Origin of the sequence: Henriciella sp. AS95 (assembly GCF_038900055.1) — a bacterium.
Lineage (GTDB): Bacteria > Pseudomonadota > Alphaproteobacteria > Caulobacterales > Hyphomonadaceae > Henriciella.
Genome location: NZ_JBBMQM010000001.1, coordinates 2,485,210 through 2,946,582, shown reverse-complemented (window position 1 = coordinate 2,946,582; position 461,373 = coordinate 2,485,210). Strand labels below are relative to the sequence as shown.

At 59.3% G+C, this 461,373-nt stretch carries 398 protein-coding genes, 5 tRNA genes, 1 pseudogene and 1 riboswitch (2 of these 405 cut by a window edge); of the genes and pseudogenes, 235 read left to right on the top strand and 169 right to left on the bottom strand.

What is annotated here, in order from left to right:
- The 4 genes in view from WNY37_RS14290 to WNY37_RS14275 are tightly spaced (at most 53 nt apart) and all read right to left on the bottom strand, a layout consistent with a single transcriptional unit that may run on beyond the window.
- Positions 1-590, bottom strand: partial view of a DUF1343 domain-containing protein gene (locus WNY37_RS14290; protein WP_342974067.1) — the start only. 625 nt of this gene lie to the left of the window's left edge; 590 of the gene's 1,215 nt are visible here — the first part of the coding sequence; its start codon is at positions 588-590; its stop codon lies beyond the left edge, outside the window.
- The gene (locus WNY37_RS14285; protein ID WP_342974066.1) at positions 591-1,166 is read right to left on the bottom strand and encodes a DOMON-like domain-containing protein; all 576 of its coding nucleotides are present in this window, start codon (positions 1,164-1,166) and stop codon (positions 591-593) included.
- Between the two features lie 53 nt (positions 1,167-1,219).
- The gene (locus WNY37_RS14280; RefSeq protein WP_342974065.1) at positions 1,220-3,004 is read right to left on the bottom strand and encodes a sodium:solute symporter family protein; all 1,785 of its coding nucleotides are present in this window, start codon (positions 3,002-3,004) and stop codon (positions 1,220-1,222) included.
- Entirely contained in the window at positions 3,004-3,279 is a 276-nt protein-coding gene (locus tag WNY37_RS14275) for a DUF4212 domain-containing protein (RefSeq protein WP_342974064.1), read from the bottom strand. The genes WNY37_RS14280 and WNY37_RS14275 overlap by 1 nt, the downstream gene beginning before the upstream one ends.
- A 370-nt stretch (positions 3,280-3,649) precedes the next feature.
- Between WNY37_RS14275 and WNY37_RS14270 the strand changes: the two genes are divergently transcribed.
- The 9 genes from WNY37_RS14270 (at position 3,650) to WNY37_RS14230 (ending at position 14,723) form a co-directional block, all read left to right on the top strand.
- On the top strand, positions 3,650-5,251 hold the full coding sequence (locus WNY37_RS14270; RefSeq protein ID WP_342974063.1) for an EAL domain-containing protein: 1,602 nt from the start codon (positions 3,650-3,652) through the stop codon (positions 5,249-5,251).
- Entirely contained in the window at positions 5,248-6,009 is a 762-nt protein-coding gene (locus WNY37_RS14265; RefSeq protein ID WP_342974062.1) for a LysM domain-containing protein, read from the top strand. Before WNY37_RS14270 ends, WNY37_RS14265 begins: the two co-directional genes overlap by 4 nt.
- 33 nt (positions 6,010-6,042) lie before the next feature.
- On the top strand, positions 6,043-7,746 hold the full coding sequence (locus tag WNY37_RS14260; protein ID WP_342974061.1) for a protein kinase: 1,704 nt from the start codon (positions 6,043-6,045) through the stop codon (positions 7,744-7,746).
- On the top strand, positions 7,743-8,792 hold the full coding sequence (gene tagH, locus WNY37_RS14255; protein WP_342974060.1) for a type VI secretion system-associated FHA domain protein TagH: 1,050 nt from the start codon (positions 7,743-7,745) through the stop codon (positions 8,790-8,792). The genes WNY37_RS14260 and tagH overlap by 4 nt, the downstream gene beginning before the upstream one ends.
- The gene (locus tag WNY37_RS14250) at positions 8,789-9,568 is read left to right on the top strand and encodes a protein phosphatase 2C domain-containing protein (RefSeq protein ID WP_342974059.1); all 780 of its coding nucleotides are present in this window, start codon (positions 8,789-8,791) and stop codon (positions 9,566-9,568) included. Before tagH ends, WNY37_RS14250 begins: the two co-directional genes overlap by 4 nt.
- A gap of 188 nt (positions 9,569-9,756) precedes the next feature.
- A complete protein-coding gene (locus WNY37_RS14245) occupies positions 9,757-10,266 on the top strand; it encodes a 2Fe-2S iron-sulfur cluster-binding protein (RefSeq protein ID WP_342974058.1) in 510 nt (169 codons plus the stop codon).
- Positions 10,263-11,249 (top strand): xanthine dehydrogenase family protein subunit M, encoded by a 987-nt coding sequence (locus WNY37_RS14240; protein WP_342974057.1) that lies wholly within the window; start codon positions 10,263-10,265, stop codon positions 11,247-11,249. The genes WNY37_RS14245 and WNY37_RS14240 overlap by 4 nt, the downstream gene beginning before the upstream one ends.
- Positions 11,249-13,447: a xanthine dehydrogenase family protein molybdopterin-binding subunit gene (locus WNY37_RS14235; protein WP_342974056.1), complete on the top strand. Its 2,199-nt coding sequence runs from the start codon at positions 11,249-11,251 to the stop codon at positions 13,445-13,447. Before WNY37_RS14240 ends, WNY37_RS14235 begins: the two co-directional genes overlap by 1 nt.
- Before the next feature lie 850 nt (positions 13,448-14,297).
- The gene (locus WNY37_RS14230) at positions 14,298-14,723 is read left to right on the top strand and encodes a hypothetical protein (protein ID WP_342974055.1); all 426 of its coding nucleotides are present in this window, start codon (positions 14,298-14,300) and stop codon (positions 14,721-14,723) included.
- A gap of 201 nt (positions 14,724-14,924) precedes the next feature.
- On the opposite strand, the pseudogene WNY37_RS14225 reads toward WNY37_RS14230, so the two are convergent.
- Positions 14,925-15,011, bottom strand: a pseudogene (locus tag WNY37_RS14225) (IS6 family transposase); the annotation flags it as partial.
- Between the two features lie 214 nt (positions 15,012-15,225).
- Between WNY37_RS14225 and WNY37_RS14220 the strand changes: the two are divergent.
- Positions 15,226-20,697 carry a hypothetical protein gene (locus WNY37_RS14220; RefSeq protein WP_342974054.1) on the top strand — a complete coding sequence of 1,824 codons (5,472 nt, stop codon included), beginning with the start codon at positions 15,226-15,228 and terminating at the stop codon, positions 20,695-20,697.
- A 305-nt stretch (positions 20,698-21,002) separates the two neighbouring features.
- Here the strand turns inward: WNY37_RS14220 and WNY37_RS14215 are convergent, their stop codons facing one another.
- The 3 genes from WNY37_RS14215 to WNY37_RS14205 all read right to left on the bottom strand — a co-directional run bounded on the left by WNY37_RS14215 (position 21,003) and on the right by WNY37_RS14205 (position 27,556).
- Positions 21,003-22,481, bottom strand: coding sequence for an amidohydrolase family protein (locus WNY37_RS14215; protein WP_342974053.1), 1,479 nt, complete (start codon positions 22,479-22,481; stop codon positions 21,003-21,005).
- A gap of 86 nt (positions 22,482-22,567) precedes the next feature.
- Positions 22,568-24,115: an amidohydrolase family protein gene (locus tag WNY37_RS14210; protein ID WP_342974052.1), complete on the bottom strand. Its 1,548-nt coding sequence runs from the start codon at positions 24,113-24,115 to the stop codon at positions 22,568-22,570.
- Between the two features lie 63 nt (positions 24,116-24,178).
- Positions 24,179-27,556, bottom strand: a complete 3,378-nt coding sequence (locus WNY37_RS14205) for a TonB-dependent receptor (RefSeq protein WP_342974051.1) — start codon at positions 27,554-27,556, stop codon at positions 24,179-24,181.
- 339 nt (positions 27,557-27,895) lie between these two features.
- On the opposite strand from WNY37_RS14205, the gene WNY37_RS14200 reads away from it, so the two are divergent.
- Positions 27,896-28,504: an RNA polymerase sigma factor gene (locus WNY37_RS14200; protein ID WP_342974050.1), complete on the top strand. Its 609-nt coding sequence runs from the start codon at positions 27,896-27,898 to the stop codon at positions 28,502-28,504.
- Positions 28,473-29,426 carry a FecR domain-containing protein gene (locus WNY37_RS14195; RefSeq protein ID WP_342974049.1) on the top strand — a complete coding sequence of 318 codons (954 nt, stop codon included), beginning with the start codon at positions 28,473-28,475 and terminating at the stop codon, positions 29,424-29,426. Before WNY37_RS14200 ends, WNY37_RS14195 begins: the two co-directional genes overlap by 32 nt.
- 62 nt (positions 29,427-29,488) lie before the next feature.
- Here WNY37_RS14195 and WNY37_RS14190 read toward each other — a convergent pair whose 3' ends face one another.
- The 5 genes from WNY37_RS14190 to WNY37_RS14170 form a co-directional block, all read right to left on the bottom strand.
- Positions 29,489-31,009, bottom strand: coding sequence for a PepSY-associated TM helix domain-containing protein (locus tag WNY37_RS14190; protein WP_342974048.1), 1,521 nt, complete (start codon positions 31,007-31,009; stop codon positions 29,489-29,491).
- 12 nt (positions 31,010-31,021) lie between these two features.
- Complete coding sequence (locus WNY37_RS14185) at positions 31,022-31,570, bottom strand: hypothetical protein (protein ID WP_342974047.1); 549 nt, start codon at positions 31,568-31,570, stop codon at positions 31,022-31,024.
- A 13-nt stretch (positions 31,571-31,583) separates the two neighbouring features.
- Positions 31,584-33,719, bottom strand: coding sequence for a TonB-dependent receptor (locus WNY37_RS14180; RefSeq protein ID WP_342974046.1), 2,136 nt, complete (start codon positions 33,717-33,719; stop codon positions 31,584-31,586).
- Positions 33,720-34,054: 335 nt separating this feature from the next.
- Positions 34,055-34,663, bottom strand: coding sequence for a 2-hydroxychromene-2-carboxylate isomerase (locus WNY37_RS14175; RefSeq protein WP_342974045.1), 609 nt, complete (start codon positions 34,661-34,663; stop codon positions 34,055-34,057).
- A gap of 40 nt (positions 34,664-34,703) precedes the next feature.
- The gene (locus WNY37_RS14170) at positions 34,704-35,582 is read right to left on the bottom strand and encodes a MaoC/PaaZ C-terminal domain-containing protein (protein ID WP_342974044.1); all 879 of its coding nucleotides are present in this window, start codon (positions 35,580-35,582) and stop codon (positions 34,704-34,706) included.
- 732 nt (positions 35,583-36,314) lie between these two features.
- On the opposite strand from WNY37_RS14170, the gene WNY37_RS14165 reads away from it, so the two are divergent.
- The 3 genes from WNY37_RS14165 (at position 36,315) to WNY37_RS14155 (ending at position 40,777) form a co-directional block, all read left to right on the top strand.
- The gene (locus WNY37_RS14165) at positions 36,315-37,127 is read left to right on the top strand and encodes an SDR family oxidoreductase (protein WP_342974043.1); all 813 of its coding nucleotides are present in this window, start codon (positions 36,315-36,317) and stop codon (positions 37,125-37,127) included.
- A gap of 169 nt (positions 37,128-37,296) precedes the next feature.
- On the top strand, positions 37,297-39,663 hold the full coding sequence (locus WNY37_RS14160) for a TonB-dependent receptor (protein WP_342974042.1): 2,367 nt from the start codon (positions 37,297-37,299) through the stop codon (positions 39,661-39,663).
- Positions 39,664-39,751: 88 nt separating this feature from the next.
- Entirely contained in the window at positions 39,752-40,777 is a 1,026-nt protein-coding gene (locus WNY37_RS14155) for a zinc-binding dehydrogenase (protein WP_342974041.1), read from the top strand.
- A gap of 26 nt (positions 40,778-40,803) precedes the next feature.
- Here WNY37_RS14155 and WNY37_RS14150 read toward each other — a convergent pair whose 3' ends face one another.
- The 5 genes from WNY37_RS14150 to WNY37_RS14130 all read right to left on the bottom strand — a co-directional run bounded on the left by WNY37_RS14150 (position 40,804) and on the right by WNY37_RS14130 (position 47,372).
- Complete coding sequence (locus WNY37_RS14150; RefSeq protein ID WP_342974040.1) at positions 40,804-42,342, bottom strand: acyl-CoA synthetase; 1,539 nt, start codon at positions 42,340-42,342, stop codon at positions 40,804-40,806.
- A gap of 47 nt (positions 42,343-42,389) precedes the next feature.
- A complete protein-coding gene (locus WNY37_RS14145; protein WP_342974039.1) occupies positions 42,390-44,426 on the bottom strand; it encodes an acetoacetate--CoA ligase in 2,037 nt (678 codons plus the stop codon).
- Between the two features lie 168 nt (positions 44,427-44,594).
- Positions 44,595-45,266: a hypothetical protein gene (locus WNY37_RS14140; RefSeq protein ID WP_342974038.1), complete on the bottom strand. Its 672-nt coding sequence runs from the start codon at positions 45,264-45,266 to the stop codon at positions 44,595-44,597.
- Entirely contained in the window at positions 45,263-46,282 is a 1,020-nt protein-coding gene (locus WNY37_RS14135; protein WP_342974037.1) for an NAD(P)-dependent alcohol dehydrogenase, read from the bottom strand. Before WNY37_RS14135 ends, WNY37_RS14140 begins: the two co-directional genes overlap by 4 nt.
- Positions 46,283-46,421: 139 nt before the next feature.
- Positions 46,422-47,372: a LysR substrate-binding domain-containing protein gene (locus WNY37_RS14130; protein ID WP_342974036.1), complete on the bottom strand. Its 951-nt coding sequence runs from the start codon at positions 47,370-47,372 to the stop codon at positions 46,422-46,424.
- A gap of 102 nt (positions 47,373-47,474) precedes the next feature.
- Here WNY37_RS14130 and WNY37_RS14125 point away from each other — a divergent pair, with 102 nt between their 5' ends.
- A complete protein-coding gene (locus WNY37_RS14125; RefSeq protein ID WP_342974035.1) occupies positions 47,475-48,281 on the top strand; it encodes an SDR family NAD(P)-dependent oxidoreductase in 807 nt (268 codons plus the stop codon).
- Between the two features lie 103 nt (positions 48,282-48,384).
- Positions 48,385-49,299 (top strand): SDR family NAD(P)-dependent oxidoreductase, encoded by a 915-nt coding sequence (locus WNY37_RS14120; protein WP_342974034.1) that lies wholly within the window; start codon positions 48,385-48,387, stop codon positions 49,297-49,299.
- Positions 49,300-49,338: 39 nt separating this feature from the next.
- Here the strand turns inward: WNY37_RS14120 and WNY37_RS14115 are convergent, their stop codons facing one another.
- Positions 49,339-50,958: an FAD-dependent monooxygenase gene (locus tag WNY37_RS14115; RefSeq protein ID WP_342974033.1), complete on the bottom strand. Its 1,620-nt coding sequence runs from the start codon at positions 50,956-50,958 to the stop codon at positions 49,339-49,341.
- A 192-nt stretch (positions 50,959-51,150) separates the two neighbouring features.
- On the opposite strand from WNY37_RS14115, the gene WNY37_RS14110 reads away from it, so the two are divergent.
- On the top strand, positions 51,151-52,545 hold the full coding sequence (locus WNY37_RS14110; RefSeq protein ID WP_342974032.1) for an FAD-dependent oxidoreductase: 1,395 nt from the start codon (positions 51,151-51,153) through the stop codon (positions 52,543-52,545).
- A 6-nt stretch (positions 52,546-52,551) separates the two neighbouring features.
- Here the strand turns inward: WNY37_RS14110 and WNY37_RS14105 are convergent, their stop codons facing one another.
- From WNY37_RS14105 to WNY37_RS14095, 3 genes are read right to left on the bottom strand one after another with little or no spacing between them, the layout of a single operon-like run.
- The gene (locus WNY37_RS14105) at positions 52,552-53,445 is read right to left on the bottom strand and encodes an NAD(P)-dependent oxidoreductase (RefSeq protein ID WP_342974031.1); all 894 of its coding nucleotides are present in this window, start codon (positions 53,443-53,445) and stop codon (positions 52,552-52,554) included.
- Positions 53,445-54,203 carry a short-chain dehydrogenase/reductase gene (locus WNY37_RS14100; protein WP_342974030.1) on the bottom strand — a complete coding sequence of 253 codons (759 nt, stop codon included), beginning with the start codon at positions 54,201-54,203 and terminating at the stop codon, positions 53,445-53,447. Before WNY37_RS14100 ends, WNY37_RS14105 begins: the two co-directional genes overlap by 1 nt.
- 60 nt (positions 54,204-54,263) lie before the next feature.
- Positions 54,264-55,031, bottom strand: coding sequence for an enoyl-CoA hydratase-related protein (locus tag WNY37_RS14095; RefSeq protein ID WP_342974029.1), 768 nt, complete (start codon positions 55,029-55,031; stop codon positions 54,264-54,266).
- Between the two features lie 378 nt (positions 55,032-55,409).
- Here WNY37_RS14095 and WNY37_RS14090 point away from each other — a divergent pair, with 378 nt between their 5' ends.
- The 7 genes from WNY37_RS14090 (at position 55,410) to WNY37_RS14060 (ending at position 63,563) form a co-directional block, all read left to right on the top strand.
- The gene (locus tag WNY37_RS14090; RefSeq protein WP_342974028.1) at positions 55,410-56,318 is read left to right on the top strand and encodes a VOC family protein; all 909 of its coding nucleotides are present in this window, start codon (positions 55,410-55,412) and stop codon (positions 56,316-56,318) included.
- A 177-nt stretch (positions 56,319-56,495) separates the two neighbouring features.
- Positions 56,496-57,338: an alpha/beta fold hydrolase gene (locus WNY37_RS14085; protein ID WP_342974027.1), complete on the top strand. Its 843-nt coding sequence runs from the start codon at positions 56,496-56,498 to the stop codon at positions 57,336-57,338.
- A gap of 173 nt (positions 57,339-57,511) precedes the next feature.
- Positions 57,512-58,654, top strand: coding sequence for an acyl-CoA dehydrogenase family protein (locus tag WNY37_RS14080; RefSeq protein WP_342974026.1), 1,143 nt, complete (start codon positions 57,512-57,514; stop codon positions 58,652-58,654).
- 55 nt (positions 58,655-58,709) lie between these two features.
- Positions 58,710-59,651, top strand: a complete 942-nt coding sequence (locus WNY37_RS14075; RefSeq protein ID WP_342974025.1) for a MoxR family ATPase — start codon at positions 58,710-58,712, stop codon at positions 59,649-59,651.
- Positions 59,648-60,991, top strand: coding sequence for a VWA domain-containing protein (locus tag WNY37_RS14070; protein WP_342974024.1), 1,344 nt, complete (start codon positions 59,648-59,650; stop codon positions 60,989-60,991). Before WNY37_RS14075 ends, WNY37_RS14070 begins: the two co-directional genes overlap by 4 nt.
- Positions 60,992-61,238: 247 nt before the next feature.
- A complete protein-coding gene (locus WNY37_RS14065) occupies positions 61,239-62,441 on the top strand; it encodes an acyl-CoA dehydrogenase family protein (protein ID WP_342974023.1) in 1,203 nt (400 codons plus the stop codon).
- A 9-nt stretch (positions 62,442-62,450) separates the two neighbouring features.
- Positions 62,451-63,563, top strand: coding sequence for an acyl-CoA dehydrogenase family protein (locus tag WNY37_RS14060; RefSeq protein ID WP_342974022.1), 1,113 nt, complete (start codon positions 62,451-62,453; stop codon positions 63,561-63,563).
- A 55-nt stretch (positions 63,564-63,618) separates the two neighbouring features.
- Here the strand turns inward: WNY37_RS14060 and WNY37_RS14055 are convergent, their stop codons facing one another.
- The gene (locus WNY37_RS14055; RefSeq protein WP_342974021.1) at positions 63,619-64,344 is read right to left on the bottom strand and encodes a GntR family transcriptional regulator; all 726 of its coding nucleotides are present in this window, start codon (positions 64,342-64,344) and stop codon (positions 63,619-63,621) included.
- Positions 64,345-64,657: 313 nt separating this feature from the next.
- Here WNY37_RS14055 and WNY37_RS14050 point away from each other — a divergent pair, with 313 nt between their 5' ends.
- From WNY37_RS14050 to WNY37_RS14040, 3 genes are read left to right on the top strand one after another with little or no spacing between them, the layout of a single operon-like run.
- Positions 64,658-65,947 (top strand): aromatic ring-hydroxylating dioxygenase subunit alpha, encoded by a 1,290-nt coding sequence (locus tag WNY37_RS14050; protein ID WP_342974020.1) that lies wholly within the window; start codon positions 64,658-64,660, stop codon positions 65,945-65,947.
- The gene (locus WNY37_RS14045) at positions 65,947-66,465 is read left to right on the top strand and encodes an aromatic-ring-hydroxylating dioxygenase subunit beta (protein ID WP_342974019.1); all 519 of its coding nucleotides are present in this window, start codon (positions 65,947-65,949) and stop codon (positions 66,463-66,465) included. The genes WNY37_RS14050 and WNY37_RS14045 overlap by 1 nt, the downstream gene beginning before the upstream one ends.
- Positions 66,466-66,524: 59 nt before the next feature.
- A complete protein-coding gene (locus WNY37_RS14040; protein ID WP_342974018.1) occupies positions 66,525-67,532 on the top strand; it encodes an amidohydrolase family protein in 1,008 nt (335 codons plus the stop codon).
- On the opposite strand, the gene WNY37_RS14035 is transcribed toward WNY37_RS14040, so the two are convergent.
- On the bottom strand, positions 67,529-68,329 hold the full coding sequence (locus tag WNY37_RS14035) for an IclR family transcriptional regulator (protein WP_342974017.1): 801 nt from the start codon (positions 68,327-68,329) through the stop codon (positions 67,529-67,531). The genes WNY37_RS14040 and WNY37_RS14035 overlap by 4 nt on opposite strands.
- Before the next feature lie 128 nt (positions 68,330-68,457).
- Between WNY37_RS14035 and WNY37_RS14030 the strand changes: the two genes are divergently transcribed.
- From WNY37_RS14030 to dmpG, 3 genes are read left to right on the top strand one after another with little or no spacing between them, the layout of a single operon-like run.
- On the top strand, positions 68,458-69,249 hold the full coding sequence (locus WNY37_RS14030) for a fumarylacetoacetate hydrolase family protein (RefSeq protein ID WP_342974016.1): 792 nt from the start codon (positions 68,458-68,460) through the stop codon (positions 69,247-69,249).
- A gap of 2 nt (positions 69,250-69,251) precedes the next feature.
- The gene (locus tag WNY37_RS14025) at positions 69,252-70,193 is read left to right on the top strand and encodes an acetaldehyde dehydrogenase (acetylating) (protein WP_342974015.1); all 942 of its coding nucleotides are present in this window, start codon (positions 69,252-69,254) and stop codon (positions 70,191-70,193) included.
- On the top strand, positions 70,193-71,221 hold the full coding sequence (dmpG, locus tag WNY37_RS14020) for a 4-hydroxy-2-oxovalerate aldolase (protein WP_342974014.1): 1,029 nt from the start codon (positions 70,193-70,195) through the stop codon (positions 71,219-71,221). Before WNY37_RS14025 ends, dmpG begins: the two co-directional genes overlap by 1 nt.
- A 24-nt stretch (positions 71,222-71,245) precedes the next feature.
- Here dmpG and WNY37_RS14015 read toward each other — a convergent pair whose 3' ends face one another.
- A complete protein-coding gene (locus WNY37_RS14015) occupies positions 71,246-71,983 on the bottom strand; it encodes a TetR/AcrR family transcriptional regulator (RefSeq protein ID WP_342974013.1) in 738 nt (245 codons plus the stop codon).
- A 430-nt stretch (positions 71,984-72,413) separates the two neighbouring features.
- On the opposite strand from WNY37_RS14015, the gene WNY37_RS14010 reads away from it, so the two are divergent.
- The 4 genes from WNY37_RS14010 (at position 72,414) to WNY37_RS13995 (ending at position 77,268) form a co-directional block, all read left to right on the top strand.
- Positions 72,414-73,319 carry a VOC family protein gene (locus tag WNY37_RS14010; RefSeq protein ID WP_342974012.1) on the top strand — a complete coding sequence of 302 codons (906 nt, stop codon included), beginning with the start codon at positions 72,414-72,416 and terminating at the stop codon, positions 73,317-73,319.
- Between the two features lie 225 nt (positions 73,320-73,544).
- Positions 73,545-74,687, top strand: coding sequence for an acyl-CoA dehydrogenase family protein (locus WNY37_RS14005; RefSeq protein ID WP_342974011.1), 1,143 nt, complete (start codon positions 73,545-73,547; stop codon positions 74,685-74,687).
- A 55-nt stretch (positions 74,688-74,742) separates the two neighbouring features.
- Complete coding sequence (locus tag WNY37_RS14000; protein WP_342974010.1) at positions 74,743-75,501, top strand: enoyl-CoA hydratase-related protein; 759 nt, start codon at positions 74,743-74,745, stop codon at positions 75,499-75,501.
- A gap of 444 nt (positions 75,502-75,945) precedes the next feature.
- Entirely contained in the window at positions 75,946-77,268 is a 1,323-nt protein-coding gene (locus tag WNY37_RS13995) for an MFS transporter (protein WP_342974009.1), read from the top strand.
- Positions 77,269-77,554: 286 nt separating this feature from the next.
- Here the strand turns inward: WNY37_RS13995 and WNY37_RS13990 are convergent, their stop codons facing one another.
- A complete protein-coding gene (locus WNY37_RS13990; RefSeq protein ID WP_342974008.1) occupies positions 77,555-78,763 on the bottom strand; it encodes a CoA transferase in 1,209 nt (402 codons plus the stop codon).
- A gap of 448 nt (positions 78,764-79,211) precedes the next feature.
- On the opposite strand from WNY37_RS13990, the gene WNY37_RS13985 reads away from it, so the two are divergent.
- Positions 79,212-80,390: an acyl-CoA dehydrogenase family protein gene (locus WNY37_RS13985; RefSeq protein ID WP_342974007.1), complete on the top strand. Its 1,179-nt coding sequence runs from the start codon at positions 79,212-79,214 to the stop codon at positions 80,388-80,390.
- A gap of 33 nt (positions 80,391-80,423) precedes the next feature.
- Here the strand turns inward: WNY37_RS13985 and WNY37_RS13980 are convergent, their stop codons facing one another.
- From WNY37_RS13980 to WNY37_RS13970, 3 genes are read right to left on the bottom strand one after another with little or no spacing between them, the layout of a single operon-like run.
- A complete protein-coding gene (locus tag WNY37_RS13980) occupies positions 80,424-82,169 on the bottom strand; it encodes a CocE/NonD family hydrolase (protein WP_342974006.1) in 1,746 nt (581 codons plus the stop codon).
- Between the two features lie 8 nt (positions 82,170-82,177).
- A complete protein-coding gene (locus WNY37_RS13975) occupies positions 82,178-85,294 on the bottom strand; it encodes a glycosyl hydrolase (RefSeq protein ID WP_342974005.1) in 3,117 nt (1,038 codons plus the stop codon).
- Between the two features lie 29 nt (positions 85,295-85,323).
- Positions 85,324-87,117 (bottom strand): long-chain-acyl-CoA synthetase, encoded by a 1,794-nt coding sequence (locus WNY37_RS13970; RefSeq protein WP_342974004.1) that lies wholly within the window; start codon positions 87,115-87,117, stop codon positions 85,324-85,326.
- A 315-nt stretch (positions 87,118-87,432) separates the two neighbouring features.
- Between WNY37_RS13970 and WNY37_RS13965 the strand changes: the two genes are divergently transcribed.
- The 3 genes from WNY37_RS13965 (at position 87,433) to WNY37_RS13955 (ending at position 91,667) form a co-directional block, all read left to right on the top strand.
- Positions 87,433-88,830 carry a glycoside-pentoside-hexuronide (GPH):cation symporter gene (locus tag WNY37_RS13965; RefSeq protein ID WP_342974003.1) on the top strand — a complete coding sequence of 466 codons (1,398 nt, stop codon included), beginning with the start codon at positions 87,433-87,435 and terminating at the stop codon, positions 88,828-88,830.
- 11 nt (positions 88,831-88,841) lie between these two features.
- Positions 88,842-90,938: a glycoside hydrolase family 3 C-terminal domain-containing protein gene (locus WNY37_RS13960; RefSeq protein WP_342974002.1), complete on the top strand. Its 2,097-nt coding sequence runs from the start codon at positions 88,842-88,844 to the stop codon at positions 90,936-90,938.
- 66 nt (positions 90,939-91,004) lie between these two features.
- On the top strand, positions 91,005-91,667 hold the full coding sequence (locus tag WNY37_RS13955; RefSeq protein WP_342974001.1) for a TetR/AcrR family transcriptional regulator: 663 nt from the start codon (positions 91,005-91,007) through the stop codon (positions 91,665-91,667).
- Between the two features lie 43 nt (positions 91,668-91,710).
- On the opposite strand, the gene WNY37_RS13950 is transcribed toward WNY37_RS13955, so the two are convergent.
- Positions 91,711-92,037, bottom strand: coding sequence for a hypothetical protein (locus WNY37_RS13950; RefSeq protein ID WP_342974000.1), 327 nt, complete (start codon positions 92,035-92,037; stop codon positions 91,711-91,713).
- Positions 92,038-92,071: 34 nt separating this feature from the next.
- Positions 92,072-93,787 (bottom strand): glycoside hydrolase family 43 protein, encoded by a 1,716-nt coding sequence (locus WNY37_RS13945; RefSeq protein WP_342973999.1) that lies wholly within the window; start codon positions 93,785-93,787, stop codon positions 92,072-92,074.
- Positions 93,788-94,089: 302 nt separating this feature from the next.
- Between WNY37_RS13945 and WNY37_RS13940 the strand changes: the two genes are divergently transcribed.
- The 4 genes from WNY37_RS13940 to WNY37_RS13925 all read left to right on the top strand — a co-directional run bounded on the left by WNY37_RS13940 (position 94,090) and on the right by WNY37_RS13925 (position 100,988).
- Positions 94,090-95,901 (top strand): carboxylesterase family protein, encoded by a 1,812-nt coding sequence (locus tag WNY37_RS13940; protein WP_342973998.1) that lies wholly within the window; start codon positions 94,090-94,092, stop codon positions 95,899-95,901.
- Between the two features lie 12 nt (positions 95,902-95,913).
- Positions 95,914-98,574: a TonB-dependent receptor gene (locus WNY37_RS13935; protein ID WP_342973997.1), complete on the top strand. Its 2,661-nt coding sequence runs from the start codon at positions 95,914-95,916 to the stop codon at positions 98,572-98,574.
- 66 nt (positions 98,575-98,640) lie between these two features.
- Positions 98,641-100,143, top strand: coding sequence for an NAD(P)/FAD-dependent oxidoreductase (locus tag WNY37_RS13930; RefSeq protein WP_342973996.1), 1,503 nt, complete (start codon positions 98,641-98,643; stop codon positions 100,141-100,143).
- On the top strand, positions 100,140-100,988 hold the full coding sequence (locus tag WNY37_RS13925; RefSeq protein ID WP_342973995.1) for an SDR family NAD(P)-dependent oxidoreductase: 849 nt from the start codon (positions 100,140-100,142) through the stop codon (positions 100,986-100,988). The genes WNY37_RS13930 and WNY37_RS13925 overlap by 4 nt, the downstream gene beginning before the upstream one ends.
- Before the next feature lie 67 nt (positions 100,989-101,055).
- Here the strand turns inward: WNY37_RS13925 and WNY37_RS13920 are convergent, their stop codons facing one another.
- The 3 genes from WNY37_RS13920 to WNY37_RS13910 form a co-directional block, all read right to left on the bottom strand.
- Complete coding sequence (locus tag WNY37_RS13920; protein WP_342973994.1) at positions 101,056-102,474, bottom strand: sigma-54 dependent transcriptional regulator; 1,419 nt, start codon at positions 102,472-102,474, stop codon at positions 101,056-101,058.
- Complete coding sequence (locus WNY37_RS13915; protein ID WP_342973993.1) at positions 102,471-104,804, bottom strand: PAS domain S-box protein; 2,334 nt, start codon at positions 104,802-104,804, stop codon at positions 102,471-102,473. The genes WNY37_RS13920 and WNY37_RS13915 overlap by 4 nt, the downstream gene beginning before the upstream one ends.
- A 192-nt stretch (positions 104,805-104,996) precedes the next feature.
- Positions 104,997-106,436, bottom strand: a complete 1,440-nt coding sequence (locus WNY37_RS13910; protein ID WP_342973992.1) for a WecB/TagA/CpsF family glycosyltransferase — start codon at positions 106,434-106,436, stop codon at positions 104,997-104,999.
- A 315-nt stretch (positions 106,437-106,751) separates the two neighbouring features.
- Here WNY37_RS13910 and WNY37_RS13905 point away from each other — a divergent pair, with 315 nt between their 5' ends.
- From WNY37_RS13905 to WNY37_RS13890, 4 genes are read left to right on the top strand one after another with little or no spacing between them, the layout of a single operon-like run.
- Positions 106,752-108,032: an oligosaccharide flippase family protein gene (locus WNY37_RS13905; RefSeq protein WP_342973991.1), complete on the top strand. Its 1,281-nt coding sequence runs from the start codon at positions 106,752-106,754 to the stop codon at positions 108,030-108,032.
- Between the two features lie 3 nt (positions 108,033-108,035).
- Positions 108,036-108,971 (top strand): glycosyltransferase family 2 protein, encoded by a 936-nt coding sequence (locus WNY37_RS13900; protein WP_342973990.1) that lies wholly within the window; start codon positions 108,036-108,038, stop codon positions 108,969-108,971.
- Positions 108,968-109,948 (top strand): glycosyltransferase family 2 protein, encoded by a 981-nt coding sequence (locus tag WNY37_RS13895; protein WP_342973989.1) that lies wholly within the window; start codon positions 108,968-108,970, stop codon positions 109,946-109,948. The genes WNY37_RS13900 and WNY37_RS13895 overlap by 4 nt, the downstream gene beginning before the upstream one ends.
- A gap of 4 nt (positions 109,949-109,952) precedes the next feature.
- The gene (locus WNY37_RS13890) at positions 109,953-110,957 is read left to right on the top strand and encodes a glycosyltransferase family 4 protein (RefSeq protein ID WP_342973988.1); all 1,005 of its coding nucleotides are present in this window, start codon (positions 109,953-109,955) and stop codon (positions 110,955-110,957) included.
- A 61-nt stretch (positions 110,958-111,018) separates the two neighbouring features.
- Here the strand turns inward: WNY37_RS13890 and WNY37_RS13885 are convergent, their stop codons facing one another.
- The 6 genes from WNY37_RS13885 to WNY37_RS13860 form a co-directional block, all read right to left on the bottom strand.
- On the bottom strand, positions 111,019-112,308 hold the full coding sequence (locus WNY37_RS13885; protein WP_342973987.1) for an O-antigen ligase domain-containing protein: 1,290 nt from the start codon (positions 112,306-112,308) through the stop codon (positions 111,019-111,021).
- Entirely contained in the window at positions 112,263-113,639 is a 1,377-nt protein-coding gene (locus WNY37_RS13880; protein WP_342973986.1) for a hypothetical protein, read from the bottom strand. Before WNY37_RS13880 ends, WNY37_RS13885 begins: the two co-directional genes overlap by 46 nt.
- A complete protein-coding gene (locus WNY37_RS13875) occupies positions 113,636-114,856 on the bottom strand; it encodes a polysaccharide biosynthesis/export family protein (RefSeq protein ID WP_342973985.1) in 1,221 nt (406 codons plus the stop codon). The genes WNY37_RS13880 and WNY37_RS13875 overlap by 4 nt, the downstream gene beginning before the upstream one ends.
- Complete coding sequence (locus WNY37_RS13870; RefSeq protein WP_342973984.1) at positions 114,849-115,058, bottom strand: hypothetical protein; 210 nt, start codon at positions 115,056-115,058, stop codon at positions 114,849-114,851. The genes WNY37_RS13875 and WNY37_RS13870 overlap by 8 nt, the downstream gene beginning before the upstream one ends.
- 360 nt (positions 115,059-115,418) lie before the next feature.
- Complete coding sequence (locus tag WNY37_RS13865) at positions 115,419-116,531, bottom strand: tyrosine-protein phosphatase (RefSeq protein ID WP_342973983.1); 1,113 nt, start codon at positions 116,529-116,531, stop codon at positions 115,419-115,421.
- 26 nt (positions 116,532-116,557) lie between these two features.
- Positions 116,558-119,077, bottom strand: coding sequence for a TonB-dependent receptor (locus tag WNY37_RS13860; RefSeq protein WP_342973982.1), 2,520 nt, complete (start codon positions 119,075-119,077; stop codon positions 116,558-116,560).
- A 269-nt stretch (positions 119,078-119,346) separates the two neighbouring features.
- Here WNY37_RS13860 and WNY37_RS13855 point away from each other — a divergent pair, with 269 nt between their 5' ends.
- Positions 119,347-120,561: a TetR family transcriptional regulator gene (locus WNY37_RS13855; RefSeq protein ID WP_342973981.1), complete on the top strand. Its 1,215-nt coding sequence runs from the start codon at positions 119,347-119,349 to the stop codon at positions 120,559-120,561.
- Between the two features lie 279 nt (positions 120,562-120,840).
- Positions 120,841-121,641, top strand: coding sequence for a DeoR/GlpR family DNA-binding transcription regulator (locus tag WNY37_RS13850; RefSeq protein WP_342973980.1), 801 nt, complete (start codon positions 120,841-120,843; stop codon positions 121,639-121,641).
- A gap of 108 nt (positions 121,642-121,749) precedes the next feature.
- On the opposite strand, the gene WNY37_RS13845 is transcribed toward WNY37_RS13850, so the two are convergent.
- Positions 121,750-124,395 (bottom strand): TonB-dependent receptor, encoded by a 2,646-nt coding sequence (locus WNY37_RS13845; RefSeq protein WP_342973979.1) that lies wholly within the window; start codon positions 124,393-124,395, stop codon positions 121,750-121,752.
- Positions 124,396-124,867: 472 nt separating this feature from the next.
- Between WNY37_RS13845 and WNY37_RS13840 the strand changes: the two genes are divergently transcribed.
- Entirely contained in the window at positions 124,868-128,275 is a 3,408-nt protein-coding gene (locus WNY37_RS13840) for a glycosyl hydrolase (RefSeq protein WP_342973978.1), read from the top strand.
- Positions 128,276-128,459: 184 nt separating this feature from the next.
- Here the strand turns inward: WNY37_RS13840 and WNY37_RS13835 are convergent, their stop codons facing one another.
- Entirely contained in the window at positions 128,460-130,235 is a 1,776-nt protein-coding gene (locus WNY37_RS13835) for a nucleoside transporter (RefSeq protein WP_342973977.1), read from the bottom strand.
- 153 nt (positions 130,236-130,388) lie between these two features.
- Between WNY37_RS13835 and lldD the strand changes: the two genes are divergently transcribed.
- Complete coding sequence (gene lldD / locus WNY37_RS13830; RefSeq protein ID WP_342973976.1) at positions 130,389-131,522, top strand: FMN-dependent L-lactate dehydrogenase LldD; 1,134 nt, start codon at positions 130,389-130,391, stop codon at positions 131,520-131,522.
- Positions 131,523-131,542: 20 nt separating this feature from the next.
- On the opposite strand, the gene WNY37_RS13825 is transcribed toward lldD, so the two are convergent.
- Positions 131,543-132,955 (bottom strand): carbohydrate kinase, encoded by a 1,413-nt coding sequence (locus tag WNY37_RS13825; protein WP_342973975.1) that lies wholly within the window; start codon positions 132,953-132,955, stop codon positions 131,543-131,545.
- Positions 132,956-133,069: 114 nt separating this feature from the next.
- On the opposite strand from WNY37_RS13825, the gene WNY37_RS13820 reads away from it, so the two are divergent.
- Positions 133,070-135,175, top strand: coding sequence for a bifunctional rhamnulose-1-phosphate aldolase/short-chain dehydrogenase (locus WNY37_RS13820; RefSeq protein ID WP_342973974.1), 2,106 nt, complete (start codon positions 133,070-133,072; stop codon positions 135,173-135,175).
- Between the two features lie 91 nt (positions 135,176-135,266).
- On the top strand, positions 135,267-136,562 hold the full coding sequence (gene rhaI, locus WNY37_RS13815) for an L-rhamnose catabolism isomerase (RefSeq protein WP_342973973.1): 1,296 nt from the start codon (positions 135,267-135,269) through the stop codon (positions 136,560-136,562).
- Positions 136,563-136,620: 58 nt separating this feature from the next.
- On the opposite strand, the gene WNY37_RS13810 is transcribed toward rhaI, so the two are convergent.
- From WNY37_RS13810 to WNY37_RS13800, 3 genes are all read right to left on the bottom strand, one after another.
- Positions 136,621-137,526 carry a hypothetical protein gene (locus WNY37_RS13810; RefSeq protein ID WP_342973972.1) on the bottom strand — a complete coding sequence of 302 codons (906 nt, stop codon included), beginning with the start codon at positions 137,524-137,526 and terminating at the stop codon, positions 136,621-136,623.
- A gap of 9 nt (positions 137,527-137,535) precedes the next feature.
- On the bottom strand, positions 137,536-140,127 hold the full coding sequence (locus WNY37_RS13805) for a TonB-dependent receptor (RefSeq protein ID WP_342973971.1): 2,592 nt from the start codon (positions 140,125-140,127) through the stop codon (positions 137,536-137,538).
- Between the two features lie 333 nt (positions 140,128-140,460).
- On the bottom strand, positions 140,461-141,297 hold the full coding sequence (locus tag WNY37_RS13800) for a DUF4437 domain-containing protein (protein ID WP_342973970.1): 837 nt from the start codon (positions 141,295-141,297) through the stop codon (positions 140,461-140,463).
- Positions 141,298-141,686: 389 nt separating this feature from the next.
- On the opposite strand from WNY37_RS13800, the gene WNY37_RS13795 reads away from it, so the two are divergent.
- A complete protein-coding gene (locus WNY37_RS13795) occupies positions 141,687-141,905 on the top strand; it encodes a LysR substrate-binding domain-containing protein (RefSeq protein ID WP_342973969.1) in 219 nt (72 codons plus the stop codon).
- A gap of 24 nt (positions 141,906-141,929) precedes the next feature.
- Here the strand turns inward: WNY37_RS13795 and WNY37_RS13790 are convergent, their stop codons facing one another.
- The gene (locus tag WNY37_RS13790) at positions 141,930-142,676 is read right to left on the bottom strand and encodes an SDR family NAD(P)-dependent oxidoreductase (protein WP_342973968.1); all 747 of its coding nucleotides are present in this window, start codon (positions 142,674-142,676) and stop codon (positions 141,930-141,932) included.
- Between the two features lie 127 nt (positions 142,677-142,803).
- On the opposite strand from WNY37_RS13790, the gene WNY37_RS13785 reads away from it, so the two are divergent.
- Positions 142,804-143,397, top strand: a complete 594-nt coding sequence (locus WNY37_RS13785; protein ID WP_342973967.1) for a TetR/AcrR family transcriptional regulator — start codon at positions 142,804-142,806, stop codon at positions 143,395-143,397.
- Between the two features lie 325 nt (positions 143,398-143,722).
- Here the strand turns inward: WNY37_RS13785 and WNY37_RS13780 are convergent.
- From WNY37_RS13780 to WNY37_RS13745, 8 genes are all read right to left on the bottom strand, one after another.
- A tRNA-Ser gene (locus WNY37_RS13780) sits at positions 143,723-143,812 on the bottom strand.
- A 71-nt stretch (positions 143,813-143,883) separates the two neighbouring features.
- Entirely contained in the window at positions 143,884-145,890 is a 2,007-nt protein-coding gene (locus WNY37_RS13775) for an alkyl sulfatase dimerization domain-containing protein (protein ID WP_342973966.1), read from the bottom strand.
- An 82-nt stretch (positions 145,891-145,972) separates the two neighbouring features.
- Positions 145,973-147,436, bottom strand: coding sequence for a hypothetical protein (locus WNY37_RS13770; protein WP_342973965.1), 1,464 nt, complete (start codon positions 147,434-147,436; stop codon positions 145,973-145,975).
- 82 nt (positions 147,437-147,518) lie between these two features.
- Entirely contained in the window at positions 147,519-147,857 is a 339-nt protein-coding gene (locus WNY37_RS13765; protein WP_342973964.1) for a TfoX/Sxy family protein, read from the bottom strand.
- 9 nt (positions 147,858-147,866) lie between these two features.
- Positions 147,867-148,661, bottom strand: a complete 795-nt coding sequence (locus WNY37_RS13760; RefSeq protein WP_342973963.1) for a crotonase/enoyl-CoA hydratase family protein — start codon at positions 148,659-148,661, stop codon at positions 147,867-147,869.
- Positions 148,662-148,752: 91 nt separating this feature from the next.
- The gene (locus WNY37_RS13755) at positions 148,753-149,955 is read right to left on the bottom strand and encodes a GGDEF domain-containing protein (RefSeq protein ID WP_342974904.1); all 1,203 of its coding nucleotides are present in this window, start codon (positions 149,953-149,955) and stop codon (positions 148,753-148,755) included.
- A 189-nt stretch (positions 149,956-150,144) separates the two neighbouring features.
- On the bottom strand, positions 150,145-153,246 hold the full coding sequence (locus tag WNY37_RS13750; RefSeq protein ID WP_342974903.1) for an efflux RND transporter permease subunit: 3,102 nt from the start codon (positions 153,244-153,246) through the stop codon (positions 150,145-150,147).
- Positions 153,246-154,361: an efflux RND transporter periplasmic adaptor subunit gene (locus WNY37_RS13745; protein ID WP_342973962.1), complete on the bottom strand. Its 1,116-nt coding sequence runs from the start codon at positions 154,359-154,361 to the stop codon at positions 153,246-153,248. The genes WNY37_RS13750 and WNY37_RS13745 overlap by 1 nt, the downstream gene beginning before the upstream one ends.
- A gap of 294 nt (positions 154,362-154,655) precedes the next feature.
- Between WNY37_RS13745 and cpaB the strand changes: the two genes are divergently transcribed.
- Complete coding sequence (cpaB, locus tag WNY37_RS13740; RefSeq protein ID WP_342973961.1) at positions 154,656-155,552, top strand: Flp pilus assembly protein CpaB; 897 nt, start codon at positions 154,656-154,658, stop codon at positions 155,550-155,552.
- A gap of 83 nt (positions 155,553-155,635) precedes the next feature.
- Here the strand turns inward: cpaB and WNY37_RS13735 are convergent, their stop codons facing one another.
- The 9 genes from WNY37_RS13735 to doeB2 form a co-directional block, all read right to left on the bottom strand.
- Entirely contained in the window at positions 155,636-156,565 is a 930-nt protein-coding gene (locus WNY37_RS13735) for a type II secretion system F family protein (RefSeq protein WP_342973960.1), read from the bottom strand.
- Positions 156,566-156,590: 25 nt separating this feature from the next.
- Positions 156,591-157,544 (bottom strand): type II secretion system F family protein, encoded by a 954-nt coding sequence (locus WNY37_RS13730; RefSeq protein ID WP_342973959.1) that lies wholly within the window; start codon positions 157,542-157,544, stop codon positions 156,591-156,593.
- A gap of 4 nt (positions 157,545-157,548) precedes the next feature.
- Complete coding sequence (locus WNY37_RS13725) at positions 157,549-159,018, bottom strand: CpaF family protein (protein ID WP_342973958.1); 1,470 nt, start codon at positions 159,016-159,018, stop codon at positions 157,549-157,551.
- On the bottom strand, positions 159,018-160,202 hold the full coding sequence (locus WNY37_RS13720) for a hypothetical protein (protein WP_342973957.1): 1,185 nt from the start codon (positions 160,200-160,202) through the stop codon (positions 159,018-159,020). Before WNY37_RS13720 ends, WNY37_RS13725 begins: the two co-directional genes overlap by 1 nt.
- A 2-nt stretch (positions 160,203-160,204) precedes the next feature.
- The gene (locus WNY37_RS13715) at positions 160,205-161,623 is read right to left on the bottom strand and encodes a type II and III secretion system protein family protein (protein ID WP_342973956.1); all 1,419 of its coding nucleotides are present in this window, start codon (positions 161,621-161,623) and stop codon (positions 160,205-160,207) included.
- A 172-nt stretch (positions 161,624-161,795) separates the two neighbouring features.
- Positions 161,796-163,229: an NAD-dependent succinate-semialdehyde dehydrogenase gene (locus WNY37_RS13710; protein ID WP_342974902.1), complete on the bottom strand. Its 1,434-nt coding sequence runs from the start codon at positions 163,227-163,229 to the stop codon at positions 161,796-161,798.
- On the bottom strand, positions 163,190-164,428 hold the full coding sequence (gene doeA / locus WNY37_RS13705; protein WP_342973955.1) for an ectoine hydrolase: 1,239 nt from the start codon (positions 164,426-164,428) through the stop codon (positions 163,190-163,192). The genes WNY37_RS13710 and doeA overlap by 40 nt, the downstream gene beginning before the upstream one ends.
- Entirely contained in the window at positions 164,425-165,648 is a 1,224-nt protein-coding gene (locus WNY37_RS13700) for an aspartate aminotransferase family protein (protein WP_342973954.1), read from the bottom strand. The genes doeA and WNY37_RS13700 overlap by 4 nt, the downstream gene beginning before the upstream one ends.
- Positions 165,649-165,686: 38 nt before the next feature.
- A complete protein-coding gene (gene doeB2, locus WNY37_RS13695; protein ID WP_342973953.1) occupies positions 165,687-166,904 on the bottom strand; it encodes a N(2)-acetyl-L-2,4-diaminobutanoate deacetylase DoeB2 in 1,218 nt (405 codons plus the stop codon).
- Positions 166,905-167,155: 251 nt separating this feature from the next.
- On the opposite strand from doeB2, the gene WNY37_RS13690 reads away from it, so the two are divergent.
- The 4 genes from WNY37_RS13690 to WNY37_RS13675 all read left to right on the top strand — a co-directional run bounded on the left by WNY37_RS13690 (position 167,156) and on the right by WNY37_RS13675 (position 170,405).
- Positions 167,156-167,779, top strand: coding sequence for a TetR/AcrR family transcriptional regulator (locus WNY37_RS13690; protein WP_342973952.1), 624 nt, complete (start codon positions 167,156-167,158; stop codon positions 167,777-167,779).
- Positions 167,780-167,954: 175 nt separating this feature from the next.
- Positions 167,955-168,818 (top strand): hypothetical protein, encoded by an 864-nt coding sequence (locus WNY37_RS13685; protein WP_342973951.1) that lies wholly within the window; start codon positions 167,955-167,957, stop codon positions 168,816-168,818.
- Positions 168,815-169,852 carry a hypothetical protein gene (locus WNY37_RS13680; protein WP_342973950.1) on the top strand — a complete coding sequence of 346 codons (1,038 nt, stop codon included), beginning with the start codon at positions 168,815-168,817 and terminating at the stop codon, positions 169,850-169,852. The genes WNY37_RS13685 and WNY37_RS13680 overlap by 4 nt, the downstream gene beginning before the upstream one ends.
- A 64-nt stretch (positions 169,853-169,916) precedes the next feature.
- Complete coding sequence (locus tag WNY37_RS13675) at positions 169,917-170,405, top strand: DUF6152 family protein (protein WP_342973949.1); 489 nt, start codon at positions 169,917-169,919, stop codon at positions 170,403-170,405.
- A gap of 84 nt (positions 170,406-170,489) precedes the next feature.
- Here WNY37_RS13675 and WNY37_RS13670 read toward each other — a convergent pair whose 3' ends face one another.
- From WNY37_RS13670 to WNY37_RS13640, 7 genes are all read right to left on the bottom strand, one after another.
- Positions 170,490-171,167, bottom strand: coding sequence for a DUF6644 family protein (locus tag WNY37_RS13670; protein ID WP_342973948.1), 678 nt, complete (start codon positions 171,165-171,167; stop codon positions 170,490-170,492).
- Between the two features lie 5 nt (positions 171,168-171,172).
- Positions 171,173-171,742: a DUF6644 family protein gene (locus tag WNY37_RS13665; RefSeq protein WP_342973947.1), complete on the bottom strand. Its 570-nt coding sequence runs from the start codon at positions 171,740-171,742 to the stop codon at positions 171,173-171,175.
- A 3-nt stretch (positions 171,743-171,745) separates the two neighbouring features.
- Positions 171,746-172,294, bottom strand: coding sequence for a hypothetical protein (locus WNY37_RS13660; protein ID WP_342973946.1), 549 nt, complete (start codon positions 172,292-172,294; stop codon positions 171,746-171,748).
- Positions 172,291-172,938: a HupE/UreJ family protein gene (locus tag WNY37_RS13655; protein WP_342973945.1), complete on the bottom strand. Its 648-nt coding sequence runs from the start codon at positions 172,936-172,938 to the stop codon at positions 172,291-172,293. The genes WNY37_RS13660 and WNY37_RS13655 overlap by 4 nt, the downstream gene beginning before the upstream one ends.
- 107 nt (positions 172,939-173,045) lie before the next feature.
- Positions 173,046-173,534, bottom strand: a complete 489-nt coding sequence (locus WNY37_RS13650) for a hypothetical protein (protein WP_342973944.1) — start codon at positions 173,532-173,534, stop codon at positions 173,046-173,048.
- Between the two features lie 3 nt (positions 173,535-173,537).
- A complete protein-coding gene (locus WNY37_RS13645) occupies positions 173,538-175,541 on the bottom strand; it encodes a PQQ-binding-like beta-propeller repeat protein (RefSeq protein ID WP_342973943.1) in 2,004 nt (667 codons plus the stop codon).
- 167 nt (positions 175,542-175,708) lie between these two features.
- Positions 175,709-175,858, bottom strand: a complete 150-nt coding sequence (locus tag WNY37_RS13640; protein ID WP_342973942.1) for a hypothetical protein — start codon at positions 175,856-175,858, stop codon at positions 175,709-175,711.
- A 210-nt stretch (positions 175,859-176,068) separates the two neighbouring features.
- Between WNY37_RS13640 and WNY37_RS13635 the strand changes: the two genes are divergently transcribed.
- A complete protein-coding gene (locus WNY37_RS13635) occupies positions 176,069-176,680 on the top strand; it encodes a TetR/AcrR family transcriptional regulator (protein WP_342973941.1) in 612 nt (203 codons plus the stop codon).
- Here the strand turns inward: WNY37_RS13635 and WNY37_RS13630 are convergent.
- Together WNY37_RS13630 and WNY37_RS13625 are read right to left on the bottom strand one after the other, a co-directional pair.
- Positions 176,677-177,294 (bottom strand): exopolysaccharide biosynthesis protein, encoded by a 618-nt coding sequence (locus WNY37_RS13630; RefSeq protein ID WP_342973940.1) that lies wholly within the window; start codon positions 177,292-177,294, stop codon positions 176,677-176,679. The two genes, WNY37_RS13635 and WNY37_RS13630, sit on opposite strands and share 4 nt — an antisense overlap.
- Before the next feature lie 60 nt (positions 177,295-177,354).
- Complete coding sequence (locus tag WNY37_RS13625) at positions 177,355-177,945, bottom strand: TetR/AcrR family transcriptional regulator (protein ID WP_342973939.1); 591 nt, start codon at positions 177,943-177,945, stop codon at positions 177,355-177,357.
- 143 nt (positions 177,946-178,088) lie between these two features.
- On the opposite strand from WNY37_RS13625, the gene WNY37_RS13620 reads away from it, so the two are divergent.
- The 6 genes from WNY37_RS13620 (at position 178,089) to WNY37_RS13595 (ending at position 187,105) form a co-directional block, all read left to right on the top strand.
- Positions 178,089-179,336, top strand: a complete 1,248-nt coding sequence (locus tag WNY37_RS13620; protein WP_342973938.1) for an efflux RND transporter periplasmic adaptor subunit — start codon at positions 178,089-178,091, stop codon at positions 179,334-179,336.
- Positions 179,337-179,348: 12 nt separating this feature from the next.
- Entirely contained in the window at positions 179,349-182,489 is a 3,141-nt protein-coding gene (locus WNY37_RS13615) for an efflux RND transporter permease subunit (protein ID WP_342973937.1), read from the top strand.
- Positions 182,486-183,883: an efflux transporter outer membrane subunit gene (locus WNY37_RS13610; protein WP_342973936.1), complete on the top strand. Its 1,398-nt coding sequence runs from the start codon at positions 182,486-182,488 to the stop codon at positions 183,881-183,883. The genes WNY37_RS13615 and WNY37_RS13610 overlap by 4 nt, the downstream gene beginning before the upstream one ends.
- A 110-nt stretch (positions 183,884-183,993) precedes the next feature.
- Positions 183,994-185,502: an NAD(P)/FAD-dependent oxidoreductase gene (locus WNY37_RS13605; RefSeq protein WP_342973935.1), complete on the top strand. Its 1,509-nt coding sequence runs from the start codon at positions 183,994-183,996 to the stop codon at positions 185,500-185,502.
- A 74-nt stretch (positions 185,503-185,576) separates the two neighbouring features.
- Positions 185,577-185,653, top strand: a tRNA-His gene (locus WNY37_RS13600).
- A gap of 246 nt (positions 185,654-185,899) precedes the next feature.
- The gene (locus tag WNY37_RS13595; protein ID WP_342973934.1) at positions 185,900-187,105 is read left to right on the top strand and encodes an OmpA family protein; all 1,206 of its coding nucleotides are present in this window, start codon (positions 185,900-185,902) and stop codon (positions 187,103-187,105) included.
- A 250-nt stretch (positions 187,106-187,355) separates the two neighbouring features.
- Here WNY37_RS13595 and WNY37_RS13590 read toward each other — a convergent pair whose 3' ends face one another.
- The 8 genes from WNY37_RS13590 to WNY37_RS13555 form a co-directional block, all read right to left on the bottom strand.
- Positions 187,356-189,608 (bottom strand): S9 family peptidase, encoded by a 2,253-nt coding sequence (locus WNY37_RS13590; protein ID WP_342973933.1) that lies wholly within the window; start codon positions 189,606-189,608, stop codon positions 187,356-187,358.
- Positions 189,609-189,686: 78 nt separating this feature from the next.
- The gene (gene msrB / locus WNY37_RS13585) at positions 189,687-190,109 is read right to left on the bottom strand and encodes a peptide-methionine (R)-S-oxide reductase MsrB (RefSeq protein WP_342973932.1); all 423 of its coding nucleotides are present in this window, start codon (positions 190,107-190,109) and stop codon (positions 189,687-189,689) included.
- A gap of 95 nt (positions 190,110-190,204) precedes the next feature.
- Positions 190,205-191,041: a hypothetical protein gene (locus WNY37_RS13580; RefSeq protein WP_342973931.1), complete on the bottom strand. Its 837-nt coding sequence runs from the start codon at positions 191,039-191,041 to the stop codon at positions 190,205-190,207.
- 143 nt (positions 191,042-191,184) lie between these two features.
- Complete coding sequence (locus tag WNY37_RS13575; protein ID WP_342973930.1) at positions 191,185-191,640, bottom strand: MaoC family dehydratase; 456 nt, start codon at positions 191,638-191,640, stop codon at positions 191,185-191,187.
- Between the two features lie 104 nt (positions 191,641-191,744).
- On the bottom strand, positions 191,745-193,121 hold the full coding sequence (locus tag WNY37_RS13570) for an enoyl-CoA hydratase-related protein (RefSeq protein WP_342973929.1): 1,377 nt from the start codon (positions 193,119-193,121) through the stop codon (positions 191,745-191,747).
- Between the two features lie 118 nt (positions 193,122-193,239).
- On the bottom strand, positions 193,240-194,787 hold the full coding sequence (locus WNY37_RS13565) for an acyl-CoA synthetase (protein ID WP_342973928.1): 1,548 nt from the start codon (positions 194,785-194,787) through the stop codon (positions 193,240-193,242).
- Between the two features lie 114 nt (positions 194,788-194,901).
- Complete coding sequence (locus WNY37_RS13560; protein ID WP_342973927.1) at positions 194,902-195,867, bottom strand: sterol desaturase family protein; 966 nt, start codon at positions 195,865-195,867, stop codon at positions 194,902-194,904.
- Positions 195,868-195,980: 113 nt separating this feature from the next.
- Positions 195,981-196,907 carry a sterol desaturase family protein gene (locus tag WNY37_RS13555; RefSeq protein WP_342973926.1) on the bottom strand — a complete coding sequence of 309 codons (927 nt, stop codon included), beginning with the start codon at positions 196,905-196,907 and terminating at the stop codon, positions 195,981-195,983.
- A 230-nt stretch (positions 196,908-197,137) separates the two neighbouring features.
- On the opposite strand from WNY37_RS13555, the gene WNY37_RS13550 reads away from it, so the two are divergent.
- A complete protein-coding gene (locus tag WNY37_RS13550) occupies positions 197,138-198,052 on the top strand; it encodes a crotonase/enoyl-CoA hydratase family protein (RefSeq protein WP_342973925.1) in 915 nt (304 codons plus the stop codon).
- A gap of 235 nt (positions 198,053-198,287) precedes the next feature.
- Here WNY37_RS13550 and WNY37_RS13545 read toward each other — a convergent pair whose 3' ends face one another.
- Complete coding sequence (locus WNY37_RS13545; protein ID WP_342973924.1) at positions 198,288-199,739, bottom strand: MFS transporter; 1,452 nt, start codon at positions 199,737-199,739, stop codon at positions 198,288-198,290.
- 216 nt (positions 199,740-199,955) lie between these two features.
- Between WNY37_RS13545 and WNY37_RS13540 the strand changes: the two genes are divergently transcribed.
- From WNY37_RS13540 to WNY37_RS13470, 15 genes are all read left to right on the top strand, one after another.
- A complete protein-coding gene (locus tag WNY37_RS13540) occupies positions 199,956-200,426 on the top strand; it encodes a hypothetical protein (RefSeq protein ID WP_342973923.1) in 471 nt (156 codons plus the stop codon).
- A 72-nt stretch (positions 200,427-200,498) separates the two neighbouring features.
- Complete coding sequence (locus WNY37_RS13535; protein WP_342973922.1) at positions 200,499-201,701, top strand: DUF2336 domain-containing protein; 1,203 nt, start codon at positions 200,499-200,501, stop codon at positions 201,699-201,701.
- An 86-nt stretch (positions 201,702-201,787) separates the two neighbouring features.
- Positions 201,788-202,279 (top strand): Na+/H+ antiporter subunit E, encoded by a 492-nt coding sequence (locus WNY37_RS13530; RefSeq protein ID WP_342973921.1) that lies wholly within the window; start codon positions 201,788-201,790, stop codon positions 202,277-202,279.
- Positions 202,276-202,587: a monovalent cation/H+ antiporter complex subunit F gene (locus tag WNY37_RS13525; RefSeq protein ID WP_342973920.1), complete on the top strand. Its 312-nt coding sequence runs from the start codon at positions 202,276-202,278 to the stop codon at positions 202,585-202,587. The genes WNY37_RS13530 and WNY37_RS13525 overlap by 4 nt, the downstream gene beginning before the upstream one ends.
- Complete coding sequence (gene mnhG, locus WNY37_RS13520; RefSeq protein ID WP_342973919.1) at positions 202,580-202,939, top strand: monovalent cation/H(+) antiporter subunit G; 360 nt, start codon at positions 202,580-202,582, stop codon at positions 202,937-202,939. The genes WNY37_RS13525 and mnhG overlap by 8 nt, the downstream gene beginning before the upstream one ends.
- Before the next feature lies 1 nt (position 202,940).
- Positions 202,941-203,537: a DUF4040 domain-containing protein gene (locus WNY37_RS13515; protein ID WP_342973918.1), complete on the top strand. Its 597-nt coding sequence runs from the start codon at positions 202,941-202,943 to the stop codon at positions 203,535-203,537.
- A gap of 4 nt (positions 203,538-203,541) precedes the next feature.
- Positions 203,542-203,994, top strand: coding sequence for a Na(+)/H(+) antiporter subunit B (locus tag WNY37_RS13510; RefSeq protein WP_342973917.1), 453 nt, complete (start codon positions 203,542-203,544; stop codon positions 203,992-203,994).
- Positions 203,994-204,545 carry a cation:proton antiporter subunit C gene (locus WNY37_RS13505; protein ID WP_342973916.1) on the top strand — a complete coding sequence of 184 codons (552 nt, stop codon included), beginning with the start codon at positions 203,994-203,996 and terminating at the stop codon, positions 204,543-204,545. The genes WNY37_RS13510 and WNY37_RS13505 overlap by 1 nt, the downstream gene beginning before the upstream one ends.
- The gene (locus WNY37_RS13500) at positions 204,542-206,077 is read left to right on the top strand and encodes a monovalent cation/H+ antiporter subunit D family protein (RefSeq protein ID WP_342973915.1); all 1,536 of its coding nucleotides are present in this window, start codon (positions 204,542-204,544) and stop codon (positions 206,075-206,077) included. Before WNY37_RS13505 ends, WNY37_RS13500 begins: the two co-directional genes overlap by 4 nt.
- Positions 206,074-207,555, top strand: a complete 1,482-nt coding sequence (locus tag WNY37_RS13495) for a monovalent cation/H+ antiporter subunit D family protein (protein WP_342973914.1) — start codon at positions 206,074-206,076, stop codon at positions 207,553-207,555. Before WNY37_RS13500 ends, WNY37_RS13495 begins: the two co-directional genes overlap by 4 nt.
- Positions 207,552-207,938, top strand: coding sequence for a hypothetical protein (locus WNY37_RS13490; protein WP_342973913.1), 387 nt, complete (start codon positions 207,552-207,554; stop codon positions 207,936-207,938). The genes WNY37_RS13495 and WNY37_RS13490 overlap by 4 nt, the downstream gene beginning before the upstream one ends.
- Positions 207,935-209,683 carry a Na(+)/H(+) antiporter subunit D gene (locus WNY37_RS13485; protein ID WP_342973912.1) on the top strand — a complete coding sequence of 583 codons (1,749 nt, stop codon included), beginning with the start codon at positions 207,935-207,937 and terminating at the stop codon, positions 209,681-209,683. Before WNY37_RS13490 ends, WNY37_RS13485 begins: the two co-directional genes overlap by 4 nt.
- Positions 209,684-209,874: 191 nt before the next feature.
- Positions 209,875-210,291, top strand: a complete 417-nt coding sequence (locus WNY37_RS13480; protein WP_342973911.1) for a MucR family transcriptional regulator — start codon at positions 209,875-209,877, stop codon at positions 210,289-210,291.
- Positions 210,292-210,460: 169 nt separating this feature from the next.
- Complete coding sequence (locus WNY37_RS13475) at positions 210,461-210,955, top strand: PAS domain-containing protein (RefSeq protein WP_342973910.1); 495 nt, start codon at positions 210,461-210,463, stop codon at positions 210,953-210,955.
- A gap of 93 nt (positions 210,956-211,048) precedes the next feature.
- Positions 211,049-211,435 (top strand): helix-turn-helix domain-containing protein, encoded by a 387-nt coding sequence (locus WNY37_RS13470; RefSeq protein WP_342973909.1) that lies wholly within the window; start codon positions 211,049-211,051, stop codon positions 211,433-211,435.
- On the opposite strand, the gene WNY37_RS13465 is transcribed toward WNY37_RS13470, so the two are convergent.
- Together WNY37_RS13465 and WNY37_RS13460 are read right to left on the bottom strand one after the other, a co-directional pair.
- The gene (locus WNY37_RS13465) at positions 211,398-211,823 is read right to left on the bottom strand and encodes a SufE family protein (RefSeq protein WP_342973908.1); all 426 of its coding nucleotides are present in this window, start codon (positions 211,821-211,823) and stop codon (positions 211,398-211,400) included. The two genes, WNY37_RS13470 and WNY37_RS13465, sit on opposite strands and share 38 nt — an antisense overlap.
- Before the next feature lie 90 nt (positions 211,824-211,913).
- On the bottom strand, positions 211,914-212,936 hold the full coding sequence (locus WNY37_RS13460; RefSeq protein ID WP_342973907.1) for a hypothetical protein: 1,023 nt from the start codon (positions 212,934-212,936) through the stop codon (positions 211,914-211,916).
- 370 nt (positions 212,937-213,306) lie between these two features.
- On the opposite strand from WNY37_RS13460, the gene WNY37_RS13455 reads away from it, so the two are divergent.
- Complete coding sequence (locus tag WNY37_RS13455; protein ID WP_342973906.1) at positions 213,307-214,734, top strand: HAMP domain-containing sensor histidine kinase; 1,428 nt, start codon at positions 213,307-213,309, stop codon at positions 214,732-214,734.
- Between the two features lie 23 nt (positions 214,735-214,757).
- Here WNY37_RS13455 and WNY37_RS13450 read toward each other — a convergent pair whose 3' ends face one another.
- Positions 214,758-214,991 carry a hypothetical protein gene (locus WNY37_RS13450; protein WP_342973905.1) on the bottom strand — a complete coding sequence of 78 codons (234 nt, stop codon included), beginning with the start codon at positions 214,989-214,991 and terminating at the stop codon, positions 214,758-214,760.
- 90 nt (positions 214,992-215,081) lie between these two features.
- On the opposite strand from WNY37_RS13450, the gene WNY37_RS13445 reads away from it, so the two are divergent.
- The 9 genes from WNY37_RS13445 (at position 215,082) to WNY37_RS13405 (ending at position 222,271) form a co-directional block, all read left to right on the top strand.
- Positions 215,082-215,441 (top strand): DUF1491 family protein, encoded by a 360-nt coding sequence (locus WNY37_RS13445; protein WP_342973904.1) that lies wholly within the window; start codon positions 215,082-215,084, stop codon positions 215,439-215,441.
- 87 nt (positions 215,442-215,528) lie between these two features.
- The gene (locus WNY37_RS13440; protein ID WP_342973903.1) at positions 215,529-216,116 is read left to right on the top strand and encodes a thymidine kinase; all 588 of its coding nucleotides are present in this window, start codon (positions 215,529-215,531) and stop codon (positions 216,114-216,116) included.
- 81 nt (positions 216,117-216,197) lie between these two features.
- Positions 216,198-216,560, top strand: coding sequence for a PRC-barrel domain-containing protein (locus WNY37_RS13435; RefSeq protein ID WP_342973902.1), 363 nt, complete (start codon positions 216,198-216,200; stop codon positions 216,558-216,560).
- Between the two features lie 152 nt (positions 216,561-216,712).
- Positions 216,713-217,252 carry a rhodanese-like domain-containing protein gene (locus WNY37_RS13430; protein WP_342973901.1) on the top strand — a complete coding sequence of 180 codons (540 nt, stop codon included), beginning with the start codon at positions 216,713-216,715 and terminating at the stop codon, positions 217,250-217,252.
- A 162-nt stretch (positions 217,253-217,414) separates the two neighbouring features.
- Complete coding sequence (locus WNY37_RS13425; protein WP_342973900.1) at positions 217,415-218,230, top strand: ferredoxin--NADP reductase; 816 nt, start codon at positions 217,415-217,417, stop codon at positions 218,228-218,230.
- A gap of 115 nt (positions 218,231-218,345) precedes the next feature.
- On the top strand, positions 218,346-219,974 hold the full coding sequence (locus tag WNY37_RS13420; RefSeq protein ID WP_342973899.1) for a carboxylesterase family protein: 1,629 nt from the start codon (positions 218,346-218,348) through the stop codon (positions 219,972-219,974).
- Positions 219,975-220,025: 51 nt separating this feature from the next.
- Complete coding sequence (locus WNY37_RS13415; protein WP_342973898.1) at positions 220,026-221,615, top strand: carboxylesterase/lipase family protein; 1,590 nt, start codon at positions 220,026-220,028, stop codon at positions 221,613-221,615.
- Positions 221,616-221,635: 20 nt separating this feature from the next.
- A complete protein-coding gene (locus tag WNY37_RS13410; RefSeq protein ID WP_342973897.1) occupies positions 221,636-221,899 on the top strand; it encodes a hypothetical protein in 264 nt (87 codons plus the stop codon).
- A 123-nt stretch (positions 221,900-222,022) separates the two neighbouring features.
- A complete protein-coding gene (locus tag WNY37_RS13405; RefSeq protein WP_342973896.1) occupies positions 222,023-222,271 on the top strand; it encodes a hypothetical protein in 249 nt (82 codons plus the stop codon).
- 36 nt (positions 222,272-222,307) lie between these two features.
- On the opposite strand, the gene aroC is transcribed toward WNY37_RS13405, so the two are convergent.
- Positions 222,308-223,396 carry a chorismate synthase gene (aroC, locus tag WNY37_RS13400; protein WP_342973895.1) on the bottom strand — a complete coding sequence of 363 codons (1,089 nt, stop codon included), beginning with the start codon at positions 223,394-223,396 and terminating at the stop codon, positions 222,308-222,310.
- 22 nt (positions 223,397-223,418) lie between these two features.
- A complete protein-coding gene (locus tag WNY37_RS13395; protein ID WP_342973894.1) occupies positions 223,419-224,396 on the bottom strand; it encodes a malate dehydrogenase in 978 nt (325 codons plus the stop codon).
- A gap of 187 nt (positions 224,397-224,583) precedes the next feature.
- On the opposite strand from WNY37_RS13395, the gene WNY37_RS13390 reads away from it, so the two are divergent.
- Genes WNY37_RS13390 through pdxH form a run of 3 tightly spaced genes read left to right on the top strand, consistent with a single transcriptional unit; the run spans position 224,584 to position 226,536 of the window.
- Positions 224,584-225,342: an SDR family oxidoreductase gene (locus tag WNY37_RS13390; RefSeq protein WP_342973893.1), complete on the top strand. Its 759-nt coding sequence runs from the start codon at positions 224,584-224,586 to the stop codon at positions 225,340-225,342.
- Complete coding sequence (locus WNY37_RS13385) at positions 225,339-225,887, top strand: hypothetical protein (protein WP_342973892.1); 549 nt, start codon at positions 225,339-225,341, stop codon at positions 225,885-225,887. Before WNY37_RS13390 ends, WNY37_RS13385 begins: the two co-directional genes overlap by 4 nt.
- Positions 225,880-226,536: a pyridoxamine 5'-phosphate oxidase gene (gene pdxH, locus WNY37_RS13380; RefSeq protein WP_342973891.1), complete on the top strand. Its 657-nt coding sequence runs from the start codon at positions 225,880-225,882 to the stop codon at positions 226,534-226,536. The genes WNY37_RS13385 and pdxH overlap by 8 nt, the downstream gene beginning before the upstream one ends.
- 6 nt (positions 226,537-226,542) lie before the next feature.
- Here pdxH and WNY37_RS13375 read toward each other — a convergent pair whose 3' ends face one another.
- The 4 genes from WNY37_RS13375 to WNY37_RS13360 form a co-directional block, all read right to left on the bottom strand.
- Complete coding sequence (locus WNY37_RS13375; protein ID WP_342973890.1) at positions 226,543-227,418, bottom strand: fatty acid desaturase; 876 nt, start codon at positions 227,416-227,418, stop codon at positions 226,543-226,545.
- Positions 227,418-227,612 carry a hypothetical protein gene (locus tag WNY37_RS13370; RefSeq protein ID WP_342973889.1) on the bottom strand — a complete coding sequence of 65 codons (195 nt, stop codon included), beginning with the start codon at positions 227,610-227,612 and terminating at the stop codon, positions 227,418-227,420. The genes WNY37_RS13375 and WNY37_RS13370 overlap by 1 nt, the downstream gene beginning before the upstream one ends.
- Positions 227,613-228,021: 409 nt before the next feature.
- A complete protein-coding gene (locus tag WNY37_RS13365) occupies positions 228,022-228,471 on the bottom strand; it encodes a glyoxalase superfamily protein (protein ID WP_342973888.1) in 450 nt (149 codons plus the stop codon).
- A 215-nt stretch (positions 228,472-228,686) separates the two neighbouring features.
- Positions 228,687-229,676, bottom strand: coding sequence for a glycerophosphodiester phosphodiesterase family protein (locus WNY37_RS13360; RefSeq protein WP_342973887.1), 990 nt, complete (start codon positions 229,674-229,676; stop codon positions 228,687-228,689).
- A 95-nt stretch (positions 229,677-229,771) separates the two neighbouring features.
- Here WNY37_RS13360 and WNY37_RS13355 point away from each other — a divergent pair, with 95 nt between their 5' ends.
- From WNY37_RS13355 to WNY37_RS13345, 3 genes are all read left to right on the top strand, one after another.
- Positions 229,772-231,397, top strand: a complete 1,626-nt coding sequence (locus tag WNY37_RS13355; protein WP_342973886.1) for a long-chain-fatty-acid--CoA ligase — start codon at positions 229,772-229,774, stop codon at positions 231,395-231,397.
- A gap of 105 nt (positions 231,398-231,502) precedes the next feature.
- Complete coding sequence (locus WNY37_RS13350; protein ID WP_342973885.1) at positions 231,503-232,405, top strand: DUF1499 domain-containing protein; 903 nt, start codon at positions 231,503-231,505, stop codon at positions 232,403-232,405.
- 30 nt (positions 232,406-232,435) lie between these two features.
- Positions 232,436-232,517: riboswitch (ZMP/ZTP riboswitch) on the top strand.
- A 24-nt stretch (positions 232,518-232,541) separates the two neighbouring features.
- Positions 232,542-233,243 (top strand): DJ-1/PfpI family protein, encoded by a 702-nt coding sequence (locus tag WNY37_RS13345; RefSeq protein WP_342973884.1) that lies wholly within the window; start codon positions 232,542-232,544, stop codon positions 233,241-233,243.
- On the opposite strand, the gene WNY37_RS13340 is transcribed toward WNY37_RS13345, so the two are convergent.
- The 3 genes from WNY37_RS13340 to WNY37_RS13330 all read right to left on the bottom strand — a co-directional run bounded on the left by WNY37_RS13340 (position 233,240) and on the right by WNY37_RS13330 (position 235,665).
- The gene (locus WNY37_RS13340; protein ID WP_342973883.1) at positions 233,240-234,151 is read right to left on the bottom strand and encodes an MBL fold metallo-hydrolase; all 912 of its coding nucleotides are present in this window, start codon (positions 234,149-234,151) and stop codon (positions 233,240-233,242) included. The genes WNY37_RS13345 and WNY37_RS13340 overlap by 4 nt on opposite strands.
- A 44-nt stretch (positions 234,152-234,195) precedes the next feature.
- Positions 234,196-235,131: a hypothetical protein gene (locus WNY37_RS13335; protein WP_342973882.1), complete on the bottom strand. Its 936-nt coding sequence runs from the start codon at positions 235,129-235,131 to the stop codon at positions 234,196-234,198.
- A 123-nt stretch (positions 235,132-235,254) separates the two neighbouring features.
- Positions 235,255-235,665 carry a TIGR01244 family sulfur transferase gene (locus WNY37_RS13330; protein ID WP_342973881.1) on the bottom strand — a complete coding sequence of 137 codons (411 nt, stop codon included), beginning with the start codon at positions 235,663-235,665 and terminating at the stop codon, positions 235,255-235,257.
- A gap of 121 nt (positions 235,666-235,786) precedes the next feature.
- Between WNY37_RS13330 and WNY37_RS13325 the strand changes: the two genes are divergently transcribed.
- Genes WNY37_RS13325 through WNY37_RS13315 form a run of 3 tightly spaced genes read left to right on the top strand, consistent with a single transcriptional unit; the run spans position 235,787 to position 238,524 of the window.
- On the top strand, positions 235,787-236,758 hold the full coding sequence (locus tag WNY37_RS13325) for an ABC transporter permease subunit (protein ID WP_342973880.1): 972 nt from the start codon (positions 235,787-235,789) through the stop codon (positions 236,756-236,758).
- The gene (locus WNY37_RS13320; protein ID WP_342973879.1) at positions 236,758-237,660 is read left to right on the top strand and encodes an ABC transporter permease subunit; all 903 of its coding nucleotides are present in this window, start codon (positions 236,758-236,760) and stop codon (positions 237,658-237,660) included. The genes WNY37_RS13325 and WNY37_RS13320 overlap by 1 nt, the downstream gene beginning before the upstream one ends.
- 12 nt (positions 237,661-237,672) lie before the next feature.
- Positions 237,673-238,524 carry an acyl-CoA thioesterase domain-containing protein gene (locus tag WNY37_RS13315; RefSeq protein WP_342973878.1) on the top strand — a complete coding sequence of 284 codons (852 nt, stop codon included), beginning with the start codon at positions 237,673-237,675 and terminating at the stop codon, positions 238,522-238,524.
- Here WNY37_RS13315 and WNY37_RS13310 read toward each other — a convergent pair.
- A complete protein-coding gene (locus WNY37_RS13310; RefSeq protein ID WP_342973877.1) occupies positions 238,521-239,015 on the bottom strand; it encodes a hypothetical protein in 495 nt (164 codons plus the stop codon). The two genes, WNY37_RS13315 and WNY37_RS13310, sit on opposite strands and share 4 nt — an antisense overlap.
- Before the next feature lie 83 nt (positions 239,016-239,098).
- On the opposite strand from WNY37_RS13310, the gene WNY37_RS13305 reads away from it, so the two are divergent.
- Positions 239,099-240,520, top strand: coding sequence for a potassium transporter TrkG (locus WNY37_RS13305; RefSeq protein ID WP_342973876.1), 1,422 nt, complete (start codon positions 239,099-239,101; stop codon positions 240,518-240,520).
- A 4-nt stretch (positions 240,521-240,524) separates the two neighbouring features.
- Here the strand turns inward: WNY37_RS13305 and WNY37_RS13300 are convergent, their stop codons facing one another.
- Positions 240,525-241,547 (bottom strand): hypothetical protein, encoded by a 1,023-nt coding sequence (locus WNY37_RS13300; RefSeq protein ID WP_342973875.1) that lies wholly within the window; start codon positions 241,545-241,547, stop codon positions 240,525-240,527.
- A gap of 316 nt (positions 241,548-241,863) precedes the next feature.
- Between WNY37_RS13300 and hisS the strand changes: the two genes are divergently transcribed.
- The 5 genes from hisS to WNY37_RS13275 all read left to right on the top strand — a co-directional run bounded on the left by hisS (position 241,864) and on the right by WNY37_RS13275 (position 247,677).
- Positions 241,864-243,354: a histidine--tRNA ligase gene (gene hisS, locus WNY37_RS13295; RefSeq protein WP_342973874.1), complete on the top strand. Its 1,491-nt coding sequence runs from the start codon at positions 241,864-241,866 to the stop codon at positions 243,352-243,354.
- Positions 243,351-244,451, top strand: coding sequence for an ATP phosphoribosyltransferase regulatory subunit (locus tag WNY37_RS13290; protein WP_342973873.1), 1,101 nt, complete (start codon positions 243,351-243,353; stop codon positions 244,449-244,451). The genes hisS and WNY37_RS13290 overlap by 4 nt, the downstream gene beginning before the upstream one ends.
- Positions 244,448-245,392 (top strand): ATP phosphoribosyltransferase, encoded by a 945-nt coding sequence (gene hisG, locus WNY37_RS13285; protein ID WP_342973872.1) that lies wholly within the window; start codon positions 244,448-244,450, stop codon positions 245,390-245,392. The genes WNY37_RS13290 and hisG overlap by 4 nt, the downstream gene beginning before the upstream one ends.
- 577 nt (positions 245,393-245,969) lie before the next feature.
- Entirely contained in the window at positions 245,970-247,160 is a 1,191-nt protein-coding gene (locus WNY37_RS13280; RefSeq protein WP_342973871.1) for an aspartate aminotransferase family protein, read from the top strand.
- Positions 247,161-247,224: 64 nt separating this feature from the next.
- Complete coding sequence (locus tag WNY37_RS13275) at positions 247,225-247,677, top strand: DUF6653 family protein (RefSeq protein WP_342973870.1); 453 nt, start codon at positions 247,225-247,227, stop codon at positions 247,675-247,677.
- Between the two features lie 62 nt (positions 247,678-247,739).
- Here WNY37_RS13275 and WNY37_RS13270 read toward each other — a convergent pair whose 3' ends face one another.
- The gene (locus tag WNY37_RS13270; protein ID WP_342973869.1) at positions 247,740-249,017 is read right to left on the bottom strand and encodes an acyl-CoA dehydrogenase family protein; all 1,278 of its coding nucleotides are present in this window, start codon (positions 249,015-249,017) and stop codon (positions 247,740-247,742) included.
- A gap of 131 nt (positions 249,018-249,148) precedes the next feature.
- Here WNY37_RS13270 and WNY37_RS13265 point away from each other — a divergent pair, with 131 nt between their 5' ends.
- Complete coding sequence (locus tag WNY37_RS13265; protein ID WP_342973868.1) at positions 249,149-249,607, top strand: MarR family winged helix-turn-helix transcriptional regulator; 459 nt, start codon at positions 249,149-249,151, stop codon at positions 249,605-249,607.
- Here WNY37_RS13265 and WNY37_RS13260 read toward each other — a convergent pair.
- Both WNY37_RS13260 and WNY37_RS13255 read right to left on the bottom strand, forming a co-directional pair.
- Positions 249,604-250,215, bottom strand: coding sequence for a glutathione S-transferase family protein (locus WNY37_RS13260; RefSeq protein ID WP_342973867.1), 612 nt, complete (start codon positions 250,213-250,215; stop codon positions 249,604-249,606). The two genes, WNY37_RS13265 and WNY37_RS13260, sit on opposite strands and share 4 nt — an antisense overlap.
- A gap of 86 nt (positions 250,216-250,301) precedes the next feature.
- On the bottom strand, positions 250,302-251,261 hold the full coding sequence (locus WNY37_RS13255; RefSeq protein ID WP_342973866.1) for a YihY/virulence factor BrkB family protein: 960 nt from the start codon (positions 251,259-251,261) through the stop codon (positions 250,302-250,304).
- Between the two features lie 109 nt (positions 251,262-251,370).
- On the opposite strand from WNY37_RS13255, the gene WNY37_RS13250 reads away from it, so the two are divergent.
- On the top strand, positions 251,371-251,559 hold the full coding sequence (locus WNY37_RS13250) for a hypothetical protein (RefSeq protein WP_342973865.1): 189 nt from the start codon (positions 251,371-251,373) through the stop codon (positions 251,557-251,559).
- Between the two features lie 132 nt (positions 251,560-251,691).
- Positions 251,692-252,939, top strand: a complete 1,248-nt coding sequence (locus WNY37_RS13245) for a S41 family peptidase (protein ID WP_342973864.1) — start codon at positions 251,692-251,694, stop codon at positions 252,937-252,939.
- Here the strand turns inward: WNY37_RS13245 and WNY37_RS13240 are convergent.
- From WNY37_RS13240 to WNY37_RS13225, 4 genes are read right to left on the bottom strand one after another with little or no spacing between them, the layout of a single operon-like run.
- Complete coding sequence (locus tag WNY37_RS13240) at positions 252,936-254,492, bottom strand: mechanosensitive ion channel domain-containing protein (protein ID WP_342973863.1); 1,557 nt, start codon at positions 254,490-254,492, stop codon at positions 252,936-252,938. The genes WNY37_RS13245 and WNY37_RS13240 overlap by 4 nt on opposite strands.
- Positions 254,483-255,508, bottom strand: coding sequence for a zinc transporter ZntB (locus WNY37_RS13235; RefSeq protein WP_342973862.1), 1,026 nt, complete (start codon positions 255,506-255,508; stop codon positions 254,483-254,485). The genes WNY37_RS13240 and WNY37_RS13235 overlap by 10 nt, the downstream gene beginning before the upstream one ends.
- Positions 255,509-255,562: 54 nt before the next feature.
- A complete protein-coding gene (locus WNY37_RS13230; protein ID WP_342973861.1) occupies positions 255,563-258,133 on the bottom strand; it encodes an HWE histidine kinase domain-containing protein in 2,571 nt (856 codons plus the stop codon).
- Positions 258,130-258,591 carry a biliverdin-producing heme oxygenase gene (locus WNY37_RS13225; protein WP_342973860.1) on the bottom strand — a complete coding sequence of 154 codons (462 nt, stop codon included), beginning with the start codon at positions 258,589-258,591 and terminating at the stop codon, positions 258,130-258,132. The genes WNY37_RS13230 and WNY37_RS13225 overlap by 4 nt, the downstream gene beginning before the upstream one ends.
- A gap of 322 nt (positions 258,592-258,913) precedes the next feature.
- On the opposite strand from WNY37_RS13225, the gene argF reads away from it, so the two are divergent.
- Positions 258,914-259,840 carry an ornithine carbamoyltransferase gene (gene argF / locus WNY37_RS13220; protein ID WP_342973859.1) on the top strand — a complete coding sequence of 309 codons (927 nt, stop codon included), beginning with the start codon at positions 258,914-258,916 and terminating at the stop codon, positions 259,838-259,840.
- 3 nt (positions 259,841-259,843) lie between these two features.
- Here the strand turns inward: argF and WNY37_RS13215 are convergent, their stop codons facing one another.
- Positions 259,844-261,889: a pentapeptide repeat-containing protein gene (locus WNY37_RS13215; RefSeq protein ID WP_342973858.1), complete on the bottom strand. Its 2,046-nt coding sequence runs from the start codon at positions 261,887-261,889 to the stop codon at positions 259,844-259,846.
- 161 nt (positions 261,890-262,050) lie between these two features.
- Between WNY37_RS13215 and WNY37_RS13210 the strand changes: the two genes are divergently transcribed.
- On the top strand, positions 262,051-263,151 hold the full coding sequence (locus tag WNY37_RS13210; protein WP_342973857.1) for a Zn-dependent alcohol dehydrogenase: 1,101 nt from the start codon (positions 262,051-262,053) through the stop codon (positions 263,149-263,151).
- Here the strand turns inward: WNY37_RS13210 and WNY37_RS13205 are convergent.
- Entirely contained in the window at positions 263,148-264,014 is an 867-nt protein-coding gene (locus tag WNY37_RS13205) for a hypothetical protein (RefSeq protein ID WP_342973856.1), read from the bottom strand. The genes WNY37_RS13210 and WNY37_RS13205 overlap by 4 nt on opposite strands.
- Positions 264,015-264,180: 166 nt before the next feature.
- Here WNY37_RS13205 and WNY37_RS13200 point away from each other — a divergent pair, with 166 nt between their 5' ends.
- Positions 264,181-265,416: an AI-2E family transporter gene (locus tag WNY37_RS13200; protein WP_342973855.1), complete on the top strand. Its 1,236-nt coding sequence runs from the start codon at positions 264,181-264,183 to the stop codon at positions 265,414-265,416.
- A 12-nt stretch (positions 265,417-265,428) separates the two neighbouring features.
- Here the strand turns inward: WNY37_RS13200 and WNY37_RS13195 are convergent, their stop codons facing one another.
- Positions 265,429-266,742, bottom strand: a complete 1,314-nt coding sequence (locus WNY37_RS13195) for an MFS transporter (protein WP_342973854.1) — start codon at positions 266,740-266,742, stop codon at positions 265,429-265,431.
- Positions 266,743-266,892: 150 nt separating this feature from the next.
- Here WNY37_RS13195 and WNY37_RS13190 point away from each other — a divergent pair, with 150 nt between their 5' ends.
- The 3 genes from WNY37_RS13190 to WNY37_RS13180 all read left to right on the top strand — a co-directional run bounded on the left by WNY37_RS13190 (position 266,893) and on the right by WNY37_RS13180 (position 269,568).
- On the top strand, positions 266,893-267,633 hold the full coding sequence (locus tag WNY37_RS13190) for a hypothetical protein (RefSeq protein ID WP_342973853.1): 741 nt from the start codon (positions 266,893-266,895) through the stop codon (positions 267,631-267,633).
- Between the two features lie 51 nt (positions 267,634-267,684).
- Positions 267,685-268,284 (top strand): VTT domain-containing protein, encoded by a 600-nt coding sequence (locus WNY37_RS13185; protein WP_342973852.1) that lies wholly within the window; start codon positions 267,685-267,687, stop codon positions 268,282-268,284.
- Positions 268,285-268,365: 81 nt separating this feature from the next.
- Positions 268,366-269,568 (top strand): serine hydrolase domain-containing protein, encoded by a 1,203-nt coding sequence (locus WNY37_RS13180; RefSeq protein WP_342973851.1) that lies wholly within the window; start codon positions 268,366-268,368, stop codon positions 269,566-269,568.
- Positions 269,569-269,571: 3 nt separating this feature from the next.
- Here the strand turns inward: WNY37_RS13180 and WNY37_RS13175 are convergent, their stop codons facing one another.
- A complete protein-coding gene (locus tag WNY37_RS13175) occupies positions 269,572-271,557 on the bottom strand; it encodes an EAL domain-containing protein (RefSeq protein ID WP_342973850.1) in 1,986 nt (661 codons plus the stop codon).
- 200 nt (positions 271,558-271,757) lie between these two features.
- Here WNY37_RS13175 and WNY37_RS13170 point away from each other — a divergent pair, with 200 nt between their 5' ends.
- Positions 271,758-272,678, top strand: a complete 921-nt coding sequence (locus WNY37_RS13170; RefSeq protein WP_342973849.1) for an Hsp33 family molecular chaperone HslO — start codon at positions 271,758-271,760, stop codon at positions 272,676-272,678.
- 250 nt (positions 272,679-272,928) lie between these two features.
- Complete coding sequence (locus WNY37_RS13165) at positions 272,929-273,945, top strand: NADP-dependent oxidoreductase (protein ID WP_342973848.1); 1,017 nt, start codon at positions 272,929-272,931, stop codon at positions 273,943-273,945.
- Between the two features lie 3 nt (positions 273,946-273,948).
- On the opposite strand, the gene WNY37_RS13160 is transcribed toward WNY37_RS13165, so the two are convergent.
- A complete protein-coding gene (locus tag WNY37_RS13160; protein WP_342973847.1) occupies positions 273,949-274,578 on the bottom strand; it encodes a 1-acyl-sn-glycerol-3-phosphate acyltransferase in 630 nt (209 codons plus the stop codon).
- Positions 274,579-274,669: 91 nt separating this feature from the next.
- Complete coding sequence (locus WNY37_RS13155; RefSeq protein WP_342973846.1) at positions 274,670-274,822, bottom strand: hypothetical protein; 153 nt, start codon at positions 274,820-274,822, stop codon at positions 274,670-274,672.
- A gap of 129 nt (positions 274,823-274,951) precedes the next feature.
- Here WNY37_RS13155 and WNY37_RS13150 point away from each other — a divergent pair, with 129 nt between their 5' ends.
- The 33 genes from WNY37_RS13150 (at position 274,952) to WNY37_RS12990 (ending at position 303,882) form a co-directional block, all read left to right on the top strand.
- The gene (locus tag WNY37_RS13150; RefSeq protein WP_342973845.1) at positions 274,952-276,178 is read left to right on the top strand and encodes a terminase family protein; all 1,227 of its coding nucleotides are present in this window, start codon (positions 274,952-274,954) and stop codon (positions 276,176-276,178) included.
- Between the two features lie 127 nt (positions 276,179-276,305).
- Entirely contained in the window at positions 276,306-277,421 is a 1,116-nt protein-coding gene (locus tag WNY37_RS13145; protein WP_342973844.1) for a phage portal protein, read from the top strand.
- On the top strand, positions 277,418-277,645 hold the full coding sequence (locus tag WNY37_RS13140) for a hypothetical protein (protein WP_342973843.1): 228 nt from the start codon (positions 277,418-277,420) through the stop codon (positions 277,643-277,645). Before WNY37_RS13145 ends, WNY37_RS13140 begins: the two co-directional genes overlap by 4 nt.
- Positions 277,638-278,045 (top strand): HK97 family phage prohead protease, encoded by a 408-nt coding sequence (locus WNY37_RS13135; protein ID WP_342973842.1) that lies wholly within the window; start codon positions 277,638-277,640, stop codon positions 278,043-278,045. The genes WNY37_RS13140 and WNY37_RS13135 overlap by 8 nt, the downstream gene beginning before the upstream one ends.
- Before the next feature lie 117 nt (positions 278,046-278,162).
- Entirely contained in the window at positions 278,163-279,341 is a 1,179-nt protein-coding gene (locus WNY37_RS13130; protein WP_342973841.1) for a phage major capsid protein, read from the top strand.
- Between the two features lie 78 nt (positions 279,342-279,419).
- Positions 279,420-279,623: a hypothetical protein gene (locus WNY37_RS13125; protein WP_342973840.1), complete on the top strand. Its 204-nt coding sequence runs from the start codon at positions 279,420-279,422 to the stop codon at positions 279,621-279,623.
- 57 nt (positions 279,624-279,680) lie between these two features.
- A complete protein-coding gene (locus WNY37_RS13120; RefSeq protein ID WP_342973839.1) occupies positions 279,681-280,226 on the top strand; it encodes a hypothetical protein in 546 nt (181 codons plus the stop codon).
- Positions 280,223-280,654: a DUF3168 domain-containing protein gene (locus WNY37_RS13115; protein ID WP_342973838.1), complete on the top strand. Its 432-nt coding sequence runs from the start codon at positions 280,223-280,225 to the stop codon at positions 280,652-280,654. The genes WNY37_RS13120 and WNY37_RS13115 overlap by 4 nt, the downstream gene beginning before the upstream one ends.
- Complete coding sequence (locus WNY37_RS13110) at positions 280,654-281,073, top strand: phage major tail protein, TP901-1 family (protein WP_342973837.1); 420 nt, start codon at positions 280,654-280,656, stop codon at positions 281,071-281,073. Before WNY37_RS13115 ends, WNY37_RS13110 begins: the two co-directional genes overlap by 1 nt.
- Entirely contained in the window at positions 281,070-281,360 is a 291-nt protein-coding gene (locus WNY37_RS13105) for a GTA-gp10 family protein (protein WP_342973836.1), read from the top strand. Before WNY37_RS13110 ends, WNY37_RS13105 begins: the two co-directional genes overlap by 4 nt.
- Positions 281,344-281,529, top strand: coding sequence for a phage tail assembly chaperone (locus WNY37_RS13100; RefSeq protein WP_342973835.1), 186 nt, complete (start codon positions 281,344-281,346; stop codon positions 281,527-281,529). The genes WNY37_RS13105 and WNY37_RS13100 overlap by 17 nt, the downstream gene beginning before the upstream one ends.
- On the top strand, positions 281,522-281,896 hold the full coding sequence (locus WNY37_RS13095; protein WP_342973834.1) for a phage tail tape measure C-terminal domain-containing protein: 375 nt from the start codon (positions 281,522-281,524) through the stop codon (positions 281,894-281,896). The genes WNY37_RS13100 and WNY37_RS13095 overlap by 8 nt, the downstream gene beginning before the upstream one ends.
- Positions 281,893-282,513, top strand: coding sequence for a DUF2460 domain-containing protein (locus tag WNY37_RS13090; RefSeq protein ID WP_342973833.1), 621 nt, complete (start codon positions 281,893-281,895; stop codon positions 282,511-282,513). The genes WNY37_RS13095 and WNY37_RS13090 overlap by 4 nt, the downstream gene beginning before the upstream one ends.
- A gap of 9 nt (positions 282,514-282,522) precedes the next feature.
- Positions 282,523-283,164, top strand: coding sequence for a DUF2163 domain-containing protein (locus tag WNY37_RS13085; RefSeq protein ID WP_342973832.1), 642 nt, complete (start codon positions 282,523-282,525; stop codon positions 283,162-283,164).
- Positions 283,161-283,592: an NlpC/P60 family protein gene (locus WNY37_RS13080; RefSeq protein ID WP_342973831.1), complete on the top strand. Its 432-nt coding sequence runs from the start codon at positions 283,161-283,163 to the stop codon at positions 283,590-283,592. Before WNY37_RS13085 ends, WNY37_RS13080 begins: the two co-directional genes overlap by 4 nt.
- A gap of 3 nt (positions 283,593-283,595) precedes the next feature.
- A complete protein-coding gene (locus WNY37_RS13075) occupies positions 283,596-287,273 on the top strand; it encodes a glycoside hydrolase/phage tail family protein (RefSeq protein WP_342973830.1) in 3,678 nt (1,225 codons plus the stop codon).
- A 43-nt stretch (positions 287,274-287,316) separates the two neighbouring features.
- Positions 287,317-288,180, top strand: a complete 864-nt coding sequence (locus WNY37_RS13070) for a J domain-containing protein (RefSeq protein WP_342973829.1) — start codon at positions 287,317-287,319, stop codon at positions 288,178-288,180.
- A gap of 78 nt (positions 288,181-288,258) precedes the next feature.
- Positions 288,259-288,576, top strand: coding sequence for a PepSY domain-containing protein (locus WNY37_RS13065; RefSeq protein WP_342973828.1), 318 nt, complete (start codon positions 288,259-288,261; stop codon positions 288,574-288,576).
- Between the two features lie 9 nt (positions 288,577-288,585).
- Entirely contained in the window at positions 288,586-289,272 is a 687-nt protein-coding gene (locus tag WNY37_RS13060; protein ID WP_342973827.1) for a response regulator transcription factor, read from the top strand.
- A 27-nt stretch (positions 289,273-289,299) separates the two neighbouring features.
- The gene (locus WNY37_RS13055) at positions 289,300-290,700 is read left to right on the top strand and encodes an ATP-binding protein (protein ID WP_342973826.1); all 1,401 of its coding nucleotides are present in this window, start codon (positions 289,300-289,302) and stop codon (positions 290,698-290,700) included.
- On the top strand, positions 290,697-291,284 hold the full coding sequence (locus WNY37_RS13050; protein ID WP_342973825.1) for a hypothetical protein: 588 nt from the start codon (positions 290,697-290,699) through the stop codon (positions 291,282-291,284). Before WNY37_RS13055 ends, WNY37_RS13050 begins: the two co-directional genes overlap by 4 nt.
- A 167-nt stretch (positions 291,285-291,451) precedes the next feature.
- Positions 291,452-291,877 carry a cytochrome c maturation protein CcmE gene (locus WNY37_RS13045; RefSeq protein WP_342973824.1) on the top strand — a complete coding sequence of 142 codons (426 nt, stop codon included), beginning with the start codon at positions 291,452-291,454 and terminating at the stop codon, positions 291,875-291,877.
- Positions 291,874-293,772, top strand: a complete 1,899-nt coding sequence (locus WNY37_RS13040; RefSeq protein ID WP_342973823.1) for a heme lyase CcmF/NrfE family subunit — start codon at positions 291,874-291,876, stop codon at positions 293,770-293,772. Before WNY37_RS13045 ends, WNY37_RS13040 begins: the two co-directional genes overlap by 4 nt.
- Entirely contained in the window at positions 293,769-294,176 is a 408-nt protein-coding gene (locus tag WNY37_RS13035; protein ID WP_342973822.1) for a cytochrome c-type biogenesis protein, read from the top strand. The genes WNY37_RS13040 and WNY37_RS13035 overlap by 4 nt, the downstream gene beginning before the upstream one ends.
- Positions 294,177-294,258: 82 nt before the next feature.
- Positions 294,259-295,038, top strand: coding sequence for an alpha/beta fold hydrolase (locus tag WNY37_RS13030; protein WP_342973821.1), 780 nt, complete (start codon positions 294,259-294,261; stop codon positions 295,036-295,038).
- A 272-nt stretch (positions 295,039-295,310) separates the two neighbouring features.
- A complete protein-coding gene (locus WNY37_RS13025; protein WP_342973820.1) occupies positions 295,311-296,855 on the top strand; it encodes a Do family serine endopeptidase in 1,545 nt (514 codons plus the stop codon).
- A 21-nt stretch (positions 296,856-296,876) separates the two neighbouring features.
- Positions 296,877-297,551: a response regulator transcription factor gene (locus WNY37_RS13020; protein ID WP_342974901.1), complete on the top strand. Its 675-nt coding sequence runs from the start codon at positions 296,877-296,879 to the stop codon at positions 297,549-297,551.
- Positions 297,548-298,951 carry a HAMP domain-containing sensor histidine kinase gene (locus WNY37_RS13015; RefSeq protein ID WP_342973819.1) on the top strand — a complete coding sequence of 468 codons (1,404 nt, stop codon included), beginning with the start codon at positions 297,548-297,550 and terminating at the stop codon, positions 298,949-298,951. The genes WNY37_RS13020 and WNY37_RS13015 overlap by 4 nt, the downstream gene beginning before the upstream one ends.
- Positions 298,952-298,961: 10 nt before the next feature.
- Positions 298,962-301,691: a bifunctional [glutamine synthetase] adenylyltransferase/[glutamine synthetase]-adenylyl-L-tyrosine phosphorylase gene (locus tag WNY37_RS13010; protein WP_342973818.1), complete on the top strand. Its 2,730-nt coding sequence runs from the start codon at positions 298,962-298,964 to the stop codon at positions 301,689-301,691.
- Positions 301,692-301,736: 45 nt separating this feature from the next.
- A complete protein-coding gene (locus WNY37_RS13005; protein ID WP_342973817.1) occupies positions 301,737-302,258 on the top strand; it encodes an EF-hand domain-containing protein in 522 nt (173 codons plus the stop codon).
- Positions 302,259-302,339: 81 nt separating this feature from the next.
- The gene (locus WNY37_RS13000) at positions 302,340-302,882 is read left to right on the top strand and encodes a sigma-70 family RNA polymerase sigma factor (protein WP_342973816.1); all 543 of its coding nucleotides are present in this window, start codon (positions 302,340-302,342) and stop codon (positions 302,880-302,882) included.
- A gap of 5 nt (positions 302,883-302,887) precedes the next feature.
- Positions 302,888-303,352 carry a hypothetical protein gene (locus WNY37_RS12995; RefSeq protein ID WP_342973815.1) on the top strand — a complete coding sequence of 155 codons (465 nt, stop codon included), beginning with the start codon at positions 302,888-302,890 and terminating at the stop codon, positions 303,350-303,352.
- A 5-nt stretch (positions 303,353-303,357) separates the two neighbouring features.
- Entirely contained in the window at positions 303,358-303,882 is a 525-nt protein-coding gene (locus WNY37_RS12990; protein WP_342973814.1) for a periplasmic heavy metal sensor, read from the top strand.
- On the opposite strand, the gene WNY37_RS12985 is transcribed toward WNY37_RS12990, so the two are convergent.
- The 8 genes from WNY37_RS12985 to WNY37_RS12950 form a co-directional block, all read right to left on the bottom strand.
- Positions 303,883-304,281, bottom strand: a complete 399-nt coding sequence (locus WNY37_RS12985) for a GFA family protein (protein WP_342973813.1) — start codon at positions 304,279-304,281, stop codon at positions 303,883-303,885.
- 7 nt (positions 304,282-304,288) lie between these two features.
- Positions 304,289-305,722: an amidase gene (locus WNY37_RS12980; RefSeq protein WP_342973812.1), complete on the bottom strand. Its 1,434-nt coding sequence runs from the start codon at positions 305,720-305,722 to the stop codon at positions 304,289-304,291.
- A 73-nt stretch (positions 305,723-305,795) separates the two neighbouring features.
- Complete coding sequence (locus WNY37_RS12975) at positions 305,796-306,149, bottom strand: metallopeptidase family protein (protein ID WP_342973811.1); 354 nt, start codon at positions 306,147-306,149, stop codon at positions 305,796-305,798.
- Between the two features lie 54 nt (positions 306,150-306,203).
- Positions 306,204-306,677 (bottom strand): YbjN domain-containing protein, encoded by a 474-nt coding sequence (locus tag WNY37_RS12970; protein WP_342973810.1) that lies wholly within the window; start codon positions 306,675-306,677, stop codon positions 306,204-306,206.
- A gap of 79 nt (positions 306,678-306,756) precedes the next feature.
- Entirely contained in the window at positions 306,757-307,755 is a 999-nt protein-coding gene (locus tag WNY37_RS12965) for an endonuclease/exonuclease/phosphatase family protein (protein ID WP_342973809.1), read from the bottom strand.
- Positions 307,756-307,759: 4 nt separating this feature from the next.
- A complete protein-coding gene (scpA, locus tag WNY37_RS12960) occupies positions 307,760-309,916 on the bottom strand; it encodes a methylmalonyl-CoA mutase (protein ID WP_342973808.1) in 2,157 nt (718 codons plus the stop codon).
- 3 nt (positions 309,917-309,919) lie between these two features.
- A complete protein-coding gene (locus WNY37_RS12955; RefSeq protein ID WP_342973807.1) occupies positions 309,920-310,381 on the bottom strand; it encodes a hypothetical protein in 462 nt (153 codons plus the stop codon).
- Positions 310,378-312,318, bottom strand: a complete 1,941-nt coding sequence (locus WNY37_RS12950) for a methylmalonyl-CoA mutase family protein (protein WP_342973806.1) — start codon at positions 312,316-312,318, stop codon at positions 310,378-310,380. Before WNY37_RS12950 ends, WNY37_RS12955 begins: the two co-directional genes overlap by 4 nt.
- A 195-nt stretch (positions 312,319-312,513) precedes the next feature.
- On the opposite strand from WNY37_RS12950, the gene WNY37_RS12945 reads away from it, so the two are divergent.
- On the top strand, positions 312,514-312,846 hold the full coding sequence (locus WNY37_RS12945; protein ID WP_342973805.1) for a hypothetical protein: 333 nt from the start codon (positions 312,514-312,516) through the stop codon (positions 312,844-312,846).
- A 237-nt stretch (positions 312,847-313,083) separates the two neighbouring features.
- A complete protein-coding gene (locus WNY37_RS12940) occupies positions 313,084-313,686 on the top strand; it encodes a hypothetical protein (protein ID WP_342973804.1) in 603 nt (200 codons plus the stop codon).
- A 67-nt stretch (positions 313,687-313,753) separates the two neighbouring features.
- Here WNY37_RS12940 and WNY37_RS12935 read toward each other — a convergent pair whose 3' ends face one another.
- On the bottom strand, positions 313,754-314,257 hold the full coding sequence (locus WNY37_RS12935) for a PadR family transcriptional regulator (protein WP_342973803.1): 504 nt from the start codon (positions 314,255-314,257) through the stop codon (positions 313,754-313,756).
- A 71-nt stretch (positions 314,258-314,328) separates the two neighbouring features.
- On the opposite strand from WNY37_RS12935, the gene WNY37_RS12930 reads away from it, so the two are divergent.
- On the top strand, positions 314,329-315,516 hold the full coding sequence (locus tag WNY37_RS12930) for a retropepsin-like aspartic protease (protein ID WP_342973802.1): 1,188 nt from the start codon (positions 314,329-314,331) through the stop codon (positions 315,514-315,516).
- 15 nt (positions 315,517-315,531) lie between these two features.
- Here WNY37_RS12930 and WNY37_RS12925 read toward each other — a convergent pair whose 3' ends face one another.
- Entirely contained in the window at positions 315,532-316,275 is a 744-nt protein-coding gene (locus WNY37_RS12925) for a pyridoxine 5'-phosphate synthase (protein WP_342973801.1), read from the bottom strand.
- Between the two features lie 171 nt (positions 316,276-316,446).
- Here WNY37_RS12925 and WNY37_RS12920 point away from each other — a divergent pair, with 171 nt between their 5' ends.
- The 3 genes from WNY37_RS12920 (at position 316,447) to WNY37_RS12910 (ending at position 320,279) form a co-directional block, all read left to right on the top strand.
- Positions 316,447-318,783, top strand: a complete 2,337-nt coding sequence (locus tag WNY37_RS12920; RefSeq protein ID WP_342973800.1) for a hypothetical protein — start codon at positions 316,447-316,449, stop codon at positions 318,781-318,783.
- A 123-nt stretch (positions 318,784-318,906) separates the two neighbouring features.
- Positions 318,907-319,470 carry a carboxymuconolactone decarboxylase family protein gene (locus WNY37_RS12915; RefSeq protein WP_342973799.1) on the top strand — a complete coding sequence of 188 codons (564 nt, stop codon included), beginning with the start codon at positions 318,907-318,909 and terminating at the stop codon, positions 319,468-319,470.
- On the top strand, positions 319,467-320,279 hold the full coding sequence (locus WNY37_RS12910) for an SDR family NAD(P)-dependent oxidoreductase (protein ID WP_342973798.1): 813 nt from the start codon (positions 319,467-319,469) through the stop codon (positions 320,277-320,279). The genes WNY37_RS12915 and WNY37_RS12910 overlap by 4 nt, the downstream gene beginning before the upstream one ends.
- Positions 320,280-320,336: 57 nt before the next feature.
- Here the strand turns inward: WNY37_RS12910 and WNY37_RS12905 are convergent, their stop codons facing one another.
- Positions 320,337-322,370, bottom strand: a complete 2,034-nt coding sequence (locus WNY37_RS12905; protein WP_342973797.1) for a TonB-dependent receptor — start codon at positions 322,368-322,370, stop codon at positions 320,337-320,339.
- Positions 322,371-322,670: 300 nt separating this feature from the next.
- On the opposite strand from WNY37_RS12905, the gene WNY37_RS12900 reads away from it, so the two are divergent.
- Positions 322,671-323,963, top strand: coding sequence for an NADH:flavin oxidoreductase/NADH oxidase family protein (locus tag WNY37_RS12900; protein ID WP_342973796.1), 1,293 nt, complete (start codon positions 322,671-322,673; stop codon positions 323,961-323,963).
- Here the strand turns inward: WNY37_RS12900 and WNY37_RS12895 are convergent.
- A complete protein-coding gene (locus WNY37_RS12895; protein WP_342973795.1) occupies positions 323,960-325,534 on the bottom strand; it encodes an ABC-F family ATP-binding cassette domain-containing protein in 1,575 nt (524 codons plus the stop codon). The two genes, WNY37_RS12900 and WNY37_RS12895, sit on opposite strands and share 4 nt — an antisense overlap.
- A 233-nt stretch (positions 325,535-325,767) precedes the next feature.
- Between WNY37_RS12895 and WNY37_RS12890 the strand changes: the two genes are divergently transcribed.
- Positions 325,768-326,490, top strand: coding sequence for a LuxR C-terminal-related transcriptional regulator (locus tag WNY37_RS12890; protein ID WP_342973794.1), 723 nt, complete (start codon positions 325,768-325,770; stop codon positions 326,488-326,490).
- A gap of 17 nt (positions 326,491-326,507) precedes the next feature.
- Positions 326,508-326,828: a hypothetical protein gene (locus tag WNY37_RS12885; protein ID WP_342973793.1), complete on the top strand. Its 321-nt coding sequence runs from the start codon at positions 326,508-326,510 to the stop codon at positions 326,826-326,828.
- Between the two features lie 165 nt (positions 326,829-326,993).
- Here the strand turns inward: WNY37_RS12885 and WNY37_RS12880 are convergent, their stop codons facing one another.
- Positions 326,994-329,168 carry a hypothetical protein gene (locus WNY37_RS12880; RefSeq protein ID WP_342973792.1) on the bottom strand — a complete coding sequence of 725 codons (2,175 nt, stop codon included), beginning with the start codon at positions 329,166-329,168 and terminating at the stop codon, positions 326,994-326,996.
- Positions 329,169-329,338: 170 nt separating this feature from the next.
- Between WNY37_RS12880 and WNY37_RS12875 the strand changes: the two genes are divergently transcribed.
- The 4 genes from WNY37_RS12875 (at position 329,339) to WNY37_RS12860 (ending at position 334,735) form a co-directional block, all read left to right on the top strand.
- Positions 329,339-330,322, top strand: a complete 984-nt coding sequence (locus WNY37_RS12875) for a nitronate monooxygenase family protein (RefSeq protein WP_342973791.1) — start codon at positions 329,339-329,341, stop codon at positions 330,320-330,322.
- A 122-nt stretch (positions 330,323-330,444) separates the two neighbouring features.
- The gene (locus tag WNY37_RS12870; protein ID WP_342973790.1) at positions 330,445-330,873 is read left to right on the top strand and encodes a D-Ala-D-Ala carboxypeptidase family metallohydrolase; all 429 of its coding nucleotides are present in this window, start codon (positions 330,445-330,447) and stop codon (positions 330,871-330,873) included.
- Entirely contained in the window at positions 330,861-331,337 is a 477-nt protein-coding gene (locus WNY37_RS12865; protein WP_342973789.1) for a hypothetical protein, read from the top strand. Before WNY37_RS12870 ends, WNY37_RS12865 begins: the two co-directional genes overlap by 13 nt.
- Positions 331,338-331,645: 308 nt before the next feature.
- Entirely contained in the window at positions 331,646-334,735 is a 3,090-nt protein-coding gene (locus WNY37_RS12860; RefSeq protein ID WP_342973788.1) for a TonB-dependent receptor, read from the top strand.
- A 226-nt stretch (positions 334,736-334,961) separates the two neighbouring features.
- Here WNY37_RS12860 and WNY37_RS12855 read toward each other — a convergent pair whose 3' ends face one another.
- Positions 334,962-336,299 (bottom strand): sulfotransferase, encoded by a 1,338-nt coding sequence (locus WNY37_RS12855; protein WP_342973787.1) that lies wholly within the window; start codon positions 336,297-336,299, stop codon positions 334,962-334,964.
- Positions 336,300-336,739: 440 nt separating this feature from the next.
- On the opposite strand from WNY37_RS12855, the gene WNY37_RS12850 reads away from it, so the two are divergent.
- A complete protein-coding gene (locus WNY37_RS12850) occupies positions 336,740-338,806 on the top strand; it encodes a prolyl oligopeptidase family serine peptidase (RefSeq protein ID WP_342973786.1) in 2,067 nt (688 codons plus the stop codon).
- A 4-nt stretch (positions 338,807-338,810) separates the two neighbouring features.
- On the opposite strand, the gene WNY37_RS12845 is transcribed toward WNY37_RS12850, so the two are convergent.
- Together WNY37_RS12845 and WNY37_RS12840 are read right to left on the bottom strand one after the other, a co-directional pair.
- Positions 338,811-340,511 (bottom strand): putative 2OG-Fe(II) oxygenase, encoded by a 1,701-nt coding sequence (locus WNY37_RS12845; protein ID WP_342973785.1) that lies wholly within the window; start codon positions 340,509-340,511, stop codon positions 338,811-338,813.
- A gap of 220 nt (positions 340,512-340,731) precedes the next feature.
- Positions 340,732-340,806: transfer RNA gene (locus WNY37_RS12840), tRNA-Thr, on the bottom strand.
- Between the two features lie 77 nt (positions 340,807-340,883).
- Here WNY37_RS12840 and WNY37_RS12835 point away from each other — a divergent pair.
- On the top strand, positions 340,884-341,042 hold the full coding sequence (locus WNY37_RS12835; protein WP_342973784.1) for a hypothetical protein: 159 nt from the start codon (positions 340,884-340,886) through the stop codon (positions 341,040-341,042).
- Between the two features lie 4 nt (positions 341,043-341,046).
- On the opposite strand, the gene WNY37_RS12830 is transcribed toward WNY37_RS12835, so the two are convergent.
- Positions 341,047-341,721 carry a zeta toxin family protein gene (locus WNY37_RS12830; protein ID WP_342973783.1) on the bottom strand — a complete coding sequence of 225 codons (675 nt, stop codon included), beginning with the start codon at positions 341,719-341,721 and terminating at the stop codon, positions 341,047-341,049.
- A 50-nt stretch (positions 341,722-341,771) separates the two neighbouring features.
- Between WNY37_RS12830 and WNY37_RS12825 the strand changes: the two genes are divergently transcribed.
- The 5 genes from WNY37_RS12825 to WNY37_RS12805 all read left to right on the top strand — a co-directional run bounded on the left by WNY37_RS12825 (position 341,772) and on the right by WNY37_RS12805 (position 347,241).
- Positions 341,772-343,613, top strand: coding sequence for an aminoglycoside phosphotransferase family protein (locus WNY37_RS12825; protein WP_342973782.1), 1,842 nt, complete (start codon positions 341,772-341,774; stop codon positions 343,611-343,613).
- Between the two features lie 92 nt (positions 343,614-343,705).
- Positions 343,706-344,986 (top strand): UDP-N-acetylglucosamine 1-carboxyvinyltransferase, encoded by a 1,281-nt coding sequence (gene murA, locus WNY37_RS12820; protein WP_342973781.1) that lies wholly within the window; start codon positions 343,706-343,708, stop codon positions 344,984-344,986.
- Positions 344,987-345,000: 14 nt separating this feature from the next.
- Positions 345,001-345,459 (top strand): DUF2948 family protein, encoded by a 459-nt coding sequence (locus WNY37_RS12815; RefSeq protein ID WP_342973780.1) that lies wholly within the window; start codon positions 345,001-345,003, stop codon positions 345,457-345,459.
- Positions 345,459-346,766: a histidinol dehydrogenase gene (hisD, locus tag WNY37_RS12810; RefSeq protein ID WP_342973779.1), complete on the top strand. Its 1,308-nt coding sequence runs from the start codon at positions 345,459-345,461 to the stop codon at positions 346,764-346,766. Before WNY37_RS12815 ends, hisD begins: the two co-directional genes overlap by 1 nt.
- Entirely contained in the window at positions 346,759-347,241 is a 483-nt protein-coding gene (locus tag WNY37_RS12805) for a UPF0262 family protein (protein WP_342973778.1), read from the top strand. Before hisD ends, WNY37_RS12805 begins: the two co-directional genes overlap by 8 nt.
- On the opposite strand, the gene WNY37_RS12800 is transcribed toward WNY37_RS12805, so the two are convergent.
- Positions 347,200-348,270, bottom strand: a complete 1,071-nt coding sequence (locus tag WNY37_RS12800) for an HWE histidine kinase domain-containing protein (protein WP_342973777.1) — start codon at positions 348,268-348,270, stop codon at positions 347,200-347,202. The two genes, WNY37_RS12805 and WNY37_RS12800, sit on opposite strands and share 42 nt — an antisense overlap.
- Before the next feature lie 181 nt (positions 348,271-348,451).
- On the opposite strand from WNY37_RS12800, the gene infA reads away from it, so the two are divergent.
- Positions 348,452-348,670 (top strand): translation initiation factor IF-1, encoded by a 219-nt coding sequence (infA, locus tag WNY37_RS12795; protein ID WP_084394245.1) that lies wholly within the window; start codon positions 348,452-348,454, stop codon positions 348,668-348,670.
- Between the two features lies 1 nt (position 348,671).
- On the top strand, positions 348,672-349,253 hold the full coding sequence (locus WNY37_RS12790; protein ID WP_342973776.1) for a nucleoside triphosphate pyrophosphatase: 582 nt from the start codon (positions 348,672-348,674) through the stop codon (positions 349,251-349,253).
- On the opposite strand, the gene WNY37_RS12785 is transcribed toward WNY37_RS12790, so the two are convergent.
- Positions 349,250-350,107 carry a hypothetical protein gene (locus WNY37_RS12785; protein WP_342973775.1) on the bottom strand — a complete coding sequence of 286 codons (858 nt, stop codon included), beginning with the start codon at positions 350,105-350,107 and terminating at the stop codon, positions 349,250-349,252. The genes WNY37_RS12790 and WNY37_RS12785 overlap by 4 nt on opposite strands.
- Positions 350,108-350,253: 146 nt before the next feature.
- Here WNY37_RS12785 and WNY37_RS12780 point away from each other — a divergent pair, with 146 nt between their 5' ends.
- The 7 genes from WNY37_RS12780 to WNY37_RS12750 all read left to right on the top strand — a co-directional run bounded on the left by WNY37_RS12780 (position 350,254) and on the right by WNY37_RS12750 (position 355,758).
- A complete protein-coding gene (locus WNY37_RS12780; RefSeq protein ID WP_342973774.1) occupies positions 350,254-350,976 on the top strand; it encodes a sulfur transferase domain-containing protein in 723 nt (240 codons plus the stop codon).
- Positions 350,977-351,052: 76 nt separating this feature from the next.
- Positions 351,053-351,361, top strand: a complete 309-nt coding sequence (locus tag WNY37_RS12775) for a hypothetical protein (protein ID WP_342973773.1) — start codon at positions 351,053-351,055, stop codon at positions 351,359-351,361.
- Between the two features lie 70 nt (positions 351,362-351,431).
- Positions 351,432-351,707, top strand: coding sequence for a hypothetical protein (locus WNY37_RS12770; RefSeq protein ID WP_342973772.1), 276 nt, complete (start codon positions 351,432-351,434; stop codon positions 351,705-351,707).
- Between the two features lie 6 nt (positions 351,708-351,713).
- Positions 351,714-352,085, top strand: a complete 372-nt coding sequence (locus WNY37_RS12765) for a hypothetical protein (protein WP_342973771.1) — start codon at positions 351,714-351,716, stop codon at positions 352,083-352,085.
- Between the two features lie 117 nt (positions 352,086-352,202).
- On the top strand, positions 352,203-353,096 hold the full coding sequence (locus tag WNY37_RS12760; protein WP_342973770.1) for a hypothetical protein: 894 nt from the start codon (positions 352,203-352,205) through the stop codon (positions 353,094-353,096).
- Positions 353,097-353,134: 38 nt separating this feature from the next.
- A complete protein-coding gene (locus WNY37_RS12755; RefSeq protein WP_342973769.1) occupies positions 353,135-354,103 on the top strand; it encodes a hypothetical protein in 969 nt (322 codons plus the stop codon).
- A gap of 47 nt (positions 354,104-354,150) precedes the next feature.
- Complete coding sequence (locus WNY37_RS12750) at positions 354,151-355,758, top strand: hypothetical protein (RefSeq protein ID WP_342973768.1); 1,608 nt, start codon at positions 354,151-354,153, stop codon at positions 355,756-355,758.
- Between the two features lie 29 nt (positions 355,759-355,787).
- On the opposite strand, the gene uvrA is transcribed toward WNY37_RS12750, so the two are convergent.
- Positions 355,788-358,721: an excinuclease ABC subunit UvrA gene (gene uvrA, locus WNY37_RS12745; protein ID WP_342973767.1), complete on the bottom strand. Its 2,934-nt coding sequence runs from the start codon at positions 358,719-358,721 to the stop codon at positions 355,788-355,790.
- A 323-nt stretch (positions 358,722-359,044) separates the two neighbouring features.
- Here uvrA and WNY37_RS12740 point away from each other — a divergent pair, with 323 nt between their 5' ends.
- On the top strand, positions 359,045-360,580 hold the full coding sequence (locus WNY37_RS12740) for an NAD(P)/FAD-dependent oxidoreductase (RefSeq protein WP_342973766.1): 1,536 nt from the start codon (positions 359,045-359,047) through the stop codon (positions 360,578-360,580).
- Between the two features lie 7 nt (positions 360,581-360,587).
- Here WNY37_RS12740 and WNY37_RS12735 read toward each other — a convergent pair whose 3' ends face one another.
- A complete protein-coding gene (locus tag WNY37_RS12735; RefSeq protein ID WP_342973765.1) occupies positions 360,588-362,192 on the bottom strand; it encodes a tetratricopeptide repeat protein in 1,605 nt (534 codons plus the stop codon).
- A 235-nt stretch (positions 362,193-362,427) separates the two neighbouring features.
- Between WNY37_RS12735 and ssb the strand changes: the two genes are divergently transcribed.
- The 3 genes from ssb to WNY37_RS12720 all read left to right on the top strand — a co-directional run bounded on the left by ssb (position 362,428) and on the right by WNY37_RS12720 (position 364,255).
- Positions 362,428-362,916 (top strand): single-stranded DNA-binding protein, encoded by a 489-nt coding sequence (ssb, locus tag WNY37_RS12730; protein ID WP_342973764.1) that lies wholly within the window; start codon positions 362,428-362,430, stop codon positions 362,914-362,916.
- Between the two features lie 25 nt (positions 362,917-362,941).
- Positions 362,942-363,664, top strand: a complete 723-nt coding sequence (locus WNY37_RS12725; protein WP_342973763.1) for a type I pantothenate kinase — start codon at positions 362,942-362,944, stop codon at positions 363,662-363,664.
- A 78-nt stretch (positions 363,665-363,742) separates the two neighbouring features.
- On the top strand, positions 363,743-364,255 hold the full coding sequence (locus tag WNY37_RS12720; protein WP_342973762.1) for a hypothetical protein: 513 nt from the start codon (positions 363,743-363,745) through the stop codon (positions 364,253-364,255).
- A gap of 29 nt (positions 364,256-364,284) precedes the next feature.
- Here the strand turns inward: WNY37_RS12720 and WNY37_RS12715 are convergent, their stop codons facing one another.
- Both WNY37_RS12715 and WNY37_RS12710 read right to left on the bottom strand, forming a co-directional pair.
- Positions 364,285-364,911 carry a YitT family protein gene (locus tag WNY37_RS12715; RefSeq protein WP_342973761.1) on the bottom strand — a complete coding sequence of 209 codons (627 nt, stop codon included), beginning with the start codon at positions 364,909-364,911 and terminating at the stop codon, positions 364,285-364,287.
- Between the two features lie 33 nt (positions 364,912-364,944).
- A complete protein-coding gene (locus WNY37_RS12710; RefSeq protein ID WP_342973760.1) occupies positions 364,945-365,973 on the bottom strand; it encodes a kelch repeat-containing protein in 1,029 nt (342 codons plus the stop codon).
- A 456-nt stretch (positions 365,974-366,429) separates the two neighbouring features.
- Here WNY37_RS12710 and gyrA point away from each other — a divergent pair, with 456 nt between their 5' ends.
- From gyrA to queA, 4 genes are read left to right on the top strand one after another with little or no spacing between them, the layout of a single operon-like run.
- Positions 366,430-369,204, top strand: a complete 2,775-nt coding sequence (gene gyrA / locus WNY37_RS12705; protein WP_342973759.1) for a DNA gyrase subunit A — start codon at positions 366,430-366,432, stop codon at positions 369,202-369,204.
- Positions 369,205-369,255: 51 nt separating this feature from the next.
- Positions 369,256-369,750, top strand: coding sequence for a pantetheine-phosphate adenylyltransferase (gene coaD, locus WNY37_RS12700; RefSeq protein ID WP_342973758.1), 495 nt, complete (start codon positions 369,256-369,258; stop codon positions 369,748-369,750).
- Complete coding sequence (locus tag WNY37_RS12695) at positions 369,747-370,676, top strand: peptidylprolyl isomerase (RefSeq protein ID WP_342973757.1); 930 nt, start codon at positions 369,747-369,749, stop codon at positions 370,674-370,676. Before coaD ends, WNY37_RS12695 begins: the two co-directional genes overlap by 4 nt.
- Before the next feature lie 10 nt (positions 370,677-370,686).
- Positions 370,687-371,739, top strand: a complete 1,053-nt coding sequence (queA, locus tag WNY37_RS12690; RefSeq protein WP_342973756.1) for a tRNA preQ1(34) S-adenosylmethionine ribosyltransferase-isomerase QueA — start codon at positions 370,687-370,689, stop codon at positions 371,737-371,739.
- 3 nt (positions 371,740-371,742) lie between these two features.
- Here queA and WNY37_RS12685 read toward each other — a convergent pair whose 3' ends face one another.
- Together WNY37_RS12685 and WNY37_RS12680 are read right to left on the bottom strand one after the other, a co-directional pair.
- On the bottom strand, positions 371,743-372,921 hold the full coding sequence (locus WNY37_RS12685) for an endo-1,4-beta-xylanase (protein ID WP_342973755.1): 1,179 nt from the start codon (positions 372,919-372,921) through the stop codon (positions 371,743-371,745).
- A 131-nt stretch (positions 372,922-373,052) separates the two neighbouring features.
- Positions 373,053-373,613: a nucleotidyltransferase family protein gene (locus WNY37_RS12680; protein ID WP_342973754.1), complete on the bottom strand. Its 561-nt coding sequence runs from the start codon at positions 373,611-373,613 to the stop codon at positions 373,053-373,055.
- A 63-nt stretch (positions 373,614-373,676) separates the two neighbouring features.
- Between WNY37_RS12680 and tgt the strand changes: the two genes are divergently transcribed.
- Entirely contained in the window at positions 373,677-374,813 is a 1,137-nt protein-coding gene (gene tgt / locus WNY37_RS12675) for a tRNA guanosine(34) transglycosylase Tgt (RefSeq protein WP_342973753.1), read from the top strand.
- On the opposite strand, the gene WNY37_RS12670 is transcribed toward tgt, so the two are convergent.
- On the bottom strand, positions 374,767-375,531 hold the full coding sequence (locus WNY37_RS12670) for a hypothetical protein (RefSeq protein ID WP_342973752.1): 765 nt from the start codon (positions 375,529-375,531) through the stop codon (positions 374,767-374,769). The genes tgt and WNY37_RS12670 overlap by 47 nt on opposite strands.
- A 115-nt stretch (positions 375,532-375,646) precedes the next feature.
- Between WNY37_RS12670 and WNY37_RS12665 the strand changes: the two genes are divergently transcribed.
- The 3 genes from WNY37_RS12665 (at position 375,647) to WNY37_RS12655 (ending at position 377,465) form a co-directional block, all read left to right on the top strand.
- Positions 375,647-375,722, top strand: a tRNA-Lys gene (locus WNY37_RS12665).
- Positions 375,723-376,131: 409 nt separating this feature from the next.
- Complete coding sequence (locus WNY37_RS12660) at positions 376,132-377,049, top strand: 3-keto-5-aminohexanoate cleavage protein (RefSeq protein WP_342973751.1); 918 nt, start codon at positions 376,132-376,134, stop codon at positions 377,047-377,049.
- Entirely contained in the window at positions 377,046-377,465 is a 420-nt protein-coding gene (locus WNY37_RS12655) for a thioesterase family protein (RefSeq protein ID WP_342973750.1), read from the top strand. The genes WNY37_RS12660 and WNY37_RS12655 overlap by 4 nt, the downstream gene beginning before the upstream one ends.
- On the opposite strand, the gene WNY37_RS12650 is transcribed toward WNY37_RS12655, so the two are convergent.
- The 7 genes from WNY37_RS12650 to WNY37_RS12620 are packed head-to-tail and all read right to left on the bottom strand — an operon-like array spanning position 377,462 to position 388,554.
- Positions 377,462-379,000, bottom strand: a complete 1,539-nt coding sequence (locus tag WNY37_RS12650) for a BCCT family transporter (protein ID WP_342973749.1) — start codon at positions 378,998-379,000, stop codon at positions 377,462-377,464. The genes WNY37_RS12655 and WNY37_RS12650 overlap by 4 nt on opposite strands.
- A complete protein-coding gene (locus WNY37_RS12645) occupies positions 378,997-380,550 on the bottom strand; it encodes a carboxylesterase family protein (RefSeq protein ID WP_342973748.1) in 1,554 nt (517 codons plus the stop codon). Before WNY37_RS12645 ends, WNY37_RS12650 begins: the two co-directional genes overlap by 4 nt.
- Positions 380,543-381,535 carry an NADPH:quinone reductase gene (locus tag WNY37_RS12640; RefSeq protein WP_342973747.1) on the bottom strand — a complete coding sequence of 331 codons (993 nt, stop codon included), beginning with the start codon at positions 381,533-381,535 and terminating at the stop codon, positions 380,543-380,545. Before WNY37_RS12640 ends, WNY37_RS12645 begins: the two co-directional genes overlap by 8 nt.
- A gap of 11 nt (positions 381,536-381,546) precedes the next feature.
- Positions 381,547-382,386: an SDR family oxidoreductase gene (locus tag WNY37_RS12635; RefSeq protein WP_342973746.1), complete on the bottom strand. Its 840-nt coding sequence runs from the start codon at positions 382,384-382,386 to the stop codon at positions 381,547-381,549.
- Positions 382,387-382,404: 18 nt separating this feature from the next.
- On the bottom strand, positions 382,405-384,420 hold the full coding sequence (locus WNY37_RS12630) for a sulfotransferase (RefSeq protein ID WP_342973745.1): 2,016 nt from the start codon (positions 384,418-384,420) through the stop codon (positions 382,405-382,407).
- An 18-nt stretch (positions 384,421-384,438) separates the two neighbouring features.
- Complete coding sequence (locus tag WNY37_RS12625; RefSeq protein ID WP_342973744.1) at positions 384,439-386,166, bottom strand: carboxylesterase family protein; 1,728 nt, start codon at positions 386,164-386,166, stop codon at positions 384,439-384,441.
- A 3-nt stretch (positions 386,167-386,169) separates the two neighbouring features.
- Positions 386,170-388,554: a TonB-dependent receptor gene (locus WNY37_RS12620; RefSeq protein WP_342973743.1), complete on the bottom strand. Its 2,385-nt coding sequence runs from the start codon at positions 388,552-388,554 to the stop codon at positions 386,170-386,172.
- Between the two features lie 197 nt (positions 388,555-388,751).
- Here WNY37_RS12620 and WNY37_RS12615 point away from each other — a divergent pair, with 197 nt between their 5' ends.
- A complete protein-coding gene (locus WNY37_RS12615) occupies positions 388,752-389,660 on the top strand; it encodes a LysR substrate-binding domain-containing protein (RefSeq protein ID WP_342973742.1) in 909 nt (302 codons plus the stop codon).
- Positions 389,661-389,680: 20 nt separating this feature from the next.
- Here WNY37_RS12615 and WNY37_RS12610 read toward each other — a convergent pair whose 3' ends face one another.
- Positions 389,681-390,994: a glycosyltransferase family 4 protein gene (locus tag WNY37_RS12610; RefSeq protein ID WP_342973741.1), complete on the bottom strand. Its 1,314-nt coding sequence runs from the start codon at positions 390,992-390,994 to the stop codon at positions 389,681-389,683.
- A gap of 266 nt (positions 390,995-391,260) precedes the next feature.
- Here WNY37_RS12610 and WNY37_RS12605 point away from each other — a divergent pair, with 266 nt between their 5' ends.
- The 6 genes from WNY37_RS12605 (at position 391,261) to WNY37_RS12580 (ending at position 397,181) form a co-directional block, all read left to right on the top strand.
- Positions 391,261-392,688 (top strand): circularly permuted type 2 ATP-grasp protein, encoded by a 1,428-nt coding sequence (locus tag WNY37_RS12605; protein WP_342973740.1) that lies wholly within the window; start codon positions 391,261-391,263, stop codon positions 392,686-392,688.
- Positions 392,685-393,626: an alpha-E domain-containing protein gene (locus WNY37_RS12600; RefSeq protein WP_342973739.1), complete on the top strand. Its 942-nt coding sequence runs from the start codon at positions 392,685-392,687 to the stop codon at positions 393,624-393,626. The genes WNY37_RS12605 and WNY37_RS12600 overlap by 4 nt, the downstream gene beginning before the upstream one ends.
- A gap of 9 nt (positions 393,627-393,635) precedes the next feature.
- A complete protein-coding gene (locus tag WNY37_RS12595; protein ID WP_342973738.1) occupies positions 393,636-394,436 on the top strand; it encodes a transglutaminase family protein in 801 nt (266 codons plus the stop codon).
- 24 nt (positions 394,437-394,460) lie between these two features.
- Positions 394,461-395,195 (top strand): proteasome-type protease, encoded by a 735-nt coding sequence (locus WNY37_RS12590; protein ID WP_342973737.1) that lies wholly within the window; start codon positions 394,461-394,463, stop codon positions 395,193-395,195.
- 57 nt (positions 395,196-395,252) lie between these two features.
- A tRNA-Lys gene (locus WNY37_RS12585) sits at positions 395,253-395,328 on the top strand.
- Positions 395,329-395,507: 179 nt separating this feature from the next.
- Positions 395,508-397,181, top strand: coding sequence for a hypothetical protein (locus WNY37_RS12580; protein WP_342973736.1), 1,674 nt, complete (start codon positions 395,508-395,510; stop codon positions 397,179-397,181).
- A gap of 131 nt (positions 397,182-397,312) precedes the next feature.
- On the opposite strand, the gene WNY37_RS12575 is transcribed toward WNY37_RS12580, so the two are convergent.
- Positions 397,313-398,602, bottom strand: coding sequence for a 3-hydroxyacyl-CoA dehydrogenase NAD-binding domain-containing protein (locus tag WNY37_RS12575; RefSeq protein WP_342973735.1), 1,290 nt, complete (start codon positions 398,600-398,602; stop codon positions 397,313-397,315).
- Positions 398,603-398,954: 352 nt separating this feature from the next.
- Between WNY37_RS12575 and WNY37_RS12570 the strand changes: the two genes are divergently transcribed.
- Both WNY37_RS12570 and mdoH read left to right on the top strand, forming a co-directional pair.
- Positions 398,955-400,715 carry a glucan biosynthesis protein gene (locus WNY37_RS12570; RefSeq protein ID WP_342973734.1) on the top strand — a complete coding sequence of 587 codons (1,761 nt, stop codon included), beginning with the start codon at positions 398,955-398,957 and terminating at the stop codon, positions 400,713-400,715.
- Positions 400,712-402,886: a glucans biosynthesis glucosyltransferase MdoH gene (gene mdoH / locus WNY37_RS12565; protein ID WP_342973733.1), complete on the top strand. Its 2,175-nt coding sequence runs from the start codon at positions 400,712-400,714 to the stop codon at positions 402,884-402,886. Before WNY37_RS12570 ends, mdoH begins: the two co-directional genes overlap by 4 nt.
- 13 nt (positions 402,887-402,899) lie before the next feature.
- On the opposite strand, the gene WNY37_RS12560 is transcribed toward mdoH, so the two are convergent.
- Positions 402,900-405,338, bottom strand: coding sequence for a PQQ-binding-like beta-propeller repeat protein (locus WNY37_RS12560; RefSeq protein ID WP_342973732.1), 2,439 nt, complete (start codon positions 405,336-405,338; stop codon positions 402,900-402,902).
- 439 nt (positions 405,339-405,777) lie between these two features.
- On the opposite strand from WNY37_RS12560, the gene WNY37_RS12555 reads away from it, so the two are divergent.
- The gene (locus WNY37_RS12555) at positions 405,778-407,352 is read left to right on the top strand and encodes a hypothetical protein (protein ID WP_342973731.1); all 1,575 of its coding nucleotides are present in this window, start codon (positions 405,778-405,780) and stop codon (positions 407,350-407,352) included.
- A gap of 17 nt (positions 407,353-407,369) precedes the next feature.
- The gene (locus WNY37_RS12550) at positions 407,370-408,143 is read left to right on the top strand and encodes a hypothetical protein (RefSeq protein ID WP_342973730.1); all 774 of its coding nucleotides are present in this window, start codon (positions 407,370-407,372) and stop codon (positions 408,141-408,143) included.
- A gap of 106 nt (positions 408,144-408,249) precedes the next feature.
- Here WNY37_RS12550 and WNY37_RS12545 read toward each other — a convergent pair whose 3' ends face one another.
- From WNY37_RS12545 to WNY37_RS12535, 3 genes are all read right to left on the bottom strand, one after another.
- Positions 408,250-409,254: an NAD(P)-dependent alcohol dehydrogenase gene (locus WNY37_RS12545; RefSeq protein WP_342973729.1), complete on the bottom strand. Its 1,005-nt coding sequence runs from the start codon at positions 409,252-409,254 to the stop codon at positions 408,250-408,252.
- Positions 409,255-409,330: 76 nt separating this feature from the next.
- Complete coding sequence (locus WNY37_RS12540; RefSeq protein ID WP_342973728.1) at positions 409,331-410,818, bottom strand: amidase; 1,488 nt, start codon at positions 410,816-410,818, stop codon at positions 409,331-409,333.
- A 155-nt stretch (positions 410,819-410,973) separates the two neighbouring features.
- Positions 410,974-413,283, bottom strand: a complete 2,310-nt coding sequence (locus WNY37_RS12535) for a TonB-dependent receptor (RefSeq protein WP_342973727.1) — start codon at positions 413,281-413,283, stop codon at positions 410,974-410,976.
- A 317-nt stretch (positions 413,284-413,600) separates the two neighbouring features.
- Between WNY37_RS12535 and WNY37_RS12530 the strand changes: the two genes are divergently transcribed.
- The 16 genes from WNY37_RS12530 to WNY37_RS12455 all read left to right on the top strand — a co-directional run bounded on the left by WNY37_RS12530 (position 413,601) and on the right by WNY37_RS12455 (position 428,006).
- Positions 413,601-414,980 (top strand): L-serine ammonia-lyase, encoded by a 1,380-nt coding sequence (locus tag WNY37_RS12530; RefSeq protein ID WP_342973726.1) that lies wholly within the window; start codon positions 413,601-413,603, stop codon positions 414,978-414,980.
- Positions 414,981-415,036: 56 nt separating this feature from the next.
- On the top strand, positions 415,037-416,104 hold the full coding sequence (locus tag WNY37_RS12525; protein WP_342973725.1) for an MBL fold metallo-hydrolase: 1,068 nt from the start codon (positions 415,037-415,039) through the stop codon (positions 416,102-416,104).
- 105 nt (positions 416,105-416,209) lie between these two features.
- A complete protein-coding gene (locus tag WNY37_RS12520; protein WP_342973724.1) occupies positions 416,210-416,476 on the top strand; it encodes a hypothetical protein in 267 nt (88 codons plus the stop codon).
- A 21-nt stretch (positions 416,477-416,497) separates the two neighbouring features.
- Positions 416,498-416,800, top strand: coding sequence for a YbjQ family protein (locus tag WNY37_RS12515; protein ID WP_342973723.1), 303 nt, complete (start codon positions 416,498-416,500; stop codon positions 416,798-416,800).
- Positions 416,797-417,666, top strand: a complete 870-nt coding sequence (gene lepB / locus WNY37_RS12510; protein ID WP_342973722.1) for a signal peptidase I — start codon at positions 416,797-416,799, stop codon at positions 417,664-417,666. Before WNY37_RS12515 ends, lepB begins: the two co-directional genes overlap by 4 nt.
- Before the next feature lie 84 nt (positions 417,667-417,750).
- A complete protein-coding gene (locus tag WNY37_RS12505; protein ID WP_342973721.1) occupies positions 417,751-418,902 on the top strand; it encodes a GNAT family N-acetyltransferase in 1,152 nt (383 codons plus the stop codon).
- 81 nt (positions 418,903-418,983) lie between these two features.
- Positions 418,984-419,592 carry a histidine phosphatase family protein gene (locus WNY37_RS12500; RefSeq protein ID WP_342973720.1) on the top strand — a complete coding sequence of 203 codons (609 nt, stop codon included), beginning with the start codon at positions 418,984-418,986 and terminating at the stop codon, positions 419,590-419,592.
- Between the two features lie 74 nt (positions 419,593-419,666).
- Complete coding sequence (locus WNY37_RS12495; RefSeq protein WP_342973719.1) at positions 419,667-419,915, top strand: exodeoxyribonuclease VII small subunit; 249 nt, start codon at positions 419,667-419,669, stop codon at positions 419,913-419,915.
- 10 nt (positions 419,916-419,925) lie between these two features.
- Entirely contained in the window at positions 419,926-420,810 is an 885-nt protein-coding gene (locus WNY37_RS12490) for a polyprenyl synthetase family protein (protein ID WP_342973718.1), read from the top strand.
- A 54-nt stretch (positions 420,811-420,864) separates the two neighbouring features.
- Positions 420,865-422,781 carry a 1-deoxy-D-xylulose-5-phosphate synthase gene (dxs, locus tag WNY37_RS12485; protein WP_342974900.1) on the top strand — a complete coding sequence of 639 codons (1,917 nt, stop codon included), beginning with the start codon at positions 420,865-420,867 and terminating at the stop codon, positions 422,779-422,781.
- A gap of 84 nt (positions 422,782-422,865) precedes the next feature.
- The gene (locus tag WNY37_RS12480) at positions 422,866-423,480 is read left to right on the top strand and encodes a hypothetical protein (RefSeq protein WP_342973717.1); all 615 of its coding nucleotides are present in this window, start codon (positions 422,866-422,868) and stop codon (positions 423,478-423,480) included.
- Positions 423,481-423,550: 70 nt separating this feature from the next.
- Positions 423,551-424,195 (top strand): hypothetical protein, encoded by a 645-nt coding sequence (locus WNY37_RS12475; protein ID WP_342973716.1) that lies wholly within the window; start codon positions 423,551-423,553, stop codon positions 424,193-424,195.
- Between the two features lie 67 nt (positions 424,196-424,262).
- Positions 424,263-424,418, top strand: coding sequence for a hypothetical protein (locus WNY37_RS12470; protein WP_342973715.1), 156 nt, complete (start codon positions 424,263-424,265; stop codon positions 424,416-424,418).
- 119 nt (positions 424,419-424,537) lie between these two features.
- Entirely contained in the window at positions 424,538-426,283 is a 1,746-nt protein-coding gene (locus tag WNY37_RS12465; RefSeq protein ID WP_342973714.1) for a class I adenylate-forming enzyme family protein, read from the top strand.
- 24 nt (positions 426,284-426,307) lie between these two features.
- Positions 426,308-427,324 carry an aldo/keto reductase gene (locus WNY37_RS12460; protein WP_342973713.1) on the top strand — a complete coding sequence of 339 codons (1,017 nt, stop codon included), beginning with the start codon at positions 426,308-426,310 and terminating at the stop codon, positions 427,322-427,324.
- 1 nt (position 427,325) lies between these two features.
- Complete coding sequence (locus WNY37_RS12455; protein ID WP_342973712.1) at positions 427,326-428,006, top strand: DUF938 domain-containing protein; 681 nt, start codon at positions 427,326-427,328, stop codon at positions 428,004-428,006.
- A gap of 44 nt (positions 428,007-428,050) precedes the next feature.
- Here WNY37_RS12455 and WNY37_RS12450 read toward each other — a convergent pair whose 3' ends face one another.
- From WNY37_RS12450 to WNY37_RS12435, 4 genes are all read right to left on the bottom strand, one after another.
- Positions 428,051-428,641 carry a fatty acid desaturase CarF family protein gene (locus WNY37_RS12450; protein WP_342973711.1) on the bottom strand — a complete coding sequence of 197 codons (591 nt, stop codon included), beginning with the start codon at positions 428,639-428,641 and terminating at the stop codon, positions 428,051-428,053.
- Between the two features lie 223 nt (positions 428,642-428,864).
- Complete coding sequence (locus WNY37_RS12445) at positions 428,865-429,851, bottom strand: zinc transporter ZntB (RefSeq protein ID WP_342973710.1); 987 nt, start codon at positions 429,849-429,851, stop codon at positions 428,865-428,867.
- Positions 429,848-430,282, bottom strand: coding sequence for a hypothetical protein (locus WNY37_RS12440; protein WP_342973709.1), 435 nt, complete (start codon positions 430,280-430,282; stop codon positions 429,848-429,850). The genes WNY37_RS12445 and WNY37_RS12440 overlap by 4 nt, the downstream gene beginning before the upstream one ends.
- 47 nt (positions 430,283-430,329) lie before the next feature.
- Positions 430,330-431,838 carry an acetyl-CoA acetyltransferase gene (locus WNY37_RS12435; protein ID WP_342973708.1) on the bottom strand — a complete coding sequence of 503 codons (1,509 nt, stop codon included), beginning with the start codon at positions 431,836-431,838 and terminating at the stop codon, positions 430,330-430,332.
- 120 nt (positions 431,839-431,958) lie between these two features.
- Between WNY37_RS12435 and WNY37_RS12430 the strand changes: the two genes are divergently transcribed.
- Together WNY37_RS12430 and WNY37_RS12425 are read left to right on the top strand one after the other, a co-directional pair.
- The gene (locus WNY37_RS12430; RefSeq protein ID WP_342973707.1) at positions 431,959-432,933 is read left to right on the top strand and encodes a DNA topoisomerase IB; all 975 of its coding nucleotides are present in this window, start codon (positions 431,959-431,961) and stop codon (positions 432,931-432,933) included.
- Positions 432,934-433,028: 95 nt separating this feature from the next.
- Positions 433,029-433,790: a hypothetical protein gene (locus tag WNY37_RS12425; protein ID WP_342973706.1), complete on the top strand. Its 762-nt coding sequence runs from the start codon at positions 433,029-433,031 to the stop codon at positions 433,788-433,790.
- Between the two features lie 28 nt (positions 433,791-433,818).
- Here WNY37_RS12425 and WNY37_RS12420 read toward each other — a convergent pair whose 3' ends face one another.
- The 12 genes from WNY37_RS12420 to WNY37_RS12365 all read right to left on the bottom strand — a co-directional run bounded on the left by WNY37_RS12420 (position 433,819) and on the right by WNY37_RS12365 (position 441,560).
- The gene (locus tag WNY37_RS12420; protein WP_342973705.1) at positions 433,819-434,238 is read right to left on the bottom strand and encodes an aldehyde-activating protein; all 420 of its coding nucleotides are present in this window, start codon (positions 434,236-434,238) and stop codon (positions 433,819-433,821) included.
- 19 nt (positions 434,239-434,257) lie between these two features.
- A complete protein-coding gene (locus WNY37_RS12415; RefSeq protein ID WP_342973704.1) occupies positions 434,258-434,590 on the bottom strand; it encodes a zinc ribbon domain-containing protein YjdM in 333 nt (110 codons plus the stop codon).
- Positions 434,587-435,216, bottom strand: a complete 630-nt coding sequence (locus tag WNY37_RS12410) for a CoA transferase subunit B (protein WP_342973703.1) — start codon at positions 435,214-435,216, stop codon at positions 434,587-434,589. The genes WNY37_RS12415 and WNY37_RS12410 overlap by 4 nt, the downstream gene beginning before the upstream one ends.
- Complete coding sequence (locus WNY37_RS12405) at positions 435,216-435,920, bottom strand: CoA transferase subunit A (protein ID WP_342973702.1); 705 nt, start codon at positions 435,918-435,920, stop codon at positions 435,216-435,218. Before WNY37_RS12405 ends, WNY37_RS12410 begins: the two co-directional genes overlap by 1 nt.
- A gap of 242 nt (positions 435,921-436,162) precedes the next feature.
- Positions 436,163-436,702: a hypothetical protein gene (locus WNY37_RS12400; protein WP_342973701.1), complete on the bottom strand. Its 540-nt coding sequence runs from the start codon at positions 436,700-436,702 to the stop codon at positions 436,163-436,165.
- 188 nt (positions 436,703-436,890) lie between these two features.
- Positions 436,891-438,537 carry a chaperonin GroEL gene (gene groL / locus WNY37_RS12395; protein WP_342973700.1) on the bottom strand — a complete coding sequence of 549 codons (1,647 nt, stop codon included), beginning with the start codon at positions 438,535-438,537 and terminating at the stop codon, positions 436,891-436,893.
- Between the two features lie 54 nt (positions 438,538-438,591).
- Positions 438,592-438,882, bottom strand: a complete 291-nt coding sequence (gene groES, locus WNY37_RS12390) for a co-chaperone GroES (RefSeq protein ID WP_342973699.1) — start codon at positions 438,880-438,882, stop codon at positions 438,592-438,594.
- A gap of 179 nt (positions 438,883-439,061) precedes the next feature.
- Positions 439,062-439,547: a PaaI family thioesterase gene (locus WNY37_RS12385; protein WP_342973698.1), complete on the bottom strand. Its 486-nt coding sequence runs from the start codon at positions 439,545-439,547 to the stop codon at positions 439,062-439,064.
- The gene (locus WNY37_RS12380; RefSeq protein WP_342973697.1) at positions 439,544-439,915 is read right to left on the bottom strand and encodes a tRNA-binding protein; all 372 of its coding nucleotides are present in this window, start codon (positions 439,913-439,915) and stop codon (positions 439,544-439,546) included. Before WNY37_RS12380 ends, WNY37_RS12385 begins: the two co-directional genes overlap by 4 nt.
- Before the next feature lie 2 nt (positions 439,916-439,917).
- Positions 439,918-440,688 carry an SDR family oxidoreductase gene (locus WNY37_RS12375; protein ID WP_342973696.1) on the bottom strand — a complete coding sequence of 257 codons (771 nt, stop codon included), beginning with the start codon at positions 440,686-440,688 and terminating at the stop codon, positions 439,918-439,920.
- A gap of 97 nt (positions 440,689-440,785) precedes the next feature.
- Positions 440,786-441,136, bottom strand: a complete 351-nt coding sequence (locus WNY37_RS12370; protein ID WP_342973695.1) for a DUF423 domain-containing protein — start codon at positions 441,134-441,136, stop codon at positions 440,786-440,788.
- A 4-nt stretch (positions 441,137-441,140) separates the two neighbouring features.
- Positions 441,141-441,560, bottom strand: coding sequence for a PaaI family thioesterase (locus tag WNY37_RS12365; RefSeq protein ID WP_342973694.1), 420 nt, complete (start codon positions 441,558-441,560; stop codon positions 441,141-441,143).
- A 110-nt stretch (positions 441,561-441,670) separates the two neighbouring features.
- Between WNY37_RS12365 and WNY37_RS12360 the strand changes: the two genes are divergently transcribed.
- From WNY37_RS12360 to WNY37_RS12345, 4 genes are read left to right on the top strand one after another with little or no spacing between them, the layout of a single operon-like run.
- Positions 441,671-442,768 carry a hypothetical protein gene (locus WNY37_RS12360; protein ID WP_342973693.1) on the top strand — a complete coding sequence of 366 codons (1,098 nt, stop codon included), beginning with the start codon at positions 441,671-441,673 and terminating at the stop codon, positions 442,766-442,768.
- On the top strand, positions 442,752-443,846 hold the full coding sequence (locus WNY37_RS12355; RefSeq protein WP_342973692.1) for an FAD-dependent oxidoreductase: 1,095 nt from the start codon (positions 442,752-442,754) through the stop codon (positions 443,844-443,846). The genes WNY37_RS12360 and WNY37_RS12355 overlap by 17 nt, the downstream gene beginning before the upstream one ends.
- Positions 443,843-444,889 (top strand): phosphotransferase family protein, encoded by a 1,047-nt coding sequence (locus WNY37_RS12350; protein WP_342973691.1) that lies wholly within the window; start codon positions 443,843-443,845, stop codon positions 444,887-444,889. Before WNY37_RS12355 ends, WNY37_RS12350 begins: the two co-directional genes overlap by 4 nt.
- A complete protein-coding gene (locus tag WNY37_RS12345; RefSeq protein ID WP_342973690.1) occupies positions 444,886-445,299 on the top strand; it encodes a hypothetical protein in 414 nt (137 codons plus the stop codon). The genes WNY37_RS12350 and WNY37_RS12345 overlap by 4 nt, the downstream gene beginning before the upstream one ends.
- On the opposite strand, the gene dgcA is transcribed toward WNY37_RS12345, so the two are convergent.
- Entirely contained in the window at positions 445,296-446,273 is a 978-nt protein-coding gene (gene dgcA, locus WNY37_RS12340; protein ID WP_342973689.1) for an N-acetyl-D-Glu racemase DgcA, read from the bottom strand. The two genes, WNY37_RS12345 and dgcA, sit on opposite strands and share 4 nt — an antisense overlap.
- Before the next feature lie 102 nt (positions 446,274-446,375).
- On the opposite strand from dgcA, the gene WNY37_RS12335 reads away from it, so the two are divergent.
- Genes WNY37_RS12335 through WNY37_RS12320 form a run of 4 tightly spaced genes read left to right on the top strand, consistent with a single transcriptional unit; the run spans position 446,376 to position 449,834 of the window.
- Positions 446,376-447,506 (top strand): MlaE family lipid ABC transporter permease subunit, encoded by a 1,131-nt coding sequence (locus WNY37_RS12335; protein WP_342973688.1) that lies wholly within the window; start codon positions 446,376-446,378, stop codon positions 447,504-447,506.
- Positions 447,503-448,273, top strand: coding sequence for an ATP-binding cassette domain-containing protein (locus WNY37_RS12330; RefSeq protein WP_342973687.1), 771 nt, complete (start codon positions 447,503-447,505; stop codon positions 448,271-448,273). Before WNY37_RS12335 ends, WNY37_RS12330 begins: the two co-directional genes overlap by 4 nt.
- Positions 448,273-449,232, top strand: a complete 960-nt coding sequence (locus WNY37_RS12325; protein WP_342973686.1) for an MlaD family protein — start codon at positions 448,273-448,275, stop codon at positions 449,230-449,232. Before WNY37_RS12330 ends, WNY37_RS12325 begins: the two co-directional genes overlap by 1 nt.
- A 2-nt stretch (positions 449,233-449,234) precedes the next feature.
- Positions 449,235-449,834, top strand: coding sequence for an ABC-type transport auxiliary lipoprotein family protein (locus WNY37_RS12320; RefSeq protein WP_342973685.1), 600 nt, complete (start codon positions 449,235-449,237; stop codon positions 449,832-449,834).
- Here WNY37_RS12320 and WNY37_RS12315 read toward each other — a convergent pair whose 3' ends face one another.
- From WNY37_RS12315 to WNY37_RS12305, 3 genes are all read right to left on the bottom strand, one after another.
- Positions 449,835-452,222, bottom strand: a complete 2,388-nt coding sequence (locus WNY37_RS12315; RefSeq protein WP_342973684.1) for an ATP-binding protein — start codon at positions 452,220-452,222, stop codon at positions 449,835-449,837.
- Between the two features lie 86 nt (positions 452,223-452,308).
- Complete coding sequence (pepN, locus tag WNY37_RS12310) at positions 452,309-454,903, bottom strand: aminopeptidase N (RefSeq protein WP_342973683.1); 2,595 nt, start codon at positions 454,901-454,903, stop codon at positions 452,309-452,311.
- Positions 454,904-454,986: 83 nt separating this feature from the next.
- Positions 454,987-455,559 (bottom strand): hypothetical protein, encoded by a 573-nt coding sequence (locus tag WNY37_RS12305; protein WP_342973682.1) that lies wholly within the window; start codon positions 455,557-455,559, stop codon positions 454,987-454,989.
- Positions 455,560-455,736: 177 nt separating this feature from the next.
- On the opposite strand from WNY37_RS12305, the gene WNY37_RS12300 reads away from it, so the two are divergent.
- The 4 genes from WNY37_RS12300 to WNY37_RS12285 all read left to right on the top strand — a co-directional run bounded on the left by WNY37_RS12300 (position 455,737) and on the right by WNY37_RS12285 (position 459,807).
- Positions 455,737-456,852 (top strand): acyl-CoA dehydrogenase family protein, encoded by a 1,116-nt coding sequence (locus WNY37_RS12300; protein ID WP_342973681.1) that lies wholly within the window; start codon positions 455,737-455,739, stop codon positions 456,850-456,852.
- Positions 456,853-456,864: 12 nt separating this feature from the next.
- Positions 456,865-458,067 carry an acyl-CoA dehydrogenase family protein gene (locus tag WNY37_RS12295; protein WP_342973680.1) on the top strand — a complete coding sequence of 401 codons (1,203 nt, stop codon included), beginning with the start codon at positions 456,865-456,867 and terminating at the stop codon, positions 458,065-458,067.
- Between the two features lie 69 nt (positions 458,068-458,136).
- Positions 458,137-458,832, top strand: coding sequence for a hypothetical protein (locus WNY37_RS12290; RefSeq protein WP_342973679.1), 696 nt, complete (start codon positions 458,137-458,139; stop codon positions 458,830-458,832).
- A 9-nt stretch (positions 458,833-458,841) separates the two neighbouring features.
- On the top strand, positions 458,842-459,807 hold the full coding sequence (locus WNY37_RS12285; protein WP_342973678.1) for an alpha/beta hydrolase: 966 nt from the start codon (positions 458,842-458,844) through the stop codon (positions 459,805-459,807).
- Positions 459,808-459,809: 2 nt separating this feature from the next.
- On the opposite strand, the gene WNY37_RS12280 is transcribed toward WNY37_RS12285, so the two are convergent.
- On the bottom strand, positions 459,810-461,174 hold the full coding sequence (locus WNY37_RS12280) for an amidohydrolase (protein WP_342973677.1): 1,365 nt from the start codon (positions 461,172-461,174) through the stop codon (positions 459,810-459,812).
- A 149-nt stretch (positions 461,175-461,323) separates the two neighbouring features.
- Here WNY37_RS12280 and WNY37_RS12275 point away from each other — a divergent pair, with 149 nt between their 5' ends.
- Positions 461,324-461,373: the start of a hypothetical protein gene (locus WNY37_RS12275; RefSeq protein WP_342973676.1), read on the top strand. 745 nt of this gene lie beyond the right edge of the window; only the first 50 of its 795 coding nucleotides appear in the window; its start codon is at positions 461,324-461,326; its stop codon lies beyond the right edge, outside the window.

Here is a 461,373-nt window from a genome sequence, read left to right as displayed (position 1 = left end):
ATGACGCGGTAATCGACGTCCAGCTTGTTATGGTCGATGAACCAGTGGCCGAGCTCACCGAGCGTCATGCCGTGGCGCATCGGCATTGGTCCGGCGCCGACAAAGCTCTCCCAGCCGGGCTTCAGGATCGAGCCCTCAACGGGGCGGCCCGCCGGGTTTGGCCGGTCGAGCACCCAGACGGCTTTGCCATGCTGGGCGGCCGCTTCGAGCACGTAGAGCAGCGTCGTGACGAAGGTATAGATGCGGCAGCCAAGATCCTGCAGGTCAATGAGGATGACGTCGAAGGTCGTCATCATCTGACCGGTAGGGCGGCGCACTTCGCCGTAAAGGCTGAAGACCGGGATATTGTAGAGCGGGTCGATGAAGTCTTCCGTCTCCACCATATTGTCCTGCTTGTCGCCCTTCAGGCCATGCTGGGGGCCGAAAGCGGCGGTGAGGTTGATGCCGTCCAGCCCGGCGAGGACGTCGAGACCGTGTTTGAGGTCATGCGTGACCGAGGCCGGATGGGCCAGCAGGGCAACGCGCTTGCCGTGAAGCGCTTTGCGAAGGCTCTCATCGTGCACCAGCCGATCCAAACCGAACATGACCATCTAGATGTCCTCTCCACGCCGCAGGCGCTGTTGAAACCCGTCTTTGTGGTGAAAATCGGGGCGTTCGGATGGATGGGCAAGCGCCCAGTAGCTGATCTGGCCTGAGCGGCTTTCAATCACGGCTGTCAGGCCCAGGCGGGCATGCTCAGGATCGAGGCTCATGCTGGCTGGCAGCGTGAAGGCGACCGTGAGGAATGCCGCGTCAGATTGGCGGCGCAGCTCGCAGCGTGAGACGTCGATGTCGCGGATCTCGGTGCGCCCGGATCTGTAGTCTTCGAAGCGGTAAGCGCACCATTCCTGTGACGGCGAAAAGTTGAATTCCAAGTACGCTGGGGAGTTATCGCTTCCGATGAAAAGCTCGAAACAGGTCGTTTGCCAGAGGCCGTCGACGAATGCCTGGGGGCGAAGATGCGGCCAGTGCAGCGATGGCATGTTACCGCCAAGCTCGAAAGCCACGTGCAGCCGGTTCTGGGGGTGCAGCACGGCGCTCGCCCGCAAGAGCTGAATGTCCGGGCAGGGTGCTGCCGGATGCGGTTTCAGAGCGTGCCAATCGGGCGAGCCAAGTGTTGAGTCCATAGCGGGCACGTTATTGTTCAAGCTCTAACGGGTCACCAACAAAGTTGCTGGCATCACTCTGCCGGCACGGGGCCCATGCCCTCATCAGCGACCCCATGCGCGGTTCGGGTGCCGGGCACGCGGATATCCTCAACCAGGTCCTGAATGTCCTGCGGCGGAGATTTGGTCAGCAAGGCAACGACGACCCCGACAGCCAGCGACAGGAACATGAAGATGAAGCCGATGCCTTCCGGACTGACGCCGAACCACCAATGCGTTGGGTCAGTGTCCACGAACTTGAAGTGCACGATGTATGAGAAGGTGGAGACGAGCCCCACCAGCATGCTGGCAATCGCGCCTTCCTTGTTGAACCGCTTCCAGAAGATGCCGAGCAGGATGACCGGGAACAGAGATGCGGCGGCCAGACCGAAGGCAAAGGCGACGACCTGCGCCACAAAAGCGAGTTTGGAGGAGTAGATGCCCATCAGGCCTGCGGCCATGACGGCGCCTGCGGCAGACACCCGCGCAATCCGCAGCTCGGTTGTGTCGGACATGTTCTTGAACAGGGTGCGCCGGCAAAGGTCGTGACTGATCGCCGATGAGATCACCATCAACAGGCCAGCGGCGGTCGACAGGGCTGCGGCGAGGCCGCCCGCGACCATCAGGCCGATCACCCATCCCGGCAGGCGCGCCATTTCCGGGCTGGCGAGCACCGAGATGTCGTTGCTGGCGTCCACTTCATTGGCAAGGCCGTCCGGGGCATTCGGGCCGCGTATCTGCATCTTGCCGTCATTGTTCTTGTCCTCGAAGCTCACCAGGCCGGTCGTTTCCCACCTCTTGAACCAGACGGGGACGGCTTTGCCGCCATCCGCTTCGATGCGCTCGACGGCGTCGGCGTATTCGGTGCCTTCGACGTATTCAGCGTCGTTGACTGTATCGATGATGTTGTACCGGGCGAAGGCGCCGACGGCGGGGGCGGTCGTGTAGAGCAAGGCGATGAAGACCAGAGCCCATCCCGCCGAATAGCGGGCTGCGCGGGCGTTCTTCACGGTGAAAAAGCGCACGATGACATGCGGAAGGCCGGCCGTGCCGAACATCAATGCGCCAGTGATCGCGAAGACATCCACCATGGATTTGGTTGTCGATGTGTATTCGGTGAAGCCAAGCGCGGTGACCGTCTCGTTCAGCTTTTCGAGCATGGAGATGTCTTCGCCCTTCATGTTCGCGACAAAGCCCAGTTGCGGCAACGGCATGCCGGTCAGCATCAATGAAATGAAGATTGCGGGAACGGTGTAGGCGAAAATCAGAACGCAATATTGCGCGACCTGCGTGTAGGTGACGCCCTTCATTCCGCCGAGCACGGCGTAAATGAAAACGATGGCCATGCCGACGAAAATGCCGGTGTTGAACTCCACGCCCAGAAAGCGGGAAAAGGCGATGCCGACCCCGGACATCTGGCCCGCAATATAGGTGAAGGAGACAAACAGCGCGCAGATCACCGCGATCACGCGCGCGGCCTGCGAATAGTAACGGTCACCGACGAAATCGGGCACGGTGAACTTGCCGAACTCACGCAGATAAGGCGCGAGCAACAGGGCCAGCAGGACGAAGCCGCCGGTCCAGCCCATGAGGTAGACAGAGCCGCCATAACCGAGCGCGGCGATAAGACCTGCCATCGAAAGGAAGCTCGCTGCAGACATCCAGTCAGCGGCGGTCGCCATGCCATTGATGGTGGGGTGGACGTCATGTCCGGCCACGTAAAAATCATCCGTGGACCCGGCGCGGGCCCAGATGGCGATGCCGATATAGGTGCCAAAGCTCAGGATAACGAAAAGGTATGTCCAGAAGGCCTGATCCATTACTTGTCCTCCTCGACGCCATACTTCTTACCGAGCCGGTTCATGGCGTGGCAGTAATAGAAGATGAGCGCGACGAAGACGTAGATTGCGCCTTGCTGGGCGAACCAGAAGCCGAGGGGCGCCCCGCCGATGGAGACCTGGTCGAGCACGTCCCGAAACAATATGCCGGCACCGTAGGAGACGGCGAACCAGATGGAGAGAAGAATAAGGACGAGTCGCACGGACGCTGCCCAGTATTTCCTGTGTCGTTCAGCCCGTTCACCGTCTTCTGACATGATTATTCCTCCCATTATTTTTGTTATGAGTGTTACCGGCATGGCACCGTGCGGCTCAAGCGGGAAATGAAAAGATGGGCTTTTGCCGGTCCTTGCGCTCCCCACGTCTCCTCTGCGCTGGAGCCCCGCTTTCGCATGGCTGCTTGGGCCAGTTATGTACCGCTGCGGGTGAAATGGGGCCGGGAAAACTCGCGAGAGGATGACGCCTATCTTTGGCAAGTTCTGAGCGCCGGTCGCGGGTCGACCAGTGCCCATCTGTATTGGTTATTGCAGAATGTGTTAATGCTATCATTGAGATTGACAGCAATCCTTAAGCGATAATTGACGGGGGTTGGTTAAGGCAGGCAGACGAGGTTTTGGAAGTCGTCGCGTGCCTGCAAGAAATCCTGATACTGACAGTCGTGTCAAACGCCGGACGCCCGAATTGCTATTCGGCTGTGTTGCGTTCGGCGCTGTCTTCGGCGTGCTGGGGCTTCTCACCCTGGCGATGACGGGTCCGTACCTGATCGTGGTCAGCCTGGTGCTTAGCGCGCTGGTGGCAGGGCTGACAACGGCGCTGGCCTGGCCAAAGGGGCAGGCATCCTCCAAAAAACTCTTTGGCTTGTTCGACGTTCATCGACACGCGCGGGCGGCGGATAATGAGGCCGGGGACCGATCCGAGTTCTCTGGCATGAAGCGACTGGTCTCGTTGCTCAGCGAAGAATTGCATCCTGACATGCCGCCAAAGCTCCTGGCGATCATTCGCATTGCAAATTACGACCGGATGGCCGCGATCAATGTGGCGCTGGCAGACATGTTTCTGGACGAGTTCGATGCCAGGCTTCAGCAGGCGCTGTCAAAGTCGAGAAGCCTTGCCCGCATTGAGCGCAACTGTTTCGCCATCTGGTTTGGTGGCCATGGAAGCGTGGACGAGGCGAAGTCAGAACTTCGCGCGCTGAGCTACGCCCTGACGCAGCAGTTTTCCGGGCCTGACACGCTCGTCGAGCCGGAGCTCAAGATTGCTTCGGTGGTCTCCTCCCAGCCGCCAGAGACGCCGGCAGAAATGATCAGCCGCGCGCTCGCCTCTCTCGTGCGCTTTGGCGCTGCTACGCCGGCCGCTGCAACCGATACGGGCAGCTTCAGGCAGGAAGAGCGCCGTCGTTTCACGCTGCAGCAGGATCTGGCGCGCGCGATCGACAATGGCGAGCTGAAACTTCGCTACCAGCCGCTTGTCGACACATCGCAGGCGCGCATCGTGGGCGCTGAAGCCTTGCTGCGATGGAATCATCCGCAGTTTGGCGTGGTGTCCCCAGCCGAATTCGTGCCGCTGCTCGAAGAAACCGGCCTGATGCATGATGTCGGCCTGTGGGTGCTGAACACCGCTTGCCGGCAGCTACGGGACTGGCGCGGCGCGGGATGGACCGACTTCAGGATGGCCGTCAACCTGTCTGCCCGGCAGCTGGAAAATGTCGATCTTGGCCGGATTATCATTCGCACCGTCCAGAACCATGGCCTGGCCCCCTCCAGTGTGGAGCTGGAGCTGACGGAAACGGCTGCGATGGAAGATGCTGCCCGCACGTTGAAACTGTTCACAAGCCTCAGGGACGCAGGACTCAACCTGTCAATCGACGACTTTGGGAGCGGGTATTCCAGTCTCAGCTATCTGAAGAACCTGCCCTTCAACAAGCTCAAGATCGACCGCGAATTTGTCACCGAGGTCGACAGGAACCAGTCCAGCCAGGCGATCTGCAAGGCTCTGATCGAGCTGACCTCAGGGCTTGGCATCACCGTTCTGGCCGAGGGGGTTGAGCGCCGCGAAGAAGTGCGGGCGCTCACAGCCATGGGATGCACCCACTTTCAGGGCTTTTACTTCGCCAAGCCTGTTGACCCCTTCGCCTTCGAAAATCTGTCCACCGATGAAGCCTGGCTGTCGAGCATGTGTTCGCCAGTCGCAGGCCTGCACCAACACCTGAAAAAACGTCTCTCGTCATGAAAAAAGCACTTCCATTACTCTTGGCCGTTACCCTGTTCAGCGTCGCCTGTACGCATAGTCCGGTTGCCGAAGATACCGCGGCGGTTGTTACTGTGCCCGAGCCAGAGGTCGAGGTTGCGAGCGTCGAAGAGCCAGTCGTTGAACCAACGAAACGGGAACGCGGCCAGCGCGTGATCGAATTGCTGAACCAGGGCAAGGAAGCGCCGGCCCTGGTCGAACTTGATGCGATGCTGGAGGCCGATCCTGAAGACAGCTTTGCCTTGAAGCTTCGCGAACAGGTGACCGCCGACCCCGTCGAATTGCTCGGCGAAACTTACACCATGCATTCGGTACAGCCGGGTGAGACCACGTCTGCCCTGGCCAAGACATTCCTTGGCGACTCCCTGATGTTTTACGCGCTGTCGCGATACAATCAGCTTGAAGCGCCGAACCGGTTGATGGCCGGGCAGGACATGAAAATTCCAGGTGAAGACGTACCGGCTGGCGATGTCGAGGAAGCCGTTGCCGAGCCTGTCGACGTGGTGCCATTGCAGATCGCCGAAGCTCCGGCGGATCGGGAGAAAAAGACGTCCATCGCGGATGCGGCAGCGGCCAATGCACTTCGCCTCAAGGCGTTGCAGCTTCTCAATTCCGGAGATTCAAGCGGGGCTTTGGCTCTGCTCCAGAGAGCGTCGGTGCTCGACGAGAACAATGAATACATTGCCGCTGACATGGCGAAAGCGGAACGCATCCACGCCGCACTGGGCGGACTACAATAGGTCGATGCTGTCAGAACGCAGGAGTAACGGGTCATGAAACGAGTTGGACGCTACGAAATTCAGGCGCGTATCGGGCAGGGTGCGATGGCCGAAGTGTATCGCGCTTACGATCCGAAAATCGACCGCGTTCTCGCCATCAAGGTTCTGAAACCGGAATATTGCGAAAACCCGGAATACGCGCAGCGCTTCCTTCGGGAGGCACGCGCGGCCGGGGCGCTGTCTCACCCGAACATCGTGACGATCTACGACGTCGGCGACGCGTCCGGGTACCCCTATATTGCCATGGAGCTGCTGGCTGGCGATTCCCTCGATAATGCGCTGCTCGCCCGAGGTGAGTTCAGTGTCAAAACCGTTATCAATATTGGCCTGCAACTGGCGGATGCGCTCAATTACGCGCACAGCATGGGCATCGTTCACCGCGACATCAAACCGTCGAACATCATCCTTTCCCAGGACGGCCGGTCGATCAAGATTCTCGACTTCGGCATCGCCCGCGTTGCGGAGGGCGGTCACTCAGATCAGGAAGGGGTGATGACCCAGGTTGGACAGGTCCTGGGTACGCCAAGATATATGAGCCCCGAACAAGCGCTCAGCCGCGAGCTGGATGGGCGCTCGGATCTGTTCTCTGTCGGCGCCGTGCTGTACGAGCTGCTGACCGGAAGGCCAGCCTTTGACGGGCCCGGCATTGCCACGCTTGCCGTACAGATCACTTCGCAGGACCCACCACCGCTCAGCCCGGATGGCAGCTGTCCGCGGGGACTGGAATTCATCGTGAAGAAACTGCTCGAAAAGAGGCCTGAACGCAGGTTTCTGAGCGGCGGCGCGCTTCTCGAGGCGCTGAAACGCGAACGGGAAAGCTTTGACTCCATCCACGCGGAGGGCCGCCGGCGGAGAGTTTCCTTGCAGACGCGCCTTACCCTGGCGGCCTGCGCCGTTTCGCTGGCATTTCTGGTCGCTGCCGGCACATTCGTCATCGGTCACCAGAACTCGACCTTGAAGAAGCTGGCGGTCACGTCGGGCTCTTCGATCGCGTCTTTTGTCGCGTCTCACACCGCCTTGCATGCGGTCGAAAATTCAGCGCTTCCGGAAGACTCGCAAGACTGGCTTCCGGTCCAGGCCTTCGTGAATTCTGCATCGAGCGACTCAAACGTCTCTGACCTGCGCGTCGTGGACCGCAATGGGGTGGTACGGGCCGCCTCCAATCCTCTGCTGGTTGGCAGCCGGGAGGAGCGCTCTGACGAGATTGAAGGGGCAGGAGATACGGTCACATCGATAGAGAACGCGGAAGGCGAACCGCTCTTCCAGTTTACGCATCCAATCGAATATGGCGGGCGCGAATTCGGCTTTGTCCAGGTGAGTATGCCAAAGGCGGAACTGCTCGCGGCATCGGGACATATGCGGAATATGCTCATCATTCTTGGCGTGCTTGTGGTCGCGATGGTCGGATGTCTCAGCTACGCTGCGGCCCGGACGTTGCTGCTGCCGCTACGTCGCCTGAAAACGGCGCTCAAGGATGCCGCCTCAGGAGGCGCAGACTTCCTGATTTCGCATCGCCGGCGCGATGAGTTTGGCGAACTCTATGACTGTTTCAATGCGTTTGCCGTGTCGATCCAGGCGCAGGAAAACACGCAGGATGGCAGCCGGCCCAATCCGGCGGAAACCGTGATCGAACCTCTGGATGATCAGTCGACGTCGCCAGGGGTTCTGGCTGCGAAACTGGCGGTGGTTGGCGAATGATTACGCTGAAACTCTATCATAGCAGTGACCCGGGCCGGCAGCTCGATTCCTACATCCTCGGCGATGGAGAAGTCACGATCGGCCGCGACCCGAAAGCGATCTGGGTCATCGAAGATCCCGACCTGCGAATCTCGCGGTACCACTGTGCGGTGCGTGCCAAAGATGGGGAGGTGATTGTTCGCGACACCAGTTCCAATGGTGTGTTCCTCGGACAGCATCGCCGCCGCATCGATCCGAGTTCAGAGATTGTCGTGCCGGCCGACGAGACCATTCATTTCGGTGATTTCTCGATCATGATTGATGTTGTCGATGCGAACCACGAGGCCGTTGGCGAGCGCGGTGCGGCTGACAAATTGCTCAGCGATGAAGTCTGTAACCCGGCGCCGAAAGAAACCGCTGACACGTGGAAAGCTGAACCTGTTCAGATCTGCAGTGATTTTGACCGTTCCGCAGCGAGCAACTTTGAAATCCTGGAAGCTTTCTGCGACGGCGCGCAGCTCGACCCGTCCTATTTTGCTGGCGAAATTCCAGCTGATGTCATGCGCCGGCTTGGGGCGATCTACCGACAGGTCGTTCTGGGCCTGGGCGAACTGATGAGTGAGCGTGCCGCGGCCAAGAGCGCGTATCGTCTGGACCGGACCACGATCAGCGCGACCGGAAACAATCCGTTGAAATGGGCCCCCACACAGCGCCTGGCCGTGGACCTGCTCAGCGAACGCACAGGCGAGTTTCTGAACGGCGCGGATGCGGTTGCAGAATGCTTCACGGATTTGAGAGAGCACTCAACCTGCCTCGCATCCGGCGCGCGGGAGGCGGTCACTGCGTTGCTCGAACACCTCGACCCCGATCGTGTTGAAGCCGATAGCAAAAAGCGTTCGGGCCTGTTTGCTGACAAGTCCGAAACGTCCTGGCGGTGTATGAAGCAGGCTTACAATGACCTTGCTGACGACCCGTTCAACAATCCCGATAGCGTGGTGAATCAGGCCTTCAAGCGCGGCTATGAGCGTCATGCGAGGGGACATTCGACGCCGGAGGCTGCCGAATGACCCAGCACATCAGGGATGAGCGTGTCACAGACACCGAAACGGCCACGGCATTTTACGTGCGCGGCGCGGCCCGCTCGCATAGCGGCCTGGTCCGGAAGCTGAACGAAGACAGCTATCTGCAAAGTCCTGAAACTGGATTGTGGGCTGTCGCCGATGGCATGGGCGGGCATGAAAGCGGCGATGTTGCCAGCTCGCTTATCGTGAACGAGCTGAGCGAGATTGCCGGTGCGCAAACCGCATATGATCTGCGCCGGTGGGTCGCCAGACGCCTTCACTGGGCAAATGATGAACTGGTGCGCATGGCGGCGAGCAGCGCGCGTGGATCGATGGGCGCGACCGTTGCTGTCCTGACGATGCACGGCACTCAATATTCCTGCACCTGGGCGGGCGACAGCCGCATCTATCTGATCCGGAATCAGCGGCTATACCGCCTGACGACCGATCACAGCCTCGTTCAGGCGCTGGTCTCTGCAGGCGAAATCACACTTTCCGAAGCGAGGGCGCATCCCCGGTCCAATGTGGTGACCCGCGCGATCGGCGCGAATGCGGACCTCGAGCTGGAGACGGTGAACGGCGAAATGCTGGACGGTGACAGGTTCCTTCTGTGTACGGATGGACTAACCAATGTGGTCGACGAAGGTCAGATCCTTTCGCTCGCGGTCAACGCAGATGTTTCAGCCGGGTGCGATGCCCTTGTAAGGGCCGCGCTGTCGAACGGCGCGCCGGATAATGTGACGGTGATCCTCACGGATGTTGGCAAAACCGTTCGTCGCTAAGCGTTCGAAGTCATCCTCCCCATGCGGACGCCTCAGAGACGGTGTCTGCTGACAAGTCTCGCCAGATCGACTCTATCTTGACCCGGCCGGGAACGCGTTAAGCACCAGCACATTACTTGTGTAGGAGTCCGCCCTCACATCGTCCGCTGTCGAGGCCGCCGGATATCCGACACTTTGCCGGAGGCCCCATGCAGAAAACCGTTCTCGAGATTAACCAGACCCGCCACGAAGTGGAGGCCGACCCCCGGACCACGCTGCTTGACGCGTTGCGACATCATCTTGGGCTGACGGGAACGAAGAAAGGGTGCGATCACGGACAGTGTGGTGCCTGTACTGTTCTTGTGAACGGACGGCGCATCAATAGCTGCCTCACGCTTGCCTGCATGCATGATGGCGACGAGATCACCACGATCGAAGGACTAGGCGGGCCCGATAATCTTTCACCGATGCAGGGCGCCTTTGTCCGCCATGACGGGTTTCAGTGTGGCTATTGTACGCCGGGTCAGATCTGTTCGGCGACGGCGATGCTTGAGGAGATCAAGGATGGCTGGCCGAGCCATGTGACCGACGATGTCGAGACAGCGCCGAAGCTCTCGCGCGACGAGATCGCTGAACGGATGAGCGGCAATATCTGCCGGTGCTCTGCCTATCCGAACATCGTGCGGGCGATCATGGAAGTCGCGGAGGCGGATCAATGAGGCCGTTTACCTATTCGCGCGCCGAGGACGAAGGCGCCGCCGCAGAGGCCGCTGCGGGCGGCGCGACATTCATTGCCGGTGGCACCAATCTGCTCGACCTCATGAAGCTTGAAGTGATGACGCCGGAGGCCCTGGTCGACATCAACCGGCTGGACCTCAATACGATCTCGCAGACAGAGGACGGCGGTTTGCGCATCGGGGCGCTCGTCACCAATAGCGATTGCGCTGCCGACCCGCGCGTGCGAGCCGATTACGCGGTACTGGCGAAGGCCATCCTTGCCGGCGCCAGCGGCCAGCTGCGCAACAAGGCGACGACCGGCGGCAATCTCTGCCAGCGAACGCGATGCTATTATTTCTATGACACGGCGATGGCCTGCAACAAGCGCGAGCCGGGAAGCGGCTGCGGCGCGATTGGCGGGGTGAACCGTCTGCATGCGATCCTCGGCGCCAGTGACCAGTGCATCGCGACCTATCCGGGCGACATGGCGGTCGCGCTTGCTGCGCTCGATGCGGACGTCGAAATCCGGTCATCCGACGGCAGCGAGAAAACCGTTCCGGTCACGGAGTTTCATCGCCTTCCAGGTGATATGCCGGAGAAGGACAATATTCTCGAAAGCGGCGATCTCATCACGGCCGTAACCCTTCCGCCCAAGCCGGGCGGCACGCACGTTTACAGAAAGGTGCGTGACCGCTCGTCCTATGCGTTCGCGCTCGTTTCTGTCGCGGCCATTGCCAGGATGGACGCCGGCAAGATTTCGGACATCCGCCTCGCCTTTGGCGGCATTGCTCACAAGCCTTGGCGCGATCCGGCTGTCGAAGACATCCTCAAAGGCGAAGCACCGTCCGACGCGCTGTTCGAGAAAGCCGCTGACATCCTTCTGAAGGATGCCGAGGGGCAGGGCAGCAATGATTTCAAAATTCCGCTGGCGCGCCGCACCCTTACTGCCGTGCTGCGCCAGGCAACCGGCTCAGGAGCCAGCTGATGACCAATAAATTCGAAATGAACCAGCCGGTCGTGGAGCTGAAGCTTGATCGTATGAAGCAGGGCCTTGTCGGCTCTTCCATGGACCGGCCTGAGGGGAAGCTGAAAGTCAGTGGCACGGCCACCTATGCGCACGAGTGGAAACTCGATAATTGCGCGTTCGGCTTTTTGGTGCGCTCGCGCCAGCCTAGAGCGAAAGTGACCGCGATTGGCCGCGACGCTGTCATGGATATGCCGGGGGTCCTCGGCGTCTATGATGATGAACGGCTGATCCGTAATCCGGCGCAGGGCATGGCGGATGAAGCGCCGGTGCAGGGGCCGGATGAAGTCTTTTATCTCGGCCAGCCGATCGCGCTTGTCGTGGCTGAAACCTTCGAACAGGCCCGCCACGCAGCCGAAGCGCTTGAGGTGACCTATTCGGCGCTTGATGACGCGGTGTTCGACCCGGAAGAGGCCGAGATCGCCGAGGATGACCAGGGCCGCAACAGTCTGGAGCAGGGCCATATCGAAGCCGCCATGTCGAATGCGGCTTATACCGTGGACGAGATTTTCCGCACGCCGGGACATAACAGTGCGGCGATGGAGCCGCATTGCTCGATTGCTGAATGGGAGGGTGACAAGCTGACCCTGCGCGGCAGCTATCAGATGCTGAAATTCAACCGCAATGAGCTCGCCGACTCGCTGGGCATTGAGCCTGAAAATGTGCGGATCCTGTCGCCCTATGTCGGCGGCGGATTTGGTTCGAAACTGGGTATTTCGCCTGAGGCTGTGTCTGCCGCCATTGCCGCAAAGGCGCTTGGCCGGCCTGTCTGTGTGACGCTGTCGCGCCAGCAGGTTTTCGACATGGTGATGCGGCGGTCTGAAACGCGTCAGCGACTACGCCTTGCCTGCGATGATAGCGGCAAACTGACAGCCATCGGGCACGAGGCGCTGGTCTCCAATCTGCCGGGTGAAGGCTTCGCCGAGCCGGTCGTTCAGGCGACGCATTTTCTCTATGGGGGTGAGAACCGCAAACTCGGCATAGACGTCGCGCGCGTGAACCGCATGTGCGCCGGCTCTGTCCGCGCGCCGGGCGAGGCGGTCGGCATGCAGGTGCTTGAGAACGCCATGGACGAACTCGCCGAAAAGGTGGGGATCGATCCGGTCGAGTTTCGAAAGCGCAACATCCCGGAAAGACATCCGGAAAAAGGTATTCCGTACGCCTCGCGCAAGCTGCACGAGGCGCTCGATGAGGGCGCGAAGCGCTTTGGTTGGGATAAGCGGACCGCCAAACCACGCCAGACCCGTGAGGGCGAATGGCTGATCGGCACAGGCATGGCGACGGCCACACGGGTCAATATGCTGATGGAGTCGCAGGCGCGGGTGACGTTGAAGGCGGATGGCTCAGCGGTCGTCGAAACGGACATGACCGATATCGGCACCGGCACCTATGCCATCCTGACGCAGATCGCGGGCGACATGCTTGGCTTGCCGGCCGACCGGGTCGAGACGAAGCTGGGCGATACGGATATGCCGCCGTCGTCCGGTTCCGGCGGCTCGTTCGGGGCCAGTTCGAGCGGCTCAGCCGTCTTTCTGGCCTGCGAGGACATCCGCACGCAGATCGCGCAGAAACTCCAGGCCGACGAAGAAGACCTCGCCTTCGAGAATGGCGAGGTGAAAAACGGCGATGAGACGCACAGTCTGGCCGGTCTTCTGGATGGCAAAGCCATCGTCGCAGAAGGTCATATCGTGCCGGGCGAGACCGGTGAGACGGTGAGCCAGGGCACATATGGGGCGTTCTTTGCCGAGGTGGCCGTCAATGAAGTCACCGGCGAGACGCGCGTTCGCCGCCTGCATGGGACGTTCGATGCGGGACGGATCCTCAATCAGAAGACCGCGACCTCGCAATGCTATGGCGGTCTGGTCTGGGGCATCGGCATCGCGCTGACAGAAGAGCTGATGTTCGACAATCGCGACGGGCATATCGCCAATCGCGACCTCGCCGAATATCATTTGCCGGTCAATCTGGATGTGCCGGATCTCGATGTGGTGCTCCTGGAGGAGCGTGACCCTTGGGCCTCGCCCATTCAGGCCAAGGGCATTGGCGAGCTCAGCATTTGCGGTGCGGCGGCGGCGATCACCAATGCCATGTACAATGCAACCGGCGTGCGGTTCCGCGACTATCCGGCGACGCTGGACAAGGTGATCAGCGCCATCTGATCTTCTGCTTTGTGGTGTGGGGAAGCGGCGCGCGCCACAGCGCTGGACGTTATCGCGAGTAGCCAAATCATTTTCGTGCATTGACAACAAGTGTGAGCCCCAGCGCTCTCACTTTTATAGCATCGGAGCGGCCCTCAAGCTGCCCAAGGGTGACCCTGCATTTATTCATGGTGTGAGAAATGGAAAACTGCCGAAGGCGCCCAGTCCAGCACTAAACCTGTGCTCACCCAAGGAAGCGCCGGTCTGACACGTTTCTGACTTCAACTTCTCGACGTGAGATCGGAAGCCTGTCGTACATCAACATTGCGAGATGGATAACCTCAGGCGACGTCCAGAATTCACGAAGCCGGTGTTGGCCTATCCGCACCGGCTATATCAATTGAAAACAAGTATAAAGGACAGTTTGCGCGACTATTTCCAGATTGGGGTATATTTTTTGTGTTTGGCGTTTAGAGTATACACCGGTCGAGAAGGAGATACTATGTTCGGGGGAATAAAACGACAGTCGGTTTACTCCGGTGCTATCAATGCAGATGGACCTAAACGTGTTGAAGGTGCCTCTTGGTTTGTGAAAGAGATGGAGAAGGCACGCAATACAAGCGAATTAAAAAAGCTATATTCGATGGGTAGCGACTTAATCTACTGTAATCGTCAAAATGTGAGAGATACGGCGTCCAAGCGCGCGCTGAATGATCTAGGAATTCGAATGACTCAGATCTGTGAGCGCAACGGATGGCGTCCTAATGTGTCAAATCCGGCATTTGAGGTTTGATCAATGTCCGTTGCTTAAAGAAGAGAAATTATACGCGCAACGCCTCAGGCGGTATTCAGAGTTATCGAGAATATATTTTTGACGGATACAGTATTTCTCAACTACTATAGTCCTTCAATTGTCGGTGGGGGCTCGTTGCAAGACAAACAAGACAAAGCAGATATCTCAGCCGAGATAGAGATTCCGTTTGCGCCAGATTACCACACGGTCGGCGCAATACACAATTACATACCTAATGAACGAAAAATGGCATTCGGGTTCGCCACACTAGCATTTTATCTTGAAGAAGACTTCATGAAACCAATTGTGGAACGAAAAAGAAATGCTCACTTCGGTTTTTGGTGTGAGGACGCTTATGACGAACACACCCGGTTGCACGCAAAAGTCACACTCGCAACGAAGGTTTTCGGGGGGTGTAAAGCAGAGCCTGTTTTGAATTCAGCGATTAGATACGTGTCTGATCAAGTCAAACTGCTGGACGATGCGAGCATTTCGCAAACGTGATCAGATGCTGAATTAAGCCGAGAACTTAGCTGAATAGATAAGGGCGCCAGGGACGTCACTGAGCGTCCGACAACCCTCCCAACTTAAAACACTGAGTTGATGTCCGCTTATGGCCAATAGCGGACATTGAAGTATCACTTCAGGGCGTCAGTTCCAGAGGCTGTCCAGCATTTGCGCGCAATCAGCGCCGTTGCCCATGGTGCGATGATGCAAAAGGCCGTCAGATTCACTCAATGATCGTGGAAACCTGTCGTACAACATCACTGCAAGCTCAATGATTTCGGGCAATGTCTTGAAATAGCGGCTTGGAAATCATGCCGTGAAGTGATCCTTCCCATTCGCAATCTTCAAAAAATTTAAAATTGTTCTGAACCGGTCGACGGAAGAACTGCGCCTTTGCCTTTGAGCGGCCTCATTCCGAGGCATCGCATTTTTTGGGGGCTGAATAGTGAGCACTGTCGAAAATAACCGTTTGAAGTCGAACCTTATGCAATGTGCTGCCATGACGACCATGTGTGTCGTCCTGGCTTCGGTCGCGCCTGAAGCGACCGCCCAGCAATCGGTGCCGGGCACGACCGCGAACTGTCCTATCACCAATGGAGAGGCAGTTTGCGAGGGTGATCTTGAAGATGGCGTGACGACATCGCCGTCCGACCCGGCTTATGACACGCTCACGATCACGAATCCGACGACCCCCATCGCCCCGCCCGGCTATTTCGGCATTGGCGTGGTGCGAAACACTGACACCACAATCAACATTTCCGATGACGTCGTGGTCAATGTCTATGACGACCCGAACATTAACGGCGTCGCCCAAGGCCTTATCGCCATTATCGACCAGGGCGCTGATCTTGCCGTCGACACCGGTGCGGACATCACGGCAAATGGCAATGGCTCTTTTGCGCTGGGCATCGACACGATTACGCTGAATGGCGACGGCAATCTTTCCATTACCAATCGCGGCGACGTTGAGGCCTCCACCAGCTTTCCGTCCGCGATTGCCATCCAGGCCCGTCAACGCAATTCGACCGGCTCGATCACCGTCGACAATAGCGGCACCCTGACGGCAACATCCGGCGGTGTCGGTGAACGCGATTATGTGACCGCCGGCATCCTCGCGGTGCAAGAAAGTGGCGAGGGCGATATCTCGGTTACCAATACGGGCGCGATCACGGCTTCTGCGACCACAAATGATACGGATTTCAACGGGGTCGCGGGGGGCATCGTCACGAATAGTCTCGGCGGTGCAAACGCCACGACCATCGTCAATTCCGGTGCGATCAGTGCGACCGGTCAGGCGACGCATGGTATTGTCGGTTTCACCTCGAATAACAGCGCAACGGAAACGGCGACGCTGAGTGTCGAGAACCAGGCATCGGGAACGCTCGCAATCGATGGTAGCGTCAATTATGGTATTCTGGTGCAGACGGCCGGAACCAGCGTCGATTCAACGGCACTCAATGCTGCCGACATCACCATGGCAAACGGCGATTCATCGACCGGGATCATGCTGTTGAACAGGGCGCAGACGGCCTCGATGAGTCTGACCAATGAAGGCGACATTTCCGGCGAGGGGTCGTCCCTGCGCGGTCTTGGCATCTTCACCTTCGATGCGCCGGTCGATGGCGTCTATGACATGCTGGTCTCCAATACCGGCGACATCACCCTCGATACACCGCTCGGGCGCGGTATCAGCCTTGCTGCGACCGAGGATGACACGGTGCTCGCGAATGTGACCAATTCTGGCGACATCGCCATGGCGAACACGACCGACGAGAATTCCCACGGCATCGGCCTCGTCCTGGAAATCACCGATCCGAATGCCGCCGGCGCGCAGGCCGACAGTACGATCGACCTGTTCAACTCCGGTGACATCACCATGGGCTCCGGCGCAGGCATCTGGGTCGTCGCAGACTCAGTTGAAGCGGAGAATACGGGCGCAATCAGCATGACGAATGGCACGGGCATTCTCGCCGAGGAATTTGCCAGCCTTGCGCTCACCAATTCCGGTGCGATCACGACGACCGGTGCGAACAGCGACGGCATCGTGGCCGATGCCAGCGCTTCGGATGACTGGCAGGTCACGGTCACGGATTCGGGGTCTGTCACCACCAGCGGAGCCGGCAGTGTCGGCGTTCGCATTGCAGGGACAACGAACACCTATCTGCAGACCCTGATCGACGACCAGACGACGGAGGTCACGGTCAACAAGGCGCAGATTGCAGACCGGGCCATGAACAGGGTCACGCAATACATTTCTTCACAAGCGCCAGATGACGGCGACGGCGGCGTCACCACCGCTGCCACCAATGTGGTCGCGGTGACTGAGCCACCTGCACCCGCTGGTGCATTCGTGAATGAAAGTGTCGTCGTGAATGGCACCGTGCGCTCCGACGGCGGGGCCGGCGCCATTCTCAGCGAAGGCGCGCTGCGTGTCGGCGCCGCGGACCCCGGTGCGGTCATCGCAACAACCGGCGACAATGCGCCTGTCATCTCGGCGCAGGGCGCTCTGTCTCTGCAGACAAGCGACCGTCTCGCGCTGTCGAGTACGGGTGATAACTCCCCGCTCTTCCAGGTGCTCGGCGGCGGCAATAGCGCTGCGGGCGCGGTGCTCACAGACATTGACGCCAGCACGACCGGCGACAATTCCACGGCTTTCCAACTGGACTCTGGCGGCGGCGACAGCGTTGCCAACTTCGAAGTCTATTCCCGCGATGACGCCGCGCCCTCGACCATCTCCACGACCGGGGCGGGTTCGCATGCGGTGCAATTCGATACCACGGCAACACGCAGCTCCACCTTCACCGGCCAAGTCTATGACAGTGAGGTCTCGACGTCCGGTAACGGGTCGATGGCCTTCAATCTTGATCTCGGTGCGAACAGCTCTGCGAGCCTCGTCCTGGCCGACAGCACGGTCACGACCGCTGGCACAGGCAGCGATGCTGTCCATGTCGGCGCTGGCGATGGCAGCGATGTGCTGCTGCTGGTCGAAGGCTCGACGATCTCAACGACGGGCGCTGGCAGCGATGCCATCGACATCCCTCAGCTCTCCGACGGCTCGATCGGGGATGCGATCATCATCGACAGCAGCATTTCCACCACTGGCGATGATGCGCGTGCCTTTGTCTTTGCAGAGCAGGGCGGCGATGCGTCCAGCCGGACGCCCTTCGTCGCTGACAGCGACTTTACGACCGAAGGCGACGGGGCCACGGCCCTTCTGGTCGGTGCGAATGGCAACGCATCCAATACGACGACAACGCTCAACAACGTTACGATCTCGACCGCTGGCAGCGATGCACGTGGTGTCGACCATGCTGTCTTCGGCGATTCCAGCGCCGTTTCCGTTACGATCACGGATACGACTATCGAAACGACGGGGGCGGCGAATTCGGGGGCGCTCTCCCTGGACGGCACTGTCGACAACGGTTCCGCCTATACCATCCAGCTTGTGGAGTTAGACTTTTCCACGCAAGGCAGCGCGTCCGACGCCATTTTTATCGGCGGCGGCAGCTTTGACGGTTCGGCCTTCAATTCAATTGTAGGCGATGCCGTTCTGACCACCGAGGGCGACGATTCCCGCGGGCTCGTGATCGACCAGTTCATCGCAAGCGATAACAGCATCTCCGTCTCCGTGATGGACAATATTACCGTCTCGACGACAGGCGCTCGGGCCAGCGGGATCGTCCTCGGCACCAGCGCCGATCTCGCCATGGTGGACAGTTCGAGCACAATGACCTTCGACAATCTTGACATCACGACCGCGGGCGACAATGCCCTCGGCTTGCAGGTGCAGGGCCTGTCGGCAGCGCTCAACGGCAATATGATCGATTCCGACTGGGCCATGCTGCTGCAGAACAGTGCGATCTCCACGTCAGGCAATAACGCCAACGGGGCAGAGATTTTCGGCCTTGGCGGAACACTGTCCGGTTCTTCGATCGCGCTCGCATCGACCGATGTCGATGTGACCACGACGGGTGACGGCTCCGACGGGTTCGTTGTCGGGTCCATTCCGGAAGTCGGTGCCAACGAGACCACTTTCACCTCCCTCGCCCTGTCCTTCGGCACGATAGCCACAAGCGGCGAGAATGCCGACGCCATTCGCATCGGGTCCGGCTGGGGCAGCCCTGATGCTGAGGCGGTCCGCGATGGCGGCGGCTTCTCGCGCCTCGCCACGCTGGAAATCTCCGAGGATGTTTCCGCCACCGGCACAGGCAGCGATGGTCTCGTCACGGACAGCCTGATCAACTCGCTCACCATCACCGACACCGGCTCGCTGACAGGTGACCGCTTTGCCATCCTGTCGCAAGGGGCTGGCGGCATCGAGACGCTGACCAATGACGGCACCATTACCGGCGACATTCAGCTCGGTGACCAGGACAGCACGATCACTGGCTCCGGTACGTTCACTGGCAATGTCGATTTGGGCGGCGGCGCAAATTCGCTGACCGTAGAGGCCGGCGGCGTGTTCAATACGCGCGACCAGGTCCTGCTCGGCGCAGGCAATGTCCTGACGATCAACGGCGACGTTTCGCCTGGCCAGGGTGGCCCTGTGCAAGTCACCTCTGTTGAAGGCGATGTTGTTTTCGGGTCAGGCTCCCGCTTCCTGGTCGATATCGACGGAAGCGCAGATGACGACGCCCTGGCCGGGATGGGGGCGTCGGACCGGCTTGCGATTGACGGCACGGCAACGCTCAATGGCGGTACAGTCACTGTATCGTCGCTGACACCGCGCACCGGCTTCAGTTCCTACGCTGAGTATCAGATCCTCTCTGCGACGGACGGTGTGACCGGCACATTTGCTGATCTCGACAGCAATCTGCCCTTCCTGATGCTCAGCCTGCAGCACAATGCTGACGACGTCATGTTGATCGCTGAGCGGAGCTTTTTCGCACCAGACTTCGCAACCGCAGCGGTGACACCAAACCAGTTGGCGGTCGCCTCCACCTTTGATGCCATCGAGAATAGTGCGACGGGTGATCTGGCGGCTGTCATCGACCAGCTCATTTTCACCAATCCCGGGCAGGCCCTGGCGGCTTTCGATACGTCATCGGGTGAGGTGTATGCCGCGATGCTCGCCCAGGCCGGTGCAAACGGGGCGGTCCTTTCGCGTCAGTCGCTGGCCCGTAGCCACCGCAAATTCGCGCCAGGCTGGGGTGCCTGGGCGACCGCGACCGGGTCTGACGGCTCGATCGACACGGACGGCAATGGCGCTGCGATAGAGCATGGTAGTTACGGCTTTGATGTCGGCGCTGACTATGGCGCAGCAGACGGTCGCTGGGTTGCGGGTGTCGCTGTCGGATACCGCTCGGGCGATGTTACGCTCGATCCGCGCCTCAGTGATGCGGACTATGAAGACCGGTACATCTCCGCCTATGGACGGTTTGGCACGGCTGGCGTCGGGCTCACGGCGACCGCTTCGGCGACGCTGTCAGAAACCGATGTCGACTTTGCGCGCCGCATCGTCGTTGGCAATTTCAGCCGCCGGGCATTCGCGGACTCCACCATCGACACCCAGAGCGTTGCCGGTGAAGCACGATACGGCTTCGCAGCCGGTGACGGTCTGGCGATCGGGCCGGTGGTATCGGCTTACCACACCAATGCCGATCTTGGCGGCTTCCGCGAACGCGGCGCTGACAGCCTCAACCTCGTCTCAAGCGGATCGTCCGACAAGCAGACATCGTTTGGCGGCGGCCTCTTCGCGAACTGGCAAGCCGATGGCAATCTGCTCGATCTTTCGATCCAGTATGTGGAAAGCGCGTCGAACAGCACATCGACCGTCTTTGCCCTGTCAGGGGCTCCCGATAGCCGCTTCAACATCCGTGCGCCAGAGAATGACGCTGGCGGTGTTCTGGGAAGTGTCACCGGATCGATGGCACTCGGCAATAACTGGACGGTTGGTCTGCAGGTCGATGGCCTGGCGGGCGAGACGGTGTCGAACCTGAGCGGTTCGCTTGTCGTCGGCCGCAAGTTCTGACGGTGACACCAGGCTGGAAGGCTCGTTGACACTGCCGGTAAATTCCGCCGGCACTGTCATCGAGCCGACCGCTTGTTTGGATGGGGTACGCGTACCCGACGCGCCGCAAGCAGGGATCGCAACCATCGGCGCTGAACCGTGTGCGCTCCCATTGCAGACCTTCGGTCGGCTCTGTCCACGGCGAATGAGTTATGTCGAGAAGGGGATCAAACTCTTCCGCATCATCGAGGATGCGCTCAAGGAACTTCCTGGGGCGCAAAATCCTGCGAGCCGGCGCCTGCACGCCCGTGCGCTTTGGGCGTCGCCTATAGAAGGTTTATCTCGGCCGCGCGGCGGATGACATTTCGGCGGGATTGTGAGGCGTCGGCTTCCAGAGACGCCTTGTCGAGGCCAAGAATTCGTCCGTTCCGCTTTTTGACAGCCCCATTAACAAGGACGGTGTCCACATCCGACTGGTTCGCGCTCGTCACGATACGCTCGGCAAGCGAGCCAAGCCTGCTAAACCCGATCCTGTCCGTGCGCAAAAGCACCAGATCGGCCCTTTTGCCCACCTCGATCGTTCCGATCTCATCTTCGAAGCCGATGGCCCGTGCGCCCATCCGGGTCGCGATATCGAGGACATCGAAGGGCTCAATCGTCTTGGACAGCGCCGCACCGCGTTCGGTCCGGAACAGGTTCCAATAGGCAGCTCGAACATGTTCGAAATAGTCGTGCGTCAGAGCGATGGACACGTCGACACCGATCGAGACGTCGAGCCCGACTTCGATCGCCCGTCCGTGCACAGAAGGCTTCTCATACGGAAACTCTCCCATCACGGTCGAGCACAGCCCCGATCCGGCATCACGGAGATAGCCCATCTCCTGGTCTGTCATGTCGACGCCGTGCGAAATCAGATAATCAGGCCCAAGCAGGCCGGCCTCATGCAGGTCAGCAACACCGCGAAGGATCGGCGGCTTTGTGCCGGGGCGCTGGTTCATGTGCTGGGTCAGCATACGAACCTCAAGCGCGCGCGCCCGCCGGAATTCTTCAGCTGCCTGGTCGACGGTCTGTGACCCGACAGAACCGGTCAGCCCGATACCGAAATGGACGAGCCGGTCCTTGCCGCTGAAATACATGTCGCGAATGCGTTCCGCATTGGCCCAGTGGCGCTCATCGGGTGGCTGGTTGCGGTCTGCGAGCGCCTGTTCGCGCGTATAGGTATCGCCGACCGTGTAATAGGGCCCGTTGCGCATCTGGTAGCAGAAGACGCCGGCGACACCTGACTCGACCAGTCCGCGCGCGGCCGCCTGCTCCATCGCGTCGCCATTGGCAGCATGCATCTGGTCAACCACCGAGGTGACGCCTGAATCAATACATGTCATCCCACCAAGCTGCTGGGCGACCAACATGTCTTCAGGCTCATAGGCGAGCGCGTAGACCATGTTCACGCGGCGATCATATTCGGCATATTTCTGCGACATCTTGGGCAGAAGACCGTTCAGCAGGGTCTGCCAGACATGCCGGTGGCCATCGACCATGCCCGGCATCAGGATCATCCCGGACCCATTGATCGTCTGCGCTCCTGACGCGGACAGCCCCTTTCCGATCGAGGCGATACGGCCATTCTCGATCAGGACATCGGTCTTGATGAACTCGTCTTCCGGCGCGGTCATGCTGAGCACGTCAGCGTTCTGAATCAGGATGCGCGACGCCGACGGCGTTCGCGATGTGGCGCACCCGGCAGCCGCCGCGGCGACCGGGAGCGAGGCGGATAAACGCAGGAATTGCTGGCGTGTGAGGCTCATATTCAGGCTCGCGAACAGATAGAAAAGGCGTTCCTCCCGGCCGTCTGCTGCAGGGGGTTCAGCATCGGGCCGAAAGGAACAAGGGCTTAGACGAAGGTGATGCTCTCAGCGAGCGGACCGTACCGGTCCTGCGCCGCATAGACTTTTTGCATCAGGTCCTTGAGATCAACGTCGACCATTTCACCGCCGCGCTTTCGCGCCTGGCCTGCAATCCATACGCTGTCGATGTCTTCGCGTGCGGCGAAGGTCACGACGCGGTCTGCCAGTGTGCCGAGACGCCCAAAGCCTGGCCGGTCCGTCTTGAGCAGGACGAGATCGGCGCGTTTGCCTGTTTCGATGCTGCCCGCAACGTTCTCAAGCCGGACGGCCTTGGCCCCCAAATTGGTCGCGAAATCGAGCGCGTCATGCGCCTTGTAGTCGTTCGCCAAGGCAACGCCCTCGGGTGACAGGTAGAGGTTCCAGAAGCCGGCACGCACATGTTCGAAATAGTCGTGCGTCAGGGCCAGCGACACATCGATGCCGATGCCTGTCGCGACGCCAGCGGCGCGTGCCCGCCCGTGGCAGGAAGGCCCCCGATAGGCCGCCGTCATGTATGGGAATTCACCCATGGCCGTGGCGCACACCATGCCGCCCGATTCACGCAGCACTCTGAACTCATCCTCGGTCAGGCGGTTGGCATGGGAAATGTGGTAGTCCGGGCCGAGCATGCCGGCGTCGGCAAGGTCGAGCATACCGGAGCCCCGATGACCCATATGACCAGGAGGGAAGGGCGTTTCCGGCTTGTGGATATGTGCGCCCAGGATGCCTAGGTCGTAGCTGCGCGCACGAGTCCACTCGTCCTTGATCAGGCTGAGCTCGTCACCCATGCCGGAGGCTGGGCACAAGCCCATCTGAAGCAGTGCATCTGGATCGTTGAACACATCACGCTTGAGCGCGTCCGCCGTGGCCCAGTGAGTTTCAGTCGTTCTCGCAATACGCTCTGAATGCGCGCGTGTCAGATCGACAGTGTCGCCTGGCTTGTAAGAAGAGGAAACGCCCAGCTGGAAACCGAACCAGCCTGCTATTCCGGAGTCCTGCAGGCCTTTGGCTGACGCGATGGCGTTTTCCTGATTGATCTGGCCATGCGCGTAGTCGAGCATGCTGGTCACACCAGAGTCGATCGCCAACAGCCCCCCGACCAGTCCCGACAGGTACATCTCATCGGCGTTCATGCTGACGATCGTGCGCATCTTCCATTGCTGATAGGTGCTGTATTCCGCCGGATGGAACTTCACGAGCCGTCCGGCTTCGATGCACTCCCAGACATGCCGGTGTCCATCGATCATGCCGGGCATCAGGATCATGCCGCTGGCATCGATGATTTCCGCATCCGGTGCCGAAAGCCCTTTGCCGATTGAAACGATCTTGCCGTTTTCAACCAGGACATCGGTGCCTGTCAGCTCATCGCGCGCGGTGTTCATTGTCAGGACATCGGCGTTCTTGATGAGCACCTTTCCTTTGTTCGGCGGAGCCTTCGCTGTCGCCGGAGCCGAGGCGGACGCCGTCGCCTGCGTGCCGACGCAGGCGCTCAGGCCGGCAGAGACAACCATTGCGGAGGAAAGGCCCAGAAAGTCCTTGCGAGTAATCTTGCTCATTGTCTTGATATCCTTTGAGAAAAAGAGGCCAGCCCTCGGAAAAGGGCTGGCCAATGACAGCGATCAGAAAGTCCGGTTGATGCGGGCGTACCAGTACCGACCGTATGGCTGGTACAGATTGCCGAGATAGCCCGTGGACGCGAGTGGGGGCTCTTCATCCGTGACGTTACGCACGCCGAGACGAATTGACGTGTCACCGCCAAACGAATCCTCGAACCCGTATTCGCCCCAAAGTCCGATCTTCAGCTGATCTTCGACTTCCCAAGGCTCATTGTCGGCGTTCACGACCCCGAATTCGTAGACCTCACCGGTATAGTTGCCCGTGACGCCAGCGGAGAGACCGTCCTTGCGCCAGGTCAGGCCAGCGGTCCACTTCATCTCGGGGTTTCCGCTATCCTGAAGCAGGCTGGCTGCACCGGGGATAGCAACACCCTCATTGATAATACCTTCGGCCCGAGCGGCCAGGAGGCGCGCATTCACGTCAGACGGGTTCTGGAAGTAGTCGGTCAGAACACTGACGTTCACGAAAGCGTCGAGGTAGCCAATTCCGGTTTCGGGCGCACTGTATGTGAGACCGACATCGTAACCTTCGATTTCTCGCGAGTCCTGGTTCTCATATCCGGTGGCGACGTAGAGGATCCTGCCGACGGGGGCGAGCCCGGTTCCGGCTGCGGCTGTGATGTCTGCTTGCGTTGGATCCTCGCGAACGACGTTTGGATTGAACGAGCCATTCACCCGCATCAGATAATCCAGCGTCAGCGCGTTCTCGGCGTCGAGGACACCGACCTTGTCGGTCTGCTCAATCTTCCACTTGTCGTAGGTCAGCGTGAACCGGCCATACTTCTCCGGCATGAAGTTGGATTCCAGCACGACGCCATAGGAGAGCGATTCAGACTCTTCAGGCGAGAGGTCCGGATTACCCGATGTCTCGACCTGCACCTGCGGGCGCTGCGAACAAGCGCCCCAGGAGTCGATGCGATCGGCGCGGAGGTCGATCTCACAAAGGACGTCGTCGAGCCGGTTGCGCGACGTGGGTCGCGAGACAGGTGCAAGCTGCTGCAGTGTCGGCGCAACGAAACCTTGCTGCCAGGAAGACCGAAGCCGCAGACCGTCGAAGACGTCCCAGGAGCCGGCGACCTTGGGTTTCGCGACGCTACCGACGTCGCTGTAGTCTTCATACCGGCCAGCCAGCTGGAGATCAGCCGCGTAGACGAGCGGTATATTCATATCTGGCGAAACGATCGGCACGGCGAGTTCTGCATAGGCCGAATAGACCGTCCGGGAACCGCTTACGTCCCAGGCCGCCGAGGCGCCTACCGTATCACCGGGGAAGACTTCACCGGTCACGGCGTCCACGAAGGGTGTGGAAAAATCGCCGGTCTTTTCGCGGTCGTCTTCGGAGGTCTCCCAACGAACTTCGACGCCGGCCGCAACGCCGAGGCCGCCCGCTGGCAGTTCAAACAGATCACCGTTCGATACCTTGAAATCGACAAGGCCGAGCGACGCACGACCGTAGCGCCGGGCATCAATCGCGAACGATGTGACGTCTGAGCTCAGCGTTGTATCTGCGAGGTTCGGATAGGCGACGTTGCCGCCATTGAACGGGTTGTAGGCGTCCGGCGTGGTGCGGTTCAGCGCCTGCTGCCAGAGCGAAGCCTGGACATTGTTGGAGACGTCTTCGGCCGTGGAGTCAGAGTAGAGACCAGCGGTTTCCCAGCTCCAGCCGGCATACTCGCCCTTGAAGCCGAGCAGCAGGCGATGTTGCTTGGCTTCCACTTCAGCAACCCGTCCGCCAGCATCGCCGAGCATATAGTGCTGGATGGTAACCGGAAGCCCTTCGGCCGGGATGTCGAGACCTTCAATGCGGTTCGGTGAGCCGATCGGTCCGAGCGGATTGTAATAGGCGTCTGGCGCAACGGTTACTGGCGTGTGACCGAGCGGGCCGACCGGCAAGGTCATCGACTCGGTTTTGGAATAGTAGATGCCGGCTTCCGCAAACAGCTCGATATTGTCGGTGAGCTCGTAATTCAGGGTATTGAAGATGTTCACGCGATCAATCGAAGGCGTGACCGTCATCCCTGGAACAGCGGCTGGCGCATCAAAACGCAGATTGCGGTCCGCACCGGTCGTGACAACGCCGTCGTCGATACACAGGCCATTGCCGAGGTCATACAGGCAGCCGTCATTGGTCACTGGCTGAATATGAAAACGGCCGGAAGAGTCCGAGATGGGCTGGCCGTTCACCGTGATTGGCGACGTTGCGCCGGGCACATAAAAGCCGCCCCACGGTGACGTCGAACGACGACTGTCAAAGGCGGTGTTGCCGGCATAGCTTGTATTCTCGATCAGCGGGCGAAGGTCATACGATGCCGTGTAGTCCTGATCGGTCGTATAGAGCTTCGTGTCGCCGGAATAATTTGCGTAGGTCGTGAAATTGCCTCGCCCACCTGCGAAGTCCGTGCCCCACAGGAGGTTTGCCTGAAACTGACGCAAATTGGTGCCTTCAGCCGCGCCATATTGCGCTTGCAGTTTCAGACCGGTGAAATCGGATTGCAGAACATTGTTGACCACGCCGGCAACGGCATCCGAACCGTACAGGGCAGCCGCGCCGTCGCGCAGGATTTCCAGCCGTTCAAGACCGAAAATCGGGATGGCGTTGGCATTGTAGCTGGACTCCTGGCGGCCCTGGGTCAGCGCGTATGGAACGGTGCGGCGACCATTCAGAAGCAGGAGCGTGTATCCGGAACCAAGGCCGCGAAGGTTGATCGAGGAAACGTCGCCACGTGCGGCCCCCTGGCTACCGCCGCTGAGGGTCTGGGTATTGAACGTAACGTCGCCCGCAATGGGGAGGGAGCGGAACAGGTCTTCGCCGGATGAAATGCCAAGCGCAGCGATTTGCTCTTCGCCCATGACGGTCACCGGAACGACGCCTGTCGGCTTTGCTCCAGCAATCTGGGAGCCGACGATGACGACCTTGGTCATCATGGCGTCTTCGTCTTCGACCTCTTCCGGCGCTTCGACGACCTCTGGCGGTGGCGGCACAGCAGGCGCTGCGGCGGTGGACTGAGGCGCCAGGCGAGCCCCGTCATAGGCGCTGACGGGGATAGGTTTGAGTTCGGCCCGCTGTGCGGACACATCCTGCTTCAGGCTTATGGTTTTTCCGTCATCGGTGACGACGGCTTTGAGGTTCGTGCCCTCAAGCAGCTTTTTAAGCGCTTCCTCAGTATCGAGCTTGCCTATGACTTCAGGCGTTGTCTTGCCGCGCAACCGGTCGGCGGGGGCCAAAACCTGCATCCCACTCTGGCGGGCGAAGCTCGGTATGGTCTTCACCGCGTCGCCTTCCGGCAGGTTGAATTCCTTGACGTCTGCATGAGCAATCATGAGCGAAGACACGCATGCCCCAACACTCAGAATGGTTGAATAACGCAGGACACTCTTCATCTCGATCTCCGATCCACAGTTCGTCGTATCAGCCGACATCGCAAATCGGAGAAGAAGTCTCTATACGGAGTAATAACTCGCATGAATTCCCTCACCGATCCCTGGTCGGTTCCCTTAAAAACGACGCCATCAGCCGTTCCGCCCTTAGTCACGAAAGCTTGTCATTTCCCCTCACAGGAGATCGTTTCTATGTGCTTTCACTAATACAGATGCAGGGTGATCGGTTTTCCGCCACAGCGGTCACGATTTTTGTCAATTTTTTTTCAATTGTTAGATTACTGCGCGTTCAGGCGGCAGATCGGCTTGTCGGCAGAGTTCGGTTCGATACTAATGAGTTTCATGACGAAACCCTCGAAAGAATTCGTGATTTGGCTCGCCCGCAACGTGCTCCCCCATGAGCCTGCGTTGAGGCACTGGCTACAGAGCAAGACCAATCTGCAAAAGCTTGGGCTGACAGCCGACGACATCGTCCAGGAGACCTATGCGCGCCTGACGAAACTGCCTTCAGTCGACCATGTGACGAACCCGAAGGCCTATACTTTCCGGACCGCCCACTCCGTCTTGTTGCAGGAAATCCGGCGCAACAGGGTTGTTCCGATCGACACCGTCGAGTCTTTAGAATCCCTGGATCTGGCTTCCCAGGAACCGTCACCCGACCGGGCGCTGGAGATACAACAGGATATGCGTATCCTGACCAGTGCAATCAGCTCGATGCCAAAAAAGTGTCGCAGGGTTTTCGTACTACGAAAAATCCATGGCTATTCTCAGCGTGAGATCGCGCAGCAACTAGGGATATCCGAGAATACGGTTGAAACCCATCTGGCCCGTGGCGTTCGAAAGCTTATGGACTATTATCGGAGTAGTGGAATATCTCCTCCAAACGCATCTAATAATTTGAATCTCAGCGAACTGGCGAATGGCAAAAAGAAAACCCAGCGAAGACACTGACGACCAGGCCGCCGAATGGGCGGCCCGGCTCGATCGTGGTTCGCTGAGCGAAAGAGAAAGCCACACGCTTCAGGCGTGGCTGGATGCCGATAGTCGTCATCAGGGGGCTCTGGTCCGCGCGCAGGCTATGTTGGCGCCTTGCGAACCGCGTGACACGGTCATCCCCATCGGCCAGACCGAACGAGGCTCCCGCAGGGTGTGGGCCGCCGGGGCCGCCTTGGCGAGTGTTGCGGCCGCGTTCCTGGTCGGTGTTCTGGTTCTCTCTCCTCCACCAACAGAAGATCTTGCCTATCAAACCGCTTACGGCGAAGTCAGACGCGTGCCACTGAACGACGGCTCGGTGATGACACTGAACACCAGGAGCAAGGCGGATATCGAGTTTGGAGAAACGAACCGCAGCGTCAAACTGATCGAGGGCGAAGGCTTCTTTGAAGTCGCGCCGGACAAATCCCGCCCGTTTCTCGTGAATTCGGACGGATATACCGTGAAAGCGGTGGGCACGGCTTTCGTCGTCCGCAAGCAGTCGGATGACCGTATCCAGGTCGTGGTCTATGAAGGCATTGTGGACGTTGCCTCACAGACGACGTCCCCGCTACGGCTCAAGGCAGGCGACATGGTCGAGATCGGCCATCGCGAGCCATCTCCACAGGTATCGACGCTTGATGATGAGCAGCTGCTACAGGAACTCGCCTGGCGGGAGGGCAAGATTGCCCTCACGGGGCAGACACTCGAATACGCCGCCCGCGAGTTCAACCGTTACAATGAGGTCCACATCCGTGTTGAGCCAGCTGTCTCCGGCCTCGAAGTCGTTGGCTGGTATTCCGCCAATGACCCGGTCGGCTTTGCCCGCCTCGTCGCCGATACGATGGAGCTCGAAGTCAGCGTTTCGGGCCAAGAAATCGTGTTGTCACCACTGCAATGATCGAACTGCTCGTTCGGATCGATCGCTAAAAGCCGACATTTCCGGATAGATCGCTGATAGCGTCATTCTGCGGCTGGTATGGCGGGCCGGGAACGGCGCAGGGGAGACCAGATGGTTCCGCCAATGATGATTGCGGTCAGGATGATCAGGCCATTGATGACCCACGCCATGGCATCGGCATAAGGCGTGCGCGTGATCAGGTGAATGGTAACGACCAGGACAAGGCTTATGGCTATTGCGCCGCGCAGCCACTTCGAGCCGGCCTGCGCGCTGGGCGCGAGGAAAACCGGTGCGAAAGAGAGCGCGGTTACGGCGAGCCAGATTGCGAGCAGGGGTGGACTGGCGAAGAGCAGGGCGGCGCCGGCTATGATGGAATAGCTCAGGGGCTGGCCCCAGACCGCCGCGATCCAGGCCCTTTCCCAGCCGGGCACGGGCTTGCCCTTGTCGCGCCGCCGGGCGATCCAGATCGCGACGCCGCTTGAGGTGATGAAGGTCAGGGCCAAGCCGAGAATGAGGTAGGCTGCCTTCAGGAACCCGGCCACCCAGCCTTCGCTGAACCAGCCGAAGTGCAACGGCCCGAGCGCGCCAATGACCTGATTGCCAAGTGATCCGTCAGAGAAACCGCGAGAGCCGAGATAGGTGCCGTCGCCATCAAAGATGTAGCGGTCGGTGATGGTCAGGTCGCGCGCCTTGGCCAGATCGATCTGGACCGATTGGCCCGCCGTGCCAAATTCGCGGATACCAAGCCGAGCGAGCTTCGCGTCCGGATACTCGGCCAGGAGGCTGTCGATCATGGGCGCGACGTCCGGGATCGGCGCGGCGTCTTCATTGGGGGCGACGCGGGGTCCGCCGACCACTTGACCGGCGCGGCTGAGATCACCGTCGAAGGCCGCCATGGCGAGCACGCCGAGAATCAGTGTCGACAGGCCGAGGATGGCACCCGTCAGAGGGACGATGATGTGGAAAGGCAGGCCCCAGACACTCAGGCGATTGTGCAGGTCGGCCTCTTCGAGCCGCCGTGTCCCGCCTCGCCTGAAGCGGAAAGCATCACGGAAGATGCGCGGGTGAGAGAAAACGCCGGACCAGACTGACGACAGAAGCGCCACGCCGATCAGGCCGACAACGAACAGGCCAATGGTCTGCGGCAGGTGCAGGTAGAAATGAAGGTGTTCCATGAAATGACCGAAGCCTTCGCGGCGCTCGCCGACGATCTCGCCTCGGTCATTCAGCATGAACGTCTCATCCAGGCCGGCCTGGAAGTCAGCATACCGAACCGACAGATTGGGATGGCCATCGGCCGGGGTGGTCACACTGACATAATCGCGTGTGCCGGCTGCCCCGGCTTTCTCGATCCCGGCGCCCAGCGCGCGAACCAGCAGCGGTGTCTCGACGGCCTCTACGGATTCGAAGATCGGGGCGTTCGGGTTTTCCCAGCGGTCGATCTCATGATCGAGGACGAGAAGGGTGCCTGAGAGGCAGACGATGTAGATCAGCGCAGCAAAGAGCAGGCCGAGCGCGGAGTGGCCCGCCAGCATGGAGCTGACAAAGCTGGAAGGGACTTTCGGCCAGATTGGTCGTGCCATCGAATTGCTCCTTTAGATCAGGAAGGCGAGCGCGAAAGAAACCGCCGACACAGCGACCAGCACGCCAAAGGCGCGCAGGATCCGGTCGTCCGAGAGCGTCCATGCCATGCCGCCCGCCCAGAGCAGGGGAACGGCGAGGCCGCCAATCGCAATGGCGTCGACGTCCGACAGCGGGAGCTGCCTGGCGAGCGCAACGCCGACAAGGATCGATGCGGTTCCGGCGAGCGGTCCGGCGAGCAAGACGCGAAATGCGCCCCGCCACCAGCGGCTCGCCCGGTCTGAAGGGTCAATGACTTCGCCTCTCGGGCGCGCCTCCTTGCGAGGGCGCACTTCACGGTTTGCAACGACGAAGCCGAGCCCGGCGACGCTGATGAGGCACACCGCGACCGGGATACCCGTTTCGCCGCCAATGGCGAAGGCGAAGGCCAGAAGCGCCAGCGCGAGCAAAGCCCAGCCACTCAGGATCAGCCAGGGCCGGCGCGTCGCCGCTCCGCTCCAGGCGAGCCTGAGGCTGCCGATGCCGGCAAGGGCGGCTCCAAGGCTTGCAATCGCTCCCACCATGATCGCCCCCGTCCTAGAAGTCCGCGTCGAGGCGCAATGTTACGACCCGCGGATCGCCGAGACGGGAAAAGCCGCCAGAGGGATCGCGGTTGAGGAAGGTGTAATAGTCCTCGTCCAGCAGGTTGCGGGCATTGAGTGACAGGCGGAAATTCTCATTGAAGGCATAGCCGAGGCGTGCATTGACCAGTGTGCGGGCCTTTACTTCATTGGCTTCGATATTGTCCTGGTCGGAATAGCTCTCCGCCTGATAGCTCACATCAATACCGCCGAAGACGCCCCGTCCCGTGTCGTAATCGAGGCCGGCATTCGCGGTGACCTCAGGCGCGAAGGGGAAGCTGTTGCCAGCCAGGTTCTGGCCGGGATTGTTTGGATCAGGGAAATCATCGAACTCGGTATGGGCATAGCCGAGGCCGCCATAGACGGAGAGGGCGTCGCTGACGGTGTAGGAGAGGTCGGTCTCAAAGCCGTAGATCGTGGATTCGCCCGCATTTGCGGTGGTGTAGAAGTTGGGGAAGTTCGGCACCTGCACGGAGACCTGCTGATCGGTCCAGTCGGCATAGTAGATGTTGTTGTTCCACTGCAGCCGGCCATTCATCAGGCGGTGCCGGGAGGAAAGCTCATAGTTCCAGAGATATTCCGGATCGAAATAGGTCAGAGAGCCATCGAGGCTGGAAATCTCCGAGCCGCCGGCGCGGTAGGCTTTCTGGACGACAAAGGCGTAGGTCGTGTCCTCGTCCGGCTGCCAGCGGAGGCCGACCTTGGGGAGAAAGGCGTCGTACTCTGTTTCGCTGACCTGGCGGGTCACGCCTGTTTGCGATTCCAATAGCGCCAGAATCTGCGGCGGCAGTGGTGGAAGCACGCCAAGGATCTGCGTGTCCGCGACGGCGTCGTTTGACTGCGTTTCATTGTCATAGCGCGCGCCGAACAGGAAATCGATCTCGTCGGTCAAGGCATACTCGCCGTCGAAAAAGACGGCATAGTTCTCGGCTGAAAATTCAATGAATGATTCGCGTGCGACCAGATTGTCGATCGGAAGCGACGGATAAACGTAGGTCAGCGGAAGCGAGAAGCTATCTGTATAGTCGGTCGACGCATCGGTGTAATAGGCGCCTAACGCACCGCTCAGGCGCTCGCCGAAATATTTCAGGCGGAACTCCTGCGAAATGGATGTGTCTTCGCCAAAGCGCTCGAGCGAGGAGACCGGCAGCGGGGTGACATCATAGTCCTCGATACGGGTATAGTCCGTCGTCTGAAACGCGGTAATGGACTGGACTTCCCAGTTTTCATTGATCTGCCAGGTCGCGTTGACTGACTGGAGCCACGTTTTCGTACCTTCAGAGCCCGGCACGTCATATTGGGCCTCGCGGGAGAAGCCACTCGCCGGATTAACCCCGTCTTCGCCTGCGAAATTGTCGGTGTAGGATGTGGTCGACAGGATGGAGATGTCGTCGGTCGGCTCAAACAGCAGCTTGAAGCGCGCGCTTGTCAGTTCGGTCGCGTCAGCATCGGTGCCGAGGTAGGTGTTGTCGATGAAACCGTCGCTCTGGCGGCGCTGGACGGCGCCGCGCCAGGCGAGCGTGTCGTCGATGATCGCGCCGCCGCCGGCCACGCCGAGCTGGAAGGTGTTGTACTCGCCAGCTTCGATGCGGACCCTGAGGTCATCCTCATAAGTTGGATCTTGTGTGCGCACATAGATCGCCCCAGCCAGCGCGTTGCGGCCAAAGTTTGTCGACTGGGGGCCGCGGAACACTTCGACCTGGCCGAGATCCCAGGCGTCCAGGGGGCCGAAGAAGGTGGTGTAGTTGCCGAGCGAGGCGTCATCGACATAGACCGTCAGGGTCTGACCCCGGCCAGACCCGCCAATGCCGCGCTGGTCAATACCGCGAATGGTAAAGCCGAGATCGCCATAGGAGGTGGTCACGTTCGGGATACGGTCGACGATGTCGTAGAGGTCGCTAATCGGTTCGCGTGCGATTTCCTCGCCTGTGACCACCTCGACGCTCGCGGCAACATCCTGGAGCGCCGTGTCGATCTTCTGGCCGGTTACGATGACCGTATCCTGCCGGCTGACAGTGTCCTGCTGCGTTTCTTGCGCTGCTGCGCCAAGCACCAGCGTGCTGGCGGTCGCAACCAGAATGGCTTGTTTCATAAGACCCCTCTTAATGAGACTGAGAATAGTTCTCAATCGCATTACGAGGGCGAAAGTCTGCTGTAAAGAGGGGGATTTTGGCTGCCGTCGCGTCATTGCGGCGGGCGGGGGACTGCTTGCGCGATTCAGATCCGCCATCGCGCGCTCTGGTATTGCGGGTCCGATGGTGGCGATGTGGGCCGAATCCCTGGTCGGAGACAATGCAGGTATCGCTCAGGCGATTATAACGCCTGTCCGGCATTTCAATTCGTTCGCCTAACACATTGTTTTTTTGTGAGATTGATCAGGCTTTTACGGTGTTTGAGTCACGGGGCCGGGGGACACCATTTGCCCTTTCAAGCGGCGCTCAAAGCTTGCCTGACAAGCGGCAGCTGATCATTGCCGAAATAGATGTCGCTGCCGTTCACGAAGAGCGTCGGGGATCCGAAGCCGCCTCTGTCGATCACGTCCTGCGTGTTCTGCCTCAGCTTCAGCTTGATGGGATCCGATCCTGCCTGTCGCGCGAGATCCTCGCCATCAAACCCGCAGGAGGCCGCGATCGCGATCAGGACGTCCGGGTCGTCAAGGTTACGCCCTTCGCGGAAGTAAGCGTCGAACGCGGCGCTGGCAAAGCGGAATAGATCATCCTGGCGGTCTTCCAGAGCGCAGCAAAAGCGCATAGCGTGAACGGATCTTACAGGGTGGTGCTCGGTTGGGAAATTCATCGGAAGGCCGGCCAGATTCGCCCAATCCTTCAGCCATTTGTTGGAGTGGCGGATCTTGGGGTTGTCCGGGTCCGCACGTCCCTCATAAACCGACTTGTTCACGGCATTGAACACGCCGCCGACAAGAAAGGGGCGCCAGCTGACGGTGCTGCCGGTTTCTTCGAGGATCGGCTGTACGTTGTGAAAAGCGATCCGTGTCCATGGCGAAGACAGGTCGAAAAAGAATTCCAGGTGAGACATCGGTCGTCCTTACTTTCAGTGCGAATGAGTTATCTGACGCTCATGCTCGAAGCAGCGTCTTTCCATTACGTATAGCGACGATGTCGCGGTCTTCGACCCGGGCTGTGAAAGATACGGTATTGCCGTCTTTCCAGAGATCGATTGAGAGCGTTTCGCCTGGATAGACGGGTGCGGAGAAGCGGACTTCGTGATGCGCAATACGCACTGGGTCAAAGTCGCAATATTCAGCAAGAACGGCGCGGCAGCATATGGCGAAGGTGCAGAGGCCGTGAAGGATCGGGCGGGGAAAGCCTGCGGCTTCGGCTGTCGCTGGATCGGCGTGCAGGGGATTCAGGTCACCAGACAGACGGTATAGCAGGGCCTGGTTCGGTGACGTTGTGATGCGGACCGTCCGATCGGGTGCGCGGTCCGGAACCGTATGGGGGGCAGGTTGGCCGTCACGCGGGCCGCCGAAGCCGCCCTCTGCGCGGGCAAAACTCGTCCGCCGCAGGGTGACGAGGGGCGCGGTATCCCCCTGCAGCGTGATCACCTTTTCCTCTGAAAACACGGCGCCCTTGCCGGCGCCCTTGTCCCATGCGCCCACCATGCGGCTGATCGCCGAAGCTTGGCCACTCGGCGGGAAAGGACGATGCAGCGTGACGGCATGCTCGCCGTGCAGGACGTACCGGTAGTCGATGCCGATATCGTCCATGGCGCCCTCATCGAAGCCGACCACGACGGGGAAGGTGGGAAATGCCTTCAGCTGCGCCTCATAAACGAAGGGAAGTTCGTTCTGATCAAGCGGATCATGCCCAAGGCCGATCCCGAGCGCGTAAAGCATGGCATCTTTTTCGGTCCACTCATGCTGCGCTGCCTTTTCGAGCGACATGACCCGGTCGTATTCTATTTCGGGCAGGCGAGGATCTCTTGCAAATGTCACGTTCAAACGCCTTCCCTTAATGTCCCGGCATCAGTTTCCGGGCTTCGTATGTTTATATGTTGCTCTTTCATTAGACCGCATTCGCGCAACAATCAAAACATTCGCTTTATCTCTTGTTCGGCAGTTTATGGATCAGGCCGATTGTGGGCGACCACCCTTCGATTGAGTACAGGTGGCGGCGTTTTCATGAACGCCAGGGCATGACTTACTGGTGCGCCAGGCTTTGCGGCCGGGTGAGGGTGACGCGGCTCGAATTCTCAGATGGCGGGAAAAATGCGAAACTGGTGGCGCGGTGAAACTGGTCCATTTAAAACAAATATACTACATCGACTTGTGTGCGGAGCTTGGCACTCCGCAGCGATTGTGCTTCGGCACTTGCGGTTTCGCCTTTGGAGCCGGACCTGTTCCGGCTTGTAGGCGCGCCGCTGCTGCGACTGCTTGCTGATCTCCGACTGCTCTTGTCGCCGCCTCCGGGCGACCTGGGTTCGAACTCGGCGCCCGCTCGTTGCCATCCGGTCGATGTCAGCGGGCGTCTTTTTTTGGGGAGAGAGGGCGGAAACGCCAAATCTGGCTCGGCTGCGGTTCGTTGACCTCGATGAAAATGAATGTACTAAATTGCCGCCTTAATTCGCATACCGTTTGTACGGGCAGAACAAGCCGTGTTCCGGTCAACTGTCGGCGGGCAAGTGAGGCACGGTCCGGAATTTGCCAATCGATCACGAAGGAAGCCGTATGAAACTGTCGGGAAAAGTCGCGCTTGTAACGGGTGTAAGCCCTAATATCGGCGGTGGAATCGTCGAGGAAATGTGGGGCGCAGGCGCACGAGTAGTGCTGGTCGACGCCAACGCAGAAAATGCTGAGGACTGCGCGAACTACATCAATTCGAATGGCGGTGAGGCACTGGCGATCCAGTGTGACGTGACCGACGAGGGGCAGGTTGTCGAGACGGTGGAGCAGGCCCTCCAGCACTTTGGGTCCATTGATATTCTCGTCAATAATGCAGCCTTCTTCAATCAGAAGGGCGTGCTCGACATGAGCTATGGCGAATGGCAGGCGCAGACCGGCGTTATTCTCGACGGTGCTTTCCTGTTCACCAAATATGTGGCGCGCGCAATGGTCGATTCGGGCCGTCCCGGCTGTGTGATAAACATCATTTCCACTGCGGGGCATCAGGGGCAACCTGGCAATGTTGCCTACTCGACCTCGAAGATGGGGCTGATGAACTTCACCAATTCGGTCGCCATGGAACTCGCGTCCAGGGGAATCAGGGTCAATTCGTTGACGCCTACGGCCACCGACCCTTCAGAGTCTATTGAACGGGCGCGTCGATGGGGACGCGACGTCTCTGCCGATCCCGGCATGGAGGCGCTGATGGCTCAGTTTTCCGATCATGTCCCGATGAAAAAGCTGCCAAAACCAAGTGATTACGGAAAGGCGGCTGTGTTTCTTGCTTCAGACGATGCCTCGATGATCACAGGAACGGATCTTCGGGTGGATGCAGGCGCGGTCTCCAAATACTGGGCATGGGACCCTGCTTCCGGCTGAGGTTTGCCTTCCGTCGCGCCCATAGGCCTCCCGCACCATTCTGGCGTCGATTTTTCGCAACATCTGAGAAAAAACGTTTGTTTGAAACAAACGAACTATTGTTGGCCTGAGGCCAGTACATTAAAACGGTAATTCTATAATAATGAGCTTCTTGGGAGGAAGTCAGAAGATGATACGTTTTAACACAATTGCTATTTCAAGGTCTGCCGTATCGGCGCTTGCACTCGGTTTGGTCGCTTCAGACCTTGTCGCGTCGGCGCAGGAAGTTGAGGCGTCTACAGACGCAACAACCGATGCTGTTCAACAGGACGAAGACGAGGCGAGACAACTCGGCGTCGTCTATGTGAGCGCGCGGAAACGCGACGAGCGCGAAATCGACGTGCCAGTTGCCATTTCCGCACTGCCGGCCGTCGAGATCGATCGCAGAGGCCTCAACACCCTCACCGAAATCTCAACCGCCATTCCGGAACTGCGGATTTCTGAAAACACCGTTACCTATGGTGGCAATCTCGCCATGCGCGGTATTTCAAGCGCGACGTCAACCGCATCTGTCGACCAGGCCGTCACAGTCAATATCGACGGCGTCCCCGTCTCCTATGCGGGTATCATCAAGCTCGGTCAGTTCGACCTTGGACAGGTCGAGGTTCTGAAGGGGCCGCAGGCGCTCTTCTTCGGCAAGAACGCCACCGGCGGTATCGTGTCGCTGGTTTCGGCGGCGCCGACAGAGGAATTCGATTTCCGTCTCCGCACCGAATATGAATTCGAGGCACAGCAAATTGCCGGGGAGGGGTATGTTTCCGGCCCGCTGGCTGACGGCGTGCGCGGGCGTCTGGCTGTTCGCTATTCCGACAGCGAGGGTTGGCTGAAGAACGAAGTTCCGTCGCCATCTGTTGTCCCCGGCGCGGTTCCCCCGAAAGATGACAAGGGCCCGGCTACAGAAGAGTTTCTTGCCAAGGGCAGCCTCTACATCGAGCCAAGTTCGGATTTTCTCCTGAAGATCATTGGCGGTTATGGCCGTACGGAAACGGACGGAAACTACCTGCAGTCGCAGCGCATCTACTGCCCACTGGGACAGGCGCAGGGGCCGTTTGGCTGGTCCGGCCAGGACTGCAAGCTGGACAATGTGACGACCCAGGCGGACTTGCCGCCGAGTTGGGCGACGCTTGATGGGCGGTTCCCGTCGGATGGCGTTCCGTACACCAAAACCGAACAGCAGGTCCTGGTTGCAGACGCTTCCTATCAAATCACCGACAATCTTCAGTTCAATTCGATCACCGGCTTGTTCAATCTCAACCTGGATGCCGCCGACCACGTGTCAAACGGAGCGATTCCGTTTGTCGGCTTCGCGGCGAGTATCGAAACGACGTCCTATTCTCAGGAGTTCAGGCTCTCGAATGATGCATCGAACCGGTTCACCTGGATGCTGGGCGTGTTCATGCAGGATAACGAGTATACTGAAGAACAATCGACAATCATCGGTGTGCTGCGTCCGAAAGCCGATTTCCGCATCACGGGTGACACCCTTTCCCCGTTCGTACAGCTCGGCTTTGACCTCACCGACCAGCTCAGCCTGACAGGCGGTGTTCGTTATACGGACGAAACCAAGCAGCAGAAAATCGGTGCAGGTCAGTTCGAAGGCCAATACCCCAAGGAGGTCAATTTCGAGAACTGGTCTCCGGAAGTGACACTCTCCTATGCGCTGTCGCCGAACGCCAACGTCTATGTCGCTTATAAGGAAGCCTACAAGTCGGGCGGCTTCCAGACTGAGCACGTGGCCATTCCGGCCGCTCTGGCGGCTGGCACGGTGATCGATAACTCGTTCAGGGAAGAACAGGCCGAAGGGTTCGAGATCGGCGCAAAAGCCTATCTGCTCGATCAATCGCTGCGCGTCTCGGCGGCAGCATACAATTTCGAGTATACTGACCTCCAGCTCAGCAGCTTTGACTCTGTCCTCGTTGCCAACATCATCAGCAATGTCGGCGCCGCGACAACCAAAGGCGCTGAGTTCGATTTCGAGTATCGGCCAGCCAGCATCGACGGCTTTTCGCTCAACGGTGCAGTCGCCTATAATGATGCGACTTATGATGAGTACAGCCCGGCCTGCTACAATGGCCAGACCGCTGCTATGGGATGCGATATCGCGACAGATACCAGCGACCTGACCGGCGAACATCTGCCGCGTGCCCCTGAATGGAGCGCGGCGCTGTCGGGCATTTATGAGGGCTCGCTGAGCCAGACGCTCGATTACCGCGTTAATGCAGGTCTTCAGTATAGCGGCGAATATGAAGGCAATTCCGACGTCATCCCGAACTCTGAAGAAGACGGCTATGTTTCTGTAGATGCCGGTTTCGCCCTTATGGACAAAGACCGGGTCTGGGAACTCGCCTTCATCGGTCGGAACCTTTCGGATGAGTACTGGATTGCCAGCTCTTACCAGGTGCCGGTCACCGGCAGCGACACGACGCTTTCCGACATTGCGGCCACCGTCAATCGCGGTCGTCAGCTGATGCTTCGACTGACCTATCACCCACAATAGGTCGTGATTCCTCCCGAAACTTGAAGCGGGCACCGGAGGTGGCAGAAACTGCCTCCGGTGCCTTTTTTCAAAAATGCATAAGGAAACAATGATGAAAGCAGCAGTTCTTGAAAAGCGCGGCCGCGATGGCCTGAAGGTTCAGACCGTTCCTGATCCGGAGCGCAAACCGGGCGAAGCACTGGTGAAGGTCAAGGCAAGTTCATTGAACCGGGTTGATGCCTACATGCGCGACAATGGGCAGGGCATCACGCATGAGCTGCCGATCATTCTGGGCGTCGATGGTGTCGGCGAAATCGAGGAAAGCGATCCGGGCAGCCATCTTCAGCGCGGCCAGCGGGTGATGATCTATTCTTCCGTGTTCTGTCAGAAATGCCGCTACTGTCTCGACGGGGAACAACCGCTTTGCGTGAACCTGAGAATCGCCGGTGAGCATCGCGATGGAGCGTTTGCCGAGTACATTTCCCTGCCCGAGCGCTGCTTCGTGCCGTTGCCGGAGGAAATCGATTTTGAAGATGCCGGCGTGTTGCCGGCCGCCTACAACACCGCCTATCGGATGCTCTTCGGGAAGCGTGCCCTGCAGCCGGGTGAGAGCGTCCTTGTCGTTGGCGCTGGCGGCGGTGTGTCGACCGCGTGCATCCAGCTTGCGAAGCTGATCGGCGCCCGCGTGCTTGTGACCTCGTCGAGCGAGAAGAAGCTGGAGCAAGCGAAGGCGATCGGCGCCGATGCGGGCGTGAATTACAAGACCGACCATGTCAGCAAGGGCATTCTCGAGCTAACCGACGGTGTCGGCGTCGATATGGTGATCGACAGTGTCGGTGAGGCCAGCTGGGGCGAATCCCTGCGCTCGCTGCGTCGCGGCGGACGTATCGTGACGTGCGGAGCGACGACAGGCGGAAACCCGCCGGTTGAGCTGCAGCGCATGTTTATCCGTCAACTTGACCTGTATGGCTCCACAGGTGCGAATTACGACGAGGCCCGGAAACTGCTGGCCATGGTCGCAAATACGGGGCTGAAACCTGTTATCGACAGCCGTTTCACCCTGGACCAGATCGGCGAGGCTTACGACCGCCTGGAGGCGGCCGATCGCTTCGGCAAGGTCCTTGTCACCATCTAAGGCGGGTTGGAATGAGGGGCGCCCGCCTAGGCGCCCTTCGCTTCCTTCCAGTATTCGTCGCGCAGCTGCCGCTTAAAGAGCTTGCCGGTCGGTAGCCGTGGCAGCGCTTCCAGAAAGTCGATCTGCCGTGGAAGCTTGATCCTGCCGAGCTGCGAGAGGACATGTTCCTGGATGTCGGAGGCGAGATCGTCGCCCGCATCGGACATGTCGAGCGGCTGGACGACAGCGACGAGGCGCTCACCCAGATCAGGGTCCGGCGCGCCAATGACGGCAACGTCTGCGACTTTCGGATGCGTGACGATGACGTCCTCGATCTCCTGAGGGTAGATGTTCACCCCGCCGGAAATGATCATGAAGCTCTTGCGGTCGGTGAGGTAGAGATAGCCGTCCTCGTCCACCCAGCCGATGTCGCCCAGCGTGCTCCAGCCTTTGTCATTGTATGAGTCTGCCGTCTTGGCGTCGTCCTTGTGGTACCTGAACTGGTTTCCACCTTCGAAGAAGATAGCGCCCTCCTTGCGAGGCGGCAGCTCCTCACCGTTTTCCGACAGGATGTGCAATGTGCCGAACTTCGCCTGACCGACAGATCCCTTGTGGGCCAGCCACTCTTCAGGCGTGATGATGGTCATTCCGTTGAATTCGGTGCCAGCATAGTATTCGTGGATCATCGGCCCCCACCAATCAAGCATCTGCTCCTTGATCCCGACAGGGCAGGGGGCCGCGGCGTGAAGGGCGATTTTGTGTGACGACAGATCATGTCCAAGGCGCTCTTCATCCGTGAGTTTCAGCATACGGATGAAGTGTGTCGGCACCCATTGAGAGTGCGTGATCTTTTCCTGCTCAATAAGTTCGAGCGCGTATTTGGGGTCATACTTCTCCATCACGATGACGCTGCCGCCAAGTTTCATGACACTGAGGCTCCAGCGCAAGGCAGCCGCATGGTACATGGGGGCGGGACAGATATAGATCATGCCGTTCTCAAAGCCGAACCGACTGTTTGCGAGCTGCGTCAGGGCATCCATTTCATCGATACGCGTGTCGGGAAGGTCGAACTTCACGCCCTTGGGGCGGCCGGTTGTTCCCGACGAATACAACATTGGACCGCCCATGCTCTCGTCGGGAATCGGCGTTCCGGGCTGTTCATCGCGGTGAGCGACATAGTCGCGTGCGCCTTCTGCCGATCCATCGACCAGAAAGACGATGAGCCCCGGTTGGGCCGCGGCGATTTCCAGCGCTGTCGGCAGTGTCTTTTGCGAGGCGAACAGAACTTTGGCGTCGGAGTCCGCGACGATGTAGCCGGCCTCCTTGGCGGAGAGATGGGTTGAGATGCCGGTAAAGTATAGACCGGATCTTTCCGCAGCCAGCGCGATCTCGAAGTAGCGCGCGTGATTTTCCAGCAGGATGGCAATGACGTCGCCGCGACCGAGTCCGCACTCGCGAAGCAGGTGAGCGCACTGGTTCGAGTGTTGCTCCAAATCTGCAAATGTCACGGTCTCGCCGCTCGGCATCATCTTGTAAGCGGTCCGGTTAGGCGTTTCTTGTGCGTGATTGTGAACGTGAAGAAGCATTTCTCTAGCCTTCTTTGAGTGTTTCGATAGGGCTGGGCTCGCAAGATTCAGAGCGAGGTCATTCGGAATTGTTCGAACCATTCCAGGGCCCGCGCATCGCGAAGCATCTGGGGATCGGCAACGCGATTGAGGGGCGTGCCCTCCAGTAGTCGCCGAACAGGAACTTCCAGTCGTTTGCCTGTGAGGGTGTACGGAATGGCCGGGACCGCGACGATCCTGTTGGGAATGTGCCGCGGGCTGGTTTCGCGCTTCAGCGCAGCAGAGATCGATGCCGACGCGGCATCATTGAAGTCGTGACCATCGCGCATCTGAACAAACAGAATGATCTCGTCCGAGACACAGACGACCAGAGAGTCTGCGACTTCGGGAAGTGTCTCCATCGCCCGATAGATTTCGGCCGTTCCGATCCGCACCCCGTTCCTGTTGAGCGTCGCGTCGGACCGTCCCACGACATAGAGGCCGCCACGGTCGTTGATCTGGCAGAGGTCTCCTTGCTGCCAGACGCCCGGAAACGTGCTGAAGTAGGTTTCATGGTACCGGCTGTCGTCAGGGTCGTTCCAGAAGCGGATGGGCATGGACGGCGAGGGCGAGCGTATCACCAGTTCCCCAGTCTCATTGCGCAGGCTTTCGCCATCGGCAGAAAAGCAATCGACATGGATGCCCAGCGCCGGTCCCTGGATCTCGCCTGCGAAGATCGGCCTGGTTGCGACGGCGCCCGCGATCGTGCCGCACAAATCTGTGCCGCCGGTCTGTGAGGTAACCCAGAGGTCTTCCTTCACATTCTCGTAGAACCAGCTGAAGGTTTCAGGGGTGGAGGGCGCGCCGCCGAGGACGATCATTTCGAGGTGTTCGAGATCAAACTGGGCTGCAGGCACGACATTGGTCGCAGCCATTTTCTGCACCAGCCCCGGGCTGAAACCGAGGTCCGTGACATGGGCCTCTTCCGTCATCCGCCAAAGCGCTGCGGCGTCAGGGTAAAGCGGGCTGCCATCGTAGATGACGATGCTGCATCCGGTGAGCAGCGTGCAGATCAGGGAATTCCAGACCATCCAGCTTGTGGTCGTGTAGAAGAAGATCGTCGATTCCGGCTTGAGCTCCGCTGTGAAGTGTCCGGATTTCAGATGTTCGAGCAGGATGCCGGCATGGCTTTGCACGATTGCCTTTGGCAGGCCGGTCGTGCCCGATGAAAACAGGATCCAGAGTGGATGGTCGTGGCCGACCTGTTCATATTTGAAGCCGCCTGGGTCTCCGGCGGACTGATCAAGCAGTGCGCCCCAGTCATGGCGCTTGATCGTGGCAGGAGGGGGCGTCGCCGGACAATCCGAGGACACGTAGACGATGTGCTCAAGGCTGGGAATTGAACCGAGCACAGCATCGATGCTGTCCCGCTTGTCCTTGGTGGAGCCATTGAAGCGATAGGAGGCTGCCGCGAAAATCAGCTTCGGTTCGAGTTGCCCAAACCTGTCTACAACAGTCTTCGCGCCAAACTCCGGAGAGGCTGATGAGAAGATTGCGCCGATGGCTGCAGAGGCAAGCTGTGCGATGATCCCTTCAACCCTGTTCGGAAGATAGCAGATGACGCGGTCACCTGGTTCTATGCCCATCGACCGCATCGCTGTTGCGAGCTTGCGCACCGAGCTTCCCAACTCGGTCCAGGTGATCTCGCGCATGGGTTCGTCTTCGGAGAATGCGACGATGGCGGTCTTGTCGGGGGTGGCCGCTTCATGGCGGAGGATGTTCTGGGTAAAGTTCAGCCGCGATCCTTCAAACCAGGTCGCGCCGGGCATCTGGGGGTTGGATACGATCCGGTCGTAACGCTGCTCTGCTTCGACACCGAAATGGTCCCAGATGGCTGACCAGAAACCGTCGAGATCCGAAACGGACCAGTTCCATAGCTCTTCATAGTTTGAAAACTGGAGATTTCGCTCCTGCTCCAGCCAGAGCATGAAGCGCATCAGGTTGGATTCGTTTACCCGCCGGCTTGATGGGGTCCACAGATGCTCGCCCCAATCGGGTGTCGATGTCGTCGCGCCGTGCGGGGTCTGATCACGGCAATCAGAGCTCAGAGTCTGTGGCTTCGCCATATCGCTTTTCCTCCCATCGACGTTGACCATTTTGGTCTTATTTTGGTTTCAGACTATCCGTGGAAGCTCTCTGGCGTAAAGGTATTGCCATTGAGCGGAACGGGTTTGCAGCGCGTTATGTCCCCTAAATTTCTTGCCATTTGAGAAGAATTTTGTGGCGGTCTTGGCTCATCTGGACGTTTGGCTGTTGCGTATTGCGGTCGCGATCTCGGCAGACACGGCCGAATTGAATTTCTCGGGCCATTCATGCCCGCCTGCATGAGGCATAAACGTCAGACCGACCCCGGCCGTTTTCAATTGATCGGCGGCCGCTTGCGCTGCCGCGAGCGGAATGACCGGATCGCTCTCGCCATGGACCCAGATGAGGGGAACGCTTTGGTGTGCCGGTCCTGGCGGATGCGCCTCGAGCAGGTGCGGCATGATCCGGCCGGACGCCACGATACACATTTGCATTTTTTCGGGATGCTGCAGGAACAGGTGAGCCGCCATGACGCCGCCCTGGCCGAAACCGATCAGGATGAGCGGAAGGCTCGGTTCAGGCGTGTCCAGGAAGGCCGCGATAGCCTGGCGGCTGGACGCTTCCTGCTCCAGGTCCGGCGTTGGTGGTCCGGACTCATTGAATTCGATGTTGAACCATCCGAACCCTTTGTCTGGCGCCTGTCCGAAAGGGTGCGGGCCCTGCAGGGCGTAGATGCGCGCGCCTGAGGGAATGGCGCCTTTGATGTCATCGTAAACGATGGAATCGGTGTGGCCGAGACCATGAAGCAGGATGACGTTGGCTGTTGCAGTGTCAGACGACGCGCTATGGACAGTGTATTTGAGGCTTGGAGTCTGCGTCATTGGTCAAAGTCGATCACGATTTTGCCGAAGTGCTTGCCGCTTTCGAGGTGGCGGATGGCATCATCAGCTTTTTCAAACGGGAAGACTTCGTCGATGACCGGCTTGATACCGTTCTTGGAAATAGCGGCATTGAGGTCTTCGAACTGCTGGCGGTTGCCGACAGAGATGCCCTGAAGGGAAAGGTTCTTGCCGAAGATTGCCGGCATGAGCAGTTCCTGTGAGCGTCCGCCGAGGACGCCGATGATGACGACCCTTGCGCCGACCGCCGCAGCGCCGATCGATTGATTGATCGTTCCGCCGCCGCCGACTTCGACAATGACGTCGACGCCTGAGCCGCCGGTAATTTCCAGCGCCTCTTTGCCCCAGTCAGGCGTCTTCTTGTAGTTGATCGTGGCATCTGCGCCGAGTTGAACAGCCCGTTCGAGCTTTTCGTCTGACGAGGACGTGACGATCACGCGCGCGCCGACCATCTTGCCGATAAGTAGCGCGAAGATCGAAACACCGCCCGTTCCCTGAACGAGGAGCCAGTCGTCTTTTTGGAGCTTCGCTTCTGCAGACAGGGCGCGCCATGCCGTCAGGCCGGCGCAGGGAAGGGTGGCGGCTTCCTGGTACGACAGATTATCACTGAAGCGCGAGGCGGCGTCCTGGTGGACGGTGACGTATTCCTGAAGGACGCCTGCAGCGGACGCGGAGCCGAGCGAAACGGACCGGTCAGCCTTGCTGACAGGGCCATCCTGCCATTTGGGGAAAAAGCTCGGGCAGACCCGGTCGCCAACAGCAAACCGGTCGACATTTGACCCGACTTTCACGACTTCGCCGGCGGCGTCTGACAGCGGAATCTGGGGAAGGGCGCCGAAGGGTGTTTTGTTTTCAACCGTGACCAGGTCGCGGTAATTGACCGAGGCGGCGTGCACCTTGATGAGAATTTCGTCTGGGCCTGGCTCGTTTGGCGTGTCTTTTTCGACCAGCCGCATGTTATCAATTCCCCAGGCGTCCTGGACTTCCCATACTCTCATCTCAAGCATCCTCTTCTGGCCGCCATTGCGGCGCCAATCATTCAAAACAAATGTTTTACATTTGATGGCGAGCATTGCAAGAGCGCTTCGACGCGGCATGGGTCGATCATCGCTATCTGATGGGCGTGGGCCGCAGAGATTAGTGGCTGACGATTGTCTTGACCGGCGGCGAGAGGACTGTGCCGAACAAATCGTTCAACGCATCATTAGTCTTTTGCGCCTCGCTCTGGATCCACTCTGTGAGCGCTTGTGTGCCCGGATGCTTTTTTCGTCCTGAGCGAATGTAGAGATATTGCGGCAGTTCGACATCCAGACAGGTGGTCGAGATGGGGACGAGCGAGCCTGATGCGAGGTCGTCGGCAACAAAGAAGAGGAGACCCAGCGCGACCCCCGCGCCGCGCCGCGCGGCCTGATAGGTCAGGCTGAGACTGTCGAATTCGAGGCCCCGTTCGAATGCGGGAGTTCCGAGCCCCATCGTGTCATAGAGCTTTTCCCAGAAGGGTATTTCTCGCCGCGTGAAGAGCAGGGGAAGGGCGTTCCGGCCGGTGAGGAGGCTGCTGTTTGAATCAGTCTTGAGGTTCGCCGCCACAACGGGTGTGAAGATCGTCGGGAATATTTCGACCTGGCGAATGCCGCTCTCCAGAATGGTCTGTGTTGAAACAGCAGCGTCGAGCGGTTCGAGGGCGAAACTGATGTCGCTGAAAGCCTGCTTCAATTGGATTGGCAGGTCTGGATGGGATTTGCGAAACTCTCCCAGCCGCGGGGTGAGCCAGTCAGTGGCCATGCTGGTGAACGTTCGCAGACGGATCGGGCGGGAGGTGCCTGAGTCCACGTCCCGGCAAGCAGCATCCATCGTCGCGAAAGCTGTCGCCACAGCCGCGTGCAGTGGCTTGCCCCATTGGGTGAGGTCAACGCCGTCATGGCGGCGTTCGAAAAGCTCGCAGGCGAAATAGGACTCCAAAATCGCGACATGCCGGCTCACAGCGCCGACCGAAACCCGCAATTCGCGGGCGGCAGCGCTGAGACTTCCTGTGCGGCCGGTGGCTTCGAAAGCCTTCAACGCATTCAGAGGGGGCAGATTATACCGCATCCTCACCTTTCCAGAAAACTGAAGCCTTACTTGCGCAGAATATGACTCGAATGGCAATCAGATGACCCTTAGAATAAATGTTCTAAAAAGGGAGGCGGCATAATGAATTCGCTTGAAGGAAAACTCGCCATCGTCACCGGTGGTGCTGGCGGCATGGGGCGTTCCCACGCCCTGCGGCTCGCGAAGCTCGGGGCGGATATTGCCATTCTCGATATCGACCTGAACGTTGCCGCCCGCTACGGCGAAAAGCTCTCTGCAGCCACGGTTCGCGACGAGATCCTTGAGCTTGGTCGGGACTGTCTCGCCATTGAAGCGGATCTGTCGGATCGGACAGCTGCCTTCGACGCTGTCCAGAAGATCGAGCAGCATTTCGGGCGCATTGATATCCTCGTCAACAATGCGGGCGGGGCGATCACGCCCATCGAGAACAGTTCGGCCTCATCCTCCAGTGAAGAGGACAGGCGCAAGCTCTTTTCGGTCAATTTCGATACGGCCGTGAACATGTGTCAGGCCTGCGCGCCAGCGCTTCGCAAGCAAGGCGGGTCGATCGTGAACATCTCAACGGTCGGCGTCAGTGCCGACGATGCCGGGGCCCGGTTCGCGATGTACTCTGCCTCGAAGGCGGCCATCGAGAAATATACACGATCGCTCGCCGTGGAACTCGGACCGGATGGGGTGCGCGTCAATTGCGTCGCCCCCGGCCTTGTCGCGACGCCGCGGGTTGCAAGCCAGGCGGCTGCCCGGAAGCTCGCGACCGGCGGACAGGAGTCAAAGATTCCGCTGAGGCGCCTCGGCCAGGCCAGCGATATCACCGGCGTGGTGGAATTTCTTGTCAGCGATCTGGCGGGCTACGTCACAGGTCAATGCATCCGCGTCTCTGGCGGTCTTGAACTGGTCAGTGCCGCATAATCACGAGCCAAGGGAGATAGCGACATGACCGAGACCCTGCCGGACGCGCATGCTGCCGCCATCGCTTTTGGCCGCGAGATCGCCGGACAGGTTCCGCTCGACCATGTCTGAGGTCACACCTTCGCCTGAGCCTCCTCTGCACTTCGATGGAGAGGTTGCGCTGGTCACGGGGGCGGCGAGTGGCCTCGGCCTTAGCCATGCCCGTGCGCTGGCCGAGCGCGGGGCCCGGGTCATGCTGAACGACATTGCGACTGCTAGCGGCGAGAAACTGTCGGCAGAGGACGTGGCGGCTCAGTTGAGGTCCGAAGGGCTGGTTGCCGACGCCATATCCGACAGCGTCGGGGTGGAGGCAGGTGCCGAAGCGGCGGTTGAGGCAGCGGCAAGCAAATGGGGCCGCATCGACATCCTCGTCAACAATGCCGGGAATGGCATTGGGGGAAAGGTCCAGGATATCGAAACAGAGCAGCTGGCTAGCGTCCTGAATGTGCATCTGTTCGGCATGTTCTGGACCAGCCGAGCTGCGTTGCGCCATATGCGCAAGGCCGGCTACGGACGCATCATCAACACCGCGTCGGCGGTTGGTGCGTTCGGCGCGCCGGATACGGCGCCTTATGTCATCGCGAAGGCGGGAGTGCTTGGCCTTTCCAGGGCGACCTCCCTCGACAATCGCGATCTCGACATCAAGGTGAACACGATCTGTCCGGTCGCTGAGACGCCGCTGGCGCAGGCCTATTTCGACAAGCATCCGGAGCTGGATACCTCTCGGCTGACCCCTCAAGCTGTTTCACCGGTCGTCGTCTATCTGTCCCATCGCCGCTGCCGGTTGAATGGGGAAGTGCTCAGCGTTGCAGGCGGCCGCGTCGCGCGAATCTTCACGGCGACGGCGCCCGGAATGACACGCGATGGCCTCACTGCCGAAACGGTCGAAGAGAACCTGGCGGCGATCCTTAGCGAGGATGGCTATTCCATACCCACCAGCTCCATCGATCAGTACGCCCTCCAGCCCAAAGGCCGGTAAAGCCCACAAACTGTGACGCGCAGGCGAGGGCGCCCGGCTTCAATGACCGGTTGCCAGCCTTGCGAGGGCGTCCGGGTCAGATGGCAGTGAATTGCCGGTCCAGACGATATGGAGGTCAGGCCGCACAAGCAGGTAGCGGCAGCCATACGTCATGCGAACATGTTCTTCGGCGCGGCTGACGATATCCAGAGGGGCTCCGATGGCTTCGAACGCGGCTTTGACCGGGGAGGCATCCACCGCCCCCGTAAGATCGATGAACGTATAGTCCGTACCCAGAACATCCTGCATCGCCGTGCGGTCCTTGAGCCATATATGCGGGATGCGCGCGCCCGGTTCGGTGGTCGGCAGGTACCGCACCGTGTCCCAGGTCGTGATGGCCTCCGGTTCGGACGCGATCAGGGGCGAACCGGCATAAGTATAGTTCTGTTCCGCGCCGACCATCTCATGCACGCGCCGGTGATGCCGGTTGGCAAGCTTGGCGGCCTGATGCTGTTCCGCCCGTCCTTCTTCGCTATCCTGGCTGACAGCGTCGGTGAGGTGGGTTCGCCACATCCCGAGCCCCTGCGCCGCCCAGCCTGACGCTTCGACATTCTTCTGTCCGACAGGCCGTCGCTCGCTCTCATAGCTTTCCAGGAGGCCGGGGCCGCCCCAGCCCTGGATGGTCCCCGCGAGTTTCCAGGAGAGGTCCAGCGCATCGCCCACGCCCGAATTCATGCCAAGGCCGCCGGTCGGAATCACGAGGTGGATGGCATCGCCCGCAAGAAACACCCGGCCCTTGGCGTATTTGTCGGCGAGCAGCAGATGCAGCGTCCAGTTGCTGACATTGAGAATTTCATAGTCGAACTCGACATCAGGCCCGGCTTTTTTCCGGATCCAGGCATCCAGATCGGTATCGTCGGGAATGTCGGAGTTGAGCGTGAACTCCTTGCGGTCTCCTTGCACGATCATCGCCGAGCCTTCCGGGTCGGTGAAGTAATAGTGCCGGCCCTTGCCCATGGGAATGCGGTCGTAGAGCGTTTCGGAGCGAAAGCAGATCTGCTTCATCTTGCGCAGGCTGCCCTGACCTTCGAGCTTGATGCCAAGGGCTTTTCGAACCGTGCTGCCGCCTCCATCGCAACCTGCAAGATAGCTGCAGCGTACCTCTTCTGCTTCGCCGCCTGACGGGAGCAGGGTGACGGTCACGCCTTCCTCATCTTGCTGGAACGCTGTCAGTTCGCATCCATATCGCACGGTGACATTCGGTGTCTTTTCGGCGACCGACTTCAGCAGCGGTTCCAGCCGGTTCTGTGAGACAAGCTGATAGGGCTCGAGCGGCTGGGAGTGATCTCTCGCTTTCTCGATACGCTCCCGCATCTCGCCGACCGAAGGGTAGTGCTGCTTCAGCAGGGGCGGTTCGGAGAGCGTGTTCACCACGTAGATGTCCATTGGCGCGTCCGCCGGATAACCGAGAGCACGGACCTCATCGGCGATTCCCATGCGGCGATAGAACTCCATCGTGCGGGAATTGGACCGGTCCATTTTAGGCCATGGGCCTGTGGTCGGGTCGCGCTCGACGATGAGTGTTTTGACGCCGCGGCGTCCAAGATCGATGGCCAGTGTCAGACCGACCGGGCCGGCGCCGGCAATAACGACATCAAATTGTGGCTCTGTTTGGCTCATGCTGTTTCCCCCGGAAATCTGTTCCCCAACGCTATCGGCGAGACCGCGCAGAGGAACTCACAGAAACGAGGACGCAGCTTTCAGGAAATGTGAAATCTGATTGGTTGATTATGGCATTGCAGGAACGGGTCGAGGTCATACGGTCAGGCAAACCGGCAGAGACCCGGTGGTGAGACCTTCAGGGAGGCCCGCATGCTCAGAGAAACCGGCGATTTGCCCGCTGAAACCGATGTTCTCGTGCTTGGGGCCGGGATAGCGGGGCATTGCGCGGCCCTGGCGGCTGCGGATGCCGGTGCGAATGTGCTGCTGCTGGAAAAATCCTCCCAGCCCGGCGGCAGTTCGGCGATTGCCGGTGGGGCCTTCGCCTTTTGCGGAACAGATGAGCAGGACGCTGCAGGTGTCAGCGACTCGATTGAGGATTTCCGGAAGGCGCTCCTGAAAACCGGAAAGAACAAGAACAATCGAGAGATGTTGGAGACTTTCCTCGCAAATCAGCAAGACGCGTACAGGTTTCTGAGGTCGCAGGGCATTGGTTTCGAGCTTTTGATGTCGTCTGCGCCTGATACGCCGCGGGTGCATCTTACTGGAACGGGACGGGCTGTGACGCAGCTTCACATGAAGGTTCAGGCGCATTCCAGCATCGACTTCTTCAGCAAGTCTGCGGGGGCGCGTCTTTTGCGCAATCCAGAGAGCGGCCGCGTGGAGGCGTGCATCGTCATGTTCGGGGATCGTGAGGCCGAGATTCGGGTGAGACGGGGGATTGTCCTCGCCACGGGTGGCTTCTCCAGAAGTGCCGAACTGCTTGGGGTCTTCGCGCCCGAGCTTGAGGGGGGCGTGAAGCATGGCGGCGTTGCCAATACCGGGGACGGCCTGATCATGGCTTGCGATCTGGGGGCGGGGCAGGCCGATCTTGGCTATGTTGCCGGATCCTTCGGGGGCGCCATCCGCAATTACCCTGGCACCGCCGCAAAGTCGGATGAAATTCCGCCGCTCATTTTCGCGTTTCAGGATGCCGCGATCATGGTCAACAAGCATGGAAAGCGCTTCGTGGATGAAGCCCAAAGCTACAAGGCGCTAAGCTCGGTCGGCATGGCGCAGCCGGACGGCGTCGCCTTCCAGATCTTCGACGAGACGATGATGGCCGCCTCGCTCGGCGACACGAGCGTCAACAACTATCAGGAAGCGCTTCTGGGCGGGTACATCAAACAGGCCGAAACGATCAGGGGGCTGGCCGATGCTGTCGGGATCGACCCGGATGTGCTCGAAAAAACGGTGAAGGCCTACAATGACGGCGCGGCCGCAGGCGTGGACGAACAGTTCGGCCGGACTCGCGGGCTGCGCCCCATCGATAACCCGCCATATTACGTCGCCGCCACTGCCAATGCGATCACCTCGACCTATGGCGGTGTCACCGTGGATGGGGAGATGGCGGTCGTGGACTGGTTTGGTGTACCGATCGAAGGGCTCTACGCGGCGGGCGAAGTTGCCGGCGGGTTTCATGGGGCGGGTTATTACAGCGCATCGTCCCTTTCCAGCTCCGCGACCTTCGGTCTCGAGGCGGGTCGGAACGCGGCGAAAGGCTCGTAAGCCTGATCAGGTTTCGAGGTGCTGGATCATCCTGAAGACTGAGTCGAAATGGGAAATGACCGGCAGCGGCACGCCGCGTGTGCGGGCCATATCGAGCGCCATGGCAAGGTCCTTCATCAGGATGTCGAGATTGCCGGCAAGGTCTTTCCGGACCGTGCCGCGATAATAGTCATCCAGCGTTTCGACGAGAAGTCTGATGGGGCTTGCGTCATCGGCGTCGAGGGACCGGCCAAATTCCCGCGAAACATTCGATTCCGCGAAGCCGCCGGCGACCGCGTCGACAATCATGTTCGGCGCCAGTCCGTAACGTCGTCCCAAAGTCACGGCTTCTGCAAGTGCCGCCATGGTCCCAAAGTTCAGCACCTGATTGCACGCCTTCATGGCCTGACCGGACCCGACCGGGCCGAGATGGGTGATCTTGCTCGCGAAGCTTTGCAGAACCGGTTTGGCCAGCGCGACATCCTGCCGGTCGCCTCCGACCATGACGGCCAGCGTGCCGGCTCGCGCGCCAATGGCGCCTCCTGAGACAGGGGCGTCGACATAGTGGATCGATGCGTCGGCGAGTTGGCTGGCAAGGTTCATGGCATCTGCAGGAGGCACGGTGGAGTTGTCGACGAGCAGCCGAGCTTTGCTGGGGGATGCGCGCAGGAGGCCGCACTCGCCTGACATCACGTCATGCATGGCGGAAACGCTGCCGAGGCAGGTGAAAATGACGTCGCACGTTTCGGCGATTTCAGCTGGTGAGGATGCTGCCTGGGCGCCAGCAGCGAGCAAAGGCTGCATCTTTTCCGGGGTCCGGTTCCAGACGCTTAGTGGCCAGCCGGCTGCGGCTATGCGTTCCGCCATCGGGGCGCCGATATCGCCAAGGCCGATATAGCCGATCCTGAGCGCGGCCGTCATCAGAGGGCACCGTCAATGGTGACGATGGAGCCCGTCGTATAAGCCGAGCGGACCGACGCTAGGAAAGCGGTGGCGTCGGCGATTTCCCGGGGGGCTGCGGCCCGGCCGAATGGCAGGTCTCCCATCAGTTCTTCCCATCGGGCAGAGTCTGAAAAGCGGCGCTCGGCTTCCGCCTGCAGCAGCATCTGGAAGCGATCGGTCAGAACCGGGCCCGGATTGATCCCGACAACGCGAACCCCATCGGCGCGGGCATCGCGTGCAAAAGCCCGGGTGAACATCATCAGGGCGGCATTGCCGGTGCTGCCGCAGATATAGTCCTTGTTCGGATTTTCCCCGGCTGAACCGATAATGTTGACGATGACGCCGCCGGGCTTGGGCAGTTTTTCATAGAGCGCCCGCGTCAGATCGATATACCCGTTCACTTTGAGGTCCCAGCCGCGGCGCCACGTTTCAGCGCTCACATTCATCAGGGAGCCGGGCGGAATGGCGCCGGCATTGTTCACGAGGACGTCGATGGACGACACCGCGCCTGTGACCGTCGCAATGCCCTCAGCGGTGGAGAGGTCCGCGCAGATCATCTCGACACTGATTTTGTGCTCGGAGGACAGGCGGTCGCTGGCCGATTTCAGCTCCTCTTGCGACCGCGCCACCAGAGTGAGACTGGCGCCTTCGCGGGCAAAGCTTTCGGCGGTCGCGAAGCCGATGCCCTTCGAGCCGCCAGTGATCAGGATGCGCTTTCCCTGAAGTTCGAGGTCCATGGACGTGTCCTTTCTGGCTGCTACAGCGGATGTGTGGTCGGGATATTCAAGGCCTGAAGCCTATTTTCCTGTCCAGACGGGCGCGCGCTTTTCCGCGAAGGCGGCCATGCCCTCCCAGGCGTCCTTGCTCTTGATAAGTTCGTTTGTCAGTTCGACTTCCATCTTCTGCAGGGGGGCTCGCAGGGACGCTGGATCAGCGGAGGCGAGCGCGAGCTGCTTTGACATCTGCAGGGCGAGCGGTGCGCAGGAGAGCATGTCATCTGCCCACTGCCGGGCCGTTTCAAGGACTTTGCCTGGCGCGGAGATTTCGTTGACGAGGCCGAGGCGAGCAGCGTCTTCAGCTGGCATGCTGCGGCCGGTCAGCAACAGGCCCATGGCGATGTGATAGGGGACGCGGTGTGGCAGCAGTCTAGCGCCGCCGCCGAGCGCCGCAAACCCGACCTTTGGCTCTGGCAGGCCGAAGCTTGCACGCGGGTCCGCGACGACCACGTCACATAGCATCGCAAGCTCCCATCCGCCGCCGAGTGCAAAGCCGTTGACTGCGGCAATGAGCGGCTTGTTCAGGCCGGACCGGTGAGACAGGCCGGCCCAGCCGGTTTCAGGCATCGGTTCGTCAAAGTCTTCAATCAGGTCATGGCCGGCGCAGAAGGCCTTGTCTCCTGAGCCCGTGATGATGGCGACCCGCTGGCTGTCGTCTTCAGCGAAGCGGTCAAAGATGTCTGAGAGTTCGAAACAGGCTGCAGCATTCAGGCTATTGAGGGCATTGGGCCTGTTCAGCGTTATGGTCAGGATGCCGTCTGCGATCTCCGTGCCGATAAGTTCTGCCATCCGAAACTCCCTCATGTGAAATTCGTGGACGGGGCCCATTGCAACCGTCCCACATTTTTTGTCTTTAGCGACGAGTAGTTCAATCGTTTTAAATTGACAAGCGTGGTCGGGGTGAGGGAGGGCTGGCATCAGGCATATCCGTGATATCGGTCTCAGGCGCAGGTATTCGTCAGGCCGCTGAAGCTGAGAGGGCATTAAATACTGTATTTAATCAATGCCTTGATGCGGTTTTCTTAGGTTTTTCCAGACCGCTTGACGGCCATTTTAAATGGTAATACCATTATGGATTGAATGGATAATCGCTGGCGGGAGCTGTTGGTTTTCAATGCGCAGAAGGTCGACCGCTTTAAGCACTGATGAGCTTGAGAAGGGAATGAAATGTCCGAAGATTTGAGATTTCGCAGGCTGGGTTATCTGGCCCTGAATGTAAGCGATCTGGCTCGCTCCGGCGCCTTTTATGAAAATGTTGTCGGTCTAGAGCCGGCCGGTGGGGGCGACGGGCAGCGCCTATTTCGGTGCAGCGACAAGCATCACGACATCGCCCTCGTTGAGGCCAGCGAACCCGGTATCAAGCGGATTGGATGGGAGATGGAGAGTGCCAAGGCGCTCAAGGCGATCCGCGATCACTTCGTGGGGCTCGGTCTCAATCCCAAGCCGGTTTCGAATGCCGAAGCTGCGGCGCTCGGAATTCACGAGGCTTTCCGTATCTCCGACCCGGTTTTTGGCGCGACCATGGAGTTTTTCGCGTCGATGGACACCGCTGCAGACGATTATAAGCCGACGCACACGAAGATCGTGCGTCTCGGTCATGTTGTCCTGGCCGGCCCCGACCTGAAGGCCGCAGAAGACTTCTTCATGGGAGAGATGAACTTTCGTGCGTCCGACCGGATCGAGGACGCGGTCGTGCATATGCGCTGCTTTCCGAACCCGCTGCACCATTCCTTCGGCGTCGGAAAGGCGGCTGCACCACAGCTTCACCACATCAATTTCATGGTGACCGACATTGACGATATCGGCCGGGCCAATGTTCGCATGAAGCGCGAAGGCGTGCCGATCGTGTACGGACCGGGAAGGCACCCGCAATCAGAATCGATGTTCTTCTACTTTCTCGATCCAGACGGGATGACGCTTGAATACAGTTTCGGCATGGAAGAGTTCCCGGAAACCGATGCGCGCCCGCCGCGAATGTTCCCGATGTCGGTTGAATCGGCGGACCATTGGGGCGGTATTCCCGAACCGGATTTCGCCAAAGTCGGTGTTATCGAACGCCTCGAGCCTGTCGGCTGACTCTGCTGGCATCTGCGTAGGGCAATAGCGGTTGCTGAGGCGCGCGAACTTCGCGGTCTGTCTCACATCGTGGAAAAAATGGCGACCTGGCCCCTAAAAATAGGTTGATCGTCGCGCATATAGAACAGATGTTTCAAACAACGAGGCATCAAAAATTCAAGGGAAGAAGAAGTAATCATGTTTGACGCACCATACGAAAGCAAGTTTGTCGACGATCCGAAGGGCAAGGTCCACTATCTCGATGTGGGGGAGGGCGAAGTTGTCTTCCTTATCCAGGGTGGTGGCCCGGGTGCTTATGGCTACAGCAATTACCGCCGCAATATCGGCCCGCTCGCTGATCAGGGGCGGCGCGTCATCACGATGGACCTGCCGGGCTTTGGCAAGTCGGACAAACGAAAGGGCTATGAGGGCCTTTTTGACCCGATGGCCGAGGCGGTTCTCGACATCATGAATCATGAAGGGATCGAGAAGGCGAGTTTCGTTGGCAACTCTCTCGGCGGCGGGACGTCCCTGCGGTTCGCGCTCGACAACCCGGATCGCACCCACAAGCTGATGCTCATGGGCCCAGGCGGTAGCATTCCAATGACGTCGACATTCCCGACGGAAGGCCTCAGCCGCATGCTGACCTTCTACGACGGTGAAGGTCCGACGATCGAGAAGCTGCGCAAGGTGGTGGAACTGCTCGTCTACGATCCGTCCGAGATTTCTGACGATCTTCTGGAAGAGCGCCTCAAGACCGCGATGGCCCCTCAGACAATGCAGGATCCGCCACTGCGCGGCCAGGCTGCCAATCCGCGCAACGATCTGTGGCGTGAGCGCCTGGATGAGCTGCCTCACCCGACGCTGATCCTTTGGGGCCGCGAAGACCGCGTTCTGCCGCTGGACGCCGCTTTCATCCTTCTGAAAACGATCCCGAACGCAGACCTGCACGTCTTCTCCAAGTGCGGTCACTGGTGCCAGTGGGAGCGCGCGGACGAGTTCAACCACATCATCGGGTCGTTCCTCGATCGTCCTTACTGATCGTCGCTCAGCCCGGCGCTTTGTGCCGGGACCGGCCAGCAGGAGCCTCGTATCGCATGAGCGGCTCCTGCGGCTGGCAGCGTCACCAGCCGAGGTGTGGTCGACCGGCCCGCTTCGGACCTGCGCATCTGTCAGGATGAAAATCTAGCGGTCTGAACAAGGAGAAGCCCGCCATGCTCGATACCGGAAAACGCACGATATTTGATGAAGAACACGAGATGTTCCGCGATGCCGTGCGGAAATTCTACGCAAAGGAAATCGTACCGAACCTTGAGCGGTGGGAGGAAGCCGGGGTTGTCGAACCGTCGGTCATGAAGAAGCTTGGCGATGCCGGTTTCCTCTGCCCGACCGTGCCGGAAGCCTATGGCGGACTTGGGCTCGACTTTCGCTACAACGCCGTGGTCGCGGAAGAGAACTCGTATGCCGACTCGATGGTGATGGTGACGCTCCAGTCGGACGTCGTCGTCGAGTATCTGGTCCATTACGGGTCTGAAGAGCAGAAACAGACATGGTTGCCCCGCTGCGTCAGCGGCGAAACGATCCTGGCCATCGCCATGACGGAACCGGGGGCCGGCTCGGATCTCCAGAGCATCAGGACGACGGCTGTTCGCGATGGCGACGACTACATCATCAATGGTGCCAAGACCTACATCTCGGCTGGCCAGACATGTACTCTGGCCGTCGTGGTCGCGAAGACGGACCCCAGCAAGGGGGCCAAGGGCATCTCGCTCTTTCTTGTTGAGTCCGACCGTCCCGGTTTCAAGCGGGGGCGCAACCTCGACAAGATCGGGCAGCACGCGGCCGACACGTCGGAGCTGTTCTTTGACAATGTCCGGGTGCCCGCCACGAACATGCTTGGCGAAGAGAATAGGGGCTTCATCTATCTGGTGAGCCAGCTTCCCCAGGAGCGGCTGAGTATCGCCATATCCTCGCAGGCCATGGCGCAACGGGCCTTCGACGAAGCCGTACGGTTCACCAAGGACCGCTCGGCCTTTGGCAAGAAGGTGTTCGAGTTCCAGAATACGCGGTTCACGCTTGCTGATCTCAAGTCGCGCCTGCAGGTTGGCTGGGCGCATCTCGACTGGGCACTGGCGCGGCATATCAAAAAAGAGCTGACCGCTGACGAAGCCGCAGCGGCCAAACTCTTCCATACGGAATTGCTCTGGGAAGTTTGCGACGCGTCCCTGCAGCTGCATGGCGGCGCGGGATATATGAACGAGTACCTCATTGCCCGTATCTGGCGCGACGCTCGCGTCATGCGGATCTTTGGCGGCTCGTCGGAAATCATGAAGGAGCTGATGAGCCGCTCGATCTAGGTCGTGCAGCCCCAGCATTCGGGAGGTGCCGGTGAAGCCCGGATCGATTATGAATATGGCCGACCTGGAAGCTTCGGACGCGCCTGTCGACGCCCTCGTTTCCGGCCTTGAAGGCTTCGGCTATGTTGCCTCCCGCCGGATTGCGACCGCGCTTTATCTCAGTCTTCGGCTGAAGAAGCCGATCCTTGTCGAGGGCGCTGCCGGCGTCGGAAAGACCGAGCTGGCGCTGTCGACATCGCAATTGCTCGGTCTGCCTCTCATCCGCATGCAGTGCTATGAGGGGCTGGATGAATCCCGGGTCCTCTATGAGTGGAAATATGCCAAGCAGTTGCTTTACACGCAGCTTCTGAAGGAGCGTGTCGGCGATCTGCTTGAGGATGCGCCGAGCATGGACGATGCAATGGCGCGGCTTCGCGGCGTGGGTGACATGTTCTTCTCGGAAGACTTTCTCCAGCCACGTCCTTTGCTTCAATCATTGATGTCGGAAGATGGGTGTGTCCTTCTGATTGATGAGGTCGACAAGACGGATGAGGCGTTCGAGGCGCTTCTGCTGGAAACGCTGTCTGCCTATCAGGTCTCTCTTCCTGAAATCGGGGTGATCAAAGCCAGCACACCTCCGATCGTTTTCCTGACATCGAATAATATTCGCGAGCTTGGCGATGCGCTGAAGCGGCGTTGCATTCATCTGAGCATACCGCTGCCGTCTGCCGAGCTTGAGAGCCGGATCGTTGAAAAGCGGCTACCCGACATCGCCAGCCAGCTCAGGGGAGAACTCGTCGCCTTCGTGCAGGAGCTTCGCCACATGAAGCTGCGCAAGCCGCCATCGATATCGGAAACGGTCGAATGGGCGCAGTCGCTTCTGATCCTGCATGTCGAAGAACTCGGTGTCGACGTCGTGCGCGACACGCTCAATGTGCTGTTGAAGTTCGAAAGTGATGTCGAGGCCGTTGAGGCGCAGGCCGGTGACCTTGTACGGCGTGCGAAGGCGACGCGGTGATCGAAGGACAAACGGTCCCGCTGGCGGAAGGTCCGCTGGCCGGATTCCTGGCGGCGCTCAGGCACGCCGGTCTTACGATCTCACCGGCGTCCAGCATTGATGCCTACGAAGCCGTTGCGGCGGTTGGATATGGCGACAGGGAGATTTTGAGGGACGCGCTTTGTGTCACCTTGGCGAAGTCCGAGCTCGACGAGGCCAGGTTCGAGCAATGTTTCGACCGGTATTTCAGCCATCATGTGGAGCCGGATGACCGCGCCGCCACGCCGCGAGAGTCAGCGCCCACATCAGGGGGCGGCTTTGCTCAGCTCATGCTGACCGGCGATGCCGTCTTGGTCGATACGCAGATTTCCAGGGCGGCGCGATCGGTCGGCGTCCGTGAGGTGCAGTACAGCTTTCAGCGGAACATCCTTGTGGGCCGCATCCTGCGAGAACTCGGCATGCCTGAATGGGACCGCGAAGTCGCGCAGCGCGTAGATGCCGGTACCGCTGAAGACCTCGCTGAATGGCAGACTGCGCGCGATGCGATCGTCAGCAAGGTGAAAGCGGTCGTCGACCGCCAGATCGACCTCTATGCCTCCAACGCGGCACAGCAGATCAGGGAGGAGCGGCTGGCGGACATGGATATTGCTGCCATTCGTCCGGAAGACAGGCAGGCTGCGATCAAGCTCGTCCGCAAGATGGCCAAGGCGCTCGCTTCCCAGCATTCGCGCCGCCGCAAGCGGGCGCGCCGCGGCCAGCTCGACATGCGCAAGACCATGCGCCAGGCGATGCCCCATGAAGGCATTCCGTTTCAGCTCTCCTGGAAGCAGAAGAGCGTGGACCGTCCAAAGTTCATCGTGCTCTGCGATGTCTCCCGGTCCGTGGTGAACGCTGCCCAGTTCCTGCTCGTGCTCATGTACAGCCTCAACGAAGTCGTTGATCAGCTTCACGCCTTCGCCTTCTCGGATCGTCTCGAAGATGTCGGCCGTTTGCTGGACGATAATGACATTGATGTCGCGATCGAACGTGTCCTGCGGGAAGTGGGATTTGGTTCAACCAGCTATGGCGACGCCTTTGCCGATTTTGCCGAACGATACATGCCCCTGGTCGACCGTCATACGTCGGTGATCATCCTCGGTGACGGACGAAACAATTACGGCGATCCACAGCTCGATATCCTCGACCGGATCAGACGGCAGGCGCGGCGGGTTGTCTGGCTCAATCCAGAAGCTGAACGCAGCTGGGGGACGGGCGACTCCGAGATGCCGGCCTATCGGCGCTTCAGTTCAATGGCGCGGACCTGCGGGTCGCTGAATGAGCTGCAGGCCGTCATTGGCGACATGCTGCGCGGGCCGCGATGAAAAATGCGCCTCCAATAAGGTTAGGTCATTACCGCTTCCCTCTTGACGCGCATACTAAAACAATTGCACTAATGTGGGAGACGTTCGCTGCCGGAGGGACTCTTCGGCCTGGCGGATGCCTGCAAGCCTCGATCGTCTGGTAGCATTGTAGAGTTACGGGGAAAATCGAGGTGCATTTTGAATTTTTTGATCAGGCGCCCACTCCTTGAGGAAGCGCTGATACGCAGATAAAGCGGAGGGATAAACCGTGGACTTTAATTTGCCGGGAGAAGATGACCCGCGGCGCGTCAAGGTACGGGCCTGGTTCGAGAAGAACCCGAACCCGACCTATGCGCAGCTGGCCGAACAGGGTTGGACCGCGTCCAACTGGCCTGAGCCCTGGGGCGTTTCGGCCGATGCTGAGACGCAGTTTATCATCGACGAGGAGATCGTGCGGGCAGGGCTTGAATTGCCGTACACGATCAATGCGATCGCGCTCAATCAGTGCGGCCAGTCTCTGCTGACCCACGGCGCTGAAGAACAGCGGCAAAAGTTCCTGCCGGGCGCGCTGGCCTGCGAGGACATCTGGTGCATGCTGTTTTCCGAACCGTCAGGTGGGTCGGACCTCGGTGGTTTGCGCACGACGGCCAAGCGCGACGGCGACCACTACATTGTGAACGGCCACAAGATCTGGACCTCTGTCGCAGATGAGGCCTCCGTTGGTGTGCTCGTCGCCCGGACGGACGCCAGCAAGCCCAAGCATATGGGCCTCAGCGTGTTCCTCATCGACATGCATAGCCCCGGCGTCACCGTGAACCCGATCATCGACATGACCGGCAACAAGAATGAGTACAACGAGGTCTTCCTGGACAACGTCAAAATTCCTGCTGACGCGCTTCTCGGGCGCGAAGGTGATGGTTGGCGGATCGTCATGGAGCAGCTCCAGACCGAGCGCGTGGGCATGACGAAGCCTGGTGTCGTCTGGGGCATGGGCCCGACCGCGAGAGACCTTATGGATGGTCTCATCAAGACGGGGCGGATCAGCGATCCGCTTCTGCGGGATGATGCCGCGAAGGTCTACATCGAAGGCGAGATCCTTCGTCTGCTGACCTTCCGGAACATGACCAATCGTATCAACGGCACGCCCGCTGGTTTCGAAGGCAGCGCCGGCAAGATGATGTCATCGCCGCATGGCCAGAGAATGGCCGATATCGCCAAGCGCTCACAGGGCGCCAGCGGCATGATCCGTGATCCGGATGTGTTGCCACTGCCGAACAAGAAGTGGGGCATGTTCTCGAACTGGGATTATGCCTACTGGTTCAGTCCCGCAAACACGCTTGGCGTCGGTACGCAGGAAGTGCTCCTGAACGTTGTCGCTGAACGCGTCCTCGGGCTCCCACGCGATTCCGACCCGACCGCAAAAGTGCCGTTCTCGGAGCTTTCCGGCGGCCTGGCCAAAGCAGCTGAATAGGATTCCGAGATGAATTTCGCATTGAGTGAAGACCACGAATTCCTGAGGGATTCCGCCGCAAAGTTTGTTGACGAGCAGGTCGACCTGTCGCCGCTGCTCCGTCCAGGCGCTGATGTCTCCGACGCTGGGTACGACCAGCTCTGGGACAAGATTGTAGAGCTTGGCTGGAGCGCCATCACTGTGCCGGAAGCCTATGGCGGCCTTGGTATGGATTATGTCGACCTGATCATGATCATCGGTGAAACCGGGCGCACGCTGGCCCCGTCGCCGCTATTGGGAACGCTCTCCGGGGCGTGGGCCATCGAGAAGGCCGGTTCTGAAGCGCAGAAGTCTGAGCTTCTACCGAAGCTGGCAGAGGGCCTGAAGCTGGCGCTCGCCGTGGCTGACGAGAACGGCGCCTACGACAATATGGACAGCGATGTGACGGCTAAACCGTCGGGCGATGCATTCAAGCTCTCCGGAACGAAATCGTTCGTTGTCGATGCTGCGTCAGCCGACAAGATTGTCGTCTCCGCCCTCAATGAGGGCCGCAAGGACTTCTTCGTCATTGATCGCAACGCGGCTGGTGTCGACATCGAAGTGCTGCAATGGCGCGATATCACGCGTGAGGTCTGCAAGCTCGTGCTGAATGACGTCGAAGCTGAGCGGCTTGAGCAAAGCAGCGACGATGTCTGGCCATGGGTTCGCGACCGTATGTACCTTGTCCTTGCCGCCGAAAACGCAGCGGGCATTCGCATGGTGCTCGACGATGCGGTCACCTATGCCAAGGAGCGAATTGCCTTTGGCCGGCCGATCGGCGCCTTCCAGGCCATCAAGCACCAGCTCGCAAACATCGCTGGCTCAGCTGAAGGCGCAAACGCCATCGTGCAATATGCAGCATGGGCGCTTTCAGAGGATGACGGCCAAGGCAGCCTCGCTGCGACGATGGCGCAAAGCTATACGAGCGAGCACTACAAGGAAGCGACGCACCGGAACATTCAGGTTTTCGGCGCTATCGGCTTCACCTGGGAGATGAAAAACCATCTCTATTACAAGCGCGCGCGGTGCAATGCCGAGTTGCTTGGCTCGCCAGCCTCGCAGCGCGAGCAGGTCGTGCGCATGCTGGAGCAGGAAGCGGCGTAAGCGACTGAAATCGTGTTTGGAGGCGGGCGGCTTGCGGGCTGCCCGCCTTTTTCGTTCAGGCCTTCATATCGAATAGTTGAAGGTCCAGCGCGTGAAGGGTTTCGGAGTTCTCCACGACGTAATTGTGCAGAACTTCCATGTGCGCCGCCATCGCTGCCGAGGCCGCATCGGCATCGCCGCTCTTGATCTTGTCCAGAACTTCGAGCCGCATTGTCACCAGATCGGTGAGGTGCTCGGGCCTGAGGGCGAGGAGGATCTGAGCGATGATCTCCGATAGCGAACCGATCATGACGGTCAGAACGTCATTCTTGGCGGCTGTTCCCAGCAGCGAATAGAAGTCCATGATCTCAAAGATCGACGTCTCGACATCCTCAGCCGTGATGGCCACGCGCATGCGTTCAATATTGGCTTCAAGCGCCTCGAAATCTGCGGTGGTGCCGCGCTTGCAGGCGAGGCGTACGGCCTGGTCCAGCAGGCATGTGCGGGTTTCGGCGAGCTGGTCGAGAGACAGCGTCCCAAGAAAAACGAGGTCGTTCATGGTGCGCGAGACGGCCCGGCCATCGCCCTGCCGGATGAATGCGCCTCCACTGGCACCTTTGCGAAATTCCAGAACGCCGGAATTTTCCAGCGCCCGCAGCGCTTCGCGAACCACAGGCCGGCCGACGCCAAGCTGCTCGGCCAGGTCGCGCTCTGACGGGAGTTTGTCGCCTGGCTTGAGCTTGCCTCGCATCAGGTCGCGCCGAATGGCATTGTAGACTTCTTCAAAGAGACGCAGGGCCATAATTCATCCTGATAAACCCTCGCCCCTGATGCGGCGCGGGCGTTCTTCCTGGAACCATTCGCTATCACGAGCCGGAAAGCCGGTCAGCTACAGAGTGGTTCGCCGGCCCGGTTCCATTCAACCGCTCTAATTGACGGGCTTTCTTCATCGTATAAAACATATATTTTAGTTTGACAGTAAGCGCAGTGAGTAATATTCATTGGTAATACCATTAAGTTTCCGCTCTGGAACGCGAAAAGCTAATAGCTGCGGGCCTAGTGGATAAACCAGTTCCCGGACACGCATGAGCCGGGCGTGATGCAGGAGGATCGGCATGCCGGATACAATGGTCACTCAAAGTAAAACGAGCGATTCGTCTATGGTGGTTGATGACCGCGAAAACGGATTGTTCAAGGTTAACAGGAAAGCGTTCCTCGATGAGGAAGTCCTGCAGATGGAGCGGGACAAGATTTTCAACCGCTGCTGGCTGTTTCTGGGCCATGCGTCCGAGCTGCCCAACCCCAATGACTTCCTCACGCGGAATGTCGGCGGCAAGGAACTGATCTTCAACCGCGACCGCAAAGGCGAGTTTCACGCCTTCCTCAACACGTGCCCGCACCGCGGCGCCATGGTCGAGCGGCAGGAGTCCGGTAACTCAATCGCTTTCAAGTGTTTCTATCACGGCTGGGCCTTCAACAATAATGGCAACTACGCGACCCGCCATCAGAAGGGCACCTATCCTGAAAACTTCAATCACGATGGCTGCGCGAACCTGGTCGAGGTGAAGCTTGAGCAGTATCGGGATTTCTTCTTCGTGAACTATGATGACGGCGCGAACTCGCTCGATTCCTATCTCGGGGATTCGAAAATGATCCTCGATCTTATCGACCAGCATGGCCCAAATGGGATGGAGGTCGTCGGCGGCGCTCAGAAGTACAGCATCCGTTCGAACTGGAAGCTCCTCATGGAGAACAGCTATGACGGCTATCATGCGCTCGATACGCACGAGACGTACTTCAAGTATCTGACCGACGCGATCGGTGGACCGGCCGAGATGCCGAAAATCACGAACGTCATGGATTTGGGCAACGGCCACGCATCCATTGAAGGTGACGCGCCTTGGGGCCGTCCGGTTGCCAAGTGGATCCCCGCCTGGGGAGACAAAGCCAAAACCGAAGTCGAGGAAATCAAGCGCGAAGTTGTCAGCCGGGTAGGCGCCGAACAGGCAAACCGGATCTGTCAGCTCGGCCGCAATACGGGCATTTTCCCGAACCTCGTCATCAATGACATCATGGCCATCACCATTCGTACCTTCTACCCGGTTGAAGCTGGCGAGATGAACGTCACTGCCTGGGCGCTTGGCGTCAAAGGTGAAACGCGTGAATTCCGCAAGCGGCGGCTCGACAACTTTCTCGAATTCCTCGGGCCGGGCGGTTTCGCGACGCCGGACGATGTCGAGGCGCTGGAGTCTGCTTACCGGGGATACGCCGCTTACAAGCTTGCGCCGTGGAACGACATCTCTCGCGGCATGTCGCGGGGCGAAGGTGAGCCGTTCAAGGCTGATGATGAAGAGCAAATGCGCTGCTTCTGGCGCGAGTGGGATCGCAGGATGGGAGGCGAGTAATGGCGAAGCAAAACCAGGCAAAGAAGGCGGCCGAGCAGCCATTGGCACGGTCGGCATATGAGGACTTCTTCTTCGAGGAAACCGCTATGCTTGATGAGTGGCGGCTCGACGAATGGCTTGCCCTCTTCACCGAAGATTCGGTCTATGAAGTGCCGCGTGCAGGCGCACCTGACACTGCAGATTCTGCCGAGGACTTGTTCTACATTTCGGACAATTACTTCCGTCTCGGCCACCGGGTGAAACGGATGCTGGACAAGGCCGCTCACGCCGAATGGCCGCGGTCCGTCCAGTCTCATCTGATCTCCAATGTTCGTATCACGGGAAGTGACGAACGGGGCGTTCATGTGACGTGCCGGTTCATCACCAAACGTGCGAAGAATGATGTCACGGACACTTATGCCGGTCACCACAACTACATTTTGAAGACGATCGATGGTGAGCTGAAAATTATGTCCAAGCGCACATTTCTGGCGTCTGATAGTCTCCGGGATCAAGGCAAGGTCACCATCATTCTGTGAGTCTCGCCGGATTCAGGATCCAGCAGTCATAGGGACCCTCACCGTTATGGAGCAAATCCGTGCCGATCATTGATGTTCACTGCCACGTCTCGCCCTTCGAGTATCCTCCCGCTCCGAGCGACGACGTGGCAGGGCGTTGGCCATGTATGGCTTGCGAGAGCCGAGCATCAGGGACATTGATGCTCGGCGACAAGCCGTTCCGCCCGCTGGACAACCGGTCCTGGGACGCGGAGAGGCGGCTTGAGGACATGGACCGCGACGACGTTGCCGTTCAGGTCTTGTCGCCAATGCCGGAGCTTCTGTCCTACTGGCACAGCCCGGCGGATGCCGTGCTCCTTTGCGATGCTGTGAATGGCCAGATCGCGGAGATGATCGCCGCACATCCCGGTCGTTTTCGGGGCCTGGGCGCCGTGCCGCTCCAGGATCCGGCTGCAGCAACCCGCTATCTGACGCGCATAAAGGATGAGTTTGGCCTGTCCGGCGTTGAGCTGGGCAGCAACATCAATGGAAAAATGCTCGGTGATCCGTCTTTCGAGGCTTTCTATGCCGAGGCAGAGGCTCTTGGGCTTTCGATTTTCGTGCACGCCCTGCATCCCGTCGCGGCCAAGGCAGCGGCGATGCCGCCAGTTGATACGGCATTCGTCTACTTTCCAATCGATGTTGCGATGGCTGCGGCCTCGATTGCCATGAACGGTATTCTCGACCGTTTCCCACGCCTTCGTATCGCCTTCAGCCATGGCGGGGGCGCGATTGGCTCAATCGCGGGGCGCATGGATACGGGCTGGAAAGTGACGGACGGATATGGCGGACGGATGGGGGAGGCGCCAAGTGCGACTCTCCGCAAGATGTTCTTCGACAGCAATGTGCTGGATCCTGATTACCTTTGTTATCTCGTTCGCAACGTCGCTCCCGGCCGTATCTTTGCGGGGACTGACTATCCCTATCCCATCATGCAGCAGGAGCCGGCGAGCTTCATTTCGAACCTGTCGCTTTCAGATGCCGAGATTAAGAGCCTGAACTGGCATGCAGCTGAATCCTTCCTGAACGAGCGTATCGCCCAGTCCTAAACCAGGCGCGCTTTTTCTTCTTGTTTGCTCGGGACCGATGAGGTGCGGAGAAAGTCTCCGAGCGCTTCTGAGCACTTCTCCAGAGATGGCCGAAACGACATTGGGTCGGGGTCCGCGCCCTGACCGACGGGCATGGAAACCGACATTGCGGCGACGGTTTCACCCATCTGGTCCTTCACGGGGACGGCCACACATATCATGTCTTCGCTGACTTCCCGGTCATCAATGGCGACGCCGGTGCTGCGAATTTTCAGGACCTCTTGTCTCAGGACTGAAGGATCGACCAGGGTGCGTGGCGTCAAGGGGACGAAATCGCCTTCGCCGAGATAGTCTTCCAGCGCCTGGTCGCTTAGCCCGGCGAGCAGGACTTTTCCAACAGCCGAGCAGTAAGCTTCAAGCTGCATGCCTTCGCGGGTGAATTTCGCCGCCCGGGGCGCTCGTCCGGGAATGCGCACCTTGTAGGTCACCATCCCGTCTTCAAGCACGCCGAGATGCGAGGTGAGGCCGGTCTCAGATGAGAGTGTCTTAAGAAGGGGCTTTCCGATGCGCGCCATTAGAGTGGCAATGTCGCAACGGCGGTAGAGCAGGGTCGCTGCCAGTCCAGGCCCATAGTGGTTGGGCCCATAACGGTTGACGAAGCCAGCATCGACCAGCTGGGAGACCATGCGGTACGATGTCGATGGTGCCAGATCCATCGAAGACGCGATCTCGTTGAATGATGTCTGGCCCCCGTCAGCGATGATGCCATTCAACAGCATGAGGGCTTTTTCGAGTGATGTTGCGTTTGATCGAGCCAATGTTGTTTCTCCCGTATGGTGAGAATTACATGATCTGTGTCGATTGAAAATACAGGCGGCAAAAATTAAAACAGCCTTCTAAAGTCGGGCAGGCTAACGCCCGCGAAAATGTCAGGGATTTTGAGGAAATGGCGTCGGACCAGACACAATATGAAGCCGCTGCAGCGCGATTGCGGGACGCCTATAGCGGCGAGACATTGCCGCCCATGCGCGACGTGCTTTCTCCGACTGATGTGGATGGCGCCTACGCGATTCAGGCTGTGAATACGCGTGCCTGGAGCGCTGAGGGGCGGAAGATCATTGGCCGAAAAGTGGGGCTAACGGCCAAAGCCGTGCAGCAACAACTCGGCGTGGATCAACCTGACTTTGGCGTCCTCTTCGATGATATGCAGGTGCCGAATGGTGGAACGCTCTCGCCTTCCTCATGCATCCAGCCCAAAGCAGAAGCCGAGATTGCCATTATCCTGAAGTCCGACCTGCGCGGTGAGTCCGTGTCGCGGGCAGATGTGCTGGCGGCGACAGGGCAGGTGGCGGCGGCCATCGAGATCGTCGACAGCCGTATATCGGATTGGAAAATCACTTTCGCAGACACTGTGGCTGACAATGGGTCTTCAGCCTTCTTCGTTCTGGGCGACGCAACAGATGAGGTTGAAGCGCTCGATCTCTACACATGCGGCATGGTGATGGAAATCAACGGCGAGATCGCCTCACTCGGGGCGGGCGCTGCTTGCCTTGGGCACCCGCTTGATGCCGCGGCCTGGCTGGCTTCAACGCTCGCGGCGCGAGGCGAGCATCTGAAAGCAGGCGATATCGTGCTCACCGGAGCTCTCGGACCGATGGTGGCCCTGACCCCTGGCGACAAGATTTTAGTGAAAATCGGCGGACTCGGAACCTGCAAGTTCGAGTACGGGAAAGGGTAGACATGTCCAGTAAGACGAAAGTCGCAATCATTGGCTCGGGAAATATCGGCACCGACCTGATGATCAAGATCATGCGCAAATCGAGCGTCCTCGAAATGGGTGCGATGGTCGGCATCGACCCGGAGTCGGATGGCCTGGCCCGTGCCAAGCGCATGAAGGTTGCAACGACACATGAGGGCATTGACGGGCTCGTCAAGCTCGACGTCTGGCCGGAAATCGGGATCGTGTTTGATGCGACCTCAGCTGGCGCGCACAAGCGCCACAATGAAATGGTGACGCAAGCTGGCAAGGTGATGGTGGACCTCACGCCGGCGGCGATCGGCCCCTATGTCATCCCGGTCGTTAATGGAGATGACCATCTCGATGCGTCGAACGTGAACATGGTGACGTGCGGCGGCCAGGCGACGATACCGATCGTGGCAGCGGTCTCTTCCGTCGCAGACGTTCATTATGCGGAGATCGTGGCCTCGATCTCCTCGCGCTCGGCCGGTCCCGGCACACGAGCGAATATCGATGAATTCACGGAGACAACGTCGGCGGGCATCGAACAGGTTGGCGGCGCAAGCAAAGGCAAGGCGATCATCATCCTGAACCCGGCCGAACCGCCCATGATCATGCGCGACACCGTCTTCACCCTGTCGAGTGGTGCCGAGGAGGCCGAAATCGAGGATGCCATCACGAAAATGGTGGAGAAGGTGAACGCCTATGTTCCGGGCTATCGCTTGAAGCAAAAGGTCCAGTTTGAACGCTTCGGCTCGAATAACCGGGTGCGGATACCGGGCATCGGCGAATTCGAGGGTATCAAGACCAGTGTCTTCCTCGAGGTCGAGGGCGCTGCTCACTACCTGCCTGCCTATGCGGGCAATCTCGACATTATGACCTCGGCAGGTCTTGCGACCGCTGAGAAGATTGCTGTGCGTCGCCGCGAAAGGGAGGCTGTCTGATGCCATTCGACCCAAAGACTGACAGGCTTTACATCCAGGATGTGACGCTGCGTGACGGGATGCATGCGATAAGGCATCAATACGGTATCGACCATGTCCGAAAGATCGCAACCGCGCTCGATGAAGCCGGTGTTGATGCGATCGAGATCGCCCATGGCGACGGCCTGAATGGATCGAGCTTCAATTATGGCTTTGGGGCGCACACCGACTGGGAGTGGATCGAAGCGGTTGCTGATGCGGTCCAGAACGCGGTCCTGACCACGCTGCTGCTGCCTGGAATTGGCACGATTGAGGAGCTCAAGCACGCCTACAAGCTGGGCGTACGCTCGGTCCGCATCGCGACGCATTGCACAGAGGCCGACGTCTCAAGGCAGCACATCGAAACCGCGCGCGAGCTTGGCATGGACACGGCCGGCTTTCTGATGATGAGCCATATGACCGAACCGGAACAACTGGCTGAGCAGGCCAAGCTGATGGAGAGCTATGGCGCTCAATGTGTCTATGTGACCGATAGCGGCGGTGCGCTCGACATGGATGGATTTATTGCGCGTCTGCAGGCCTATGACAGGGTGCTGAAGCCGGAGACCCAGCGCGGCGTGCATGCGCACCACAATCTTTCTCTCGGTGTGGCAAACTCGATCGTTGCTGCCCAGAACGGCGCTGTCCGGATTGATGCATCACTCGCCGGCATGGGCGCCGGTGCAGGTAATGCGCCTCTGGAAGTGTTCATCGCGGCTGCCGACCGGAAAGGGTGGAAGCACGGCTGTGATCTTTTCAAACTGATGGATGCGGCCGAAGAACTTGTACGTCCACTGCAGGATCGGCCGGTCCGCGTGGACCGCGAAACGCTGTCGCTTGGCTATGCCGGCGTCTATTCGTCCTTCCTGCGGCATTCGGAGAAAGCGGCAGCCCAATACGGGCTGGATACCCGCCAGATTCTGGTCGAGCTGGGCCGCCGCCGCATGGTGGGTGGTCAGGAAGACATGATTGTTGATGTCGCGCTCGACCTTGCCGGCGAGAATAGCTAGCGCAATCGAAGGTGTCGCCTGGCGTCAGGCCGATGGAAAGGCAGCATCCAGGGCGCGTGAGCGAGCCTGGTGCTTGTTGACGCCAGACGCGCTCTTGGTGGCGGCAGACGTCTGCTTCTCAGCCACCGTGCAGGGCGCTTCGAGCAGGCCGACGCCGCAATCGATCAGGTTTTCGAGCGGGTCATAGCCTTCCCAGATCGGGTTCTTCTTGCCGGACGCGACATAGCTTTCATGAGCAGCCCGGGCTGAAATGATGTACCAGGAGAAGTAGATCAGCCTCTGCTCCATGACGGCCTGCGGCAGGTCGGGCTTGAGCTGGCGAATATAGCGCAGCAATTGCGCAAATACCGAGAAGTTTCCTTTTTCGAGGAAGTCCCGAACCATTTTCCGCCGCGTGCTGAGGAGGCTGTTGAGGAATCTGTTTGCGGTTGGCGAGGGGTCTTCCTGCTTGGAATTATCTTCAGGCCAGCGAACGAGAATCGTCACGATATCCCGAACGGATCTAGGGCCGCCCTTGCTTTGCAGCTCTGACAGGGCGTCGAGCCATCCGTCGCTACTGTCACGGAACACGTCTGCGAGCAGTTCAGTGATCAGGCCTTCCTTCGACTTGAAGTAGTAATTGAGGGACCCGCCATTCTTGGCGCCGGACGCTGCCACGATCTCACGAACCGTGACCGCCTCGACGCCGCGCTCAGCGAATAGTTTGCGGGCGCATACCTTGATCCGAACCTTGGTGTCCAAGTCGCTTAGTCCTGCAATCATCCCGTGAATCCTCGTCATTCTTCAAACAGTGCTTAACAGTAAATTGTTTCTGACACCTTATGCTGCGCCGCACAAGTTCAATCGTTTGACCTAATCTGGTTCCACTTTTTTCCTGATGTGATGCGACGTCAAGCTCGCGCGCCTATAAAGCGGTCACTGACCGGCGGGGGTTTTGCCGCGGATTGGCGCTCTATGTTGGCGTGAATGTTCGAAGATAATGAGCTTCGCGTGCTATTCGAGGCCAGGATTCTCGCAGTGATTGTCGCGCTGCCGCGCCTTCAGATTGACCTCTTTATTGCCCATCAGGAGAATTTGACCTTCACCTTTCGGTTCGTATAATTTATACAAGCGTTCTAATTGTTGTTTGGCCGTTTTGGCGGGCCGGTGCCGGTTGGCACCAGGGCAGCCGGAGACCGTGAGGAGACAGACTGTGGGTATTGAAGACATCAGGTACAGGCGTTTGGGCTATATCGCGCTGACGGTGACGGATCTGGAAAAGTCCAGACATTTCTACGAGACGCTGGTCGGCCTGAAAATGGACGAAGAGCCGGATGGCGAGCGTGCCTTTCTGAGGTGCAGCGACCGGCATCATGACCTTGTGATCTACCGCGGATCTGAACCTGCGCTCAAGCGCGTTGCCTGGCAGATGGAAAGCGACAAGGCGCTGGAAGCGGTCAGGAAGCACTTCGTCGAACTCGGCATCGAGTGCATCGCCGTTAGCCCCGAAGAGCAGCAAGACCTTGGGATCGGTGAAGCTTTCCGGATGTCCGAACCGACGACCGGCCTGACCTTCGAATTCTACAGCGATATGGCTGAAGCGCCGTCTGCGTTCGAAACAACTCACACCAAGATCGCGCGTCTCGGCCATCTCGTGCTCAGCAGTCCGGACCGCGATGCCACGGAAAAATTTCTCCTCGATGAGATGAATTTCCGCGTATCGGACCGGATTAAAGGCATGGTCACCTTCATGCGGTGTTTCCCTAATCCGTATCACCATTCTTTCGGCGTCGGCGCGGCCAAGAATGCGGGGCTCAACCACATCAATTTCATGGTCACGGAGATGGCGGACATCGGTAAGGCGAACAACCGCATGAAAAAGGCGGATGTGCCGATCGTATTTGGCATTGGCAAGCACCCGCCATCGGAATCGGTTTTCATCTATTTCCTCGATCCGGACGGGATGACGGTGGAGTACAGCTTCGGCATGGAAGAGTTTCCCGAGAATTCTCCAAGGGATGCGCGCGACCTGCCAGCTTCACTGGAGTCCATCGATTACTGGGAAGGAACACCTGACCCTCGAATGGCGAAAGTCGGGGTGGTCGAGCCGCTCAAATAAGACGCTGAGGGCGGCGACTGCATTGTCGCTTTGCGTCGCCTTTCAGTCTTCAGCTGATGCGTCGGCCAAATAGGTGTGAAACCAGGTTTCAAAGGCAGCTCTCACGCCTTCGACATATGGGTGAGCCTGCCCAGCCATCTGTATGCAAATTGCCGGTAAGGCTCCTATCAACGTCCGAACAACCATCAATCTTCCAGAAGATTGAAATGAAAGCAGATATCCAACATGCCCATCCCCATAGACCGCCTCGGTCAGACCGACACTCACGCCATTTTCCGCGACTCCGTGCGCCGGTTTTTCGCGGCTGAGCTGGACCTGGATGCGTGGGAAAAAGACCACCTCACACCGCGGAGTTTCTGGAAGGCGGCCGGTGAGGCAGGCTTGCTTTGCCCCACGGTTCCGGAAGCCTATGGCGGCCCCGGACTGGATTTTTCTTATAACTCAATCGTGACGGAAGAGCTGACCTATGCGGGGTCGACATCCAGCCTGCCGCTTCAGTCCGACATCATTGCGGATTATTTCGTCCATCTTGGGACCGAAGAGCAGAAGCAGAAGTATCTGCCCGGAATGGTCGATGGGTCGCTGATCTCTGCGATCGCCATGACCGAACCTGCCGCGGGGTCCGATCTACAGTCGATCCGCACCAAGGCGGTTCGCGACGGGAATGAGTATGTCATCAGCGGCGCGAAGACTTACATTTCGAGCGGACAGCTTTGCGATTTCGTTATCGTCGCGGCGAAGACCGACCCGGATGCTGGCGCGCGCGGCGTCAGCCTTCTGATTGTCGATGCGGATCGTGCGGGCTTTTCGCGCGGTCGCAAGCTGGACAAGATCGGGCAGCATTCAGCAGACACATCCGAGCTCTTCTTTGATGAAGTCCGCGTTCCAGCCGATGCGATGATTGGTGGGGAAGGGCGCGGGTTTGCAGCCATCATGACGTTGATGCCGCAAGAGCGCCTCTCGCAGGCGATCATGGGCCAGGCCAGCATGCAGCGTGCGATGGACGACACCATCACATTTACCCAGGATCGTCAGGCGTTCGGGCAGTCGGTGTTCGACTTCCAGAACACGCAATTCGTCCTCGCTGATATCGCCACATCGCTTCAGGTTGGCTGGTCGCATCTGGACTGGGCGATCAATCGCCATGTCGCCGGCAAGCTGACGGCCGTGGAGGCATCGGCCGCCAAGCTCTGGCACACCGAAACGCAGTGGGCGTCTCTCGACAAGTGTCTGCAGCTGCATGGCGGTGCGGGCTATATGGAGGAGTACCCCATTGCCCGCATGTGGCGCGACGCACGCGTGCAACGGATTTACGGGGGAACGTCCGAAATTCTCAAACTGGTGATCGGGAGATCGCTGAAGAGTTGAGGTGGCGCAGGCGGGGCGCGCCGATGATCTCCACATCGAAAGAGCGAGTTTGGACATGAAGACATTCGAGGCAATAGAGGTCGAGCGCGACGAAGGCTTTGCCATCGTCGCGCTTAACCGCCCCGACAGCATGAACTCGATCGTTCCGCAGGTGCTTCAGGAGTTCGAGGACTGCATGGCGGACTTTGCGGCCGACCCGTCTGTCGAGGTGGTTATCCTGACGGGAAGAGGGCGGAACTTTTGTGCCGGGCTGGATGTGGAGATGCTGAAGCAGCACGGCCCAGAAGCGATATCGGGCTTCAATCCGTCCCGGACGATCGCCGATTGGCCCGGGCCGGTCATTGCGGCCGTACAGGGGGCCGTCGCGACGGGCGGCTTCGAGATCACGGTGGCGTGCGACATCATCATCGCGGCAGAATCGGCCCGGTTTGTGGATACCCATTCGCGTGTGGGGTTGTTGCCGGGCTGGGGGCTCAGCGCGCGTCTTCATCGCGCAATCGGCATTTACCGGGCCAAGGAACTCGAGCTTACCGGACGCCCACTCCATGCGCGTGAGGCATCCGACTGGGGCCTCGTCAACAAGGTGGTGCCGGACCGCGATCTGCTTGAGTCTGCACGCGCTATGGCTCGAATGATACTGGCCGGGGCGCCACAGATGGCGGCCCCGACCAAGGCGCTTATTGATGGTAACAGCCTGCGTACCCTTGAAGGGGCGCTGGAATTTGAAAGGCAGACGGCGGAAAAGGCCAATATCGGGCTGTCGCCAGGCGAGCTGAAGTTTGGACATGTGGGCGGTAGCAAGCCGAAACATTGAGGGGCCAAAGCCGTTTGATGCGGGTCAAGAATAAAACAGATGAATTTGTTTTGTCGCTCTGGTGTCGGCGTGACGTGAGCGGAAGCTTCTGCTGTGCGAACCAGCGGTCCTCCATGATTGCAGCGGAAGCGTATTCAAGACTTTGAAAAAAAAGAAATATACCGGATTTCCTTGGTGCTCGTCCAAAGTCGTTTGTGTAGTCTGATGGTCGGTAATGGAGCCTCTGGTGTTTATAAGAGCCGCACAGCAAATTAAAACGTTTGCTTGACCGTCAATGGCGATGCCAATAGCGTTTTCAGAACAAATTGACGAGGCAAAAGGGCCGAGCCGGAAGATGAAGTCTGCCGGCTTTACCGCAGGTAACGCATGCGCGCCCTGCAGCAGCGGTCGAAGAAACAGAGGGCGTTTGAAGCGCTCCATGCCGGCAAAAGGTTGAGGAAAAAGATGACAAGCGAAACTCTGGCCGCAGGCAATCCCGTTTCCGCATTGAGGCCGTCAATGCGGCACGCCTGGTACACGGTCGGGCTGCTCACCGTTCTTTTCATCCTGTCTTTTATCGACCGTAGCATTCTGGCGCTGATGGCAGAGCCTGTCGGTCAAGCCCTTGGGCTTGCTGACCGGCAGCTTGCGCTTCTCCTCGGCCTGGGCTTTGCGCTGGTCTATTCGTTTGGCGGCCTGCCACTGGCGCAATTGGTGGATACACGCGACAGGCGGACGGTGGTCGCGGTTGGTGTCGGCGTCTGGAGCGTGGCGACCGTGCTGTCTGCCTTCGCGACTGGATTCTGGAGCCTGCTGATCCTGCGTTGCGGCGTCGCGCTTGGCGAGGCCGTGCTGACCCCGGCCGCAGTTTCGTTGATCGCTGACCTGTTCCTCAAGGAGAAGCGCAGCCTGCCCATGTCGGTTTACCTGTCAGTGGGCAGTTTCATGTCCATCGGGTCGTACATGGCAGGCGCCATGGCCTATGACTTCGCCGCCAGCTTTAGCGCGGCGACAGGTCTTGCGCACTGGCAGCTGACCTTCATGCTTGTCGGTCTTCCTGGCGTCGTGCTCGCGGTCGTGTTCCTGTTTACGGCGGCCAATCCGCCGAGGGGGGAATCTCTCAAAATCGGCCAGGACTATTCATCCTGGGGTGCCTTTTTCGGCTACATCCGCAAGCGCGCTCTATTTTTCGTTCCCTTGCTTACGGCCGCTGGCGTTTATTGTCTGTTCAGCCTGGCCGTCGTGACCTGGCTGCCGACATTCCTTGTGCGCGAAGAGGGGCTCAGCCTGTCGCAAGCGGGGTATATGCTCGGCTGGATTGGTGTGCCGACAGGTCTGATCGGCAATTTCTTCTGGCCGCAACTGGCGATGGCGATAGACCGGAGATGGAAGAACCGCGGTGCCGTAACGGTTCTGTTCATCGCGGCCTGTGTTTCCGGACCAGCCTTTGCGATGGGCATCTTTTCTGGCGGAACGGTGCTGTATGTTTGCATCGGTATCGGGATCCTCTTCGGATCGGCTTTTCCCGTCATTCCGCCGATCGCCTATCAGCAATTCGGGCCGATCCGGATGAGGGCGCGGCTGGCGGCGGTCAATCTGCTCATCATCGCCCTGCTTGGTTACGGGCTTGGTCCCCTGGTTGCGGTTGAGCTTGGCGCGTTGATTGTTGGGGGCGAGCACTCGCTTGGAGCCGGACTGGCCTGGCTTTGCTTGCTTACCACGCCGTTTTTGATTGCGCTCTCGCTTCTGGCGATCAGCCGGTCTTCACTCGGTGAAGATCAGGACTAGGGCAGGTGTCCCCGTGCACGCACTGGAAGGCGCTCAGCGTGATTGGCCTGAAACGGCTCAGCGCCGGGAAATGCCCAGTGCGTCGAGCGCGTCATGATCTTCTGCGACAACGGTTACGACCTCGCCCGCCGCATTGATTATCTCGATTGGACCCGCCCCGATTTTCACTCCCGCTACGGGAAATACAGCAGACTTTCACGCACGCGAACTTCGCCGATGGCGCTTCGGCAAACCAGCCGGCCCGTCAATATTTCGAGTTTTTTTGGCCGTCGGAAAAGGCGTCAGGTCAGCCGATGGTCCCGGCCTTTCGAGCCGCTTCGATTTGCGCCTCGGTCTTGCCGAGCGCCTTGAGAACTTCCTCCGTGTGTTCGCCGAGTTTTGGCGCGCGCATCCGGACAGAAGGCGGTGAGGTCTCGAAGTCTGCAAAGAAGCCGGAGGTGCGCATCCGGCCGAATTCCGGGTCTTCTGTGTCGATGAAGCACTCCGAATAGACGGCCTGCGGGTCTTCCATGAATTCTTCGACCGTGTTCACCGGTGCCAGGGGAATGCCATGTTCATCGGCCAGTGCGATGAGTTCGGCTTTCGTCATCCTGGAGGCTGGCTCTTCGAGCTCTTTCCAGAAGTCCGCATAGTTGAAGATACGCGCCCAGGGCGTGTTGTAGCGTTTGTCCTCTATCAAATCCTCACGCCCCAGGATCGTGCAGAGCGCCTCGAACTGGCGGTTAAGCTGTACGTGCCCCATCACGCTTCCATCTTTCACGCGTAGCGGATGATGGATCTTGATGTTGGGAATCTTCTGTATGTCCTTGGTCTGGAACATGAAATTGTTCAGCAGGTCCGGCATCAGGAAGGCGGCATAGGTCTTCATCAGGGAGGTGGAGACTTTCTGGCCAGCACCGCCGGAGCGCTCGCGATGAAGCAGCGCCGCAAGGACGGCGTTGCAGGTCATGATCGACGCGACCTTGTCTGCAATGATGTGGTGGATGGGTACGGGATTATCCGGTGAGCCCATAACAGACATTGCTCCGCTCATCGCCTGAATGACGTGGTCGTAGGCAGGCTTGTCCTTATAGGGGCCGTCTGTTCCGAAGCCTGACAGGCCTGCATAGATGAGGCCCGGATTGTCCTTGCGGAGTGTCTCGTAGCCGAGGCCGAGCCGGTCCATCGTGCCGGGACGGAAGTTTTCGAGTACCACATCGGCGCTCGCGATCAGGTCTGCCGCAATGGATCGGCCTTCATCTGATTTGAGGTCGAGGCAGATGCTCTGCTTATTACGATTAAAGAGGGAGAAATAGGCGGACATCCCGTCATATGACGGTTGGTTGGCCCGCATGGGGTCGCCGGCAGTGGTCTCGATCTTGATCACCTCTGCACCGAGATCACCCAGCAACTGGCCAGCGAATGGTCCTGACACCATGGTCGATATCTCGATGACGCGAAGGCCGGCACACGGTCCGCTTCCTGCCTGCTGGTCTGTATCGTTGCGTGTATCCATCGTCGTTCTCCCTCTATCCGCCGCGAGGGCGTTTATTTGTTGTCCGCCCAGCTCATTCGAAGAGTACGTCGCCAGGGTCAGATATAGTACATATGTTCTACATGAAGTCGGTGGTGTTATCCAGAGCTCAATTCGCTGCTGGGCTGACTTTGTCATGGCCGTACTACTGATGATTTTAGGATCAGTTTCTGTATCAATTAGTATGACTTTCGCGATCCGGCAGCTTGACTTAGGGGGAGCCGGAGAAAGATCCGTCTTTGGAATTGACTAAGAGGGGCGACTTATGCGGAAACAAGCGTATTAAATAATTTGGGAGGTCAGGGGCGAAAGGCTCACCTGCTGGAACGCTGGAGAGATCGAAATATCGTTCGTCTGCTTGGCAGCCTGCTTTCGCGTCGCGTTGAAACTCCGTGTGAGCGCGACCTGTAGAATATGAAGAGGTGTATCGTTGAACTATCCAGATGAAGCCATCGCCAAGCAGATTGGCGATCGGGTCGAAGCATTTATCCGCGACGTCGTCGCATCGTATGAGCGCGACCCTCGCCTCGAAGACCACGGCCCAAGCGAAGAGCTCGTGAAGGAAATTCGCGACAAGGCGCGCGATGCTGGCGTGATGACGCCGCATATCCTCGAGGATGGCTCGCACCTGTCTCAGCGCGGTACGGCTTACGTTCTACAAAAGACCGGACTTTCGCCGCTTGGCCCTGTGGCGTGCAACACCGGCGCGCCAGACGAGGGCAATATGTTCCTCCTCGGCAAGGTCGCTAACGAAGAGCAGCATGAGCGCTTCCTGAAGCCGCTTGTCTCCGGCGAGGCGCGGTCTGCCTTCTTCATGACGGAGCCGCCAGAATACGAAGGGGCCGGCTCGGACCCGTCCATGATGAAAACGACCTGCGTGCAGGACGGCAATCACTGGGTCATCAATGGCCGCAAGACGTTCATTACGGGGGCCCTGGGCGCGAAGGTCGGCATCATCATGGCCAAATCGGAAGAGGGCGCCTGCATGTTCCTCGTCGACCTGCCAAATGATGCCGTCCGGATCGAGCGCGTGCTCGACACGATTGATAGCTCCATGCCGGGTGGGCATTCCGAAGTGGTGATCGACAATCTTCGCGTGCCGGCAACGGACATGCTTGGCAATCCGGGCGAGGGCTTTCGATACGCGCAGATCCGGCTCGCGCCGGCGCGGCTTTCGCACTGCATGCGCTGGCTTGGCGTCGCGATACGCGCGAATGAAATCGCGACCGAGTATGCGTGCAAGCGGCAGGCCTTTAGCAAGCTGCTCGTCGATCATGAAGGCGTCGGTTTCATGCTGGCGGAGAACAAGATCGACCTTCAGCAATGCTCGCTGATGATCGACTGGTGCGCCGATGCGCTGGACCGCGGCGAGAATGGCAATGTCGAAAGCTCAATGGCAAAGGTTGCCGTCTCCGAAGCGCTGTTCAAAGTGGCCGACCGCTGTGTGCAGGTCATGGGCGGCATGGGCGTCAGCCGCGACACCATCGTCGAGCAGTTGTTCCGCGAAGTCCGCGCCTTCCGCATCTATGACGGGCCGACCGAAGTCCACAAATGGTCGCTCGCCAAGAAGATCAAGAAGGCCGAGCTGGCTCGGCTGGCTGGATCCTAGCTTGCAGACTGTCTTGCGCGCGCCGCCCGGCAGTCACTCCTTTATTATCGGCAGCTTGACCGATCCGCCAGAGAGCGTCTGGCGGGCGGTGGCGGGAGAGGCGATTTCGCTCCAGACGCCGGCCTTGTTCGGATGCGCCGGGAAGGCGGGGAAGTTTGACGAGGAAACGTCCAGCCGCAACCGTGAGCCCGGCGCGAGTGTCCAGTCAATCGGGACAAGGTCGAAGACAAGAGCGGCGTCGTCAGGCGTTGAAGCGGGGCGGTAGGTCTGTATGTCATCGCGAATGTTGAGCACGCGGCCATCCTCGAAGACTTCCGAGATTTTCACTGTGAACGCGGTTTCAGGCGCATCGGTCTGAACGTCGAGCGAAACCTCGATGCTGCCGGCGATGTGAAGCCCGGCGTCGAAGGGCTCGCTCACGAAGGAAAGGATGTCATCGCGTTCGCAGGCCGTGCGGCCCTGGTCGGCGATGGCGGGTGGGGCGATGTTCGGATTGAGCAGGAAGGCCCCGCCTTTGGTCTCAACCGGGGTCGCCGGGTCGTAGGTGTACTGCGCTGCGGCCTCGGGCGATGAGGGGGCGGTTTCAGCGAGACTTCCCCTGCACGTCGCGGATTGGTCGAGCCGCGTCAGGTGGAATTGAAGCGACTGGCGGTCGGCGGGGGGCCAGGAGTCGGCGGTCTGCCACCGGTCAGCGCCGTTTTCATAATAGATGACGGGATGCTGCAGCGTTTCGGGGAGCGGCTCGCCCTTCAGATGGTGATCTAGCCAGGCGAGGTTCGTCTCGAACTCCTGAAAGCGTTTGTCGGTATAGTTCAGCTCATTGGTCAGGCCGCCATGCTGTCCCGGCTGTATGAGGAGCAGGCTATCGGCACGGCTTGGCAGGTCGTCCACCCTGTTCAGCGTGCCTTCCAGGAAGAAGTCATGCCAGCGGGCGATCCAGAGCACAGGCACTTGGACGGAGAGATAGGACTGGTCAATCTGGCGGTAGAAATCCTGCTGCCAGTAGGCGTCGTCTCGGTCAGGGTGAGCGATATAGTCCGAATAGGAGGGCCATGCGCCCATGAAGAGGTCTTTTGGGGCGTCGCTTGCCGGGTGCACGGGGATGACGGTTTCCAGCCACTGTTTGGTGGCGGCTTCCTTGTCCTGAAGCGGGTGGAAGATTTCCGCAGACCAGAGCCCGGCAATGCCCTGCGTGAAATGGCCGCCGCGATAGACCATGTCATAAAAGCCGCCATGCGAGGTGGTCGGCACTATGGTCTTCACCTCCGGAGGCAGGCGGTCGGCAACAGCCCACTGGACGAGCCCGAGATAGGATCCGCCGACGAGCGCGATGTTGCCGTTCTGGAAGTGCTGCCCTGTCAGCCATTCGAGCGTGTCGGCGCCGTCATCAGCTTCATGTTTCAGCGGGTACCACTCGCCTTCGGATTCGCCCTGTCCGCGCACATCCTGATGGACGCAGGCATAGCCGTATCGGACGTAGTAGTGACAGGTGAGGTATTTCTGGAACTGGTAGGCGTCCCGCACGAGGAGCGTCGGCCATGGGCCATCGCCGTCAGGCGTGTAGATATCCGTCGACAGTTTCGTCCCGTCGCGCATGGTGACCCATTCGGTTTCGACAGAGAAATCCGTATTTCGAAAGGCCGGGCGCGGGCCGATCAGCTCCTTTGTGAAATGGTCGACTGCTATGCGGCCCAGCGTCTGCCGGAAGGCGAAGCCCATGACGGCAAGAAGGACGACAAGCGCCAGCAAGCCGACAAGAATTTTTTGCCAGAGTTTCATGTCTCGTCTTACTCGCTGTCAGTTGGAAGAGACGGCGTTTGAGCCGGGGCGAGCAGGTCGAGCTGGACAGGGCCGAAGAGCCCGATTGGCGCGAGCTCCTCCTGTTGTGGCAGGACCTGCTCAAGGAGCGGATCGCCCGCCAGCGCCTTGCCGACGAGTTCATTACGCCTTGGCGGCTTGATGGTGAGCATCAGCGTGTTGCGCCCCGGCTGCAGGGCGTCGACGAGATTGATCGTCATGGGTACAAGACCGGCCGGCGGAAATTCCTCGCCGTTCACACGGACCTGGACCACGCCCTCGACACGGCCAAGCGATAGCTGCGCGGGGCAAGGGCAGGGCTCGTCCGTTTCCAGGTTTAACGCTGTCGAGTAGACGAGCGGCTGGTCAGCATGCCTGAACCCGTCGACGGTTCGAAGGTCCGGCAGCGAGGTCTGATCGTCCAGCGTGAGTTCGCCCGATCTGATCGTCCATGGCCCGTTGATCTTTATGGAATTGGTGATCGCGTCTGGCGCAGCGCCGATGCTGGAGATCGCTTCATCCGACAAGATCAGGAAGCGGGACTGAAGGCCATCGAGGTCAACCTCAAACGCGCCTGCCTCAATCGGGGCCGCATCCCATGCAATGCCTGCGGTTGCGTCGAACCAGTAGGCATGGGCATGCTGGCGCGACGGCACGGCAAGGGCGGTGTGCCGGTCGCGCGACTGGTTGACGAGGAAGTGAATTTCTGTCCCGGCGGTGAGATACCGGGCGTAGTGCCGGATGGTCTCGTTCCGCTTGAGGCGCAGCGCCGGAGCCAGCCAGTCGATGAGCGCTTCGGGCGTGGCTGGCCCGCCATTTGAGGCAAGCTCGGCGGCTGTTCTGGCAATCCAGGCGTCGTTCGCCTCAAAGTCCAGGAAGCCGGGCTGGCGCCTCGGCGGGGCACCCCAGATGGTCACCCGGTCTGCCATGTCTTCTGTCTCGATCAGGGCTTCGAGGGTCGCGCGTTCGATCCAGGGAGCGTCCGCAATCAGGATGCGCGCACTTTCGTCTGTGGCCGGATCAAAACGGGCGATGCCGTCATCATTGATCCAGGACCAGGTCACGCCGGCTTCGTTCAGCCGTTCTGTGAGCGGACGGATCTGTTCCAGCCAGCGCAGGCGCGGGTCGATCTGGTCTTCTGGCGCGTGCTCGGGCAGCTTGCTGAAGGGGATGGAAATCGGCTCATCGCGCTGCGCCTGGGTTTCGCCGGGTAGCGCCCCCATAAACAGGAACTCTTCGGAGAAAACCTCAGAATCCTCGATCTGATGCGGGAAGCCGAGGAACGGGTAGTAGATGAAGAGATCGGAGCGCTGGTGGCCTGCTTTCAGGAGTGACTGGGCGCGCGTGAGATAGGCGTTGAGGTCCGGCAGCACGTCCCAGACCGGAGAGGCGGGTCCGTAATTGCCCGAGAAATTGCTGTCATTCTCCGGCCCGGAAAATGGGTACCAGCCGAGATCACCGAATTCTTCGCTGTAGGCGTCATCCTGCGGCACGTAAGGGATGCCGTGATAGATGATCTGGTTCACGCCGCTCAGGAAAAGCTTGTCGGCTGCTGCCTTGATCTGCTCCGGAGACACGGCATAGGCGAGCTTGTACCAAACGAAGGACTCGGCGGAGACGACCGGCCGGTCATAGATTTCCGCGCCAGATGTCGCGAGCTTGAGGGCGTACTCCGACCCACCAGCGAAGAGCTGTTCGGTCTCAGGCATTGTGTTCTGGCCCATCGCGGCGAGCACATCGAAGTCCGAGCCATAGGTTTGTGCCTTGGAGGCGAGGCCGCGCGCTTCTGCCCAGTCCGCGCTCTCGCTTGCGAAGCGCTCGATGATCAGGTCAGACACGGTTTTCTGATAGTCGTGGCGGATTCGCTCGTCGGTTTCGTCCAGGCTGAAGGAGGGGGCCGGTTGCTGGCGTCCGACTTCGGTGAGGAAGAAATTGTCGCGTGCGGGGATGAAGATCGCCGGGAGGTGCGGTGTGAGGTCGTAGCCGCGTCGCTTTTTGAATTCTTCAAGGATGTCGACCGAACCGAGTCGGTCCAGCTTGAACTCGAGGCTGTCATTGAAGACGCCCATGAACGGGGCGCCATAGAATTCTTCCAGCCCGGTGCGGGGGCCATAGGCATAGCCATAATGACCGGCGACGATGTCCGCATCGAGGTGGTCGATGACGTAGCCGCTGCGCTCTGACGCGATCAGGGTGGGCGCTTCGCCAGCAGGCTGGGCGTAAATTGCCATGATCGCCCAATCGCCATCAGGGGCCTCCCAGTTGAGCCGGCCGTCTTCGACGAAGCTTGAGAGATCAACGACAGAGTCAGGGTCGAGCTGCACGGTATTCGTGACATCCAGCGGGTTGGACGCGTGCTTTCCGGCGACCGGTGTGGCAGCCAGAACGGCCAGAACCTGTCTTTCATCCGGGACGAAATTGGAGAGGTCCGCGCCGAAGAAGATCTCGCCGACAGCCATCGCAATATCGTTGTAGCTCGGCTCTGGCGCGGGCAGGTCAATGTCGATCATACGGCCGCCTTTGACGCGTTTTTCGGCGTAGCGGATTTCCTTCATGCCTTCGGTCACCGGGACCTCCGGGCCGCCGGCCGGCCAGCCGCTGAGATGGTTCAGGTAGACCTGCATGTCCAAGCTCCTGGCGCAGGACATGACGCGGCCCAGCGTGGCGTAATAGTCCTCGCTGTCGAAGCTGTTGATACGCGCCTGCCAGGCCTCGTCCTCGATGATGGCGAGGCCAGCATTGAAGGGCTGGATTTCCACGCCGCCAAACCCGGCATCGTGCAAGTCTTCCAGCTGCGCGCAGGCCGTCTCCGCATCGACGTCACCGCCCGGCCACCACCAGCGCGTCCACGGCCGGGCCTGCGTGTTGAGCAGGGCCTCGTCGGCGAAGGAGGAAATTGATTGAGGATTGTAGAGCTGCGGCGGTGCCTGCGGCTCAAAGTCGTCGTCCAGGTATGCCGTCAGCGAGGAAGGGGCGGGGTCTGCCACCGGCGGCGTCATTGCCGACTTGATACGCTGCTGAGCAAGGAAATATCCGGCCACAGCGGCGCAGACAGCCAGTCCGAGAAGAATGGCAAGGCCGATACCGGTCCATTTCAGGATGCGCATGATTTATTCCTCCTCGCCGGTCTGAGGCATCAAAGCCTGACCGTTCCCGCCTCGATCTGCTCGATGTCGGCACTTGTTATGGGTCTGTAGGTTTTGGCTGAGGGATCGATGATCCACACATCCTGCTGGCCCGGCGATGGCAAATAGGCCTGGCGCACGAGATCGACCTTGCGGAATTTCATCGTTCCGGTGACTTCAAGATCGGGAAGCACGCGCAGGAAGACCGGTCTGGCATAGGCTGGCAAGGCCTGCATGACGTGCCGGTAGAGACCATCCATGTCCGGGGCACCGGACACGGAGATTGCGGCCATTCCTGCCCGGCCCTCGGCGTGCGGAACTTCCACACCGTACACGTTGGGCATGTTGACGAAGTCGCACTTCGCCAGAACTTCCTCGACCTCGCTGGTCGATACGTTTTCAGATTTCCAGCGAAATGTATCGCCGAGCCGGTCGACGAAATAGAAGTAGCCATCCTCGTCCTGCGTCAGCAGGTCGCCCGACCGGAACCAGGCATCCCCATGTTCGAAGACGTTCCTCAGGACCTTCTTCTCGGTCGCGGCCTTCTCGTTATATCCATCAAAGCGCCAGCGGGAATCGGTCTCCTGGATCTTTCCGATGGCTTCGCCCGGTATCCCAGCGGGCACCTGATGGCAAAGCCCCTCGACGGTGCGCCGAACCTCGCCCGTCGTCGCCTCGACATCGATCAGCCGGACGGGCATGCGGTCCTTGATGATGGGCGGAATCCTGCCGACGGCGCCCGGGCGCGAATCGAGGTTGATCAGTGAGATATTGCCCTCGGTCGACCCATAGAATTCGATGAATTTCTCAAGGCCTGTGCGCGCTGTGAATTTCGTCCAGATATCGCGCCGCATACCATTGCCGAAGGCGCATCGCAGCTGGTGACCGCGTTCCAGGTCAGACGGCGGGTTCTTCATGAGATACCGGCCAAGTTCGCCGACATAGACGAACATCGTCGCCTTGTAGTCGTGCACATCCTGCCAGAACTGGCTGGCGGAGAACTTGCGGCGCAGGACGACAGCCGCCCCGCTCAGAAGGGCGGTGCCCACGCCGCAAAGCCCCGTCGTGCCGTGATAGAGGGGGAGCGTTTCATAGATCCGGTCGCCGGGACCAGCGCCGGTCGCATCGATGAAGCCCGACATCATGGTGAGGCAGCGGGCGTGGCTCATCCTTGCCGCCTTTGGCAGGCCTGTCGTGCCGGAGGTGTAGATGAGGAGCGCGATATCCTTGCCCGTCAGTCCCTCGCGCCCGGACCGCGCTGGACGATCGTTTGGCAGCGCTGCGAGAGCCTCCTCGGAAAGGGCGCCGCGACCAAGGATGCTGTGCGTCACCGCACCGTCCAGCTCTGACTGGATGTCGCTGACGGCGCTGCTCAGCTCTTCGCCACTGATGATGGCCTTCGAATCAGCGGTTTTGAGGCAATGAAGAAGGCCGTCGCCTTTCAGATTGTTGTTGATCAGGGCCACGGTGATGCCGAGCTTTGACAGGCCGAACCAGATGGCAATGACGTCCGGATGGTTGTCCAGAAACAGGGAGACCGTATCGCCTCTCTTCAGGCCTGACGCCGACGCCCATGCGGCAAAGCGGTTCGCGCGGGTTTCAAGCTCGGCATAGGTGAGTGTCTGACCCTCAAAGAAGAAGGCGGGTTCTCGGGCATGTCTGTCGAAGCTCGCTTCCAATATGTCGGGAACGAGGATGTTGGCGTCCGGGCCGAAGGCCTTCGTCCGCTGGTCAATTTTCCGCAGGCCTGAAAGGTAGATGAAATCACTTTTCAGCCTTTTCCAGAAGCCAAGTTTGCCCGTCATCAGCGTTGCTCCCAGTCGCATAGCGGCCGAGGTGCATTTTTCTGAACCCGGCGCTTGTGCGCAGCAAGGCGCTGCTGGTCCGGTCTGCAAGTCTCAGAAAATACTGGCAATTTCGGGCCTCCTCATAGTATGGAATTTAATTCCAATTGGCATCTTTTTTAAGTGTCTAAAGCGGGAAATGCGGGTTTGTCCAGCGTATTGGGGTTGATTTAAATTCCAATTGGAAACATTTTGCGCCGCAACCAAGCGGGCGCTGCAGGTCGGCGCTGATACGAAACCGGGGAGGCGTAATATGGCGGCATTGGGTGGCCTGCGATGAGCATGCTCGACCAGCATGGATATGCGGCCCGGTCGGCGCCCCAGCTCGGTTTCGGCAGGCGGCTCGGCTTTGGCGTCGGTGATTTCGGGATCAATGTCTTCTGGAACATGACGAATTTGTTCGCCATGTTCTATTACACCGACGTCGTCGGCATATCGAACACGACGGCTGGTCTGATCATCTTCGGCGCCATGCTTTGGGACACGGTCACCGATCCGGTGATCGGTGTCGTCGCTGAGCGGACGAGAACCCCTGTCGGGCGTTTCCGTCCTTACCTCTTCATCGCGGCAATCCCGCTCGGCATATCCTTTGCGCTCATGTTCAGCGTTCCGATGGCTGCGACGGGGGCTGCGGCGACCTTCGCCTTCGCCACTCAACTGATCTTCCGGACATTCTACACGCTGGTGGGCGTGCCCTACAGCTCGCTCTCGGCGCGGATGACACAGGACTCTGACGAGCGGGGCGCGCTCGCCGTCCATCGTATGATGTTTGCGACCATTGCCGGCATCGTGATTGCGGCCTTCACACGCGATGGTGCCGCCCTTCTGGGGAGCGGCGACCTGCATGCCGGATTCCGGAGCGTCTCTGTCCTCTATGCCTTCATCGGTGTCGCTGCCATTCTCGTCTGCGCCTTCTGCACCCGTGAGCCCTCGCCGGACGAGGCAGGTGGCGAGCTCGGGCCGGGCCCGAGCATTCGCGATATTCTACGCATGCTGAAGCATAATTCGGCCTTCTGGACCGCCTTCGCCATCATCCTGGTTGGAATGTGCGGCGCGACGATCTCCAGCAAGGCGGTGCTCTACTATCTGAAATACAATCTGGACGCAGAAGAACTCACGGGCGTGACCCTGCTGTCGGTCGCCGTGACGATCATGCTGGCGGTGCCGTTCTGGGGCGCACTTTCAAAGCGAATTGGCAAACGCCAGGTCTGGGCTTGCGGCTGCGCGATCGCTGCCATCGCCACTTTGTCTATCTGGTTCAATCCGTTCGAGTCGCCCGTTTCGGTGATCCTCATCCTGACGTTTGGCGCCATTGGCTCCTCGGCGAACTATTTCAGCACCTGGTCGACCCTTCCGGACACGGTCGAGTACGGCGAGTGGAAGACGGGTATCAGGTCAGAATCCACGATCTTCGGCGCCGTCGCCTTCGCGCAGAAACTGGCGCTCGGTTTTGCGACCCTGATTGCCGGCCTGCTGCTCGATGGCTTCGGCTATGTCGCTAATACCGAGCAGACGCCGCTCGCCCTGACCGGCCTCAAGGTCATGATTTCGATCATCCCGTTCTGCACCGCCATCATCTGTCTGGCCCTGGTGCTCACCTACCGCCTCGATCAGCAGTTCCACGCAAGGATTGTCCGTGAAATCGCCCGGCGCCGAGAAACAGACCCCAGTTGAAAGTAAGCAAGATGCGTAACCAACATTCCGACTTTAACGCCGCCCTGGATGACCAGCTTGAGAAGGAGCTGGACGACATTATCGGTCAGCTGACGCTGGAGGAAAAAGTCTGGATGATGTCCGGACACGACTTCTTCAAATACTTCTTCGGTGAAGACAATCGCCAGTTCGGACAGCGCACCTATCAGGCTGGAAGTGGCTGCGAGAGGCTCGGAATCGACCCCCTCCTGTTCAGCGATGGCCCGCGTGGCGTGAGAAGCAAGCGCCCGACCAGCACGTTTCCGGTCAGCATGGCGCGCGGTGCGACATGGGACACCGATCTGGAACGCCGCATTGGCGATGTGATGGGCATCGAGGCGAGGGCCATCGGCGTGACGCTTTCCGGCGCAATCTGCATCAACCTGCTGCGCCACCCGGGCTGGGGACGCGCCCAGGAGACGTATGGTGAGGACCCATACCTGCTCGGCGAAATGGGCGCCGCGCTCTGCGAAGGCATACAGGCGCATAATGTGATCGCCACAGTCAAACACTATGCCCTCAACAGTATCGAGAACTCCCGTTTCCGCGTGAACGTCAAAGCCAGCGAACGCGTGATGCGTGAGGTTTATCTGCCGCACTTCAAGCGCGTCCTGGACGCCGGATGCGCGTCGGTGATGAGTGCCTATAACAAGGTAAATGGCGACTATTGCGGTCATAGTCGGCGCCTGTTGAGGGATATCCTGAAGGATGAGTGGGGCTTCAAGGGCTTCGTCCATTCCGACTGGGTGAAAGGGGCCTATGGCGCGGACGCCGCCGAGGCTGGACTGGATGTTGAAAACCCCGAGCCGATTTTCTTCGGCAAGAACCTCGTCACCGCCGTCAATGACGGTGAGGTGTCCCGCTGGGCGATCGACGATGCGGTCCGCCGTATCCTGCGGACCCAGTTTGCGTTCAGCCGGGCGGAAGATGGTCGCGCCTATGACGAGGAAGACATTGCCCGCGAAACGCACCGGCAGCTTGCGCAGGAAGTCGCCGAGAAGAGCTTCGTTCTCCTGAAGAATGACAGCCTGCTTCCACTCGATGCGTCCAAACCGATGACAATCGCCTGTTTCGGACCGCTCATGGACAAGGAGAATCTGGGCGATCACGGCTCCAGCAGGACTGTGCCGCCTTATGTCGTTACGCTGCTTGAGGGTCTGAAGGCACGCGCGAGCGACCCCATCGAGATCATTCACGATGACGGCACCGACCCCGAGCGTGCAACGGCGCTGGCGGCCAAGGCGGATGTCTGCATCGTCGCGGCCGGCTTTACCTGGGAAGACGAAGGCGAGTTCATTCCCGGCAATGAGGCAATGGAAGGCCTCGATAGCGAAAAGAAGATGGACTCGCGCGGCGGCGACCGGGATCAGCTTCGTCTGCTCGATCGCGACGAAGACCTGATTGACCGGGTCTGCTCGGCTAATTCCAACACGCTGGTGGCGATCATGGCGGGAAGCGCCGTGACCATGGAAAGCTGGAAGCACAAGCCTGCCGCCATCATGATGGTCTGGTATCCCGGCATGGAAGGGGGCACGGCGTTCGCGCGCGTCGTATTCGGGGATGTATCACCGAGCGGCAAACTCCCGTTCACGATCCCGCAGGATGAGCGCGACCTGCCATTCTTCGACCCGAATGCCGACGAGATCGAATACGGTCTCTATCATGGCTACACATTGCTGGCGAAGTCGCAAAAGAAGGCGGCTTTTCCCTTCGGGTATGGCCTCAGCTATTCAAGCTTCGACTATGGCCCGGCGAGAAAAGTAACAGCCGGGGGCAAGACCCAGTTCGAGGCCGACGTGACTAATACCGGTGCGTGTCAGGCTGAGGAAGTGGTCCAGTTCTATGTCGGCTTCCCTGAAAGCCAGATTGACCGGCCAGCCTTCCTGCTGAAAGGTTTCAGACGGGTGTCCCTCGCGCCCGGAGAGACGGCTGTTGTGCGTTTTCAGATAGACCGGCGCGACCTTGCCTATTTCGATGAAACGACCGGGGACTGGGCGATAGAAGCGATTGACTATGCGGCCCACATTGGCCCGGACAGTGTCCAGGCGCTGGGGCAGGGTGTCGCTTTCGCGGCAGACGAGATTGTCTAGCGCGCCGGCTCGTTATACCTGCTGTAGAAGGAAGCTATATCATTGATGGAGCCATGAGCGACCACAATGATTAAACACAAGGATCAGATGGCAAACTCCAATACATCGCCAACGCCGCGGCCGAGAAAGCCGGTTCAGGCCCGGGCTGCTGAAACGCGCTCGAGGATTCTCGACGTGGCCTATGAGGTCTTCGCCGAGAAGGGTTATGATACGGCCAATACGCGCGACATCGCGGCTGCGGCGGGGGTGACCCATACGACGATCCGCTATCATTTCGGGTCGAAGGATGAGCTCTGGCGCGAGACGGTTCGCCAGATGTTCAAGCGCGCCGAACAGGAGCTGAGTTTCCAGCCGGATGAGCTGAACCTGCCGGCCAGGGAGCGGCTGAAGCTGTTTCTGCGCAAATACATCTATTATTGCGCCCGCAATACCAACCACGCGCGGATCATGATTGCCGAATCTGTGCGGGGCGGGGAGCGGCTGGACTGGATGGCGGAGAATTTCATCCGCCCCAGCCATGAGACCATCAACAAGGTTTCGAGCGAACTTCCGTCCGGACGCCTGTCCGGGGTCTCGCCGGTTTCCCTTCTCTATATCGTCGTGGCCATGTGCCAGCTTCCCTTCGTCCTCTCGAAGGAAGTGAAGTCGCTGTACGACGTCGAGATGACGTCGCAGGACGCCATTGAGTCCCACATCCAGACCGTCACAGCCCTGCTTTTCGCCGAATAATTCAGCTTTCAGGCTAGGCGCGCTCCGGCCTCGCCATGCTCCGTTATTCGTCGGAATTGATAGCCTTGAACGCTTCCTCCGCCTCGGCGATTCGAGCGTCGGTGATTCCACCCTCGGAATATGGCTGAAGCTGACGGAGGCTCATGGCTTTGAACTGATCGAAGGCCGCATGGTCCGTCAGCGTCGGAAAGATGCGATCGAGTACCGCTTTTGCCTGCGGATCCGATACGATTGCCACAATCGGAGAGTTGGCAGAAAAATGCTCTTGTGTTGCTTCCACGGCGCTTTTGTCAGTGGTTCCTGTGTCGGCCATGGATGGCATGCTCGCAAAGACGAGAGCGCCGAGAATGAGACTAAGTCGTGAATGCATGATGTTGCTCCTCTAAATGTTGGAATTGGTCTGATCAGCGCGGGTCAGCCTCGGCATAGAGGCCGAAGGTTGCGCCAACAAAGCCGCCTGCGACGCGGGTTGAGAGCATCTTGCCGTCGAGGCCGGTTTCGAGCTCTGTCCACTCAGGGCTGCCAGGCGCGCGGAAGGCAAAATCGTATTTGTCCTTGCGCGCTGTGATCTTCAGTTCGGCCGTTTTGCCTGAGAAGGGCGCCGTGGCGATGATCTCTCCTTTGGCGGGCGTACTGGCGCCCTCGCGTTTGCGCAGGACGATTTCCGGCGTTCCGTCGTCAGAGAGCGTCCGGCCGAGCGCGTAGAAATAGTCGTCGCTCTGGAGGATGGCGAGGCCGGCCTCGTCACCGGGAGTTTCGGGGTTGAACGTGACCTGCGTGGTGGCGACAGCGTTCTGATGCTGCTGGCGGCGGCCGAGATAAGAGGGCTGGGTGCCGGAGCCAAGCTCGACAGGGCGCGCTTCAAGCTTGAGGGCGCCATCTTCAAGCGCCCACCATTCGGATGTGGGCACACGCAGCGTCACCCAGTGGAAGGGCAGCTCATCTCCGTCAAAATCTTCCCGGAGTGTGAAATTGCCGGACATGGGATAGTGTTCGCCAATGGAGCCGAGGGGCGCAGGGCGTGTGTCCATCCGGTAGCGTACCTCTTCCTCGCCTTCGAGAATGACCGGCCAGCCATCCTTCCACTCAACCGGAAGCAGGAAGGTCTCGCGGCCTGTATTGTAGAAGTCGCCTTCATAGGGTCGCACGCCCAGGAAAGTCGCCCACCAGTCGCCATTGGCATCCTGGACAAGGTCAGCATGGCCAACAGACGTGATCGGGTTGGGTCGGTCTTCTGGCAGGTGGCGCTGGGTGAGGATGGGATTGTTTTCGTAAGGCTCGTACGGCCCGGTCAGCTCTTTGGAGCGGAGCACGACCTGCGAATGGCCGACGGCGGTGCCGCCTTCGGCGGCGCTCAGATAATACCAGTCGCCGACATGATAGATGTGCGGGCCTTCGATCCAGATTGGCTTGTCTTCGGGACGCACGCCACCGTCGATCAGGACGATGGGTTCGGAGATGGACTGGAAGGTTTCCGGGTCGACCTGCCTGAACCAGATGGCACGGTGGCCGTCATAAGTGGAGCCGCCGGGCGGTGCATCATTGTTCATGATCCAGACCGACCCGTCCTCCTCAAAGAAGAGCGATGGGTCGATGCCGCCGACGTCTGGCAGCCAGATCGGGTCTGACCATGGGCCGGCAGGGTCAGTGGCGGTGACGACGAAGTTCCCGCCGCAGAGGACGCAAGTCGTGACGACGTAGAATGTGCCGTCATGAAACTTGATGGTCGGCGCGAAGACGCCGAGCGAAAGGCCAAGCCTATCGAAGTCGAGCATGCCCGGCCGATCGATGACGTTGCCGATCTGCTCCCAGTGAATGAGGTCCTTGCTGTGAAAGACGGGGATTCCGGGGAAGTAGGAAAAAGTTGAATTGACGAGGTAGTAACCGTCCGGACCACGGGCGACGCTTGGGTCGGGGTAGAAACCGGCGATTACCGGATTGAGATAGCCCCCGGCCGGCGGACCGCCGCTAAAGGCTGGATCATCACCGGTATATTCGAACCAGTCGAATGACGCGGTGAGCGGTGTGGGCTGATCGGTCATTTTATCTTCAGACGACGCAGACAGGCAGGCTGCAAGCGCAAGCGGAGCGATAGCCGCGATGATCACTTTCGGGTCCATTCAACACTTCCCTCCCTGAGAAGACCGGCACTTTTATCTTGCCTCGGCGAACAAATAAATTCCGTTTGGAATGTTTTCTTGTCTAGAATGCAGAATAGGGGCTTGTCCAGCCCTATGAGTCTCATCCTGAACCCCGTTTGCGGTGCCATTTTACCGGGAACGGAAATTTCGTCTTGCCAAAAATAATTCCATGTGGAATTTAATTCCAATCGGAATGTAAAAGCATGCGCCGATAGTGTGCGGATTCCGGTGGGAGAGAAGCAGCGTTCGCCTCAGGGGCGGCCGGGAAGGGATCAGCACGCATGGCTAGCAATTTGAAATGGATGGTTCTGACAGGACTATTCCTGGGCGCAGCGGCCTGTTCGTCAGGTCGCCCTGACTATGCAATTCCGGACCTCTCCGACGAGACACGGCTGTCGATCGCTCAAGGCAGTCTCATCGGGACGAAGAATGAAGAGACGGGCGCGCGCGCCTGGTATGGCATTCCCTTTGCGGCGCCTCCTGTCGACGATCTCAGATGGAGAGCCCCCCGCGCGCCGTCTGTCTGGGACGGCATCCTTGAGGCCAATAACAAGTACGCAGCGTGTCTCCAGTATAATGAACGTCCCATTCTTCCCGGAAAAAAGGGTGACCTCGTCGGGCGTGAGGACTGTCTGTATCTCACGGTCTGGGCGCCCGGTGAGGCGACTGACGAGCCGCTTCCTGTCATGGTCTGGGTCCATGGCGGCGGGAACACGACCGGCTATGCCGGCTTCGACGATTTTGGCCGTCTTGCCGAGCAGAACGATGTCATCGTCGTTGCGCTGAACTACCGGCTCGGGCCGATGGGCTGGTTTGCGCATGAGGCGATCCGCGAGTCCGCGCTTGAACCGCTCGACGCGTCCATGAACTTTGCGCTTCTGGACATCCTCCGTGGGCTGGACTGGGTCGGCGAGAATGTTGAGGCCTTCGGAGGCGACCCTGAACGCATCACGCTGTTTGGTGAATCTGCCGGCGGCTTCAATACGACCGCGCTGATGATGTCGCCTCTGGCAGAGGGGAAATTCCACCGCGCGATTGTGCAGAGTGCAGGGTTCAACGTCTTTTCGATGCAAGAGGCGGAAACTGGCCCGAAGGACCCCGGTCACAGGCGCGGCACGTCATCGGCAGAAGCGATCGAACAGCTGAAGACGACCGGTGCCCTGCCAGCCGATATCTCACCCTCAGACCCTGATTTTGCGGAACGCCTCAGAGCGCTCCCGGCGGAAACGATTTTCGAGGCTTACCGCGCGGTACATAAGGCCAATGCGTTGGGTGGCGAGATCGGCCAGATCGACAACACAGCGGACGGCGTTCTTATCCCGGAGCCGTTCGCCCAGCCTGGCAATGCAGAGCGCTTTCTTGCGACCGATGTACCTCTCATCATCGGCACGAACCGGGACGAAGCGCTCGTCGCCGGCCTGGGGAACGAGCTGTTTACAGCCAAGTCCTTCGGTCTGATTCCAAAGCCGAGGGACAAGGATGCTTATGCCGCCCATGGTGCCTATCCGAGCATGCTCTGGCAGGTGCTGGGGGTGCAGGAACCCGCAAAGGCCCGGTCTGCAGCACTGGACTCGCCGGTCTTCACCTATCGCTTCGACTGGGATGAGGAAGGCAGTTACTACTTTACCGACATTTCCACTCTCGTGGGCGCTGTCCACGGCCTGGAGGTCAGCTTTCTGAGCGGGGAATTCGCGGTTCCCGACGCCGACGAAAAGATGTTCTTCAAGGAAGAGACCAAGGCTTCGCGAACCCGTCTCTCGAGCCAGATGATGTCCTACTGGGCTGAATTTGCGCGCACCGGTCATCCTGGAGGCGGCACGCAGCAGGACCTGCCGGCGTGGCAGGCCTATGGTGACGACACGTCTGCCGGCGAAAGCCTCATCTTCGACACGCCTGCCGATGGCGGGCTGCGACGGATGCGTCTCGAAGACGATGTCGAAAACCTTCTCGATGATTTCCGCACCGACGAGCGCCTCTCAAGCGATGAGCAGCGCTGCGCGACGGCCGACCTGATGGTCGAAATCGCAAAGAGCCAAGGGGTCGCGCTCGACCCGTTTGAAACCACGAAAAACACATTCTGCAAAAAACCATAGGGAGGATTTAGAATGGGAAAGAATGCACGGCTGCTTGGCCGGATCACATCGGTATCGGTCTACGCGCTTTGTGCCGGAGGCATGGCCTTCGCACAGGATGCGGAACCGGGCCCAGAGACGGTCGATGACGCGGATGAAACGCGAACGCTGGAGACGGTCCAGGTCAAAGCCTCGACGGGTACGTTGATCAGGGGTGTCGCGCCAACGGGGACAAACACAATTTCAATCGGCGAAGACCTGATCCAGGATATTGCGCCAGCCTCGTCCAACGACCTGCTTGCGAACGTTCCTCAGGTTTCCAACGCCTTCAATACGGTGCCGACACCAGGCGCGACGATCGCGAACCCGTTCAACCGGCCCAATCTCCGAAATCTCGGGGCGTCCGGCGGCTCCACGACGCTCGTTCTGCTTAACGGGCAGCGCATGGTCGGCAGCGGCGTGCTGCAGACCTCGCCCGACCCGTCTTCCATCGCGCCCAGCGTTCTCGGCAATGTCGAGGTCGTGCTCGATGGCGGCTCATCCATCTACGGGTCTGATGCTATCGGCGGGGTGATCAACTTCATTCCCCGCAGCGAAGTGGATGGTATTGAACTCTCGGTGCGTCAGGGCTTTGGGGATGAGTTCGACTCCACCAATGCGTCTGTCCTCGCGGGCAAGAGCTGGGATGGCGGAAATGTCTATGCCGCCTATAATTACAACCAGCATGACGATGTTTTCGGGCGTGACCGGGACTATATTTACCAGGACCACACCGCGCGCGGCGGGACCGACTATCGCAGTGTGAACTGTTCGCCCGGAACAGTCATCGCGAATGACATTCCCTTCGCCCTGCCGACCTTCACGGTCGGAGCAAACCTGTGCGATGAAACGGATGTCCTGACCGTTTACCCTGAGCAAGAAGACCATCGTTTCTTCGGCAAACTTACACAGGATCTGAGCGATACGCTTACATTCGAGATTTCGGCCTACTCCTCCGACAGGGAAACGGTTCATCAGGGGCAGGGGCCCGGAACGGGAACGGGCGTTCGCGGCCAAGGCACGATCACGGCGGCCAATCCCTACTTCCAGAGCATCTTCGGCGAACAATCCCAGACGGTCACATTCTCCTATGCTGATGTCTTCGGGCCTGCGCTGGAGAGCGGATCGGAACTGTCTTCCTGGATGGTCACCCCGCAACTCACCTGGGATTTCAGCGAGACCTGGCAGCTGAAACTGTCTGCCAATTACGGCCAAAGCGACAATGTGGTTCGCTCGAACCAGATCAACGCCCTTGCCGAAGCCGCGGCGCTCGCTGGCACGACGCCGGAAACGGCGCTCAACCCCTATAATGTCAGCGCGACCAATCCGGCTGTTCTGGCCGCGATCGGCGACTTCCAGATTTATGGCGACAGCCAGCAGGAGCTGCTGCAGCTCAAAAGTGTCGCGGATGGCACGCTGTTCAGCCTCCCGTCAGGCGATGTGAAACTGGCTGTCGGTGCAGAGTTCATCGAGGAAAAGATCGATGCGGCTCAAGGGCAGGGGCCCCGTCAGGCGCTCGACCTCTTTCGTGCCGATTCCTCGCGAGACATCTCATCTGTCTTTGGCGAGGTTCTGTTTCCCCTGTTCGACAATGAAGGGCTAGGGAGTCTCGATGCGTCTGTTTCGGCACGCTATGACAGCTATAGCGACGTCGGCGACACCACGAACCCAAAGGTCGGTTTCACATACAAGCCGACATCCGACATCGCCGTTCGCGGCAGCTGGGGCACGTCTTTCCATGCGCCATCGCTGGCGGACACCGGCAATTCGGTCGATACGCGTATACAGGTCGTTCCAATCAGCCCGTACCTTGCCCCAGGCGCCGCGCCGACCGACTTCCTCCGGCCGACCGTTGTCGTTGCCGGGGGAAATCCGGATCTGAGGCCTGAAGAAGCGGAAACCTATTCGTTTGGCGTGGATTGGGTTCCCATGGATGGGGCCCTGCAAGGCTTGCTGGTCTCGCTGACCTATTTCAATGTCGAGTTCACAGACCAGATCGCGATCGTGCCGGTCAGCGAGCCGGGTTTCTTTAGCACTGAGGCATATGAGCCGTTCTACACGGTCAATCCGACGCTCGCAGATGCGCTCGCCGTGGGAGAGGGGCTTCGCGTCGAAAACGCGCCAAGCCTTGAGGCGCTATTCTTTGCGACCTCACCCTATCTGTTGGTCGATGCGCGTCGCAACAATCTCGGCTCGGTCAAGACGGATGGTCTGGACTTCGGTGTTCGCTACCAGACTGAAACCGATATTGGCGGCCTATATGCCGGTGTATGGGGCACCTATACGCTTGGCCGCGATGTGACCGCGGCACAGGGCGCTGCGACAGTCGATGCGCTCGAATTCGGTGTCAGCAGACTTCAGCTGGTTGCGGACTTCGGCTGGTCAATGGGCGACTTCGAAGCCTCGCTTCGGGCCAATCACAGCGCGGGCTATGACGTGTCAGCTACAAGTGATGTCGGCAGTTTCACGACGGTCGATCTGACCGGACGCTGGACCTTGCCCGGCAATGACAGCTGGCGCGGCGATACCGTGCTCAGCCTCGGCGTCGACAATCTGCTCGACGAAGACCCGCCATATTTCGACGACATTGACGGTTATGCCAATGGGTCGACCCTTGGGCGGGTCGTCTCTGTCGGGGTGAAGCAAACATTCTGATCAGGTGCGGGGCGCTCATATGGGCGCCCCTGCCAGCTTGTGCACAAGCGGAAGGAGAAAAACAGGATGCCGTTTGATCGCACGCAGGAGGACGTTCTCGATGTCCTCATCCTTGGGGCCGGCCTGTCGGGGATCGGCTGCGCTGCCTATCTGAGCCGGGAGCTGCCCGCCAAGACCTGGCGTATCCTGGAGATGCGAGATGACCTTGGCGGCACCTGGGACCTCTTCCGCTATCCCGGCATCCGGTCTGACTCCGACCTCCACACCTTTGCCTATGATTTCAAACCCTGGATGAGTGACAACTCCATCGCGGACGGTCCGGAAATCAAGGCCTATATCGCCGAAACAGCGGCAGACTATGGCATTCAGGACAGGATCCAGTTTGGCCGCAAGGTCGTCTCCTGCGACTGGTCTTCGGATGAGGCTCTTTGGACCATCAGGACCGAGGCAACTGACGGCAGCGGCGGGGAAACATGGCGCGCGCGATGGATATTCTCGGCGACCGGCTATTATGATTATGCCCAGGGCTACCGGCCGGACTTTCCAGGCGAAGCGCGCTTCCAGGGGCCGATCATCCATCCTCAGAACTGGCCGGAAGACCTCGATCATTCCGGCAAGACAATCGCCGTCATCGGGTCTGGCGCAACGGCCGTAACACTGCTGCCTTCGCTGGCCGCAGATGCTGCGCATGTTGTGCAAATCCAGCGCACGCCGACCTATGTCGTCCCGGTGCCGAAGCAGGATCCACTGGCGAAATTCCTGCGGCCATTCCTCCCAAAAAAGTGGCGCCACGCCCTTCTTCGCCGAAAGAACATCATCCGCCAGCACATCTTCTTCACGCTGTGCCAGCGATACCCGAAGATGATGCGCGGCTTCGTCCGCAAGGCCAATGCGAAACGACTGCCCGAGGGCTATGCCGTCGACCGGCATTTCAATCCGCCCTATGACCCCTGGGACCAGAGACTATGCGCCGTACCGGACGGGGATCTGTTCCGCTGTCTGCGGTCTGGCCGCTGCTCCATCGTGACGGGCCAGATTCAGACGTTTGACGAGACTGGCGTGGAAATGGCCAATGGCACACGCGTCGACGCCGACATCATCGTGACCGCGACCGGGCTGAACCTCAAACTCATGGGCGGGGTCGGGTACCGCGTGGACGCCAAGCCTGTCGACTGGGCAGACCATATCGTCTTCAAGGGCATGATGCTTGATGGTATCCCGAACTTCGTCATGGCGATGGGCTACACCAACTCGTCGTGGACGCTGAAAGTCGGCCTCATCTGCCAGTATTTCTGCCGGCTGCTTTCAGAAATGGATCGGCAGGGGATGGGGGTCTGCGTGCCTCTGCGCCCTGACAAGGACATGGAGCTGCGCCCGCTTCTCGATTTCAAGGCCGGCTACGTCCAGCGCTCGGTCGACACGCTGCCGCGTCAGGGCGATGAATTCCCGTGGCAGATGACCTTCGACTATGACGAGGACAAGAAGATGATGCGCAAGGGCCGCGTCGTTGAGCCGGAGCTGCGTCTCTCGCCCCTTCCTCAACCTGAAGCAATGGATGACCAATCGTGAGCGACATCTTCAAATCGCGCGTCGCTGTCGTTACGGGGGCAGGAAGTGGTATTGGCCGGGCGCTGGCTGTTGAGCTTGCCAAGCGGGGCGCTCGTCTCGCGCTGAGTGACATTAACGAGGCGGGCGTCGCCGAGACCGCCGATTTGGTCGCGGAGGTCGGCGTAGAGGTCGATCATGCGGTCCTCGACGTTTCCGACCGCGCCGCCTTCGCCAGATATGCCGATGCGGTCATCGAGCGCTTTGGCGGCGTGAACCAGCTCTTCAACAATGCTGGCGTCGCCCCGCCGAATACGACCTTCCAGAACACACCAGCAGATGTGTTCGACCGGATCATGGCGATCAATCTGGACGGCGTGTTGACCGGCACGCGGCTCTTCCTGCCGCATATTATCGCCAGTGGTGACGGGCACGTAGTGAATATCTCCAGCCTCAACGGCTTCATGGCCCAACCGCATATGTCGCCCTATGTGACCAGCAAGTTCGCCGTGCGCGGATTTTCCGAATGTCTGCGGATGGAGATGCTGCACGAGGGCCTGCCTGTCGAGGTCACCGTCGTTCTGCCAGGAGGCGTCGCGACCCAGATTGCCTCGAACCGGGCAGCCGAGATTGAAAAGCTGCCACCGGAAAAGCGGGAAGCGGCGCGCGAGCGCTTCAAGGTCTATCAGGAGAAGCTTCTGACCATGCCGGCCGAAACGGCGGCCAACGAAATCCTGTCGGGCATGGAACGGGGCAAGCGCCGCATCGTGCTGACGAGCAAGGCAAAGAACCTCGACCGCCTCGTCCGCCTGCTGCCCGAGGGCTACATCAAAATCGTCGTCCGCCAGATGAAAAAGATGTTCAGCTGAGCGCGTCGCATTTCATGATGTGCCGGAGTGAAGATGGCCGGTCGGTCGAAAGGGCCTCATTCGGTGCTTAGAAGCTGGTGTCGGGAACGGTCGATGACTCCCAGCCAGCCTTCTTTCGATAAATCGTCGAGGGGTTGATCTCCAACCGTTTCGCGGCGGCGACAATATTGCCGCGGCAAAGCGTAATCGCGCGCTCGATGGACTTCTTTTCCGTCAGCCAGAGCGGCTCACACCCGTAATCCGGGGCAGGGCTTGCTGGCGGCAGGTCGCTCATGTGCGCACCGGGAGTCGCAGACAAGGATGATGCCGCTGCCGGCGCCGGACGAGACGGCAGCATTGCAGCGGTGACGTCTCCACCCTCCTGCATCACGGCTATCTGCCTAACGAGGTTTTCCAGCTCACGGACATTGCCAGGCCATGGATGCGAAACCAGCCATTCCTGCGCATCGCGGGAGAAGCCGGTAAACGCCTTGTTCTCCTCGCGGCCGAAGCGCTCCAGAAAGCTTTCGGCGAGCAGAAGAATGTCGACGCCGCGCTCAGCGAGCGATGGCAGCGCGACCGGGATGACATGCAGGCGATAGTAGAGGTCTTCGCGCAGGCGCCCGTCCCGGATTGCCTGGAGCGGGTCCCGGTTCGTGGCCGCGATGATGCGGATGTCCGCCCTGCGCATCGTGCCTTCGCCGACCCTTGAAAACTCACCCAGCTGCAGGAAGCGGAGCAGTTTGGGCTGGAGATCGATCGGCATCTCGCCGAGTTCGTCGAGAAACAGTGTCCCGCCATCGGCGAGCTGCGCAGCGCCGACCCGGTCGGCTGTCGCCCCGGTGAAGGCCCCTTTGACGTGGCCAAAGATCTCGCTCTCGATCAGATCCTTCGGGATCGCTCCGCAATTGATCGCCACGAAGCGGCCTTTCCGGCGGGGGCTCATCTCGTGGACAGCGCGGGCAACCAGCTCCTTGCCGGTCCCGGTGTCCCCGGTCACGAAAACGCTGGCGCTGGAGGGGGCGGCCGCCTCTATCGTCTTGTAGACGCCCTGCATGACGAGCGAACGCCCGACAATGCCGCAAAAGTCCGAACGGTCGATTTCGGCCTCATACGTCGCCACAACCTTCTTGAGCTGGAAGGTGTCGAGCGCATTCTTCACGGTCACCTTCAGGCGTTCAGCCGAGGTCGGCTTGACCACGAAATCATGCGCGCCACGGCGCATGGCATCGACGGCGATCGACATGGAGCCGGTTGCCGTAATGACGATAACCGGGGCGGCCAGATTGTCCCGGGTCCAGCGGTCCAGCAGGTCTAGCCCGTCAGCATCGGGAAGCTTGAGATCGAGCAGGATGCAGGAGGGCGATTCAGTCTGAACGCTGGCAAGGGCCTTGGCGCCGGTATCCGCAATTTCGATGCTGTCGAACTCGCCCTTCAGATGCGTTTCATAGGTGCGCGCAAGCGACGGGGTATCTTCAACGATCAGGAGTTTCGACTTCACCGTCATGCCGGGGCCCCTTTGATATAGATGTCCTGCAAGTCCCGCACGACGGCGGTGGCTTCCTGGCGAATGCGCTCAATCAGCTCGCCGTGATCCTCGACCTCATCACTTGCCGCGCGCTGTTCGAGTTCGAAGGCGAGGTCGCACAGTCGAGAGGCCCCGATATTGGCGGAGGCGCCCTTTATCGCATGTCCAAGATGTTCAAGTTCACTTCCCTGGACTTCTGACAGCTTCGGCAAGCGCCAATCGAGTTCGGCGACGAATATTTCGGCAATGCTTCCGAAGGCCTCGAGGTCACCGGCCCACAAGGCGTCGACTTCAGCGCGGTTTATGCCTGATCTATTTTCCATGTCTGTAGTCTCCTTTGATTCACTTAGCCATTTCGCGAGTTCCTGACGCAGGGCATCAGGTCGTACGGGCTTTGTGAGATAGCTGTTGATGCCGATCGCGAGCGCCGCGTCGCGGTCTTCCTTGAGCGCGTGCGCCGTCATTGCGACGATCGGCTTGGTATAGCCTCGATCACGCAGGATCCGCGTCGCTTCCAGTCCATCCAGGATGGGCATTGAAACGTCCATCAGGATGATATCGAAGTCGGCGTGGAGGGCCGTGTCGACAGCGGCGGCGCCATCGACGACATGCTCATAATCCAGGCCGAGGCGATCGAGCATTGTTTTGGCAACCATCGCGTTGGTTTCGCTATCCTCTGCAATGAGGATACGGCCTTTCAACGGCCCATTATTCCCGTCAGGCACGGCTTCAGAAGCCGGCGCCTCGACGGCGCGCTCAACCGGCAGCGTGACGGTGAAGGTGGACCCGACGCCCGGCGCGCTGGTCAACCGGATTCGTCCGCCCATGATATCGACCAGCTCCTTGCAGATAGCGAGGCCAAGACCTGCCCCGCCATGTGAACGCGAGCGCGAGGAGTCGGCTTGCTTGAAGCGATCGAAGAGGAGTGTCTGATCTTTCTTGGAGATGCCGATGCCGGTGTCGCGCACCTCGAACTGCATCATGCTGGACGGTTCGTCTTCCAGATAGGTAATCGATACGTCGACACTGCCCCGGGATGTAAATTTGAGCGCATTGCCCACGAGATTGATAAGGATCTGACGGATCTTGCCGGCGTCGGCGCGGAACGGGCCTTCCGGTACATCCACCGATGTGTTGAGCTCGATACTCTTCTTCGCCGCGATCGGAGAAAAGAGTTCGCTTATCATCGCGGCTTTCCTCTGCGGGCTGAAGACCGTTGGTTCCAGATCGACTTCGCCGGCCTCGATGCGTGACAGATCGAGCAGGTCATCGATCAGGATAAGGAGCGTTTCGGCCGAATGCTCGGCGGCCTGGATTAGGTTTCGCGTTTCAGGGTCGACGCCGTCATGGTCGACCAGAGAGAGCGAGCCGATCACGCCGTTCAGCGGAGTGCGCATCTCATGGGACATGTTGGCGAGGAAGTCCGATTTGGAAGCGCTCGCTTGCTCGGCTGCTTCCTTGGCATCGCGAAGCTGGTGCTCGAACGCCTTGCGTCTGGAGACGTCGCGGATCACGCCATGATAGAGTGTGCCGGCCTCGGTTTCGGTTCGCCGGCCGACGACTTCGGTCGGAATGCGCGTGCCTTCGCTGTCCTTGAAATCGATCTGGACCTGGACGGTGTTCACGTCCGCCGTCATTTCCACGCCGTTGATCGCGTTGGAGACCTGGTCCTTTGGGATGAAGTCGAAGGCGCTCAGGCCGAGCATTCTGTCCTTTTCCATCTTCGCGAGTTCGCAGGCCCGGGAATTGACGTCGACAATCCTGGCGCGCTCGTCGATGACCACGATCGCATCAGGGGAAAGCTCGAAGAGACTCTGGAACCGGATTTCGGAGCTGCGCAGTCGTTCCTGAGCGGCGCGCGCTTCTGTGATGTCGCGCAGATAGGCAGAGAAAAACTGGCGTCCGCCGAACTCGACGGGTGAGATGGCCAGTTCAACCAAAAGCTCATCGCCGGCCTTGTTGGCGGCTGGCACTTCAACGCGTTTGTTGAGGACGGCGTGTTCACCGGTGGTCAGGTATTTCTGCAGGCCATCATTGTGCGCGCGACGCAAATGTTCCGGAACGATGAGATCCGCGAGCCGGGCCCCGACTGCCTCGTCACGCGTATAGCCAAAGACATGTTCGGCGGCCGGGTTGAACTCAACCACGAGGCCATCTCCGTTCATCATGATGATGCAATCGAGCGCAGCGTCGATCACCGCATTGCGCAGGGCTGCGTCGCGTTCGATGGCGGCCAGCGTTGTCACTTTCTGATCCATGACGCCTCCTGCTGTCACATCACCATCCGAAGGGCTTCTCGTCTTTTTCATCGATTTTCTCACTTCAAGGACGCTCTGTGCCTGCAAGATCTGGCGCGTGTCCTGGCTGAAGAAAAACCCATACAAATCAACGACAAGTTCCGGGATTGCCGAATTCTGGGCAATCCCGGGTTGCAGAATGCGTCATAAGTATTTGCAAATTGCGAAGAGTGTCGTTTGAATTTGCAAGAGTGGCTTGCTTCGTCAGTACGCGCCGCGCGCTGTCAGAACCGCAATCGGGGTCCGCAGCAGGATCCACAAATCCAGCCAGATCGTGCGGCTTTTAAGGTAGGCGACATCGAGCACCACCTGACGGTCGAACGGCAGGTCGGCGCGGCCGGAAATCTGCCAGAGGCAGGTGATGCCCGGTTTGCCGCGCAGGCGGCGCCGTTCGACGGTGGAGTATTGATCCACCTCCGCCGGAAGAGCGGGCCGCGGCCCGACGAGGGACATGTCGCCTTTCAGCACGTTCCAGAGCTGCGGCAACTCATCGATGGACGACTTGCGGATGAACTGCCCGACCCGTGTGATCCGGGGATCACGTTTCATCTTGAAGGTGATACTGTCGGCGTGGTCGTTTGCCGTCTTTTGAAGCTCCTCCCAGCTCGGACCGGATGTCCTCATGGAGCGGAACTTGAACATATCAAATGGCTTGCCATTCTCGCCGATGCGCGTCTGGCGGAAAAGGGCCGGGCCTTTGCTGTCCAGACGGATCGCCGCTGCCACTGTCAGAAGGAGCGGCAGCAGGAAAGCGATGCCGAGCGCGGCCGCTGTGACGTCGATGGCCCGCGCGGCGGTCCGGTCCACACCGCGCACCAGGGCTCTCTTGCGCCGGGCGAGGGCGTAGCCGACCGCGTGCGAGACGAAGGACACATTGCCGACGAGGTAGCGCCGCCACATCCGGCTCGGCTCACATTTCAGGCGGTAGACCCACTCGATGCCAGCCTTGCGCATCCAGACCGGCGCGCGCGGAATACGCCCCGACACGAAGTCGAGCAGACCGCCGACCCCGAGAAGGACCGGGGCGTTGATGCGGTGGCGGACACGCGCGATCCAGTTATCCTGGTCCGGCACGCCGAACGCGACGAAGACGACCCGCGCGCCTGACTCATTGATCTGGCGGATGACATCTTCTTCCTCGCGCGGGCTGAAATAGCCATGCCGCGTTCCGGCGACTTTCAGTCTCGGGCTCTGGGCCACCGCATTTTCAGCGGCCGCCGCGGCGACGCCTTCGCGCCCACCGAGGAAGAAAACGGGGATGCCGCGAAACGCCAGGCAGCGGCACAGCGGCGTGAACAGATCGGTGCCGTTCAGGTTTTCACCGAGGGGCTTCTGGTCGAGCTTGGCAGCCAGGAAGATGCCCGACCCGTCTGGCAGCAGCGCATCAGCGCTTTGCAAGGAGTCGCGATACCGCCAGTCTTTGCGCGCCTGGTTGGCGCAGTGGGCGTTGAGGAATGAAATCTGTGTCGGGATGCGGGCCTGGGCGCGGTTGGCGATCCAGTAAGCGGTTTGCGCCAGCGTTGCGTTCAGCAAATCATATCCGAGAACCGAGGTCCGCGGCAGCTGTTCGAAAGGGCTGAAACTTGGCCGCGCGGCGACCGGCTGGATCTGCTGAACGACGCGAGCGGTTTGGGGAAGCGACATGGGTAGTCTCCTGCTGGTGATGAACTGCTCCACCACAGCGCAGGAGGCATTCCGCAGAAGGCGCCCGATAATTTATTTAGAATTTTCAATGTACTAGGTTGTTCGCTCGCCTCTTGATCGCCGTCATGTCTTGCATTTTGCAGAGGCCAGTCCTTGCACATTGCAGCGGAACAGGCATTCCGCATCCTGTGGCCGCTGACGTGCCAATTTCATTTTTCGATGTAAATACAAGGTGCTAGAGGATTCGCATTGTTGCGGTCCGAACTGCGGCGATTCTTGAAAGGTCTTTTGCGTCATCAAGCAGGAGACATCTTCGTGGCCATTACGCGCTTCATTTCTACAAAGGTCCGTCAGGTTTCGGCCGACCGGTTCTCACGTAATATCGGCTGGCTGGCCTTCGCCGAGCTGGTTAGCCGTGTGGGCCGTATCATTGCTGCCGTCATTCTTGCCCGTCAGCTTGATGCTGCCGCCTTCGGCGTTGCCGCCATCGCACTGACCGTATTCGAACTCGTGCGCGTCTTTACCGAGAATGGCATTGGCGCCGCTGTCATCAAGGCGACCGACGAGGAGCTCGACCGGGTGGCCAACACGGCGCATCGCCTGATGTGGCGGATCTGCCTCGGGCTTGCCATCGTGCAGATGATTGTCGGCGGGGTTGTCGAAACACTTGTGCCGGGCAGGGGTCTTGGCCTGATGATCGCGGCACTGGCCGGTGTTTATCTGATGATGCCGTTCGGCCTGATGCACACATACATCTTGCTGCGTGAGCAGCGCATGAAGCGCATTGCCACCGTTGCCACCTCGCAGACCGTTGCCGACCACTTGCTCACGGCTGTCCTGGCCTTCACCGGTTTTGGCGCCTGGGCCATCGTGTTGCCCAAACTGCTGACCGCGCCGATCTGGCTGTTCGGTATGCGGGCCGGGCGTCCCTGGGCGCGAAACCGGGCCGCCGGGTTTGAGGCCACGGGCGATATTATGCGTTTCTCGCTGCCTGTGCTGGGGGCGGAACTTCTCACCGCGTGCCGGGACCAGCTCGACAAGGTCATCGTGTCGGCGACTTTCGGCGTCGAGGCGCTCGGCCTCTACTATTTCGCTTTTAATGCCGGGCTCGGCGTCTCTTCGGCGCTGAACCGTGCGTTCTCAACGGCCTTCTATCCTCATCTGTGCGCGGCGGCGAACAAGGCGAGCCATTTCCGCAAGGCGATCTGGTCCATGGTTGCTCCGCTTGGCTCGGCCTATCTGATCCAGGCCGCTGCTGCCTTCTTCTACGTCCCCATCGTGTTTGGCGCAGACTGGGCGGGCGCGGCAACGCTTGTCGCGGTCCTCTGCCTCGGCGGTCCGGCCCGCCTGCTCTTCGATGCGTCGCGGATGTACTGCCGTGCGCAGGGCGCTACCCAGCGCGAGTTTGCGATCTCCACCGGCTTCTGCATCGCAGCCGTCTCTCCCTTTGCGCTCTTGTCGGGGGCTGGCCTGCTGGCTGCGGCGATCGGCGCGGTGACCATGGCCAGCCTGTTCAGCGCGGGCGCGGCATTCGTTCTGGCCCAGTCGCGGCCGGCAGATGCGCTCACCTTGTCCCTCACGTCCGAAGGAGCCTGAGCCATGCACCCGCCATCCGTATCCATCATCATGCCGGCCTATAATTGCGAGCGCACGATAGCGGCTTCGATCCGCAGCGTGACCGACCAGACGTTTGAAGATTGGGAGCTGATCATCATTGATGACGGCTCAAGCGATGACACCCTCATTCTCGCCGATTCCTTCTCCCTGCTTGACTGCCGGATCCGTGTGATGCGCCAGCAGAATGCCGGGCCATCGGCGGCACGCAATTATGGCATTTCGCTCGCTTCTGCGCCGGTGGTCGCTTTTCTGGACTCCGATGATCTCTGGGCACCGGAGCGACTGCAGGGACTTCTCGACCGTTTTTCCCGCGAGCCGGACACTGGCGTGCTCTTCACGCGGGTCCGGTTTATTGACGACGTTTCGGACTTGCCGGGCCGCATCAGCGATCACGTCCCGGAGCTGGATGCGGAAAGGCTGCTCGGGGAAAACCCCGTCTGCACGACCTCCAATATTGCGTGCCGCGCAGAGGTCCTCTGCGATGTCGGACTCTTTTCACACGGCCTGAACTTCGCCGAGGATCAGGAGTGGCTGCTTCGTGTCGCCATGGATGGTCGCTGGGCGATCCGTGGCATTGATAAAGAATGGCTCTTCTATCGCTCAAGCGCAGAGAGCCAGTCAGCCGATCTCGACGCGATGCGCCGGGGCTGGCTCACCATGATCGAGCGCGCAACGCAGCATGGCACTGGCCCGTCACGCCAGGCCATCCGCCGTGCTCACGGTCCATTCTACCGCTACCTGGCGCGGCGGGCCCTGCGCATGCGTAGCCCTTTCCAGTCCATTGGCTATCTCGCGCAGGGCTTGGTGGCCGATCCGGGCCTGCTGCTGCGTGAACCAAGGCGCACGGTCCTCACCGGCCTCGGTGCCTTTCTGTCTTTCCTCCCTTCCAACACAATCAGAGGCTTCGTCGAAAAATGAACCACACACCAACCGTCAGCGTTGTCATGCCGGTCTACAACACGGCCGACTATGTCGAGGCCGCAATCGACTCCGTGCTCGCCCAGACTTTCGAAGACTTCGAACTGCTCGTCATCGATGATGACGGCAGCGACGAGTCGATTACGCTGTGCCGGGCCTATACCGACCCGCGCGTCCGTATCATTTCGCAGAAGAACCGGGGCCTTGCCGGTGCCCGCAACACGGGCATCCACCATGCCGAGGGCGATATCATTGCCTTTCTCGATTCCGATGACCTCTGGGCGCCGGAGAAGCTCGAAAATCATGTGCGCCATCTGCAGGACAATCCGCATGTCGGCGTCAGCTATGCCGCGTCGACAATGATTGACGATGAGGGCCGGCCGCTTCGCATTGTTCAGCGCCCGCGGCTTCACGGCATCAAGGCGCATCACGTCTTCCTTCGCAACCCGATCGGCAACGGGTCCGCCCCGGTCATTCGCCGTGCCGTCTTCGACGACATCGCGTTCAGGGCGACACCTGGCGACAGGCTCAGCTATTTCGACGAGACCTTCCGTCAGTCGGAAGACATCGAATGCTGGATCCGGATTGCGCTGACGACCGCCTGGCAGTTCGAAGGTATTCGCGGTGCCTACACGCACTACCGGATCAATGAGGGGGGACTCTCCGCAAATGTTGTCCGGCAATTCGAGACCTGGGACCGGGTTCGAAACAGGGTCTGGTCTCTCGACGCAGAATTTGCGTCTCGCTGGTCACCGGCCGCCGAAGCGTTCCAGCTACGGTATCTGGCGCGCCGCTGTATTCGCCTGAATGACGGCGCCATGGCCCTGTCCCTCATGAAGGACGCCCTTGCGCGCAGCCCATCCATTCTCTGGCGCGAACCGGTCAAGACGCTGACTACGCTTGGTGCCGCCATGGCCCTGCGCTCAATGATGGACCTTGCAGGCCGGACATTCACTGCAGCTCTGAAGAAGGGATAGGCCGATGCCTCGTCGTAATATTGTTCATATCCTCGATGACACCGCCATGGGCGGCGTCATGCGGGCCCTCGACAATTTCTCCGACCCGCGCCTGCGGGTCCTTGGCATCCATGAAACCGCCGACATTCGCAAGGGCATGCCACGCGCGCGTGGGGCCGGTGACATCGCGGTCATCCATTTCACCGCGAACTGGCGCAAGCTGCCCATGCTCGCCAATATCCGGCTTCGGGGCGGTTTCGACCGGATCATCCTCATCGAGCATACCTATACGGAGGGCTTCGAACGGTTCTGCGTTTCGAACCGTACGCGCTTCCGGGCCATGTTGAGACAAGCCTACCGGCTGGTCGATGAGGTCGTTGCGGTATCGCATGAGCAAGCCCGTTGGATCGACGAGGCGCGTCTGACACCGGCATTGAAGATCGAGGTCATCGGACAGGCCTGCGATGTCCAGTCCCTGATGGATTTACCCCCTGTCAGCCGAAAGGAAGGGCCGCTCATGATCGGCGCGTTTGGCCGGTTTCACGAGCAGAAGGGCTTCGACCTCCTCATCAAGGCCATGCAGCGGGTCTCACCCAGTACAGCGCGCCTGCGCCTTGCTGGCGACGGTCCTCAGAAGGCCGCGCTCATGGAGGCGGCGTCAGGGCTCGAACATGTCGAAATCTGCGAGGCTTTCACTTCGCCGAAGGCATTCCTGGAAAGTGTCGACGTGGTTGCCATTCCATCGCGCTGGGAAGCGTTCGGCCTTGTTGGCGCAGAAGCCCGCGCGGCGGGGCGGCCGATCATTGCCGCCGATATTGACGGCCTTCGCCAGCAGATGGCAGATCACGGCTATGCGCACCGCGTATCTGCCGTCTGTGACCTGCGACGCGCCATCGAGCATGCAGCCGCAGACCCGTTCATCCAGCGTCGTGGCTTCCAGGCCAGAGCGCATGTGGCAGGTGAGTACGACCAGATGATCGGGGGGTGGAACCGGGTGCTGTCCGACAAGGTCGAGGCGTTGAGCGCCTGATCTCTCCTGCCATCCAGGTCGTTCCAGCGGCGCCGCGTTTCCTGCGCGGCGCCGTTTCTTTTCAGGGGCTTTCCGGCTCGCTGCCAGTGGCGACCTCGCGGGCGGCGATCCCCATCACCACCAGGCCCGGCCACATCAGATAAGACAGGATCTCGAGGTTCTCGCCGATAGAGTAGAAGGTCATCAGGATGACCATGGCGAGGGCGATCTGCCCGGTGCGGGACCGGGCGAAAGCCAGGATGGTGAACTCGATCAGGCTCCACAGCAGCGGAATGGCCAGCGCGAGCGCGCCCACAATGCCTTTTACGAACAGCAGGCCGTACCAGGTGTGATGGCTGCCGATCGGCATGAATTCGACGAAGTGAGGCCCACGTTCCACGACGCCATGGCCCCAGATCGGGGCCTCGGTCCACCAGCGGTGCACGGCTATGTCGCCCAGCGCTTCGCGGACGCGCGTGGAATCGGCGCGCATCGACTTCACCGAATTCAGCGTCGCATCGATTGTGTCGAGAATGCCCTGCGCAAACGGCGTAACCAGGAACAGGCCCACAGTGGCCAGAAGCCAGGGGCCGGGACGGCGCGCCTGGCCGATGGCGACGACGAGGGGCCAGATGAACAGGGCGGCTGCAATGGCGAGCCGGGACTTGGAAAAGACGATGATGCAGAGCGCTGAAATGACGCCGATCCACTTCCAGAGCTTGCGCCGGTCGGCGAGCGCGAAAATTAGGTACATGTTGCCGATCAGCCCCGCGGCTGGCGACCATGGTGTGAAATAGCGCAGCCGGGTCGAGCCGTCGGTCGGTTCGATCGAATAAAGCTGGATCGCGAAGAATTCCGGTCCCGGCCCGCCGACAAGCTTGAGCGGCGAGACGAAGATCACCTCCGGCAGGCCCACTTTCGGTGCGAACATCAGGAGCGGGGTCAGGAGGAGCGAGCCGAGCGCAACGATGCCGGCTGCCCGGATGATGGTTTCGAGCCTGATGTTGAGGCAGGCGCCAATCAGCGGAAAGAGCGCAAGCAACGCCCAGCCTTTCGCCCAGCCAATGGTCGACTTGATGGTCTGGCCGATGCCGAGATTGTTGCTGGCATGGCCAATCTCCAGCGCCAGCAGCATGACCAGCATGCCGACGATCCAGACCCACACACCGGCCGGGACGCGATGCGGGGGACGGACCGCGACATCGGAACCGGCGAAATACAGCTTCGCCGCCAGCACGGCCGTCAGGCAGACGCCCAGCACGGGCCCCAGCACGTAGAGCCCGCCGACCAGGTAAAACAGCCAGGTCGTCGCCAGAGCGAAGAAGACTACAACGTCTTCAGGAGCGCGCGAATGATGGGCAGTCTGATCCACAACAGGGCAAGTCCGATGGCAAAGAGGAACATGACGGCAAAGGTGCCGAGGGCGATGAATTTCTTCGACGGTGTCGCCGGCGATTCCGGAAGTCCGGGGACTTCGATGGTCTGCGTTAGCGGATAGGAGGCGAAGGTATCGGTCCGGTTGGCATCGAGCTGGGCAAGCGCAGAGGCAAAGACCGTCTCGGCAATCTGGTGGTCGCGCATCAGGGCATCGAGTTCGGTTGCCGGACCGGCCAGCGAGGCAACGCGGGTCTGCATGGCGTTCAGCTGGTTGCTCAGCACTTCATGACGCTTGCGGGCACCTGACAATTTCGCAGATGCTCTGACCAGCGACGAGATCAGCGTGGTGCGCTCGCTGTCGGACGTATAATAGTCTTCTTCGATGGCGTGAAAGCGCTCATAGCCGAGCAGGCTGCGGCCGCGTGTCTTCAGGCCGCTGTACAGGCCAGACTGCTGCTCGGTCGCGTTGAGCATTTCGGGATGGTTCTCACCATACATTTCCGACAGTTCTGCTTGCAGCGCATTCGCTTTGGCGGTTGCGGTGGCCATGGTCTGGAAGGTCGGGTCCGACAGCAGGGAGAGAATGTCTGCCGCCTCGTCCGGGCTGATCTCGAGTATGGCCGACAGGCGTGCGATTTCGCTCTCGGCGACACTGGCTTCGGTCGCGGCACTGCTGATCTCGAGACGCAACACTTCCGTCTGCGCGACAAGATCCTGGAACTGGTCGGTGGAGGTCAGGCCATATTCAGACTGGAAGGCGATGATCTTCGCGCGGGCCTCCTCGACGGCTTGTTCGAAGCCGGTAATGGCCGCTTGATAGGCATCGCGCCGCAGCGCCTGCTCTTCAGTCCGCAGCGCAGCCAGCTCTTCATTGAAGACAATATGCCAGGTCTCGGCGAGCGCCTTGGCCTTTTCCGGGGAGGCGGACCTTACGGAGACGAAAATGAGGTTCGTCTGGTTGGCCAGGCGAATGTTGGGGGCCGGCGTGTCGCCGACTGTCTGGCCCATCCGTTCGGCGACCATGCCGCGCAGCCGGTAGGACTGGAACAGCCGCTTGTAATTTTCCGTCGGGCTCAGCGTGTGGTCGCCGAAGGGCGACGCCGCATTGCTGCTGGCCTGACCGAGCGAGTCCAGATTGACCGAGGTCGACTGACCGGCCCCGGGCAGGATGAGCGTGAAGCCACTCTCATAGGTGCGCGGGGTGAAGACATAGAGCGCGCCCGCAAGGGCAAGGATCACGAACCAGCCAATGGCCAGCACGATGAGATAGCGCAGGATACGGCCTGTCTTTGGCCCGCCGCGAAGGAAGCTCCACTTGCGGGTCAATTTGCGATCCCCCCGATGATGACCGCATTCAGAACGGGTGCGGCGGCTTCGGAGACCATTGCGATGACATCGCGGACATTGGTGACGTGGGAGTCGTAGCAGGCGATCGCATCATTCGGCAGCAGGACGGGGTTGTAATTGTCGCGGTCTGCACGCCGCACGAGGTCCTCGATGGAGCGTGAGATGACTTCGCTCTCGCCGGTGACGGGATTGCGGGAGATCAGCACACCCCAGCGGCGCGCATTCGTCGCCTGGATACCGCCCACGCAGTTGGCAGAGACGAGCCCCTGAAGGAAGCGGGTGCCATAGGGCAGGCGTGTCGCATCCTGGCCGATGGCTGAAGAAGCATTGGAAGCGGCTGGCTGGGTGAGGTTGGACATGAAGACGCGAATGCCGGGCGGTGTGATCCGCGACGGGCGGGCAAGCGCCATCTGAAAGCAGCCGCGCGAAGGCACATGAATACGGTCACCGGCGACCAGGAGCGGGTCGTCCATCGCGCCGCCATTCAGCGCGCCAGACATGTCGAACACCCGGCGTTTGCCGTTGCGGACAAGGACGATGTTGCGGATATCGGCATCCGGGCGCACGCCGGCTGCGGCGAACAGAGCTGAGGAGAGTGAGCGCTGAAAGGCAATGTCGCCGGCTGCGATTAGCCGCTCTGACGCGACATCGGCGGCTTCGCGCTGGTTGAGCAGCACATCGCCGGACTGGAAGACAGCACCGGACACAGACACCTGGATCGGCGCCCATTCGAGAACCGAAACGCTGGCGCGGGCGAAGCCGGGCTTGTAGAAGCCGCCTTCGACAAGCAGCCGTGCGACGACCGTCTCCAGCTGAGCGCTCGACATCCCGGCCGCCGGCAGATCGCCCAGGAAGGGCATGCGAAGATAACCGTTCGGGCTGATGACATAGTTGCCCTGGAAGTCGTCGCCGCGGGGAAGCTCAACCCGGAGGAGATCTCCGGGCGAGAGAAGCTGGGGCTCATCGAACGCGGCGCCGAGACCGGCATCGATCGGCTGGCCGGCCAGCGCGAGATCGAGATCCTCACACCGGCTCTGATTCATCAGGCGTGCATCGCCCGTGAGCTGATGCGCTGCAAACTGACTTTGCGCCTGATAGCCGTCACGGTTCAGGTCGACAGTGTTTGCCGGACGGTCAAAGGATGACGCACAGCCGGCCAGCAGAGCCAGGGCGGCGGCAAGCGGGGCCTTATGCATAATGGGCCTCACGGGGAAGACGCGCACAGATGGCCTGCATGGCAAAGCGGCATTCTGTGTCGATGGTCTTGATCAGGCCGCGAGTGTTCGCGGTTGTGCGGACGCTGATATAGTCATGCGCCGCCTGGAGCGCCCTGTTCAGGATGTCCTCGAAGATGCGCTCTTCGGTCTCTGATTGAATATTAAAAACAAAGCTTGCCATTGGCGGCCTCCAATTGCTCTGGAGACAGGCATTGCAATCTTCGCGACCAGTTGCGCTGTTCTATAAAAAACAAGGACTTACAGGCGCGTCACTCTGAAAATTTCGAGATATGGGGCGTTGTGCCATGCAAAATGCGAGAGCAAACTTGCAGTTTGCATCACTGCGGCGGGGCTTTTTCGAAGAGATTTGGCGTGAGTTGTACGTCCTGTGAATGCCGGTGAGACGAGCCGTAGACGCGTCAGCGCCGGGCGTATTGGCGGACATGAAAAATCGCCGGCTGAGCTTTCAGACTCAGCCGGCGACGGGATTTACTATTCGAGCAAGAGGATCTTGCAGGAAACGATGTGGGTGACCGCTGACCTAGTTCAGCAGCGCTTCGCGGATCGCCTCGAGTTCCTCATCGGTGACGTCGATTTCCTCCTTCAGGAATGTCATGACAGAGCCGTGCGTTTCCTCGATGTCGGCGAGCGCCGTCTCGATATAGAGCGGGTCTGACCGCATCAGCGGCGCAACCATTTCCGGTGGCAATTGAGCCAGGAAGGCATAAGGGCTGTCTGCAGGTATTTCCTGACCGTCGCCAACGAACTCCTCCATGTAATCCACATAGACTTCCGACAGGGCATAGTCGGCGACGACCGTATCGCGCGGGACGCCAAGGGCGGTGAGCAGGAGGGCTGCGCCGATACCTGTGCGGTCCTTGCCGGCTGTGCAGTTGAAAGCCAGCGGGATCTCGCCAGCGGCCAGCCGGTCGAACATCTCACGATAGGCCGGCGCCTGGTCCGCGGCGATGCCGGCATAGCTCTGGGCCATGTTCTGGCTCACCATTTCGGGGGTTGCGTCCGGGTTCTGGAAGATGGCCATGAGGCCCATCGAGTCACCCTCTTCAGGGTCCGGAAACGTCAGATACTCGATCTCACCGGCGCGCCATTCGGTTGGCTCTTCGGCCCGCTCATGCGCTGTGCGAAAATCGCAAATGACCTGGATGCCGAGCCCGGAGAGGTAGTCGTAGTCCTGGTCGGTGAGACCGTCCATGACGCCCGAGCGATAGAGCTTGCCCCACTTCACAGAACGGCCATCGGAGGTTTTATAACCGCCAAGATCGCGGAAGTTGCGTCCGCCTTCCAGCGGGAGAAGGCGCAGCGCTGTGCGTACGGCTTCCCCTTCTTCTGGCACGATCAGGAAATAATGACGCTGGTCGAGTGAGTCGGCGGTCCAGTTCAGCGAGTCAGTTTCCGGATTGTCGGCGATGACAATGCCCTTGCCGGGCATGGTCTGTTCGTCGAGAGCGACTTCTACGCGCTCGATTTCGCCCAGCGACGCAGGCCAGTTGATCGTGTAGGTCCGCGTCGGCTTGTCGAGGCTGACGGCGATCTCGGTGATGCCGGCGGCGTCGATCCGGTCCTGGGCCGCAGATGAACCGCTAGCGGCGATCACTGCAAGCGAGGCGGCAGTCAGGTATTTCTGGATGGACATCGTGATGTCTCCTTCTTGGCGTTTCCTTAGTAATCGACTCGGATGCCGAACAGCCAGCGGCGGCCATAGCCTTCGACCTGGTTCGGCGTTGCTGGTGTCGCGATGTATCGGACATCGGTTTCGTCGGTGAGATTGTTGCCATTGGCAAAAAGGGTGAAACGGGCATTGGAGAACTCGACCGGCAGGTTGTAGCGGATCGAGGCATCGACGCGGGACTGTTCATCCCAGTATTCCCCGAGGCTGTCATTCTCCGTCGTCGACAGCCATGCGTCCCGATACTGATAGTTCACCCGGGCAGACAGGCCAAATTTCTCGTAGAACACAGATGCGTTGAAGACCGTGTCCGATGTGCCCGGCAGCGAGAACGTGTTTCCGGAATTGGTCTCGAATTCACTGTCCAGCAGGGTCAGGTTGCCGCTGACACCGAAGCCGTCAAACGGCTCTGGCAGGATGTCATCGGCCTGCGCGATGACGCTGGCCTCAACGCCCGAGAGGTGACCGTTTTTGCCGTTGACGAAGCCGACAAGCGTCCAGTCTTCGCCAGCAGCCGTCGGCAGGTAGAAGCCGCCGTCGACCTTTGTGGAGTCTGCGTAGATGACATCGTCGACATTCCGGTAGAATGCCCCGACCGACAACAGGCTTGCCGGCGCAAAATAGTATTCCAGAGACACGTCGCCGCCCCAGGTCGTTTCCGGGTCAAGCTTCGGATTTCCGCCGATCACCGTCTGGCTCGTCGCGTCAACACTCGCCGAGGCGCGAAGCTCATTATAGCTCGGGCGGCTGACGCCGGTGGAGCCGGAAAAGCGCAGCTTAAGATCATCGGTGAGGTCGAGATTCAGGTGGGCACTTGGCAGGACATTGAAATAGTCGTCGCTATAGGCGAGATCGAGCGAAGGGCCGGAAGACGTATAGTCGGTGTATTCGACCCGTGCGCCGTATACGAAATTGCCCCATTCGAACTCAGTGGTCGCCATTCCGTAGGCCGCGATGATATCTTCCTCGATGGCAATTTCCTGGTCTGGCGGCACGGTGACATCGAGCCCGTCAAACGCCTCCGAAAAGGCCCGCCGAAGCGCATCATTGCGAAAATATGTGGCGCCGATCGAATTGTTGAAATCGGTATACCAGGGCACACCGGTCGTGAACTGATCGAAGTCGAATGTCGGCGGAAAGTACTCAATCTGCTGAACCATGCCGTTGCCGGCTGCGTCCCGCGTGTCGAACTGGAAGCCGGTCTTCACGGTCGTGTCGCGGCCAAACAGGGTCATATCCTTTTCGGCATCGAGCTTTGCCTTCCAGGCTTCATTGTCGAGCTTTGAATCAACGGTCAGAGCCAGCGTAACGGCGTAGTCGAGGAAGTTGATGTCAGTTGGGGTTTGCGTGAAAGGCTCGAAGAGATTGACGACGGGCGAATTGACATCGGTCAGGTCGTAGCCTGCCGCCACGGTTGCTGCCCGGCTGTACGGGATCGGCAAAAACGTATTGTCGGTCGTCTCCGTGTAGTTCAGGCGGGCTTCCATGAACCAGCCGCCGGCCTCGAAGTCTGCGCCGAGCGTCGATGTCCAGGTCGAGTTGTCATAACGGCCATCCTCGAGGAGCCGGTTGACTAGGACGAGCGGCTGGTATCCCGTGTCGCCCGGAGCGACAGCGCCGCTGATGGCATCGGCTCCGCCAGCAAAGTCGAACACATACTGGTTGCGTTCTTCCTGATCGACGAATTCGGTGTACAGCGTGGACAGGAATAGCCGGTCAAGGGCCGTGCCATCGGGCCGGAACTCAAGACGGCCGCCATAGGCTGTGTCTTCGCGTTCCACGAAATAGGACCGGAAATCCAGTTCGTTGACGACAAGGTCACCGCTTTCATCAAGGTCCAGGTCGAACTCGCGATTGTCCGTGTTCTGGACGCGCCGGTTGAACGAGCCGAACGCCACCCAGCCGAAATTGTCGTTCGACCAGCTGATCCGCCCATTATACTTGTTGATCGGGCCACCGCCGAGCTCCTGCTCGCCGTAGCCGGCTTCTAGCGATGCGCTGAAGCCGTCTACATCGAACGGATTGAACGTCTTGACGTTGATGAACCCGGAAACCGCCTCGCCGGGCATGTTCGGTGTGATCGCCTTGTTGGCTTCGACCGAAGAGGTGATCACCGAGGGAAAGCTGTCAAAGCGGGGAATTCGTCCATTCTGGGCGCCTGGAACGTCAATGCCGTCAAATGCGATGGCCGTGAAGCGGAAAGGGGCGCCGCGGAAGTTAATGTAGCGCGCCTGTCCCTGGTCACGCTCGATTGCGAGACCCGGAAGCCGTCCAAGCGAGTCAGCAAGGTTCTGGTCGGGAAAACGGCCAATCGTGTCGGCTGAAATGATATCGACGACATTGTCGGCATTGCGCTTGGCTTCAATGGCAGCCTGCTGGCTGTCACGAATGGGTGTCGCGGTGACGAAGACGACTTGCTGGCGCGCCTCCGCGTCTTCCTGTGCGGCGGCAGGCATCGCTGCCATCAGCGCGGCACCGGCGAGAAGTGTGGTTTTGAACGGTGTGTTGAGCATGCTTCGATCCCCTCTGGATTAACGAAGCGGCAACTACCAACACTGAACGTACGTACCAAAACAAGATTCCATGAAGCTTTAGCGTCGGATTTATGACGCGCTGCAACAAAAACGTCAAGAATGCCAGCTTTCCTCTGCTTTATCAGCTAGATTCAAGGGGGCCTGAACTTGCTTTGCTCTTGAAGCGCAGCAAAATTTTCGACAGGCTTTGAGGCGTAATTTGATCGAAGGGTGTTGTTCAAGTGTACCAATCCGGCCGGCCGACTGACATGGAAAGTGGTGACGACGTTCTTGGGGCGGCAGCTGATCAAATCCTGAGGTCTGGACTGAAAGGTCTGACATTACGCAGCCTTGCGCAGAGTGTGGGCATCAGTCCGTCATTATTGAGCTACCGGTATGGCTCTCGTGAGAACCTGATCCTTGCTGTGTTTGAGCAGGCAATATCGGCTCGGGAAGAAAATTTTGCCGGACTCGCAAGCCAGCTTCACGGCGTAGCGTCCCGGCCGGATCAGCTGCCCAGTCTCGCCCTCGGCGTTGCTGGCGTGACCACCGGTCCGCAGGCCGACATCGCCCTTATCGGCTGGGTCGGCCAGGCCGTATCACAGCGGATTCCCGGGCTGGCGGAGATCATGGCCAACTGGCCCGCTTCCGCCTGCAGTTTCTGGGCCGAGCGGTTTGATGAAATGGGCATCGAGCGTCAACTGGCTTACGCTTTTTCCGCCGGGTTCGAGGTGGCGGTTCGGATTGGATTACTGGCAGGGTCCGATGCACGAATTAAGATCTGGATGACCGACGTGATCCTGCGGTTGTGCGAACGCATCACCCGCTGCCCCGTGTCTTCTCCGGGCGATAGTGCTGCGCGTCAGCAACTCGCCGCAGCGGGATTGAACCAGGCCGCTGCCGCTCCCGAGCCGAGAACGGGCACCGCTGAGCGTATCATCGAGGCAGCCTGCGCCCTGATCCTCTCACATGGTCCTGATGCTCTGTCCCATAGACTGATCGCTAGCGAAACGGGCATCTCCCTGTCATCCATGACCCACCATTTCCGCTCGATCGACGAGATCATGATGCGCGCATTTGATCGCATCTATGAGCGCGCACGTCGCGAGACCTCGGACCGGGTGCCCGACGTCAACACGATCGATGAATTGTGCTCGACTGTGTTGCCGGCGATCCTTGAGAGGGCGAGCATGCGCGGCTCTGAGAATACGGCAATGGATGAAATCATCCTGGCCGCTTCAAGAAGCCCCGATGCCGCGTCCTATTCCGGGGCGCTTCTCGCCATGACGGGCCGAACGTCGACATTGATGTTACGCTCGATCGATTCTGTCGGCGAACGTGCCGACAGGCTGGACGGGCAGGTCTTTCGTTTCATTCTGACAGGACTTTCAGAGCAGGCGGCGTCGATGCCCGCCGAAGATCGAGCCATCTGGCTGACGGAGCAATGCGGATGCTTCCTTCACGCCTGCTGGGATCGGCAATAAGCTGCGATGTCCGCTTCGAGCACCCTTTGACATGATGCCGCCCACTGATGGGCCGGATAAAAAAATAAACATAAACACCAGGGGACGAGCCGTGATCGGGCCGCTGCGACAAGATCCAGCGATGATTTCGACCTTGCCATAATAGCCTTGCCGACTTTGTGGGCGATCTCAGACGGAAAATTGTCCGTCGTGCGCCATGTGAGGTCGTGCTTGCCTGTTGTGGGACAATTTTTGAGTGATATTGATGGATTGTAGACGATTTTCAGTCATATTGGTCAGATGCACTCAAACGAACGCGAAACCATCATCCTTTCACTTCTTGCCGCGAAGAGTTTTATCTCGTTCAGGGAGCTGGAAAGCAGTCTCGACAGTTCACCGGCTACAATTCGCCGGGATCTCGAAAAACTGTCCAGGGAAGGTAAGCTCGAACGCGTACGCGGCGGGGCAAAGAGACACGATGCGTCCCGCGTCCAAAATATCCAGAATTTGATGTCAGAGTTCCGGCTCGATGGTGTGCCTTTCCACGAGAACGTCACGTTAAACCAGCATGAAAAGCAGCTTATCGGCAAGGCCGCTGCGGGCTTTTGTTCGGAAGGCGAAGCGGTGATGATTGATGGAGGCTCGACAACACTACAGATGTGTTCCCATCTGGATGGCCTCGGCATGCAGATACTAACGAATTCGCTTTACATTGTTCTGGCACTCCTGCCGCAGAGCACCACGCGCATACTCGTGCCGGGCGGCGCTATATTCCGCGAGCAGAACATTATTTTGTCCGTTTTTGGCGACGACTGTATGCCACGCTTTCATGCCCCGCGACTATTCATCGGTGCAGCCGCTATTGGTCGGCAGGGACTCATGCAGGAGGACGTTGTGCTCGTTGCCGGAGAGCGGCGGTTTATTGAGCGTGCCGACGAGATCATCGTTCTCGCCGATGCCACAAAGTTCGATCAACCGTCCGGCAATGTCGTCTGCCCACTTGAGCAGGTCCACACAATCATCACAGACGCACGGATCACAGACAAAGCGGCCAGCTTTGTGGAAAGTGCTGGCGTAAATCTGATCGTCGCAGACCAGTAATTGGCTTCGGTTCCGGTTTACCAGTCCGGCTCGGGGAGGAAGTCGAGCCGGACTGGTACACACCAGGCACAGGGTGAGGCCATGCCTGGAATGATCTCCCGAATGTCTTCAGAATTCGAATGCCGCAGTCAGGAAATAGGACCTGGGCTGAGCTGTCAGAATGGACAGGAGCTGATCAGGATCTGCCTGCAATGACGCCTGTGTGAGAGCCTGACGATCAAGTGACGCAAGCAAGCCGCCAGAAGGCGCCCAGCTCAGAACCCCATTTTCTTCGTTTAGCACGTTCTTGATGTCAGCGCGTAGCTCCCAGGAGTCGTTGATCTGAAATGACAGGCCTGCGTCAAAAATGGAATAAGCGGGCAGTTCAAACGCATTATTCCTGTTCGCCGGACGGTCACCCAGATAGTTCCAGGTTACAAAGCCGGACAGGCGATCGGTTGGCTCATAGCTCAGCGTAGAGCGCACAAGGATATCCGGCACATTGTCTGAATCACCGTCAGGTGTGGACACGAGCACGTCGTCAGACCTGACCGGAGTATTCGCGACCCATATGCCAAAGCCGGTCGATTCCGATTTCTGAAGCGTGACTGCGGACCTCATATTCAGAGTATCCGTGAGCTGATAATCGGCCTCAATCTCTACACCCGTCGTCACAAGTTTTCCGGACGTCGGGGTTGGAGAATAGGGGGTCCCATTTTCATCGGTGAATAACTGGGTGCTCGTCACATTGTCGAGCTCACTCCAGAACGGGAAGGCCGCCAGGTTGAGGTTGTCGCCCGAATACTTCAAGCCGATTTCGAACTGGGTGATCTCCTGTGGTTCGATGAAGAGCGTACTGATCTCATCCGGCGTATCCAGATCGATCATGGTCTGAAAATCCGGTGCTTTCTTGCCTGAAGAATAACGCGCATATGCCTGTACCCGATCCGTAAATTCGTACGCGAGCGACGTTGAATATGAGACATAGTCATAGTCGCGCGTCGCGCTGAGCGGAGCGCTCTGCACACTCGGGAAATTGTCGTAGAGCGTCAAAGGATCACCATCTGCGCCGCCAGGCGTGGGCGATGGATTGGGAACACCGACCTTGTTGGTGGTCTCATATTCGATGTTCTCGTAGCGAAGCCCCCAGTCAAACATCAGCCTGTCGGTGATATCCCAGGCATGCCCGAAAAAGATCGAATATTGCTCCTGCGTTCCTACAGTTTCATTGCCACCACCGTAGGTGTCACCATGAGCGGCGAATCCTTCAGGAGACGTCACCTGAACAACATCTCCGTTCGCCAGAGTCAGGTCGATATCATACAAGGCCGGTTGGTTCGTGATGCCCGACACGCCAATCCCACCACCATTTGCTCTGTAGTGAATATCGGCGTTCGAATAGAAACCGCCCAGAGTGAGGGAGTGGTCGCCAAATGTCTTCGATAGCTGGAATTGATCCATGAACTCATCGACTTCAAAAAGGGGATCAAAGGCGACCTGGCTCAAGACGCCACCGGGCAGCACGCCCTGATTGGGAAGATTGTTTTGTGTCAGGGTCAGATCAACGCCGACGACTGAAACCACTTCTGCCGCGAGACTTCCGTCAGACCTGTTTCTGAAACTGTAAGTCCCTGGCGTGCCGAACGAGTTGGAGAATATGTAGATTAGCGGATCGGTGATGGGAATCGGGAAGATCACTGCACCGGTATTCCAGTCAGTTGAGCTCTCCTGATAACGGACCACGTTCGAAGCCCGCCATCCGTCTCCAAAATCGTGCGACCATTTAGATCCAAGTGCGACCTGTTTGGACTGCACCCGGCGGGTGGCGTCCCAGTCGCTCCTGCCGCCTGTTGGATTAATCCAGCTGTGAGGCGCGGCGGGAGGGAGGAAAGAATCCGTCGGAGATATGCCGGGCGCAAAGCTCGGGTCGTCATGATTGAAAGCAGGCAAGAACTCATGGAAGCCGTTGCTGTCATCGAGATACTTACCGGTGAAGGTCAGCTCCCCGTCGCCATAATCCCAGACCAGATTGCCGCGGATCTGACCGCCCTTGTTGAGCGAATAGCCGGGATCACGGGCACCATCAGATTCACGATAGAAGCCTGCGACAGAATAGTAGAGATCGCCTGAGTCGCCAATCTCGCCGCCATAGTAGAAGTCGCCCCGGTAATAGGGGTTTTTGCCGTCCCCTTCGAGGCCCGTCTTGAACTCGACCATACCACCCGGATCGTCTCGGCCATTCTTCGAAATATAGTTGAAGATGCCGCCCGGCGCGTTCGGCCCGGTAATGGTTGCCGTTCCGCCGCGCAAGGCCTCAAGACGTGACAGCATCAAATCAGGGCGCGAGTAAAAATCGGGCCCATAGTTTGTCATCAGCACACTGGAGACTGGCAACCCGTCTTCCTGAAGCGAGACATAAAAGTAACCGCTGGCGGCTTCGTTCGACCCTGCCGAAACACCTCGCGAATACACGACGTTACGAATCTCGCCCAAGCCCGAATTCACATAGACGCCGGGCACAGATTTAAGCAGATCCGCAGCGCTCGTAGGTGCGGCCTGCTGAATTTCACTTTCGGAAAGCGCCGTTACAGCAACAGGCGCATCTTCAAGGGCTGTTTCCTTGAAGACGCCGGTAACGATGACCCGGTCCAGCTCGTGGACCTCATCTTCGGTCGACGCTTCTTCTGTTGGTCCAGGCTCTGTCTGCGCAATCGCGGCAGGGATAAATGACAACACCCCGAACAAGGCCGTTGAGCCCACAAGCAATTTTTTCATTCTATTTCTCCTCCCCAGAGATGATTTGTATTGATTATCTATGAGGGTTTATGATTGCATTGCATGCAATATCCGTCAATTGCAATATTTTAGAAATTGTGCGCCAATGATAAAATGCATGCAATATTTTTTCGAGCGCTAGGTCGCTAATCCCCCGTGGTTCTGAACATAGTCTGGGAGATTTCACGGCCAGCGCTCGCGCACTTTTATGTTTTCTGCACGGGCATCGCGAGCAAATTAAGGTTGCCCGTCGTCAAGCTCAACAGTTGCATCGGAGTTGAAAGACCATCTTTTGATCCATTATGATCATGCGCAATCAATAAGTGTCACCAAAGAAGTGATCGATTTAGATAAGGGAGGCGTTCAGCCGCGATGCACCATGCTTTTAAAAGCTCGAGCGCGACTTTTCTCGGTTCTTGCGTGACTCCGACAAGACACTTCCAAAAAGAAAAACGGCATTGAAGGAGCCGCCATGTCCAGACCATCTCGCCTCGCTCTCGCGCTTACCGCGTCCACCTGCCTCGTATCCTGCGCCGTGTCACCCACCCCAAGAGAGGCGTCGATTCCTGAATCCGGAGTGGCGGCCGCCGCGTTCCAGGAACAGTTCGACGCCCCCCCGCTCAGTGCCAGACCGCGGGTCTGGTGGCACTGGATGAATGGCAATGTTTCCATTGATGGAATTGAAAAAGACCTCACCTGGATGCACGATGTCGGCATTGGCGGACTTCAGCATTTTGACGCCAATCTGATCACGCCTCAGATCGTGGATGAGCGGCTCGTTTACATGAGCGCGACATGGAAGGAGGCCTTCCAATATGCCGTCCGGCGTGCAGACGAACTGGGGCTGGAGATGGCAATCGCCGCCTCACCCGGCTGGTCAGAGACGGGCGGCCCGTGGGTTGAGCCGCAGGACGGCATGAAAAAGGTGGTCTGGTCCACAGCATATGTGAGCGGCGGTCAGCCTGTCGAAGATCCGTTGCCGCAACCCCCTTCGAATGCCGGCCCCTTTCAGGATCTCGAAGTCGATGAAGGAATCATCGCGCTGATATCCGGCGGAGAGATGCCGGAAGCTCCTGACTTCTATGAGGACATTGGCGTCTTCGCGATTCCCGTAGCAAAGCCAGCTCCGGATCTGAAACCAAGCTACCATTCTGGCGAAGTCCTTCTGGACGGGGGCCTTTTGACCGACAATCTTTATGCTCAAAGTCTGAGTATCCGCAGGGGCACCGAGGACAATCCGGCAACGATCGAGATCAGCTACGATTCCCCCGTGACCATTCGGTCCGCAACGCTGTTTCTGCCCGGCGGTGCAGGCTCTTTCAATGAGGTCTACTTTGATCCCTATCTTGAATTCCGTGGACCGAATGGCTGGGTAAAACTGGTGGATCTGGGGCTGTCTGTTGCTCCGACCACGGTGAGTTTTGCGCCGGTTACAGCCTCGGACTTCAGAATTGTCCTGACACCGAATACCGAGCCTGGCGCGGCGAATTTCGTTCCGGCCCCCGGTGCCATCGATCCGTTCTCAGCCCTTCGTGGCGAACCGCCTGAAAACATAGAAGTATCCGAACTCGTTCTGTCCAGCGCTGCCAGAATAGATCGCTACGAAGCCAAGGCAGGCTATTCGCTCGTGCCCGACTATTATGCGCTCGATTCATCTAATGCTGCAGGCGGCGAATCTGTGCCCGCAGAGGATGTGATTGATCTGACATCCCAACTTCAGCCCGACGGCACACTCGACTGGACGCCGCCACCTGGCGACTGGAAAATCATTCGCATGGGCTGGTCCCTCACGGGCAAGGTCAATCACCCCGCAACGACTGAAGCGACAGGGCTTGAAGTCGATAAGTTCGACGGACAGGCTGTGCGCCGATATTTCGAGACCTATCTTGGCATGTTTGAAGATACGGTCGGCGCTGACCTGATGGGCGACCATGGCATCCGGTCCGTGGTGACGGATTCTATCGAAGTTGGCGCGTCTAACTGGACGCCGGCTCTGATTGCGGAATTCAAGGCGCGGCGCGGTTATGATCCCATCCCGTTCCTGCCAACGCTGACAGGCGAGATCATTGGCTCGCGCGAGGACGCCGACCGCTTCCTGTTTGATTACCGCCGCACCCTCGCCGATCTCATTGCCGAGGAACACTATGGCACAATTGCCGATATCGCCCATGAACGCGATATGACGGTTTATGGCGAAGCGCTCGAGGGCCAGCGGGTGTCTATCGGCGACGATGTGAACATGCGCCGATTTGCCGATTATCCCATGGCAGCGATGTGGACTTATCCTCCGAATGGAGAACCGAAAGATACCCACCCGATTGACATGAAGGGCGCTGCCTCGGCGGCACACCTGTACGGGCGCAGAATAGTGGCCGCCGAATCCATGACGTCGGCGGTTTATCCTTGGGGCCATGCCCCTTCGGATTTAAGAAAAGTGGTCGATTTTGAGTTCGCGCACGGCATCAATCGCGTCGTTGTGCATACTTCGGTCCACAATCCAGGAGAGTTGAAACCCGGATTGTCGTTGTTGATCTTCGGTCAGTTCTTCAATCGCCATGAAGCCTGGGCCCCCATGGCCGGAAGCTGGGTTGATTATCTGTCGCGTAACAGCTTCCTGCTTCAGCAGGGTCAGAACTTCGCCGATATCGGATATGTCTATGGCGAAGAAGCGCCGCTGGCGGGACTAAACGCTTCAGGCAAGCTGAACGACCTGCCGACAAAGTATGGCTATGACTTTGTCTCCGAACATGCCGTGCTCAATTTGCTCGACATTGACCGGGGGGACGTCGTTGCCCCCTCCGGAGCCAGATACAGCGTATTATATCTGGGCGGCAGCAGCCGGGAGAAAATGACCCTGCCTATGCTCAGAAAACTCGATGAGCTGGTTGAAGCCGGCGCGACTCTGGTCGGCCTGCCGCCCGCTGCTGCTCCCGGATTGAAAGATGATCAGGCAGAGTTCGAGGCGCTGGTCGAAGCCATGTGGTCAGGCGAGGTTGAAACCTCACTGGGGGCGGGCCGCATCGTTGCCAAGTCCAGCATCGAAGAGGCGCTCGGTTATATCGGCCTCCCCGCTGACTTTGATTATTCCGCAAGCGAGAGCGACGCCGAAATTCTGTTTGTACATCGCCAGCTGGACGACGATCACATCTATTTCGTCAACAACCGGGAAGATGTCGAACTCAAGGTCGATGCCTTGTTTCGTGTCGACGGCAAAACGCCTGAAATCTGGCGCGCTGATACAGGTGAAATCGAACCCGTCTCCTACCGGATCGAAAATGGCCTGACCCATGTGCCGCTGACATTTGCGCCCGGCGACAGCTTTTTCGTTGTCTTCCAGGGTGAGGCCGAAGCGAAGTCTGTGACCATCGACACGCCCGCGCTCCAGAAAATGGCGGATCTCAGCACAGATTGGACGGTGAGCTTTGAACCTGATCTCGGCGCTCCGGACGGAATGACCCTTCCGGTTCTCGCGCCACTCAACGAACAGGCTGAGGACGGGATCAAGTATTATTCGGGCATCTCGACCTATTCGCGACGCTTCGATCTGCCAGACGGTATGAGCTCGAGTGCTGATCCGGTCATCCTTGATCTTGGTCGCGTTGGCGATGTCGCTGAGATCCATGTGAATGGTGAGGAAGTGACGACCTTGTGGAAGGCGCCATGGACAGCTGATATCTCGGAATTTGTGAAGGACGGAGCCAATGAGATCACGGTGAAGGTCGCCAATCTCTGGGTCAACCGGCTGATCGGCGATATGCAGCCGGACGCTGACAAGATCACATTCACGACCATTCCCACCTACATGCCTGATGCGCCCCTGCGCCCGTCTGGCCTGATCGGACCCGTGAGTCTGATGACTGAAGCAAAAGCGGCAGACTAAGCCGAGAGCCTGGCAACGCTGAAAACGAACACCATGCCGAGCTGGGCTTTATTGTCAGCACAAGTCGAACGTTTTGGTCTCTTTATTTTATCCACGGACAGAGCTCCCGAGCCCTGTCCGTGGATAAGTCATGTGTTGTGGGATTGCAGACGGCGCGCGATTTGGCTCTGCCGCCGGATGAGCCTCACGCAGCGAGTTCTCGCTTCTCACCGGGAATGATAATGGCTGCCGCGGCACACAGGAAGAAAACGAGCGTCGGCCAGATCAAATGACTGCGGAACGCATCCAGCAAACCGTCATAGGTTTCGCCGTCTGCCAACACCAGACGGATCGCTGAAACAATGATCCATGCCAGCGCCAGATAGCTCACAATTTGCAGCCCCCACCACGCCTTGGTGTAGCCGCCTGACTCATCAATCTCTGCCCCGGAAGCCAGATAATCTGCTTCGTCCTTTTGGCGCTTGGCGATCGCGGCTTCCTCCATTGAGGCTTCGGGATAGTTCCTGGCTACGCCAAATGCCTTCGCACAAAGAATGTAAACGACAGTTGCTGTAATCCACGCTGGAATCAGCAGGAAAAACTGGTGCACGCCAGCTCCGAAATAGAGACCGAATATGACAGCGAATGCCGCCGCCCAGGCAATCACCGCCGCGAAGTTGAGGCCGGATTTGCGATAGCTGTTCCAATACCGATTGAGCCCGATGCGTTTGAACAGCCAGTGTTCAGCCACAATCACCGCACCAACCGGAGACAGGGTCAGGCCCATCCAGCCGACATAGCCAAGCAATTGGGAAAACACGAAAGGCGAACAGGCGAGAACCATAGTGACGACGCCGACGATGAGTGTCACCCAGACCCGACTCCACTTTGGATTCAGGCTCTGGAAAGCCAGTCCTGCGCGATAGAGTGTCGGATTGGATGTTGTCCAGCCGGCGATAATGACCGCAAGCACGCCCGCTCCGCCGAGTGCCTGTGTGGCCACGGCACCAGGGTCGAGGGATGAAATGTCGGTTGTCAGCGCATACGCCGCGCCTGCACCCATCACGCCCGCGAAGACCCAGCAGGCAAAGTGGCCAATGAACATTCCAAGGGCCGAAAACCAGCCATAAGACTTACGCTTTGCAAACCGAAGCAGGGTCATGTCGCCGAGCGATCCGTGCATGGCGAGGTTGGCGACCCAGGCAAAGGCCGCAATCGACCAGAAGCTTTTCGCTTCGTTTGGAATCGCCCAGAAGGCCCCCTCCATTGGCGTCGGCTGGTAAACTTGCGTGGACAGCACAGACCATATCTCGCCAAGAGAGAGGGCAGGAAGGTTTGCACCAACCGCCTCGGCAAGCATCGGATACAGCGCTAGGGCACCGACGAGAAACATGCAGATCATCCACGGCACAACAGCACCGGCAAATTGCGCCAGACGTTTAAAGCCCAGAACAGCCAGCGTTACGACAACAGCGCCAACCGCCAAGGCAATCAGAATGAACCGGATGTCTGTTGGCAGAAAGCCGGTCTGCGCCTCAATGGGTGACCCGGGAAAAGCGCTGTTGAACAACACGCGGACGGCCGACGCGGACACCGTGATCATGGATCCTGCGAGTCCCAGAAACATCACGCCATTCACAACTGAATAGAGCTTGATGAAGTGACGACCGGCGATCTTCTCCAAATAGGCATAGAGCGTGAGCCTGGTGTCGACCGCAATTGGGGAGGTAACGAAGACCCAGGTCAGCACCGCGAGAAGATTGCCGAGCAGCAGGCCGAGAATCACGTCGGATGCAGCAGCGCCCGCTCCCGCAAAAAGCGCCCCGATAACAAACTCGGTACCCGCGACGTGCTCACCGGCATAATTCCCTGCAAAATAGCCGGCTGGCTGAAGCTTGTTGGGCGGAATTGGCAAATGATCCAGCCCTTCTGGTTCGCCACCCGATTTGAGAGTTTGCGCGCTTATCGCTTGATCCGTCATGAAAGGGCTCCCCGGGACAAGCTTTCGCCTGACCAATTATGATAGTTTATTGTTGTTATTGATTGCATTCGATTGAATTATCGTCAACCAAATAGCTTGATGTGTCACATCCAATGAGGAAATTGCGGGTCATTAGAGAGCAGGGAGGCAGGCATGATCATCTCCGCGCCTGAAGATTACAGGGCGAGCGCCAGACAGACACTGCCGAGATTTCTGTTTGATTACATAGATGGTGGCGCGAATTCTGAAGTCACTCTCGAACGGAACAGCTGCGATCTGCGAGAGATTGAACTCCGTCAGCGCGTTCTGAAAGGCAGCCTTGATATCGAGCTCAGCTCTCAGCTCTGGGGCCAGAATTTGGCGCTACCCGTGATCCTCGCGCCCGTCGGTCTCACCGGCATGTATGCAAAACGAGGTGAAACTCAGGCAGCTAAGGCTGCAGAACGGATCGGCATTCCCTATACGCTCTCTACTGTTTCAGTCTGTTCGATCGAGGAAGTATCAAAAGCGGTTTCCAAGCCGATCTGGTTTCAACTCTATGTCTTGCGTGATCGCGCTTTCATGAAGGATGCGCTCGAGCGCGCCATGGCGTTTGGGATCGACACGCTCGTATTTACCGTAGACATGCCCGTTCCCGGATCCCGCTATAGAGATGCACATTCAGGCATGAGTGGCCCGAATGCCGGGCTTCGAAGGATCCTTCAGGCTGTGACCCATCCCAACTGGGCTGTCTCGGTTGGCCTGTTCGGCCAGCCTCACGATTTGGGCAACATATCGGCTTATCGCGGAAAGCGGACAAATCTTGCGGATTATATCGGCTGGCTGGGTGAAAACTTTGACCCTGAAATCAGCTGGTCAGATCTTCAATGGATCCGGGATTTCTGGCCGGGCAAGCTGATCATCAAGGGCATACTCGACGCTGATGACGTAGAGGACGCAATTGCGCTTGGCGCTGATGGCCTGATCGTCTCGAACCATGGCGGGCGTCAACTCGACGGCGTGTCGTCCAGCATACGGGCATTGCCGTCAGTCGTGAAAGCGGTCGATGGCCGCGCGAGGGTCATCATGGATTCCGGTATTCGGAACGGACTGGACGTGGTTCGCGCCCTTTGCCTTGGCGCTGACGCGACCATGATCGGCCGATCCTACATTTATGCACTGGCGAGCGACGGCCAGTCCGGCGTTGAAAATCTTATGCAGCTCTACAAGAAGGAAATGCAGGTCGCGATGACCCTGATCGGTGCAGGAAGTTTATCTGACCTCACACCCGACAAGGTCCGGCTGTAAACGGATCAACTATCCGCCCCTCACGCAATCGCGCTTGCCTTTTCGGCCAGCCGCTTCCAATCGCGGAAATAGCCGGTCAAATCTGTCTCCAGCGGCTTGACCCGCTCTAACTTCGTGTTTGGCTTCAACATAGGATTGATGAGCTTAAGCGCGCCGAACGAAACATCGTTTTGGGCGTGGCACGTATAAATCGCATCATTGGGACGAAGCGATGCGAGGGCCCTGACGATCACCTCTGCTTCGGCGAACCGCCCTTCAACGAGAATGGTTTGATAAGAGCCTATAAGATCAAGGCTGGTTGTGGCGAGCATGGCCGCATAAAGACATGCACCGCTGCGCCGGGCGAACCAGTCTTCCGGCATGTCGATCCAACGTCCGCGTCCGTTCGGGTAAGGTCCGAAACCTTTTGCAAAACTTGGCTGAAGCATACGTCCATTGGCGACCAGGCCGGGTACTGCGTCCAATAATGCGGGCTGATCGGGTTTGATGTCGACACGGCGCGTATCAATACCGATCAATGTTTCGATTTCTCGCCCACCCATGAAACGTGCTGAAGGAATGGCGTCACTCCAGGCATCAACATTCAGGAGGCAATCCCGGTCCAACGGCAATGTGTTGATATTGAAAGGTGTGGCAGGCGTTCTCATCGCGACAAACCATGTGCCTGTCGACAAAACCGTGCGGTCGCCCTCTGCCATCTCATCATGGGCACGCGCCGCAACCAGGGCCGCATTGGAATCGTGAATGCCGCAATAGATCTTGACGTCCTGTGACAGACCCGTCTGTTCGGCAAGCTCTGATCGCAACGTGCCAATCGCATTGCCTGCAAACGCCTTGGGCGCGAACGCTGACGCCCAGCCCATCCGCTTCGCCATCGGCGAGTAGTCGCTCCGCAGGGGATCCCAAAGATCGGTGTGACAGCCGAGGCTCGTGACTTCGGCGCGATCAACTCCGGAAAGAAACCAGGCCCAGTATTGGGCCCAAGGCATCAGCGTGGCGCCCTCCAACAGATCCGGAATTTCGCGTTCCTGCCAATAGAGCTGCGCGCCAGCATTAAGGCCTTCGGACAAGCGTGGCGAGCCGCTGATCGAGAATGCATCGCGTTCAGCGGCATAGGCCTCGGCAATATGAGCCGGGAGGCTGGTTTCATAATCCATGGGCTGGGCAGCAAGTTTCCCGTCGCGCACGACGGCCAAAGCCGCCCCATGTGCGACCGGGATGATCTTTGTGATAATCGCCTGCTCAGAGAAGCTCTTGAGCGTATCGATCACCCATGGGGTGATCCCTTCGACATCCAGAACATCGAAATCACCTGATGAGCGTCGCTCATTCGGACGGGCTTCACGACAGATCGGCTCGCCATCTGCTGTCCATAAGCTGAGTTTGCTCATGGTTTTCCCGACATCGAGCACGACGATAGCGTTTGCTTCCATATCCTCCGCGGCCCCGCTATGAGTGTTTTGATTGTTTTCTATCGTTTTTGATTGAATATGGCAATTTGAAATGCTAAATCTTGCTCGAAGCCCGACCGAGGAAGAGTTACGACCATGGAAACGATGTCTCCTTCACATTCGAAATTCGCCACAAAGTTCGCTGTCCCATCGAGCTTGTGGAATGATGAAATTGCAAGCACGCTTTCACCGGCAGAGTTGTTACTCTACCGCTCCAATCTTCTGGGCAGCGACCTCACGGTGACCAATTTCGGCGGCGGCAATACCTCGGCAAAACTCAAAGAAACCGATCCCCTGACAGGTGATGAGGTCGAGGTCCTTTGGGTAAAGGGGTCTGGCGGAGATATAGGGTCGATGAAACTTGATGGGTTTTCGACGCTTTATCAATCAAAACTGCTGGAACTCGAAAGCCATTATAATGGCCCGGAAGACGACGATAAAATGGTCGGCTATCTGCCGCATTGTACATTCAATCTGAATCCTCGTGCTGCATCCATCGATACCCCGCTCCACTCTCTTCTGCCGTTTAAACATATCGATCACGTTCACCCAGATGCGATCATTGCGCTTGCGGCGTCCTCTGGTGGGGAAGCGGCCACTCAGGAAATCTGGGGCGGCAAGATCGGCTGGCTCCCATGGAAACGACCAGGCTTCACACTCGGCGTGATGATCCGTGACTATGTGAAGCAAAACCCGGGTGTTCAGGGCGTTATGCTGGCCGGACACGGGATCATTTGCTGGGCCGATACAGCGAAAGCCTGCTATGAACAGACCATTCAGTTGATTGCTGATGCTGCCGAATATCTGAACACAAAAATGGGCGACGCCCCGGCCTTTGGTGGTGAACAGGTTGCGCCCAAGCCAGAGCGCAAAGCGATCGCGGCGAAGCTCATGCCGAAACTGCGCAGCATGATGACGGGCGAGCGTCCGAAACTCGCGCATTTCTCCGATGATGGTGAGACGCTTGAATTTGTGGGGTCAGCCGACTTCGAACGCCTGGCAGAACTCGGCACCTCGTGCCCGGACCATTTCCTGCGAACAAAGATTGCCCCGCTTACGCTCGATCCATCCCGGATCGACGATGATAGCTATCTTGAGCAAAGCCTTTCGGATTATCGCGACAGCTATGCCGCCTATTACAATCGTTGCGCAGTCGAAAGCGACCCAGCGATGCGGGACGCAAATCCGGTTGTTGTTCTCATTCCAGGCGTCGGTCGCATCACCTTTGCCGCCAATAAGGCGACAGCCCGTATTGCTGGCGAGTTCTACGGCAATGCGATCAATGTGATGCGCGGAGCGGAAGCCATTGGCGACTATATTGCGCTTGATGAGAAAGAAGCTTTTGGGATCGAATACTGGGCGCTTGAAGAAGCGAAACTCCAGCGCATGCCAAAACCCAAACCGCTCGTCGGCAAGATTGCCGTTGTGACTGGCGGTGCAGGCGGCATCGGCTCAGCGACAGCAGCGCGTCTCATGTCTGAAGGGGCGTGCGTGATGCTGATGGATCGTGATGAAAACGCTCTTGAAGCCGTAGGATCCGGTTTCGCCGAACGTTTCGGGAAGGACCATATAAGGTCCGCTGTCTGTGATGTGACGAAAGAAGACCAGGTGATCGCCGCATTTGAAAGCTGCGCATTGGAATTCGGCGGATGTGACATCTTCGTCGCGAATGCGGGTATCGCGTCCTCATCTCCGTTCGAAGACACGTCGATTGCGTTGTGGGACAAGAATTTTGATGTCCTTTCAAAAGGTTATTTCCTCACAGCGCGCTCGGCCTTCACGTTGATGAAGCTGCAGAAAGAGGGGTCCATTGTCTTCATTGGCTCCAAGAATGCGGTTGCAGCCGCAAAAGGCGCATCGGCTTATGCCGCTGCCAAAGCCGCTGCTAACCATCTGGCGAGATGTCTGGCGCTGGAAGGCGCACCTTATGGAATCCGCGTAAATGTCGTGAATCCGGACGCTGTGATCAAAGGTTCGAAAATCTGGGATGGCGACTGGCGTAAGGAACGTGCCGGTGCACACGGTATCGACACCGGCAAGGAGCTCGAAGAGCATTATCGCCTCCGGTCGATGCTACAGCGAGATGTATTGCCGGAAGACATCGCGGAAGGTGTTTATTTCTTCGCAAGCGATCTGTCCGCCAAGTCGACCGGAAACATGCTTAACGTTGATGCCGGTAACGCCCAGGCCTTCGTCCGATAACAACGCCGTGGCATGCTCCGGGCTGGATGAACCAGCCCAGACAGGCATTGACCGGCCCGACCTTTCCAGACCGAAGTAAGATTTCAAGATCATGACACACACATTGCCAATCTCTGATGAGTTGATCCACGAGCAGAACGCTAAAAATAGCGACGCGGTACTGGAAGATTATGAGGCGCTCGGACGGAAACTGAAGAGAGGTCAAATCGACATTGATGAGATCACTCGCAAAGTTGCAGATTTTACGGTCGCAATCCCCTCCTGGGGCGCCGGACGGGGGGGTACACGCTTCGCCAAATTCCCGATTCCGGGTGAGCCGACCAATATCCACGAGAAGCTGGAAGACTGCGCCGTTATCAATCAACTGTGTCAGGCGACCCCTCGTGTGAGCCCGCATTTTCCGTGGGACAAGGTGGATGATTACGATGCCCTGCGCGAGGAAGCCGCAGCCTATGGCCTCGGCTTTGATGCCGTGAACTCCAACACATTCCAGAATCAACCCGGCCAGGCCCACTCCTATGAGACCGGCTCGTTGTCATCGACAGATGCTGCGACCCGCGCGCAGGCCGTGGCGCACAACATCGAATGCATTGAGATTGGCAGGAAGCTCGGATCGACCGACCTGACGGTGTGGGTCGGTGATGGAACGAACTTTCCCGGCCAGCAGGACCTCGCCCGTTCTTTCGACCGTTATCTTGAATCAGCAGCCGAAATCTATGCGGCCCTGCCGGATGACTGGCGCATGCTGCTTGAGCACAAGATGTTCGAGCCGGCCTTTTATTCATCGGTTATTTCCGACTGGGGCTCGTCGATACTCGCGGCGCAGACGCTCGGCGACAAATGCCACTGCCTGGTCGATCTCGGTCATCATGCGCCTAACGTAAATATTGAGCAGATCGTCGCGCGGCTACATCGGTTCGGAAAGCTCGGTGGTTTTCATTTCAATGATTCCAAATATGGCGATGACGATCTGGACTCTGGATCGATCGACCCGCATCAGCTCTTTCTTGTATTCAACGAACTCGTCGAGGCCGAACTCAATCCCCGCGATGGGTTTTCTCCGGCTTATATGATCGATCAGTCGCACAATGTGACTGATCCGATTGAATCGATGATGTCATCAGCGGATGCGATCCTGACCGCCTATACAAAAGCCCTTCTCGTCGACCGGGAGGCGCTCCTTGCGGCCCAGGAGTCGAATGACGCCATGCTGGCCTTTCAGGCTCTCAGAGCAGCCTACAAAACCGATGTGTCACCCATTCTTGGAAAAGTCCGCCAGCAAAAAGGTGGAGCAATAGACATGATCTCAGCGTATCGCGTTTCGAAATTCCGCGAACACAAAAGTCGAGACCGCAGAGTTCTTGGCATGAGCGCCGGAATCGTCTGAGTCCAGACCAGCGGCTCCTCTACGCCCGGCCCATGCACGAACCGGAGCAGAGCGCCGGCTATTTCTTGAAAAGGGTGGTGTCCTCATCGGACAGGGCACTTTGCGGTATCTCTGGCAGCTCAAATTCACGGATCTCGCCATTCGGGCGGGAAATGGCAACGAGGTGGCGGGACCCGTCCGTGTCGAAGGCAAAGGCCTGGCCCTCTGCCCCAATATCGATCGTGGCGACGTGGATGAGCTTCGGTCCCATGCTGGGCTTCGCCACGACATAAATTTCCTTGCGGTCATGGCCCATGAGGTAGAGCAGGCCGTCCGGCCCGATCTCGCCGCCGGATGCGGCCTGCGGTGCCATCAGCTCTACTAGCGCATTGGGCAGCATCCATCCGCCGGTCTTCCGCCACTCGGAATCGAAGCTGTAGACCCCGGCATAGGCATTGGTCTTGTAGGGCAGGCCGGTCTCGTCATTATAGTGCGCAAAGCCGGCAATCCAGCCATCGCTCACCTGGTCGAACCAGACCAGAGAGCCTTCATCCATAAGGCCGAGGCTGTGGCTGGAGCGATGCTCGAGCGTGTGCTTGTCGAACACTTCGATCGAGCTCGCCATAGGCACTTCGGGGTGGTTGGAATTGGCGCAGACGAGATCATCGCCGTCGACGAAACAGGAATTGATATGCCGGATGAGGCCCTTTCGCGGGCCGACCCAGCGCTCCTCGAGTTCTCCGGTTTCGCGGTCATAGCGCGCTATGACATGGTTCACGATGGCGTACACGGCGTCCTCATCGGCTGCCGTGCCCTGGCGTGCTTCCGGGGCTTCCCATGTGTTCAGAAGGTCTGCCTCAAGCCGAACCGGCTCGGCTGGCTCATAGACCGGGATGTCCTCATAGCGCAGCGGCTCGGCAAAGGCCGGACCCGACAGGGCCCAGGCGATAGAGGCGAGGCTGACAAGGCGGATAGGGTTAAACATACGGGTCTCCTAGAAGTTTGCAGTGACGCCGAGCCAGAAAGTCCGGCCGAAGACGGCATCTTCCTGCAGGTAGCGCGCACCCGGCCCGGTCAGTTCGCGCCGGCCGCTATCGGTCAGGTTCTGGACCTCGCCGACAATGGTGAAATGGTCGCTCGCATTGAAGCGTGCCTGCAGGTCGACCTGCTCGCGCTGGTCCCAATATTCATCGGTGTTGTTATCGTCCGGCGTGATCGTGTCGATGAAGCTGTCGGTATAATTGTAGGAGGCCCTGATCTCGAAAGCGTCCGTCGCATAGAAGGCTGTGAGATTGTAGGTATTGTCGGGCTGCTGGAAGAAGCCGGTCTCACGCGTCGACCCGTCGCTGAGCGGGACCACGAATTCTGTATCCAGCAGGGTCGCATTGGCCGAAACACCAAGTCCGTTCCAGGGCGCCGGCAGGAAGCTGAATGTCTGCTGATACTGCATTTCGAGCCCGAGAATCTTGGCACTTTCGGCATTCTCCGGCTGGGTGACGGCATCATAGGTGACGCCGTCAACCGTGATCGCGCCGACCGTGGTCTGCGTGAAGATCTCGTCGGAGATATCCTTGTAGAAGACGCCAGCCGAAAGGATGCCGTCGCCAACATACCATTCGGCGCTGAGGTCGAAATTGTCCGACTGGCGCGGTTTCAGATCCGGATTTGACCGTGAAATCGTATTGTCGGTGGTGTTGATCGATACGCCCTGGGTCAGCAGGTTGAGGTTCGGCCGGCCGATCGTGCGGGACGCTGCTGCCCGCAGGACGACATCGTCGGTGAGATTGTAGCGGATATTGATCGACGGCAGGACATCAGAATAATCCCCCGAGACGACGTCGCCGCCGCGCGGCGCGCCTTCAAACTCGGTCTGCTCCAGGCGCAGGCCCCCGGAAACGGTCCAGGGTCCGTTCTTCCAGGTGCCCATGAGATAGCCCGCTGTCACGTCTTCCTGTGCGGACGAGCCATTCTGGACCGTGAGAGCACTGACGAGATCTCCGCTTGCGGCCGCAGCATCGGAAGCGGGGATCGAGATGCGGAAAGGGAAGCGGTAGCCGCCCTGATAGTCGACACCTGCGAGGCTGTCTTCATCGACGCGGTCCAGCGTATAGGTGACGCCATCACCGGCCACGAAACGCTCAAAGGTCAGGCCTTCGGACTTATCGCTGGTGCGGAAGAGAAGCCCGCCTGCAAAGCTCCAGTCTGGCAGGCCGGATGCGTCCCAGGTGAGGTCGGCGGTATATTCCTGAATGTCGTCCTCGGCAAAACGGTCCAGCGTGCCCCGGTTCTGGAAGATGTAGTTTGAAGGATCGTAGAAGGCGTCCGGATCCAGCGGCTGCGTGACCGGGAAGATGGTGGAGATGTCGTAGCGGGCGCCGAGGCTGGTATCGGTCTGGAAAGAGTCGGTGACTTCCGGATTGTCGAGTTCGGCTGTCGTATAGACGCCCTGGAGTTTCAGATTCCAGTCAGGGGCAAAATCCCAGTCGACCTTGGCCCGGCTGTTGAAGATCTGGCGGTCCAGGGTGAACCGGCCAATGCCGATGATGTTGAACCCATTGTCGAAAACGCCCGTCGTGTCTGTCTGCTCTCGGATGACGGCCGGCTGATTTGAGCCTGACCCTGTGCCGAACTCGAAGCGCTGCTCGTCGCGGCGCTCATCGTCATTATACTCATTATAGGCGACGGCGACTTCGGTTCTCAGCGTATCGCTCGGACGCCATTCCAGCTTGCCGACGACACCAATCCGTTCACGGACGTTATTGTAGAAGAACTGGCGGTGATTGGTTGGCACGACGACGCCATTGCCATTACCAAGACCGACATTCACCCCATCGGCGTCGAATTCGGTGTAGTCTGCGTCGTCGACTTCGATCTGCGGGATGTTGAAGTTCCGGATCGAGTAGTCGACCCCGAGAACAGCGCCGAACTGGTCGGCCGGTCCAAATTGGGTGCCGGTCGCGAAATTGGCGCGCCAGGTGGTCTTCTTGTCCGAGCCGTCGAGCGTGGTGCCTTCGCCCGACTGTTCATAATCGCCGATATAGGCGCCGCCAACAAAGAAGGGCTCGCTCTGGTCGAAGGCGCTCCGGGTGACCAGATTGATCGTGCCGCCAATCGCATTGTGGTCGAGATCCGGCGTGATCGACTTGCGGACCTCGACGCGCGAGACGAGAGAAGAGGGAATGAGGTCGAGGGGAACGGCGCGGCCAAGCGAGCCACGCTCCGGCGAGGCGACGATGCCGCCGTCAATCGTGGTGCGGTTATAGGTGGCGTTGAGGCCCCGGATGATCGGGAAGCGGGCCTCGCCCTGGTCGTTCTGGACCGCCGCGCCCGGGATACGGACGACGGCCTGGGCAATGTTGAGATCGGGCAGCCGGCCGACATCGTCCTGCGACACCGAGTCGACAATGATATCGGCGTTGCGCTTCGCCTCGACCGAGCGGGCCTGGGAGAGGGCCTGTCCATAGACGACGACCGTGTCCTGGCGCTGTTCGGCTTCGCTGGCGTCCTGCGCATTCGCCAGAAGCGCCATCGCCGATACCATGCTTGCCCCACAGCCAAGAAGAAGGGCTCTTTGGTTCCGTTTCATGTCTGATCTCCAGCTTTCTCATCAGTGACTGGAGCCGGGGCAGACCATGTCCATATGACGTGCCTGCGACGGATTCTTGATTGTTTTGTTTCAGCGGAAAGCGCCTGGAAATTCAGTTCGCAACTGTCTTAAAACAGAGCGTGATTATCCGAACCTCATGTTGCGGTTTGGGTGCTGTTAGTCCAATCGCAGCCTTGAACTGGCGTCCACATCAATGGTCCAGTCCTTCGAACACGCTTGCGCGCCATTGGCGGAAGCCTGCCCGGGTCTCACGGCCTATGGCGTTTCGGTTTCGGTAAAGAAGGCGCGCTTAGGGGCCGTACCCAGCCGCCTCTAATACCTCGGGGGCGGAGTCCATGGCGCATAGGCGAAAGACTGAAACTCCGGCGGAAGAATTGGGTCGTAAGGTGCACTGAATGAGAAGGGGGCATTGCCCTTGCTCCAGACGTTCACATGTTTGCCGCCGACGAACCGGATCAGGCTGACACAGCCCCAACGTGTCCCGAATGGTCCATGAGGGATGCCTGGCGGGCGCCAGAAATAGGAACCGGGCGCCATTGTTCCCTGCGGTCCGGTGAGCGACCCGGAAATCATATAGGCTTCTTCCACGACCGGGTGGGATTCCTGCGGTCCCTCAAGGCCTGGGGGTTCGGAATGAGGCAGGATCATCGAGAGAAAGGTGCGCTCACCGGTCTCGGGATCTTTTCGCAAGTCTTTCCTTGAGATGCCGAGATGGGCCAGTTTCGGATCGTTGAGGGTCATGTCCCACGGCATATGGAGGGCATCGATCCGGATATGGGACTTTGCTGGCGCTTCATCACCGGAATAGATCTCCGGCTCCTTGTCGAAGAAGGTCAGCACGACCGCGCCCTGTGGGGCAGACATGGCACCATAGGCGTGCCTGGCCGGAAAGTACCCATACGTGTCGTGGGTGTAGTGCTCGTCATCGACGATCAGCTCGCCTTCCAGCACGTAGAACTCCTCGTCTGCGACAATCCGGTTGTCGCCTTCGCGCCGCCAGCCTGGCGGATAGCGCAGGATCGCGCTGCAGGCTCCGGTTTCCGGGTCCCGGCTGAGGAATTTGTATTCTACGTCCGGGCGGGCGGCGCCCTCTCGGATACGGCGCCAGGGCAGGAGCTGGGCCTGAATGAATTCGATGTGCGGCCGCATAGGGTACCTCGCTGTTAGAGGAAGGCGCCGTTCAACGCTCGTCTAGAGAACCGACGGCAGAGATTTGTAATAAAGATATACCATTAAAAGGGGGCAGCAATGGACTGTACGGTCGCACCTCCGGGCGAGGCATGCCGAGCAGAGTAGGGCGCTCTGATGTCGGCTCTAGAGCGTGGTGATTCTCACAATGTCATGCCAAATGCGTAAGTCGCATTCGGCCATGGTTTTCGTGATGAACGGGTGCTGTCAGTCTAACGCGAACCAGTCTTTATCATCGCTAGCGCTCCTGACCCTATCCAGCCAGTAGCTACCGCCATTCAAGAAGAGCGGCATTACGCTGGCATTTGAAAGTCTGGCGGCGGTTGATGTGGCTCGATCTTGGACGGCACATGGATTTCCTACTCGCGGGCTTTGGATGGTGTCGGATGCCCGAGCATCTCGTGAAGGAGCATCTGGATGCAGGAAGGTTGGTCAGGCTCACGCTTGATGACGATACCAGAGGGAATGCAGATCCGTTGGCGATTTACGCGGCCCATCTTGCCGATCGCGTGCCTGGCCCGGCGGGCCGCTGGCTTTTGAGCGACCTGCAGGCGCGATTGGCTGACTGAGCCGCGCCCTTCAGGTCCGCGCGTTTACCAGGCCACCGGACCGTCTTCGTCCGAGAAGGTTCCGGTCGGTCCGTCGTCACCGATCAGGGCAAGCCGGACCGGTTCGCGTGCGCCTTCTTCGACGCTACGCGTGCCGTTGAAGTTGTTGAGCGCGGTCGAGGTAAAGCCGGGGCAGGCGGCGTTGACCTTGATATTGGTGCCTTCGAGCGCCAGCGCGAAGGCAAGCATCACGGCGTGCGCTGCTGCCTTTGAAACCGAATAATTGCCGAACATCCGCCGATGATCATTGGCGGGGTCGGAGTTGAGCGTCAGCGATGCGCCAGAACTCCCGATGATGACGATGCGGCCTGCAGGCGACTCGCGCAGAAGCGGAAGCATGGCTTGCGTCACGGCAATGACGCCGAACACATTGGTCTCGAACACCGTCCGGACGTCGGCAAGCGGCGCGTCCGTGAGCAGGTTTGTCCTGACGGCCTCCGCAAAGTCCTGGTTCGGCTTTGCCCGTGAGATCCCGGCATTGTTCATCAGGATATCGAGGCGGCCAAACCGGGTGCGAATGAGGTCGGCCGCCCGGGTGATCGATGCTTCATCCGTGACGTCGAGCTGGATGGCGTGGGCTTGCCCGCCAATTTCCTGCGCCGCCTTCTTGCCCTTTTCAAGGTCGCGCGCACCGACGATCACCGTCAGTCCTTTTGCAACGAGATCCTTCGCTATTTGGAGGCCAATGCCTTGAGTGGCTCCGGTTACGAGAGCGATGCGTTCGTCCGACATGATGAAGTTTCCTTGTTTCCTGGCTGGCTTTTTGAAGCCTGACGGCGTATTAAACGGAACAGTCTTCCGCCTATATACGGAACGTTGTTCCGTTTAACAAGCGTTGATTGATGAAATGGGAGATTCCATGTCTGGAAAATCGTCGGAACGGGCCGTGCGCGCCGATGCGCAGCGCAACATCGAAAAACTGGTGCGCACCGCTCGGGACGTGTTCGCCACATCCGGTGTCGAGGCGCCGATGCGCGAAATCGCCGAAAAGGCAGGGGTTGGCGTCGGGACCATCTACCGCAACTTTCCCCAGCGCTCCGATCTGATTGCAGCGGTGTTTCGCAGTGAGGTTGACGCGTGCGCGGACGCCGCAGCCAGTCTTGCAAAAGCGTTTCCTCCCGGGGAAGCGCTCGACCGCTGGATGCAACGCTATGTCGACTTCATCGTTGCCAAGCGTGGACTGGCTGCGGCCCTGTATTCGGGCGACCCCGCATTCGAGGCCTTGCCAGCCTATTTCGACAGCCGGTTCGAGCCCGCGCTGCAAAGATTGCTCGATGCCGCCGTCACCGCCGGAGACATACGGCCGGATGCAAATCCCTATGATCTTCTGCGCGCCGTCGCGAGCTTGTGCATGCCGTCAAGCGATGGCAATCCATCAGCCGCTCGCCGACTGGTCGCACTGCTGGTTGACGGGCTGCGTTACCGTGCGAACGGTCCGCAGAGGCACTGCTGATCTTGCACCGCCGGGCGTGCTCTAGGTGCCGCTCTGCATGAGCAAACTCACGGCGCCGCTCTCGCGGGTCTCGGCCTATTCGAATTTCTGGCGCGACGCGCCAGCGCAGGCATCTTCCGCTCAGCCATCGCCGAAGCGGTGCTGGCGCTGGCTTTCATCTGGGTGTGGTGGGCCGGTTGAAGGGGGGTGTCAGACGAATACGAACCAGTCTCAGCTTGCCGGGAGCAACCAAGATTCATCGCCTTGCGCGTAAAGGCCCGCAAGTCCCGAATTTGTCGGGACTAATTCGAGACGTCTCGAATTTGCTGATTTTGGGGAGACTGGCTGGCGGAGAGGAAGGGATTCGAACCCTCGATACGCGTAAACGTATACGCCCTTAGCAGGGGCGCGCCTTCAGCCACTCGGCCACCTCTCCGCAACAGCCTGCCTGACTAGCCGCATGCTCGCCCGGCTGCAAGAGGGCATACGGTCAGAAACTGACATCGCTCAGGGCGTCACGACAGGGAACCAGAAATCGGGCGTATCCAGCGCCGCTAAAAACGCGCCTGCTGCGCTGCCATCGCCACTGATCGACAGTCGGCCGTCCGATATCAGCGCCGGCACAGTGGCTGCCCCCAGGATGAGCTGGTTGAAGTCTGCCCGGCTGAGCGTCAGCCTGGCAGTGGAGCCGGTATCGTCGGACAAGCGGGGAACGATGACATCGCTGCCAACCTCAACCGTGATGGTTTCGTCTGTGTCGGTAAATTCAAACCCGACGGAAAACGGATCGCGCGTGAGTTTCTCAGGATTGTAGCGGCTGGCCAGCGCGTCGAACAAGTCGAGCGTCGGGACGGCTTTGAGGAAGTCAGCATTCCCAAGGTTCGGCGCGCCAGCATCAGGCAGGCCGTTTCTGAGCTCGCTTGCTGCGGCGAGATAGTAACTGCGCCATGCCCCACTCTCAGCCTGGAAACCGAGCTGCTCATAGCTGGCGGCGAGCCAGTTCTTCGCGGTCTGATCGTCCGGGGCGGCGAACACAGCCTGATTGAACAGCTCTGCGGACCAGCGATAGTCACCGGCCTTGAAGGCGTCGATGGCGCGGGCGAGGACAGCATCGATCCCGCCCATTGCCTCGACATAGCGCGCTGCCGTGTCTTCGCGGGGGAGCGCATGGTAGTCGGCCGGGACGCCGCTCCACCAGCCATAATAATACTGGTAGACGGCCTTGGAGTTGTGATTCAGCGTTCCGTAATAATCGCGCGTGGCGAAGTCTTTCTGGCTGAAGCCTGGTTCCGGAATGGATTCTGCGGCCTCCGTCATGGTTGCCCCGGCATTGGCACGGCGCAGCGTCTGGTCGTGGACGTAGCGGTATATGTCGCGCTGGCCCTTGAGGAAGGTCTCGACATTGGCGGTGCCCCAGGTCGGCCAATGATGGGAGGCGAAGACAAGGTCCGCCCGGTCGCCATAGTCTGCCAAGGCGCGGTCAATGACGCGGCTCCATTTGAGGGCATCGCGCACTTTCGCGCCGCGCGGGGTGAGCACATTGTGGAAGGTTGCGGTGGCGACTTCAGCGGTGCAGAGGGCGCGTTTTTCAGGCAGGTAGAACATGAATTCGGCCGGCGCTTCGGTCCCGGCAGCGTCCATGAATTCGAAGGTCACCCCGTCAATCTCACGCACTGTGCCCCAGCCGCCGATCTCCTCGGTCGGCAGGACGAGCCCGGTCGTGCCCTGCGCCAGGCCAGGCCCCAGGCCAGTTCCAACAACGGCTTCAGCCGAGCGCGGGATCGTGTTGCCGAACATGAGTGTCGCGCGACGCTGCATCAGATTGCCAGCAATGAGGTTCTCGGCCACCGCACTCTCGGTAAAGCCTGCAGGGGCCAGCACCGGAACGCCGCGCTCCTCAATGTCCTCCTCGCTGATGACGCCCCGGGCGCCGCCGAAATGGTCGGCATGCGAGTGGGTGTAGATGACGCCGGTCACGGGCCGCTCGCCGAGTGTGTCGTTCACCAGCTTCAGGCCGGCGGCCGCGGTCTCCTTGACCAGGAGCGGATCGACGATGATCCAGCCGGTGTCCCCTTCAATGATGCTCATGACGGAGAGATCATAGCCGCGTACCTGCCAGATGCCGTCGGCGACTTCGAACAGGCCGTGCTGGGCAGCGAGGCCGGACTGGCGCCAGAGTGAAGGATTAACGGTCGCTGGCGCTTCGCCCGAGATGAAATCGAATTGCGGAATCGACCAGACGACGTTGCCCTCATCATCGGTGATCGCGTCGCCCTCGATCTGTGCGATGAGGCCGCGCGAGGCATCGTCGAAATCGCTCTGGTCATCGAGCGGCAGGCGTTCGGCGACGGCGCTGTTGGCCGCCACGGTGGCTGGCGTTGCAGTTCCGGCCGTGGGCGGCGCAGGTCGTTCCGACTCTGGAGGTTGCTGGGCGTTATCAGGAACCTGGCCTTCGGCCACGCCGCCACTCATCAAAAGCGCCAGGCTAACGCCAATCATCCGCTTATGGCTCATCTATCTATCCTCCCGTCGTTTTTCCCGAGAGTATCCGAAGACAAATTCAGAGCAATGATTTCCGTTAGGATAATGCCGGCCGCTAGTTCATGGATTGGCGGGCCTGCTCATATTGGTCACAGGCAAAGGGCTGCTTGAGTTCGCAGGCGCGCTGATACATCAGCGTGGCTTCGGCGACGTCCTTTTCCATGCCGTGAAGGGCGTATTCATAGAGCGATCCGCGATCGACGCAGGCTGGGCCGTAGCCGTTCTCGCAACCGATCATGAAGAGGAGGGCGGCCTGCTCGACATCCTGCTGTCTTCCTTTCTCCCCGAGTGCATAGTCCCAGCCGGCGCGGCGGCAGGCTTCACCGTCGCCGAGGCGGCAGGCCCGGTCATCGATATCCTGGCGTTTGTCGTCCTCGGAGGGCTGGTATGTGCGCGAAGCAATTTCGATTTCCGCCACCTTCTCGCATGTCCCGCGGCGGCCCATCTTGCACAGCTGGCGCAGGTCGGCGAGAAGTTGCTTTCTGAGGTCATCCCGGCCTGCGAGGCGGTGATCGTATGCGTTGATGACCCAGTCGCACATCATGACTTCGCCAAAGGCGCATGCCGATGTGCTGTACCGCAAGAAAAGTTCAGGTTCGTGTAAAAGGTAATCGGTATAGGCACTGTAATAGTCGGCGACTTGTGCGCAGGCGCTTGCCCATCGATCTTCTTCACAGCCGCGTGCGATCACTTTGACCGCGCTTTCTACGTCCTGCGGCTCGGCGATACCCTGATTGTGGTACCAAACGACCTGGTTGCATGCGCCGGGAAAGCCTTTGCCACAGGCGGCCTCGAAACGTTGCAGCGTTCGCTCCTTCGTTTCAGTGCCGTAGATCTGGTCCTGATACCCGTCAGCAAGATTGTAGCAGGCGCGCTGGACGTCTGCTTCGCATGACGCTTCCAGATAGGCGCGGGACTGGTCGAGGTCGAAGTCCACAATCTGCTTGGCCGCGTAGGGGCAGGAGAGTTCGCTCGGGTCGGCGCAGGAGGCTGCGGCATATTTGAGGGCATTCGACGGGTTCTTGGGAAGGAATTTGCCGGTCGAATATTGCCAGGTCAGCATATAGCAACCGGTCATCGTGCCTTCGGCGCAGATGCGCTCCAGCAGTCCCAGGCCATAGTCGGCGGCGCTGCCTTCACTCATGATGAAGTACTCGGCGGTGTAGGCGCAAGCGCGGTTCTGGCCGGCATTGCAGGCCTGTCCGAGCAGGCCGAGCGCTTTTTCCCAGTTCTGATCCACACCCCAGGCAAAGCGGTAAGCCAGACCAACCAGCGTCATCTCGCCGGGTGAGAGGTCAGCGAAATCGCCCTGGAGCGCGGTCTGGAATTTCTTGTGGCTTGCGGCTTTCTGGATGAGGTCTTTCACCTCGCCGCTCGACCATTCCTTCTCGGTTATCCCGGCCGAAAAATCATCGCTCAGAATCTGTCCGCAGCCGGAGACGGCAAGGCTCAATGCTAGCGCGGCGCCAGCCGCAAGCTGACGAAGGCGGGCAGAAACGCAGGCGAATTGGAGGGGCATGGGCGCGCTCCGTAAGCAGTCGTGAGATTGCGGAGCGTAAGGGGGGACCACTCAATGCCAGCTTAATCTGAAAGCATCAAATTTAACCTTTGGTCGATTTTTTCTTCTTCGGTTTTGGAGCGGGCAGGGCAGACCAGGTTATGCGGATCAACTCGTGCAGGCGCGGTGTGGCTTCGAGCAGGTCTGCGTCGATAACGAGGTGCGGTTTGGCCCCGGGATAGGGAGATCCTTCGTCGAGGTCCGGGGCAGAGGCGCGGCCGGGTTCGGTCAGTTTCAGGTAGAGGGTATTGTCGCATATGGCGCCGACGAATTTGGCATCGCAATAGACACCAAATTCGCCGAACATCTTCCTGATGGAGACCGCTCCTGCGCCTTCGATCTGGCCGAGGATATAATCAGCGGTTTCCTGATTGGAGGCCATCGTGGAGGGCTATTTGCCTTTCCAGACGGGGGCCCGTTTTTCGAGGAAGGCACGGGGGCCTTCCCTGGCATCCTCGCTGGAGAAAACGATAGCCGCTGCTTCGCCGGAGGCTTTCCAGAGGTCGTCTTCGGTGCCGTCATAGGCCTGGCGCGCGACTTCGAGACTTTTGCGGACAGCGAGAGGTGCGTTTACGCCAATCTGTGCGGCCAGCGCATGGGCTTCTCCAAGCACCTGGCCGGACGGAACCATGCGGTTGATGAGGCCCAGCTGATACAGGCGCTCTGCAGACAGCGGGTCACCGGTTGCGACGATTTCAAGCGCGATATTGCGGGGCAGGGCACGTGGCAGGCGGAAGACGCCGCCGGCGCCAGCGAAGATGCCGCGTTTCACTTCGGGCAGGCCAAAGCGCGAATTGTCCGCTGCCACGATCATGTCGCATGAGAGCGGTAGTTCGCACCCACCCGCGAGGGCATTACCGCGCACAGCCGCGATCCAGGGTTTGCTGCGTGGGAAACGGACGAAGCCAGCAAATCCGCCCTCTTTGGTCGAAAGGGAGCGGGCATTGCCTTTGGAGATTTCCGACAGGTCAGCGCCAGCGCAGAAGGTTGATTCAAGCGACGAGGCGAGAATGCAGACGCGGACGTCGTCATCGCGTTCTGTCTCTTCGCAAATCCATCCAAGTGCGGATGCGACGGCGCCATTCACGGCATTGCGTTTGTCCGGGCGGTTCAGCGTAATGAGAGCGACGTGGTCCTTGACCTCGTAGAGGACTTCATTGCCAACGCTTTCTGGTTTTTCTGACATCGGGTTCTCCTGTTCGTTCGTCCCTCATGAACATCACTGACGCGCGGCAAACAAGTGTCACCTAGGGTCAGAGCGATCGTATGAAGGCGGATCAGGCTGTGCGAGCAGGCGATGGAACGATCAGTGATTCACGCCTGATAGGAGTGCCGGCATCGATGGGCCGCTCGGCACAAACGATGCGGTCGCGTCCTCGCTGCTTGGCAAAGTAAAGCATGGCATCGGCTTCAGCGTAAATTTCGTGAAATGCGCTGGATTGTCCGAATTCAGCAATCCCGAAACTCACGGTGACGCGTTGGTCCGTCCCGATTTCGGGGAAAGCGAGGTCTCGCATATGACTCTTCAGTCGTGCGGCCAGGCGCTTGGCACCGCTAACGTCCGTACCCGGCAACAGGAGGCAGAATTCTTCGCCGCCGACCCGGCCAGCAATGTCCGAGCGGCGGACTTGGCCACCAATGAGCCTGCCAATTGCCGAGATGACGGCGTCACCGCTTGCATGCCCAAACGTGTCGTTGATGGATTTGAAGTGATCGATATCGATCAGAATGAGGCTGGCTGCTGATCGCCCGGACCGTCTTGAGCTGTAAAATTGCGCAGCCCGCTCAAAAGCGCCGCGCGTTTGCAGGCCTGTCAGGAAATCCTGGTTGGCATCGTCATGTATACGCTGAAGGTTGTGGCTGACGCACACCGAAATCAGCGCACCCGCCACCGAGATAATGGACAGGATCGTGACGACATTCATGGAAAGCCAGTAGGCCGACGCAAAAAAGCTATCGCCGGTGATTTCTGGCCCGAACGTGGTCAGCGGGGAGATCATCATGAAGTTCAATGTGCTCAGCGTGATGGCGATAACGACTGCGCTGCCTGTCCAGTGTTCTCTCCAGATGGAGCGTAGGTGAAACAGACCGTAAGCATGCATCAGGCCGAGCGTGATGTTGGTGACCAGAATGCGGTAATTGAGGCCGATGCCGGTCGCCTGGATCGCCACTGCGGCGACAACGGTGGCGAGGGCCAGCGCCGACAGGACGCCCCAGGGTGTGCGTCGGTTGAAGGCCTGGCAGATACCATGGAACAGTACAATGTTACCCACACCGTAGATCGCATTGTTCAGGATGGCATTCGCCATCGTGTCCTTGCCGAGGAGAAAATTGCTGAAGCAGAAGCCAATGGCGCTCAATGCAAAGGCAAGCGCGATCCAGATCGGTGCGCGGAATTCGCGATTATAGTACCAGAAGCCGACGAAAATTGCCGTCAGGCAACCGGCCAGTCCAGGTACAGCCAATCCGATGAGTGCCATCTGGCTCAAATTGCGACTCCTCCAGTACTTGCAGCAGATTGAGGCATACCGGCATCAAACAACCAAACGCTTAACGCGCTTTCTTGAATCGGCGAGGTATCAGGCGTTCGATGAGAGTTTTGACTGGTCGAGTTCTGTAATGGACATTGATGAAAAGGCGTGATCTGGCGGCGCTGAGATGCGCAGCGCTTATTTTGCCTGGCCTTTGGCCGCCGCGTCTTCGAGTTCCTTCATAAGCGCGTCTTCATCCTCAGAGCGTGCACTGCTGAAGCGGGCAATGCCGAGATAGATAACGGGTGTCAGAAACAGGGTAAACAAAGCCGCGAGGCCAAGTCCGCCAAACACGATCCAGCCAATGGCGTTGCGTGCTTCGGCGCCGGCCCCGCTGGAAAGGATGAGGGGAAGGGCGCCCAGCACGGTTGAGATGACGGTCATCGCAATCGGGCGAACGCGGATCGTGGCCGCTTCGAGGACAGCATCGCGGACATTGCGGCCCTGGCTGCGAAGTTGCTCGGCGAACTCGACGAGCAGAATGCCGTTCTTCGCCATCAACCCGATCAGCATGACGAGACCGATCTGCGAGTAAATGTTGAGGGAACCACCAGTGAAGAGCAGGGCATAAACCGCTGCGGCCAGCGCAAACGGCACGCTAAGGACGATGACCAGCGGACTGGTAATGCTCTCAAACTGGGCGACCAGGACAAGCAGGACAATCACAAAGGCAAAACCGTAGGTCAGCATCAGGTCGCGATTACTTTCCTGCAGCGTCTCTGCGTCGCCGCGCAGAAGCAGATTGACGTTCGAGGGCAGTGTCTCGGCGGCAATGGAGCGTAATTCGTCGATCGCGTCAGCAAGCGGCACGGCTGATGAGACATCGATGTCGACCTGAATGGCGCGGCGCTGTTCGGTTCGGTCGAGTTGAGCAGCGACGCCCTCCTCGCGGATGGTTGTCAGCGTCGAAATCGGCACAAGGTCGCCATTGGTGGAGCGGACGTAGAGGTTCTGGAGGTCGCCGGGGTTTCGGATGGCATTGGTCTCGGACTCAAGGATGATCGGAATGGCCTGGTCTTCGACATTGAGGTCGATGAGGTCTTCACCATCGACCATCGCGCGTAGCGTCACGGATATCTCGCTCAGCGGGACATTGAGGTCAGCCGCGCGGCGGCGATCGACCTGGACCGACAGTTGCGGCTGGGTCGGCTGGTAGGAAATCTCGACGTTTGAGAGCACATCCGATTGGGTTTCGATGATGCGGGCCATTTCCCGAGCCGCGACGTAGATTTCATCATAATCATTGCCTGTCAGCGCGACACGCAGGCCGCCACCACGGCCGCCGCGACCCCCACTCAGGCTGGAGCGGCCAAACACCGACACGCGCGACCCGGGAATTTGAGACATCGGCCCTTGCAGCTGGCGGATCAGGTCTTGTTGGGACAGGTCGCGATCTCCCCAGTCCGCCAGGCGAACAGTCACGCCAACGCGGTTCGGGTCATATCGGCCGACAACGGTAAAGATGGACTCGATGGTTCCGTCTTCGAAGTAGGGCTGGAGGATATCTTCGATCTGGTCCGCCTGGCGTTCCATATAGGACAGACCGACACCATCGGGCCCTTGGGCGAATACTTCGACGACGCCGCGGTCTTCGTCCGGCACAAGCTGTTGCGGCAGGCCGGTGTAGAAAAAGCCAGCGCCCGCAGCGATGAGAATGCTGACGAGTGCAACAACCCAGGGATGGTTGAGGCAGGTGGTGAGGGCGGCTTCGTAACCGCTCACCAGTTTGCGACCGAAGGCTTCAAGGCGCGTGTCCTTGGCATCAAGCGCCCTGAACCGAAATTTCGATGAAATCGCTGGTGCCAGTGACAGCGCAACGAAGGATGAGATGATAACCGAGACCGACAGGACGAAGCCGAACTCCCGGAAGAGGCGTCCTGTTGTTGAGGGCAGGAAAGAGATCGGCACGAACACCGCGACGAGGACGGCGGTGGTGGCGATCACGGCAAAGAAAACCTGCTGGGCACCGATCATGGCAGCCGCGCGGCGGCGAATGCCCTGAGACTGCTTTCGCTGGATATTTTCGAGGACGACGATCGCGTCATCGACGATGAGACCGGTCGCGAGAACCAGCGCGAGAAGGGTGAGCAGGTTGATGGAAAAGCCCATCAGCCAGATACCGGCGACCGTCCCGATCAGGGAGACCGGGATCGCAACGGTTGGCACCAGCGTGGCCTTTAGCGAACCAAGGAAAAGCCAGATTGTCGCGACAACGATGAGGACCGTGATGGCGAGGCTGGTCAGAACTTCCTTCACGGAGGCTTCGATGAAGACAGCATCATCTGACTGAACCAGGAGCTCAATGTCGTCAAAACGTTGGTTCAGCGCTTCGATCTTCTGCTTGGCGGCGTTTGAGATCTGGATGGTGTTGGATTGGGCCTGGCGAATGATACCGAGGCCAATGACCGGTTCACCATTGAGGCGCAGGAAGTTTTCCGCATCGGCCGGGCCGAGTGTGACGTCGGCGACATCGCCGATGCGCGTATTGTCACGAATGATGATGTCCTTGATGAGGTCGGGCGTTGCCGCGGTGGCTTCGGCGCGAACGATAAGTTCCTGATCGACCGAGCGGAAGCTGCCAACCGGCACGTCGAACGGCGCCTGCCGCAGGGCGGTCGCGACATCGTTTACTGTGAGGCCGAAGCGGCTGAGGCGCAGCGGATCCATGACCACGCGCATCTGACGTAAACGCGTGCCGAACTCATTGACCGTCGCCACGCCATCAATGGCGAGGAATTCGGGGATGATGTCATTGTCGATGATCCGCGTGAGTTCTTCTTCGCTATACCTGTCGCCGACGACGGCGATTGTCAGGACGGGCTGGCCGTCACTGTCTGCCTTTGTGACGAAGAGGTTTTCGACGCGCTCCGGAAGCTGCCGGTTGACGCGGCTAACCGCTTCGCGGACGTCAGAAGCGGCAGTGTCGAGATCAACGCCCGGATTAAACTCAATCCGCATGCGGGCATTGTTTTCCTCGCTTGATGAAGCGATTTCGCGCACGCCCGATACGCGCGATACGGCGCCCTCGATAATGCTTGTGACTTCTGCGTCGATGGTTTCTGGGGCCGCCCCGGGAAGAGTTGCCTGGACGGAGACGATGGGCCGGTCGACATCCGGTAGTTCGCGGATTTCAACGCCGAGAATGGCCGCGAGACCTGCAATGACGATCAGAAGGTTGAGGACGGCCGCCAGGAGCGGACGTTGGACCGAAATTCCCGGCAGGTCAGACCCGGGCGGCATCACGGGCGTGCGCCTCCGATGGCGCGGTCTGCCTGGTCGGCGGAGCGAGCAACGTTCTGCGTCTGGTCAGGCATTTGTACGGGCGCCCCCTGACGAACCTTGTGGACGCCTTCTTCAACAATCCAGTCGCCTTCCTTTATGTCGGACCTGACCAGCACCTTGCCCTCAGTTCGCGAAACGATCGTAACCGGAACACGTTCAACCCGACCATCCTCAACCGCCCAGAGATAGGCACCGTCGCCGCCCCAGACGATGGACGCTTCTGGCACGGAGGGCAGGCTTTCGCCGGGAATTTCAAAGCTGATGCGGAAGCTCATGCCGGGGCGTAGCAAGTCGTCGGAATTGTCGATGGTGGCGCGCACTGTGAAGGCGCGCGTGGTTGTATCGATGGCGCTGTCCGTCGTGAGAATTTCCGCCTCGTAGGACGCTTCCGGGTTCGAGAAAGGCTGAACGGTGATTGTGTCGCCCGCCTTGATCTGGCTGAACGTCGCTTCGGGCGCCGGGAAATCCACGTAGAGAACCTCCCGGTCATCAATGCGTGTAATTGTGGTCGCGGTCGTGACACGGGCGCCGGGGTCGATATCGGTCAGACCGACATAGCCGGAGAATGGCGCGCGGATCGTGCGGTCAGCGAGGGCGTCCCGGGCGACGTCGAGCTCAATTGCTGCGGCCTTGTAGGCGACATCAGCGCGATCCAGCTCGTTTTGTGCGATCGCGCCGGGCGAACTGAGGCCGCTATAACGGGCCTGAAGACGCTTGGCATCGGCGAGATCGACTTCGGCCTGGCTGACGGCCAGTCGCTCCTGCCGGGATTCCAGACGCAGAAGGACCTGGCCTTTCTCGACGCGGTCACCGGCTTCAAAATTGACTTCGATCACTTCGCCTGCGGTTTCGGGATAGATCGTGGCCGATGAGCGCGCACGGGCTGTGCCGACGGCTTCGACACGCGTGACCTGCGTTTCAAAGGTAACCTTATAGGGCACAATCTGAACAGCCCGGTCACCGCGCGGTCGCTGTTGGGCGCCCGCGTCACCGCTGGCGCTATTGTCACCGCATGCAGACAGGCTGGCCAGTAGTACCCCTGCGAACAGGATCGTTGAAAAGGATTTTCTCACTGGTCTGATCTCTACGTCTCGTTCCATAATCGCGGCGGGGCCCGGCCAATCCGTTCCGAAGGCATGATGGTGCTGAACGTACAACGATTTCAGAAACTAGTTCCGTCGCACAAAAAGGCAAAAACTTCACCCGCTGAAAATCCCTGCCGCCCTTGTCACTGAACGGTTTCCTTAGCACGGGAGTCGATAGGGCTTGGTTAATCTGGCCCGCTGAATTGCGCGGTCGCGCTTGCAATAGGCTTAAAGGCATTTCGCTAGGGGTATCGTCGGCAGACGTTTAAGAAGGCGACCAGGATGCAACTTTCTCCTGTTGTGACGATGGCTATTTCGGGTGCATGCGGACTGGCGGCAATCGTTGGCGCAAAAGTGTTCATCCAGCCATCCTCGAACGAGGCTGAGCCGATCTCCTATGCGCCGGCGGAAGTGCAGAAACAGGACGTTGTTGTCGCGGTTCGACACATTCCACGCGGCGTGCGGCTGGAAGAAGACTGGTTCGAAGTCGTTTCCAGACCTGTTCCAGAAATTCCGCCCGGTTCTGTTTCTGACCTGGAGGCTTTTCGGGATAAATCGGAGGGTCGTCTGACCTTGATCGAACTCGCCTCGGGCGACATCCTTTCAGAGAAAATGCTCCTGTCCGAAGGGCTGAGAGGATCTCTGTCTGCGAAGATCAAACCCGGGCTTCGAGCCTATTCCGTCCGCACCAATGACCAGTCAGGCGTTGGCGGTTTTGTCCTGCCTGGCGACCGGGTGGACGTCATTCTTTACCGCAGTCCAGATGACGGACGAGCCTATCTGGACCAGCAAAAAACCTCGCAGGGCGTCGTTCAGCCGATGGCGGAAGTGTTGCTGCAGAACGTTGAGGTGCTGGGCGTGGACCTCAATGACGACATGGTCGAAAACCGGCCGAGTGTCTTCAAGACGGCGACCCTGGCCGTTACGCTTGAGCAAGCCCAGCAGCTATCCGTCGCGATTGAACTGGGAGAGCTGTCGCTTGCGCTACGCGGCAGTGCCGATGAGGACTTCCTCGAGGCCGAAGCCGTCAGCCTTGGCAAGGATGAAAAGCCGAAACCGGTTGTTCGTGCACCGAGTGGGCCGAAGCCACTCGCGCGTCGCGCTTCGACATCGTCGACCGTTGAGGTCATTCTTGGTGACGAGACGTCGAGCCACACCGTACCAACGTCAGAGCAATAAAGGCGCTCATCGGCCGCCAAGACGCGGGCCGGACTTGAGCCCATCACGGCATGCTGGTCGGCATGAATTCGGGCAGAATGAGATCAGATCTGCGACATGACGTCTGCGATACGGACGGCAGCAGGCAGCATCAGAACGGTCAGCAATGACGGGAACACAAACAGGATCAGCGGAACGACGAGCTTAGCGGGCAGGGCGAGCGCCTTTTCTTCCGCATATAGCATGCGCTTCTCTCGCATATCACCCGCGAAGACGCGAAGGGTTTCGCCGACGCTGGTGCCGAGCTCCTCGGACTGTTTCAGCATCGTGGACAACGCCCGGGCTTCGTCCAGTCCCAGTCGATCGGCGAAGTTCTTCCATGCTTCTGTCCGCGCGCGGCCCGCCCGGGTTTCGAGGTTCATGATTTTCAGATGGTCGGCGAGGTTAGGGTACCTTTGCACGAGTTCCTCTGCAACGCGCTGGACTGCGCCATCAAGGCTGAGGCCAGCCTCAACGCAAGCGACGAGCAGGTCCATCATGTCTGGAAAGCCTTCGCGGTACTGGTCTTCTCGCTTTGAAATGCGCTTATCTAGAATGAAGGAGGGCGCGACGAAGCTGACGATAGCGAGCGCAACCGACGCCATGAGCAGACCGTATTGCGGCATGTACTGGTCGTACATTGACCAGGTGGCAAGCAGTAGTATCTGCGGGACAAAGAGCGCAACAAAGCGGATGCCGATGAAGAGGAACGGGGCCGACTTGGAGTAGAAGCCTGCCTGCATGAGCCGTTGCCGCAGCTTGGTCAGGTCCTCCGAATTGGGATCGCTGAACCTTCGACCAATCGACTCAATCAGTGTGTTGCGCGACTGGGCCGGGTATGTGCGCGCCTTGGGCTTTTTCTCACCATTTACGCGCAGCCGGTCGCTGAGCTGGTTCTTGTCGCGAACGGAACGGAATACAGTGCTGCCGAGGACCAGCATGACCGACCCCATCACGATCATGATGATGGTGATGACCGTGGTCTGTTGTGTCATGAATTCGGGATCCATCTCGACCGCCTCAGACCTTGAAGTTGATCATTTTGCGCATCACCAGATTGCCGACGGCCATCCACAGCACACAACCGCCAAGACCATACTGGATGATCTTCTGGTCGATCACTTCGCCATAGAAATGCGGTGTCAGCAGGTGCATCGTGATCAGGACGATGAATGGCGCCGAGGTCAGGATCATCGCTGAAGCGCGCCCTTCGGAGGAGGCTGCCTTCACCTTGAGGCGCATTTTCTGGCGCGCGCGCACGGTCGCGGCATTGACCTTGAGAAGGCTTGCGAGGTTGCCGCCGGTCTTGGCTTGCAGGCGGACGGTAGCTGCGAACAGTTCCACATCGGGTTGGCGGGTTCGTTCCGCTAGCTTTTTCACCGCTTCTTCCAGGCTTGAACCGTAGGAAATTTCGTCGGCGGCGAGGCCGAATTCGGACCCGACCGGGTCTGGCATCTCGCGACCGACGAGCGCGACGGCTGTCGGAACCGGGTGTCCGGCTTCGAGGCTGCGGACAATGATCTCCAAGGCGTCCGGCAGTTGCGCACCCAATAACTTCTCACGCGCGCCGGCCTTCATCTTCAGGAACAGAATTGGAAGCACGAGACCAGCCACCAGTGCAGCGCCGCCGGAGACGAGAAAGCTGCGCATGAACCAGAAACTGGCCCCTGCCGATACAACGGCGACCGCTGCTGCGATGGCGGCCCATTGAGGCGGGTTAAACGTCAGACCGGACCGCGTGACGAGATCATTGAACCAGCGAACGGCCATGGTCTGGTTGCCGTCCCGATCGAGGCCGCGCTGGCGGCGCAGCTCCACAATGAGGTCTGCGACGGAGGCGTGGCTTTCCTTGACCTTCAGGCGCTGATTGATCTTCGTTTTGGCGAGGGCTGTCTTGCCAAAGCCCAACGCCGCCTGCATTCCCATGAAGGCGGATGCAAATGCCAGCACGTATATGACGGCCGAAACATCCATACGTTTACTTCGGCACCGTCATCATCGGCTCGGAAGGGTCGAAATATTCAAGCGGCAGGTGAACGCCCCGGCGCTGCATTTCGTCGAGGCATTTCGGACGCAAGCCCGACGCGCGAAATTCGCCAACGACCGTGCCGTCTTCTTCGGTGCGCAGGCGATTGAAGGTGAAGATGTCCTGCATCTGGATGATCTCGCCTTCCATGCCGGTTACCTCGGTGACGTGCGTGATGCGGCGGGAGCCGTCCGACAGGCGCTGGGCCTGGATGATGATGCCGATGGCCGATGCGATCTGGCCGCGAACCGCTTCGGATGAGATGCGCAGACCGCCCATGGCGACCATCTGTTCGAGACGGCTGATGGCTTCGCGCGGATTGTTGGCGTGGATTGTCGCCATAGAGCCTTCGTGACCGGTGTTCATGGCCTGAAGCATGTCGAAGGCTTCTTCGGACCGCACCTCGCCGAGGATGACGCGGTCGGGGCGCATCCGCAGGGCGTTCTTTACCAGCTCGCGCTGGCGAATCTCGCCCTTGCCTTCGAGGTTCGGAGGGCGGGTTTCCATGCGGGCGACATGCGGCTGCTGGAGCTGAAGTTCGGCGGCATCCTCGATGGTGATGAGACGTTCTTTATGGCTGATAGCCTTGGAGAGGGCGTTCAGAAGTGTCGTCTTACCAGAGCCTGTACCGCCAGAGATGATCGCGGTGACGCGGCACTTGACGGCGCCATGAAGGAATTCGGCAACTTCCTTTGGCATTGCCTTGAATTCAATCAGTTTGTCGAGCGTTAGCGGCTTCTTCGAGAACTTCCGGATTGAAACCAGGGGGCCATCAATCGCGACCGGCTCGACGGCGGCGTTGACACGCGACCCATCAAGCAAGCGGGCATCGACCAGCGGCTGGCTTTCGTCAACGCGGCGGCCGACGGCGGACACAATGCGTGAGACGATGCGGCGAAGGTGGGCATTGTCGCGGAACTTGGCGGTCGAGAGTTCCAGCTCCCCCCGGCGTTCGACATAGACCTGATTGTAGCCATTGATCAGGATGTCGGAGATCGAGGGGTCTTCCAGCAGAGGCTCTAGCGGACCCAGACCCGTCATCTCGTGATAGACGGATTCAGCGAAGGTCGCGACTTCAGCCTGGTTCATCGGGATGCGTTCATCGCGGACGATTTCAGAAACGAGCCGGCGAACCTGCTTCTTCATCTCGTCCTCGTCCAGCTTGTCGAGCATGGAGAGGTCGAGTTCGTCGATCAGCTTGTTGTGAACCCGCAATTTGGCATCGAGCAGATCAAAGGATGGAGCTTCGTCTTCGGACTCGTCTGTCGGGATGTCATTCACGTCTTCCGCATCATCGGCGGGAAAGGCCGGTGTCGGCGCCGGAGCCGTATCAGCATCAAGCGCTTCGATCGCCTCTTCAATCGTCTGGTCGTCTTCCTGAAGGGATTTCTGCGCTTTGGAGAGGAGGGAGAACCGGGCCATTATGCACGCTTCCTTGCTTTGTTGGGCTCTGCGACCGTCTCGGCGCCCTCTTCGAGGCGGGTGATGATTTCCGCAACGTCTTTGGAAATCTTGTTTCCGGGCTTGGTCTGTCCGACCGCCTGACCGAAGTTCACAGATGAGAGGGCCGCCTCCCAGTCAGATGAAACCGAAGCAAATACGTGGCGTCCGATGGCTTCTTCGGCTTGCGAAACCGTGACGGCATTGCCGAATACCTTCTTCGTCATCCGGTTGAGGATAATGAGTGGATTGGCGAGACCGTCAGTGCCGTCTTCGAGTTCCTCGGCGCGATGACGCGCTGCGTGGAGTGCGGGAACGGTGAGCTCACTCAGGATCAGGACTTCGTCCGAGCCCATTACAACGGCATTCGACCATGGCGTAGGCCAGCGCGGCATGTCGATGATGACCATGTCGTAGGAGTTGCATGCCACTTCGAGCACTTTGAGAATGGATTCCGGCTTGATGGAATTCCACATGCGGCTGGAGCGTCCAGCCGAGAGAAGGTGAATACCATTCTTGTGGCGCGTGATGAATGCCTGAAGCAGCGCGTCATCGATCCGGTCAGCAGGCTGGGTGAGGGCCGCCTGGTTCAGATTTGATGGGCAGTTCAGATAAGACGCGCATGCGCCGTCGAAGAAGTTGAGGTCCACCAGGCAGACCTTGTTGTTCTTCTCGCGCCTGGAGAACTGATAGGCGAGCTCTACGGCGACGAGTGTTGCTCCCGAGCCACCAACGGACCCGGTCACTGTCCAGCATTTGCCAGCAGCGCTGTCGCTGTTGGCGTCTTCGCGGCGGCAGATTTGCTGAAGCGCATCGCGAAGCGGTTCATGCTCAACAGGGGCGTCAAGCATATCCCACCGGCCAAGGGTGATGATGTGTTTAACCGCAAGGACCGGAATATTCTTGCCCACCACAATGCCCGGCATGGATGGATTTGTGCCAGAGACACGGGTGAGCAGCTCGACCAGGTCGTAGCTGCCATCATTTTCGAGCACGATGACGGCATTGTGGTCGCTTGCAGCCGCTTCGTAAGCCGCCACGGCATCGGTATGGATCGTTGGCGAAACTGAACCGAGTTTTTGTGCAGCCTCGGAAATGTTCGCGCCCCATTGAGGCGCAAAAATATGGAGCCGGGCAGGCAGGGATGGTTTGGTCGATCCGGCCATATCTATCGTGTTCCCGCTTGCGGCACATAGCCAAGGTCGCGGCGGACAAGCTGAGCATCGACATTGCTCGAGACGGCACTGCCTAGCGCTGGCGCCGCCTTGTCATCGAGTTGCCCCAGGAGCAGCCGCTCGGACTCGCTGGGTTCGGTGCGGTTCGTCAGAGGATCCGAAAGACGCGTTCCGGCGCTCGCGGGGCGAACGAGGCGTGGGGTGATGATGATGACAAGTTCGGTTTCGTTCTCGCGAAACCGGTTGGAACGGAAGAGCGCGCCAAGGATCGGTACGTCACCTATCCACGGCGTTTGAACGCTTGTGCTGTCTACAGTGTTCTGGATGAGGCCAGCAATCGCGAAGCTTTCACCATCGGATAGTTCGACGATCGTGTTCGCGCGCCGGACGCTGAGTGCGGGGATTTCCACGCCTTCAAGGCGGATTGAGTTGCGTGGATCAAGCTGGCTGACTTCCGGGCTGACCTCCAGGCTCATCAGGGAGTCCGACAGGATGGTCGGCGTAAAATCCAGGCTCACACCGAATTCGCGGAATTCGATGGTGATCGCCTGATCATCAGCGGCAACAGGGATCGGGAACTCACCGCCAGCGAGGAAGCTTGCAGTTTCCCCTGAGCGGGCGACCAGGTTTGGTTCAGCGAGCGTACGGATGATCCCTTTCTGCTCGAGGGCACTCAGGAAGACGTCGATGCTGACATCACCGGAATTGGCGAAAATCGCGCCGAGTGTCTTAGGCGCGCTGCCCGAAAGGATCCCTGACCCCGTGGAGAAAACAAAATCGCCTGCTTTGGAGATTTCGCTGCCCAGGCCAATCTCGTTGACGTCTTCGCGAGAGGCTTCGACAAAGCGAACTTCCAGCATGACCTGTTGCGGGCTTGTGATCTTCAGGGCGTCAATGACAGCGTCGGGTGCATAGCTGGAAGCGATCTGCATGATCTCTGCGGCGGTTGCGTCATCCGGCACGCCGCCGCGAACATGCAGCCGGTTGGCAACGGTGCGAAGGTCGAGCTGCACATCGGGGAAGAGGGCGGCCACATCACTCTTGATGGCGCCGAGATCATGCTGGACCCGCACATCGATGATTTCGACGAGTTCGCCTTCGTCGTCATAGACCAGAATATTGGTTGCGCCGATTGTGCGTCCGCGGACGTAGAGGCGGTTGTCTGCGGTCGGCGATGCGTCCGCGATTTCAGGTTGCGAGACAGCAATGCGCTTGAACGGGCGACCCACGGAAATCGGGGTCGAGCGGTTGACCACAACGGTGAGGTCGGTCTGGACCGGTGCGCTTTCGGTGGTGGCGACGGTCGCCGTCTCTCCACCACGAAGCTGCGGAGCGGCGGTCGATGCAAGGGGCAGACACATCGCTGCCGTGCAGGCGACAAGCGTGTGAAGCGCGCGCAATGTAGACACCATTTATAGCCCCTGAACGTTCTGTTCAGTCGCATTTGCTGCGACTTTTAACAGAACGGTCTAGCAGGCAGGCATAAAGCCGCACTGAAACAGGGCGGGGAAACTTCTGCAAATTTGCCGCTTTAAAGTTAACACCTGAAAAGGGATTGGCGCGCCCTCAGACGACGGTGTCATTTCAAGCTTTGGCAGGGCCTATCCAGACCTGCTGGGCATTCACGAACTCCATGATTCCATGAGGTCCAAGCTCGCGGCCGAGACCGGAGGCCTTGGTGCCGCCGCTCGGCAGGCGAGGGTCTGTCTTGACGATGCCATTGACGCTGACCTGGCCGGTATCGAGCTTCGACGCGATCGCTTCGCCTCTGGCGGTATTCGTCCATACACTGGCGGCGAGGCCGTAGTCCGTATCGTTCGCCAGTTCGAGGGCGTGCGCTTCATCCCTGGCGCGGATCATGACGGCGACCGGGCCGAAAGTTTCCTCGGTAAAGGCGCACATGCCCGGCTCAACATCCGTGAGAAGGGTGACGGGATAGAAATAGCCATCGCCATCGGGCAGGTCTCCGCCCAGGACGCAAGTGGCACCTTCGGAAATCGTCTGCTTCACCTGCTTGTGCAGGCCGTCTCTAAGATCAGGCCGCGCGATGGGGCCAACCGACGTGCTTTCATCGGTCGGATCGCCGACCTTGAGTTTGGAGAGGCGGTCTTTCATGAGGCCAACCATCTCATCATAAACGCTGTCCTCAACGATAATGCGCTTGGCGGCGATGCAGGACTGGCCGGCATTGATAATGCGCGACAGGGTGAGCGTGTCGGCGGCTTTCTCGAGGTCTGCATCGGCGAGAATGATGGACGGGTCGGAGCCGCCGAGTTCGAGAACGGCCGGTTTGATGGCCGATCCTGCAATCTCGGCCACTTTCGAGCCACCGCGTGAGGAGCCAGTGAACGAGACGCCGCGAATGCGTTTGTCCCGGATGACGGCCTCGACACGTGGGGTTTCGAGATAGAGCGCCTGGAAGAGGCCCTCTGGCGCGCCGGCTTCCCGGAAACATTTCTCGATGGCTTCGGCGCAACCTGGCACGTTTGGATCATGTTTCATGAGGCAGGAATTGCCCGCCATCAGGGCAGGGGCGCTGAACCGGAAGGCGAGCCAGAAGGGGGCGTTCCAGGGCAGGATACCGAGAATTGGGCCGATCGGCAGGTGCTGGACATAGGAGAGCGAGGCGTCCGACTCCAGGACCTGACGCGTAAGATATTGCTCTGCATGGTCAGCGTAATGTTCAGCGCACCAGGCGGACTTGTTCACCTCACCGACGGACTCGCCCTTGGGCTTGCCCATTTCTTCGGTCATGACCGGGCCGAGCTCATTGACATGGTCTCGCATGTATTTCGCGACATCGCGCAACAGCTTGCCGCGTTCGGCGAAGCTTTTCTCTTTCCACGATTTGAACGCCTTCACTGAGGCTTCGATCTTCGCATTCACTTCGGCGTCCGTGTCGGGGGTCACTTCGCGCACGGTCTCGCCGGTCGCCGGGTTCACGGCTTTCAGCATGGTGGTCTCCTGTTCAGGCCAGTTTACTGGGTAACGGCCTCGCCGTTGGTGGCCTTTTTGGATTTCGGTTTTGGCTTGGTTTCGGCTGACTTTTCAGGCGGCTTGAGCGTGAACTCTTCCGGCAGGTCAAAGAAGCTCTCACACCCATCTTCGGTAACATAGAACGTATCCGAGATGCCGACCGTCTTGTCGCCATCGACGCCCCAGACCCATGGAATGATGTGGAAGGTCATGCCCTCCTTGAGGATCTGCGGGTCGCCCTGCATGAGGGAGAGGATGTAGCCCTCATCCCAGCTTGGCGGGAAGGCGATGCCGATCGAATAGCCGGACCTGGTGATCAGAGCGCCGCCGTGGCGGCCATCATTGACGATGTCGCGGACGATCTTGTCGGCATCCGAGACGGTCAGGCCCGGTTGGACGGCAGAGCGCAATTCGCGAAGCGCCTTCTGCATCTGACGTTCGGCGCTCTCCATCGAAGCGGACAGCTTTTTCTGCATGACGACAGTGCGCATCATCGCGGTGTGGTACCGTCGGTAGCAGCCGCCGACTTCGAGGAAGACATGCTCGCCTTCCTGCACCGTGCGTCCTTCCCATGTGGCGTGCCCGATCATGGAACGCGGGCCGGACGTCACATAAGGCATGACAGCGGGCGGCTCTCCGCCAGCTTCGAACATTGCGGCAGAAATGGCTGCGCCGATCTGATTTTCAGTGACGCCGGGCCGTGCGATTTCGATGCCAGCCTTCATCCCTGCCTGCGTAGCTTTCGCTGATCGCTTCATGATCTCGATTTCATGCTTCGACTTGCAGGCGCGGCCCTCTTCGACAATGCCGAAACAGTCTATAAGCCGTCCAGTGGTGAATGCTGTCCGGATACGGTCCTGCTGATAGGCTGGCAGGAAATAAGAGTTACGCTCGTAGCCGATCGTACAATTGTTCAGACCAGCTTCCCGGAAACTGTCGACGAGCGTCTGGATGGCGTCGCCATTGTCAGCGAAAGGACGTGTCTTGCTGACCCAGGTGCGGGCATGGACATTGGATTCCTCCATGTTCCGCGTAACCATGTAGCACTCGCCGTCCAGCGGGACGACCAGCGCCTGGAAGAAGGAATAGCCGGTCGTCTGGTAGTCGGTCATGTACATGATGTTCTCAGGGTCCGAGATCACCACGGCATCGAGGTTGCGCTCATCCATTCGCTTGCGCAGGCCTTCCAGTCGCCGCACATATTCCTCGTGCGGGAAGGTCATGTCGTCGCGCTGCCTCATGCTGGCACCATGACGGCGTTCATTGCTTTTTCGAGAAGGTCGAGACCTTCTTTGAGGTCAGCGTCGTCGATGGTCAGCGGCGGGATCAGTTTGATCACCCGGCCTTCGGAGCCACAGCCGCCAACAAGCAGGCCGGTCTGGAAGCACTCAGCGACAATTTTCTTGGCCAGTGCGCCGTTTTTGGTGTCGATGCCCTGCATCATGCCGCGGCCGCGTACTTCCATGCCCGGCCCCGCCATCTTCTTGAGCGCATCAGCCATGATCTCACCCTTGCGACGGACATCCGCCATGAAGGTGTCATCCTTGAAATAATCCATCGCCACCTTGCCGGCGACGAAGGAGATACCTTGCCCGCGGAAGGTGCCGGTATGTTCGCCGGGCGACCAGTGTTTGTCGTGCTCTGGCTTGTTCAGGTTCATGGCGAGCGGTGTACCGAAGCCGCCAATGCCCTTTGCGAGGGTGATGATGTCTGGATCAAGGTCCATGCCGTCGAAGCTGAAATAGGAGCCTGTGCGCCCGCAGCCTGCCTGGATGTCATCGATAATGAAGAGCGCGCCGCGATCCTTGGCGAATTTCCGGATGGCCTGCAGCCACTCCTTGGTGGCGACATTTACGCCGCCTTCGGCCTGAATCACCTCGACGAGAATGGCAGCCGGTGGCTCAAAGCCTGCCGACGGGTCTGCATAGGACTCTTCCATCCCATCGAGCGGGTGGCCGAAAGGCAGGCGCTCGACATGATTGAGCGGAACGCCTGCTGCATTGCGGTAATAGCTGTTCGCCGTTGCGGCGAGCGCACCCACCGTCATGCCATGGAAACCGTTGGTGAAAGCGATGATACTCTTGCGGCCTGTGACACGGCGGGCGAGTTTCATGGCGGCCTCGACAGCGTTGGTGCCGGTCGGGCCTGTAAACTGCATGCGGTAATCCATACCGCGCGGCTTCAGGATCGTATCGATAAAGGCCTGCATGAACTCACGCTTGGTGGTCGTGGCCATGTCGAGACTGTGCGGAATGCCATCGGCGTTCATGAAGTCGATGATGGCCTCTTTCATCTTCGGGTTGTTGTGCCCGAAATTCAGGACGCCGGCGCCGCCGAAGAAGTCCAGATATGACTTTCCAGCTTCATCGACTTGTCGTGCATTCGAGGCTGATTTGAAGACGGTGGGGTAAGCACGGCTATAGCCCCGGACTTCTGATTCCCAGCGTTCGAATAATTCCATGTCGATCTCCTTCTAGAGTTCTTGTGTTTCTGACGTCCTCAATCGTGTTGAGACGTTGACTGTTCGGGCAGTGGCGCTCCGGCGAGGCGGGCGTAAATGCGGGTCACGATCGGTAAAAGCCGGTCGTTGAAGTCGTAGCGCGGGCTGTGACAGGGCTCGTGATGCCCGTTTCCGTCATCGGCGCCGATCAGAGCGAACGCGCCCGGTATCTCCTTCAGATAGTAAGAGAAGTCCTCTGATGCCATGATTGGCACTGGAAGTTCCTCATACAGCCAGGCATTTCCGAGGTCTGCGGCAATCGCATCGCGCATGATGCCGGCGGCTGCGGCGTCATTGATCGTTGCGTCGTATCGGGGGAACAGCTCGACCTTGGCTTCGACCCCGTAGGCCGCCGCTTGTGCCGTGGCGATTTCGGTAATCATGGCGTCGATGCGGGCGCGGTCATCTGGATTGGCGATACGGATGCTGCCAGCAAGTTGAGCGCTGTCGGGGATGACTGTCTCACCGCTTGGGGCATCAATCGAGGTGACGCTGACCACAGCGGCATTCTGCGGCGTGATACGGCGCGCGATGATCTGCTGAAGGGCCATGGTCACGGCTGCGGCAGCCAGGACCGGATCACGGGCATTCTCTGGTTGGCTGGCGTGGCCGCCTGATCCTTTGAGTGAAATACGGAACGTGCCATTGCCGGCCATGACGGCGCCGTCGGGGCAGACCGCCTTGCCGAATGGAATGGCCGGCCAGTTATGCCAGCCATAGATCGCGTCGAGGCCCTCAAGCGCGCCCCCTTCAATCATCTTCTTGGCGCCATGCCCGCCTTCTTCGGCTGGCTGGAAGATCAAGGTGACCGGTCCAGGCAGTTCGCTTTCATGCGCTTTCAGCCAGGCCGCGGTGGACATGAGCGCGGCCGAATGACCATCATGTCCACATGCGTGCATGCAGCCTTCGTGAGTCGATACATGATCGTGCGTGCTGGCCTCATTGATGGGCAGGGCATCAATGTCAGCCCGCAAGCCGATGTGCTGACCGGGTGCGTTTTGCGCCAGCCTTGCAATCGTGCCGGTCCCTGCGCATTGCGTCCAGGCAATTCCAAGTCGATCGAGCGATGCGCGTATTGTGGTGGCGGTCTGCTCTTCCTGCCAGGGCAGTTCGGGGCGTTGGTGCAGGTGTCTACGAAAATCTACCGACGCTTTCTGGATGTTCGTCCAGTCAGCTGCTCCTGCCCCGCTGTCGGTCTTGAAGGCGACGTCTTCCATCAGAGTAGCCTACGCCATCGTGTAGAGACTTCAACAGCAGGAATGATGAAGTTTTCCAAAGACTTGGCACTTGCTCACCGCTTGACCATCATTGCCGAGCGAGTTGCCGTGCGGATCGCGATGCTGACACGTGCTGCGAAGATGTTGAGACAGTGCATGGACATTTGTGTCAATCGCACCAATAGTGCGGTCAGATTTTGCCGTCGAAAGCATCGGCAGGCACGCTGAAACAAAACCGGGGGCGTCACCGGATGAGCGCTAGTCGAAACATCAAGTATCCGCTCCGCACCAAGCGAAAGGCGGAGACTCACCGGAAGATCGCTGAGGCCGCACAGGGGCTCTTTTTCAGCAAGGGGTATGAGGCGACAACGCTTGATGAAGTTGCCGACGTCGCAGGCGTCCACGTGCAGACGCTCTATCGGCACTTTTCGACCAAGCAGGAACTCGCCAGTTCCGGAGACCAGCGCTGGTTCGACCATTTCAAGGCTCGTCTGACTGACCCGAACCGCTCGGGCAATACGTTTGACTTCTGGCGGAGGTGGATCGGCAAATCGTTCCGCTATCTGACCCAGGACGGCGATGAAAGATACCGTCAGTATATTCGGACGCGCCACGCCAATCCGCCAATTCTTGGCTATCTCTCGACGATCCGAGCGGACTATGAAGACGTGTTATGTCAGTCGCTCGCCAGAGACTTCGGCATGCCGGCAGACGGGGTTGGCGAACCGCGATTGGCGGCCGGGATGCTGATCGCAGGATCGAGCTATGTTATGAGACGGTATGAGGTGGAAGACATCGATATCGTGACCGAAGCGATCCTGGTGATTGACCAGGTGGAAGCCCTCTTCAGCCACTTGCTGGTGGAGCGTCAATAAGAACGGATCGGTCACGAGAAATTGACCTCGAACCGAAGATCAAGAATTGACATTTATGTAGTCAGATATCACTAACTGTGTACATGATGCAGCTTCTCTATCGGAGAAGCACAAAGCCGAAAAAATAAATGGCAGATCCAGTTCCGGCTAAACGGAACTTCAGGGGAGGAAACATATGAGAAATCTGATGCTGGCTGTGAGTGCAGTCAGTCTATTCACAGGGTGCGCGGCGGTTGAACCGTCTGCCAGTGGTCAGACGGCCATTGCCGCACCAGTAGAGCCCGCCGAGCCGGAAGTGCAGAAAAGTCTGTCGGGTGTCTGGCAGGTGCTCAATACCGCCAATGACAATGTTGAGGCGCATGACGCTCAGCACGCCTACCAGCTGCGCGAGGGGCCACATGGGCCTGTCCCGGCCAAGAACGTGCTGGCGATGGGCGCTGTTGGTGCGATACCGCCAGGGCCGAGCGTCATAGAGGGTCGTCAGACGCTGCCTTATCTGCCGGGCGGAGAAGAGAAGGTCGCTGAAAACGTCGCCGACTGGGCAAATAACGATCCGGAAGCCAAGTGTTACATGCCGGGTGTGCCACGCGCCACATATATGCCGCATCCGTTTGAGATCATTCAGAATGATGAGCAAATGCTGATCGTGTATGAATATGCGAACACGGTGCGCAATATCTTCCTGACGGATCCGGGTGAAGCGCCCGTCGATAGCTGGATGGGGCAGTCCTACGGCTATTGGGACGGTGATACATTCGTCATCGAAGTGACCGGACAGAATGGGTCATCCTGGCTGGACCGTTCTGGCAATCACTATTCGGCCATGGCGAAAGTCACCGAGCGCTATACGCGCATCGACAATGATCACATTGACTATAGCGCGACCATTGAAGACCCGGAGACCTTCTCCGAGCCTGTTACGTTGAACATGACGCTTTATCGTCTCGTCGGCGCGGACGCGCGAATTGAAGACTTTAACTGCGTTCCCTTTGTGGAGGAAAAGCTCCACGGACATCTACGCAAGGAGCCGCTGAAATGAGACTGACGATGAAATCACTCCTCGCTGCTTCTGCGACTGCAATGGCTGCTGTCATGGTAGCGCCGGCTGCGATGGCGGAACCGCCAGAGACAGATTATGAGCCGCCGCGCATGGCGGATGGAACACCCAACATGCAGGGCATCTGGACCAACGCATCTCTGACTACGCTGGAAAAGCCGGACAATTTGCCGGTCATCGTGCCGGAGAAGCAGGCCATGATGATGGCTGGAATGGTCGAGGCCTCTGCTGAAGCCGATAATGCACCGACCGACCCTGATGCGCCCGCTCTCAAGGCAGGCGGTGAGGGCGTCGGTGGCTACAACCGCTTCTGGATGGACTTTGGGTCCTCTCTGGCAAAGGTGCGCGGCGACTACCGCTCTACCTGGATTGTCGAGCCTGCGGACGGCAAGCTTCCATATACCGAAGCAGGCCGCAAAATGGCCGAGGATCGCCTGATCGAACAGCGCGAAGACTTCGACAATCCTGAAGTCCGCGCTGCGGCGGAGCGTTGCACGGTCGGGTTCGGCTCGACGGGCGGACCGCCAATGCTCAACGTGCTGTACAACAACAATTACCAGATCGTGCAGGCACCTGACAAAGTCGCCATCGTGGTCGAGATGAACCACCAGACCCGGATGATCCGCCTCAATGAAGAACATCGTCCGGAAATGATGGACCAGTGGCTCGGCGATTCTGTTGGCTACTGGGATGGCGACACGCTCGTCGTCGAGACCACCAACTTCGAGCCCGACATTTCGCTTCGAGCAGCAACGCGCCACCGGCTCTACATGTCGTCGGACGCAAAAGTCACAGAGCATTTCACGCGGATATCCGATGATGAAATCTTCTATGAGTTCTGGGTCGAGGACCCGGAAATCTTTACCCAGAAGTGGAAGGGGGAAATGATCCTCCGGAAATCTGAAGGGCCAATCTATGAGTACGCATGCCACGAGGCGAACTATTCGCTTCCAGGCATCCTTGCCGGTGCACGCCGGCAAGAACAAGACGCGGCATCAGCCGGCGGCTCGAAGTGAGAAGGCAGGCGGCAGGATCAGCAAGTTCTGCCGCACCTTACCTGAACCAATGGGAGACATTGAAATGAAACTGAACAACAAGCTTTACGCCCTCGCAGGCGTCGCAGCTGGTTCTCTCGCGATTGTCGGGGCTGCCAGCGCTCACCATGCTTTCTCCGCAGAATTCGACGCTGAAGCGCCGGTTCTTCTGCGCGGTGAAGTCACCAAGGTGGAGTGGGTCAATCCGCACACCTGGATCCACCTCGCCGCCGAAGAGGAAGACTCTGAGGAAACCGTCGCATGGATGGTTGAAGGCGGCACGCCGAACACCCTCCTACGTGCAGGCCTCAACAAGAAGTCCCTGACGCCTGGCACGCCGATTATCGTGCGTGGTTACCAGTCCAAGGACCGCCTCTGTGCCCCAGCCTGCAAGGCAAATGGCCGCGACATCACGCTGTCCAACGGCGAGAAGATCTTCATGGGCTCGAGCGGCACCGGTGCACCGAAGGACGGCACTGACCCGCGTGAGCGCGGCCCCGTCCAGACTGAGCTGCCGGATGCGGAAGACATGTAACGCTGGCGCTTAGTCAGAAACGAAGAAGCCGCCCCCATGCCGGGGCGGCTTTTTCTTTGATGGGTTTTGAGTTGGCTGACGCTTTTACCAGAATGCGATCCAGCGTCCGGCGACGGCTGTCGTCATCCAGAGCGCGATGGTCGTCGCAGAGCCAAGGCGTGCCATGAGCGGCATCGAGTCGGCGCCGCGGCCCGATAGCCAGACCAGCAGGCCAAGCCCGGCAATCATGATCAGGAACGCCACGCGCGCCAGAAGGCTGGTGAGCGCGATGAAGACCCACGCCCAGAGCACGAGTGAGACAACACCAAAGGCGATGGCAATCGGCGTCAGCTTTCCATTGTTCTTGATCAGGCTGTCGCGTGTGCCGAACGTGAAGAGCAGGGCGCTGACGAGCGACGCCATCTTCACCCAATAGGGCGGGCTGTAGAACAGCTTCATCACCTCACCGAGCGCCAGTAGCACGCCGCTGATAATCAGGACGATGACGGCGCCGATCAGAAATGGCCTCATTTTCCGGTTCAGGCTGAGCGGCGACTGTGTGTGCAGCCCCGGGCCAATAACCCGCAGGTCAGACATGATGATCGCCCCGCCCAGCAGAGCGAGCGCGAGCAGGTGGAAAGACCCGGCCCACGGAACAATGGTCATTGAATCCTTCACTGCTGTCGCAATGCCGGACTGATCGATGCTGTCCGCGATTGGCAGGAAGAACTTGTCGGTGAACGAGCAATCATATGGCTCGCCTTCATAATAGCATGTGGCCATGGCGCTTACTCCGTCACGTCTGCGTATTCGATGGGTTGGCAATCTGCGAAGGTCGAGAGCAGGCTGCCCGGCTCGAGTTTTTCGCAATTGTACCAGTCATAGGCGATCATCCGTCCGGTGATCACGACGAAGATCCAGGCCGAAAGAGAAATCATCGCCGAGATGCGGGTGCTGCGCGGTGGCTTGGGGTCGCTGTCCCACTTCTCCATGTCCTTCTGAATCCGGAAATGATAGACGAGAATGTTGGTCATCGCGGCCAAAATGAGCAGCATTTTCACGCGGAAAAAGACGCTGTGATAATAGACCATGGGCTTTGCGTAGAAGAGCAAGAGGCCGGTCACCAGAAGCAGGATAAACCCTGCGACGGTCAGTGGCAGAATACGCTTGTCCATCTCCGACAGGGGCACAGTCTTGTAGACAAGTCCCAACATTCGCAGGTCGACCATGATGATCGTGCCGACGAAGAGCATGAGCGACATGACGTGGCTCGCCTCCAGCATCGGCCAGACGTAAAAGGACTCGCGAAGCGCCACACTCCATGGCGTCTCGTTCATCCATAAGAAGAAGTCCCTCATCCCTTACTCCTTTGGCATTGATTGGCTGATGGCATTGCCATCGCGATATAGCGTCGTGGCGGCGAAGAAGCCGGTAACGCTCAGTTCAACAGTGATTGGTTCGGCGGTTTCATTGGCCCAGTACCAGCCATGTTCGCCCTGGAATTCGGCGAGATAGGTGCCATCCTGACGGGCCGCGTCGCCGGCCGCATAGCTATAGGCTTCGCCGTCTTCGGCGCCCGATGGTTCGGCGTGCATGTCATAGTGCAGCGGTGCTGAGGCTGACCAGCTGAATACCATGCCGGCATGCTCATCAAGGTCGACCTTATATTCGAGCGATTCAAAGCCGAGCAGCTCGAAGCTTTCTGTAATGGTGACGGGTTTGGCGTCGGCGGCTTCGAAGGCGTGCTCTTCTTCAGCGGTGAGGCTGGTCAGCCCCGTGAGCTTGCCGAAGCCTGTAGGGTCGATTCCATGTTCGGCGGGCAGGATCCAGAAGATCAGCAGGAAGGCTGCGCCGGCGAGGCTGGCGAGCACGGGCCAGCCCAGATTTCTGTCTGCCGTCGTGTCAGTCATGCCGATCCTCCTGCGAAGAAGCCGGCGAGGTGTTGGCCGATGAGGACAAAACCACCCATCATGAGCGCGATGTTGGCGTACCGGGCATGCGTCTCGAAGTGCGGGCTTTCGCGCCAGATGTTGAGCAGCCAGACGACCACGAGCAGGACGAGAACCTGTCCAATCTCGACGCCGATATTGAATGAGATGAGGTTCACCAGCAGGCCGTTATCATCCATGGAAAGCGCCTGAAGCTTTGTGGCGAGGCCGAGTCCATGAAACAGGCCGAAACCAAAGACGGCCGCGCGCATATCCAGGCTGCTGCCGAAAAGCTTCCTGAAACCGCCAAGGTTTTCGAAGGCCTTGTAGACAACGGACAGGCCGATCAGCGCGTCGATCAGATAGACATTGACCGAGATGTTGGCGAGGACGCCGACAAGCAGTGTCAGGCTGTGGCCAAGCGTAAAGAGCGAGACATAAATAACGATGTCGCGGAACCGGCGCAGGAAAAAGACGACTCCGATCAGAAAGAAAACGTGGTCCAGGCCCGTGACCATGTGCTTGGCGCCAAGGTACAGAAACGGGATTGGAGCCGGGCCGCTGACCGCTTCGACAAACTTCGCATTGGATTGCGATACATCATGGGCGAGCGCTGGATAAAACATCCCCCACACCAGTGCGGAGCACAGGCAGGCAAACATTGCCAGTGTCCGCGTCGTAACTGGCAGGATATCCCGGTGTGGGGGATGTGAGACCAGGCAGGGCATGGTCTTCAGTTTTCTCCATATGTGCGGAAACGCTCATGGCAGGAGCGACAGACGCGGTACATCAGGCCGCCGGCTTCAAAGACCGCTTCCTCGTCCTGTGCGATGGCAGCGCCCTTGACCTGTTCAGCTGCGACCGCGAGACCTTCGGAATAGGTCACCCAGTCCTGCTCACCGAGGCTGTATTTTTCCGTCGCAAGCACTTCGGAGAGAGCGGCCATTTCGTCGGCAGCGTCGGCGACGGCCTGCCAACCTTCATCGGTCGTCGGAAACAGTTTTTCCTCGCCCTCGACGGTAATGATGTAGCCTTGTTTGTCCCAGATCTTGTCGGCGACGACGTCGATCTCCTCATTCATGAAGTTGTGCATGGCGACGACGTGGGCAGGCTCGCCTGCATGATCATCGTCAGAGCTGGCCTCATTGCCGCCAGAGCAGGACGCCGTGGTCGCGAGCATGCCGACAATCGCAGCAGACATCAGTAGATCTTTTATATGCATCGTTCAGTCTCCCTGAGATGTGCGGAACGCAATGAAGGCATTGCCAGGCATCTGGCCGAATGCGGCATAGCCGGATGGCACGAACAGCATGTCGCCAGCCAGGGCTGGCCCGGCATTGTCGATTGCCCCGCCATGCGCTTCCACACCATTGACCGAGTCGAATGCCTGGACCGTGTCGTATTCCCAGACAACGTCGCCCGTTTCGGCGTCGAAAGCGCGCATCATGCCGTCCAGAGCGCCGACGAAGACGAGTTCGTCATTGGATGCTGGAGCGGCTGAATAGCCGTACTGGAAAACGCAATCCGGGTAAGGGTTGTCGCCGCCGCCGCGTGTTGGAACAGCGCCTTCAGGGCAGGTGCGGCTCGCCGCGTGGCTCCACAACACGTCGCCGGTTTCCAGATCGAGCGCATAGAGGCCGGGTTTCGGATCGTAATTCGGCAACGGAAAATCGGGGTCGGAGGAGGGCGCGAACACGACGCCATTGGCAACGGTCAGGCCCCAGTGAATGCCTCCGAGCGCTGATCCGGCTGAGACGCGTGTTTTCCAGATGAGTTCGCCCGTGTCCGCGGTGACGACATGCACGACGCCTGACTTCTGGCCACCGACGATTACATCGGTGCCGTCAGCGAGCTTGGTGAGTGAGACTGACCCGCCGAAATCGAGATCCGGGCCTTTTGGCTTGGGACAGTTGGGGCCGTCCGGGCCGAAGCCGCTACAGGCCATGTTGAACATGTCCTGTTCGGTCGCCTGATACGTCCAGATCACATCGCCAGTCTCCAGGTCGAGCGCCATGATGGCATCGCTGGTATCGGTTGCGGGGGCGGACGTGTTCTCGCCCGTGCCGATATAGATGCGGTTATTCTCGGCATCGATCGTCGGTGTCGTCCAGACGGGTGCGCCGGCTGGGCCGTAGAGCTGTGTGCCGACCGATGATTTCGTCGTTGGAACGGCGTCCTCGGTCATGTGGGCTTCCCAAAGGCGCTCACCATCTTCGGCGCTGATGGCCGTCACGGCGCCGTGACCCTTGCAGCACTCATAATTCGGATCGCCGGCGGCGCCGACATCAATGGCTGAAAGGGGGACGATGATCTGATCGCCGATCTGGACAGGGCTGCCTGTGCCCATATTTTCCGGCATGACGCCAGCTCGTTTGGACCAGAGCGCTTCGCCTGTCGCGCCGTCGAGCGCATGGACATTGGTTGCACCGTCCTGGAACAGTATGGCTGGTTTGCCGTCAACTTCGCCGAGTGAAAGCGAGGACCGCAAATTTACGCCAACTTCATTGTGCCACTTGGTGCAGCCTGTCTCCCGGTCCACAGCGAATACGTGGCCCGACGAGGCGCCGACAAAGACCGTATCTTCGGTGATGACCGGGTAGCCGCGGACATCAGAGGCGCTCGGCAGGCCGAGCGTCCAGGCGACTTCGAGGCTTGCGGCATCGGTTTTCGTGAGCGTGCTGCGTTCCGGGCCGTAATAGCGGGTGTTGCCCAAATCGGGACCCCAGCGCTCCACATATGTCTTTTCGAAAGAAATCGACGTGTCTTCACACATCGCATTGGAGGGCACTGTGTAGGCGCCGCCCTCTTCGCCTGCGATAAACGACACAACGTCCCGAATATCGGACTGGCTGAGCCCTGAGGCCTGCGCCTGCATTTTGCCCGATGTCAGCGAGAAGGTGATCTGCGTCGGGCTCATCGCTTGCAGGGCTTCGAAAGAAGGAGAGCGGGATGTATCGGGATTGTCGTGGCAGGCAGCGCATCGCGTGGCGTAGATTTTTGAACCGGGGTGAATCTCTTCTGCAGCTGCAGTTTCGACCGACTCGTCAGAATCAGTTTGCGTCTGAGAAGGTTCGGACCGGCTCGCTTCGTCGTCTGCCGGCTTTTCGGAACAGGCGCTGACAATCAAGCCGAATAATGAGGCGGCAAGGATGCGGCCAAAGTGTTTTGAGCTGCTTGGCACAGGCATTACGCCCTGCACGAGCCGCGCGCGTTTCGCCGGTTGCGCCATAATTTTCCTCCCGCTGTCCACTTTGCAGATCAGCTTAATTGTAGTTGTCTACATTTTTCGATATTTGATGGGAGGAGGAAGTCAATATCAAACCTGAAACACCCGCATGTCAAAGGCGTCCGGTTTAGTGGATTATTGAAGTTAGAAACCTGCAGGGGCGGCAGTGATCAGATCTTCGAGATCTTTCGATCAGCCTTTTCGAGCAGATCGAGGAATTCTTCCATTCGGCTGCCACCTTCTGCAGGCTTGTAAGTAGAATTGAGGCCTTGTGACATCGCGGTATTGAATGCTCGGCGCTGTCTGCGCTGATCAGTCATTCCGTTTCGTCCGGTGCGTATGTTAGCAGTTTTTTTCATGGCTCAATCTCTGCATAAACAACAGACGACCCCGAGAAGTGTTCCGGGAAATTACTGCAACATAGTTAACAAACCGCTCAATCTCGTTAACGCTCAATTCCTTGATTAGTGATAGGCAAGCGCACAGCAAAGCTTGATAAAATGGATTGAGAACTGAAGGTTAGAATTCGTATGCCCGTCAAATACCCTCTTAGATCCAAACGAAAAGCGGAAACACGGCGCAAGCTTGTGCAGGCGGCGCAGTCTGTGTTTTTCGCCAAAGGGTATGATGAGGCGACGCTCGATGAGATCGCCGATGCCGCTGGAGTCCACGTTCAGACCCTGTACCGCCACTTCGCGACCAAACAGGAACTCGCGAGCGCCGGCGACAATCATTATTATCACTTGTTTGCCGAGTGGCTTGAGGAGCGCGACCCCGACAGCACGGCCTTCGACGTCTGGCGCGGCTGGCTGAAATGGTCGTATGGAGGGCTGGTTGCGAGCGGCAGCTTTTCCTACCGTGAATTTATAAGAACCCGTCACGCCAACCCATCTATCCTTGGAGAGCTGTCGCGCATTCGTGTGCAGTATGAAGATCGCCTGTGCGAGCTGTTGGCCGAAGACTTTGGAATGTCAGGAGAGCAGGGCGGCATGCCACGTCTGGTGGCGGGGATGCTCTTGTCCGGAAGTTCATATGTGCAGCGCCGCTACGATGAGGGCGAGATTGATCTGGTCGCTGAAGCTGTGGAAACGGTCGATCTCGCCGAGAAGCTCTGCGCGCCGCTGATGGCGAAGAAAGCTTAAGCCCCGAACCAGCCCGCAAAAGTGCCCCAGGGAACCATGAACACGGTCAGCCCGGCCGCAATCGCGGCGAGGATATAGCCGATCAGCATGAGCACGCCGTCACGCGCGACGAAGGCCAAGCCGAAAATCGTGATGGCAAGCCCCGGCGCAGCGACTGCGAAAGGAACGAGTTCCAGTGGGATCATCAGTGCGGCCAGTATTGTGACGATGATTGCTGCGATGTAAGTCGCCCAAGGGCCGGTCAGAAATCCCAGACGCTCGGATATCATGCGATCAATTCGCTTCAGCCACTTCTTGGTGCGGTCCTCAGCTTCCTCCAGCTTCTTCTTTTCGATCGACCGGTTTTCGATGAAGCCTGGCACCCAGATGTGGTCGGCACCGAGGACGATCTGAACGCTGAAAAGGATGATGACGACGCCGATCACGGCCGGCAGACCCGGGATCGCCCCGAGGGGCGGAATGACGACGAGCAATCCTAGAAAGGCGACGACAGGACCGAACGACCGGTGGCCAAACAGATCCAGCAGATCACCGAACGTGACCTTATCGCCGTCCGTATCCTCAATGGCTCGGTCGAGCACGTTTTCGAGTGGATCGTCAGTTGAGGAAGTCATGCTGCGGCCGCTCTGTTTGTCAGTCTCATGACATGACAAACTCGCAAGGCGCGATTTTGTTCAGGAATTAACCGGTTCGTGGAGGAGCGTCTGCATCAGCTCCTTGAATAGCGGAATGAGCTCGTCGCGCTGTAGGGACGGGTTTCTCAGGACGCGGGACGCCAATCCACCAAAAAGAGACATCAGCAATTCCGTGCGGGTGTCAGCATCAGTCAGGCCAAGTTTATTGCTAATCATGTTGGACAGGAGAGACCGTACGTGCGTGTCGTGCGATTGGATAATCGCCGCAATCTGAGGGTTGCGCTGTGCCTCGGCTTGGATTTCGAGGTTGAGAGCAGACTGGAATGCATCTGACTTCGTGGCCACAATATCCTCGGCTCGATTGACCATAGCGGCTGCCAACTCGTCACTCGGCAGCGATTCCAGTTCCGCGAAGCGCTCAGCAACCAGTTCGGATTCACGATCGACAAGCGCAGCGATGATCGCCTCTTTGCTTTCGAAGTAGTGGTAGATGTGACCGACGCTCATCTTGGCGCGTTTGGCGATCTTGGCCATGCCTGCACCATGAAATCCGTGCGCGACGAAGCAGGCGGACGCTGCGTCCAACACCTGGTCGCACCGCGCTTCGCGCCGCTTTTCTGCCCCTGTCATGGTTTTGTGTGCTGTTTGCACTAAATCCGCCTTCGTATGTCTTGACATGCTGCAACGCACCATTAGATAGAACGTTCATTCTATAAAAGCAAGCGCATGTTCAGACCAGAAAACAGGCAAACGTGTGCGAAGAAGGACAAGAAATGATCCTCCCGGTTTCCTCCCCTGATATATTGACCCGTGTGGCAGCTCGCCGAGTGATAGCTGGCGCGCTTGCGGGCGCGTCGCTTCTGGCGCTGAGCGCTTGCGGCGGCGATGATCCTGCCGCAGCTGAACCGCAACAACAGGCGATGCAGCAGCAAGCCTCACGCGTCGAAGTGATAAAAGCCGAGCCAGCCTCCGTCGAGAGCGTGCGCACCCTGCCGGGACGTACGACGCCTTTTGCCCAAGCGGAAATTCGTCCGCAGGTAACGGGCTTGATTCAGAACAGATTGTTTACTGAGGGCGAGCAGGTCAAAGCTGGTCAGCCGCTTTATCAGATCGATTCCGCGGAATATTACTCCGCTGTTGAAAGCGCGAAGGCCGGTTTGGCCCGCGCTGAAGCGTCTGCCGCGACCGCTCAGGAAACCGCCGGTCGTTTTCAGCGCCTCGCTGATATCGACGCCGTTAGCCAGCAGTCCTATGACGAAGCTGTCGCGGAATCGAAACAGGCGGCTGCAGAGGTCGGCATTCAGCGCGCTGCGCTTGAACGCGCCAAGATCGATCTCGCGCGGACAAATGTTCGCGCCCCAATCGATGGCCAGATTGGCCGATCCTCAGTCACACCGGGTGCGCTGGTTACAGCAAACCAGGCGACACCTCTTGCCCGGATCCTGCAACTTGATCCGATCTATGTCGACATGACGGCATCAAGCGCCGAAGTGTTGCGCTGGAAGCAGGATGTCGCAAATGGCGAGATTCGCACGCTGGGTGAGACGGCGAGCGTGCCGGTTACCGTCCGGTTCGAGGATGGGTCTGCCTATCAACACCGTGGCCAGATCGAATTTACGGAAGTCAGCGTCGACCAGGAAGCCGGTACGGTCATCATCCGGGCTCAGGTTCCAAATCCCGACGGTTTGCTTCTTCCGGGCATGTTCGTGAAATCAGAGTTTGCTGCAGGGTCCTATAATGGGGTGTATCTCGTTCCGCAGCGGGCCGTTCAGCGCACGCCGAAGGGCGATGGCTATGTCTTTGTTGCGAGCCAGGAGGGCACGGCACAACGCAAGGATGTCAAGATTCAGGAATCCAGTGGAGCGAACTGGATCGTCACCGACGGTCTTTCGCCCGGCGACCAAGTGATCGTGAGTGGCTTCCAGAATGTCAGGGACGGCGCTCCGGTCAATGTCATCGGAACGCAAACCGACGAACTGGCTTCGGTCAATGCTGGCGCCAGCCAGTCGACCCCGGAATAAGAGACCGAACTCATGGCAAATTTCTTCATTAGCCGCCCGGTCTTTGCCTGGGTGATTGCAATCGTCATCATGTTGGCGGGCGTCATGTCGCTCCGCGCCCTTCCGGTGTCGCAATATCCAGACATCGCACCCACAACGATTTCCGTTGCGGCCATTTATCCGGGGGCGTCGGCCAAGGCGGTCGAGGACTCGGTGACGCAGGTCATCGAGCAGCAGATGACAGGCCTCGACGGGCTCGACTATATCTCGTCTTCGTCCAGTTCGTCCGGCGAAGCCTCGATCACGCTGACCTTTGAAACCGGGACCGACCCGGACATTGCCCAGGTTCAGGTCCAGAACAAGCTGTCGCTCGCGACGCCGCTTCTTCCGGAACCGGTGCAGCGCCAGGGCGTGACGGTAAACAAGGCCAGCGCAGGCTTTCTATTGATCACGTCGCTCTATTCGCCAGATGGCACTTACGACCAGACCGATCTTGGCGACTATATCCGCAGCAACATGTACGACACCATCGGTCGTATCGACGGCGTTGGCCAGGTCCAGCTGTTCGGCTCCCAGTACGCGATGCGCATCTGGCTCGACCCCGACAAGATGACCCAGTTTGACCTTGTGCCGGGCGATGTTATAAATGCAATCCGCGCTCAAAACACGCAGGTGTCGGCTGGTTCGCTCGGCGGCGCGCCGGCTGTCGAAGGTCAGGAAATCAATGCGACAGTGACGCTCCAGTCACTGCTCAGTACGCCGGAAGAGTTCCGCAATCTCCTCCTGCGCACTACGCCCGAAGGCGGCTCGGTTCGCATCGGCGATGTGGCTGAAGTGGAGCTCGGCGCTGAACTCTACTCATTCACATCGAAGTTCAATGGGTATCCGGCATCGGGTTTTGCGGTCTCTCTCGCAACCGGCGCCAACGCCCTCGACACGGCGGAAGCGGTCAAAGCAGAGGTCGACCGTATCGCGGCGGACTTCCCCGAAGGCATTGAATTCGCTTTCCCGGTCGACTCCACGCCCTTTATCGAGACCTCCATTCACGAGGTTCAGAAGACACTGATGGAGGCGGTTGTTCTCGTCTTCCTCGTCATCTTTGTCTTCCTGCAGAGCCTGCGCGCATCCTTCATCCCCATGGTCGCTGTGCCGGTCGTGTTGCTTGGCGTCATGACGGTGCTGTTCGTCCTCGGCTTTTCGATCAATACGCTCACCATGTTCGCCATGGTGCTCGCCATCGGTCTCATTGTCGACGATGCCATCGTCGTGGTCGAGAACGTCGAACGCGTCATGGAAGAAGACGGTCTAGGCCCCGTGGAGGCGACCCGAAAATCCATGGGACAGATCACCGGTGCCCTTATCGGCATCGTGGTCGTGCTCTCTGCGGTCTTCATCCCAATGGCCTTCTTTCCCGGCTCTGCGGGTCTCATCTACCGCCAGTTCTCGGTGACCATCGTGTCGGCCATGGCGCTCTCCCTGGTGATCGCGCTCATCCTTTCGCCGGCGCTTTGTGCGACCATTTTGAAAAAGCCGAACCACGACAAGAAGCAGGGTTTTCTGGCAAAGCCGGCCGTCTGGTTCAATAACGGATTTGATCGTCTGCGTGACGGTTATGGTAGCGTTGTCGACCGTATCCTGCGCCGCCGCTGGATCTTTGCGGGAGTCTTCGCTGTCATTGTCGCGGTCATGGCGTTCGGCTTCGTGCGCCTGCCAACTTCCTTCCTTCCGCAAGAAGACCAGGGCCGTGTGATTTCGCTTGTGCAGCTGCCGCCGGGCTCCAGCATGGAGCGGACGGCGGAAGTCCTGAGTGACTTGAATGATTACTACCATGATACTCATGAAGACAGCATCGATGGCATTTTCACACTGGCCGGCTTCAGCTTTGCCGGACGCGGTCAGAACAATGGTATTGCCTTCGCCGCGTTGAATGACTGGTCAGAGCGTACTGGTCCGGGCCAATCTGCGTCTGCCATCGCTGGCGCCGCGACCGGCTATTTCAGCCAGAACACCGACGCTCAGATCTTCGCCATCGTGCCTCCGCCGATCCAGGAACTTGGTAACGCGTCAGGCTTCGACATGTATCTTCAGGATACCGGCGGTGCTGGGCATGACGCGCTGATCCAGGCCCAGGGACAACTTCTGGGCATGGCCAGTCAGCAGCCTGAGCTGGTGGGTGTGCGTCCAAACGGCCTTGCTGACGGTCCGCAATTCAACATCAATATCGACTACCAGAAAGCGCAGGCTTTCGGCGTCGATACCTCAAACATCACCAGCCTGCTGTCGACGGCTTTCGGCGGTACCTATGTCAACGACTTCATTGACCGTGGGCGCATCAAACGCGTCTATGTTCAAGGTGAAGCAACTGACCGGATGCAGCCTGACGATCTTGGCCAGTGGTATGTTCGCAATCAGACAGGCCAGATGGCGCCGCTCGAAGAATTCGTGACCAGCGAGTGGACCTTTGGGTCACCGCAGCTGCAACGCTATAACGGCTTTCCTGCGCTCAATGTTCAGGGTGGGCCTGCGCCGGGCGTCAGTTCCGGTGTGGCGATGGGCAAGATGGAAGAGCTGGTTGGCCAACTGCAACCCGGTATAAGCATGGAATGGACAGGTATCAGTAAGCAGGAGAGAGAGGCCGGCAACCAGGCCACGCTCCTCTACATCATCTCCCTTCTGTTCGTCTTCCTCTGCCTTGCGGCGCTCTATGAGAGCTGGACCGTGCCGGTTGCTGTGCTTCTGACGGCGCCACTTGGCGTTGCAGGTGCCGTCCTCGCGGCTCATCTTCGCGGACTCGACAATGACGTCTTCTTCCAGGTGGCCCTTCTGACCACGGTCGGTCTTGCCTCGAAGAACGCCATCCTGATCATCGAGTTCGCCCGGAATCTGGAGAAGCAGGGCATCGGCCTGATCAAGGCCGTCGAGGAAGCTGTCCGGATGCGGCTTCGCCCGATCCTGATGACAAGCTTTGCCTTTGGCTTCGGTGTGCTGCCGCTTGCAATCAGCTCCGGGGCAGGGGCCGCTGGACGCCAGGCCATCGGCACGGCCGTGCTTGGCGGCCTTATCGTCTCGGTTGTGTTCGGCCTGCTGTTTGCACCGCTATTCTATGTGATGATCCGAAAGCTGACGGGCGAGAAGCCCCTTGGCCGACAAACCGGAGAGGAAGCCTCCGCATGAGCAAGAAACCCATGATCCTTTCGGCCAGCCTGGCGACAGCCATGCTTAGCCTCAGTGCCTGTATGACGGTGACAGAGCCGTATGAGCGCCCGGAGGCTCCGATTCCGCAAGCTCTGCCCGTCATCGACGAAGCGGGCGCGGAAGTTCAGCCGCTTGTCTGGCAGAACGTCTATCTATCCGACGACCTCAGAAATCTGGTCAACCTGGCGCTGGATGAAAACCGTGACCTGCGCATTGCCGCAGCGAATGTGCAGCTGGCGCGGGCCCGCTATGGCATCACGCAGGCTCAGCGCCTGCCAACGCTCAGCGCGTCCGGCAGCCTTACTGAAGGCGGCACTTTCGATAGCGGGCCTGCCGTCGGCGGGTTCGGTGACAGCGCGACTGCGCAGCTGGGGGTCACGGCTTACGAGCTGGACCTGTTTGGCCGCGTCGCAAGCCTGAATGAAGCGGCTCTGCAGTCCTACTTCGCGAGCGAAGAAGGCGAACGCGCAGCCAAGATCGCCATTGCAGCGACCGTTGGCGAAATCTGGATGCAGCTTGCCGCGGACAAGGCGCTTCTGGCGCTGGCTGAAGACACAGTTGAAGTGCAGTCAGAATCGCTCGGGCTGACCGATGAATTGTTCCAGGCCGGTGTGGCGACCCAGCTCGATGTGCGCCGTGCGTCGGCAAGTGTTGAGACAGCGCGTGCGCAAGCGGCACAGTTTGCCGCTCGGGTCGAACAGGACCTGAATGCTCTGCGCCTGGTGGTCGGGACGGATCTGCCACAGAGCACCTATTCGTCGGCGCAGCTTACGCCGTCTCCGCTTGTTGATGATGTGCCTGTCGGCCAATCCTCGCTTGTGCTGCTGAAGCGCCCTGATGTGCAATCCGCAGAACGCCAACTATTGGCGGCGAATGCGAATGTCGGGGCGGCGCGAGCTGCCTTCTTCCCGTCGATCTCGCTGACCGGACGGGTCGGTTACGCAAGTTCTGATTTGTCTGACTTGTTTGATGGCTCGGCCGGCTACAGTTTTGGTCCGTCGATCTCACTTCCGATCTTTGATGGCGGCGCTCGCCAGTCCAACCTTGAGGTCACTCAGGCGCAACGCGATGTGGCACTGGCCTCCTATGAACAGGCCATTCAACTCGCCTTCCGAGATACGGCAGACGCGCTTGCCATTGCCCGCACCATTGATGAACGCGTCGACGCCTTGTCACGTCTTGTGGATGATACCGAAGTCACGCTGAACCTGTCGCAGGAGCGGTTCCAGGTCGGCGTCGATGATTATCTGTCGGTTCTCGATTCCCAGCAGCTTTATTATAATGCGCGTCAGCAACTCATTCAGGCGGAGTTGACGAGAAACCTCAATGTCATCGCGCTTTACCGCGCGCTGGGTGCGTGGCCCGAAGCCTAATCTGACGCACGCGTCACCTTTTCTGGAGGTATATGCGATAATGCGCTACACTGAAGTCTAATCCGCGAACAGGGAGGTTCGCGGATCACAAGACTGGTAGGTACAGCATTATGAGCAACCCCGATTTTGATGTCCTGATCGTCGGCGCCGGCCTGTCCGGTATTGGCGCCGCTTATCACTTGCAGGAGAAATGCCCTGGCAAGTCCTATGCAATCCTGGAAGGGCGCGATGCGATAGGCGGAACCTGGGATATCTTCCGCTATCCCGGCATACGCTCAGACAGCGACATGCATACGCTCGGCTACAACTTCAAACCGTGGGAAGAGCGCAAGGCGATCGCGGATGGCCCGTCCATCCTGAAATACGTGCGCGACACTGCCGTCGAGAACGGCATCGACAAGCGCATCCGGTACAACCACCTCGTCCGCAAAGTCAGCTGGGATTCGCCGTCCGCGACATGGACTGTCGAATCAGAAGACGCGAAAACGGGCGCGACTCACACCCTGACCTGCCGCTTTCTCTATATGTGCTCGGGCTATTACTCCTACGAAGGTGGGTACAAGCCGGACTTCCCTGGAGAAGACTCATTCAAGGGCACAATTGTTCATCCGCAAAAATGGCCAGAGGATCTCGACTACAAGGACAAGAAGGTTGTGGTCATCGGTTCTGGTGCGACGGCGGTGACACTGGTGCCCGAGATGGCGAAGGACGCGGCGCATGTCACCATGTTGCAGCGCTCCCCCACCTATGTAGTGTCGCGGCCCGCCGAAGATGCCATGGCGAATCGTTTGCGCTCCTTCCTGCCGTCGAAGTTGGCCTATGGGCTCACGCGGTGGCGCAACGTCTTGTTTCAGATGTTTTTTTACAATCTCGCGCGCAAAAAACCTGAAAAGACGAAGGACCGTATCATTGGCATGGCCAAGGCTGAACTCGGTCCGGACTTCGATGTCGATACGCATTTCACGCCTGCCTATAATCCCTGGGACCAGCGGCTCTGTCTCGTCCCAGACAGTGACCTGTTCCTGTCTTTAAAGGAAGGCAGCTCATCGGTTGTTACCGATCATATTGAGACGTTTACCGAGACTGGCATCAAACTGAAATCAGGTGAGACGCTCGACGCCGATATCATTGTTTCGGCGACGGGGCTTCAACTCGTCTTTCTCGGGGGAGTGGACGTCGTCGTGGATGGCGAAGCTGTAAAAGCGTCCGACATTCACGGATATCGCGGCGTCATGTTCGAGACTATTCCGAATCTCGCTTCAACCTTCGGGTACACCAACGCGTCCTGGACGCTGAAGGCGGATCTTACTGCTGATTTTGTGACGAGACTTCTCAAATACATGGACCGGCAACGATTTGTCGAAGTGCGCCCGGTCGCTGAAGGCGAAATTGGCGAAGAGCCCTGGCTGGATTTCTCGTCTGGCTACGTCACACGCGTCATGGACCAATTCCCGAAACAGGGGCGTGAGCTGCCGTGGAAGCTCCACCAGAACTATGTGAAGGATATTTTCCTGCTCCGGCATGCCAATCTCAATGATGGCGTGCTGAAATTTCGTGCAGTCGATGAAGCGCCCGAAACCGGGCAGGGCGAATCACAGGAGGTCGTGGCCGCGGAGTAGGCAGCCCGCAACTGTAATGCACGGCGCAAAAAATCTTGAACGCGGCGCATCATCAGCGTATGTGCGTCGCCAGTGCCGCCTTAGCTCAGTTGGTTAGAGCGCTGGTTTGTGGAACCAGAGGTCCTCCGTTCAAGCCGGAGAGGCGGTACCATTCCTTCTGAAACGAGGTAGATTTTGGCCGAAAAGTGGCCGCATTCGAACGACGGCGTGGCCGGTTGTGCAGAATGTTGCATTTACATCGCGTTCGTACGAAAAAGCTGGAAGAATTCCGTTTTTTGTACAAAGTTACCTCGTCTATGGAACAAAACTTCTTTAGACGAGTAAGGACACGGAATGGTCCGTTATCTCTGCGGTCGGTGAGCAATGGTGCTCATGCGGCTCACAAAAGGGGATGAGTATGAAAAAAACTCTGATGTGCGCGACAGCCGCGGCCGCTATTGCGTCTGCTGGTAATGTTGCAGTGGCTGAGGACGGCTGGTATGGCCGTGCCGATCTTGGCTACACTTTTGATGGAACTCTGGATCAGGATCCAGAGGCCAACAGCCTTTATTCAATGGGCGGTGATTCCGATGTAGGCGACGGCCTGCTGGGCGCCGACATTGGTCTTGGCTATGGTTTTGCCAATGGCTTCCGTCTTGAATCCACCTTCGGTTTCCGTGGTGGTGAACTCGATCCTGGTAATGTCGTAAACGGCGGCCCAGCTGTCGATACGCCTCCTGTCTACTACCAACAAGGCGGTAGCGGCAAAGCGTCAATCTACGACCTGATGTTCAACGGTCTTTACGACTTCGATCAGGGCGGCGCTCTGGTGCCATACGTTGGTGCTGGTATCGGTATGGCCAAGGTCGACATGAAAGCCACGACGCTCCGTGCAGGTGTTACCACCGGCGGCGGCGTTCAGACCTATGATGCGAACGGCTTCAGCGACGACACGACTGCTGTCGCTTACCAACTGCTCGCTGGTCTTGGTTATGAAATCTCTGAACAGCTGACCCTCGACATGGGTTACAAGTACTTCGTCACCGAAAATCTCGACCTCGACGGTCGCGACTTCAACGGTGCGCCTGTTCAGTATGACGGAACCTACACCGATCACACTGTGACGGTTGGTCTGCGGTACCAGTTTGCGGCTCCTACGCCGCCACCTCCACCGCCACCACCACCGCCTCCACCACCACCGCCACCACCGCCTCCTCCGCCGCCTCCACCACCACCGGAAGCGCCGACGGAAGCTCCAGTGGCAGAGTGCTCCACGCTCAACCAAGCCTTCGTGGTTTACTTCGAGTGGGATCGCTCCGATCTGACGAGCCAGGCTTCCGCAGTTATCGACCAGGCGGTTGCTAACATCCGTGCCCGTCAGGACTGTGCTCCAGGTTCTGTGACCATCGTTGGTCACACCGATACCTCCGGTGCATCGGCCTACAACGCACGCCTGTCGCAGCGTCGTGCAGCTTCGGTTGCTACCGCTCTCACGAGCCGTGGTATCGCATCTGACATGATCACCACGGAAGGCCGCGGTGAGAACGATCTCGCCAAAGCGACCCGTGACGGTGTTCGCGAGCCTCTGAACCGTCGTTCGGAAGTTACGATCATCGTTCGCTAAGCGACCGATCATCTGATCAACAGAGTGGCCCGGCCTTTTGGTCGGGCCATTTCTTTTGGGGGCGAGGAACGGGATCTGTGGCGGAGCGCTCGCGAGATGACAGCGGGACGACGCGCAGTCCGCGGATGCGCATCGCAGAGCTGCTGGCCTTCAACTGGCTTTCGCCGAATCAAAAGGCCGCCCCGAACTTGTCGGAGCGGCCTTTTCTGTTGAATTCAGGCGAAGACGCCTACGGTTTTATATCCGTTGCTTAGTCGTCCGCGTCGCGAGAGACGTCGAGGCCGTCGGCTTCACCCACAGCGGCCAAAGCGAACGCAAACTCGACTGCGGTTTCCTTCAGTCCCTCGAACCGGCCTGTCGAGCCGCCATGTCCAGCATCCATGTTGATGCGCAGGAAGTATGGCCCGCCATTTGGGGCTTCGTGACGAAGCTTTGCGGCCCATTTGCTTGGCTCCCAATAGGTGACACGGGGGTCTGAAAGCCCGCCCGTGATCAGCATGGCCGGGTAGTCCTGATCAGTCACCTGATCATATGGGCTGTAGGCGAGGATGGTGTCGTAGTCTTCCTCGCTGGTGAGCGGGTTACCCCATTCCGGCCATTCGGGCGGCGTGAGGGGAAGCGATTCGTCTGACATGGTGTTTATGACGTCGACGAATGGCACGGCCGCGATGATGCCGCCGAACAATTCCGGATCCATGTTTGCCGCGGCGCCCATAAGCAGACCGCCAGCCGAACCACCAAAGCCGACGACGCGTCCGGCTGAGCCATAGCCATTATCGACCAGGTGTCGCCCGGTGGAGACATAGTCCTTGAAGGTGTTTTCCTTCTTCTTCAGCTTGCCGTCGAGATACCACTGATACCCTTTGGCCTGCGATCCGCGTACATGCGCAATGGCATAGATGAAGCCGCGGTCGACGAGGCTAAGGCGGCTTGTACGGAAGTCGGCTGCGTTGGTGATGCCGTAGGACCCATATCCGTAGAGGAGAAGAGGTGCCGAGCCATCGACGGGCGTATCCGCACGGCGAAGAATGGTCACCGGAATCATCTCGCCATCCCATGCGGGCGCTTCGATCCGCTCCACGACATAGTCGTCTGGATTATGGCCCGATGGCACTTCGCGCGTCTTGCGCAATATGCGCTCGCGGGTCGCCATGTCATAATCATAGGTCTGATCAGGCACGGCAGGGGATGCGTATTCGTAGCGCAGGATTGTCGAGTCGAATTCGCCTGAGCCGGCAAGACCGAGATCGTAAGCTTCTTCATCCATCTCAATCGTGTGCTCATCGCCGGTGGAGCGCTCACGGATGACGATGCGTGGCAGAGCATTTTCTCGCTCGAGACGGATCAAGTGGTCCTTATGGGCGTCGAGTCCAAGAATCAGCGTGCCCGGACGGTGCGGAATGACCTCTTCCCAATTCTCTCGCCCCGGATTGTCGATCGGCGCCTTCATCAGCTTGAAGTCAACCGCGCCGTCAGCATTCGTCAGAATATAAAACGCATCATTCCAATGCGTTATGGAGTACTCTTCGTCTTCCTTTCGGGGGGCGATGAGCTTGGGCTCGGGCGTCACGGCGTCAGACGGGAAGACATAGATCTCACCGGACGTGTGGCCGCCGGTCTCGATCGTGATGAACTCTTCCGATTCGGTTTTGCCAACGCCGACGAAGAAGCCGGGATCGGGTTCGCGGTAGATTTCGACATCAGCGCCGGTAGCTAAATTACGCTGGAAGACAGCCGTCGGGCGGCCGTTTTCATCGCGCTCCACCCAGTAGAGCAGGTCGGAATTGGCGCCCCAGACGAAGCTGCCATACGTGCCTTCGATCGGCGTTCCAACCGGTTCGCCTGTTTCAATGTTGCGGACACTGATCGTGTAATATTCGCTGCCCTGCGTATCGATGGCTGATGCGAGGAGCTTGTGATCGGGAGACTGGTCGAGGCCGCGAATGGAGAAGTACGACTCGCCCTCGGCTTCCTTGTCGCCGTCAAACAGGATGGTTTCCGGTGCATCGTCAACGAAGGCTTGGTCCGCTGCTTTGCGGGCGTAAATCGGATACTCACCGCCTTCACGATAACGCACATAATAGGCGTAGGGGCCGTCCTTGCTCGGCACCGAGCTGTCATCTTCCTTGATCCGCCCACGCATCTCTTCAAACAGGGTTTCGCGCAGGGACTCTGTCGGGTCTTCCAGCACGGCCTTGGTGTAGGCGTTTTCCTCGACAAGATAGTCGTGAATGTCCTGACGAAGCACGCTCGGGTCGCGCATCACCTTCTGCCAGTTTTCGTCTTTCATCCAGTGATACGGATCCACGCGTGTGCGTCCGACCTGTTCAATGGTCACCGGCTCGCGCTTTGCCACGGGCGGTGTTGGCGTTTCGGCTGAAGGCGCGGCGGGCTCGGCAGTTTCGGTCGTTTGCTCAGTCAAATCGGTTTGTCCTGTCGCTGTTGTGCAGGCGGCCATGAGGGCGCTTCCGGCAACGGTTGCGAGTAAGAGAGAAAGGCGCATGGAGGGGCTCCGCTATTTATCGAATATCGAAAACGTACAGAGTCCGCTCCGGCTGTCTACAAGCTTTAGCAAGATTTGTCAGGCGGGTCGGAAATCGAGAACCACACCATTGATGCACCAGCGTTCGCCGGTCGGTGGAGGACCATCCTTGAACACATGCCCCATGTGGAGACCGCACGTGGCGCAATGGCATTCTGTGCGTGGCATGATCATTTTGAAGTCGCGTTTGGTGTCGACGGCCGTCTCGCGGATCGGCTTGTAGAAGCTCGGCCAGCCGGTGCCGGAATCAAACTTGTGCTCTGATGACCAGAGCGGCGATCCACACCCGACGCAGTGATAAACGCCGTCGCGCTTTTCATCATTGTGATTGCCGGGCGAAAATGCCCGTTCGGTGCCATCCTTCACGCCAACGCGGTATTGGTCCTCGGTCAGAATTTCGCGCCATTCCTTGTCGGAGCGCGAGACGCGTTTGAAGTTATTGGCGGGTTTGGGCGGTAGCATAGAAGCTCCTTCGAAAAGCGTGTCTACACAGATATAGGGCTGGACCCGCCTCAAAAAAGGCAGCGGCCCAGCCCAGTTTCATGTCGCCGAAGCGCCTATTTCTGTTTGAGCGAGAGCCCGCCTTCCTTCCAGGCGGCCAGACAGTCGGTGGCGTCGTGATAGGCGTCTGCTTCGAGCAAGACCGTGTCGGTCTGTCCTGCGCCTTCAAAACGGGGGTCGTCGCATTCCCCGTCATTCGACCACTCGCTGGTATCGTCGCCGAAATTCACGCCGTTGAACATGACGCCATCTTCTGGAGGTGGACCCAACGCGTCCAGGTCGACCTTGCCGAATTCTTCGTCTTCAAGCAGGGCTGCCAGTTCAGCAAGAAGCTCGAGGTCTTCCTCACTAAGCTCGCCATCGTCGAGCGCCTCTTCCAGCGGCGGGTCGCCGGGACCTCTGAGGCGCAGCGTACCAGCCTCGACGCCGGCTTTGCAGTCGCTGGCATCGTGGTTCACGTCAGCCGGCAGAAGTGGAGGGGCAGCCAGGGCGTCACCAATGAAGCGGGCATCATCGCATTCGCCATCCAGGGCAAAAAGCGACTCGTCGTCACCATAATCGATCCCTGTCGAGGCCGATGGGCGCCTGGATGGCATCGCGTTAAGGAGCGGTTTGGACGACGCCGTTGCGGGACCCGTCTCGCTGACCAATGTGATGGTTCCGGCACGGTATGCTTCTTCGCAATCGGTCGCATCGGAAAGACGGTCAACTTCGTCCAGCGGGTCTTCTGCCATGCCTGCGCCTTCGAAGCGCGGATCGTCGCATTCTCCGTCGAGCGACCAAAGGCTGTCATCTGTGCCGAAATCAACAGAAGTCGCATCCTGCGCCTGGGCGCCCATCACGAGCGCAGCCAATGCCGCGACCGCGCAAGTCGTCTTTAAACTGAGTTTCATCTTCTATCCCCTCTGGTGCGGACTCCTCAGCGCACAGATTTCAACGCGTTTCCGGCAAAAGCAAGACGCCGTCACAAGTTTTCAGGCAAGACAAAAAAGCCGGCCCAGGGCGGGCCGGCTTTTACGTGCGAACGCGTTGAACTCTAGCCGTACATGACTGTCAGGGTTTCGGCGACGAGCGCTGGGCGGTCCTTGCCTTCAATCTCGACGGTCGCTTCCATCCGCGTCTGCTTGCCGCCGGCCTTTTCTTCAACGGCCAGACATTTCTGGCGCAGGCGCAGGCGTGAGCCCACAGGCACCATGTTCGTGAAGCGCACTTTGTCCGACCCGTAATTGATCGCGCGCGATACCCCCGTGACCTTCATGACTTCCGGTCCAAGCATGGGGAGCAGGGAAAGCGTCAGAAAGCCATGGACGATCGGCCCGCCAATCTCCTTGGTGGCACGTTCGACATCGACGTGGATCCACTGATGGTCGCCGGTCGCATCTGCGAATAGGTTTACGCGGTCCTGATCGATCAGGTGCCAGTCGGACACACCAATTTCCTGACCAGCGAGTGATTCCAGGTCTGCATAGTCGACGATTTTAGGGTCAGCCATTTTCTCTCGTTTCCTTCCAATGGGTTTGTGACTTGATGGCGCGCACTTTTGCGCGTGAACTGTTGTGCTTGCAAGCCCGACCGTTGGTCAGGGCGGTCATCAGCCTAGCGCTTCGGACGCTTGCCGGTCGCGTTGATCGCCTCAAACCGCTTCGCCGGCTTGTAAGCCATGAGAAGCTCGATGAGCGCGTCGCGTTCGGCGCGCATCAGGTCCGTTTCCCGGATGAGGCGTGGTTCGGCTGGACAAAGGAGGCGCGCATAGGCTTCGCAAGCCGCCACTTCGGCGGGCGCGAAGCTTTCAAGCCGGGCGACGTCAGATGTTATGCGGGCCATTTCAGCGAAGTCGCCTGCAAGCGTCAGCTCGGCTTCAGGCGGTGGGCTGTAATCGACCATCAGCGCCTTTGCCTTTTCCACGGCGGCGTCGATCAGTGCGTCCTTGCCCGTTACCGGTGTATTGTGTGGATGAGGCGGCGGCGCGCCGAGCGTCACCCTTGCGTAGGCCGAAAACATTTCGGCGCAGGCCTCGTCTGGCGGCACGCCATCAGCCTGCAAACGCAGCAGCATCTGAGTGCCGCCACCCCAAGCTGGAAGCACTCCGGCCCAGCGTTCGCGCATACCGAACTGGGCCTGGTCTTCGTAGACGACGGCGTCAGAATGCATGGCGAGCTCAAATCCGCCGGACAGCGCCGCGCCATGCACAGCGGTGACAACGGGGAACGGCGCGCGTTTCAAGCCCTGCAGGACCGATTGGCCCTTGTCGAGGAATGCCAGAGCGGGTGCAGGATCGCCGGATTCGATCGATGCCAGGAAGGCTTCGGCGGATGCGCCCGGTGAGAAGAAGCGCTCGCACGCGCTGGAAATGATCAGCGCTCTGTAGCTGCCTGTGAGGGCGCGTGTCGTCGCGCCAATATTCCGGATGAGGGCTTCCGTGCAGATGCCGAGGCGCGTTTCGATTTCAAGACAGGCGATCCTGTCGCCTATGTCCCAGAGCGTCGAATTCGCGGTACGGGCTATCAGTGTTCGACTGTCAGCGAAGCTCGACAGGGAAAGGGGCGATGATCTGGATGGCTCGGACCGGGCAGGGAAGGGGCCGAGAACCCGCTCGCACATGGCCGAGTCCTGATAGGTTTTCATCTCGACGATCTGGCCGTTCTGCAAGCGATACATCAGGCAATAATGATTGCGATAGGGGTCGCCGGACTTCGTTTCCATGTCGCCGCGCGCTTCCACGACGACCCAGTTTTCATCGGCGAGAAAGTGGAACGGGATGGTTCTCCCCGGCCGCGTCATCAGCGAGCCGACATAGCCGAAGTAATCCCTGAGCACCTTCTCCTTGCCGCGAAACGTCTGTGACCAGGAGTAACTTCCGGTCACCGTCATGGTCACATCGTCATGCAGATGCTCGACGAACAGCGACCGATCGCCGGCGGCAAGACGATCGAATATCCGCTTCATGAGCGCTTTGTTTTTCGCTGGAGTCATAGCCGCGCGATCCGGTTCTGGGAGGTAACAGCGTCTGCTTTCTGCGGACTGCCTTGCTCTCAGTATAGGAGGCGCAGCTCTTGAAGTGCCAGTGTTTTCTTGATCCCGGGGGGCTGGATCAAACGATCCTGGAATCCTGCTTGCCCCAGTAACGGTCCCGCACGAGGCGTTTGTAGAGCTTTCCGGTCGGGTGTCGCGGCAATTCCGGATCGAAGTCCACCGACTTCGGGCATTTGATCTTGGCCAGCTTGGAGCGGCAGAATTCCAGCAGTTCTTCCTCCACTTCCTTGCTGGTCGCTATGCCAGGCTGAAGCTGCACGACGGCCTTCACCTCTTCGCCAAACTCATCATTGGGAACGCCGATGACGGCGACGTCTGCGACTTTCGGATGCGTGATAAGGACGTTTTCAGCTTCCTGCGGATAGATGTTCACGCCGCCGGAAATGATCATGAACGCCTTGCGGTCGGTGAGGTAAAGAAAGCCGTCTTCGTCAACACGGCCAACATCGCCAAGCGTCGACCATTCCGGGTGCTTGGGATTAAGGGCGCCCTGCGTCTTGTCCGGATCATTGTGATAGGATGGTGGGGTCGTGGCGCCATAATAGATGGTACCGGCCTCGCCCACGGGAAGTTCATTGCCTTCGTCGTCGCAGATGTGCAGTTCGCCGTGCACGGGCTTACCGACAGACCCTTTGTGTGCCAGCCAGTCAGTCGAGTTGACCCAGGTCATGCCGTTGCCTTCAGACCCGGCATAATACTCCTCAATGACCGGGCCCCACCATTCGATCATCTGTTCCTTGACCGGGACGGGGCAAGGCGCGGCGGCATGTATCGCGCATTTCAGCGAGGACACGTCATACTTCTCACGAACGTCCTTGGGCAATTTCAGCATCTTGACGAACATGGTCGGCACGAGCTGGGTGTGGGTGACCTTGTGCTTCTCGACCAGTGCCAGGAACTTCTCCGGATCGAACTTCTCCATGACGATGAGTGTCGACCCAAACCGCGTGAAGGTCATGCACCAGCGCAGGGGGGCTGCGTGGTAAAGCGGCGCGGGCGACAGATACACCGAACCATCCTCGGCGCGTGCAAGGGTCTTGGCGATCGCCATCAAGACGTTCGTTTCGTCAATCGGCCTGTCTGGAACGAAGGGGGGACGGATGCCTTTCGGGCGACCAGTCGTCCCGGACGAGTAAAGCATATCGGCGCCGTGCATTTCGTCGGAAATTGGCGTTGTCGGCTTTTCTGCTCTCAGACCTTCCAGGGAGACAAAGCCGTCAATCTCCCCATCGATCGACCAGTAGGCTTCCAGCTCGGTGATGGCATTCACTGCCTGCGCGACATCGGCGAGGCCAGCAGATGCGATGAGCATGCGGGAGCCGGAGTCTTTCACGATGTATTCGACTTCTGGCGCGGTAAGCCGCGATGAAATGCACACGTAATACAGTCCAGAGCGCTGCGCGGCCCACGCGATCTCAAAATAGCGCGGGCTGTTCTCGGCAAAGATCGCGATTGTATCGCCGGGACTGAGACCGAGTTCCCGAAAGAGGTGGGCGATCTGGTTTGAACGGTCATTGAGTTGTTTGAACGTTACGGTCTCGCCTGTATTGGCCATGATGTAGGCTGGCGCGTCCGGCTTGGTCTCGGCGTAATGACTTGGATGCATGAGGTCTCGTCTCCCTGGGGCGTGCCCGTCTTGTGCGGCACGTTCGCTTCGGGACCAGTTTTAGCAATGGGGCATTCGACGTCCATTCCCGACGTTGCGTAAGGATTGCGTGCGCTATTCGGCGGCGACGCGGAATGTTTCGGTTTCGGCACCTTCGGTGTGGTCTGGCATTCTTTCAGCGGCTTCGTGCTGACGGTCTCGCCAGGCGGCCTTGATTTCCTCGCTGCGTTCGTGCCGCCCGTCGGGTGACCAGCCAGGCGGATTGAACGCGCGCCGCCCCCAACGAACCGGTAAGAGGCCGTCTCGCCGCATGTCTGCCAGCAGTGCGCCAAAGCCATGATAGGCGACAACCAAAGGGTTGTAGCTGCGAAGCTGCTTGACCAGGCCGTAATGCGTCTCTTCGCTCTCGGACTCGCGGACGAAGGTCCCGAACAAGCGGTCCCAGACGATGAGGATTCCTCCATAGTTGGAGTCGAGGTATTGCGGGTTTGTCGCGTGGTGAACGCGGTGATGCGACGGTGTCACGAGGATGGCTTCAATCGGTGCCGGCAGGCGGTCGATTGCCTCAGTATGAATCCAGATCTGGTAAATGAGATGCGTGATTGTCGCCGTTAAGACCAGACTGACAGGGAAGCCGAGGGCAACCATCGGCCCACCGATGATCAGGACATTTGAGAGGGGGCCCGTCCAGGGTTGGCGGACGGCCGTCGTCAGATTGAAATAGCGACTGGAATGATGCGTCACATGCTCGGCCCAGAACAGGCGCGAGCGATGGCCGATCCGGTGTTTCCAGTAATAGAGGAAATCATGCACCAGGATAGCGCCAGCGATGCTCAATGCGGACACACCGATGTCCCATGGGGTGAGCGATGCTGCCAGAGCAAGGACTGCCGTTGAAATGAAAGCCAGCACCGCGTTCATCACAAGGCTGCCCGCCCCCATAATCATTGAGGTCCAGGCGTCACTAGTGTCGTAGCGTCCCTTGGTATGGCCGTTTCGTACGGCCCACCATTCGAGCGCAATCCCGAGGAGGACCACGCAGCTGCCTGCAATAGCCACTACAGGAATCGCCAAGTTCATTTATCGTTCGCTCCGCGTTTCAGTTGTTCGCCTGACAGGCGTTCACACAAAAGCGAAACGGTTCACGGTGCAAAGGGTTGAGGGTGCGACTGTTTGTCGGTCGTAATCTCTGATCAGGCTTTGGGTAGCCCTGGTGTGCCGGCCTGGTCTGGGTGCTCAGCGATGTAAGCGGCCTTTAACTCGGCCGATCGATTATGCTGGCCATCAGGTTGCCAGCCCGGCCCATTGACGAAACGGCGTACCCACCTGTCGGGACGAACCCCATCTTTCCAGCAGTCGCGCGCAAGTCCGCCAGCTTCGTGGAAAGCGACCGTGATCGGATTGTAGCTCTCAAGTGGTTTGACGATGCCGTACTCGGGCGGGTCGCTGTCCAGCTCGGGCACAAAGCTGCCGAACATCTTGTCCCAGACGATAAAGACACCGGCATAATTGGTGTCGAGGTATCGCGGGTTGATCGCGTGGTGGACCCGGTGATGCGAGGGCGTATTCATCACCGCCTCGAACCAGCGCGGCATCTTGCCGATGGTCTCGGTGTGGATCCAGAACTGGTAAATCAGGTTCAGGCCGCCGATGAAGAAGATGAAGAGCGGGTGGAAACCCAGCAGCACCATTGGCAAGCCGATCCAGATATAGCCCGTAAAAGGCCCGAACCATGGCTGGCGAAGCGCGGTGGTCAGGTTGTAATGGCGCGACGAGTGGTGGGTGACATGCTCCATCCACAGCCAGCGCATCCGGTGGGCTAGGCGGTGCTTCCAATAATAAATGAGATCGTAGAACACGAAGAGCAGGACGCCGCTCCACCAGGTGATGGGAACTTCCATGAACCGGTACGGCCAGGCGATCATCATCATCCACAGTGCGATCGTGGCTGTGACGGTGTTCACCACCAGATTGCCGATGCCCATCGCAAGCGAGGTGATGGCGTCTTTCGTCTCGTATTTCCCCCGCGCGCGTCTTGATTTGACCGCCCACCATTCAAGGATCACGGACAGGATAAAGGCTGGCGCGGCAAGCGTCGTTGGTGGTGGAAACTCCGGCATATTCCTCAGTGGTGATCGTTCTATGCGATCATTTGGTTTTTTCTAGCTGATCAGAATGTGCCAGCTTTGCTGTCCAAGTCCACACAGGGGCGCAGTCTCAAAACCGCGACGCACGTTTAGGAGCGGCGGAATTCAGCGTCTTTATCGCACAGGTCAAACGATCGCGCTTGACGGCCCCCGCGTAAGTCGCCTTGTTCTGCCGCAACTGATGACAATAGGGAGTTCAAATCATGTCCGTAGCAAAGCTTGGCGATTTCGAGGAAATCAAGCTGGAGAAAGAAGACGGCGTTGCCACGTTGACGCTTTACCGGCCTGAGAAGATGAATGCCTTCACCGGCAAGATGATGCAGGAATTGATCGAAGCTTTCGACATCACCGATGCAGATGATGACGTGAAAGTTGTTATCGTGACCGGACATGGTGAGCGGGCGTTTTGTGCCGGCGCGGACCTCTCTTCCGGTGCCAAGACTTTCGACTACGACGCGCGTGCCAAGGATGGCGAAGCAGGGCGATCCCAGGAGGTTGACGTTCAGCGCGACGGCGGTGGCCGCGTTACGCTCCGCATTTTCGAAAGCCTGAAACCTGTCATTGGCGCAATCAATGGTGCAGCCGTCGGTATTGGCGTGACCATGCAGCTGCCGATGGATATCCGCATCGCGTCCGACAATGCGCGCTTCGGCTTTGTGTTCAATCGACGCGGCATCAATCCCGAAGCGGCTTCAAGCTGGTTTCTGCCTCGGCTGGTCGGGATCTCTCAGGCGCTGGAGTGGTGCTATACCGGGCGCGTGTTCCCGGCCGCCGAAGCGCTGGCGGGTGGATTGGTGTCCGAAGTTGTGCCGCAGGCGGATCTGATGAAACGGGCAAAAGAGCTCGCCAGCGAGATCGCAGAGAACACGGCCCCGGTCTCTAATGCTCTGACGCGCCAGATGATGTGGCGGATGCTGGGCGCGAGCCATCCGATGGACGCGCACATCGTCGACTCGGCGGCGATCTATGAGCGCGGTCGCTCACCAGATGCAAAAGAAGGTGTGATGAGCTTTCTTGAGAAACGCCCGGCCAAGTACACGGTCAGTGTATCTGAAGGTATGCCAACCTTCTTCCCCTGGTGGGAAGAAGAGGAGTTCGAGTGGATTTCGAAGACCTGATCTAATCGGTCGTTTCGACAGATACTTCAAAACGAAAAAGCCCATTCTTAGCGGATGGGCTTTTTTGCGAGATGAAGGATGGTGAGCTTCATCGCCGGACGGTGCGTGAAGGAAGGAAACACCGCCCGGCTTTGTAAGGAAGACAAGCGTTAAGGGGGGGGGAGAAACGCCGTCTTCTACTCCTTTCAAAGATCGGTGCGGGGAAATCCGTCGAAAGAACCAGATTAAATGAAGTTCATGAGGGTGGTGTCGGACCACTTTTAGGCTCTACGATGTTTTTCATGTTCCAGATCGGCGTCCGGATCACCATCCAGATGATCAGGATCGTCATCCCAAGCGCTGGCACCACCGCCACGCGTTGAGGCTGATCCGGGAAGAAATCGACCAGCCATCCCATGATGGCTGCGCCAAACGGCGCTCCGGCCATGAAGCCGAGCTGGTAGATTGAGAGGACGCGTGCGAGTTGGTCCTTCGGGGCAGCGTCCTGCACGATGGACCGGCTCATCGCGATGGATATGCCGCCCGCCAGTCCCCAGACGAATACGATTGTCAGAAACACCCAATGCGGCGGCCGCGCCAGCATGATCAGAATGGCGAGCGAACCGATCAGTTGCGCTGAGAGCAGCAGGCGCCCCTGACGCTTGATGTTCTTGAAGACCGACAAGGCAACGGATGAAACAAACGCGCCGAGCCAGAAGGTCACGAACATGTCGCGGATGCCGTCGGAGGCGAGGCCATAGATGTCGCGATTGATGATTGGCAGGACGACGAGGAATGAGCCGATGACAAAGATGCCCACGCCAAACATCAGCGCTGTCATGCCCCAGAGTTTTCCATCGCTGAGCACCACGTGGAAGCCTTCGCGGATGTCACCAAAAGCGGCGCCGATGCCCGAGCGACCTGTTTTGACGCGGCGGCCATGAGCCAGAAAGATCGCAAAGCCGGCGCCGATGGAAACGACGATGGCCTGGAAAACAAGCAACTCCCAACTGGGGATAGGCCCAACTGAAAAGCCGCCCAGCCAGTCCGGCATACGTGTCAGCTTGTCTGCATAACCGCCTACGATCAGGCCGGCGATCTGCGCTGCGAACTGGGCGATCGTTGCAAAAGCGACCCCTTGTTGCAGCGTCACATCCGAGCCGACGCGAGAGCGGCGATGGACGACTTCGTTGATGATCGAATCGCGCGCCGGCATCATGAATGCGCCGACCGTGCCCATGGCGAGGCCGTAAATGATCATGTAGCCGTAGGCGAGATTGCCAGTGGCGAGAACGATGGCGAGGCCCGCCGCAGGCACAGCCGCAACAAGATGGAGCACCATCAGCAATGACTTGCCTGAGGCGCGTTCTGCAACAACGCCGCCCAATAGCAGGAAGATCACTGAAGGACCCGACAGCGCCATATTTGCCAGGCCAAGTTCAGTCCCGTTCAGGCCGAGACGGTTCGTGATGAGGTAGGGGAACAGAACAAGTTGCAGGCCGAACGCCATGAACCAGCTGCACTGAATCATCAGGTAGGCGGGAAGTTCGGATCTGACCTTACGATGCGTGCGCTTTGCGAAGAGGCCGCGTGCGGTGATTTCGAGCGAAGCGCCTGCCTCGGTGGCGCTGTCGATGCCGCTGACTGGAGACTTCACCTGTCCGGTGCGATCTTCGTCTATTCCATCCGGATTTGAATCATCGTTCATCAACCGCGAACTCACCTGACTGTCCAAACGCTGCGACTGTATAGGCCGTGTGCGGGGTGAAAAGCAAAATTGCCTGTTCCCGCTGCGGTAGATCGACACTCAAAGCGGGTTAAGACCTTTGCCAAACTTCTCCTGCGGTATGATTAACCGGCAATTGTGTTCTGACGGTCAGGCGTTATTGTCCGGTTAGAGTTGCGGCGAGAGGGACGACTGGCCATGCGTGGATTACGGCTTCTGGCGAGCTGGGTATTGGCCCTGTTCCTGATCTTCATGTTTCTGCAGGCAACTGTGCATCCTCTGCCAAACCCGCCGGAAGGTTTCGTGAAGCTGTTTGATCGGCCCGGGGAAAACATCGTTTTTCAGACCATGGCGATAAATACCGGCATGTCCTGGCTCGAGCCGACCGGCCGTGTCGTCGTTGCAATCCTGGAGCTGATCGCGTGTCTGTTCCTGTTCATCCCTCAGACGCGGCGGTTCGGAGCGGTGATGTCATTCTTCATCCTCGCTGGCGCGCTTGGCGTGCACCTGATGCCGGACGTTCTGGGACGCGAAGTTCCGCTCTCGCTGACACCGGGAGAAACTGAGACGGATGGCGGCCAACTCTTCGCCTTGTCCATTGGCATGCTGGCGATCTCGATGCTGCTGATTTTCGTGCATCCTGGGCGGCGCAAGAACCCGTTCCGTTAGCGCATCAATGCTCACCGGCTGTTAACTTCTCTGTGAAAGGTTTCACCATCTGGAAACCTACCTGGTTGAGACATGGCCGAGATCGCTGAATTTTCAGATCCACAGCAAACGGGTCGTGCCCGCAGACTTCTGTTCAGGCGGCTGATCGACTTTGTCGCGCTTCCAGCCACATCCGTTGCGCCTCAGGACCGCTCCATGGGCGGCGACATTCTTCTCGATATGCTGTTTCACGTCAGCAAGGAAGAACGGATTTTCTGCGCCAAGCGCCTCAAAGCCACGAAGGAAGCGCCGCGACGGCTCATGCGGTATCTCGCCCAGAGCGACATCGAGATTGCGCGCTGCCTGCTGGAAGACAATGAAGTTTATGACTCGGCTGACCTGTGTGAGTTCGTTGAAAAGACGACCATAGATCACCGCCTGCTGATTGCGGCTCGCAAACGCGTCAGCCCGACAGTTTCCGAAAAGCTGTGCGAGCGCGACGAGGGGGCTGTCCTGAAGCGCCTTTTGAAAAACCCAGGCGCAACCATCTCCGAGAGCGGTATGGACCTTCTTGTCCAGCACTCACGAAAAATTGAAGGTCTTGCGCCTCTGATCATCAAACGGCTCGAGCTGATACCGAGCCAGGCGATGGCGATGTTCTGGTGGTCGGACGGTCCGACACGGCGCATTATCCTGCAGCGACAGGCGGCAGAACGCACCGAGCTGGTCGATCTCTGCTCCGATGTTTTCGCCGTCGCGGCGCAGGAAAACTGGTCCGATGCTGTCGCTCGCAAGACGCTGCAGCTGATTGAGCGACGCCAGCGTAACCGGCCGGCTATCGATAAGAGTCCGTATGACAGCCTTGAGCATGCCGTTGAAATTGCTGCGGAAAAAGGACTGGATCCGGAGCTGGCGCAAGAGATCGGCTTTCTCGCAGGTGTGAAGCCTGTGACGATTGCCAAGATCTTGAGTGACCCGGGCGGGGAAGGTCTTGCGGTCCTGTGCAAGGCAACCGGTTTGAAGCGGCCCTATCTCACACTCTTGTGGAAGGCGCTGCGTCGGCCCCAGGAACTTTCCGCCGGTGAGCCGCACCCGCAATTTGCGTATGTGAAGGAGACTTACGAGCTTCTCGCGGTCGCAAAGGCGCAGACCACTCTGCGCTACTGGAACTGGTCGCTGTCGTCTGCTTATTCGCCTGCCATGACCGAGAATGCTGCAGAAGACGGCACATTGTCGGATATAGATCAGGCATACTCTGCGTCACAACGTACCGCTCGGCTGGTTTTCGGGCGATAGACTGGTCTTGGCACTGGCCAAACCTAAATTGACCAGCTAACAGCGACCCTGTCGGTTGTATCTGAAGAAATCGGAGCGGGAGTTTCGTGGGCTACTTTCTGGGGCTGATCTTGGTGCTGGCAGCGCTCTGGCTTGGCTTGTCGGGTATCTTCAAGCCGTTGCTTCTGACGCTGGGTGCAATTTCGATTCTCATCTCACTTATACTGGCGTCTCGCCTTGAGACGGTCGACAAGGAAGGTGCGCCCTACGCGCGCACGCCTCAGCTCCTGGCCTATTGGGCGTGGCTGCTGATTGAGATCTTCAAGGCGAACTGGCCGGTCATCAAGGCGTGTGTGAGCGCCAGGCTCGATATCAATCCGGCGCTGGTCAAAGTGAAGACGCGCTGTGAAAGCGATCTCGCAAAAACCATTTTCGCCAATTCGATCACGCTGACGCCCGGAACGGTGACGGTGGAGGTCGAAGGCGACAAGCTGCTTGTGCACGCGCTCTTCGAGGAGTCCGCTGCACCGGAATCCTTTGCGGAAATGGATGAGCGCTCCTGGAAAGCCGCGGACGGTGCGAAGAAGGTGAAAGCATGATCGGAGCTGCCGCCATCGCACTGGTCGTCGCGATCGGCTTGATGCTGATCCGCGCGCTGAAGGGACCAACCCTTTACGATCGCGTTCTGGCGGTGAACTCGCTTGGCACCAAGACCGTGCTCTTTATCGGCGTGCTTGGCTTCGTCCTTGGGCGGCCAGATTTTCTTGATATTTCAGTGCTCTATGCGCTTATCAACTTCGTCTCGACAATCGCGATCCTGAAATTCTTCCGTTACCGTTCCTTCCAGGTTCCGCTGATGCGCCGCACAGCTCCGCGCACCGGTATCAAGGGAGGCGAAGATGAGTGAAGCCCTCGACATCATTCTGGCGATCAAGCCGATTCTAGGTGCATTCCTTTGTCTGGTCGGCGCTGTGCTCGCGATCATTGGAACAGTCGGCGTCTTGCGCTTCCCGGATTTCTACACGCGGCTCCATGCGGCCAGTATCATCGACACCGGCTCGGCGACCATTCTGATCGTCGGTATGGCCCTCCTGGCGCCGACCTGGCTGGTGGTGTTCAAGCTCGCCGCAATCTGGCTGTTCCTGTTCCTCACGGGGCCGACCGGGTCTCACGCGCTCGCAAACGCAGCCCACACAGCTGGCCTCCAGCCTGTGATCGGACGCCGCACCAGTGAGCCCGAAGACGGGGAGGTGAACTGATATGACGGGTTATGAAGGCGCTGACCTGGCGATTGCGCTCATCAACGTTGTGCTGCTGGGCCTGCTGTTTGTGATTGGCGTTGCGATCGCGCGCATGCGCAGCCTGTTTGCGATTGTGATGTTGTCCGGCGTCTATTCGCTGATCTCCGCGACCTGGTTTGTTGCGCTGGATGCGGTGGATGTTGCGTTTACTGAAGCGGCAGTCGGTGCGGGCATTTCAACGGCGCTGCTGCTCGGGGCCATGCTGTTGACGTCGCGGACAGCCAAACCCGAGCCTCGAGCCATGCACATCGTGCCGCTTCTCGCTGTCATCGCAGTGGGTTGCATGCTCGTCTATGCAACGATCGACCTGCCAGCCTTTGGTGATCCAAATAGCCCGGCCAACACCTATGTCGGCACGGACTATCTTCATCGTACACCGGAGGATATCGGCGTTCCGAACATCGTAACGGCGGTTCTGGCCAGCTACCGGGGCTTCGATACGCTGGGCGAGACAGGCGTGGTGTTTGCCGCTGCGCTTTCGGTCATCCTGCTGCTCGGCTTCGGCGAGCGTTCGCTGTCGGCGTCGCTCCGTAACAAGAACAAGAAGAAGGGGTGAGGCGATGAAAACAGATCATCACGTCATCCTGCGCATCGTCGCCAAGCCGCTGATTCCGATCATTTCGCTGTTTGCGCTTTATGTGCATTTCCATGGTGACTATAGCCCGGGAGGCGGTTTCCAGGCCGGTGTCATCATTGCCGTTGCCGTCATTCTGTATTCGCTGATTTTCGGCATCACGCCGGCGATGAAAGCCGTTCCGCCCCTGTTTGCCCGCTCGCTGTCGGCTCTGGGCTTCATCATCTATGCGAGCGTCGGCGTCTGGTCTCTCATGATGGGCGGCAATTATCTCGACTATGACGTGCTGTTCAATGAGCCGCCCGGCGGTCACCACGGCCAGCATTACGGCATCCTGTTCGTTGAACTCGGCGTGCTGTTTGCTGTGGCAGGCTCGATGCTGTCGATTTTTTACGCATTTGCCGGTCGCGTCACCGAGATCAAGGATGAGGACTGGTAATGGTCGAATTCATCCTGGAGCGCGGAAACTACTGGGCCATCATCGGACTGATGATGATCGGCCTCTACATCCTGTTTTCGTCGACCAACTACATCAAACGACTGGTCGGCCTGTCGATCTTCCAGACGTCCATCATTCTGTTCTACATCTCGCTCAGCCGCATTGATGGTGGCACCGCGCCAATTCTGTTCGGCAAGGACGCGAAGGGACATGGCGGCGAGCACGGCGCCGAAGCGGCTGGTGCTGCGGCGGCGCACGGCGTTGATGAGGTGCATGAAGCTGCGAATGTGGCACAGGGCGCTTCCGATGCGGCTCATTCTGCGGCTTCGGGCCAGGGCTTTGAGCATATCTACTCCAATCCGCTGCCCCACGTGCTCATGCTGACCGCGATTGTGGTTGGTGTGGCAACGCTCGCGGTTGGGCTCGCCATCGTTGTTCGCATCCGCGAAGCCTATGGCACGATTGAAAGCGACGAGATCCGTGAAATGGACCTTGAAGTTGCCCTGGCAGAGTATGCCGAGGACCATCCCGGTGAGGCTGATCCGGCATGATTGATTTTATCCTGCAACTTGCGCCGGCCTGGGCCGAAGCGCATGCGCCAGCGCTGATTATCGTGCTGCCGCTTCTTGCTGGCCCGATTTCGGCGTTCCTGCCCGGCAGCGGTCGTGTGGCCTGGGTCATGACGATGATCGTCACGGGGCTTTGTACGCTGCTGTCCTTGATCTTGCTGGCGCAGGTCCGTTCCGTCGAAGGCGGCGCGGTCATCTCGTACGCAATGGGTGGCTGGGAACCGCCTTATGGCATCGAGTTCCGCATCGACGCGCTCAACGTTCTGATCCTGATGTTGGTCAGCTTCATAGCTTTCCTGACCAGTATTTTTGGCTGGCCGACAATCCGGGCTGAAATCCGCGAAGAGAAGCGGGCCATGTTCCTTGGCGCGTTCCAGGTCTGCTTTATGGGCCTGCTTGGCGTCGCGATCACGGGTGACGCGTTTAACCTGTTTGTGTTTCTCGAGCTGTCATCGATTGCGACCTACGTCCTCGTTGCGTTGGGGGCAGGGCGAGACCGCCGCGCGCTGCCGGCGGCGATCAACTACCTGCTTATGGGCACGATCGGCGCGAGCTTCTATATTGTCGGCGTCGGCTTTCTGTATGCGGCGACCGGTACGCTCAACATGGCGGACCTCGCCCTGCATCTGCAGGATACGAGCGGTAACCGCGCGGTTCAGGTGGGCTTCGCCTTCATTCTTGTCGGCCTCGGCCTCAAGGCGGCGATGTTCCCGCTGCACCAGTGGCTTCCGAACGCTTATTCCTACAGTCCGAGCTTTGTGACGGCGTTCCTCGCGGCGACGGCCACGAAGGTCGCGATATACGCGCTGGTCCGGTTCCTGTTTTCAGTCTTTTCGCTCGAATACCTCTTCGAGGGGGCCAGCCTCGCTCTCATTCTCACCCCTATGGGCATTGCCGCGATGCTGGCCTGTTCGTTCCAGGCGATCTTCCAGACGGATGTCCGCCGGACGCTGGCATACTCCTCGGTCGCGCAGGTTGGCTACATGCTGCTTGGTATCTCACTGGGGACGGCGGCCGGTATCTCGGCGGGCATGTTCCACCTGGTGAACCATGCGCTCATGAAGGGCGCGCTGTTCATGGCGGTGGCCGGTGTGGTGCTGACCTATCAGGGCTCCCGGATCCACGACTTTGCAGGCCTCGGCCGGTCCGCGCCATGGACGATGACGGCTTTTGCGATTGCGAGCCTGTCGCTGATCGGTGTGCCGCTGACCGCGGGCTTCCAGTCGAAGTTCGCACTCGTCTCCGCCCTGCTTGAAAGCGGCTGGTGGTGGGCGGCTCTTGTGGTTGTGTTCTCCAGTGTGCTGGCTGTTATCTATATGGGCCGGATCCTGCAGGCCGTGTTCTTCAAGCCGCCGAACAATCCACAGAAACGACACCGGGAAGCGCCATTGCTGCTGCTGGTCCCGCTCTGGGTGCTGGCGCTGGCCAATATCTGGATTGGTATCAATGGCAACTTCGTAGCCGGCCTGGCGGATGATGCGGCGCAAGCCCTGTTCATCGGAGGTGCGCGATGAGCGGTGAGAGTCTGATTATTGCAGCTTTGGTCCTTCCGCTTTTGACCGCGGCGGGCATTTTCTTCGCGGGTAAATTGCCGGACGTGCGGGAAGGGGTCACGCTTCTCGGCGCCGCTGCACTGTTCGTGACGGCTTGCGGGCTCGCCGGAACAGTCGGCGGTAACATGCCGGCAGAAGTGTCGCTAGGCACATCCGTTCCGGGCCTTGAATTCGCGTTCAAGATGGAGCCGCTCGGCGCCATGTTTGCGCTGGTTGCGAGTGGCCTCTGGATCGTCAACAGCTTCTATTCCATCGGCTATATGCGTGGGAACCGCGAGCGCAACCAGACGCGCTTTTACATCTGCTTTGCCATTGCTCTCATGGGGGCGATGGGCGTTGCGATGGCGGCAAACCTGTTCACACTGTTCGTGTTCTACGAAGTCCTGACCCTGTCGACGTTCCCGCTGGTCGCGCACAAGGAAGACAAGGCCGCACTCAGGGGGGCGAGCATCTATCTGATGACGCTTCTGGCAACCTCGATCGGTCTGTTTCTGGTCGCGATCATCTGGACCTATACGCTCGCCGGCAGCATGGATTTTGTGCCGGGCGGTCTGCTCAACGGCGTTGATGGCGTAACGCCTGTCGTGGCGAGCGCGCTATTGATCCTGTTCGCCTTCGGGATCGGCAAGGCGGCGCTGATGCCGGTCCATTTCTGGCTGCCGAATGCGATGGTTGCGCCGACGCCGGTTTCAGCGCTGCTGCACGCTGTGGCCGTGGTGAAGGCTGGCGTGTTCACCATGGCGAAGGTCGGCCTCTACATTTTCGGCTATGACCTGCTGAGAGACACGCCAGCGCGTGATTTCGTGCTGGGTGTGGCCTGTTTCACCATCGTGGTGGCATCGCTGATCGCGCTGACCAAGGACAACCTCAAAGCCCGGTTGGCGTATTCGACGGTTGGCCAGCTTGCTTACGTCACGGCCGGTGTCATGCTGGCGACGTCGGCCGGCATGATGGGCGGCAGCCTGCAGATTGCCGCTCACGCGTTCGGCAAGATCACGCTCTTCATGTGCGCGGGCGCCATTTATGTCGCCACGGGGAAGACCGAGATTTCGCAGATGCGCGGGCTTGGCCGGCGCATGCCATGGGTATTTGGTGCCTTCCTGGTTGGCTCGCTCTCCATCATTGGTATTCCGCCGATGGCAGGCGGCTGGCCGAAAGTGATGCTGATGCTGGGGGCCGCCGAATCCGGCGACGGCTACGTTGCCTGGGTCTTGATCATCTCCTCGCTACTCAACATCGCCTATCTTCTGCCGATCGCATTCCTGGCGCTGATGCCGCCGCGCGGTACGCCGGAGCCTGCGCCCTACAAGCGACCTGAGGGTGCACCGATGTTCACCGTCGCAGCGCCTGTGTTCACGGCGCTGGGCACCGTCGTGCTCTTCTTCCTCATGGGCGAGCTATACGATTTCCTTTTGCCAGCCATCGGAGGCCAGCCATGAGCGATCATGTGACACCGCCCCATCTGAGCGATCATGGCGAGCATGAGCTGCCTGATGACAGCCACACATCGGGTGTCGCCAAGCTGCTCTTCGGCTGGACATCGAAACCGTGGGCCGGAAACCTTGTATTTGTGGTGCTGGGCCTCCTTTCGCTCTTCCTGATCTTTGTGGAGCCGCTGCTGGAAGCGATGGCTCCGGAAGGGCATCATTTCCGCCACACCTATTTCAACATCGACGGCATCACGGCCTTCCATGCCTGGTGGGGCTTTGGGTCGTTTGCGCTGGTCGTCCTGGCAGGCTGGCCGCTGGGTAAGCTGCTGCGCCGCGACGAGACCTATTACGACGATGAGGAAGAGCCAGCCGGAGAGGAGCCGCACGAATGAACGCGCTGATCTCCTCAATCAATCCGGGCCTCGTCCTTATCCTGGCTGGTCTTCTGGCCGGCCTCACGCCTATTCAGCGCGTCCGTCAGGGACTGGCCCTCGGCGCACCCGTCCTGGCGCTATTCATGCTGCTCGCTGCCCCTCGCGACATCGACATCGCGACGATGGGAATGATGGGCTTCGACATGGTGCTTTACCGGGTCGACTCGCTATCCTTCATCTTTGGACTGGCCTTCCTGATCGCGGCGCTGATCAATGCTGTCTATGCGCTGCATAATGACAGCCGCCTCGAAGACAGTATGGGCATGTCCTATATGGGGGCAGCTGTTGCGGCCTGTTTCTGCGGCGATTTCATCAGCCTGTTTGTCTTCTGGGAGCTGACGGCGGTGACGTCCGTGTTCCTGATTTTCAAATCCGGTACGCGCGCCGCTTACAAAGCGGGCATGCGGTATCTTGGTCTGCATGTGCTGTCGGGCGTATTGCTGCTGTTCGGCGCAATGCAGATCTTCTTCGACACAGGCGATATGAGCATTCGCGCATTGCAGCTGGGTGACCCCGGTGTTCTGCTCGTCTTTCTCGCTTTTGGTATCAAGGCAGGCTTCCCGTTCCTGCATACATGGCTGGCAGACGCCTATCCAAAAGCGACGGTCACCGGTACGGTCGTGCTGTCTGCGTTCACGACGAAGCTGGCCATCTATGCCCTGGCGCGCACATTTGCAGGCGAACCAAGCCTGATCTGGATCGGCGCAATCATGACCGTCTATCCGGTCTTCTTTGCGGTGGTGGAGAATGACCTTCGCAAGGTTCTGTCCTTCTCGCTGAACAACCAGCTGGGCTTCATGGTTTGCGCCATCGGTGTCGGCACGCCGCTCGCGCTGAATGGTGCTGCCGCCCATGCCTTCTGCCACATCATGTACAAGTCGCTTCTGTTCATGAGCATGGGCGCTGTCCTGTACCGCACAGGCACGGCGAAAGCGACGGAGCTGGGCGGTCTTTACCGCACCATGCCATGGACAACACTGTTCTGCTTGATCGGGGCCGCCTCGATCTCGGCTTTCCCGCTCTTCTCTGGCTTTGTCTCCAAGTCGCTGACGATGAGCGCCGTCGCGGGCATTGGCGCGCTGATCCCTTGGTTGATGCTGCTCTTTGCATCGGCCGGTGTGCTGGAACACTCCGGCATCAAGATCCCGTACTTTGCCTTCTTTGGCCACGATAGCGGGAAGCGGCCGAAAGAAGCGCCGTTCAACATGCTGCTCGCTATGGGCGCAGCGGCCTTCATCTGTATCGGAGTTGGCCTGCCGGCCTTCCTGCCTGGCTTCGGCTTTGATTGGCTCTACAAGATCCTGCCTTACGCCAACGACCCGTATACGGTTCGCTATGAGCCTTATACGGCGGACCACATCCTGACGCAGATGCAGCTTCTGGTCTTGGCCATGTTCGCATTCGCCGTGCTTCAGCGCGTCGGAGCGTATCCGCCGGAGAAGCGGGGCATTATCCTGGATACCGACATCATCTATCGGAAGATCGGCTATGGCTTCGCCAAGTGGAGCGGCACGGTGTGGACGAAGGTTGGCCCGGCAATGTCAGGCATGCTCGGTGGTCTTAGCGGCCGCGCCTTTTCTCGCCTTGAAGCAGCGTTCAGCCCGCGTGGCACTTTGGCAAAGGGCGGCTTGTTCGACGGCATGGCGGTGTGGACTGTGGTCCTGCTGGGACTTGCCCTGATGATCGCCTTCTTTGTCCGCTAGCTCCAGTTTAATTGCGCTCTCGGAAAAGTTGAATTGGCGCTTTCGCAGAACTCGCGAGTGCGGTTCATGTTTAACATAAGTTATCTGTAGAAACGCGAAGCATATTTCTGCAACAAAATCTGTTGTCGCTTGTTTACATCTAAATCTATTCGTTCGAGAGACGTAGTTTCAGTATATTGATGGAGTAAAACGTGGACGCATCTGTAGAAGACAAGGCATCCGCCCGTGAGGCACTCGAATTCACAAGCGATATCGTCGCCGCTTATGTGAGCAACAATCCAGTGCAAAGCAGTGAGCTCACCAATCTGATCCGGGATGTCCACGCGACATTGTCGAATCTGTCGGGTGAAGCCGCGCAGCCAGCCGCCGAGATCAAGCCGGCGGTCGCGGTAAAGAAATCTGTGACGGATGAGCACATCATCTGCCTGGAAGACGGCAAGAAGTTTAAATCCCTGAAGCGTCATCTTCGCGCTAAATACGACATGACCCCTGAAGAATACCGCGAAAAGTGGGGTCTGCCTTATGATTATCCCATGGTTGCGCCAAGCTATGCTCGCAAACGCTCCAAGCTCGCTAAGCAAATGGGTCTGGGTACCGGGCGCAAATAGTTGCCTAAACTTGTCGTCCGCGACACGAATATTTTGAACGCGGAACGTTACGCCATCGAAACGATAAGCGGCTGCATTTATAGTTAATAATTTCTTCAGTTAAGACTTGAAGCAGGACTCGAATTCAGCCACACCTGATTCCAACGAATCGTCACGGGGGTGGCTCAATATGTTGAATGAATCTCGTGTTAACGCTCTGACTTCTGCACAGAAGGAAATCCTGTCCCATTGGCGCGCAGCCAAGGGCGGATTGGAATTGCCGAGACGCTCGGATATCAATCCTGGTCAGCTGCGCGCGCATCTGTCTTCGATCTCGATGATCGAAATCGATGAAAGCGGAGACGCATGGTTTCGGTTGGTCGGATCGAAGCTGCTGAGCATCCTCGGGCCCAAGCCCGGAGGGCGCAATCTTCGTGACTTTAGCGGTGAGGCGGCCTCCATCTGGTCATTGGGGCTGAAGGCAGCGGCCGAAGCCGGGCGGCCAATGGGCGGCATTCTGGAGCGCCAGTCGAACCGTCATTCCTGGTTGCGGCTGCCGCTTGCCACGGGCCATCCGGGGCGCTCGCTCATTCTTTGCCATGACGTCATTCTCAAGAGCAGGATCCCGGAAGAAGACGACCCATTCCGCCTGTTCTCCGGTGGACCGAGCCAGCTCGCGGCGTAATCCCGAAAGGGATTGATTTCTCACAATAGGAAAAATATCCTACACCTGATCCCGGGGACGTATGCTGTTGTCCAACGGAAAATCAGGAGTTGGATGATGACATTTTCAAAGCGGCAGCAGGATGAGCACCGAGTACGCCTGGCAGCAGGGCTGACAGGGTTCGCGCTGATGATCCCGGCTGAGCAGATACTGGCCGCAGACAAGCGAGACCACCGTATTGCACGGGCACGGCAGATCGCGATGTATCTTGCTCATGTTGGTCTGGGAATGAGCCTCGCACGCATTGCTACGGCGCTTGATCGGGATCGATCCACCGTGGCGTATGGCTGTCACAAGATTGAGGATTTTCGCGACGATCCACAGATCGACGAGTGGCTGGACAGTCTCGAGGTGCAATTGCGAGGGGCGGTCGAACTCGGACGCTGGTCACCGGCAGGCGGCGCTAGCGATCAGTCGCTTCGGCGGATGCAACTGTCCTGATGCGCTCCAGCATCGAAGCAAGGCCGTTGGACCGCTGCGCCGAGAGCGCGCCTGTTACGCCAATTTCTTCGAGAAAGGCGGGCGCATCAAAAGCAAGGATGTCTTCGTGAGAGGCGCCGGAGAAAAGCCGGATCAAAATGGCGATGAGACCGGATACGATCATCGCGTCGGACTCAGCACGGATGAGGATGTGCCCCGCATCGTCTTCGCTGAGGACCATCCAGACCTGTGAGGCGCAGCCACGCACCCGCGTTTGCTCTGTGCGCTCATGCGGCTCCAGCGGTGGGTTGGCTTTGCCGAGGTCAATGATGTGGGCATATCGCGTTTCCCAGTCGTCCAGGAAGTCGAACTCGTCGCGGATCTCTTGGGCTTGGCTCTCAACACTCATGACTGCTCATGTGGCGTATCTGCGAGCAAAAGAAAACCCCGGCCTCCATCAAGAGAGACCGGGGTCAAGAGATTGAAAGTACGGATAGCTTTACTGGCTGACCTTGCTGATGCAACGACCAACATCAGCCAGAGCGTGCTCACCGATGCAGAAAGGCACCTCAAAGTGCTGGTGAGCGGCCGCAACACACTGCTGAAGGTTCAGCTGAGCCATGTTGAGACAGCCAGCGGTCTGCTTTTCCGTCATCGCGCTTTGCATTGGAGCGGCAGCAGCGCCTCCGCCACCGATCACGCGGTAAGCTGCAAGCGTTGCAATCTGGTCTGCAATGGGCTCCTTGCCCGAAGCAATGCGGGAATTGTTGATGCCGAGCGCGGCTGTGACGTCAGGCACGCGGATCGCGGATGCGGCGCTGGAGACGTTCTCCCAGACCGACGGTGCACCGTTTGAGCCAGCCGAAACGAGAACCGAATCAATTCCCGGCGCGGTAAAGGCTGTCACCATTTCTGAGCGGGCTGGACGGCCCGTCAGAGACGCTGCGCGAAGGCTGGTAGCAATCGCACCGGAGTCGCCGACCTTACCCTTGGCCCAGCCAGCGCCCTGAAGCGAATAGGCCTGCTCCTTAACGAAAGCTGCGGTGGCTGTCAGGCGAGCCGAATCAGCCTTGCCGGCGGTCATGGCTGATTTGACCGCGCTGTTGCCGCCGCCCAGCGAGCGGGCGTAACGAACATCGTTTTGCAGGCCGCGAACGAAAACGTCCTTGCCGTAGAAGCCCTCGATATCGCGGACCGCTGCGCGGAACTCAGGGTTCTGCGAGGCGACTAGGGCTGAGTAAGCCATCCAGCCGCGTGTCAGTTGATCCGAGTTTTGTCCGCCAAGGTTCTTCAGGGCGGTCTGGATATCGTTGGAACTCTTGAAAGAGTGCTCCTTGATATCCGTCACGTCTCCGTGGAACGTGGCGTATACGGCGGCTGCAGAAGACAGTGGATCCGGAGCTGTGGCAGAACTGTCTGCTGCCACGGTTTGGACTTCTGGTGCAGCTTCTGTCTGCGCCGACGCGGAGAATGCAAGCGCAATGGCGCCAATCATTCCTGCGTGGATTCTTTTGAATTTCATCGTCAGTCTCCCTCACACTACCTGACCGAATGGTTAACCACTTTCCCGGATTTGCAAAGGTGTTCCTAGCCCGAAAAGCGGTATAAGCTGAAAATGTAATGTTCCAGTGACGACAAGAATGACTAACGAATATCACCGATCTATTAACGAAAAATCGGAAACCTTTCTGATTGGCATATTTCTGCTCTGGCTTTCGCTGGTTGCAGTTGCCTCTATGTTCGTCATGTCTGCGGGCGTGAATCTGCTTGTAATAGCAGCGTTTGCAGCGCTTTGCGTCTTACCTGTCTTCACGACGATGGCGGTCGTCTGGAAGGGAAAAGCGTGGCCACGAGGGCGGCGTGCTCTTTTTGTTTGTTTGCCGTGGATCCTGATGAGCGCCTTCTTTGTGGCGTTGTCGGGCGGTCTATCGTCCCCTGCACTTATTTTTGCAGCATTCCCTTCACTTTTTGCCCTGAGCTTTGGTTGGCGGAAGCTTGCGGTCGAAACCTCGATCTTTTCCCTGATCGCGACCCTCGGTGCGATCGCACTGTCGGTCAGCCTTGGCGATATGCCGGGTATGAGCGAAGCGTCTCATGCAAGCGAGATGTACGCGTTCGCGGGACTATGCGTGCTGCCTTTCATCGTCTCGGCACTCGTCGCGAGCCGCCCATCTCGAAGGGAGGCGCAGGCTTTCGTGCCGCCAGCCGAGGTCGATGGACGATATGATCAGGCTTTCACGGACGGATTGGAAGAGCTGGGTGATTCGCAGCCTGGCGTCATGATCGTCGATGTGACGCGAGAAGGGCGAATACGGTCCGCGTCGGGCAATCCGCCTGCAGGCCTTCTTCTGAGGCCAGGCCGCGTCTTCCTGGATGCCTTTTCAGCGCCTCTGCGGGAGCGAGTGAGAACGCGATTTCATGCCGGCGGCACGTTCACCGAGATGATTGGCGATGGACGAAATGTCGAGTTCACCGTCGATCGGCATGATCTCGGCACACGCGTATTTCTGGATGATGTGACGGACCACAGCGAGCAGCATGCACCAGCGCTGTCTGAGGCGGACACACTATCGTCTGGGGGCATTGACGAACTCAAGGCGGAACTCGCAGAGCGAACCGCCTTCTTTGCCGGGCTGGGCCATGAGCTGAAAACTCCGCTCAACGCCATTCTCGGCTTTTCCGACCTGATGCGAACAGAGCTGCGCGGACCCATTCCGGAGGCCTACAAAGATTATTCCCACCTCATCCACGAAAGCGGCCAGGATTTGCTGCTCATCGTCGAGGATATTCTGGATTACGCCAAGGCAGAAGCGGGCCATGCACGGCTGGACATCGAGCCGGTCGATCTGGTGGCAAGCGCTGAATCGGTTGTTGCGCAACTGTCGGGGCAGGCTGCCCGGATGAATGTCGAGATAAAGCTGCTGGCGACCGACGAGGTCTGGGCGATGGCCGATCCGCGTGCGATCCGTCAGATCTGGCAGAATCTCATTTCCAATGCGATCAAGTATTCAGAGGCCGGCAGCACTGTAACCCTGGACGCCAGGGCTGGCCGGGATGCGGTGGCGCTGTCCTGTCGAGACACAGGCGCTGGCATGGATGCAGATGACCTCGACCGGATTGCGAAGCCTTTCCAGCAAGGCCGCAATGCAAAGGGGCGCGCAGGAACCGGACTGGGCCTGGCTGTCGTGCAGAGCTTTGCCAATCAGATGCGCGGAAAAGTGGTGATCGACACCGCGCCGGGCGAAGGGACGCGCGTGCGTGTCATCCTGCCAAAGGCATCAGCGTCGGATGTGAACGGTCTGGAGGATGCAGCTGAGTGAACGCGCTCGTCACGCGGGTCAGATCAAGTGGAGCGGTCCTCGATGCGGGACTCTCGCATCAAAAGCATGACGCCGGTTACCATCAGGCATCCGAGGACGACCAGGGCGACTTCAAGCGGAAAAAAGCCTGCATTGATGGCCTGTCCCGCTTTGGCATTGATGATGTCCTGTCCGGATGAGATGAGAGCGGTTTGGCTTCCTGGTGCGGCCGAGCTGGATGCTGCGGTCTGGATCAGGGGCGAAAACAAGGTCATCATGGCGAAGTCGTCCAAGGTTACCGATCTATTAATACAGGACAGGTCTGCAAGCGGTATGCCGGAAGCCAGCCCGCCTGAGGAAAAGTGCAAATGATGGAAGCAAGGCTGCCAAGCTGGTTGTGGGTCGAAGCCCTGATCAAACGCGCCGAAGTGGAGGGAGCGTCCTGCTTCGTGCTGCAAAAAGGCGACCGCGAACGCGGCGATGTGCTGGTGAAAGTGGCAGACCTGAAGGGCGGCGCCCGCGGCTATGTCCCGCGCACGAATATGGACGGCAAACGCATATTCTCCGACATTCGGCTTCAGGGCATCGGTGATGCGGAGCATGAAGTGGATGAGTATGTGTCGCGCGCCCGCCAGCGCGATAGCGACCTTTGGGTGCTGGAAGTTGAGGACCGCCAAGGCCGCCATTTCCTAACCGAACCTGTGGAAAGCCCAGAGCAGACTGAATGATCTTTGCGCTTGGGGCTTGGCAGCGCTCCTGCCAGCCGCAATAGCTCAGTCTGTCGTTCCAGTGCGCCACCGGAGAACCTCCAGCCCATGGCAAAACTCTACTTCACCTATTCAGCGATGAATGCTGGCAAATCCACAATCCTGCTCCAGTCAGCCTACAATTATCGCGAGCGCGGTATGCAGGTTATGCTGTGGACCTCGGGCCATTACAGGGAAGGGGATGCGGAGACGGCGGAAATCTGTTCTCGCATCGGCCTTGAAGCGGAAGCTCATCTTTACCGCGACGGACTTGACCTTTTCGACGTCATCGGCGCCCGAAAGAATGAAGGGCCGCTCGATGGCGTGTTTGTGGACGAAGCGCAGTTTCTCGAAAGCCAGCAGGTCTGGCAGCTTGCTCATGTCGCTGATCGGCTCGGGGTGCCGGTGATGTGCTATGGGCTGCGGACTGACTTTCAGGGCAAGCTGTTTCCGGGGTCAGCGGAGTTGCTGGCCATCGCAGACCAGCTTCGCGAAGTGCGGACGATCTGCCACTGCGGACGCAAGGCAACCATGACCGCGAGAATGGACCAGTCTGGCACCGCACTGGTCGAAGGCGCCCAGGTGGATGTCGAGAAAGCGCAATACGTTTCGCTCTGCCGGCGCCATTGGGAAGAAGTAACGCATATTCATCCCTGACAGGCGGAACACGACGTCGGCCCGGAGGTTAATTCTGTACAGCGCAGCACGCGCTAAACGAGAACCAGAAAGGACCTCAATATGCCTACCCCTCAAGGCCACACCACCGCTATTCGCGGATCCCGCGTCATCGGAACCGATGTTTATAGTCAGGCTGGCGACAAGATCGGCGAAGTCGAAGATGTCATGCTCGACAAGATGAGCAACAATATCATGTTTGCCGTTGTCGGTTTCGGCGGATTTCTTGGAATGGGCGAGAAGTATCATGCCATTCCGTGGGCGTCGCTCGATTATGAAAAGGATCGCGGTGGTTACATCGTGCCGTTCTCGAAAGAGCAGCTCGAGCAAGGACCGGCCGATTCAATTCACGAACTCAGCAAAGACGATGGCTATACGGCTCGCGATGCTGCGTTCGATCACTATCAGGTTGAACGCTACTGGTGATTGCCAAGAGCTGAAAACCCTGGAAAAGATTCTGCCGCGGTCGGGAAATGCCCTGTCCGCGGCAAAATTTACCCTCCAATAGCCCGCTCCTTACCCCATTGCCGCCCCATTTCGGGTTGAGTTTGGTTGCCACGGGAAGAGGAGACTACGCCATGGGCGAACGTCGAAACGCTATAATCGGACTGGCGATGATCGTCGCCTTTGTTGCGTCCGGCTTGATGGCCAATGCGCAAGAAGGCCCCGCCGCAGAGGGCTCACCAGAAATCGACTATCCAGCTTTCGCGATGATGACCGAAGATGTCATGGCTTATCGCGAAGGTCGGCTCGTCAGCCTCGCAGACTTCAATGAGATGAAGGCAGAGGAAGACGCCATCATCCTCGATACCCGCAGCGAGGCGGCGTATGTGATGGGGCATATCAGCGGCGCTGTGCATCTTAATTTCTCGGACTTCACCGATGAAAAGCTGGCCGAGGTGATTCCCTCCAAGGACACGCGCATCCTCATCTATTGCAACAATAATTTTGAGGATGATGTCGCTCCGGTCGTGCTGAAACGTGCGCCGCTCGCTCTCAACATTCCGACTTTCATCAATCTCTATGGCTACGGCTATGAGAATATCTACGAACTTGGCGAACTCGTCTCGACCAATGACGAGGCCGTCAACTGGGTGACATCGCTGCAAACGCCCTGACCATTCCTGCGCGATGGCACTTGCTGAGCGGATGTAGCTGAACCCCGGCTACATCCGTTTTCGTGTTTTAGTTCTGCTAATGCGATCATTTGTTGCCTTGCACAAAACATGCATCGCGTTCATCTGACGCCAAGAAGGCCTGACAAGTTAGCGGATGAAGATATGACCACTGCAAATGCTCAGACAGCTGCCCCGCGGGTGAACCCGAATGCGCCGACCGAGGAAACCGTCCTCTCGGTGCATCACTATACGGACCGCCTCTTCAAGTTCCGGCTGACCCGGCCGGACGCTTTCCGCTTCCGCTCGGGCGAGTTCATCATGATCGGCTTGCCCAAGGAAGACGGCAAGCCGCTGCTGCGGGCCTACTCAATTGCGTCGCCGTCCTGGGATGAAGAACTCGAATTCTATTCCATCAAGGTGCAGGACGGTCCGCTAACCTCGCGCCTTCAGAAGATCCAGCCTGGCGACAAGGTGCTCTTGGGCAAGAAGCCGGTCGGCACGCTGGTCCATGACGCTCTGGTTCCGGGCAAACGCCTCTGGTGCTTCTCGACGGGGACAGGCTTTGCGCCCTTCGCCAGCGTGATCCGTGATCCGGAAACGTATGAGAAGTTCGACGAGGTGATCGTCACCCACACATGCCGCGACGTGGCTGAGCTCGCCTATTCGCGCGAGATCGTGGCAGAGACCCTGAACCACGAATTCCTGGGCGAGATGGCTCAAGGCAAGCTGCGCCTCTACGCGACATGCACGCGTGAGCCTTTCGATCATTCCGGCCGGCCAACCGATCTCATTCGCTCTGGTCAGCTCTTTGATGATCTCGGCATTCCGCCGCTGAACGCGGCTGACGACCGCGCCATGATTTGTGGATCCATGCCGATGACGCTGGAAATGAAAGATCTGATGCTAAAGGCTGGCCTCAACGAAGGCTCGAACGCCGCTCCGGCTGAGTTTGTGATTGAAAAAGCTTTCGTCGGTTAAAAAATCCCAATTTTGGGCTAGCCGACTAACATCACCTCCATTAACCTCGCCTGATAAGAGAAAAGCGCGGCTGGTATGGCACCGGGCGCAGCGATACAGGTCAGGGAGTGTCAGGGTGTCTTTCTTCAGATTCGGACTACGTTTTTCAACATTCGCAGCAGCGGTGGCGATTACCAGCTGCGCAGCGACAACGACGCCTGCGCCGCAGGACACAGCGAGCAGTACCGTTGACGTCGAAACCAGTAAACCGGTCGCCGATGGCCCTGTGGCCAACACCGCTTATGGACAGGTGCGCGGAAAATTAGAGGAGGGCGTGAATGTTTTCCTTGGTATTCCGTATGGCGCTGACACCCGGAACACTCGGTTCCAGAGAGCCAATAAGCCAGAGCCGTGGTCGGACGTTCTCGATGCCGATGCCTATCCCGATTCAACACTGCAGATCACCGGCAATACGGCCTTCTTCAAAAGCTGGCAGCCTGATCCCGTGCCGCCGCACAGCGAAAACCCGCTGGGTCTCAACGTCTGGACACCAGGTCTCGACGCCAAGAAGCGCCCGGTCATGGTCTGGCTGCATGGCGGTGGTTTTGAAAATGGAAACGGATCGAGCACCGCCTATGAAGGTGTAAACCTTGCCAATCGCGGCGATGTCGTGGTGGTGACGATCAACCATCGTCTGAACGCGATGGGCTATCTTTACCTTGCAGAACTTGAGGGCGGCGAGGCCTATCCTGATAGCGGTAATGTCGGCAATCTCGACATGATCATGGCGCTGGAATGGGTGCGCGACAACATCGCAAACTTTGGTGGCAACCCCGAGAACGTGACAATTTTTGGCGAGTCCGGCGGCGGTCGAAAAGTGTCGACGCTGGTCGCCATGCCCGAAGCTGAAGGGCTTATCGACCGCGCCATCGTCCAGTCTGGCTCACACCTCAAGATTCGCACGGCCGAGCAGGCCACAAAGGATTCTGTCGAATTCCTCAGCCGGCTCGGTCTGGAGCCAAATGAGCTCGACAAGCTCGGTGACGTCCCGTCTGAAGCGTTCGAAGATGCGCTGAAGAAAGGCCGCATCTATTTTGGCCCGGTGATGGATGGCCGGAACATGGCGGCTCATCCCTGGGACCCGTCTGCCCCGGCGACGGCCATGGATGTTCCGATGCTGATTGGCAACAATGATGATGAAGCGTCGATCTTCCTGTTCGCTGACCCGCGCGTCTGGAAGGTTGACTATGATGGCATCGCGCCGTTCCTCGCGCCGTACGGCCTCGAACAGGACCCGCAGGCTATCGTCGATGGCTATCGGGAACTGTTTCCCGATGAGAGCCCAACCGAGCTGCTTTTCACAATCGTGTCTGACCTTCGTTATGGCCACAATGCTGTCATTCAGGCGCGACTGAAATCCGAGCAGGGCGGTGCGCCCGTCTGGCTGTACCTGTTCGACTGGCAGACGCCGATCGCCGGCGGGAAGCTGAAGACCCCGCATGCGCTCGAAATTCCGTTCGCGTTCGACACGCTGGAAAACTCCGAGAGCATGGTCGGCGATCCGGCGGCGGCCCAGGACGTGGCGGATCAGGTCAGCGAAGCGTGGATCAGCTTCGCCCGGCACGGAAACCCGAATGCGCGCGGTTTGCCTTACTGGCCACAATATGATGGGCGTTCATCGCCTGTCATGCGATTCAACTCGGTATCAGAAGTAGAGACTGGGTATTTCGAGGGGGAACGCGCCATTTTGGAGGCTGGACAATAACCTCCAGATCGTAAAGCTTGGTCGCCAGATCATGCTACGACGGAGAAGATAATGAACCTGGCTCCAGTGAGAAGATTGCGCATCGCCTTCGTGGCTTGCGCAATGTTTGCGACGGCACTTCCGGCAGCGATTGCTCAGGAGGCGCCGATTGCGGACACTGAATACGGTCAGGTTCGAGGGTCCATCGATGAGGGTGTCAGTGTTTTCCTGGGCATTCCTTACGGTGCAGACACGTCAACGACGCGGTTCCAGCCGCCGAAGAAGCCGGCATCATGGGATGGCGTGAAGGATGCGCTTCAATATCCCGACACCACGCCGCAGGTCGAATTGGCTGGTGCGCTGTTTGCGACGTGGACTCCGGATCCGCTACCCGCGCAGAGCGAGAACATGCTGGGCCTGAACGTCTGGACGCCGGGGCTGGACGACCGCAAACGGCCGGTCATGGTCTGGTTTCATGGCGGTGGGTTTACGGCCGGTTCGGGATCCAGCACGACCTTTCAGGGCACCAATCTCGCCAATCGCGGAGACGTTGTCGTCGTGACGGTGAACCATCGTCTCAATGGGCTCGGCTACCTCGATCTCACCAGCATCACCGATGATCCGCTCTATGCGGATAGCGGCAATGTCGGAAATCTTGATATGGTCGCCTCGCTTGAGTGGGTGCGTGATAATATCGAGAATTTCGGCGGCAATCCTGAGAACGTTCTCATCTTTGGTGAATCGGGTGGCGGCGCAAAAGTGTCGACCTTGCTCGCCATGCCCGAAGCACAGGGGCTGATCGACCGCGCTGTTGTGCAGAGTGGATCGATGTTGAAGGGACGAACGCCTGAAGAAGCGGCGAAAGATACGGCTGCTTTTATGGAAGTGATGGGGGCGGACTCCCTGGAGGATCTGCTGGCCGCGACACCGGAAGATTTTGTCGAGGCTTTCAGAGCGGGCAGTTCAAATCCGGAGATCAACATCAATTACGGACCGGTTGTCGACAATCGCTCGCTTCCACGCGATCCATTCGCGCCAGATGCGCCACAGACGGCGATCGACGTGCCCATGCTGATCGGCACGAACGAAACTGAAGCATCCCTGTTTCTTATGGCTGATCCGAGTGTGTTCGAGATCACGGACGCGGATATTCCGGCGCGCCTTGCCCCGTTTATGGAAGACCCCGCTCAGGCCGAAACCCTCACAAGCGCCTATCGTGACCTTCGCCCTGAGCTGAGTTCTACCGATCTTCTCTTTGCGATTGCCAGTGACCTGATGTTCGAGCGGCCTGCCTTCATTCAGGCGAGCCGTAAGGCGGAACAGGGCGGTGCGCCGGTCTGGATTTACCACTTCGATTGGGCGACGCCGGTCATGGACGGTAAGATCGGTTCTCTACATGCGCTCGAAATACCGTTCGCGTTCGATACGCTTGAGCATTCGGCGAGTATGATTGGCGATACAGATGCGCCGCAGATTGTTGCTGATCAGATGAGCGAGGCCTGGATCAGCTTCGCTCGATTCGGCGATCCCAATGCGCGCGGCCTTCCGTTCTGGCCCGCATTCGACACGGAATCGCGCGCTTTTATGCGTATCAACACCGAATCTGAAGTTGATACGGACTATTTCGAAGACGAAGAGGCCATCCTCTCCACGCTGGACTGATGGGCACAGCTTAAGGTCTTATGAGAAGGGTGGGAGGCCGTCGGCCCGGTCCGGCCAGGCTGAAGACGCTGGCTGTCATCGTCGGGCTGGTCTTCGTCCTGACAGGCGTATTCGCTATTATTGGCGATCCGGCGGCGGCCTCCGGTCGCGGGCGTGCAGGCGTGTTTTCACGTGCATTGAATGCTCTGCGTGACGTCTTCGGCGATCCGGGGGCAGGGCTGGCCATGATCGCAGCGGGCATCTTGATAGGCGGGTTGCTTTTCTGGCTCGCTGACCGGCGCTGAGTCATCTGTGGTAAAAATATCGGCACAACGGTTTTTTTTGATCTTCGGTCGTGCCAAGGCGTTGCAAGCTTCTGATGACTTCCGTCATAAGCCTAGGAAGCATCAATCACTGGGTGTGTAAGTATGGATGTTTCTGACCGTATCAGGCAATGCCTTGCAGTAATGATGGGCGCCGTATTTGTCGCTGCCGGTTTTGTTGTCATGTTTGGCGAGACCCAGACAGCAAGCGCTGCGACTGGCCAGGAAGAGCCAATGTCAGAAATGTTCAGTGGGCTGACGAACCTGCTCGGAGAGGCAGGCGCAGGAAGTGCACTGATCCTGCTGGGTGTTGGCCTGGCGATCTTGTTACTTCGGGCGGTAACGCGCCGATAGGCAGGTCATGCGGTCTGCAACGGGCAGGCTGAAAAGTTATCCCATCTGGCCGCGATGGCGAAGTTTTGCATCAGCCAGCACGCAAGCCAGCATTGCCTCTGCAACAGGGACCGCGCGAATGCCGACGCAAGGGTCGTGGCGGCCTTTTGTACGTACGTCGACATCCTCGCCGTCGCGCGTGACCGATTTCGTGACGGACAGGATCGATGAGGTCGGCTTGATCGCGACACGCACGACAACGTCCTGACCGGTCGAGATGCCGCCAGCAACGCCGCCATTATTGTTCGAGAGGAAACGTACGCCCTCATCGCTCATGCGCATTTCGTCGGCATTTTCTTCGCCCGAAAAAGCGGCCGCGGCAAAGCCCGCGCCGATCTCGACGCCCTTGGCGGCGTTGATGCTCATCATCGCGCCGGCGAGTTCGGCGTCGAGCTTGCCATAGATGGGCGCGCCCCAACCGGCAGGGAGGCCTGACGCCTGGACCTCAACGACGGCCCCAGCGCTGGAGCCAGCCTTGCGGGTCTCATCCAGGAAGTCTTCCCACTTTGCAGCGGTCTTGGCGTCCGGGCACCAGAAGGGGTTGTTGGATGTCTCGTCCCAGTCCCAGGCATCCCGATCAATCTTGTGCGGGCCGATCTGGACGACTGCCCCGCGAATCACGATGCCTTCGCCGAGGACACGGCGTGCAACGGCGCCGGCCGCGACCCGCATCGCGGTTTCGCGCGCCGAGCTGCGCCCGCCGCCGCGATAGTCGCGCACACCATATTTCTGGTCATAGGCATAGTCGGCATGTCCGGGCCGGTAGCGGTCGCGGATTTCCGAATAGTCCTTGGAGCGCTGGTCGACATTCTCGATCAGCATGGAGATCGGCGTGCCGGTTGTGACAGGGCCGCCCGTGCGGTCATCCTCGAAGACGCCCGACAGGATGCGGACTTCATCGGGTTCCTTGCGCTGGGTGACGAAGCGGCTGGTGCCCGGCTTTCTCTTGTCGAGAAAGCCCTGCACGAACGCTTCGTCCAACGGCAGGCCGGGCGGGCAGCCATCGACCACGCAGCCGATGGACGGCCCGTGGCTTTCGCCCCAGGTCGTCACGCGGAAGAGGTGGCCGAATGTATTGTGCGACATGGCTGCCCGGAAGCTGCGCGGACTAGCCGAGCAGGTCCTTCACCGCATCGCGCTCTTCGCGCAGCTCTTTCTCGGTCGCGTCCATCTTGGCGCGGGAGAACTCATTGATGTCGAGACCCTGCACGATCTCGTACTTGCCGCCGGAACAGGTCACCGGATAGCCGTAGATGATGCCGGGCTCGATGCCGTAGGAGCCGTCGGACGGGATGCCCATGGAGACCCAGTCGCCATCCGTGCCGAGGGCCCAGCTGCGCATATGGTCGATCGCAGCCGATGCGGCAGACGCCGCCGAGGAGGCGCCGCGGGCCTTGATGATCGCCGCGCCGCGCTGCTGCACGTCCGGGATGAAGGTGTTCTCGTACCAGTCCTGATCGACCTTGGAGAGGGCCGCTTCGCCCTTCACCGTGGCGTGGTGGAGGTCTGGATACTGGGTCGCCGAGTGGTTGCCCCAGATGACGACCTTGTCGATGTCAGTATTGTGCGTGCCGGTCTTCTCGGCGAGCTGGCTCATCGCGCGGTTATGGTCGAGACGGACCATGGCGGTGAAGCATTTCGAGTCGAGGTCCGGTGCGTTCTGTTGGGCGATGAGCGCGTTGGTGTTGGCCGGGTTGCCAACGACGAGCACTTTCACATCGCGGGAGGCGTGATCGTTGATCGCCTTGCCTTGCGGGCCAAAGATGCCGCCGTTCGCAGACAGGAGATCCTTGCGTTCCATGCCTTGCTTGCGCGGCATTGCGCCGACGAGGAGGGCGAAGTCGCAATCCTTGAAGGCGACATTCGGATCGTCAGTGGCGACGATGTTGTTCAGAAGCGGGAAGGCGCAGTCATTGAGCTCCATGACGACGCCATTCAGCGCGCCGAGCGCCGGCGTGATCTCGAGCAGGTGAAGGTCGACCGGCTGGTCCGGGCCGAGCATGTCGCCAGCGGCGATACGGAAGAGGAGGGCATAGCCGATTTGGCCAGCGGCTCCGGTGACAGCGACTTTCACAGGCTTCTTCATGGGAGTGTCCTTCTTGAATATTGGAACTTTCGCGCATCAATGGCGAATTTGATGACGAAGGGCAAGCGTTGCGGGCCCGGTCGCGCTGATTTCACTTCGCGGCGAAAGCGCACGCGGCGTCCTCGCTGTTTGCTGCGCAGCCCAAAGGCAATAGGATGAGGCCAAACAAACCCAAGGGCAGGACCAGATGACATATGATCTCTCAGGCAAGAATGCAGTCGTAACCGGTGCAAGCCGTGGGATCGGCGAGGCGATTGCGCGCACGCTCGCTGAAGACGGAGCGCGCGTTGCGCTGGTGGCCCGTGACACCGATGCGCTGGAGAAGATCGCCAAGAAGCTTCCGAACGATCCGGTGGTGCTGCATGCTGACCTCGCCTCCAGCGATGGCTGGAAGGCACTCGCCGAGGCCATCGTTGAGCAGCTGGGGCCTGTCGACATTCTCGTCAACAATGCTGGCGTCAGCGTGAATGAACCGGCCGGACACGTGACCGAGGATGGTCTCGACACGACGCTTAATGTGAATGTGCGGAACCTGATCCTTCTGACGGACGCGCTGACCGAGAGCCTGAAGTCCCGCAAGGGCTGTGTGGTGAATATCTCGTCTGTCTCGGCCAGCACGGGCAGTGTCGGTCAGATCGCCTATTCAGCCTCCAAGGGGGCGGTGAACTCGATGACGCGGAACATGTCGATCGATCTGGGCCGCGCTGGCGTGCGCGTGAACGCCGTCGCGCCCGGCGTCATTGACGACGGTATGTGGACAACGGCTTTTGAGAGCGGCCGCGTCGATCGCGAGAAAACGATGGAGCGGATGCGCAAGATACTTCCATTGGAAGGACGGTGGGGGACGGCGCAGAACATCGCCGATGCGGTGGCCTTTCTAGCGTCGGATAAGGCCGACTATATTACCGGCCAGGTGCTGCGTGTGGATGGGGGCATTCTGGCTTGAACCGGACACTTTTTGAAGCATCAATTCCTGCCGAGCACAGAGAAGAATTTCTTAAGTTCTTCGACGCTCACGCAGACAAGAACAATACTCTCGATATTGCTGCGCTCGAAAAGAAGGCACTTGCTTCAGACAATGCTGTCATAGTCGCCCAGACCATTTCGGTTCTGTCCCTGATACCGGATCGCGGTCGCGTGGGAGACCTGATCAAGCATGGGCTGAATTGGCCACACAACGACCCATGGAATGCTGTGTCACGCGCCTCGCTTGCGGCAATTCCTCATTGTTTGACCAGGCTCGACGGTTTGAGAGCCCAGTTAGAGGAGCTTGCTTTTCACGACGATGCCGTGATCCGGAACATGGCGGTTGATCTGCTTGAAGCTGACGAAGAAACGGAAGAAGACCGGCAATTAGAGCGTTGGAGGCGCTTCAAGGAAAACACGTCCTTTAGAACGTACTGGCCCTTTATTTTCCTGGGACGCAGGCACACAATTACATCATTCAATGCACGCGAAGACGATTTCAGAAAGGGAGAAGAAGATGAGTGACATCATCCCGCCCAGCCCCAGCGCTGAGGACTATCAGCGCGACAGTGCGGGCAATCCGCTCATACCTGACGTGGCCGAGCCGATTGCGCTTTTCCAGACCTGGATGGCTGAAGCGAGGGAGAAGGAGCTCAACGACTCGAATGCCATGTCGCTTGCGACCGTGGATGAGCATGGCCGTCCCGATATTCGCATTGTCCTTCTCAAGGCGGTCTCTCAAGAAGGCTTCGCTTTCTACACCAATTTCGACAGTGCGAAGGGGCAGGAACTGAAGGCTAATCCGTTCGCCGCGCTCGGCTTTCACTGGAAGTCACTGCGCCGGCAGGTCCGCATTCGCGGCGATGTTATCGGTGTGCCTTCAGAAGAGGCGGATGAGTATTTTTCGTCTCGCGCCCGGCCGAGCCGGATCAGTGCCATCGCGTCGGACCAGTCACGTCCCTTGCCGTCCCGCCAGGTTTTTGAAGACCGTATCAAGGCATTGGAGGTGGACTATCAGGGGCGTGACGATATTCCCCGCCCAGCGAACTGGGGCGGCTATCGGGTCGTGCCGGTTGAGATCGAGTTTTGGCAGGATCAGGCATTCCGGATGCATGACCGGCTGAAATTCACAAAGAAGTCCGGCGTCTGGACGCGTGAGCGCCTTTACCCTTAGCGGAAACTAGAGGTCTTCGATGTTCGCGCCGCGCGCTTTCAGGATTGGCCTCATTTCCCAATAGGCTGCTGCCGTCCGGTAGAGCGGGATCCGCGGGTGCAGGTGGTGCACGATGTGGTACTGCATGCCGAGTGAACCGATATTGCCGAGTGCGGCCCGGAAGCTGCGGGTATGCTTGTAGCGGTCGGTGCTTTCCGCAGGGTGGTGCGGCGCCCAGCTGAGGTAGTACTGGATGTAGGTGTAGGCGAGGTGATGCGGCAGCCACCAGAGGACAGCCGCCTCGATGGCGTGGCCGCTCCAGGCGATCGCGATGAGCAGGCCGAACCAGACAAATCTGTAGACGGCTGCGCCGAGCAACACATCATAGCGCTTCAGGCGTGCCAGCGATTTCGAATAGGCATTGAAAGCGCCATTGCCGCGTGGCTGCCGGTTTTGAATGCTTCGCCAGATCGCGTGAAATGGACCGCGTGCGCGCGCCATGTAATCGGGGTCGCGCTCGGGATCATTGGTGTGCTTGTGGTGTTCAAGGTGGGTGATTTTAGCGAGGCGGTACGGAAGGGCGAGCGGTATCGTCGAGATGTGGCCGACAAGTTCGTTCAGCCAGTATAGCTTCGAGCCGGGCCGGGCGATGATATCATGCTGGGCTTCGTGTGATGGCAGATAGCTCAGGATCGCCGTTATCGTCGCGATGATCAGGCCTAGCCACATTGGCATCAGGCCCATGAAAAGGAGCGGCCAGAGCGATAGCCACACGGCGAGGTTCACAAAAGTGCCGATGACCACAAGGTACGGGAATCGGTCGATATGGCGTCGCGCAATCGACCGCTCCATACGCACGAGCTCGGCGTGAGAAAGGTTTGAAATATCGGTCTGCTGCGTCATTAGATCCAACGTCCCCGGATTTGCGCGGGAATGCCCAGGAGCGCCGCAACGAGAAAGCCTGTCGCGAGCGGCGTGAGGTCGAAGGGGGTCGGTGCTCCGGTGCGTTCGATAAGCTGGGCGCACAGCGGCGCCAGAAATCCGAACGCGAAGATGAGCGGTCCCACCTTGTACAGCTCCTTGACGATATTGATCAAAGACATCCCCAGATATTCGAAATCCGAAACAGCAGATCGGGCCACCGCCTCGGATTGTCTGCCCAGAAAAACTTATCGCTCGAAAAAATGAAAATTTGGTTGCTCAGTCCGCGAAATTTTCCAAAATTTGATCCCGAATTCATCGGGTTATCATTTAAGGTAGATTGGGTGAGGCGTGCGATACGTGCAGTAGTCATTGCGACATAGACTCAAAAGTCGAAGGTTTTCCCTTGTTTAATTTATCGCTTAGGTTTTGCGGTCGATTTAAGTGGCTTAGGGGGCCAATGGGCGGGCTCCGGAATGCAAAATGCAGCGCAACACGGCGCATCCGGAACCCGCTGACCCTTGAGAGCAAATGGCGGCTTGGGGGGGCGACGACCCAGCGCGGCTCCCGATGAATATCGGGCGTTCAGATAAGCCCTAGACTTGTGCGCTCAACAATGAGGTGGGGCACGCCATCACTGGTCTTGCTCCACGAGATGCCGTCGGAATCCACCACAGCACTGACGCGTTGACGAAGGCCGGAAAAGCTCTCGAATTCAACAACGTCGACGGGCTCGTCAAAGTGAATCGAAACTTCGTACCCCATGCCGCCTGCAAGTTCGCGAACAGAATGGACGCGGCCGACAAAGGCTTGTTTGAGATACCTGCCGGTCACGCGTTCACCAACCTGTAACGGTACTTCAGGCGTGTTGGAGAGTCGGGCCGACGCTGTGTTCCAGTCTCGATAACCGAGTTCATGCGCGACGAGTTCAAGAGCGTGCGAATGGCTGAGTGACTGGCCCGCTTTTGCGTGCTCGGCGCGTATCTCTCGGGCGCGTGCTTTTGCCTTGGCGCGGGTTGATGGTTGGGGTGTCATGATCTGACCTTTCAAAATCAGGCCGGTGTCAATGTGCGGATGTTCGCCTTGCCGCAGACCGGTCTTCTGATTTGAAGAGTCTGTCTTCGATGGACGGGACGAGCCCAGAGATCTTCACCCTGAAGCCAACTGGCTCCGCGAACGGCTGGCGTCTCTCACCTTGGGCCGCGCAGATAGGGTGAAGTTTTGCTTCCGTCAAGCGTTTGGAGCGGCGATCAGTCTTGAAAGCACTGCTCGTTGGCAGCGACGATGGCATCGCCGATCGGACCGTCGAGATCGAGCAGCTTGTAAGGCTCGTCGGTCGCGAGCAGGACAAGGCCGCCGTCGATGAGGTCTTCGTATTCCGATGGGTCACCATCGGCCCAATACTGATCATCGAGCCGTTCGCCCTTGCGTCCAAGCGTGCCGAAAGCGCTCTCGATATCCTTGGTGGCGAGGCCCTTCCACTTTCCGGGATTCGGCCGGTTGGTTCCGGTCCAGGCGATCAAATTCTCCGGGTTGAGACCGGCCGCGATCATGGCTGCCTCGTGGTCGCGATTGCCGATTCCTGCGGTCATCATCATTTCCGGCGCGAGCTTTGCGACCTGAAGCGCTTCGTCATCGGTATAGGTAATGATGATGACATTGTTTTCGGCGCCCGCCTCTCGAACGGCATCAATGATGTTGCGGAAGCTCGTTGTTTCCTTCCGGTCGAGTTCAAGGATTGCGCCGGATTTCACCGCCCATGCGAGCGTATCCTCGAGCGTCGGCGGAGCGAACCGAGTGACCGTGCCGAAATCGTCGACGAGGCTGAAACGGCTGATCTCGCTCCAGTCTGTGTCGGCAACGGAACCGCCGCCTGTGGTTGTACGGCCCAGTGATCGGTCATGCATCAGAAAGAGTTGGCCGTCGCGGCTTTCGGCAACGTCGATTTCCATGATGCGAGCGCCCTGGCTTAGCGCGTAATCCAGCGTCTCGATGGCATTTTCCGGATACCCTTTCGCGGGTCCGCCACGATGCGTTGCGACCAGCAAACCGCCGGATTCGCGAACGCAGTTGAGTGCTGCAGGTAGGTGTCTGCCGGTTGATGGCGCGGCGTCCTCCGATTGGGACCGCGGCGATTCGTCGATCGGTTGAAGGCTGTCATCTGCGGGCTGGCAGCCGGAGATAAGCACAATACTTGCAACAGAACCCATCAGATATTTAAGACAATTCATCGCGGTCATCACCTTTCCCTTGCTTGCTGCAGGTGCATTCGGGTCATAGAAGGAAGTGAACGCTGCGGAAACCGCAAGAGACATAGGTATTCAGGGAGGAAAACATGCTTGGATTGATGCAAGACTGGCAAATGACGGTCGACAAGGTCCTCGACCATGCTGCTCACAATCATGGTGATCGCGAAATCGTGACACGGTGCGTTGAAACCGGCGAGGTGAAGCGCACGACATATGCGGATTTGCGTCTGCGGGCCAAACAGGTCTCCGCTGCCCTGCAGGATGAAGGCATCGAGCTTGGCGACCGGGTCGCGACGCTGGCGTGGAATACCTCTCGCCACATGGAAGCCTGGTTTGGCACCATGGGCATCGGCGCAGTGCTCCATACGGTCAATCCACGTCTGCACCCTGATCAGATTGCCTGGATCGCCAACCATGCTGAAGACCGTATCCTGATCTTTGACACGACCTTCCTGCCGCTGGTCGAGGCAGCCAAACCGCAGCTGAAGACCATCGAGAAATTCATTATCATGTGTGACCCGGAAAACATGCCGGAGAACTCTCTTGATGCGGTTAATTTCGAGCTCTGGATTGATGGTCGCTCGACCGATGTCGAATGGGGCAATTTTGACGAGAACACAGCCTGCGGCCTCTGCTATACGTCTGGTACGACGGGTAATCCCAAGGGCGTGCTCTATTCGCACCGCTCCAATGTCCTTCACACCATGATCACGATGGGCGTCGATACGATCGGTATGGGGGCCAATGATACGTTGCTGCCAGTGGTCCCGATGTTCCACGCCAATGCCTGGGGGCTTGCTTTCTCCTGTCCAGCCACCGGTGCGAAAATGGTGATGCCTGGCGCGGATATGTCCGGCAAGGCGATCTATGAATTGCTCGACAGCGAGAAGGTCACGATCACGGCGGCGGTGCCGACTGTGTGGCTGATGCTGCTCACCTACCTGCAGGAAAATGACCTGAAGCTTCCTTATCTCAAAAAGGTTGTGATCGGTGGATCGGCCGTTCCTGAGAAAATCCTGCGGGCCTTCGAGGAAGACTATGACGTACAGGTTTTCCACGCGTGGGGCATGACGGAACTGTCTCCGATGGGAACGCTCGGGGCGCTGCCACCATCGCTTGGCGATGCTTCCCACGAAGAACAGATCGCCTACAAGCTGAAGCAGGGGCGCCCGCCATTCGGGGTCGAGCTCAAGATCGTCGACGACAATGGCAAGACGCTGCCGCGCGATGGCGAAACGTCAGGCAAGCTCATGTGTCGTGGTCCGGCGATTACCAAGTCCTACTTCAAAGGCGATGGCTCGGCGATTGACGAGGATGGCTGGTTCGACACAGGCGATGTGGCGACGCTCGACCAGAATTCGACCATGCAGATTACCGACCGCGCCAAGGACGTTATCAAGTCCGGCGGTGAGTGGATCAGCTCTATCGACATCGAGAACTTTGCTGTGGGCCATCCGAAGGTGGCGAACGCTGCCGCGATCGGCATTTACCATCCCAAATGGGATGAGCGGCCGCTCCTGATTGTTCAGGCCGCGCCCGGCGAAGAGCCCAGCAAGGAAGACGTGCTCAAACAGCTCGAAGGCAAGATCGCCAAATGGTGGACGCCGGATGATGTCCAGTTTGTCGAGGAAATTCCCCTCGGCGCGACCGGAAAGATCAACAAGCTGAAGCTCCGCGAAATGTTCAAGGATTATAAGCTGCCAACGGCCTGACGCACGCGTCACATTTTGGTGTGAGCAGCGACTTCACCTTGCTATCAGCGCTCGCCACGATATGTGTGCGGGCGCTGAATTGTTTTTGGCGCGAGGGAGAAAAATATGAGTGAAGCTGTTCAGTCAGCGGGCTGGCGTCTGAAGTTTGCCGGTGCCGCGCTCGTTATCTCCATCCTCGCCGTCCTGTGGTTTGCCGCTGCGGCGCTCGGTACAAAATACGGTGTTTGGGGCTGGCAGTTCGGCCTTGGCAAGATGACCATTGCGTGGGGGGCTTTCGTGGCTATCCCTGCCGTCATCATCGCCGTTGCCGCTCTGATCGCAGGCTTCACAAAAGCCCCGCGCACCAAGCCGGTCATCCTGGCGCTCGGTGCGACGCTCATTGCTTTCATGCTGCTTTTCCGCCTCCTCGGATTCGGCGCGCAGGCTACGAGCCTGCCGCCGATCCACGATATCCAGACCGACTGGGATGATCCGGTGCGTTTCTCTGAGGCGCTGCTCGCGCAACGCAAATCCGATGATGCAATGAACCCGGTTGAGGACGCGCCCGTTATTCCGGAAGCGCCAGCCGTGGAAGAACGCTGGCCTGGCATGGGCGGACGGCTCGTGTCGGAGGTACAGGAAGAAGCAGAACAGCCAAAGACTGTTGATGGCGACGACGTCGCGCCTGCCTATGTGCGCCCAATTGAACCTTATTATTTCGACCAGTCGCCGGGCGAGATCGCGTCCTATGCGACCCGTCTTGCCGACGCGCGGGGCTGGACGATCTTTACCCGGCCGGAAACCGGCGAAGATGTTCAGCAGACCATGCTCGAAGCGACTGCGACGACCGGATGGTTTGGCTTCAAGGATGACATTGCTGTGCGGATCCGCGCTGTCGATGGTGCGACCCGTGTCGACATGCGCTCGATCAGTCGCGTCGGCCTGTCCGACCTGGGGGCCAATGCCCGGCGCGTGTCGAGCTTCATGGACGAGTTGGCCGATCGCGCGAATGGGCGCCCAGAAAGCTGATCGACCAACCGGCTCGTTCGGTGTAGAAGACATTTGCTGTGTAACTGACGCATGAGGCGGATCACCGCCGGGGAGCGCAGCCTATCCGATGCCGGGCGTCTGGGCATGAACCTCTTGACCTGAAGGAGGGCTGCCCATGCCCGAATTTGCTCCGATTTCCGTCGCGTTTCTTGTCTTTCCCAATGTCACCCAGCTGGACCTGACCGGCCCGGCGCAGGTGCTCTCACGGCTCGGCAATGTCACGCTTGATCTTGTCTGGAAGACGCGCGATCCCGTGCCGACTGATTCAGGCTTTTCCCTTCTGCCGACCAAGACGTTTGAGGAGGTGGAGCATGCAGACATCATCTGCGTGCCGGGCGGGTTTGGCACGCTTGATGTGATGCAGGATGAGGTCGCGCTGGACTGGGTGCGTAAGGTGGGCGCGTCGGCAGATTGGGTGACAAGCGTTTGCACGGGCTCTCTGGTGCTCGGCGCGGCTGGCTTGCTCAAGGGCTATGAAGCGACAACCCACTGGGCGTCGCATGACCAGCTCGCTTTTTTCGATGCTATCCCGGTCAAACAGCGCGTGGTCCTGGATCGAAACCGGCTGACGGGCGGGGGCGTGACCTCAGGGATCGACTTTGCTCTCGCGCTCGTCGCGCGGATCCGCGGCGAGGCGCATGCGAAATTCATCCAGCTTTCGATCGAGTATGACCCGCATCCGCCCTTCGATTCCGGCACACCGGACAAGGCGGATGACGATACGCTGGAGCGCTACTGGGCGCTGATCGACAAGGCTGCGCCCGGACGCGTTCAGACAGTGAAATCGATTGCCAAGGGGCTTGGCTTCCAGACCTAAGCCGTCTTCTGCAGCGCTTTCCAGTGGAATTCTGACCGCGTGGTCGGATTGGCATCTGCCGTTTCGACCATTCCATCCTTGAGGAGCTTCAGCATGTGGCCGAGCACAGACATGGCGGCAGCTGGGTGCAGACGCTTCTCGACGTCAGCATACATCACCTCGACCATGCGCGGGATGTTGGTTTCGCCTGCCTTGAGGTGTGCAATGATGGCGCTCTCGCGGTCGAGCCTATGCTGGCGATAAGCCTGGATAAAGCCGCTCACGTCTTCGCGAATCGGAGAGCCGTGCGTCGGCCACAGAATGTCGAAGTCACGCGCCTCGATCTTGTCCAGTGAGCGCATATAATCGTCCATATCGCCATCCGGTGGGGCGACGATGGTGGTCGACCAGCCCATGATGTGGTCGCCCGACAGGCAGGCATTCTCTTCGCGAAGGCCGAAGCAGAGATGGTTGCAGGTATGGCCTGGCGTCTCGATCACATCGAGCGTCCAGCCGGGGCCGGACACGACATCGCCGTCGCCTACTTTCACATCCGGCTGGAAGCCGAGATCGTCGGCAGAGCCGAGCTCGCCCTTGGCGGTCGGAACGCCGCAATTCTTTGCGTAGGTCTTGCAGCCGGCCCAGTCCGCGAGCGGTTGGGCCAGCGGGGAGTGGTCGGAGTGACCGTGGGAGACGAGCACATGGGTAATCGTCTCGTCTTTCAGGGCTGCCTTAAGCGCCTCGAAGTGCTCGTCCAGCATCGGGCCGGGATCGAGCACGGCAACCTCGCCATGGCCGATGATATAGACACCGGTGCCGACAAAGGTGAACGGACCGGGATTGTTGGCGATCACACGGCGGATGAGTGGGGAGACCTGCTCGACTTTTCCGTATTCGAAGTCGATGTCCTTGATGAATGGGATGCCCATGGGACCTCTTCGGCAGTTTCTATTCCCGTCTAGTGTAGACGATTTTAGGCTGACCGTTTCGGTGTAAACGCGGTGACAAAAGCGCGCGCCATGCGGCGGGTCGATTTCAACTTGTCGCCAAGTTTCAACGCCACGGGCGGGCCCATATCAGTCTTGTTCGCGTCCACAATGTAGATACGGCCTGAATCCCGGTCGCGTAACACATCAACGCCGCCCCAATCCAGACCGATTTCAGCAGCAAAGGCTTTGATCACGGCAATTTCATCGCTCGTGTAGCATTTGCGTGGGTCGTCGAGCAAAACTTGGGCATTCTCATTCAGGAAGCGGCGTGACAGTTCGCGGCGCTTGCGGAAAACCAGGGTGGGCTCACCGCCAACAATACAGCAGCGCAAATCCTCGACGAGGCCGCCATCGATCTCATTGTCGACGAGGCGCTGATAGGTCTTGTCTTCGACGGGATCCATTGGGCCTTCAATGATACGGCCGTCGTGGCATGCATTCTTCTCGGACTTTTCGACCATCGGGCCTTCATAGACGCGTGGGTCGACCTTCAGGCCGTAACCGGCAGCGCGTTCGAACGCTTCGGCGACCTTGGATTTCGAAATGTCATTGCAGCCGAAATTCACCAGCTTTGCGCCCGGTTTGGTCTGCGGGACAGTGTGATCGGCAAGAGTCGAATCATCGAACTGGAAAACGATGTCGGCTTTGGAAACGTCGGAAATGAGTTTGGCGCCTGAAGCGTGCATGACCGGCCAGATGAAATACCAGGGGCGCGGTTTGTCCGGGTGGAATGCAATGGTCGGGCGTTTATGTCCCGTAACACGGCGCCATGTGCGCCAGGATTGGGCGAGTGTATAGAAGGTGAGCCAGGTGAAGATGTCATTCGCCAACTGGAAGTTCGCCGGCACGCGGTGGCCAGTTTTCTTCACAAGCCAAGCGCCGTCTTCATACTTGAAGTCCGTCAGCCAGTTTCTCGACATACCTGTACTCCCTCATGCCCCCTCAGGCAGATGGGCGTGAATCGCACGCCACGATCAGAGTTTCAACTCTTAACCGCTGTTTGTCATGTGAGGTTTGTTTCACGTCAGGACAAGCCTGCGTGATCAGAGCAGGCCCTGTATGCTCGAGAGGTCGTAGCCTGCGCCTGCAGCAGCTTCCACGATTTCTTCGCCCATGCCCTGACCGCCATGCGTCAGTGCCCACGCTGTGACCGAGCGTGTGCCAGTGCGGCAATACGCCAGAACCGGTGCGGGGGCTTCCGACAGAATTGACTGCGTGCGTTCGATAATTTCGGGTGTCGGCGCGCCCGAGAAGGGCAGCGCGACAAACGTCAGGCCCAATTGCTCGGCGCGCGTGCGAATCGCTCCCATTCGCGGCTGGTCGACACCGCCTTCGCCGTCCGGCCGATTGGCCACGATTGTCTTGAAGCCGGCGGCGGCAATTTCGTCGACATCGTCTTCGTTGATTTGTGGTGCGACCGAGAAATGATCAGTCACTTTGCGGATGTCGGCCATGAATTACTCCGGTGTCATGTAGCGTTGACAAGCTGTGCTTGGCTGTGAACCTAGGAAGCATCAGGACGAGTTCCAAGCCTCGAATCCGGTTCAGTCGTAACGTAAAGAGAAAAGCCCGCACGTGTCAGCCCTTCAGCGAAGCCTTTCCCGCGTTCCGTGGGCCTATGTCCTGCGACGCCTGCTTTTTGCCATACCAACCCTTCTCGTCATCGTTGCCGTCGCCTTCTTCATGATGCGCATGGCGCCGGGCGGCCCGTTTGATGGCGAACGCAAACTCAATGCCGCAACTGAAGCGGCCATAGCTGCAAAATTTGGTCTCGATCAGCCGCTCTGGAAACAGTTCACCGATTACTTGCTTGGCGTGCTGCAGGGTGATTTTGGGCCGTCGATGAAAACGCTCGGCAAAAGCGTGAATGACCTGATCGCCGATGGCCTGCCGGTCAGCCTCGCAATCGGCTCCTTCTCAATGCTGCTGGCCATAATTGTCGGCACCGCCCTTGGTGTTTTTGCAGGCCTCCGCCAGAATACGACAGGGGACTACACCGTCATGGGCTTTGCGATGGCGGGCATTTCCATCCCGACCTTTGTGACCGGTCCCATCCTGATTCTGGTCTTTGCGCTTGGGGCGGGGCTGTTCGCGGTGGGCGGTCTTGGCGAGTATCCGAATATCGGGATGAACCTGCACAATATGACCCTGCCGGTTCTGACGCTGGCGCTGCCGCAGATCGCGATCATTTCGCGCCTGATGCGCGCCTCGACGATTGAGACCATGCGCTCGCCTCATGTGCGAACCGCGCGGGCGAAAGGCCTTGCTGAAGGCACTGTCATCCGCCGACATGTTCTCCCATCGGCCATCCTGCCGCTGGTATCCTATGCAGGCCCTGCCATGGCCCGTGTGATGACAGGCTCTCTCGTGATCGAGCGGATTTTCGGCTTGCCGGGCATGGGCTCATACTTTGTCGATGGGGCGATCAACCGGGACTATACGCTCGTTATGGGCGCGCTGATCATCTACGCGACGCTGATCGTTATCTTTAACCTCATTGCCGACATCCTGTATGCGTTGCTGGACCCGAAAGTGAAGTACGACTGATGGTTGATACGCTCGACATGACAGGCCGGAAGGACCCGGTCGAACAGGCCCTTACCGGCGGGCGCTCGCTCTGGGACGATGCCAAGCGCCGCCTGTTCAACAACAAGGCTGCCGTCATCTCCATGTGGGTGCTCGGTGTCATGTTCTTCCTGGCCATTTTCGGGCCGATGCTTTGGGTGCACTCCTACAAATCGATCTCGGCACAGACCGAGCTGGCGCCCACGTTTGACAATTGGCACCTGCTCGGCACCGACGAGCAGGGGCGGGACCTGGTCGCTCGCAATCTTCTGGGGCTTCGCATTTCGCTTGCCGTTGGCCTTGTCGCGACGCTGGTCTCGCTCATCATCGGCGTGACCTGGGGCGCGATTGCAGGCTTTGTCGGTGGGCGCGTCGACAACATCATGATGCGCTTTGTCGACGTGCTCTACGCAATGCCATTCATCTTCTTCGTGATCCTGCTGCTGACGGTCTTCGGGCGAAACATCATCCTGATCTTTGCAGCCATTGGTGCGGTCGAATGGCTGACCATGAGCCGGATCGTTCGGGGACAGACGCTCGCCATCAAGGGCAAGGAATTCATCGAGGCCGCGCGCGCCGCTGGTGTACCGGGCTCCGCCATCATCCGCCGGCACATTCTGCCGAACGTTGTCGGCCCCGTGGCGGTCTATGTGACGCTGACTATTCCGGTTGTGATCATGGCAGAGAGTTTCCTCTCCTTCCTTGGCCTCGGCGTGAATGAGCCGCTGACCTCGCTCGGCGTGCTGATCTCGAACGGCGCGAAGGAAATGCAGGACAAGCCATACCTTCTCATGGCGCCCGCCATCCTGATGGCGGTGACGCTGCTCTGCCTGAACTTTATTGGCGATGGATTGAGGGATGCGCTCGACCCGAAAGAGCGCTAGACGCCTCTTCCCATGAGCACGAAATCTTTCATCGACCTTCAGTCGACACACAATCCGCACCGTTGGTTTCTGCCTGTCGAGGAGCGCTACTGCGTTGGCCCTCCCGGCATGAAGTTTCTGTTTGGCGGGGTTGGACTGGCCACGGCGATCGCTGCGCTCGAGCGCACGACAGAGCGGCCGTGTATCTGGGCGACGGCGCAATACCTTTCCTATGCCAATCCGGGTGATGTGGTGGATGTCGATGTCCGCTCGAAGATGGATGGCAAGCATATCACGCAGGCCCGTGTCCTTGCTCATGTGAAGGACCGCGAGATCTTCACTTGTAACGCTGCGGTCGGTGCGCGCGAATCCGAACATTCCCATCAATGGGTCGAGATGCCGGATGTCGCCCCGCCTGAAGATTGTCCGCCCATGCCGCGCTTTGGGCCTGAGGCCGATGACCTGCATTCCAACCTCGATATGCGCGTCGCCAAGGGGCGCTATGCGCCGGGGCGCAACGTTGAGGGCGGACGCAGCGCCGACGGCCGGGTGGTTCTGTGGGGGCGGTTGCGCAATGGCGCGGCGATCGATGCGGTGACACTTGCGGTGATCAATGACTTCGTTCCGTCTGGCACCAGTCACGCGCTCGGCCTGCCAGCCGGCGCCACCTCACTCGACAATACGCTGCGCGTCCGCAAGATCGTGGAGACCGAATGGGTCTGCTGCGACATCCAGATCGAAGGCGTGCACAATGGATTTGTTCACGGGCGCGCCGCGATGTTTTCCGATCGTGGTGAGCTAATGGCGTCGGGTAGTCAGTCCGGCATCATCAGAATATTCGACCCCGAAGCCTTCAAGGCGCGGTTCGCTGCGAAGAAGGACTAGTCGCCAAGTGCCGCGAAAGAAGAGGCAGGGCTGACCGGGCATGATGCGACGATGCCAGCCGGTGCTGCAGGGGTGTCATGGTCCGCGGAATACACTGCGGCAACCGCAATGATCTCGGCATCTGAAAACATGGTCGCCAGGCGCACGAGGCTTTCGCGGGTCTGGACCGGTGATTGGGCATCATAAAGCGCGTCCAGTTGAACTTCGCCTTCCTGTGCCATGCCGCGGAAAATACAGCCAAGATCAGACGGACCATTATTTCCGTCGATCCAGCTTCCAAGCTTGGCTGCAGCATGCGCGAAGCGTACAATTTCGGTTTCGTATTCAGCGGGGATCGCGGTTTCGCCAGACCGGTCGACATTCTCAATGAAGTCTACCGTCTCCTGGTACAGGTCCGATGCTTTGACGCCCCAATCGGTCGCCAGTTGCGGCGAGGCGGACGCTGCAAAGGGCAGGGTGGCAGCAGCGATAGCAAGGAAAAGGCGTTTCATGTCGGCACGGTCTCCATAATTCCCCTGAGAGGAGAGCAAGGGGCGTGCCGTTCGCCTCGCGTGGACGGGGAACCGGTTGCGCAATGGTACGTTTGGCCATCTGTTCAGATGCGGAGGCTGACAGCCAGCGAATGCCAAATGAAGGGTCCGGTCCGTCCCGGAAAGGCCAACTCAGCAATTTGCTGCGCGGCGCCCGCCTCTCAGTCCTTAGAACCAATCCGGCGAAGCTGCTTGTCGTCGGATATGTGGGCTACATGCTTGCCGGATGGTGCCTGCTGTCCATGCCGTTGACACATGAGACTCGCGTTGCTGCAATTGATAGCTTCTTCACCTCAGTGTCGGCGGTCTCAACGACCGGACTGGCAACGATCGATCCGGGGACGAGCTATAATCTCCTCGGAGAATTGATCATCCTGCTTCTGATCCAGATTGGCGGGGTCGGGTATATGACGATCGGTTCTTTTGCGGTGCTGGCCACCGCGCACAAGCTGTCGCCTTTGCGCGAGAAGATCACACGGGCCGCGTTCGCTCTGCCGGACGATTTAAAGCCCGGCCACTTCATCCTCACTGTCGTCATTTTTACGCTCGTCTGCGAGGCGATTGGCGCATTCGTGCTTTGGCTCATTTTCAGGGCTGCCGGAGAGGAGAATGCGGTGTGGAGCGCAATCTTCCACGCCGTTTCTGCCTTCTGCACGGCGGGCTTCAGCCTCAACCCGAATAGTTTCGAGGCCTATAGCGGAAATGCGGCGCTCAACATTGTCATTTCAGCGCTCAGCCTGCTCGGCGCTATGGGCTTTCTTGTGATCTGGGATGTCTGGCGCAATTTTACGTCCGCTGCGTTCCATCTCGGTTTCACGACCAAGGTAATCCTGCGGATGACCGGCTCCTTCCTTTTCATAGGCACGCTCATCCTGTTTGTCGCCGATCCCGGCATTTCAGCCCTGGAGCCATCGGACCGTTTGCTTGCAGCCTTCTTCCAGACCATGACAGCGACAACGACGGTTGGCTTCAACACTGTGCCGATAGGTGGACTTTCGATGTCGGTTCTGGTCGTGCTTTTCGTGCTCATGGCCGTTGGCGCGTCGCCATCAGGCACAGGCGGCGGCCTAAAGACCACGACGTTTGCCGCTCTGCTTGCAATCATGCGGTCGACGCTCAAGCAGCGCAGTCGTGTTCGCTTCTTCAAGCGGCCCATCGCGGCCTCGCGCCTACAGGCAGCGGGTGCCTCAGCGGTCTATTTCATCGTACTTATGTCCATCGCGATTTTCCTGCTCGGCCTGACTGACCCGCAGTTTGAATTTGAGCGTATCGTATTCGAGGTCATTTCCGCGCTTGGCACTGTTGGACTGTCCATGGGCATCACCGGGGAGCTCTCCGACCTTGGCAAACTCATCATCATTATTCTCATGACGGCGGGCCGCGTTGGTATCCTGACGTTCGGGATTGCGATTGCGATGCACGATGAGAGCCGGAGCGAAGAGAAGGATAATGAGCTCCTGATCTAGCGGATCAGCTTTTGGACAGCGCAGCCTTCACCGCCTCGCCGGCTGGTTTCAGGTCGCCGACATACCAGCGATCCTTGTCATTCTTGTGCAGGCGGTAGAGGCCCATCTTGCCTTCGAAATCATCCCAATAGGGTTCATCCAGGAGTTCGTAGATGAAGGCCGCCTCGACGCGATATTTCTCCCGCATGCTGCGATAGAAGGCGATCCGCTCCGTCAGCATCCGGGCATTGTCTTCTTCGGTTTCGAAGCCGCCACCGCCCGCATTGAACTCGGTGATCCAGATAGGCTTTCCGAAGCTCGCCAGCACTTCAAGATAGGATTCGCGCACGGTTTCGTAGTCGTGCCAGACGGTGATCTCCCAATCGAGCCCATCGCTTTTCCAGCGCTCAAAGGCGCCGAGGTGGCCCCAGCCAGCGGTGCCGATTGCGCGCCGGGCGTGCGGGTCGCCCGCTTTGGCGCCGTCCAGCAACCCGCGCAAGGCAAAGCTCACCTGATCCCAGCGCGGGCCATAATAGTCTTCCGGCTCAACGCCGCCGGCAGGGCCCCATTCGCACGGGTATTGCGTGCCGTCATCGCGCATTTCGCAGGGCTGAATGATGGCGTGGCTTTCCAGCTCATTCCCAAGCTCCCAGACGGGGAACTGGCCTCGATAGCGACGCGTCAGCCAGCGAGCGCGCTCGAAACTGTCATCGTAAAGCTGCTGTGGTGTCTTGTCGTCGAGGGGGCCGTCCGGGTGGATGATTGGGAGCAGCGTCACGCCATATCGATCGGCAATGGGTTTGAGTGTTGCCAATTGGTCGAAATCCCAGCCGATCCGGTAATGCGTCATGCCAAGCTCGCGCACGAGCCGGATCTGCGTTTCGAATGAAATGTCGGGATAGGCGCGAAACGGATGACCATTCACTCCCCAGATGAGGTCATCGGTCGGTATCAGCTTCGACCAGAGAGGGGCACTGTCGGCCCTGCACCCAGCCAGCAGGCTTGCGCCGAAACCGGCCAATACGTCGCGTCGATTGTGTCCCCTCATCGGCCGCACCATGGCGTATCAGGTGGAGACTGCCTAGTCAGAACCCGTTCGTTTGCTTGACTTGTCGCAGCTTGCCTCATATTGAGCGGCTCAATGAACACGATGCTGCATCACCATCACCACCACGCGTGACGCGCCGAACGAGGCGCGAACCGGTCCGGCTGCGCCTCTCTAAAGTGTTCATTTCCAGATATTGAACCGCCAGAGGCAGACCAGTCGATACCGGCTTTGCGTCTCGTCCGACCGCGTCTTGCTTCACACCCTGACCGGCTTCGTCTAAGCGGAGCCTCAAGCGACCAGAAACAGAAGACGAGACATGAGCAAGAAGCATAAAGATCAGGACGGTCCCAAGACCGGCAAAGACCTCGCCCGCAAGCCGCGCGGCTTCCCGGACCGGCGCGAAGGTCTGATCCACGCCCAGGCTGAGATGATCGACCGGGTGACCTCTGTCTATCGTCGTTGGGGCTTTGAGGCTCTGGAAACCGGCGCCTGGGAATATGCAGACGCGCTCGGCAAGTTCCTGCCCGATGATGACCGCCCGAACGCCGGTGTCTTTTCGATGCAGGATGATGACGAACAGTGGATCTCGCTGCGCTATGATCTCACCGCCCCGCTCGCCCGTTTCGCAGCCGAGAACTGGCAGACCCTGCCCAAGCCCTTCCGGCGCTATGCGGCGGGGCCCGTCTGGCGCAATGAGAAGCCGGGGCCGGGACGCTTTCGCGAATTCCTGCAATGCGATGCTGATACGGTCGGCGCAGCGGGCGCGCACGCCGATGCCGAGATGATTGCCATGGCCGCTGAAGCGATGCGGGCAGCGGGCGCTGGCGACGGAGAGTTTGTGGTGCGGGTGAACACGCGCCGCTTGCTTAACGCTGTTCTGGAAGGTGTTGGTGCGAACAATGACACCACCCGCCTCACAATTCTGCGGGCGCTCGACAAGCTCGACCGGCTCGGGGAGGACGGCGTGAAGCTGCTCCTCGGCGCAGGCCGCGAAGACGAGTCGGGAGACTTCACCAAGGGTGCTGGTCTCGACGCTGGCGGTATCGCGAAAGTCATGGCGTTCGCGCAGGCCGGACGCGATACCCGCGGCGCGACGCTTGAGGCGCTTGGCGCTGCGGTCGGCACGGGCGAGGAGGCGCAAGCGGGTCTCCAGGAACTCACGGCCATCGCGCGCGGGCTGGAAGCGTTTGGATGTCCGGAAAGCGATGTCCTGTTCGACCCATCCGTTGTGCGCGGGCTGGAATACTATACCGGCCCGGTCTTCGAGGCGGAGCTTCTGAAAGAGACAGTGGACGAAGACGGCAACACGGTCCGCATCGGCTCTGTCGGCGGCGGCGGACGTTATGATGATCTCGTCGCCCGCTTCACCGGGGAGAAAGTCCCGGCTACCGGCTTCTCGGTTGGTATTTCGCGGCTCGCCGCAGCGTTCGCGATCAGCGGCGACATTGAGGCGCTGAACGGCCCGGTGGTGATCCTCAACATGAACCGCGATGACCCGACCGAAGCGCTGAAGCTGGCGACCGAGCTTCGCGGCGCCGGCATTCGCGCCGAGGCCTATATGGGGTCATCTGGCATGCGTCCTCAGATGAAATATGCGGACCGTCGCGGCGCGCCCGTCGCCGTCATGGTTGGAGAGGACGAGATCGCCAAAGGCGTCGTCACGATCAAGGACCTCAAAGAGGGCGCGAAACAGGCCAAAGCGATCAAGTCGAATGAGGAGTACCGCGAAGCCCGCCCGGGCCAGTTCGAAGCGCCCCGCTCCGAGATGGTCGCGCGCATTCGCGAAATCGTCGAGGCGTCGGAATGACCTCACCAATCGACATCTTTGCAAAACTTGGCGGCGATCTCGTCGACCCGCCAATCGTGATGCCCGCGAACCAGCCGCTCGAACTGTCCGGAGAGGCGGTAAGGTCGCGCCTGTGTGTGTTTGTGGGGGAGAGCGGTGAAGAGTGCGCGCTGCGCCCGGATCTCACCTTGCCGGTCGCGATCGCGCAGGCCGAAGCTGGCGTTTCGGCCGAGACCGTCAAACGCTATGCCGCTCGCGCTTTCCGCCTGCCGACTGTTCCCGGCGATGCGATGGAGTTTACGCAGGTCGGTTTCGAGCGCTATGGGGCGCCCTCCAATGCCGACACGGATGCGGAATGTTTTGCCATCGTCTGCCAGGCTGCCACTGCGGCCGGGGCTGGCGACAGCGAAACCCGCTTGGGCGACCTCTCCATCTTCCCGGCATTTGTCAACGCGCTTGATCTCGCGCCTGGCCTCGCTGAAGCGTTGAAGCGGGCGTTCAGACAGGTTGGCGGTGTCTCTGCGCTGCTCAATGCCAAACCGGGCAAGCCGGTGCATGGCCTTGCCGCACGCCTTCAGGGCGCAAGCCCAGATGAAGCCAAGGCGATCGTTTCCGATATTTTCGCGCTCTCCGGCATTCAGCCGCAGGGTGTGCGCACGCTGGATGAGATTGTTGAAGGACTTCTGCAGCAGGCGACAGACGCCGCCTATGGCGGCACGCCTGATCTCGCGCGTCAGACGCTGGAGGCAGTTATGGCTGTCGACTGTCTGCCAGAGCAGGCGGCTGACGCACTTCTCGCTATTGCGCGACAGGCGGGGCTCGCTGGCGTTGAACCAGCGCTGGAGCGGCTTAACGAACGCGTCACCAAGATCCGGGCCGCTGCGCCAAAATATATGGCGACGGCACGCTTCGGCACGCCCTTCGGCCGGCGTTTCAATTATTATGATGGCTTCCTGTTTGAGCTTTTTCAGAAGGGCGAAGCGGGTAGCCGCCAGCCCTTTGCCGCTGGCGGGCGTTACGACACGCTTCTGTCAAAGCTCTCAAATGGTGCTGTCGATGCAACGGCGATTGGCGGCGTGGTCCGCCCTGATCGTCTCGGGACAGGAGGAGCGGCATGACACGGCTTTCGATTGCAATCCCGTCCAAGGGACGGCTGAAGGACAATGCTGAGGCCTGGCTCGCCAAAGCGGGCTTCACGCTTAAACAGTCGGGCGGCGAGCGCGGTTATACGGCCGAGCTGAAAGGGCTTCCCGAAGCGGATGTGATGTTGCTGTCGGCGCGTGAAATCGCACAGGGCCTGATCGATGGAAGCTTCCATCTTGGTGTCACGGGAGAGGACCTTCTCAATGATCTCTCTGCGAACCTGTCTGCCGATGCGCAAGTCATCAAGCGGCTGGATTTTGGTGGAGCGGATGTCGTTGTGGCGGTCCCGTCGGCGTGGCTGGACGTCAACACGATGAGCGAGCTGGAGGCAGCTGGTGCCCTTTTCAGGCAGCGTCACGGGCGCCGAATGAAAGTTGCGACCAAGTATATGCGGCTGACGCGCAATTTCTTTGCGCAAAAATCGGTGGGCGAGTACCGACTGATCGAGAGCGCTGGGGCGACGGAAGCAGCGCCGAGTTCGGGGCAGGCTGAAGTCGTTGTCGACATTACCTCAACAGGGGCGACGTTGAAGGCGAATGGCCTCAAGGTTCTCGATGATGGTGTGATCTTGAAAAGTCAGGCTGGGCTGGCCGGATCGCTCAAGGCTGTTTGGGACGAGGAATCACTTGGGGCGCTCCAGAAATTACTCGCCTCAATTGAGGCTTTTGATTCTGCTCGGGACCAAAAACTCCTCCTCGCCGCGAATTCGATCCCGGATTCTCTCCTTGAAGGGGAAGGGATCAGGCCAATTTCGGCAAATTCCGTTCTCGTGCCCTCCTATATGGCGGTAGAAATTGCCAGGAGAATCGCAGATTCGGGGGCAGGACCTGTCTCAATCTCCAGCTGCGAGTTCATTTTTGACCAGGAGTCGCCCGCATTTAAAGGCTTTGTTACCAATTTAACATCTGCCGCTTGACAATGTGACAGAAAATTGGCGATACAGGTCTTCGCAAGTTTCTGGGAGGAAACGCTGCAAGAACTCTTACAGGCGCGGCTCGATAGCCGCGCCGTTTTTTTATCCAAAATCGACAGTTTTCTGATGACGGCCCCTCTGGTGCGCACGGCATATTTCAGCCTCTGCAATCCATTTTTGTTGCGCCCAAAAAGAAAGGCCCCTTTTGGGGGCCTGATGTATTGAAGTTTCAGTGGTTTGGACCCAGTTGGCGGCTCAGGGTCAGGGCGTCAGGGAAAGCACCAACCGGGTCCTTGTTATTATTGTTTTTCAATATCCGACATATCGAATAACGTCAAGTCCATATCGAAAAACAATTATTACAAACGTGTTAGGGAGAAGTGTTTGCAGGCAGTGACGGGCAAATAGGGGCTCTGCCTGCTGACAAAAACCCCTGCAAAGACATGACTCTCATGCATAATTGCATTTGAAACTAAATTAGTCTGCCACATTCGAATGGCTGCTGTGGTGTGAGTTGACTTTGCTTGTCGCCGCGGTCATGCGGATGACAATTCACATCAACCCATTGGAGCCAATTCACATGTCTGACCCTCGCGCCCACATCATGCCCGTCTACGCCCCGCCTGAGGAAGCGTTCGTGCGCGGCGAGGGTGTGCGCCTGTATACTGAGGGCGGTGAAGAGTATCTGGACTTCATCGCGGGTATCGCCGTCAACGCGCTCGGTCACGCGCACCCCAAGCTTGTAGAGGCGCTGCAGGAGCAAGCCGGCAAGCTCTGGCATCTTTCCAACATGTTTCGCGTGAAGGCAGGCGAAGAGCTTGCCGACAAGATGTGCGCGCGGACATTTGCTGACCGCGTCTTCTTCACCAATTCCGGCACCGAAGCAGTCGAATGTGCGCTGAAAGCCGCGCGCAAGTATCACTGGTCCAAGGGCAATGAGGACCGGATCGAGTTCATCACCTTCACTGGCGCCTTCCACGGTCGTTCCCTCGGTGCGATCAATGCCGGCGGTAATCCGAAATACCTCGAAGGCTTCGGCCCGCCCATTCCGGGCTTTCGCCAGCTCGAATGGGGCGATCATGACGCCCTCAAGGCCGCCGTGACCGACAAGACCTGCGCGGTCTTCGTCGAGCCTGTTCAGGGCGAGGGCGGCGTTCGCGCCATGCCGGAAGAGTGCCTGACGGGCCTGCGCAAGCTTTGCGACGAGACAGGAACGCTGCTCATCTATGACGAGGTTCAGTGCGGTATGGGCCGGACGGGCAAACTCTTCGCGCATGAATGGGCACCGGACGCGCAGCCAGACATCATGTGCGTCGCCAAGGGCGTTGGCGGTGGCTTCCCGTTTGGCGCCTGCCTGATGACCGAAGAGGTCGGCCTGCCGATGCAGCCTGGCTCTCACGGCTCGACCTATGGCGGCAACCCGCTGGCCATGGCGGTCGGCAATGTGGTCTGGGACACGATCGCGGACGAGGCCTTCCTAGCCGAAGTTCGCCGCGTGTCGGGTACGGTTGCGCAGGGCTTGAAGAGCCTCGCCGACAGCCATGCAGACAAGGTCGCCGGCGTCACCGGCAAAGGCCTCCTCACCGGTCTAGAGCTCAAAGCGGCCCCCAAGCCCGTCCAGCAGATTTGCCGGGACAAGAACCTCCTCGTTGGCGTTGCCGGCAATAATGTCCTGCGTCTCGCCCCGCCGCTCGTCATCACTGATGAAGACGTCCGCAAGGCCGTCAGCGTCATGGACGAGGCACTGAGCGAGTGGGAGATGGAAGGCTAGGCTATCAGCAGGACCGAGGGGGACGCTTGTATTGGTAGACCTCGGCGACGCCTCAGAGAAACTGATGAGCATGGATAACGCCACCTGGCGTCGCCATGCCAATCCGTGGAGCGGCTGGAGCCGTGTGGCGACCCTGCCAGCACTGGCGCTTGCAATCTGGAGCCGCGTCTGGCTCGGCTGGTGGGCGCTGGTGCCTGTTGTTCTCGTGCTCCTCTGGACCTGGCTCAATCCGCGCCTCTTTCCCGAACCGCGAAATCTCGACAACTGGATGTCTCGCGGTGTCATGGGGGAGCGCATCTGGCTTGCCCGCAAGAGGGAGCCGATACCGGCCCATCATGCCCGCATGGCAACCCTGCTCAACGGCCTAAGCGCGCTCGCCATGCTGCCTTTCGCGTGGGGGCTGTGGCAGCTAGAAATCTGGCCCACCGTGTTCGGAATGACCGTGTCCATGCTTGCCAAGCTCTGGTTCGTCGACCGCATGGTGGCGCTGAGGCGGCTGGAAGAGCAGGGCGGATAGGGGCCACAAAAAAAGCCGGCACCTGGGGCGCCGGCTTTCTTCATTCAGGTGAGCGCGAAGTCTTACTTCATGCCCTTCATGCCCATGCGGCCGATCTCGGCGCGGCCCACGACCATGTGGTGAACCTCGTCCGGGCCGTCAGCCAGGCGCAGCGTGCGCTGCTGGGTGTACATGTTGGCGAGCGGGGTCCACTGGGACACGCCGGTTGCGCCATGCATCTGGATCGCATCGTCGATGATCTTGCAGACGCGTTCCGGCACCATCGCCTTGACCATGGAAATCCAGACGCGAGCTTCCTTGTTGCCGAGCACGTCCATCGCCTTCGCAGCCTTCAGCACCATCAGGCGCATGGCTTCGATTTCGATACGGGCGCGCGAGACAATTTCCTGATTGCCGCCGAGCTTGATCAGTGGGCGACCGAACGCCTCACGGGTCATGCCGCGCTCGAGCATCAGGTCGAGGGCTTTCTCTGCCGCGCCGATGGAGCGCATGCAGTGGTGGATGCGGCCTGGGCCGAGGCGGAGCTGGGAGATTTCAAACCCGCGGCCAACGCCGAGCAGGATGTTCTCTTCCGGCACTTTCACGTCCGTGAAGCGAATGTGCATGTGACCGTGCGGGGCGTCGTCTTCGCCAAAGACGTGCATAGGGCCGAGCACTTCAACGCCGGGCGTGTCCATTGGCACGAGGATCTGGGACTGCTGCTGGTGGCTTGGGCCGTCAGGATCCGTCTGGACCATGACGATCATGATCTTGCAGCGCGGGTCTCCGGCACCAGAGGCGTAGTATTTCTCGCCATTGATGGTCCACTCGCCATTTTTCAGGATAGCCTGGGTGCGGACATTGCGAGCATCAGAGCAGGCGGTGCCGGGCTCGGTCATCGCAAAGCAGGAGCGGATTTCGCCGTTCAGGAGCGGCTTCAGCCATTGTTCTTTCTGCGCTTCGGTGCCGACGCGCTCGAGCACTTCCATATTGCCCGTGTCCGGGGCCGCGCAGTTCAGGCTTTCTGAAGCCAGGCGGTTCTTGCCGAGAACGGCAGCAATATACGCGTAGTCGAGGTTGGAGAGACCTTCGCCCGTCTCCGCGTTTGGCAGGAAGAAGTTCCACAGGCCCTGGGCCTTGGCCTTGTCCTTCACGGCGTCGAGCAGCTCCAGCTGGCCATCGACATAGGCAAAGCGATCCGGGCGGCCTTCACCAAGCTCGTGGAACTTGACGCTCATCGGCTCGACTTCTTCCGCCACGAATTTCTTCACCGCCTCATAAAGAGGCACAGCCTCTTCAGACATGCGCAGATCGTTCAGCGGATCGCGAACGTCCATTTTTTCCATGGTTCCGGTATCCATTTTTTGTCTCCTCCGGGGTTTGATCTAAGACTGGTTCTAACGTGCGAGATGATTTGCTTTTATGCTGATCATTCCGTATTGTTTCACTAGTGAAGTATATCCCTCGGCGGCGAGGCATGCAAGGGCAGGACATGGTTACAAAGACGAAAAATCCGCGGCTCTATTCACGCCTGCAGATCGCTGCTCAGCAGCTGCGAAAGGTGACGGACCGCCAACTCGTTGAGGCGGCTGGAATTACAGCCCCACAGCTCGGTGTGCTGACGCGGGTGGCTGCAGCAAAAGAGTTGAACCAGACCAGCCTCGCGCGCGATCTACGCCTCAACGACTCTGCGATTACCGCCATGGTGAAGCGCCTGATCGGCCTTGGCATGCTGGAGAAGAGCCGCAGCGAGACTGACAGCCGTGCATGGGTGCTGAAGCTCACGGATGACGGCCAGGCCGCCATCAGCCGCGCTGGCGAGCAGATGCTTTCGATCAATCAGAAGATTGACGCCGAATTTGGTGAGGGAGGGCTCGACAATTTTGTCGATGAGCTCAACCGCCTGATCGACATCTGCGACGCCGAACAGGCGGGTGAGGGGGATGCTTAGGCCTTCACGCTCTCTCGTTTTTCCATGCGGTCATACCAGTCCGCGAGGTTTGTGAGGTTTCGGTCCAGTGGTTGGCCGACCTGTCCGCCGAACGCAACGAATGAGAAGAGCAGGATGTCGGCGAGGCTGAAGCGGTCACCGGTCAGCCAGATCTCGCTGTCCATCTGGCCATTGAGCCAGCGCAGCGCTTCCTTCACGCATTCCTTGAGGCCCGGCGCTGCGTCCGGGAAACAGGGCAGGCGGTTCTGGAAGAGTTGCAGGCCTTCGGAGTAGCGGAAGGCCCGCGTCATCGGGTCGATCACTTCGAAATCTGTCCAACGCATCCAGCGCCGGGTGATGGCGCGTTCCTCGGGCGTGCTGCCGATCAGGCTGTCGCCCGGGCTGATCTCATCGAGATATTCGCAGATCGCGGTAATCTCGGTGATCAGCGTGCCATCGGCGAGGACCAATGCGGGCATCTGACCAGCCGGGTTGACCTTGAGGTACTCGGCCTTGCGATTTTCGCCGCCCATCAGATCAACTTCGATCGTATCCACCGTCACGCCGCGTTCGGCCATGAAAGTGCGAACAACCTGCGGATTCGGGCCAACGGACGTGTAGAGTTTCATGATGAGTCCTCCTGAGACGGTTCTGCGCGCAGCGTATCGGTCGCGGAGCCTTCGACAAGAGGTGACGTTGCGGTCAGTGCGAATGCCTAGACGTTCATTTTCGGATGGTCTTCTTCCGGCTCGGGAGCCTGATCATAGGCCGCCTCGGTATCGATACCCCGATCCTTGCGACTGAGCACACCATTGGTTTCAGCGCCCGTACAGATCGCAAAGGCTGAAAGCCATAACCACATCAGCAGGGCAGCGACGGCGCCGAGTGAGCCAAAGGTTTCGTTATAGTCGGCGAAAGCGGACAGATAGAATGAAAAGGCGATCGAAGCGATAAGCCAGATACTGGCAGCGACGAGAGCGCCAGGCAGGATTGGGCGGGCGGATGATTCGTTGCGGCGAACGCCGTGCGGGCGCGCGGTCCTGAGAAATGCGTAAATGCCAACCAGGAAGAGCGCGATCATGCCCAGCCAACGCAAGATGCGAAGGAAGGCGTCAAGAACAGCGCCGAGTTGTAGGGCCTCAATGATTGGCGGAACCGCGCCGATGGCGGCAAGCGAGACAATGGCAAAGACGATTGCGCCCGCTGTGAAGCCGATCGCCAGGAGATTCTGTTCGAAAAATCCCCGTTTGGCGGGGCGGTCATAAGTCACCTCTATAGCCTGAAGCAGGGCATTGGCGCCGCGTGACGCCGACCAGAGCGCAACGACCAGAGAGACGACCGCGCCCCAGGACAGCCCCGAAGATTGCGAGTCTGCGATGCGGATCATCTGGTCTGTGATGAGGGCGTAGGCTTCGTCTGGCAGCAGCGGGCGCAACACTTCAAAGTACTCGCGCAGGTCTGCTGACGTGGTGAAGATGCCCCAGACCATGAGGGCGGCTGCGACGGCCGGAAAAATCGAAAGAAAGGCGTAGAAGGCGACGCCGCCAGAAACCAGCGCCACATCATCTCGTCCAAGCCTTCCACCTGTGCGGGCGATAAGGCTGGCAGCCGGGCGAAAGTGCCGCCGATAGGTTGGCGACGCTTTTATTTTTCCGATGAGTTTCAATGGATTCATTGTCTACCTAACGCTGCGGCGCAATAGCCGTTCCGGGCCGGCGCGCTTGACGGCTCTATCGCGGCCTCTCCTATAGACCTCATTGAGAGACCGAGATGATGAGGACATTATGAAAACCGCTAAAACCTGGCTCGCTCTGATCCTGCTCGCCCTTCTGGCAGTATTCGCACTTCAAAACATGGCCATAATTCAGGTGAATTTTCTGGGAATGGGTTTTGAGACCCGGCGGATATTCCTGGTCATCGCCTGTGTCGTCGTCGGATTTGTTATCGGCAAAGCCGTGAAGATTCGCCACTGAAGGCGTAGGTCGAACCATGAGCTGTTCGCGTTGGACAGCCCAGGTGCTTCGTAGCAAATTGAAAGAATCAGGGCGGCGCGATCCGTGAATGGTCGAGGAAATTAACGTATGGTGAGCTTGGCGAGGCGGTATTTGAGCCGGTTCTGGACCGTTTCCGGACTGTGCCTGATTGCGCTCAATGCGCCATTCTCCGCCGCTTATTCATATGCGCTGGAAGAGCCTGTCGACAGCGAAGAAACGAGAGAAGTCAAAGCCGATGTGCTTGCTTTCTGCGAGCTGGTTCGGTCTCGATATGCCTATTTCGAGAGCCGCGCCGAGATCTGGGCGCAAACCTGCAGCCTCGCGCTGGAGGAAGCCGAAACGCCGGCCGCGCAGACGACATCCGGTCACCTCGCCGTGCTGGAGCGGATGGTGGACCAACTCTACGACAATCACGTCTCTCTCAACATCAACTCATCGACGTCGCCGCGCCTTGTGCCTTCCGGTAGCGACTATTGGATGAGCATGGAGTCCGGCGTGCCTGTCGTGCTGGCCGTTCGGCCTGGGTCCGGCGCCGCTGCTGCTGGTTTGCGCGTGGGCGACGTGGTGCGCCAGATAAACGGTCAGCCGCCACTTGCCGCTGCGAGCGAACGTATCCGGGCTGCCACAAATGTCGTTTCAGCGACACGGCTTACTTGGGCGCTGAATGCGCAGGGGGCCGGTTACCGGGGCGCGGAGAGGCGTCTAGTCGTGCAGCGAGGGCGCGAATTGATCGACCTCGACCTGGGAGACCCTGAACCCGACGCGGCGGAGGCGCTGGTGACCGCGCGATTGCTGCCCGGCAAGATCGGGTATCTGCGGATCGAGGATGCGCTTGGAAATGAGGATACCGTTGAAGCGTTCGACGCGGCGCTTGATACGCTCAAAGGCGCGAAGCGTTGGATTATCGACCTGCGAAACACCCCAGGCGGCGGCAATACGGCAACGGCCGAACCCATTCTCGGTCGTTTTATTGGCGGCGTGAAGCCCTATCAGCGATCAGGTCCACGCTGGCGCGGCGAGCGAACAAGGTACGTGGCGTCCAGAGGTCCGTGGCGGGTCCGAGGAAAGGTCGCTGTGCTTGTAGGGCGGTGGACCGGAAGCATGGGGGAAGGCATGGCGATTGGCTTTGACGGGCTAAAACGCGGCCGCGTCTTTGGCACCAGCATGGCCGGGCTCGCGGGTGGTGTTGAAGGCTTCGAGCTTCCAGGCAGTGGCTGGAGCGTCCGTTTTCCAACATACGACCTGCTGCACATCCGGGGCGAAAGCCGGCACCACTGGCGACCGCCATATCCTGTCATTGCAGACAATGGGGACGGTGCGGATCTTGCCCTTCAGGCTGCCATGAACTGGCTAGATTAGTCGCCCGAATCTCCGTCAGCGTCGGTGCCATCAGGGAGTTCGGACGATCCGCCAGTCGGCTCTGATTTCGCCGGGGATGACGATGAGGGCTGCTCGGCGGGCGCTGGTTTCGGTTTGCTTTCGCTGACCTGCGCACCGTCCTTGAGCATGGTGAACTCGCCAACATTGCGGAAGTTGATATCGCGCTGTGGGAACGGAATCTCGATCTCGTATTTGTAGAGCGCCGTGTGCAGTTCCCAGTAGTAATCCGCTTTTACGCGTGCGGGTTTTTTAACCGCTTCTTCCGTCAGCCAGACGACCAGTTCGAAATCGAGGCTGGAGTCGCCGAAGCCGATCAACCAGACTTGCGGCTCGCGTCCCGGAATGCCGCTGAACGTCCATTCTACGGCTTCTGCAGCTTCCAGCGCGGCTTTCTTAACCAGTTCCTTGTCCGTGCCATAGGCAACACCAAACCCGACGCGCATCCGGCGGCGGGCGTCGCGCAGCGTCCAGTTGATGACCTGCGCCTTGATGAACTCTTCATTGGGGACGAGGATGTCGACATTGTCATTGGTCGTGATGAGGGTCGAGCGGATGTTGATCTCCTTGACGAGACCCGTCACGTCGGACTGAAGCTCGATGAAATCGCCGACTTTCACTGAGCGCTCGAACAGGATGATGATGCCCGAAATGAAGTTCGAGAAAATCGATTGAAGGCCGAAACCGATACCGACGCCGAGGGCGCCGCCAAAGACGGTTAGCGCGGTCAGATTGATGCCTAGCGTGGAGAGGGCGATCAGGATCGCGGCTGCCATGAAGGCGACCTTGAGCACTTGCCCCAGGAGGCCCGCCATGGAGGGGTTCAGCGTCTTGGTCGATTTGAGCTGCGACTGGGCGGCGTCGCCTGCGACACGGCCAAGCCAGAGCGCGACAATGGCAATAAAGATCGAGGTGATCACGCGCATCGCGGTAATTTTCACGCCGCCGACCGAGAAGGCGGCCGCGTTCAGCGCATCGACGACCGGATCGAGCAGGCGCAGGATATAGAGCGCTGCAATGGTCCAGGCGACGATCGCAATGAATGTCTGCCAGAAGCCCGGTTTCATGTTGGAGGTTACGAAGCGGACCACGATCCAGGCATTGAGCAGGCTGGCCGCTATGCGCAAGCCTTCATTGCGCAGCTCCAGTGCTTCGAAGACAGCGGTGCTGATCCAGAGAAAAATCACCGTAAAGGCCGGCCACAGGATACGGGCGATGGATTTTACAAGCCGGTAGATAATGTCCTTGTGTTCGCGCGCCTCTGCCGTCTTCCGCAGGCGGCCCGTCGGAAAGCGGGACAGGATGTAGCCAAGCACGATAGCGCCCAGAACGGCCAGGACCTGCCAGAGCGATCCCCATGAGATGAATTGCTCCTGAAAGGCGTGGAATGCCTCGACCGCCTGTTGCTGGATCGAGTCCCAGTCGAGATGAGATTTAACGGCCGCTTCGCCTTCACCCCCTTGCGCCCCGGTCGCTGGGGCTTCCGGATCGGTAGCCTGCTGCGCGAGGGTGAGGATAAGTCCGGTCAAAGCCATTTGAGTTTCCTGAATATCCAGAATTGAAGTCCCATCATCACGGCCAGCATGCCGACGGTGAGCCAGAATGCATAGCCGGAATCGACACCCGGCATGCCGCCGACATTGATGCCGAGAAGTCCGGTGATGAAACCGAGGGGAAGAAAGATCGCCGCAACGATGGAGAGCATGTACATGGTCTGGTTCATCTTGGCAGCGGCGCGGTTATTCAGGTCATCCTGCAGGACCAGGGCGCTTTCCTTCGAGACATCGAGGTCGTCAAGATAGCGCGCGAGCCGTTCACCCGTTTCGCGGATGTCGGCGAGGTTATCTTCTGTGAGCCAGGATGGCGGGCTCTTCTGAATGTGCTGAAGCGCTTCATGCTGCGGGGACATATAGCGTTTCAGCGCAAGACAATTTCGCCGGATATCGGCGATCTTGGTCAGCATGGCGTCGGTATCGCGCTCATCCTCGCTCTGATCTTCCATGGCATCGATATGGTCGTTCATATCAACGATGGCGTGGCTCATCTTGGCCACCATCTGCTCCAGCAGCCAGGTGAACAGGTCGCCAATTGAAGAAGGGCCATTTCCTGCGATCAGTTCAGCGTGGATATCGCGAGGCGTTTGCAGACGGCGACGGCGCAGTGTGATCAGCCTTTGCCCATCGCACCAGATTTGCATCGCAATCATGTCTTCCGGTTCCGCGCCCGGATTGAAATTGATGCCGCGTAGCACGGTGATAAGGCTTTCGCCGACGCAGAAGGCACGCGGCCTTGTCTCGTTCGACAGCAGAAGCTCCGCCGTCGCTTCACTCAGGTCGAGCCTGTCTTCCAGCCAGTCGTCCAGACCGTCGTAAACACGGTCGAGATGCAACCAAAGGGCTTGCTCATTGCCCGCGGGCTTCCAGTGTTGCGCTGTTTGCCAGTCGACATTCGAGCAGCCGCCATGACCGTCAAGCACACACCCAAACAGAAGTGGGCCATCGGCTGGCGGATCGGAAGATGCTGGCGCAGCAGCAGTGGGAACGGCAATCATGCAGACATGTTTAAAGAGGAACAGCTTTGAGACAAGCGGGCTAAACCCGGCTGCCTAGCCTTTTAGTGCGGCTGCGATCGCGTCCGTCAGGCTGTTCTCGTCATATGGCTTCTGCAGAATAGGGGCGCCGGGAAATTTGCTGGCGAGGGCGGCGGAGTCGCCATAGCCGGTCGCGAAGACAAAGGGCGTTCCATTCTCGCTGAGCGCAGCTGCAATCGGTTCGCTGGTCTCGCTCCCGAGATTGACGTCGAGAAGTGCGAACGCGATGTCATTCGAATCGAGTTCGCGTTGAGCTTCCTCGACTGAACTGGACACCAGCACGCTTTCGGCACCGGCGTTACGAAGGAGATCTTCGGCGTCCAATGCGATGATCATATTGTCTTCCACAATCAGCACATTGCCCATTTCGATGCCGCCGGCTGGCTTGCCAGGCGGCTTGCTGGCCGCTTCAGGGGTGGGCGACGATGCGGCATTGAAGCTTGAGACGAACTTCGCCGGAACCGTGAAGTCCGCTTCCAGCCCGGTTAGCGCGTAACGCGTTTCGGCTGTGCCAGACAGTTCGTGGGGAATGGAATTTTCGATGATCGTCGTGCCAAAGCCCTTGCGGGTTGGTGCCTGAACGGCGGGACCGCCTGACTCGCGCCAGGAAATCGCGAGGCTGCCATCGTCAGCTTCCTGCGTGGTGATGGCTATCTCTCCACGCGAATCGGCAAGGGCGCCATATTTGGCAGAGTTCGTCGTCATCTCGTGGATCACGAGCGACATTGTGCTGAAAGCGGTTGGTGTCAGCATGGCATCTGGGCCCGAAATGCGGACGCGGGAAGCCTTCTTGCCGAGATAAGCGTCGACTTCAGTGCGGATCAGTCCAAACAGTGAAGACGGAGCCCAATTGTCCTGCGTCAGCTGATCGTGGGCCCGGCCAAGCGCATGGATTCTACCGCCGATCACGGTTGAGAGTTCGCTGACTGAAGCTGCATCCTTGGCGCTCTGAGCAACGACACCGCGAATGAGGTTGAGGATGTTGCGGACCCGGTGATTGAGTTCCGCAATCAGCAATTCCTGGCGCTCATTGGCGCGAATACGGTCCTGATGGGCTGCATCAGACATGCGCAGCACGACTTCCAGCAGCGTGACGCGAAGCTGTTCGGCTGCGCTGACCTGTGCACTCGTCCATGGTTCGCTTTGTCCGTGGACGGTTTCCTGCCAGAGCTCAAAGCTCTTGCGCGGCGTGAGGCGCGGTCCATTCGGGCCAAGCGTGACGGGTTTTTCAGGATTGCCCGCCCATTTCACACTCTTGTTGATCTCCTGGCGAAAGAGCACGATGTAGTCGCGAGGCCGTCGCGACACTGGAACGGCAAGAAGGCCTGCTGCGCGGTCAAGATAGTCCCTGGCGGGTGGGTGCACTTCGCCCAGTTCATCGGTCGCGAAGACGCGGCCCCCGGCTGTCGTGTGGAGCATCCGGACGATGCCCATGAATTCTTCGCGCGTCGGTGTCGTGCCAAGTGACAGAAACTCTCCGTCCACCCAGGCTGCAACCCCATCGTTCTCGATGACGGATGACAGTGCATCGACGACAGCAGGGAAGTGCTCCTTCACGGAGCGCCCGCCGGCGAGTTGCGACATCAGCTGGTCGTGAAGCACTTGCGTGCGCTGCGACTGGGCGTTCGCGGAGTCGGTGAGAATCTGGTCGAGGATGAAGCTGAACAGCTGGGCAAACAGTTCGGCCGCCGACCGAATTTCATAAGGCAGTACGCGCGGCGAATAATGGTGGCAGGCAAACAGCCCCCACAGTTTTTCGCGGCGCAGGATCGACACCGAAAGCGACGCCTCGACGCCCATATTCTTGAGATATTCAATGTGGATCGGAGAAACCGCGCGCAGGCCACTCATGGACAGGTCCAGTGGTTCGCCATCCGGGGACCGTTCCGGAATGATGGGCGAAACCTTCTCGTTCACATTGGAGATAATGCGCAGCAGGTTGCGGCGATAAAGGTCGCGCGCCTGCTGGGGAATATCGCTGGCTGGATAGTGGAGGCCAAGAAAGGAATCGATGTTTGGGCTGACAGCTTCCGCGATCACTTCGCCAGACTGGTCGGCCGCAAAGCGATAGACCATCACGCGGTCAAAACCGGTCAGTGCCTTCATCTGCCGCGCTGCGATCTTGCAGAGTTCCTCGACTGTCCGGGCGCGTCGGACGCGATCGATCATGGGGCGGACATAGGAGGTGTAGTCGGTTCGCTTGTCGTCTCCGCCAGCCTCTATTTCTATGATGACGTATGGGCCAGAGCGGTGAACACCGGCGTTGAACCGGCGATCATTCCCCGGAAGCAGAGACAGGCCAAACAGGCGCTCTACCGCGTCCGGACTGTCGAGTTGCTGCAAGCGCGCCCGTATCTGACCAAGCGCTGCGCTGTCGAAAATGTCGGACAGGCTATCGCCGATAATGTCCTTCGCATTCAGCTCCAGGAATGCGCTCGTATTGTCCGACGCATGGGAGATGATCCAATCGGAGTTTACGGCAATCAGGCAGCCGAACTGCTGGACATGGCCAAGAATATGAATTGGCTCGCGATCGCAATTGGAGAGGTCGATCTTGGTGTCTGGCGAAACTGTCGTGTTCGTCATGCCGCAACCCGGCCCTTTTCTGTTTCAGTTTGTGCAATGGCAAACCATTCAAAGGTTTCGCGCGCGCCCGTAATAATACGGTCGCTTTCCCGGTCATTTCCATGCCAGTTACGCAGTTCGAGCAATACGTTGCGCCAGAGTTCATCGCCGGTATTGCAGGTAAAATAATCTGTCGCTGCTGCAACGGCCTTGTCCGGTGATGCCTCGACCTGACGAACAAGCATTCGACCGCCAAGACGAGAGCCGGCAACCACATAGACGATGCCGAGCGGATGAGGGGCTGGGGTGTCCGGACAGGTCGGCCAATGTGTGACAGGCGGTTGATCAAGCTGGGCAAGGTCTGCCGCGATCGCGCCGATCAGCTCACATATGGCTCGCCGGTACATCATCATTGAGTTCGGGATGGCGTCATAACACCAGGACAGGGCAATGGCGTGGGCATGGAGGAGGCTCGCCAAGCCGCTCCGCGTGGATAAATCGTACTGACTGTATAAGGAATCGATATGCTCGTGCTGTTTGCGTGTATCGGTGCGCAGACGCGCTCTTAGGCCGGTCATCTGTATGTGCGTGGCTCCCTCAGCCTGTCGGCGACAGACCGAAGCCTGTGGCAATCGATATTATGCCCGCACAACACATGGCTGTGTTGGCAGAATGGAAGAGAACTCGCGGTTGTGTTGTTGGTTCCCGCAGAACTGTTTTTATTCAGTGGTCTATGCATGGCGGCGATTTTCCATTATGCGCGCCGTTTGGTTTTCCTGAGAGGACAGGAGGATTCGGGCCATGGCGATACGGCATTTTCTCGATCTCTGGCAGCTTGAAGCAAGCGAGCTTCGCTCGATGCTGGACGAAGCGCACGCAATGAAGCGGGCCCGTGCCGGCTGGCCGAAAGGCAAGATCGACGAAGGAGCGCCACTGGACGGCCATATCCTGGCAATGATCTTCGAGAAGTCTTCCACCCGCACGCGCACGAGCTTTGATGTCGGCATTCGTCAGCTCGGCGGCTCATCAATCGTTCTCAACGCCAATGACATGCAGCTCGGGCGCGGCGAGAGCATTGGTGACACAGCGCGGGTCCTGTCGCGTTATGTCGACATGATCATGATCCGCGCGAACGATCACACCGACGTCGAAGACTTCGCCGATGCGGCATCCGTTCCCGTGATCAACGGCCTGACCAACCGCTCGCATCCCTGCCAGATCATGGCGGATCTGATGACGCTGGAAGAGCATGGCCTGGACCTGAAGGGGGCACGGCTGGCCTGGGTGGGCGATGGCAACAATGTCTGCTCCTCCTTCATTCACGCCGCGCCGAAGTTCGGCTTCTCTCTGGCGATCGGCACGCCGGACCGCTACGCGCCGGATGATGACGATGTCGAGCTTGCGCGGGAGATGCAGGGGCGGATCGAACTGTTCGATAGCGCGGAGGATGCCGTCGAAGGGGCTGATGTCGTGATCGCAGATACGTTCGTGTCCATGGGCGACGTGGACGCTGATGAGCGTCTGGAAGAACTCGAGCCCTACGCCGTCACCGAAGAGCTGATGGATCTCGCTCAGGGCGGCGCGAAATTCCTGCACTGCCTACCGGCCCACAGGGGCGAAGAGGTCGATAGCGAAGTGATCGACGGCCCGAATTCCCTGGTCTTCGACGAAGCCGAAAACCGCCTCCATGCCCAGAAGGCGATCATGCGCTGGTGCGTGGGGAAGTAGGCCTCAGTTGATCTGGAATTTCCGGCGCACCGCAAGGCCGGACAGGAAGACCAGGATGATGGCGGTGAGCGACTGGACGGATGCGAGCAAGCGCACCCAGATGGGTGTGCCGCCCCGCATCGTATAGTCGGCCCCGTCCTGAAGCGGGCAAGGCGCAGCGCCCGGCTGTGGTGAAAGGTCCAGCAGGCGGCCCATCAGGCCGCAGGCATCCGGTTCGCTCCATGGCCCGAAAGGCAGGACGCGCCCGAAGGAGAAGGACAGCGCATCGCCCCAGCCCTGCCAGGAGGGGGAGAAGGCAAACCATGTCCCCATTATCCAATAGGCGATAGCGAAGGCGAAGACCGATCCGGTCAGCCAGACCAGAGGCCGGAAGATCGATGTGCCGAAATCCGAAATCGCGCCATAGACATCGGACGCCTGCCGTTCCCACCAAGGGACATGCCGGTCGCGCCGATTGCGTCTGGCTTTCAGTTCAAGCTTGAAGAAGTGCGCTTCCTGTCCCCGGTCGCGCTTGTCTTCCATGAGCTGTTTCAGCGTGCGGTAACAGTCTTCCAGACGCCCGAAATAGGTGGACTGTTCGTGCTGCGGTGATGTGCTGAAGTCATCTTCAGCGGTCCGCCGCTTTTGAGTGAAGTCCTTTTTCCACGTCTCGAAATCTAAAACGGGTTTACCTCGTATTTCGGCGGCGCGTTTTTCGGCGCCATGAAGGCGCTCTAACGCAGCGTCCCAGCTGTGCTGGAATTGTGGCTCAATTTCCGGAACCGCTTTTCCTCGCTCCAGCCCTGACTTCATCTGCGTATCGCGAAAGGAGATGCCGCGGTGCAGCTTGCTGTCATGGACCTCGGCTTCACGCAGAAAGATCGCATTCTTGAAAGATGTATCTGAGAGAAAGTCGCGATTATCGAACCGCGCTCTGTCCAGAAAGACAGCCTGCTTAAAAGACGCATTCGGAAAAGATCGCTTGGCAAGCCAGCTTGTCTGCTCCGGAAAATGGAGTTGGCCTGTCTGTGACTCTTCTGCTTTTGGTGCAGCCGCCGGATCAAGCTGCAAATTCCCTTTGATAGGGTCCGTTGTGACACTTGTGCCTTTGCCGGTGAACCAGGCGTGACCGGCAAAGGCGGCCTCGGTGAACCAGGCGGGACCGGCAAAGGCGGCCTCGCTGAACCAGGCGTGACCGGCAAAGGCGGCCTTGTCGAACGAGGCGGGACCGGCAAAGGCGGCCTTGTTGAACGAGGCGGGACCGGCAAAGGCGGCCTTGTTGAACCAGGCGGGACCGGCAAAGGCGGCCTTGTCGAACGAGGCGGGACCGGCAAAGGCGGCCTCGGTGAACCCGGCGGGACCGGCAAAGGCGGCCTTGTCGAACGAGGCGGGACCGGCAAAGGCGGCCTTGTCGAACCAGGCGGGACCGGCAAAGGTGGCCTCGCTGAACCAGGCGTGACCGGCAAAGGCGGCCTCGCTGAACCAGGCGTGACCGGCAAAGGCGGCCTCGGTGAACCCGGCGGGACCGGCAAAGGCACAAGTGTCACAACGGATAGCGAGTTGTGGGCGTTCCGATCGTGAGCGAGGGTATAAGTCAAGCTCGCTCGGACGAAACCGAAGGAAAACACCGCCCTGGAATTGGGCGCGCCAGAGGATTTGAAGTGACGTCTCCGCTTCGAAAGCGCGGTCGGCGACCTGATTCAGCCGACTCTCTATCAGAGCATTCAAGGCATTTGAGGGCCAGTCGGCTTTGCCTGTCGGCGTGCCATCCTGCCATTCGAAGGGCAGGTGCAGGCGAGTGAAGCTGACGCCGCCCGGCCCTTTCTCAAGGCACTGTTCCTGATCGCGCCAATAATCCTGAAGGGTGGCTGTCCGCGCTTCAGGTCCGAAACGCGATTTCAAATCGGGATGATTGAACCCGTTATATTCCTCATCCAGCACCGGCTCTGCACCCGGCTCGGGCACCACCCAACCGTCCCACGGCTTCTTCGCCAGCCCCTCCCAGCTCCAGTCGTCTTCCCACCAGCGGTCCCACCAGTCCTGGCTGATACCGTCTACGCCCCCTGCCAAGCAGACCCTCCTGATGCCATGCCGCCCTCGGGCGATCTAACCACTGATTGCGCGGCGGGTCACCCTTCCCCTGCGACTCCTCTGGTCAAGGGGCGGGGTTTGGGCAAACGTCACGGCCAACAAGCGCCATCAGAGCGCTTCAGACAACAGGAGGAAACACCATGAGAGCTGCCGTGATGCGGGAGGCGAACAAGCCTCTGTCGATAGAAGACGTTACCGTCTCAAAACCCGGACCACGCGAGGTTCTGGTGCGTGTAAAGGCGGCCGGTGTCTGTCATTCGGACGTTCATTTCTGGGATGGCGATTTCCCGATAGAGGCGCCGGTCATCCTCGGCCATGAGAGCGCCGGCATCGTTGAGCAAGTCGGCAGCATGGTGAGCGCGGTAAAACCGGGCGATCATGTCGTTTCGATCCTCTCGCCTTTCTGCGGGGCGTGCGAATATTGCCTGTCGGGACACATGTCGGTCTGCCACACGGTGAACCGCCCCCTGTTCAACCGTGAACCGACGGAGGCGCCGCGCCTGGCGATCGGCAAAGAGAAGGTCAACCAGTTTCTCAACCTCTCATCCTTTGCCGAACAGATCCTGGTGCATGAAAATACGCTCTGCGCCATCGACCCCGAGATGCCGATGGACCGAGCGGCGTTGATCGGTTGCGGCGTGATCACCGGGGTCGGATCGGTGTTCCATGCGGCCAAGGTCGAACCGGGGTCGACAGTGGCGGTTATTGGGTGTGGCGGTGTCGGCCTGTCGACGATAAACGGCGCAGCGATTGCCGGCGCGTCGCGGATCATTGCGGTCGATCTGTCCGACGACAAGCTCAAAATGGCCAAGACGTTCGGGGCGACCGACTTCGTCAATCCGAAGAATGGTAATCCGGTTGAACAGGTCAAAGAACTGACCGGCGGAGGTGTCCACTATTCCTTCGAGTGTATTGGACTGAAGCTCACGGCCGAGCAGTCCTATCTGATGCTGCGTCCGCGCGGTGTGTCCACCATCATCGGTATGATACCGCCCGGTGTGAACATTGAAGTGCCGGGCATCGAACTGATGGTGACCGAAAAGCGCTTGCAGGGAGCGATCATGGGATCGAACCGTTTCCGCATCGATTTCCCGCGCCTGATCGAGCTCTACAAGCAGGGCCGACTGCATCTCGATGACCTCGTTTCTGATCGTATCGGTATCGATGGCATCACCGATGCCCTTCAGAACTTGAAAGACAATAAAGGCACGGTCGCCCGCCAGGTTGTCGTCTTCGACTAGTGTCCGCGCCGCAGAGCGGTGACGAGTGCGCGGGTCGCGGCCTGCTTCATTTCGGGGCGGGCGGCGATCAGGCCCGCCAGGGTATGACGTTCCTCGCGTGTCTGGCCAAGGTCATAGAGCCAGGCGGCGAGCGCCATGCCGCGCAGCTGATCCTCGCTCGGCGGGGCGGCGCCCGACTGGTCCTCGTCCCAGCGGCCTTCATGGAAGGACCGGGTTACCTTGTCCGGGCCGCTCGCCAGCAGGAACAGGTAGCCGTCCGGTACGGAGACATTCTTGATCGACATGTCCGGTACGAGGTCTAGCCAGCGCTGATGCTGCTGCCAGCGCCAGGTCTTGGGGCTGTTCTTGGTGCGCACCCTCAGCCCGATGATGCGCAGCTTGCGCTGCACTGCATTCCAGTCTGTCCCGTCCTCGCGGGCAATGCGGTGAAGCACGGTCACGAAGGACTCGAACGTGCCGCCATAGGCGACGGCATCGACGAGGCAGAGCGCGGCCCCGCCTTTCGCGATGGCGGATGGCCGCACGCCCTGCGCCTCCAGGGCGGCCCGCAAACCCTCAAACTTGTGAGGCGCGATGGCGTCGACACCGCCCACGCCGAGCCCGCGCATCGAGAAGGGCACGAGACTGAGCGCCGGCGCGCCCTCAATGCCGTCAAAGATGCCCGAAAGGTAATCGTAGAAATTCTCCGGTGACCGCCCGATGAAAGCGAGATCGGCCCCGTCGCTCATGGCGAGGATGCGGGCGGCCGTCTCGCGCAGCGTGTCGAGATCTTCCGGGTGTGGCGGGTGAAAGTCGCTGGCCCGGTCGATCCAGCCGCCAAGCTGTTCGCGTTTCGCAAAGTCCCAGCGGAATGGTTTGGCCACGTTCGCGAGCCCCCTGATCGTTTACTATCGCAGTATCCCGCGACGAGCTGCAGCGCTCAAGATACCGGCACAACTAAAGCGGGCGGAACTGACAGCGCACTATCGTCGTTTAGTGTTCATGCTCCGATCCGGCGGAGTACCATCGAAAAAACGGGATGACGACGGTTTGAAACGAGGATTTTTATCAGCCCAGCCGGGCACGGCCTATACTCATTGGGCGATCATAGGTCTTTTCGTTTTTGCGGCGATTATGGCGCTGGGTTATGCGCAGGCCTTCTTTATCCCAGTTGTCTTTGCCGTCCTGCTTGCTCTCATTCTAAGTCCGATCCGCCGCGCAATGGGCAGCATTGGCATCGCGCCACCATTCGCCGCTGCGATCATCATGACGCTCCTTTGTGCCGCTGGCGCGATCACGCTTTTCATGATTTCAAATTCACTGGCCACGCTTCTCAGTGACGAGCCGCAGCTGATGAACAAGGTGCAGGAGCGCATTGATGATCTGACGGGTGTGCTGGAGCCTGTTCGCCAGGCAGGCGAACAACTCGAAGCCATGCAGCAGAACAGTGCCGCAAACGCGCCCGAGCGTGTTGTGATCCGGGAAGAGGGCGTCTTCAGTCTCTGGGCTGAAACAACGCCATATATTCTCGGTCAGATCATGTTGGCGGTCGTGCTGGCGACCTTCCTGATCGCGTCTGGAGACCTGTTCTACGAGAAGCTCGTTCAGGTGATGCCGAATGCGGCGGCGAAGAAAAAATCGCTGCGCATCGCGCGTGAAATGGAGAACCAGCTCTCCACTTACCTGCTCACAATTACGGCGATCAATCTCGCGCTCGGGGTGCTGATCGGCACGGCGATGTGGGTGATCGGTATGCCGGATCCCATCTTCTTTGGCGTTGCGGCCTTCGCTCTGAACTACATTCCCTATATCGGCTCGATCTTTGGCATCGGACTGGCCTTTGTCATGGGCATTGTCACCTACGACAATTTCTGGATGTCTCTCGCGCCGCCGCTTGCCTATTGGCTTATCAATACGATCGAAGGCCAGTTTGTGACCCCCGTCGCCGTGGGCCGCCGGCTGAGACTGAATGCCGTAGCGGTTTTTATCTCGCTCGCTTTCTGGGCCTGGCTGTGGTCCTTCGTTGGCATGCTTTTGTCCACGCCGATGCTTATCGCTCTCAAGGCGTTTTCAGAACGGACGCCGGAGTTGGAATGGCTCGATACCTTCCTGGAAGGTCGCAAACCGTGTGAGACTGATGACGAAGACATCGTCCACGATGTTATGGATCCAAACACCGATGCATGCTCGGCTGAAGGAGCCGTCAGCGAAGCCGAGGAATCAGAGGAAAGTGCCACTGATGACACGAGCCTGGAAGATGACCCGCCAGCCCCGGCGCTGACCTGACGCGTTGCGGGCCTACCGCGCTTCGTCGTCCTGCACTTCGTCCAGACTGATCGCCACTGGTATGGCGAGCGCGCTCATCACGGCGAGCACAACGATGACGGTTTGAAGCCCTGCCAATTCTGCAATCAGGCTGAACACGCTGCCAGCCAGAAGCAGGACGCCGATAATGGTGTTCGACAGCGCGGTGTAAGCGGCGCGTGTGTCTTCATTCGCCATGTCCACGAGATGCGTCGACCGGCCGAGACGCACGCCCTGATAAGCAATCATCAATGCAAAGATCACCAGGGGAAGTGCCCAGATGTCTGTGAGTAGGCCCAGTGCGTTCAGCACTACGGTGCCGATCAGTGCGATCGTCGCGGCGCCCGATGAATAGATGAGAACCTTGCGGCTGGAGCGATCTGCCAGGCGGCCCCAGACATACGAGCTAAGCAGGGCTGCGCCAGACGAAGCGATGACGAGCAAGCCAAGACCGCCGAACATGTTCTCGGACCTGTCGGAGGCGCCGAGTGCCACCATGAAGGGCGGGGCAAGGGCCGTTGAAATGAGCAGGCTGCGCGTTGCTATGAAGCGGCGAAGCTGAGCGTCGTCGCGAAGCAGTCTGAAATTATCCAGTGCCGCGCTGAGTGGATTGCGTCCGCCTTCAGTCGCCCCTTTCTCCTCTTCCAGAGTGGCGAACAGGATGGCCGCGCAAAGCCACAGGCCGCTGGCAACGAAAATTGCGGTCACCACCACGTCCATTCGCTTCAGCAAGCCACTCGCCAGCATTGCGCCAAAAACCAGAACGAAGAGGGCGGACATCGAGGTCGCTGTGCCCGTGGCTGTTCCGCGCCTGGACTTTGAAACAGTCTTTCCGAGCACGTCCTTATAGGTCACTGAGCACACGCTGCGGGCGAGCGCGAGAACCGTCAGCGCAATGATGATCGTGGCGCCTGCGGCCTGTCCTTCCAATGTCAAAGCGGCGATGCCGATGGAGATTGCGCACAGGCCCTGGACTATGCTTCCGCCGGCCCACGCATACTTCCGATAGGGAAGGCGACGGAGTCTGGCGGCCGTGAAAAGCTGAGGCAGCAGGGCACCCGACTCGCGAACAGGGACAAGTAGCCCGAGAAAGACGGCCGGGGCACCGAGCTGGGTCAGTAGCCAGGACAGGACCAGTTTCGGGTCAATAAGCCCATCTGCGGTCTTGGTTGCTCCCAGGGCGACGATATGGGTGAAGAAGTTGCGCGGCTGGTGATTACAGGCGCTCTCAGGAATATCGAGGCAGACGCGGCCGTCATCCTCTGAGGTGAGCATCCGGTATGCTTTATCGAGCGTCGTCTCGGCCAAGGTCTGCATTCCATCCAGTTAAAGTGATCCGACGAGCAGATAGGGCGCGTGACCACAGCGGCAAATTTCCAGAGTAGCGTCATGTCATATTTGTGACAGTGACGCGCGAACGTTGTAAATGGGCGCATGCGGACGATTCTGGGAGGAGCGATGTTCACGAAGAAACCAGTCGCCAAAGTATCGGTATGCGGCGGACTGGCCATGGCGAGCATGGCACTTTCCGCCGCCGCTCAAAACACGAGCAGTGTTTCGGGACCCAAGGTTTCAGAGGGCGAGCGCAGTTTCGAATACCGTTCAGCCTGGACAACTGAAGAGGGTGCCGACGATCGGTTCGGGCATCGGCTTGGATATAATCACGCGATTGATGGCCGGAAGCGGCTGACGGTCTTGATTCGGGCGACTGATCGGGGCGGCCTGGAAGGGCTGGAATACGATTATGTCCAGGCTGAGCTGGCGATCCAGCTTAGCGATGAGGATGCCGCCTTCTGGTCGACGGGTGTACGGATCGATGCACGTTTGGGTGATGGCGACCGCGCCGAAAGACTCGGTCTCAACTGGACGAATGAGTTCGTTTTAGGCGACAGGCTCAAAGCGCGGCTCATGGGGCTGAGTGCGATAGAGTTTGGTGACAGTGCTGCCGATGGCGTCCTGCTCTCGGCCCGCGCGCAACTCGCATATGATCTTGGCGAGGGAATGAGCGTCGCTCTGCAGTCTTATAACTCACTCGGTAGCACCGAAGACTTTGGCGCTGATGGGCGCAGTCAGCAATTCGGGCCGGTCCTGAATGGCCGGCTTGAGGGGGAATGGACGTGGACGGTCGGGTCGCTTTTCGGTCTGAATGAAGCCACGCCGGACAATGACATCCGTTTCTGGATTGGACGTAAATTCTAGTGGCCGCACGTTGTGCCGGAACGCAGCTGACATCTGCGCCGTTGAGTTAGCATGTCAGAAACGGGTGAGAAGAAGACGCCTTCGCTAAGGCGCGCGGTATCGGACTGGGGTGAAGGGCCTTGGGCGCTGCCGCTTGCGACGCTGATCGGTTTTATTGAAAACACGATCATCGTCGTGCCGATGGAGCCTGTCTTTCTTCCCTTGATGATTTTGAAGCGGAAAAAAGCCTGGCTGATCGCCGCTGCGCTTCTGCTTGGGAATGTCCTCGGCGGCATCGTGATGTACTGGCTCGGCGCCGTCTTCGCTGAAGAGGCCATACGGCCATTGGTGTCGATGCTGGACGCAGAGAGCTCCTATTCGGACATCATGGAGCAGCTGCAGAATGACGGCTTTGCGACCCTGTTCATGATCGGCGTAACGCCGTTTCCATTCCAGGTAGGCGTAGCGGCAGCAGGGGCAGCTGGTTACCCGTTGTTGTACTTCATCCTTGCCGTCGCGCTGTCGCGCTCGATCCGATATTTCGCTCTGGCGGCGCTCGTCATGGCAATTGGGCAGCGGGCCGAAGATATCCTTGAGAAGCATGAGCTCGAGCTCACAATACTGGGCGGTCTCCTGTTCGTCGGCTTCGTCGTTTATTTCGTCTTCTTCTAGGGGCTTGCCGCAAGGGAGGTCCTTGCGCGGCGCTTACAACTCGAAAAGACTTTGCGAAAATGACCTTGGGAAAGGAAAGCCATGTCGAGCGCTGTGCAGGGAAGTTGTGACCCGAAATTCGCTGAGCTGAAGGAAGAGTTCGAGCGTAACTTTGCCGAGCGCGGCGAAAAGGGCGCGTCCGTCTGCCTCAGCGTGAATGGTGAAACCCTGGTCGACCTATGGGGCGGGGTTGCTGATGTGCGGAGCGGCGACCCGTGGCGTGAAGACACCGTTTCAATTGTATTTTCCTGCACGAAGGCCGCGACCGCACTGTGTGCGCATATTCTCATCGATCGCGGCCAGCTCGAGCTTCAGGCACCGGTTTCGAAGTACTGGCCGGAATTTGCAAAGAACGGGAAGGAAAACACAACCGTACAGATGATGCTCAACCACGAAAGTGCGATCCCGGCGCTTCGTGAGCCGATCAAGGAAAAGGGCTTTCTCGATTGGGACTACATGATCAAGCGCATGGAGGATGAGCAGGCCTGGTGGGAGCCGGGCACGCGCAATGGCTATCACATGATCAATTTTGGCTGGACGGTTGGCGAACTGGTTCGCCGGGTCTCTGGCAAGTCGCTTGGTCGGTTCTTTGCAGAAGAAGTCGCAGGACCCACCGGCGCGAAATTCTGGATAGGCGTGCCCGACGGCGTTGATCTGCACATCGCAGATATCCTTGCCTATGCGCCGCAGCCTGGCGACGCGATGTCGGATTTTACCAAGCTCTTATTGGGCGAGCCGACATCCATTCAGGCTCTGTCGTTCCTGAACAATGGTGGCTGGGGCGCGAACGACGTTGATGCCCACAAGGCCGAGATTGGGGGTGCGGGCGGTATCTCGAATGCGAGAGGGCAGGTGGCGATGTATACACCTCTGGCCTGCGATGATGGTTCACTCGTTTCGCATGAGCGGCTGAAAGCGATGGGCATGGTGTCCACGGCGACCCAGCGCGACGCCACGCTGCTTGTGCCGACGCGGTTTGCGTCAGGCTTTATGAAATCGATGGACAATCGTGGCCTGCCGGCGGGACAGGACCAGTCAGCAATTATCGGCGAAGCGGCTTTTGGTCATGTAGGAGCGGGCGGCCATATCGGTTTCGCAGACCCGGAGTGCGGACTCGCTTTCAGCTATACGATGACGCAGATGGGACAAGGATTGCTCATGAATGAGCGAGGCCAGTCGCTGATCGATGCGGCTTACCGGGCGCTGGGGTACAAGACGAATTCGCCCGGCGCCTGGGTCCGCTAAGGGTCAGCTTGCGGCCATTCGGCGAGGCTGGCCGACCGGCTCTTGTTCGTCGAATTCGATCTGCAGAACCATGGCCGTATCACCGGCCGAAAGTGGTTTGCTGTAATAATAGCCCTGAATGCATATGCCCCCCAGGTCGGTGACGAGATCGAACTGTTCCTGGGTTTCGACACCTTCGATAATGCAGCCGATTTCGAGGTTTTCGCAGAGGCTGAGTATCGACCGCAGGACGTTCGTGCTCTTTTCGTTGCGTGTGAGGTCACGGATGAAGCTGCGGTCGACTTTCAGCGTATCGATCGGAAGGCGGTGGACATAGGCGAGGCTGGAGAAGCCGGTACCAAAGTCGTCAATCGCGACATGCGCCCCGACCTCACGGATGATGGCCAGCACTTCCTGGGCGCTGTCATAATCCTTCATCACGGCCGACTCAGTGATTTCGAACATCAGGCGCTGCGGCGACACGCCAGCGTTTTCGGCGATCGACAGGAGGCGTTGTACAGGGCCGGTCGACGTCAGGCTGATGGCCGACAGATTGAAGCTCAAGATGAGCTGGTGCGGCCAGTGGGCGGCTTCGGCGACGGCCTTGCGGAACAGAACCTCGGTGAGGTGTCCGATCATGCCGATATTTTCTGCGGCAGTGATGAAAAGGTCCGGACGCACGCGGCCGAGTTGCGGCGAATACCAGCGCGCGAGAGCTTCCAGTCCGCGTGTATGACCGGTGCTCAGGTCCAGGACGGGCTGGAATTCAACAGACATTTCCTTCTCGAGATCAGCATGGCGAAGTGCCTGCTCCATAGCGCTGTTGGCAAAGATCAGGCGCTCATGCTCGTGCGAGAAGAAGACCGGTTCAGCCTTGGAATTCTGCTTGGCATAGTAGAGCGCATAGTCGGCACGGTCGAACAGGTGGCTGCGAGTATCCGCCGCCGTTGGGAACCGGGCCATGCCAATAGTCGCCGTGAGGTTGGCCGAGCCTTCGTCGAACTGGAATGCCTGTTTCAGCGCCTTGCAGGCGCGGCGTGCTGTTTCCAGAACCTGATCGTCCGTGCCCGGTTTGCGGAATAGCAGGCCGAACTCATCGCCGCCAAGGCGTGCAATTGTTACAGGCTCGCCAGCGAATGCTTCTCGCAGACGATCAGCCGTCTGGATCAGAACCTGGTCGCCTGCAGGATGCCCGAAGACGTCATTGATCGGTTTGAAGCCATCGAGATCCATTAGCGCGACAACGAATTCGCTGGCGTAGAGCTCGTGTTGTTTCACCAGTTCGTCAATTTCGGCGAGGAACAGGCGGCGGTTCGACAAACCTGTCAGGCTGTCGGTGTTGGCGAGTTTCTGGTTTTCCTGGTTGAGGATCTGCAGGCGCAAGTGCTGGCGACGCTGAGCTTTTTTCTGGAGGATCATCCGGGCAAAGTCCCGCTCGCTGTTCAGCAGAAGGGTGCCGAACACTACTGCGACCAGCACCATGTTGAAGGCGATGGCCAGGAAAACGGTTGATTGCATCTGAATAAGGTAAATGCATGAAGCGACTGTCACGACCGCGAAATTGATCAGCGCTGCCTGTGGCAGGTGCATGAGGCAGAACGCACACGTCACCGAAGTCAGGCCAATAAAGAAGATCAGTTGTGAATGGTGTTCTGCCGTGCCGTATTGAAAGAATGACAATCCCCATGCTGCAAAGCAGACTGCAGTGATCCCTGCCTGGATGATGGTATTGTTGAGGCTTTTTACGATGTCGCTGTCTTCAGTGATGGTGTGGCGGCTCATCACATACTTCACCGTACGCGCCAGCATGTAGCTGATGAAAAGCACCGGCATGATCAGTGTCAGCCAGACAGGCGCCAGGTCCCGGTGTGTGATGGTTAGCGCAAGCATGTTGATTGCGAGGATGCCGTACATGAGGGGAAGCTGCCGGCTCAGGGCGCGGTAACGCGCCCGGTTAAGTTCCGGGTCGTCGCTCTGGACATTGAACAAGGAGCGCAATTTCAGGAGCAAGTTCTTGGCCCTCTTAGCTTCTGCAGAGGATCGGGCATATTACATTGTGTTTAAATCGGCCTTTTCCCAATAGATGAGATTTTATCTATCAGGTTGACACCTTGGTGCCTGCCGGCGCTGTCCAACTCATGCTGGCGCCCCCTTGTTGTCGGAGGGTGAGACCGCCAAATGGCCCACAAAGCAAATACTGGACAGATAACGTGAGCTCTATTTCTTCCCATCCACAGGACTTTGTCGCGTCATTCACGTCGGAAACGCTCCCTATTGCCGGCCGGATTGTGCGCATGGGCCCGGGTTCGATTTCGCCGATCCTGCACCGCCATGCCTATCCGGACCATCTCGGCGAAATTCTCGGCGAGGCGCTGATCCTGGCGACGCTGGTCGGTTCGGGCATGAAGCTCGATGGGCGCGTGCTGACGCAGGCAGAGGGCGATGGACCAGTTTCAATGCTGGTCGGAGAGTATTCAAGTGATGGCGCTGTGCGCGCCTATTCGCGCTTCGAGCAGGAACGCTGGTCGTACCTTGAAAAGGTGAACAAGGGCGAGAAGCCACACATGCCGCAACTGTTCGGGTCTATGGGGGCGCTTGCGCTTATCATCGTTCAGAACAAGCCGAATGTGCAGCCTTACCAAGGCGTTGTGCCTCTGGCCAAGGGAACGCTCGCCGCCTGCGCGGAGGATTATTTTCACCGCTCTGAGCAGGTTGAGACCTGTCTTCTCATGGCCGCGCGCAAGGACGTTGCCGGAGAATGGCGCGGTGCTGGCATCATGATACAACGGATCGCTGGCGATGAAGCGCGCGGCGAAACTGAAGAGGGCTGGCGCGAGGCGCAGGCCCTGTTCTCTACGCTCACGATTGACGAACTGATGTCTGAGGAACTCTCGGCGCCAGACCTGCTGTTCAGGCTTTTTCACGAAGGCGGCGTGCGCATGGACACGCCGAAGTCTCTGGTCGACAGATGTACGTGTAATGAGGAACGGCTGCGCAACACGCTGGCGAGCATGCCTGACGAGTCACTTCGTGAATTGGTCGAGCCGGATGGGACGCTGAAAATGGACTGTCAGTTCTGCGCCCGCCACTACGACATTCCGATTGATGCAGTGACGAACTCGTTGAACTGAACGCGTCTTCGCAGACGTATTTTGGGGGGTGCGAATTTCGCCGCTTTCTGCGGCGGAAATTGCAGTGTGGGGGCGTCACCGTTTCTCGGATTTGCAAGGATAATATGTCTGGCACGCGGTATTCGTTCCAAACAAAACGCACATGGCTGCACCTTGCTTGCCCCCAATCCCATCCTCTCCCTCGCTTAGTGGCTAGCCGCCGATCCTTCCGGCTCATAAGCTGGCAGCAAAACTCAGGGAGGAAATTCCAATGGTTACCAACAAGGTCTGGATTCTGCGCAACCGACCGGTCGGCGATGTCAGCGATGGCGATCTTGAATTGGTCGAGCAGCCCGTTCCGGAACTCGGCGACGGCGAGGTGCTGATCCGCACGCTGTTCCTGTCGCTGGACCCAACCAACCGTATCTGGATGTCAGACCAGGACCAGTACATGCCACCTGTCGAGATTGGTGATCCGATGCGGGGCGGGGGCCTTTCAATCGTTGAAGACAGCCGGTTCGATGGCCTGGAAAAGGGAAACATCGTGAACACAGGGCTTGGAACCTGGGCGCTCTATCATGTGAAGAAAGGCGAGGAACTTTCCAGACTTCCGCAAATACCGGGGGTGCCATTGACCGCGTTCTCGGGACCGCTCGGCATGACTGGAATGACCGCTTATTTCGGGCTCATGGAAATCGGAAAGCCGAAGGCGGGCGAAACCCTGGTCGTGTCGGCTGCCGCGGGCGCTGTCGGGTCAATGGTCGGTCAAATCGGTAAGATTCAAGGTTGCCGTGTGGTCGGTATTGCTGGTTCGGACGAAAAATGCCGGTGGTTGACTGAGACGGCAGGTTTCGACGCCGCCATAAATTATAAGACAGAAGATGTCGGTGCGGCGCTCGACAAGCATTGTCCGGACGGGATCGACATCAACTTCGAGAATGTTGGCGGCGACATCATGGATACGATCCTGACGCGGCTCAATGACTTTGCACGCATGCCGCTGTGCGGGCTCATCTCATCATACAATGCAACCGAACCGGTACCGGGCCCATACAATTTCTCGATGCTGCTGATGAGACATGTGACACTCAAGGGCTTTATCGTCACCGATTATATGGATCGGTTTGCAGAAGGCATGCAGGCAATGGCCGGTTGGCTTCTGGACGGAAAAATCAAATTCGAAACTGATATTGTCGATGGCCTTGAAAATGCCCCGGCCTCACTCGAACGCCTGTTCACGGGCAAAAATCTCGGCAAGCTTGTCGTGAAGGTGTCCGACCCGGACTGAGGGTCAGTCTTCACCAGCATTGAGGCTGAAATTGCCCTTATGCCTTCCCTCGGCGTTTGCGTAGTACGCTTTGATGAGCGGCAAGTCGGCCTGGTAGTCGCCGGTTGGCTGAAACAGACCAGCGATTTTCACGGTGCGGGTTCCGTAATCCAGCACCGTGATAATCAGCGGAACACCGGCTTTTATCGCAATCCGATAGAAGCCGCTTTTCCACTCAGTCATGGCTGAACGCGTGCCCTCCGGGGCGACGGCAAGTGTGAGGCGGTCGCTTTCAGCAAACGCAGCGGCCGTCTGTTCGACGATGTCGGATGCAGACTTGCGGTCCACGGGGACGCAGCCAAGCCATTTCACGAACCATCCCAGAGGATGGTCCACCAGTGACTTCTTCCCCATCCATCTCAGTTTTACGCGATAGTACGCCGCCGCGAATATCATCCATAAGCCGTCCCAGTTGGACGTGTGAGGCGCTGCAACGAGGACGGCCTTTTCGGCATCCTGCGGCCAGTCGCCTTCCAGTTTCCAGCCCGTGACCGCGAGCATGAGCGCGGCGAGGTTTCGCATCAGGGAAGCGAAAACGCCGGTCCGGTTCGACGGTTTGGGCCGCGACCGGGATAAAGGGCTGGTTCCCGCCATATGTGCACTGTGGTCCGAACCGAACATGCGAACTAGCAATTTTTACGGGAAAACCTGTCACCACTCACCGATTTGGCGAAAAGTGTGGCGTTTAGCCCTTTCGCTTCACGGCGCCCTGAAGTGTGAAACTGAACGCCAGCGACAGGATAAGCGGGACCCAGAGCGGCAATTCGCCGAGACCTGGCGTTTCCAGCGCGGCCGCAAGGTGATCGTCCACGCACCACCAGAGCAGGAACAGAAACATGGTTGCATCCTCCTTTCTGAAGGAGTGTAGCCAGCTGCGTCAGCCGCGCAATCGATCCGACCGACCCGGCCTTGCGACTATACAGTTTGCATGCTGAGCAGACTATTCTTGATCGGGGCCTGAACGCTCATGACTTTATCATGGGCCCTGACGGCGCGGCGGGCTCAGATGCCGCCTGCTGGAGACTGGCGAGCCTGGTTGTTGCTCGGTGGAAGAGGGGCCGGCAAGACCAGGGCTGGCGCGGAATGGATCCGCTTTGCGGCGCTCCATGGCGGCTATCAAAGGATCGCATTGGTCGCGCCGACACTTGGAGATGCCCGTGAGGTGATGATCGAAGGTGTCTCCGGTCTGCGGGCGATCGGCCGAAACGGTGAAACGCCACCGGCTTACGAAGTGTCGCGGCGACGACTGGTCTGGCCGAATGGAGCCGAAGCCTATGTGTTCTCGGCGGAGGATCCAGACAGCCTGCGTGGACCGCAATTCGATGCGGCGTGGTGCGATGAGCTCGCCGCCTGGCACTACGGACTCAATGTCTGGGACATGCTTCAGATGACGCTCAGAATTGGGCCAAATCCTCGCATCGTCGCAACCACGACGCCGAGGCCGATCCCGCTGATCAGGCAACTGGTGAAAGACCCGTCTGTTACGGTCACCAAGTCGAAGACAGATGACAATCTTGCGCATCTCTCGCCGGTGTTCCTCGAGCACGTCACATCAAAATATGCGGGGACCCGGATCGGGCTGCAGGAGCTGAATGGCGAGCTGCTGGATGACGCTGACGGCGCACTCTGGCGACAGGTTGATCTCGACAGGGCGCGCGTGTCCTCGGCCCCGGAGCGTTTCAGCGATGTCATCGTGGCCGTCGACCCGCCTGCGAGTTTTGGCGCTGATGCGGATGCCTGTGGCATCGTTGCTGTGGGCACCGTCCGTGCGCCCGGCTTGCGTGAAGAGATTTACGTTCTCGATGATGCCAGCGTACAGGGATTGACGCCGACCGGATGGGCGAGCCGGTGTGTCTCAACCGCCAAGGCCGTCGGCGCGCGCCGCATTGTCGCTGAGTCGAATCAGGGCGGGGAAATGGTTCGTGCCGTTCTCGCTACGGCCGGGGCGGATGTGCCGGTCATCCTGATGCATGCACAATTGCCGAAGCTGATGCGCGCTGGGCCCGTGGCGGCGAGATATCAGCAGGGTGACGTCAAGCATGTTGGCGTTTTTCCAGCGCTTGAAGAAGAAATGATGACCTTCGGCGCGCCCGGCTTTCGCGGCTCGCCCGACAGGTTGGACGCGCTGGTCTGGGCGATCACAGCAATCATGATCCCGCCCGGCGCAGAGCCCTCGGTCCGCTCATTGGACTAAGCGTCGCGGGAAGTCTCTGCGAGTTTCCCGGCCGCACCTGCCGTCCCAGCGCGATCGCAATGAAATCGCCCATACCGGACAGGTCGCCCGCATAGGGTGCATCCATCGACGCAACAAGGAGTGATGGATGCGGTGGCCATGGCAGAAAACTGAGACGCGGGCGGCGTCGTCCTTCGTGGCCCTGGCGAGCTTGCCGGCCAGCCATTGGGGGCGTCAGGACGCAGGGACGCTGATGCGTGACGGCTTCGCGGGAAATGCGATCGTCTATCGCTGCGTGCGGATGATTGCCGAGGCCGCAGCGTCCATTCCGCTCACTGTCAGCAATGATGAGGCGGCCGCTACGCTGCTCGCCAATCCGTCGCCGGATGAGGCGGGCCGCGTTCTGCTTGAGCGCCTTTACGGCGATCTTCAGATCACCGGTAACGCCTGGGCTGAGGCGGTGACGCTAACAGGCGACAGTGAACCCAAGGGCCTCTTTCCTCTGCGGGCGGACACGGTGCGTGCTGAAACCAACGCACAAGGCGGGTTGATCGGCTGGGCCGTTCGCCAACGCCGAGGCGAGCGGATCATCCATCGTGAAGCCGATGGCTGGAGCCCGGTCCTGCACCTCAAGCTCTACCACCCCTCAGACAGCATTCACGGTCTTGCGCCGCTGGCCGCTGCGCACAAGGCGCTCGGCATTCACAATGGCGCAGCCGCTTGGGCGAAATCGCTGATCGACAACGCGGCCCGGCCGTCGGGAGCGCTGGTCTACGGCAAGAATGGCACAAGTCTCACGCCCGATCAGTTTGATCGGCTCAAGGAAGAAATCGAAACCGCGCATGCTGGCAAGCACAATGCTGGGCGCCCGCTCCTGCTTGATGGCGGACTGGACTGGAAACCGATGTCGCTATCGCCAGCGGAAATGGACTTCGCCGAAACCCGGCATGCAGCGGCCCGTGAGATCGCCCTGGCGTTTGGTGTGCCGCCGATGCTGCTCGGTATTCCGGGCGACAATACGTATGCGACCTATAAGGAAGCCAATCTCGCCTTCTGGCGACTGACGGTGCTGCCTCTCGTTCACAAGGTGGCCGACGCGCTGTCGATCTGGCTGGCTGGCCGGTTCGAGGCGGTGAGTATCAGACCAGATCTGGACGCTGTGCCGGCTTTTGCTGCCGAACGCGAAGCGCTCTGGACGCGGCTGGAAGCGGCGAGCTTCCTGACCGACGAAGAAAAGCGCGCCATGGCGGGGGTCGGCCAGTGATCGAGCGGAAAGTCACGATCGCGCTTCTGTTTGCCATTGCGGTTCAGACAGGCGGTGCGCTGGTCTGGGCGGGCGCGGCGGCGCAACGGATTTCAGCGCTTGAGCATCGCGTCGAACTGGCCAGTCCGATTGGTGAACGTCTTGCGCGCGTCGAAGCCGAACTTGGCGCCATGAAGGCCCAGCTCGACCGGATCGAAAGCCGGCTGGAGCGCGTCGATGGATAAGGCAATTCTGATCGAAGGCTATGCCGCTCTGTTCGGGGCGCCGGATCTTTCCGGTGATGTCATCCGGGCGGGCGCCTTTGCCCGCAGCCTCAAGCGAGGCGGCTTGCCCATGCTGCTCCAGCACAGGAGTGGTGCGGTGGCAGGACGCTGGACGCGGCTGATCGAGGACGGGCGAGGCCTGTTCGTCCGTGGGCTGATTGAAGGAGAGGGCGCGCGCAAGCTTGTGGCGCTGGGGCTCGATGGGCTCTCGATCGGCTTTCGAGCGCGGCTCTGGACCCCGAGGGTCGAAGGAGGGCGCGCGCTCAGCGACGTCGATCTCGTGGAGGTCTCGCTGGTCGCAGAGCCGATGCAGCCGCTTGCAAGATTCACACAGATTGGAACGGCCGCGCGGGCGGCCTGAGGAAGGACCAGCACCTTCGTGGTTCGACTTCGCTCACCATGAAGGTGCCCCACGAGCAAGGCGAAGGCGCAGTTCGCCTGAGCGAAGCGAAGAGATGCGATTTAGCAGGAGAATGAAGTGACCAAGGAAACCAAGATGGCGGGGACGGACATGAAGTCTGTCGCAGCCGACATGATGGCCGCGTTCGAGGCCTACAAGCAGGCGAATGATGCGCGCCTTGCCGAGATGGAGGTGAAGGGCTCATCCGACGCGCTGCTCGACGACAAACTAAAGAAGCTCGATCGCAGGCTCGATCAGCTCAGCCTGAAGGCGGCGCGGCCTGAGCAAGGTGCCCCCGCCACCGTTGCGGAGGGCGAGCAGAATGAGGCCTGGTCGCGATACCTGAGAAAGGGCGACGAAAGCGGCCTTGCGAGGCTGGACATGAAGTCGCTGTCGGCAGGGACCGACGATCAGGGCGGCTATACGGCGCCGCCGGAACTTGACCGGATGATTGAAGCCCGCTTGATGCAGGCCTCTCCCATGCGCCAGATTGCCAGCGTACGGCAGACGTCAGCAGGCGTCTATCGCAAGCCAGTCAGCCTTGGTGTGGGCGCCGCCTGGGCGAGCGAAACGGCCGCCCGGCCTGAAACCACGACGGCTGGCCTTAGCCTTCTCGAATTTCCAGCAGGCGAACTTTACGCCATGCCGGCAGCCACGCAGACTCTGCTCGAAGACTCCTATGCCGATGTCGATGAGTGGCTGGCTGACGAGGTTGAAGCGGCGTTTTCGATCCAGGAAAGCGCGGCCTTCGTGACGGGCGATGGTTCAGGCAAGCCGCGGGGCTTTCTGGACTATACGGTCGTCGCTGAAGCCTCACATGCCTGGGGGAAGATCGGCTCAGTCGCGGGTGATTTTACCGAGGATGATGCGGGCGACCAGATCATCGACCTCATCCAGACACCGAAGTCGCAATTTCGCGTCAATAGCCGTTTCGTGATGAACCGGCGCACCGTGGCAGCCGTCCGTAAGCTGAAGGATACAGATGGGCGCTATCTCTGGCGACCTGGCATGAATGGCGAGGCGCAGACGATCTTCGGCTATCCGGTCACCGAGCTCGAAGACATGCCGGACATCGGCACCGGGAATGCGGCGATAGCCTTTGGCGATTTCCGCCGCGGCTATCTCATCGCCGACCGGCAGGGCGCGCGCGTGCTCCGCGATCCGTATTCCGCCAAACCTTACGTGCTCTTCTACACGACGAAGCGCGTCGGTGGCGGCGTCCAGAACTTCGATGCCATCAAGGCGATGGTGTTCTGATCCTGACCCGATCTGACCGCGCGCGGCGACAGGTCTGCGCCCGGCTATCCTCCCAGACTCTCAACAAAGGAAACACCCATGTTCGAATCCATTTTTACAACCCTGGTCCGCCAGGCCGCACTGCTCACCAAGCCGCAGCAGGACGAGTTCACCACAAAAGTGGCCGAGGCTGTCGCAACGTTGATCAACTCGACCGAAACCCAGATCGATGACGAGTTGCTTCGATCCATCGCCTTGCCAATTGGTGGTGCGGTCGTCGAGAAGCTGCAGACGCTGGTCTAGCAACACAACGCCGAAGTTGGGCGAGAGACAAACCTCTTAAAAATCTGAGAGATAATCATGACACTGACGGTGATTTCACCGCCGGGCGAGAAGGCTTTGTCTCTCGTCGAGGCGAAAACCTGGCTGAGGATCGGCCATGATGGCGAGGACCAGCTCGTGAGCGATCTCGTCGCCAGCGCTCAGGCCAGGCTTGAAGAAGCGGCGGGGCTCGCCCTCGTGACGCGGACGCTTCGCAGGACTTTGCGGAGCTGGCCAAATAGCCTCGCCCGCACCGGCGTGCGGCTGCGGCCCAGCCCGGTGAAGTCGCTCGTCAGTGTCACAGTTATCGACGCGGAAGATGTTTCCAGCGACGTGACATCTCATTTTGAGCTGATCGATGGAAAGCTCTGCGTCAAGCAGACCAGCTGGTGCCCGCCCGTCCCATTCGGCGCGATTGTACAAATCGACTTCGACGCAGGTTTTGGGGACGCCAGCGATGTCCCGGACGATCTGGTTCAAGCCCTGAAAGCCGTTCTGCTCGAATCCTACAGACGCAGTGCCGATGCTGCGATGCCACCCGAGGCGCAAGCTGTCATCGCGGCGCGGCGCGAGGTGCTGCTATGAGCGCCGACGGCATGATCTGGTCAGCTGAAATGGCGCTTCAGCAGAGCTTTCTGACGGCGTTGCAAGCGGACCCCAACCTGCAGGCACTGCTCGGCAATCCCGCCCGTATTTTCGACGACGAAACCGAGCAGCCGGCATTCCCGCATGTCGTTCTTGAGGCGCACACCTGCGAAGACAGGGGTGCCTCTGGGGTGGCGGGCCAGTCCCATACGCTGACCCTGGCTGTGCGCTCTCGTGATGGCGGACGCGCAGCGGTCAAGGAAATCATCGGCGCTTTGAGAGCCGCATGCGAGGGCATGGAGCTGATGCTTTCCGGCCAGCGAGTCGTCCTCATTCAGCCGCTTTACGGCGACGCCATGCGAACGCCAGACCTGCGCGAGTTTCGCGGCTTGCTCCGTATTCGAATTATTACAGAGGAGGCGGCATAATGGCTGGCCAGCGAGGACGCGACGTTCTGATCAAGCTTTCGGACGGACAGGTGCCCGAAGCGTTCGACACGCTTGCCGGTATCCGTACCAGCGAGTTTGACCTGAACCAGCAGCCTGTCGATGCGACGAGCGCGGACAGTCCGCAGGGATGGCGGGAGCTGCTCGCAGGGGCTGGCGTCAAGTCGATGCGCATTCGGGGGCGCGGCCTATTCAAGGACAGCGAAAGCGATGCGCGCATGCAGGCGATCTTCTTTGCGGGAGATATCCAGCGCTGGGAACTCGTCGTGCCGGGACTTGGACGTTTCATTGGCGCGTTTCAGATCGCGCAGCTGAGCTATGCCGGTACCCATGATGGCGAGGCGACGTTTTCAGTCGAGTTGCAGAGCGCCGGAGAAGTCAGTTTTGGAGCGAGCGCATGAACGGCGCGCGCGGCGAAGCGAGCGTTGAGGTCGCCGGCCGGATGTATCCGCTATGTCTGACCTTGGGAGCCTTGAGCGAGATCGAAACCGCCTTGGGATGCGCATCGCTGAGCGAGCTTCAGGTGCGGATGAAGTCGCCCTCAGCAGCGGAGCTAGGCAGGGTCCTCGAGGCGCTTCTTCGTGGCGGCGGCGCAACCGGCGGAGAGGTCGAGGCGATCTGCCGCCAATGTCCAGCGGGCGTCGCGGCGAAGGCCGTCGCGAAGGCGTTTCATGCTGCCCTGGGCTGAGATGCTGCGAGCGGCACTGATGATGGGCATCCGTCCGGCTGAATTCTGGCGGCTCTCGCTGCGCGAGTGGCGGTGGCTGACTGGACCATCAGGCCAGGCGCTCACTCGCACGCAGCTGGAGACAATGTTGGTTGCCCATCCGGATAAAAAGGGAAAACGAGATGAATGACTTCGACGCGGATCTGTCGTCTGCTAGCGACGCATTGGCGAGCCTGGCAGAAGGCCCTGGCCGGGATGCGGCGAGGGCCCTTGAGCGCGCGTTTTCAACGGCGGGCCAGAGTATCGAACAGTCACTGTCGCGGGCGGCGCGATCCGGCGAGTTCGATTTCTCACGGATGGCCCAGTCGGTTCTGGCTGATCTTGCGCGGATTGCCGCCGAAGCGGCCCTTGCCCGCACTGGCCTTGGCGCGGCGGGGCAGTCTTCAACGTTCAACGTCAACGTCTCTGGCAATGCGTCGGCAATGCCGGTGGGGGCACAGCGCGAACTTACGAAAGCCCTCGCCAAGGCAGCGGCCCTCGGAGGGCGATATCTATGACATCGGCAGACTTTCACGACGTGCTTTTTCCCTTGTCGCTGGGCCAGGGGGCTTCAGGCGGGCCTGGCTGGTCGACCGAGGTGATTGCATTGAAGAACGGGGCTGAATTGCGCAATGCGAAGTGGCAGAATGGACGCCGGCGCTGGGACGTTTCGACCAGCGTCTCGTCGCTTGCTGATCTTGCCAGACTCACTGACTTTTTTGACGCGCGGAAAGGCCGTCTGCACGGCTTTCGGTTTCGCGACATGATGGATGCCTCATCGGCTGCGCTGGGCATTGGGATCACGGCAACTGACCAGCACATCGGAACCGGTGATGGCGCGACAACCAGCTTTCAACTCTGCAAGGCTTATGGTGACGTTTCACGCCCGATCAAAAAGCCTGTGGCAGACAGCGTTCTCATCGCGATCGACGGTTCAGCACTCGAGACGGGATGGACGGTTGAACCAGCAACAGGCCTGATTTCTTTCGACGTGCCACCGGATCCGGGCGCGGTGATCACCGCCGGATTCGAGTTCGATTGTGCCGTTCGGTTCGACGTCGACCAGCTCGACCTGACGTTCGAAGCCTTCGGGGCCGGAAGATCGATCAGCGTACCAATCATCGAGCTGGTATGAGGGGCGGCCATGAGATTGATCGATGAAACGTTCAGGGCGCGCCTCTCGCGTGACACGTTAACGACCTGCCTGTGCTGGACGCTGGTTCGCAAGGACAGCCTGACAGTCGGATTGACCGATCACGATCAGGCCGTTGTGCGCGATGGCGTCCTGCACGAACCTGGAATTGCTGTGGAAGCCGGTCGTCTGGAATTGGCGGGCGGGTTGCGGCCAGGCCGGGCGGCTGCTGCTGGCGCACTGACTTCTGATGCAATTTCCGAAGCTGACCTGGAGGCAGGCCTCTGGAATGGCGCGCGGGTTCATATTCACCGCACGGATTGGCAGCAGCCGGAGCACTTTGTGCTCGTCTGGACCGGCTATCTCAGCGAGGTCATTCAAACCCAAGGGGCTTTTGAGGCCGAGCTGATCTCCATCAAGGCCGATCTGGAGCGACCGCTCGGGCGCTCCTATTCGAGCCGGTGTGACGCAAAGCTCGGCGATGCGCGCTGTGGCCTTTCATCCGTTGACGGCCAGATGTGTGACAAGCGGTTCGAAACGTGCCGTGATACATTTGATAACGTCCAGAACTTTCGAGGCTTTCCACATCTGCCCGGGCCAGACTTCGTGCTGTCCGGCCCGGCCGCCACAGGTAATGATGGTGGTCGGCGATGACGCGGTCCGAGATCGTGGCGGCCGCCCGCGAATGGGTGGGAACGCCCTACCAGCACCAGGCCAGTAAACGAGATGTTGGCACCGATTGTCTTGGGCTGATCCGGGGTCTCTGGCGCCATTTCCTGGGCGCTGAACCGGAAGAGGTGCCGCCTTACGCGCCGGACTGGGCTGAACTCACCGGCGACGATGTGCTGCTGGCGGCCGCCCGACGAAACCTCATTGAAATTGCGCCCGGCTCGGCGCGGGAGGGCGATGTGCTGTTGTTCCGCATGGGGCTTGGCTGCCCGGCTAAGCACTGCGCCGTCATGAGCGGCGAACAGCGGATCATTCATGCGTATTGGGGACGAAGCGTCTGTGAAACCCGCCTCGTGCCCTGGTGGAGCCGGCGCATCGTGGCGGCCTTTTCCTTTCCCGGACTGGAGGACTGAGACATGGGTGAAATCATCCTCTCAAATATTGGTAGCGCCGTTGGCTCAGCCGCCCTTCCGAATGGCGTAAACCTGGCAGGATCACAGATCTCGGGCGCGTTTATCGGCAGCGCGATTGGCGGTCTGGCCGGGCGGGCCATCGATGCGGCCTTGGCGCCGACAGTCGAAGGACCGCGCCTGAAGGCCCTGCACGTAATGGAGAGCCGGGAAGGGGCCGGGATTGCCAATGTTTATGGTCGGATGCGGGTGGGAGGGCAGCTCATCTGGGCCTCCCGTTTCAAGGAGAAGCGGCGTGAACGCAGTGCGGGGAAGGGCGGTCCCAAGGTCGCCGACTATTCCTATTCGGTTAGTTTGGCGGTCGCGATTGCGGAAGGACCGATTTCCCGCATCGACCGCGTCTGGGCGAATGGCGATACGCTCGCCTTGGGAGAGTTGAACTGGCGGCTTTACAAGGGTGATGAAAGCCAGCTGGCGGATCCGCTCATCGAGGCAATTGAAGGGACGGGGAACGCGCCAGCTTTCCGGGGAACGGCCTATATGGTTTTCGAAGACCTGCCTCTGGAGGCGTTCGGGAACCGATTGCCGCAGCTCAGTTTCGAAGTCGTTCGAACTGGTAACTCGCAAGGCGACCTGCGCACTCAGGTGCGCGGCGTGAACATCATCCCCGCCTCGGGTGAATTCGTCTATGCAAGCCAGATCGTCCGTGAGCGGCGCTTTCCCGGAATTGAGCGTCCACTGAACATGAATAACGGCCAGGGAGTCGCCGACTTCGCTCTGTCTCTGGAGCAACTCAGCAATGATTTGCCCGAAGCGCGGTCTGTTGCGCTGACGGTTGGATGGTTCGGAGACGACCTTCGCGCCGGACAGTGCAAGATCCGGCCGGGCATTGAGACGCGCGACAGGGAGACCGTGCCCTATTCATGGGAGGTCGCCGGCAAATCACGCGACGCGGCCTATCTGGTCAGCCAGGGCGACGGCGGTGCGAACTATGGCGGGACGCCGGCTGACCGGTGCGTGATCGAAGGGATTCAGGCGCTAAAGGCACAAGGCGCATCGGTCACGCTGTCTCCCTTCCTGTTGATGGATGTGCCGGAAGGGAATGGCTTGCCCGACCCTTATGGCGAGTCTGAACAGGCCGCCTTTCCATGGCGGGGACGCATCACGGTGACTGCTGACGGGACGAGCGACGCGCGCGATGAAATCGAGGCCTTTCTTGGCACCGATCATGATTTCGGGTTTCGTCACTTCATTCTGCACCATGCGCGGCTGGCCGTAGAGGCGGGCGGTGTCGACGCGATCCTGATCGGTAGCGAGATGGTGTCGCTCACCCGCACTCGCGATGACACGGGGGCTTTCCCGTTCGTCGATGGGCTGGTGCAGCTCGCCAATGATGTGAAGGCAATTGTTGGCTCTGAAACAGACGTTTCCTACGCTGCCGACTGGACCGAATACGGTGCCTATGTGCCTGGGGACGGGTCGGGCGACGTCTTCTTTCCTCTGGACCCGCTATGGGCTTCGACCGATGTCGATTTCGTCGGCATTGACTGGTACGCACCAGCTGGCGACTGGCGCGATGGCGAGGACCATCTGGACGCGGTCAGCGGCTATATCGGCGCCGATAGCCCGGAATACCTCACCAGTCAGATGTCGGGCGGCGAAGCCTATGACTGGTACTATGCAGATAGCGCGGCGCGTGATGCCCAGATCCGGACTCCGATCGAGGACACCGCTCACGGAGAGGACTGGATTTTCCGGCAGAAGGACATCGCTGGTTGGTGGGGCACTGATCATCATGAACGGCCTGCGGGCGTTCGAAGCGCATCTCCGACGAGTTGGATGAGCGGTATGAAACCTGTCCGCTTCATGGAGATCGGTTTTCCAGCCGTGGACAAGGGCGGCAACGCTCCCAATCTTTTCTACGATCCCAAAAGCGCTGAGAGCGCGCTCCCGCCATATTCATCCGGTGAGCGCGATGATGTGTTTCAGCGTAAGGCACTCGAAACCGCGCTCGAATACTGGCAGGCGCAGCCTTTCATTGATGAGGCCTTTGTCTGGGCTTGGGACGGCCGGCCATGGCCCGACTTTCCAGCCCGCGAGGATGTTTGGTCGGATGGTCCGAACTGGGCCTATGGCCATTGGCTTAACGGGCGGACCGGGCTGATTTCGGTCTCTGAGGTCATTCAAGATATGTGCGAGCGAGCGGGCGTGAGCGCAGACAGCTCCGCGGTGCCGGGCGCGCTGAATGGTTATGTGCTTGAAGGGGCGATGCCTTTGAGGCGGGCGCTTGAGCCCTTGCGCGGCGTCTATGGATTCATGGCTCGTGAGCGTGAAAGTGGTCTCGTCTTCGCGGTGGAGGGTGGCGAGCCAGCGATTGCAATTGATACCGGCCGTGTCGCTGAACCCGGAGCATCGAAAACAAGCAATCTTCTCGACAAGCGCCCAGGTCGGCTCAACCTGAGTTTCGTGCGGGCTGACGGCGCGTATTCGCCGGGGCATGTCGATGCACGGACCGATGACGGGGACGCTGACTATTCAATCAGCGCGGCCTTGCCGTTGCTGCTGACCGAGTCTGAAGCCAGCACGCTGGCGCTCGCCCTGTTGAACGCGGCGCTGGACAGCGATGTGACAAGCGTGTCGCTTCCGCCCGAATATATCGCGATTGAGCCCGGCGACCTGATCTGCGGAGGCGGCCTTCAGGGAGATTGGCTGGTGGGCGATGTCGTCGAGGACGGATTGCTTCGGCAGTTGAGCCTTACCCGGCCGGTGAGTGCTCTTCGCACCAGAGCGATCAGTGTGCCTGAGGCTACGGGTCCGGCGACGGTGTTTGCTGAGCCGGAACTGGTTCTGATCGACGGTCCGCCCATTGCGGGCCTGTCTGGAACCGGACCGATCATCGCAGCCTCAGCTGACCCATGGCAGGGTGGCCTCAAAGTTTCGGCAGGACTGAATGCGACTGGGCTCATCGAACGAGCGGTTCTCGCGGGGCCGTCTCGGATCGGGCGGTTGGTCAATGATTTCGGGCCGGGCCCGGTCGGTCGCTGGGATCGCGGCAATGCCATGACCATTGATCTGGACAATGGCGATCTTTCCAGCGCTGACGAAATCTCGGTTTTGGGCGGTGCAAACCTGCTTCTCATTGACGGTCTGGAGGGGTGGGAACTGGCCGCGTTCAGCGACGCCGAGATGGAGACAGCGACGCAGTGGCGCTTGACGGGTCTGCTCCGCGGCCTGAATGGTTCACCAGCGGTGGGCGCGCTTGCGGGGGCGGTCTGCATTGTTGTGGACGTGGCCCTTTCAGCCTCCACCCTGGCAGACGCCGAATTGGGCCTGGAGCTGAACTGGCAAGCCGGTGCGGGCGCTCTGCAAGGCTTCACGCATCAGGATCGAGCGCACCTGCCCTGGCCGGTGGCTCATCTTGAAGCCGTCGCCACATCGGATGGTTGGCAACTCGGCTGGATCCCGCGCGGTATGCACATCCCGGATAATCTGGATGCTCCGGATCCGGTGAAACTACGTATGTACCGCGTTCAGGCCGAGCTTGATAATGTTATCGTGACAGAAATGGACGTGTCACAGGCCAGTTGTTTCCTCACTGGTGAGCACGATCTTGTAAGGGTTGCGGAAATTGGTGCTGATGGGCGACGTGGCGCATGGGTTTCAATCGCGCTAGGAGCTTCCTAACTAGGGGGCTGAACAAGCCGCATCAGAAAGTGACAGGACAGAATTGAGCCGCGACCTTTATTCCATACTCGGTGTGCCGAAGACGGCCAGCGCCGACGAAATTCGCAAGGCCTATCGCACGAAGGCCAAGGAACTTCATCCGGATTTGCATCCTGATGATGAGGCCAAGGCGAATGCGTTCAAGGAAGCGTCCGCGGCTTTCGAAATCCTGAGCGACACCGAAAAGCGCAGCAAGTACGATCAGGGTCTGATCGATGCGGATGGCAATCCGACCGGCTATGCCGGGGCAGGCGCGGGCGGTTTCGGCGGCGGCTTTGCTGGCGGTCAGACACATGGCGGCGGTAATTTTCAGGGAGACCCGTTCGAAGACATTCTTGCGGGCATGTTTGGCGGTCAGCGCCGGCGACCTGGTCCTCGCAAGGGCGCGGACTTGCGCTACCGTGTCGACATTTCGTTCGAAGACGCCGCGCAGGGCGCGAAACGCCAGATGACGATGGGCGACGGTAAGGCGCTCAACGTCTCTATCCCGCCCGGCATCGAGACGGGCCAGGTCTTGCGCCTGAAGAGCCAGGGGCAGCAATCCAATAGCGGTGGTCCGCCCGGAGACGCTTTGCTGGAAGTGCACGTCCGCCCCAGCAAGATCTGGACGCGTGATGGCTCCGACCTGCGTATGAGCGTCCCGATCCCGCTTGAAACGGCGGTGCTCGGTGGAAGCGTTGAAGTGTCTACGCCGGGCGGCCCGGTGACGCTGAAAGTGCCTGAAGGCTCCAATACGGGAACCGTGCTTCGCTTGCGCGGCAAAGGCATCCAGTTCAAGGACAAACCCGGACATCTCTATGTCCGCCTTGAAATTTCACTCACCGACCCGAAAGATGCCGGGTTGAAGGACTGGGCGTCCAAGCGCTGACAGGCTCGGGCTATCCTGACTAAATCCAGCGTTTTTCATTCAGGGAACGTTCAGGGCTGAGTCGGCATAAGGGGTGTCATGAGACGGATCGTGTTAGCTCTTGCGCTCAGCGCCCTGCCGATGACCACGTTTCCTGCCGCTTCCGCGCAGGGGCAATGGGGCAGCTCATTCACCGCAGATGATGCGCGTGATGCGAGACAGCGCGGCGAGATAAAGCCGCTCAACCAGATCCTGCGCCCCATCCAAAACCAATATGGCGGCAATATGCGGAAATTTGTCGGCCTCTTTGATCAAGGCGGTCGCAAGGTTTATATCATCGACTGGGTCACACGGCGTGGCGAACTCGTGCAATTTACGATAGACGCCGAGTCCGGTCGCGTGATCAGCGTTAACTAGGTTGGTTTCATGAGAATTCTTGTTGTTGAAGACGATGCGGATCTGCGCCGGCAACTCGCCGATGCGCTGACCCAATCAGGCTATGCCGTGGACCTTGCGGCGGATGGTGAAGACGGTCATTTCCTGGGCGATACCGAGCCCTATGATGCCGTTGTGCTCGATCTCGGCCTGCCAAAAATGGACGGTGTGACCATCCTGGAACGCTGGCGTGAGGATGGGAAAGACTTCCCGGTCATGATCCTCACCGCGCGCGATCGCTGGAGTGAAAAAGTGGCGGGCTTCGATGCTGGCGCCGACGATTATCTGACAAAGCCGTTCTACACTGAAGAGCTTCTGGCGCGTCTGCGCGCGTTGCTTCGCCGTGCCACCGGTCATTCCGCCGCTGCGCTTGAGGCGGGAAATCTGCGTGTGGATACAAGGGCGGCCCGCGCCACTGTGAATGGCCGGCCGATCAAGCTGACGGCGCACGAATATCGCGTCCTGTCTTACCTGATGCACCATCAGGGACGTGTCGTGCCGCGGACCGAACTGGTCGAGCATATTTACGACCAGGATTTCGACCGCGACTCCAACACGATTGAAGTCTTCATCGGACGCCTGCGCAAAAAGATCGGCACGGATCGCATCCAGACCGAACGCGGACTTGGATACCGGCTCGTCGTGCCGGAAGGCGAAACTGCCGGAATTGCCGGTTAAGGCGGGGCGCCGGCCCCGACAGACCGGATGAGCGAACACACCCGTCACGCAACCAGGCCCAAGCTGTCGCTCTCCAGGCGGCTGCTGATCGGCGCTATTGTCTGGAGCATTATCGCGGTTGTGGGCGGCATTGTCGCGATGACCGTGTCCTACCGGGCCCAGACGATCCGCCTGCTCGAGCAAGAGCTGGATTCGACGCTCATCACCCTGCCGCGCGCGTTGGAGATTTTGCCAGACGGCCGCGTGGTGGATCAGGAAGACAGGCTTCCGAGCGATGTGCGTTACGACCTGCCTTTGTCCGGACGGTATTGGGCCATGGTGGCTGTCGGTGCAGACGGCTCTTTTGGGTCAGATATTCGCTCTCAGAGCCTATGGGATGGACCGCTGCCATTCGATATCGAACTCGCGAATGAGGCGCTTGCTGATCCGGGCGCAACCAAATACGGCAACGCTGTCGGGCCGGCGGACGAGCGATTGAGAGTGGCGGCCAAATCGATCATCGTTCCCAATCGCGATAATCCGATCCTCCTTATTTCGGCAGCCGACAGGGAAGCGACGGATGAAGGCGCCAACCAGCTTCGGCTTCTCCTTCTCATCAGTATGACCTTTCTGGCTGGCGGCACGCTGATCGCGCTCTGGGTCGGTCTGCGGCTTGCGCTGTTGCCGTTCCGGCGCGTGCAATTGCACATCTCACAGATCCGAAGCGGGCAGCGGGCCAAACTGGACGGTGAGTATCCGATTGAGGTCATTCCGCTCACCCACGAACTCAACAAGCTGCTCGACAATAATCGCTCCATTGTTGAGCGCGCACAGATGCATGTTGGAAACCTCGCACATGCGCTGAAGACACCTCTGGCGGTTCTGCGCAACGAAGCGACGGGCAGTACCCCGCTCGATGATGTTGTCCGGCGGCAAACTGAAGCCATGCGGGCGAATGTCGAACACTATCTGAAACGCGCGCAGGCTGCCGCGAGGGCCGAAGCGTTGGGGGTTCGCACAGAGGTGAAACCGGTTGTCGACGGGCTGGTCCGGCTGCTCAATCGCCTGTTTGAAGCGAGCAATATCGAAGTCAGTTCATCCGTTTCTCCAAATGTGTTTGTCCGCATTGAACAGCAGGATCTCGAAGAGATGCTAGGAAACATCATGGAGAATGCCTGCAAGTGGACGAAATCGCGCGTTGAAGTCTCAGCGGAAGCGGGCGACAACGCCCTCATGTTGATCCATGTCGATGATAATGGTGATGGTCTCACCGACGAGGAAATGGCCGCCGCTGTGAAGCGCGGTGTGCGCCTCGACGAGACCGCGCCTGGTACAGGACTGGGTCTGGCCATCGTCGCCGACATCGCAGAAATGAATGAGGGGCGGTTCACATTGTCCGAGAGTCCGCTGGGTGGTCTTCGCGCCACGATTGGTTTGCGCCGGTCATGACGCGGCAGACTCTCATCATGCTGATCGGCGGTGTCGTCGCGGCTGGCGGACTTTACCTTCTGCTGGGAAAACCGCTGCTGGCGGAGCAACCCTATGCGGACCGGGAAGCCGAGATTGCAGGGCGCAATCCGGCATCATTGACACCGCCTGAAATGTTGGCGCGTCTACAAATGGCGGCGCGGCAGGAGCCTGACGCGCCAGAGCCGCATCACTTCATTGGTGTCATCATGCGTGCCGAGCAGCGGACCGATGATGCCATCCGGGCCTTCCAGTCAGCGCTGCGCCGCGATGACAGTTATGTGCCGTCATTGGTGGCCCTGGCTGACCAGATCATGCTGCGCGATGGCGGCGTCGTGACGCCGGCGTCGGCGCGTCTGTATGACCGAGCGTGGCGCCTGGATCCGTCGCAGAAACGGGCGGGACTGTTGTCGGCGCTGCCGGCCTACGCCGCTGGTGACGTCGAGGCCGCCGAAGCGCACTGGGCCAAAATTCGCGAAGGAATGGAGCCCGGCGATCCACTTCTGGGGATGCTGGAAGTGTTCAAGAGCCAGATTGACGAGCAGAATGCAGCGGCGGCGAACTAGCCGCCAACCGGCGTCGGGATCGTCGGTCTGATCAGGGGGAGCGCTGCATGTTCCTGCGACGCACAAAGTCTGCCATATAAAGACGGCTTCAACCTCAAAACGCGTCCTGCAGGAGGCTGTTTCGGTCGCAGTGCTTTTTGCCGTCGAAGTGGATATAGAGGCTAGCGATGAGAGCCAGAACGAAAAGACTATGGGGTGTCGGCGTTGTTGCCGTCTTGCTGATCGGTGCGGTTGCGCTGGCATCGGTAGCGCTTCGCCAGCATGCTGACCTGTTCTACACGCCGGGCCTGATCGCCGAGAAAGGCCTACCCGATACCGGCAAGCGCGTTCGCGTGGGTGGCTGGGTACAGAAGGGCTCGCTGGTTTATGGCGACGCGGCCGACATGACCTTCCTGATCGAGGATAATTCCGGCGAAACCGTTGAGGTGACCTATACCGGCATCGCGCCTGACCTGTTCCGCGAAGGCGAGGGGGTCGTCGCCACGGGACGCTTTGACGAAGCCGGCGACTTCACCGCTGAGTCGATCCTCGCCAAGCACGACGAGAACTATGAGCCGCGCGAACTCAAGAAGGCAGGACCGGCATCTACATGATCGAGGTCGGCCATTTTGCGGCTGTTCTGGCGCTCGTCTTCAGCGCCTTGCAGGCATTTACCGGGCTACGCGGAGCCCGCAGCCAATCGGGACTGTTCGCCATTCTGGCGTTTGGCGCGATGGTGTTCGCCTTTTTCACCTTGCTCTGGGCGTTTGCGCGATCCGACTTCTCGGTTGAGCTTGTCGCCAACAATTCCCACACGCTGAAGCCCTTCGTCTACAAGCTTGCCGGAACATGGGGTAACCATGAGGGGTCGATGGCGCTCTGGTGCATGGTCGGTCTGGGGTTCGGCGCGGCCGGTGCCTGGCTTCTGAAGTCCGGACGGCCGACCTTTGAAGCAAGAGCGCTTGGGGTGCAGGGCATACTGAGCTTCACCTCGCTGCTTTACCTGCTGCTCGCATCCTCGCCCTTCACGCGGCTCGATCCGGCACCGCTGCAGGGGCAGGGGCTCAACCCGCTTCTTCAGGATCCGGCACTCGCGATCCATCCGCCCATGCTTTACCTCGGCTATGTCGGCTATTCATTCGTCTTTGCTCTGGCGGCTGCAGGCCTGATCGAGAAACGGATTGACCGCGATTGGGCAAAGCTTGCGCGCCCATGGGCTCTGGCGGCCTTTGTCCCGCTTAGTCTGGGCATCGCGCTCGGCAGCTATTGGGCTTATTACGAGCTTGGCTGGGGCGGCTGGTGGTTCTGGGATCCGGTGGAAAATGCGAGCCTGATGCCCTGGCTGATTGGCGCGGCGCTGATGCACTCGATGGTGGTCACTGAGAAGCGCGGCAGCTTTGCCGCCTGGACGTCATTGCTTGCCGTCCTGGCATTCTGTTTCTCACTGCTCGGTGCCTTCCTCGTTCGCTCCGGCGTGCTCACCTCCGTTCACGCCTTTGCCGTCGATCCGCTGCGGGGATCTTTCCTGCTGGGTGGCTTGCTGGTGTTGGGCGGCAGCGCATTGCTGCTCTTCGCTCTGCGGGCACCGAAACTGAAGGGTGGGCCTGACTGGCTTGCGACGAGCCGTGAAGGCGCGCTCATGGGTAACAATCTGGTCCTGACGGTTGCGACCGCGACCGTGTTGCTCGGCACGCTCTTCCCTCTGATCGCAGAGGCGGCCGGACAGACCATTTCTGTCGGCGAGCCCTACTTCAATCTGACTTTTACGCCGATCATGGCGCTGGCCCTTCTTGCCTTGCCTGTCGTGCAGGCCTGGGCCTGGGGCAAGGCGGATCTGAAATCGCTCTGGAAATGGGCGCTCGGCTTTGCCGGTCTGGTTGGTATTTTCTGGCTGGCCGGAATTGGTCCGCTGGATATTCCGCTCCTTGCCGGCGTCGGACTGGCCATCGGCGTCTGGCTCATTTTCGGGGCAGGGCAAGAGTTATGGCGGCGCGCGAAAACATTTGAGCGCCTGCCACAGATGCCGCTGCGTGTCTGGGGCATGACCCTGGCGCATGCCGGGCTCGGCTTGTTTGTCCTAGGAGCCGTCTTGCAGTCGTCTGGACGCACGCAGACAACGCTTGCGCTTGAAGCTGGGCAAAGCGCTGAAGTCGCCGGCTGGACCATGACGCTGGAAGATGTGCGCAGTATCGAGGGGCCGAACTGGTATGCTGACCGCGCCAGTCTGACCGCGACCAAGCCAGGTACGAAAACCGACCTTCATCCACAAAAGCGCTACTATCCAGCCGCTCGCATGCCGACGACGGAAACGGCCATCCACAAGACCGGTACAGCTGACCTCTATGTCGCTCTCGGCGATGGACGGCGCACGGCAGGTGGACCGACGCGGTGGACGTTTGAAGTCTTCGTCAATCCGCTGATCGACTTCATCTATCTTGGCGTCATCCTGATCGGCCTCGGCGGCGCCCTTGCCATGTTTGACCGGCGTAGCAAAGGAAAGGCGGCATGAAATTCATCCTCGCATCCCTGCTTTTCCTGTTCGCCGCTGAAGGACATCTCGAAGACCCGAAACAAGAGGCCCGCGCTCAAGATCTGATGCGCGAGATCCGTTGCGTGGCTTGTGAAAATGAGCCGATCTCGAATTCGGGTTCAGATATCGCGGCCGATATGCGTGAGCGGGTCAGAACAATGGTTGGCGAAGGCGCCAGCGACGACGAAGTGCGCGCCTGGTTTTCTGAACGCTATGGCGAGTTTGTGTTGTTCCGGCCCTCATCCAGCGGGATTGATGGGCTGCTGCTCTGGGGCCTTCCCTTCGCGCTTCTGATTGGCGGCGCCGTTCTCATTTTAGCCGTTCGTGGGCGTCAGTCTGCGGAAGACAAGTCCATCGAACCGGTTCCGCCCGAAGAGATCTAGCGGACCGGCCAGCTCATGAATCCGCGTGGAATTCCAACGCTGCACGAGCTATCTCAAAGCGGCAGGCACAGGAGATCGCTCAATGGTCAAATCAACCACCGTTCAATTTGCCGGCGCGCAGGGCTATGAGCTGGCAGGCCGTCTGGACCAGCCTTCTGGAAGCGTTCGCGGTTGGGCGCTGTTTGCGCACTGTTTCACATGTTCGAAGCAGTCAAAGGCGGCGGTGCGTGTTTCAAAAGGGCTGGCAGAACGGGGCATCGGCGTCTTGCGGTTCGACTTCACCGGCCTCGGCGAGTCGGATGGCGACTTTGAAACCACTGACTTCTCCGGCAATGTGGCTGATCTCGTTGCTGCCGCCGAATGGATGGCGCAGACGGGCCGCCCGCCATCCTTGCTGGTGGGCCATTCGCTCGGCGGCGCGGCGGTGATCGTCGCTGCCAGCCGGATTGCGACGCTCAAGGCCGTGGCAACCATCAATGCGCCCTCGGACGCCGGTCATGTCGTCCACCAGTTTTCAGACAGCCTTGAGACGATCGAGGAGGAGGGCCGGGCTGAAGTGAGGCTGGCCGACCGCCCATTCCACATCACGAAAGAGTTTGTCGACGACGTTCGCCACGTACGGCTGAAGGATGCTGTCGATAAACTCGCTCTTCCACTCCTTGTCCTGCACGCGCCATTGGACGAGGTCGTGGGCATCGAAAATGCGTCGGCCGTCTTTTCAGCCGCGCGGCATCCGAAGAGCTTCATAAGCCTGGATGGCGCGGACCATTTCCTGAGCCGATCAGAGGATGGTGAATTCGCAGCCGCCATGATCGCTACATGGGCTGGCCGGTACATGACAGGGGCGCCAGCGTCCCCATAGGCATTCTCCAGACAGACAAGGTCATCGCGCTCCAAACCGGGCAAGCGAGCGGGGCGAGACGCTATCTGATCAGCCAATTCGTAGAAGGCATGAAGCGGGGCCTGGCCGCCAAAACGGCGCTTTCGAGCTCAAATCCGCAGAAAACCCAATAAAAACGGCCCGCTGCCTCACTCATGTCTAAATGATGTTTAATGCATGAAAACACTGGCAGTGGCATAGCTTCGACCACAATATCTATTTGCCATATGTTTATTGGAGGAGAGTAGATCGAGATGAAAGCGTTCGGTTTTTCGAAACAGGCCCTGATTGCAGCACTGGCCGGTGCGGGTGTTACAGGGGCGATTGTGTATGCGCCGCAGACCTTCCAGCAGGCCGACGCCAAACAGCCGATTACAATCCAGCCGCCGATGGGCGCGCCCATGAGTTTCGCGGATCTGATTGAAGAGGTCAGTCCCGCCGTCGTCAGCGTCAATGTTGTCTCCGAGCGTGAGATCAACGGCATGAACGACATGGAAGAGTTCTTTGAGCGCTTCCGCGGCCTTCCCGGCTTTGACGACTACATGCGCGAGCGTGAACAGGAAGGCGAGCAGGGCGAAGAAGATGCGCCCCGCACACGCGAAGCGCGGTCGCTCGGCTCAGGCTTCTTCATTTCCGATCAGGGTTACATCGTCACCAACAATCACGTGATTGACGGCGCAACAGAGATCGAGGTTGTCCTGGAAGATGGTCGCGAGCTTGAGGCATCACTCGTCGGGACCGACCCGCAGACCGACCTCGCCGTCATCAAGGTGACCCAGCCTGGGGCCTACCCGTATGTTGAGTTTGAAAGCGACACTGAGCTTCGCCGCGGCGACTGGGTTGTGGCGCTCGGCAACCCCTTTGGACTCGGTGGCACGGCGACGGCAGGCATCCTGTCAGCTGACGGTCGCGAACTGGGCGGTGATAGCCCTTACACAGACTTCCTGCAGATCGACGCGGCCATCAACCGCGGTAACTCTGGCGGCCCGACATTTGACCTTCAGGGCCGTGTTGTGGGCGTGAATACCGCGATTTTCTCTCCGACCGGCGGTTCAGTCGGTATCGGTTTCGCGATCCCGGCACCGCTCGCAATCGATGTTACCAACGCCTTGATCAAGGATGGCAAGGTGTCTCGCGGCTGGCTCGGCGTGACCATTCAGGATGTCACCGAAGACATGGCTGAAGCCCAGGGCCTCAAAGAGGCGCGCGGTGCGATCATTGCCGATGTGAACGATCAGAGCCCAGCCAAGAAAGCCGGCCTTCGCCGCGGCGACGTGATCCTGTCGGTCAACGGCAAGGACGCAACGGACGCAACCTCCGTGACACGGATGGTGGGTGGACTGCTCGCCGGTTCGAAAAATGACTTCATGGTCCTGCGCGATGGCAAGCCGACGCGTATCAACGTCACGGTCGGCGAACGCCCGGCTGATCCGAATGCGCTGATTGCTTCCAGCTCGACCACGCCAAATTCGGAAAATTCCGAAGCTGAAGAAGGGCCGCTCGGCGTCAGCCTGCTGCCTCTCGACAGCGCGACGAGATCCTCCATGGGTCTTGAACCCGATGAGGCCGGCCTTCTGGTCGGAGCCATCGATAATGACAGCCCGCTGCGCGAAACAATCGTGCGTCCAGGGTCGGTCATTCTTTCTGCGGGCGGGGCTCCGCTTAGCTCAGTCGCTGACCTTGAGGCAGCGATCGAAGATGTAAAGTCGAAGGGGCGCGACAAACTACTTCTGGCGGTAAGGAACGGACAGCGCACGCTCTTCGTTACGGTCTCGCTGGAAGATTCAAGCGAAGACTGAGAGTAGAGAGGAGATCCCATGATGCGGGTCCTGGTAATCGAGGATGATCGCGAGCACGCGACGTTCATCAACAAAGTGCTTTCAGAAGCCGGTCATGACGTGGAGACCGCCTATGACGGCGCCAATGGCCTCGCGCTCGCGCGCGATGGTGAGTTTGACGCCATGGTCGTCGACCGGATGCTTCCCGAGAAGGACGGGCTAAAGCTCGTTGAGGAGTATCGGACAGGCGGAGGCCAGACCCCGGCCTTGTTCCTGTCTGCCTTGTCAGACGTCGAAAACCGCGTTGAAGGCCTAAAGGTTGGCGCTGATGACTATCTTGCCAAGCCATTCGCGCCCGCAGAACTTGCGGCACGCGTTGAGGCGCTCGGGCGTCGTCAGGTCAAGGACGAGCCACCTGTCACCAAGCTGAAGGTTGGCGATCTCGAAATGGATCTGCTCGCCCGCAAGGTCTGGCGCGCCGATCAGAAGATCGATCTGCAGCCACGCGAGTTCCGTCTGCTGGAATTCCTGATGCGGCATGCCGGTCAGGTCGTGACCCGTACCATGTTGCTTGAGAAGGTCTGGGACTATCATTTTGACCCTCAGACCAACGTCATCGACGTGCACGTTTCACGCCTTCGCGCGAAAATTGATAAAGATTTCGACGAACCACTACTTCAAACGGTGCGCGGTGCGGGTTACTGCCTACAGGCATGAAGTCTGGCCCCTTTGCGTTTGTTCGGACCACCACGTTCCGACTGGCGCTCGTTTACTCAGTCCTGTTCGGGCTGTTCTCATTCCTGCTGCTCGCCTACCTCTTTCAGGCGACGGTCGGCTCTCTGCGCGCAGAGGCCGACCAGCGGCTTGATGCAGAGATGCGGGCGCTGGGCCTGGCCTATAATGCCGGTGGTCTTGAACGTCTGGAACAATCCGTCATCGAGAGGGCGCTCGTACCGGGCGCCCCTTTTCGTTATCAGTTGGAGACTCCGGACGGTGAACGCATCATCGGCGATTTTCCCTACCTGCCAGTCTCGCCACCAGAGACGGTCGGCGAAGTCAGCATGGTCAGCCTGTCGATTGAAATGCCGCGCGGGGATGGGGCTTCAACGGTAACCGAAGCTGAAGGTCGCATCGTCCGGCTCACGAACGGCAATGTACTCCTGGTTGCGATCGAGACCGGGGAACGAGGCCGGATCGTCCGGCGGATCACCCAGGCGGTCACCACGGCTGCGCCCATTGGTATCCTCCTGGCACTGATCGGTGGGGTCTTCATTTCCCGCTACGCCGCTCGAAGGGCGGAGCAACTGACCCGAACCACCGAAGCGATCGTGGCAGGGGACTTGTCTGTCCGCGCGCCGGTTGCCGGGTCCGGCGATGAATTTGACCGTCTGGCACAGCATCTCAACACCATGCTGGAGCGGCTGGAACGTTTGATGGCGAGTACGCGCCATGCCGGCGACGCCATTGCTCATGACCTCCGCTCGCCGCTCTCGCGCCTGCGCAACCGGCTGGAAGGCGCGTTGATCTCGCCGATGTCCGAGGAATCGGCGCGCGATACGCTGGAAAACACCGTGCTTGAAGTGGACCGGGTCCTGCAAACCTTCAACGCGATCCTGCGCCTTTCCCGTCTGGATGCCGGTGCGGAGGGCCGCATGGTGAAATTCGACATTCACGACCTGATGACGGAGATGGCGGATCTGTATGAGCCTGCCTGTGAAGATGCCGGCCTGACCTTCAAGAGCGATATTGGAACAGGACTGATGGTTCTGGGCGACCGCGACCTGATCGCTCAGGCTGTTTCCAACCTGCTGGACAATGCCGTGAAATATACGCCGACGGGCGGTTCTATCCGCTTTCTCGTGCGCCGAGGCTCCAGCGATATCGCGATTACGGTTGCCGATGACGGGCCGGGCATTCCCGAGCATCAGCGCGAGCACGCCAAGGAACGGTTTTTCCGCCTCGACGGCGCACGCACGCAACCGGGCTCCGGTCTCGGACTTGCCCTCGCGGATGCCGTGGCAGAGCTGCATAAGGGGCATCTCGACCTGCTCTGGACTGACCCGCCGCCCGAGCCTCGTGGCTTGAAAGCGGTTCTCACCTTGCCGCGCGACCGGTAGGATCAGAGCCATGATTGAGATACACCCCCTCGCGACCAGCGATGCCGATGCCTTTGCAGCAGGCGCTGATATTGCGCCTTACCTGGCCAGGGCTGCCCGGCGGGCGCCGCAAGCCATTGATATCCTCCAATCAGATGGGGCTGAGGCCCTGCACGCATGGTCGCTGGAGCAGGCACGGTCGTCGGCCGATCTCGATACCGTTGAAGAGGTCATGGCGGCGCTGCGCCATGCCAAACTCGCCAATCATATCGCCGTTGCGGCGCTCGACCTGTCGCAGGCCGCCGAGGTGATGGATATCACCGGCTATCTCACCGAATTTGCCGACGCAGCGGTCGAAGCGGCGCTGCTCGCATCGTTGAAAAGCCGCGACCTCAAGAGCGATGGAATCTTCATGATCGCTCTCGGCAAGATGGGCGCTTACGAACTCAACTACTCGTCTGACATCGACATGGCGGCCTTCTACGATCCGGAGGTCTTTGACGGGGGCAAATTGCCGGCGAGCGAGGCGGCATCACGCGTGATCCGGGACGCGATGAAAATCCTGCAGGAAAATACTGGCGACGGTTACGTCTTCCGGACAGATTTGCGTCTGCGACCGGACCCAGGCTCAACGCCGCTTGCCGTGTCCACGCAGATGGCGTCGATCTATTATGAAAGCGTTGGCCAGAACTGGGAGCGGATGGTCTGGATCAAGGCGCGGACCTGCGCCGGAGACAAGGCCGCTGCCGAACGGTTCCTGGAGGTTCTGGAGCCCTTCGTCTGGCGTCGGCACATGGACTATTGGGCGATCGCCGATGTTCAGGCGATCAAGCGGATGATCAATGCAAAGGCCGGCAGCACGGCAATTGAGGATGTCGCCCCTGACCTTAAGCTTGGGCCGGGCGGTATTCGCGAAGTCGAGTTTTTCGTTCAGACCCAGCAGATCATCATGGGCGGCCGAAATGACGCCCTGCGCAGTCGCAAGACGCTGAATGGCTTGCACGCGCTGATGGCGCTCGGAGCTGTCGATGCGAGTGTCGGACATGAGCTCGAACAGGCCTATATCGCCATGCGCGGTGTCGAGCATCGCATCCAGATGCTGGAAGATGAGCAGGCCCATTCACTGCCCTCCGACGAAGCTACGCGCCTGAAAGTCGCCCGCCTCTGTGGGGTTGGCGATCTGTCGGCATTTGACAAAGCCATTGCCGAAACCCGCCGTTCGGTAAGCGCGCATTATCGCGACCTCTTTGCTGAAGAAGAGCGCAAGGCCGAGTGGGCCGCAAAGGGCAATCTCGTCTTTACCGGCGTGGATGACGACCCTGGCACGGTTGAAACGCTGGCCTCTCTGGGCTTTTCCAACCCATCGCGCGTGATCGCCACAATTGGCAACTGGCATCGCGGCAAGACCCCTGCAACGCGGACGGAGCGCGGACGCGGCCTACTCACGGCACTGCTGCCAGACCTGCTGAATGCGATGAGCCGGACGGGCGAACCGGATATGGCCTTTAGCCGTTTCAGCCGGTTCTTCGAGGGGCTGCGGTCCGGCATCCAGACGCTGTCCATGTTGCTGGCAGAAAATACGCTGCTTGAAGATCTCGTGACGACGCTGGCGATTGCGCCGCGCCTCTCAGACACGTTGGCGCGCCAACCCGGTCTTCTGGAGGCGCTCGTCTCGCAGGCCGGTCAGGAATACCCTCCAGCGCTCAGCCGTGACGCGGACTTCGAGACGCAGATGGATGAGGTGCGCCGGTGGCAGAATGAACGCGCTTTCCTCATCGGACACCGGCTCCTGCATTCGCGCCTGCCTGCGCCTCAGGCAGCGCTCGCGTGGAGCGATCTTGCGGACGCCTGTATTTCGCTGATGGCTGATGCTGCGGCGATTGAGACGGCCCGAAAATATGGCCCTCAACCGGGACACTGGGTCGTCGGCGCACTTGGCAAACTTGGTGGCAAGGAGCTGACGGCGGGATCTGACCTCGATCTCATCATCATCTACGAACCGTCCGAAGATGATGCGCAAAACGCACCGTTCTGGTTTTCGAAGTTTGCACAACGGCTCATCACCGCGCTGTCGGCTGAGACGGCTGAGGGCCGCCTCTACGAGGTCGATATGCGCCTTCGTCCCTCGGGACGCGCAGGCCCCGTCGCCGTGTCGATTTCGGCGTTTGACCGCTACCAGCATGATGAGGCCTGGACCTGGGAATTGATGGCATTGACGCGTCTTCGCATCATTGCAGGTGAGCTGCCACTCGGCGGCCGGGTCATGGACATTGCGAGACATGCCATCGTCAATCGGCCAGACCAGGCCGAGTGCAAGCGCGACATCCTCGATATGCGCCAGCGCCTCTGGCGGGAGCGTCCGCCTCGCGGCGCATGGGACATCAAACTGGCCGATGGTGGGCTGGTCGACCTGGAATTCGTTCTACAGCAGGAAATGCTGCTCTCCGGCGACGAGACGAGCGTTATTCCGACGGTGCGTGATTGTATCGACCAGCTGGCGGAGACCGGTCGCCTGACTGAGGACGAAGCCAAAACACTGACCCACTCGTTTCAGTTCATGCAGTGTCTCCAGCAAATCCAGCGCCTTGCCGTCGGCGCCGAACTGACAGCCGAAAACTTCTCTCGAGGGCTCAAAAAACGCCTCGCCATGGCCACGAGCTGCGAAAATTTCTCACAGCTGGAGTCCCGCTACAGCGCTGTAACAAAAGCGGTTTCAGATATCAGGTGCAAAAAGATCGGCCCGCTCGCGACGGAAAGCTGACGCCTCTTCGTTCTACTGAGTGGGGCAACTAAAGAGGTAGTAAAAATGAAAAAACTCACACTTGCAGCTATCATCGCCAGCACCGCAACCATTGGCGTGACAGGACTTGCCGTTGCGCAGGGCGAACCACAGCAGGACCGCAAGTCCTGGATGCTGGAGAGACTGGACACGAATGGCGATGGCGCGATCTCGCAGGCTGAAGTCGATGCGATGAAGGCCGAACGCGAAGCGCAAAAAGCCGCGAAATTCGCTGAAGCGGACACGAATGGCGATGGTGCTCTCACCATGGCCGAATTGGACGCCTTCCAGACGGCCGAGCGTGAACGCCGAATGGAAGAGCGCAAGCAACGCATGTTCGAGCGCGCCGATGCTGATGGCAGTGGCACGATTTCGCTCGCCGAATTCGAGACCCGTCGTCATCATGGACGCCGTGGCGATGGTGATATGTTCACCCGGCTTGATACTGACGAGGATGGTCTGATCACCGCTGAAGAACTTGAGGCGATGAAAGGGCATCACGGCAAGAGAGGCTGGCGTCATCACCGCAAGGGCGGAATGGAAAACTAGTCTCAATTAATGCGACCCGCCGGAGCAGGATATGCAGCTTTCCTCCCTCGCTTCCTGCTCCGGCAACGCTAAAGTGACTAGGTGTCTGCCATCAGTGAAACCGATCAGATCGCGCGCGCTGCTGCCGGAGACCGGATGGCACAGACCGCGCTTGTCAATCGCCACATGCCGGTCGTCTGGCGTGTGGCCTATCGCATGCTGAAGGACAGGGAAGAAGCAGAGGACGTGACGCAGGAAACTTTTCTGAGAGCCTGGAAAATGCTCCCGGAGTGGGAAAACAGGGCGAAGTTTTCGACCTGGGCCTGCACCGTCGCGATCAACCTCTGCCGCGACAAACTGAAAAAGCGCGCGCCAGTGCTGATGGACGAGCTGCCGGACTATGAAGACAGCGCCCTGAAGCCCGAACAGGCCCTGTCGCAGAAACAGGCGGGTGAACGGATATCTGATCTGATCGATGCGCTGCCAGACCGACAGAAAGAGGCGCTCACGCTTTGCGCCTTTGAGGGAATGGGCAATATTGAAGCGGCGGAATCGATGGGCGTAAGCGTTGAAGCATTGGAAAGCCTGCTTTCGCGGGCAAGACGGAAACTCAAGACCCAACTGGCAGAGGTGCAGGAGGCATGAAGGACATGATGATGACTGATGAGCGCCTTCTGGCCCTGATCGAGACGTATGGCGCAGAGCCGATGGCCTGGCCTGAAGATGAGCGTGACGCCGCGACGGCGCACCTTGCTGCGGACCCGTTGCGGTTCGAGACGGCGCTGCAGGATGCCCGGCTGATCGACGCTGCCTTCACAATCGATGATACGCCGGAGATGCCAGCCGGCCTGACAGAACGCGTTCTCGCAGCCGCTCCGGAAGCGGCAGCCACAAGCAAGGGGTTTGGTTCTCGGCTGCGAGCGATCATCATGCCGCATGGTGCCCGCTGGCCAGCAGGCGCAGCCCTCGCCAGCCTGATGATGGGCCTGGTCGGTGGATACGCCACTGCGGCAACAGCGGCCAGCGAAGAGTATCCGACAACCGCTGAGACGGTCGTCTACACGGCGCTCGGCTATGATGGATTGTCGAGCTTCATGGATGAGGTGGACGGTTAGGCGGTATGAAGAAATTTTCTCCTCTGACCATCGCGCTGATTGTGTCGCTAGTCGCGAATGCGCTGCTGATCGGTCTGGTTGCCGGTTCGATACTGGGCAAGCCGGATAAGCGTCACCGTGGGCCGGGGCGGGCAAACCCTGATTTCATGATTGCGCGCGGCATTCAGAGCGTCGTGCCCGACAGCGAACGCAAGCAAATCCGCCAGGCGTTTCGCCAGGCTTTTGCCGATTCCCGTGCCCTCATCGACGAAAAGCGCGAGGCTCAGCGTCGCTTACGCGAAGCCATGCTGCAGACGCCGTTCGATCAAGAGGCGGTCGAGCAGGCCTTTGCCGACATACGGGCCGCAGACATCGTTCTGAATGAACGCTTTCAGGCCTCATTGACCGAAGCCCTGGCCGATCTCGACGAGAGTGAGCGCGAAGCCCTCGGGGCCTGGCTGGAGGACATGGACGAGCGTTTTGACCGCCGCCGCACCCGCAGGGGTGAACGAGACGGCCAAAGAGAGCCTCCGCCGCCGGCGCGCGACTAGCTAGTCCCTGGACTTGTGTGCAAGCGCGGCCGCGTTGGCTTCCCAGTTCTGTCCATCAAATTGCTCCAGTCGGGCGTCCATGTCCTGGCAGTCGTCGAGGCAGCGCCAGGTGACTGCGTAGCCGTCCGGATTGGAGCGCGGGACGTAAAAGCTCTTGATGCCGCAGATCTTGCAGAAGAGATGCCGCGCGGTCCCTGAATTGAAGCGGTACTCGGTTAACTGGTCGGCGCCTTGGAGCAGCCGGAAACGGCTGGCTGGTACGATGATATGATCATTGCCGCTCATTGCGCAGATCGAGCAATTGCAATCTTCCACCTCGACATGGTCCCGCAGGTCGGTTTCGAAGCGTACCGCACCGCAGTGACAGCCGCCTTGAAAAGTTGAGAGCTGATCGGTCATTTCATCCTCATCCAAACCAGATGGGTGCGCGCCGGTCCGTCCAGGGTGCCGCTCGCTCAAGCTGTCCTGCGATCGAATACAGCAAATCTTCTCGGCCCAGACGCGCGCCGAACATCATGCCCAGTGGCAAACCCTCTTGGGTGATATGGAGCGGCAGCGAGATGGCTGGCCAGCCCGCCTGATTGAACACAGGACACCAGGGGGCAAAGGTCGTGACCGCTTCGCCATAGGCATCAAAGTCGGACGGGTCGAGGCTCAGCACGCCCAGTTCCACAGGTGGCTGCGATAGGGTGGGCGCGAGCAGCAGATCGTACCCGCCCGTCTGCATGAATTGTTCAAGGACCCAGGCCGCTTCGGTGAAGGCTGAATTTGTTTTGACCAGCTCAGCCATCGGAACCGTGCGGCCAAGCTCAATGAAGCGCAGGCTGACCGGTTCAAAATCGTCCGCGCCGATCTTGCGGCCCAGCGTCGCTTCCCGCTCATCGGCGATGGCTGCCATGGCGGATGACACGATCATCATCATGCCTTTGCCGAGCGCTTCGCCATCGAGGGCTGGGGCCGCCTCTTCCACAATGTGTCCCAGATCGCGAAGCAGCGCGCACGTCCGCTCAAGGCCAGCCTGCGCCTCCTCGCCGGGGCGGACGCCGTTGGGCGCGCTGGTCCAGAGCGCTATCTTCAGAGGCTTCGGATCGGTTTTGGAGGCTTTGAGGAAGCTGCTCGCTGGCGCCGGGGCGACATAGCGCGCGCCAGGTTCCTGACCATGGGTCGCGTCCAGCAGCGCGGCGCTGTCGCGAACGCTGTGAGAGACACAGTGATTGGTCGAAAGGCCGAACCAGTTTTCGCTGAGCGGCGGCCCCATCGGCACGCGCCCGCGTGATGGCTTGAGGCCTACAAGCCCCGTGCAGGCTGCCGGTATGCGGATAGAGCCGCCTCCATCGCTGGCATGAGCCATGGGGATCACGCCGGACGCAACGCAGGCCGACGCGCCGCCTGAAGAGCCGCCCGATGTGTGGGCGGTGTTCCAGGGATTGCGCGTCAGTCCGTAGAGCGCGCTTTCTGTCGACGTGGTGAGCCCGAATTCCGGGCTGGTCGTCTGCGCGAAGATGACAAGACCGGCCTTCCGATAGCGTTCGGTCAGCGTCGCATCCATGTCCGCGACATTGTCCTTGAAGGCGCGCGAGCCATTGGTCATTGGCTGGCCCTTCAGTTTGACGCCGAGATCCTTCGTCGCGAAAGGCACGCCTTTGAACGGGCCGTCCGAAAGACCATTGCTGATCTGCTCGCGCGCAGGCCCGTCAAAAAAACGCGTAAAGCAATTGAGGTCGGCTTGCGCCGCTTCAGCCGCTTCGAGCGCCGATGTCAGCAATTCTTCCGGTGATACGTCGCGCTTGGCGACCAGTTCGGCCAAGCCCGTTGCATCGTATTGTCCAAAGCCCTTCATCGGTGCCTCCCACTCATCTGTTTTGTCCCCTGTTATTCAGCGCGGCGATGACGGGTGCAAGCGGGCTGCGGCCTTAATCTTCGTCGAGAAGGCGATGCATCTCCTCATCCGACCATCCGAAGTGATGTCCAAGTTCGTGGATGACGACATGCTCGATCAGCTCGGTCAGCGTCACATCCGGGCGTGTTTCGAGCTCTGCGAGCAGGGGAAGGCGATAGAGAAAAATCCGCGGGTTTTCCGGCATCGGGAAGGTGACGCTGTCATGGATCAGCGGAATACCCTGGTAGAGACCGGTCAGTTCCAGCGGATCGGTAATGCCGAAATGATCGAGCACCTCCCGGTCTGCATAGTCCTGCGCGTGGATCACGATCCGGCCGGCAGCGTGCCGGAAGCTTTCGGGCAAGCCGAGATAGGCAGCTTCAGCCATTTGCTGAAACTGCTGCAGGTCTGGTTGTCTGCCGGAATGCTGCGCGGTCACAGATTAGTTTTCAGCCGTCCAGTGCGTGATGTAGCTGTTCAGAATTTCCTCGAAGCGCGCGATGTCTGCGCCGTCGAGATTCGCGTCGGACGAGATATCGATGACATAGTCGATGCCGACAATGTCTTCGCCATCTTCGCCGGGGATGACAAAGGCGCGGCCGAACGGAAAGCTGTCATTGTAACCATTGGTTTTTTCAAGCGTCGACTGATCCGCGGCTGCGCCGAGGTCGAACGTCGCGAACATCATGGCGTAGCTGCACAGCGCATCTGCATCGCAGCCGCCGAGCCTTACGGTCATATTGATATCGTCAATTTGCGCGTCGATCGTGTGAGCATCTTCGCCGACTGCCGTGGATGAAGTGAGCGTTGCTCCGTAATTGGTGAGAACGTCTTCAGCGTCGCTCGCTGTCATCGGCTGAGCGGTTGCCGTCATGCCCAGAAAGGCTGCGCTGGCGAGAAGGAGTGCTGTTTTCATGTCGGGTCCCTGAATCAATTCTGGTGCCTGTAATTGTAGAATTTGCAGGTGAACGCCGGATGACTGACGATCGACCTGACTATTCTTGAGGCGCCAGAGACATCAAGAATGTGGCATAGCGATGATCGGAACCGAGATTCATACCGACCTCATGCCCGGTGCACACGATCGGCCCGCGGCAGAAAGCGAGATCGATCGGGATGGCGACAAATCGCGGAATTCCCGGTGTGTTCATGATGTCATCGATGTTGATGCGGCCTGGCCAGGTGCCAACGGCGCGCCTGTTGGCGAGCTGGAAGCCCAGGTCATCTTCCATCGCACGGCCAATTCTCCCCCACGGCGCCGAATTGAAGTCGCCGAGCACCAGAAGTGGCCCGGACTCCTCGGCCAGCATGTCTGCCAGCCCCTCATATTGAAGCATCTGCTCATTGGGCGGGCGGAAGGGCCAGGGGCGGGTGAAATGAACCACGAACACGGTCAGGCCGCCCAGCGGCGTCTCCAGCTCGGCGCGCAGTGTGGCAGGCTCGCCATCGTGCTTGCGAACCTGGTAGTTTGTGATCGGATACTTCGAGAACAGGCGCAGGCGTGCCTTGCCCTGGCTCGGTGAGCGGGCAACGGCGGTGTGCGGCCAGGTCTGGCGCAAGCGCGCCACATGCGGTTCGATCATGTCTTCGCGAACTTCGACCAAGGCGAGAATATCGGGCTGATCGCGCTCAACCTCGTCAACGATCCGGTCGATGACAGTGTTTTCGACGTAAATATTGTGCTGGTAGATCTTCAGTTGGGGGGCGCCCGAAATGGCTTCCGGATTCGGGGCATGCAGAATTGGCGCGCCGATGACGAGACCGCACAGTGCGGCAGCGCCAAAAAGTCCGTGGCGGGCGCTCGCACCTGCGATGATCAGGCCGATCAGCAGGATCGGCCCAGCGACCAGCATCCAGATCGAAGGCAACAGAAATTGCGAGAGAACGTCGAAAAACCAGTGATCACGCGAGAAGAGCGCGCCGATGATGCTCATGATCGAACCGATCACCAGGGCATCCACAACCAGGGCCAGTCTCCCCACAAGACGTGCCATCTGATTACTCTGCTGCTGAATTGACGGGATCGTCCTCAAGCGATTCCAGCATGGCGCGAGCGGCGTCGGCGATCACCGTGCCCGGCGGGAAAATGGCGGTTGCACCGGCCGTGCGAAGCGCGTCGAAATCGCCGGGCGGGATGACGCCGCCGACCATGATCTGCGTGTTGACAGCGCCTTCATTACCGAGAGCTCGCTTCAGCTCAGGCACCAGCGTCAGGTGACCGGCTGCCAGCGATGAGGCCGCGACGATATCGACATCCTTTGCCCGGGCATCGCGGGCGGCTTCCTCTGGCGTCTGGAAGAGGGGGCCGATTTCGACCTCCCAGCCAAGATCCATGAGGGCTGACGCAACGACCTTCTGGCCGCGATCATGACCGTCCTGACCCATTTTCGCGATGTAGATCCGGGGTTTGCGGCCATGCTTGCCAGCGAAGGCCTCAGCGAGGTTGCGGGCTTCCGCTGCCTTGTCGTCCTTGCCGATGGAGCCACCATAGACGCCCTTGATGGAGCGGATGACGGCCTGGTGGCGGCCCTGGCTGCGCTCAACGGCCTCGGAGATTTCACCGACGGTCGCCTTGGCGCGGGCGGCATCGACGGCGAGCGCAAGCAGGTTGCCTTCGGTGCCAGCGGCAGCGGCAGCAATGGCATCGAGCTTGGCGTCGACCTCAGCCTGATTGCGGTCCTTCTTCAGGCGCGCGAGCTTGTCGAGCTGCATGCGGCGGACGGTGGCATTGTCCACCTTCAGCACCGGCACATCCTCATCCTGGTCGAGGTGGAACTTGTTGACGCCGACAACGGTCTGCTCGCCGCTATCGATGCGCGCCTGCGTGCGGGCGGCCGCTTCTTCGATGCGCAGCTTCGGCACGCCTTCCTCGATGGCCTTGCGCATGCCGCCGAGCTTCTCGACTTCCTCGATATGCTCAAGCGCCTTGGCGGCGAGATCGTGTGTCAGGCGCTCGACATAGTAGGAGCCGCCCCACGGATCGATGGTCTGGCAGGCGCCGCCTTCCTGCTGCAGGAAGAGCTGCGTGTTGCGCGAGATGCGGGCCGAGAAGTCGGTCGGCAGGGCAAGCGCTTCGTCGAAGCTGTTGGTGTGCAGCGACTGGGTCTGTCCGCCGACAGCCGCAATGGCTTCAAGGCAGGTGCGGATGACATTGTTGTAGACGTCCTGCGCCGTCAGCGACCAGCCGGAGGTCTGGCTGTGCGTGCGCAGAGACAGGGACTTCGGATTCTTCGGCGAGAACTCCTTCTCGACCAGTTTGGCCCACAAGAGACGGGCGGCGCGCATCTTGGCGACTTCCATGAAGGTGTTCATGCCGATCGCCCAGAAGAAGGAGAGGCGCGGGGCGAACTTGTCGACATCGAGGCCAGCGGCAACGCCAGCGCGAATGTATTCGATGCCATCTGCGAGCGTGTAGGCCAGCTCCAGGTCCGCTGTCGCACCGGCTTCCTGCATGTGATAGCCGGAGATGGAGATGGAGTTATATTTCGGCATGTTTTCAGACGTGTAGGCGAAGATGTCCGAAATAATGCGCATGCTTGGCTTGGGCGGATAGATATAGGTATTCCGCACCATGAACTCTTTGAGAATGTCGTTCTGGATCGTCCCGGCGAGCTTGTCTGGGGAAACGCCTTGTTCTTCGGCGGCGGCGATATAGAGCGCGAGGATGGGCAGCACGGCGCCATTCATCGTCATCGACACCGACATCTGGTCGAGCGGAATGCCCGAGAAGAGCGTGCGCATGTCGTAGATGCTGTCGATGGCAACGCCTGCCATGCCGACATCGCCGGTCACGCGGACATGGTCAGAGTCGTAGCCGCGGTGGGTGGCCAGATCGAACGCGACCGACAGGCCTTTCTGGCCGGCTGCGAGGTTGCGCCGGTAGAAGGCGTTGGAGTCTTCAGCGGTCGAGAAACCGGCATATTGCCGGACGGTCCAGGGCCGCTGGGTATACATGGTCGGGTAGGGACCACGACCGAACGGCGCTAGGCCGGGGAAGTCGTCGAGAAAGTCGAGGCCTTGCGTGTCCTCAGCTGAATAAGCTGTTGCCAGGTCGATGCCTTCCGGCGTGTCCAGCGTGCGTTTTCTGGCGTCAGACGGCGCCGTCGCATCTGGCGTTTCGAGGTCGAGCTTGGTGAAATCGGGGAAATTTGTCATGCCTCAGTCCACTTTCGTGCAGGAGGTGAGTTCGTTGTCGGCACTCGTGATGAGCGTGCGATCGTCGACGTGGAGAATTCGGGCTTCGGTAGGTGGGCCGTTGACGAGACCGTCCTTGATCGCCTGGGCCATCTCGTCAGAAGAAACGCCATTGATGAAGCCTTCGGCTCTTGAGAATTTGTAATCGCTTTCGGTGATCAGGTCGCCATCGACAGTGATCGTCGCCACCAGCTTGTAGGAGATGTTGGCGACAACGCCATTGTCCAGGATCATCTCCATTTCGCCATCGCGCCAGGATGCTCCACCGAAACCGTAGAACTGCGTGTGCTGTCCCTCGCCGGTGTTGTCATTGATCTGCACCGAACAATTCCATTTGCCGAAGATGTCCATCAGCGTGAGCGCCGAGGCCGAAGGGCTCAGCGCCAGTGAGGTGATGATCAGGGCGGGAATAGCCGCGCGCTTCATTTTGCGACTCCAATCTCGGCTTGCGCGAGTTCGAGGACATCGACAGCGTCGCAGCCCATGAAGAGGTTGGTGTCGATACCGGCGCCTTCGAATTTGCCGGCCAGGAAGACGCGTTGGGCGCCGGCCTTCTTCAGCGCTTCAGCGGCTTCTACGGCTTCATCCTCATAGCGCTTGTCGGCGCCGCAGATGACGGCAATGCGGCAGCTAGACGCCTTGAAGCCGGCGGCGGTGTCTTCTGGTGTAGCGGGCGGGACAGGCGGCTCCTTTGCCTCGATGCCGCCAGCGGCGAAGAGGTTACGGACAAAGTCGACCCGGGCATTGTGCTCGGCAAGCGGGCCGAGTGTTGCAATGTAGGTGGACGGGCGCGCGCCTTTGGCCGCTTCGTACCCATTGGCGCGGTCGCGCAGGGCTTCAAAGTCGCGGGCGAGGTGGATCGGCTGGAGGGCGGCGGCGGTGGTGGGTGCGCCGTCCTTCTCCGGCAGGTCTTTCAGGAAGCTGCGGAGCCCTTCGCTCGAGACGGATGTTGCCGAGCTCTCAAAATCGACATCGGCGATAGGCGCGTCGTCGGCGTCGAGCAGCGGAAACTCGCTGACGCCGGTGATCGGCACCTTGCGTTTCGCGATGGCCTTGAAGCGGGTATCGCGCATGTCGGCGATGCGGCTTTGGAGCTTGCCATCCATCAGGCTCTGGACGAGGCCGCCTTCAGCTTCAATGGCCTGAAACTCTTTCCAGGCGGCTTCGGCGAGGTCGTCAGCGAGCGTCTCTTCGAACCATGAGCCGCCGGCCGGGTCGGCGACGCGGCCGAGGCGGGACTCTTCCATGGCGATGATCTGCGTATTGCGGGCGGTCCTGCGTCCAAGCTCTTCAGGCGTGCCGAGCGCTTCGTTGAACGCGCGGACGGTGACGATGTCTGCGCCACCAACGGAGGCTGCGAAACCGGCGGCTGTGTTGCGGAGCATATTGGTCCAGGCATCATAGCGCGTCAGCATCCGGGCGGAGCTGACGGCCTGCAGTTTCATCGGTTCGGCATCAAGCTCCATCGCGTCCAGCACGCGCGCCCAGAGGCGGCGGGCGGCGCGGAGCTTTGCGATTTCGAGGCCGTAATTGGCGCCGGTTGCGACGGTGAAGATGGTCTGCGCCGGGACGGCGTTGATGTCGTAGCCGACCTTGTCGAGGCGGCGCATTGTGTCGACAGCATGGGCCATCAGCGCGCCCAGTTCCTGGGCCTCAGACCCACCGGCCTCGTGCACAGTGCGAGCATCGACGCGGAGCGTTGTCGACTTGGGATAGCGAAGACAAAGCAGGCGCGAGAGTTCGGCTGTGCGGACGAAGGCGTCGTCGATTCCGCCCTCAATCTCGCCGGTGCGCATCAGCAGACCGATCGGGTCAATGTTAAAGGCAAATTGAAGCTTGGCGGCCTCCCCGCTTTTCTCGCCCCAGAGCGCGAGCAATCCGGCAATCGATGTGCCGGAGCCTGCGCCGCGATGGTCGAGTGCAATGGTGGCAATGTCTGCGCGAACGCCGTCCAGCGCGGTGGCCAGTGTCGTTGCATCGTGGATGGCAACGCCATTCGCGCCGGTACAATCAACAGCAATCTCAACAGAAGAGACGCCGCGCTCAAGGTCGCGCAGGATCTCGGTATTTGTCTCGGCTGGGTCAGGGTGCGTGAAGGTCTGACGGATATCCCAGGGCAGGAAAGCGTCTGGCTCTGCGGTGTCGCCGCGCAGGTAGGGCGCATCGCCGGGCGCGCCGAGCGGGTCGGTTGAGCTTTGAAAATCGCTTTCGCGATAGAGCGGTCGAACGGCGATACCGTCATCTGTGTGGCGCGTGATGCGCTCGATGCCGCCGCCTTTCAGAGCCTTCTCTACCGCTTCCAGCCACTGGGCTTCCGTGGCGTCTTCAAAACCGGCGCTCAGAGAAAGAAAACTGTCTGCCATCAACCTATCCGTATTTCCTCTTATCTGAAGCGTATAGGGGCGTTCGGGCTGGCAAGGTCAAGGCCTTCTCCAGCGTCAGGGGATGGGGCGAGATGTAGCAGCAAGCGCCAGCGCGGGGAGACAGGGACTTGACGACTCGCAAAAGAGCGTGTGCAAATGAGAAGCATTCGCAACTATGGCAGCAAGGAGATTGGGATGGCATATCTTGGACGGGACGCGCTGAGTGGGGAGAGAAGCCTGTCGGGGCCTGCGCCGTCGGGGGGCATGACACACGCTGCAGACAGCCTCGCGACCGAGCTGCGGCACGATGCGATCTGTAATCGCTACAACAGGCGGGCCGGTGAAGCAGACGGCGCGTCTACCATCGAGCAGATGCAGCTTCTCGACTGGATCGAGAGCCAGTGCAGCGTTACGCGCGTCTGGCTTGATCGTCTGATCGCGGCGGGCGACCCGGATGACATGGTCAGCCTCATCCACCGTCAGGCGGCCTGGCTCGAGCTGGTTCGGGACCGGTTGGAGAATCACTGAATTTCAGGGCGGACGTTTTCGTCGCTATCCCGCAAATCCGGCAGGCCGATTCCGGGCCGATTCCAGGCCGATCCTAGGCCGATTTCAGGCCGATGGTGTGCCGGCCCCGGCGCAGGCCGCCGGTAAACAAGCCAAGCGGCGGATGGACGGCGTGCTTTCCTCGCCGCATCGCCCGCCGCCCTTCATCCTTCGGCCAATCGCTCCGACCGTGGGCCGTTTAGCGTATGATCAAAGGGCATGCAGACGCGCGCCGATATCACAGAGATACCGCCGGGGCGCATCCTGACGCTGCTGGCTTTCTATGCCGCGCTGTCGAGCGGGCTGTCCTTTGCCAAGGCCGCGGCGAAGTCGCGGATCGCTGAGAGCACGGGCAAGCTCTGGGCGCAGCGCTGTGGGCTGCAGCGAGCCGAGCTGGATGCCGAGACCGAGGCGGCGCGGATCGAGCGGCTGATCGGTTGGGCGCTCAGCCTGCAGGAAGTAGGGCGCGTCGATGAGGCGGCCGCCTGCGAGGCTGAGGCACGGCGCGTTGAACGCATGCTGGCGCGGCTGGGTGCCCGGCGCGCCGCTGCGGATGCGCAGGATGATCGAAGCGCGGAGCAGGTGGCGGCCTTTCTCGCGCGTGTGTCGCCGGATCCGTGGACGGCCTGGGACACAGTGACGGTTTACTATGCCGGGCTGAGAGCGCGTGGGGCGGTGCTGGAGCCGGACGGCAAGGTCAGCTGGCCGGGCGATGTGCCGGCGGATGTGAGCGTGCCGGACTGGCTGCCCGAAGCGCCTTGGGCCGTCTTTGATGAGCGCGGTTGGGAGGAGGTAGTTGGGGCGGCGTTGCGGCTGTTATGAGCTCATGGCCGAAGAGGCGCTGGCCAATTTGGACACGCGCGCGCTCCGTGTGGTTAGCGCCTGAACCTCAGTCTTCCGACGTGGCGTCCTTTATCCATTCCATGCGCAAGCGCAGGGCTTCGCCGGCCAGCGCGTTGGAGGTGGCTTTCATGTCGTGGTCGGTCTGAAGCAGTGCCTGCATGTCGGAGAGGCTTTGCTCCATTGCCGCCAGGATGTCGGCCAGGACCTGCTTTCGTTGGCGGGGCGGCAGCGACTTCAGATAATCCACCCTTGTCCGGAAAGGGTCAGCATTGAGCTTGCAGGCCAGATCTGGCGCGGTCGCCCAGTCATGGAGCGCGGCGATGCCTTGCTCAGTGGCTGACAGAGACCGCGTGCCCCGGCGGTCTTCGAGGGCCTTGCTGGCGATGAGCCCGGCCGCCTCGAGCCGCTTGATCGCGGGATAAACGGCGCCTGCGCTGCCGCTCCAGTCTGGCGTCAGGGAGGTCTGGAATGCGCTGCGCACCTGGAAGGCGGTTGAGCGCCCCCGCAGATGGATTTCGAGCATGATCGCGCCTTCCAGTTCGCTCAACACTTGACAGGACTCCAGTGGCTAAATAGCAATTTAGTACTAATCGAACTAAATTCAAAACAGGGTTGTTGCAGATGTCTAGATCAGTCTCTCGCCGGGCAGCAATGGCCCAGATCATGGGTGGCGCGGCGCTGGCGGGGTGTGCGGGCGCGCAGGCGAGCAAACTTGTCGGTGGAGCGGCCGCACAAACCGGCGGGACAAGCGGCGCTGATGTGGCCCCGAAAGGCGATGTTGAAGGGGTGTTCGATCTCTACATCGCGAACCATCGGCCGATGGCGCTTATGTCATCCGGCGGCGGTGTACCGGTTCCGGTCTTGTTCGACACCGGCTCAAACGGGAACATGATCAACAAGCAGATTTTCGACCAGTTCGGCCTGTCCAGATTGCCCAATCACAAGTCCTTCATCACCGATGCGGAGGGCCACACGATCGAGACTTATGCGGCCAGGGTGCCGGATATGCAGCTCGGCTCCATCAGGCTGCCCGAGCCGGTCATGGATGTTACCGACTATCGGGACGGCGACGAGTGCGGGATTATCGGGCCGGCCCTTTTTGAGGGCAGCCTGGTCTTCATGAATATGCCAAAGCAGAGCGTTTATGTGCGCCGGGGCACGGCTGAGCCGATGCCTGTCCCGAATGCCATGCCTTATTCTGGCAAGCCGGGAGACGGTCTGCCGGTCATGTCGATTTCGGTCGAGGGCGTAAGCGGTGAAATGAGCGCGATAATCGACACGGGAAAGGACGGTGCGCTCCAGTTCCCGGAAGAGATGATCGACTCGCTGCCGCTGGTTGCGCCGCCACGGCAGGTCGGAACCGCCACGACCGTCTTCAAGACCGTGCCCGTCTACGGCGCCACGATCGATGGCGATGTGAAGATTGGCTCCAGAACGCTGCACCGGCCAGATGTGATTTTTCATGGCGACCGCCCGAAAGTCGGTATGCCTGTGCTGGAGAGCCAGAGGTTCTGGCTGGAGCCGCATCGTCAGCGCGCCTGGGTGGCAAGCGAGCGTGCCTTGCCGGAAGAGATGGCGGTCAGCCTTGCTGGCGAATTTGGCGAACGCCGCATCACCGCTGACGAGAACGGACTTTCCTATCAGCGTGAAGGGGCGGAGCGTAAGCGCCTCAAATATCTCGGGGTCGATCAGTTCCTGTTTGAAGATGGCACCGATCTGATTTTCCGGCGCGATCCTTCCGGGGCAATATCGGGCTACACGCTCTTAGGGTCTGACGGCCGGCCGACGGAAGTCATGAAAACGAGCTGAGGCGGCAGCGACCGCCTAGGCATCCTGTCCGCAGGCGCGGCGGAAGCGGCGCACCGTTTCGGCCATGCCATAGGTCAGCGCGTCGGCGGTGAGGCCGTGGCCGATGGAGACTTCGGCAAGCTTCGGGATGCGCGCGACAAGGGCGGGCAAATTGGCGACGGTGAGGTCATGACCGGCATTCACGCCAAGGCCGAGCGCGTGGGCGGCATCGGCTGTCTCGCCGAGGCGTTCGACTTCGCGCGCGGCGGCACCGTCATCGCCCCAGGTGGCACCATAGGGGCCGGTGTAAAGCTCGATCCGGTCTGTGCCGGTCGCGTGCGCGGCGTCGATGCCGATGGGAGTGGGATCTGCGAAGAGCGAGACGCGGGCGCCCGATTGCTTGAGGCGCGCGACGATGCTGGCGAGGCGGTCCTTCTGGGCCACAAAGTCCCAGCCATGGTCGGAGGTCGCCTGGCCGGGATCATCGGGGACGAGGGTGACCTGATGCGGGGCGATCTCTTCGACGAGGGTGAGGAAGTCACCGGTCGGATAGCCTTCAATGTTGAACTCGCGGTCCGGGAATTCGCTGGCGATGAGGGCTTTCAGCTCTGGCAGGTCGGAGCGGCGCGTGTGGCGCTCGTCGGGGCGCGGATGGACCGTGAGCCCGGACGCGCCGGCCTCGAGCGCGATGCGGCCGAGGCCCGTGACGCTCGGCCAGGGCAGGTCGCGGCGATTGCGGAGCAGGGCAACGGCGTTGAGATTGACGGAAAGGTCGGTCATTGGCGGGCGATATCCATACGCAAACGTGTCGCCGAGCATGTAGGCCTTCTCAGCCCGGAACGCCAGAAGCCGATGAAAGTCAGGCGGCCTGGACGCGCGCCGGTCACCGCCCTCCGATTTTACTTTTCAACCTCAGGCGGCAGCAGTAAGGTCGTTACGTGGGCGTAATGAGTGGGTTGGGACGTGCGAGAAGTAAAGACGAAAGGCGGCGAAGGCGCGGCGCGGTTCTTCGATCCTGCGACGCTGACCAATTTTGCCTGTTTTTCAGCCCTGTTCGCATTCATCTGCGGCATGATCCTTGGCACCGATGGGGTGCAGCCAGTGCTCGCGGCCTGTCTGGCGGGCGCGATCATAGTGTTCTGGACACTGTTCCAGATGCTGCGGCTCCAGGCAGTCTGGATGCGCTACCGGGTGGCGCTGTCTACGCCGCCGCGTGAGCGCACCGAGAATCAGCACAGACGGATCGAGCACGGATTTATCGAGTTCTTTGCGTATCTTGCGATCAGTCTGGGCGCATTAGCGCTATGCGCTTATTTCGCATCTGAGCAGAAGCCGATTGGGGGGCTTACTCTCAGTGTTGTTGGAGACGAAGCTGAGGCCCATCAATTGGCCGGTTTCGTTGTGGCTTTTTTTGTGTCGTTTGCTCCGTTGGTCTCTGGTTTTGTGAGATTCACCTTCGAAGAGGCGGAGAGAACTAAGCGGCAAATATTTTATAGCGATGTAGTTAGCGACCTCAGTTTCTGGACGACCGCAGTCGTCGTGTCTGGTCTAGTCGTTCTGGCTTGGGCTGCTGCTGGTGACATGTTCACCATGGAGGAGGACTTTGGTGTGTTCATCACCGGGCTGGTCCTTTCGGTCTTTTTCGCAATTATTTTGACGCCTCACGTCATGAGATTTTTGAACAATCGCCACGAACAGATCGTTATCGCGGCTCCCGCTTCAAACGGCCTAAGTCTCTTGCACCCCGGGCGAATTGTTAGTCAAATTGACTCCGTTCTTGTCAGGTTCGTGGCGCCGCTGTCCGGAGCGACCCAGTGTGGCCCATTTGTACCCCACCTCTTGGTGATTGTCGTAGTTCTGCCGTTGAGCGCTTTGGGCTACGTTCTGGCAGCGCCGTGGGGACTGGTGCCAATTGTAACTGCAATGTTGATCGCGCTAGCTTTAGGTCGGCGTTGGGCTTGGGTCGAAGAGGATCGCGAAACCGCTTCTCGCCTGCGAACGACTCAAGGAAAAGAAATTAAGATTGGTTTTGATAACGACCTCAAAGATGAAGCACTACTCGGCTACGCCTCGCTCTTTATTCTCGTGCCGCTAGCGCTGCACCAGCTCCAAGGCTGGACCAATTCCTTCGTCTACGACCCACAATTTTCGAGCAATAATGCCTTCTTTGACTGGCTCCGATTCTTCGGCGCCGAACTCGCCAAGGCCGTTCCGTTCGTTGACTGGTGGGAAATCTACAATGTCGATATCGAGACTCCCTACAATGCGACGCTCAGCGACGACCCGATTGCCAAACATCTAACTTTTGCCGCCCGCGCCATGGTGGACCTTGTCATTATGGCAGCGCTGTTTCAGGCGATCAGTCTTTGGCAAAGGTCTCGTACCCACAACAGGCTCTACGATAGTGGACAGTTGGATACATTTGATCCCTTCACAGAAGTGAATTTCTTCGAGAGGGGAATGATATGGGATCCGCTCAATCGCAAGTTCCGGCCCAAGGACGAATTCGAGAAGCGTGTCAATCTTCATGTTAATCGCCGACGCGAACTTAACCTGTCAGCTACACCGTACAGCCAAAAACGTCTGAGCGAATTGATGACCTCGCCAATACGGGATGTGAACGAAGGCGCGAATTGGATGATTAACGAGTTTGGCGTATTGGCCGGCACGCCTGCTCAGCAGCTTGCACAGCTGCGACGAAGACTTCGGTCAGTTAAATTTTTGAATGCTTTACAAAGAGATAGCGAATCCGACCGCTTTTATGTTCGCGAACAGAAAAGTGAACTTGAGCGAGTATTGCTTGAACTAGAGCGAAGGCCCGATTTGGTCACAGACGTTCAAGTCGGCGATCTGGTCAATATTCTCATTGCTGTCCGTGATCTACCGGACTTCACCTCCGCTGAGGTCACAGCAGTAAAGCTATTCGAGCGGCAGCTTACGCGTCGCTCATTATTGGCGTTGTACAATCTTGTAATGGAAGAAGAGCATCGAACATCGGTTGCCGGGTCTGATCTTCAGGCTGCTATTGAATACGAGTTTGGTTCCAACAGTTATCTCTACACCGGCCTCGCTCCTATGCGTTCTAAAATTTATTCCGCGATAGAGACGCATGGCCTTTCAATAAAACGAGAGTCCGATCGAATGGAAATTGTGAAGTTTCTCGACTGGATGGGGCGCAAAAAGCCTGAGCCTTACGGAATTGAAGGCGATCGAGCAAAGCTCTCTCGCGAACGCGCGTCCTCGGCCGCCACGCTCATATCGTCAGGTCTTCGCATCCTTGCAGAGTGACTCGGCACGCAACTCACGTAAAGTCGCCTAAATTCTGTCTTGCTCCCGGTCCCACTCCGTCCTTTAGTGTAGTGGACTAGCGCTCCGTTAGAGGGTGTTGGCGACTAGGGAAGGACATTGTGAATGAGACTATCGACGCCGCGAATCCCGCCGCTCTCCGATGAGGAAATGGGTGAGGAGCAGACGCAGCTTCTGGGGGAGCGGTTCAAGACGGGGAAGGTGTTCAACATCTTCCGTACGCTGTCGCGCTCGCCCAAGGCGTATAAGCGTTTCATGCTGTGGGGCGGCTATATCCTGTCGGATGCGAATGACCTGCCGGAACGCGAGCGTGAGCTTGTCATCCTGCGCGTGGGGTTCAACTGGAAATCCGGCTATGAATGGGCCCAGCATGAGCGGATCGGCCTGCGCTCCGGCCTCTCCAAAACCGAGATTGCGCGCGTCAAGCTGGGCCCAAAAGCCGATGACTGGAGCCCTGAAGACACTGCGCTGCTGCAGGCGACGGACGAGCTGACGACCGATGCCTTCATCACCGATGAGACCTGGGCGCGGCTGGCTTTCCTGTCGGAGAAGCAGAAAATGGATCTCGTCATGACCGTTGGTCAGTATACGCAGGTTTGCATGATGCTGAACTCTTTCGGGGTCCAGCTGGATGATGATCTGACGCTCGATCCGGACCTGAAAAAGTGAGCGATATCGATGTGTCCGGGCGGCTGGCGGGCAAGGTCGCGGTCGTGACCGGAGCCGGTCAGACGCCGGGGCCGACGGTCGGCAATGGCAAGGCGATGGCGATGCTCTTTGCGCGGGCCGGGGCGCGCGTCCTGTGCGTCGACTGGAGCTCGGATCGGGCCCAGGCGACGGTCTCGGCCATTCGCGAGGAAGGCGGCGAGGCCTATGCCCGGGTCGCCGATGTGTCTGACCCGGATGGCGCGAGCATAATTGCACTCACGGCGCTCGAATCCTTTGGGCGGATCGATGTACTGGTGAACAATGTCGGCATTGGCGGCACGGGCGACGGACCGGCCAAATACCTCACCGAACACGCCTTCGACCGTATACTGAGTGTGAACTTCAAGGCCGCCTGGCTGGTCATAAAGGCCTGCTTGCCGATGATGGAAGACAGGGGTGGCTCGATCATCAACATCTCGTCGCTCGCCTCCATCGCGGGATCGCAGATGCTGGCCTATGAGACAAGCAAGGCCGCGATGAACCGGATGACGCAATCGGTGGCGCTGTCGGGCGCGAAGAAGGGCGTGCGCTGCAATGCGATCCTGCCGGGCCTGATGGATACGCCGATGGCGATTGTGGGCATGTCGCAGCGGCGCGGCATCAGCCATGATGCGCTGCGCGAAGAACGCGCCGCCCGCGTGCCGATGGGCCATATGGGCACCGGCTGGGATACCGCGCACGCCGCGCTGTTTCTGGCCAGCGATGAAGCGAAATTCATCACCGGCGTGCTGCTCCCCGTCGATGGCGGGCAGGGCGCGCGGGTGGGTTAAGGGCCGGTCCGGTCCGTTCAATAGCTCGACCTGGCCCCTTTCCTCCGGATGCTTCGACTAGAACCGGTAGCGGATGCTGGCGCGGATCTGGCGGGGTTCGACGGGTTTGAAGTGGATGTCCTCGACTGGGGAGGCTTCGCCCCGTAGCTGCGACTCGAAGAAGTAGGTGATGTCGCTGTCTTCGGCGTCGAACGCGTTCAGCACTTCAAGCCCGAAGGTGATCTGCTGCCAGTCATAGGTGGCACCGAGATTTACGATGGTGGTCGGGTCGGAATAGGCTGAGCCGTCTTCGATGAGGGGCGACTCGCCGAAATGGCGCAGACGCGCGCTGAGTGTCAGCGGATCAAAGCGGAAGAGGGCGCCGCCGGAGAGGACGGTCTCGATCGAGTTTGGAATCTTGTCGTCGCTGCCTGGAATGTCGAACCGGCCATCGGTGACGGAGACGGCAAGGTCGCCGACAAACCAGTCATTCGGCCGCCAGAAAGCGGTCGCTTCGACACCGTTGCGCACGGTCGCATCATTCACTTCGGTCGTGCCGGCATCGCCAACGAAGACGAGTTCGGAATCGAGTTCCAGATGGAAGAGCGCGATTGTGGTCTTCAGGTCGCCGGTTTCAAACCGGGCCCCGAGCTCGGCGCCCTTGGCTTTCGAGAAGAGCGGTACTGTATCGGCCGGGCCACCGGTGGCCGGGTCGATCTGGATTGTGGCGCCGCGGACGTCATTGGAGTGAAAACCTTCGCCGTAATTGGCGTAGAGCTCGATATTGTCATTGGCGCGCCAGGCGAGCGCCGCGCTTGGTGACAGGAGTGTGTCGTCAGCCTCGCCGCTATTGATCGGCAGGGACAGGGCCGTCACGTCGGCGTCCAGATAGTCGCCGCGAAGACCGACAGTGCCGCGCAGGGATGGGGTGAACTGGTAGTCGGCCTGACCCCAGATGCCGACGCTGAATTCTTCGACGCTGTCGAGGCGGACCGTGTTGATTGGCTGCCGCTCGACCGTGTTGAACAGGCCGACTTCCTTGATGTCGTCAAAGCGGGTTTCGGCGCCGAGGGTCAGGTCGAGATTTTCGCTGGCCGGTATGGTGTGGGTGAGGCGGCCGCCATAATAGGTGCGATCATCGGTTTGCTTGATCTGGTCGCCATTCACCGGGTCTTCGAGGAAGTAGGTGAAGTTGCTCCAGAGGGAGAAGTCGTAGGAGACTGCGTAAGCCGACGCGGTCGTTGTGGCGCCGCTGGCATGGTCATATTCGACCTCAGAGGACAGGCTGTAGCGGCTGGTGCTGCCGCCAAGACTGTCATCGATGGAGCCGAAGCGGTCAATCAGGCCGCTCTGGACAGCGCGGAGCGGGATCTGATCTGAGGAGTCCCAGGCATTGTCATAGCCGGTCAGGGAGACTTCATAATGAAGGTCGCCTTTCTGGCCTGAGATCTTGGCCAGACCGCTCAGTTTTTCGAGGTTCTGGGGGACGTCCCATGGGCCGTCATAGGTCTGGTATTCACCGGCGAGCAGAAGGTTTGTCGTCGCGGAGAGGGCCGTGCTGTAGCCGCCGACGAGGCGATAATACTCATTCTCGCCGATCTTCGCTTCGATGAAGTTTTCATCCAGCGTGTCATAGGTCGTGTAGCGGGCTGAGGCGGCGACGGAGAAGTCGCCATTCGATGGAAAGTAAGGGCCCTTGCGATAATCGACGCGCTCGATGACTTCCGGAATGAAGGAGTTGAGGTCGAGATAGCCCTGGCCGTGGCCATGGGTGCGCATATTGATCGGTACGCCGTCGACGGAAATGGCAAAATCCGAACCGTGGTCGAGGTTGAAGCCGCGCAGGAAATACTGGTTGGCTTTGCCTTCGCCCGAATGCTGGGTTGCGACGATGCCTGGGATGACCTCGACAAGTTCGCCGGCGCGGGAGATTGGCCGGTCTTCAAAGTCGGCATAGCCCACCACGCCCTCGGAAGCGGCACCGGCTTCGCCGATCAGTTCAAGGCCGCGTCCGTGGACGGTGACGGAGTCGAGACGATTATTGTTGGGATCGTCCTGTGCTGTAGCAGGTAATGCAGTTAGAGCCGCTGCGACGACGTATATCATGCGCATGAATTTCTTCCCTTTGTGATCTCTGAAATGGGACTTTGGCCCACTTAAGTATAGCTGAGTATCGCAATCGAGTTGCGAGTCAATCGCAATAAGCCGATTTATTTTGAGGTCTTCGCTGTTGATCACATCGGGCAGGGCCGATTTGTCGGAGCCATTGACGTTTATCTGAGCATCTGAGTTGATAAGGCGAAGGTCAGCGTACCGACCCGCGAATTACTGGATGAATGAAGGAAGCGGAATGGGACTGTCGCCTGCGAAAATCATCGCCGCCCTGATCGTCATGCCAGGCATGTCCAGCGCATGACCGGCATTCTTGAAAATCCGCTTGAGCTGCCATGCGGGCAGGTTCTGCCGAACCGGCTCTGCAAGGCGGCGATGACGGAGCAGATTGCCGGGCCGAGGAATGAGGCGAATGAAGGTCATGCGGTGCTCTATCGCGCCTGGGCGGACAGCGGTTGTGGCCTGCTGATCACGGGCAATGTGCAGGTCGATCCGGCCTGCCTGGAAGCGCCGGGCAATATCGTGATTTGCGGCGAGCAGCGACCTGAGCATCTAGAGGCGCTGAAAACCTATAGCGCGGCGGCAAAGGCCGAAGGCGCGAAGATCTGGATGCAGATCAGCCATGCCGGACGCCAGACCCCGAAGATTGTAAATCCTGAGCCGCTATCGGCCTCGGATGTCCAGCTCGCACTGCCGGGCGGCCAGTTCGGCAAGCCCCGAGCGATGACGTGCGACGAAATCCGTCAGACCATTGAAGCGTTCGCTCACTGCGCCAAAGTGGCAAAGGAGACGGGCTTTGACGGCGTGCAGGTACACGGCGCGCATGGCTACCTGATTAGCCAGTTTCTCTCGCCACGGTCCAATTTGCGAACGGATGAATGGGGCGGGCCGCTGGAGAACCGCGCACGGCTGCTGCTTGAGACCGTTAATGCCGTTCGGGCGGCCGTCGGCCGGGATTTCGGTGTCGGCGTGAAGCTCAATTCGGCAGACTTCCAGAAGGGCGGTTTCAGCTTCGAGGAGTGTATCCAGGTGGTCGAATGGCTGAATGACACGTCGATCGACCTGCTGGAAATTTCCGGCGGCAATTATGAGCAGCCCAAGCTGCTCGGCATTGATGGTTTGCAGGCGCCGGAAGAGCAGGCGGTGCGAGAAAGCTCAAAGGCGCGGGAGGCGTACTTTGTCGACTATGCCGCCATGGTGCGTGAGCGCGCGAAGATGCCGATCATGGCGACGGGCGGCTTCAGGACGCTGGCGGCGATGGAGGAGACCGTGTCGGCTGGCATGGCGGACATGATCGGGATCGGCGCGCCCCTCTGCTCTGATCCACACGGGGTGAAAAAGCTGCTGGCGGGGGAGGCGGGCAGGCTGGAGAATTACGCCAAGACGATGCGGCTCGGCCCCGGTTTTCTGGGGCCGAACAGCAAGATCGGCATGGTGAAAATGATCAACGCGCTCGGCCAGATGGCGTGGAATTATATCGCCATCGAAGCGATGTCCGAGGGACGCGAGCCGCCGCGCGACATTGGGCTGCTCAGCGCGTACATGCGCCATGCAGGCAAGCAAAAGCGGCAGGCCAGGGCGCTCATTCGCTAGAGCGCGATCATCCGCTCGGCGCCAATCGCTTTCAGGAACGCCTCGTCATGGCTGATCACGATGATGGCGCCGTCCCAGTCTCTGAGGGCGGCCTCCAGAAGCTCGACGCTTTCAATGTCGAGATGGTTGGTCGGCTCATCAAGCATGAGAAGCTCGGGCGGTTCAGCGCCGGCAAAGGCAACGGCGAGGCCGGCCCGCAGGCGCTCTCCACCTGAGAGGGTTCCGGCTTTCTGGAGTGCGGCGTCTCCGCGAAACGCAAACCGGGCGAGGCGGGCTCTCAGCTCATTCTCATTGAGCTCTGGCAGGAGGGTTCGGACGTTCTCAAGCAGCGTCTCTCCGGCGTTGAAGGCGGAGACGTGCTGGTCGAGGACGGCGGTGCGTTGCGAGTGGCGGGTTATGGCGCCGGATGAGGGGTTGATCCGTCCACGGATGAGATTGAGCAGCGTCGTCTTGCCGGAGCCATTGGGGCCTTTGATGGCGATGCGTTCAGGCCCGCGCAGCTCAAACGAAAGCGGCCCGAAGAGCTGGCGGCCTTCAAATGACATGCAGACGTCGCGAAGCGTCAGCAGCTGGCGGCTGGAGGGGAGGTCAGACGCGGGCAGATCAATCGAGAGCGGCGTGACGATTTCCAGCTGGGAATCAGCGGTGGCGAGCGCGTCGGCGGCTTCACCGAGCTGGCGATGGGCGATATCATTGCCGCGTCCTGCCGTCTGTTCGGCGCGGTCCTGACGTTTGTCGAGCAACATTTTTGGCTGGTCGCCGCGAGAGCGAACCGCGCGGCCACGAGAATCCGATCGCTCCTGCTTTTCGCGCGATTGCTGGATTTTCCGCTCGGTCGCCTTGAACGTATTCGCTGCACGTTCGGCTTCAGCCTGGGCGCGGGCGCGGGCGGCCTCACGCGCTTCGGCAAACTCTGTCCATCCCCCGCCGAAGATGGTGCAGCCGACCGGGGAGAGCTCGACGATACGATCGGCGTTTTCCAGGAGGGCGCGATCATGGCTGGCGATGAGGAGCCCGCCGGTCCAGGTGTCGACAAGCTGGTTGATCGCTGCGCGTCCGGCCGCGTCGAGATTGTTCGTTGGCTCATCGAGGAGAAGCAGGTCCGCCTCTTCGAGCAGAAGTCCGGCAATCGCTAGCCGCGTGCGTTCGCCGCCGCTCAGCGAGGCGATCAGGCGGTTCTTGTCGAGACCGGCGAGCCCCATATCGGCCAGCGCTTTTTCGAGGCGGGATTCCAGCGCCCAGTCGGCGGAATTGAAATCGTCAGGCGTGCCATCGCCCGCTGTGATGCGGTCAATGCGGGCAAGGTCTTCGGCGACGCCAATGGTTTCGGCGACGGTCAATGTTTCATCGAAGAACTGACGAAGGCGAGCGACCTTTCCGTTCAGGTGCATGGAGCCGCGCAAAGGCGACGCATTGTCTTCGATCGTCTTCAGCAGGGTCGACTTGCCGGACCCGTTGCGACCGACGAGGCCGACGCATTCGCGGCCAATCGAGACGGTCAGATTGTCAAAGAGAACCCGGCCTTCAGGCGTGGCAAGGGCGAGATTTTCGAGTGTGAGACAGGCAGTCATGGAGGACCTCGGAAACGGGATGAAACGTCAGCGCGAATGATGTGCGTGCGAGATCCATCGGTCTCTCCTTTCCGGGGCCTGGTGGGAGGCTTAGCTAAGGTGGTGCCATCCGGAATGCAAGCCGACACCCGAATGCCCCGGCCATACGTATATATTGGTGATATGAACCGCGATTTCTGTTATTGCGCTTGTCGGGTGCAAGGATACGGATCGCCCATTGGAGCTCGAAACCGATGCTTGAAGCCATCGACCTCTCTGAATACCTCGACCGGGTTGCCACGTGTGACAGTCGGCCGGAGCTCGACGACCTCCTGATATCGGCGTTCGAGCGCATCGGGGCGGCAGCCATTTCCGGCTATGAGTTTCCTTATGGAGGCAGCGTCTCGACCAAGGCGCTCCCGATCATCAGTACCTGGCCCGAGGAAATCCAGCAGATGTACCGCGGAGAGATGGCGGGCAATGACCCGATCATGTATGCCGCAATGACCATGGGAACGCCTGTCCACTTTCTCGACATCGAGCAGTCGCTGGCGATCTCGACCAAGACCGGGCAGGTGCTCGATGCCATGCGGTCCTTCGGTTTCAATGATGGCGTCACCACGCCGGTTTTTGCCAAGCCCGGTGCCTTTGCCTATTTCGTCGCCGCCTTCAAAGACGAACGGCCGGACATCACCCTTGCTGATATGCGGCGGATAAAGTTCCTGTTTTCAGAGTATTACTATCGGTATCGCGAGCTGGTCCGTGTGCGCGCGACGACATTGTCGCAACGCGAAAGGCAGGTCCTGGTCGCCATTGTGAACGACAAGTCGAATGCTGAAATTGCGGCGTTGCTCGGCGTATCCGAGAATACCGTTGGCACCTATGTGCGCCGGTGTTTCGAGAAGCTGGACGTGAACAGCCGCACCCAGGCGGTGCTGCGCTATCTCGGCGGCGGCGCGCTGGATCTGGCGGGCTAGGCCGGGAGGGGCAGGGGATGTTGTTGCGACGGCTGAGCCAGCATGTGAGGGCGCAGAACTTTATCGAACTCATACCACTGGAGGAACGCCTGCAGGACAATCCGCTGGTGCGCATCGGGCCGCCAAAAACCATGCCGATCACCTATTTTGGTCAGGACTTTTCGCGTACCAACCGGCGTCTTGAACTGGCTGTGCCGATCTCGGTTGCGTGTAAGGACAATGCGCTGATCAAGGACCTTTATACCTGGGAACGTTGGCAGGCCGCGCGGCCGGCCGTTGGGCGGATCCTTGCCGAGAGATACGAGGCCGACCTCGACTGGCTGGCGACGCGCAACTGAGCTGAGGCGGCGTCTCCACGTCACGGCTGGCCTGCGCGAACAGGGTCAGGCGAGCATCCAATCGAAGAACGGTTTGAGGCGCTTGAACTGCGCGAGACAGTTGGCCGGGCCGTCGTTGCCATAGGCGGTTGGCGCAGGCCTCGTCATAGGACCTGACTGGGCCTGTTATTTGTCTGGCCAGCCTTCGGGCGGGGCCCAGCCAGCGGCTTTGAGCTTCGCCTCCACGCCGTCGAGGTTTTCTCGGGCTATGGCTTCGTTGGCGGGGGGGCTTTCTGGGGTACATTCTTCGAGGGCGGCGAGATAGTGGTTTCGTGCCTCGGCCCATTGCTTTACCGACTGATCGCGGTCGCCGAGTGTTTCCATCGCACCTCCGAGATTGTTCCGCGTCATGGCCCAGTCGAGCGGGATGCGCTCTCTTGTGCGTTCTGTCAGAGCCTCGCGATAGGCTGTGATGGCGCCTTTCAGGGCCTTGTCGTCGCCGCGCTCTCCGATGGTCTGGAGCGCATTGCCGAGATTGTACTGCGTCATGGCCCAGTCGAGCGGGACGCGGTCTCTTGTGCGTTCGGTTAGAGCTTCGCGAAAGGCGGCAACGGCGTCGTTGAGGGCCGTGTCATCGCGGTGAGCTCCGAGGATGGCGAGCGCATTGCCGAGATTGTTCTGCGTTGCGGCCCAGTCGAGCGGAACGCTTTCTCTTGTCAATACCGTCATGGCTGCGCGATAGGCAGTGATGGCGTCGTTCAGGGCCTTGTCATCGCCGCGTCCTCCAAGGGTTTTGAGCACAGCGCCGAGATTGTTCTGCGCCATGGCCCATTGGAGCGGGACGCGGTCTCTTTTGTATTCCTTCAGGGCCTCGCGACAGGCGGCGACGGCGTCGTTGAGGGCCGCGTCATCGCCGCGTACTCCGAGGGTGGCGAGCGCGCTACCGAGACTGGTCTGCGTTGCGGCCCAATCGAGCGGGACGCGATCTCTTGTGCGTTCGGTCAGGGCCTCGCGATAGGCGGTGACGGCGTCGTTCAGGGCGTTGTCATCGCCGCGCGCTCCGAGGGTCAGAAGCGCATTGCCGAGATTGTTCTGCGTCATGGCCCAGTCGAGCGGGATGCGGTCTCTCGTGCGTTCGGTCAGAGCCTTGCGATAGGCGGAGACGGCGCGGTCGAGATTGTTCCGTTCGGGATCGAGAATGCCGCGCTGGTATGCGGCGGTTCCCTCATTATACTTCAGTCGAGCCCAATCTTCGGCATCGAAGGGCTGAATGAGGCGAGCAGCGCGGGCAAAGTGATCGGCGGCTTTGATGTAGCGGCCCTCAGACATAGCGAGATCGCCGCGCCGGCCTTCATTATCAGCCGCGCGGCGCAGGCGCTGTTCGCCAGCTTCCTCGTCACGCTGGACGGCTTCGGCGAGATATTTGTCAGCGGCTCCGATATCGCCCCGGTCGATGGCTTCGCGGGCAAGGTCCATTAGCGCTGCGATTTCCGGCTCGTCATTGGTGAGCCGGGCGAGTTCTTCTTCGAGTTCGGTAAGCCGCGTCGCACCTTCGACCAATTTCGTGCCCCATAGCTCGGTCGGAATCTCCTGTTTGAGAAAGCTTCGCGTAATCGTCTCGATCTGTTTCTCATTGAGGCCGATCTCTTCGGCGCGTTTGAGCGACAAGGAGCCGACGACAGCGAGAAGCTGGTCGAGTTTGACGTCCATTGTGGCGGTGCGCTCGTCCACCCTGGTCAGCGTCTCGAAATTCCGTTCCTCCAGCTCCTTCAGCGCGAGCTGCATGTCGTAAATGTCCCCGACCTTCTCTGCGATGGCGAGGAGGAGGCGGGGTTGGAATTTGCGGAAATAGTCTTCGTTCTCGATTGCGCCCATGAATGCAGCGCGGATGACATTGTCGGCGAGCTTTTTGGCGAGAGCGGAGCCGTTTTCGCCGAAATTTGACGGGTCGGTTCTGGCCAGCTGTTCCAGCACCTCTTCGGTCGCCTTGTCGGGAAACTTGCCGGCGCCTTTCGTCGTCGCGTCCGCCAATGTGGCGTAATCCATGCTGCACCGTGGGAGCGCCGTTTTCAGGGCTTCTTCGGCAATGTGGAGCTCTTTCTGGAAGTCATGTTTGCCGAAGTCTGGCAGGTCGTTGCGCCACTCATCGGCTATCCTGGCCGTTATTTTCTTGAGCGCCTTATCGCTATCGAGCTGGCTTGCATCCTTGTTCTTCCTGCGCTCTGCGTGGAAGAGCGCGACGAGAGCTGTCGCGCCGACGGCGGCTGTGACGCCAGCGGCTACGGGCGGAAAGGCGATCGCCGCCGCGCCAAAGCAGAACTGGCCCGCATAGTTCACAAGCGTGTCGTTGATCTTGACCAAGCTTCCGCCTCCTCACCATCGACCCTACGACAGGTTGAGCCGCCAATGCCAGAGCAAATCCAGGGGATCAGGGGCGGGGCCCTTGCGCCGCTTTCCCAACGTCATGGCTTGCCGGGCAGGTGCGCGCAGCTAGGTAAGGGCGAATGAAACAACTCTGAGGGAAAACGCCAATGTCCGTGCCATCCGTGCTGTCTAATCTGCGCTTGCCAGTCATTGGCTCGCCGCTCTTCATCATCTCAAACCCGGATCTGGTGATCGCGCAGTGCAAGGCGGGCGTGGTCGGATCGTTTCCGTCGCTGAATGCGCGGCCGATCTCGCAGCTGGATGAATGGCTGGACCGGATCACGTCTGAACTCGACGCCTATAACAAGGCCAATCCGGACAAGCCGGCGGCGCCCTTTGCGGTGAACCAGATCGTCCACAAGACGAATAACCGGCTGGAGGAAGACCTTGAGCTTTGCGTGAAATACAAGGCGCCGCTGGTGATCACGTCCTTGGGCGCGCGGGTGGAAGTGAACGAAGCCATCCACTCCTATGGCGGCATCGTGATGCATGACGTCATCGATACGTTCTTTGCCAACAAGGCGCTGGAGAAAGGCGCCGACGGCCTGATCGCGGTGTGCGCCGGGGCCGGCGGGCATGCCGGGCGGCTTTCACCTTTTGCGCTGATCCAGGAAATCCGGAAATTCTTTGATGGCCCGCTTGCCCTGTCAGGCTCGATCGCGACCGGCGGGGCTGTTGCCGCCGCCCAGGCCATGGGCGCTGATTTCGGCTATATCGGGTCTGCCTTCATCGCCTGCGACGAAGCCAATGCCGTCGAAGGCTACAAGGATGCGATCGTGAAATATGGCGCCGAAGATATCGTCTATTCAAACCTCTTCACCGGCGTACATGGCAACTATCTGAGACCGTCCATCGAGGCGGCTGGGATGGACCCGGATAACCTGCCGCAGAGCGATCCGAGCAAGATGAATTTCGGCTCTGGCGGTAATCAGAAGTCCAAGGCCTGGAAGGATATCTGGGGCTGCGGGCAGGGCATTGGCGCCGTGACCGAGCGCATGTCGACGGCCGATTTCGTGGACAAGCTCGCCCGCGAATATGATGAGGCTGTGGCCGCGCTCGCCAAGGGTAGGGCGTTCGCGCCTGCCGGCTGATTCTGCGGCGAGCGGACAGCGCCACTCGTTTCCTGCGAGAAGCGCCCGCCTGGCAATAGAGCCGGCTTTATTTTCAGACCGTATGTGCTGGTGAGCGATCCTCCTCATTGAAGGAGGCGGCGATGCTCTATCGTACGGTTACCGGCGCGCGGCAGGCTCTGGCAGCAGGCTGGCGCTGGCCGCATTTCTCGATTGGCGAGCTTGCCTGCCGCTGCGGCGGGCGATTCTGCGGCGGTGCATACTGGCATGATCCGGTCTTTCTCGATGGGCTCGAAGCCCTGCGTGAGGCGGCTCGCAAGCCGCTGGTGATCACGTCCGGTCATCGATGCGCCGGATGGAATGCGGCGGTCGGCGGCGCGCCGCTGTCTCAGCACAAACAGATCGCCGCTGACATCGCGCTGTCCGGTCATAACCGTTTCGCCTTGCTCAAGGCGGCAGAGCAGGCGGGCTTCACCGGCTTCGGCCTCGCGCGCAGCTTCCTTCACATCGACAGGCGGGCGGTGCCCGCGCGCTGGTTTTATCCCGGGAGCGAGGACGTATGGACGAGATAGCAGGATTGGCCGCGAGTGCGGCGGGGGGCGGACTGTTCGGATTGATCGGAACGGCGCTCGGCCGGGTCGCCGGCTTTTTCGAAGCGCGCCAGAAGCAGGCGCATGAGCGCGCAAGATGGGCGCATGAAACGGCACTGCTGGAGCTTCAGCACAGGGCGAGGGCGGCGGAAACGGAAGCCGAACTGGCGCTTGCCGAAACAAGTGGCAGCTGGGCCGGGCTGGCAGCCTCGGTGGAGGCGGATGCGGCGATCGGTGAGAGCTATCTCTGGGTAAATGCGGTTCGGGGACTGACGCGGCCAGCGCTGACCGTTCTTCTATGGCTGATCGCTTCAGGGATATGGCTTGGCGCCGATGCGGAGGGCCGCCGGGCCATCATTGAAACCGCCACATTTGCCGCGACCGCTGCCACACTCTGGTGGTTTGGCGATCGGGGGCCAGCGCAACGCCTTTCGAGGCACGATTAACCAGCGGCAGCCGAGCACCCATCGCGCAGGGGGCGGGGTAGGAATTTGCGGAGACTTGGACTTATCCGGTGAAGCGTTGCGCGCAATCCCGGAAGAGTAAGGCAGAACTGTGACGATTATATCACATGGGGCGGCATTCACATTAACACGATGCAACGCAGCATTGACCCATCTGGGATAGATGTCTCTAAATCCGGCCACAGGCGGGATTCTGGTTTGGCGAAAAACGCATTTTCGAGGGAAAATCACCCGTCCGCCTTCCTGTGTCAGGGATGGAAGTTCTTAACTGGATGTATTGGAGAAATTACGTGAAGCACGGAACGAAACGTTCAATTCGTAGCACGTTGATGATCAGCACGATGCTGATCGGCCTCACCTCGGTGACTGGCCTGCAGGCAATTGCGCAGGACACCGCCGATGAAGAGGATAACACGCGCCGCGAAGAAACCATCAGGGTCACCGGTACCCGCGTTATGTCGCAAGACTATAGCGCGACGAGCCCGGTTACCACTATTGGTGCGGCAGACATCGAACTGAGCGCAACGCTCAACGTTGAAACCCTTCTGAACGACCTCCCGCAGGTCATTCCGGGTAACACCGTTACGTCGAACAACGCAGGTGGCGAAGATTTCGCAACCATCGACCTTCGTGGTCTTGGTCCACAGCGTACGCTGGTCCTGATCGACGGCGAGCGCGTTCCTGGTTCGTCCTCGACCGGTGTTGTCGACCTTAACTCGATCCCAGCTGGTCTGATCGAGCGTATCGAAGTCGTGACCGGCGGTACGTCCGCTGTGTACGGTTCCGACGCAATCGCCGGTGTCGTCAACTTCATCCTGAAGGACGACTATGAAGGCGCAGAAGTCACCGTTGGTGGCGGCGGCGCATTCGACGGCAACGGCCGCTACGAAGCCATCGACCTTCTCATGGGCGGTAACTTCGACAACGGCAAAGGTAACGTCACCACTTACGCATCATACTTCTCGCGCGACGGCGTCAGCCAGGGCGATTATGACTATTCCCGCGTTGCTGCAGGTGTCGGCTATGGCTACGACCTCGTAAACGGCGGCTATGCTGATGGCGCAACGAGAGTCATCGACAGCTACGACGACTATCAGAATTTCCTCGGCAACATTAACTCGAACTATCCGGGTTTCACGCCTTTCGTGTTCTCCGGCGGTTCGGGTACCCCACCATGGGGCGCGATCTCCAACAGCGCGGCGAACCCGTTCACCGATCTTGCAACCAATCCGGGTACCCCGAACTTTGCAAACCCGACGACGGCTAACCCAGACTGTCTGCCAGCGGCCAATGGCAACCTGTCTTTCAATGATGCCGGTGAGCTCACCCCGTACTACAGCTCGGGATACTGTGCGATTCCAGATCGCGCAGCAGGTTCTTCGCGTTACAACTATGCGCCGGACAACTTCATCTACCTGCCGGCTGATCGTTATGGCATCCAAACGTTCGTGAACTACGAGCTGACCCCTGATGTGAACATGAAGGCATTCCTGTCCTATGTTCGCAGCCAGACTGAGGTGCAACTCGCAGCAACGCCGATTACGGGCATTTCGGTCCCTGTATCGTCACCTGCAATCGCGGGCGCAGACGGTATTGTTGGTACCGCAGACGATCCGCACCCGGACTTCTCTGCAGCGCTGAACTCGCGTCCGACCCCGGATGCGAACTTCACCTATGCATGGCGTTCGAATGGCATCGGTCCGCGCATCAGTAACTACAATAACTCGCAGCTCGTTGGCCGCGTGGCATTCGACGGCCGGATCACGGACTCCTGGAACTGGAACGTCTCCATGGGTTGGGGCCAGGGTCAGTTCACGTCCAAGGGCCAGAACAACGTGAACCGCGTTGCGCTGAACCAAGGCCTTGCTGGCTGTGACAACCTCGATCCTTCCGCTCTGCTTCCGGGCTGTGTGGACGTCGATATCTTTGGCCCGCCATCGGTCACGACCCCAGCAATGTCTAGCTTCGTCCGGACGAACATCCAGACGAACCAGGAAATCGAGCAGACAACGTTTTCGGCTTACGTCACCGGTGAGGCTTTCGAGCTTCCGGCTGGCCCAGTCGCGACCGTGTTCGGTGTCGAATATCGCGAAGATAATGTGAACTTCGTGGTCGACGACGCTCAGCGCCGCGGCGAAATTGCAGGCTTCAACGCCGTGCAGAACGTTGTCGGTTCGCAGGACGTGTACGAAGCTTATACTGAGATTGTCGTGCCGCTTCTGAGTGACATGCCTTTCGCGCACGAGCTGAACCTCGAGACAGGCTATCGCTACTCCGACTACAGCACGATCGGCAAAGCCGAAGCGTACAAGTATGGCGGTAACTGGGCCCCGACTGACTGGCTCCGTTTCCGTGCCATCTACAACAAGGCCGTTCGTGCCCCGTCCGCTCTGGAAAGCTTCCAGAATGGTGACCAGGGCTTTGCGAGCTACACTGATCCGTGTCGTGGATCCGTGGCTGAGAATTCCCCGCAGCTGCTGGCCTTCTGTACGACGGGTGGCAACATCGGTGGCGGTTTCGTTCCGGCGTCTCTCTACACCGGAGGCTCGGGCACTTTCTCAGCGGCCAACAGCCAGGTTCAGGCGTTCTCGTTTGGTAACCCCAACCTGTCGCCGGAAACTGGTGAGACGATCACCGTGGGTGCTGTCTTCCAGCCGGACTTCGTGCCGGTCGGTAACTTCCGTGCCACGGTCGACTACTACAACATCAAGCTGGACGACCAGATCGTATCCCGCGGCTCCGCAACGATCCTGGACTCCTGTTACGGAAACCTGGGAAGCACGCCGCAGTCGGTTGCTGACTGTCAACAGATCACTCGGGACCCGGCCACGGGTCAGATCACCGGCATCAACACCTCGCTCACCAACTCGGTCGGTCGAACCGAAGTGGAAGGCGTGGACGTTCAGTTCGATTATAACTTCGATCTGGACGAGGCTTTCGCATCGGCTCCGGGTACATTCGGCATCAACACCCTTGTGACCTTCACCGAGAAGTACGACATTGGTGACTCCGAATACGCTGGTACCAGCACGCCGCAGATCGGTGGTTCCATTCCTGACTACAAGACAGTCACGACTGTGGACTACAAACTCGACAGCTGGATCTTCCAAATCCGTCACACCTATGTGCCGGAGATGGAAAACTCCCCAGACTACTTCGGTGCCGACGACACCCCATCGTTCTCGAACTTTGACGGTTCGGTCGCATGGGATGCAACGGATCGCCTCCGCGTCGTTGCCGGTGTGCAGAACCTCTTTGATGAGCTGCCACCGCAAACCGCTCTGGGTACGCTGTATGGACAAGGTAACGTTGACGCGGCGCTTTACGCACCGTGGGTCATCGGCCGCACCTACTCACTGTCAGCCAAGCTGCGGTTCTAGTAGGGGTCCATCCCATCTAATATTGAGAGGCAGCGGTTCGTCCGCTGCCTCTTTTTTTGTGGTGACGCGAGGGCACAGGGAAATAAACGGCAGAATGCGGACAACGCAGATTGCGGCCGAACAGTGTACAGCCGCCGGCAAGGGCAGGGCCCGTCCGCAGTGCCATGCGCGAGGCGCTTTGTTGTTTGGGAAGGGGCAGCGTGCATCGTCGCACGGATGCCGCGCTTTACCAGATGGCGTTGCCTTGCTGGTCGATGAATCCCATTGCCTGCAAGGATGCCACGAGCGGGGCCAACCGGTTTTCATATGCCCGCCAGGCGTCCACGCCGCTCGAATTGATCGGTCGGCGAACCTGCACGCTCGATGCCGTTGCAACGCCGCGCCTGGCCTTATGAGGAGACAGACAGGCTTCATTGAAGGGCAGACCGGCTTCGTCCAGCAATCGTCTGATCTCGCTTTCGGGATCACTGATAAGCTGTTCCAGGATCACTGAGGACAAACCGTCGCCCATGGCGGTCTGCCAGTGATTCATCATGTCGCGATAAAGCTGGTAATTCGCGGCGAGGTCTTCCTGGCGATAGGACCACAGATAGGAATCGTTGCCGAACAACACCTTGTAGGCACCGAACAGGCTGTCCATAGGATTCCGGCGCAGGTGGATGATCGGCGAATAGGGAAACGCCTTTCGGATCGCGCCCGTATAGGCGTAGTTCTGCGGCAGTTTCTCGGTGACATAGCGTGTATTGCCAAACAGATGACGTGTTTCATCGAGATAAGTCGCGCGGACGTCTTCCCAATTCAAATCGTGAAGCTGTTCGACTTCGCCAGGACTGAAAATATCGTGTCCGGTGCCGCCATTCGCGCGCCGAAGTGCGATGTGCATGCCGTAAGTCTCGCCCATCGGAGTGACGTCCGGGTGGGCTGCGAATATCTGCTCGACGAGCGTCGTTCCGGACCGCGGAAGACCAAGAATGAAGATGGGGATCGGCTCGCTGTCATCAGCGGGCAAAGGCGCGCGACCATCGATATCGTCGCCGAAGGCTGACCGCAGCGACGCGGACAAGGCCCTGCGGTCTTCAAGATCATACGGCATTTCCTCGGCGCATATGCTGGCGCCTGCCTGAAGTGCTTCCCAGGCCCGCTCATGCAGCTTCAGCCCGTCGGCTTCCTGAAAGATTGCGTAATTGATGCGCGCCCGGTCCATCGCCGTCCCGGGGCCCTGCTCGAGAGCCTTTTCCAGCCGGGCGATGTGATTATTTGCAGTATCCCATTTTCGCAGTCCGGCAATCGAGAAGTGAGACAGACCATGCAAGGGGTCGGCGGCGAGCGCTTTTTCAAGGTGGCGCTCAGCACCGTCTATATCGCCGAGATGACGCAAAACAGTACCAAGGTTGTAGTTCGCGGAGAGATCGTCAGGCGCTTCGCTGACAGCCGCTTTCAGATGCGGAAGGGCTTCCTCGTGCAGGCCGAGATGTGAGAGTGTCTGACCCACAGTATCCTTCTGGCGAGTGCTCAAGGACTGTTGCTTGACCACGTCTTCAATCGTGGCAACGGCTTCCGCCATAAACCCCCGTCGGGCCAATACACGGGGGAAATCCGCTTTCAGTAGCATGTGCGCAGGGTCGTTTGTCGGTATTGCGCCCAACGCATCGCGAAAAGCGCGCAGGTCGTCCCCGCTCTCCATAACCAGAAGGCAGCGGCAGAGCAGGACCCATGCTGGCGGGAAATTCCGGTCGATTCTGAGCGCGAGCTGAGCGAAGTCAGCGGCGCGTACATGGTCGCCAGAACGCATCGCGTGAACGCCCTGTCCAAGTAAACTGCTGATTTGCTGCTGCTGCTCAAAAGCAATTGGGCGTTGCGTCATTTGCCGGGTATCCATAGCATCCCAGACAGGGTCGGATTCTAAGCTACATCCTGTTGTCGGGAATGGGCGTCATTTGGCCGTAAAATTTGTTTTCCCGACCTTAGTTGATCCAAGGTCAGTGTCCAGCAAAGGGGTCAGTTTTGAAACAGATCATCAACAATTTCCGGGGGCTCGCAGGAGCCGCAACCATCAGCGTTGCGTTGGCCATATCAGCTGCGCCGGCACAGGCGCAGGTTGAGCGGCTCGATATCAGCGCCGTCGTCGGCAAGGATACTTTCTTTAGTCCGAGCCTTTCGCCGGATGGCCGCCTTGTGGCAGCGGTTCTCTCCAAGCCCGACGCCGATACGCTTATCCTGATTGATCGCGAAACCGGAGCCGTCACGCCGATCCAGCGCGCGACATCTGAGGACAGCCTGTCGATCACGGGGGTTCAATTCAAGAACAACAACCGCATCCTCTTCAGTGTGCAGCAGAAATACGAGATCAAGGTCGACAAGGCCAGCTCAGCGCGGCGCACGGCGACCGTCGATCCAATGAGTGAAGGCTTCGGCTTTGTGACCCGGATTTACGCGGTCAATACCGATGGCTCCAATCTGCTATCTCTGTACGACCCGTCCCTCGACCAGGCTCTGCCGCGGACGATTAGCGCGAATATCGCCGATATTCTTCGCAAGGATCCGGACCATGTCCTGATGCTGATCCCAAGCTATGGCGGCACGGAACTTCGCAAAGTCGATATCAATACCGGCAAGAATGAAACCATCGATTCCGGCAGCCAGCGTACCGTCGGCTGGGTGCTCGATTCAGCAGAAAATCCCGTTTTGCGTCAGGACATTGTTGCTGGCGGTCGCGGGACGGCCTGGCTGCGCAGTCCAGCAAACTCCGGAAAGTGGACTGAGATCGCACGCTTTCGCGGGGCCGAAGGCGCAAACGGTGCGCCTGACTTTGCCGGTGTCGGACCAGGACCTCGACCCGGCACGGCTATTGTCAGTGCGCGTCCTGAAGGTCGCGACACAAATGGTCTCTATGTCTACGACACGGCGACCGGCGAGTATGTCGATGTTGTTTTCGAGAATGATGATTTCGATGTGTTCCAGGTCATCCGGGACCCGCTGACCGATGCCGTCGCAGCGGCCTGCTACCAGGGCTTTAAATATACGTGTATCGGCCAGACAGAGGCCTTCGCGAACGAGCTTGCCGGTCTGTCCCAGGCGATCGGTGACAACGCACAGTTCCGTGTGGTGCCGGGTGGCGACATCACCAACACCATCATGATCGAGGTCACCGGTCCACAAGATCTCGGTACATATTACACGTACAATGTGCCGAACCGTGAGCTGTCCCGCCTGCAGCAGGCACGCCCATTCAACCCGGCGCTTCTGCCGACATCGAGCGTTTACGACTTTGAGGGCGCCGACGGCACGCCGCTGTGGGGGTATCTCTGGCTTCCACCTGGCGCTACGCCGGAAACCCGCAATCTGCCAATGATTGTTGTGCCGCATGGCGGGCCGGAAGCCCGCGACACGTTCGGCTTTGATCCCTTTGCGACCTATTGGGCCTCTCAGGGCTATGCTGTGATCCAGCCGAATTTCCGCGGTGGATCGGGCTTTGGCCGTGCCTTCGTCGAAGCCGGCTGGGGCCAATGGGGCGGGCTGATTCAGAGCGATGTCCGCGCCTCTGCAGAAGCGGTGATTGCCGACGGTATCGCAGATCCTGACCGGATGTGTGTCGCTGGCTGGTCACATGGCGGCTATGTCGCCTTTACGGCCAGCTTCATGGACACCGACCTTTACCAGTGTTCGTTTGCGGGTGCGGGCGTTTCCGATCTGCGCGAGATGCTGAAATGGGTTCGCCAAGAGCAGGGCGGAACGACGAGCGTTTCTTACAAATACTGGACGAATGCGATCGGCAGCCGCAGCGACAGCTCGCTGGACGAGTCGTCGGCCGCTCAGAACATCGACAAGATCGATATGCCACTTTTCATCGTTCACGGTGAGAAGGATTCGACTGTGCCGGTAGAGCAATCAGAGATCATGATCAGCAAACTCAGCGCGGCGGAAAAGCCGTTCCAATACATGCTGGTGCCGGATATGGATCACTATTTCAGCGCTCACCAGGCCAGCGAATGGGCTGAAATCCTGACCGATGCGGTTGATTTCTTCCAGGCGAATATCGGCCCCGGCTGGGTGCCGCCTGCCGAAGAATAGGCCTTCAGGACGGAACGAGGTCGAACGCAATCGTTATGCGTTCGGCCTCATCCTGAAAGGGCTGCACCCCGTGCCACATATAGGAGGGGAAGAGCGCCAGCTTGCCTTCTTCCGGCTTCACGAAATGCTCTGCCTGAAGGCCGGGCACGGGGAAGCGGGGATCGCCAAACGTCAACCAGCCATCGCGCGTATTGCTGCCCGCTTTCACAGAGGGCGGGACCGCCACATAAAAAGCCGACGATATCCAGCCTTCCGGGTGGATGTGGTTCACATGTGAGCCGCCGGAGCGCAGGCGAACGGACCAGCATCCGCTCATCTTCACCTTGCCGGTATTGCGGGCTGTAAACGGATGGTCAGGGCTGTTGCCGATGGCAGCCATGTATCGCGCGGCGCAATCGAGAAACCCATCCATCGCTGCCTTGATGAGAGGATCTTGAGGTAAAGACGGGTCGAGTTCGAGCTGGCTTCCGCCGCGAAGCGACTGGTCGAGCGGGTGGCTGGAAAAGCTGTGAAGCTCCCGCAGGCGCTCGGCGAGCGCGACAATGAACTGCTCGGTCGTCTCGAAGCCTTCGGGCGGCTTGAGTTCAAACGTACGAACGAAATTCTGAAAATCGTAGAGCTCGCGCCAGTCCTCGTCACCGCTGGCGCGCTGGGCTGTGGTGTGCAGGGCAATCCATTCTTGGTCAAACCGGTCACGCTCACGCCCCCAGAGCGTATGGGACAAGGCGGCTTCGGCGTGGCCGGCGCGAAGCAGGATACCGGCTGCGCTGCGCCTCAGTGGATCGAGCCTCGGCGCGGCTGCGACTGCTTTTTCAATCCGTTGGCTGGCGGCCTCGTGTGCACCGGTATCACTTTCGAGCTGCGCCATGGCGGCGTCAATCTGAGGGGCCGACTGATACCGCGCCAGAGTACGAATGATCGCCAGAGCATCCTCCTTTTGCTCGGCGCGGGACAGCAGGTCAGCGGCGGTCATGGCGAGACCGGCATCGGCCGGCCGGGTTTTCAGCGCCTGCAGCAAGGTGTCTGCGAACGTATCCGTTTCGCCAGCCATCCAGCGGATCATGGCGAGGGCATTGTGCAGGCCGGGGTCGAAGGGGTGACGCTCCAGCGCATCGATGAGGCAGCGCTCAGCTTCCTGCGTCCGGCCAGCGCCCGTCAGCGCACCGGCCCGCATTTCCATCGCGGGGGCATTGTCCTTTAGGGCATCGAATAGCGGTTCGGCGCGCTCCCAGTCGCCCTGGCGCGCAAGCGCAGCGGCGAGGACGATTTTCATGTTCCGGCTGTTCGGATTGACGGCCAGCGCCTTGCGCGCCGTCTCGGCGGCCTGAGACCACTGGCGCGCCTTGCGGGCTGTGTCGGCGGTCAGCGACAGCACGTCAAATGTCGCGCGAACACTCGCCGGGAGTTTGTAGAGCCGGGCGAGCGCATCGCTGTGTCGGCCAAGCGCGTTGAGGGTTTTTGCATGCTCTACAATCAGTCCGGTGTCGGCGGGCGCGATTTCGACAGCGGCGCTGAAGGTCTGCTCGGCGGCGTGAAGATCGCCCAGATGCGCCTGCAGACGGGCAAGGCTCGGCAGGCGCCTTCTGCGCGCGCCGGTGTCGGTTGGATGGGTGAGACTCTCGGCGAGCTTGCGTTCGGCAAGGTCAAAATTGCCAGTCCGATAGGCTTGCTGGGCTTCTTCGGCGAGGCTGTCTGCAATCTGCATGGGTGAGCGGGCTATCCGGTGATCTGGTCTGACAGCGTCATGCTAGAGCCGCGCGACACGGCCAACAAGACATTGCATGATGCCCCATCCGCCCAGTTCGCAGGAGATCAACATAACTGTCGATGACAGAGGAGAGCGGCGTGTGACCATGGTTTGCGGAATCCAAATCCAGAAATCGACCCCAGGGATCGATTTTTTCGCGAAGCGAACTGGATTAGGATGGTGCCGCGAGACAGAATTGAACTGTCGACCTCATCATTACCAATGATGCGCTCTACCACTGAGCTACCGCGGCATTTGAAGCTAGCGTGGGGTGCCCTTAGCTTATGCCGGGAAGTATGAAAAGACCGTTTCGGAAGGATCACTGAACAAATGGCAGCAAGAGACGGCGAAAGCGAACGCGATAAACGGCTGAAAGCGGCCCTGCGCGACAATCTCAAACGGCGTAAACAGGCGGCCCGTAAGGCCCGCGACGACAAGCAGTCTAATCCGGGCTTTACGAGGGAGCGGCCGAATGATTCCGAAGATTGAGTTCTTAGGATGATATTATTGAGGCCGCTTTGAGGGATTGATCAGTGACGATCTTCACGAGGTCTGATTGCGTATTGTTTTTGAAGGCGAAGAACTGGTCGCTTATGTCAGTATACTCCGGCACCATCTCTTCAATCTGCAAGGCTCGTTCAGAGATGTAGTCCGGCGGAGTGTGCCGACCTTCTGCCTTCGCTCGTGCTTCGATGCGAGATTGGCAAATGTCATTATCGACCTCTACGGAAACAACATAAATGCGATACCCAAACTGACGTTTCGCCAAGCGCAGAATTTCCGGATGCTCAGCAGCAGATCCTCCATGGTCGAGGAAAATAGAAGCGCGTTTTGAGATGAGTTCCTTAAGTAGCGCATAACCCGCCGCACGGGCTGGAAGTTCGTATTTGGCGAATGCTTCAACGATGTCAGGCGTATCTTGATAAGCTGGAATCTCCGCCATAAGGCGGTCAAAGCCAACGTATGACGGCGCTTCCGGCAACCAACTTGTAATCGTCCCATAGAGCATTCGAGCGATCACTGACTTTCCGGCTCCAGGAACGCCTAACATGTGAACGAAAAACGGCGCAGCGCGAGAGAAGCTGGATGCCAGCCGACGGTTCACGATGAGATCGAGACCGTGTGGCAAGTTTTCTATTTGTTGCGTTTCAACGGGAAAGTTATGCATTCTAACTCCGGCGTTTCTGGATCTCATGCTGCTTTATAGAAGATAGATAAATGATGTACGTAGTTGAAGTGTTGCATTGGCAAGTATTTCACGCGGTGCAAATATCAGCGTCAGCCGCCGCGAGTGAAGGTGTCCCATGGCGGTACGTACTCATTCCGATCGGGGCGGTGGTCGCGGCGATTTTAGCGCCTGTTTTTACCAATTGGTTTCAAAGCCGGCGCGAAAAGTTCCACGAACAGCAGCAGCGCAAAAAAGTTGTTTCTTTATTGAAGGCTGAGTTTGGACACATCGCTCGCCACTCGGCGACCAACCTCAAGCGGGTCACGGAACTTTACCGGGAAACCCAATTAGCCGCGGAGCTGAAGGTTGCACTTCTGAAAATTTCGCTGAAACAACCTGAAATCATCGCAACGGAGGCGCTGTTTTCAGCCGTCAAAATAGAAGACTTGGCACTCCTGCCTGAGTATCTCACTCGCGACGCACTTCGCATACAACTGACGGCTCGCAACATCGAGATTGATGTGGATGCAGCACTTCAGCAGCTGGAAGTGAGTGGATCATCTGATATCGACCTCACGAACGTCGGCCCTTTGCAATCGCTTTTTCGGAAACTGGTGAACACGGTGCAGCGTTGCGCGAGAGATAGTTCGGAAATGGTCGAAAAACTGAGGCGTTATGAGGAGGACAATTACAAGATCGCGAAGCAGGGTCGCACGGATGCGATATTTGGTGGGGGGCACCGATTCGCCGACAAGCCAATGCATTTTGATGATGCTGCCAGTTTGCGTGAGCCGGGAGATTGGAAGAGTTGGAGTGAGGAGCAGAAACTGTTCAGTTTCGATGACATTTCTCGATTATTGATCCGCAAGCTCAAATTAGACGTGGGCGTTGAAGATGTTCGAGTTGTTCAACAGTGCTTGGGGACAATCAATCAGATTGCGCTCTGCGAAGTAAACCAGAAACGCTACTGTGTTCGAATTCGCGTGAACGAGGCGATATTCCAATATGAGAAAGGTCTTATAAAAGAGGCCGTCATTGCGCGAGCGCTTGAGCGCTGCAAGCAGGAAGATCCACCTCATGAAGTCCTCGTGTCAGACATAATCCATCACGTCGCTAACGATCAGGACAATGATACGTCCATCAATTTCGACATTGGTCCAGATGTCCACTACTATTCCGAATTGGAAGAGATCGTTCGGGGCAGGAAGTTTCCCATGTCGATTATCGACTGGATAGATGGACAACATCTCGGAAACGATTGCGCTCGAAACGCCTATGTCGGGCTAGGTAATGCAATCAAAGGCCTGCAAAGTATCAGGTTCGCAGCCTATTATCGCAATTTTCGAGAGCTTGGGAAATATCGTTTCTCCAGAGATTTTTGCGAGGATGTGATGCGAGAGCTAAGAGATCGAAATTCCGATCTCGCACTAATTGGTTCAATTCAATTCTCGAAGATTCTAGTAGTCTTGGAAGAGGCGCTGCGGAGCGATGCGAAGAGTTCGCGCGGATTTGTTTTCTGTCACAATGACCTGCACGCAAATAACATCTTTTATCGTCCAGATACGGGCGTAAGCATCATCGACTGGGATAACTTATGCATTCATCACGAATTGTTCGACCTGGTGAAAGTAAAATACTGGGGCAGCATTGGGGAGAATGGTCGGTTCTCAGCCTCAGATGACAACTTCAAAGCCTTTTGCGAAGGCTTTGGTAGAAAAGTCGAAGAGATTGAGAAATCAATCGTATTCAAAGGTTTGTGCATGCTTTGGTTGTTCAGGATATATTCGTTTGAATTCAAAAGAGAATCTGCAGGTGCTCGAATTCCGATGCCTTTTCTTCCGCCGAAGTTTTACGCCGATGAAATTCGAGACTTGGCAAAATCGATCGCGTGACGGGGCACCGAGTCGAGCGCGCTCCAGAATGTGTCTGCAATAGCCGCATTCCCGCCTTTCCCGCGCCGTCAACCACACTATAAGAACTCCCCATGGACAGACTCAAAATCACCGGCGGTAAACCGCTTTCCGGGGAAATCCCGATCTCTGGCGCGAAGAACTCGGCGCTGAAGCTCATGGCGGCTGCGCTTCTGACGCCGGATCCGGTCACGCTGACCAATATGCCGAACCTGGCCGATACGCGGTTTCTTTCACAGCTGCTGGCGACGCTTGGGGTGGAGGTCTACTGGCCGAAGGGTGATTCGACCTGCCATCTGAATGCGGCTGAGCTCACCTCGACCATCGCGCCCTATGAGCAGGTGCGGAAGATGCGGGCGAGCTTCAATGTGCTCGGCCCGCTGCTCGCGCGCTATGGCCATGCGACCGTGTCCCTGCCGGGTGGCTGCGCGATTGGCGCGCGGCCTGTCGATCTGCACCTGAAGGCCTTCGAGGCGATGGGCGCGGACCTGCTGGTTGAAGAAGGCTATGTGAAGGCGGCGGCCATTCACGGGCTCAAAGGCGCACACATCGTATTTCCGTTCGTCTCGGTCGGCGCGACAGAGCATGCCATGCTGGCGGCGACGCTAGCCGATGGCGAAACGGTGCTGGAAAACGCCGCGCGTGAGCCGGAGATTGCCGATCTTGCTGACTGTCTGAACTCGATGGGCGCCAAAGTGTCCGGGGCCGGCACGGCGACGATCACGATTGAGGGCGTCGAGAAACTTCATGGAACGACCCATGCCGTCATGCCCGACCGCATTGAAGCGGGCACTTATGCCATGGTGGTTGCAGCAGCTGGCGGCGACGTCACGCTGACCAATGCGCCTGTCGCGGCGTTGAGCGCGGTGAACCATGCGCTTCGCAATGCCGGTGTGACCGTCGATACCGACAAGGATGCCAAAACGGTCCGCATTCAGCGCAATGGCTCCAGATTGAACGCTGTGAACATTGATACCGCGCCGCATCCGGGCTTTCCGACGGACATGCAGGCGCAGTTCATGTCGCTGATGTCCCTGGCCGATGGCACGTCGATCATTCGCGAGAATATCTTCGAGAACCGGTTCATGCATGCGCCGGAACTGTCGCGTCTTGGAGCGAATATTTCAGTGCGCGGACATGAGGCAATCGTGAAGGGCGTTGACGCGTTGAAAGGCGCGCCTGTCATGGCAACTGATCTGCGTGCGTCTGTCTCTCTTGTCATCGCCGCGCTGGCTGCCCAAGGTGAGACGGAAGTGAGCCGCATCTATCATCTGGATCGCGGTTTCGAGAGGCTGGAGCAAAAGCTGAATGCGGTCGGTGCTGATGTCCGCCGCGTGAGCGCTGAGGAAGAATAGGGGCTGGTAAGCCTATGGCAGAGTCGAGGCCGCTACGGCTGATCGCAGAGGATGCAGACGATCTCACCGTGATCTCGGCGAGCCTGCAGGATTCTGTCACCAAGGCGGAAAACCTGAAATTCGAGGCGCGCCGCCGACGCTTTACGATCGAGCTCAACCGGTTCCGGTGGGAAGAGTCGATCGGCAAGAAAAAGTCTGAACCGAAGACGAGAATCCGGTCGCTGCTGGCGATCGATGGTGTGCTGTCCGTGAAGACGCGCGGGATCACGAAATCTGACCCGGATATGGTCTACTCATTGCTGAGTGCGACGTTCACGCCGGATGCTGAAGCGCCGGGCGGCGTCGTTACGCTGATGTTTGCAGGCGATGGCGAACTGGCGCTGGAGGTCGAGGCGCTTGATGTGACGATGCTGGACAGCGATTATGAATGGACCACGCGCCACACCCCAAGCCATGAGCGGAGGAAGCGCTGATGGCTCGGTGGATCGATGCCACAGCTTCTGATTTCCGCATGGTCTTTCAGGCTTTTCTGAAAGAGCCGCGCGGCGCTGTCGACAATGTCGCCGAGACTGTGCGTGACGTCATCAGGGATGTGCGCGAACATGGCGGTGAGGCTGTCGCGCGCTACACGTCGAAATTCGACCGGCTGACGCTCGACCCATCGACGCTGCAGTCGGACAATGTCGACCTGCATGCGCTCGCGGCCGGATGTCCGGCAGAGTTGAAAGAGGCGATCGACTTCGCGGCCGCCCGCATCGCGGCCTATCACGAGAAACAGCGGCCGGACGATCACCAGTTCACCGACGATGCCGGTGTTGAACTGGGGTGGCGCTGGACCGCGCTTGATAGCGTGGGCGTGTATGTGCCGGGCGGTCTTGCCTCTTATCCAAGCTCGGTTCTGATGAATACGGTTCCGGCGAAGATCGCCGGTGTGAAGCGGGTCGTGATGACAGCGCCGGCGCCTGGCGGGCAGCTCTCGCCAGCCGTGGCCTATGCGGCATTGAAAGCGGGCGTGGATGAGTTCTATCCGATTGGCGGTGCCCAGGCTGTAGCAGCGCTGGCCTATGGAGCGGGGCATCTGGAGCCTGTCGACAAGATTGTCGGGCCGGGCAATGCCTATGTCGCTGAAGCAAAGCGGCAGGTTTTCGGCACGGTTGGCATCGATACGATTGCCGGGCCGTCGGAGATTCTGGTGATTGCGGATGAGACGGCAAACCCGGACTGGATTGCCGCCGATTTGCTGAGTCAATCCGAACATGACGCAAGTTCACAGTCGATTTTGATTACTGTGAACAAGGCTGTGGGTACGTCTGTGGATAACGCTGTGGAAAAGCAGTTGAAATCTTTGTCCACAGAATTGCGAGCGCGAGAGGCCTGGAACAGTCATGGTGCGATAATTTTAGCGCAGTCCCTCTCTCAAGCTGCTGAAATTGCTAATAAAATTGCCGCTGAGCATCTGGAGCTTGCGATTGAAGACCCTGACAGCTTGCTGCCTGAAATCCGGCATGCGGGAGCTGTGTTTTTAGGACACCACACCCCTGAGGCTTTGGGGGATTATGTTACCGGGTCTAACCATGTGCTGCCGACAAGCCGGGCCGCGCGGTTCAGCTCTGGTCTCGGTCTGTATGATTTTCTGAAGCGGATGAGTGTTCAGCGCGCCAGCGCCGATGGCTTCCGGGCCCTGGCGCCAGCCGCGTTGAAGCTGGCTGAAGCCGAAGGGCTGCCGGCCCATGCGCGATCGATTTCGATCCGGACAAATGAAGGCGGAGGTCATGGCTGACAATCGCCTCATCGCCGTCGAGATTGATGAAGAGACGCTGAGCAGCAGCGGCCCGGATGCCGAACATGAGCGCCGCGTCGCGATATTTGACCTCATCGAGGACAATAGTTTCGGCGTTATCGATCATGATGGCGGGCCATTCGTGCTTCATCTGTCGATGATGGAGCGGAAGCTCGTTTTCCAGATCAGGGAAGAAGACGGCACGCAGGTGCATACATTCATCCTGTCGGTTTCGCCTTTCAGGGGAATTATCCGCGACTATTTCATGATCTGCGAGAGTTATTACAGCGCGATCAAGACCCAGTCACCGCATCAGATCGAGGCGATCGATATGGCCCGGCGCGGCATTCACAATGAAGGATCGGAGCTGCTCGCCGAGCGACTGGAAGGTAAGATCGAGGTCGATTTCGATACCGCCCGGCGTCTGTTCACCCTAATTTGCGCGCTGCATGCGGGGCAGACCCGCGCGCCGTAGCCTGGAGCGTTTGAAGGGGTTGCGGGTTGCGATCGCCAGCGGAACGGATGTGCGCACCAGCAGGCCTTCATCGCGGTAGATGCGCTCGACCTCAATGGTCGGCATGAGCTCTGTGAGCTGGGTACCGAAGCCTTTGCTTTCAGGTTCGGTTATGCCCGACATACCTGTCTCCGCCCACTCGACGATCAGGGTCTGCGTTGAGCGTTCGGTCCACCAGGAAAGGCCGAGCCGGCCTTCGGGGCGGCTAAAACAGCCGTATTTTGCCGCATTGGTCGCCAGCTCATGAATGATCATCGAGGCGTCCTGGCTGGATTTCGGGCCGAGCAGGATATCCGGGCCTTTCATGCAGATGCGGTCCGATGGAACCCCGCCATATTGCTCTAGCTCATTTTTCATGATTTCGCTCAGCAACAGGCCGTTCCAGTCCTTGTGGCACAGTGCGGAATGAGTTCGGCTCATAGCCGTCAGGCGCGAATTGAATTGTTCACGAAATTCGTCGATGTCCGCGGCGCCCTGTCCGGCGAGCGAGGCGACAGCCTGAACCACCGAAAAGGTGTTTTTCACCCGGTGATCCATTTCTCGTGCGATCATCTCGTATTTCTGGCGCAATTCTTCGGCCGTCGTGATGTCATCGGCGTGCTGAATGATGTACGAGACTTTTCCGTGCGCGCCGTAATAGGGCGTCTGGACACACTGCCAGCATTTCTCACTTGTTGAGCCATCCGCATGGGTGAACTGAAAATACTGTCGGTCTAGCAGTGTGACTTTACCTTCAAGCGTCTTCAGAAAGCGCTCTTTCACCGCGTTGACGCGCTTCTCATCTTCCGGGAAACAATCGAAAATGTACTGGCCGAGAACGTCATCGAGGCTGCGTTCAACATAGTTCAGATAGGCCGGATTAGCGTAGACAATGTGCAAATCCCGATCCATCACCATGTAGGCTGACGGGATATTGTCCAGAATGTTGCGGAAATTGATGTAGACTGCCTCAGCGGGAAGTCCCTGGTGTGTCGACAACGTTTCAAGCATTCACGTAAAATCCCATTATGTCCCGGCAATTTGTAGTTAAAAATCGTATCCAAGCCGTTATCGTTACTGCAGAAACCATCCAATCTGGTGTTAACGGCTTGCTCTTATAGGTGACGAAAGATACGAACCGCTCCTATATACGGTCTGCGGAAACGATTCCGCGGCCAATCCAGGAGTGCCAATGGCAAAAGAAGAACTAATCGAGTTCAACGGAACGATTATGGAATTGCTTCCAAACGCGACGTTTCGTGTGAAGCTTGAAAATGATCACGAGATTATCGGCTATACGGCCGGTAAGATGCGCAAGAACCGCATCCGTATTCTGACGGGCGATAAAGTCCTCGTCGAAATGACCCCTTACGATCTGACCAAGGGCCGGATCACGTACCGCTTCAAATAAAGTGGTTGATACGCGCGCGCCTCTGGTGCTGGCGAGCGCGAGCCCGCGGCGACTTCAATTGCTGAAGCTGGCAGACATCGTGCCGGATGACGTTGCGCCCGCCGACATCGACGAAACACCTCTCAAAAACGAAACGCCGAGGGAGCTGGCCGAGCGGCTGGCTCGCGAGAAGGTGCTTGCCGTGCACAAGGCCGGTCAGTTCACGCTGGGCGGCGATACGGTCGTGGCCATGGGGCGGCGCATGCTGCCCAAGGCCGAGAGCGATGAGGAGGTCGCCGAGTGTCTCACCCTGCTATCAGGCCGCGCGCACCAAGTGCTGACTGGCATCAGCGTCATGGCGCCGGATGGGCGACAGTCTGTTCGTGTGGTCACGGCGCGGGTGGTGTTGAAACGGCTGACCGATAGGGACGTGTCGCGCTATGTCGCCTGCAAGGACGGGATCGGCAAGGCCGGCGGCTACGCCATACAGGGGCCAGCCGCGGCACTGATCAAGAGTATCAACGGTTCCTACACAGCGATTGTCGGCCTGCCGCTCTACGATGCGGTGTCCATGCTTGAGGGGATGGGCTATCAGCGCGACTAGTCGCGGTAGACGTCGGATCCCGAACCGACCGACGCGCCGGAAATGGTCAGCGGGGCCGTGTAGGTCTTGATCGGCATGACACCGCCAGACGCTTGCGGCGCGAATATATTCTCGAACGAGACGGTGACTTTCGGCTTGCCCGGCAAGTCCCCAGGCACTCGCGCCTGGAATTCACGCTCGCCGCCATCCAGGACGACCAGGTTTGAGATCGGGATGCTGACGCTGTCGCCGTCGCCCTCGATGAGCACGTTGCCCTCAAGGCGGGCATGGGCATTGCCCGTATTTTCGATCATCAGGTCGATGACCTGTTTGCCGTTGGGCGAGATCGAGAGGCGTGCATCGCGCACTGCCGGTTCGCTCATTGCGGGATCGGCGGTGAGGTAGAACAGGGTTGCGACCTCGTACTTCCTCCAGACGCCGGATTGCCTGGTTCGGGTGTCGGGCAGAATGGTCGATGCCAGCAGGGCGAAACGGAAGTCTCCGGACCGCTCAAGCCGTGGTGGGGTGATGATATCGACAATAACCTGCTGGGTTTCGCCCGGTTTGAGCGTCACGAAAGCCGGGCTGAAGCGCGCCCATTCGGATGCGGACTCTTCGCGTTCTCCCGGCGGAGCCAGCTGGATCTGGCCATCGCGGTCCAGCGTCCAGTCGGCGAGGCCGAGCGTGAGTGACATCGTCTTTTCCGGGTTCACATTCGCGATGCTGATCACCTGGCGCTGGCGGGTGCCTGGCTCGGCGTCCATTTCGACGCTGGTCGGTTGCAGGCCGATCCCGAGCGCATGCGCGATTGGGGCGACCATAAGCGTTGCCGCGATAGACGCGAGACAGGCGCGCGAAACGGGCAGGAAGGCCATCGTGAAGATCCGTAAACGGCTAAGCTGATTGCTCGAGAGTCAGGCTATTCAAACGAGGTTACCGGTTTGTTTAGGCAAGCTGTGTTCAACAAGACGTGTGAGGGGCGCTGCTTGCCTCACGGGACCCGCTTCGATAGGCGCTCTATATGACTGAAAACGACGCGAAACCCACGCCCAAGAAGCGAAAAAAGAAAAAGACGCCCCACATCGCAGCTGATCTTGGCGATCCGAAGGGCCGCCAGCGCGCCGAGCGGGAACTCGTCCTCGGTGACCACGGTTTCCTGCGCGAGAGCTTTCAGAACCTGCATCAGATCAGCCCGGAAATGTGGCGCGCGAACCAGCCCAATCCTCGTCAGGTGCGCGAGCATGCCCGGCTGCGCGGTATCCGGACAATCGTGAACCTGCGCGGTGAGAGCACGAAGGGATATTACCTGCTGGAGAAAGAGGCCTGCGAAGCCGAGGGCGTTGCGCTCGTCGATTTTCAGGTCTTCTCCCGGGACACGCCAAAGGTGGAAACGATCAATGCCGCCAAGGCGCTGTTTGATACGATCGAGTATCCGGCTCTGATGCACTGCAAGTCTGGCGCGGACCGGGCAGGCCTGATGAGCGCGCTTTACATGATCTTCCGGCAGGAGATGCCGGTGTCGAAGGCGCTTGAGCAGCTGTCAGGAAAATACCTGCATGTGAAGTCCGGCAAGACCGGCATGCTGGACGCCTTCTTCGAGGCCTATATCGCCGAGACTACGGATGAGCCAAAGCCGTTCATTGACTGGGTGAACGAGGACTATGACCCGGCCAGGGTGAAGGCGGATTTCCTGAAGACATTTGGCAACAGGTTCCAGCTGGATCGCCTTTTGCGCCGTGAATGAGCCGTTTTTTACTGGTCAGCCCGGGAAAATCGTGAAAACTTCGCCTCAGCAACCGAATGAGGAAGGGGTTTGCCTAATGAGAAGTTTTGTTTTTGCGTCAGCAGCCTTGTTTGGCCTGGCCGCCTGTGGCGGCGGCGGCGGTAGCAATCGTGAAGCGCTTGTCAGTGCCTGTCTCGACGATGGGTCAACCGACAAGGAAACCTGCGAGTGCATGGCAGATTCGGCTGAAAAAAATCTCAGCGATGATCTCTATGGCAAGCTCGCCAAAGCCGCCAAGGAAGGCGAAGAATCTGCAAATGCCATGATGGAAGACCTCTCGCCAGAAGAGCAGGGTCAATTCATGTCGTTCGCGATGCAAGCCGCGATGACGTGCGGCGCAACCTGAGCTAAGCTACTTCGGGAAGGTCGGCTTGATCGTGGGACCGGCCTCCCACCTTGGTTGAAAGGGGACACAAATGAAGTTCTTTATCATCAACAGTTTCCGCACGATGGTTTACGTCGCTTATGTCGCGATCATCGTCGCCGGTATCCTGATGGGCGTGTACCAGGAGGGGGCGTTTGCGGGCGACCTCCTGGGACTGGAAGGAACGCCGGCACGCGCGCTTGAAATCGCGGTCGGCGCAGCCGTTGGCTGGATCGCAGCGAGCCTCGTCTGCGGCCTGATCGTGACCCTGCTCGACATCCGCGACGATATCAATGATCGTCTGCCTGACGCCCGGCGCGACGATTAAGTCGTGATGAGGGACGCGAATAAAAGACCGCCGCGCGAGAGTGCGGCGGTCATTCTATTGGTCGTGGGTGTGATGGCTGTCGTGACCGGCGGATGCGAGCAAGCCGCGCCCGCCGGCGAGAGCGAGTTCGTCGAGGCATGCGTGCGAACGGACATGCCCGCTAACCTCTGCAGTTGTATGGACGAAGAGGCGCAGAGCTCGCTGGACGAGAGCCTCTATAGCGAGTTGGTCACCGCCGCGCAGTCTGCTGCCGATGCGCGCGAGGCCGGCTCCGAAGACGGTATGATGGACCATCTGCCTGAAGATCTGTCGGAAGAGGATAGTTCGACCCTGGTTCGCTTCGTGATGAGCGTGCGTGGCCGCTGTTTGCCTGAGTGAGGCTCGCGTCCGACTGACGCAGCGGGGTTTAAAAACGTCAGGCGTCGAGGCAAGACATTTTTGCCTGGCCGGAAGGATGGTCAGGCCCGATGGATTCCGCGAAGGACAGGCAGGGATATGACGGCAGCATCTTCCATGCGGTTCGATACTGTGGCCCGCGATGCCTTTGCAATGGCGCGGCGCGTGATGCTGCCGACGGCGCCAGCGCTTCTCCTGTTCGCCGTGGCGGTGGGGATTCAGAGTTATTTCAACACGATCGCCAATCATGGCGGGCAATTGGTCTTCCTGTGGATGACGACAGGCCTGATCACGATTTTTGTGGGCTGCTTCTGGTCAGCCGACATGTATCGCCGGATCCTGCCTGAAGCCGGTACGCGCTCGGTTATCTCCGATGCGATCCGACTGTTCCTGGCCAATCTGGCTATATATGGGCTCTACTTCGTCCTGCTCTTCCTGCTGACGCTCTTCTTCTCGATCTTTGCGGGCGTCTTGATTGGCAGCACGGGCTACGATCCATCCGAAACGCTGGATTCCTCGCAGGCCGTCTGGGAATCGATCCGGGCGCTTTCCTCGTCTGGCGGCGCTGTGGTCCTGTACCTGCTGCTGCTCCTGGCGGCGGCCGGGCTCGTCTGGCTGGGCCTTCGGCTGTTCCTGTTTGGCGTTGCGACCGTGGCCGAACGTGACCTGACCATCTTCAGGAGCTGGCCGTGGACGTCGAAACATGTGTCGCGCATTGCGCTCCTCTGGGTTTTCCTGCAGCTGATCCCCTGGCTGGTGCTGACGCTGGTCGCCACGGGCGTGATGTACGCGATGGGTTTTGAAGCGGTCTTTTCTTTCTACACCGGGGCCGCGGAAGACGCCGAGATGAGCCAGTCAGTAATGAGAGCCGTGGCGACAGGCCTTGCGACGCTGGTGACGGCACCGTTCTACTGGCTGGGCCATGGCCTGGCGGCGGCGCTTTATCAACGCCTCGCTCCGAATAGAGTTGACGCCGACACGACATTCGGCTGATCTGGCTCTGGCGCATACAATCTGGGGACGTTCGCGCCATGGAAAATCGATTCAGTTTCAGCAATGCCTTCCTGCACTTTGCGCGAGCGAATGGTCCGCGCGGCTTTGTGTGGCAGTACCTCCTGGCCTATGCGCTGGGGGCTGTGCTGCTGGCGGCGGTCGGTTACATGCTGTTTCGCCCGCTCTTCAATATCTGGTTCGACGTCTTCATTGATGTGGCGTCCGGCGGCAGCGAAGCGGAGATGGAACGCCGATTCGTGCGGCGAATCACCGAAATCGTCGGCTGGCTGGTATTCTCCTATGTCGCGATGATTGTGCTGACGATCCTCCTCTGGTCCGTCTTCGAGGCCGCGATCCAGCGCCGCTATGTGCGAGAAGAAGGCTTTCGGGTCAGGCTTGGCGCAGATGAGTTTCGCCTGATCGCGGTCGGCTTCATCTGGGCGGCGTTTACGGTCATTGGTCAGTTCGTCACCATGATTGTCACGGCGATGATCGCCAGCCCTATCGTGAATGTGGTGGACAATGAAGCGGGCGGTGCGCTGGTGATTGTGGCCGGCTTTTTCCTGTTCGGATTCGCCTGGCTGTGGATCGCAGTGCGTCTGTCCCCGGCCTCCGCCATGACGATCCGTGACGGGCGCATCACCTTCTTTGGCGCATGGGGCGCAACAAGAGGCCGGTTCTGGTCCCTGCTCGGGGCCTATATCGTTCTGATGATCGTCATCTGGATCGCGTTCTACGCGATCTGGACTGTCATTGGAGCAGCCGTGATTGCCATGCTGACCAATCAGATCGCCGCGCTGGAGCAGGCGGCGAGCGAGAACAACCCTTTGAAGCTTTTCACGCTGGTCATGTCGTTCGACGTGCTGGGGCCGATGACCATGGCCTTCCTGACCGGTCTGCTGTCGCAGGGCTTCTTCATCTATATGTGGGCCGGACCCGCTGCCCTCGCGGCCAAGACCGACCCGCGCGGCGGCGGTGTCGCGCAAGCGCCGGATGTGTTTGCGTGAGGGGCAAATCCACTTAAGATCGATTGCGTTGGCAATTGTCCGGCGGAATGATCCGGGATAACCCTTTGGGGGGCTATGCTCCAGTCTTGGAATCGTTACTCAATGCCAGAGACTTAGGACGCGGAACCAGCGGGCTCCGTCGTAGTCCATTGCAGGAGTTGTCGTTGTTTTCAGCATTCACCCGCTTTTTCGCGATGCTAGGCATCGGTCTGGCGCTCGGCTTTTCTGCAAGCGCGCAATCCACGAATTCCATCGACAGTCCGACTTGTATGCTCAGTAGCGAAACCTCGTTTCTCGATAGTGGAACAAACCGGAATTATTACTCCCATGAGCTCTATATCTGGACCTGGTATGCCTACGGACTCGAAGGTGCTTCCGACTTCCCACGATGGAACAACTGGCAATACGCATTTTCAAGCTGCTTCGAAAAAGAAGCCAATGGGAAATGCGGATGGAAGCCACATCGAAAGACTGTCAAAGAACTTAATCGAAACCGAACTGACAATCGGAATAAAAACCCGCTTAAAAAGGTTTTCACCGACAGGCCTCCACCTGAGGCTGTTAAATTTGCGATGCGAAGCCTTGGGACCTGCTTCGGGGATGATCCTGCTCTACCGACGCTCGCCGACGTGGGGCTCGTTGAGGGCGATTTCGACATGGATGCGTGTTTTGATCTCGCCCGTGCCATTCAGAACTACGAGTATTATCCTCAAGGGCTGCCGCCTGAGATCGTGAACTACGAGACCTGGGCAAAAGCCTTGGAGCATTATCTGACGCCCTGGGGCGAGGAGACGCCGGTAAAAGCCTGCGCGGTTGTACCTGAACCAGGGCTCGCGTTTCTTCTGGCCTATCCCGAACGCCAGGAGCAGAAGCGTCAGGCCGACGAGCAGGCACGGATTGCTTATGCAAACCGGCCGATTGCAGAAAGAATCAAAGGTCTGGACGCCTATCGTATGGCCTATAGCCTCGTTTACCGGACCAAATCCGGTGAACATTCACCGACCCGTCCATTGCCGGATGGGGCAATTGAGTGGTCGGACGATTATTATACGAAAGTTCGAAACGGCGAAGCGGAGCCAGAAATTCCAGATGCCGTTTCTGTCTGGGCTGTGGAACAGCCCCTCGACAAGTTTGAGCCGGTCGAAGATCCATTTGAGGCACGCAGGCGCCTTTCCCCGCGAGAAATTGATGGCGATGTTTGGGGAAACTACGTCGAAAGCCGGATGGCCAAGATGGCGCCGAACGAACAGCTCGTCTCCCTCGTCGACGTAGACAGCTGCGCCACACTGATGGGCGTCGTACGAAGCGACCTCCGGAACGGGATCTCGCGTCCGTCGACGCCGGGAGAGGTCGAATATTACCGGCTTGTGCGAGCAGCGCCGGACGGCATGACCTGGGATTTGTGCAGTGCCACACCGTCAGGCATCTTCCTGAGCGCTAAAAAGCGCTATGAAGAGAAGCTGAGAAAAGAAGCCTATGCAGCTGCCAATCCGGCTCCACCGAGCGAGTGGGACCAGATCCTTCAGGGGCTCAGTGACTATGCCAACACGCCGAATAGCTCCAGCAATTCGCCGACCAGCCGCCCGACCACGCGCTGCTACAATACAGGCACGACGGAATCCGGCCAGACAGAGCGGGTCTGCTTCTCCAATTGAGGAAGCGGCACATAGTGAGCGGTGTGGGGTTATTCAGCCGCCTGCTTTTCCTTTGCCTTTGACGCCTTGCGCTTGACCTTGTTGCGGGCGGCGCGGCGTTCGTCCTGGCGGCGGAAGGTTTCGGCGAGGAATCGGCCGGTCCAGCTGTCCTCGACGGCAGCGACGTCTTCAGGCGTGCCGGTCGCGACGATCTTGCCGCCGCCATCGCCGCCCTCAGGGCCGATATCGATGAGGTGGTCTGCCGTCTTGATGACGTCGAGATTGTGCTCGATCACGACGACGGTATTGCCTGTATCGACCAGTTCATGCAGCACTTCGAGCAGCTTGCGGACGTCCTCAAAATGGAGGCCCGTGGTCGGCTCATCAAGGATGTAGAGCGTCTTGCCGGTGGCGCGTTTGGATAGCTCCTTGGCGAGCTTCACACGCTGGGCTTCACCGCCCGATAGCGTCGTCGCCTGCTGGCCAACCTTTACGTAGGAGAGGCCGACGCGGTTCAGCGTTTCCATCTTTGACTGGATGGCGGGCACGGCGGAGAAGAATTTCTCGGCTTCCTCGACCGTCATGTCCAGCACGTCGGCGATGGATTTGCCCTTGTAGAGGACTTCCAGCGTCTCGCGATTGTAACGCTTGCCGTTACAGGTCTCACAGGTGACGTAGACATCGGGCAGGAAGTGCATCTCGATCTTGATGACGCCGTCGCCCTGGCAGGCTTCGCAGCGCCCGCCTTTGACATTGAACGAGAAACGGCCGGGCTTGTAGCCGCGGGCTTTCGCTTCTGGCAGGCCGGCGAACCAGTCCCGGATTGGGCCGAAGGCGCCGGTATAGGTCGCCGGGTTGGAGCGCGGCGTGCGGCCGATCGGCGACTGGTCGATATCGATGACCTTGTCGAGATGATTGAGGCCCTGAATGCTCTCATAGGGGGCCGGAGCGGCTGACGCGCCATTCAGCTTTCGGGCGAGGGCCTTGTAGAGCGTCTCGATGATCAGGGTGGACTTGCCGCCGCCGGAGACGCCGGTGATGGCGGTGAACGTGCCGAGCGGCACCGTGGCGTCAACATTCTTGAGATTGTTGCCGGTTGCCCCCTTGATGGTGAGCGCGCGGGTCTTCTTTGACAGGCGGCGCTTCGGCGGGATGGCGATCTCTTCCTTGCCGGAGAGGAATGCACCCGTCAGGCTATCCGGATGGGCGATGACTTCTTCCGGTGTGCCCTCGGCAATGATCTCTCCGCCATGAACACCAGCGCGCGGGCCCATATCGATGACATGGTCGGCTGTGAGGATCGCGTCCTCATCGTGCTCGACGACGAGGACCGAATTGCCGAGATCGCGCAGGCGCTTCAGCGTTTCCAGAAGGCGTTCATTGTCGCGCTGATGGAGGCCGATGGAGGGTTCGTCGAGGACGTAGAGCACGCCCTGAAGGCCGGAGCCGATCTGGCTCGCGAGGCGGATGCGCTGGCTTTCACCGCCGGAAAGGGTGCCGGAGGCGCGCGACAGGGAGAGGTATTCAAGACCAACCGCGTTGAGGAAGATCAGCCGATCATTGATCTCTTTCAGGATGCGGCTCGCGATTTCCTTGTGCTGGTCGGAGAGCGTGGCTTCGACCTGGCCGAACCAGTTGCCGGCTTCCTTGATGGAGAATTCGGCGCTGTCGGAGATGTCGAGGCCGTCAATCTTGACCGCCAGGGCTTCGGGCTTGAGGCGCTTGCCATTACAGGCCGGGCAGGGGGCGGCTGACTGGAATTTGGCGATCTCGTCGCGCGACCACTGGCTTTCGGTTTCGCGATAGCGGCGGTTGAGGTTCGGGATGACGCCTTCAAAGGTCTTTTTCACTTCGTAGCGGCGCAGGCCGTCATCATAGACGAAGTCGATTTCTTCGTCGCCCGTGCCGTTGAGAATGATGTCGCGCACATCCTCGGAGAGCTTGTTCCAGGGCGTGTCGAGGTCAAAGTCGTAATGGTCGGCCAGGGCCTGTAGTGTCTGCGTCTGATACGGCGAAGACGAGCGCGCCCATGGGGCGATGGCGCCTTTGGCGAGGGTCAGATCCTTGTCGGGCACGACGAGTTGCGGATCGACCTTTGACTGCTCGCCCAGGCCATCACAGGTCGGGCAGGCCCCGAACGGGTTGTTGAACGAGAAGAGGCGCGGCTCGATTTCGGGAATGGTGAAACCGGAAACCGGGCAGGCGAAATTGGCCGAATAGGTGATGCGTTTCGCTTCGGTCTCGCCGTCTTCAATGTCGGCATATTCCAGCACGGCGATGCCGTTGGCGAGGCCGAGGGCGGTCTCGAAGCTCTCGGCGAGGCGCTGCTCCATGCCCTCGCGGATGACGATCCGGTCAACGACCACGTCGATGTCGTGCTTGAACTTCTTGTCGAGCGTCGGCGGGCTTTCGAGGTCATGGAATTCGCCATCAACCTTCACGCGCTGGAAGCCGTTCTTGAGCAACTCGGCAAACTCTTTCCTGTATTCGCCCTTGCGGCCGCGGATCATCGGCGCGAGCAGGTAGAGGCGGGTCTTTTCGGGCAGGTCCATGGTCCGGTCGACCATTTCGGAGACGGTCTGGCTCTGGATGGGCAGGCCGGTGGCCGGCGAATAGGGAATGCCGACGCGTGCCCAGAGGAGGCGCATATAGTCGTAAATCTCGGTGACGGTGCCGACCGTCGAGCGCGGGTTCCGGCTGGTCGTCTTCTGCTCAATGGAGATGGCTGGCGAGAGGCCTTCAATGCTTTCCACATCCGGCTTCTGCATCAGCTCAAGGAATTGCCGCGCATAGGCCGAGAGGCTCTCGACGTAACGCCGCTGTCCCTCGGCATAGATCGTGTCGAAGGCGAGCGAGGATTTGCCCGAGCCGGACAGGCCGGTGATCACGACCAGCTTGTCGCGCGGGATATCGACGTCGACATTCTTCAGATTGTGTTCTTTCGCGCCGCGCACGCGGATCATGCGAAGGTCCGGGGAGGTCATCAGCAATCGCCCTTGATGAGGTCTTCTTGGTGTTCAATCATATGTGTGCCCGGAGTCCAGCGCGGCGACAAGAACAAAAAAAGAACAGAGTGCGCGAGCACCCGCATTGTAGCGCGCATGGTCCAGTCAGCCTCTAAATTTGGCGCAATTGGAGGCGCCATCAAGGCCGTGAATGCAGGTGGCCGCCGCCAAGATTCGTGCTGTGCGGACCGAAAACGTCCTGAGCCGCGAATTGTACAGCCTCACATACACCTTCCAGTTGACTTAGCTTTTCAGAGCCCGGACGGTCTGAAAAGGTGGGGTTTGAGCGCTTGAGGACCGGCATGAGCGATACACCAGACCATTTCGATATACTGATCGTCGGCGCGGGCCTGTCGGGCGTTGGCGCGGCGGTCACCCTCAAGCGCAAGTTTCCAGGCAAGAGCTTCGCCATCCTTGAGCAGCGCGAGCGCGTTGGCGGGACGTGGGACCTCTTCCGGTATCCGGGCGTGCGTTGCGACAGCGACATGTACACGCTCGGTTATCGCTTCAAACCGTGGGGCGGCAAGGAAGCCATCGCCGACGGCGACAAGATCCGCGACTATATCGAGGAAGCGGCACGCGAAAACGAGATCCTTCCGCTGATCCGGTTCGGTCACAAATTGCTGTCTGCGGACTGGTCCACCGAAGAGGCAAAGTGGACGCTGAAGTCCGAGAAGGTCGGAACCGGAGAAGAGGTGACGCTGACCGGTACGATGGTCGTCTTCTGCAGCGGCTATTACCGATATGATCGCGGCAACGACCCGAAGTTTGATGGCAAGGATGAGTTTGAGGGAACCATCGCGCATCCGCAATTCTGGCCAGACGATCTCGACTATGAGGGCAAGCGCGTCGTCGTGATCGGTTCGGGGGCGACGGCGATCACGCTGGTCCCGACGCTTGCCGAAAAGGCGGCCCATACAACCATGTTGCAGCGCTCGCCAGCTTATGTGGTGACGCGCCCCAGTGTGGATCCGATGTCAAAGCGGCTTCGCTTCCTGCCGAAGAAGGTGGGCCACAAGCTGACGCGTTGGAAAGCGCTGGTCATGCAGCAGATCATCTATGGCATGTCGCGCCGCCGACCGGACCGCGTGAAGAAGCTGATCGACAAATGGACCCGCAAGGAACTGGGTCCCGACTATGACTATGAGACCCATTTCACGCCGCGCTACAACCCATGGGATGAGCGCATCTGCGTGTCGAAGGATGGCGACTTCTTCGAGGCTATTCGCCAGGGCAAGGCCGAGATGGTCACCGATGCGGTCGAGCGGTTCACGAAGACCGGTATCAAGCTGGAAAGCGGACGGGAGATCGAGGCGGATATCATCGTCACCGCGACGGGGCTTGAGCTTGTCTCTTTCGGCGGGGCCGACGTGCGGCTCGATGGTGCGTCGATCGAGCCGTCGGACCTGATCAGCTATCGGTCCATTCTTTTTGCAGGCCTGCCGAATGCGGCGGTTGTCTTCGGTTATGCCGGCGCCAGCTGGACATTGAAGCTTGAGCTGGGCGTTCGGTATCTCTGCCGCCTGATCAGTCATATGGACCGCGTCGGAAAGCAGGTTTTCCTGCCGGTTGGCGTGGACGACTATGGGCACAAGAAGATGCTGCTCGACCTGACGGCCGGTTATGTGAAACGTGGCTCTAAATGGATCCCGCGCCAGGGCGAAGAGAAGCCGTGGGACAATCCGCAGAACTATTTCGTCGACTATCGGCGGCTGCTGATCGAGCCGGTTGATGACGATGTGCTCGCCTTGCGCGAGGCGGGCGAGCCATTGCCTGAGCTCCTCCGGTCCGCTCCGGTGCAAGACCAGACCGCCCCGTCTGAACTTTCAGACGCCTGACGCAGGCTCAGTTCAAGCAGCCCTTTTCGCGTAGCCATGTTTCCAGAGAGGATGTTTCGAGGCCGAGTTCGCGATCGAGCTTCAATTTGCGTAGGCCGAATTCGCAAGCGCGCTCCTTTTGGCCGAGCTTGTCGAAGACCCTTCTAAGGTTCTCCAGAAGGAGCGATTGGCCCTTGCGGTCAGAGGTGTCCTGACAGAGGCTCAACGATTTCTCGAAATTCATTGCGGCGCTGTCCAGGTCACCCGCCTTTTCGTCCAGAAGGCCCAGGCCATTGAGAACGTCTGCCGATAGGCTTAGCTGACCGAAGTCTTCGCTGAGGGCCAAGGCCCGGGCATAGTGTTCGCGGGCCTGGTCTGGTTCACCTCTTCCGGCGTAGGCTGCCCCGACAACTTCGTGAAGGCGAGGCAAGGCTACCTTATTCCCAATTTCCGTATGAAGTTTAAGGGCTGCGCGGCCGTTTCGGATCGCCTGAAGGTAGTTTTTATTGCTTAGAAGGAACCGGCTGAACGACTCTAGCTGGTCGGCTTCCGACCGTGTGTTCCCGATCTCCCTGCTCAGCTGCAGGGCATTGCGGTGGTGACTTTCCGCTTCGGTCTGCTTGCCGAGCGATTCGCAGACAATGGCGAGTATATCGCGGCCATCTATTTTTTGCTCGGGATCAGAAAGCCCGCTGACGATAGCCCGGGCGGCCCTATAGTGTGTTTCTGCCAGTGATGGCTGCCCCTGAAGGCGCGCGAATTCGGCCAGCAATGCTACGCAATCGAGCTCCGAGATTGGATCTTTGAATTCGTGAAACAGGCTTCTGGCGCGTTCAACAAAATCTCTAGCTTCATCGATATTGTGTTGATGTTCGGCAATATAGCCGAGCTCGAGTAGCACGTGTGCTCTCTGTTCACGGGTGGTCTCTGACGCAGCAAGAAGGTCGGTAAACAGCGCCTTCGCCTCTTCAGTGCGTCCGATATTGCCGTAGACCCTTGCAAGCTCATACCGGATTCCCGGATCGCTGGGGTCCATCTTCCTGGCTTCCTCGAGTGCCCGCATGGCTATGCGCGGAGCATTGAGCCGGGCAACGTGTGCAATACGTATCCAAAGATCGATGTCGTTGCGCTTTTCGGCTTCTCGGATGAGCGTGTAGAAACCGGACTCATCTCCTTGAAGCGCAATCTCGATGGCCTGTTCAAACGTTTCGCCGGTGCTCGCTATGTCGAAGACAGCGGCCTTGGCCTTTGCGATATCCTCCTTGTCTGCAGGGCCGCTGCCTGAAGCGGAGCCGGCCTCTGCGCGAGCGACATAGGCCTTGAACTGACGATCCAGTTTCTCATGCATGTCACGAACCAGGCCGGTCTGCTCAGTGGATTGCTCCATTAATGCATCCACCTGGCGCTTCAGAGCGTCGCGTTCTGCTTCGGCGCGCTCGGCGCGCGCGACGGTTTCCGCCTTTTCACGTCGCCTCGCCTCAGCGCCGGCGACCCACACAACAAACTGGATGATCGCGATACCGGTACCGATCAGCGTAGCGATATCGAAAGCGCTGGCATCTTTTAGCCAATCGCTGACAAATGGAATCGAGATCGCCGCAATGTTCATTACGGTCGTGGGTATTTCGATCATGTGCGTGAATCGTCCCTGCAAGTCCCTGAGAATCTGCTGGCGAGCTTAATTGCCGGGGCCGAGTTGACAACTGCCGGATGGTCTCGCTAAAGAAACAAAACAAGAACAAACGGGGTGATTGAAAGTCAGTTCATGGCGCGCCTTGTGAAATTGTGGGACCGAAGGGCGACAGGCGGTGGATCTCGTATTACAGGGTGAAACAGACGATTCGAAGACGAAATGAATGGAGCGCGACATGGCAGGTTCGGTGAACAAGGTCATTCTGATTGGCAATCTCGGCGCGGATCCTGAGGTCCGCCAGTTCCAGAATGGCGGCCAGGTCTGCAATTTGCGGATCGCAACGTCAGAGACCTGGAAGGACAAGAATACAGGCGAGCGCCGTGAGAAGACCGAGTGGCACCAGGTCGCCATCTTCTCCGAAGGCCTTGTCCGGATTGCCCAGAACTATCTGAAGAAGGGCTCCAAGGTCTATGTTGAGGGCAAGCTGCAGACCCGCAAATGGCAGGACCAGAATGGCAATGACCGCTATTCAACCGAAGTCGTGCTGCAAGGCTTTGATGGCACGCTGACCATGCTCGACAGCGCTGGCGGCGGTCAGGGCGGCGGCGGTGGCCGTTCGGGTGGTGGCTTCGGCGGTGGTGGTGGCGGCGGTGGTCCGCGTCAGCTGGATGGCCCGCCGCAGGATTTCGGAAATCAGGATTTCGAAGACGAAATTCCGTTCTAGACTCTTCACAACATAGGAGAGGGCGATGGCTGAGAGGGAAGGGATCGATGAGGTCGCTTCGCGTCTTCGCGCCCTCCAGGAAGAGCGCGATTACCTGATCGTCGGCCTTACCGGGTCGGTCGCTGTTGGCAAATCGACCTTGGCCAAGGCGATCGCCGAAACGCTTGCGCCCGAGCCGGGCGCCGAGATTGTCGGAACGGACGGTTTCCTGTTGCCGAACGCCATTCTCGAAAAGCGCGAGCTCATGATGCGCAAGGGCTTCCCGGAGACCTATGATCGTGAGGCGCTGGCGGCCGCCATCCGGTCTATTCGGCTCGGTCAGGCGCGGATCCCGGCCTATGATCACGAGACGTATGATGTGAATCCGGCCAAGGCTCGCACGCTGTCACGGCCGGATTTGCTGATCCTGGAAGGGCTTGGGTTCGAGCCGCCGGGCGGCCCCATGGGTGAGCGTGACCGACCTGATATCCTGATCTACCTCGATGCTGAGCGGCGCGACATAGAGACGTGGTTCCTGGCGCGTTTCATGCGGTTCTGGAATGCAGCCGAGCACGACCCGACGTCTTTCTATGCCCAGTTCCGCAATATGACGGTGCCGCAGGCTGAAGCGTTCGCCATGTCCGTCTGGCGGAAGATCAACCTGCCGAATCTGGAAGAGCACATTCTTCCGATGCGCGAGCATGCCGACATCGTCCTCAAGAAAAACGCCAAACACGAGGTCAGCGTGGTGGAAGACCGCACACGCTGAGACCGATGCAATTGCGCAGCGGCGGGAACGCATGCTCCCTGCAGGCCGTTTGTCCTCATTCGAAAGAGGAGTTTCTTGATGACCCACCGTATCATTGTTCCTGCGCTTGTTGCGATCGTCGCAGCCTGCGGCGCGCAAGAAACCGGCGACCGCTCGATTGTACCGGACGAGGCGGATGCGGCGCCTGCTGAAGACACCATCGAGACCAATGAGGTCGATGCTGGCAAGCCAGAAGACACGCTGGAGACATGGGCCGACGCGCTCGAAGCACGCGACTGGGAAACGGCGCGTCAGGTCTGGGGACAAAACGGCGAAGCCAGCGGCATGGCGCCCGAGGAATTCGAGCGGGCCTATGAGAAATACAAGACGATCGAGATCGACGCCGAACCGGGGCGCCAGGAAGGCGCGGCAGGCACTGTCTATTATGAAGCTCAGGTCACCATGTCGGGCGAGCTGCAGAATGGCGACGCCTATCGCATGGAGGGGCCTGTGCTGCTCAGCCGCGTGAACAATGTCCCCGGCGCATCGATGGAAGACCGGATGTGGCACATTGAGTCGATCGACCTGCGCCCCGTGATGATCGAGGAATAAAAAAGCCCGGTAGAGGGGCGCGTGATGGTTTAGCTCATGCCGCGATAACGGCCCGGCTTGTGATTGATCGCCACGGTGAGGTTCAGCACGAACGCCCCGACAATCGACAGAGCGACCAGTTTCAGCGGCAGCATGAACAACGCGACCACCAGGATGGCGAGGTCTACGATCAGCTGGAAGATACCCGCGCGGATGATGCCTTTGTCCTGAAGGAATTGGGACAGGATCGTGATGCCGCCAATGCCGGCGCGGTGGCGCAAAAGCATGACCAGGCCAACACCCATCATCGCGGCGCCCGCAACCGATGCAAAGATCGGATCGAGCGCTGAGAAGTCCATCCACATCGGAATGAGCCGCGTCATCGCCGAGATGAGGGCGATGGCGATGAATGTGCGGATCGTGAAGCCCCAGCCCATCCGCATCAAGGACAGGATGTAGAAAGGCAGGTTGAGCACGAAGAAGACGGTGCCGAAGGTGAACGGCGTCGCGAACTCCACCAGCAGGCTGGTGCCAGCGAGACCGCCTGTGATCAGCATGGCCGTGCTGTAAAGCGTCACGCCAAAGGAGAGAAGCAGCGTGCCAAGCAGCAGGGCCTGAACATCCTCATACCATTTGTGCTGTTCGAGATTTTCGGTTTCGGGGGTCGCGTCAGCCATGAGGGGCGCTATTGGCGTGATCGGAGCGACCGGTCAAGGCGTGTAGATTTCGACCGCTGCGCTGGTGTCATTACCGCTGGCTTGCTGTGCGCCGCCGATGACGTAGATGTCGCGGCCCAGCGTGACCGCACCCAGACCGTGGCGCGGGCGCGGCATGTCGGGGATCGCAGTCCACTTATCCGTGATGGCGTCATAGACCCAGGCATCCGGGTAAACGCCGCCGCCCTGGCTGTCGAAATACTCGCCGCCGAACACGTAGAGCTTGTTGCCCAGTGCGGCGGCGGCCAGTCCGGCCTGCGCCTTTGGCATGGGGGCACGGCGCTCCCAACGGTCCGATGCCGGGTCGTAGATTTCATGCGTTGATTCATTGCCGCCGCCGACGGTCCGCCCGCCAACGACATGGACGTATCCATCGATGACGCCGCTGGCGGCGCTGTTGCGTGCCGTCGGCATGGGGGCGACGTCGAACCATTTAGAGCCGTCAAAGGCCCATGCGGTGGCAATGTCGGTCTGGTCGCTCCAGTCGAGATTGCGGTCAGCTTTTGGCAGCCGGCCGCCGATGACGAAGAGCAGCCCGTCGGCGACTTCGGTGACGCTTTCGCCATTGGGGACCGGCATGGCTGGCGCGACGGCCCAGGCGTTTGACGCCTCATCGTAGCGCCAGACACCGCCGCGCATCTGCCAAGCGCCCGCCTCGCCAGATTCGTAGCCGCCAATGCAGTAGAGGTGTCCTCGATAAGAGATGAGCTGCGGGTGATGACGCGCAGACGGGAGCGGGGCCTTCAGCTGCCAGGTGCCGGTGTTGGGGTTGTAGGCATGGTGCGCGGATGTCGGTCCGGTGATGCGGCCATTTTCGGCGACAAAGCCGCCAGCCAGATGAATGCGGCCGGCATGCCGGGCCGGATAGATTTCCTGGACGGGGAAGGGCAGCGAGGTGCCGGTGTGCCAGCCAGAGGGGCTTTTTGCGCGGTCAGCGAAAGCTGCCGGGGCAAGACCTGCGCTGCCAAGTCCGGCGGCGGTCAGCAACAATGCCGAGCGGCGGTTCATGGAAAAAGGGCGCATGGCTGATTCTCCGGGATCTACGCATTGCAGATTAGCGCCTGGCCATCGTGCATCAATCCCGCTTTGACGCTCGCGCTGCGGGAGAGATCATGCTGCGTCAGGGGCGGCGTTTTGGGCGGTGGAGTACGCCTCGCGCCGACGAGCGTGCGGGCGAAGAGAAAACGGGACAACAGGGATGTCGATCGATTTCACCATCCCGGATGAGGCCAGGCAGGTCCACAGATGGATCACCGGCAAGACCGTTATCCGGGCCTATAAAAAGGACGGAACGACGGCCGCGGCGGCGGGTGGGGATTTGCTCTCGCGGAGGGCTGGGTTTCAAGTTTGAACTGATGGGCGTCAGCACTGCTGAAAAGCGCCGCAGACGTTTGTGTATCGGCCCCCCGCCTGCTAGTCTGAAAGCTAGATTCAGCGGGCGATTCGGGCTCGCGCAAAGAGACCAGAGGCAGGGCTTCCGTGAGCGACGAAAATACACCGCCAGAAGAGCCGGAAAACGACGACCCTCATTATGAGGATGGTATCGACCCGGTCGATATCGAGGACGAGCTAAAGCGCTCCTATCTCGACTATGCGATGAGCGTCATTGTCAGCCGTGCGCTCCCCGATGTGCGCGACGGGTTGAAGCCGGTTCACCGCCGGATCCTGTATGCGATGCAGGTCAACGGCAATACGCCTGACAAGCCGTACAAGAAGTCCGCGAACATCGTCGGTGCCGTGATGGGTAACTATCACCCGCACGGCGACAGCGCGATCTATGACGCCCTGGTGCGGATGGCGCAGCCTTTCTCCATGGGGCTGACCCTGGTCGACGGGCAGGGCAATTTCGGCTCGATCGACAATGATCCGCCGGCAGCCATGCGCTATACCGAATCCAAGATGACCAAGGCGGCGCAATACCTGCTCGCTGACATCGACAAGGATACGGTCCAGTTCCAGGACACCTATGACGGCTCGCAGCAGGAGCCGATGGTTCTGCCGGCGCAGTTTCCGAACCTTCTGGTCAATGGCGGCGGCGGCATCGCGGTCGGCATGGCGACGAATATCCCGCCGCATAATCTCGGCGAAGTGATCGACGCGACACTCACCATGATCGACAATCCTGCGATTGATGATGAGGAATTGCTGGAGATCGTCCCCGGTCCGGATTTCCCGACTGGCGGGCTGATCCTCGGTTATGCCGGGTCTCGCAAGGCACTGCTTGAGGGGCGCGGCTCTGTTCTGATGCGCGCGCGGACTGAGATCGAAGAGGTTAAATCCGGACGTCAGGCGATCATCGTCACCGAAATCCCGTTCCAGGTGAACAAGGCGACGATGGTGCAGAAAATCGCCGAGCTCGTCCGCGACAAGCGGATTGAGGGCATTGCCGACCTGCGCGACGAGTCTGACCGTCACGGCATTCGCGTGGTTGTGGAAATCAAGAAGGATGCGAGCGCGGATGTGGTTCTGAACCAGCTCTTCCGGTACTCGCAGCTGCAGACTTCTTTCCCGGTCAACATGCTCGCGCTGAATGGCGGTCGTCCTGAGCAGCTCAATCTACGCCAGGTCCTGCAGGCCTTCATCCAGTTCCGTGAGGAAGTGGTTGCCCGGCGTACGAAATTTGAACTCAACAAGGCGCGTGATCGTGCGCACGTCTTGGTTGGTCTCGCCCTCGCCGTGGCCAATATTGACGAGATCATCCGTATTATCCGGCATGCGCCGGATCCCAATGCGGCCCGTGAGCAGCTTCTTTCCAAAGCCTGGCCGGTGATGGATATGGGGCCGATGCTGGAGCTGATTGCCGACCGGCGGACCCGTAAGGGCGAAGGCGATACGATTTTCCTCTCCGATGAGCAGGCCCGCGCCATTCTCGCGCTGCAACTGTCCCGTCTCACAGGTCTGGGCCGTGATGAAATCGGCAATGAAGCCAAGGGCTTGTCCGAGAAGATTGCAGACTATCTCGACATCCTGCGGTCGCGTCCGCGCATCCTGGACATCATCCGGGCTGAGCTCAACGAGGTGAAGGACAAGTTCGCCGTGCCGCGCCGCTCGGAGTTCACCTTCGCTGATGCCGACATGGACGATGAAGACCTCATCGAGCGCGAAGACATGGTCGTCACGGTGACCCATGGCGGGTATGTGAAGCGCGTTCCGCTGTCGACCTATCGCGCCCAACATCGCGGCGGCAAAGGGCGTTCCGGCGTGTCGATGAAGGACGAGGATTTCGTAACCCGTCTGTTCACGGCAAATACGCATACGGAGATTTTGTTCTTCAGCTCTGAAGGCATGGTCTACAAGGAAAAAGTGTGGCGCCTGCCTGTTGGCTCCCCGCAGTCCCGCGGTAAGGCGCTCGTGAACATTTTCCCGTTGGCCAAGGATGAACGCATCGAAAGCGTCATGCCCCTGCCGGACGATGAGGAGAGCCGCAACGAGCTCGATGTCATGTTCGCGACCCGGTCCGGTACCGTCCGCCGCAACAAGCTCAGCGATTTCATTCGCGTCAATCGCAATGGCAAGATCGCGATGAAGCTCGACGAGGGCGATGGTATTGTGTCGGTGAAGATCTGTACCGAAGACAATGACGTCATGCTGACGACGGTTCTCGGTAAGTGTATCCGCTTCCAGGTGACCGATGTTCGTGTGTTCGCTGGCCGTAACTCGACGGGCGTTCGCGGGATCCGTCTCGACAAGGGCGACGAGGTCATCTCGATGGGCATACTGCACCATATTGAAGTGACGTCCGCCGAAGCGCGAGCCTATCTGAAGCATGCTGCGGCCATGCGCCGGGCTGCGACCGGTGAGGACGAGGACGATGATGCTGGTGATGTGATGGCTGATGATGAGGCCGATGACAGCACCGAAGAAGCCGCTCTCAGCCCGGAACGGATCGCCGAGCTTGGGGCGCGTGACCAGTACATCCTGTCCATCGCAGACGATGGCATGGGCAAGCGCTCGTCTTCCTTCGACTACCGGGTCACGGGACGGGGCGGTAAGGGCCTTGTGGCGCACAATATCTGGGGCCGCGACAAGAAGAAGGGGCCGGTCAAGAAGATCGCGCAATCCTTCACCGTGGAAGACAATGACCAGATCATGCTCGTCACCAATGGTGGCCAGCTGATCCGCACGCATGTCGACCAGATCCGCATCGCCGGTCGGGCAACGTCAGGTGTCTGGGTTCTTCGCACAAATGAAGGCGAACGGGTTGTGTCGGTCGCCCGCCTCGTGGAAGAAGAAGACGAAGACAGCGAAGAATAGGGCTGAGCCTGCTGCGATCATTGCAGATAGTTGCCCGAACTGGAGGTGGTGATGGAACGTGTCGGGCTTTATCCGGGAACCTTTGATCCGATCACGATGGGCCATATGGACATCATCGGTCGCGGGCTGAAGCTTGTGGACCGGATGATCATCGGGGTCGCCGTCAACGAGGCGAAGAAGCCTCTTTTCTCGCTTGAAGAACGCGTTGCCATTGTCGAGCAGGAAGTCGCCGACCTGGACAATCCGCGAAATGTGCCGATCGAGGCGCGCCCCTTCGACAATCTGCTGATGCACTTTGCCGAGGCGTGCGGCGCGCATGTCATCATTCGCGGCCTGCGGGCCGTGTCGGACTTCGAATATGAATTCCAGATGACGGCCATGAATGAACAACTGAACCGCGAGATTGAAACTGTCTTCCTGATGGCGGATGTTCAACATCAGGCTGTCGCGTCGCGGCTCGTGAAGGAAATCGCGAAATTTGGGGGCGATATCACTTCCTTTGTCACACCACGTGTGAGGGAAAAGCTTCTGGAGAAATATCAGTGAAAACGTTCAGAATCGCCTCTACTGCTGCGGCGGGACTTGCCCTGGTCGCGGCTGTTGCCTGCGCGCAGGAAACCCCGTCGGCCGATACAGAAACTGCCCCTGCCGAGGCGGCTGAGCCGGCCGCGCCGCAATTCACGATGGCTGACGTGGAGGCTGCGCCGGAGACCTGGCGCGAAGTTGAGCCGGATAACCTCTGGATCCTTGAGACGAATAAAGGCCGCATCATCGTTGAGATGCTGCCAGAAGTCGCGCCGAAACATGTCGAACAGTTTCGCGCGATCACCAAATCGGGTGACTATGATGGGACCGTCTTTCATCGTGTGATCGATGACTTCATGGCGCAGGGCGGTGATATTTTTGCGCTCAAAGGCCGGGAGTCCGGCCTGCCTGACATTCCGGGCGAGTTCATCTTCCGGCGCGACCCGTCTGAAATGACGATGAACCCGATCGGCCCTGAACAGGATGCCAAGCAAGGCCTCTACAAAGGCTTCCCAATGGCGTCTCAGGCGCAATTTGTGGCGGAGATGACGGCCGACAACATGCTTGATAGCTGGATCCCGCATTGTCCGGGCGTCGTCTCGACGGCCCGCACAGATGACCCCAATTCGGCCAATAGCCAGTTCTTCCTGATGCGCCATCAGGCGAGCCATCTCGACAAGAACTACACGGCCTGGGGCCGGGTTGTTGACGGCTTCGACGTGGTCCGAGCGATCAAGAAAGGCCCGAAGCCAAATGGAACGCCGATCGAAAACCCGGACGTTCTGAACAAGGCTGTCATGGCGTCAGATCTGCCTGAGGCGGAGCGCCCTGTTGTCTACGTCCAGCGCACGGATACGCAGGCGTGGACCGACAAGCTTGCCGCCGCCGATCAGCTCGACACTGACATTTGCGATGTTCCACGGGTGCCCGCTGTCGTTGAAGGCTAGGGCCTAAGCCTTGGATTTATCACCATTTTCCTTCGATCTGCCCGAAGAGCTGATCGCGCTTCGACCGGTTGAGCCGCAGGATGCCGCGCGCTTGCTTGTGGTGCATGGGGATGGCCGGTTGGAGGACGCTCACGTGCGGGATCTGCCGAGCTATCTCTCGGCGGGCGACACACTGGTTTTCAACGATACGCGGGTGATCCCGGCAGCGCTCAAGGGCGTGCGTCCTGCCCGCGATGACAATGGCAGCGACGTGGCGGTGGACGCCAATCTGGTCGAACGGGTGGACGGGGCGACCTGGCGCGCGCTTGCTCGGCCCGGCAAGCGTCTGAAGCCAGGCGACCGAATCGAGTTTGGGCAAGGCTTTGAGGCACAGCTGACCGAAAAGGCAGAGACGGGCGAGGTCACGCTGGTCTTCAATCTGGCCGGGCGTGAGCTCGACGAGGCGCTTGATGCACATGGGGCGATGCCGCTTCCGCCATACATCGCTCGCCGGCGCGCGGCAGATGCAAAGGACCGCCAGACCTATCAGACGAGTTTTGCTGGCGAGGACGCGCAGTCGGTGGCGGCGCCGACGGCAGGGCTACACTTTACGCCTGAGCTTCGTGAGGCGCTGGCAGGGGCTGGCATCGGCGCTGAGACCGTGCGCCTGCATGTCGGGCTTGGTACGTTTTCGCCGCTGAAGGAGAGCCAACTCGAAAGCGGGCGGCTTCATGAGGAGTGGCGGCGGATTAGTCCGGAGGTGGCTGAACGGCTCAACGCTGTCAGGGCGTCGGGACATCGCTGCGTGCCAGTCGGCACAACGGCGCTTCGCACGCTGGAAAGCTCAGTTGACGATGCACGGCTCATTGCGACGACCGGACCCACGGACATTTTTCTCAAGCCCGGCGACAGGCTGCAGGTGACCGACGCACTGGTGACCAATTTTCACCTGCCCGAAAGTTCGCTCTTCATGCTGGTTTGCGCGCTGATGGGCACGGACATCATGCAGGCGGCCTACGCCCATGCGATCGCGAACAAGTACCGGTTTTACTCCTATGGCGATGCGTGTCTTCTTCTGCCTTGAGTGTCAGATCTCATAGTCGGGATCGGTGATGGCCAGGAAGGCGGGTTTCGGGTTCCGCGACGGATCGAAGAGCAGCGGGTAATTATTACGGCTGACCGGGAAATTGTTCAGCCATGACTGGGCATCCTGAACGCCCCACATGGTTACCGAGGTGACGCTGTCGCGCTCTGAAAAGCCATCGAACAAGCCGCGATAGATCGCGGCCTGCTGCGCGTAGATGCTGTCGGGAACGTCGCTTGCGCGCGTGCCATAGCTCGACTGGCAGTTCACGCCGGACGAAAAGCACTCAGCGGGATCACTATAGACCGAGACATCGATCTCGGTGGCGTGGTTTTCAAGCCCGAAGCCGAGCGCGTCGACGGCATCGATGGCGGCGAGGGCGTCGGCAGGGTCGGCATTGATCTGCAGATGGAACTGGTGACCAACGCCATCGACCGGGATGCCGCGGGATACAAGGTCCTGCACGATGGCGAGGAGGCGCGCGCGTTTGCTCGATTGCTCCGTACTATAATCATTGATGAAGAGCTTCACGTCAGGATCGGCGGCGCGGGCAGCCTCGAAGGCCCAGTCGATGAACTCCGGGCCGCCGACAGCCTGGTACCAGTTCGAATTACGATAGGGCGCGGCGGCGCCCGCACTGTCGCTCGCGACTTCGTTCACGACATCCCACGCATAGATGCGGCCGCGATAGCGGGTCACCACATCGGTTACATATTGCTGAAGCTTGTCGCGAATATCGCTGACCATGCCCGTCAGCATCCAGTCCGGTGTTGTCTGATGCCAGAGCAGAGCGTGACCCCGAACCGCGATATTATTGGCCTCCGCCCAGTCCACGATCGCGTCGGCAGGCGCGAAATTATAGCTGCCCTGATTGGGAGCGATGATGTCCGGCTTCATCTCATACTCGGCGGTAATGGATGAAAACTGTTCCTCCAGAATAGCGCGGTCTTCGGTCGCCGTCTGGATCTGGCTCGCCTGAATGGCCGCCCCGACTGGAAAGTTGGCGGCGTAGACATCCCGGAGAATATTTACAGCGGGTGGGGGCGGTGGCGGTGGAGGAGGCGGTGGTGGCGGCGATGGAGCGGGCGATGGGGTAGAACCGCCTCCGCCGCCACAGGCTGCGAGGGCTGCAATAGCAGCGCCGCCGAGAAGGCGCAGTCGGTCTCGCTTCGAGAAGGTCATGTGTATGCCTTTGCTGTCGCGGCGATTGGGTCAGATAATTACAAGGTGTGTTCGCTATCACGCTAGTTGAACGCGGATCGATTTAACACCCTGTTGATCTTGCGTTCGCCTTGGAGCGGGCGGATCTGCGTTCAGGCGTCTACACGCAGCCAGGGCCACCGGGCCTTATAGCTCTCGGCTTTCTTCAGGAAGAGCGGGTCGTCGGCTGTTCTGGGATTGGGGCGCAGGATGCCGTTCCAGAGGTCCTGCAGACCGTCCGGCGCGTGGATAGCGCCCGTTTCGACCTCAATGCCGATACAGGTACAGGCGACGAGGAAGCCTTCGATGCCGTCTTTTGATGATGTGAGAGGTGCGATGGGGCGGCCGAATTTCTTTCCGTACCAGAGATGCACGCGGGCCTGATTGCGGATCTCGACCTTGGCGTCCAGGTCTGTGAACAGGCGCGCGGCCCGCTGGATGACGGCGTCTTCTGCCTCATAGGATGTGTCCGTGTCGTCGAAATAGAAGACATCGAAGTCATTGATTCCCCAGCCTGACGGGTTGCCTGAGCGGTGGTTCCAGACCGGCTGGAAGAGGCAACCGGCGGCGAGATAGCATTGCGGCAAGCAGAGATCCGGCAGGCGGGCCAGCAGTTCGTCATTTGTCGAAACGGAGCGCACATGGTGCATGAAGGCGTCTTCGCTAAGCGGCATTGAGCCAGTCTTAGCCGATTTTGAGGACTTGTCAGTGGCAGGCCGATGCGCCAAACGCGCGCCATGACGACGTTTCCTTTTGAAATCCATGCGCGTGATGGCGCGGCGCGAACCGGTGTGCTGAAAACTTCGCGCGGCGATATTCGCACGCCAGCCTTCATGCCGGTCGGCACGGCTGGCACGGTCAAAGCGATGTATATGGACCAGGTCGAGCAGGCCGGGGCCGATATCATCCTGGGCAACACGTATCACCTGATGCTTCGCCCGGGCGCTGAGCGGGTAAAGCGGCTTGGCGGATTACACAAATTCTCCGGCTGGAAGGGGCCAATGCTGACCGATAGTGGCGGCTTTCAGGTCTGGTCTTTGTCGCAGCTTCGCAAGATGGACAAGGATGGCGTGACCTTCCGCAGCCATATCGATGGGTCCGAGCATCGCCTGACGCCTGCGCGCAGTATCGAGATTCAGGCGGACCTGCTTGGCTCGGATATTTCCATGCAGCTCGATGAATGTACCGATTTTCCGTGCAGCCATGAAGAAGCGCTGCGCAGTCTCGAACTGTCGCTGGACTGGGGGCAGAAGAGCCTCGAGGCTTTTGGGCAGCGGGACACGCAGACGCTGTTCGGCATCATTCAGGGCTCAAATTTTGACGACCTTCGTGAGCGTTCTGCGAAAGGCGTCGTCTCCCAAGGCTTCGGCGGGATTGCGCTCGGCGGTCTCGCGGTTGGTGAGGGCCATGACCAGATGTGCCGGACCATCGACATGACGATCCCCCACCTGCCGGATGAGAAGCCGCGCTATGTGATGGGCGTTGGCAAGCCGATCGACCTCGTTGAGGGCGTCGCGCGCGGCATCGACATGTTCGATTGCGTTCTGCCGACACGGGCAGGGCGCCATGGTCAGGCCTGGACGTGGGACGGGCCGATCAATCTCAAGAATGCGAAATTTGCTGAAGACCTGTCGCCTCTGGATGAGGGCGTGAATTGCCCCGCCAGCAATGACTATTCAAAGGCCTACTTGCATCATTTGATGAAGGCTGGCGAATATCTTGGCGCGATGATCCTGTCCTGGCACAACACGGCTTTTTTCCAGGCGCTGATGGCAGATATGCGGGCCCACATTGCGGCGGGCACGTTTCAGGCTCGCCGTGAAGCGCTCAGTCTTCGATGGGCGGATACGAAGTCGTCTCCGAAGCCGTCTTAGCTTTCCGGTCCGCCTTGGTGTGGCCGTCGACATCATCGAGGCCATAGCTGTCTATGTCCGACGGTACGAGACCCATATCCCTTGCGGGCGGTTCGGGCTGTGTTTCGACGGCTTTCGGTTGAGGTGCATAGCCGTCAGGGGCATCTCCGCGATAGACAACGGTCTGATCTCGCTTAATCGCCGCGAGGTTTGGCGCAGCAACGCCCTCGCATTTCTTCATCTGTCCCAGCGCCTTGAGATACGTCCGCCGGTGCGTGCCCTTGTTGATGGCGCGCTTTATTTTCGCCTCATGGCGCTTGGCGCCTGATAGCTGTCTCACCCAGCTGCGATACGGGATGAGCCCGCCGGCCTCTGAGGCCACCGCTTTCAGGATGCCATCGGAGGTCGCGCCGGCGGCCTTGTCCGAGAGCGTGCTGTCATCGGTTTGCTTTGGTGCATCGAAGTCAGGCCCGAGCACGGCATCGAGTGCCGTGACCTGCGCTGCGATGTCTTCGCAGCTGATATCGGTCGACACTTCGTACGGGTTTTTGATTTCGGCGAGAACCGCCGGGATTTGGTCGCGTTTGAGATTGAGATCCTCGAGAGGCGTCATCGCTGCGTCCGCCATGCCGGAGCGCGTCTGCGACACGACTTTTCCGGTCGTGGAGTCGGGGGAAGTCGATGTGCAGGCGCTGGCCAGAAGGAGCGCCGCCGCGGAAAGAAAAAGGGTCTGTTTCATAGCTTGCCAATTCCAAGCGAAATTGAGGGCAAAATAATGGCACCAACTGACCTGCAATTAGCGGGAAAGCGTCCGTTGACCTTCCCTGCACACTCGACTAGGAAACCGCTTCGGCGCGCCCATAGCTCAGTTGGTAGAGCAACTGACTTTTAATCAGTAGGTCACAGGTTCGAATCCTGTTGGGCGTACCAAACATTTCGGGGTTCACTTCCAACCCCGCTCTGCCACCCGTATTTCAGTCTTTTTCATTTTCCGTTCCGGCGAGTCGCCCCTCTCAATGAGAGGCGCAAGCGCAGCGTGCCTGGCGCCAGGTTTGCGGCAGCTGAGGGTGGGTGGGCCAGCATCGTGCACAGGCTGCAATCACCATTGCACATTGCATGAAAAAGCGGGCCTGAAACGGTGGTATTTGGTTCATCAGGTATTATAATAAAAGCGTCGTTGAGGACGGCTTGAGCGCTTGCCCTGTTTTCTAGAAATAGGGTGAAGAATCAAAGGCGTATCGCTGTTCTCTTTTATCGCGCCTTTGCCGCTTTCGCGCATTCGTGACTCAGTCAGGCGTACGCAACAACACGGGAGTCCTTTTCAGGATCAAACAATCGTATGAATCGCAACATTATTATCACCTGCGCCATCACCGGATCCGGCGAAACTGCCGACCGCTCGCCGCACGTTCCGGTCACACCGAAGGAAATCGCCAAGGCGTCGATCGAGGCCGCAAAAGCGGGCGCAGCCATCGCGCATATTCACGTCCGTGACCCAAAGACCGGCGCGCCGAGCCGCGATGTCGACCTTTACAGGGAAGTCGTCGAGCGGATCCGCGAGGAAGATACCGATGTTGTGATCAACCTCACCACCGGTATGGGCGGCGATCTCTATCTGGGGCCCGACGAAGACCCGCTCGCCCTGGAAAAGGCAACTGACCTCGTCGGCCAGGTCGAACGGATGGAGCATGTCGAAGCCCTGTTGCCGGAAATCTGTTCGCTCGACTGCGGATCCTTCAACTATCCGGGCGGCAATTATGTCTATGTGTCGTCGCCCGACATGCTGCGCCTTGGGGCAAAGCGCCTGCAGAAAATTGGTGTGAAGCCGGAACTCGAAGTGTTCGAGCTTGGCCATATCTGGTTTGCAAAGCAGCTCCAGGAAGAGCGCCTGCTCGATGCCCCGCCGCTCTTCCAAGTGTGCATGGGCGTGCGCTGGGCGGCCGAGGCGACGCCTCAGAACTTCATGACCATGGTCGACAATCTGCCGGAAGGCGCCAACTGGGCCGGCTTTGCGCTTGGCGCGATGGAAATGCCGATGGTTGCGCAAGCCGCGCTTCTTGGCGGTCACGTCCGCGTGGGCCTTGAAGACAATCTCTACCTGTCGAAAGGGACCCTCGCCTCAAATGCGCAGCTGGTTGAGAAAGCGCGCACCATTCTCGAGAATATGGGCGCCAGCATCCAGACACCCGCTGAGGCGCGCAAGGCGCTGAATGTGAAGAAGCAGGACGCCCCGGCGCTTGTGAGGAAGTCGGCGTGATTACCGTCTATCAAGGGGTGGCTCATCCATGGCTGTGCGATGTCTTGGGCCACATGACAACGCGCCACTACGTCGCCATGTTCGACGATGCTTCATACCATTTTCTGAACAAGGCCTTTGGCTGGTCGCCGGGCGAATCCAGCGGGCCAGGCTGGGCCGACGTGAAACATACGATCGAGTATCAGGATGAGATTGCGAAAGGCGATCTTCTCGAAGTCCGCGGGGCGCTCGAGAAGATCGGCGGCAAGTCGGTGACGATCCGCTATGAGATGCACAATCTCAGCAAGGGCAATATCGCGGCGACGCTGGAGAGCATTTCGGTCTACTTCGACCTCGACGCGCGCAAGGCGATCGCCATTCCGGACGATCTGCGTGCGGGCGCGGAAAGTTTCGTCGAGCCGTCTGCGGAAAACTAACCAGCAACCTGACCCGGCGGGTGATCGGCCTTGAGCTTTCGCACGAGCGACCAGGCCATCACCACGCCGATCAGGATCAGCGGCACCGACGCGATCAGAGCGGCCGTCTGAACGACGCGCTGACCTCCGACAAAAAGCAGGCTCAGCGGCAGCAGCCCCAGCATCAACGCCCAGAACAGTCTCTGCCAGATCGCCGGATCGTCTCCGGCCGGCAGCGACTTCGTCGCATTCGAGGCCAGGATGTAGGAGGCCGAGTCATAGGTGGTCGCGGAAAACACGATGGCCGCGACACAGAACACGCCTGCTGCGAGGGCGGGCAGGGGCAGCTGGTAGATCATCTCGACGATCGCCGCAGACCCGCCGCTCTCATCAATGTATGAGCTGATGTCGATGCCGCCGACTGTCTCTAGCCAGAGGCCGTAATTCCCGAGAATGACGAAGAAGAGGCCGGCGCCCAGCGTGCCGAAACCCAGCATGCCGAAAATGATTTCGCGCAGGGTTCGCCCGCGAGAGATACGCGCGACGAAAAGGCCGACGACCGGTCCGTAGGCGATCCACCAGGCCCAGTAGAAGATCGTCCAGTCCTTCACGAAATCCGTCGTGCCGAAGGGTTCGGTCCAGCTGTTCAGGCGGATGAAATTCTGCGCAACAAGGCCGGTTGCATTGATCGCGGTCTTGATGAGCCAGACCGTCGGGCCACTGAACAGCACGAAGGCGAGAAAGCCGAACAGGAGCCAGACATTCAGGTCCGTCAGGCGTTTGATGCCTTGTTTGATGCCGACGGCCGCGCTCGTCGCAAACAGGGCGATGATCACGACCATCGCGATCACTTCCAGCTGGAAGGAGGTTTCGATGCCGAGCATGCGGGCGATGAGGGCGGCGATCATCGGTGTGGTGAATCCAAGCGATGACCCCGCGCCGCCAAGAAGGCTGATCATGAAGATGAGGTCGATGGCCCGCCCGCCCGGCGTGTTGGGCGCAAGCGCCGAAAACCCGGCGCACCCGGCGCTAAGGCGAAGATAGGGGCTCTTGCGGTTATGGTAGGCATAGGCAATCGCGAGGGTCGGCAGGCAATAGAAGGCCCAGGCCGATGGTCCCCAATGGAAGAGACCATAGGCCGACGCCCATTGCAGGGATTCCCGACTTCGGGCCTCGATCCCGAAGGGCGGTGTATCGAGGTAATAAGCCCACTCGATCGCAGCCCAGTACATGAGGCCAGCCCCGACGCCCGCGCAGAACAGCATGCCGGCCCAGCTGACTTTCGAGAACTCCGCCTTTGCGTCGGCGCCGCCGATCCGGACATGGCCGAACCGGCTAAAGGCCAGCCAGGCCAGGAAAATGATCGTTGCTGTGCCCGCCAGAAGGTAGAGCGGACCAAGTTCAGTCGCGATCCAGTCATAGATCGCCGGCAGCACCACCGCGCCAGTGCTCGGCTGGGCGAGCAGGGCGACGCAGACGGCCAGCACGAGAAAGCTCGCGGCGCTGAAGGCGACCCAGTCTGTCTGATGGGTTTTTTCCCCGGTTTCAGTGGTCATTCTTCAAGCCTCCTGAAGGCATCAATGTGTTGGCACAGCGCGTCGTCCAGTGGTGAGGCTGGTCCAATCGTATCGCCGATTTCAAGCAGTTTTCCGGTGTCGGAATAGTCCGGCCAGGCCTCAGCGCTCTGGGGCGAGCCCGTCCGGGCAAAGGCGACCCAGGCCGACATCATTGTTTCGGTGATCGCGCGATCGATTTCGTCTGTCGGTAGCCAGTCATCATGCGTGCCGAACACGTACGGGATTTCGGCGCCATGATAGCTTCCCAGCGGCGGGTCTGTCTCGGCGGGCCGGACGCGCGTGAAGCGGTAGGCGTAGACATTTTGTCCGGCGCCCCCGAGGGCGCGTGCAAGCATCCGGCCCGGGCAACGCATCTGATCAGCGGTCTCAATGCGGTCAAGCGCGCCGACTTCGCCATGCGTTTCGACGAGCGCATCGATAAGGCCCGTCGCGTCTGGGAGCCTGTCGCGCCAGGTCGCGAGGGCATCATCTGCGCTGGCGGGGTCGATATACATCAGCCATTCGTCGGCATTCGTGCCGATCATGATGTCGACCTCGTTGAACTGGCCTGCCCGAAGCAATTGTCGGGGCGATTGGGGCAGCAATGCGCCATCGGTCACGGGCGCGAACCAGTAGTCCGAGAGCACGTCATTGCTCGCTTCCAGGATAGTTAGCCAGCTTGCCGACTGGGCATCTTCGTCGCCAAGCGCGGCCTGCAGCGTGTCGAACGCCTCTGCTGCCGTGGCTGTCGTGCCGGTCTCAATGAATTCAAAGCCGCCGGATTGGTGGATCGCTTTGTCGAACAGACCGTCTGCTGCGGGCGACACAATGAGTGTGCCGATCGATGATGCGCCGGCAGACTCACCGAACACGGTTACATTCTCTGCATTGCCACCAAACTGAGCGATGTTCGACTGGATCCAGTCAAGCGCCCGGATCTGGTCCTGCAGGCCGAAATTCGCGCGGCCGTCCGGGCCGATATAGCCGAATGGGCCCATGCGATAGGCGATGGACACGACGATCACGCCGCGTTCGGCAAGGCGGTCGCCGAGGTAATTCGGCTCATAGGACCAGCCGCCCTTATAGGCGCCACCATGGATCCAGACCATGACGGGCAGAGGCTCGTCCGGTGTCAGGTCCGGCGACCAGATATTGAGGTAGAGACAATCTTCGCTTTCGCCGACGGGCCGGGCGGCCGTTTCCGAGTCACCACCGAAGGCGGCGATCAGGTCGGCATACCAGGCCGTCGTATACTCGCCTTGGGGGCAGGCCGGCGCGAAGGCGGTGGCTGGACGGGTGCCTTGCCAAGGCTGGGGTGGAGCAGGGGAATGCCATCGACTGTCTCCAGTCGGAGGCGCAGCGAACGGGACACCCAGGAACTCGCCGCCCTTATCCAGGAAAGAGACGCCAGACAATGTACCAGATGTGGTCTCAACCGCCGGAGCGCGCTGCCCGCCAGATGGCGTCGAAGCGCATGCCGCCAGGATCAGCGAGGCGAGCGTGATCACGCTGATCAGAAAGCAGAAAGATGGGTGCCCCCGATCAAGCATCCCCGACCTGCAGGACCACGCAGCCTTTTGCCTTGCCGTCTTCGATTAACTTGTGCGCCTTTGCGCAGTCGTCTAGCGGAAGCGTTTCGGCGATGCGGTGCTTTAGTGTCCCGGCGGTGAGCGCGGTGTCGATATCCTTGATCGCCGCCTGCTTGGCCTCTTCCGGCATGGCATAGACGATGGCCATGTAGACGGTGAGGTCCATGAACATCATTCGGTAGAACGGGATGACCGGGTTGAGATTGGTACCGGAGGAATAGGTCGCGATGGTCCCACTGGTGCGGATGATCTCGAGCGACTTTTCGATATTGGTCGCAAAGTCGACATCGACGATGCGATCAACCTTTTCGCCCTTGGTGAAGGTGAGCAGGTCCGCAGGCCAGTCCTCATCCCGGTGATTGACGACATGCTGCGCGCCGACCTCGCGGCAGGTGGCCGCATCAGCATCATTACTGGCGGTCGCGATGACGGTCGCGCCGGCCATCGCAGCCCACTGGATGGCGTAATAGCCAACCCGGCCGGCCCCGCCGGTGATCAGCACGGTCTGTCCCTTGACGTCGCCGCCAGCAAAGACGGTCCTGTGCGCGGTCATGACCGGGATGCCGAGGCAGGCCCCGATCTCGAAACTCGCCGCATCTGGCAGCTTTGGTGCTCGTTGGCTTTCGACAGCGACATATTCGGCGGCTGTGCCGAACCGGCGGCCATATTGCGCCTGGTAGACCCAGACACGTTCGCCAACGCGTTCCTGTGAAACGCCATCGCCAACGGCTTCAATGATACCGGCGCCATCGCTGTGAGGAATGACGTAGCCATTGTCGAGGAGGTTGGGGAAGGAGGCCGCCCGCTTCTTGACGTCGGACGGGTTGGGTCCGCTCGTCTTCAGCCGGACGAGGACCTCGCCGGCTGCGGGCGTGGGCGTCGGCTTCTCGCCGACGGTCAGGACTTCGCCTGCTGGACCGAACTGGTCAAACCAGACCGCTTTCATATCGTACCTCGTTATAGGGGGTTGGACAGGCTTTCAGTGTGCCCGTCGACAGCGATGATCTGGCCCGAAACCATTGCGGCGGCGTCGGAGGCCAGAAAAGCGCACATGTTGGCGATATCCTCTGCGCGAACGAATTTGCGCATGGAGACCTGGGACTCGTAAACGCGTCTTATGTCTGCGGCATCGCGCCCGCGTTGTGCGGCATCGCGCTGGATGACGCCGTCGATCCTTGGACCTTCCACCGAGCCAGGGCACACCGCATTCACGCGAATACCCTGCGGACCAAGCTCCATGGCGAGCGTTTTGGTAAAGCCGAGCATGGCCCACTTCGACGTGGCGTAGGCTGTGCGCTGAGGGTAGCCGAACAGGGCGGCGGTCGAGGCAATATTGATGATTGCGCCTTTTCCGGCCTTCTTCATCGCAGGCACGACTTCGCGGACGAAATAGAAGCTGCCATTGATGTTGATATCTATCGTGCGGCGCCAGTCCTCCTGGTCGAACGTCTCGACCGGAGCCGTCATGCCGGAAATACCGGCATTGTTGATGAGGATATCGATCCGGCCGTGCTTGGCCATCACGTCAGCGACAAGGGCAGCGACCTGGTCTGGATCACTGACATCGGCATGGCTCGCCCCGATTTTCGGATTGGCGGCGTTAAAGGCTTCGACAGCCTGCGGGTTCGCGTCACAGATATGAACATGCCAACCATCGGCGAGCATCTTTTCAGCGATCGCTTTTCCGATGCCGGACGCTGCGCCCGTGATCACGGCGACGCCCTGGCTGGGCTGGCCCGTCCGGTCTTCGCGTTCATCCGCTCCTGCGGTGGGTTTTCCTGACATGATGTCGACCATGGCCAGCCTTTTCCTGTCTTAAATATTGTTGTCGGACGTGCCCGACGCATTGGGGGTGTCGCTTGGAATTGCATCTCCGAGCGCGGTAAAAAGCTCTCCAAGCCACGGTTCGAAATTCTTCCAGTGGCCGACGCCTCGCGCATAGATCGGCTGGCGCACCTGTTCAGCGCTAGCGGTGCGAACCGCGCGCCTGGTTTCATGAAAGGCGAGGCAAGCCGGTTCGAAATCGAGGCCGCAATGGGCGAGCAGATTGCGGATCTCGCGCTCTGTATCGGAGACCATGGATTCGTACTGAACGCGGTGAACCCGCCCCGGCAGAACGTGGTCCCAGTGGCGCATGACGCGCAGATAGTCACGGTAATATTGCCCGAGAATATCGAGCCCGTAGCTAAAAGTCTGACCGCGTGCGAAATTCTGCTTGAAGGCCGACAGGCAGCAATCACGCGGATCGCGCCGCGCATCGATAAATACGGCTTGCGGCAGCATTTTCGCGATCAGGCCGACATGCAGGAAGTTGTTCGGCATCTTGTCGATGAAGAAGTCCTGCCCGGTCCGGTAAGCCTCTGTCTCGGCGATATAGCGCTCACCAAGCGCGCGCAGCTCTTCCGGAGGCATGTCGGCGACAGATTGCGGGTAACCGCCGCCTGACTTCATCGAACGCACATAGTTGAGAATATGCGGCAGCTCCATCGTGCCTTCGACGCGCGAGTGCGAGGCAAGAATCTGCTCAACCAAAGTCGAGCCTGACCTGGGGAGCCCGACGATGAAAACCGGCACGATTTCATCTGGTGGTGCCGGCAGCGGCGGCGTGCCCATGAAAGCGGTGTCGAAGACCTGTTCGACAGCATTGATGGTGTCGCTGAAACCATCTGCGTCGAAGGGATCGAGTCTGGCCTTGATGGCATTGCCGGCAGCGTAGTGCTCGAAGGACGGCCCGAAATCCTTGCGGTCCTCGAAAGCCTTGCCGAGGGCGAAGTGAAACCCTGCTAGATCGGTGTCACCTACGCCGGGCGTTTGCAGCATGCTCAGCATGGATTGCAGGTCGGCGTCTGAGAAAACATAGGTCTTGAGGTCGGCGAGGCTCCAAAAGGCTTCACCGAGATCAGGCTGCTGGCTGATCGCCTCCTTGTAGGCGGCTTCGCTGCCTTGGCGATTGCCAAGCGTTTTACGGACATGCCCAAGCGACATCCACACACGCGGCTGCTCATTCCGGAGCTCTAGCGACCGGGTAAAGCTTGCCTCGGCCTCTTCGGGTTTCAGGCCCCAGGCCTGAACGTTGCCGAGCATCGACCAGGCGTCGGCGGCGTCCGGATCAAGCTCCACAGCGCGCCGTGCGGCCTCGACGGCGGCGCCATTGTTGGCGCGTTCGGAATGAAGCCGGGCAACATTGCGCCAGACGATGTCGGAATAGGGGGAAATGCGGCGCGCATGTTCCAGGAGATGCTCGGCATCTTCGGTTGCGCCAGCTTCAATGGCGAGCGAGGCGAGCCCTACAAGCGCGTGGACATGGTTTGGCTCGGCTGTCAGCACCGCACGCAGGGACTGCTCGGCCTCATGATTTCGACCGTCTTTCAGGGCCTCAATCGCGCCGCGGATCTGGTTGCGGTGGGGATCCACCTGAGCGGCCTGTCGAAACGCGTCGCGGCCTTCGCGCGTCTGGCCGTTCTCATAGAGGCTGTCGCCCAGAAGCTGCCAGGCGCGGTTGTTCGATGGAGCGCGATCGATGAGCTTTCGAAGCGTATTGATCGCGTCGCTCGTATTCTTCGACAGACGCTGGATGCGGGCGAGTTCAAGGGAGGCATCGTGGAAGTCCGGCGCTAGGTCGCTCGCCTTGCGAACCAATGCTTCGGCGTCTTTCAGACGGCCCTCGACCGACCGGAGCGAGCCCAGCAGGAGAAGCGCGTTCACTTCGTTGGGCTCGGCTTCGAGAATGGCCTCAAGCTGTTGCACGGCGAGCGTGCGTTGCCCTTGCTGGACAAGCCCACGGGCGCGTTCGAACGCCTGGCGTATCGTGCCCCTTGGTGCGTCGGTCATTGTCTCCACCATCACAGTCTACTCCCCGGCCCAGGCAGGCTCACATCCGGCCTCGGCGAGGCGCTTGATGTCGAGACTGGGATAGAGGCTATTGTGATGCAGGATCAGGCAGCGGTCGGCATCGGTCAAACGCGTATCGCCGAGCGCCGCGTCGAGCAGCTGTTCGCGGCTTTCATCCGGTACGCGCTCAATGCTTAGCGGGCCGGTGTCAAAGATGAGCTTGGATTGGGATGTCTGCCATGACGGCCAGTCGGTCAGCCCGCTGTCCGCGCCAGCGCCGGGATCGCCTGTATGAGCGAATGCGCCCCAATAGGACATCATCGCGTCTGAAAGCGTCAGCCGCCCGGCTTCATTGTCATCGTTGAAAATATCCTCGATGCCCGAGGCCTCAAACGTGCCGAACACGAAGGGGATTTCCAGTCCATGGGATGAGCCCATCAGAAATGGCCAGTCCACGGGCTGTGACGGTTGCTCGTCCCAGTCGAAACGGTAGGCGAAGACGGGCGCGTCCAGACGCGGCGCGAGATCGTCCACGGCGTCGAAGGTCCAGAGGTTGGAATAGTGCTGGTCGACGGCTGTGTACCGGTTCCGGTCCAGGATATCCGGAGCGCCACTGGACCAATCGACGAAGGACGGATCGAAGGCCTGCCAGAGCTTCTGTTCATTCCGGTTGCTTCCGATCAGCATCGGGACCTGATTGTAGTCTCCCGACGCAATGTGCGCGCGGTGATCGGTCTTTGGTAGCAGGACGCCGTCCTGAACCACGCTCGGCAGGTCATAGCCGAGATCGTGCTGGTCAGCGTAGGGACGAAGAATAGATTCGGTGTCCAGACCGCGCATCCAGTCCAGAAGATCATCCTGTGACATTGTCTCAATCAAAGCGGTGGCGTCCGCCCGCGAGTCTGCGCGGCCGTCCTGAATGAGCAGGTCGACGATAATCTCATTGGCGCTTGCGCGCGTGCCGGGCGGCGTTTCGGTTGTCAGGTTGCGGGCTTGCGGCAAGCTCATATTCCAGAAGCCGCCGCTCTCGGCGATGGCCTTGTCGAACAGGCCGGCAGCCCGCTTGGCCAAGACCAGCGCATAAACATTTTGTGCGCCTGCCGATTCCCCGAAGATTGTCACATTGTCCGCATCGCCGCCAAAAGCACCGATGTTCGCCTCGACCCATTCCAGGGAAGCGATCAGGTCGAGCAGGGCGAACTGACCGGTCCGGGCCGAGCCGTCATCGGCGGTCGTCATCGCCTCGTGATGAAACCAGCCGAATGGTCCGAGCCGGTAGTTCACCGTGACGACGATCACGTCCTGCGCAGCTGCCAGACGAGACCCATCATATTCAGCGGCGGACCCGGCATAGTTTCCGCCGCCATGGATCCACACCATGACGGGCAGCGGCTTGTCTGCGGTCTCGGCGGGCGCATAGACGTTGAGGGTCAGGCAGTCTTCGAAACCGAGCACCTTGAAGGCGCCGTCCTCTTCATAGCCGGGCTGGGCACATGGCTGTCCAGGCTGGTCAGCGTTCAGCGCGCCGGTCCAAGCTTGCGGGTGCTGAGGCGGCTCCCATCGCAAATCGTCCACTGGCGCTGCGGCATAGGGAATGGCGAACCAGGCCCTTGCTCCATCTGATGGGTGGCCGTGTACGACGCCATACTCGGTGACCGCGTCGATCACCTGCGTGCGTTCAACCGTTGAGGTTGAGCACGCGGTTGCGGCGGCGGCCAACAGCCCGGCGGACAATGCGCGTCTCATGCACTAATTAAAACGCCCGGTCAGCTTCAGACCGATGGTCCTTGGCCGGTTGGTTGTGATCCGCTCATCATAATAGCCATTGTTGATGAACAGCTCGGCGCGTTCGTCCGTCACGTTCGTTGCGAAGAGCTCCAGCGTATAATTGCCCCGGTCAATGCCGGTGCGTAGGTCGAGCAGGCCATAGGAATCCTGCTTTTCCGGAGCGATTTCAGGCCGGAAAGGATCATTTACCAGCAGATTGTAAGTGTCGCCGGTATAGGCGTAGCTCGCCTGTACATATCCATCGAGGGTGTCGGACAGGCTGAATTCATACCGGCTCGACGAGGTGAATTTCCACTCCGGCACGTATGGCAGGCGGGTGCCTTCTTCGGCAAAGTTCTGGTTCGCGTCGACAAGCGAGACGAAGTCTTCTGCCAGGACGGAGTCGGTATAGTTGGCCGAGAAATTGAACGTCCAGTCGTCGGTGATGAAGGTTCTCAGATCCATTTCGGCGCCGGTGATTTCGGCATTGCCGGCATTGGCGTAGAAGACGACCGGCGCGATATTGATATCGTAGATGGACGTCTGGAAGTCATCCCACAGCATCTTGTAGATCGCGCCATTGAGCGTCACCCGCCCATTGGCGAACTGGGTCTTCATCCCGATCTCATAGGAATCGAGATAATCTGGCTCGTAGGTCTGCGGCACCAGCGGATTGGTTTCACCAACCGCGCCGTTCGATCCGCCCTGCCTGAAGCCCTGCGCAAAGTTGAAGTAGCCGAGCAAGTCGTCGGTGAACCGGTACTGGACGTTAAACTTGAAGCCTTCGCCGCTCGTCGAACCGGATGATCCCTCCGACCCCGTCTTTGGCGAATAGAAGTAAGTCGACCAGCCACCCGGTGCGCTCTCGAAGGAATCCTCGAAGAAGCGCGCTCCGAGCGTCGCTTTCAGCTTGTCGGTGAACTGATAGCTGATCTCGCCGAAGACAGCCTGCTGCTCGCTGTCTGATTTGCCGTAGACGGAATACCATTCATTCGGCAGCGGATCGCCGCCATAAAGGCCGAGATAGTAAGCCGCAGGTGCGCCCTCGAACTTGATGCCGGGCATGTCCCAGAACATCGATGTTTCGTTGTCATTCTGCTCGAAATAGGCCCCGAGGATCCACTGGAGCGGGCCGTCATGGTTAGACGTCGCCCGGATTTCGGTTGACCAGCGGCTGTCTTCATAGTCGCCATTGAAGGTCTGGCGTGGGTCGTTGCAGCCGACATTTCCGTAATAGTAGAACTCGTCGCAGGCGAATTGCTGGATCCACTGATTGAAGGAGGCATATTCGACGTAATCGGAATAGTCGTTCGATGTCTTGTTGTTCTGCTTGAAGTAGGAGGTCGTGGCGACGATGTCGGCGATTGGCGTGCTGCCCTCGAGGGTCAGCGCAATCTGGCCGAATTCGCGGTCTCCGGTATCCGGGCCGAAACGAACGACCTGGAGGTCGCCGCGGCGGCGTGGGTCATGATCCCAGGCGCCTGATGTTTCCGCGGATTGGTAGAAGGCGGAGACGGTGCCGGTCCAGTCGGGTGTCAGATCGGCTGTGAGCGCTGCGCGCCCGCCAAAGATCTCTGTGGTGTTGTAGTCTTCCTCGGCAACCTGGCTGTTGTCGCCGACGGCGCCATTGGTCCAGGTGCGCTGGAACGGGATATTGTCGATGAAGCCGCCGTCATAGTCGTACCAGCCAACCAGGCGCACGGCGGCGCGGTCTTCCGCGATTGGAAGATTGACGAAGCCTTCGACGGTCCGGATCGAGTCACCTTCCTCGATCAGGCCCGCTGTAACGTCGAAACCCGCTTCAAAGCCCGATGGGTCCGGCTTGTTGGTAATGATCCGGACGGTGCCTGACACGGCCCCTGCACCATAATATGTACCTTGCGGCCCGTTGAGCACCTCATAGCGCTCGATGTCATAGCCGTGCAGGTCAATGATTGTCCCGCCGACGGTGAGCGGCTGCTCGTCGAGATAAAGCGTCGCCGTCGCGGTATTCGGACGGTTGGGGTTCGACCCGTCGGCGACGCCCCGGATGAAGAGGTTCTGGGTGCCGGGCCCAGAGCTGACAAACGAGGTCGATGGCGACAGGAAGGCGAGGTCCTCGAACTGCTCAATGCCGAGATTTTCGATTTCCTCATTCGTGATGGCCTGAATGGACAGCGGCACATCCTGCAGATTCTCTTCGCGTTTCTGGGCTGTGACGGTGACCGTGCCGAGCCGCGCCTCGCTATCGCCTTCGGCCTGTTGAGCCGAGGCCTGGGGCGCTGCGACCGCAAGCGCTATCGCGGTTGATGAGAGGAGAACCGAAGCAAGTTCAAACCTCGACGCTGATCCTTTAACGGTGTCACGAAGGCGAATATGCGTTGGCATTGCGCGGTCTCTCCCAATAGATTTCAAGTGTTTCGATCGTCTGGGTAGCGGTAGCTGGGCGGCTGGCAAAGGCAGATAATTTTTTGACTTAAGTGAAAAAAATTCATGTAATGGGCTGAATTCGATTTTGGCTCATCAATAGACGAGGCCGCCTACGCCTCTTTGGAAGGATTGCAGTGACACCCAGATTACCGTCAATGACGGCCCTGCGCGCGTTCGAGTCGGTCTGCCGGTTGCAGAACTTCAAAGACGCCTCAAGCGAACTGAATGTCACCCCTTCTGCTGTGAGCCATCAGATCCGGCGACTTGAGAAGGAGCTGGGCTGCCGCCTTATGAATCGGGGGCGGTCAGGCTTCGATCTCACGGCCGAGGGGCTAAAATTTTCTGTCGAAGTCAGTCGGGCCTTGCGTAGTATCAGTGACGCCGCAAGCGAGATCAGCGAAGGCGGGAGTCGCCGGGTGACGCTGCAGGTCTATTCAACCTTCGCGGTGCGCTGGTTATTGCCGCGGCTGCCCCGATTGAAAGCCGAGCATGACTCGATCGAGCTTGGTATCGTTACGTCTCAGGATGACATTGACCTGTCCACAGGGGCGGCAGACGCGTGTGTGATGATCGGCGAGCCGAGTGAGAACAAGGTCGATTATACGTATCTCTTCAGCTCGACCGTCTATCCTGTTTGCAGCCCGGAATACCTGTCTCGCAATCCCGGCTTGAAACGCCCGTCCGATCTCTCTGACCATACTTTGTTGCAGGTCTACCCATCGCAGGGTGACTGGGATGTCTGGCTTGAGGCTGTCGGGGCGGGCGAGGTCGACTCTGCTGGCGATAGCCGCTTTGACAGCTACGACCACGCCCTGGATTCGGCAGCGAAGGGGCTCGGCGTGGCGCTCGCCATCGATCCGTTCGCCAATGAAGATCTTGCGGAAGGGCGGCTGGTGGAAGTCTTCTCGGGCCTGCACGTCAGACACCCGGCGAACTGGTATTTTTCCACTCTCGATGCCCGCAAGAACGAGCCCAAAATTGCGGTGTTGCGCGAGTGGCTTACGCTCGCTAGCGCAGACTTGCGGAAAGACGAGCACGAGGCGGCCATAGCCGACGCACGGTGATCACCTGACCGGCTGTGAGCTTAAATCGTTATCCGCGTCTTGCTGGTCTGACCGTCCTGATAGGCAGGCAGGCTGATCGGCGCGAGGTTCATGGCCCGGCGATAAACTTGCAGTGTCCGCGCGCCAAATTCTGCGCGGCTCCAGCTCTTTGCGGCGTCAAGGCCGCGATGGCGCATCTGCACCAGCTGAGCGCGGTCAGAGAAGGTTTCCAGAATGGTCCGGGCAAGGTCACCAGGTTCACAGGAAGGTGCCAGGCGGCCGCAGGCGTACTTCCGCAGGAACTCTGCAGCAGCGGGATCTTCCTCACTGGCGACCAGCGGGCGACCGAACGCGGCTGCCTCGCGGTAGATCGACCCGGTGGACTGATAGCGGGATGGCGCCACAATACCGTGGCAACGCGCCAGTACATGGCTCATCGATTCATCTGTCAGGCGACCGAAGTCGAGGATCTGTTCCCGGGCGATTTCGGAAATGCCGAGTTTCGCCATCCGGTTATCGATGTCCGCAGCGTCGAGACCGATCACGTGGAGCTCTGGCAGCGGTTCATCCTTGGCTTGCGAAGCATGCACGACGATGTCGAAGGCGATGAGTAGCTCATCAAGCCCTTTTCGGGCGCTACCGTCGCCAACATATCCAAGACGAAGCCGCGCATGGGCTGGCGGATAGGGCAGGGATGCCCCGGCCCTGGCGATTTGCGGATCGACCGAAACCGGTGTCACCATGTGGATGTGACCGGGACGGAACTCGTACCAATCCTTTATGAAACTCGCATGCGTGCGGCTATTGGAGATGACCGCGGCGGCGCTGTTGGCACATTTCGCCTCCAGGCCACGGGCGACAAAAGCCGACAGGCGCGACCCCATTGTATTCGAGCGAGGCGCGTCAATAGCGTGAGGCGCAGTGTTCCGAATTACGATCGGAAGGCCGCAATCCATCAGCATGGCGGCGGGGGCACCACAATTGGTCGCCTCGATCAGATCGAAGGGGTGGCGCTCGTGTTCATCCTGCACGCGTTCGCGGAAGGCGGCAGCGGCGGCAAGGTGTTCCAGGCCGGGAATAGCCCGCATCAGCCGGCGAAGACCAGTGATCCGTCCGGCGCAACCGATGACCTCAATGCGGTCGTGGTCGGTCGTGACGACGTCATCGCGGTCCATTGTGAAGACCCGGACATTCACGCCGTGCGCCGCGAGCGCATGAGCGGTCTCGCAGGCAACGCGGCCCTTGGCTGTCGGGATTGGCGGATACTCCCATGTGAGGAGAGCCACTTCTAGGGCAGGGCTCGAGTCCGGTGCATCAACCGGTTCGTGCTGCAGGGATGATTGCAGGTGTGTCATGCTGGCTCCAACGCAGCACATTCATTCCGGTTGCACGTCGGTTATTACTCCCGGATAAGGTGTGTGACTAAAAAGACACAATGCTGAAATGCGCAGCTGACATCGGGAATCTGGCGATTGTTTCGGAACTTTGCTGCGTTTCAGCCGCTCGAATATTAGGCAGGTTCACCCTGTATCGCCCGGTAAAAGTGAAAGTTTTTGCCTCCAACGCGATCGGATGCAAAGGTGACCCAATTGCAATGAAGGAGACGGCGCCCTCGCCAGCTATGTCTGACGATAAATCACCATTCGATGAAATGTTCGGACACGGAGAAAATCCGCGCGAACCCTATAAAGATTATTGTGACTGGTTCGAAACAGAAGACCCAAAAATACTTCGAAAAAAGGCCAAGGAAGCCGAACTGGCATTCCGACGAACCGGTATCACGTTCAATGTTTACGGACGCGAAGAAGCCAATGAACGGCTAATACCGTTCGATATCGTCCCTCACGTTCTCTCCAATCGAGAGTGGCAGAAACTGTCCGAGGGGATCGAGCAGAGGGTCCTCGCGCTCAACGCATTTCTCCATGACATCTATCACCGGCAGGAAATCGTGAAAGCCGGACGCATACCGCGCGAGATGATCAGTGATAACGACGCCTTCGAGCCAAAGATGATCGGCGTCGATCCGCCCGGGGGGATTTACACCCACATTGTTGGTACAGACATCGTCCGTACCGGCGAGAATGAGTTCTTCGTGCTTGAGGACAATGCTCGCACGCCGTCCGGCGTCTCCTACATGATGGAAAACCGGGAGACGATGTTCGAAATGTTCCCGGACCTCTTCATTCGCAACAAGGTCTGCCAGGTCTCCACTTATCCCAAACGGTTGCGGCGGTCTCTGGCTGCGTGCGCGCCGTCGGCCTGTAATGGTAAGCCCGTCGTGGCGGTGCTAACGCCCGGTATTCACAATTCAGCCTATTTCGAACACTCCTTTCTGGCTGACGAAATGGGGGCCGAGCTTGTCGAAGGTCATGACCTTCGGGTTGTCGATGGCCGTGTCGCGATGAGAACGACGCAGGGCTATACTCCCGTAGACGTTCTATATCGCCGGGTGGATGATGCTTTTCTTGATCCGATGAACTTCAATCCGGAATCGGTTCTGGGCGTGCCGGGTATTCTTGATATCTACCGGGCCGGCGGGATCACGATCGCGAATGCGCCCGGTACAGGTATCGCGGACGACAAGGCGATTTATTCGTACATGCCCGATATCGTAGAGTTCTATACTGGCGAGAAAGCGAAGCTGCCGAACGTGCCAACATGGCGGTGTTCAGACCCGGACTCGCTGGCTTACGTGCTCGACAATCTGGAAGAGCTTGTGGTCAAGGAAGTCCATGGCTCTGGCGGTTACGGCATGCTGGTCGGGCCGGCGGCCAGCAAGAAAGAGATCGCTCAATTCAGGAAGAAGCTACAGTCCAAGCCGGATGGGTATATCGCCCAGCCGACCCTCGCGCTGTCCACCGTGCCCATTTTCACGAACAAAGGGCTCGCGCCGCGCCATGTGGATCTGCGCCCCTTTGTGCTTGTCTCGCCTAATGGCGTCGACATCACGCCAGGCGGGCTGACTCGTGTGGCGCTGAAGAAAGGATCGCTGGTGGTCAATTCCAGCCAGGGTGGCGGCACCAAGGATACGTGGGTGCTTGAATCATGATGCTTGGAAAAACAGCTGGCGGCCTGTTCTGGATGTGCCGCTATCTCGAACGCAGCGCAAATAATGCGCGCCTCATCGAAGCGGGATCGCGAATGGCGATGACGCGGGCGGATTCATCGGATGCCGAATGGACGTCTGTACTGACGACCGCCAATGCGCTCGACGGATATAATCAGCGCCACGACGTTATCGATCGCACGCACGTGATCGATTATATGCTCCGGGACAAGACAAACCCTTCATCGGTGATGTCCGTGGTGGATGCGGCGCGCAGCAGTGCCCGCATGGTGCGCGTGGCTCTGACGCGAGAAGTGTGGGAAGCCGTCAATGATACGTGGATGCGGCTCAAGGATGCTCTGGCCCGGCAGGTCACTGAGAAGGACTTGCCCAATGTGCTTGAGCTTATTCGCCAACAAAGCGCTCAGGTGCGCGGTGCCTTGCATGGAACGATGCTGCGCAATGACATCTTCAATTTCTGCCGGATCGGCACCTTCCTGGAGCGGACAGATAATGTCGCGCGTATCCTGGATGTGAAATACTATGTCCTGCTGCCATCTGTTTCGATGGTTGGCAGCTCGATCGACAATTTCCAGTGGGAAACCATTCTGCGATCTGCGGCGGCCGAGCGAAGCTTTGCCTGGCTGAACAAGGAGTCCGGGCCTCGGGCCATTTCGGAGTTCCTGATTCTCGATCAGCGCCTGCCTCGGTCACTGGCTTTTTGTTACATCAATCTGGCGCGGAACCTGGCATATCTTGAGGCCGAGTATGGGGAGACCAAACATTGCCAGGAAATCTGCGGTGAAACGCTGCAACGCCTGACGACGACCACCATTGATGAGATCATTGAGAACGGACTGCACGAATTTCTCACCAATCTCATTATCGATAACAACAAGCTGGGTGTGCAAATCGAGCAGGACTATCGTTTTGCAAACTGAGGAGATGACATGCGACTGAAGATCTCGCACGAGACGCGCTATGAGTTTTCTCAGCCTGTTTCATACGCCCTGAATCAACTCCGCCTCGCGCCGAAATCGCGAAACGGGCAGAAGGTGCTGAGCTGGGACGTTGAAATAGAAGGCGGCGTCAAACAGGCTGAATTCGTCGACCAGTTCAACAATCAGACCATGCTGGTCAGCACCGATCCGGGGGCGACAACGCTGCTCGTGAAGGCGTATGGCGAAGTCGAAACCGAAGACAAGTCCGGCGTGGTCGGCAAGCATGGCGGGGCGACACCGCTCTGGTTCTATGAGCGCAAGTCTGAGCTGACCAAGCCCGGTCCGACCATCCGGAAAATTGCCAATTCGCTCGGCAGTGACTTCGACAATGATGTCGACCGCATGCATGCACTCGCGAAGGCGATCCAGGCCAATGTCCAATATGAAACCGGCACTACCGAGGTCACGACCACGGCTGAGGAGGCGGCGGCGGCGGGCCATGGCGTGTGTCAGGACCATGCGCAGATCTTTGTGTCCGCTGCCCGCTATCTGGGCTATCCGGCGCGATATGTCAGCGGCTACCTGATGATGAATGACCGAGTGCATCAGGATGCTTCCCATGCCTGGGCGGAGGTATATGTTGATGCTCTGGGCTGGGTCGGATTCGACATCTCCAATGCAATTTCGCCGGACTCGCGTTACGTGGCGGTTGCAACGGGACTGGATTATGATGACGCAGCCCCAATCTCGGGCTTGTCTTTCGGGCCGGGTGCCGAGACTTTGGAAGTAACGGTTCAGGTTCAACAATAAGATGGGTTTCACCCTTAAAACGGCATGACGTACTGCGTAGGGCTTCGCCTCGACAGAGGCCTCGTATTCATGTCCGACACCCGGACGAATGCGGGCGTCGACAATGTCTCCAAATATCGCAAGATGTTCACCTGGGAGAAACCGGGTGAGCGAACCATCGTGATGATGACGGCGGGCAATCTGGCGACGACCCAGGCCGTGGTCAGCATGCTGGATGAGCGCACCAAGGCACCCGAAGAGCGCAATCCATCCATTCTTGAGGTGCCGTCTATGTTTCAGGCGGCGCGGCTCGTCGGTCAGACCTTGCGCGACGTCATTAAAGAGAGTGCCCCAAAAGGCGGGCAGGATGCTGAGTCTCCCTTCAAGGCCACGATTATCCTGGGCGGTCAGATCGCCGGGGCCGAGCCGCGACTGTTCCTGATTTACCCGGAGGGGAACTTTGTCGAAGCGTCGGCCGAGACCCCCTTCTTCCAGATTGGCGAAACGAAATATGGCCGCCCGATCCTGGTGCGCGCCTATGAGCCGAGCATGAGTTTTGAGGCCGCAGTGAAGCTGATGCTGGTGTCCTTCGACTCGACGTTAAAGGCCAATCTGTCGGTCGGGCTGCCGCTGGATCTCCTCTTGTACGAGACAGACAGTCTCGACATTCTGGCTCAGCGCCGGATCGAGGAAGATGATCCGTATTACCACCTGATTTCAGACAATTGGGGCGAAGCGCTGAAGTTCGCGTTCGGCTCTCTACCGGATTACAAACTCTGAACAGGGCGGTTGCCTTTTGCAGGCTTCACGCCTACATCGCGTCCTCCAAAACAGAATGCGCCTATAGCTCAGTTGGTAGAGCAGCTGACTCTTAATCAGCGGGTCCGAGGTTCGAATCCTCGTGGGCGCACCAACTCTTCTTCCCTGCAGTCATTTCGATGTCGAAGCCTGGCGGTTCCGCGCAGCACACGTTTTCACCCAACTCGAACATGCCGCGTAAAGGCCCCGAAACCTCTCTTGCCAACTCTGCCGGTTGCTCTCAAAATTAGATGTGCGGGGACCGGGCCGGTCTCTTCGATTATGGGGATTTTCATGCAGTCTATGCTCGGCCGGATTTGCGGCATTGCGGTATTTTGTGTCGTTGTGGTGGCTCCGCCGGCACTGGCTAAGTATCTGGTGCGCGACGCTGATGGCGGGCCTCCTGTCGAACTCACCGTCATGATCGAGAACGTGAAAATCAACGAAGCCCGCAAGCGTATCGCCAGAAGCGGGTTGCCGAAGCCGAAAAAGGGAGAGGTGAGCCGGTCATTCTACTATTCCGGGTCTGAGAAGCGCGTGAAGTTCGAGCAACTCCAAACGGCAACGGGAGAGGTTCTGATTGAGGGGATCTATGCGAGTGTCAATCCGCTTTCGACGGTCGCGGCTCTTGTAAAGCGGGATGATGGCGTGTGGGGTATTGTGGACATTCCCACCGGCACATTCCGCCCCCTGCCTGATGCGAGTTGGTACTATACGTCGTTCAACGGCGCGGCGCCCGCGGTGCTGCTGATCGGATCCAGTCAGCCGGACGGGACATTCCGATACTGTTTTACCGGGGCGGATGGTGAATGCGAGAAATGGGTCGACCGGGTGGCGGGGGACATTTCGGCTGAGCTGGAAGACGGCCCATCAGGCTTCATCTTTGAGACGCGGATCGTGATGAACAGGCTGACGCCCGAAGGGCAGAAATACTCGTCCAGCTTTGACTGGAACGGGAACGCCCTGCTTGAGAAGGCCCCGCCCGTGGTCGCCGTGCATACCGCGAACCCGAAGAATTTGGCGCAGCGCGTGCTTCAGTCGGTTCTCTACGATCTCGGCCCGTTCGATCATCCGCTCGGCGATTACAGCACCAACCTCTACTGGCCCATGGACGAAAACGGCGTCCCGATCGAGGCGACCGAAAACTTCAAGGGCCTGTTTCCGCTGTATACTGATATGAGGAAGGGCGAAACGTTCGAGAAAACGGGATCGTCCTCGTCCGTTGCCGATCTCGACGGCTATGTCATCGTCTACGAGCAGGACGGCACGCGAACATTCGAACTTGCGCCGAACATCAAGACTGCCACTTCGGCCATGTATCACAACAATTACAATTACCGCTGGAGCGATCTCTATTTCAAAAACAGGAACTACGACAATGGCGACAGTTTTACGATTGCCGCAAAGCGCAAAAACGGCGACCAGGTCGAGCAATGGTATCCGATCCAGGAAAGCAAAGCCTCTTTAATGCACAAATTCCTGGAAGAGGCTTGGACCACACGCGAAGGCTACGCCGACCCTGTCGTCGCAATCGACACACGAAATGCCCGGGATGCCGCAGCTGTTCAAGCGGCTCAGGACGCGGCATATGCGAGGCTTAAAGAGCGCACCGACGCGATTGCAGCCCTGAAATCGCGCGGGGGAGCCATGTCCGTCAATGGCGACCTGTGTGCCGCCGCCCACCAGTTTAGCATCGGACGTTCAGATGAGGCCTCACGCCTGTTTTTTAGCGCCTATAACGGCTACGGCAGCGACGCTTGTCATTATCTGCCGTCCTCGATCTATTCGGCGATGATGCAGTCGGGCCTTGTCCAGGAAGAACAAGGGCCACCGCCCGAGTCGGAGAATGACTTCGCGAGTGCGATGAAGGCCTGGAATGACAAGCTGGATCAGGACCGCTCATCCAGACAAGGCAAGTCCCTGCGCTGCTATGTCAATCAGGGCAAGCGAACCTGTTATTACGATTGATGGGATGCCGAGGCGGGCAGACTGAGTGTCGCCTGCGCCTGCCGGTGTACCAATCGTCGGCGGACATTGAGAAACGGTGTCATATGCCCGCGACTGGCCGACCGATCGCGGGCATGTTGCAAGACATGTTGTCAGCCAGGCTGGACGTCGATGAAGCGGCCGCCGTCCTTGGCAAGGCGCCTGAGCGTGGCGGCCGGGGCGAAGCGGTCATCGTCAGCGCCGATGCGCTCCATCGTCGCCAGGACCGTCTCCGCGCCGACCATATCGCCGTAGAGCATCGGCCCGCCCTTGTCTGATGGCCAGCCATAGCCATTGAGCCAGACGATATCGATGTCGGAGGCGCGCTGGGCTTTCTTTTCCTCGAGGATTTTGAGGCCTTCATTGATCATCGGGTAGATACAGGTCGCGATGATCTCGTCCTGACCGGGAGCGTTGCCTTCGGTGACGCCAGTGACGTCAGCGATAATGCCGGCGGTCACGTCAGACGGGATCGGGCGGCGGTTCTCGTCATAGTCGTAATAGCCAGCGCCAGTCTTCTGGCCGCGGCGGTCCAGTTCGCAAAGCGCATCGCGGATCGGGTTTGCGGTGGTCGCGCCCTTCTTCCAGCCAATGTCGAGACCGGCCAGATCTGACATCTGGTACGGGCCCATGCGGAAGCCGAACGCGTTGAGCGCGGCGTCCACGTCCCAGGGCATTGCGCCTTTGTAGACCAGCTTCTGGGCCTGCGCCTGACGGGCGTAAAGAATGCGATTGCCGACAAAGCCGGGGCATACGCCGACCAGAACGGCGATCTTGTTGATCGTCTTGGCGAGGTCCATGCAGGTCATGATGACATCGTCCGCCGTGCGATCCGCGCGCACGATCTCCAGCAGCTTCATCACATTGGCAGGCGAGAAGAAGTGCAGGCCGATCACGTCTTCCGGGCGCTTGGTGACGCTGGCGATTTCGTTGATGTCGAGGGCTGACGTGTTGGTGGCGAGGATCGCGCCGGGTTTGGCGATGTTGTCGAGGTCGGTGAAGATCTTCTTCTTCAGGCCCATATCCTCGAAGACAGCTTCGATGATGAGGTCACAATCGGCAAAGTCGGCCATATCGAGCGTGCCTGTGAGGCGGCCCATGCGGGCATCGACTTCATCTTGCGGGAAGCGGCCCTTGTCTGCGCTGCGCTGATAATGCCCCCGAACCACGCCAAGGCCACGATCGAGCGCTTCCTGCTTCTGCTCCAGGATGGTCACCGGGATGCCTGCTGTCGCGAAATTCATGGAGATGCCGCCGCCCATCGTGCCGGCACCGATGACGCCAACCTTGTTGATCGTTCGCCGGGGCGTGTCGGCTGCTATGTCTGGCACTTTCCAGGCGTCGCGGCCTGCTTGGGCGATGTAGGCTGAAACCTCTTCCGGGGTCATTGAGATTGCGGGCATGAGCGGTCGTCTTTCCTTGCTGTCGCCAGTATCAGGCTTGTCGTTGGGTCAATTGCAGGTGTTGTACACCGCGATACCCAACTATTGGAACCTCATTGCCGGTCTAATTATCCTTAAAGGTTTGCTGGCGTCGCTCAGACGGGTGAGCTTATTGAGGCGCGGTGTGATCGAGTTGTTGCCCTGACACAGACGGTTTCGTGATCTCTTTGCGTTCGAAGTTTGGGCAATCCGTCCTTTCTGCGGCCCGCCTTGCAACCAATTTCAGCGCTAATCATTGCTTCACTTCACTTGCCTGTTGCGGTGCAGCAATTGTTCGCTGCTCTAGCACACAGAGCCGAAGTGGAGGTAATGGGTGAATCTGGTCCGCCGTCTGCGTTCTGTCCTTCCCGGTACTGCCGTTGCGATCTGCCTGGTTGCCGCGTGCTCACCGAACAATTCCGAAAACGCCGACAGCCCGCCCAGTGCGGCGCAGGAGCAGGAGCCGGTACCTGCGGAACCCGTCCCGACCGACAGCGCCGCCGAGCGTGAGCAGCCTAACGCCGCAGAAAATCCCGCCGAGCCATCTTCCGAAGGGACGCCGATAACGCCGGCTGAACCGATTCCCAGTGAACAGGGCGAGTCAGTTGAGAGTGATGTCATCCCTCGCGATGCACCGCAGGGCTCGCAGAGCTCGCCCGCCAATTCCGGAAAACCGTTCGACTTCAGTGATGTGGAGAGACTGGCGCGCCAGCTGGCCTCGCAGGATTTCGAGCCTTCGCCAGACCTTCCAAAAGCGGCGGCTGAGCTAAATTATGATCAGTTTCGGCGTATCCAGAACCGCCCGGGCTCCATTCTCTGGGCCGATCAGCCATCCGATTATCGTCTCGTACTTGATCCGCGTGGGTATCTGTTCTCTCACAAGGTTCGCCTCAATATCGTCGACGGCGAGACGATCGTGCCGGTCGAGTATGATGAAACGGCCTTCAGTTTTGAAGATTTGCCCTTGAGTGTGGAGGAACGTCAGCAACTTGGGTTTTCAGGCTTCAAGGTGCAGACGCCGCTTAACCGGGGCGGAAAATTCGACGAACTGATAAGCTTTCGCGGGGCCAGCTTTTTCCGGGCGCTTGGCGCGGGATCCGTTTACGGCGCGTCCGCTCGCGGCATTGCGGTGAAAACCGCGTCGCCCGACGGTGAGGAATTTCCGTTTTTTCGAGAGTTCTGGATCAGGACGCCGTCAGCAGGCGATGCCGGCATCACGGTTTTTGCGCTGCTGGATGGAAAGAGCGTCACCGGCGCTTTCGAGTTTTTCGTTTCCGCAGGTCCGATCACCACGGTGGACGTGAAGGCGACGATCGTGCCGAGGCGCCGTCTCGACAATGTGGGCGTCGTTCCGCTGACGAGCATGTACTATTTCTCGCCCCAGGACGTCGCCAAGGTGAGCGGCGATTACCGGCCTGCCGTGCATGATTCACAGGGCCTGTCCTTCCGTCAGCGCAATGGCGAGTGGGTCTGGCGCCCGCTGATAAACCCCACAGAGCTGCAAGTGTCTGTTCTTGCGCAGGATGTGCCGCGTGGCTTTGGCTTGATGCAGCGATTGCGCGGTTTCGATGCGTATGCCGACATCGAGGCGGACTACCATCTGCGCCCCAGCGTGTGGGTTCAGCCCGGCAAAGGATGGGAAGCCGGGCAACTCACCCTGGTCGAGATACCGACCACAAACGAGTATAACGACAATATTGTCGTCTTCTGGCGCCCACGTGACGCCTGGGAGGCGGGACAGGCTCATCATCTGGCCTACAGGCTGAGCTGGGGGCTGCAGTCTCCCGCCGTTCCCGATGTTGTCTCCATCAGACAGAGCCGGGTCGGGCGAACGCCGGGCGGCAAACGGCATCTGTTCGTCATCGATTTCGACACGTCTGACCCAGCCGTTATTCAGGACGTTGAAGCCTCGGTTTCCACGTCTGCCGGGACGGTATCCAACGTGGTCATCCGCCGCGATCCAGACGCGGATATCACTCGCCTGAGTTTTGAGCTCGATCCGGAAAGCGCACAGTCAGCTGAGTTGCGCGCGCTGATCACACGTGCTGGCAAGCCGGTGACCGAGACCTGGATTTACCGGTGGAGATTGCCATGACGCCTCATCGTGCCCGACCGACCGAGTTTCCGCTTACCATGCCGGACCAGGCCTTTCAGACAGGCCGCGTGGAGCTGCGTGACCGCCCAAAGTCATATCAGTGGCGCAAGCTGTTCGTTCTGGTGGCATCGCTTTTCCTGACGGGCTGGGCAACGCGGGAAATGTACGGCGTGCTTGCAGTGTCCAGCCTGACCATCCTGGAGTGGGTACTGCTGGTCATCTTCGTGATGAATATCAGCTGGGTCTGCTATGCCTTTGTCAACGCGACGGTCGGCTTTGTTGCTGCGGTCGCTACACTGTTGAAGCGGAATAGATACGAGGCCTGCTGCGATATTTCTACAGCGCGCACGGCGATCACCTTCCCGATCTACAATGAAGACGTTGAACACGTTTTTGCGACCGTGCTTTCGACGGCGCGCCTGATGTCTGGCGCTTCCGGCCAGTTCGAGTGCTTCATCCTGAGCGATACGACCGATCCCGATATCGCGCTGCTCGAAGAGGCGGGTTTTCGAGAACTGCTGCGCAACGCGCCGGCCGATGTTGCCATCCGTTACCGGCGGCGGACGATGAACATCGATCGCAAGGCCGGTAATATCCGGGATTTCGTCACCCGCTGGGGCGGGCGCTATGACTATATGATCGTTTACGACGCCGACAGCTATATGGAGCGGCGCACGATCCTGAAGCTCGTCGCCGGGATGCAAGCCGCGCCGCGGACAGGCCTGATCCAGACGATCCCGCAACTGGTCGGCGCGCGCACGCTTTTTGCCCGTGCACAGCAATTCGCCTCAGCGCTGTATGGGCCGGTGCTTGGCCACGGCATTGCCTGGTGGGCGCAGAAGGAAGGAAACTTCTGGGGACATAACGCGATCATCCGGGTTCAGGCGCTCGCGGAATCTGCTGGTCTGCCGATCATGCCGGGCCGCGCGCCCCTCGGCGGTGCCATTCTTAGCCACGACTTTGTCGAAGCAGCTTTGCTGCGCCGGGCAGGATGGAATGTTGATATCCGGGCTGACCTCAAAGGATCCTACGAGGAGGGACCGCCGACGATGATCGATCTCGTCGTTCGGGATCGGCGGTGGTGTCAGGGCAACATGCAACACATGGCCGTGCTGCTGAAGACACGCGGCCTGACCTGGACGAGCCGATTCCATCTCGTGACCGGTATCTTCTCTTACCTTGCCTCGCCGCTCTGGTTGATCTTCATCACGGTCGGCATGCTGCTCTCTTTGCAGAACACGTTCATGCTGCCCAATTATTTTGGTGACAGCGCATCACTCTTCCCGACATGGCCGGTGATCGACTCCGAGCGCGCTCTGGGGCTGTTCATTGCTACGATGGCCATTCTGTTCGCGCCCAAATTGTACGGGATGCTCTATGGGCTGCTGAGTTCAGAGTGGCGGCGGTCTGTCGGCATGGTCAGGACGGTTGCGGGCGTCGTGACAGAGATCGTCATTTCCGTGCTCATCGCGCCAATCCTGATGGCAACGCAGACCAGCGCTGTGATCAGCGTGCTCAGCGGGCGCGACTCCGGCTGGTCGCCACAAGCGCGCAGCGAAGGCGGGTACGGTTTGAAAACCGTTCTGCGTCACAGCCTGTTTCCAACCCTGCTCGGCCTGTTTCTGACCATCGCTTCGGTTGCGATTTCGCCGGTCTATGCCGCCTGGCTCGCGCCTGCCACGGTCGGTCTCATCCTCAGCGCGCCGATCACTTTTATCACTGCGAAAAAGGGCGCGGGGCGTTTGGCTGCAAAGTTTGGTGGTCTTGTCACGCCAGCCGAAATCGACCCGCCGCAAAGCTATTCGAGCGCGGCTGCGGCACAGTTTACGTTCGCCGCTTTGAAACCGGAGCGCTTGCAATACCTGATCCTGGACAGGGCCAGGCAGGTCGCGCGCGACGCATTTGTCGACCCGTACTGGCCTTTGCGCCAGTACGATGTCCACGAGCCGCTCGCCATGGCGCGGGCTCGGGCAGAGCGCGCCACTTCTGCCTATGAATTTGCGACCCTGTTACCGCCGAAGGAGAAGATGGCGCTTCTGAATTCAACAAAAGATCTTCACGCGATCAGCTTCAAATTCTCATCGATCCGGCCAAAGACGGCGAACCGCGTAGACACAAGCAGCACGCCTTCGGCTAAACGCCGTAACCCGTCAAAAAGACATCAGCGGTAAAATGCCCCGTCGATCACTTATCGTCTGGAAGCGCATAAGCGATGAGACGCCCACCACCAGAAGCGACTCCATCCTCGGCGTTGTCCGGCACGGTCACAACGACGAACTGACGACCGTTCTGAGTGTAGGTGATCGGGGCACCATTGGCTGTCGCTGGTAGTTTGGTCGACCAAAGGGTTTTGCCGTTCCTGATATCAATCGCGCGAAATGTCGAATCCAGCGTGCCGACCTGAAAGATAAGGCCGCTGCGCGTCGTCGTCGTGCCGCCATATACCGGTGTCCCGACTTCGAAATAGGGCATGTTGGGCTTGATGCCGAAGGGCCCGAGTTCCCGCATATTGCCGATCGGACGGCTCCACAGCAGGCGATTATTATTGAGGTCAATCAGGGCCAGACGGCCATAAGGCGGTTCGAAGCACGGCATGTCAGACGCGATGCCGGTGAAGGGTATCTTCCACTTCGAGACAAAGCGGGACGTAATGCCATAACGTGGCGCGTCTGGGTCCCATGCTCCCTGACCGGTTGCGGCGTTGTCTGAGGCCGGTGGCATGGGCCGGCCGCTTTCTGCTTCCCGCTCTGCGCCGGTCTGCATGTAGATGCGATTGCCCAGCAACATGGGTTGAGCGACCAGCAGGCCGTTCTCTGCGTCAACGGACACACTCGGCCAGTTGTAGCCACCCTGATTGCCTGGATACTGGAACGTGCCGCCCCACGTCTTGTCGCGGCCAAGCACGCCGCCGCCCGGCATGGGCGGGGTGAAGTGGCCGTCATAGCGCATCTTCCGGAACTCGATCCGGCAATAGAGCTGATCAAGCGGAGTGAGTCCCCACATGTCTTTTTCCCAGCGCGATTCATTGAAACGGGGAAGACCGGAGAAGGGCTGGACCGGTTCAACCCAGTCGCCGGGCGCAGGGTCTTGGGGGACCGGGCATTCACCGGCGGCGGTCGGTTGCGAGCCATCCGGACAATCGGTGGCTGGCCATAGTGGTTCGCCCGTGCGCCGGTCGAGCAGGAAGATTTCTCCGCGTTTGGTGGGCACGGCGACTGTTGGAATCTCTTCGCCATTCCGGTTGATGTCGACAAGGGTTGGCTGCGCGGGGACGTCATAATCCCAGATGTCATGATAGACGGTGCGATAGGACCAGACGAGGTCTCCCGTCGCGCCGCGCAGAGCGACGACCGACGCATTGAACTGGTCGTCAATGTCGCGCCGCTTCGCGCCATAATAGTCCGGAGAGGCATTTCCAGTCGGTGCGTAGAGGAGGTCGAGCTCCGGGTCGTAGCTCATGATCGACCAGACATTTGGGGTGCCCAGCGTCAGCGGTTCGCCATCGTCTGGCAGCTGTGTTTCACGAGGTCTGCCAATGTCCCACGCCCAGACAAAAGAGCCGTCGACGGCGTTGTAGGCGCGCAGCGCGCCTGATGGATTGCCGAGCTCCTGATTGTCGACGACCCATCCGCCAACAACCACATTGTCGCCCGCCACCTGTGGCACGGAGCTGTGGAAATAAGCGAAGATCGGATGGGGGCCGAGGCCTTGGCGCAAATCGACCTCGCCGTTCGTCCCGAAGTCCTGACAGCGCTCGCCGGTTTCGGCATTGATCGCAATCAGCCGGGCATCCGTCGTGCCGGTGAGAATGCGCGCAGGGCAGGCGCCTTCATAATTATCCCCAGCTTCATAATAGGAAATGCCGCGGCAGCCGCGGGTGAATGTGTTGCCGGCCTTCATGGCTTCAGGGGTGGAGCCGGACAATTTGTTCTCAGGGTTGAAGCGCCAGGATTCAGCGCCCGTCGCCGCGTTCACCGCAACAACGATATTGCCAGCCGTACAAGCGTAGATCTGGCTTGCGATCTGTATCGGCGTGTTCTTGAACTCAAAGGGAATGCCCGTCTCATAACGCCAGACCTCTTCCAACTGGTCGATGTTGTCAGGTGTGATCTGTTCGAGCGGTGAATAGCGCGTGCCTTTGGATGTGCTGCCATAGTCGGTCCAGTCGTCATCAGACACTGTGGCGGCAGACAGGGTGCGGTCAAACTCGATGACGGAGCCTTTCTGAAAGGCGCTGACCGCAAGCAGCAGGACGCCGGCTGCCGTCGCGCCGGCCATCCATTTTGCATCACCCCGATCCTTCATGGCGGCCCTGTGCCAGGGCGACAGAAACCAGAGGCCAACCACCAGCCATGCTGCGAGGCGAGGGAGAAGGGCGATCAGATCGAGCCCCGCTTCCTGTATTGACCAGATGATCGTCGCCGCGACGATGACGGCGTAGAGAATGCCTGACGCAGAGCGGCGCATGACAAGGAGCAAAACGACCGCGAGAAGGGCGAGGCCGGCAATCGAATAGTACCAGCTCCCGCCCAGCGAGATGAGCTTGGCGCCAAGCAAAATGAGGTTGATGGCGACGGCGGCCAGAAATGCCGCAAAAATCCAGTTTGTGATCCGTGCCGCCATGAATGCCTCCCTTTGTGCGCGACGGGTCTTACGCCCGGTCTACGCGTCTTTTTATTGTCGATGGGCCGCTCGTCATGCGAGCCAGCACCTTCCTGTTTGCGATAGTCAGATATCGGGAAAATATCAATCAGATAGAATATCGGCGAGCGGGGGTGCGCGTAATGAACCGCAATTGCGGAGCGCTTCAAGGCTATCTGATCCGTCGACCGAAACTCATCAACAGGACCGATTTTCGATAGCGAGAGGTGTCGGCCACAACGTCACAAGATTAGAAATCTGTAAGATAAGTCAGGCCGATCATCGAAAAGTGCTTTCCCATCAAAGGTTTGATTCGGGGACCCTGTGATGGGTCTGTCATGCTTAGCAACTTGTTAAACCTCTCGGTCAACCTTCATGGCGTTGGTTAACGCCAGCGCTGGTATTGTTAAGAGGGTTGAGCATGATGAAACGTCAGGTGCGCTGGGGCGCGGACATTGGTTATTCCAAACCGGTCAAGCCGTTGGATGCCAAGGTCGTCGAACGTGAACATGGGCTGAAAGGGTCGCTCAAAGACGGCGAGCTTGGGTTCAGCCGGATGATAACCCGCAAGGTCGCCAAGAAGGATGCGCGCGACGGTATTCCGACATCGGAAGCGATCACCGAAGACCAATGGTCCGAGCGCGAGCAGCAGATCGCGGAAAAGTCCGAACAGGTCCGCCGCAGTCTCAAGACCTGGATGAGCGCCACGTCGGCCGCTGTCCGCAACTTCATTTCAGATCTGACGCCGGCCGATATCCATCCGGATCATCTGCAGGAAGCCATCAAGGCTGAAGAGAACGAGTACCGTCATTACGAGGTCGACGACTCCACGGATGCGAAAGCCCATCATGAGGCGACGGTGATCGAGCTGGAAAGCTTCAAGGAGCGCTATGGCAACCAGCTGAACAAGCGCACGCCTGACATCAAGAAGAATGTCGAGCAGACGATTGCGATCCTGATCTTCGTGCTGATTGTGGAAGGCTGTTTCAACGCGCTCCTTTTCAAGGATGCCCAGTCATCGGGTCTGCTCGGCGGCATGATGGTCGCCTTTGGTATCTCGGCCGTGAACGTCTTGTTTGGTGTGACGGCAGGCTTTGTCGGCCTTCGAAACCTCAACCATCCGGACATGCATATGAAAGTGCTTGGCGGGATCGTTGCCGGTCTCTGTGTGACGTGTGGTCTGTTCGTGAATTTCTTCGTCGCCCACTTCAGGGACGCAGTGGAGATTGCGCTTCACAATGCTCTGGCCGAAGGATCACTCGCTGGATTTTCGATGTTTTCCATCGCGCCATCGGCCGTGATTGGCGACATGTTCCCGAACATCTTTGGTCTCGATAGCCTGGTCGCGATTGGCCTTCTGCTGATTGGTCTCACAGTCTTCGCGATCGCTATCTACGAAGGCTATGACCGGATTTCAGACAAGTTCCCGGGCTATGGCCGCGTCTGGCGCAAGGAGCGGGCGGCCTATGAGAAGCGCCAGCAGGTGCGCAATGGCGTGCGCGATGACTTGTCGGACTTCTTCTCGCGCTCACGCCTGTTCTTCGAGACCCAGCAGAACCGCCACATTGCGGCCAAGCGGGAGATCGAAAAGGCTGTAAACCTGTTGGAGACGCGACGCGACATCGCTGTCGAGATTGCGGCCCGGGCAGGGGATCAGGAACGTTCTCTGAAAGTGGCCTACCGCCAGGCCCATCGCCGTGAGCGTAACGCCAATCGTGAACGTCTCGGTGATCAGGCCCCCGTGCCGGCCTATTTCGACGAGATTGTCACGCCAAACCTGCCGGCCTTCGACTATTCGAAGGAACGCGAGCAGGCGATGGCAGCGATCAAACGTATCGAACAGAACATCACTGCGCTCAACATCACCCGTGAGTGGATGGAGCAGCATATTCAGCAGGTCCAGAAGGGCCTCTCCTCCATCGAGAAGCGTGTCGGTGACCACATTCAGGCAATCCGCGACAAGCGCGATGGCCAGGACCATGCGCGTAGCGCGTAACCCAGGAGGGACAGACTATGGCGAGATCTCGAGAAAAAGGGCCCTGGTTCTGGCGCAGCATGATCGGCGCGATGCTGGCCAGTGTGTTCGGGCTGTTTGCGTTGGCCGCCTTTACTGCCGCGCCAGCGACCGTCGCTGAAACGGGCTGCCGCATGGACCGGAAAGACCCGGCGCACACGGTGTTGCTGATCGACCAGTCGGACCCGTTCAACCCGAATGATCTGGGCTGGGTCAACGAGTTCGTGGATCGTGAAGCGCGCACCTTGCCTCGCTTTGGCCGGCTCACTGTTGTCGCGCCGAATTCCGCCGATCCTTACGATGCAAAGATCATTTACAGCCATTGCTCGCCGGGCAGCGCCGACCATGCGAACGCGTTCCTGCAGAACCCGCGCATGATTGAGGATACATGGCGTGAGACCTTCTATGAGCCGATGGCAAAAGAGATCGAAACCGCCTTGATGGACAAGCGCCAGCCGAGCTCGCCGCTGTTTGAGGCTGTCTATTCGGTCGCTGACCGGGCAGATTTCCAGTCATCGCGCGGTGATCGCCGCATTATCCTCGTCTCTGACCTGATGCAGCACTCAGACGACTATTCCATGTACCGTACCGGCACCGACAAGGACGCATTCGCGACAACGCGGATTGCTGATCAGATGCCGGAGATGGATGGCGTGGAGATCGTCGCCCGCGTTGTGCCGCGCCAGGAATACGATCTGCCGATGAGCGACGTGAAAGCCTTCTGGGGTGACTATTTCGAACGCACTGGCGCTCAGTTCAGCTCGGTGAACTAGAGTAACAGATCCCCTTCATCCCGAACAAAGTGGAAGGATGAGGGGGATATGCATCGCCTCTACAGCCCCGTGGTTCGACTTCGCTCACCATGAGGCTGTTTGTTATTTAGATGTCCAGCACGATCTTGCCGAAGTGCTTCTGTGCGGCTTGATGGCCGAACGCTTCGGCGATCTTGTCCAGCGGGAAGTGGTCGGAGATAATCGGCTTGATGCCATTGGCCTCGATCGCGGCGATCATGTCTTCCTGATGCGCGCGTGAGCCAACCGTAATGCCGGACATGGTGAGGTTCTTGCCGAAGAAGGCCGCCGTCGGCACTTCGCCTGAGACGCCGGTCAGCACACCGATCAGCGAGATGTGTCCGCCGACCCGGCAGGCCGCGATGGATTGGGCCATCGTTTCCGGTCCGCCAATCTCGACGACTTCATCGACACCGCGTCCGCCGGTCAGCTCCATGGCCTTTTTGCCCCATTTCGGGGTTTCCTTGTAATTGATGACGTGATCCGCGCCGAGCTCTTTCAGCTTGTCGAGTTTCTCTTGTGATGACGATGTCGCAATCACACGCGCGCCCGCTGCCTTGGCGAACTGAAGCGCGAAGATCGACACGCCGCCCGTGCCCTGCGTCAGCACCCAGTCGCCGGGCTTCACGTTTCCTTCAACGAACATGCCCCGCCAGGCGGTCAGCGCAGCGCAGGTGAGCGTCGCGGCCTCGGCGTAGGAGTAGCCTTCCGGCATGCGGGTGAAGCCCTCCTGAGAGGCGGCGACCAGCTCTGCGCCAAAGCCGTCTGCGCCGTCGCCCGGTACGCCTGAGAAGCCAGCCGTCCCGATCGGGCCTGAATGCCAGTCCGGGAAAAAGGTGGAGAGGACCTTGTCGCCTTCCTTGAAACGGGTCACGCCCTCGCCGACGGCGACGACATCGCCTGCGCCATCAGACATGGGGATACGGCCATCCGGGGTCGGTATGCCGCCAATGACCACAACAAAGTCATGATAGTTCAGCGAGCTGGCACGCACGCGGACCAGGATTTCGCCGGGACCGGGTTTGGGCTCCGGGCGTTCCTCGATCTTGAGGTTTTCCAGTCCGCCCGGTTTCTTGACTGCCGCAACTTTCATGATGCGATCTCCCTTGAGTTTTGCTTTGACCTCACCAATCACCGCTACCGTAGCGAGAGCCAAGGGGAAATCACGGTCAGCTCAGAATGGCCGGTTTCCGGCTGATCCAGGGCTGGGCCGCTTCGAGCTCATAGGCGAGTGCCAGGAGCTTGCCATCATCGCCGCGCCGCCCGGAGAACAGCGATCCGACGGGCAGTCCGCTATCGGTCCACTGGATCGGAACGCTCATGGAGGCTGCGCCGGACACGTTCATGGGGGCCGTAAAGGCCACAAAGTCCGTCACGCGTTGCATCGTTTCTGCAAAGTCGCCGGTCGGCGCTTGGTATCCGATCGCCGGGGGCAGGGTTGAGACGGTTGGCGTAAGAAGCACGTCGAACGCGTCAAACCAGCTGTCATATTCGGCCTCAAAGGCCTTGAGATATGCAATCGCGGCTTCGAACCGATCCTGTTTGGACGCAAAGTCCTGAGCAAGACCGAGCGTCCATGGCTCGACCAGCTGTGTGATGTCCGCGCCCGGCTGCATCGTCTGAACCTGTTGCACGAACTGCGCAGCGCCTGACGCCCAGAGCAGCAGGAAATCATCCTGAAATTTCTTGCCGTCGATCGGGAGAGTCCGCTCCACGACCTCGTGCCCCAGAGACTCGCAGAGTGCTGCGGTCTTTTCGATGGCGGTCCGGGTTTCGGCATCGAGCGACGCGCCATTCGGTGGCTCGGGCGCAAAGGCGATGCGAAGGCGTTTTGCGTCCGGCCCGGTGATATTGCCGGTGCGTGTGAGGCCATCTTTCGGGGCTTCTTCAGCGGCGAAAAGCGCTGCACTGTCTCGCACGGTGAGCGTGACGGCATGGTCGACCGACAGATTGACCGGGCCGTCAAACGGCGCGCTGACAAGGGCACCGCGGGAGGGTTTGAGGCCAAACAGGCCGCAACAGGCCGCAGGGATGCGGATGGAGCCGCCACCATCGCTGGCATGCGCGAAGGGCGTAACCCGGGAGGCTGTCAGCGCGGCCGCCCCGCCTGATGAGCCGCCGGGAATGCGCGAGGTATCCCAAGGGTTGCGCGTCGGGCCGGTCACGAGCGGTTCCGTGGACGAGATCAGCCCGACCTCAGGCGTCGTCGACTTGCCAATCACGACAATGCCAAGCTCGCGCCAGCGTGCTGGAAAGGCCGAGTCCTTTTCCGCGATATTGTCCTTGAAGGCCCGGCTTCCATAGAAAGAGGGCGCGCCCGCCCAGTCATCGAGATCCTTGATGAAGCTTGGCACGCCGCCGAATGTTCCGGTCGGTGCTGAGGCTGCACGCTCAAGAGCCTGATCGTATATGGGCGACGCAATGGCGTTGATCACCGGTTGCACGGTTTTCGCCCGCGCAATCGCCGCTTCAGTCAGCTCAAGGCTCGATACGTCGCCGCTGGCGACGAGTTCGGCCATCCTGACACCGTCCATCATGCCTGATGGCGGTGTCGATGCCGACATCACCTGTGAGGGGGCGCATGCGCTTGCAAATGGCAGCATCGCCGCCAGGCTCGTGCCGGCCTTGAGAAAGTTGCGCCGCGAAAGATTGGTCATGAAGTCCTCCCGATATTGTCTTGTTTTCCGGGAGGTTGCGCCGCTCGAATTTCATTTGCAAGCCTGACGCAGGGGCGACTTTGCCAATGTTCGGAGCAAAGAAAAAAGGCGGCAGATTGCTCTGCCGCCTCTCTCGTAGACATATGATGCCGCAGCTATCCTCTGATGGTGAATTCCACACCAACGACGCGGCCTTTCTTGAGCGGGGAGAAGGTGCCGCCGCCCGGATAAGGCTGATAAGGTGTCTGTACGCCATTCGACAGCGGACCACCGAACGGAATCTGACCGAGTTGCGTGTCATTGCCGACCTGAACTTCGTCCAGCAAATTGTCACCGAAGAAGGACACTGAGAAACCGTCATACGGCGTTTCCCAGGTCACATTGGCGTCAACCTGATTGGCGGCCTGTACCCAGCCAAAGTTGCTGTCAGTATAGGCGATGCGATCCCGATACTGGTAGTTCGCACGCGTGATGATCGCGCCTGAGTCACCGAGATCCAGATCATAGATGAAGCCTGCACCATAGGTGAGCGGGGGCACGCGCGGAAGGTCGAGGCGAGCATCCTGGGCGTTGACCACCGTGTCGCCACTGATGTCGAAGCGAACATCGTCGTATTCCGCGTCGATCATGCCAACATTGAAGTTAAACAGCAGGTTGTCCGTGGCAGCCCAGCGGCCCTCAAGCTCGACACCCTTGATGGTGGCGTCAGCCGTGTTGAGGATGTTCTGCACGACGCCAGAAGCACCGGCGGTGTTCACTTCGCGCTGCATGTTGTCAATCTTGGTCAGGAAGGCTGCGCCATTGACCTGAATCCGGCCATCAGGGCTGTTTGCCTTGAAGCCGAGTTCGAAGGCATCGACTTCTTCCTCATCAAAGCCGAAATCGCCGCCGGTCGCCGGAAGGATCTGGCCGAGGAAAACCCCAACATCGGTGATGCGGAAGTTGTAGCCGCCCGAGCGAAAGCCTTTGGTGTAGTAGCCATAGGTCTGGAAGTCGTCGTTCCAGAAATATTGAAGGCCGACTTTCGGCGTCCAGTTGGACCACTCATCGCTGTCAGTGAAGCCGTTGTTTTCACCAGGAACAAACGGGTTGGTTCCTGATGTCGGGCATGTCTCATCGACAACGCTGCAAGCTGGACGTGGACGAATATAGGTCACGTCCGCATCTTTTTCTTCCTTCGAGTAGCGCAGGCCGACTGTACCGATCAGGTCAGGCGTGAATGAGTAATCCACGTTGGCGAAAGCGCCATAGACCGTGTGCTCCTGACTGCCGCCGCCGTAGAACGGGGCAGGCGTTGCGAAAGGCAGATAGCGGATCTCGGTATAGGCGAGATCCTGGTTAAAATAGTACAGACCCGTCGTGACATCGTACTTTCCGAAAGTGCCGGCATAACGAAGCTCGTTGGAGATCTGCTCCTGTTCCAACTCGGTGTCGGAATGGAAGAGGAACACGGGTAATGCATCGATATCACTGCTGCCAGTGGCGTCATAGCTGCGATAGCCGAGAATGTTCGTAATCTGGCCATCGCCGAAATCGACATCATAATCGGCCTGGATTGAACCAAAGACAGTTTCAGAATCACCGAAGCCAGGATTGTCGATCGCAAAATCAAAGGTATCGCGCTCGAAGGTTCCGCGGTTTTGTCCAGTTGGACCGTCGACACGCGCTTCCGAGTACTGGCCTTTTGCAAGGACGGTCAGTCTGTCGGTGGCAAACCATTCGAGGGCGCCACGATAGATCGTCGTCTGGGCTTCGCCGTGATTGTCGCCATTGTAGAGGTTCTTGAAGTAGCCAGCATCCGAATTGTAGTAGGCGCCGATCTTGCCGTTCAGAACGCCTTCGATCAGTGGGCCGGAAACGGTGGCTTGTACGGTTGAGTTCAGACCGCCGCGATCGTCGTCAATCGGACCGTCAAATGTCGCGCGGGCCTTGTAGCTGAAATCGTCAGTCGGGTTGCCAGTGTTGATCACCAGCGCGCCGCCCGTCGTGTTGCGGCCGAAAAGCAGGCCTTGCGGGCCGCGCAGAACTTCGATGCTGTCGAGGTCAAAAAGGTCGACAACAACGCCGTTGTTCACGCCGAGATAGACGCCATCCATGAACACACCGACCGCCGGGTCGATGGATGGAATGGACGAGTTCACGCCAAGGCCGCGGATCGCGAAGTTTGCCGTACCGCGGGCGGTGCCGACATCATCAAGCGATACGTTCGGGGTCGTGTAGCTGAGGCTCTCAAGTGTCGTGACGTTAAGAGCGTCGAGTGTGTCTTCGTTGAAGGCAGTTACCGACACCGGAACGGACTGAACGTCTTCAACGTCCTTCTTCTTGGTGGCGGAGACGGTAACGGTTTGGAGAACGCGGTCGACGGCGGATTCCCGCTCGCCTTCTGCCTCTTGTGCCTGTGCTGTTCCGAATGTCAGCACGGTCGCCATGGCGACGCTGGACAGAAGGAAAAAATGGCGCTGCATGAAATGCTCCCAGTTCAAGGTTTTATGGTTATGTGTAGGCAGACCTTATCTGGTCGGCCTTTGTGTGATGAATGTTACAGACTCACACGCGTTTGATTATTGGAGTTCACTCCAGATACGCAACTCATTGTGTGAGTCGCATGACAAAATGTAGCTACTGGTGAGGCATTCACGCATCACTTGATCTTGGGCGCTGTCGCACTAATGCAGAGGTTGCATTGTGATTTGCGGCCGGTTTCGGGATCTGGCTTGCTGTTCGAAGTCATCGCCATTAGCCGTTGATTTCAAACGAAACAATTTTAGACGAGCCCTGATTTATGCTTTCCGTCCTGGACCTATTTCGCATCGGCCTTGGCCCGTCGAGTTCCCATACGGTGGGGCCTATGCGAATTGCGCGGCGATTCCTGCAGGAGGCTGAGAAGGCTGGAAAGTTGTCGCAGGCATCACGGGTGGAAGCGGTGCTCCAGGGCTCCCTCGCGCTGACGGGGGTTGGTCACGGGACGGACAAAGCGGTGATCCTCGGCCTTATCGGCATGCAGCCTGAAACAGCCGACGCTGAGGAAGCCGAGCAGGCCTTTCGCAAAACGGTCCAGGAGCGGCGCATCGCCCTGATGGATGGACCTGTGCTCGACTTCAATCCGGTCAAGGACATCGTTTTTGATACCGAAACCGTTCCTGAACTGCACCCCAATGGCATGACGATGAACCTCTATGCCGGGGAAGCGACCGCATCCTTCTCGCGCACTTACTTCTCTACGGGCGGAGGGTTCATCGCTTCCAAGCGCCAGCTTCAGAAACCGGTGCGAAAAGATCTGGTCGAGAGTGCCAGAGGGGCACCGTATCCATTTAACTCTGCGGCTGAGATGCTGGACATATGCGCCCGCAATGACTGGCGCATCGATACGCTGATCCTGCACAATGAAGACGCGCGCCGCACGCGGGAAAAGACGCTGAAGCGGCTCGACAAGATCGCAGATACGATGATGGCGTGCATCGACCGTGGCTTGTCGCGGAAAGGCATCTTGCCCGGCGGTCTGGAGGTTGCTCGGCGCGCAAGCGGTCTGCACGAAAAGCTGCGCGACAATCCCGGCTCCAACGAACGCGAACAGCTGTTTGACTGGCTGAACGTCTATGCGATGGCGGTGAATGAAGAGAATGCGGCAGGCGGGCGGGTTGTGACCGCGCCCACCAACGGTGCAGCCGGGATTCTGCCATCCGTCCTTCGTCATTATTGCAGCGAGGATGGGCAGCTCAATCGCGATCACGCCCGGCGTTTCCTGCTGGTCGCGGGAGGGATCGGCCTTCTTTACAAGCAACGTGCCTCGATCTCGGGTGCCGAGATGGGATGCCAGGGGGAAGTGGGCGTCGCCTGCTCGATGGCGGCGGCGGGCCTGGCGGCGGTCTGGGGCGCCGATGCCGAAATGTGCTGTGTGGCAGCCGAGATCGGCATGGAGCACAATCTCGGTCTGACCTGCGACCCTGTCGGCGGCCTTGTTCAGATACCATGTATTGAGCGCAACGCTTTTGGAGCCGTCAAAGCCGTCAATGCGGCGCGTCTCGCCATGCAGGGGACAGGGCATCACAAGGTCAGTCTCGATCAGGTCATCGAGACGATGCGTCAGACGGGCATCGACATGTCGTCAAAGTACAAGGAGACCAGCACCGGCGGTCTCGCCGTCAATGTGATCGCGTGCTGAACATTGACCCGCGGTCAGGCTTCCCAGCGTGATCGACCCATGTCAGACTCACCACCATGGATGGCTTTCAGACCAAAACGCCGAGCCGACCGGCGCTTCATTATCCCTTGGGAGACACGACGCCGGATGTCGGCGAAACGATCGAGATCGTGCCGGGGCTGCATTGGGTGCGCATGCCGCTTCCGTTTGCGCTCAAATGGATAAATCTCTGGCTGATCGATGACGGCGAGAAGGGCTGGACGATTGTCGATACCGGGATGCCGATGCCGGACACGAAAACCGCGTGGCGCAAAATCTTCGATGAGAAGCTTGGTGGCCGGCCCGTCTGGCGCGTCATCGTCACGCATATGCATCCAGACCATATCGGTAATGCAGGCTGGTTGACGAGGAAGTTTCCCGGGGCCGAACTCTGGATCAGCCGACTGGAATATGTGAGCTGTCGTATGCTGGTGGCCGATACCGGCCGCGAGGCACCAGAGGCAGGCATCAGTTTCTTCCGAGCCGCTGGATGGAATGAGAGCCAGCTCAATAGCTATCGCGAACGCTTCGGCGGGTTCGGCCGCGCCGTTAGCCAGCTGCCGGACGCCTATCACCGGCTGAGTGACGGCGATGTGTTTGAGATGGGGGGGCAAAGCTGGCGTGTTATTTCGGGCAATGGTCATTCCCCGGAACATTCCTGCCTCTATTGTGAAGCGCTCGACATCGTCATTTCCGGTGACCAGCTTTTGCCGCGTATTTCGTCAAACGTTTCCGTGCACCCGACTGAACCGGATGCCAATCCGCTCCAGGACTGGTTGGACAGTTGTCGGAAACTGCAGGCTGAGTTGTCCGATGACGTGCTGGTGCTACCGGCGCACAATGAGCCTTTCAAAGGCGCACACAAACGCCTCGGTCACCTTATCAAGGGCCATGAGACCGCGTTGAAGCGCCTTCATCAGCGCCTCGCAGAAGAACCGCGGCGCGTGATCGATATTTTTCCATCCGTATTTGGTCGCAAGATTGGCGATGATCTTGTCTCGATGGCGACGGGGGAAGCGATCGCGCATCTCAACTATCTGCTGGCGGACGGCAAAGCCCGCAGGTCCCGGGACGCTGATGGGGTCGACTGGTACACCGCTAGCTGATCACAGTCCCCAGCCAGCACGCCCACGACTTTTTCGACAGTCAGTTTTTTTGTCGCCAAGCTTTCGCCACGTCTCTACTCTAGCCAGACTTGGCAGGAGAGCGACATGAGCGAACGCGGCGGCACGAATTTCCTTTTCATTGCAGGCATCGCGCTGATCGTGCTTGGCGCAGGCATCTATGCGCTTTTTTCCGTGCTGGGGATTAGTTTTGCGATTGGGGAAGCGTCTCAGGAGAGCGGGGCGCCGATATTCCTGATTTTGCTGGTGCCGGGGATCGTGTTCATCGGGATGCTGCTGCTTTTCATAAAGGTTGTTGCCGACAGGCTGGCCAGCAAGGAAGACGACCACTATTCCAGAACGGTCGATAAATAGGCGCGCGTGATGATTGTGACCATGGCCGAGAATGTCCCCGGACGCGATGTGAGCGAGGTGCTGGGGATTGCGCGGGGAAATGTCGTGCGGACACGATTTTTCGGCCGTGACATCATGGCTGGATTACGAAATCTGGTAGGTGGAGAAGTGCCTGAGTACACCAAACTAATGGCAGAAGCGCGCGAGCAGGCCCTTGACCGGATGCGCGCGGACGCCCAAAGCCTTGGCGCCGATGCGATCATTTCGATGCGCATAACAACATCAATGATAATGGGCGGATCTGCGGAACTGCTCGCTTATGGAACAGCCGTCAGACTAAAATGACTGAATCCTCCCAGACTTCCGAAGCGCCAGCAGAAGAGCGGTCGCTGAAAGACAAGCTTCTGCACGAAGTGCGCGAATGGCTGGTGACGCTCGCTATTTTTATTCCGGCGTTCTACATCTTCTCGTTCCTTATCTATGAACAGCGGGTGATCCCCTCGGAAAGCATGGTGCCCAACCTGCAGGTCGGTGACCGGGTCGCCGTGAACAAGTTTGCCTACGGCTATAGCCGGTACAGCCTGCCATGGGGTGCCTGGCGGTTGATCCCAGAGGGTGATGGACGTGTGTTTGGCAGCAAGCCCAAGCGCGGCGATGTTGCTGTCTTCATGCATCCGCACACGGACCGCGTCATGATCAAACGGATTATCGGCCTGCCGGGCGATCGCGTGCAGATGATTGATGAGCAGATCTATCTGAATGGTGAGCCAATCGACCGTGAATTTGTGCGTCGTATCACCTACAATCCCAAGGATCGGCATCGCACCATCGCCCGAGAGTATCAGGAGACGGTCGACGGCCGCTCCTGGCTGACGCATGATTTCCAGCAAGGTCCGGATGAATTCAATCGTCTCGATTCAACGCCCGAGTTCGATGTCCCGGAAGGCTATTACCTGTTCATGGGTGACAACCGCGACAATTCCGAAGATGGCCGGTCGCTGACGGGGCATTGTCCGCCAAATGCTGAAGGCATTGTGGACCGGGCAGGGTGCTCTCTGCCCCGCGGGATATCGGCGGAAGAAGCGTCGGTTGGGTTCGTGCCGGCAGAAAACCTGATCGGGCGTGCCGACACGGTTCTGTTCTCGACTTACTCCTGCTCAAAGGCAGATGCCGAGCCCTGCATGAAGAAGCGTCTCTGGCGAGGACTCTGAGTTAAATTCCCTTTTGGGGGGAAATTGGCTCGCTGTTTGCAAGACTGATCTCAGAAACTGGATCTGTGATCAGGGATGGCACACATGAAGTTCGCACTTCTTCACTCCAAGGACATGACCGACGATTTGTGGCAGGCCTTTGAACGCCTGCGCGATGCAAGGGCGATTTACGATGACCCGTTCTTCGATCCGCTTTATGCGCGTCTTGTCGCCGAGGTCCGTCCTGATGTCCGGTTTGCCGTTGCATTTGACTGTGATGTCCCGGTCGGGTTCTGGCCGCTGCACCGTCGGCCTGGCGCCTGGGCACGTCCAATTGGTGGATGCTTTTCGGACTGGCACGGACCCGTGCTATCGGAACAAACCGACCTCAAACCCTATGAATTTCTGAGGGGAGTCGGCCTGCTGGGCATGTCGGCCTATGGCTGGCTTCCGCAGGATGCGGAGAGCGAGCGGCGTCTCACTTTTGTCGGCGCCAATATGAGCGATGTCAGCGGCGGCTGGGATGCTTTCATCGAGAACCAGACTCAGCGCTGGCCAAAGCATTTCAAGAAGATGCGCCGGTTGCAGCGCAATGTTGAACGCGATTTTTCCGAACTCGAATTTCGCTACGATAATGAATGTGGCCAGACCTTTGACCGGCTGATCGAGCTGAAGCGCGAGCAATTCATCCGCACAGGCCGCCACGATGTCCTGGCGTCGCTCTGGTCTCGCCGCCTGATGGACAGATTGCGCAGCAATACTGGCCCGCGATTCCGTCTGAGACTGGTGAGCATCTATTTTGACGGCGAGCACGCAGCGAGTGAACTGGTGCTTCAGTCCGACAAAGTGACACATGGGTGGATCACTGCATTTGAGCAGGATTATTCGCAATATTCGCCCGGCAATATGGTTGTGCACAACATGCTGGAGCAAATGGCGATGGATGGTCCGTCGATTTACGATGCGGGTCCGGGGCTCGATTACTACAAGCGTCACTACTCCAATTATCAGGTCCCGGTCGGCTCCGGTGTCGTCCGCGCGAAATCCTTCGCCATGCGTCCAGATCGACTGCTGGGGCAGGCCTGGAGGAGTGGCGAGACCTATCTCTCTGGCAAGGCGTCCGACGTCATGGCCCAATCACGCCGTCGGCTTGACCAGATCTGCCTGTCGGAGACCCATACGCTCAGCCGGGTCAGTGGTCTTCGCCAGGCAATGGGGCGAACAGCTGCAGCACTGCAGCTTGCCGAGTCGGACTAACCCATCTAATCGCTTTGCCGGGAAGGTGTTCGGAAGGCGGCTGTTTAAACCAGCCTTCTGCACTGCTAGGCTGAGGGTGTAATGGGTTCTGGAACCTCTGATCAGAAAGCTCCAAGACGCGGACCGATTATTGTCTCGCGTCATGGTCGACCGGCGCTGGACCGTAAGGCCGGTCCACGCCTGGACTGGCAGCAGTATCGCGACTGGTGGAACCGTTATGAGATCGGAAGTCTCGCGCCGGACCAGCCGATTCCCGATAATCTGAAGGAAGCGGTTGCGGACGCAGATATCGTGCTGAGTTCGACAGCGCCACGGGCGATTGAAACGGCTGTGCTGGCCAGTGGGCGTCAGCCTGAAAGCCACGAAGTGTTCTGCGAAGCGCCACTGCCTCCGCCGCGCTTCAAGAACCGCAAATACCTGCCGAAGACGTGGAATGTCCTCGCCCGGACAGCATGGCTTTACGGTCACAGCCTCGACGGCGAAAGCAATCGCGACGCGCGCGAAAGAGCCGGACGAGCCGCTCAGCATCTTCATGAGGCGGCCGAAGGTGGCAAGGTGTACCTGGCGGCGCATGGCTGGTTCAACAGGATGCTGCGTCCGGCGATGGCCAAGTTGGGCTGGGTCTGCGTGCGTGATGGCGGCGACAAATACTGGAGCTACCGCGTCTATGAATATCGCGGAAAATCTTGAGATACGGCCATTGTGAAGGCTGCGCAGCCTGCTTAGGGTGCCCGACTACCTCTTAAATTATCAGGAGCGATCGAATGGCCGGTAAGGCAGAACAGTCGATTGAAAAAATGAGTTTCGAAGAGGCTCTGAAAGAACTCGAAGACATCGTTCGGCGTCTTGAGGGCGGCGATGTTGAGCTGGAAAAGTCGATCGAGATTTATGAGCGTGGCGCCAAGCTGAAAGCGCACTGCGAGGCAAGGCTGAAAGCGGCCGAGCTGAAGATTGAGCAGATTGTGCAAGGTGCGGACGGCAAGCCGAAAACCGAGAGTGCGAGCTTCGATTAAGGACACATGCATGGAGTTTGAAAAGCGTCTGACCGAGATTGCCGACAGGGTAACGGTAGCGCTTGACCAGCTGATTCCGGCCGCTCAGGGACCGGAAGCCGACCTTCTGCGCGCGATGCGGCATGCCGCGCTCGCGAACGGCAAGAGGATGCGTCCGTTCTATGTGATTGAAACCGGCGCTCTGTTTGACGCCGATGAAAAGGCGCTTCTTCGAACGGCGGCAGCTCTGGAATGCGTGCACACTTATTCGCTCGTCCATGACGATCTTCCTTGCATGGATGACGATGATCTGCGCCGCGGCCAACCCACGGTCCACAAGGCTTTTGGTGAGGCGGCAGCTGTCCTGGCCGGTGATGCTCTGCTGACTCTGGCTTTCAAGATTCTGGCAAATGACGAGACCCATCCTGACCCGGCAGTCCGGCTGCGCCTGATTGAGCGGCTGGCTGATGCATCTGGCGCTCGCGGAATGGTTGGCGGCCAGATGATCGATATGCTTGAGGATGAAAGCCCGAGAGACCTCAACACGATCACGCGCATGCAGCGCATGAAAACAGGCGCGCTGATATCCTATTCTGTCGAGGCTGCGGCGATTATTGGCGACGCCAGCGCCAATGCCCGGCATGCCCTGGCCGGCTTTGCGCAAGACCTTGGCCTCGCCTATCAGATCGCGGATGACCTTCTCGATGCGACAGGTGACCAGACTGTGGTCGGAAAGACGCTTCGCAGCGATGAAGCCGCAGGAAAGGCCAATTTCGTAACTATTTTAGGCGTTGATGGTGCACGTGAGCGTGTGCGTCTCCTGGCCGCGCAAGCAAAGCAACACCTCGCATTCTTCCACGAACGCGCCCATATATTGCTGCAATCTGTGGATTATGTTCTGGATCGAACGCGTTAGATGTACGTTAGAACTGACTGAAAGATCCTTCCGAAAGGACAGCCCCCTATGACCCTGCCAGCAAAGACCCGCTTGCTCGACAGTGTGGATTCCCCGGAAGATCTTAAAGGCCGTTCTCGTGATGAGCTGAAGCAGATCGCCGATGAAGTGCGCTCTGAAGTCATTGATGCCGTGTCGGTAACGGGTGGGCATCTTGGCGCGGGTCTGGGCGTGGTTGAACTGACCGTCGCCATTCACTCGGTTTTCAATACGCCGGACGACAAGCTGATCTTTGATGTCGGCCACCAGTGTTATCCACACAAGATTTTGACGGGCCGCAAGGACCGTATCCGCACCCTTCGTCAGGGCGGCGGCCTTTCTGGTTTCACCAAGCGCGCCGAAAGCGAGTTCGACCCGTTCGGCGCCGCGCACGCCTCCACGTCGATTTCCGCCGGTATGGGCTTCGCCAAGGCCCGCGACCTCGCCAAGAATGACAACAAGGTCGTCTGTGTGATCGGCGATGGGGCGATGTCGGCCGGCATGGCCTATGAGGCAATGAATAATGCCGGCTCAGACGGCACCAACATGCTGGTCGTTCTGAACGATAACGACATGTCCATTGCGCCGCCTGTCGGCGCGATGAGCCACTATCTTTCAAAACTTGTTTCGTCGCGGTCTTATCGCGGCCTTCGCAAATTCGCGAAGACGATCGCGAAACCAATTGGCCTCGCCAATCCCGCCCGCAAAGCAGAAGAATATCTTCGCGGCTTTGCCATGGGCGGCACGATGTTCGAGGAACTCGGCTTTTACTATGTCGGACCGATTGATGGACACGACCTGGATGTCCTGTTGCCGGTTCTCGAAAACTGCAAGGCGATGCAGGCCGGTCCGGTCCTTCTGCATGTCGTGACACAGAAGGGCAAAGGCTACGAGCCTGCAGAAAACTCTGCGGATAAATATCACGGCGTCGCCAAGTTCAATGTCGTCACCGGTGAGCAGCAGAAATCCACAGCCGGCCCACCGAGCTATACGAAAGTCTTCGCCAAGAGCCTGATCGAAGAAGCGCGCAAGGATGACCGCATCGTCGGCATTACGGCCGCTATGCCGGGCGGTACAGGCATGGACCTGTTCCAGAAAGAATTCCCGGACCGCATGTTCGATGTCGGCATTGCCGAACAGCATGCTGTGACGTTCGCGGCCGGTATGGCTGCCGACGGCATGAAGCCTTTTGCGGCAATCTATTCGACCTTCCTGCAGCGCGGTTATGATCAGGTTGTCCACGACGTCGCCATTCAGAAACTGCCTGTCCGCTTTGCGATTGACCGGGCCGGTCTCGTCGGTGCTGACGGCCCGACGCATGCCGGCAGCTTCGACATCGGTTTTCTCGGAGCGTTGCCGGGCATGGTCTGTATGGCGGCTTCCGATGAAGCAGAACTCGTCCGTATGGTCCGCACGTCCGTCGAGATCGACGATGCCCCGAGCGCGTTCCGCTATCCGCGCGGCAATGGAGTAGGCGTTGACCTGCCGACCAACCCTGAAGCGCTTGAAATCGGCAAGGGGCGCATCGTTCGCGAGGGAACGAGCATTGCAATCCTGTCTTACGGCGCCCGCCTTCAGGAAGCTCTGAAGGCTGCGGACATGCTGGCGGCGCAGGGGCTGTCGTGCACGGTTGCCGATGCGCGGTTTGCCAAGCCATTGGACAAGGATCTGATCAACCGTCTCGCCAAGGAGCACGAAGTGCTTCTGACCCTCGAAGAGGGCGCTCGCGGCGGTTTCGGCGCTTTCACGCTTGAGCATCTGGCCGAAGTTGGTGCCTTGGATACCGGGCTGAAGATTCGGACGCTTTACCTGCCGGATACATTCCAGGATCAGGATAAACCTGACCTGATGTATGCTGAAGCTGGGCTTGATGCGCGGAGCATTGCGGCGCGCGCAATTGAAGCGCTGGGACGCGGTGACGTTCAGCAAATCGAGCGCTTTGCACGCGCCTGAACCTTACATTTCAGTTACTGGCTATCGCGCGGTTCAGGCCGCCGGTAGGGTGAGGCGACGTTCAGAAGAAAGTATGAGTCGAGTATGCGCCTGAGGCTTTGTAGTGCCTTGGCGGCGATTACCCTCGCTGCCTGTGAAACCACCCCAGTCCCGGTCAGTTTGACAGAAGCGGAATTCAACGCGGTTGTGGCATCCGCGCAGGCCGAGTGGCACCCCTACATCACGATTGAGGAATACTCCGAGACGCTCGATACAGCGACACTGACGGATGCACAAAGGGCGCAGCTCCTGTTCGAGCGTGGCAAGACGCGCCGCCTTGAGAGAATCAATTTGCCTGGGGCCATCGAAGACTTTGATGCGGCGACCACGCTGACAACGGATGCGGCGTTCTTGGCAATCCTGGAAGACGAGAAAAACTTCGCCGCCAGCGACCTGGCACTCGCCCGTGGACGCCTTGGACGCCTTCAGACGCTTTCGGAATGGTTTGTCGATACCGTCGCGATCGGCGACTTTGAGGCGGTTGCGGAGCGGATCCGCGCGTCGGGCCTTTCTCCCTCTGCCGAGCAAGCCCGTTTCCTGGAGGCCGCTGGCTATCTTTGCCGGGGAGCCGAAGATGAGCCGAGTGAGGATTTCACCCTGGGCGAGGATATTGGTCACCTTGATGCCATCAATTGGTGCGAGGCGCCTTCAGAAACCTGAGATCAGTCATATTCTTGCCTTGGAGCCGGTGTCATTTCACAAGGCGTCATGATTATCAGGGAGTACCGAGATGCTTAGATCCATGCTGGCAGGCGCGAGCCTTGTCATCCTTGCAGCTGCATGTGCGTCGTCAACAGATGCACCGGCTGAGCCGGTTGAAACCAGTACGACGTCAGAGCCGACACCGTTCGAACTCGCGATGGGAACGGTCAATTCGCTTGTCGAAGCCGGTAATGAGCAGATCGCGATTGACCGTCTGACACAGCTGCTGGGCGATCCCGGCATGAGTGACGAGCAGATGGCCAAGGCCTTGTATGCGCGCGCCAAGCTTCGTGCAGCTGGCGGTAATGATCTGACCGGTGCGGTCGCAGATCTGAAAGAGATTGCCGCACAGTATCCGGAAAGCAGTATCGCCGATGAAGCAGCAGCCATGCAGGCTGAGGCTGAGGCTGAGTTTGCGATGCTGAATGACATGCTGGCATCGGGCGACACGACGGCAATGGAGCGGTTCGAAATCCTGTTCCGCCTTGGCCAGCACCAGGAAGCGGCAGACCTCATGCTGGCTGGCGCACTGGAGCCGGAAAATTCGTATATCCTCGACATGTACCAGATCGGATATCTCTGCGACGGTGACGAACTCGCCGGCCCGGTGTTTGAACTGGTCGAGCCGGACGGCACCAGCCGGGCGGTCCAGTTCTGCGAACTCGGTAAATAATCACGTAAGGCCAGCGCGGCTGGCACGCTGATTGCTCCTCCCCTCCTTTCGGCGGGGAGGGGCCATCATGAAAAAAGATCTTCTGACAATATTTCTGGCAGGCCTGGCCTGCACGGCGGTGCTGCTTTTGTGGCCGAAGCCGTATTCCGAGCCGCTCTCTGCTGACGAGGTCGCTGCCTATCAGACGGCTCTGGAGCTGCCGGACTCTCTTCCGGCCCGTTAGGCGTTCTATCGAGACGGGCTGCCCCTACTGTGTTGAAATCATCACAATCTTAGCTCGCCTCTTTCTTTGGCGCGGCCGCCATGATTGATTGCTGACTATACAGATATAGGGAGTATCACATGGCAGCAGATGGTGGACCGTCATGGCCGGCAATGTCGATTGCGCAGGCGAATGCGAAACTGGCTGAACCGGGGACGCCGCTTGCGGTCAGCGATGGCGTCATCGACGGCATCGAGATGAAATATTACCCCGAAGCGCCGCCCACCATACGCTTTCTTGTCGAGGCCTCCAAAGCGTATGGCGACCGGACATTCCTCGTCTATGAGAACGAGCGCGCTTCCTTTCTTTCGCACTACAAGGCCGTCGCACATTTCGCGCATGTGCTGAAGGACAGTTTCAACATTAAACCTGGTGACCGGGTTGCAATCGTGATGCGCAATTTCCCGCAATGGCCGGTCGCATTCTTTGCGGCTCTGTCCATTGGGGCGATCGCAACACCGATGAACTCCTGGTGGACCGCTGATGAACTGGAATACGGGCTGCAGAATGCCGGTGTGAAGGTGGCCGTCATCGATCCACAGATTTTCGAGCGCATCCGCGAACATCTCGACAAGCTGCCGGATCTCGAAGCGGTCATCATCGCCCGCGAGACCGAAGAAGAACGCAATGATCCACGGGTTCACAACTTTGAGGATTTCGTCGGCGAGACAAATGACTGGGAAAAGCTGAAAGACGTGTCGATGCCGGACGTGCCGATCGGTACGGACGATGATGCCACCCTGATGTACACATCGGGGACCACCGGCCGACCAAAGGGCGCAATCGCAAGCAACCGGGCTGTCATTTCGAACTTCCTGAATTCGATGACCTGTCAGGCGAGGATGTATCTGCGCCGGGGGGAGCAGCCGCCCGAGCAGGACCTCAGTGAACAACGCGCCACATTGCTGGCCATTCCTTTCTTCCATGCCACCGGCGCCTTCGCTGTACTAATCCCGACGCTGCTTCGCGGCGACAAGATCGTCTCCATGTACAAGTGGGATGCAGGCAAAGCGTTGCCGATCATCGAGAATGAAAAGATCACGACGATTGGCGGCGTGCCAGCGATTGCCTGGCAAGTCCTCGAGCATCCAGAGCGGGACAATTACGATCTCTCGTCGATTAGCGTTGTGTCGTATGGTGGCGCGCCATCTGCGCCAGAGCTCGTTTCGACGATCAAAAAACGGTTCCCGGAAGCTGCGCCCGGCAATGGGTGGGGCATGACGGAGACCTGCGCGACGGCCACGCTCAATATCGGTGAGGACTATGAGAACCGGCCGAACAGTGCGGGGGCGCCGCCGCTTGCCGTGGAGCTTAAAGTCGTCAGCCCGGAAGGTGAGACGCTTCCAGCGGGCGAAGTTGGCGAACTGTGGTGCAAGAGCCCGTCGAACTGCCGTTCCTACTGGAACAGGCCCGATGCAACGGCCGAGACCTTCAAGGACGGATGGGTCGTCACCGGAGACCTTGCCCGCCTTGATGAGGAAGGGTTTCTGTATCTCGTCGACCGCGCCAAGGACATGTTGATCCGGGGCGGCGAGAACATCTACTGCATTGAGGTGGAGAGTGCGCTGTATGACCACCCCGCCGTCATGGATGCTTCAGTCGTCGGAATTCCCCACAAGGTGCTTGGTGAAGAGGTCGGCGCTGTCGTTCAGCTGAAGCCCGGCAAGACGGTCAGTCAGGATGAGCTGCGTGCGCATGTCGCCAAACAGCTCGCCGCATTCAAGGTGCCGGTCGAAATCCAGTTCCAGACGGATCCATTGCCGCGCAATGCGAATGGCAAGATTCTAAAGCCTGAACTGCGAGAGCGTTTCGCGCCGCGCGGCTGAGACATGCAGGACATGGAGAAGTAAATGAGCATCAGGTCCCGAACCATCGGAGGCGACCCGGTCTATCCGGTCGGCCTTGGCTGCATGAATGTCACCCATGCCTACGGGCCGCCCATCGATGAAGCCGATGCTGTCAGACTGTTTCAGCGGGCGCTCGATATCGGTTGCAATTTCTTCGATACCGCTACGATTTACGGAGCGGGCCGGAGCGAACAGCTTGTCGGTCAGGCAATTGCCGGTCGCCGGGACGATGTTTTTCTCGCCAGCAAGTGCGTGCTCGCTGTCAAGGATGGCAAGCGGGTGCTGGATGCGCGTCCAGAGGCGATCAAGAGCGCGTGTGATGCGAGTCTGAAACGCCTCAATGTCGATGTCATCGATCTTTATTACATGCATCGTCCGGACCCGAATGTTCCGATTGAAGACTCAGTTGGTGCGCTGTCCGAGCTTGTCGAAGCCGGCAAGATCCGGATGATTGGGTTATCCGAAATGGGCGAGGGCCTCCTGCGGCGTGCGCACGCGGTTCATCCGATTGCGGCGCTGCAGTCGGAATACTCGCTCTGGGTCCGCAATCCGGAGATTGCGGTCATGGAGGCCTGCAAGGAGCTGGGGACCGCTCTGGTGGCGTTTTCGCCTGTGGGCCGCGGGTTTCTTGCCGATCCGCCGGCAGATCCCGCGACGTTCCATGAGAGCGATATGAGGGGAACGATCTTTCCGCGTTTCTCGCCAGAGAACTATCCCGCCAATCTGGTATTGCTTGACGAGGCGCGCGCATGCGCCGAGGAGGTCGGCTGTAGCGTGGCTCAGCTCGCACTGGCATGGACGCTGGCCAAAGGCGACCATGTTGTCCCCATCCCCGGCACGACCAGCGTGAAGCACCTCGAAGAAAACCACGCGGCGGGCGCGGTGTCGCTGTCGCCGGAAATCGTGGCCAGGCTGGATGCCCACTTCACACCCGAAAGTGCCGTCGGCCCGCGCTATAATCGCTACGGTCAGGCAAGTGTCGACACTGAACAATACGATTTTGAAACCAGCGGGACCTGAATTGGCCGAGAACGACGATATTGGAAGCTCCGGTAAAGCGGTCGCGCTTGAAGCGCGCGAGACGGCTCAAGACGGACGGCGCTATTCGCCGTCTGCTGGGCGCAACAAGGCCGTCATCTGTGAGGTGCTCGCCGAAAAGCTGCCGTCGCGGGCGAATGTGCTGGAAGTCGCCTCAGGCACGGGGGAGCACGGGGCTCATTTCGTTGCGGCTATGCCAGAACTTCGCTGGACCTATTCAGATCTCGACGAGATCAGCCTGGCGAGCCAGGCGTCCTGGACGGCGTATGAGGACTTTGACGGCCGTTTGAGCGGCCCCGTTGCGCTTGATGCGTCTTCGTTAGACTGGGGCGCTGTCGAACGACAGGACAGTTGGGACGCGATTTTCTGCGCAAACATGATCCACATTGCGCCTTTCGCGGCAGTGGAAGGGCTTTTCGCCGGGGCAGGGCGTCTTCTATCGCCTTCAGGAAGGCTGGTCCTCTACGGACCCTTCGCGCGGGACGGCGACATCGCCGAATCAAATGCGCGGTTTCGCGACAGTCTTCGGCAGCGTGATCCATCATGGGGTGTCAGAGATCTCGATCGAGACCTGCTGCCGCTTGCTGAGCGCGCGAGACTTCAATTGGTTGAGGTCGTCGATATGCCCGCCAATAATAATATTGTTATCTTCGAAAAGACCTGAAAAAGGCCGCCCCACCTTGGTGTGGGACGGCCATTCAGTGAAGCCTAGACGGCGCGGCGATAGCGCGGATTTACGCTGTCATCGAGGCGCGGCACAACACCGGTCAGAAATTTTATACCTTTCTCAACCCTCTGAAAGAACTGAACTTTCTCCAGCGCTGGATTGAGATGGTTGGTCATCACGCAATAGTGGCTGTCCTTGCCTTTGCGGTGGTGGGCGGCATGGTGCCTGTGGGACTGCATGATACCGATTTTCTGGGCCAGAGGGATGATCCGACCGTTCTCTTTCGGGCTGCGGTGAGCGCAAGCATGAATTTCGTTTGCAAACATGCCAAATATGACCGCCGTGCCGGTAAACAGGTTTAGCCAGCCAACAGCCCAGAACAGTCCAAGGAAGGCGAGACCGATCAGAATAACTTCACGGTTTCGCGTCCAGAGGTTGCCCTTCAGGAAGCTGCGCGGTGTGTGGTGATGCTGCTGGTTCTCCCGGATTGTGTGGCCGAGGATGGGCCATTTGGGGTCGCCATAGCGGTCCTCCATCCAGTGGAAAGCGCCGGATACGAAGTCCGCAAGATACACCCCGCCCAGGACTTTTGCTGCGACGCCTGCCGCTGAGGTGATAGCCGATACAAACATGTGAACCTCCATCTTGGCCGCTCGAATGTGAGCAAGTGTTCACATGTGAGTGTTTGATCACATAAAATGGCAGGAATGTGGCAATGTGATCGAATGTTCACTTTTTCGAAGGCTGAGGGGAGGCCGCTACAACTAGATGTGCGGGCCGTCGAAGGAAGATCCGTGTGCAGGGCATCGCCCATCACTTGATGAAAATGCAAGGTAATACAGGGGGCTGGCGTCGTTAGAGCCAGCGCATTCTGTGCAGGAGCAGGACCAGAAGGAGGGCAAGACCACTCATGCCAAAGCAGAGAAGCGTGAACGCGACGGGGGAGGCCGTGCCCGGCATGCCGCCTAGATTTACGCCGAAAAGGCCTGTCACAAAGCCGAGTGGCAGGAAGATGGCGGAGATGATTGAAAGCACGAACAGCCGCTGGTTCATCCGGTCAGCGCGGTCTTCGACGATCTGCTCCTGCAGCATGGTTGAGCGGTCGCGGATATTGTCGAGTTCCTCGCCGATCCGGGTCACACGGTCCGCGATTTCGCGAAGGTGCAATGCTTCATCGGGGGAAAACAGGTCAAGGCCCTCCCGCGCCATCTGCGCCAGAGCATCGCGTTGCGGAATGATGTAGCGGCGCAGCTGGAGGACTTTTCGGCGAAAGTCGCCGAGTGCGAATTTGGACAGTTTGGAAGCCTCATCGATGATCCGATCTTCAAACGCATCGGCCTGGTCTTCGAGGCTGGAAACGATGGGTTCGATCCCATCCGTCAGGCCTGCAGCCAGATAGGCAATGATCGCTCCACTGGAGGGCGGGATGTCTCCCTGCATGATGTCGTCGCGCAGGTGCTGGGCCGCCATGATGTGGAAGGCCCGGAGTGAAATGACCAGCCCCGGTGTCGTCCAGATGCGAATGGCGATCATGTCCTCGGGCTCCGAACCCTCATTCATATTGACGCCGCGCAGATTGATAAGAAGGCCCGGTGGATGCTTCACACAGCGAGGCCGCGTATCTTCCTGAAGCAGGGCATTGTCGATAACCATGTCGACGCCGCTTTTTTCGATCAGCCATTGTCGGACCTGAGGTGACAGCCGATTGAGATGCAGCCAGCGGCGCACGCCAGCTTTCTCGGCCGGGCCGGAGGCGATTTCGTCCCAGTTCAGGCGGCGGGCATGGCCGTCAGTCTCGAATTCAAATGCGAAGACAAGCGGGTTGTCGACCGTCGTCGTCATGAACGGTACTGCTCCATGGCAATGTATCCGATCACCTCGATCCACTCGATCACATCCTCGCCGACGCCTTCATCGCGAAGGAAGCCCGTGAACGCGGGAACGAAGTTCTGAGGCTCCGAGCATTGTGCGATCGCATTGTTGAGTTCCGGCATGACAATGCGGTCAAAGTCTCGGGCAAGGTCATCGAAATCATCAACGAGCGAAGCGATACGCAGAGCGGTCAGCGCAGACGGTGTGTCAACTTTGCCTGAAAGGCCCCTCAGCTCATTGATCGTCCCGTAGTTTGAGCGGGCGAAGCGGGACATGACCTTGTCTGTCCTCCACTCCACCCATTCTGAAGTGCAGGGTTGAGGTGTCGTGCAGGCCGACACGCCGACTATGGCTGCGGCGCCGGCAAGAGCGAGTTTGAGCGCGTGAAATGAGGTCTTCATCCCGGGTCACCTTTCGAGTCGTGACCGACCCTATCGCGTCTTTTGCGTCAGACGAAATGGAATGTGTTGACCTCGCCGTCCTGCTCCACGCGAACCTTGCGACCGACGGGGCTTTCATTCTCACGCAGCACTTCAAGCGCTGCCGGAGATGCTTTGGCGAGAAAGCGCGCACCACTTTCAGTGCGCCCGAAGACTACGCCATGGGTCGGGCCCTTTTTGCCATGCATGACGGTAAACGTCTCGACTGTGCCGGCGGAAGGCGCAGGATCGATCTCGACTTTTTCTGTCGGCGCGGCGATTTCTTCAACTGGCGTGAAGGTGTCGGGACGGCTCGTTGACCACACGCCAACGGCTTCCTTGGTCATCCAGCCACCATTCGCCAGAACGAGTCCGAAGGCGCCCTGATTTTCTCTCAACCATTCGGTCATGCTGGCAATTCCATGCATGGAGTAATTGTTTCCCGCGCCCCCGAAGAATGGCAGGCCGCCGGTCAGGGTTATCGGACGTGCATCCGCTTCCGGATCGATGCCGAGCTCCTGTATCGATGAGAAAACGGCGCACGGAAAACAAGAGTACAGGTCGAAGGCTGCCATGCCGCCCGGCGTCTTCCCGGCCTGGGAAAGGGCACGCTTGATGGCCTGCTCCATCGCCCAAGAGCCATCCAGTCGCGGACGCTCGGAAATGAAATCGTCTTTCGCTTCTCCAGCCCCGTGAAGGTAGACGCGTTTGTCGGCGGGAATGCCGAGTTCATCTGCCTTGTCCTCTGACATCAGAAGTATGGCGCCGCCCTGATTCACGGCGTCCTGGGCGATATGCCACTTCAGGAAAGGGTCAGCGAACTCATAATTTTCCGGAGACGGCGTTGCCAGAAACTCGACGCTCCGTTCGGTCGGGAATTGGGAGAAAGGATTCTCAGCGGCCACTTCTGTAAACGGCTGGAAGAGCCGCGCCATGGCTTCGCGCTGCTCGCTGCGCGTACGTCCCTCGCGAGCAGCGATCGCGTTTTCGAAAAGCGCATAGAAATATGCTGGCGCGGCAATGCCGTGTTTGATTTCTGTCCGGGTGATCATCTTGCCGCCGAGGCCGCGATCTTCGTATGGCGCCTCGTCGTCATCTGCCCAATCGATGTCGATATTGTTTCTGCGGGCGCTCTTGGAGGCAAGATTGGCTTCCGATCCAGCGACGAGGGCAACGTCAAACTCACCTTCATGGATCCGTTTTGCCATCTCATTGGCAAGCGCCTGCGGACTCTGACCACCGACGTCTGAGTAGATCAGTGTGGACGGGGTGGCGCCAAGATCGCGAGCGAGCGTGCCAGGCAGATTTTTGTTATGCCCATGCGGATGAGGCGCGCCCGGAACCGAATCCTCGAATATCCGAACGAATGTGATGGCATCAACCCCGTCTGCGCCAATACCGGCATCCGAGAGGGCAGCCTTGGACGCTGTCGTCGCAAGGCTAAGCGGTGAAGGGGCGCCGTCAGCACCGTCACTTCCGTCCCAGGTGCTAAGGGCTTGGCCGACACCGACCAGAACCGGCATTGATCCTTTGGCCATAACTAATCTCCCAATCTTCTTCGGTCACATGATTAGCCGTCTGAGGCGCCTCTTCAATCGGTAACGCGACGCCAACAGGCGTGCGCGGAACTTTACGTCTCGGCGTGCAGTTTCTCGAACATGGCTTTCTCGCTCGCCCGTTCTGATGTTGATCCGAAAGACGCCGGCCTCGTCTATGTCGATCCCGGCGAGACAGGCTGGACACGCAAGCCGTATGGCAAGGGCTTTACCTATCAGGACGAAAACGGGCGCACGCTCGAAGGCGAACAACGCGCCCGCGCTGAGGGGCTTGTCCTGCCGCCGGCGTGGAAAGACGTCTGGATCTGCTCAAGGCCGAATGGGCATTTGCAGGCGACGGGCGTCGATGAAGCTGGCCGAACGCAATACCGCTATCATCCGGATTTTCGCGCGCATTGCGAGCAGGTGAAGTTCTCAGACATGCTGTATTTCGGGCAGGCGCTTCCGCGCATCAGGGCGCGGGTACGCGAGACGCTCGACGACCCGGCCGACCATGTCGAACTCGCTGTGGCTGCAATTGTGCGGCTTATGGACAAGGGCGCGGTCCGCATCGGGTCAGAGAAGAGCCGCCTTCAGGGAACGTTCGGAGCGACGACACTCTACAAGCGGCATGTCCGCCAGACCGACGAAGACACGATCCGGCTGCGCTTCAAGGGCAAGGGCGGCAAGCCACAGGACATCTCAATCTGCGATGACGGCCTGAGCAGGGCCGTGGCCGCGCTGCAATGTCTTCCTGGTCAGAGCCTGTTCGACACACCTGACGGCAGGGTTTGCTCATCGCGCGTCAACCGCTTCATCCAGGAGTCTGCTGACGGTGCGTTCACCGCGAAGGATTTCAGGACGTGGGGCGGTTCGGTCGCCGCTGTCTCGGCGCTGAGAAAAGGCGCAGACAGCATCAAGGCCATTTCGGAAGCTGCGGCGGCGCACCTCGGCAATACGCCAACCATCGCTCGCAATTCCTATATCCATCCGCGCGTGATCGAGATGGCGCGCGAAGGCTTGAATCCGGAGGAGGTGTCCGGCCCGGTCAGGCTTAAAAAGAATGAAAGACGGCTGTTCGCTGTACTTGAAGAGTGAGGCGAGCCTCGATTTCCGATCAATCAACCCTTTCAATTTAAGGTAATTGAAGCTCGATCGCGCTTAAGCTTTCTCGCCCGAGTCCGGAGAAAGCGATGCCAGTTATGCCTTCCAACCGCCTTGTCATCTTCCTCGGCCTGTTTCTTGCCGGTTGCGCGACGGCAGCGCTGGTGGGGCAAACACCTCTGATGACACCGAAGTCGGAAAAGCTGCAGATGCGCCTGCCGGAGATGGACGTTGTTCCCGTCAGTCAGGCTGACAGGGAGCGGCTGAGCAACATTGAAAGCGATGACGCCCGGCCACGAGAGCGTGCGGGCCTGCCCGACTGCGGCCTTCCGAGCCGCCCTTTGTCGATCTTTCCAAATCTCGGCGGCGACACGGTCACATTCGGAAAAGCCGGCAGCTTCTATGTCTATGATGTCGGCGACCAGCGTGAAGGCGCTGACCTTGCCTCCCACGACACACTCATCCTGCCGGGACTGCCATCCGAGCCGGAAGTCCTGGTTGGCGAAAATTCCGTCGCCTTCTGCTATGTCGAGCGCGGCATCAGCATTGTGGTCTTCCGGCAGATGTGCGCCGGCACCGACTGGAATAACAGCTTTGAAGCGATCACATTCGATGGCGGGGCGAGCTTTGTTGATCCTGCGCTTCTCGCGCAGCTTGGGCCAGGTGAACCCTATCTCTCGCCAGAGCGCCTGAAACAATTGGGGATCGATTGGCTGGGAGAGAATGCGCTGTCGAACTGGCGGGTGGAGCCGATGCCGGACATCCTGCTCCCATCAGCCTATGCAGTGTCTCAATGCGAAGAAGATACAAAACCTGTACCCGAGACCTGGAAGCCAGGCGCAGCAGATTGAGGGCGCGCGGCGCGGGCCGCTAACACTTTTACCAGGGTGACGCGTCGCTGATCGTCATCGCGTCGCGCCGATAGCCAAATGGCCCTTCGCCGCTCCAGTCCTTGCCGTTCGGGTAGCGAACTTCGACGCCTGTAAGGTCCGCAGCGGCGAACAGCTTCATATTCACGCCAAGGAGGTCTGCGCCGGGGTTCTGCGCCTTGAAGGCGGGCGCGAGTTCGAAGTGCGTCGTCGCCCCGCAGGTCTGGCAGGTGTGGACCTCGACGCCAGCATTCGGCTTGTCCTTCCGCATGAAAGCTGTTGTCTTTCCAGTCGCTGACGCCGAAGCGGACGGATAATATCCCCAGGCTGCGCCTGTCTTGCGGCAGAGGTCGCAATTGCAATCGTGAATGAAGTCTGGCGCGGTCTCGACCGTCACGGTGACGGCACCGCAGAGGCAAGTGGCTGTCATGGGGCGTATCCTTGGGCCGTCAGGCCTTTTTCACAAATTCGGTCTTGAGGCCCATCTGGCCGATGCCGTCGATCTTGCAGTCGATATCGTGGTCACCTTCGACCAGGCGGATGTTCTTCACCCGCGTGCCGACTTTCACGACACTGGATGAGCCTTTGACCTTCAGGTCTTTGATTACGGTGACGGTGTCGCCATCTTCGAGAACATTGCCATTCGCATCGCGCCAGACCTTGGCGTTTTCCGCGTCGGCGGATGGCGACCATTCATGAGCGCATTCCGGACAGACAAGAAGTGCCCCGTCTTCATAGGTGAAGGACGAATTGCACTTTGGGCAGGGGGGTAGTTCGCTCAATTTACGATCTTTGCTTCAGTTTTTTCATAGATTTCGTCGCGGGTGACGCCCGGCGCGATTTCCTTGATTTCAAGGCCGCCTTCGACAACGTCGAAGACGCCGAGATCCGTGATGATCATGTTCACGACATGCTTGCCAGTCAGCGGCAGATTGCATTCGTGAAGCAGTTTCGGCTCGCCGGACTTCGAGGTGTGGTCGGTAATGACGATGATGCGCTTGACGCCCGCGACGAGATCCATCGCCCCGCCCATGCCTTTCACCAGCTTGCCGGGGATCATCCAGTTGGCGAGGTCGCCATTCTCGGCAACTTCCATCGCGCCGAGGATCGCCATGTTGATCTTGCCGCCGCGGATCATCGCAAAGCTCATGGCGCTGTCGAAGAAGGCGGTGTGCGGCAGTTCCGTGATGGTCTGCTTGCCGGCATTGATCAGGTCGGGGTCTTCCTCGCCCTCGTAAGGGAAGGGGCCCATGCCGAGCATGCCATTCTCTGATTGCAGCGTCACCTCGACGCCGTCCGGGATGTGGTTCGCCACCAGCGTCGGAATGCCGATGCCGAGATTGACATACATCCCGTCTTCCAGCTCCTGCGCGGCGCGCTCGGCCATCTGATCTCGTGTCCAGGGCATCAGGCGGTCTCCTTCTTCCGGGTCGTGCGCTGCTCGATACGCTTTTCGAACTCGCCCTGCACCAGCCGGTGCACGAAAACGCCGGGCAGGTGAATGTGGTTCGGGTCAAGCTCGCCCGGCTCGACGATTTCCTCGACTTCCATGACGCAGACCTTGCCGCACATCGCGGCTGGCTCGTTGAAATTGCGGGCGGTCTTGCGGAAGATGGCGTTGCCCGTCGTGTCCGCCTTCCAGGCTTTCACGATGGCGAGGTCTGCGAAGATGCCTTCTTCGAGAATGTACTTCTCGCCGTGAAATTCCTTCACTTCCTTGCCTTCACCGATCTGCGTGCCATAGCCGGTCTTGGTGTAGAAGCCGGCAATGCCTGCCCCGCCGGCGCGCATGCGTTCGGCCAGCGTGCCTTGCGGGTTAAACTCCAGTTCGAGTTCGCCGCCGAGATACTGGCGCATGAATTCCTTGTTCTCGCCGACATAGGACGAGCCCATCTTCTTGACCTGCCGGCTTTCCAGCAGGACGCCGAGACCGAAGCCGTCGACGCCCGCATTATTGGAATAGACGGTCAAATCCTTGGTGCCGGCCTCGCGGATCGCGGCGATGGAAAGCTCAGGGATGCCGCAAAGGCCGAAACCGCCTGCAGCGATTGTCATGCCATCAAACAGAACGCCGTCGAGAGCGGCGGCTGCGTCTTTGTAAATCTTGCTCATGACGAGGTGTTAAAGCATGGCCAGCGCAGGGCGCAAGGGACACTTGCGTGCAGACAGATTGAACACATTCGATCTGCTTATCGCACGGCAAGCTTTGCGCGAAAAAAGGTCTGAAGCCGGGCGACCAGCGTCGTTGCCCGAGGAGCAGATGTCACATCATTCAGAGCCGTTGAGTGTCCGACAACGGAGCTTAAAGCAGGCGCATTTAGGTCGCCAAGACCTCGAAGGCGCTCGAACCTCGTCTAGCGCTTGCCGCGCATAAGGTCCGACATGTCCTTCGCGCCGATCGCTTCGTCATTACGTTTTCCGGGGAAAGCGCGTTCAAGCGCATCGCTGAGCGCGTCCTCTGCAGAGCGCTCAATGATCCCGACCTGACAGATGCGATTGCTGTCGTGATCACAGATAATGACGTATTTTGTATGCGTTATGCGCGCACTTATCTGGGAATCGTCGCTCGCGCCGGACATCGCGTGGGCCGTTTGCGGCGATAATAGCTCCTGAGATATCGTCCCGACAAACCAGGTGCCGACGTCATCGAATGAGCGGATGTCCAGTCCGGTCTTGCGGTCATGGACGATCAGTTTGCGGTCATCGAAGTCCAGTCCGATGCCGGTCGCGCCATAAGCGTGGACGAAGTCGGGTGACCGTCCCGTGGCTGCTTCCATTTCCGAGGTGGCCTTGGCCTTGGCGCCTGCGCCCTGTTTGGCGGCAATCCAGCGTATGCCGAAAATGAGCAACATCGCCACAACGCCGGCAGCAGCGTAAAAAATGATATCGGACATTGTCAGCCTTTCAATTGAACGTCAGGGGCCAGCGAATCATTTCGTAGCGTTCCTGCGATACATTATTCGCATGGCTGGAGCATCATTGAAAACGTGGATCGGGCAAGCATCGTTTTAGCCTCGATGACAAAGAAAAAGGGCGGCACACAAGGTGCCGCCCTTTCCTTATCTGGATGTGGTTGCTGAGCTTAGAAGCCCATGCCGCCCATTCCACCCATGCCGCCCATATCAGGCATTGCAGGGGCGTCGCCTTCTTTCTTCGGAGCTTCGGCAATGCCGGCTTCCGTCGTGATGAGAAGGCCAGCAACCGACGCGGCGTTCTGCAGGGCAGAGCGCACGACTTTCGCTGGGTCGATGATACCCATCTTGTACATGTCGCCATACTCTTCGGTCTGGGCGTTGAAGCCGTAGCCGCGATCTTTTTGGGCCAGGATGTTCGCAACAACCACCGAGCCTTCGAGGCCAGCATTGTTGACGATCTGACGGATCGGAGCTTCGAGGGCACGGCGGACAATGTCCACACCGGCTTGCTCGTCGGTGTTCTCGCCTTTGGTGTCGATGTGCTGTGCTGCGCGGAGGAGGGCAACGCCGCCGCCAGGGATCACGCCTTCTTCGACAGCTGCACGCGTTGCGTTCAGCGCATCGTCGACGCGGTCCTTGCGCTCTTTCACTTCGACTTCGGTCGCACCGCCGACCTTGATCACGGCAACGCCGCCAGCGAGTTTCGCCAGACGCTCTTGCAGTTTCTCACGGTCATAGTCGGAAGAGGTGTCTTCGATCTGCTTCTTGATCTGGCCGACGCGGGCTTCGATCTCGTCCTTGGTGCCAGCACCGTCGACGATGGTCGTGTTGTCCTTGTCGATTTCGACTTTCTTGGCCGTGCCAAGCATGTCGAGGGCAACGTTCTCGAGCTTGATGCCGAGGTCTTCGGAGATGACCTGGCCGCCTGTGAGAACTGCGATGTCCTGCAGCATGGCTTTGCGGCGATCGCCGAAGCCAGGTGCCTTCACAGCAGCAACCTTGAGGCCACCGCGTAGCTTGTTCACGACGAGCGTTGCGAGCGCTTCACCGTCGACATCTTCAGCGATGATGAGCAGTGGACGCTGGGACTGAACGACAGCTTCGAGGATCGGAAGCATCGGCTGGAGCGAGGAGAGTTTCTTCTCGTGCAGCAGGATGAATGGATCTTCGAGTTCGACAGACATCTTGTCCGGATTGGTCACAAAGTATGGGGACAGGTAACCACGGTCGAACTGCATGCCTTCAACGACATCGAGTTCGGTTTCGAGGGATTTGGCTTCCTCTACCGTGATGACGCCTTCATTGCCGACCTTTTCCATGGCCTTGGCAATCATGTCGCCGATTTCCTTGTCGCCATTGGCGGAGATTGAACCGACTTGCGAGATCTCGGAGTTCTCTTTGACCTTGCGCGAGTGATGCGCGAGATCGGACGTGACTTCCAGAACGGCTTTGTCGATACCGCGCTTCAGGTCCATCGGGTTCATGCCGGCGGCGACGCGCTTCATGCCTTCGCGAACGATCGACTGGGCGAGGACCGTTGCAGTCGTCGTGCCGTCACCTGCGACGTCGTTTGCCTTGGAGGCAACTTCGCGCAGCATCTGTGCGCCCATATTCTCGAACTTGTCTTCAAGCTCGATCTCTTTTGCTACGGTGACGCCGTCCTTCGTGGTGCGTGGTGCGCCGAAGGATTTCTCGATAACCACGTTGCGGCCTTTCGGGCCGAGCGTGACTTTTACGGCGTTTGCAAGCGTATCGACGCCCTTGAGCATGCGTTCGCGTGCTTCGGAGCCGAATTTTACGTGTTTAGCAGCCATGTTGCTGTCTTCCTTCCAGAATTTCGTGTTCAGGGATTTGGGGAGTGGTAAAGCTTACTTCTCGATGACGCCGAGAATGTCGCTTTCCTTCATGATCAGGAGGTCCTGGCCGTCGACTTTCACTTCGGTGCCCGACCATTTGCCGAACAGGATGCGGTCGCCCGCCTTGACGTCCATTGGGACGACTTCATTGTCATCGCCGCGTGCGCCGGTGCCGACAGCGACAACTTCGCCTTCCTGCGGCTTTTCCTTGGCGGTGTCGGGGATGATGATGCCGCCGGAGGTTTTTGCTTCTTCTTCAACGCGCTTCACGAGAACGCGGTCGTGCAGAGGACGGAATTTCATTTTCTCTCTTACCTTTTCGTTTGCCCGGTCGGGCAATGTGTTCGCTCGATTAGCACTCAAGTCAGGAGAGTGCTAACGAGGGCTCAGGTAGGGGTGTGCAGTGCCCGCGTCAACACTTCAAAATGTGAAATTGTCGCCAGTGCGCATCGTCGGGCAGGGTGCCGCCGCTCATGCCGGTCTTAGCGCTGTGCGTGAATGGCCTCGATGGTTCGAATGGCTTTCCAGGCAAGTACTTTGGCCGCGAGTTTTCCGTCGGCATTTCGCCATTCGGCTTCGACATAACCGGTTGTTCGAGACCGATTGATGACGTTCGCTTCGATGGTGATGTCGCCATGCGAGACCGGGCGGAAAAACTTGATTTGCAAATCCTGCGTGGTGAAGGCTTCGCCATCCTTGAGGGCCGAGAACATGCAGATGGAGACGACATGGTCCGACAAGGCGCCGACCCAGCCGCCGAAGGCGCGCTCAGGCTGAACGTCGTGGGAGCCATCATTCGGCCAGATATAGTGGACATATCCTGGCTCGATCTTCTTCAGCCAATGCTCCGGCATGATGCCGAGTTTCTGAAGCCCTTTCGGCTTTTGCGACCAGTTGCCGGATGTGACGCCGCCAAGAAAGCCCTGAAAGAGTGGGGAGAAATCGTCTGGATTGTACTCAACAGTCATACAAGGCGCGCTCCATTGGGCACGGGACTGTCGGTGCCGCCAAGGACGATGGCGCCGCGATCATCAGGGAAACCAAGCGTCAGAACCTGCGACATGAACTTGCCAATCTGGCGAGGCGGGAAGTTGACGACGGCCATGACCTGCCGACCGATCAACTGGTCCGGGTCATAGTGTTCGGTGATCTGGGCGGACGACTTCTTCTCTCCAACGCCGGGTCCGAAGTCGATGAGAAGGCGGATCGCCGGCTTGCGCGCGCCCTCCAGCGGTGCCGCCTCGAGCACAGTACCGACACGAATGTCGAGCTTCCGGAAAGTATCAAAATCGGTTTCCGCTTCTGGCGGATTACCGGGCAGGTCAACCTTGTGCATGTCTAAACGATCACCGATCCGCCATCGACCACGATCATCTGGCCGGCCATGTATTTGCCAGCGTCGGATGCAAGAAAGATCGCCGCCCCGGCAATATCAACCGGGTCGCCGATGCGGCGCATCGGGGTGCCGCCTTCGATGCGTTTCACATTCTCCGGATTCTCCCAGAGGGCGCGTGCAAAATCTGTCTTGATAAGGCCGGGGGCGACGCAGTTCACACGAATATTGTGCGGGCCAAGCTCGATGGCGTAGTTGCGGGCGAGCTGAAAGTCTGCCGCCTTTGAGATGTTGTAAGCGCCGATAACGGGCGAGCCTTTCAGACCACCAATTGATGAGATGATGACGATGGCGCCGTCCTTGCGCTCCTTCATCTCCGGGGCGACCATCTGGATCAGCCAGTGATTGGAGATGATGTTGTTCTGCAGGATCTTCTCGAACTTTTCGTCCTCGATCTCTTCCATCGGACCGTAATAGGGGTTGGAGGCCGCATTGCAGACCAGAATGTCGATCTTGTCGAAGGCCTTGCGTGTCTCGTCGACAAGCGTCTGAAGCTCTTCCTTTGACGAGATGTTCGCCGGGACGGAAATCGCGGTGCCATCGCCATGCTTGTCATTGATTTCCTTGGCGACGTCCTGGCACGGACCGGGTTTGCGCGAAGAGATCACGACCTTGGCGCCTTGCTCTGCCATCTCTTCGGCGATGGATTTACCGATGCCGCGTGATGAGCCGGTAATGACAGCAACTTTTCCCGATAGATCGAAAAGACTGGCCATGAGGTCCTCCGTTTATTTCACATGTGCAGTTTCTCGCCGCACCATATTCAAAACGCGCGTGCTGCCAATCCCCGCGAACCGGGTTGAGATGGAAATTTCAGCTGCGCAGGGCAGCGAAGGCAAAGAGCGCCCAGCCGGCAAGAAGAGCAAGCCCTCCAAGCGGCGTGATTGCGCCGAACCAGCGAGGCGCGCCGAGGGCCATGGAATAAAGCGTTCCGGAAAAGATGAGCGCGCCGATCACCATCACCCAGCCACCTGTGGAGAAGAGGCCGGTGCGACCGCTGAGGCCTGCAGCAAACACTGCGACAGCGTGGACGAGAAGGTAAAGCGTCGCGGTTTCCCACCAGCCGCGCGTTTCCGGCGTGAAACGACCCGACATGCCATGCGCACCAAACGCACCGAGGGCGACTCCGGTGAAGCCGAGAATTGCTCCGATAGTTGCCTGCATCTGCTCAGCCCTCCTGCGGAATTGAATAGGTCACGATGGCGTGACTGGACGTCTTGTCGGAGCCTTCGGCGCGAATGTCCACTTCGATGACGGCAAGTGTGCGACCGAGCTTCATCAGCCGACCGTCGGCGATCACGGCCTCGCCAATGCAGGGACGAAGAAAATTGATCGAGAGATTGCTCGTCACAGCCATGGGCACGATGCCGAGCTTGGTAAAGATTGCGAAATAGGCGACGCTATCGGCCATCGCCATCTGTGTGGGACCAGAAATGTAATTCCCGGGGCGCAACTGCTCGGGACCGGCCTTCATACGCAAAATTGCCCGACTATCCTCCATCGCAATGACGGTCGACCGGTTCTGCGCGCTGTTGAACGCCTCGTCCAAAAATGCATTCGCTTCATCGACGCTCACCTTTGATGTCATCGACTTTATCCTTTTCCGCGCGCCGGAGATTGATCCGGCCTCTTCTATCCGACACTCTAGGACCATGACGGGGCCCGCCAAGAGGTCACGCAGAGAGAGGAAAGCCATACATGCTCACCTGGGGCGACGAATACCCGATCCACCAGACGCCAGAGCCCGTCTGGGTCGCGGGCACTGACCGGAATTTCTATGACCGCTACTTCTTCAATGGCTATTCGAAAGACGGATCGGTCTTTTTCGGCGCGTCCTTCGGTGTCTATCCTCATCTCAATATCATGGACGGCGCATTCTCCGTCCTGAAAGATGGCGTCCAGACGTCCGTGCACCTGTCGCGCATCATGAACCATGAGCGGATGGATGTTCGCGTCGGGCCGATGAAGATCGACGTGCTTCAACCGCTTCATTCGGTGAAGATCACCCTCGACGAGGCTGAAGGCATTTCGGCAGAACTCACTTTTGAGGGCCGCCACTTCCCGGTCGAGGAGCCGCGTTTCCAACGGCGCAATGGCTCGCGCACCGTGATGGACGTGACCCGGATGACGCAGAATGGCCGCTGGACCGGCTGGATCGAAATCGATGGCGAACGGATTGATGTCGACAGCTATTACGGGACGCGAGATCGCAGTTGGGGCATTCGCCCGATCGGCGCACAGGACGCACAACCGGTCATTCCAGAGAAGCCCTTCCAGTTTTACTGGGTGTGGACGCCGTTGAACTTCCCGAGCCTGTCGCTTTACTTCCATGTGAACGAAGACGAAAAGGGCGACAGCTGGAATACGCGCTCGGTTCTCGCAATGGATGGGGCGGATGCTGACAGCCTTCTTCATCTTGATGCGCCGAAATTCACCGCCGAGTACGACGTGGGCACGCGCCGCGTCCGGAAGGGAACGCTGGCTGTTACCGATGGGCATGGGCGCGAGCACAAGGTCCATTATGAACCCATCGCGACTTTCCAGATGAAGGGCCTCGGCTACGGCCATCCGCAATGGGCTCATGGCGTCTACAAGGGCGAATACGCAATCGAGCGAGAAGACTTCAAACCGGACGTCATGCCATGGAACCAGCCAGATAATCTTCATGTCCAGGCGATCAGCAAGGTTCGTCACGAAGGCCCAGGCGGACTTTCGTCAGAAGGTATAGGGGCCCTGGAACAGCTCTTCATCGGCCCCCATGAGCCATCAGGATGGAAGGATGTCCTTGATGCTTGACCGGCGCGGCGTTCTTCTTGGCCTGTCAGGCGGCCTTCTCGCCGCTTGTACGACCACCGGACGCCCGACGATTTCCGGCTATGAAGCCAGCGCGGCGCCGTTTTACCCGGTCGATGTGCGGCCAGAGCGGATCAAGGAAATTGTGGTCGGGCTTCGTCCCGGCCGCGATGGTGGTTTCAGGCTGGAAGCTGAGCCATTCGGCGACAAGATTTTGGTCCACAATTACGGCCATGAAGGCGATGGGGTCACCTTGTCCTGGGGCTGCGGGACATTGGCGTCTGAACTGGTTGCGCACACTGGGGCCGACGACGTTGCTATTGTCGGTGCGGGCGCGCAAGGCCTGACAACGGCGCTCATCCTGTCGCGGATGGGCAAGCGCGTGACGGTCTATGCCGACAAGTTCCACCCATACGTGACATCTAATGTGGCAGGGGCGCTGATCCTGACAGCGGCGTCCTATGGCGATGTTCCGATCGACACGGTTGCGCGGGTGAATGCACTCGCACGGACGGGTTTCGACCAATACGAAAACCAGCCTGGAACAGGCGTAACGCGGGTCAGACATCATTATCTTCAGCGACGTCGGCAAGACCAGGCTGAACCGGGCGAGAAGACGCTGTTCGGCTGCCCGTTCAATTCGGTCACGCATCCAACAATGATCGATATGAGCCTCTACCTGCCATATCTCATGAAGCAGGCGCGGGATCTGGGCGCGATATTCTACACCAAGCGGTTTGAGAGCCCGACAGAATTGAGTGCGCTTAGCCAGCCGGTCATCGTAAATTGTACCGGCCTGGGGGCAGGTGCGCTGTTTGGTGACGAAGCGGTGCACCCGGTTTGGGGACAGCTGGTCCGTCTGCATCCACAGCCTGAGATCGACTATTCCTACGTTGCGCACGCTGGAGACGGACAGCTTTACATGTTCCCGCGCGAAACAAGCATCGTGCTCGGCGGGTCTCGCCGACGGGATGTGTGGTCGTTGGAGCCTGATCCGACTGAAACACAACGTCTTCTTTATCAACATGGAAAACTGGCCGAGCGCGCCCGGCGTATCGTGTCGATGAAGGTGGCCGCATGACAGAGCAGGATCTTGCCGCGAAATTCGCCGCCTACGCAGAAGGTCAGATCCCGGGCGCGCGCAATCTTCGTGTGACGGCAATCAACCGCATTCACGGTGGCGCGAGCCGCCAGACCTATTCCATAGACATCGCTTATGAAGACGCGACAGGGCCAAAGGTCAAAGGCGTCATCCTGCGGCGTGATCCGCCGGACAGCTTGATTGATACCGAACGCCGCGTCGAATTTGCTGCTATACGGTCGGCCTTTGGCAAAGCCGACATTCCGGTGCCCGAAGCACTATTCCTGGAAACCGACTCCGATGTGCTTGGCGCGCCCTTTTTTGTCATGGGACGCCTTGAGGGCGGAACGCCGCTCAATCCGTTCAAGATCGAAGAGGCAGATCCGCATGGTGCGGCGCTTGGCCGTGATTTCTTTCGATATCTGGGCGCCATTGCGTCTCTTGATATTGAAGCCGCGCCGATCTGTCGGGAGATCGACACCCCTGCGCCCGATGCATGTTGGAAAAGAGAGCTGGATTACTGGGCCAAGGAAATCCGCGAAAATGCCCGCGAGCCTCAGCCCGTCGCTGAAGCGGCGATCCGTTATCTGCGGGCCAATCCGCCGCCTGCAGCGCAAAAGTTGTCTCTGGTGCACGGCGACTACAGGACGGGCAATTACCTACAGGACGGGGAAGGGCACATCACTGCCATCCTGGATTGGGAGATGGCCCATTTAGGCGACCCGTACGAAGACCTCGCATGGGCGACAGACTTGCTTTGGTGCGGCAATGACACCGAGCGTGCTGCTGGTCTGCTGCCGTGGCCAGAAGCAATTGCCATCTGGCAGGATGCATCCGGATGTAAGTTTGATCCGGCCGCATTTGAATGGTGGAGTCTTTTTGCCCATCTCAAGGGCCTTGGAATCTGGATCAGCTCGGCAAGGGCTTTCGCCGACGCCAGGAATGATGATCCCATCCTCGCTTTTTCAGGCTGGTTTACCCATTGTGCCCATGAGCTGATGCTCGCCCACCGCCTGGCGGCGAAAAATGGAGTGGCGATTTGAGCGACATTGCGATGATCCTGAAGCGCATCGGCGCAACGCTGGCGACCGACGTCGCGCCGCGCCTGGAGGGCAGCTATGCCAGCGGTCACGCCGCCATGTCAGGGGTCCTGGCGAGTATGGCCGGGGACCTTTGGAACAAGCAGGCTGACCTGTTGGTAAACGAAATAGCTGGCTTGCGGACGCTGCTGGAAGCGGGCGGAGTGGACGATGACACCCCAGAGGCACCATCGCTGAAAATCGATGACCTTACGGCCACGCGGAATGTACTGGCTGAGAAGCTGATTGAGCTTCAGTCTGGCCTTGAGGGACGCGACGATGAATCCGCCAGCACGCTCAACACTCAAATCTGGGCGCATCTTGTGGCGACCAGCGCGGCCCGTATGCCTGCGCCGCCACGATTTGAAGATTAGCCCCACAACTCCGGTTTGGGGGGATGGACACGGCCATCAACGTATTTGAGGCCATTCGGGACATCTTTGGCGAGCCAGAGCGGTCCGTCGAGATCGACGGCATCAGCAAGGCCACCGAGCAACACGGCCGGCGCCATGCTGATTGATCCGGCGACCATGCACCCGACCATCACGCCCATGCCAGCGGCTTTGGCTTCACGAACCATGGCCAGCCCTTCCGTGAGGCCGCCGGTCTTGTCCAGTTTGACATTCACCACATCATAGCGCCGGGCGAGATCCTGCACGTCCTTGCTTGTGTGGGCGCTTTCATCGGCGCAGATCGCAACTTCCGGCGGACGCCGCATGAGAAGCGCGTCATCGCCATCCGGGAAAGGCTGTTCGATCATGATGACGCCGAGTTTCGCAGCGCGTCTGACAATGTCCGGAAACACGCTGCCATCGAGCGCTTCATTGGCATCAAGGATGAGTTTCGCGTCGGGCCGCGCCGAGCGAACAGCTTCAACGCGGTTCATGTCTTCACGTCCGCCGAGTTTGAGTTTGAGCAGACGTCCATCCGTCATCTTCGCAGCGCGCGCCATGGCTTCGGGACTGTCCAGCACGATCGTAACAGCGGTTTGTAACGGTTGCGGTTCAGGCAGGTCAGCCAGCTCCCAGACAGGTTTGCCCACGATCTTGGCTTCCAGGTCCCAGAAGGCGCAGTCGATTGCACATCGCGCCGCGCCCGGTTTCATCTCGTCTTGCAGCGTCTCGCGGTCCAGACCAGACTCGATCTTAACCTGTTGGCTTTCAATTTCGGCGGCGACGGACGCAACCGTCTCGCCGTATCTCCCATAGGGAACACATTCGCCGCGCCCACGCTTTCCGTCTCGTTCGAGCGTAACCACAATCGTTTCCGCCGATAGCTTCGACCCTCTTGAGATCGAGAAGCTGCGGCCGAGAGGCGAAGAAATTTTCTGGAGAGAAAGTGTCGTCATCGCCCCAAAGGTACCTGATTTCTATTGAATTTCACACGATGCCATGCGGCAAAATTAAAACTCGCCTGTTAAGGTAAACGCCAAGTAGACCTCAAGCCATTTATGTCATCCGACCCAGAGTACGCATATGAAATCGACGGCGACCGTGCTGTCCTGACGCTGAAAGGCGACTGGACAGTGCATACGCTTGGCGATGTCCAGCGTGATCTGGCATCGCAGGATTTCGGCAGTGTCACCGGCCTTGAGGTCGACGTCAATGAGGTCGGCCGGCTCGATACGGCGGGCGCCTACCTGATTGACACTGTAGCAGCTAAAGCCGGTGCCAACTCGGTTGAACCGAGAGGCGCGAGCGAACAGGTTACAGAATTGCTCGAGCAGGCACGCGCCTTGCGCCCCAAGCCGGAGCACGAAAAACCGCAATCCAATCCGCATGGTTTCATAGATCTTCTGGAGCGGACCGGACGTACAGTGGCGAGCTTCGCAAACGAGGCGGTCGACACGCTGGCGTTTCTTGGCGAGACCATTGTTTCCATGCTGAAAATGTTGGTGCGGCCGACGAAGATGCGCTGGACGGCATTGGTCGCCGTGATGGAAGAATCTGGTCTGGATGCCGTCCCGATTGTCGCCTTTCTCTCTTTCTTCGTTGGCATGGTGATCGCGTTCATCGGAGCGACCACACTAGAAGCCTTCGGCGCGACCATCTTCACCGTCGAACTTGTAGGCTTCGCCGTCCTGCGTGAGTTCGGCGTGGTCCTGACGGCGGTCATTCTCGCCGGGCGGACCAATTCAGCCTTTACCGCGCAGATCGGCGCTATGCGCATGCGCCAGGAAGTCGATGCGATGACAACGCTCGGCCTCGACCCGATGGACGTGCTTGTCGTGCCGCGCGCCTACGCCATGCTGATCATGACGCCGGTCCTCACACTGGTCGCAATTCTGTTCGGGATAGGCGGCGGCGCCGTTGTCAGCTGGCTCGCTCTGGACATTAATCCCACGGTGTTCTTTGGCCGGATCCGGGACTTCGTGCCGATCGAGAATTTCTGGGTCGGGATGTCAAAAGCGCCGGTCTTCGGCATGATCGTCGCGCTGATTGGCTGCCGGCAGGGCCTTCTGGTTGGCGGCAGCGTCCAGTCACTGGGGCAATCGACCACGCGGTCAGTGGTGCAGGCGCTCTTCTCCATTATCGTTGTCGATGCACTCTTTGCGATCTTCTACATGGAGCTTGGCGTATGAGTGAGTCCATCGCGATCAAGGTGCGCGGCCTCAAGACAGCCTATGGCGACCATGTCGTTCACGAAAACCTGGACCTTGATGTCCGTGAAGGCGAAGTCATCGGCGTCATCGGACCGTCCGGTTGCGGCAAATCCGTTCTGCTGCGCGCCATTGTAGGCCTGAAGACGCCATCCGCAGGAGAAGTCGAAGTCTTCGGCGAAGATGTGACAGGCGTGGAAGGCGATGAACTCAGCCGCGTCCAGCAATTCTGGGGCATCATGTTCCAGGACGGCGCGCTCTTCTCGAACCTGACTGTCCGCGAAAACGTCATGGTGCCTTTGAAAGAGCATACTGACCTGTCTCTGACATTCATGCGGCAACTTGCCGATATGAAGATCCGGATGTCAGGTCTGGAGACGTCCGCAGGCGACAAATACCCGTCTGACCTTTCCGGCGGAATGCGCAAGCGCGCGGCTCTCGCCCGAGCGCTGGCGCTCGATCCGCCTATCCTTTTCCTCGATGAGCCGACCGCCGGCCTCGACCCGATCACTGCTGCAGGTTTCGACAAGCTGGTGCGCGACTTGCAGCGTTCACTCCAATTAACGGTGTTTCTCGTGACCCATGATGTAGACACACTCGCCGCAACTTGTGACCGCATCGCGGTGTTAGGTGACAGGAAGGTGCTCGCTGTGGGCACGATGGACGAGTTACGCAAGGAAGAGCATCCTTGGATCAAGGAATATTTTGGTGGGCCGAGAGGCCGCGCAGCAACGGCCGGGGTTAAGTGATGGAAACCAGAGCCAATTACGCAATGATCGGCGCTTTCGTGCTGCTGGCAGGTCTGATGGGCCTCGGCTTCGTGCTGTGGCTTGGACAGTCACAGTTCAATCAGGAATACGATAATTACGACATCGTCTTCGAAGGTCCCGTTAGCCTGGAGGAAGGTGCGTCGGTCCGTTATATCGGCATCAAGGTCGGCGAGGTCACGCGAATTGGCATCGACCGCGAGGACGATTCAAAAGTTCGCGCGCGCATTCGTGTCGACGCCGAAACACCAGTCAAAGTCGACTCCACTGCGAGCATCGAGTTCGCCGGTATTACTGGCGTCACTTTCGTACAGATCAATGCAGGCTCGCCGAACGCTGGCCCCCTTCGGCGCGTGTCCGGCCAGGATGTCCCAGTGATCGAGGCGATCCAGAGCCCGGTCTCTGAACTGTTCTCCAGTGGCACGGAAGTTATGGGCCGCGCGACGCTTGCACTCGAGCGGTTTGACGACCTGTTGAGCGAAGAGAATATCAATTCCGTCTCGCGGACGATCGAGAACATCGAAACCATTTCGGCCTCGCTGAGCGGGGAGGGCACTTTCACGGCAGACTTTGCCGATGTGCTCGCCAATATCAACGACGCCGCAGAAAGCTTCGACCAGGCGTCCCAGTCGCTCGGTCAATTTGGTAACACGGCTGACTCCGAAGTGACCCGCATTGGCGCTGAAATCTCGCAGCTTCTCGGCGAGCTTGAAGGAATCACAACGACCGCTCGCCAGGGAATCGAAAGTGGAAAACGCGCTGCAGATGCTGCTGCAGACGTGATTGAAGGACCGGGCACGGATGCTGTCGTTGATTTCCGCCTTGTCGCGCAGGATCTTAGAATCCTTATCCGGCGTCTCGACAGTCTAACGCGTGAACTTGAGCAAAATCCGCAGGGCCTGCTACGCAGTGAGCCCGTGCCATATGAAGGAGACCGCTAATCATGCGCTCGCTTACCCCTAAAGTTGGCCTTCTGGCGCTGGTTTGCAGCTTGTCGGCATGTGTTTCGGTTCTACCCGAGCAACCCAAACCGAAAGCGCTGTACCAGATAGGCGGACCTGAATCGCAGGTCTCGCTCAGCCACCATGTTGTCATTCGAGAACCCGACGCGCCGCGTTTGTTTGCCAGTCGAAACATCGCTGTCAAAGGGCCCAATGACGGGCTGCGGATCATTGAGGGGGTGGCCTGGGCCGATCGCATGACTCGCCTGATGCAGGTTGCGATGATTGATGCCTTCTCTACCGACGGCAAAGGGATTGCCGTGGATGACGCGGCCGGTGTCAGCGGCGCGGCGGAACTTTACTGGCGCGTACCGGATTTAACGCTGGAGGGAAACGAAGGGGTTTGCGAATTGCAGCTTACCTTGCTCGACGGACGCTCACGTGAGCCGCTGGCGCAAACGACAGTTCGTGGACGGGCGTCGGCATCTGGAGAGAAAGCGCAGGCCAGGGCGCGAGCCTTGGCGGATGCCGGTCAGGCGTGCATCGCGAAAGGCGCTGAATTCATTGCGCAGGAAATGGCCGCCCTCGACACTGACCAGTGATCAGGCGACGTTGCGGTCGGACCGCACATCGTCCTTGCTGATTGGCAGGAAGAAACTCACCATCGTTCCCTTGCCGACTTCGCTGGCGATCGTGAACCGTCCGCCATGCATCTCGGCAAAGGATTTGGTCAGCGCGAGACCGAGCCCCGTGCCTTCATAGTTGCGCTCACGCGTTTCCTGGACCTGCTCGAAAGGCTGGGCGAGACGCGGCAAATGTTCTTTCGGAATACCGACGCCGGTGTCTCGTACCGCCACGCGCACAAAATCGTCCCGGCGCTGCACGCCAACCATGATGCGGCCGCCTTCATCGGTAAATTTGATTGCGTTGGACAAAAGGTTCAGCACCATCTGGCGAACGGCGCGATGGTCTGCATCGACCTCTGGCAGCCGGTTTTCAGCCTGCAGGGACATCGTAATGCCCTTGTCCTCGGCTTTGCGGCGGATCATGCGTACCGCGGCGTCTACGGGATCGACCAGATCGATCGGCTTAGGCTCGATGGTCATCTTGCCGGCTTCGATCTTGGCGATGTCGAGAATGTCATTGATCATGTCGAGCAGATGCTGACCCGATGTCAGAATGTCTCGCGCGTATTCACCATAGCGCTTGTGTCCGAGAGGACCGTACATCTCGTTGACGAGGATTTCAGAGAAGCCGTTGATCGCATTGAGCGGCGTTCGCAGCTCATGGCTCATATTGGCGAGGAAAGCGCTCTTGGAATCGGCAGACCGTTCGGCTTTGGCCTTCTCTTCATTGTATTTTCGCGCAAGCTCTGCATTTCGTCCCTCAGAGACTTCGAGATCCTGAACCAGCGACTTCAGTTTCTTCTGCTGTCGCGTCAGTTCTTCTTCGCTTTTTACATCCTTGGTTACATCCAGCCCGAAGCTGACCATGCCACCGGCCGGTGTCTGGCGTTCAACCAGTTTGATCCACTGTCCGTTGCGAAGCCCTAGAATAGACATGCCGGCATCGTCTGAGCTGGCCCGTTCGTTTATGATATTGCCACTGCGCGCCAACATTACCGTCTCGTGGCTGGTGCCCGGACGAAGGACGCCGTCGAGGCCGAAAGCGGCTTCGAATGACTTGTTCCAGTAGGCCAGGCGCCGATTCTTGTCCCAGAGCGCGAACGGTGAGGGAAATGACTCAATCGCATTTCGCAGGCGTGCTTCGGCAGATTTCTGACGTTCCTGAGTCCGAATGGTTTCGGTGACATCAAAGAGAACGCCTTCAACTTTTGGCATGGCGGAGTCGTCGGAGTAGGCTTGGCTGGCGCGGGCTTCGATCCAGTTCTCGCCGCCCGACATCGATGTGGCGAATACGCTGGAGAAGGGCGTGCTTCCGCGTGCGGCATTGATCGCCGTCTCAAATTGCTGGCGATGGGCGGCATACACATGGCTTAGCAGGTCTGAAACCTTCATCTTGCCGTGCCTTGTCATTCCGAGCAATTGCGCGCCTGTCCTGTCGATGCGCGCCTCCCCCGTTTCCGGCTGAACAGACCACACCCCCAAACCGGCGCTGCCTGTTGGATCAGCGTCAATTGGACTCGAGGATGGCTCGGTAGACGCGATCGTCTGACCGTTCGGGTAATGCGCGTCGCGGCTCATGTTTGAGTACATGCCGATGATGGCGAGCGTTGGGGCTGCCAGCAGCAGGAAGTAGAGCAACAGCTCTATCCCTGTCTCGGCCGTCAGAAGAGGGCTGGCGCGCGATACGCACAGCGAAAACTCAGCCTTTCCAATGTCGACACAAGCCGTCGCAGACCGGTCGACGAGTCCATCATAGCGAAAACCTGATCCAGACTGCAGGATCTTCGACGTTGGTGGTAGAACATCGCGGTTTCCCAGGCTGGCCGTGGCGTCTCCATAGATGCCGACCCGCATCTCGCCGGACATGGACGGTATCCAGCGGTCAGCATTGACGGTGGCAATAATCGCGTTGCCACTCGCTGGAACGTGGACCAGCATCATGCGGCCGTCATTGAGCAGTGTTAGCCGGTCACCCTCAACGAGGAGGGCAGACGCCGCATCAGCGAGCGCGACGACGCCAGCATCATTGGAGGCTTTCGCCTGTTCGAGATCCACCAGGGCATCGACACCGACATCGTTCCTGTCGATGCGCGACAGGCGCGTGCCGTCCCGCAATTTCCGGTCCAGCCGATCGATCACCTGTTCGGCGTTGCGGTTCAGACGTTCGCCCGCAATCAGCGCATCACGCTGCAACAGGCGCAGAGCTTCCCGATCCTGCTTGACGTGGGCGTTCCAGCTCATGAGGCCAAGCGCAACCGCGACCATCAGCAACGTGCAGGCAAGGATGACCTTCAACGATCCATTGCTGTCGGACGAAGCTGCCGGTTTCGACTTACCGGGAGATGTTTTGACTTTGCGTGCCAACGCCCCCGCCTCCGGCGCAATGAGTAAACAGATCGCTAATTAGCCTGCGTAATGCTTGCGCTTCAGTTAATGAGGCTGAGTCGGACTTAGTCCAAAGCGCGAGCGACAATATCCATGGCATTCTTGGACAGCCCGCCGTCGCGCAGGCGCTCAAGAGTCGCTTTGGCGCTAGCCTTGGCCACAGGTTCGAGCTTTTTCCATTGTTCAAAACTCGTCAGCAGTCTCGCTGCGAGGGCCGGATTGCGCTTGTCGGCAGTTTCGATGATGTCCCCGATCACCTTGTGGCCTGAGCCGTCCGGAGCATGAAATTCCGCGAGATTGGTCATCGAAAAGGCGGCGGCAACCGAGCGGACACGATTGGGGTTCGACAGGTCAAAGTCAGGATGCTTCGAAAGGCGCTCCGCATCGGCGGCTGTCCCCTGGCCAGCCTGCACCGCAAACCATTTATCAATCACCAGCGGATTGTCTTTCCACTCTTCATAGAAGGTTTCGATCGCCGCATCGCGTTCATTGCCCTCGATGGGGATGAGAGTTCGCAGGCAGGCAAGTTTTTCCGTCATGTTGTCGGCCTGATCGAACAGGTTCTTGAGGCTGCGCGCGGCGTCGGGAGTGGCAAGCGCACCTGTGAGCCCGATCATCGCTGTACGCAGAGCCCGGATCCCCGCCTGCTCAGCAGACGGCGCAAATGGTTGAGGCGTCGGCTCGGCAAGGATGCGCTCTGCATCTGATTTCAATTCCGTCGCCAGAGCTTTGCGAAGGCGCTTGCGGGCATCGTTCAGGCCTGTTGGATTGACCGGTTCACGCTCCTGGAATAGCTCGCCGATGTCCGGCAGAACAGTCAGAAGCGCGGCGAAAGCCGGATCTGGCGAATTCTGGCGAACGGCATCCGCCAAAGCGCTGACCAAGTCTGCGTCTGGCGGTGACTGTGGATTGTCGAGGAGGCGGAATATTTCGGTTTTCGACAGAGTCTGGAAATTGTCCCAGATGTTGAAGGGGTCTGTCTCTGCAGATGCAAGCTCCAGCAGTTGCTGGGTCGTGAGGTCGCGCTTGATCCGTACGGGCGCACTGAACTCGCGATTGATCGAAAGGAGCGGGCGCTGGGCGCCGTCCTCGAGCTTTACTTCGACCTTCTTCCTGGCTTCATCGAGCACGATAACGGTGTCGCCATCGTCCCAGCCTTCAGCCTCGATCTGGCCGCCTTTTCCATCGAGAAGCGCAGCGCGCAGAGGAATAGGGACAGGCTTCTTGTCCGACTGCTTGGGCGTTGGAGGTGTTTTCTGGGCGAGCTTGAGCGTTAGCGTCGATTTTTTCTCGTCCCAGGATTCGACTATGGACACTTCGGGTGTGCCAGCCTGAGCGTACCAGATACGGAACTGACTGAGGTCACGCCCCGACGCTTTTTCAAAACACGAATAGAAATCCTCGATGGTCGAGGCTGTGCCATCGAACTCATCGAAATAGATCTGCATGCCCTTATTGAAGGCTTCGTCGCCAATCAGAACCGTCAGAGCGCGAATGAGTTCTGCGCCCTTTTCGTAGACCGTCGCCGTGTAGAGATTGTCGATCGATGCGTAAGAATCCGGGCGCACCGGGTGGGCGAGGGGGCCGCCATCTTCGGCAAACTGGCGACCGCGAAGCCGCATCACATCCTTGATGCGCTGAACCGGGCGCGAGCGAAGATCGGACGAGAACTCCTGGTCGCGGAAAACGGTCAGGCCTTCCTTCAGGCAGAGCTGGAACCAGTCGCGGCAGGTGATCCGGTTGCCGGTCCAGTTGTGGAAATATTCGTGGCCGACGATGCTCTCGATCGCTTCGAAGTCGGCGTCGGTCGCACTTTCCGGATTGGCGAGCACATAGGCCGAATTAAAGATATTGAGACCTTTGTTCTCCATGGCGCCGAAATTGAAGTCGCGCACAGCGACGATGTTGAAGACGCCAAGGTCATAGGCGCGGCCAAACCGTTCCTCATCCCACTTCATTGAGGCTTTCAGGCTTTCCATCGCCCATTCGGCGCGGTCGGCCTGGCCTTTGTCGACATAGACGCCGAGGTCGACATGATCGCCATTCATCGTGGTGAACGTATCGCGCCAGACATCGTAGTCGCCAGCGCACAGGGCGAAGAGGTAGGAGGGTTTCGGATGCGGGTCGTCCCATTCGGCATAATGGCGACCATCGGAGAAATCACCGCTTTCGCCCGGCGTGCCGTTTGACAGCAAGATCGGGTATTTTGACTTGTCGGCGTCCATGCGGACGTGGAAGCGGCTCATCACGTCCGGGCGGTCAGGCCAGAAAGTGATGTGCCGGAAACCGGTCGCTTCGCACTGGCTGCAGAAACGTCCGCCCGAAATATAGAGGCCGGAGAGAGCGGTATTGGCTGCCGGATTGATGGTCACGTCGGTTTCGAGCGTGAAGCTGTCAGGCACCGATGTCAGCGTCAGGGTTTCGTCGCCGCGGTCATATTGCTCCAGGTCGAGCACCACGTCATTGAGTTTGATCTCGTGCAGGATCATGCCCACGCCATCGAGCACGAAGTCTCCGGGACGAAGACGATTGACCTTCATCTTTGTGCGAACGCGAGTAGCTTCCGGCTCGAGTGAGAAATCGAGCGATACGCTTTCAATTTCAAACGGGTAGGGTTTGTAGTTTTCGAGCTTTACCGAAACTGGCGTTTCCGTGCGCATACTGCCGTGTCCTTCAATCGTCGTTCCACGAAAGATAGGACGCACCGTTTGATGTCACAATCACCGTTTTGGTGAGTCTGCAATTATTCTGCAGCCTGCCGAGGTGTATCGGTGATGTCGTATACGTGACGAAGGATCAGCTTGCAGTGTTTCACAGCGGGCTGAAGCTGCGCCGGAAGGGCATCCGGTGACTGCGCAGCCATCTCCGCAATCATGCGGCAGATTTTCAGCATCTTCGGTGAATTCACGATCAGGCGGGCCTGATGCTCAATTCTGTGCGGATCGCGATCATACTCAGATCCCGGGACGCGCCAGCCGCCCCAGTCATTTTCGTCGGTCATGACGACTGGAAACGTGCCTGGATAAGGGTGTGAGGACGTGTCATCGCCTTCCTGCCACCTGTTCTTTACGCGCTGTATCCGCCAGTCATTGCCTGAAGCATTCTGGTCGTTCTTCATCCGGTCGCGGCCGTGCATGACTTCTTCGGAGACCAGTTCGGCACCTGTGAAGTCCCGGCCGAGGCCGACGCAATAGGTTACACGGAGCGGCTCTTCGACATCTTTCACCCAATGCGGAATAACTTTCTCAACCAGCGCCCACGTGCCAACAGGTTTGACGAAGACGCGTTGCGACTTGTGAAAGAGTGCTTTTGCCATTTCGTGTTCTCCAGACTCCCACCCTTGTGCCAAATCCGGTTTGAGGTCTGGTGAAACGGGTCTGTAAAATTTCACCTATCCTGCAATCAATGTCCCTTACCCAGCGGGACGCCTTTCCCCCAAGCCGGCATGCGCTATTGTCTGGTCAAACAGATATTCCAAGGGAGCTCTCGTCTAATGAATTTCGATTTTTCGGAAGATCAGAAATTTCTGGCCAATGAGGCCCGGAAATTTCTCGGTGCTCAGTGTACGACCGCGCAGGTTCGTGAAGTCCTCGATGACGACGCCAAAAGCCATCATGAGGGGGTCTGGAAACAGGTCGTCGAGATGGGCTGGCTCGGAACGGCCATTCCGGAAGAATATGGCGGTCTCGGTCTCGGTATGCTCGAGCTCTGCGTTATCGCTGAGGAGATGGGCCGGGCGCTGGCACCCGTGCCGTTTGCGTCGACCGTCTATTTCTTCGCTGAGGCGCTGAAAGCGGCTGGATCTGAAGACCAGAAAAAGGAGCTGCTTGCAAAGGTGGCGACCGGTGAGGTCATTGGCTGTTACGCTGCGAGCGAAGGCCCGGGAAACCCTGAAGCCTCCCAGCTGAAAACAAACTTTGATGGTTCAAAGGTATCCGGCACGAAAATTCCGGTGACAGATGGCGACGTGGCGACACATGCCATCGTGCTTGCCAAGGAAGGATCGGGCGCAAGCTGGGTGCTGGTAGACCTCAACGCTCCGGGCGTCAGCCGCAAGCCGGTGAGCACGCTTGAGCCCACGCGCAGCCATGCCGAAATCGTTTTCGACGGCGCACCAGGGGAACGTGTCGGCGCGGCGGGGGAAGGCGAGGCCAACAATGACGCGCTGCTCAATCGGGTTGCTGTCCTCATCGCATTCGAACAGCTCGGCGGTGCTGACCGATGCCTCGAAATGGCGACAGCGTATGCGAAAGAGCGTTACGCGTTCGGCCGTCCGATTGGCGGCAATCAGTCGATCAAGCACAAGCTTGCCGAGATGTATGTGAAGAACCAGGTCGCCCGATCCAATTGCTATTACGGCGCATGGGCGCTCTCCACAGACGCGGCAGAATTGCCGGAAGCGGCTGCGGCGTCCCGGCTGGCGGCATCTGAAGCGTATTGGTTCGCGTCGAAGGAAAACATTCAGACCCATGGCGGCATGGGCTTTACCTGGGAAGTGGACTGCCACCTCTTCTATCGCCGCGCCAAGCTGCTTGCCGTGCAGGCGGGTGCCCCAAAAGTCTGGAAAGAAAAGCTGGTGTCTGCGCTCGAGCGCAAGAACGCTGCATAAGGAGGAAGAAACATGGATTTCAACGATACCCCCGAAGAAGCAGAATTCCGCAAGGAGGCTCGTAGCTTCCTTGAGAAGCACCTGAAACTGAAAGACGCCAACAGCCCCCGCCGCCCATCCGGCGAGGATTTCCTGAAGCGCGCCAAGAATTGGCAGAAGACCAAGGCCGAAGGCGGCTTTGCGCAGATTACCTGGCCCAAGGAATGGGGCGGGCGTGGCGGTACGGCCATGCAGCAGGTCATCTGGAACCAGGAAGAAGGCAAATTCGATGCCCCTGTCGGCCCGTTCGCGATCGGGCTCGGCATGTGTGTGCCGACCGTCATCGCGTTTGGCTCGGATGAGCACAAGAAGCGCTATGTGAAACCGGCCCTGATGGGCGAGGAAATCTGGTGCCAGCTGTTCTCAGAGCCGGCCGCAGGCTCTGACGTCGCGGGCGTGAAGACGCGCGCTGTGAAAGACGGCGACGAGTGGGTCATCAACGGCCAGAAAGTCTGGACCACGGGCGCCCACTTCTCTGATTTTGGCATCCTGCTGACGCGCACGGACCCGAAAGCGCCAAAGCATAAGGGCCTCACCATGTTCATCGTGGACATGAAGCAGAAAGGCGTCGAAGCAAAGCCAATTCACCAGGCTTCCGGCGGACGCGAGTTCAATGAGGTCTACTTCACGGACGTTCGCATTCCCGATTCGGACCGCCTTGGCGACGTCGGCGAGGGCTGGAAGGTCGCCATCGTGACGCTGATGAATGAACGCCTGGCAGTTGGCGGTTCGCCCGGGCCGGACTGGAAAGAAATCATGGATTACGCCCGCGACACCGGCACCTTGTCGGATCAGGCGTTCCGGGAAAACCTGGCCGACTGGTACGTCGCCGCACAGGGCTACAGCCTCACCAAGTTCCGGACGCAAACGGCGCTCTCTCGCGGTGAAACGCCGGGGCCGGAGAATTCGATCGGCAAGATCATCACGGCCAATCAGCTACAGGATATCTGCAACACGGCGATCGAGATGCAGGACCATTACGGCATCATGAATGACAGTGATACGATGCCGGCGAATGCGCTGTTCCAAAACAGCTTCATGTGGGCGCCCGGCCTGCGTATCGCGGGTGGTACGGACGAAATCCTGAAGAACATTATTGCCGAACGCGTTCTCGGTCTTCCGCAGGACGTCCGTGTCGACAAGGATGTACCTTTCGAAGATTTAAAGCAGGGCTGAGGGCGATTCCTTGTAATACCGGGTCAGGCTTCATAGCCTGATACCGGTGTTACCCAGAAGGATACCCCAATGAGACTGACCGTTTCAGCTTTGGCCGTTGCGGCGATGGTCGCAGTCGGTCCGGTTGCGACCGCCCAGAATGGCGCGGCCACTCCCAAGACTGCCAGTGAGAAACCCCTCGCGCCAGCCGCGATGTCCGAAGCGCTGGCCGGATTTCACGTTGCGATATTGCGCGACGATGGAGGCGGCATTGCATCTGTCGGCAATGGTTCGGGCCAGGCCGCCGTCGTAACATTTCTTGAACCAGCAGCCGCCGAGAAAGCCCAGGCGGCGCTTGAAGGCGAAACGATGTCGGTTGATGTCGTGCCGCTCGCAGCCATCATGAATAGTTGGGCAGGTCCTGTGGTGTTTGAGGCGAGTGCGGCTGAAGTCGCCAAGGCCAAGGAGGTCGGGCCTGAAGGGGTGGAATTCGTTGCGCCAGTCTTCTTCGTCACGACCGACGGCAAGGAAACGATGATGAAGACGCCGACTGGTGATGTGACGCCGATCCTGCCGAGCTACCAGAATGCAACGCAACTGGCCAAGAAGCTGGCTGATGAGGGCATTGATGAATCGACGATTGAGATCGTGCCGATCGAGCTGGCAGCTGTCCTGCGACAAATATCGACCGTGGAGTCGGAGTCGCATTACCGGGTGTTTACGCACCCTGAAACCGTGGCCATGATCGAGGCCAAAGCGAAGGCAGCGCGTTCAGGCGACGGATAAGGATAGACAATGGCCCATCAATTCCGGAACGTCGACGCTGATGGCATCAATATTCGCGTCGCCGTCGAAGGAGATGGGCCGCTTGTTCTGTTCGTTCACGGTTTTCCAGAGAGCTGGTATTCCTGGCGTCACCAGATGAAAGCCCTGTCAGCGGCAGGCTTCACCGCCGCAGCGATGGATGTGCGGGGCTATGGCGGTTCTGACAAGCCAGAGCCAGTCGAAGCCTATGACATGCAGTCGATTGCGAGCGATGTCGCGGCCGTTGCTCGTGCTTTGCAGCCCGATGGACCTGCCGTCGTCGTAGGCCATGATTGGGGCGCGCCGATCGCGTGGAATTCGGCCCTGCTTCATCCAGACCAGTTCAAGGCCGTAGCCGGACTGTCGGTTCCTTACATGCCTCAGGGTGAGATTGTTCAGCTGGATGCGGCCCGCGAGTTCTTCAGGGGTCGCGACCTGTTTTTCTATCAGCTTTATTTCCAGGAGGAAGGCGTCGCGGAAGCTGAGCTGGAAGCCGATCCTGCTGCCACGATCCGCCGCTTCTATTATGCCATCTCGGGCGACGCGCCGGACGGCACCTGGCCGACAGACAAGAAGTTCAATGATACCCTGCTGCATCGGCTGCCAGAACCTGACATGCCACTTCCCTGGCTCGATGAGGATGACGTCGAATACTATGCCTCACAGTTCCGAGAGTCCGGTTTTCGCGGACCACTGAACCGCTACCGCAATTCTCACCGTGACAATGCCTATCTTCGTGCCAGCGGCGACCAGGTGATCCATCAGCCGTCGCTCTTCATTGGCGGGACAAAAGACCTCGTGCTCAAGATGGCGCCGTTCGACATGGTCGAGACCATGAAACGCTACCTGTCAGACCTGCGTGGCGCCTACATGCTGGACGGCTGCGGGCATTGGACCCAGCAGGAATGTCCAGATGAGGTCAACGCGCTCCTGATCGACTGGCTCGCCCGCCTGTAAGGCTAGCTGTCGTTGAACAGCGACATGGCTGCAGCCGTCATCGCGCTGACGCCAGTTTCGATGGTGGGGGCAGGGTCTGGAGCGAAGAAAGGCGAATGGAGGGACGGCAGGGGTAGGGGGGCGCCTTGCGCCTTCTCGTATTTGTCTTTCTCCACCGCGCCCAGCCAGAAGATCAGTCCGGGCACATCCTGTGTCGTCCGGCCATATTGCGAGAAGTCCTCGCCGCCCATGACTGGCGTGACAGACACAACATTCTCCTCACCAAGAACGGCGGACATTGCGGCCACCGCTTTCTCGGTCAGGGCAGGGTCATTGTAGGTCGATGGCGTGTAATCGCTATCGATGCGGATTTCCGGTTCCGGCGCTCCAAAGGCGGCGGCTTGCCCTTTGGCGATGCGTTCAATGCCATCAAGCAGGAGCTGTCGCGTTTCATCGTCATAGGAGCGCACGGTGAGCAAGAGTTCGGCCTGATCGGAGATGATGTTGTGCTTTGCTCCGGCAGTGAATGAGCCAACGGTGACGACGGCAGGTGTTTGCGGATCGACATTGCGAGCCACGAGTGATTGAAGCGCCGTGACGATCGATGAGGCAACGAGGATGGGGTCTTTGGTCGTGTGCGGATACGCACCATGCCCGCCAACACCCTTCACCAGGATGTCCACGCTGTCGACGTTGGCGAGCGCGAAGCCCGACGAATAAGCGACTGTGCCAGCGGGTGCGGAAGCCGAGACATGAAGCGCAAGGTTGTAGTCAGGCACCGGAAAGTCGGAATAAAGCCCGTCCTCGATCATCGCTTTCGCGCCTAGCCCGATTTCCTCGGCGGGCTGCGCGAGCATCACCAGCGTGCCGGACCAGTCATCCTTGTTTTCAATCAGTTTTCGTGCCGTTCCGACCCAATTTGTCATGTGAACATCGTGCCCACAGGCGTGCATGACGGGGCTCTCAACGCCAGTCCATGTCGTGCTGGTGACATCCGACGCATAGGACAGGCCGGTCTGCTCGGGGACGGGCAGGGCATCCATATCCGCGCGGATCAGTACTGTCGGCCCATCGCCGTTCTCGAAAACGCCCACAACGCCGTAGCCGCCGACCCCGTCGCGAACCACGCCTTCGTCCCGCATGGATTTCTCACGGACCCAGTCATCGCCAAGCCCCGTCGTCACACTGAAACCGAGCGAGCGCAGTTCTTCTGCGAGGATTTTCGAAGAGGTCTGTTCCTTGAACGAGAGTTCCGGGTGCGTGTGAAAATAGGTGTAGAGGTCCAGCAGCGCTGTCCCCGGTTCCGGATTTGAATCCTGGGCGTTGGCGGCGGTCACCGATGAGGCGATGGCAATGCTGGAAGCGGCGAGGAGATGGGCGATTTTCATGAGGGTGTCCTTCCGGATGAACGCTTTGGCAGTACCCTATCAAATTGGTTCGGCTCGCCTAGTGGGCGAATTCTGGCGAGGAATTGTTTGTCACAAGGGGGCTCTGCGATAAGATGCGCGGATAGAGGCCCCAAACAGTGGGAGACGACATGAGCGACACCACACCTCCATCCCCGCCGCCGCCTGGCGGACCGTTGCC

Bases quoted from the DNA above. Each gene is read 5' to 3' on its own strand.
- WNY37_RS14285 (WP_342974066.1), bottom strand. From the start codon at position 1,166: ATGGACTCAACACTTGGCTCGCCCGATTGGCACGCTCTGAAACCGCAT.
- WNY37_RS14280 (WP_342974065.1), bottom strand. From the start codon at position 3,004: ATGGATCAGGCCTTCTGGACATACCTTTTCGTTATCCTGAGCTTTGGC.
- WNY37_RS14275 (WP_342974064.1), bottom strand. From the start codon at position 3,279: ATGTCAGAAGACGGTGAACGGGCTGAACGACACAGGAAATACTGGGCA.
- WNY37_RS14265 (WP_342974062.1), top strand. From the start codon at position 5,248: ATGAAAAAAGCACTTCCATTACTCTTGGCCGTTACCCTGTTCAGCGTC.
- WNY37_RS14260 (WP_342974061.1), top strand. From the start codon at position 6,043: ATGAAACGAGTTGGACGCTACGAAATTCAGGCGCGTATCGGGCAGGGT.
- tagH (WP_342974060.1), top strand. From the start codon at position 7,743: ATGATTACGCTGAAACTCTATCATAGCAGTGACCCGGGCCGGCAGCTC.
- WNY37_RS14250 (WP_342974059.1), top strand. From the start codon at position 8,789: ATGACCCAGCACATCAGGGATGAGCGTGTCACAGACACCGAAACGGCC.
- WNY37_RS14245 (WP_342974058.1), top strand. From the start codon at position 9,757: ATGCAGAAAACCGTTCTCGAGATTAACCAGACCCGCCACGAAGTGGAG.
- WNY37_RS14240 (WP_342974057.1), top strand. From the start codon at position 10,263: ATGAGGCCGTTTACCTATTCGCGCGCCGAGGACGAAGGCGCCGCCGCA.
- WNY37_RS14235 (WP_342974056.1), top strand. From the start codon at position 11,249: ATGACCAATAAATTCGAAATGAACCAGCCGGTCGTGGAGCTGAAGCTT.
- WNY37_RS14220 (WP_342974054.1), top strand. From the start codon at position 15,226: ATGACGACCATGTGTGTCGTCCTGGCTTCGGTCGCGCCTGAAGCGACC.
- WNY37_RS14215 (WP_342974053.1), bottom strand. From the start codon at position 22,481: ATGAGCCTCACACGCCAGCAATTCCTGCGTTTATCCGCCTCGCTCCCG.
- WNY37_RS14210 (WP_342974052.1), bottom strand. From the start codon at position 24,115: ATGAGCAAGATTACTCGCAAGGACTTTCTGGGCCTTTCCTCCGCAATG.
- WNY37_RS14205 (WP_342974051.1), bottom strand. From the start codon at position 27,556: ATGAAGAGTGTCCTGCGTTATTCAACCATTCTGAGTGTTGGGGCATGC.
- WNY37_RS14200 (WP_342974050.1), top strand. From the start codon at position 27,896: ATGACGAAACCCTCGAAAGAATTCGTGATTTGGCTCGCCCGCAACGTG.
- WNY37_RS14195 (WP_342974049.1), top strand. From the start codon at position 28,473: ATGGCAAAAAGAAAACCCAGCGAAGACACTGACGACCAGGCCGCCGAA.
- WNY37_RS14190 (WP_342974048.1), bottom strand. From the start codon at position 31,009: ATGGCACGACCAATCTGGCCGAAAGTCCCTTCCAGCTTTGTCAGCTCC.
- WNY37_RS14185 (WP_342974047.1), bottom strand. From the start codon at position 31,570: ATGGTGGGAGCGATTGCAAGCCTTGGAGCCGCCCTTGCCGGCATCGGC.
- WNY37_RS14180 (WP_342974046.1), bottom strand. From the start codon at position 33,719: ATGAAACAAGCCATTCTGGTTGCGACCGCCAGCACGCTGGTGCTTGGC.
- WNY37_RS14175 (WP_342974045.1), bottom strand. From the start codon at position 34,663: ATGTCTCACCTGGAATTCTTTTTCGACCTGTCTTCGCCATGGACACGG.
- WNY37_RS14165 (WP_342974043.1), top strand. From the start codon at position 36,315: ATGAAACTGTCGGGAAAAGTCGCGCTTGTAACGGGTGTAAGCCCTAAT.
- WNY37_RS14160 (WP_342974042.1), top strand. From the start codon at position 37,297: ATGATACGTTTTAACACAATTGCTATTTCAAGGTCTGCCGTATCGGCG.
- WNY37_RS14155 (WP_342974041.1), top strand. From the start codon at position 39,752: ATGATGAAAGCAGCAGTTCTTGAAAAGCGCGGCCGCGATGGCCTGAAG.
- WNY37_RS14150 (WP_342974040.1), bottom strand. From the start codon at position 42,342: ATGCTTCTTCACGTTCACAATCACGCACAAGAAACGCCTAACCGGACC.
- WNY37_RS14145 (WP_342974039.1), bottom strand. From the start codon at position 44,426: ATGGCGAAGCCACAGACTCTGAGCTCTGATTGCCGTGATCAGACCCCG.
- WNY37_RS14140 (WP_342974038.1), bottom strand. From the start codon at position 45,266: ATGACGCAGACTCCAAGCCTCAAATACACTGTCCATAGCGCGTCGTCT.
- WNY37_RS14135 (WP_342974037.1), bottom strand. From the start codon at position 46,282: ATGAGAGTATGGGAAGTCCAGGACGCCTGGGGAATTGATAACATGCGG.
- WNY37_RS14130 (WP_342974036.1), bottom strand. From the start codon at position 47,372: ATGCGGTATAATCTGCCCCCTCTGAATGCGTTGAAGGCTTTCGAAGCC.
- WNY37_RS14125 (WP_342974035.1), top strand. From the start codon at position 47,475: ATGAATTCGCTTGAAGGAAAACTCGCCATCGTCACCGGTGGTGCTGGC.
- WNY37_RS14120 (WP_342974034.1), top strand. From the start codon at position 48,385: ATGTCTGAGGTCACACCTTCGCCTGAGCCTCCTCTGCACTTCGATGGA.
- WNY37_RS14115 (WP_342974033.1), bottom strand. From the start codon at position 50,958: ATGAGCCAAACAGAGCCACAATTTGATGTCGTTATTGCCGGCGCCGGC.
- WNY37_RS14110 (WP_342974032.1), top strand. From the start codon at position 51,151: ATGCTCAGAGAAACCGGCGATTTGCCCGCTGAAACCGATGTTCTCGTG.
- WNY37_RS14105 (WP_342974031.1), bottom strand. From the start codon at position 53,445: ATGACGGCCGCGCTCAGGATCGGCTATATCGGCCTTGGCGATATCGGC.
- WNY37_RS14100 (WP_342974030.1), bottom strand. From the start codon at position 54,203: ATGGACCTCGAACTTCAGGGAAAGCGCATCCTGATCACTGGCGGCTCG.
- WNY37_RS14095 (WP_342974029.1), bottom strand. From the start codon at position 55,031: ATGGCAGAACTTATCGGCACGGAGATCGCAGACGGCATCCTGACCATA.
- WNY37_RS14090 (WP_342974028.1), top strand. From the start codon at position 55,410: ATGTCCGAAGATTTGAGATTTCGCAGGCTGGGTTATCTGGCCCTGAAT.
- WNY37_RS14085 (WP_342974027.1), top strand. From the start codon at position 56,496: ATGTTTGACGCACCATACGAAAGCAAGTTTGTCGACGATCCGAAGGGC.
- WNY37_RS14080 (WP_342974026.1), top strand. From the start codon at position 57,512: ATGCTCGATACCGGAAAACGCACGATATTTGATGAAGAACACGAGATG.
- WNY37_RS14075 (WP_342974025.1), top strand. From the start codon at position 58,710: ATGGCCGACCTGGAAGCTTCGGACGCGCCTGTCGACGCCCTCGTTTCC.
- WNY37_RS14060 (WP_342974022.1), top strand. From the start codon at position 62,451: ATGAATTTCGCATTGAGTGAAGACCACGAATTCCTGAGGGATTCCGCC.
- WNY37_RS14055 (WP_342974021.1), bottom strand. From the start codon at position 64,344: ATGGCCCTGCGTCTCTTTGAAGAAGTCTACAATGCCATTCGGCGCGAC.
- WNY37_RS14050 (WP_342974020.1), top strand. From the start codon at position 64,658: ATGCCGGATACAATGGTCACTCAAAGTAAAACGAGCGATTCGTCTATG.
- WNY37_RS14045 (WP_342974019.1), top strand. From the start codon at position 65,947: ATGGCGAAGCAAAACCAGGCAAAGAAGGCGGCCGAGCAGCCATTGGCA.
- WNY37_RS14030 (WP_342974016.1), top strand. From the start codon at position 68,458: ATGGCGTCGGACCAGACACAATATGAAGCCGCTGCAGCGCGATTGCGG.
- WNY37_RS14025 (WP_342974015.1), top strand. From the start codon at position 69,252: ATGTCCAGTAAGACGAAAGTCGCAATCATTGGCTCGGGAAATATCGGC.
- dmpG (WP_342974014.1), top strand. From the start codon at position 70,193: ATGCCATTCGACCCAAAGACTGACAGGCTTTACATCCAGGATGTGACG.
- WNY37_RS14015 (WP_342974013.1), bottom strand. From the start codon at position 71,983: ATGATTGCAGGACTAAGCGACTTGGACACCAAGGTTCGGATCAAGGTA.
- WNY37_RS14005 (WP_342974011.1), top strand. From the start codon at position 73,545: ATGCCCATCCCCATAGACCGCCTCGGTCAGACCGACACTCACGCCATT.
- WNY37_RS14000 (WP_342974010.1), top strand. From the start codon at position 74,743: ATGAAGACATTCGAGGCAATAGAGGTCGAGCGCGACGAAGGCTTTGCC.
- WNY37_RS13995 (WP_342974009.1), top strand. From the start codon at position 75,946: ATGACAAGCGAAACTCTGGCCGCAGGCAATCCCGTTTCCGCATTGAGG.
- WNY37_RS13990 (WP_342974008.1), bottom strand. From the start codon at position 78,763: ATGGATACACGCAACGATACAGACCAGCAGGCAGGAAGCGGACCGTGT.
- WNY37_RS13980 (WP_342974006.1), bottom strand. From the start codon at position 82,169: ATGAAACTCTGGCAAAAAATTCTTGTCGGCTTGCTGGCGCTTGTCGTC.
- WNY37_RS13975 (WP_342974005.1), bottom strand. From the start codon at position 85,294: ATGCGCATCCTGAAATGGACCGGTATCGGCCTTGCCATTCTTCTCGGA.
- WNY37_RS13970 (WP_342974004.1), bottom strand. From the start codon at position 87,117: ATGACGGGCAAACTTGGCTTCTGGAAAAGGCTGAAAAGTGATTTCATC.
- WNY37_RS13965 (WP_342974003.1), top strand. From the start codon at position 87,433: ATGAGCATGCTCGACCAGCATGGATATGCGGCCCGGTCGGCGCCCCAG.
- WNY37_RS13960 (WP_342974002.1), top strand. From the start codon at position 88,842: ATGCGTAACCAACATTCCGACTTTAACGCCGCCCTGGATGACCAGCTT.
- WNY37_RS13955 (WP_342974001.1), top strand. From the start codon at position 91,005: ATGATTAAACACAAGGATCAGATGGCAAACTCCAATACATCGCCAACG.
- WNY37_RS13950 (WP_342974000.1), bottom strand. From the start codon at position 92,037: ATGCATTCACGACTTAGTCTCATTCTCGGCGCTCTCGTCTTTGCGAGC.
- WNY37_RS13945 (WP_342973999.1), bottom strand. From the start codon at position 93,787: ATGGACCCGAAAGTGATCATCGCGGCTATCGCTCCGCTTGCGCTTGCA.
- WNY37_RS13940 (WP_342973998.1), top strand. From the start codon at position 94,090: ATGGCTAGCAATTTGAAATGGATGGTTCTGACAGGACTATTCCTGGGC.
- WNY37_RS13935 (WP_342973997.1), top strand. From the start codon at position 95,914: ATGGGAAAGAATGCACGGCTGCTTGGCCGGATCACATCGGTATCGGTC.
- WNY37_RS13930 (WP_342973996.1), top strand. From the start codon at position 98,641: ATGCCGTTTGATCGCACGCAGGAGGACGTTCTCGATGTCCTCATCCTT.
- WNY37_RS13920 (WP_342973994.1), bottom strand. From the start codon at position 102,474: ATGACGGTGAAGTCGAAACTCCTGATCGTTGAAGATACCCCGTCGCTT.
- WNY37_RS13915 (WP_342973993.1), bottom strand. From the start codon at position 104,804: ATGAAAAAGACGAGAAGCCCTTCGGATGGTGATGTGACAGCAGGAGGC.
- WNY37_RS13910 (WP_342973992.1), bottom strand. From the start codon at position 106,436: ATGTCGCTTCCCCAAACCGCTCGCGTCGTTCAGCAGATCCAGCCGGTC.
- WNY37_RS13900 (WP_342973990.1), top strand. From the start codon at position 108,036: ATGCACCCGCCATCCGTATCCATCATCATGCCGGCCTATAATTGCGAG.
- WNY37_RS13895 (WP_342973989.1), top strand. From the start codon at position 108,968: ATGAACCACACACCAACCGTCAGCGTTGTCATGCCGGTCTACAACACG.
- WNY37_RS13890 (WP_342973988.1), top strand. From the start codon at position 109,953: ATGCCTCGTCGTAATATTGTTCATATCCTCGATGACACCGCCATGGGC.
- WNY37_RS13875 (WP_342973985.1), bottom strand. From the start codon at position 114,856: ATGCATAAGGCCCCGCTTGCCGCCGCCCTGGCTCTGCTGGCCGGCTGT.
- WNY37_RS13870 (WP_342973984.1), bottom strand. From the start codon at position 115,058: ATGGCAAGCTTTGTTTTTAATATTCAATCAGAGACCGAAGAGCGCATC.
- WNY37_RS13865 (WP_342973983.1), bottom strand. From the start codon at position 116,531: ATGTCCATCCAGAAATACCTGACTGCCGCCTCGCTTGCAGTGATCGCC.
- WNY37_RS13860 (WP_342973982.1), bottom strand. From the start codon at position 119,077: ATGCTCAACACACCGTTCAAAACCACACTTCTCGCCGGTGCCGCGCTG.
- WNY37_RS13855 (WP_342973981.1), top strand. From the start codon at position 119,347: ATGGAAAGTGGTGACGACGTTCTTGGGGCGGCAGCTGATCAAATCCTG.
- WNY37_RS13850 (WP_342973980.1), top strand. From the start codon at position 120,841: ATGCACTCAAACGAACGCGAAACCATCATCCTTTCACTTCTTGCCGCG.
- WNY37_RS13845 (WP_342973979.1), bottom strand. From the start codon at position 124,395: ATGAAAAAATTGCTTGTGGGCTCAACGGCCTTGTTCGGGGTGTTGTCA.
- WNY37_RS13840 (WP_342973978.1), top strand. From the start codon at position 124,868: ATGTCCAGACCATCTCGCCTCGCTCTCGCGCTTACCGCGTCCACCTGC.
- WNY37_RS13835 (WP_342973977.1), bottom strand. From the start codon at position 130,235: ATGACGGATCAAGCGATAAGCGCGCAAACTCTCAAATCGGGTGGCGAA.
- lldD (WP_342973976.1), top strand. From the start codon at position 130,389: ATGATCATCTCCGCGCCTGAAGATTACAGGGCGAGCGCCAGACAGACA.
- WNY37_RS13825 (WP_342973975.1), bottom strand. From the start codon at position 132,955: ATGGAAGCAAACGCTATCGTCGTGCTCGATGTCGGGAAAACCATGAGC.
- WNY37_RS13820 (WP_342973974.1), top strand. From the start codon at position 133,070: ATGGAAACGATGTCTCCTTCACATTCGAAATTCGCCACAAAGTTCGCT.
- rhaI (WP_342973973.1), top strand. From the start codon at position 135,267: ATGACACACACATTGCCAATCTCTGATGAGTTGATCCACGAGCAGAAC.
- WNY37_RS13810 (WP_342973972.1), bottom strand. From the start codon at position 137,526: ATGTTTAACCCTATCCGCCTTGTCAGCCTCGCCTCTATCGCCTGGGCC.
- WNY37_RS13805 (WP_342973971.1), bottom strand. From the start codon at position 140,127: ATGAAACGGAACCAAAGAGCCCTTCTTCTTGGCTGTGGGGCAAGCATG.
- WNY37_RS13800 (WP_342973970.1), bottom strand. From the start codon at position 141,297: ATGCGGCCGCACATCGAATTCATTCAGGCCCAGCTCCTGCCCTGGCGC.
- WNY37_RS13795 (WP_342973969.1), top strand. From the start codon at position 141,687: ATGGATTTCCTACTCGCGGGCTTTGGATGGTGTCGGATGCCCGAGCAT.
- WNY37_RS13790 (WP_342973968.1), bottom strand. From the start codon at position 142,676: ATGTCGGACGAACGCATCGCTCTCGTAACCGGAGCCACTCAAGGCATT.
- WNY37_RS13785 (WP_342973967.1), top strand. From the start codon at position 142,804: ATGTCTGGAAAATCGTCGGAACGGGCCGTGCGCGCCGATGCGCAGCGC.
- WNY37_RS13775 (WP_342973966.1), bottom strand. From the start codon at position 145,890: ATGAGCCATAAGCGGATGATTGGCGTTAGCCTGGCGCTTTTGATGAGT.
- WNY37_RS13770 (WP_342973965.1), bottom strand. From the start codon at position 147,436: ATGCCCCTCCAATTCGCCTGCGTTTCTGCCCGCCTTCGTCAGCTTGCG.
- WNY37_RS13765 (WP_342973964.1), bottom strand. From the start codon at position 147,857: ATGGCCTCCAATCAGGAAACCGCTGATTATATCCTCGGCCAGATCGAA.
- WNY37_RS13760 (WP_342973963.1), bottom strand. From the start codon at position 148,661: ATGTCAGAAAAACCAGAAAGCGTTGGCAATGAAGTCCTCTACGAGGTC.
- WNY37_RS13755 (WP_342974904.1), bottom strand. From the start codon at position 149,955: ATGGCACTCATCGGATTGGCTGTACCTGGACTGGCCGGTTGCCTGACG.
- WNY37_RS13750 (WP_342974903.1), bottom strand. From the start codon at position 153,246: ATGCCGCCCGGGTCTGACCTGCCGGGAATTTCGGTCCAACGTCCGCTC.
- cpaB (WP_342973961.1), top strand. From the start codon at position 154,656: ATGCAACTTTCTCCTGTTGTGACGATGGCTATTTCGGGTGCATGCGGA.
- WNY37_RS13735 (WP_342973960.1), bottom strand. From the start codon at position 156,565: ATGACACAACAGACCACGGTCATCACCATCATCATGATCGTGATGGGG.
- WNY37_RS13730 (WP_342973959.1), bottom strand. From the start codon at position 157,544: ATGGATGTTTCGGCCGTCATATACGTGCTGGCATTTGCATCCGCCTTC.
- WNY37_RS13725 (WP_342973958.1), bottom strand. From the start codon at position 159,018: ATGGCCCGGTTCTCCCTCCTCTCCAAAGCGCAGAAATCCCTTCAGGAA.
- WNY37_RS13720 (WP_342973957.1), bottom strand. From the start codon at position 160,202: ATGGCCGGATCGACCAAACCATCCCTGCCTGCCCGGCTCCATATTTTT.
- WNY37_RS13715 (WP_342973956.1), bottom strand. From the start codon at position 161,623: ATGGTGTCTACATTGCGCGCGCTTCACACGCTTGTCGCCTGCACGGCA.
- doeA (WP_342973955.1), bottom strand. From the start codon at position 164,428: ATGAGGCAGCGCGACGACATGACCTTCCCGCACGAGGAATATGTGCGG.
- WNY37_RS13700 (WP_342973954.1), bottom strand. From the start codon at position 165,648: ATGGAATTATTCGAACGCTGGGAATCAGAAGTCCGGGGCTATAGCCGT.
- doeB2 (WP_342973953.1), bottom strand. From the start codon at position 166,904: ATGGAAGACGTCGCCTTCAAGACCGACAGCGGGGCAGGAGCAGCTGAC.
- WNY37_RS13690 (WP_342973952.1), top strand. From the start codon at position 167,156: ATGAGCGCTAGTCGAAACATCAAGTATCCGCTCCGCACCAAGCGAAAG.
- WNY37_RS13685 (WP_342973951.1), top strand. From the start codon at position 167,955: ATGAGAAATCTGATGCTGGCTGTGAGTGCAGTCAGTCTATTCACAGGG.
- WNY37_RS13680 (WP_342973950.1), top strand. From the start codon at position 168,815: ATGAGACTGACGATGAAATCACTCCTCGCTGCTTCTGCGACTGCAATG.
- WNY37_RS13675 (WP_342973949.1), top strand. From the start codon at position 169,917: ATGAAACTGAACAACAAGCTTTACGCCCTCGCAGGCGTCGCAGCTGGT.
- WNY37_RS13670 (WP_342973948.1), bottom strand. From the start codon at position 171,167: ATGGCCACATGCTATTATGAAGGCGAGCCATATGATTGCTCGTTCACC.
- WNY37_RS13665 (WP_342973947.1), bottom strand. From the start codon at position 171,742: ATGAGGGACTTCTTCTTATGGATGAACGAGACGCCATGGAGTGTGGCG.
- WNY37_RS13660 (WP_342973946.1), bottom strand. From the start codon at position 172,294: ATGACTGACACGACGGCAGACAGAAATCTGGGCTGGCCCGTGCTCGCC.
- WNY37_RS13655 (WP_342973945.1), bottom strand. From the start codon at position 172,938: ATGTTTTATCCAGCGCTCGCCCATGATGTATCGCAATCCAATGCGAAG.
- WNY37_RS13650 (WP_342973944.1), bottom strand. From the start codon at position 173,534: ATGCATATAAAAGATCTACTGATGTCTGCTGCGATTGTCGGCATGCTC.
- WNY37_RS13645 (WP_342973943.1), bottom strand. From the start codon at position 175,541: ATGGCGCAACCGGCGAAACGCGCGCGGCTCGTGCAGGGCGTAATGCCT.
- WNY37_RS13640 (WP_342973942.1), bottom strand. From the start codon at position 175,858: ATGACTGATCAGCGCAGACAGCGCCGAGCATTCAATACCGCGATGTCA.
- WNY37_RS13635 (WP_342973941.1), top strand. From the start codon at position 176,069: ATGCCCGTCAAATACCCTCTTAGATCCAAACGAAAAGCGGAAACACGG.
- WNY37_RS13630 (WP_342973940.1), bottom strand. From the start codon at position 177,294: ATGACTTCCTCAACTGACGATCCACTCGAAAACGTGCTCGACCGAGCC.
- WNY37_RS13625 (WP_342973939.1), bottom strand. From the start codon at position 177,945: ATGACAGGGGCAGAAAAGCGGCGCGAAGCGCGGTGCGACCAGGTGTTG.
- WNY37_RS13620 (WP_342973938.1), top strand. From the start codon at position 178,089: ATGATCCTCCCGGTTTCCTCCCCTGATATATTGACCCGTGTGGCAGCT.
- WNY37_RS13615 (WP_342973937.1), top strand. From the start codon at position 179,349: ATGGCAAATTTCTTCATTAGCCGCCCGGTCTTTGCCTGGGTGATTGCA.
- WNY37_RS13610 (WP_342973936.1), top strand. From the start codon at position 182,486: ATGAGCAAGAAACCCATGATCCTTTCGGCCAGCCTGGCGACAGCCATG.
- WNY37_RS13605 (WP_342973935.1), top strand. From the start codon at position 183,994: ATGAGCAACCCCGATTTTGATGTCCTGATCGTCGGCGCCGGCCTGTCC.
- WNY37_RS13595 (WP_342973934.1), top strand. From the start codon at position 185,900: ATGAAAAAAACTCTGATGTGCGCGACAGCCGCGGCCGCTATTGCGTCT.
- WNY37_RS13590 (WP_342973933.1), bottom strand. From the start codon at position 189,608: ATGCGCCTTTCTCTCTTACTCGCAACCGTTGCCGGAAGCGCCCTCATG.
- msrB (WP_342973932.1), bottom strand. From the start codon at position 190,109: ATGCTACCGCCCAAACCCGCCAATAACTTCAAACGCGTCTCGCGCTCC.
- WNY37_RS13580 (WP_342973931.1), bottom strand. From the start codon at position 191,041: ATGAAACTCAGTTTAAAGACGACTTGCGCGGTCGCGGCATTGGCTGCG.
- WNY37_RS13575 (WP_342973930.1), bottom strand. From the start codon at position 191,640: ATGGCTGACCCTAAAATCGTCGACTATGCAGACCTGGAATCACTCGCT.
- WNY37_RS13570 (WP_342973929.1), bottom strand. From the start codon at position 193,121: ATGACTCCAGCGAAAAACAAAGCGCTCATGAAGCGGATATTCGATCGT.
- WNY37_RS13565 (WP_342973928.1), bottom strand. From the start codon at position 194,787: ATGCATCCAAGTCATTACGCCGAGACCAAGCCGGACGCGCCAGCCTAC.
- WNY37_RS13560 (WP_342973927.1), bottom strand. From the start codon at position 195,867: ATGAACTTGGCGATTCCTGTAGTGGCTATTGCAGGCAGCTGCGTGGTC.
- WNY37_RS13555 (WP_342973926.1), bottom strand. From the start codon at position 196,907: ATGCCGGAGTTTCCACCACCAACGACGCTTGCCGCGCCAGCCTTTATC.
- WNY37_RS13550 (WP_342973925.1), top strand. From the start codon at position 197,138: ATGTCCGTAGCAAAGCTTGGCGATTTCGAGGAAATCAAGCTGGAGAAA.
- WNY37_RS13545 (WP_342973924.1), bottom strand. From the start codon at position 199,739: ATGAACGATGATTCAAATCCGGATGGAATAGACGAAGATCGCACCGGA.
- WNY37_RS13540 (WP_342973923.1), top strand. From the start codon at position 199,956: ATGCGTGGATTACGGCTTCTGGCGAGCTGGGTATTGGCCCTGTTCCTG.
- WNY37_RS13535 (WP_342973922.1), top strand. From the start codon at position 200,499: ATGGCCGAGATCGCTGAATTTTCAGATCCACAGCAAACGGGTCGTGCC.
- WNY37_RS13525 (WP_342973920.1), top strand. From the start codon at position 202,276: ATGATCGGAGCTGCCGCCATCGCACTGGTCGTCGCGATCGGCTTGATG.
- mnhG (WP_342973919.1), top strand. From the start codon at position 202,580: ATGAGTGAAGCCCTCGACATCATTCTGGCGATCAAGCCGATTCTAGGT.
- WNY37_RS13515 (WP_342973918.1), top strand. From the start codon at position 202,941: ATGACGGGTTATGAAGGCGCTGACCTGGCGATTGCGCTCATCAACGTT.
- WNY37_RS13510 (WP_342973917.1), top strand. From the start codon at position 203,542: ATGAAAACAGATCATCACGTCATCCTGCGCATCGTCGCCAAGCCGCTG.
- WNY37_RS13505 (WP_342973916.1), top strand. From the start codon at position 203,994: ATGGTCGAATTCATCCTGGAGCGCGGAAACTACTGGGCCATCATCGGA.
- WNY37_RS13500 (WP_342973915.1), top strand. From the start codon at position 204,542: ATGATTGATTTTATCCTGCAACTTGCGCCGGCCTGGGCCGAAGCGCAT.
- WNY37_RS13495 (WP_342973914.1), top strand. From the start codon at position 206,074: ATGAGCGGTGAGAGTCTGATTATTGCAGCTTTGGTCCTTCCGCTTTTG.
- WNY37_RS13490 (WP_342973913.1), top strand. From the start codon at position 207,552: ATGAGCGATCATGTGACACCGCCCCATCTGAGCGATCATGGCGAGCAT.
- WNY37_RS13485 (WP_342973912.1), top strand. From the start codon at position 207,935: ATGAACGCGCTGATCTCCTCAATCAATCCGGGCCTCGTCCTTATCCTG.
- WNY37_RS13475 (WP_342973910.1), top strand. From the start codon at position 210,461: ATGTTGAATGAATCTCGTGTTAACGCTCTGACTTCTGCACAGAAGGAA.
- WNY37_RS13470 (WP_342973909.1), top strand. From the start codon at position 211,049: ATGATGACATTTTCAAAGCGGCAGCAGGATGAGCACCGAGTACGCCTG.
- WNY37_RS13465 (WP_342973908.1), bottom strand. From the start codon at position 211,823: ATGAGTGTTGAGAGCCAAGCCCAAGAGATCCGCGACGAGTTCGACTTC.
- WNY37_RS13460 (WP_342973907.1), bottom strand. From the start codon at position 212,936: ATGAAATTCAAAAGAATCCACGCAGGAATGATTGGCGCCATTGCGCTT.
- WNY37_RS13455 (WP_342973906.1), top strand. From the start codon at position 213,307: ATGAGCGCCTTCTTTGTGGCGTTGTCGGGCGGTCTATCGTCCCCTGCA.
- WNY37_RS13450 (WP_342973905.1), bottom strand. From the start codon at position 214,991: ATGATGACCTTGTTTTCGCCCCTGATCCAGACCGCAGCATCCAGCTCG.
- WNY37_RS13445 (WP_342973904.1), top strand. From the start codon at position 215,082: ATGATGGAAGCAAGGCTGCCAAGCTGGTTGTGGGTCGAAGCCCTGATC.
- WNY37_RS13440 (WP_342973903.1), top strand. From the start codon at position 215,529: ATGGCAAAACTCTACTTCACCTATTCAGCGATGAATGCTGGCAAATCC.
- WNY37_RS13435 (WP_342973902.1), top strand. From the start codon at position 216,198: ATGCCTACCCCTCAAGGCCACACCACCGCTATTCGCGGATCCCGCGTC.
- WNY37_RS13430 (WP_342973901.1), top strand. From the start codon at position 216,713: ATGGGCGAACGTCGAAACGCTATAATCGGACTGGCGATGATCGTCGCC.
- WNY37_RS13425 (WP_342973900.1), top strand. From the start codon at position 217,415: ATGACCACTGCAAATGCTCAGACAGCTGCCCCGCGGGTGAACCCGAAT.
- WNY37_RS13415 (WP_342973898.1), top strand. From the start codon at position 220,026: ATGAACCTGGCTCCAGTGAGAAGATTGCGCATCGCCTTCGTGGCTTGC.
- WNY37_RS13410 (WP_342973897.1), top strand. From the start codon at position 221,636: ATGAGAAGGGTGGGAGGCCGTCGGCCCGGTCCGGCCAGGCTGAAGACG.
- WNY37_RS13405 (WP_342973896.1), top strand. From the start codon at position 222,023: ATGGATGTTTCTGACCGTATCAGGCAATGCCTTGCAGTAATGATGGGC.
- aroC (WP_342973895.1), bottom strand. From the start codon at position 223,396: ATGTCGCACAATACATTCGGCCACCTCTTCCGCGTGACGACCTGGGGC.
- WNY37_RS13395 (WP_342973894.1), bottom strand. From the start codon at position 224,396: ATGAAGAAGCCTGTGAAAGTCGCTGTCACCGGAGCCGCTGGCCAAATC.
- WNY37_RS13390 (WP_342973893.1), top strand. From the start codon at position 224,584: ATGACATATGATCTCTCAGGCAAGAATGCAGTCGTAACCGGTGCAAGC.
- pdxH (WP_342973891.1), top strand. From the start codon at position 225,880: ATGAGTGACATCATCCCGCCCAGCCCCAGCGCTGAGGACTATCAGCGC.
- WNY37_RS13375 (WP_342973890.1), bottom strand. From the start codon at position 227,418: ATGACGCAGCAGACCGATATTTCAAACCTTTCTCACGCCGAGCTCGTG.
- WNY37_RS13365 (WP_342973888.1), bottom strand. From the start codon at position 228,471: ATGACACCCCAACCATCAACCCGCGCCAAGGCAAAAGCACGCGCCCGA.
- WNY37_RS13360 (WP_342973887.1), bottom strand. From the start codon at position 229,676: ATGACCGCGATGAATTGTCTTAAATATCTGATGGGTTCTGTTGCAAGT.
- WNY37_RS13355 (WP_342973886.1), top strand. From the start codon at position 229,772: ATGCTTGGATTGATGCAAGACTGGCAAATGACGGTCGACAAGGTCCTC.
- WNY37_RS13350 (WP_342973885.1), top strand. From the start codon at position 231,503: ATGAGTGAAGCTGTTCAGTCAGCGGGCTGGCGTCTGAAGTTTGCCGGT.
- WNY37_RS13345 (WP_342973884.1), top strand. From the start codon at position 232,542: ATGCCCGAATTTGCTCCGATTTCCGTCGCGTTTCTTGTCTTTCCCAAT.
- WNY37_RS13340 (WP_342973883.1), bottom strand. From the start codon at position 234,151: ATGGGCATCCCATTCATCAAGGACATCGACTTCGAATACGGAAAAGTC.
- WNY37_RS13335 (WP_342973882.1), bottom strand. From the start codon at position 235,131: ATGTCGAGAAACTGGCTGACGGACTTCAAGTATGAAGACGGCGCTTGG.
- WNY37_RS13330 (WP_342973881.1), bottom strand. From the start codon at position 235,665: ATGGCCGACATCCGCAAAGTGACTGATCATTTCTCGGTCGCACCACAA.
- WNY37_RS13320 (WP_342973879.1), top strand. From the start codon at position 236,758: ATGGTTGATACGCTCGACATGACAGGCCGGAAGGACCCGGTCGAACAG.
- WNY37_RS13315 (WP_342973878.1), top strand. From the start codon at position 237,673: ATGAGCACGAAATCTTTCATCGACCTTCAGTCGACACACAATCCGCAC.
- WNY37_RS13310 (WP_342973877.1), bottom strand. From the start codon at position 239,015: ATGAAACGCCTTTTCCTTGCTATCGCTGCTGCCACCCTGCCCTTTGCA.
- WNY37_RS13305 (WP_342973876.1), top strand. From the start codon at position 239,099: ATGGTACGTTTGGCCATCTGTTCAGATGCGGAGGCTGACAGCCAGCGA.
- WNY37_RS13300 (WP_342973875.1), bottom strand. From the start codon at position 241,547: ATGAGGGGACACAATCGACGCGACGTATTGGCCGGTTTCGGCGCAAGC.
- hisS (WP_342973874.1), top strand. From the start codon at position 241,864: ATGAGCAAGAAGCATAAAGATCAGGACGGTCCCAAGACCGGCAAAGAC.
- WNY37_RS13290 (WP_342973873.1), top strand. From the start codon at position 243,351: ATGACCTCACCAATCGACATCTTTGCAAAACTTGGCGGCGATCTCGTC.
- hisG (WP_342973872.1), top strand. From the start codon at position 244,448: ATGACACGGCTTTCGATTGCAATCCCGTCCAAGGGACGGCTGAAGGAC.
- WNY37_RS13280 (WP_342973871.1), top strand. From the start codon at position 245,970: ATGTCTGACCCTCGCGCCCACATCATGCCCGTCTACGCCCCGCCTGAG.
- WNY37_RS13275 (WP_342973870.1), top strand. From the start codon at position 247,225: ATGAGCATGGATAACGCCACCTGGCGTCGCCATGCCAATCCGTGGAGC.
- WNY37_RS13270 (WP_342973869.1), bottom strand. From the start codon at position 249,017: ATGGATACCGGAACCATGGAAAAAATGGACGTTCGCGATCCGCTGAAC.
- WNY37_RS13265 (WP_342973868.1), top strand. From the start codon at position 249,149: ATGGTTACAAAGACGAAAAATCCGCGGCTCTATTCACGCCTGCAGATC.
- WNY37_RS13260 (WP_342973867.1), bottom strand. From the start codon at position 250,215: ATGAAACTCTACACGTCCGTTGGCCCGAATCCGCAGGTTGTTCGCACT.
- WNY37_RS13255 (WP_342973866.1), bottom strand. From the start codon at position 251,261: ATGAATCCATTGAAACTCATCGGAAAAATAAAAGCGTCGCCAACCTAT.
- WNY37_RS13250 (WP_342973865.1), top strand. From the start codon at position 251,371: ATGAAAACCGCTAAAACCTGGCTCGCTCTGATCCTGCTCGCCCTTCTG.
- WNY37_RS13240 (WP_342973863.1), bottom strand. From the start codon at position 254,492: ATGGCTTTGACCGGACTTATCCTCACCCTCGCGCAGCAGGCTACCGAT.
- WNY37_RS13235 (WP_342973862.1), bottom strand. From the start codon at position 255,508: ATGATTGCCGTTCCCACTGCTGCTGCGCCAGCATCTTCCGATCCGCCA.
- WNY37_RS13230 (WP_342973861.1), bottom strand. From the start codon at position 258,133: ATGACGAACACGACAGTTTCGCCAGACACCAAGATCGACCTCTCCAAT.
- argF (WP_342973859.1), top strand. From the start codon at position 258,914: ATGGCGATACGGCATTTTCTCGATCTCTGGCAGCTTGAAGCAAGCGAG.
- WNY37_RS13210 (WP_342973857.1), top strand. From the start codon at position 262,051: ATGAGAGCTGCCGTGATGCGGGAGGCGAACAAGCCTCTGTCGATAGAA.
- WNY37_RS13190 (WP_342973853.1), top strand. From the start codon at position 266,893: ATGTTCACGAAGAAACCAGTCGCCAAAGTATCGGTATGCGGCGGACTG.
- WNY37_RS13185 (WP_342973852.1), top strand. From the start codon at position 267,685: ATGTCAGAAACGGGTGAGAAGAAGACGCCTTCGCTAAGGCGCGCGGTA.
- WNY37_RS13180 (WP_342973851.1), top strand. From the start codon at position 268,366: ATGTCGAGCGCTGTGCAGGGAAGTTGTGACCCGAAATTCGCTGAGCTG.
- WNY37_RS13165 (WP_342973848.1), top strand. From the start codon at position 272,929: ATGGTTACCAACAAGGTCTGGATTCTGCGCAACCGACCGGTCGGCGAT.
- WNY37_RS13160 (WP_342973847.1), bottom strand. From the start codon at position 274,578: ATGGCGGGAACCAGCCCTTTATCCCGGTCGCGGCCCAAACCGTCGAAC.
- WNY37_RS13155 (WP_342973846.1), bottom strand. From the start codon at position 274,822: ATGTTTCTGTTCCTGCTCTGGTGGTGCGTGGACGATCACCTTGCGGCC.
- WNY37_RS13150 (WP_342973845.1), top strand. From the start codon at position 274,952: ATGACTTTATCATGGGCCCTGACGGCGCGGCGGGCTCAGATGCCGCCT.
- WNY37_RS13145 (WP_342973844.1), top strand. From the start codon at position 276,306: ATGCGGTGGCCATGGCAGAAAACTGAGACGCGGGCGGCGTCGTCCTTC.
- WNY37_RS13135 (WP_342973842.1), top strand. From the start codon at position 277,638: ATGGATAAGGCAATTCTGATCGAAGGCTATGCCGCTCTGTTCGGGGCG.
- WNY37_RS13125 (WP_342973840.1), top strand. From the start codon at position 279,420: ATGTTCGAATCCATTTTTACAACCCTGGTCCGCCAGGCCGCACTGCTC.
- WNY37_RS13120 (WP_342973839.1), top strand. From the start codon at position 279,681: ATGACACTGACGGTGATTTCACCGCCGGGCGAGAAGGCTTTGTCTCTC.
- WNY37_RS13115 (WP_342973838.1), top strand. From the start codon at position 280,223: ATGAGCGCCGACGGCATGATCTGGTCAGCTGAAATGGCGCTTCAGCAG.
- WNY37_RS13110 (WP_342973837.1), top strand. From the start codon at position 280,654: ATGGCTGGCCAGCGAGGACGCGACGTTCTGATCAAGCTTTCGGACGGA.
- WNY37_RS13105 (WP_342973836.1), top strand. From the start codon at position 281,070: ATGAACGGCGCGCGCGGCGAAGCGAGCGTTGAGGTCGCCGGCCGGATG.
- WNY37_RS13100 (WP_342973835.1), top strand. From the start codon at position 281,344: ATGCTGCCCTGGGCTGAGATGCTGCGAGCGGCACTGATGATGGGCATC.
- WNY37_RS13095 (WP_342973834.1), top strand. From the start codon at position 281,522: ATGAATGACTTCGACGCGGATCTGTCGTCTGCTAGCGACGCATTGGCG.
- WNY37_RS13090 (WP_342973833.1), top strand. From the start codon at position 281,893: ATGACATCGGCAGACTTTCACGACGTGCTTTTTCCCTTGTCGCTGGGC.
- WNY37_RS13085 (WP_342973832.1), top strand. From the start codon at position 282,523: ATGAGATTGATCGATGAAACGTTCAGGGCGCGCCTCTCGCGTGACACG.
- WNY37_RS13080 (WP_342973831.1), top strand. From the start codon at position 283,161: ATGACGCGGTCCGAGATCGTGGCGGCCGCCCGCGAATGGGTGGGAACG.
- WNY37_RS13075 (WP_342973830.1), top strand. From the start codon at position 283,596: ATGGGTGAAATCATCCTCTCAAATATTGGTAGCGCCGTTGGCTCAGCC.
- WNY37_RS13065 (WP_342973828.1), top strand. From the start codon at position 288,259: ATGAGACGGATCGTGTTAGCTCTTGCGCTCAGCGCCCTGCCGATGACC.
- WNY37_RS13060 (WP_342973827.1), top strand. From the start codon at position 288,586: ATGAGAATTCTTGTTGTTGAAGACGATGCGGATCTGCGCCGGCAACTC.
- WNY37_RS13055 (WP_342973826.1), top strand. From the start codon at position 289,300: ATGAGCGAACACACCCGTCACGCAACCAGGCCCAAGCTGTCGCTCTCC.
- WNY37_RS13050 (WP_342973825.1), top strand. From the start codon at position 290,697: ATGACGCGGCAGACTCTCATCATGCTGATCGGCGGTGTCGTCGCGGCT.
- WNY37_RS13045 (WP_342973824.1), top strand. From the start codon at position 291,452: ATGAGAGCCAGAACGAAAAGACTATGGGGTGTCGGCGTTGTTGCCGTC.
- WNY37_RS13040 (WP_342973823.1), top strand. From the start codon at position 291,874: ATGATCGAGGTCGGCCATTTTGCGGCTGTTCTGGCGCTCGTCTTCAGC.
- WNY37_RS13035 (WP_342973822.1), top strand. From the start codon at position 293,769: ATGAAATTCATCCTCGCATCCCTGCTTTTCCTGTTCGCCGCTGAAGGA.
- WNY37_RS13030 (WP_342973821.1), top strand. From the start codon at position 294,259: ATGGTCAAATCAACCACCGTTCAATTTGCCGGCGCGCAGGGCTATGAG.
- WNY37_RS13025 (WP_342973820.1), top strand. From the start codon at position 295,311: ATGAAAGCGTTCGGTTTTTCGAAACAGGCCCTGATTGCAGCACTGGCC.
- WNY37_RS13020 (WP_342974901.1), top strand. From the start codon at position 296,877: ATGCGGGTCCTGGTAATCGAGGATGATCGCGAGCACGCGACGTTCATC.
- WNY37_RS13015 (WP_342973819.1), top strand. From the start codon at position 297,548: ATGAAGTCTGGCCCCTTTGCGTTTGTTCGGACCACCACGTTCCGACTG.
- WNY37_RS13010 (WP_342973818.1), top strand. From the start codon at position 298,962: ATGATTGAGATACACCCCCTCGCGACCAGCGATGCCGATGCCTTTGCA.
- WNY37_RS13005 (WP_342973817.1), top strand. From the start codon at position 301,737: ATGAAAAAACTCACACTTGCAGCTATCATCGCCAGCACCGCAACCATT.
- WNY37_RS12995 (WP_342973815.1), top strand. From the start codon at position 302,888: ATGATGATGACTGATGAGCGCCTTCTGGCCCTGATCGAGACGTATGGC.
- WNY37_RS12990 (WP_342973814.1), top strand. From the start codon at position 303,358: ATGAAGAAATTTTCTCCTCTGACCATCGCGCTGATTGTGTCGCTAGTC.
- WNY37_RS12985 (WP_342973813.1), bottom strand. From the start codon at position 304,281: ATGACCGATCAGCTCTCAACTTTTCAAGGCGGCTGTCACTGCGGTGCG.
- WNY37_RS12980 (WP_342973812.1), bottom strand. From the start codon at position 305,722: ATGAAGGGCTTTGGACAATACGATGCAACGGGCTTGGCCGAACTGGTC.
- WNY37_RS12975 (WP_342973811.1), bottom strand. From the start codon at position 306,149: ATGGCTGAAGCTGCCTATCTCGGCTTGCCCGAAAGCTTCCGGCACGCT.
- WNY37_RS12970 (WP_342973810.1), bottom strand. From the start codon at position 306,677: ATGAAAACAGCACTCCTTCTCGCCAGCGCAGCCTTTCTGGGCATGACG.
- WNY37_RS12965 (WP_342973809.1), bottom strand. From the start codon at position 307,755: ATGGCACGTCTTGTGGGGAGACTGGCCCTGGTTGTGGATGCCCTGGTG.
- scpA (WP_342973808.1), bottom strand. From the start codon at position 309,916: ATGACAAATTTCCCCGATTTCACCAAGCTCGACCTCGAAACGCCAGAT.
- WNY37_RS12955 (WP_342973807.1), bottom strand. From the start codon at position 310,381: ATGAAGCGCGCGGCTATTCCCGCCCTGATCATCACCTCACTGGCGCTG.
- WNY37_RS12950 (WP_342973806.1), bottom strand. From the start codon at position 312,318: ATGGCAGACAGTTTTCTTTCTCTGAGCGCCGGTTTTGAAGACGCCACG.
- WNY37_RS12945 (WP_342973805.1), top strand. From the start codon at position 312,514: ATGGCATATCTTGGACGGGACGCGCTGAGTGGGGAGAGAAGCCTGTCG.
- WNY37_RS12940 (WP_342973804.1), top strand. From the start codon at position 313,084: ATGCAGACGCGCGCCGATATCACAGAGATACCGCCGGGGCGCATCCTG.
- WNY37_RS12930 (WP_342973802.1), top strand. From the start codon at position 314,329: ATGTCTAGATCAGTCTCTCGCCGGGCAGCAATGGCCCAGATCATGGGT.
- WNY37_RS12925 (WP_342973801.1), bottom strand. From the start codon at position 316,275: ATGACCGACCTTTCCGTCAATCTCAACGCCGTTGCCCTGCTCCGCAAT.
- WNY37_RS12915 (WP_342973799.1), top strand. From the start codon at position 318,907: ATGAGACTATCGACGCCGCGAATCCCGCCGCTCTCCGATGAGGAAATG.
- WNY37_RS12905 (WP_342973797.1), bottom strand. From the start codon at position 322,370: ATGCGCATGATATACGTCGTCGCAGCGGCTCTAACTGCATTACCTGCT.
- WNY37_RS12900 (WP_342973796.1), top strand. From the start codon at position 322,671: ATGACCGGCATTCTTGAAAATCCGCTTGAGCTGCCATGCGGGCAGGTT.
- WNY37_RS12895 (WP_342973795.1), bottom strand. From the start codon at position 325,534: ATGACTGCCTGTCTCACACTCGAAAATCTCGCCCTTGCCACGCCTGAA.
- WNY37_RS12890 (WP_342973794.1), top strand. From the start codon at position 325,768: ATGCTTGAAGCCATCGACCTCTCTGAATACCTCGACCGGGTTGCCACG.
- WNY37_RS12885 (WP_342973793.1), top strand. From the start codon at position 326,508: ATGTTGTTGCGACGGCTGAGCCAGCATGTGAGGGCGCAGAACTTTATC.
- WNY37_RS12875 (WP_342973791.1), top strand. From the start codon at position 329,339: ATGTCCGTGCCATCCGTGCTGTCTAATCTGCGCTTGCCAGTCATTGGC.
- WNY37_RS12870 (WP_342973790.1), top strand. From the start codon at position 330,445: ATGCTCTATCGTACGGTTACCGGCGCGCGGCAGGCTCTGGCAGCAGGC.
- WNY37_RS12865 (WP_342973789.1), top strand. From the start codon at position 330,861: ATGGACGAGATAGCAGGATTGGCCGCGAGTGCGGCGGGGGGCGGACTG.
- WNY37_RS12855 (WP_342973787.1), bottom strand. From the start codon at position 336,299: ATGGCGGAAGCCGTTGCCACGATTGAAGACGTGGTCAAGCAACAGTCC.
- WNY37_RS12845 (WP_342973785.1), bottom strand. From the start codon at position 340,511: ATGCAGATTGCAGACAGCCTCGCCGAAGAAGCCCAGCAAGCCTATCGG.
- WNY37_RS12835 (WP_342973784.1), top strand. From the start codon at position 340,884: ATGGCAGCAAGAGACGGCGAAAGCGAACGCGATAAACGGCTGAAAGCG.
- WNY37_RS12830 (WP_342973783.1), bottom strand. From the start codon at position 341,721: ATGCATAACTTTCCCGTTGAAACGCAACAAATAGAAAACTTGCCACAC.
- WNY37_RS12825 (WP_342973782.1), top strand. From the start codon at position 341,772: ATGATGTACGTAGTTGAAGTGTTGCATTGGCAAGTATTTCACGCGGTG.
- murA (WP_342973781.1), top strand. From the start codon at position 343,706: ATGGACAGACTCAAAATCACCGGCGGTAAACCGCTTTCCGGGGAAATC.
- WNY37_RS12815 (WP_342973780.1), top strand. From the start codon at position 345,001: ATGGCAGAGTCGAGGCCGCTACGGCTGATCGCAGAGGATGCAGACGAT.
- hisD (WP_342973779.1), top strand. From the start codon at position 345,459: ATGGCTCGGTGGATCGATGCCACAGCTTCTGATTTCCGCATGGTCTTT.
- WNY37_RS12805 (WP_342973778.1), top strand. From the start codon at position 346,759: ATGGCTGACAATCGCCTCATCGCCGTCGAGATTGATGAAGAGACGCTG.
- WNY37_RS12800 (WP_342973777.1), bottom strand. From the start codon at position 348,270: ATGCTTGAAACGTTGTCGACACACCAGGGACTTCCCGCTGAGGCAGTC.
- infA (WP_084394245.1), top strand. From the start codon at position 348,452: ATGGCAAAAGAAGAACTAATCGAGTTCAACGGAACGATTATGGAATTG.
- WNY37_RS12785 (WP_342973775.1), bottom strand. From the start codon at position 350,107: ATGGCCTTCCTGCCCGTTTCGCGCGCCTGTCTCGCGTCTATCGCGGCA.
- WNY37_RS12780 (WP_342973774.1), top strand. From the start codon at position 350,254: ATGACTGAAAACGACGCGAAACCCACGCCCAAGAAGCGAAAAAAGAAA.
- WNY37_RS12775 (WP_342973773.1), top strand. From the start codon at position 351,053: ATGAGAAGTTTTGTTTTTGCGTCAGCAGCCTTGTTTGGCCTGGCCGCC.
- WNY37_RS12770 (WP_342973772.1), top strand. From the start codon at position 351,432: ATGAAGTTCTTTATCATCAACAGTTTCCGCACGATGGTTTACGTCGCT.
- WNY37_RS12765 (WP_342973771.1), top strand. From the start codon at position 351,714: ATGAGGGACGCGAATAAAAGACCGCCGCGCGAGAGTGCGGCGGTCATT.
- WNY37_RS12760 (WP_342973770.1), top strand. From the start codon at position 352,203: ATGACGGCAGCATCTTCCATGCGGTTCGATACTGTGGCCCGCGATGCC.
- WNY37_RS12755 (WP_342973769.1), top strand. From the start codon at position 353,135: ATGGAAAATCGATTCAGTTTCAGCAATGCCTTCCTGCACTTTGCGCGA.
- WNY37_RS12750 (WP_342973768.1), top strand. From the start codon at position 354,151: ATGATCCGGGATAACCCTTTGGGGGGCTATGCTCCAGTCTTGGAATCG.
- uvrA (WP_342973767.1), bottom strand. From the start codon at position 358,721: ATGACCTCCCCGGACCTTCGCATGATCCGCGTGCGCGGCGCGAAAGAA.
- WNY37_RS12740 (WP_342973766.1), top strand. From the start codon at position 359,045: ATGAGCGATACACCAGACCATTTCGATATACTGATCGTCGGCGCGGGC.
- WNY37_RS12735 (WP_342973765.1), bottom strand. From the start codon at position 362,192: ATGATCGAAATACCCACGACCGTAATGAACATTGCGGCGATCTCGATT.
- ssb (WP_342973764.1), top strand. From the start codon at position 362,428: ATGGCAGGTTCGGTGAACAAGGTCATTCTGATTGGCAATCTCGGCGCG.
- WNY37_RS12725 (WP_342973763.1), top strand. From the start codon at position 362,942: ATGGCTGAGAGGGAAGGGATCGATGAGGTCGCTTCGCGTCTTCGCGCC.
- WNY37_RS12720 (WP_342973762.1), top strand. From the start codon at position 363,743: ATGACCCACCGTATCATTGTTCCTGCGCTTGTTGCGATCGTCGCAGCC.
- WNY37_RS12715 (WP_342973761.1), bottom strand. From the start codon at position 364,911: ATGGCTGACGCGACCCCCGAAACCGAAAATCTCGAACAGCACAAATGG.
- WNY37_RS12710 (WP_342973760.1), bottom strand. From the start codon at position 365,973: ATGCGCCCTTTTTCCATGAACCGCCGCTCGGCATTGTTGCTGACCGCC.
- coaD (WP_342973758.1), top strand. From the start codon at position 369,256: ATGGAACGTGTCGGGCTTTATCCGGGAACCTTTGATCCGATCACGATG.
- WNY37_RS12685 (WP_342973755.1), bottom strand. From the start codon at position 372,921: ATGACCTTCTCGAAGCGAGACCGACTGCGCCTTCTCGGCGGCGCTGCT.
- WNY37_RS12680 (WP_342973754.1), bottom strand. From the start codon at position 373,613: ATGCCGCTTAGCGAAGACGCCTTCATGCACCATGTGCGCTCCGTTTCG.
- tgt (WP_342973753.1), top strand. From the start codon at position 373,677: ATGACGACGTTTCCTTTTGAAATCCATGCGCGTGATGGCGCGGCGCGA.
- WNY37_RS12670 (WP_342973752.1), bottom strand. From the start codon at position 375,531: ATGAAACAGACCCTTTTTCTTTCCGCGGCGGCGCTCCTTCTGGCCAGC.
- WNY37_RS12660 (WP_342973751.1), top strand. From the start codon at position 376,132: ATGAATCGCAACATTATTATCACCTGCGCCATCACCGGATCCGGCGAA.
- WNY37_RS12650 (WP_342973749.1), bottom strand. From the start codon at position 379,000: ATGACCACTGAAACCGGGGAAAAAACCCATCAGACAGACTGGGTCGCC.
- WNY37_RS12645 (WP_342973748.1), bottom strand. From the start codon at position 380,550: ATGCTTGATCGGGGGCACCCATCTTTCTGCTTTCTGATCAGCGTGATC.
- WNY37_RS12640 (WP_342973747.1), bottom strand. From the start codon at position 381,535: ATGAAAGCGGTCTGGTTTGACCAGTTCGGTCCAGCAGGCGAAGTCCTG.
- WNY37_RS12635 (WP_342973746.1), bottom strand. From the start codon at position 382,386: ATGGTCGACATCATGTCAGGAAAACCCACCGCAGGAGCGGATGAACGC.
- WNY37_RS12630 (WP_342973745.1), bottom strand. From the start codon at position 384,420: ATGACCGACGCACCAAGGGGCACGATACGCCAGGCGTTCGAACGCGCC.
- WNY37_RS12625 (WP_342973744.1), bottom strand. From the start codon at position 386,166: ATGAGACGCGCATTGTCCGCCGGGCTGTTGGCCGCCGCCGCAACCGCG.
- WNY37_RS12620 (WP_342973743.1), bottom strand. From the start codon at position 388,554: ATGCCAACGCATATTCGCCTTCGTGACACCGTTAAAGGATCAGCGTCG.
- WNY37_RS12615 (WP_342973742.1), top strand. From the start codon at position 388,752: ATGACGGCCCTGCGCGCGTTCGAGTCGGTCTGCCGGTTGCAGAACTTC.
- WNY37_RS12610 (WP_342973741.1), bottom strand. From the start codon at position 390,994: ATGACACACCTGCAATCATCCCTGCAGCACGAACCGGTTGATGCACCG.
- WNY37_RS12605 (WP_342973740.1), top strand. From the start codon at position 391,261: ATGTCTGACGATAAATCACCATTCGATGAAATGTTCGGACACGGAGAA.
- WNY37_RS12600 (WP_342973739.1), top strand. From the start codon at position 392,685: ATGATGCTTGGAAAAACAGCTGGCGGCCTGTTCTGGATGTGCCGCTAT.
- WNY37_RS12595 (WP_342973738.1), top strand. From the start codon at position 393,636: ATGCGACTGAAGATCTCGCACGAGACGCGCTATGAGTTTTCTCAGCCT.
- WNY37_RS12590 (WP_342973737.1), top strand. From the start codon at position 394,461: ATGACGTACTGCGTAGGGCTTCGCCTCGACAGAGGCCTCGTATTCATG.
- WNY37_RS12580 (WP_342973736.1), top strand. From the start codon at position 395,508: ATGCAGTCTATGCTCGGCCGGATTTGCGGCATTGCGGTATTTTGTGTC.
- WNY37_RS12575 (WP_342973735.1), bottom strand. From the start codon at position 398,602: ATGCCCGCAATCTCAATGACCCCGGAAGAGGTTTCAGCCTACATCGCC.
- mdoH (WP_342973733.1), top strand. From the start codon at position 400,712: ATGACGCCTCATCGTGCCCGACCGACCGAGTTTCCGCTTACCATGCCG.
- WNY37_RS12560 (WP_342973732.1), bottom strand. From the start codon at position 405,338: ATGGCGGCACGGATCACAAACTGGATTTTTGCGGCATTTCTGGCCGCC.
- WNY37_RS12555 (WP_342973731.1), top strand. From the start codon at position 405,778: ATGATGAAACGTCAGGTGCGCTGGGGCGCGGACATTGGTTATTCCAAA.
- WNY37_RS12550 (WP_342973730.1), top strand. From the start codon at position 407,370: ATGGCGAGATCTCGAGAAAAAGGGCCCTGGTTCTGGCGCAGCATGATC.
- WNY37_RS12545 (WP_342973729.1), bottom strand. From the start codon at position 409,254: ATGAAAGTTGCGGCAGTCAAGAAACCGGGCGGACTGGAAAACCTCAAG.
- WNY37_RS12540 (WP_342973728.1), bottom strand. From the start codon at position 410,818: ATGACCAATCTTTCGCGGCGCAACTTTCTCAAGGCCGGCACGAGCCTG.
- WNY37_RS12535 (WP_342973727.1), bottom strand. From the start codon at position 413,283: ATGCAGCGCCATTTTTTCCTTCTGTCCAGCGTCGCCATGGCGACCGTG.
- WNY37_RS12530 (WP_342973726.1), top strand. From the start codon at position 413,601: ATGCTTTCCGTCCTGGACCTATTTCGCATCGGCCTTGGCCCGTCGAGT.
- WNY37_RS12525 (WP_342973725.1), top strand. From the start codon at position 415,037: ATGGATGGCTTTCAGACCAAAACGCCGAGCCGACCGGCGCTTCATTAT.
- WNY37_RS12520 (WP_342973724.1), top strand. From the start codon at position 416,210: ATGAGCGAACGCGGCGGCACGAATTTCCTTTTCATTGCAGGCATCGCG.
- WNY37_RS12515 (WP_342973723.1), top strand. From the start codon at position 416,498: ATGGCCGAGAATGTCCCCGGACGCGATGTGAGCGAGGTGCTGGGGATT.
- lepB (WP_342973722.1), top strand. From the start codon at position 416,797: ATGACTGAATCCTCCCAGACTTCCGAAGCGCCAGCAGAAGAGCGGTCG.
- WNY37_RS12505 (WP_342973721.1), top strand. From the start codon at position 417,751: ATGAAGTTCGCACTTCTTCACTCCAAGGACATGACCGACGATTTGTGG.
- WNY37_RS12500 (WP_342973720.1), top strand. From the start codon at position 418,984: ATGGGTTCTGGAACCTCTGATCAGAAAGCTCCAAGACGCGGACCGATT.
- WNY37_RS12495 (WP_342973719.1), top strand. From the start codon at position 419,667: ATGGCCGGTAAGGCAGAACAGTCGATTGAAAAAATGAGTTTCGAAGAG.
- WNY37_RS12490 (WP_342973718.1), top strand. From the start codon at position 419,926: ATGGAGTTTGAAAAGCGTCTGACCGAGATTGCCGACAGGGTAACGGTA.
- WNY37_RS12480 (WP_342973717.1), top strand. From the start codon at position 422,866: ATGCGCCTGAGGCTTTGTAGTGCCTTGGCGGCGATTACCCTCGCTGCC.
- WNY37_RS12475 (WP_342973716.1), top strand. From the start codon at position 423,551: ATGCTTAGATCCATGCTGGCAGGCGCGAGCCTTGTCATCCTTGCAGCT.
- WNY37_RS12470 (WP_342973715.1), top strand. From the start codon at position 424,263: ATGAAAAAAGATCTTCTGACAATATTTCTGGCAGGCCTGGCCTGCACG.
- WNY37_RS12465 (WP_342973714.1), top strand. From the start codon at position 424,538: ATGGCAGCAGATGGTGGACCGTCATGGCCGGCAATGTCGATTGCGCAG.
- WNY37_RS12460 (WP_342973713.1), top strand. From the start codon at position 426,308: ATGAGCATCAGGTCCCGAACCATCGGAGGCGACCCGGTCTATCCGGTC.
- WNY37_RS12450 (WP_342973711.1), bottom strand. From the start codon at position 428,641: ATGTTTGTATCGGCTATCACCTCAGCGGCAGGCGTCGCAGCAAAAGTC.
- WNY37_RS12445 (WP_342973710.1), bottom strand. From the start codon at position 429,851: ATGACGACGACGGTCGACAACCCGCTTGTCTTCGCATTTGAATTCGAG.
- WNY37_RS12440 (WP_342973709.1), bottom strand. From the start codon at position 430,282: ATGAAGACCTCATTTCACGCGCTCAAACTCGCTCTTGCCGGCGCCGCA.
- WNY37_RS12435 (WP_342973708.1), bottom strand. From the start codon at position 431,838: ATGGCCAAAGGATCAATGCCGGTTCTGGTCGGTGTCGGCCAAGCCCTT.
- WNY37_RS12430 (WP_342973707.1), top strand. From the start codon at position 431,959: ATGGCTTTCTCGCTCGCCCGTTCTGATGTTGATCCGAAAGACGCCGGC.
- WNY37_RS12425 (WP_342973706.1), top strand. From the start codon at position 433,029: ATGCCAGTTATGCCTTCCAACCGCCTTGTCATCTTCCTCGGCCTGTTT.
- WNY37_RS12420 (WP_342973705.1), bottom strand. From the start codon at position 434,238: ATGACAGCCACTTGCCTCTGCGGTGCCGTCACCGTGACGGTCGAGACC.
- WNY37_RS12410 (WP_342973703.1), bottom strand. From the start codon at position 435,216: ATGCCCTGGACACGAGATCAGATGGCCGAGCGCGCCGCGCAGGAGCTG.
- WNY37_RS12405 (WP_342973702.1), bottom strand. From the start codon at position 435,920: ATGAGCAAGATTTACAAAGACGCAGCCGCCGCTCTCGACGGCGTTCTG.
- WNY37_RS12400 (WP_342973701.1), bottom strand. From the start codon at position 436,702: ATGTCCGATATCATTTTTTACGCTGCTGCCGGCGTTGTGGCGATGTTG.
- groL (WP_342973700.1), bottom strand. From the start codon at position 438,537: ATGGCTGCTAAACACGTAAAATTCGGCTCCGAAGCACGCGAACGCATG.
- groES (WP_342973699.1), bottom strand. From the start codon at position 438,882: ATGAAATTCCGTCCTCTGCACGACCGCGTTCTCGTGAAGCGCGTTGAA.
- WNY37_RS12385 (WP_342973698.1), bottom strand. From the start codon at position 439,547: ATGACTGTTGAGTACAATCCAGACGATTTCTCCCCACTCTTTCAGGGC.
- WNY37_RS12380 (WP_342973697.1), bottom strand. From the start codon at position 439,915: ATGCACAAGGTTGACCTGCCCGGTAATCCGCCAGAAGCGGAAACCGAT.
- WNY37_RS12375 (WP_342973696.1), bottom strand. From the start codon at position 440,688: ATGGCCAGTCTTTTCGATCTATCGGGAAAAGTTGCTGTCATTACCGGC.
- WNY37_RS12370 (WP_342973695.1), bottom strand. From the start codon at position 441,136: ATGCAGGCAACTATCGGAGCAATTCTCGGCTTCACCGGAGTCGCCCTC.
- WNY37_RS12365 (WP_342973694.1), bottom strand. From the start codon at position 441,560: ATGACATCAAAGGTGAGCGTCGATGAAGCGAATGCATTTTTGGACGAG.
- WNY37_RS12360 (WP_342973693.1), top strand. From the start codon at position 441,671: ATGCTCACCTGGGGCGACGAATACCCGATCCACCAGACGCCAGAGCCC.
- WNY37_RS12355 (WP_342973692.1), top strand. From the start codon at position 442,752: ATGTCCTTGATGCTTGACCGGCGCGGCGTTCTTCTTGGCCTGTCAGGC.
- WNY37_RS12350 (WP_342973691.1), top strand. From the start codon at position 443,843: ATGACAGAGCAGGATCTTGCCGCGAAATTCGCCGCCTACGCAGAAGGT.
- dgcA (WP_342973689.1), bottom strand. From the start codon at position 446,273: ATGACGACACTTTCTCTCCAGAAAATTTCTTCGCCTCTCGGCCGCAGC.
- WNY37_RS12335 (WP_342973688.1), top strand. From the start codon at position 446,376: ATGTCATCCGACCCAGAGTACGCATATGAAATCGACGGCGACCGTGCT.
- WNY37_RS12330 (WP_342973687.1), top strand. From the start codon at position 447,503: ATGAGTGAGTCCATCGCGATCAAGGTGCGCGGCCTCAAGACAGCCTAT.
- WNY37_RS12325 (WP_342973686.1), top strand. From the start codon at position 448,273: ATGGAAACCAGAGCCAATTACGCAATGATCGGCGCTTTCGTGCTGCTG.
- WNY37_RS12320 (WP_342973685.1), top strand. From the start codon at position 449,235: ATGCGCTCGCTTACCCCTAAAGTTGGCCTTCTGGCGCTGGTTTGCAGC.
- pepN (WP_342973683.1), bottom strand. From the start codon at position 454,903: ATGCGCACGGAAACGCCAGTTTCGGTAAAGCTCGAAAACTACAAACCC.
- WNY37_RS12305 (WP_342973682.1), bottom strand. From the start codon at position 455,559: ATGGCAAAAGCACTCTTTCACAAGTCGCAACGCGTCTTCGTCAAACCT.
- WNY37_RS12300 (WP_342973681.1), top strand. From the start codon at position 455,737: ATGAATTTCGATTTTTCGGAAGATCAGAAATTTCTGGCCAATGAGGCC.
- WNY37_RS12295 (WP_342973680.1), top strand. From the start codon at position 456,865: ATGGATTTCAACGATACCCCCGAAGAAGCAGAATTCCGCAAGGAGGCT.
- WNY37_RS12290 (WP_342973679.1), top strand. From the start codon at position 458,137: ATGAGACTGACCGTTTCAGCTTTGGCCGTTGCGGCGATGGTCGCAGTC.
- WNY37_RS12285 (WP_342973678.1), top strand. From the start codon at position 458,842: ATGGCCCATCAATTCCGGAACGTCGACGCTGATGGCATCAATATTCGC.
- WNY37_RS12280 (WP_342973677.1), bottom strand. From the start codon at position 461,174: ATGAAAATCGCCCATCTCCTCGCCGCTTCCAGCATTGCCATCGCCTCA.